Genomic DNA, 461,373 nt, shown 5'->3' on the forward strand with positions numbered 1-461,373 from the left:
TGTAAAATCTGAAATTTGATAAACACCAGCCCATTGATAACCGTATATTTGTCCTAAAGGCTCTCCTACTTTTGCTATATATGCGCTTGTAGTTCTCCAATTCGTATCCCAGTTAACAACACTTTCCATTGTATTTTGGCCTTCACCTAAGGCAATCAATTTACTTTTATTAAAAGCAATATTAGCAGTTGAAGTCCATGTAAAATCTTTTGTAACGATATTTCTGGTTGTCAATGTCAATTCCAAACCTTTATTTTCTACACTACCTATATTTTTGAATGCTGTAGCAAAGCCTGTATTAGGAGGAAGTTGTGTATTCAACAATAAATCTTTGGTTGTTTTTTTATACACATCTGCATTGAAAATGATTCTTTGGTTAAAGAAACCTAAATCAATTCCTGCATCGATTTGTTCTGTAGTTTCCCATTTCAAATCAGAGTTTCCAAGTTTTTGAGGTATAACTCCAGGAACATATTGATTGTTAAAAGTGTACGTATTTACTATTGGATTGAAGTAATAAGTAAGATAATCATATGCCCCTACACGATTGTTTCCAGTTTGTCCATAGCTGGCGCGCAGTTTACCGTCTGATATTGTTTTGTTGTTTTTTAGGAAATTTTCTTCTTTAAATTTCCATGCAACTGCTGCTGACGGAAAGTACCCCCAATGGTTTTCTGTTGGAAATTTTGAAGATCCATCTGCTCTAAACGATGCCGTAATCATATACTTAGAACCATAGTTATAATTTACTCTCGTTAAAAAAGAAGCCATTGTCCATTCTGAATTCGTTGGATCTATTCTTGTAGGAACTCCTTGTCCAAATCCATCAAACATCAAAGCCTCGTTAGGCAATTGCGTTTCTCCATAACCATGAGTCCAATCTTTTCTTTGTTGAAGGGTAAAACCTCCTAGAACAGTAAATTTTGATTGTCCATAAGTTTTATCCCAAGTCAAAGTATTTTCATTCAGCCAGTTGCTATAATTGATATCTGAAATTTTTCCCTGAACTCCACCTACACTTCCTGGACGACCTTTTGATGTTTTAGTATTGTAGAATTCGCTTCTTTCCAATCTGCTTTCATTGATTCCAAAAGTGGATCTTAATTTGAAATTTTTAGCAAACGAATACTCAACATAGCCATTTATTCCAAAATTCTTTGTCTTACTAACATCATAAGTGTTCTGAAGATTAATCACAGGATTGATTCTGTAATCACTTGATGCGTTCATATCCGGGTCTTGAAATGAATCTTCTAAATCAAATACTTCAGAAGGAACAGGTCTCATTCCCCAAATAGAGGTCATAAGATTGGTAGTTGCACCATTTTCCCCTCTGGTTGGATCTTGTCCGGTCTGTTCCAAGAAACTATAATTTGAATTAACACCTACTTTTAAATTATCAGTAATATTATAATCAAGGTTTATACGTCCTTGGTATCTTTTATAATTTGAGTTCAACAAAATACCATCCTGATCCAAAGCTGAAACAGAAGCCGCATATTTCAATTTTTTAGTTCCTCCTCTTACGGCAAAATCATTACTGCTGTACAAAGCTGTGCGGCTGGTCAAATCCTGCCAATCAATCCCCTTCACAGTTTTATAATAATCAAGTGTTCTGCCTGGTTTAGTAAGGTAAATCTCGGTTGGAGTTTGTGGCGAACCAACAGCTGAAGTAGGAAGAGGGTTAAAATCTAATTGGTATTTCACGTATTCATAAGGATCCATTAAATCCATTTTATTCAACATATCCTGAACACCGGTGGTGCTGTTAAAAGTAAATACGGGCTTACCTTCTTTACCTCTTTTGGTTTGAATTACGATAACTCCATTAGCTCCTCTTGCACCATAAATAGCCGTAGCCGAAGCATCTTTTAAAACATCAATAGATTCAATATCAGCCGGATTGATTACGTTATTGTTTGGATCTTCAATCAAAAAACCATCAATAACATATAATGGGCTATTGGCCTGGGTAACCGAGTTGTTTCCTCGAATAACAATATCAACACCAGAACCCGGTCTACCATCTGCCGAAGTTACCTGAACCCCTGCAACACGACCTGCCAATGCATCGTCGAAAGAGCGAACAGGAGCTTTATTGATGTCTGACATAGATACACTCGAAACAGAACCCGTCAAATCTTTTCTTTTTACACTTCCATATCCAATTACTACGATTTCATCAAGATTGCTGGTCGATGATTTTAAGGTAACGTTTATAGTCTTTCTCTCGCCAACAGTAGCAGTTGAAGTATCAAAACCTATATAAGTGAAAACCAATTGATCTTTCGATTCAGCTTTGATGCTATATTGTCCTGTATAATCAGTTAAAACGGCATCTTTAGTTCCTTTTACAGTAACAGTTACTCCGGGAAGCGGATCTTTGGCGTCATCTATAACAGTTCCCGATATTACTTTCTTTTCCTGTGCCTGAGCAAAAACCGAAATAATGATCAAAAAAATACCAACAAATAAATGTCTCAAAACCTTCTGGGAAGGCTGGTATTTTAAATGTAATTTTTTCATAATTCTTAAATTTTGTTTGGTTAAATGTTAGTTTAGTTTCATTTTGATTTTCGCTTAATTTTTGTTGTTTACGAAAACGTTTTCTGTCATGTTTTTTTTTCAAATTTACTCCGGTCTGATCAATTTGAAAGAGGAATATTTTCCTTTTTTGGATTAAAATCCTCCTTTTTATGGGGTTTAGCTAAAAAAGTCCTTTTTTTTTATTTGTAGCGTTTTTTATTGCAGTTAAAATTACATTATTGAAAATTTTTGGCCGAGGTTCCCATAATTTTAGATAATTCAGCCGCTAAAATTTTCGTTTTTTCTGGCATCTCCTGATCCAAATTATGTTTTTCAGCTGGGTCTTTGCTTAAATCATATAGCTGTGGTGTCTCCTGAAGTCCTGTAAGCACATTTTTATCTGCTAACCATGATGGAGATGGTTGTGCTTGTGGTGCAATATACTTCCAGTTTCCATTTCTTATACTCATAGTAAAAGCCTCTTCAATCAAATATTGTCTTCCTTTTTGGGATTTTCCTAGCAATGCATTAAGCATATCAGAACTATCAACTGCTGTCTCTTTATTTTCGATTTTTGCGCCTATCAATTTTGCAAAAGAAGCAAAGAAATCAACCTGGCTGATTAACGCATTACTTTTAACTGGCTTAATTTTATCGGGCCAATACATGATTGTCGGCACGCGGGTGCCGGCCTCATAAGCACTGTACTTTCCGCCTTTGAAATTTCCCGCTGGTTTATGATTCCCATTATTTACCATTGACTGATCAGCATAACCATCGTTCAAAACAGGGCCATTATCGCTGCTGAAAACTATAATCGTATTTTTTTCAATATTCAGCTCTTTCAGTTTATTCATTATCTGGCCAGTAACCCAATCCATCTGAACAATAGCATCACCGCGAGGTCCCATTTTTGTCTTTCCGACAAATTTTTCATTTGGAGCCCTAGGTACATGAATATCAGGTAAAGCAAAGTACAGGAAAAATGGTTTGTCTCTATTGCTTGCAATAAAATTACTCGCCTTTTTAATCAGGATATTTGGAAACTCTTCATCTTTCCAATACGCACTATGTCCGCCGCTCATATAACCAATACGGCTTATACCATTTACAACCGTCCCGCTGTGTTGCTTGTCGGCGATCATTTTTAAGAATACTTCATCCTCCATTCCTGTCGGGTCTGATCCTATTTTTTTATCATAGCTCACCCTTATTGGGTCTTTGGGATCTAAATTGACAACTTTATGGTTTTCAACAAATACGGTAGGAACCCTATCAGCGGTTGCTGGTATAAGGAAACTATAATCAAATCCTATTTCTAACGGCCCTGGTTTAATGACTCCGTTCCAATCTGGACTGCCGTTTCCTAAACCAAGATGCCACTTGCCTACTACTGCTGTGGCATATCCTTGTTTTTTAAACATATCGGCAATCGTTTCCTGTTCTGGATTTATAATTAATGGAGCGTCGCCGGGCAAAATAGTTGCGTTATTTCTAAAAGCATAATTTCCGGTGAGCAAGGAATATCTTGACGGCGTGCAGGTCGAAGCAGTACAATGAGCATCGGTAAACTGGATTCCGCCTTCTGCCAATGCATCAACATTTGGAGTTTGAACCTCCGTTGCGCCGTAACAACTCAGATCGCCATAACCTAAATCGTCTACATAAATAAATATGACATTGGGTTTCTTGACAGTTTCATCTTCTTTTTTGGGCAAACACGAAACAGATAGTAGCATTAAAAAAGAATAATATAAAAAAAATGTTTTTTTCATAAGGCGAGATTTTATGGTATAAAAAAAGGCTAATACTAGCCTTTAAATTAAATTTCAATATTTCTAAAATCGATAGTCAAATTATGATTCAAATGTACTTTTATACAAGTTAACATAAGATGACAATCTTCCTTTTTTAGATTGAAATATTCCTTTTATTTTCTCTTTATAATCTATAAAGTCCTCGCTTAATTGCTTTTATGAATTCTCATTTTTAATTGTGCATCGTATAATGACAAAGGATAAACTTTTCCCTTATTAAAATTTTCGGTATAAATCCATTGGTCTTGGGTATCTGCTTTATTGCCATTTATGGTTACTTCAAACTGGGGCTGGTAAACTCCTGCCAAAATACTTTTTGGATACATTTGATGACTTAAATTATCTTTGACCAAACCCTTTACAGGAGACTGCCAGCTAAAAAACATCTCTGAATCCTTATCATTAAAATCGGCCAATTCAATATTCCACCAAGTGTTGAAATTTGCTGTATGTGGCAGATTGTTTGCCGCGCCGCCTCCGCTGATTTTATTGAGCCCTTTTATATTTTCGAATAAATTTTCCGATGGAGGAGAAAATCTTCTATCACTGAAACCATGAAAATCAAACAAGCCTGGTTTTCTGCTTATAGCCTTATAAGCAACATTTCTGAAAACATTGCCGTAAGCATTTCCTTCACCGCTCAGTACATGTGTAAAACTATTTTTGAAATTCAGGTTCTGGATCAAATTATCGCAGGCATGGCTATAAATCTTCACACCGCTATGGCCATCAAAACCCATAAAATCAATACTGTCGATGGTAATATTTCTGCTGTCCAGCAAATAAAGCGGACTGGTAAAATTTTCCAAAGTCACATTTTTTATCCAGCCATTGGCAACTCTGCAGAAATTTATCGCATTCCAGCCGTAATCCATCTCATGGCTTTGATATTTATCTCCTCCTTCGCAACCGTGATGGCAATAATACCCAGCCCAGCCTGACTTTATATGGATATTTTCTATCCCGATTTCGCTCAGCATTTCTGCCTTTGCCACAACAGGCTTATATTTTAGATCAAAATCTCTTCGCAATGGCTGCTTTAAAGTAATACTGTTTTTATTTATGCTTTCAATTTGGACCAGCCATTGATAAGATGGCGCACCGCTTGGCCCCGCGCTTTTTGCTGATGCTTCAAAATCATAAAATGCTGCAATTGGACTGATGATGCTTTTGATCAATGTACCGTCATCATCGCTGTTGTATAAACCCAACAAAACGTAATCATCAGCGCTCAAATGTTCTGTGCTTTTTAACGATAAAGTTTTATCACCTTTCTTTGCATTTTTAATGATTTGCGTCAAAATTTTTTCTTCCTGAATTTCTTCACTTACAACACCAGCACTGGTAGAAATTACCTCCGATTTTTGGGCTCCATTTTTAGGGAAATCGATTCCCCAAAAACTTTGTGTGGTCTGCAATTTAGTTCCGGTTTGAATCAAAGATGGAGATAACCACGGACTCACATCGTCTTGTGTCAAAGGACAGCCATCGAAAAAAACTGTTTCGCTTTTGCCAGTACCCTCTCCTCTCAAGACGATATTGCTATAGTCTATTTTTAGAAACTGCTTTTCCCTCGGATTCATATTAAAATAATAAATTCCTTTTGGAAAATATAAAACACCACCGCCAGCAGCACCAACTTTATCAATCAGTTGCTGTACTTCTTTGGTTTGGTCCTTCATTGTGTTTGCCTTGATGCCATGTTGTGTTACGTCTATTATATTTTGTGTAATCTCTGGCAATGGTACTTCTCCATAATGATAACCTGCATAGGAGAAATCGGGGAGCTCGCATTTTTGTTTGTTCTTTCTAAACTCTTTAAAAATCGCAGCTTCTTCTTGCGCAAAACATGAAAAACTGACAGTTAGCATAAACATGCAAAACAAAATCTTATTCATATTATTTTTTATTGCAATGATAAGTTATTTTCTAATCTTTTATATCGCAATAAAGCTTCCAAGTAATAATAATCGGCATAATTTAATGGTACGTCAATTTCACTATTGTGCGGCAAACTGCCGACAGAATGCTTGATTAAAAAATTATTATTCGTATTTGGAATCGCTAAATAAGCACTACTGCTCAGCGATTCTATAATTTCGACGGCATCAGCTTTGTATTTTTTTCCTTTTTCTTTAGACAAATAAGTACTTATTTCCAAAAGCGCCGAAGATACAACAGCAGCTGCCGAAGCATCTCGAGGAACTGGATTGCTGTATTTTTCTTTTTGATAATTCCACAACGGAATGTAGCCTTGCTGATTAACGTTGAAATCCCACAACGGAATTTTGTCTTTTGGCAGACTTTTATTATTCAAAAAGAAATCAGCCAATTTAATTGCCGTATCTAAATATTTCTTGTCTTTCGTTTCTCTATACATTATGGTAAATCCGTAAATTGCCCAGGCCTGTCCTCTCGCCCAAGTCGAATTGTTTGAAAATCCCTGACAGGTTTCTCTGTTTAAGACAGCTCCCGTTTTTTCATCATAATTCACAACGTGAAATGTACTGTAATCAGGTCTTATATGATTTTTCATTGTAGCATTGGCATGTGAAACTGCTATGTTATAATAAAGAGGATCACCTGTTTCTTTAGAAGCCCAAAAAAGCAGCTCCAAATTCATCATATTATCAATTATTACAGGATATTTCCAAAGCGTTTTGCCGTCCCAGGACATGCGCTGATCCCAAGATTCAATGCACTTTGTTATAGGGCTGTATCTGCTGGCCAATGATTTTGCAGATTCGAGAAGTATATCGCGATACGTTTTATTTCCTGTTAAGCGGTAACCGTTACCATAACTGCAATACATCATAAATCCCAGATCGTGCGTACCTTTATTAAACTGATTGTCTTTTAAGGTTTCTGTCCATTTAATAGCAGCTTGCTTCCACTTGTCGTCTTTTGTATATTCATAAACATACCATAAATCTCCTGCCCAAAAACCACACGTCCAATCTTTTAGATCTGTACTCTTTAAACTGCCCTCAGCTGTTGCTGTACGTGGATAAAGATTATAGTTTTTTTCAACGTTGATCATATCTGAGTACATAATTTCAGCACGATTAAAGCTTTCATTGATTAATAAATCGGCAGAGTTATCTGCGCTGGAAAAAGCCAAAAGTAAAAAAGCACAAGGCACGACCTTTTTTAAAATACTCATAATTTATTAATTTAGTAAATCTTTTGTGTATTGACTTATTTTATTTTTCCCCTCAAAAAAACTGTAATTCAAAATAGTTCAATCAAAAAAATTATCTCTTATTATTTTCCAAAATTGAGCTTAATTAAAATAAAAGCAGATTAAAATTTTCCTTAATAAGTGTAATAATTTCCTTTTTTTGTCTTTTTAATATCACAGACAATCCACAAAACATTAAATATCAAAAAATTACTTTTTTAAAATTGCTTTTTCAGGTGTCATAGTCTTTTAAATTGCTAATTCTTCAAGGCAATGTTTCTTAAAAAACTTGCCCAAAAAATGCAGATAATCAGCAGATCATTTTCTAAGATAATTTAATATCTAAAATCGGTAAAATAAAATACATTTTTATATAGACGAAAAAACTTATGCTTTAAAAAGTTAAAACATTACACATTTGCAAGTCAATACTCGGAACAATTAATTTTATTTAAGTTTAAAGCATTATTATTTTCAGACTAATAAAATTTCTATTAATTTTGAGAAATATCTGTAAGCATTCTTTCCCCCTCTTTTTACATTTTTCGATTTTAAAATTTAGTTATTTTGACGGCTTTAAAAGTCGCTTAATTTTGTAAACCTTAAACTTTTTTATGATTTTAAAAAATCAAAATTTTAGAATTCTTTTTTGGGGGATTTGCGTCTGGAGCTTGCTTTTTTCATATTCTAAAAGCTTTGCTCAAAACAATTCGATATCATTTAACCATTTAGATGTAACGAATGGCCTTTCAAACAATAGTGTTTTATCAATCAGCCAGGATTCTACTGGTTTCATCTGGTTGGGGACGAAATATGGCTTAAACCGTTTTGACGGTCGTACATTTAAAATTTTTAAAAATGATCCTGAAGACAAAAACACTATCTCCTCAAATGATTTTATAAAGAAACTGGCATTCGCTTCAAATAAAAAAATGTGGGTGGTAACCAGCGGATTGGACTTATACCATTCTAAAGACAATTCTTTTGTAACGGTTCTCCCGCAAACTGAAGGTCTTTTAAAAGTGCTGCAGGATTCGAAAGGCAATTTATGGATAGGCTCATTAACACAGCTTAAATTTAAAGGAGCCAACAGCAACAAAATACTCCCTATTAAAATAGCAAAAGAAAATTTGCAGGTGTCTGAACTTTTTGAAGATAATGCGCATCATATCTGGGTGGGAACATCTGATGGATTGTATGAAATGTTTTTTGCCAATAAAAAACTAGTAGTAAAAAGACATTTCAGTTCCCAATTCAAAAACAGTGAGAATGTAGATTTGATTACAAGTATTGTACAAGACCAAAATTTAAGATATTGGATAGGAACAAGAAAAAGCGGACTTTATCTTTTTGATAAAAAGACAATGAAGCTGAGTCATTTTGTAAAAAACAGTAATGATAAAAATTCATTGGTAAATAATAATGTCCGCAAAATTTTGCTACATAAAAACGGTTCACTTTGGATTGGTACTCAAGACGGATTATCCATTTTAAACCCCTATACACAACAATTTATCAATTACCAGCATGATCCTGCTAAACCAAACAGTTTAAGCCAAAACTCAATTTATGATATTTTTCAGGATAAGAATGGATCTGTCTGGATAGGAACTTATTTTGGAGGTGTCAACGTAGTTTATTCCGTGAATACTCCTTTTGTTGTCTATCAAAATAACAGCAATAAAAATAGTATCAGCAGCAATATAATAAGTTCAATCGTTGAAGACAGCAGGCATAATTTATGGATTGGCACAGAAGCCGGAGGCCTAAATTATTTTAATAGGGAAACTCAACAGTTTAGCAATTATAAAAACAATATTAATGATAAAAACAGCTTAAGTTCTAATTTGGTTAAAGCTATTGCCATAGATAAAAACCAAAACATTTGGATAGGAACCGGTTTAGGCGGTTTAGATCTTTTTAATTCCAAAACTGCTAATTTTACCGTTTTTAAACGAAATGCAACCAACCGCAACAGTATTGCTTCAGACAACATTAACTGCTTGATTGTCAACAGCGAAAACAAATTATTTATTGGCACTGACTCTGGCTTGAATATTTGTGATATTGAAAGCAAAAAATTCAGTTTTTTCCCTACCACTGGAAAAACATTTATAGAAAAATCAATCAGTGCATTATTTGAAGATAAAAAAGGTACAATTTGGATAGGAACTCCACTTGGAATTTATAATTACCAAGGATCAAAATTATTGCGCAGAAATTTTAAAGACAGCTCAAATAAAATATTTAAGTATAATATAAATTGTTTTCTGGAAGACAGCCATGGATTCATGTGGGTAGGAACTTATCATAACGGATTGGCGTTATTAGACTTAAAAAACAACAGTTACAAAATTTTTAATACTGATAACGGTTTGCCTAGTGACAATATATTAGCTATTACTGAAGATAATGATTCCAACCTATGGATTGGTACTGATAATGGTTTGGTGAAATACAATCGCCGATTTAATACTTTTAGAACTTTTAATATTCTGGATGGGCTTCCTGACAATCAATTCAATACAAATTCCGTTTTTCGAGACACTCAGGGACAGCTGTTTTTTGGCACTTACAACGGCTTAGTAAGCTTTATTCCTCACAATATTCAAAAAAATGCAATGCCGCCAGATGTGGCATTGTCAAACCTGAAATTGTTCAATAAAAGTGTACAAGTCAATGATGAAAATAATCTTCTGAAAGAGGACCTTAATTATAGCAATTCCTTGACTTTTGATCACGACCAAAACAATTTTACAATCGAGTTTTCGGCATTAAACTTTATAAAAGCCAATAAAAACAAGTATGCATACAGACTGGAAGGTTTTGAGAAAAACTGGAATTATGTCGACATACCTTCTGCAACCTACACTAATCTGCCGGCTGGAGATTATCAGTTTTTAGTTAAATCAGCTAATAATGATGGTAACTGGAATAAGAATATTAAGAAAATCAATATTGAAGTGCTGCCTCCTCTTTGGAAAACCTGGTGGGCCTATGTTTTTTATTTTATTGTTGCTTTTACCATTGTTTATTATATAATGAAATTCCTGAAGGCAAGATCAGAGCTTAAACAGGAATTGCATTTTGAGAAAATGAAACTTGATTTTTTCACAAATGTATCGCATGAAATCAGGACTCCATTGACTCTTATTTTAGGACCAATCGAAAAATTGGAAAAACTAACTGCTGAGAATACTCCGGCAAAAAAATATGCAATCAGCATTAAAAACAATACGGAAAGATTGTATCGCTTAGTAAATGAATTATTAGATTTCAGGAAAGCAGATTCAGGTAATATGCGTCTTTACTTTTTTGAAGAAGACCTTGTTAAAACCTTAAAGGAGATTTTTGACAGCTTTCAGACACTCGCCGAAGCAAAAAATATTCAGTACACTTTTAAAAGCAGTAATCCTGAAATTTTGGTTTATTTTGATAAAGATCAAATGGAGAAAGTATTTTTTAATTTATTATCAAATGCCTTTAAGTTTACTCCAAACGGTGGTATTATCAACCTAAAAATAACATTAAAAAAACATAATGTAAAAATTACGGTTAGTGATAATGGCAAAGGTATTTCCATCAATAATCTGGACGATATTTTTACTAACTTCTATCAGGCAGATCAAAGTATGGGAACAGGAATTGGCCTTGCGCTCACCAAGAGTCTTATCGAACTTCATAAGGGAAAAATAAGTGTAAAAAGCAAGCCAGCATTAGAAGACAGAGCAGGAAAAACAACTTTTTCAGTACTATTGCAATTGGGCAAAAATCATTTAAGCGAAAATGATATTTCGCCAATGCCTAAAATTGGGAACAACATTGTTCAGGAAATTGAAGATAGTGCATTTGAAAGTTTTATTGAGAATCCGACTGAGGAAAACAAAAACAAAAGTGCGACTATATTGATTGTCGAAGATAACGATGAAGTTCGCGATTTTATCAAACAATCTTTAGAAACGCATTATCATGTTTATGAAAGCGAAAACGGGCTCGAAGGCTGGAAAACTGCAATTCAGATTATTCCGGATTTAATTATCAGCGATGTTATGATGCCAGTTATGGATGGTTTGGAGCTCTGCAGAAAAATTAAAACAGATGTTCGTACATCACATATTCCTGTCATTATGCTTACTGCAAAATCAGCACCAATTCATCAAATCGAAGGCTTGAAACATGGTGCAGATGCTTATGTTACAAAACCTTTCAGCGATCAGATGCTCCAGTTGAATATTCAAAATCTGCTTTCTTTAAAATCTGCTTTGCAAAAAAAATACAGTGAACAAATTTTAAAATTGCCGATTATAACCAATACAGAATCATCACAGGATGAGATTTTCCTTCAAAAGCTGCAGCAAATTATTGAAGACAACATTGGCAATACAAATTTGGATTTAGGATTTATAACCACCGAAATTGGTATCAGCAAGTCTGTATTGTATAAAAAATTTAGTGCGCTTACGAATCTGTCTTTAAACGAATTCATTAAGAATCAGCGTTTAAAACATGCCGTTGAATTATTTCAAAAAGGTGAAACTTCGACATTAACAGTTGCTTTACAGGTTGGTTTTAATGACGCAAAGTATTTTAGCCGTGAATTCAAAAAAGTGTATGGCATTACCCCTAGCGAATACATCAAAAATAAAGGACAGACATTAATATAGGTCGTCAACTCAGGACTTAAAATTGTATCTCAGCTTTTATTAAATGAGATGATGAAGGCGGCTTTAAATAATGAACCGCAATAATTTTAAGTGATAAGATTTTATTTTTGCTTAGTTTTCTTAATTGATTGGCATCAATTTTCCATTCAATCCATCCTGATTTTTGACCTTTAAGAGTTGACAATAAAATACCTGAAGCTGAATTATCTTTATAGTTCATCTTGTTTTTTTTATCATCGGGCAAAAAGTAAATTTTCCATAATATGTCTTTTGGTTTGATAACAGTTTCAGGAACTTCCATTCGTAAAACAATATGATCAAAACTATTTATTTCATTTAAATTAAATTTTAGAAAAATCTCTTTGTAAAAATCGTTAATGCTTTCTTTTTTTTTCACTGTCAAACTTTTTTAATATTTAAGCTGTAAATGCAGAACATTTTATTTGAATTAAAATGATTAAGGCAAATTTATTTTAGTTGCTAAACATCATGGTGGATTATACTACTTATTAAGGTGAAAATCTTCCTTATTTGAATAATGGCATATTTTACTTGATCATATCGATTGTATATTTTAATACTTATTTTATCTCTATACATCAAAATCGACTGACTCAAAATCTAAGGTTTTAAAAAAAGATTTTACTCTGCTTTTGGCAATTATATTATCTCCTGAATAAAATATTTTATCTCCAACATAGTTTTGTTTCTTCTGTAAACAAACACTTGGCTCTATAATATTATACGTTTTTATTATGTTGGCCTCGGGCAACTGTAAAATAAGTATTTCACTTGATGATTTTCCCAATGCAAATTTTGGAAATTCCTTGCCTATTATACCATTATTAGTGTGTATTAAAATTTTTCCTGACATGTCAGGCAAATCAGATATAAAGTTTTTAAGATCATCTAATGGAACAAACAGTATAATAATTCCAGCTTTCAAAACTCGCTCTTTGCTCACTAATTTTACTTTATTTCCCATTCTCATTACAGATTCTTTTATAATATTATTGTTACGTACATGGCTAATCAATACTTCATGTCCTGCTTTAGCTGCTCTATCAGCCAGTTTCATTGTGACGCTGGATACTCCTATAATTCCTATCTTCAAATCTTTTATTTTTTAACATTAATTCTTTTTAAATATTAAAATATTTAAACTGTTAATACATTCAGAATAGAGGTAAGATATGAGGTGGAGGACAAGGCATAATTTCGATACTGACCATTCAAATTCAAAATGTAATTAACGGCAAATTTATCTTGGTCAACAAACATCATGGCAGAGGATAATCCTTATTAAAGTGAAAATCTTCCTTATTTTGAAAAATTATATCTTTTACTAAATCTGGAGGTATTGGTTAATTTACCACAAAAAGTTGGGTGCCAATTATACTTACATAATAAATTGGATACTATTATTTTTATTGCAAATCGGTAAAGTCCTGAAATACTATTAGCCAAATTACAGGCCAGCAGAGTGCATTTACAAATCCCATTAACGATACCAAAACAGTTATGAGTGGTAATTCTGGAATTCCTGGCAATATAATCATTGTTGACGGCGAGATGAATAATATGGTTACAATCAAAAGGATTCCAAGTAAACAAGATAATTTTAAAAAACCGGTAAGAGATGTATATTTCGGAATTAAGGCGATTCCTAAAATACACCCTACAGCCATTGCTGTCATTGTACACAAAATCAGTTCCTGATAAAAATCGATATCATCACCATATGTTCCAATTCTTTTCACAAAGATTTTACTCAGATTTCCAGCCAAAACTTTGAAAACAAAATAAAATATCAAAACAATTAAACTTAAAACAAATTGCGTTTTTTTAAACATTTCTTTAAGTTTTTTAAAAAATCCTGAATGTGTATCTCTTTGCTCTTCTTCAAAATTTATTTCAGGAAGAAGTAAAAACTTCACTACAATTGCTAGAGCAAATAGAATCAGCACAATAGAAATAATTGAAATATAAGTAACTTCGTTTTGTATCAGTAGAAAATCCTTAGATGTTGTTTTGATTGCAGCGTTTTGGAGAGCAATTTTATTACTACGATAATCCGAATTGTTCTGAGCATATATATTATAATAACCAATAAGAAGCAATATGTGGCAGATATTTAGAATAGAAAATTTATTGCATTTACGCAGATTATAATTAAACCAGAAACTTATATTGTAAAATAAAACTGAATACCTCTTTTTCATACAACTTTTTTTGTTAAGAAATCTTGATTGATATATCAAAATTATCCTATAGTATTGAAAGTAAGAGGTGTAATATTCCCTATTTAGATAAAAATCTTCCTAATATTAATAACTGATTAGAGTTGTTAGAATATGAGGAGATTTCTAAAATACCAATACCAAAAAGGCTCTTTATACACTAAATAGATATCTAATCTAAAATTGATTATCAAAGGTCGTTTAACTCCTTAATGCTATAATACACTAATTATTAATCCAATTTTTTATAACTTTGCCGCAACCACGGGATTAATGTGCTCTTTAAAAAATATTTTTACAAATTAACAAAACAATAATCTGTCTGAAATTTTCAAAGGTTTGTTTGTTGTTATTTTGCGTTATTTTGCTCAGATTTTGTACCTCTATTGTACCTCAAGATCTGTTAACCCCAGCAAAGACTGGACTACTAATTTCTGCATCGGGAAATAGGGCGACAAAATAACGCAAAACAAAATGAGAAACGATTTAGAATATTAGGACAATATTTTAAATCGTTTTTTTTCTTTGCCACTTCTATTCTTATCCTATAGAATTTTAAAAATCTTTATTAGTAAAAACAACTTTGAATGACTAAAAATAGCATCAATTATACTATATTACGCTTCAAATTTGATATTCTGATTGTTAGCGAAAAACTACATTTATAAACTTACGTTCTTACTAGGCATTAGTTAATAAATATTAATCGCAATAATCTATAAAATAATGAAAAACAAAACTCTTGTTGTTTTTGTATTACTAACTGTAATGCTTCAAATAAAAATAGAGGCACAAAATTTAAAACTCCACCCTAAAGGTTATTTTTCTACTCGTGGTCTAGACGTCACTGTTTTTGATGATATTTATCCTGATGGCCATCAAACAGGAGTTACAATGATTCAGCATGGTGAACGCGTTATGGCAAATGGAGATTTGCGTTTAGAAATCTCGCCAGGACAATGGTCGCCTGTACCGAAAGAGGTTGAAAAAAAGATAGATTCAGGTTCTAATACCATTTCTCAGACTTTATGTTATCCTGATGAATCTAAAAACCGCATTGGTTTTAACCCAATAGATTACCCGGATTTGAAATTAAAATATAAAGTAAATGTAACGCCAACCGACGGAAATAATTTTCGAATTACGGTCGATTTAGAAAATGACATAGATATAATATGGCTGAAAAAAATTGGTTTTAATATTGAATTATTTCCAGGCGATTTGTTTGGAAAGTCTTATATCTGTGATGGAAATTTCGGCATTTTTACTCCTTCTCCTTACGGACCTCTTCAATCACAAATTGATGGACAAAACCTCGGAACTCCACTTTGTAAAGGAAAAAAAATTACAATTGCTCCCGAAAGCGATTTGTCGAGAGTAACGATTCAGTCAAATTTAGAAGATATTGCTTTATGGGATGGAAGAATCAATCATAATAACGGCTGGTTTATTGTCCGCGCGCCTATTTCTGCAACTTCTGGAAAAAGGATTGTTGATATTGTTGTTTCTCCAAATGTTATTCCGAATTGGACTTACAAACCGGTTGTTCAGGTTTCGCAAATTGGCTATTATCCAAAACAATCTAAAATCGCAATTCTGGAAACGGATCCAAATGATACAGAAACATCAGAAGTAATTTTGATCAAACATGACGAGTTTGGCAAGAAAAACATCAAAACCATAAAACCTAAAAAATGGGGCGACTTTTTAAGATACAATTATTACCAAATAGATTTTTCTGAAGTAAATGAAGAAGGAATGTACACATTGAGCTATAGAGGAAATGAAACTTCGCCTTTTCAAATAAGCAAAAAACTTTATGACCGAGATGTTTGGCAACCTATTTTGGAATATTTTTTACCGGTACAAATGTGCCACATGAGAGTGAATGAAAAATACCGAATTTGGCATAACTTCTGTCATTTAGATGATGCTCAAATGGCACCAACGAATCTGAATCATTTTGACGGATATGTCCAAGGACCTTCGACACTTACAAAATATAAATCGAACGAAGTTGTTCCGAATTTAAATCAAGGCGGATGGCATGATGCTGGAGATGATGACCTGAGAGTCGAATCTCAAATTGGAACAGTTTGGAATCTGGCACTTATGCTAGAAGAATTTAATATCGAATCTTATGATGCAACGAGTATTGATAATGATAAAAAGATAGTTGAAATTCATCAGCCTGACGGCAAATCAGATGCTTTGCAACAAATGGAACATGGACTAGCATCTATTTTAGCAGGATATCGTTCTATGGGGCGTTTGTATCGCGGAATCATTACAAACAATTTAAAACAATACGTACTCCTTGGAGATTTTGGCGGAGTGACTGACAATAAATGGACCGTAAACCCAAGCGCTAAAGATGATGATAGATGGGTTTTCACCGAAGACAATCCTGATCGGGAATTGTATGTTGCTGGCGGACTTGCCGCTTCTTACCGGGTTTTAAAAGCTACAAATCCCAAATTGGCTACTGAATGTTTGGAAACTGCAAAAGCGCTTTATAATACTTCCTTTCAAAAATCAAAAAGAGCAGAAAGCAAAATAACTGCTCTTGTTGAATTAACATTAGCAACCAATGAACCGACTTATGTCAATCAAATTGTTTCTTTAAATGGAGAGGTGTTAAAAAATTTCGAAAATTTAGGATGGAGAGTTGGGCGAATAAAACATCTCATTAAAGACAAATCATTTCTTGAAAAGTTGAATGCTGAAGCCCAGAAATGGAGCGCGAAAACCAAAAACAATTCGCTTACAGATTCTCCTTTTGGAGTTCCTTATAAACCCAATATTTGGGGAGCTGGCTGGACTTTACAGGATTTTGGTGTACAGCAATACTATTTCTCAGAATCATGGCCAGAGTTTGCAAACTATGAAGTGTACAGCAATGCTTTGAATTTTATACTTGGAGTTCATCCCGGCAATAATACAGCCTCTTTTGCATCGGGAATTGGATCTAATTCAGTATTGGTAGCTTATGGGATGAATCGTGCCGATTGGTCCTATATTCCTGGCGGAGTAACTTCGGGCACGGCACTTATTCGACCAAACTTACCTGAACTTAAAAAATGGCCCTACTTTTGGCAGCAAACAGAATATGTTATGGGTGGCGGATCAACCGATTTTATGTTTTTAGTATTGGCTGTCCAAAAACATTTTGGAAAATAAATAATGATTAAATAAAAAAGATAAAGTATAGAAAATGTTTTCTATACTTTATCTTTATAGTTCCGAATGGTCTTTAATCTCGCCTATTCAGAAAGTTTATTTAAACAGCTTAGAAGCGAACTGATATAAACATCTCCTCCATGTAAGCCATTCATGCGCAGTTTCTGGAGATTCGTAGTAATCATATTTAATGCCTTGTTTTTCCAACATCGTTCGAAATGCTCCTATTGATTTAGGAAAAGGAGCTGGTTCTTTTGTACCTAAACCTAACCAAAAGAGTTTGATTTTTTTATTTAATGCACTTCCGTCTTTATATTTTCCATCTAAAAAAGTAGAAGCATCAAGAGGATCTATACTCGGATAATTTGCTGTACCGCTAAAGCCTCCATAATAAGAAAAAGTGTCGAGATGATTCATCATAATTCTCATCGTTTGATTCGCTCCCATCGAAAGACCTGCTATAGCTCTATTTTCACGATTGGCAATCGTTCGAAACTTAGCATCAATCATTGGGATAACTTCGGATATTAATACTTCTTCAAAAATAGATTCCGGACGCTCTTTCTTATCTTTCAGTCCATTACTTTGAGGCTTATAAGCGTAGCCATTATCCATTACTATAATCATTGGCTTTGCCTGTTTTGAAGCAATTAAATTATCTAAAATTAAATTGGCTTTGCCTTGAGAAGACCAGCCCGTTTCATCTTCGAAACTTCCGTGTTGTAAATAAAGTACCGGATAACGTGTTTTGGTATTTTCATTGTAACCTGCCGGCGTGTAGATAAAACAGCGTCTAAAAGAATTTGTCAGTTTTGAAAAATAAATATTTTCGCTGACAAGACCATGAGACACATTTTTCAAGTCGAAAAACTCCTGATCTCTTGATGGAATTTCGATTCCGCTTCCCCATCTTCCTGCACCATAGAAATACAAACTTCCCGGATCTGGTACCGAAGCGCCATCAATATTTAACTGGTAATAATGAAATCCTTCATCCTGCGGATTCGATTCTCCTGTCCAAACTCCATTGGCATCTTTTTGCATATCATATTTTACACCGCCAATGTCGAGTTGTACCTTATTTGCATCAGGCGCAGAAATACTGGCGCGGACACGTCTTTGCGAATTCACCTCTGGAAATTGTTTTCCGGCTTGGTTCATTGATGAAGGCTTAAAATCCTCAATTATTTGTGTTTCCTGACTCCAACCAGATTGAAAACACAAGCTTAAAATTATACTGGCAATATTTAAAAATCGTTTCATATTTATATTTGTTTACGTTGAGGTTAATTTTACCGCAAAGCACGCAAAGTTTTTTTGTCATTGTGTTTACGTTGTCTTTTAAGTTCGCTAAGCTTTGTCAATAGAACTTTGCGCACCTTGCGGTTAAATTTTAAGCCTGTTTACTATTTTTCATTTGCCAACTCATTTACAGCATTTGCAAGAAAAACGTACCAGGCACCGCCATCGATAATACATTCATTTTCACCCCAAAAAAACGGCCAGTCATCTTTATTTTCTAAATAATCAGGTTTAAGAAAAATAAGTCCGGGAACTACTCCGCCGGCAATCGTAGTAAAATCGGCACGGTTGTTTCCGTAAGCTACTTTTTTGGATTTGTTTCCAACAGCGTTTACAAAAGATAAATTAGAATAAGGATGACATCCAAAAATATAGTTCAATCCTTGATAAACAGCTTCTTTATCTATAACATCAGGATAGAATTTATGAATGTAATAGTTTGTGCTTGCCCAATTAATAACCTGAGAAGTGCCACCCCAGCCTCTCTTAACCAGCGGAACTCCATAAGGATTATCAGCATTCTCTTTATTTGTTTTTTCTTTATACTTGATAACATAGCTTCGTAATTTTACCTTGTAGTTATCATCCATAGCAGGCACAGCCAAGAGCGCAGAATTAATATTGAATTCTAAATTTTCATCCAATAATTTCCAAATTCTATCTAGAAACCCTTTTTTATAATTCTGGTCTTTTGTGCTTAAATAAAGCTGTAATATTGCGATCATGTCGCTTCCTTTGCCCCATCTTGCTATTGGACTATTATCTGGTTTTGCCTTTTTTTCTATTTCAGTTGCTTCGTTTGTCAATTTCAGTGCAAGAGATAAACATTTAGCCGAAAGTTCATCATTGTAGCCTTTTAAAGCTCTGCTTGCCGAAGCTAATGCACCCGCTGTTCTGTAATCCAAAAACGAAGAGCGATTGGTAAATGCCCATCTATCATCCATCGTACCACTCGAAACTCCATTAGATTCATACGGTTTAAGAGAAGCATTATAAGGCAAATTATCCGTTTCTGTAGAAGCGTCTCCCAAATGATGATACTGATGCAAATTAGGTACAACAATTCCTCTTACCGGATGGCCAATATTTTCAACCTGTGCTACAAGATTTAAAACACCGTGCTCAATTTGTTGTAATAAATCGGGTTGGCCATCTGGACGGTGAATGTCTACAAACTGCGTTTTTTGGTCAATATAAGTTTCATCTCTTTTTACTTTAAATTCTTCCCAAGATTCTACAAAACTGTTGATTACGCTGACATGAGAAAAAGTTTGTATATCAAAATCCCCAGCGTCAAACCAGCCTCCAACAGACATTCCCGGAATACGTTCTAAAGGTTTATATTTTGTTTCTGTAGTAGGACCTTGTTTATAGCCGTCAAAATGCTCGTGATTTAATGGTGCCTGAAGACAATCATCTAAAAATGGTTTTCCGTGCCAAACTCTGTAAGCCTCATTCACTTCCATATGATCCATTTGCACCGGAAACCAGACATCCATTGTAGGATGCCATACATTTGAATAAACATTGTCCTCTATTTGAAAAGTGTTTGTTTTTTGATTGCCATATTGAATGTAATAAAGTCCTTTTTCCTTAATAGAACTAAAATCAAACTGAGCATAAGTATATCGTAAATAATTTCCCCAAACTTTGACATCGCCTTTCAGTTTTTCTACAAATTTTCCATCATCATTAAGTTTATAGATTGATGCTGTAGCTAATGCTTTATCATTTTGATCAAGTTCAATTACCGCCACTTTATTTTGTCCAGGCATGTATCCAACTTGCGAAAATCCAATTACGGGTTCTCTTGTCCAGTTAGGAATTGCGTTAGGTTCTACATACCATGTCAGCACTTTTCCTGTTTTATTTGAAGGAAGCATGCTTCGCGCAATAAACCAGCCATTTTGGCCAAGATTTCTTCCATCAAAAAGCATTACATCTTGATCTTTCGACTGGATTTTTACGGTGCGCTCTAGATTTTCGGGCGCAAAGATGAAATTCTTCCCTGAATCTAAAGGAAGAGTGGATATAAATTCCTTTTTTCCGCGATCGTCAAATGTAGTATGTCCGGCAAACTGTGGTATTTTTTGAGATAAAGGCTTTATTTCAGTATTTCCAGAAGGATATCGCGGAAACGTTCCTGCCTTTCCATCAACAACATAATTACTTTCGAAATAAGATGTTGGCAAAAATTCCATATTAAATCCTGCTCTTCCTTCCAATTGCTTCGGAACTGGCTTATCTAGAAAAACATTGATCAAGAATCCGTTTCCTTTTGATGTTACTATTATTTTGGAATCAAAATCAAATTCTTCATATCGAAGTGTAACTTCAATGGTATTGTTTACTTTATCTACTTTTCGGCTTGTCATTTTCGGAATTAAATCCCATTGTTCTGGCGTGTTTTGAAGTCTGATAGCTCCACCAGTTACGGTTCTTACACCATGATGAATAAACTCTATACCGGCCGTTTTTTCGTCAAAGAACATTCCGTTATATTCATTACTAAAAACCAAAACATTTAATCCTCTGGTTTCAAAATATTCCTTTTCGTTTATTTTCAATTTTTGGGAAAATGAAATAGTTGACCAACTAAACAAACAAAGAAATAGGAATACTTCTTTCCATTTTTTATTCTGAAAGTTCAAAAGAACTGTTGAAATGCTATTAAGTTTAGACATAATTTAGATTTTATTCTATTAACCCAAACAATTACTTTGTCGTAAAATATTCAGATCAATGGATTGAATTAGTACTGTTGAAAAATCTACTTAAATAAAAGAGGCGCTAGCTCTTTGAAACTGCGACGCCAAGTCAAAAATTCGTGAGCTGTATTTTCAGAGATATAAGAAACCGCATTATATCCGGCATCTTTCATTGCTTTTATTGAAGTTTCTACTGCTTCAGGTCTTTCTTTGCTTCCACAACTTACAAAGACAAGTTTTACTTTAGATTTATCCTTAATTTCTTCAGGTTTATAAATCCCGCCACTAAGAAGAGCATAATGAGAGAAAACTTCTGGTTTATTAAGCGTGATGGTGTGCGTCTCCATCCCTCCCATCGACAAACCAGCCATGGCACGATTGGCTTGATTAGCAAGCGTACGGAAATTTGAGTCGATATACGGAATTAATTCGTCAACAAGAACAGTTTGAAATGGTTCAATCTTGAAACTTGCCAGACCTCCAAATTTGATTTCATTTGTCATTCCGTAAGTCATTACAATAAGAAATGGTTTTATTTTTCCTTCTGCAATCAAGTTATCCATTATTAAATTGACACGTCCCTGATTGCTCCATGCCGTTTCATCTTCTCCCCAACCATGCTGTAAATACAAAACCGGATATTGCTTCGTTTTATCTTTATGATAACCTGGTGGTGTATACACAAATGCTCTGCGTGAAGTGTTGGTACTTTTAGAAGGAAAAAGAATTTGCTGCACATTTCCGTGTGGCACACTTTTCAATGCATAAAAATCCTGATCATGAGCTGGTATTTCAATCCCACTTTCCCATCTGGTAGAACCGTAAAAGTTGAGCGCTCCCGGATCGTTAAAAATTCCGCCATCAATCGTAACATGATAATAATGAAATCCTTCATCCATTGCTCCTGCAGTAGTTCCTCTCCAGTAGCCATCTTCCTCTTTAACGAGTGCAGTTCCTCCTTTTGCTCCGCCTAAACCAAGACTTACCACAACCGACTTAGCTTCGGGAGCTAAAATTTGAAATCGCGCGTAACCCTGAGAATTAACTTTAGGATATTCCTGCCCTGGCTGGTTAACCGTGGAAGGCTTAAAATCTTCGATAATTGAAGTCTGACTTGCTTGTGAAAAACCAGTACTGGCTGACAAAATAAATGCCCATAACATCACAATTGTATACTGTTTCATAGTATTATTTTTTAAGTTTAAAAAATTAATTAACTGATGGAGTTATAATTTTATAATTTCCGCTTAGATGCATTAAACTAAAGAGGTACATCAATCCATCATAATACGGATCAAAATAGCCATCTTCATAAGGTTCGAGTTTGGCATTCCAAAGTGCATGAACAAAATCGATACTTTTTTTATCTTTATTTACTAATGATGCTGTAGCCGAAGTTGCTACCAATCCGATGGAGTGTCTGAGTTTTTTGACCGGTCCAGCTTGCAGAATAAAATCAGGTTTAGAGCCATCCAGATTGAATTGATCTTCAAATGTTTCTAATCCTTTTGATCTAAGGAAATTTTGAAATTTAGAAGCATATTCTTCCTGCCATTTTTTATCTTTTCCGTACCAAGTATAATCCATTGCAATATTCATAGGAACGCGCCAGGAATCATATCTAAATCCGGGTGGCATCCAAGGTGTAGGATGAGGTTCGCCTGTAAATTCGGCATAATCAGAGTTTAATCCTGTTACCGGATGCGTTGCTTTATGCAAAAATTCACGAGAAACAGCAGCGCATTCTTTATAAAACTGCTCGTGACCGTCTTTCGCATACAATGCCCATATTTCGTAAAAAGCCGGAACATGATAAGAAGGGTCTGTCCAATTGTAACCGCCACCTTCGGGCACGAATGAAATTTGTTTATGTTCGGTATTGATAATATTGTGAATGTTGCCAGTGCCATCTTTTTTCCACATATTATCCAATATTTTTCTAGCTTCTTTGTAATAATCTATTCCTGTAGTATTGCCCCATTTGTTAGAAGCAAAAAGCAAACTTGTTACAAAATACAATTCACCATCTGAAGCTGATCCAGCCGAATTTTGTTTTTTGGTTTCAGGATTTACACTCCATGCAAAATAGCCTTCTCTTGCCCCCTCTTGATGTTGCATGTATTTTACAGACCATCTCCAAATTCGGTCAAAAACCTCTTTTTTATTAAGCTGAACCGCAACCATCATTCCGTACGACATTCCCTCGGTACGCGCATCTTTGTTTTTAACATCCGATACATATCCTAAAGAATCACCTTCTTCAAAATAAACTTTGTTTGGTCCTTCAAAAACATCATAATAGGCTTTTGCTAATTTTTTATCAATATCACTTTGACTGTATCCTGCCTCTTTAAAAAGATTGCGGTATTGAGGTGTTTTCAATTCTGATTTTTCTGCTTTCTTTTTATTCTGACTTATAACCAAAACCGGTAAAATCAATCCCAAAACCAACACTAAATAGTGGAGTTTTACGAGGGATTCGCCTGTAAAATTTTTATTTAATATCATTTTTATCTTTATTAATAATTAATTCGAAACCAGTCAAAATCTACATATCCACCGATATTTTTTGTCGCATAATTGAACAGCCCAAAACGATACCCCATAAAGTGAGGAAGTGTATATTTCATTTTTAAAGTTTCACCAATAGGATTCCAAACTTTTCCATCTAAGCTATAGAAGAAGTCTGCTTCATCTTTTTTATTGGTAAAATCGCATTCAATCTTTAAATAAACCTGATTTTGGCTGAGTGGAATTTGCTTTACTTCAACAGCTTTATCTGAAATAGTATTTTTCATTACAATGAATTTTTGTCCGTTTTCAGCTTTTATTCCAACCAATCCGTACTCTTTTTGCAAAGCGCTCAAGCCGGCGAAATCTCCTTCTTTCATTTTAGAAATATCCAATAAAACAGAAGCTTTGCTCGTTGGTCCAATAGTTCGCTGCGTTAAGGTATTTCTTGCGGAAAGAAAATCATAGTCAATTCTTCCTGTTTTAAGGCGTAGAAATCCTTTTCTTTCTTTCAAAGTCCAAAGTGAATTATCCGGATTATGATTCCATTGCCAAACTAAGGGTAATGTTTCTTGTCCTTTTGTTCGATTGAATTCATCAGAAGCGACCAAATTCGGAATTAAGCCTTTACTTGCAGGCAAGTCTAAAGTTTCTGGAACTTTATTGTTTTCTCCCAAAATTGGCCAGTCGTTTTCCCACTTTACGGGAACTAAATATGGAATTCTGCCAACGGCGCCAAAATCGCGAAAAAGATAGGAAAACCAGCGTCCATCGGGAGTATCGATAAGTCCGCCTTGTGCAACACCTAAATCCTGCAGACCAACTTTTCCTTCCCAAGGACCAGTAATATGATCCGCTTTATGAATAACCACTGTTCGCATTCCGTCTTTTGGCCAGCAGATATTAAACAAATAATATTTGCCCTTAATTTTGAATAATTGTGAGCCTTCAGCGCCAAGCATAATGTTATTTCCAGCAGGCAGACTAGCGTTTTCTATAATAATTTTTTCAGGAACGCCTTTTTTGATTCCAGTCAAATCATCATTCAATTCTACTAATTTGATTTGGCTCGAGCCATAAACTAAATAAGCCTTTCCATCATCATCAAAAAACAAGGAATGATCATGATAAGCTGGTTTAAAAGAAACCCTTTGCCAATTTCCTTTTTCGATATCTTTTGTTTTAAAAATATACGTCTCACCAGTTGTTTGCGCAAAAGTTGTAACATAATAATTCCCGTTGTGAAAACGCAAACTACTTGCCCACGAACCTCTGCCGTACGTACTTTTCTCATCGGTTAAATTTAATTCAGGCATATCTGCCAAAGTATCATAGGCATAATTAATTAGTGTCCAATTAACCAAATCAGTAGATTTCATAATGGGCAAACCCGGACTCATGTGCATGGTAGTACTGCTCATGTAATAATTTTTATCCACTCTGATAATAGAAAGATCGGGCACATCAGAAAAAATTATCGGATTTTGAGCTTTTTTTCCTTGTGCTGAAGCAGCCATCTGAACAATCAAAATGAAGAAGGTAAAAATCAAGCTAATTCTCTTTTTCATAACATAAAAAATTAAAATCCTTTTTACTTGATCGTGCTCACACCTTCAGTTGTTTGTATTATTTTCTGAATTGTTCCATCTTTATTATAGTGCATATAATCTACGCAAATTGAACGTCTGTAGCTTCCACCTGTTGGCAGACTTCCGTTATGATAGAAAAAATAAGATTTGCCTTTAAAGTCAATAATACCCGGATGCGTCGTAAAACTATTTTGTACATTTTCCTGAATAATACCTTGATAATTCCATGGTCCTGTAATGCTTTTAGCTGTGCAGTATTCTATCATTTCTGGTTTGGTTCCTGCACTGGCATATACTAAATAGTAAAGTCCTTTTCTTTTATACACCCAAGGTCCTTCGATATAATTTTTAGGTTTGAAAGTAGTGATCTCCCCATCCAATTCTGTCATGTTCTTTTTAAGTTTGACCCATTTACAGCTTCCATTTCCCCAAAACATATAGGCTTGGCCATCATCATCAACAAATACTGTTGGGTCAATATCGTCCCAAGCGTATTTCATGTCTGTTGTCATTTCATTTATAATTAGCGCTTTGCCAATTGCATCTTTAAAAGGGCCAACAGGACTGTCAGAAACCGCTACGCCAATTGCGGCGCCACCGCCACTTCTATCATCTTTTTTATGGAATGTAGAAACAAACCAATAGAATTTTCCATCTCTTTCAATACATTGAGTGGCGTAAGCATCGCCAGTAGCCCACGAAAATGTGCTAGGTGAAAGCAATGCTCCATGATCTTTCCAGTCTTTCATGTTGGTTGTAGAAAACACATGCCAATCTGCCATTTTATAGTTTGTATCCTGCTCCGTTGCTACATCATGGCCTGTATATAAGTACAATGTGCCTTTATGTACAATTGGAGCTGGATCAGCGGTAAAAATATCTTTGATAATAGGGTTTTGAGCTTTCAATTTAATTACTGACAAACAGCACATTAGTATAAATGCTATTTTAATTTGGTTTTTCATTATTGTGGTTTTTGGGTTAATAGTTATTCTTTTGTAATTATTTTACTTTTCAATCGGAATTAATGAAATCACGAAGCCTCCTCTTCGAAGCAATTTCACTTCAATAGTTTTATCTTTATTTACTTCCAGAACTTGAGAAGAAAAGGCTTTATCGTGTTTGCCATCTGCAATAACAACGGCACGATAATTAATTCCATTTTCTAAAAAATCTAATTTGATTTGTTTTGTAAGCTCTTCACGTTCTGAGGCACTAATTCCTCCAATGTACCAAGAGCCTCCTTTTCTGCGCGCTATTATCACATCTTTGCCTGGATAACCATCTATAAGTTTGGTTGTGTCCCACGTTGTTGGAACTTCTTTTAAGAAGTTTTTCGCCTCGTCAGGTAATTGGTTATATCCCTCAGGCCTGTCTGCTACATGTTGGAAAGGAGACTCAAAAAGTACAGAAAGTGCCAATTCATGTCCATAAGAAGTATGATGCGGAAATTGAGAATTGGTAAAAGTCACAGGAGTATAATCCATTGCTCCTACTACATTTCTTGTAAAAGGCAAAATCGTGTTATGTTCTGGAGCTGTGGTCGAAAATTCAGGTCCGTTATTGTACCATTCCGCTCCGCGCACAGCTTCATAAGTCATTAAATTTGGATACGTTCTTGACCAGCCTCGCGGTACAATACAGCCATGAAAATATACCATGATTTCAAATTGAGCGGCATCTTCTAAAATATCCAGATAATAGTTGATCATATCCTGCTTTTCGCTTTCGAAAAAATCAACTTTAACTCCAGCAACGCCCAATTTTTTAAGTTTTGTAAATTCTTCCACTCTATTTTTATGCGTCAGCATTCGATCTTTTGGCGTTGAAGACACCCATGTATGATCTCCTCCTGAATTATACCACATCAAAGGTTTAATACCTTTTGAGTGGATGTATTTTAAAGCATCTTCTAGATTTCCGCCATTTGTCATCGCATCCCATTCCCAATCTAAAAGCGTATAAGGCCAGTTCATTTCTACAGCTAAATCTGCAAAATCACATACAATTTTATAATCTTTAGTTCCGTGATTACTTGACCAATAATTCCATGAAACTTTTCCGGGTTTTATCCAGTTCGTCGTTTTAAAAGTAGTTGGCCTTGAAACATCATCTACTAAAGTACTTTCAACAATATCATCTAAGCTTCCAATACTAATTACTCGCCAAGGTGATTTCCACGGAAGTGAAATTTTTGGTTTTGATTCTCCAGTTCCTCTGGCATCCTGTTGATTAGGAAATGTAAGTTTATAAGTATTGATGTCTTTGGTATTACTTAATTTCGTTCCGCAATAACTACGATCTAAATCAGCTTCATGTAGGAGAAACCAAGACGATTTATCTGAAGAATTAAACAATGCTGGATAACACCATTCTTGTTGAAGTATTTCATCATCACTGGATGAAGCATATAATCCTTCATTTGCCGGATTCCATTTTTCCAGCCATCGTTTATTTTCTTTCGGTATTTGATAAGCTGTAAATTCATCATTTATTATGTAAGAACCTTGTTTTTCAGGAAATTCATATCGAAACGTAATGCCATCATTATATGCTCTAATAATAAGATTTAATTTGGCTTTGCTTGGATTTTCAAAAGAAACTGTTATTTCGTTGGCCAAATTTTCGCGAACTGACTTTTTGCCAAATGGAAGCTCATAATGCTCTTTAATTAGTTTTGGTTTTGTTGCTTTTAAAAAACGAAGTTCTTTTGAAAAATCGTGATCGCTTCTGGAAAGACCTAAATTTATCCTTGGAATTATTTCTGTCATCTGGTCAGCTGTTTTATAAGATACTTTTAAATACCATTCACCTTTTATAGTTGAATCTACAGCATACAAAGCCGTTTTGATTTTTCCATTTGGTGATTGCAGAATGATATTTTGTGACCAGATCTGGGACAGATTAAACAAGGCAAAAAACAGTATGATAATTTTTAATTTCATGATTTTGGATAATTCGATTAGCTCTATTATAAATAGGATAATTAAGAAGCAATGAAAAAGCCGAAAGGATTAAGCTTCCGGCTTTACGATTTAAAAACTAAGGCACTTAGTTATAAACAGATTCTGTAAAATAACACTTATAACCCACCATAAACTTTTAAACCAATTTTTATCTTTCGACATTTAATTATCTCATAATGAAACAATTAATCACATTCTGGACTTTATTTACTTATTCACTAACGGTATCAAAATTTAATCAAATCATGAATAAGTGTATTTATTACAAATATAAAAAAATAAATCAAAACACAACCGGTTGTGTGATAAATTTTATCAATTTTTGACAAAAAAAGCATTAAAATAAAATTATATATGTCTTTTTTTAGCCAATAAATTAAAATTTTCGTAATTCAAATGCGTTCTGAATTAAAATATTTGCAGATTTAGAACTGTTATCCAATATTCTTTATACAAGTCGTAAAAAATAAAAAGTGACAATTTCAGTAATAACCTATTAATCAATAGTCTTCGCGTAATACTGCTTTAGATAATTGTTATTAATTTTGCTTACAGCTACAGTTACATCTACTTCAGGTTTCTTGCACGCTTTGTTTACACATACATATATGTAAGTTTCATTTTCAACAAAGCGATTTTCTAATAAAGGAAGCCTGCTCTCTTTTGTTGATCCAGCAATTAAAATATTAGGCAAATAGTAACTTTGAAGTTGATTTGTTTTGGACATGGCATCTTTGCCTGAAATAGCTATTTCAAAATAATTATCTGTATAATTCAGCATTAAATCCAGCCAATTATAGTGTTCCATAGGAGATTCCAAAGCATTGACTTTTACATTATTCAAGATTCGCTGTGCAGTTTCTGAATACGTATCATCAGAATAATAATGTCCTAATAAAAATAAATTATGCGCCAGAATTGAGTTGGAACTCGGAATAACATTATCTACGACTTCCATTTTTCTTGTAATTAAACCTGTCGAAGCATCAGATGCAAAATAAAAAAGGTTTGATTTTTTATCCTGAAAATGTTTAAGACTGTAATCAGTTAATTGTTTTGATTTGGTTAGCCATTTCTCGTCAAGAGTAATTTGATATAACGCAATAAATGCATCTACAACACTGGCATAATCTTCTGCAAAACCAGAAATACTGCTTTTGCCATCTTTATAACTATGATTCAAACTTCCATCTTTTTGCAATTGGTTATCCCAAATAAAATTGGCATTTTTTAAAGCAACCTCTTTATAATGCGGATTCTTAAATGCTCTATAAGCAGATACATAACCTTTTATCATTAAAGCATTCCATGAAGTCAATGTTTTATTGTCGACATGCGGACGAGGTCTTTTATTTCTTGCTGCTAAAAGTATTTGCTTCCAGTTTTTAATTTTTGAATCCAATTGAGCTGAAGTCAATTTGTTTTGAACAGCAAACTCTTTATCTGACTGATTTTTAAGCAAGACGTATTTCTGGTTTTCCCATAAACCATGTTCATTAATATTGTAATAGTTCTGGAAAAGCTGATAATCTGATTTTAATACTGATTGCAATTCTTTTTTATCCCAAACATAATATGCGCCTTCCTCTAATTTTTTTTCTTTGTTTTTGCTGTCAGCATCTATAGACGAATAAAAAGCTCCGTTCGAGGCCATAAGTTCTTTTTCTACAAAATTCAGAGTCTCAGAGACTGTTTTTTTATAAAGTTCATTTTTCGAAACCAAATAGGCATCGGAATATAAACTTACTAACTGCGCATTATCGTACAGCATTTTTTCAAAATGAGGAATATGCCATTTTACATCTACTGAATACCTAGAAAATCCACCGCCAATAGCATCATAGATTCCGCCATCGGCCATTTTTGTCATGGTATTGAAAACAAAATTTTGAATCGATTTATCATTATTCTGAACACTATAACGAAGCAAAAACTGCAAAGAAGCTGCCATTGGAAATTTGGTTTGACCAACTAAACCTCCATCTTTATAATCAAAATGTTCTTTCCATGATTTTAAAGCAGTCGAAATCTCCGTTTTATTAAAATTAGCATCTTTAGTATTTACAGCAATTAATTGTGATTCTTGAATTCCTTTTACTAATTTGTCTGCATATTCGCTTGCTTTGTTTGGATCTTTCTTATATAAATTAGAAATTTCGGTTAGAGCTTTTGTCCATTGCTCTTTTGTAAAATAAGTACCACCAAAAATAGGTCGGCCATCTGGAAGCGCAATGCAATTTAACGGCCACCCGCCTTCGCCGGTCATCAATTGTACGGCATTCATATAAATCTGGTCGATGTCTGGACGTTCTTCCCGATCTACTTTTATGCTGATGAAATTGTCATTCATTAATTTGGCAACAGAATCGTTTTCAAAACTTTCTTTTTCCATAACGTGACACCAGTGACAGGAAGAATATCCTACCGAAATAATGATAAGTTTATTTTCTGCTTTTGCCTGATCTAAAGTTTCCTTATTCCAGGCTTTCCAATTTACTGGATTATGCGCATGTTGCAAAAGATACGGACTTGTCTCATTGATCAAATCATTCGTATATTTATGATATTCTTTTTGATTCTGTTTTTTATCGCAACTTAAAAAAACGCAGAAAACAAAAAATAAAAGGTATTGAATACGCATATAAATAAAATGTAAAAGTGTGAATAATGACTTGGGTTGCAGAAGTTTTTAGAAACTTATGAAGCTAAAATAGCAATTTATATTTAAAAGATTTATGGAAACGAAAGAATGCTTCAAATGTTCTATTAAAGGCTTCAAAAGTGACAATCTTATTTCAACTTTCAAGCTATTTTTACAAGTAGCATTTTATTCAAATTATTAAAGAAGGAAATTTTTGCAAATGAAAAAACTCAATACTATTTTAACCCTAAACCATTTCACTGATCGAAGCAAAAAACAATACGTATATGTGAGTAAAACATCTGACAAACTTTCTGTGCTAGAAAAAATAGGCTATGGTTTGGGAGATTTTGCAGCGAATTTGATTTTTCAAACTTTGCTTACTTTTTTGGCTTTCTTTTATACCGATGTTTATAAAATTCCTGCCGGAACTGCAAGTATTATTATTTTTATTGGCGGTTTTATTGGTGCTTTTTTTAATATCATTATGGGTATTATTGCTGATCGTACTCAAAGTCATTGGGGAAAATTCAGACCTTGGATTTTATGGACTGCGTTACCTTTTGGAATTGGTTCTGTACTAACTTTTTTAACCCCAAATTTTAACGAAACCGGGAAAATTATCTATACGTTACTGACTTATTTTTTCCTAGTATTAATCTACTCTGCGAATAATTTGCCATATGTTGCTCTGAGTGGTGTTTTAACAGGCGATATGAAAGAAAGAAACAGCCTTTCATCTTATCGTTTTGTTGCTGTAATGATTGCTCAATTTGTAATTCAGTCCCTTTTATTGCCCTTGGTCTTGATTTTTGGGCATGGTGATAAAGCAGTAGGTTTTAAAAATACGATGATATTGTTTGCTATCATAGGCACAATTTGTCTGCTGATCACGTTTTTTACAACCAAAGAAAGAATCATACCATCAAAAAATCAAGAATCCTCAATAAAGCAAGATTTCATGGATTTGTCCAAAAACGGACCTTGGTTGATTATGGTACTGGTTACTATTTTAGTATTTATAACCTTGTCTTTAAAAGGCGGAATGTATGTTTTTTATTTCAAATATTATTTAGATCCAGCCGCACAAACCGTTTTTCTGAATGATATTGGCTTTACTTCGTTTATTGAAAACCTGAATAATTCTTTAATAAACATGGGATTTGTAGATCTTCAATGGCCAAAAGATGTTCCAACCTCTGCTTTTAGTCTTTTTAATGCAGGAGGAATTATTTTTATGATTATTGGTATTATTTTTTCAAAATCACTGGCAGATTTTTTCGGCAAGCGAAACATATATATCGCTTTTATTTTTTTATCAGCCATCAGTCTGCTACTTTTTAATTTTTACAGCAGAACTGCTATTAAAATAGTTTTTATAACGCAATTAGTTCATGGCTTTCTTTATGGCATAACAATTCCTTTACTATGGGCAATGATTGCCGATGTGGCTGATTATAGCGAATGGAAAAACAATCGAAGAGCAACTGCTACTGTTTTTTCGGCGATGCTATTAGGGTTAAAAATAGGAATCAGTATTGGTGGTGCATTAGGAGCCGCTTTTTTGTCTAAATATGGCTATGTAGCCGAAGAAGCAAATCAGGTTCCGGCAGCATTAGAAGGAATTAAACTTTCTATAAGTATTTATCCTGGCTTCATTTTCATTATTAGCGCAGTTTTATTATGCTACTACATCATCGATAAAAAAATGGAAATCCAGATTGAAACCGATCTAAAAGAAAGAAGATAAAAACGACTTAAATAACTTTAATATAAAAATAAAAAACCTGACACATTTTAGCGTCAGGTTTAAATATATAATTAATTATATTTTCTATTATTCAGCTCCATCACTACTTGCTCTTGCAAGTGCAAAAGCAGCTACTTTTTTACCTAATGCCAAACCTTTTTCACAATCACTTCGATAATGTATTGCGCCATACATTCTTGAGTTTGATGCCTCTAAAGCCATTGCTTCATATTCCATTTTTTTAGCCGGAATAAAATGTGATAAAACCGCACAGGCAGAAGCGCTAAAAGTAGAATGCCCCGAAACATAAGCCGGAAAATTAGGTACTCCCGCAGTGGTTTTAATTGAAGGATCCATTTGACAAGGGCGTGGATTGAAATAAGCATATTTTGCATCCCAGCAACTTATCGCTGCATCCATCATGGCAACATTTAATAAAGCCAAATTTCTTGCCCAGCGAACCTCGCTGTAGGATTGTTGTACAAAAGTTTCAGAAGCAATCGCGTTCCAATGCCCTGGAGGCGTGTACGTATCTACTCCATCGGCCCAAAAACTTACAATTTCCAAATGTTCACGAGACTTGTCCTGACTAAACATTTTAATCTCAGCTAATTCTTTAGCAAAAGCTTCAGATTTTGTTGAAGGAGGTGCCGGAGGACGATTTGCAACTACATCAGCTTCAGTCATTAAAAATGATTTTACTTTTCCAAATAAAGGCAACATTGGCGGTCTTGCGGGCACTTCTAATGATTTCCAAGGAGTTTCGCCTTTTGCTGCAGTCTCAGATTCTAATGCTGCCCAAATTGCTGGTGTACCAATAGCAGCTCCTGCTCCATCAGTTGAAGCACGAGTGATGAATTTTGCCGCAACCTTTCTTCCTAAAATTATTCCGGCATCAACATCAGAACGAACATTTGCACCACTGATAATTCGGTATAGTTTTTCTTCTTCTGCCTTTTCGTTTACATAAGCAATTTCAGTAGGGAATAATAATTTTAAAAGCTCTACCGTAACTCCTGTCACAACAGCATCTTCTGAAGGGAAAGACGGCAAAGTACTTTTAGGAATTAAAACTTGCAAACTTGGATCAACAGTATAAGGCGCTGCCCTGTTGTAAATCTTTTTATAATACCATGCCGCAACTAGCGCATCATATTGAGCGGCACTTACATAAGCATAAGCTCTTGCGGCATAAGGCGGATTAGAAAATGGAAATTGAGGATAAGCAAACGGATTTGCCGCTGAAGGTGCCGGATAAGTTCCATCTTCATTTTGATACGGTGGACGATTGTGTCTCGCTACCAATGTTCTCAAAATTTCATTCCATCGCAGCACACTACCTACGCTCCAATACTCGATTATTCTTTTTTGTTCTTTTGTAATATCGACCTGAAAACTCTTTATTTCATTAATCTCTCTGGTATATGCAGGTGAATTTGTCGCAACGGGAACATCTATTGTAAATTCATCTGGTGCGGTCAAAAGATAGGTTTTCCAAGTGCCAGCTTCAGCATCTGTATTTGTCGGGCTTAATTGCGGAAACTGCTCATTGCGTGGTGTAATATCATCATCACACGAATAAATTAATCCGACTGCAAAAAGTAATATCAGACTTTTTAAAACTATATTTTTTATATTATTTTTCATCTTACTTGCCTTTTTTATTAAAATTAATCAGATAGAAAATACCTCCATAAAATGAAGTTGCTTCTCCCACATTTCTACCTTCTGTTACTACATTATATCCGCCTACAATAGATAATTCAGGTTGTTTTATAACCGTATATTTTCCATTCACACCCAATTTAAAAGCATTCATGGTATTGCTAGGAAAAGGCATGTTGTTTTTTGTAATATCAAAACCTCCAGATTGTGTAACCGAATTGTCGATAATAGCTTCTGCAATCAGTCTTGAGGAGCGATATCCGAATCTAAAATTGACATTTATTAAATCTGGCATATCTACTTCATTGGTGTAATGAATTTCATTATCTAAATAGGAATTTCGATCAATTGTGATGTTTCCTCTTTTCAGATAAGCTCCAGAGAAAGTAGCAAAAAAATGGCGATACTGGACATCTCCCATCAATCTAAGTGTTCCTGTATTGCTCCCAAGACCAAGGCTTAATGGCAAATAATCGGCAGCATAATCTGATCCAGGCGTTGAATAACTTCCTAAAACAATTAATGCATACTTGACATTACCAATATTTTTTTTAATTGGCATGTATTTTAAAGTGAAAGTTAAATCCTGTATTCCTTTTTGACCTTTCATAGTTCCTGCTGTTGCTTTAGTTTCAACATAAGGAACAGTTAAAAGAAAATTTAACTTGTCGAATATTCCGTAATTCCCCATAAAAGCAGGACCTTGAGCGGATACCGTTCCGAGATTAAGATTTTCTCTTTTATAAATGCCTTCCCAATATTCGTTCCAACTACTGTATTGATAAACCGCCCCGAAGCAAAAATCATTTTTCTTCATCATAAGCGCATCTATATCAGTTTGTGCATTCATCATAAGGGAAATTATGAAGAGAAAACACAAGTATATTTTTTTCATTTTTAATTTGTTTGTTGGTTAATAGTTTGTTTTCTATTTACTCATTCAGCATTTGTTGATTCTGAATGGCAACGTTCGCAGTAAATTTTTCCTGCTCTTTTTTCAAGCTCATTGCTGCATAATAATCTTCGTTGTATTTGCCTGCAATAACCAGTGCGCCTGCTACCAAAACAATATTTTTAATAACGTATTGACCAGCTAATGTTGGTTCATAAGGAAAGATTTCAAAACAACTGGATTTTAGAATGAAAAAAGTGGATAGCGTTGCCATCATGTGCAATAATAACAGCACAATAGTTACCGGAATTAATTTTCTAAAGAGCAATCCCAATCCGATACATACTTCACAAATTCCAAGAATTGGAATAAAGAATTCTGGCTTTAGCCAAAAAACAGTTTTCGCCACCATGTCGCCTGCAGGACTAAGACCAAAGATTTTTAGAAGTCCGAACCAAATGTAAATGATGACAAGAGCCATGCGCATTATGGAAACACTATGTTTTCCTATTTTTTCACTTAATGAGAAATAGAAAGAATTAAAAGTAGTTTTCATTTGTCTTGAATTTTAGGATTAGTTAATAAAGTGTGTGTAAAAACAAGTCCTTACAATGTCTTAGAGACACTGTAAGTATTGTTTTTAGAAAGTCAAAACTGAACCCAAAATGAGAGTTCAAAAACTTCTCTCGACTTTTTTTTACGTTAATTAATCCTGACGCTTTGCAAAAAGGAATTGTTTTTAGTAACCAGAAGATATGTTTTCCCTTGAACTTTTATTTTTTCCATGTTTTTGACGTCTCCCGGAGTAAAGAATCCGCTTTCAACTGCTGTCACCGATTTGAATTTTCCTTTTCCATTTCCTTTTAAAAATAATCCATGACCGGCATCGTTTCGAGGCGTTTCAACTTCAGAATTGTACATGTTTCCTGTAATTAACGCATCAAGATTTCCATCTTTGTCATAATCATCTACCATTATTTGATTGATACAGCTCAGTTGCGCATCAACAGGTAATTCATGAATTACGAATTTTCCGTTCTTATTTTCCAAATAAATACTGGCAAAAGATTTTACTTTGTAATGCAGGGCTTCTTTAAGTGACTTTTCGGTATAAACATCAACAAGAGTAGCTTCTGAAAAACTTTCGTAGTCTTTGAATTTCTTTTTGATATTCGGAATTTGCTGTGACGAACAACCACGGCCACGCACCGGATATTGTTTTCCATCATTGTAATAACTCAGTACAATATCTTTGTGTTTGTCATTATCAAAATCTTTCACAAAAATATCGAAGGTTTCATCTGGAGTTGCTTTGTATTTGTAGTTCAAGCCGTTATTTCCAACAATATAATCCATGTCGCCATCCTTATCAAAATCGCCTTGTTGAATGCTCCACCACCAACCGGTAGTATCATCGTTAAGTCCCATTTCTTTTGTAACTTCTTTGAAACCTGCTTTTGAATTTTGAAAAATTCGGATAGGCATCCATTCACCTACAACAATAATATCATCTAATTTATCATTGTTGATATCTGTAATTACAGCGCTTGTCGCCATTCCGAGATTAATAAATTCTTTAGGAGCTTTCTTAGAAATTTCAAATTTTGGTTGTGTTGCTGTGCTTATATTGTGCAACAAATAAGTTGTTGTTGGTGAAGGATATTGTCCTGGAACCTGTCTTCCTAAAACCAAAAGATCCTGTTTTCCATCTTTATCATAATCAATCGGGTACACTTTTGAACCGCTTACTAACATTGATGGCAATACTCCTGCCGAAGCTTTAGTAAAATCACCTTTTCCGTTGTTGATATATAATCTGTCTTGCAATTTTGGATCATTAATCAAAAATTCGTAACCACCGCTTACCACATACAAATCGTTATCTCCATCATTATCTGCGTCAAAAATTAATGTTCCTGTATCTTCACTAGCTTTATCTAATTCCAATGCTGGAATGCTTTTTTCGACAAAACCATTTTTAGTCTGAAAAAACATTTTCCCAGAATAAGTTGCAGAACCTCCAATAAAATAATCATCAAGACCATCTTTATTCAAATCACCTACAGCAATCACAGGACCAAAAGTTGACATTTTATGAGGCAATAAAACCTGATCCTTAAAATCATCGTATTTATTTTCTTCGTGTTTGTAAACTGGAAAAATCTTGGTTTCTGTTGCAAATAATTGACTTTTCGGAGCTGTTTTCGCTACAATTTCTTCTTTAGCATCCTGCTCTTTAAAATGAAGTGTTTGATTCGCTTTTACATTGTTTAGTTTTTGCACTTTGCCATTTGTCCAAACCACTTTAACTTCATCAATTGTGTTTTCTTTACCTACACCAAAATGCAATTCAGGAGCAACAGACGACTGAAATCCTCTTGTTAAAGTAAGTTCTTGCATTTGAGTTCCTTTTTTGGTTCTCACATAAACTCGATTTCCAAGACCATAAACATTTTTTGAATTGCCTTTGAAATCTACTTTGAGATAATTGTTGAGTTTTGAACTTGAATTTTCGAAAACTGACGCATAATCGTCGATATTATTTACTACAATATCCAAGTCGCCATCGTTATCTAAATCGACGTAAGCAACGCCATTTGAAAAACCTTTATATTCAATTCCCCATTTTTTATTTGCCTGCTCAAAATTTAAATTTCCATTGTTTTGAAACATGAAATTATCAATTTTCTCAGATGGAATTTCCTGAGATTTTTTTAGCAAATCTTTTGGTTTTAGATTTAAAGTTTCAAGGCTATGAAAGAAATCATTGTTATTAATTTCTCTTCGAGTTCCGTTAGTTACAAACAAATCTTTATTTCCGTCGTTGTCAAAATCGGCGAATAAAGGTCCCCAGCTCCAATCTGTAGATGATGTTCCGGTGATACGTGATACATTGCCAAAATGCGGAATTCCGTTTTCATAAACACCGGTGTTTAACTGCATACAATTGTGCATGTATTGGTAATTAAAACCTGCATCAATGACATCCCAAAAAAGTTTTGGATTCATACTCGACATGTTTGCTTTTTTACGGCGATTGTCCTTCGCATCCATATCAACCTGAAAAAGATCTAAATTTCCGTCGTTGTTAAAATCTGAAATATCAACGCCCATTCCGTAAAATGAATTATGCGCCATTGCCTCTTTTACCACTTCCTTAAAAGTACCATCCTGATTGTTTATGTACAAGAAATCGGGTGAGTTGAAATCATTTGAAACGTAAATATCAGGCCAACTATCATTGTTTAAATCGCCCACGGTAGCGCTTAATGACAAACCATAGTTTTTTACACCTGCTTGTTCGGTAACATTTGTAAAATGATTTCCATCATTTCGATACAAATGCCCCGATTCATTGTCTTTGACATGAAGCATCATTTGTACATAATCGCCCGTGGCCGAATTGAATTTAGTAGGAGGATAATTGGCAACAAACAAATCTAGATCTCCGTCTTTATCATAATCGAAAAAAGTTCCCTGAACGCTGTTTCCAACATCATCAATCCCGTATTCTTTGGCTTTTTCTGTGAAGGTTCCGTTTCCGTTATTGATATACAATTGATTGTTTTTAGGTCCGAATTTCCCTCCAACACTACAATAAATATCCAAAAATCCGTCACCATTAACATCTGCCATAGCTACTCCGGTATACCAACGGCTATCACCTCCTACACCAGCTTTTTCCGTAATATCTTCAAATTTTAGATTCCCTTTGTTCAAGTATAATTTATTTGAAACCTGATTTCCTGTAAAATAAATATCAACTAAACCATCGTTATTGATATCTCCAGTTGCAACTCCTCCACCCAAATAAATATAATTGTAAGTGAAATAATTAAGGGAATCATTTTCTGTCAAGTTATTACTGAAATCAATTCCTGTATCAGAACGGTCTAAAGTCGTAAAGATTTTTTGATCAGAATCTTTAGAACAGCTTGCAAGTAATAGTAAGCTCACAATGCTCAAAAAACCTGCTATCGTATTTATATTTTTCATTTTTATACTTTAAAAATTTATCAATTTGTCTAATGGATTAATCTCTTAACTCCGAGCAATTTATCACATACAAATAGGTGATCTTGCTCCCGCTGTTGGAAAGGAAAGTTTTTTAAGATTGATGTTTGAAAATTCTTTTTCGCCTTCAATAATTTTGATGAATTGATTAGGCTTTACATTTTTAAACACTTGCTTTTTCTGATTTTTTGGCCAGATAATTTCGATTTGGTCGATAATTGATGCTTGTCCAATACCTATTTCCATTCGCAATGCCGATGCTCCAAAACTTCCACCTGAATTTAAAATCCTGTAAACAGATCGTGAAATGCCGTTTTCTTTAAAGCTTACTTTTACCTTCGCACCAATGGCAGAACGATTGCTTTCTGTACCTTCCAGTTTTATCTTAATCCAACGATTGTTGTTTTGGCCGGGATTCAGGTATAAAGAATTATTGAAAGCATCACCAAAATAAGCGCCTCCAACTTCTATAAAAACATCGCTGTCGCCATCATTATCGAAATCGTTAAACGCTACGCCGTGTCCTTTTTGCAAATTCCCCATACGGCTGGAAACAGTTACATCTGCAAATTTTCCGTTTCCGATGTTTCTGAATAATTTATTTGGAGACAAAGATTTATAATCTGGATTTCCGGTTCCGAGATACATGTCCAAAAAGCCATCGTTGTCAAAATCTCCAAAATTGGAGCCCATTGCAAACACTGTTTTGCTTAAACCGGACACCACAGAAACATCAGAGAAGGTACCGTCATGATTATTGTGGTACAAATACATTTTGCTGCTTCCATTCGGAATATTTAATGCTTCCATCGCAGTTTCACCAGCAATCGATCCGTTGAACTGATAACCGCAAACAAAAATATCCTGCCAGCCATCATTGTCGTAATCCCAAAACCAAGTTGGAAAAGTCATTACATTGATTCCAGCTAAACCAGCTTCGTCTGTAACATCTTTAAATTGCGGAATGCCATTTTTAAGTCCGGTATTTTTTAATAATATCTTCTTTTTATTCATTCCAGAAAGAAACAAATCAATATCGCCATCATTATCATAATCTGCCGACGTTGCTCCTTTGATAAAAGCAACAATGTCACATTTTGCTTCTTTTGCAACATTTGTAAATGTCCCATCCTGATTGTTGATGTACAATTCAGAAGGATATGATCCATCATTTGAAGATTCATTGCCAATAAATAAATCTAAATAGCCGTCATTATTAAAATCATTCCAGTTTCCGGCTTGAGTAGGAAATTCAGAATACAAACCACTTTTAATAGTGACATCAGTAAAAGTGCCATCGCCGTTGTTGCGTAATAATGAATTAGGTTGTCTGCCGAATTTATGCATCCAAGCTCCTCTTAAAACAAAAATATCAACATCGCTGTCATTGTCATAATCTGCCTGGATCATATTCAGACCGCCTTTAAATCTGCCTATTTCTGAAATTTTGGATACATCTGAAAATTTTCCTTTTAGATCATTTTGATAGTAATGCATAACGCCATCCAAACTCCAATCTGAAGTAACAATATCCAGATAATCATCATTATTGAAATCATCAACAATTACTCCGCCCGACATATTTCTGCTTTTTATGCCCACGTTTGGCGCAACATCCAAAAACGGTTTTACATGATAGTCCGAATCATCTTTATTCAGATTAGGTATCAGCCATTTTTGAGGAACGTTTGAAGGATAACCGCCTAATGTCATGTAAGCAATATTAAGCAACCATCTTGATTCATAATCATTTGGATCGATGTCTAATAATTTCTTATAAATTTCGATTGCATTTTGAGAACCTTGTCGTATCGTGTGAATGCCATTTTTTTGAATGGGCATTATACACGATTCTGGATTGTGATAATTGACACAATTTTGCTTTTCGCCAAGTCTCATATAAGCAATTGCCAAACATTTTAACGCTTGCGGATCATCTTTGCCATCAATCGCTTTTTTTCTTTTGATGGCATTTTCCATAATTGACACAGATTCAGCTTCTTTCCCGAATTTCAACAAAGCATTTCCTTTATTTAATTCGTTGAATAATTTGAAAAAGCCTTCATCAGAACTGTTAATTATGGAATCGTAATAAGCGACTTCTGCCTGAGCTGCAAAAGGATTATTTTTGACATTATACATCTTCTTTCTTGCTCCCAGAATACTAATCATTTTATCATTAGGATTAGAAAAATAATCGCATGAAACTGCCAAAACAGAAACTATCAATAAAAATACTACTGGCTTAATTTTCATAATTAAAACATTTTCAGAAAAAATCAGTTCCATTTTAAAATTGGAACACTTATTCAATTGAAGTAATTTTATCTATAGTTTTATTTCCGATATGAAAATTGTAGAATTTCCAAACCTCGTGAGCTACGTTTCTTCCAAGTTTAAGTCCTTCAACATTATCTGCCTGAATGTGATAGCCTCCCATAACTCTGGAAATTCCAGCCATATTTGCTGTTTCAGTAAACGTTGGAAATTTTAAGACAACTGCTTTTCCTACATTATTAGGTTCTGTCATTGATCCTGGCGCATCCACTGTTGCAGATTCTCCAAAAGTGTCACTTCCTGTCCATAGTTTTAATGCTTCACCACAACCGCCACTAATTGTACTGTGTCCTGAAACATAACCGGGAAATGCAGGACATAAGAAAATATCTGGCGAATACGGTCTCCAGTCTTGCCCTTTCATGTCAATATTTCCAAAACCAGGTCCGCCCCAAGCGTTTATCGTTTTGTCTTTATAATAATAATGCACTAAAGCATAAGGACGAGCAAAATCGTAAAACATTTTTGTATCCCAACAAGCTATAAAACAATCCATAGCCGTTACTTGGTTGTAAAAAAACATTTTCACATCCTGATCCAGCGTGTGCTTGTCGCGTCTTGAAACATCTTGAGCAAATTTTAGCCAATGCCCAGCTTGTTGCACTGATTTTGGTCCATCACGCATAAACTCTACTAATGCTTTTTGCTCGTTAGTAAGATTATGTTGCAAATCAATTAGTTCTGCAACTTCATTTTTAAGTTGCTCAGAATCTAAAGAAGGAGGAGACATTGCACGAAACTGATCTCCAGTTTTTAACCCAACAGGTTTTACTTTACCCCAAAATGGCGTCATGCAACCTGGTGCGAACTTGCCGCCTTTTCCATCAGAAAAATATTTTGGTTGCCAGTGATTTACATCTACCATTTCATCTGCAGTATTTACTGGCTTGTAATTTACATAGTTAAAATACGGAGTTCCGTTTGATCCGTCTTCTTCTCCATATTGATTTGAACCGTCATGTTTTCTGGCTTCGATTACCGCTTTTGCAGCTAAATTTCCTATTCCTGCTGGAGTTTTCGGATCAAGAGATTTGTCATTAGGATCCAATCCTAATTCTATCATAAAAGCTTTGAATAGTTCTTTGTCTGAAAAATAATATTCGCTTAAGGCATTGTAAGCGGCATAACTAATAGCAATCTCTTTATTTTTTAGTGTTTGCTCTTTTACAGGTCTTCTATCTGCATCTTTTAAATATACCGGAATAGCCTTTTCATCATAACGGCTCCAGGCATCAAAAATGGCTACAAATGTTAATCCTAAAAAACGGGAAGTTACTGTTGGTCTTGGTTTAAATCTATCTGTATCATTTGCCGTTGCAGTAATAGCAATTTCGCTCCATTTATAAGCCATATTGCTTGCTCCTGTTGGCTCAGCTTGTTTTTTATTGTCTTTGTTTTGGGCAAACGCAGATATGCTTAAAGCACTAAACAATAGTACTTTAAACAAAAATTTATATGTTTTCATTTTTGGTTAGGTTTATATGGTTATGTAATAGTTTCTTAATCAATTAGTACTAACTAATTGATTGAAAAATTTAAATAATCACAATTAATCTTATTGATAGTACCAAAGATTGAATTGCAGGACTTGATTAAACAGTCATGATCTTTTAAATTTTTAACGTGAAAGAAATATTACACCATATCAGGAGGAGGACAAATGGTGGTAAAATACCCCGAAAGAAGTTCGCTTTTTGGAGTATAGGGACACAATTTGGCAGGAAAAAACATTCTGGATGTACAAACTGCCATATCAATTGTATCATTATTAGGAATATAATCTGTAATAAAAGACTTTATTACTTTTTTGCTAGGATTTTCTTTGCTGGAAGAAGTATCAAAAATCTGATTATCTACCATTTTTTTTAAATCCTTGCTAAAAACTTTAAAGTGGAAATTTTTTAAACAATATAATTTTAAGACATTGTTTACAATTCTTTTCTTAAAAACGTGATAGGTTTTACTATCTATAGTGAAATCTTCGTTAACCTCTTCAAAACCAGAATCTACAACATAGGCATAAGGATCAATCTGAATTTCGATAACTTCAAAGTCTGAATCTTCGGTTTTTTCCATAGCAGTCACCCATACTTGCTCTCGTTGTTCAGCAAACATCATATAAAATCCTAAAACATTGTAAAATAATGTTACGATTAAAAAAAGTGATGCAATTTTTTTCATTTGGAATAAACCGATATAGTACTTAGATTTATTTTTAAAATAATTCAGTTAGTGTTTGAAATCCTCTCTTCAAATTTTGAAAACAACAACATATTGATAAACAGCACATTTTCATGTGCTGTTTGTCAAACTAACTAACTTAACTAACTAACTTCAATCATTTTTAGTAACCAGGATTATTATCACTTGGTTTAATATTTGGATTCGAAGAAGTTTCTCTGTTTGGAATTGGCCATAATTCGTTTTTACCTGCTTTAAAACCGGTTCCTGCTAATTGAGTACTAGCAATTCCCCATCTAATTATATCATCAAAACGAACTTGCTCACCAGCCAATTCTACTTTACGCTCATGAATAAGCGCAGTAAATACTTGATCTTTTGTAAGTGTTGTTGCCAACAATGGTACACCTGCTCTTGCACGAACTTGATTAATGTAACCAATAGCTGTTGCTTGTACACCACCAGATCTTAAGCTTTCACATTCAGCCATCATAAGCAATACATCAGAATAACGCATTACTTTGAAGTTGATGCTTGAATCAAGATTTTCATCAGTACGTTTATAATAGTTTTGATACTTTTTCCAGCCTGCTCTTCTTAAACCTTCTGATGAAGAAAAATTAGCTGCTGTCATTGTGTTGGCTCCGTTATTATATTTAGATCCTGGCACGTAAAAAGTATCGCCAAAACGTTTGTCACCTGGCTCATATTCATCTAATAAATTATCAGAAGGATATACGTTGTACCAGCCAAGATTACCATATTCTTGACCTCTAAGAGTAGATTCGGCAACACCATCTCCAGCAGTATCACTACCCCATTTATCAGCAACACCTAATTTTTCATCGTATTCAATTTCAAAGATTGATTCAGGACCATGCTCTGTTTCATCCATAAAATTGTTATAGAAATTAGTTTCTAAACTAAATCCAGTCACTTTGCTAAAAGCAGCCAAAGCCTCATCGTATTTCTTTTGATACAATAGTGCTTTTCCTAAATAAGCAAAAGCCGCTTCTTTTGTTGCTCTACCTTTGTCCTCTACATTTTTGCTTAATAAATTTTTAGATGCAAAGTCAAAATCAGCTACAATCAATTTATATACTTCATCTTTTGGACTTCTTGGATTACCTACAATTGTTTGTTTTGTGTAAATTGGAAGATCTCCAAAACGAGGCACTAATAGAAAGTAATAGTAGGCTCTTAAAAAATGAGCTTCTCCTAAAAACTTATTCTTTTTTTCTTGTGTCAAAATAGAATTTGGCAAAGCGTTAATCTTAGCTTCATTGTCCAAAACAAAATTCGCTTTAGAAATTCCTAAGAAACAAGTTTCCCAATAATATTGGATAATATCACTACTTGCATCAAAAGAGAAATCAAGAAAAGGTTTTTTATTTCCTTCCAATTGCGGATTTCCTTTATTTTCTTGAGACATATTATCTAAAGCAAAGAAAATGTGTCTTGCATATAATCCTCTTGTTTGCAAGTTTGCATAAGCAGCATTTACTGAAGCTTGTACTTGAGTTTCACTTTTAAAATATGTTTCCGGCGATAACTCATTTGGATTGCTCAATTCTAAATCATTGTCGTTGCAAGAATTTATTGTAAAAATCCCTAATAATACTGCAACTGTATATTTTATTTTTCTCATCATCTTTATAAATTAAAATGTAACATCAAGTCCAAAAATTACTGATTTAGGCTGTGGGTATCTTCCTATATCAATTCCGGCAGAATTTGCATTAGCATCTACACGAGCAATTTCAGGATCTAAACCAGAGTACTTTGTAATTGTAACAAGATTTTGCGCACTTAAATAGAATCGGATATTTGTAAAATGGTTATCAAAAGCATCTCCCGATAAAGTGTAACCCAAAGTCACATTTTTCAATCTTGTATAAGAGCCGTCCTCAACATAACGCTGGCTTGCAGACGACCAGTTTTGGCTTGCTCCAAGTGCTCTTGGCAATGTAGCCGATGGATTAGTAACTACTCCATTTTGAACAATTGATCTGTCTAAAACATCTGTACTAGCATTAAATAAACGTTGCATAGCTTCTAAATCAAATTTGTTTGAATTAAAAACATCATTTCCGCTTACTCCAGTTATAAAGCAGTTAAAATCGAATTTTTTATATGCTGCAGTAAGATTTAAACCATAAGTAAAATCTGGATATGGATTTCCGATGTTTGTTTTGTCTTGAGAGTTGATTACTTTATCTCCATTTCTATCCACAAATCGAATATCACCCGGTTGAACAGTAGTTTGTCCTGCACCAAGAGCAGCATCTACTTCTGCTTGATTTTTATAAATTCCATTGGTTTGATACCCCCAGAAGTAGAATAATGGCTGTCCTACTTCTAATCTTGAGAAGTTCTCTAAACCTGCTCTTCCTGATGGTCCGCCTAATACACTAGTTACACCAGGCGCCAAACTTGTTACCTCATTTTTACTTGTTCCTAAATTAGCAACTGCTGACCATGTAAAATCTCCTTTTCTGTCATTGTAGCCAAGTGATAGTTCAAATCCGTGTACTTTTGTATTGGCAATATTTTGAGTTTGAGTTCCTCCACCAGCAGATCCTACAGAAGCAGGAAGCGGTACTGCGAAAAGAATATCACTACCTTTATTGTTAAAATATTCAAAGCTTCCAGTGATTGCTTCATCAAGCAAACCAAAATCCAAACCTATATTTCTATCTGTTTTAGATTCCCATTTCAAATCTGGATTAGAAGCTCTACCAGCTGTAACACCTGATGCAGCAGCTCCATTAATTGGATAAATATAATTTGCTGCTAAAGTTCCGCTATACTGATAATTGTCAATAAGGTCATTACCTGTTGTTCCTGTACTTGCTCTAAGCTTTAATGTGCTGAATATTGAATTTGCCATAAAACTTTCTTTCGCAATATTCCAACCTACGGCAACAGAGTAAAAGTTACCATAACGATAGTTAGAACCGAAACGAGAAGAACCATCTCTACGTCCTGAAACAGCTAATAAATATTTATCATCATAATCGTAATTAATACGAGCTACATAACCTAAATTATTTGTTTCACTGCTAGTAGAAGATAAATTTGCATCCTGAAGCCTCAACTGATCAATTTCGTCTGAAATATAGTAACGGCTGCTTGCAACTAGATTTTTAAATTTATTTTCGATTTTAGTAATAACTCCCACTGCTTCTACATGATGTTTTTCAGCAATTGTAGTTTTATAGGTTAAACTATTATCAAAAACAATAGTCTGCCCTTTTGAATTTGTCTCTGCTGTTGATGAATAAGCTTGTTTATGAGCTGAACCATCGCTGTAGCTAGGAATAAAAGTATGATCTTCGTTTGTAAAATAATCCAAAGCAACTTGCGACCTGAATTTAAGTCCCTTAATGATTTCGACTTCAGCGAAAATGTTTCCAATTAAAGATAATCCATTAATATTTTGATATCCTAAGTTGGCCACACGAACTGGGTTTTCAGCATCTTGCCCATCAGCAGTAGAAGGACCTTGGTAACCACCCAAATTATTTGCATTGTAAACCGGCAAATAAGGCGCCATTTTAATAGCATGCTCTAATAATGTTCTACCTCCCGAAGCACGTTCTGGATTTGTTTTATTGAAAGATACGCCTACATTGCTTCCAACTGTCAATCTTCCAATAGTTTGTGTATTATTTGCTCTAAAAGAGTAACGTTCAAAACCGGTATTTATAACAGCTCCTTCTTGCTTTAAATATCCAGCAGAATAACGGCCTGTAGAATTATCTGTTCCGTTTGAGAAACTTAAATTGTAATCCTGCATTACACCATCCTGAAAAATTTCGTCTTGCCAATTTGTATTTATATTTCCAAATTCGGCTGCTCTTGCTGTTAAATCACTTCCTAAATCTTTAGCATATTTAAGATATTGCTGCGTATTTAAAACATCATATCTTTTAGTGATTCTTTGAAAACCTGCGTAAGAACTAAAATTTAATGTTCCTGCGCCTTTTTTTCCTTTTTTTGTCGTTACCATAATTACACCATTATAAGCTTTAGAACCATATAATGCTGTTGTTGAGGCATCTTTTAAAACCGATATACTCTCAATATCGCTAGGATTTAATCCTGATAGGTTACCAGTTAAAACTCCATCAATTACATACAAAGGTGTACTATTTCCCATTGTAGCCAAACCACGAATACTAACCGTAGGGCTAGAACCAGGTGCACCATTTACAACAGTAACCCCCGCAGCTCTTCCTTGTAAAGCAGACTCTGCATTAGTAATAGGCACCGCTGTAATATCTTTTGAGGTAACAGTTGAAATTGCTCCAGTTACTTTTGTTCTTTTTTGTGTACCGTAGGCAACTACAACTTCCTGCAAGTTTTGTGCTGATTCAACTAATGTAACATCAATTGTAGTACGAGTTCCTACTGCAACCGTTTGCGTAACTAAGCCAACATAAGAATATATTATTTTATCTGTTGGATTAACTCCTTTTAAGGAATACTTACCATCAAAATCTGTTGATGCACTATTGTTTGAACCTTGAACTGTAATACTAGCTCCAGGCAATGGAAATCCCGAAGGATCGGTAACAACACCTTGTATGGTCTTGGATTGTGCCATCATATTCTGATAGCTTATCATCAGCAATGCGATTATTGCAAATTTTAATTTTAACTTCATAATTGGTTTTTTGTTTTAGTTAAATAATTGTTGGTTGTAAAGTTTTGTTTGCTATTTATTATTGAGGCCTCTTGTTTATTAATTTTGATTAAAACAAGTGGTTTTACAATACATAAATATGGTTTTAATTCATGATTTAAATGGTTTAAGATTGTTAGTAATTAGTTTCACGTTTATTTTAAATTTGATTATACCAAAAATAGATTGTTAACATAAATTTCACATACTACATTTGATGCATAATCTATCAAATTTGTAGCATCATCGTTAAAAAAATAGCAAATTCGGGGTTTTACAGTGCTTCATTAGTTGAAATGAAAAATATATTATTACTAATTTTAATATCTTTTTTTTTGAGTATAAAAAAATAAAAGGCTCAAAAATTCTTATTCTGCAACTTTGAAAGATGACATTTAAACTCATTTTTCTTGTTCCATACAAAATAAAAAAGCTTTTGATCGCACATTTATCGTTTAAAAAAAAATTGTCAATTTGATACTTCTTATAACAAAAAAAAAGACGAAATAATTCGTCTTTTTTAGAGCAAAAAATTGCTACTAATTAATTATTATTTACTTTTTGAGTCGGCAAGCATCCAAATTTTTCTTTGTAGCATTTTGTAAAATAAGAAGGAGAACTAAAACCAACTTTATAACTAATTTCAGTTATATTGTCATTTCCTAACTCAATTAATTCTTTAGCCTTTTCTAAGCGAACATTACGAATAAATTCATTTACAGATACGCCAGTTAATGTTTTCACTTTTCGATACAACTGGCTTCTGCTCAAAAATACATTTGAGGCCAAAACTTCTACGCTTAATTCGGTCTCTCGAATGTTATCATTAATGTATTTCAGTACATTTTTTATGAATTCATTATCTAAAGAGGTTGTTTTTTCTTTAGCAGTAGAAGTAATTCCGTTATAGAATTTATTAAACATAATTTGTCTGCTATTAATCAATTGCACTAAACTAGACCTTAAAATATCCATATCAAAAGGTTTGCTCAAATACATATCAGCACCAGAATCAATTCCTTCCAATCTATCTTTAACTAAAGCTTTTGCAGACAACATCATTAACGGAATATGGCTAGTTTTTAAATTGGCTTTTATATTTTTACATAATTCCAAACCATTCATAACAGGCATAATTACATCAGTTAAAATCAAATCAGGCAATTTTTGTAATGCTAAGTCTAAACCAACTTGTCCATTTTCTGCAACGATCACTTTGTACTCTTTTTTGAGCTCGCTTTTTAAATAGTTTCGAAGTTCTACATTGTCTTCAACAATTAAAATCGTATACACTCGGTCTTGCTGTTCCTCATCCTCAGTCAATTGGATTTCCTCTTTTTCTACAATTGGCTTGAAGCTAATTTTATTTTCCTTTTTATATCCTTCAAACAATATTTCATTTTCATCAAAAAAATCTTTTCCTAAAGGAAACAGCAATTTAAAAATAGTGCCTACTCCCAATTCGCTTTCAACTTCAATTATTCCTTTATGCAATTCGACAAATCCGCGAACTACTTCCAAGCCAATTCCTGTAGTTCCATAATATGCTTTGTTCAAATTGTTTACTTGATAGAACCTGTCAAAAATTCTTTTAATATCTTTTTTATCTAACCCAGAACCAGTGTCTTCAACAACTATCGTAAAATAAGGTGCAACATCTGATGAATCAATCAAAGGAAAATGAATTTGTTCGTTATTAATTACGATTTTCACTATAATTTTTCCGTTATCCGGAGTAACTTTAAAAGCATTCGAAACGACATTGAAAATAATTTTTTCAAGCATTTTAGGGTCGATCCAATCTTTTAAGGAAGCTTTATTGGATTCAAATTGCAACTCAATTCCACGGCTTAATGCTTCTTCATTAAAATAACTGACCACTTCTTTTGTAAAACCAACTACTTCAATCAATTGCAATTGAAGGTTCATTTTATTGAACTGCAATTTATTAAAATCCATCAACTCATTAATTAGTCGGGAAAGTCTGTCAGAACTTTTTTGAATCGTTTGCAATTTATTCAGTACGCCTTCTGGAAGTTGCTGACTATTATTTTTGATTATATCTCCTAAAGGATTCAAAATCAATGTTAATGGAGTTCTGAATTCATGTGAGATGTTAGTGAAAAACTGCAATTTTTTATTATTTAATTTTTCAATCTGAATCGCTTTCTGTTTTTCAAACTCGATCATTTGTTTTTGTTTGAATCGATTTTGATAGTATTGATTGGCAAAATGAATTGCTGCTCCAAGCAAAAGAGTATAAAATAAATACGCAAAAGATGTTTTCCACCAAGGTGGCAATATCTCGATTTTTAATTCCAATGGCACCTTGCTCCAAGCACCATTCTTTTCTGCCGCTTTCACTTTAAATGTATAATTTCCCGGAGCTAAATTGGTATAAGTTGCCGAGCGTTTGTTGCCGACATAATTCCACGAATCGTCAAAACCTTCTAAATAATACGCATATTCATTTCTGGCTGGAAAAGAATAATTTACTGCAATAAAATCAATTGTAAATACAGACTGATCGTGTTTAAGAATTATTTTTTTTGTTTCGGAAAGTACTTTTATAAGCGGCGAGTTTTTTTCAAGTGGCCCAACCGATTTATTAAAAAGCTTTAAATCAGTAAAATAAATAGGCAATTGCTTTTTACTTTTAACCAAATTAGAAGGATCAAAATAATTCAAGCCTTCATAACTTCCAAAATAAAGCATTCCATCTTCATCTCTTAAAACAGCATTATTGTTGAAATCATTCCCAAGTAAACCATCGTATGTAGAATAGTTGATTGTACTATTGTTTTTTAAGTCCAGTCTCGTGATTCCTTTCTTTCCGCTTAACCAAATATATCCTTCATTAGATTCTGTAATAGCCGAAATTGATTTTTCATGCAGTCCCTTAAAATTTATGTACCATTTTAAAACATCTGTTTTTTTATTGTAACTAAATAATCCTGCACCATCAGTTCCAATCCAAATTTCTTTGTTTTTAGCCTGATATAAAGCATTGATCGTATGTGTGCTTTTATGATTTCTTAATTTCTCCGACATTTTACCTCTAAAAGAAGTTACAGAAAAAGTGATATAATCATTCGTAACCACTTTATAAAGTCCAGTTGTTGAACCAACCCAAACGGCATCATCTGAATCAACCATTACATTTCTGATGTCAATATTGGTTATTGCATTTGTCAAAAATGGTTTAGCATTACAATGGTGAAATTGTCCATCTGACGGTGTATAATAATGTAGTCCTTTAGCGAAAGTCCCAATCCAAATTACACCTCTGGAATCTTCTGTAATGCTCATAATATTATCTGAAGCCAGATTAGGAGTGTTTTTTGTATTATAATTAATAAAACTCCTGCTTCCCTTTTTTAAAAGAAAAATCCCTTCGTTCCAGCTCGATAGCCAGACATTTTGTTTTTTATCAATAAATACTTTTGTAATATTATCATTAGTCAATCCAGAATATAGGCTAGCATCAGTTCTGGTAATATGCTTAAAATCTTTGGTTGTAGGATTATAGACATCTACTCCACCGCCTTCCATAGAAATCCATAATTGTCCCTGATGATCTTTGGCAATTCCAGTCACACAATTGGTTTGTAAAGATTGTGGATTTCCAGGCAAACTTTCTATGATATTGACCTTGCTGTTTATTTTATCAAAAACGCCTAAGCCTTTATTATAATAACCCAGCCAAATTCTGTTCTCTTTGTCTAATAATAAAGACCAAACCGAATTTGAACTTAAACTACGCGTATTGAATTTGCTGTTTACATACTTTTTTTGAACAACTCCCTGATTATCTACAATGATTAAACCATCATTTTCGGTCGCACAAAGAATTGTTTTGGCATCTCTAGCCAATATTGACATGATTCTTTTTTTCGTAATTGGGTAGAAAAAAGCCTGTTTAACTTTAGAATGTAAATCTACTTTTATCAAGCCTTTAAATCCATCGCCAATCCATAAATTTTGATTACTGTCTAAACACATAGACACGATGCTTGCCGCGTGTATGCGACTGTCATTGCCAATGTCAATTTTTTTAGTCACATTCTTTCTAGGGTCGAATACTTTCAATCCTAAATTTGTTCCCAAATAAATTGTTCCTTTTTTGTCTTTTGCAAGACTATTGATAAGATAATTTGAGTTATTTACTACATCAGAAGCAACTTTGGCAATTTCGCGCGTGGTAGTATTTAATTTTAGCAAACCGTTATTAACTGTTCCTAACAATAGATTTCCATTATTATCTTCGATAATACTTTTAATAGAAATTACAGTTTCTTTTTTAATTTTCTTCTGAATATCAATGCTTTCAAAATTATCTAAGTTTCGATTGTACAAACATAATCCTTCGTCAGTCCCTATCCACAACCGGTTGCGACTATCAACATAAGTAGCATAAATCAAATTGCTATTAATAGAATTTTTAAGTCGAGAGTTTTGTTCATAAGCAACATAATTGACTCCATCGTATTTAAATAAGCCAGCACCATTTGTACCCATCCACATAAATCCAGACTGATCTTGTGAAATGGTATAAATGCCACTTTTCGAAGCTTCTTTATCTACTAATCGAAATTGATAGTTTTCAAATTTATTTTGAGAAAACAAATTGTTTACTATAAAAAATAAAATAACTATCGCTCTAAAACAATTTTTTCGAGACATATATTATTTGAGGAAATTTTAATTAAATATATACTTTTTAATTGAAAATGCAATTACTCACATGTTAATTAAAAGTATTGTCAGAATTTAAGCTTGCTTCAAAATATAACTTTTCAAAGCAGGCGTTGAATTCCGGTGGCTTTACTGAACAAACACTTTAAGCATTTTTAAATCATTAGAGGCAGAACTATTGCCATAATAAACTTCATATTCACCCGAAGTTACCTTCATATTTCTAGTATTTTGATCGTAAAATTCAAATGACGACGATCGCAAATCAATTGTTACATTCTGACTTTCTCCAGCTTTTAAATTGATTCGTTTAAAAGCTTTCAACGATTTTAAAGGTCCATCTGTATCATTTAATTTTCGAACATATACTTGAACAATCTCTGTTCCATCACGTTTACTGCTGTTTTTTATTGAAAAGTTCAATTGCGCACTTTCATTTGACTTGATTTTTGTCTTGCTAAGTTTTGCTGTACCTATGTCGAATTTAGAATAACTTAAACCAAAACCAAAAGGAAATAAAACATCAGTTGTATATCTGTACGTGCGTCCTTTCATGGAATAATCTTCAAAATCTCCTAAAATAGCTGAGTTTTTATAAAATGAAACCGGAAGTTTTCCAGCAGGATTATAATCTCCAAAAAGCACATCGGCGACAGCCTGACCGCCAGATTCTCCAGGATACCATGCTTGTAAAATGGCATCACAGCTTGATGTTTCTGGTGTAAATGCTATTGCTGAACCCGAGCAGTTTACGAAAACTACTTTTTTGCCTGCCGCCTTAAGTTCTTGCAGACATTTTCTTTGAACTGCAGGAAGTTCTATATCCGTTCTATCACCGCCTTTAAAACCTGGATAAGAAACTGGCATTTCTTCGCCCTCAAGCAAAGTCGAAAGTCCGCCAACAAAAACGACAGTATCAATGCCTTTTAATTTCTGGATTAATCCTCCAAAATCAATATCGAATTCTTTTCCGAAATCAAATTCAAGATTGGCCTGCCAATTGTTTGACTGAGCGTACAGAATTTCGATTTTATATTTTTTGCCTGCTTCAACGGCAAATGGAATTTTTCCTGGAAGCGTTCTCCAATTTGTATATTTGGCCTTAGAAATTCCGTCAACAATCAGTTCGAAAGCACCAGTCGCACCCGTTTTAAACACCAGCGTATCATTTGCTTTGGCTGAAAATTCAGCTTCATATTTTGCCGAAAACCCTTCTAATTTTACACCCGAAGCAAATTCATGCTGACCCGCAGTCGTCATTTTTATAGGATTTAAAATTTGTTGCGATATAACGCTATTTCCCTCTCGGTTAGGATTATTCCAATAAGTTGCTTTCATTCCCTTTTTCCCTTCAAAGGAAAGTTGGTCAAAATACGTCTGATTTACTTTATCTTCAACTAAATCACAGGCTTTATCATAAAAGATTTTATTTGCTGGAAGCTTTGATTCTATTCCCCTTTTAATGGTGATGGTCTTAACGGGTGTTCCGTTGTAATTTCCCCACAACATTGGCTCATTGTCGGCATTTGGGCCAATAATTGCAACTTTATTTGTTGCTTTATCTAAAGGGAGAATATTGTTCTTGTTTTGCAAAAGCGTCATTGACTTTTGAGCCATTTCAAGTGCTAATTGCTGATGTTCTTTACTATTAAGAACACTAGCCGGAATTTGAGCCCATGGAACAATTGCATCATCGTCCATTTCACCTAAATCAAAACGGCCAATTAAAACGCGAAGCAAACTTTTATTGATATCAGCTTCCTTTATTAGGTTTTTCTCCACCGCTTCCGGCAAATTTTTAAACGGATATTTTTCCCAAACGCATTCGACATCAGTTCCTGCAAGCACGGCCTTAGATGCTGCATGTGTTGCATCCGACGAAACTTTATGGGTTGTATAAAAATCAGTCACGGCACCGCAATCTGATACTACCATATATTTATAGCCCCATTCGTCACGAAGAATACCTTGCAACAATCTCGTATTACTGCAACAAGGCTCATCGTCTAAACGTTGATACGCACACATTACCTGACGAACATCGGCGTCCTGAACCAATGACTTAAATGCCGGCAGATACGTTTCATATAATTCTCTAGGATTTACATTGTTGAGATTCAATTCATGTCTGCTCCATTCAGGTCCTGAATGAACGGCAAAATGTTTCGCGCAAGCCAAAAGTTTTCGGTATTTAGCATCCTGAGGCCCTTGAAGGCCTTTTACAACAGAAATTCCCATTCGTGAAGTAAGATAAGGATCTTCTCCATAAGTTTCCTGACCACGGCCCCAACGCGGATCTCTAAAAATATTTACATTAGGTGTCCAAACTGAAAGGCTTAAAAATCGCTTATTCTCATTACCATTTTGAATCCACTGGTTGTATTTAGCACGTGCTTCATCTGAAACAGCATCAAAAACACGAAAAACGAACTGATCATCAAATGATGCTGCCATACCAATAGGTTCAGGAAAAACAGTTACATTATCATTATTCGCATAACCGTGCAATGCTTCGCTCCACCAATTGAATTTTTTAATTCCTAATCGTGGAATAGCATCACTCTGATCGCACATTAATGCGGCTTTTTCTTCAAGCGTCAATCGTGAAATTAGATCTTTTGCTCTTTCTGCTGAACTTAGAGAAGGATTTTTAAAAGGATATTGCTGTGCATTAGCACAAAAAAACGATACTAAACTTATTATAAATAGAAACTTGTTTTTCATGTTTTCACTGAATTTAATACTAGTATTTTTAAAATTCCTCTCTTAATCTTTGCTGTTTTATGAAATAACTGAAATTGACATTTGAGTTATTCCTTAATTATGAAATGGTATATTTTGCCTTTTTCAGTTTCAATATCATATAAAAATGTTGGCTGAATTTCTAAAGGTTTAATATTCGATTCTTTAGCGATAATAGGCTTTTTGATCTCATCATTTCCGTAAAAAACATTTGAATTAACTCCTGAAGCAATTTTAAAATTCATTTTGTTTTTAGGAATGATTTGATTTGGAGTTCTCAATCTTAGATTTCCTCCAAGATTGGACTGGATACTTACTGCAATTAATTTTCCATTTTTCCATTTCATTTCTTTAATTTCAAACCCGCCTCGCGCTTTTAAACCTGTTATTTCTCCATATTCTTTCAAAGCATCAGGCAGCGCTGGAAGCAAATGAACAGCCTGATCTGAACTTTGCATCAACATTTCTGCAATTCCTGATGTGCATCCAAAATTTCCATCAATTTGAAAAGGTGGATGCGCATCAAAAAGATTATTATAAGTACCTCCGCCACCCGTATTTACACCAAGCGGAGTCAATTGATTTTGAATTAAGCTATATGCATGATTTCCATCTTGCATTTTTGCCCACCAATTTACTTTCCAGCCCATACTCCAGCCTGTAGATATATCGCCTCTTTGTAACAATGTATTCTTTGCCGCTGCAAAAAGCTCTGGAGTTTTGTAAGCAGAAATTTGATTCGAAGGAAATAATCCATACAAATGCGAAATATGGCGATGATTATCTTTAGGATCATCAACATCATCCATCCACTCCTGTAGCTGGTTGTATTTGCCAATTTGCATTGGAGGGAGCCTATTGCGCAACGTTTTTAAACTATCAATGTATTGTTTGTCTTTTCCTAATGTTTCAGACGCTTTTATTGCAGTGCTAAAAACATCAAAAACGATTTGATTGTCCATCCTTGACCCAGCAGTGACGGCAGAACCTTGATGTGCTTTCGGACTATTTTCAGGTGAATTTCCGGGAGCTACCATCAGCCAGCCGCTTTCAGGATCTTTTACCAAGAAATCAGCATAAAAATCGGCTGCTCCTTTAAGCACTTCATATACCGATTGAAGATATTCTTTATCGCCCGTATAGAGATAATGCTCCCAAAGATGTTGACTTAGCCAGCCTCCGCCAGCATTCCAAACTCCCCAAGTGGCGCCATCAACAGCTCCGTTAATTCGCCAAATATCAGTATTATGATGCGCCATCCAGCCACGGGCTCCATACATTACCATTGCAGTTTCTTTTCCGGTTTGTGCTAATTCCTGAATCATTTTAAAAAGAGGATCGTGCATTTCAGATAAATTGGTTTTCTCAGCAGGCCAATAATTCATCTCAGTATTTATATTGATTGTATATTTACTGTCCCATGCAGGCTTCATGCTGTGATTCCAAATACCCTGAAGATTAGCAGGCTGACCTCCAGATTGTGAAGATGAAATCAATAAATATCTTCCGTACTGAAAATAAAGCGCTACAAATGACGGATCTGAAACATTCCTAAAATTTGCTAATCTTTCATCTGTTGGCAAATTAGATGCGTCTGTCTTCCCTAAATCTAGCTTCACTCTCTTAAAATACTTTTGGTAATAGGCAATATGGGCTTTCTTCATTGCATCGTATTTCTTATCAAATGCCTTGTCTAAAAAAGATTTTGCAAGTTTTTTTTCATTACCGCTGATATCATTGTAATTAATAAAATTACTCGCAATAGAAACATAAATCAAAACAGAATTTGCTCCTTCTACTTTTATAGAATTTTCAGAAGCTTTTATCATACCTCCGTTAACTTTAAATCTTGCCAATGCATTAAAATTGACTTTTCCTTCTACACCTTCATGATCACTTGTAGTTCCCGAAAGTGAAATTTCATTGTTACTTTCAACTTTAATTTCCTGTTTTTTATGTTCAGAAGTGAAAGTTGCTCCAAATGACAATTTACCCAGTTTATCAGCAGAAAGTTTTATCACCAAAACCCGGTCAGGAAAAGAGATAAAAGCCTCACGTGTGTAGGTAACGTCCTGTACTTTATAAACTGTTTTTGCAACAGCATTTTCTATATCAAGTTCTCGGTAATAATCGGTAAAGTTTTGATGATTCGAAAAATCCAATTCTAAATTTCCCACAGGCTGAAACATTTGCCCGTGGGATTTTTTAGTGATTATATTTTCATTAATTAGTTTCTCAGCTTTTTTATATTCTTTCTGAAAAATAAGTCTTCTAATTTCGCTTAGTGCATTTTTTGCATCAGGATTATCATTTCTGTTCGGACTTCCGCTCCAGACGGTTGCTTCATTTAGTTGAAAAATTTCTTTCTCAACATTTCCATATACCATAGCGCCCTGAAAACCGTTTCCAATTGGCAGAGCATTTTCCCATACTGTTCCAGAAGGATTTTTATACCAAAGTTTTAAATCCTTTTTCTGCTGCGCAGCTAATGAAATCCCCAGTAAAAGCAATATGGCAATTAGACTTTTTTTCATCATTATTTTGTTTTTGGAAATCCTTGCTCTCTGAAAAATTAATTAAACAATAATGGCGCAAACAGGAACAAATCATGTCTCCAAACCGGCCATGTATGTCCTCCTGAATATTCACTGTATTTGTATTTGATTCCCATTTGGTCAAATTTGCTCATCATTATTTTGCAGTTTTCATAAGCAATGTCTTCCTTTCCTCCCATCGAAATCCAAAAATTCTTGATATTAGAATTAATAATAGCTACATTATTTTTCATAAACTCATATTGAGGCCCTGATAATGTGTCATTATTAGCCCACCAACCAGAGCTGAACACGCCTATACTTGAAAACATATCAGAATTTTTAATGCCCGCATAAAGTGTCTGCAATCCACCCATTGATAATCCCGCTAAAGCTCTATTTTTAGCATCTGTCGCTACTTTAAAATTGCTTTCTACAAAAGGAATTGCGCCCGTTTTTAATTCATTTTCAAAAGCTTTTAATGCATTTTCATTGAAACCCGCATTTCCCATATTGCCGTCTAGCATTGCGATAACCATTGGCTTTGCTTTATTTTCGGCAATTAAGTTGTCTAAAATCAAATTGGCTTTTCCTTGAGTTGCCCATCCGGTTTGGTCTTCACCTCCTCCATGCAAAAGATATAAAACAGGAAATTTTTCGGTTGAATTTTCATAACCTGGTGGGGTGTAAACATACATTTCACGCCAAGAGTTAGTTGCTTTTGAAAAGTATTTTTTGATTCTAATATCACCATGCGCAACCATTTTTAATTCATAGAAATCCCCTTCTTTGTTTGGAATTTCAATACCGCTCGCCATGCGTCCCATACCATAAAATGTTTCGCTTGCGGGATCGGCTACAGCTACGCCGTCAATTAACAAAGAATAATAATTAAAACCTTTGTTTATTACTCCTGTTGTTGTAGTCCATAACCCGTCTGAATCTCTGGACATATCGTATTTTTTGCCTAAATCAATCTGTACTTTCGATGCTTCTGGCGCTTTAATTTTAAAAACGACACGGTTATCTGGCAATAGCTGCGGATACTTGGCATTACGAATATTGGTCTGAGCCTGATCGCCTAAAATCGTATATGCTGCAAAATTGGACTGATCTACAGGCTTAAATAAAAACTGTGAAAACATATACAATCCATTTTTCCAAACTTTAAAATCATGCACGCCAGGTTCTAAATAGTAAATGTGAGGCACATCTTTTTTATACAAGTAATTATGAGTTCTTCTGCTATTTTCAATAAGCCAATCATTGTCGCCACAAGAAATCCATAACAATTTTAATTTCTTTTTAGCCTCTTCAGGATTTGGGAGTAATTCTTCTGGCATTTTAGTATTTGGCGCTGCTGAAAACGCACCAACCCAAGCAAATTTATCCAAGTTCCCTAAACCAAAATTCAAAGATTGTCCTCCGCCCATTGACAAACCGGCAATTGCACGATGCTCTCTGTCTTTATAAACAGGATATTTTTTTTCAATAAATGGAATCAAATCATTGAGTAAATCTTTTTCGAAGGTTGAAAAGGCTTGCACTTTATCTGGAGCCATTATATTTCCTGCAGCACTATCATCTTTCATCGCTCTTCCGTTTGGCATTACGACAATCATCGGTTCTAATTTTCCTTCAGCATAAAGATTATCTAATATAATTTGCGGATTCCCTCCTTTTAGCCATTCATATTCATCACCTCCTATTCCGTGCAGGAGATATAAAACAGGGTATTTTTTCTTTTTATTAAATCCGGGAGGCGTATATACATTGGCTTTTCTTATGGTTCCAACCGTTTTAGATTCATAATTAATGAGTTCTACTTTACCTGTTGCAACATTTGAATTTACCTGATCAAAACCAATTGGTGCACTCACTCTGATAAAATCTTTTCCATTATAGAATTTATAACCCAATAATGATAGCATTTTTTCGCCGTAACGGTTACCTAAATCTCTGTAACCTAATGCATTGAAATGCAAATTATCAGGTTCAGCTTTACATCCACTTGAAGAAATAACATACGAATTAGATATTGTTTTTGGAAGTGTCGCGATGATTTTGTTCATACTGCCGCATTTTCCATTTTGATCTTCATTTACAGTTTCACCAGAAAGCAACGGAACTTTATTAGGATCCAAATTCAAATCTTTCATAAGATTGTCGTAAACAATTTTTAATTTTTTTGGCCAAAGCGTATCACCAGTATTAGATTCTCCTTGATGCAATAGAATACCTTTAATTACCCCTTTTTTCTGGGCAATCTTTGCCATTTCAACCAATCTTTGATACGGATTGTCGTTGTATTGTTTGAGAATGCCTTTCATCCAATCCGGTGCTGTTGCCACATATTCTGATGTTTTATCTTTATCAAAAAGCTCAATTTTACATCCACCAACAGCCACATTTATAACACCAATTTTTATGTTTTTTGGCAGATTGGCAATTAAAGTTCTTCCAAAATAATCTACTGGAGTTAATCCGGTTGTACAGCGACATAATGGAGGAACTGCCGTGTACCAATTTCCCTTAGAACGCCCAATTTCAGGACAATCAACGGTCTCCAAAACTTGAAATCGCTCGTCAACTGCAGCAATATCCTGAGGTTCTATTTTAGCATAACCCTCCATATTTGATTGGCCAAAACTCAAATAAACATGAAAATTTGGATCTTGAGAATATCCTTTTTGTCCTGTTAAAAAAAGAACAGTAAATGCAAAAAATCTAAGTATTGATTTCATTATATAATGCTATTTTAATGTCAAAAATTATTGTTTATATGCTGCATCAGAAAACTCATTTCTTATGTCTTCAATTATTCTACATGAGCATCGTTTGCTGCAGTCGCATATAGACCTATCAACGCTCCAGTAAACCCTCCAGCTACATTTGTTGAAAGAATATCGCCAGAAACGCTTCCTCCTAAATTTTCAAAATCAACACCATTTAAAGCATAGCTAAATTGGTAACTGTCACCTGTCGCCTTAACCTGCAGACGGATATTCTTTTTAATTTCAATTTTAGTACTCGCAACAATCTTTGATTCCCCTTTTTCGGTTCTTTGCAATATAATATAGGTATCCTTTCCTTTTTTGGTTATGCCAAAAACATAATTAAAGCGTTCGCTTTGCAGACAAACAATTCCAGCCAAATCCTTTTCAGATGCTGGTTTATAATCTAATGTCGATGTGAAAGAAAAATTATTGTGTTGCTGTCTATAAAAAAGTGTCGAAGTTGGTTTTACTTCTTTGATATTGACTGCAAAAGGCTTGATCTCTAGTCCGTTTTTTGTTAGCGAAATAAAGTTTTCTCTAGGACCTCTCAGTCCTATCCATCTATAATCTAGTTTTTCGGAAGCAAAGTTTTCAGTAAACGTAAAATTTCCATTTGGGAAAAATCCATCTTTTCCTGTTTTGTTTTCAGTAACGCCGGTAGGCATTTTGATTTTTGGTTTGAGAGGAACTAATCCGTTTTCAAAAACTGGAAAAACTCCCGACCAATCTACAGGCAACATAAAAGTTTCGCGACCCGTATTCACTCTATTTTTATCATTAGGACGAATACCGAGAAATACACCATAATATTTATTATCAGGGCCTAATACTAAATCAGCGTGTCCAGCCCAATCCACTTTTTCAGGTCTGTTTTGTGGAAAATATCTTTGTGTCAAAATCGGGTTGTTTGATGCTGGTTTGAAAGGGCCTTTTGGACTGTCGCTAATAAAAACAACTTCGCTATGATTATCTCCCGTACCGCCTTCGGCACACATTAAATAATAACGACCGTCTTTTTTATATAAATGTGGCGCTTCAATCCATATTGGTTTTTTCGAAAGATCTACACCTCCATCTACAATAATTTTGTCAGAACCTGGAATTACTTTGTCATTTACTAGATCATATTCCCAAACTTTAATTACACGATGACCTTCATACAATGCCTTTCCTTTGTCTGGAGCATCATTGTGTACGATATAACCTTTTCCGTCATCATCAAAGAAAATGCATGGGTCAATTCCATCAAAACCTAATTTCATAGGACTTCCCCAACCTTTCATTGGATCTTTTGTTTTTACTATAATATTACCCATTCCTCCCGTAAAAGCAGTTACAATCATATAAAAAGTATCATTATGAGGATTATAAGTTATACCTGGTGCGTACACTCCTTGGCTAATTCCAGTATCGTGAGGATTAAATTCTGAAACCTTATTTAAAACGCCTCCTAAATCTGTCCAATTCACTAAATCTTTAGAATGAAAAATTGGCACTCCAGGAAACATGGCAAAAGAAGAACAAACCATATAATAGTCATCTCCTTTTTTGGTAATGGCGGGATCAGGATAACATCCTTGTAAAATAGGCGTATAAAATTCGTCTGATTTTAGGGGATTATTTTTATAAATATCATCATTGCCTGTATAAACAACATTAGAAAAAATAGGCATTCCTTTAATTGATCCATTACTGTTTTTATCTGTAATGACATTAAAAGCGAAAAGAAAAAATAATATTCCCGCCAAGTAATAAATTTGTTTTTGGTTCATTTTGTTAAGTCTTAATTATTAAAAAATCAAATAGAGTATTTATCTCAAATTTCCTTCTGATTAATAAGTGTATATTCAACAAATATAAAAAAACATTTTAATACACAACCGGTTGTTTTAGTATTTATTTTTTTCTATCACTAAAAAAATAACAAATAAAAAACACATTATGCAATTCTAGTGCTTAAATATAAGTATAATAGCAAAGAAAGGAAAAACAAAAAAATCTGGAGTTCCTATCTAAAAATGGACACAGAAGCACAAGATCTTTGATTATAAAAAAGAAATCTAAAAAACCAAAGTAAGAATTCAAGCAATATTGGCTAAAAACAAAATTTTAATAATTAATTATGTTAAAAAAAAGTAAAGTCGTTTTTTACATTGTAGTATTTTTACTTAGATTTGAGCCATATTCACATTTAACTATTATACTAACGATTACTAATTAAAATCGTTAAAATTTACACCGCTATCAACCAAAACCTCACAAAAAAATTATGAATTTAGCAAAATCAAGTCACTATACTTCTGTAAACCTGTTTAAAAAAGTGCTATTTCAATTTCTATTATAGGATCTACAATCTATACTTTTTACTCAAAAACAAATCCCATAACAATTGCATTTATTTTCTATTTCTTAAAAAATGGAATGGAACTTTTATGCCTCTTTTTCAAAAAAAAATAACCAATTAATGAGACAAACAATTCTATTATTATTTTGCTTTCTTTTTTTATCGACTACTTTACAAGCACAAAAATTAGGCACAGTTAAAGGATATGTAACAGATACCATAAACCATTCTACTTTAACCAAGGCATCAGTCTCTTTGTTGAGAGCACAAGATTCTATTTTAGTAAAATTTACCAGAGCCAAAGAAAATGGTTATTTTGAGTTGAATAATATTAAAGCTGGTAAATTTATTTTATTGGTTTCTTATCCTAAATATGCTGATTTTGTAGATCAATTTGCTGTTGATTCCACAAAGTTAATCAAGGATTATGGCAAAATTAATTTAGAAGATAGAGGAAAAATACTATCCGAAATAATTATCAAAGGCAATAGAGCCGCCATGAAAATCAAAGGAGACACGTTAGAATTTGATCCAAAAGCATTTAAAATAGAACCTAATGCAAAAGTGGAAGATTTGATAAAACAATTCCCAGGAATACAAATTGATAAGGATGGAAAAATTACTGCTCAAGGCGAAACTGTAACCAAAGTTTTGGTTGATGGTGAAGAATTTTTTGGTGATGATCCCACTTTAGTTACAAAAAATCTACGTGCGGATATGGTTGATAAAGTACAATTGTACGACAAAAAAAGTGATCAAGCCGCTTTTACGGGAATTGATGATGGCCAGAAAACCAAAACGCTGAATGTGAAACTTAAAGAAGACAAAAAAAATGGTCATTTCGGGAAAGTAGAACTCGGAGGAGGAACGGATAAGTTCTACAAAGGTCAAGCCATGTTTAATAAGTTTTGGGATAAGAAAAAATTGGCAGCTTATGGCATTTTTGGTAACACAGGACAAGTAGGATTAGGATGGGGAGATAAAGATAAATATGGACAAAGCAGTTATCAGGTAACTGATGACGGCGGTATTTATTTTACAAACAATGGAAATGATGAATTTGACAGTTGGGACGGACAATTTAATGGTGAAGGAATTCCAGTAACTCAAACTGGCGGAATACATTTTGACAATAAATGGAACAAGGATAAAGAATCTATCAATGTTAATTATAAAATTGGTGATATCAAACTTACAGGAAACCGCAATGATATTAACCAGCAAAATTTAAGCTCTAGCAGTATTTATAATACTTCAGACAAAAATTTTGAGAAAAACATGACTAAAAACAAACTTGATCTCACTTATGAAATTAAAATCGATACTACTTTAACTTTAAAATTAAATGTAGATGGATTATTTAAAAAGAGTAATTCAAGTGAAGCAGAAGCGCGAAAAGGTACCGACGAACAAGGTAATCAACTCAATAATTTGAAACAGACAACTACAAACGATGTTGATGATAAAGCATTTAATTTTAATGCTTTATTAACCAAAAGATTCAAAAAAACAGGGCGAACATTATCTCTTAATTTAAGTCAATCAAATACAGATAGTAAAAGTGATGGTTATTTAAATTCGAGAGCTGAGTTTTTTACACCATCTGTAATTAGTCCAGACAGCACCAAAGTAGTCGATCAAAACAAAGTCAATACTATTAGCAATACAGCTTTTAAATCAAATTTAATCTATACTGAACCGCTATCCAAAAGTCTATCTGTAATTCTTAATTACGGATTCAACATTAGCAACGGGAAATCTGATCGTAAATCTTTTAATCAAGATGCAAATGGGGATTATACTGTTTTAGATTCCATCTTTAGTAATAATTATGAATTGGACCAAACGATAAACCAACTTGGAGCTATTTTTAATTACAAGAAAAACAAAACTGTTTTTAATATTGGTTCAAAATTTAGCGGTGTAAACTTTAGACAATATGATGTTTATAGAGATAATTCTTTTAAGCGAAAATTTATCAACTATATGCCTCAGATAACCTATCAATATAATTTTAAACAAAGAGAATCACTGCGTTTGTCATATAACGGAAACAGCGATCAACCAACATTAGAACAAATACAACCGATACCAAATAATCAAAATCCATTGAATACAATTTTGGGTAATCCAGATTTAGATCCTTCTTTCAAGAATAATCTTAGAGGTAGTTATTATTCATACAAAGTACTCAGCAATCAGTATTTTTCGATTAATGGATCGTATAATTTTACGCTAAATCCAATAATAAGTAATGTAATTACAAATGATAGAGGACAAAGTATTTCTCAATTTGTAAACCTAAAAGACAAAGCTGCAACAAGCTATTATTTGAATGGTAATTTTGGCAAAACAATCAAAGCCATAGACATGTCGGCAGGAATTGGTTTAAGCGCCAATAAAAATGTAAATTATAATTACATCAATACAAAACTGAATCAAACTAAAAATTCAACTTATTCCTTTAATTTTAACTTATCGAAGTATAAAGAAAAAAAATACAACTTAAATGCTAGCTTCGGACCTACTTATAACGTTGCTGATGCAAGCATCAACCAAAATAGTGATAGTAATGGCTGGGGATTTAATGGAAATTTCTGGTCTAGTGTACAATTGCCTTTCAAGCTAGAAATTAGTACCGATGGTAATTATCAATATAATGGAAAAACGCAAGTGATTCAGGAAAGTTTTGAACGTTTTATTTGGAATGCCTCAGTCACCAAAAAATTCTTAAAATCAGATAATTTAAGAGTTTCTATAACAGGAAGAGATCTTTTGAACCAAAATTTAGGATTTAATCGTTCTGCATTCAATGGAAATATCAGCCAAAGTACGTACACGACTATCCAAAGATATTTTATGTTCTCTGTAAGCTGGGATTTCAGCAAAATGGGCGGAGGAGAAATTAAACAAAACTAAAATCATGAAAACAATGATAAATCGCATCTTAATTTTAATAATTGTATTGGCAAGCTGTAATACTTTTGCACAAAATGATCAATTAGTACAAAATGATCACTTTGTACAAAATGGCATAATCGAATTTGAAAAAAAATCAAATATGTACGCTTTGATTACAAAAAAAATAAAAGGAGAAACGGAAAGCTATTATAAATTAGCTTTTGAAAGTTACAAAAAAAACAATCCACAATTTAAAACTACAAAGAGCACACTCACCTTTTCAAAAAACAAAAGTTTATATAAATGGAATGAAACCATTGAATCAGCAAGCAACAACAGTTGGATTGCTGATGACGCAATGGCTAATTTAAAAAATATTATCGCCACAGATCTAGATACCCAAACCAGCATTACCCAAAAAAACGTTTACGATGATTTATATTTAGTTAAAGATAGTTTGCGCAAAATTAACTGGAAAATTACTGATGAAACAAGAGAAATTGCAGGTTATGAATGTCGCAGAGCAAATGCTATAGTTCTGGATTCTGTTTATGTTGTTGCCTATTACACCATTCAAATTCCATTCTCAGGTGGTCCTGAATCTTTTACAGGCTTACCTGGAACAATTTTAGGCTTGGCTTTGCCACATGAAAACATGACCTGGTTTGCCACAAAAGTTACTGAAATTCCAGTTTCTGACAAAGATTTAGCTCCACCAATTAAAGGAAAACCAACTGACAATAAAGAATTAAACAAAATACTTTTGGATGCTTTGAAAAACTGGGGAAAATGGGCACGAAAAACATTACAAGCCTATTCCTTGTAACAAAACATAAAACTTGTTTTTTCTGCAAGTTCACAAAATACACTTCTTGTATTTAGAAGTTTAAAAAAGTTTGTTTCATTTTGTGATATTTTTAAAAAACTTTAATTAAAAACAAAAAGGTGCGTTTCAATATGAAACGCACCTTTTGTTTTAATAATATTATGTTCTTACTTAATTTCCTTTGGTTTTATAAATGAAAAACCTAATTTAATTTGTAACCCTGCAGAAAAATAATTGCTGTTTTGTACTATTGTTTTATTACTCGAAACACCATTTGCTTGTGTATTTTCGATTCCTTTTGGGTCATACAAAACGATATTGCTGTTATCTGTATTTTTTGCTAGATCAGAAAAACCGTAATCAGCAAAAACACCTGTATAAAGCTGTAAATTTTCTTTTAGCTTGAAAGTTAAACCTGTTTCTAAACTTACCAAAAACGAAGTCTTAAGATTTGCTGCTGTTTTATCTTCCCAATTATCGACTTTCCCAAATCCATGCGAAGGCAAATCATCAATAACAAGATCTGAATCTGGATAATAACCGCTTAGCTGTAATTCATCGGCAGAAGCTTTTATATTTTGTTTTCGTGGAAATAAAACCTTTCCGCCAAAGCCCAAATACCATTGTGATTGGCTTGAGATTTCTGTTCTGTATTGCAAAAGAATTGGAATAGCGAAAGAAACAAAATACTGTTTTTCCTGATAATTTTTCGGTGAAACTCTGTATTCGAATGCCGTCATTTGGTCATCTACTTCATAAGAATTGATAGTTGTTACTTCATTCAACTTAAACGTATTTTGATTATACAAAACATCTATTCCTGTATTAATTCCCCAATGATTATTTAAGAAATAAGTATATCCAATTCCAATACCTCCGCCAGCTTTTAGATTCCCATTTCCTTCAGAACTTTCATAAAGAATTCCTGATGAACCCCCACTAAGTTTCATATTAATTTCCTGTGCTTGCATCGAACTACATAATAAAAATATCGCGATTGCTATTTTGATTTTCATTTTGATTTTGATTTTCATTGATCTTAAATTAAAACTCATTTTACTTCACCAAGACATTAATTGTTTTTTTCTCACCATTTGATAAAGTCAGCATTACAACATAAATAGCAGTTTGAGAAGGTGCAATTATCTGATTCTGAGTTTTTACATTAGAAACTGTTTGAATTAATTTTCCGTTGATATCAAAAATATCAATAACGGCACCTTTGAGTTGTGCTTCACTAAAATTACATTCTAAAGTAAATTCACTCGAAGTTCTTACCGGGTTAGGATATATTTTCATCTTATTTGAAAATACTTGATCTTTTATTTCAAACAAACAAGATTTAATTTTATTTCCGTTTTTATCTGTCGCAATAACATAATAAGCCCCATTTAAAGCTTGATTTTCGCTGAAATATTGTCGCGTTGCGCCAGAGATTGCAGTTCCGTTTTTATACCATTGCCAAGAAACAAAATCTTTGTTTTTATTATCAAAGAAAAGAACATCAGACCAATGCTGCGTTATAAGTCCGCCCTGCGTAACTTCTACGGTTTTTATAACTGCCACAGCTGGATTATGATTTTGATCTCCATTCTGAGATGCTGTAATTAATGTGCTTCCCGAATTTTTTATCACCAAATTATTACCTGAAACCTCAGCAATATTACTATTCGCAACCGAATAAGTTATTGGCAAACCACTATTTGAAATTGCATTAAGATTTAAGTTGTTTTCGGTTTCACAGCCAAATTGTAACTCTTGATTCCACGTAATCAGTTGATCAGCTTTAGTGATTTCAAAAACACTGCTTTCAAAAACAATTCTATAATTTTCTCCAGCATCAATTGTTCCAGCATTAATTTTGTACTTTCCAGCATTTTCACCAGATTCTCTTGAAAGAACTCCTCTAATAATTGTATTTGTATCACCATTTACAAGTCCTGAAACAGTATAGCCAAAAACTGGATCATTTGTACCAAAAACTTTCTGATGTCCTGTTGAAGCAGTAATCGTAAGAGTATATTTGTTTGTGGTGAAACTAACTTCATTTCCGTAAGCTACAAATCCATTACTGTTTATCGCATAAGCTTTTACATAATATTTTGTATTTCCTTTTAAATTAGTCAACGTTGAAGTAATTGATCCCAATGAACTGCCTACAATAATTTTGTTATCTGTTATCATCGGATTTGATTTAAGCGAATAAACAAATCCTGTTTCTGCTAAACATTTTCCATCACTTTTTTCCGAAGAAATTGTTCCAGAAACTACTGCTCCAGAAACTGTTATATTTGTTGTAACTAATGTATTTACCACAAAAGGCGCAGGTTCTTCAATTACTATTGTTTTTGAAATAGAACAAGAATTTGCATCGCTAATGGTTACAGAATATGTTCCCGCTGTAAGTCCGCTTGCAGTTGCTTCGTTTCCTCCTTTTGGCGACCATAGATAAGTATAAGCTCCTTTTCCTCCGCTCACATTTACAGATGCAGTTCCATCATTTCCATTATAACAAGTTACATCCGTTTTTGAAGTTATAGCTTCAAGCAATGCTGGCTCAGTAATTGTAAAACTCTGTGTTGCTGTGCAAGAATTTGCATCAGTTACAGTTACAGTATAAGTTCCAGCGCTCAGTCCTGAAGCTGTAGCAGAATTTCCTCCAGATGGCGCCCAAGAATAGCTGTATCCCGGTTTTCCTCCGCTTACGCCAACTGTTGCCGATCCTGTATTTGTGCCATTACAAGCAATATTGGTTTGAGAAACTGCTGTCGCTATAAGAGCATTTGGCTCTACAATTGTAAAACTTTGTGTTGCTGTGCAAGAATTTGCATCAGTTACAGTTACAGTATAAGTTCCAGCGCTCAGTCCTGAAGCTGTAGCAGAATTTCCTCCAGATGGCGCCCAAGAATAGCTGTATCCCGGTTTTCCTCCGCTTACACTAACTGTTGCCGATCCTGTATTTGCGCTATAACATAATAAATTAGTTTGTGACGGCGTAATTTTTAATACAGAAGGCTCAGTAATTGTAAAGTATTTTACAATTGAACAACCATTTGCAGAAGTTATCGTTACCGAATAACTACCAGCCGCAAGATTGCTTGCAGTATTACTTGACCCACCAGTTGGTGCCCAAACATAGGTAAAAGGACCCGGCGCTCCAGAAGGAATTACTGAAGCGGATCCCGTATTAGCACCATTACATAAAATATCGTTTTGCGATGCTACAGCAGTCAAAGTGTTAGTTGTGTTAATTACAAAATGTTTAGTAATGGCACACCCATTACTGTCTGTAATTAAGCAAGAATAACTGCCATTATTTAATCCCGTTGCTATCGCTGTTGTTTGACCAGAAGGAGACCATAAATAAGTATAAGGGGCTACTCCTCCACTCACACTAACAGCCGCTTGTCCAGGCGACATGCAGGTTGCATCTATTTGACTTGTTGTAGCGCTTAATACTGCAGGCTCATCAATTTCGATTGATTTGGTAATAAAACAACCATTAGAATCGGTAATTTTACAGCTGTAGATTCCAACTGCCAAACCAGTTGCAGTCGCTGCCGTACCGCCTGAAGGTGACCATAAATAAGAATATGAGCTACTGCCTCCAGAAGGAACTACCGTTGCCGTTCCAGTTGCTCCACCATTACATAAAACATCAGTATGAGAAATTGATGCTGTCAAAACCGGTGGTTCATCTATAGTAACACCAATGGTGTATGTACAAGTATTTCCATCTTGAATTGTTAACGTATAATTTCCTTTAGAAAGTCCAGACGCAGTAGCGGTATTTCCTCCAGCAGGCGCCCAAGAATAAGAATATGCCCCAACTCCACCAGAAGCTGTTACAGTTGCAGAACCATTTGATCCTCCATTACATGAAACATCTGTTTTTGTTATGGAAGCAGATATTTGAACCGGAGTACCAACAGTAATAGTTTTTGTCAATGTACATCCCTTTGAGTCTGTTATTGTACAAATATAATCTCCGGCACTAAGTCCTGTTGCCGTTGCTGATGTTCCGCCGAAAGGTGCCCAAGAATAAGTATAATTTGGACTCCCTCCTGACACATTTACACTTGCACTACCATTTCCTCCTCCAAAACAACTAACTGCAACTGATGCTGTTGTTGCTGAAAGACTTGATGCAGGTTGAATAATTGTAAAACTCTGCATTGCTGTACAAGAATTTGCATCGGTAACGGTTACTGTATAAGTTCCTGCAGTAAGACCTGTCGCTGTTGCTGAAGTTCCTCCCGATGGAGCCCATGAATATGAATATGAGCCTGTTCCTCCAGTCACACTTACCGTTGCAGATCCAGTTGCCCCCCCATGACATGCAATATTTGTCTGAGAACCTTTTGATGCTACAAGTTTACTTGGTTCTGTAATTGTAAAACTCTGCATTGCTGTACAAGAATTTGCGTCGGTAATGGTTACTGTATAAGTTCCTGCGTCAAGTCCTGTGGCTGTTGCAGAAGTTCCACCAGAAGGCGACCAAGAATATGTATATACTCCTGTTCCTCCGCTTGCGCTTACTGTTGCTGATCCAGTTTTTGCCCCATTACAAGCGATATTTGTCTGAGTCACCGCTGTTGCTGTAAGCTTCGCTGGTTCAATAATCATAAAACTCTGCGTAGCTGTACAATTGTTTGCATCAGTCACCGTTACTGTGTAAGTTCCTGCTTCAAGTCCTGTGGCTGTTGCAGAAGTTCCGCCAGATGGAGCCCATGAATATGAATATGAACCCGTTCCTCCAGTCACACTTACCGTTGCTGATCCAGTTGCCCCTCCATGACATGCAATATTTGTCTGAGAACCTTTTGATGCTACAAGCTCATCTGGTTCTGTAATAGTAAAATTCTGGGTTGCTGTGCATGAATTTGCATCAGTCACGGTTACGGTGTAGATTCCTGCGCTAAGACCTGTTGCTGAGGCATTTCTTCCACCGGAAGGAGACCATTGATAGGTATAATTTCCTGCACCACCTCTTACAAATGCAATAGCTGACCCATTGGCTGTTCCTTTGCAGGATGCATTTGTTTGTGAGGAAGAAATAACTAGAGCATCAGGTTCTGTGATAGTAAAACTCTGCGTTGCTGTACTTGCATTTGCATCGGTCACTGTAACTGTATATGTTCCAGCAGTTAGTCCTGTTGCTGTAGCAGAACTTCCTCCAGAAGGCGACCAAGAATATGAATATGCTCCTGTACCTCCGGTTACGCTAACCGTTGCTGACCCTGTTGCTCCTCCATGACAGGCAATATTTGTCTGAGAAACTTTCGATGCTACAAGTTCATCGGGTTCTGTAATAGTAAAACTCTGCGTTGCAGTACATGTATTATCATCGGTTACTGTGACTGTATAAGTTCCTGCGCTGAGACCTGTCGCTGTTGCTGAAGTTCCGCCAGATGGAGCCCATGAATAATAATATGAGCCTGTTCCTCCGGTCACGTTCACTGTTGCTGATCCTGTCGCTGCTCCACGACTAGTAATATTAGTCTGAGCGCCTTTTAATGCAATCAAAGCATCTGGTTCTGTAATGGTAAAACTCTTTGTTGCTGTACAAGAATTGGCATCGGTCACCGTAACTGTGTATGTACCTGCAGCAAGCCCTGTTGCTGAGGCATTTCTTCCACCATAAGGAGACCATTGATAGGTATAATTTCCTGCACCACCTCTTACAAATGCAATAGCTGACCCATTGGCTGTTCCTTTGCAGGATGCATTTGTTTGTGACGGAGTGATAACGATAGCATCAGGTTCTGTGATAGTAAAACTCTGCGTTGCTGTACAATTGTTATCATCAGTTACGGTTACGGTATAATTCCCTGCCAAAAGTCCTGAAGCTGTTGCTGCACTGCCTCCAGATGGTGCCCATGAATAGGTATATGATCCTGTCCCTCCACTGGCACTAACTGTTGCTGATCCTGTATTTGCTCCATGACAAACGATATTTGTCTGTCCCGCTGCTGTCGCTGTTAAGGCATCAGGCTCTGTAATTGTAAAGCTTTTAGTTACTGAATTATAATATGCATCGTAAACAGTTACCGTATAGGTTCCCGCAACAAGACCAGAAGCTGTTGCACCATTTCCTCCCGAATGATTCCACCAATATGAATATGGCGCAACTCCGCCAGTTGCGCTTATTGTTATTGATCCTGTATTTGCTCCATGACAGTCAATATTATGTTGCGAAACTAGTGTTGCATCAAGTGCATCTGGTTCGGTAATAGTAAAACTTTGTGTTGCCGTACAGTTGTTTGCATCCCTGACAGTTACTGTATAAGTTCCTTTAGTAAGAAAGTAAGCTGTCGAATCAAACACATATAGCCCAGATGGTGTCCATGAATAAGAATACGGTCCCACTCCCCCAGTTACTGCCACAGTAGCAGAACCATCACTTCCACCAATATAAGATACATTCGTTTGTGATGGAGTAATAACGATAGCATCGGGCTGAGAAACTGAATATGTACTTGTTTTTTCGCAGCCAATTGGGTTGGTAACAGTCACCGTATAATTTCCGGGTGCAAGTCCTGATCTATTTTTTGTAGTTATTCCATTACCCCAATTATAAGTATAGTTTCCATTTGTTGGAACTGTTAAAGTGATTGCACCATTGTTTCCTCCATTACACGAAACATTAGTAATAGATGCTGTATGTTCAATCAAATTGAATTTTATATTCCCCCTAGACTGCCCTCGTTCTTCTGCAATTCTAAATTCAACCTTACTGTTACTATCTAAAAAACCCTGCCAAACATTTGTATGTGACTCGCAACAATTATTGTCTCCAAATACTTGTACATCATCAATAAACAATCTCACCCAATCATCGTGCATTGGAATATCAATTTGATAGTATCCGCAAGGAAATCCTTGTCTTTTTGCACTCCAAGAATGATCATCACCATTTACTTTACATCCTTGGTAACCCGCAACTGAAGACGGAACGTCATAATCTTCGAAATAATCCTCCGAATTAAAACTTAAAGTATTAGCCGTAAAATAACCGGAATAGTCTGCTTGCCAAGCGTCACCGCTTACAGCTCCTTTATTCCAAGCATATACATTCCAAGAATTATTGCCATAAACTGTCGGGTCACCTACTGAAGTTGTAGGAGCGAGAATAATATCAACTGTTCCAAGGGTCGAACAATAGGTAACATTGTCCGTTACTCTTACCGTATAACTTCCTGCCGAAAGCCCTGTTACTGATTGTGTAGTTTGTAATGCTGGTGTATTCCAAAGGTAGCTATAACTTCCAGATCCACCTTTTACCGCTACTGTTGCTGAACCATTTACTGCACCAGTACACGAAGCATTTGTTTGGACTGCAATTGCTTTTGCCTTTTGAAAACATTCACCTATCCCTATATTAGCAAAAACCATATTATGATTGGAGTCCATTACTTCTACATAATAAAGCCCTTGACTTAAATTAGATATTGTTTGAGTACTTTGCCCATTTGACCACGAATATGTGTAAGGAGGAAATCCATTCACAATATTGGCCGTAATTGATCCAGTTGGCGAATTAGAATCTATATCCGTCTTAGTCAAGACAACTTTCATTTGCCCAAACATATTGGCTGAGGCAAAAAGAATAAGAATAAATGTAAAAATTAAATGTAGTTTTTTCTTCATATTTTGGGGTTAGCTTGTTAACTTATACGAGTTAAAATCAACAAAATAAGCTATGTATATTTCTTAGTAAAGCTTAAAAAAATATACTTATAGCATTTTATAGTTTGCTCGCAAAATTAGGCAAGCGAACAAGCTTAAAAGCACTCCAAAAAGTTTTGACAAAGAAAATCTATAGCCCAAAAAGTTTTTTTTGAGGAAAGAAAAAAATTAAAAAGAGAAAATTAGATTTTAAATTGCAACATCGAATTCCTGCTTTTGCAGTTCCGAAGGCAGAGTACCGTGACACTTTTTAAATGCTGCAGTAAATTTGCTGGTGTTTTCGTACCCAAACTTATACGAAATCTCTTTTATCAAGAATTTGTTTTCAATAATAAGCTCTTTAGCCAACATCATTTGTTTTTCCTGAAAATATTTGTAGATTGGTTTTCCAAAAAACTGCTTAAATTCAGACTTAAGCTTGCTTTCTGAAATTTTAAATTTTTCAGCCAGGAAATCAATTCCAGGAAATTTATCATAAAGATTGCTCGTCAAATAATTCTCAACTTTGTTGATGCTGAATTTATCTTCGTAATCAATTGCAAAATGTTTTTCAAACACTTGCTGATCTCTACAAGTTCTTAAAAACCCGAAAATAAGATTTAAAGTACAGAGTTTAAACTGAAGAAAATCGATATGACTAGCCTCATTATTCATATTCATAACCTCATCAAAAATACCGAAGTTTTTCACCAACTCATCCTTCTCCTCAACGGGCCAAGCAATATACGGCTGGTCAGAGGCTATAAACTTATCCAGTTCAGCTTCTGAAAACAAACTGTTTTGAAGCAAGTTTTTCTGCAACCATTCTTCATTAAAATACAAAGTGATGTATTTGTTATTGGCACCCTTAAAATTTACATCACAATTGCGTTCTTTTGGCTTAAAGAATGTCCAGCTATAATTTGCAAAACACAATTGCTTTTCACAAATTTTCAGATCAATTATTGGCTGACTTGTAACATTATTAAGGCTAAGCATGTAGTAACCTTTATCCTCAATTTTCATTTCTGCCGGGTCATCATAAACGAGATCAAAAGCTACATTAGTTTTATATCTCATTTTAGAATAAATAACCCAAAGTCCTTCTTCTACTTTCTGATAATTGAAACCTCCCGAACAAAATGGCGTATTAGCGTAAACACTCTGTTTTACTCTATCATGCTTCATAAAGGGATAATTAGCTAAACTCTCCACAAGATCTTCCGGAGTTTTACTGCTGTAAGGAAGATGATAGAAGCCATTGCTGTACGTAAAAAAGTACTGCTTAAATTGGTTTAACCATTTTTTTAGTGTTTGTTGGAGCATTTCAAAGCCAAAGATAAAATTTATTTATTTTTTAGCAAACCATCATAAAATTAAAATCTAAATAAAATGCTACTTCAATAAAAAAGTAAATGAATGGAGTCTGAAGACATTTAATAAACCGGAAAATCTGACAATTACGCAGATTACAAATTTTGACTCGGAGACCTTTTTTGCTACAAAAAGCCAAGATCATTTTTCAAGGTATTTCAGAATTGCAAGTTTTGTCCAAGAATGGTAATTTTAAACTTTTAGCCAACTGCTAAAAATCGCATTCGCATTTTTAAAAAGATTAAAACTATGCCAATAAATCGTTCAGTTTAGTTTTTAAAACGTCCGTGCTCTGATGACCAAAATAATGCCCCAAAATATTGTATTTATCATCAAAAACAATAAAGGATGGAGTTCCTTTTAATTGATTGACTGTAAATGTTTCGGCTATTATAGGTATTTCAGAATAATATGACTTTACTTTCTGAATTATAGTCTTTCTTTCAATTTCAGAGAAACTTTCAAAATTGGGAATGGCATTACAGATTAATTCCACCTTATCTGAATTTATAAATTGTTCAGAAGAAATAACATTGTCAAAGGCAACAGGAAAATTTAAGGTTTCTGAGTAAGTTGAAATTCTATAGTTTGTGCGGTAATATTTTAAAGTTTCTCCAACTAATGTTCCGCTTTCTAAAAGTACTTTCAAACTCGCTTCGTTATTATATTCAAAGTCTTCAAAAGCAGTAGCTACTCCAATAAAACCAATTTTATTATTAAATGAACTATAAAGCTCATTCACAATAGGAATTCCGTATATAAAACAACCCGGACAATTTACTTGAAATACAAAAGCAACATTTACTTTATGCATTTTGAATTCTCCTTGAACTAATTTTTTAGTATTTAAATGAAATTTTGACATGACTATTTTTTTATGATAAACAGATATGCGATTGCTGCATTACACTTCAAAATTAATTATGATTATTAAATTACTGATAGTCCAGTTCTTATAATAATCTATACGTTCTGGTTTTGAATGGATAATAGATGAATATTTTCATTCGTATTATGATTTCAATCATAAACTTGAGCTTTGATGGCAATCTAAATTTGTAAAAACGAAATAGCAAAACAATGCTATTCAATTAAATCAAATATTTAATCCAAATATCACAAAATGAATGCAGATCAAAAAGAGCTTATAAAAGCAACAATTCCAATTTTAAGATCAAGTGGCGAAGACCTGACAAATTACTTTTATGCAAGAATGTTCAAACATCATCCTGAGCTTCGAAATATGTTTAATATGGGAAATCAGGCCAATGGAAGACAAAAATCAGCCTTAGCAAATGCAGTGCTTGCTTATGCTGAAAATATAGATAATCCCGGTGTTCTTTTGGGAGTACTTAGAGGAATCGCGACGAAACACAGAAGTCTTAACATTCAGCCAGACCAATACAAAATTGTTGGTACGCATTTAATTGCTTCAATTGGAGAAGTTGTCGGAGAAGCTGCAACGCCCGAAATTCTACAAGCATGGACTGTTGCATTTTATCAGCTTGCGCAAATTATGATTGACCTTGAAAAAGAATTATATATTGAAAACGCTTCAAAACCGGGAAGCTGGAACGGATGGCGAAAATTTGTAATTAAAAAAATAGTCGAAGAATCAGCTGAAATAAAATCTTTCTATTTATATCCTGAAGATGGCAAAGCAATTGCTGATTTTCATCCGGGCCAATTTATCAGTGTGCAGGTTTTTATAGAAGAATTAAATCTGTTACAACCGAGGCAATACAGTTTGTCAAGTGCATTCAATCCTGAATATTATAGAATTTCTGTAAAAAGAGAAAATGGATTCGCTTCAAATCCGTCTGGAATGGTTTCCAATACGCTACATTCTAAATCAGAAGGAGAAATTATTTCAATTTCATCGCCCGCAGGACTATTTCATTTAGAAAAAGATTCTCAAAATCCATTAGTATTAATAAGCGGTGGAGTTGGTTTTACACCTATGCTCAGCATGCTTGAAACTAATATAAACGAGCTTCAAAATAAAAAAACCGTTTGGGTTCATGGATGCAGAAATGAATCGGTTCATGCGTTTAAAAATCAGATTTCAAGTTTAAAGCAAGAAGTAAAATGGCTTGAAACATTCACATTTTATGATACGGTCGAAAATCTAGAAAATTCATCAGATCAAATTTTACAAGGACGTGTGGATCTTCATAAATGCAAAGAGTCTATTTTATTGGATGAAGCTAAATTTTATATCTGTGGTCCAGAATTATTTATTAAATCCCAATATGAATCTCTTATTAATTTAAATATTAAAACAGAGAATATTTTCTATGAAGAATTTGGCCCTCAGTTAATCAATTTAAATTAAAGTGAAGACTGGAATATTCTCGATTAAAAAATCTTGGAGATTAGCTTTTAGAAATTGTATCACAACTTTATTCATAACCTTGATTCTTGCCTGCTTAAACTGTACAGATCGATCGAATTTTCTCTTTTTTTGGATGCGTTCTTGGGTTGTTGCTGGTTTAATTTCTAATTTCTTTTCCTTTTTTATTTTTTCAAATAGAAAATAGTAAAAATTAAAGGCTGTCTCAAAATTGAGACAGCCTTTTTTCTTCTAAATAATTAGAAACTTACTTATTCAAAATAATCTTCTTAGTTGATGTTTTACCATCGGTTATGACTTGAAGTAGATAAATTCCTTGATCAAAATTATTCAAATCAAGTTCTTTTTCATTCCCTTCAAAAGTAGTATTCAACAATTGCTGACCCAAAATATTATACAGATAAACATCTGATTTAGTGTTGTTTTCGAAACTCAAATTCAAAATTCCGTTTGTCGGATTTGGATACACTACCAAGCCTTCTGTAATTTTTACTTCTTCAACATCGGCAACATCCAGCATTTTTCTAGTTCCAGAACATCCAGAAATATAATTGTGCTGAATATCATCAATCCAAACTGTCATTGTATTAGCAGTATTGTTTTGTTTGATGACAATTGCATCCAAAGTTACAGAAGCACCGCCCACAATTCCGTTTCCTGTCGTAATTGTTGTTCCTACTGCAGTTGGCAAGAACCACTCGTAGTAATTCCACGCTCCGTTGTTGATGATTGCTATTGGAGGCAATTCTTCAAGTCCATCGGCATCATCAATCCAAGCCGTAACAGTCGCTCCAGCATTTGCAGTGCTTGTTTTCAGCCAGAAACCAAAAGAGCCCTGATTGCCAACAAACGCCTGATTGTTTGCTGGAGTTCCTCCGCCAGAAAGCAAACGCACCAGCCAGTTTGTTGTTACCGAAGTATTGTCATACAAAACTGCCTTTAAACTTGCAGTACCATTTTTATAACTATCTGTAGCTCTTGCCAAAGTAGAAGTAGTTGCAATACCAACAGTAGAACCAGATGTCGTTGGTACGCTAGTAAATCTTCCTGCAGAAGCTTCAAAAGTTTCCAGTGTAGTTTTGGTATTTGTTCCAACGCAAATTGTCAATGTATAGGTATTGCTTCCGCAAGCATTTGAAGCAACCAAAGTAATCGTTTTTGTACCTGTTGTCGTAAAACTTACCGATGGATTTGCAGCTGTACTTGTTGCAGGAGATCCGTTAGGGAAAGTCCAAGCGTAAGTCGTTGCTCCTGTTGAAGTATTCGTTAGAGTCATACTTTCTCCTACTGCTAATTCTGCCAAAGGAGCTGTAAAACCAGCCACAACAGTTGCTGCAGGATTTACTGTTACCAATCCTGTTATTGTTTTTGTATCAGAACCTACTGAATTTGTTGCTGTTAAGCTTGCATCATAAGTTCCTGAAGTACTATAAGTAACCACCGGATTAGCGGCCGTACTCGTACTTGGCGTTCCTCCTGGGAATGACCAGCTGTAAGAAGTTGCGTTTGTAGAAGTACTAGTATAAGTCACCGTTTGTCCTTCGCAAACTGTCGCGCTTGCTGGCGTAAAATTAGCTACTGGCGCTACATTCTCTGGCAAACAATCCACAAAAGTAAATTTAAAAGCATCAGCAATAACAACTCCTGTTGTACCCGTTGTACGGATTACAACTTTGCCTCTAGAGCCTGCACTGAAATTGTATCTACCTAATGAAACCCAAGTCGCATTATTAGTTTGTTGGTTTACTGTAACGGTAGTTGTTCCGTTTTCGTCAATAATATCTACTGGAACATTTGTTGGACGATTTGTTCCTGCTGTAAAGTTGATGAATACTTCATATTTTCCTCTTTGTGCAATTAAAGGAGTAAAAGTTGCCGATTTAGTTCCTTTTCCGGTATCGCCATCATGAATATAATTTGTACCGATATATCCTGCAGTTGCAGAAGTAGATGTCCAAGCCCCAACCAAAGCCGCATCCAAATTATCTACTGTAATTGAGGTTGTTCCCGGCAAAGTACAGCCGGCACTTTTTGGCGTAAAACTTACCGGAGCGGAATATTTTGAAGTTCCGGTTGCGGCGCTGTAACTTCTGATTGTGTAGTAATAAACAGTTCCGCCAATTGGAGATTCTGAAACTGCTGCATTTGTTGCATTCCAAGAATACGTTTTTGCAGTATTTACAACATCATTTACGACAACTGTGCTATTTGGTGTAGTTGCCGATGTAAATCCGTCTGTATCATTCCATCCCGAATTTGATTTTGAAACCTGAATACGGTAATCTGCTCCTGAAACCGTAGAATCCCAAGCAAAGTTTACTGGAGTATTCACATAAACCTGGCCTGCTGTAGGTGCTGTAGGTACAGGAATATTGGCACTAAAACAATTATTTGTCGCACAATAACTTAGATATTCTTGCTCTACAACATTATAAACTGCTGTTTTAATATTATCCCATAATGAAGAAGGACTCGCATAAGCATTGGTAGTAATTGCGACAGAAACATTTAGTGATGGAATAAAATACATAAAAGAATTATATCCAAGGATTGTTCCTGTATGGCCGTGATATTTTACATTGTTTGAAGAAGTATAAAGTCGCGTTCCTAAACCATATGCAGAATTAAGCGCAGAAGGCGAAATCATTGCATTTATGGAACTTTGTGTCAAATAATTTCCTCCAAAAACTGCTTTACAGTATTTTGCTAAATCGCCCGGATTTGCTACAATGGCTCCTGCCCCTTTTACCGATGTTGGCGAATAATTGTAAGCTCTTGTTCCTTCGGCTAAATTTGGAATTTTGTTGGTCGTTGTACTTGTAAAATCCATAAAAGTATTAGTTAATTCAAGTGGCGAAGCAACCCATTCCTGAATCGCTACATCTAATGTTTTTCCTAATTTCTTTTCGATTAACATTCCAAGCAAATAAAAACCTCCATTAGAATATTCATAAGAACTTCCGGGAGTAAATGCTGCTCCCATATTATTAATGTAACCCACTATTTCGGCATCTGTAAAGATTTTGTCAGGAACGGCGGCATTTATAAAATCCGAGCTTCCGTTTAAATAGTCACCTACGCCAGCAGTATGTTGTAATAATTGTTTAATCGTAATTGTACTTCCATTTGGTAAACCGGGAATTACTAAGTGTTGCGATAATTTATCATTGATATTAAAATAACCCGCTTCTTGCAATCGCATAATTAATGTTGCCGTAAAGTTTTTGGTTGCACTTGCAATTCTATATTGAGTATTCTGCAAAATTGGCGATTGCGTGTATACATTTCCGATACCTGCTGAGGCATATACCATTCCTAAATTTGGAGTAGATACCGCCACGGAAACTCCCGGAAGTCCGCTTCCTGACCATGAGTTTGTAACAGCAGTTTGCAATTTTTGCTGAAATGTTTGCGCCTTTACAAGCATTATGCTGCATAACAATAATAAAGTGTAGTGTTTTTTCATAGCATAACATTTTCAATGATTTTTTAAAAAACTAAACTATAAGCAAACCGATTGTAATAAAACTACCCAAACATTGTAAGTAACGTCTGGGTAGTTTAAAAAGATTACTTATTCAAAATAATCTTTTTAGTTGATGTTTTGCCATCGGTTATGACTTGAAGCAAATAAATTCCTTGATCAAAATTATTCAGATCAAGTTGTTTTTCATTTCCTTCAAAAGTGGTATTCAACAATTGCTGACCCAAAATATTATACAGATAAACATCCGATTTTGTGTTGTTTTCCAAACTCAAATTCAAAATTCCGTTTGTCGGGTTTGGATATACTACCAAGCCTTCTGTAATTTTTACTTCTTCAACATCGGCAACATCCAGCATTTTTCTAGTTCCAGAACATCCAGAAATATAATTGTGCTGAATATCATCAATCCAAACGGTCATCGTATTGGCCGTATTACTTTGTTTGATCACAATTGCATCCAGAGTTACAGAAGCTCCATTAACGATTCCGTTTCCTGTAGTAATTGTTGTTCCTACTGCAGTTGGCAAAAACCATTCGTAGTAATTCCAAGCTCCATTGTTTATAATGGCTTGCGGAGGCAATTCTTCAAGTCCGTCAGCATCATCAATCCAAGCCGTTACAGTCGCTCCTGCATTTGCAGTGCTTGTTTTCAGCCAAAAACCGAAAGATCCTTGATTGCCAACAAAAGCCTGATTATTTGCAGGAGTTCCTCCGCCAGAAAGCAAACGCACCAACCAATCTGTACTAACTGATGTATTGTCATATAAAACTGCTTTTAAACTTGCTGTTCCATTTTTAAAACCATCTGTCGCTCTTGCCAAAGTGGAAGTCGTTGCAATACCCACCGTCGAACCCGAAGTAGTTGGAACTTGAGTGAATCTTCCAGCAGAAGCTTCAAAAGTTTCTAAAGTTGTCGTAGTATCTGAGCCCACACAAAATGTCATTGTATAGGTATTGCTTCCGCAAGCATTTGAAGCTACTAATGTAACAGTCTTTGAACCCGCAGTTGTAAAACTTACCGATGGATTTGCTGCTGTACTTGTTGCAGGAGATCCATTAGGAAAAGTCCACGCGTAAGTAGTCGCTCCTGTAGAAGTATTTGTCAAGGTTATGCTCTCTCCTACTGCTAATTCTGCCAAAGGAGCTGTAAAACCTGCCACAACAGTTGCTGCAGGATTTACTGTTACCAATCCTGTTACTGTTTTTGTATCAGAACCTACTGAATTTGTTGCTGTTAAGCTTGCATCATAAGTTCCTGAAGTACTATAAGTAACCACCGGATTAGCGGCCGTACTCGTACTTGGCGTTCCTCCTGGGAATGACCAGCTGTAAGAAGTTGCGTTTGTAGAAGTACTAGTATAAGTCACCGTTTGTCCTTCGCAAACTGTCGCGCTTGCTGGCGTAAAATTAGCTACTGGCGCTACATTCTCTGGCAAACAATCAACAAAAGTAAATTTAAAAGCATCTGCAATAACAACTCCTGTTGTGCCTGTTGTACGGATCACCACTTTGCCTGTAGAACCTGCACTGAAATTGTATCTTCCTAATGAAACCCAAGTCGCATTATTGATCTGCTGATTTACGGTAACTGTAGTTGTTCCGTTTTCATCAATAATATCCACAGGAACATTTGTCGGCCGGTTTGTTCCTGCCGTAAAGTTGATGAATACTTCATACTTCCCTCTTTGAGCAATTGATGGAGTAAAAGTCGCCGATTTAGTTCCTTTTCCTGTATCGCCATCATGAATATAATCTGTACCAATGTATCCTGCTGTCGCAGAAGTCGAAGTCCATGCTCCCACCAAAGTTGCCGCTAAATTATCAACCGTAATTGAGGTTGTTCCTGGCACAGTACAGCCAGCGCTTTTTGGCGTAAAACTTACTGGAGTTGAATAATTTGAAGTTCCGGTTGCAGCACTGTAACTTCTGATTGTATAATAATAGACAGTTCCGCCAATTGGAGATTCTGAAACTGCTGCATTTGTTGCATTCCAAGAATATGTTTTTACCGTATTGACAACATCATTAACCACTACAGTACTATTTGGCGTAGTTGCCGATGTAAATCCGTCTGTAGAATTCCATCCCGAATTTGATTTTGAAACCTGAATACGGTAATCTGCTCCTGAAACTGTAGAATCCCAAGCAAAGTTTACCGGAGTACTCACATAAATTTGGCCTGCTGTAGGCGCAGTAGGTACAGGAACATTTGTTGTACTTCCAGCAGCAATTTTAGCTAACAAAACATTCCAACGAGCCGTTGTAAGATTAGGGCAATCTGTACCTGTATTTACGTCATTATGACCGTAAATTCCACGGTTTCCATTTGTTACTCGTCTTGTTTTTGGAACACCAGCTCTATCACAAACATCAATTGCTAAAGCCGCCGCCGCATTCAACATTGGCTGGCTATCCCACATTGATAAATTTGTTGCCAAAACTTCATGCTCTGTACTCACTCCAGCTCCATTCCACTGTGGATATCCTGAAACTCCTTGCGAATAAGCACGATCAGCTTCACGAACAACCTGCGAAATCTGACCATCAGAATTACGAATGCAATAGTGTGCAGAAGTTGGGGTTGTTCTGCTACAATCATTAAAATATGAAATAGCGCCTTCATAAGTACCTGTTGCCATATAGTGTACGAAATAATAATCAATACCATAGCCATTACGCCCTACCCCATAATTACAAGCTGTAATTCTTGATAAAGCTCCTGGATAATCAACCGCCATAACTGCTTCAGCTGCACTTGTTTTAGCAGTTGAACTTTTTGAAGTTTTAGATGAGGGAATTGTTACTGTATTTCCTTTGATGTCAATAATTTCTTTCCAAAGTGTAACGGTTTTTGAACCGTCTTTAATTACTTTAAAAATACGTTCTGCCAATGAAGTTTTCATCGCTTCATCTTTCAAACCAGTTAATTCTCGGGTTGCATCGAACCAATCTTCCAAACTTTTTGGATTTGCATTTTTCTGATAACTTTTAAGCAAAGCCGCCGCCGCTCGAATATTAGTTTTAGCATCAGTCTTAATCGCTTCTGGAGTAGATTTGATTAATTTTGCACCTTCAGCAATCTGGTTGTTGTAATTGCTTTCAATCAATCCCATTACGCCCCAAGATCCGTAGAAAGAGGATGACACTTGTGCCCAGTTACTCTGCACTTGTCCTACTGCCATCAAAATTTCGACAGGAACACCAAATTCTTTGCTTGCTTCAGCAAAATATTTCGTCATTGTCAGTACAGAAGGATGGGGTCTGTTTAGATATTCTTTCAAAAGTTCTCCATTATGTTCGCATTCTAAATCCTCATGTTTTTCAGTTACACCCGGCTTGCTGGTTACGGCATTTTTTTTATTTGTTAATGCCAAATAATCATTCATATCTCTTTGCAGAAATACTTCACCATCAGGTTTAATTTCTTTTTTAATCGAAGATTTCAAATATTTGTCGGCCAAAGAATAGAGTTGCGCATCACTTGGCTTTTTGGAGTCTGGCGTCGTTTGCGCCAAACCGGATACAATACTAAACAAAACCATAATTGTAGCAATTTGGTTTCGTAGGTTAATAGGTTTGTTTTTCTTCATACTTTTTGTTTTTTGTTAATAAATAGCTTACGATAGTGTGGTTAATAGTAAGAAATCACATGAAAAAATATTTATTTAAGCATAAAAGAACCGCCAGTAAATTGGCGGCCCTTTTAACCTAAAAAACCAAAAATTATTTATTTAAAACGATCTTTTTAGTAGTGATTTTTCCATCGGTTGTAACCTGGAGAAGATAAATTCCATTTCCAAAATTGTTCAGATCAAGTTGTTGTTCTGTACCTTCAAAAGTGGTATTTATCAATTGTTGTCCAGTGATATTAAACAATCGAACATCTGATTTTACATTGCTGTCCAGTTTCAAATTCAAAATTCCGTTGGTTGGATTTGGATATACAATCAATTCATCAGAAACTTTAATATTTTCAGACTCTTCAAGCGCTGCAACATCTTCTTCTTTCGACATTTTTCTAGTTCCAGAACAAGCCGAAATATAATTGTGCTGAATATCATCAATCCAAACTGTCATTGTATTTGCAGTATTATTTTGTTTGATTACAATAGCATCTAATGTTACCGAAGCACCGTCAACAATTCCGTTTCCTGTTGTGATAGTTGTTCCTACTGAAGTTGGCAGAAACCATTCGTAGTAATTCCAAGCTCCATTATTGATGATCGTTTGCGGAGGCAATTCTTCTAAACCATCAGTATCATCAATCCAAGCCGTTACTGTTGCTCCCGCATTTGCAGTACTTGTTTTCAACCAAAATCCAAAAGATCCTTGATTCCCTACAAAAGCTTGATTGTTTGCAGGAGTTCCTCCGCCAGAAAGCAAACGTACTAACCAGTTTGTGGTTACAGTAGTATTATCATTTAAAACAGCCTTTAAACTCGCCGTTCCATTTTTGAAACTGTCTGTTGCTCTCGCCAATGTTGATGTGGTTGCTATTCCAACTGTAGAGCCTGATGTTGTAGGACCACTTGTAAATCTTCCTGATGAAGCTTCAAAAGTTTCCAACGTAGTTTTGGTATTTGTTCCAACACAGATTGTCATCGTATAAGTGTTGCTTCCGCAGGCATTTGAAGCCACCAAAGTAATCGTTTTGGTTCCTGTTGTCGTAAAATTCACTGTTGGGTTTGCGGCAGTACTCGTTGCTGGAGAACCATTTGGAAAAGTCCATGCATACGTTGTAGCGCCTGTAGAAGTATTAGTCAATGTCATATTTTCGCCAGTCGCCACTTCTGAATAAGGAGCGGTGAACCCAGCTACGACCGTTCCTGAAGGATTTACAGTAATTACATTAGTCAATGTTTTCGTATTCGAACCTGCCCCATTTGTCGCCGTAAGAGCAACATTATATGTTCCAGCAGTATTATACGTTACAACCGGACTTGCTGCGGTACTTGTACTCGGAGTTCCTCCCGGAAATGACCAACTATAAGAAGTTGCATTGGTAGAAGCATTTGTATATGTAACTGTTTGTCCTGCACAAATTGTAGCCGAAGCTGGCGTAAAATCAGCTACTGGCGGTGTAGCATCTGGCAAACAGTCTATGAAATAAAATCGAACGGCATCGGCAATTACAACTCCTGACGTGCCGGTAGTACGAATTACAACTTTATTACTAGTCCCTGCACTGAAATTGTAAGTTCCCAACGAAACCCAAGTTCCATTATTAATTTGTTGATTTACAGGAACAGTTGTTATTCCACTTTCGTGAATGATATCCACAGGAACATTATTCGCACGATTGGTTCCAGCAGTATGATTGATAAAAACTTCGTACTTGCCTCTTTGGGTAATTGTTGGAGTAAAAGTTGCTGTTTTTGTACCTTTTGCAGTATCTCCATCATGAATATAATTTGACCCAACATAACCTGCTGTTGCCGATGTTGCTGTCCACGATCCTACTAGAGTTGCATCAACATTATCTATAGTAATGACAGTTGTTCCTGGTACAGTACAATTCGCACTTGTTGGAGTAAAACTTACTGGAGCAGAATATCTTGAAGTTCCAGTTGTCGCACTATAACTTCTTATGGTATAATAATATGTCGTTCCTCCTATTGGAGCTTCATAAACAGCAGTATTAGGCTGATCCCAAACATAACTCATTGTTGTATTCACCACGGCATTTACAACAACTGTAGCATTTGGCGTTGTACCACTTGTGAATCCGTTTGTTTCTGTCCACCCAGAATTAGATTTCGAAACCTGAATTCGGTAATCTCCATTAGTAACACTAGAATTCCAAGAAAAATCTACCGGAGAACTCACATATAATTCTCCCTCCGTCGGACTCAAAGCTACTGGAGCGGCTGGTAAACTACTATAGGGAACACCCGTAATGTTAGCACTTTCATTATTGTTTTTATCTAATGCCGTTACTAGGAAATAATTATTTGGAGCTGTTAATTGTGTCGTTGTTAATGTAAGTTGGGTAGCATTTACAATATCCAAAACTTTCGTTCCATCTTGTTTAAAATTTGGAATATCGGCCTGTGTGGCAAATGCATAGACCACATATTTTATCGCCAAATCGCCATCAGTCGCAGCAACTGGAGCATCCCATTTAAGAGTATTTCCTTCAAACCTAATATTTGTCGGCTCCAACGGACACACATTATCTTTCCATGGCATCGATGGCGGAAAGGATTTATACTTGTATTGATTATTCTGCAAAGTTGTTGCGATGCCTTTTTCATTACTCATTATGTACTGAGTAGAGTAAGAAGTTTGCCCGAAAGTATTTGTCATTCCAGGAATTCGGTTTTGATCGATTTGATTCTGAATTTCCGAAGCTGGCCAATTCTGAGAAGAAGTGCTCGGCAAACGATCATAACCCTGGCTAACATATAAATGTCTGCCATAAGTTGCTACTTGGTCATTCCACCATTGCGAAAGTTTGATATAATCTTGAGATCCTCCAATTTTCCAATACAATTGAGGAGAAATGAAATCTACTTTTCCATTTTGCAACCAATTTATTGGGTCACAATATAAAGCACTATAAGAAGGATTTCCAACAATTCCTGTCGGAACTCCGCTTTTCCAAATTCCGAACGGGGCAACGCCAAAAACAATATTCTTATTATTATTGGCATTGATAACCTGCAAAGCATCATAAACGCCCGCAATCATTTTGTTGACATTATCACGACGCCAATCATCAATATTGCTTATTCCTGTGGGATTATTATTGGCGTAAGTCGTGGCATCTTGATTGTTTGCCATTCCTTGATCTGGGTAAAAATAATCGTCAAAAACAATTCCGTCGATGTCATAACGCGAAGCAATATCTTGTACAATGCTGATAATATAATTTCTCACCGCAGGCAAACCCGGATTCAAAATTTTAAGATTTGCATTATTTGAAGCTGTAAAAACCCAAGAAGGATTCAATTTAGAAACGTGATTATTTGCCAAAGTATAACCGCCAACGCTTGCACGATACGGATTTAACCAAGCGTGTAAATCCAATCCTCGTTTTCTACATTCAGTAATCGCAAAACTCAATGGATCCCACATCGGATTTGGCGCCACGCCCTGCGTTCCTGTCAACCAGTAAGACCAAGGTTCAATTGATGAATTATAAAGAGCGTCGCATTCTGGCCGAACCTGAAAATACACCGTATTAATTCCTGTAAGAACCAATTTATCTAAAATGGAAATTAACTCCGCTTGTTGAACTGCAGGAGTTGCAGTTCTATTGCTTGGCCAATCTAAGTTGTAAACAGATGTCAAATAAGTACCTCTCAAATCTGCTTTAGGACTTGAACTAATTTCAGGGCCACTATTCGAACATCCCAATGGGATATTGGTTCCTTGGCCAAACATCAGACCATTGGCAATTATCAAAAAGAATAGATTAAGTAGTTTTTGCTTCATAGATTTGGTTGTTTTTAGTTAAAATAATAGTAAATATATCATAAAAAACATGCAAAAACACTTATTTAATAATGAGGATTCGTTTTAAAACATGCAAAAAACCGCAAATACATTCTTAAATAACGCATAAAACCTTATAAACAAAAGAAACCTTTTAGTAGGAAATAATTAACAATTGTTAATAAAATATTTTAAAAAGTTTGAGATTTTTTTAATTTTAAGGAAAAATACTACGCGTAAATATCTATTTATAAATAAGGTGTAAGAAACTAAAAACCTAATTATCCGATAATTAAAAGTCAAATTTGAATAATTAGTGAATTAGGCGAAATTAAATTGAATTAGAAAAGAATTTCGTCAAAGGATTATTGAAGAATAATAGAGGTATAATAATAGTAGGAATTCAAAACTTACGTCTCATTTTTGAAAAAAAGAAAAAAGACAAAATCTATTTTTGATTGTTTATACTTATTCTAAAATTCTGCATCACATAAAAAAACCGTATTTATACTTATCGATATTATCCAAAATTTAAATAATTTAACTACATCAAAAAGCAAGACATTTATAAGCCATTATTTTTTTTTCTCAAAAATCGCAATACACTCTAGGATAGCTGACGAAATAGTAAATGAAATGCAATATCTGAATTAACACTCCGCTTCTCTTACTTTCATTTTTTATTACTTCACTCTCCTAAAAAAGTATTCTAAAAAGAAGAAAAAAGTGATTAAATTTTATTATTTTTATTTAACAAACGTTCAATTTGTTAAATTTCAACAAAAACATGTCTTTTTTGTTTTTTTTGGTCCCTAAAAAAATGAACAAATAGCCAATATAGTGCTCATTTTAAAGATCTAGATAAAATATTGAGTTTATTTTTTTTTAGAAAACACAAAAAAACAACTAAAAATACAAAGAAATTTAACTAAAAAAGTTAAACAAATTAAAAAATATATATTTAATATTGCGCAAAGAAAGATCAGAAAGTGTTCATGAATATTTCCTTGATTTTTAATTTGCTTTTACAAACTTTAACAAATTAACATGCCTATGATGTAAACTGAACGTACGAAAGTTAGTTAATTGCTCAACCCTTTTCAGATTATGGATAATTCATTTTATAGAAATTTCAAAATTTTCCATATCTGTCGGTCCCATAATCAACCAAACACACAACCAACTTAACACTAACCTATGGCAAAAAGACTACCCAAACTACCTCCTTTGCTGCAAAGCAAAATTTACAAGACCGGACAAACCAGAAGCGCGAATGATGATGTAATTTATCAAAATAGAGCCAATAGAAACGGTACTGTTTTGATCCCTTTTGAATCAATCAATTTATTTGATATTTCAGACTTCACTTCTAACAGATTTGAAAGCGGATTTATCGTTGTACTTAGTCCTGAAGAATATTACTCAAATCCCGACACGCCAGTTTTAATGAAGGCTCGAAAATTAAAACTTGGTGTTAATGCGATCTTGCTTTACGAGACAAGAGCGCAATGGAATGAGTTTAATCCTTACAAAAACAAACTTAGCGTTGCCGAAAAAAGAACATCTCCTATAGATGGCCATTTTGTTGCTCGCATACCCTCCTCCAGTCCGAAAGAAGAAAAGATTATTCTTGGTTTTAATACCAGTAGCTGTAAAGGCGCTGGAATTAGAGTAGCAGAATATGCCCCTTTATCAACAATAAAGTCTTCTCATTTGCAATTAGAATATTTATTCTGGCTTTGCTATAATTCTAAAGAAATTGCACTTGGAGCCGGAATGACAGAGAGCGAAATTGAAAATCGGATAGCCGCTATAAGTACAGCCTGTCACAATCAAAAGTTAGCCAATACTGACCGCCTTTACAAAACTCGGATTATCGATAATTCTAAAAACACGATTTGCCCACTTTGTTTAAAAAAATTAAGTGCCGATGCTTTTCTGCTAAACTTCTTTGAATCGAGCGAGAAATTAGACATAAGTAAAGAAATCAGTCCTATTAACCTTTTTTATATTAATCAGCTGAAAACTGGTGAATTCAATCACGCCCCCTATAATTTAGCTTGGGGACACCAAAATTGCAACATGATTTGTAAAGAAACAGGTGTAATCGAAACTATTAAATGGATGAAAGAGGTTGTGGTAAATACTATTATTTTCAACAAAGACTCATCCTCTTAAAAGTAAAAAGAGTAAATCAAATTATTTTTTAAAATTATTCATAGTAAAAATGATTTTTGCTCATTGGCAGAAATTATTACTATAGTACTACTGTATATTTAAATTAAAACGAGAATAATTTAAATCATTTTTGATTTATTAAAATTGGATCAAAAAGAAAAAATTTCACCCCAAAAAAAAAGAAAATGATAAGCGACTTAAGAAAAAAATACGTAGAAAATTATAGTGGTTTTCCAAAAGAAATTTGGATTTTGACATTAATAACCTTTATAAACAGAACAGGAACAATGGTCATTCCGTTTCTGTCAAAATATATGAAAGAAAACCTGCATTTTGAATATAATCAGATTGGATGGGTTATGGTTTGCTTTGGAGTTGGTTCTTTTATAGGTACCTGGTTAAGCGGTGTTTTATCTGACAGAATTGGATTTTATAAAGTAATGATTGGCAGCCTTTTTGGCAGCGGATTAATCTTCTTTATGCTCCAGTTTATTACGTCATTTGAAGGATTTTGTTTGTCAATTCTGCTCTTAACAACTATTGCAGATATGTTCAGACCTGCCATGTTGGTATCTTTAAATACTTATACTCGCAAAGAAAACAAAACCAGAGCATTGGCTTTGGTACGATCAGCTACAAGTTTGGGATTCCTATTTGGGCCTCCTTTAGGCGGTCTAATAATCATATTAGTTGGCTACAAATACCTTTTTTATGTAGATTCAGCTACGTGTATTCTAGCAGTTTTAGTTTTTGTCTTATTAGTGAAAGAAAGAAAATTACCTTTCAAACTCAAATCACATAATTACGGAGTTGACAAATATGCAATTTTAAAAGATCGAACTTTTTTAACTCATATGTTCATTTCTCTAATTACAGGGATTATGTATTTTCAAGTATTTACGACATTGACACTTTATCACAAAGAACAATTTAATCTATCAGAAGTAAATAGTGGTTTGCTGTTAAGTTTTAGTGGAATATTGACTCTACTCTTTGAATTACCGATTGTTAATTATGTCGAAAAAAACAGAATGAACAAGCTGAATGTCATTATGGTTGGTTTGTCATTTATGGTTCTTAGTTATATTCTTCTGTTATTGAATGACAAATGGTATGGAATATTGTATGTAATGATGTTTTTCATGACACTTGGCGTAATGCTGACTTTTCCTTTTTCAAATTCATTTGCCATGACTAGATCACACAATAATCAAGAAGGAAGGTATATGTCGGTTTTTACAATGAGTTTTAGCCTTGCACATATATTAAGTGCCAAAACGGGAATGGAAATTGTCGCTTATGCTAGCTACAGAGCCGATTTTATATTTATGAGCCTAATTGGAATATTGGCAATTACGCTTTGTTATTTCTTGGTGAAAATGGTTGAAAAAGAAACAATAGAAACCAAAATAAAAATAGTGCAATCCATCTTTGTTGACAAGAAGAAGAGACCTTAGTTTTCTGTGATATGAAAATGAATTATTAATTCTTTTCAATGTTTGAATAAAAAGGGACCTCCTTCTAGTATTAAAAAATACCCATTCAATATGAAAAAATATATTGCACTAAAAGTCATAATTGTTTTTATTTTTTTTATCCCTTCGCGTATAATTTCACAGGAACTTTATGGCGGAATTGAAATAGGAAGCAAGGGAGTAAAAATGTCGGTAATAAATGTTCAAAACATTAAGAAAGGAAAATATGATGTAGTTGATTTTTGGACGGAAAATGTGGGTATTGCGAAAGGAATATCCATAGACGGAAATTTAGCAGAAAATGACATTGAAACTGCTTTTAATGTGGTAGTAAAAAATTACACCAAATTAATTAAGGAATACAAAATTAAAGAGAAAAACATCTTTATAGTGGTGTCCTCGGGAGTTGCAATGGCAAAAAACATTGATGTTTTACGACAAAGACTACATGTGTTTACCAATATTGATGTTGCAATAATTACTTCAGAAACAGAAGCAAAGCTATTGCTTAAAGGATGCATTCCACCAAAAGAGTATTCAGATTCCTTAATTCTTGATATTGGCGGAGGAAATACTAAAGGAGGCTACGTTGAAGAATTCAATGAGGACGATATTTTGATATTTTATCCTGTAACATTAGATTTAGGAACCGTAACTTTTACCGAAAAAATAAACAAAAAAGCAAAAACCAATTCAATTGATGAATTTAATGAGCTATTGTCTGCGTCATTGCCAGAATTAACAGATCAGACCAATACTTTGTATCAGCAAAACTCAAAAATTTTTAAAAAGGACAACATTTACATGTCAGGTGGCGCAGTTTGGGCATTTTATACTTTATATAAAGGAAACAATGCGGAACAAAATTTTAATCCGTTTGACGTTAAAGATGTTGAAGCTTACAATAAAATGATAAAAACAGATTATGCAAAATTTGAAGCTTTGGCCTCGCAAAACAAGGATATTGAAAAAGTATTAAAAACCTATTCTCAAAAATACTTAATTGCAGCAAATTCGTTATTGTTGACGCTTTTAGAAAAGATGCCTGATATCAAGTCAAAAAACATTTATTTTACCAAACAAGGACAAATGGCTTGGCTTCTTTCATATATTGCAGATTCTGCAAAACGAGCAAAAGATATCCGTTAAAATCAGCATTTCCTGAGCAATATCTTAAAAAAACACCTACAAAGGTTTTACTTGTATTTAGCAATTTAGAAAGCAATAACAAGTATCTAAATAGCCTTAAAAGCAAAAATCAATAAAAAACCAGTAACCGAATTGATTACTGGTTTTTTATTGATTTTTTTTAGTTAGGTAGATAAGTTAATAAAAAAACGCTTTATTTTTTAAAATCAAGTATGCTTTCGCAAATCCTATTATTAAGGATAACTTAGTTTTTAATTCTAAAATCAGGTTTTTTCTTCATGGATGCGCTTGCAAACAATTCACTGTTTTTAAGTTTTATAAACTCAATTCCGTATTGTTTGTCCTGATACCAATTACTGATAAGGAAATTGTAGTCTTTGTTTTGAGTTATTCCAAGGGTCTTGGTATCATTTACAAGCAGATATTTTAAGATTATTTTGTCCAAATATTCATTTGTAATTGGAATTGTATCTGCAAATACGATGAGTTGGCTAAATCCAGATATCACCGAATTCGTTAAGGTCAAAAAGGTATTTTCACGAATCAATATTGCTTCATATTTAAGACCTTGGATTTCAGGCCCAATATCTTCCGTATGCATCATTGTAAAATTTGAAGCATTAACTCTTGTCATTTCTTTTCGACTGTCTAAAACTTCACCTTTTCTGGTATCAACCGTTTCCATTTCAAAACAACGAGATCCGTATTTATCAGATAAAAACGGACTTCTAATAGCAATACTATTTGAGATATTACATTGGACACCTTGTGTAAAATCAAAATCATCATCAGCTGATCGCAAAGAAATCAAATGGCTCGTATCTACATATCCTCCGTAAAACTGGAACGAATCGTCATCACAAAAGGTAACCTGTATGTATTCTAATTTTGTCTTTTTGCCCACCCCTGCTAATGATAATCCGTTTAAAGGTTTATTAGCAGTTGTTTTTTTTCCTGAAAATTCAATTCTAACATATTTTAAAATGCCAGAATCACTATCCTTATTATCTCCGCCATACATTGCTTTTTGCGGATCAAGCTCGAATTCTAAAATTCCAATTCCTCCCGTTTTATTAATTGGTGCATCTCCTAAAAGAATAATACCTCCCCAATCACCCGGATTTCTATCTCCTGAGTTCTTGTCGGAAGTAAACACAATTGGATCTGTTTCAGTCCCTTCGGCAATAATTTTGGCGCCTTTTGTGACGACTAATATGCTCATAGCTTTAGTATCGCACCTTATCAACGTGCCGGGTTCAATAGTCAAAGTAACATTTGGGGCAACATAAACCGCCCCTACCAAAACATAAACATTTTCTTTTTTTAATGTCATGTTTGAAGTAATTACACCAGTTATAATTTGAGAAGCCTCATTATAACTGGTGGTCTTGGGGTTGAAGTTTGTCCACATATTTAACCAATTCGTATCGCCACTGATACCTTTGATGTTTTGGGCGTTACCCAATAATGTGAAAGTAAAAAATACAAGTAGGAATATTTTCTTTTTCATAACTTCTTCTTTTTAATTTATTTTAAAAAAAAGGCCAACCATAAAAAGTCAGCCTTCCCACATTCAAAATCCATTATAATTTGGAAGCAATCTCTTTTTTGTATTTGTTAAGAATTGCTTTAGTCATTCCCATATTAGCTTTAGTAGAGTCAACCGCAAGATAAATCATGTACAAATTATTATCAGAAATGTCAATAATATGAATTTGAGATGTTAAGGTAATCATGATATCTGAAACAATTTGATTTTTTAATCCTAACGCGCTGATTGCATTAAGTTTTGCTTTAACAACTTCAAGGTTGAACGCAGAAGCTAATTCAGGATCAAAATCTGGTTTAGCTGAAAGTGAAAAATACGACATCCCACTTTGAATTTCTGCAATTGAAACTGCAATAAAACCTGGGCAATTTTTTTCTAGATCCTCTCCGAATTGATTTAAAAAGTCTGACATAATTTTAGTTTTTAGTTTTTTATATTTTTTCATCTTTTTTGTCTTCAACTGCAGTTTGACATTACAAAGATATTTTTCAAAACGGTTGGCGTCGTTTTCTTTTTAATTTAATTTCTTACTTTTTTTTTATTTTTTTTTATCTGGTGCTTATTTTTGGGGTTGTCAAAATACAAAACACTGTATATCAATTTATTATGATTTATTTTTTTATAACCATAAAGTGGTTATTTTCTTAAAAATTCAAAAAACTGTCTTTAAACGCCTAATTAACTGATAATAAATAAATTACATATTAATATTTTTACCATCTAATGGTGTTATTTTTTATTTTTTAATATCTTTTTCCTACATAAAACACTTGAAAAACAAAGAATTACGATTTAAAAATATTTTTCTTCACCCGTATAATGGTTTAAAAAACAACACCAAAAATCACTTTTAAGAGACATTTATTTCTTTTGCGAACTTTTATGATCAAATATTTAGCTAACATTACTTCCAAATGTTAATAATATGTTTCGTTTCAAAGTGATTTTATTAATGTAAACGTAACCTTTCGCACCTACCCTCATCTTTACTTTTGAAGACATATAACAAAGAACCCAAAACTTTATATATGTTATTTTTAAAAGCGCACGAACATTATTCAAACGAAATCAAAAGAAGTGATTCATCTTGCACGATTCATTTGATCATCCACACCAAAATAATGTATCATGTATAAGAAGTTTACAGACGAAGAACTTGTCGAATTATTAAAATCTGGCAAGGATAAAGCTTTTGATGAACTTTATTTTAGATACCGCGATATCCTTGTCCGATTTGTTTACCTCAGAATGAAATCAATAGCAATCTCTGAAGAAATTGTTCAGGAAGTTTTTACCAGTATTTGGGAGCGCCGAAAGACAATTGTAATCCAAAAAAGTTTTGCTGCATACATCTATACCTCCGTACGTTACATGACTTTAGATTATTTCAAATCACACAGTGTTAGTGATCAGTACATACAGGAAGTTTTAGATAAAAACACAGTTTCATATTCTAGCCATAATGCAACTGAAGATTTCATTTACTACGAAGAATTGCAAAAAGCCGTTGATAAAGCGACCATGCTTCTTCCTAAAAAATCAAAAGAAGTTTTTATTCTAAGCCGCATAAAACATTACTCAAATAAAGAAATAGCAGACGAACTCAATGTTTCAATCGAAACGGTAAAATATCACATCACCTATTCGCTGAAATTCATGCGCACTTATTTAGGTGAGTTCAATTAAAAAGTAAAATTCAGATTAAGAAACCTGTTTTTTCTTAACAGAAGCGTAACCTTCTGCGCCTACCTGAAATTACAATTCCAAAGACATACTATTAAAGACATAAAGAAATTATAATGCCTGATAAATTAAGACAAGAAATAAAACATTTTTTAGACGGAAAATATTCTCCTAAAGGACAAGAAATGTGGAATAAATGGTACGATCGTACCGACGATTTTTTTGAAAACATGGAAATGATTCAATCGAATCGTTCGAAACTTAAAAAAGAACTAAGAGCAATCAAGAAACCAAACGATGTAATTTCTCTTCCATATAAAAACTGGGCAGTTGCTGCATCTTTAACCTTTTTAATTGGTTTATCGGTGTTCTTCTATCAATCATCCACATCGGTTGAGAACAAACAATTTGCCGTAAAACTTGGTGAACATGCCAAAATAAAATTAAGCGACGGAACTCAAATCTGGCTAAATGCCGGAAGTGTTTTAAAATATCCTAAAGAATTTAAAGGAGATACCAGAGAAGTTTACTTGAGCGGTGAAGCATTTTTTGATGTAGCCAAAGATAAAAAGCATCCTTTTATCATACATACTAATAAAATGGATACCAAAGTTCTTGGAACCAGTTTTAATGTTCAGGCTTATCCAGACCAAAGAACTCAGGAAGTTTCAGTTTTGACAGGAAGAGTGAATGTAAAATCTACCGTTACAGAAGAGAATGTATATGTAACTCCAGGCCAAAAAGCAGTCTTTAGATCTCAAAATAATAAACTGCAAGCTTTTAAAGATATTCCTGTAAACACCATTTCGTTATGGCGAAAAAACATCATGGTATTTGAAGAAACGCCTTTAGCAGAAGTTGTTGCCACCATAAACCGCAATTATAATGTGGCAATTGAAATCAAAAATAAAAATTTAAACGAATTAAAGATCAGCGCCTACTTCAAAGAATTATCAGCTGATCAAGTAATTGGATTGGTCTGCAATATCATCAATGCCAATTATAAAATAGATTCAGGAGTCTATAAAATAGAATAAACCCATCAAAAATAAAACTACGTAGAAAACCCACAAACAAAACAATTAAAACTAAAAATTATGAATGAAAAACAAATGCGGTACACCGTAAAATGTCAAAGCATAAGGACACTAGGAATCAAGTTATTTCTGTTTATTGCTTTATTTTTTGAATCATTAACAGTAAGCGCCGGGAATGTTGACATTAACAAAAGAGTGACGTTAAAAGTTGAAAATGAAAGCATAAAAAATATTTTCCATAAAATTGAAAATCAAACTGATGTTCATTTCATGTATGAAAGCAGTCAAGTGAACACCAATCAGAAATTAAGCTTACGATTAAATAATGTAACACTTGAGCAAGCACTAGATAAAATTTGCGGTGTCGCGCTTCGATACGAGATTTTAAGCAACAACATCGTGATCAAGAAAAATCAGAAAGTTGCAAGTTCAGATCAGAATAAAATTACGGTTTCAGGAACTGTCTTTGGAGGAGATGACAATATGCCGTTGCCTGGTGTAGGAATTAAAGATAAAAGTTCTGATGCCGCTGCAACTACAGACTTTGACGGAACATTCAAAATGGAAATCAATGCGTCAGAAGCAACCCTTATTTTTTCATACGTGGGTTATATAACTCAGGAAGTAAAAGTCAACGGCACACAAAACATTAACGTAAAACTAACGGCTGATGTTAAGCAGCTTCAAGAAGTAATTGTAATGGGATATGGAAGTGTGAAAAAAAGTGAAGTTCTTGGAGCCGTTGGTAGCGTTTCTATGAAAGAAAGCTCAAGCAGAACTTATAATAACGCCGCCGAATTATTGCAAGGAACTGTAGCCGGTGTAACTGTAATAAGCGACGGAGGTGACCCAACTGCTTCTCCAACAATTAATATTCGTGGAATTGGTTCTTTGAATGCCGAAACACCATTGATTGTTTTGGACGGAATTATCTACAGCGGCTCTTTAAATACCATAAATCCAAATGATATTGGCTCGATCAGTGTTTTGAAAGATGCGGCTTCTGCAGCAATTTATGGAGCAAGAGCTTCGGGTGGTGTGATTTTAATTACATCCAAAAAAGGAATTTCTGATCGTATTAATGTCAATGTAAATTATCAAGGAGGTTTTCAAAATGTCGCAAAAAAATTAGATGTTTTAAATGCTGCAGAATATGCTGACGCCATGAATACAGCTACAGATAATGCCGGATTACCTAGAATTCCTGCTTTCAATACGGCTTTCGAACCAACAGCAAGAACAACTAAAACCAACTGGATGGATGAAATTTTCCATACCGGAGAAATTCAGGATTTATCTCTTTCTGTAAATGGAAAAACAGAAAAATCAAACTTCTTTCTTTCTGGAAGTTATAGAAAAAATGAAGGGATTTTGCTAAATACATTCTCAGAGCGTTATACTGTTAGAGCAAACTCTTCTTTTAAATTGGCTCCAAATTTTACGCTAGGAGAAAATTTATCGTACTCCTTGACAAATGGCCAGAGTGCTAATACGTCAAGTGCTTATACTGGAGCTATTTTGGGTGCTATTTTTTATCCGCCAAACGCTACTATTTATAAAGAAGATGGTTCAGGGCAATTTGGCGGTGTTCCTACAAAATATATTGGATCTTATGGAGATGTGATCAATCCAGTAGCGTATTTAAAAAGATTGGACAATAGAAATCCCGTTTCTACAATTTTGATCAATCCGTATGCAGAATGGGAAATTATCGAAGGCTTAAAAGTAAAATCAAACTGGGGATATACCAGAATACAAGATAATGCAACAGATTTTACGGTTAAAATCACAGAACCTGGAAAAATATTCGATTTCAATCGTCTGACTAAAAAATCTTTGACAATCAGCGATTTACTGAGCGAACAGACTATTTCTTATGAGAAATCATTCGGAAAACATAATCTGAAGGCTTTAGCTGGATACACGTACCAAGAAACTAAAAAAGACTTTTATACCGTTGAAGGAACCGGATTTGACAATGAAGATCCATCGCAACGTTATTTATTGAATGCAAAATTAATTCAGCAGACTGGTGCAGGAATGTCAGATGAGATTATTTCATCTTATGTTGGAAGAATCAATTACGACTTCAATCAAAAATATTTATTATCAGGAATTGTACGTCGTGACGGAACATCAAAACTTTTATCAGAAAACCGTTGGAAAGTTTATCCTTCTGTTTCTGCAGGTTGGTTGATTTCCGAAGAAAATTTCATGAAAAGCATCAATCCAATAGTAAGCAGTTTAAAACTACGTGCAAGCTGGGGAGAAATAGGAAACTTAGGAAATCTTGGACCATATCAGTTTAGTGTTCCTTTAACTCAAACTACAGCTTTAATTGGAGCTACACCTGTTATCAACTATGGTTATTCTGAGAGAGAACTTTCAAATCCGAATTTAAAATGGGAAAGTTCAGAACAAACAAACATTGGTTTGGATTTCACTATGTTCAACAACACATTTTTAGGTTCTGTTGATGCTTACGTAAAAACAAACAAAGATATGCTTGTCCGCGACCAATTGCCAGGTGTTTCTGGAACACCGCAAGGAAGAATCGTGAACTCTGGAGATGTTGAAAATAAAGGTATCGAGGTAAGTTTGACCTACCAAAAAACGCGTGGCGAATTTAAATTTGATGTAACAGCAAATGCTGGATTCTTAAGCAATAGAATTGTTTCAATTAAAGATGATTTGACTTCACTTGAGCCTTTGAATTTAAGCCGAGTTAGAAGTTTGCCATTGGCGAATATCTATCAGGTGGGAAGCCCGGTTGGTGCTTTCTACGGATATCAAACTGACGGATTGTTTCAAAGTACTGCCGAAGCAAAAGCTTATATAAATGCAAAAGGCGAAGTGTATCAACCAAATGCTGTTGCAGGAGATATCAAATTTAAAGACCTTAATGGTGATGGTGTAATCAATAATAGCGACAGACATGTATTAGGAAGTCCGTTTCCAAAAACGACATTCAGTTTAAATGCCAACTTTAAATACAAAGGATTTGACATGAATATCTTTTTTAGCGGAGCAGCCGGAAACAGTGTTTTCAATGCAATAAAATATACCGGCTTAAATGGTTCGTTCCCTGGATATAATCTATTGGCAGAATCAAAAAATGCATGGTCTCCAACAAATACAAATACTGATATTCCAGTACTTTCAGCAACTGACAATAACAATAACTTCGGAAGAATCTCGAATTTTTATATCGAAGATGCTTCTTTCTTAAGATTAAGAAACGTTTCTATTGGTTATACCATTAAAGATAGCTGGTTAAACGGAAAAGCAAAACTGAGATTTTTCCTTTCAGGACAAAACCTATTTACAATTACAAAATATTCAGGAATGGATCCAGAAGTTGGACTTACCAATTTTGGCCTTGACTTAGGTAAATATCCACTTTCTCGCATTTATATGACGGGTGTAAACGCAACATTTTAAATATATAAAACTAACAAAATGAAAAATTTAAGTCTTTTAGTATTGAGTTTTGTGCTGTTGGTAAGCACTTCAGCTTGCGAAAGCGAACTTGATGTAATTCCGCAAGGAGCTCCTTCAAGCGGGAATTTCTGGAAAACTCCAGCAGATGCAAAAGCAGGAGTAAATGCGATATATGCCTTGTATTCTGATGATAATATGTACGGACGTGGTTTCTTTTGGCTAAACAATGCCAGCGATGACATTGGAACAAAACCAAGACAAAATGCAGAACGTATCAAAAACTTTATTGTTGACGGAGCAGAATCAGATACTAAAGATATTTGGAGACTGCACTACGAAGTCATGAAACGCTGTAATGATGTAATTCGCAATATTCCGAATATTCCATTGGATGAAAAAACAAAAAACGGAATGTTGGGAGAAGCATATTTTAATCATGCTGTAATGCATTTGGAATTAGCCTACCGTTATGGTGATGACCGCGCAGGAATTCCAATTCAGGACCGTGCAAATCCATCAAACGTTTATGTGCCACGTGCAAAAAACGTAGCTGAAAATTACGCTTATATTGCTGCCGATTTGATCAGAGCCGCCGATTTGCTTCCATACTTCAATGAATTATCATCTGACAATTACGGACGTGCTCATAAAACTGCAGCTTGGGGATATTTGGTTCGTACGTATTTGTATGCAAAAGATTGGGATAACGCGATTAAATACGCCAATTTGATTGTAAACAGTGGCAAGCATAAGTTGCTGGATAATTTTGAAGATGTTTTCAAAATCAAAAACAACTGGTCAACAGAATATATCTGGTCTGTAACATCAAGTGCTGATAATACTTCTTTAGGTTCTATTTTCCCAGGAGTATGTCTAGAAGATAAAGGATGGGGAGCTTATAACGGATGGGGAAATTTTTACCCAACAAAAGAATTGTTTGATGCTTATGCTCCAAATGATAAAAGACGTAGCGCTACCATTTTGCAAAAAGGAGACAAATTTGTTTATTTTGGCGAGGAAGTGACTTTTAATGAAGGAAAATATACTGTAAGTTCAAGCAACAGAACAGGATATCAGTTCAAAAAATACATGGAGCCTTTCAGTTATCCAAAAACGGGATCTGGCGCTGTAGATATTCGCTACGTAAATGCAAACGGAGATAAACCTTCAACAACTTTAAATGTACCTCTTTTACGTTATGCTGACGTGATTTTGATGTTGGCTGAAGCCAAATTAATGAAAGGTCAAAATGCCGATACCGAAATCAATATGATTCGTCGTCGTGCGGGACTTAGCGATCTTTCTGGAGCAACAATGACCGATTTGAAAAGAGAAAGAAGATGTGAACTTGCTGGAGAATGGACTGATCGTCATTTCGATTTAGTGCGCTGGGGCGATGCCAAGGAAACTTATGCAAAACCATTACACCATTATAACGGAACCGTAATTTATCCGGCGCGTAATTTCAATCCAGCGATTCACCACGTTTGGCCTATTCCACCAGATGAAATTGCGGTAAGCAAAGGATCATTGACTCAAAACCAAGGTTGGTAAAAAAGTAGTTTCATTTTTGTTGTTAGTTTTTTTTACTGCACAGGCTTGAATAAAGTCTGTTGCGGTAAAAACAAAAAACAATTATCAATATAAATAATAAGCCAGTCTTCAAAAAAAGACTGGTTTCTTCTTAAAATGCCAATTCAAGCTATAATTCAATTTTCTATAAAGTGACCTACCGCTTTATGGAATCAAATCAATTTTCGATGAAAAAAATAATCACCCTTTTTTGCCTTCAGTTTTTCTTTTTTGCGCAAGCGCAGGAATACAGTTCTTCCAATATTCATTCTCATAACGATTATGAAAGCAAATTGCCCTTTTATGGCGCTTATTCAAATGAAACTGGCGTTATCGAAGCGGATGTTTTTTTAGTAAATAATGAACTTTTTGTGGCTCATACTTCAAAAGAAATCAAAACTTACAACACGCTTAAAAGTTTATATCTGGAACCACTTTCGTCCAAATTAAAAACATTAGAAGGAAAAGCCTATCCAAGCAACAAACCTTTAATTTTAATGATCGATATTAAGTCTGATGCTGATGCTACCTTGAAAGCAATTGTGCAGCAGTTAAAAACTTTTCCAGATATTATTTCGAATAAAAACATAAAAGTTGTCATTTCAGGAAATAGACCTCTGCCCTCTCTTTGGAAAGATTTTCCTGATTTTATTTATTTTGATGGAAGGATAAACGAAGAATACACGCCAGATCAATTAGCGCGTGTTGAAATGATCAGTGAAGATTTAAAAGAAATCACCGTTTGGAATGGAAAAGGAGTTTTGACTCAGGCTGATTCTGAAAAAATTCAGACAATTATAAAGAAAGTCCACAGTCAAAATAAAAAAGTGCGATTTTGGGCAACACAAGACAACGTCAACACTTACATGACTTTGATGAATTTAAAAGTCGATTTTATTGGAACTGACAAAGTAGCAGAATTGACTCAATTCATCAACAGCATCAAAACTACATTTTACCAAAATACAGATTTTCACCAAGCTTATATCCCAAAAAATGCATTCAAAAGCAAACGGCCAAAAAATGTTATTTTGCTGATTGGCGACGGAATGGGACTAACTCAAATTTATGCAGGTTATACGGCCAATAAAGGGCAATTAAGCCTTTTTAATATTCCAACTCAAGGACTTTCTATCACAAAATCTTCAGACAGTTACATTACCGATTCTGCTGCGGGCGCAACGGCAATGGCGACAGGACACAAAACCAATAATAGATTTATCAGTGTTGACGAGCTAGGAAAAACACTTGAATTAATCACACAACAATTGGCTAAGAAAAACTATAAAACGGCTATTATTTCTGCAGGAAATATTACAGATGCTACACCTGCGTCATTTTATGCACATCAGCCAGAAAGAAGTTACAGCGAACCTATAGCAAATGATTTTTTAGCAAACCCTTCGGATATTTTAATTGGAGGCGGACAAAATGAATTTAAATCTAGAAAAGACGGCAAAGATTTGTCTAAAATTTTGGTTGAAAAAGGATATACTTTTTCAGATAAATTCGCAAGTTTAGATACAATCAAAAACAGCCGGTTTGTTGTTTTAGAAGATCAGGCAGTAGTTTCAATCAAAAACGGAAGAGGAGATTTTCTAACTAAATCTTTAGCGAAAGCAACTGCTACTTTTTCAAAAACAAAGAATCCGTTTTTCATCATGGCCGAAGGCGCGCAAATTGATTATGGCGGACATCAGAATAATGTAGAATATGTTGTACGAGAAATGTTGGATTTTGATAAATTAGTAGGACAGGCAATGGAATTTGCAGACAAAAATCCTGAAACTTTAGTAATCATAACAGCAGATCATGAAACTGGCGGTTTATCTTTAATCGACGGAAGTATTGAAAAAGGTTATGTTCATGGAAGTTTCAGCACAAATGATCATACAGCAGTTCCGGTTCCAGTTTTTGCTTATGGCCCTGGAGCTGATAATTTTAAAGGCGTTTATCAAAATACGGCTATTTATGATAAAATCATGGAATTGATTTCTGGGAAATAATCTTTAAAACACATTTGAAATTAAAAAGCGGTTGAAAAATTCAATCGCTTTTTTTATGAGTATGTAAAAAACACCATTTATGTATTTTAGAAAGCAGGACGCTATAGGATATTTGTTTCTCAACAAACTACCTCATATCAAAGGGCCTTCAGGAAAAGCTCGTATGGCAAATGTTTGGGATGTGAGCGGTTTATTAAGCCAACCTAGAAAATCATATCAGAATAAAACATTCAAACAAATTAAGACAAAAAAACATTTTGTTCTATACAATCTGATTTTCAATACATTTTTTCGCTAATGATGATTCACGTACAATTAGCTCTGCTTTTAGTACATCTTTTTTAAATGATTTGTTTTCCTCTTTACTGTCTAGTAGCAATATCATCCTTTCGATAAGTTTTGCAGAAATTTCAGTAAGAGGTTGCGATACGCAGGTAATTGAGGTTGGGCATAAACGAAACATATCATGATCATCAAAAGAAATCACTCCAAGTTTTTTTAATAAATTATAATCATTATCCTTAAAAATCTCTAATCCTTGTTGAGCCAAATAATTGGTGGAGAAAAAAACAGAATCTAGATTGGTATTTTTATTAAAAAAATCTTTGATGTATTCTTTCCCTTCTGTCAATTTGTTTTCAGGAATTCGCAGGATTACAGGTTGCAATCCGTGTTTTTCAATTGTTTTTTCATACCCCTGCAAACGATCTCTTAATTGAGATTGATTCGATGTTGTGGTGATAAAACCAATATTCTTAAACTGATTATCAATTAAATGCGTGACAGCTTCATTTGAAGCTCTCTCATTATCAATTCCGACATAGTTGCAATGTAGATCATCAAAAAATCGGTCCATCAAAACAACTGGAATATTACTATTTATCAGACCTTCAATTGTATCTTTTATTCCTGGGGAAGGAACAATTATAAATCCATCTGCTTGGCGGAAATGAAACAATTCTATGAGTTCTTTTGATCTCTCATCATTATTTTCATTACTGCAAAATATAACTTTATAGCCTTTTTCATAAATCATGTCTTCAAAAATTCTTGCCAATTTCGAGAAAAAGCTATTCGAAATATCTTCAACCATAAAAACCAGAATCTTTGATTTTCCTGTTCTCAGACTTTGTGCAATTAAATTTGGTCTATAATTTATTCGTTTTGCATAATCCAGCACTTTCTGCGTCACTTCTTTTGAAATATGCTTTTCGACCGCTTTACCGTTCAATACAAAAGAAACCGTCGTAATTGAAATCTTCAATTCGTCGGCAATATTTTTTATAGAAACGGTTTTACTTTTCATTCAAATCAGTTAAATATTTTAGCGCAAGACATCGTAGAGTTTTGAATCTTTATATGAGAAATTATGATTTATAATATTTTCAAAATTTATTTTTTAGAAACAAATATATAAAATATTTTACCATTAATTAATTTGTTTTTAAAATATTTTAATAATTTAAATATAAGACAATTGCCTCTATTTTTTTGAAATAAAATCAATTACAATCTTAAAAATCTAAAATTTGATTACAACCCATCTTTTTTGCTTTTCTTTAAATTAAAATCATAAAAAGCTCGTCCGAGTTGTGCTAGAAAAGGCAATCCTATTTTCTCGTATTCATAAATCCCATCATTGAAAATTTGGTCTTCGTTGACCAATAAAGTAGCACTGATAATGAATTCAACATTATGAACTTCATCTACAATGTAGGCGCAATCGACTAATGTGCCATAAGCATCTCCAACTTTATTGTATATTTTTATGTTGCTAGGAATTGGTTCTTTTGTATCGCCAAACATAAAAAACTTGCAATATCCGTCGTAATATTCCTTTGGATCATATCCCGCATTTCTAGGCAAATTCTGCATATCAAACAAAAGAAGTTCTCTGTTCTCTTTTGACAAATCAAAACGTTCTTTGCTTGAAAAATTATCGGGGAAAACAATTCTTTTCATAACTCCGTGCAATGTTTCTAACGGAAGGTAATTTTTTTTGCTAAAATCCATTGGAGAATTAACCAGTTTATCGTCTTCTAGATAGCCCTTCCCTTTTAAAATTTTATTTAATTTCAACGGAATAATTTTGCTATCGTTAACACTTGGAATGATTATTTCCTCGCCATCATTTTTGTAAAACGTTATTTTCTTTGTTTCTGATGCTCCTGAATTTGGAGTTGATAAACGATGATTTATCCGAACTTGTTTTAATCCTTTATCTTTTAATGTTTTATTGATATAATCGCGCCCCATAAATTCATAAAAATCATTGTTTGCCTCGTTTGAACTCACTGCAAAAATTTTACGCAAATTGTCTGAAAATGTCGATTTTTCGGCAGCACCGTTTACAACAAAGGTGGTATTTACATCAACATCTTTCATCTTGTTCAATTTTTCCAAAGCCAAGACCGCAATCGGAAGTTTTACAGTGCTTGCGGGATAAAAATAATTTGAAGCATCAACGTTGTATTTGTAATCTTTTAAAATAACTTTTCCATCGTTTTTTCTTTTTACCGAAGTATAAATAATCTGCAATTCGTAATGTTCCGGCTGATCTGCCACTTTTTTAATGGCAACATTATCACTTTTCAGAATTTGAGTGATTGGACTATTTTTTGCTGATTTGCAACCTGAAAAAAAACATAGAAGACCAAATAAAAAAAGGAATTTATTCATAAAATTTATTTTAGCAGTTCGGTTCATATTCAATTGGCTTACTATTTAAAAAGGAAGGCATTTCTACCTTCCTTTTCCATTAAATTATTTACAAAAACAATCTTCATCAATAATCTACAAGTAAAATTAAATTTACTAAAAAATAAACATTTTATTGAATTCAACTGGTGCAATTGATAACCAAACCATTAAGCACTCAACTTAGGTAAATGAAATAATTTAACATTGAATTTTTTATTATGCTTTTTCAGAATAATCTAAATCGACAGAGAAAGTTTCTTTCAATTGTGACAATGCCAACAATGAAATTACAGATAATAAAGATCCCACGACCATTCCTGATTTGATAATATCGCCTTCAAAAATCGAATCTCTGAAATACGAATAAATCAAAATGATCAGCGGAAGCGAACCTCTCACAAAATTTGGTGCCGTTGTGGTAACAGTTGCTCTAATATTGGTTCCAAATTGTTCTGCCGCGATGGTTACAAAAAGTACCCAATACCCAACAGAAACTCCCATTAAAAGACAAAGAAAATAAAACACATTTGTAGAAATTGCCGAAACATTCAAATAAACAAACACCATTAACAGGTTGAAAGCCAAAAACCAGTACATCACTTTTTTTCTGCTTTTCAGCCACTGACTCAAAAGTCCGCTGGCGATATCTCCAAAAACCAATCCTGCGTAACAAAATGCAATAGCTTTCCCGGCTTCAATAGTTTCGGCTTGCTGTATATTTAATGCTTTTGCAAATTCTGGTGAAAAGGTAATCAAGACGCCAACCAAAAACCATAAAGGCATTCCAATCAAAATACAGTTTAGGTACTTAAAAAATCGCTTTCTATTGGTAAACAAGGACAAAAAATCACCAGTCTTTTCATTCTCTTCCTGAACTCTTTTAAAAATTCCTGATTCTGTAATGCTGATCCTCAAAAATAATAATAAGATTCCTAAAACGCCTCCTGCATAATAACACAAACGCCAGTCTTGGAAAACTTCATAAATTATATAAGCCGCAACTGCTCCCGAAACTCCAACCGAAGCTACAATCATAGTTCCGTAACCGCGTTTTTCCTTTGGCAAAGATTCTGCTACAAGCGTAATTCCGGCGCCTAATTCTCCTGCAAGACCAATTCCGGCAATCAGTCTCCAAAAAGCGTATGCATCAATTGTATGAACCATTCCGTTAGCAATATTCGCAACAGAATAAATCAGAATCGAACCAAACAAAACTGAAATTCTTCCTTTTTTATCTCCAAGAATTCCCCACAGAATTCCTCCAAACAACATTCCGAACATCTGCATACTGATGAGATATTCACCTTGATTTCGAATGGCATCGCCGGTAATTCCTAAGTCTTTTAGACTGTCCGTTCGGACAATTCCGAATAATAAAAGATCATATATATCTACAAAATAACCTAAAGCAGCTACAATAACAGCAGCATTTAAAATTGACTTTGGTTCTTTGGCTTGAAGCTTTGAAAAGAATTTCATAATTGGTTTTGGTTTGATAGTGTTTAGTAGTAATAACCGTTGTGTATAATTTATTCAACACATAGAATCATAGTTTAACTTTCTATAGAAAAGGCGTTCCACTTTGCATTAAAAAACATAGTTATCTATGTGTGAAAACTGGCTTTTTCCATTACCTTAAAAATGGAGAAGAAAAAATCTATGTTTCTATGTGTTAGAATATTTCTTTTTTAATTACATCCAACGGAATAGTAAATATAGAAATTAATGCGCAATCCAGATATCTTCAATTTCTTCAAGGGATTTTCCTGTGGTTTCAGGAACATAAAAACGTGTTATCAATAGATATGGAATACACATTACTGCAAAAATCCAAAACGAAATTGCTGGGCTTAATGATTCTAATAATACCGGTGTCAATTGCCCAATAAGATAAGAACCTATCCAAAGAGAAAAACCTGCCATTGACATTGCCAATCCGCGTACTTTTACTGGATACATTTCTGATATTAAAACCCAAATAACCACACAGATAGAAATTGCACAAAAGAAAATATATCCAATAATTAGATACAACAAAATATTTGGATTGTTGAAACCTAAATAGAAATAAGCCCCAATAGCAATAAGCATTACAAACATTCCTGTTACGCCAATATATACTAGTTTTTTTCTTCCAATTTTATCTACTAAGTACATTCCTAAAATGGTCGAAAGCACATTCACCACTCCAATTACGATTTGAAAATCCAATGAGCCTTGAGAAGCCATTCCAGCTTCTTTAAAAATAATTGGTCCGTAATAGAAAATAACATTTACTCCCATGAATTGTCCTAAAATAGCCAAACTCATTCCAATGAATAAAGCCGTTCTGTAGCCAGGCTGAAACAAAATCCTCCAGTCTGTTTTTTCTTTATTTAAAAGTGATTTTTGGTTGTTTTCAATTTGTTCTTTGGCTTCTTCCGCACCAAATAATTGCGTTAATGTTTTTTCGGCTGCGACCAAATTATTCTTAGAAATCTGCCATCTCGGACTTTCTGGAATAAAAAAGATAATCAAAAAAAACAGGAAAGAAGGCACTCCGCATAAACCTAACATTCCTCTCCAATATTCTGTCTGGAAAATAACTGTTGCCAATTGTGCATCAAAATGACCTGAAGTTGCCCATGCCAAAACTTTAGCATTTGCAAAATACGAAGCAACGATACCGACAGTGATTGCTAATTGATAAAGTGTTACCAAAGTTCCTCTAAAACGCGCCGGAGAAACCTCTGAAATATACAATGGAGATACAACAGAAGCTACCCCAATACCCATTCCTCCAAGGATTCTAGCCCAGATAAGAGCTTCAAAACTATTTACAAACATACAGCCCGCTGCAGAAATTGTAAATAGAGTTGCTGCCAAAAGCATCGTCCATTTACGACCTAAAAGATCGGCGATTTTACCCGCAAAAGCGACTCCGATAATAGAACCTATCAAAGCGCAACCCACATACCAGCCAACTGATACATTGTCAAGCGAAAATTGTTTGGTTACTTGCTCTATAGTTCCAGAAATAACAGCTACATCATATCCGAAAAGAAATCCCCCTATAGCGCCAATAACCGACAGGAAAATTATATACTTAATATTCTCTTTTTGATTCATTTTTTATTTGTGATTAAAATTTTAAGACTTTATTATTTGATACCAAAATACTCTTTGTATCTGTCGTACAAATGACCTGCCTGCAAATAAGCTGACTGCGGACTCATAAAGTGCGAAAATTCAAAAGTGATTCCTTTTTGGTATCCTGCTCTTTGTGCAGCTTCTAATTTTAATCTCAATTTTTCAAATTTGATTGGGAAAAATTTGATTGGCATATCTCTGTCAAAAGTCTCAGCATTTGTCCAGCATTCCAATCCATATTTATCTCCAAGTTTTTTATTTACAGAGAAAAAAGCATCCAATTCATCATAATCAATGTGGCCATCTTGAAATGCACAAGCATCAACAGCACCTTTGATTCCGTCGAAGATTTCACCCCACTCCTTTTCGTGTTCTTGTACAGAAATCGCATCTTCTCTAGAAAGTTTTCCTGAAGCCGCCATTACTGCTTTTTTACCATCAATCCAAGGTGACATAAAGGTTGGCAACCCTCCAGAAACATCTTTACATAATTGTCCTAAAGTTCTAAATGATTCGATTGCTCCTTTAGTTTTGCGGCTGATTTCTCCACTTAAATACCAGCCCGCAAAACTTTTGTAGTGTCCGTATTTTTTCCAAACTTCTTCGATCACAAATTTATTTGCTTCTATTTCAGTTGTCATATCTCCAGTATCCCAATAAACACCAGAATCATATAATCCGAAATAAAACTTCATTTTATGTTTGTCGGCCAAACGTAAATACATATCCAAAAGATCAACGCCTGGTTTATAACAGCCTCTTTTATTAATCAAATAATCAGAATTATAAGTAATGAATTTTCTATAACCTGAACGAATCATAATAACAGTATCAATGCCAATTGCCTTCATGTGGGCAAAATCTTGATCCCATTCTTTTTCGCCCCAATTTTGATGCGGAATATCATGTGAAATCTCGTCTAAGAAAGTTCCTGTAATTCGTAATGCATTTCCTTTTGGAACCAATAATTCTGGACGATCTTGTGTAATTAATTCAGGTCTTTCTTCAGTTTTTATAGCTGAAGCACTTTCAAAAGAACTCAATAAAGGAATACTCATTGCAGATGCCGCACCTAATCCTAATTGGTTTAAAAAATCTCTTCTGGTTTTCATTTTTTATGTTTTTATAGCTTAGTAGTTATTTTTTTTTTGAATTTTATCTGGAACCAAAAATATCAATTGATTCGCCACTTTCACCAAATGGAGCTAAATTAAAGTAACTTTTTGCCGGACATTGCATATCTGTAAAGCGTTTCGTATGCATTGGAGCTTTTACGACACTTCCATTTACAGAACGAAACAGGAAAGTTTCAGTCCATTTTGCGCCCGTTACTTTTGCTGTAGTGGGTTGCGCTGGTTTTCCTTCATTTGATACTTGGTCAATGGCGTTTACACGTTTGTACTGCGCCATAAATGTTGGATCGTAGCCATCAACATCAAATATTTGCTCATATTTTTTTCCAGCACCTTCCACAATAAATTTTAGCTTTTTTGATTCTACCAATTGAATACTGATGGTAACCGTTTCTCCTGGATACCAATAATAAGCAGGTTCTGCAGGCGCATTCATGTAAAGTGCTGTTTGTCTTGATTTATAGCCTGTACGTCGCAAAAACGGACGAAATGCTTTATGCTCTTTACTTACTGTGCCATCTGCTTCGCGGATTACTTCCCAAGTCAATCCGATATCAGTTTCCTGCTCATCAGAATTTCCACCTAAATAAATCGAGGCATTGTCCAAATATGCACCAGGTTTATTCGGATTTGTTCTTGAAGGGTCGTACGTTAAAACAGGAAGCGTAACCGTTCCTCCAATTCCTAGCCAATAATCTTTACTGGAATAAGCTTTTCGATAATAAGCTCCTGCAAAACAAGGGCTTGACGGGGCAGGTGAAATTTCTTTTTCAAATTTGGTTTTAATTTGTTCTTCAATGCTTGTTTTTACAGTTGGTTTTGACTGTGAATTGCTTTCAGAACAACCAGCTAAAAAAAATAAGGCTGAAAGTGTGTATAATGGAAATAAAGAACTTTTTTTCATGGTTATTTAAATTGTGTTAGTTAATCGTAATTTCGTCAACAAATAAAAATGTAGGCTGTCCGGCAGAATAATGCCATTCTGGAATTTTTTCAAAAATTGGCGCCTTTATTTTAATAAATCTTGCGTCTTGTTTGGCAAAAACAGCTTTTAAATTTGTAATCTTTGGCCCATCCTCTTTTTGAGCGATTTTTAAATCTTGAGTATGAACTTCTTTAAAATTTATTCCGTCGGTTGAGATTAAAACCTGAAATTGTTTAGGTCCAAAAATCCAATCATTAGGAGAGGTAAAACTATTCATAGTAACTTCTGAAATTTGTTGAACTGATTTTAAATCTATAGTTGCCTCAAAATCATCTTTATAAAGTGCAATCCAATCTCCTGTGCTAAAAGCCGTTGTTCCTGTTCTTCCGTCAACCAGAGTTTTTCCACCATTAAAACGATAACGGTCAACGGGCTCGTTTTTTAAAACAATGGGTTTTGCCGTCGCTTTGTTAAATTCAAACTTTTTGGTGAAAACTTTGCTTTTATAATTTTCTGAAAGAACTGCCGCTTTTACGGTTACAGCGCTATTGACGATTATGTTTTCGCTATATTTTTTGCTTTGCAAAGTTGGTTCTGAACCATCCAAAGTATAATAAATAGGTGATTTGCTTGATGTTTTTAGATTTAAAATTAATTGACCATTTTCTGTATCAACTTTGTATTCTGGTGAAACCTCTAAAATATGTTTTGCATAATTGTAGTTCAGTTTATCATAGATTTTTAAGAAATCAGATAATCGCTTCAAGAAATCTCCATAATTCTTTTTATCGGCATTTGTCCAAATCACTTCGCTTAAAGCGGCAAGTCTTGGCAAAACCATGTATTCTGTCTGCGCATCGCTATCAATATATTCTCTCCAGAGATTTGCTTGCGCACCAATAACAAGTTTTCTTTCGTTCTCAGTCAATCCATCTGGAATTGGTTCGAAGGAATACACGCGCTCTAAATTTGTAAAACCGCCAATTGCCAAAGGTTCAGAGGCGGCGTCTGTACTTTGATAATAATCAAAATAAACATGCGAACTCGGTGTCATAATCGCTTTATGCCCTTGTTTCACTGCTTCTACTCCAGCCTGAGCACTTCTCCAAGACATTATGGTAGCATTTGGAGCAATTCCTCCCTCGAGTATTTCGTCCCAGCCTATAACTTGTTTTCCTTTTGCATTTAAGAATTTTTCGATTCTAGACATGCAATAACTCTGCAATTTTTCTTCAGCCGAATGTTTGCTGTCTTTTTGCAGGCCTAATTCGGCGATTTTTGCTTGACATTTAGGACATTTTTCCCATCTCTTTTTGGGGCATTCGTCACCTCCGATATGGAAATATTTGGAAGGAAAAAGCGGAATCAATTCTGTAAAAACTCCTTCTAAAAAAGTAAAAGTCTTTTCATTTCCAAGACAAAGAACATCGTCCGAAACTCCCCATTTTTTATACACTTCGTAGCCTTTGCCAATACAACCCAATTCTGGATAAGATGCAAGTGCAGCAACCATGTGACCTGGTAAATCAATTTCGGGAATAATTGTAATGAAACGTTTTTGTGCATACGCCACAATTTCTTTTATCTGTTCCTGCGTATAAAATCCTCCGTGTGGTTTTCCGTCATAAACGCCAACTTGTTTTCCTATTTGTGTTTCAGATCTTAAAGAGCCTATTTCAGTTAATTTTGGATACTTTTTAATTTCGACACGCCATCCTTGATCGTCGGTTAGATGCCAGTGAAATGTATTGATATTGTGAAAAGCCAATAAATCGATATACTTTTTCACGAATTCCACAGATGCAAAATGACGCGCAACATCTAAATGCATTCCACGATAAGCAAATCTTGGATAATCTGTAATTTGCACACTTGGAAGTTCAATAACCGATTTCGTTTCGTTTTCCAACAACACTTTTCGTAAAAGTTGTACACCATAAAAAGTTCCGGCACTTGTTGCTCCATTAATCAAAATCTGGTTCTGATTAACTGCGAAATTGTATGCTTCCTTATTATCATTTTTGAAATTATCATGTAAAACAATTCCATTAACCTTCGGATTTTCTGTTGAAATTTCAATTTTTAATCCATTTGCAATCTGAATGTATTCTGATAAAAAAACAGCAATCTGCTTTAAATTGTCATTCTTTTTCGGATAAAATATTTTTGAATCCGAATTAAGAATGAAAGGCTTTCCTTCAACTTCTTTTATAGATTGCGCCAAAGGAATTGTCCTGTAAATCTCATACTGATTTTCCTGCGCTGAAAGCGAGAAAATTCCAAAAAGAAGAATTATACAAATAATATACTTTTTCATGTTTAAATATATTTTTATAAATTAAAACATACTGCTTCCTTTTTTCACTCCCGATAGCTATCGGGATGAAAAGATTGAAAAGGATTTTTTCTCCCGCAGATTTTGCTGATTAAGCAGATTTTTTTCTAATCCTTTTAATCCTGTTAATCTGTGGCAATATTTTATCTGCCAATCTGCCAAGTCTGCGAGAGAAATTTTTAGCCCGCAAATTTGGCTGATTAAATATATTTTTATTTATTTTTTAACAATCTTACTCGTCATTTTAAAAACCAATTCGCCACCCGATGCAATTTGGTCGTGTTTAAAAAATAACGAGTTCAAAATCTTTCCGTTCAAAGTCACAGATTCTACATATTTATTTTCTGGAGCATTATTGATAGTCTTCACAATCAATTTTTTCCCTCTTTCCAAATCGATAGTTACTTTATCAAACAATGGTCTAGAAATCGTGTAAGTAGGATCTCCCGGCGCAACTTGATAAAAGCCAATTGCATTCAAAATATACCATGACGACATTTGTCCGCAATCTTCATTGCCGCTCAAGCCATCTGGAGCATTTCTGTATTGCTCTTTCATGATTTTATCGGCCAATTCTTGAGTTTTGAAAGGCTTGTTGATATAATTATAAAAGTAAATAATGTGATGGCTTGGCTCATTTCCGTGAGCATATTGTCCAATTAATCCCGAAATATCGGCAGATGCATCTGCTCCTTCCAATTTCGCAGTTGTATTAAACAAAGCATCTAGTTTTTCTTCAAAAGAAACTTTTCCTCCCATCAAATCAATTAGTCCGTTTACATCTTGTGGTACAAACCATGTCCACTGCCAAGCATTTCCTTCACAATACGGACTGTTCATATGGTCTGAAAACGAAGGATTAAATGGTCCGATAAATTTTCCGTTGCTGTCTAAAGCGCGCATGAAACCAGTTGCTTTGTCGTAGTATTTTTTGTAACGCATCCCACGTTCGGAAAGCCATTTATAGTCTTCCGTTTTTCCCATATCTTTTGCTACTTGAGCCAATGCCCAGTCATTGTAAGCATATTCTAAACCTCTTGAAGTAGCGAAAATCACATCTTTATCCGCAGGAATAAATCCCATTTCCTCGTTGTATTTTTTCCCTTTTGTCATGAGCCATTCCCAAATAGCAGGATGATTTACTTTTACTCCCGTTGTGTCATAAGGAATCGAACGCATCATGGCTTTATAGGCCAATTCTGTATCGTAACCTCGGATATTTTTGGTGTAAGCATCTGCAATTAAAGATGTTGAATGTGCCCCGATCATTGTTCCAGTATAATTGGCCGCCAAATCCCACATTGGCAACAAACCGCCTTGTTGGTATTTTATCAAAAGTGAATTGATAAACTCATTTGTTTTAGAAGGAGCAATCAAATCAATTAAAGGCATTTGCGCTCTGTAGGTATCCCAAAGCGAAAATACTGTATAATAGGTTCCAGAATCAAGTGTGTGAATTTTTAGATCTTGTCCGCGGTATCTTTTATCAGTGTCTGAATACGTTGACGGATGAATAAAAGCGTGATACAATCCTGTATAGAAAATCGTTTTCTGTTCTTGGGTTCCTCCTTCAATTTTAATTTTTTCAAGCTGGTTTTTCCATAATGCTGTTGCTTGCTTTTGGGTTTTATCAAAATCCCAGTGCGGAATTTCAGCATCTAGATTTTGCAAAGCGCCTCTTTCATCAACTGGAGAAATTCCAACCTTTGCTTTCACTTCTTTCGGATTTTCAAAATATAAAACCGCTTTGATATGAGCTGCTTTTAACTGTTTTCCGGAAACAATTTTATTGTCTTTGTACAATTCAACTTTAAAAGGTTTGTTGAATTTTGCATGAAAATAAACATAATCTCTTTTTGACCAGCCTTCAGTCAATCTCATTCCTCTAATTTCGGTATCGCTGATAATTTCTATCGAAGATTCCAAAACCTTTTGATTGTTCAGATTATGATGCAAATCAATAATAATTCCTGCTTCTTCTGAAGGAAATTTATATTCGTGAAATCCTGCTCTTGTCGATGCTGTCATAGAAGCTTTTATTCCATTATCAAAATTAACGGTATAAAAACCTGCCGAAGCTTTTTCATTTTTATGCGAAAAATTCAACGGATAATATTCTTTCAGATTCCCATTTTCTAATTGCAGTTTACCCGAGAAAGGCGTGAAAAGTACATCGGCAAAATCGGTCATCCCGGTACCGCTTAAATGTCTATGCGAAAAGCCTAAAATACTGGTATCCTCCGTATAATAACCGCTGCAAGCATCCCAGCCTTGCGTTCTTGTATCGGGACTCAATTGTACCATTCCGAAAGGAACTACAGCTCCCGGAAAAGTGTGGCCATGCCCGCCGGTACCAATAAACGGATTTACATATTGGGTAATATCATTTATTTTGTCCGTTTTCCCTGACGAAATAAAAAAACAGGCTAAGATTAAAGCTGGGATTAATTTTTTCATTATAATTTTGTATTTATGCTTTTTTCGAACTTTATCCAATCTGATTCTTGTAGCTCCAAGACATAGGCGTAACCTTTTTCAGTATTGGATTTTTGCCAAATATCAACTAATTTTTGCTGATCGCTTTGGGTTAAATTGCCTTTTTCGTTCCAAATTTCCTTGGTACACAAACATCCCATAGAAGGCGTTTGCCCGTAGAAAATCTGATTTTTGTATAACTCTTGATCTATCGTTGTTCCATGAAAATGAATTTCGCCTCTTCCTGCTTTTCCTGCCCAAAAAGTTTGCTGAATACTTAAATTTGAATACAGTTTCTTTGGGAAAAATTTCAAATAATCTTCCAAAAAAAAATCCTTTTTATCATTATTATAAAAAACAGATGCTTCACATTCAAAAGGCAAAAACGTAACAAAACTCAAAGTCGGTCCGATAAAAACATTTTCAGATTTGGCGAGACTTTCAATTTTAAACAAACCTATCGGCGTATTGCCATTTGTAATATACATTGGCAAATTAGTGGCGCTTCTGGCCAATTGATCCACAAAAACAACTTTTCCGTTTTCTTTTTCTAAGAAACCATTTTCATTCTGAACAAAAGCTTTTCCAGGCAAATCTCTGTTTGCATGCTGAATGGAATATAAAATTTTCTCTTTTTTAGCAGCATTAAATTTTATCAACTCAATCAAATCAGCGATTGAAATTGGTTTGTAATCTGATTTCAATTCGTTTCGTAAAGCCTGCATTACAGCACTACTATCATTAACAAACTTAGTTTGTAAAAGCTTTTTTACCTCTATTTTATTTTGTGCCAAATAATGTAGTGATGTTGCAAAAATTGAAGCATTTTCAGTTTCATTTTCTGCAATATCAGTCATTTCTGAAACAAATTGATTTGGAAAACAAGCAAATACCGATTCAAAAACTTTCTTTAAATCACGTTTTGATAGTTGTTTATAGTCTGACAATGCCTTTTTTAGGACTTTAAAATTCTGTTCTGAATTATCTATCACGAAAGCAGTTGCCCACGCATAGCTGTTCCAGTTTATGCTTTTATTGAAATTCAAATAAGCCGTCGCTTCCTGATTGATTATGGAATCCTTCAGTTTTATAAGCAGCTTTTCTCTAGATTCTTTTTTAGCAAAAGCAAAAGATTGATCTTGGGCAAAACCAGTCAAGCTCATTAAGAAAATGAGTGTAAAAAATAATATGGTATTTTTTTTCTGGCGCATATCGAAATTTTTCTCTGCTTGATTTTTATGTAAATACTACTGCCGAAAATGGATTTTGGCAGTAGCATTTTTTAAATTATTTGGTAGCGTATTTGGTAGTAAAATACTCAGAGTTGTATTTTAATCCTTCAAAAAAGAAGAAAATTTCTCCGTTTACATAATTGTTTCTATTCTCGTTCACCATTTGCTCTACAAACTGATTAGTAGCGTTGTACGTTCCAGATTGAATCAGAACTCCAGCAAACAATTTTGAACGATCCGCACTATTCTTCACATAAGAAACCTGTGATTTTAATGTTTGTGAATAAGCTGCAAAATCATAGCGATAAATCTGCGGAATTACATAATCGCAATATTTTTTATCCAACCAAGTTGGCCAATCCTGCAAATAATTATCCTTTGCCCAAGGATGTACACTTGGTGCCATTGAAACAATTACAGTAGGTTTTGCTGCTTTAACAGCTTTGTATAAATCGCCTAAAAATTCTGTCAATTTACTAGCTCTCCAATCTTGCCATGCAGCATCTTTTTCATTTGTTGGAGGATTAACACCTTTTTCGGTTTTATAAAGCTGTACTGTATAATCGTCATATCCTCCAGCAATTGGCATTGCAGGAAGTCTATCATCACCTTGAATACCGTCAACATCGTATTTTTTAACTACTTCCAAAATCAATGATTTCATAAAATTCTGAACATCCGGATTGATTCCATTCATCCATTCAAAACCATTTGACGAAACCAATAAATTTTTATTTACGTCTTTAGCAGCCCATTGCGGATATTTTTTTAAAATCACGCCACCTTGCTGTCCATTTGAAGCCGCAAAACCATATTCAAACCAAGCATGGACTTTTATTTTTTCTTTATGTGCTTCGGTAATCATTTCCAACAATGGATCTCTTCCTTCATAGCCTTCCATGATTGAAATACCGAATTCTTTATTCATGATTTCACTTGGATAAAGCGTTCTTCCTTTGTTCCAAACCACCACATAAATATCTGTAATGTTTGATTTTTTGCAGGTCTGTACCGTTTCTTTAATGGCATTTAACGAACCTAAAGCCGTTGAAGCTACATTGGTAACCCAAACACCTTTCATGGCTTTTCCTGTTTGAACTGGATTGTTTGGATAAACTCTCGGCGGTTCTTCACTATTGCACGCAAAAAATAATACGGCAAGCGATAAAATTAATAACTTTTTCATTTTTTATGTTTTTAAAGGAGATTTTCTCTTTCAAAGAAAATCTCCTAAAGTTTTTATTGTTCTAATTTGTAAACTGCTAGTTTATCGTTTGTTCCATAATACAATACGTGCAATTTGCCATTTATTACTGCAAAGTCAGCATCTACAGTATTATTAGCATTTGAAACTGCAGCTCCTGTAACTTCTAAAATTGGGCTTTCAAGAGCAGCTGTACTTGCTGTAGTGTAATCTACTAATCTGAAAACGTGCTTACCACCTACAAATGCAACATAAGCAATGTATTTTCTTCCTTTGTAAACAATTGTTTTACAATCTGTTGTTACAGAACCAGAAGTTGTTTTAAAAGTTTCAGAGAAAGAACCACTCATCAAATTGATGCCGCTATATGCTGTTCCTGTTGAAGCTCCAACAAATCCGGTATCATCAGGCTGCACACTGTAATAGAAACCAGTTCCTGAGTAAGGGAATGACTGCTGTGTTGGTGTTGGATTTAAAACTCCATTAACAACTTTCCAGATTAATACATTTGTTTTTTGTGCCAAAGGAACTGTAATTGTAGCATTTCCGTCTAAAGATCCTGATATGCTAATACCCGCAGTACGAGGTGCAAATGTTAGACCTAAACTGTTTTGAGAAAATGTAATATAGTTCGTTGGCGCTGCATCTGAAATAGAATTCCATTTGATGATTGATAAAGTCGTTGCCGCTCCTGCACCTGCTCCAAGCTGTACACCAAGGATTTTTCCGTTGTCATCTGTAGCCAGTTTTCTAATACCTGTAACTGCTCCACCGTCAAAGTTTGTACCTGTTTTAGCAAGTCCGTTTAAGTAGTTTCCTGACAAGTCATAAGCATTAATACCTAATACGGCAGTTTGCCCTGCATTCATTGCATTTGTTGCAATTACGATATTGTTTCCGCTGAATCCTGCAGATGAACCTGCATTTGCTGCAAAACCAAAATCAGCATGAGATTTTTCCAAAATTGGGTTTGATTTAATCAAAGGATTTTTGACTGTGAATTCACGCTCAATTCCGTCAGTTCCCGTTATTTTAACTTTAAATCCTGCTAATGTATTCACATTTGTTCCTTTGAAAGCAGGATCAATTGTATTTCCAAAAGAAGCATTAATTACAACTGTTGCATCTGAGAAATTAGTCAAATAAGGAACAACAGGCTGTACAATATTTTTAGCCGCATCAACGATGATAACTTCAGAAGTTACATCTCCATTGATTACCATGCTATTAATTTTTGCTGGACCTACCTGTTCAGATGTAAATACAACGTCGTATTTGTAAACTGTTACGCCGTCAACTCCTAAAACTTCTAAACTAAAAGGAGCTTTGCTTGGCAGATTAAAACTATAATCTTTCGCAGTTCCGTTTACATAATTTTTCAATGTTCCATTTGAGAAGTCATAAGTAACAGCCAAATTAGTAATATCTGTTCCAACCGGAACTTGAACAATTATAGATGTTTTTCCAAAGAAGATTTTATCTTTTGCAATTGGAAGTCCTACAACGCTTAAATTAGTCAATTTTGGAGGTGATTGTACTATAAGTTTCCAAACACTATTTTCACCGTCTTGACCCGAAATAGAAACATCTATTGGTTTTGTCAAATCACGATTAACATTGTTTTCTGGGCTTACAACAGTACCATTAGCAACTAAAATTTCTGTTTTAACATCCTTAAGATTAGTACCTGCAGGCAAAACAACCTTTGCCTCGTTCGCGTCATTTTCTGCAATGTTGTATAAAACATTATTCAATTTAACCGCTACAATCTTGGCCGATTGATAGCTGCGCTCGTCTTTAAAGCTATCGTCGCACGAGGACAACAGCACAAGACTCATAAGGAAACAAAATATTTTTTTCATTTTCTATCTTTATCTTTTTAATTAACAATTATTGACCGTAGCCATCATTTTGCGTAAGCTGTGGGGCTTTGTTTCTTTCTACTTGAGGAATTGGCCATAAATAGAATTTGTCATTCCAGTTGTTAGGTCTGTCTGCATCTCTTTGACGTAATTTGCTACCATATGCACCGTAAAGAGCCAAATCATTCAAATCTCTATCAGAACCTGCTGCTCCATAAGTTGGAACCATATCTGCGGTAACTTGCGTGTAACCATCAGGATACGTATTTGTAGCCGCATTTACTCCAGTTGCAATTGGGAAACCGTATGTTTTTTCAGCATTTTCTAAAGCTCCAGTTCTCCATCTTCTCATATCGAAGAAATGTAAACCTGCTTCTCTGATAAGTTCTACTTTACGTTCTCTACGAACCAATTGTCTTAATTTTGCTTGATCTGTAAGTGTTGTTGCAGGCATGTTAACTCTCGCTCTTACCTCATTGATAGCACCTGTTACTGTGCCATCAATTTGATTCAATTCGATTTTCGCTTCAGCATACATCAACAAAATCTCAGCGTAACGCATCATCAAAATATTGTATGAAGGCTCAGAAACAATTTCGTCATTAAAATAATTGTATTTTCTCCATAAATATCCAACACCGCTCTGAATGTAACCATATTGCGCCACAGAACCTGTATAATCAAGATTTGAAATTGAAGTCGAGTTGTTTGCGGCATCAAATGACAAAGTTGTCGGTTTGTACAGCTCCATAATAATGTTCAATTTTACACCTCCATTGTTCGCAATGATGTTAGATTTATGTGTATAAATCGACATTTTTAAACGAGGATCTCTATTTGCAAATGGATTTTTAGGATCATAGCCAGAACCTGGTTCGTCAATTCTTTTTCCGTTTGCCATTTCAAAAGTATCCACTAACAATTGAGTAGGGAATCTTCCTGATTGTCCTCCTACTGTTCTTGCCATTTCACCAAATGACTGGTAATGTGTCTTTTTTGATGCTTGATCAGAATAAGCAAGTGCAAAAATATTTTCTCTTTTTGCTGGTCCAGTAAGTTGTCCTGCTCTTGTAAATAAATCATCAAAATTTGGTGCTAAACCTCTTCCAGATTCTTGAATAATTCTTCTTGAAGTTTGGGCTGCAATGTCAAAATAATATGCCGCTTTTGCCGCATTTTTCGTTCCCTTTTGGCCAAAACCTTCTTTGCACCAAGATCCAGCGTACAAAGCAATTCTAGCTTTTAGACCCAAAGCGTACGATTTATCGGCACGCCCTAGTTCTGTAGCTTGCCAAGGCAATTGAGTACTAGCTTCTTCAAGATCGTTTAATAAATAATCAACAATTTCCATCCAAGGTTTTCTTGTTGCGTTTTTTTGCTCTTCTGGTGTAACCGACTTTGTAAAGAAAGGCACATCTCCATATAAAGAAATCAAGTAATGATAGTGAGTCGCTCTGATTACTTTATTTTCTGCTACATATTGTTTTGCTTTATCGCTTAAACCATCAATATATGGTGCAGAACCTTCAATAACCGTATTTGCTCTGGCAACTCCTTTATAAAAGTTAGCCCATTGTGCTTCTACAATAAAGTTGTTTTCCAAGTTTACGTTGTTTACTCCAATCGAGCTGTTATCGGCTCTTTCAATTCCCATTGGAGTGTACATGTCATAAAGCGTGAAAAACGGCAATTGGCTGCTTTCCATGTATAAACCTTGATAAGAACCGTTCGTACCTTGCTTAATTGCTGCTTCGTTGTTGTAAAAGTTTGAGGATAAATAATCACTCAAAGGCTCTTTGTCTATATAGTCATCACAAGATCCTAACCCAACGATAAGGCTTAATCCTATAACTGTTTTCTTAATTAAATTCATCTTGTTAAAATTTTAAATTAGCACCTACTGTTACCGTCTGCATGATTGGATAAAACTCTCCTCCTAAATTTCCTCCATAGCTTACTTCTGGATCATAACCTGGGAAGAAATGACTCAAAGTCCACAAGTTTTGTCCGCTTACATAAAGACGAAGACCATCAATATGAGCTTTTTCTAAAAATGTTTTTGGAAGACTGTATCCTAAAACAATATTTTTCAATCTTAAGTAAGCTCCGTTTTTAACCCATTTGTCTGATGCAACAAAGTTATCAGCAGAGTTCGCTTCAGGAACTAAAATTGGATACTCGGCATCTTGATGATCAGGTGTCCAAGAATCTACTTGATGTGCAAATAAGTTTGATCCGTTGAAGAATGGTCTTACTCCAATACCGCTCATCAATACTTTGCGTTCTCCAACTCCTTGGAAAAAGCAAGTCAAATCAAAGTTTTTATAACTTGCTGTCAAATTCAATCCGTACTCATAATGAGGAAATGGATCTCCTAAATACACTTTGTCATTTTCTGTAATAAGAGTAGGATTTGCTCCAGTTGGATCCATTTTTACATACTTCACATAACCTGGTTTTGTTGCATTAGATAATTTTGGAGAATTTGCTACATCGGCAGCATCTACATAATATCCATCTGTTTTATAACCCCAAATTCCGCCGTTAGGATATCCTACAGTAACAGATCTGTCTGAGTTTGGTCCGTATAATTTTGTAATCTCATTTTCATTATTGCTCAAGTTTCCTGTTACGCTGTAGTTAAAATCTCCAATGTGATTTTTGTACGTAAGACTAACTTCCCAACCTTTATTCTGCATATCTCCAGCATTAGTATAAGTTGCGTTAAGTCCTGTATAATAAGTCACTGGATAAACCAAAAGCATATCGTAAACGTCTTTTATGTAATAATCAAACGTAGCAGAAAGTTTTCTGTTGAAGAAAGTAGCATCAAGCCCAAAATCAGTCTGTTTTGATTTTTCCCATGTAATATTAGGATTCGATAATGTAGTTTGCGCTACACCTTGAGCTAATTGTTTGTCAAGCCAATAGCTATATCCCGGCTGAATTGTTGATGCATAAGGATAGTTTCCGATATCTTGATTTCCTAAAGTTCCTACAGAAGCTCTTAGCTTGAAATCACTTACATAATCCAAGATTGGCTCCATAAATTTCTCTTTGCTCACCATCCATCCAGCAGAGAAAGATGGGAAGAATCCCCAACGTTGTCCTTCACTAAATCTAGAAGAACCATCGTAACGGCCAGTTACTTCAAACAGATATTTTCCACCAAAATCATAATTAAATCTTCCATAAAAAGAAGACATAGCCCATTCTGTTGCTCCACCTGTTGCTGATGCTGTAGCTCCGTCGCCGTTTACTAAATAATATCTTTCTAAGTCAAAACCATTTTTGCTAGCGCTTATATCTTTAAGAATGTTATTCTCGCTTTGCGTTCCTGCCATTATTTTAAAATCATGCTCTCCGAAAGTTTTAGCATATGAAGCTTGTGCTCTAAAATAGTTGCGAACATTGGCACTATAAGCCTCCGTAACACCATCTCTAGCTGGGTAAAAACCTTGTACCACACCTTTTAATGAAGTCATATATGGAGTTGTGATAAACGTACCTCTGTTTTCAGTTTTTCTGTAGCTATACTGTGCTAATAATTCCAACCCGCTTGCTGGAGTAGCAATCAAGGTAGCGTTTAACAAAATCTCTGGTCTTTCAATTGTCTGGCTTCCTGAAGCTTCTGCATTTGCCACAGGATTGTCTCCATTTTTGCCATATCCCCAATTACCATCAATTTCTTTAACTGCAGAAAGCGTTGGCAACATATACAATGCTTTGTTTATGATTCCTTTTGGAGTTGAAATTCCAGGTGTTAACTGAGTAGAAGTTCTATATGAAATTTCATTGTTTAATTTTAACCACTCATTAATTTTTGCATCAGTATTTAATCTGACATTGATTCTTTTGAAATTATTATTTTCAATTAAACCATCTTGCTTAAGAGAAGTTAAAGCTCCAAAATATTTAATGTCTTTTCCTCCTCCAGACAATGAAATGTTGTTATTGGTCATGATTGCGCTCTTTTTGATCGTAGCATCTTTCCAATCTGTATCATATCTGTTCCAGTTGTCTGGTTTGTAATTTCTTTGATCTGCAATCATTTGCTCTCTTGCCGCTCTCTGATCTGCAGGAATCGTAACTCCAGCGTTATCCAAAGAATTCAATTCAGCTTGAAGATAATCAGCTGCTTTTAAAACTACAGGCATGTTTGTAGGCGATTGGATTGAAGTATAAGCATCAAGACTTACTTTCATTTTTCCATCTTTTCCTCTTTTTGTTGTAATCAAGATTACCCCATTTGAAGCTCTTGATCCGTAGATAGAAGCTGAAGCCGCGTCTTTAAGAACTGAAACATTTTCAACCGTATTCATATCTACTTGATTGATATCCATCTCAATACCATCTACCAATACTAATGGAAATGTGCTTGAATTTACAGAACCAATACCTCTAATTCTGATATTAGAACCATCACTTCCCGGCTCTCCAGAAGTTTGTTGTACAGTAACCCCTGCAATAGTTCCTTGCAATCCAGTTGATAATGAAGCAACTGCTCTTTTGTTCAAATCAGCACCTTTTACAATTCCGATAGCTCCTGTCAAAGTTGCTTTCTTTTGCGTTCCATATCCAACAACAACCACCTCTTGCATTTGGTTTGTTACAGACTGCATTTGTATTTTTATAGAAGTTTTTCCCGTAGCATCTACCGTCATGTCTTTAAATCCGATGTAACTTACAAGCAGCGTTGTTTTTTGGTTGGGTACATCTAATTGAAAACTTCCGTTAAAATCTGTCGAAGCTCCTGTTTTTGAACCTTGGATCAAAACATTAGCTCCCACCAGCGGCATGCCGTCAGAATCTGTAATCACCCCTTTTAACTGTCTTGTCTGTGCCTCAGCAAACAGCGAGACCAAACAAAACATCAAGAATAATATTCCTTTTTTCATAGTTAATAATAATTTTGGTTTTTGATTAATTAGTTTATTTTAAAGTCGTCCATAATTCGTACAATCCTCTAGGAACATGAAAACATCCTTTCCATTTTCCTCCTTTTGCTTCCAAAAGCGGTTTTCCTTCTCTGGTCAGATAGCCAAACCATTCTCCTTTGTATTTTTCATCTCTAAAGTGGTTCCAGGTATAATCGTGAAGTTTTACAAACCATTCCTTGCTTTTTTCGTTACCTGTTAGTTTATAAGCTTTCGCAAAAGAAATCATGGTTTCAATGTGAACCCACCATAACTTTTGATTCCATTGCAATTCTTGTGTTGGGTGGCCTTTGATATCTAAGAAATAATAGATTCCTCCAAACTCTTTATCCCAGCCAAATTCTGTTGTTTTGATTAAAATTTCTTCGCATTGCTTAACAAGCTCTGGTTTATTGTATCGAGCCGCGATATCCATCAAGAACCACATTGATTCATTTCCGTGACCCGGATTGATGATTCTTCCTTCAAAACTGTCACTAAAAGCACCATTTGCTCCCACATTTTCCATGATGATGCCATGTTCTTTGTTTAAGAAATTAGTCATGATATCTTCAATAAGAGGCGGAATCATTCGATCTACCACTTCTTTACCAATTGCTTCTTCGAGAAGAAGAGACAGATTGCATAAAATCATCGGAAGAGAAAAGTTTTTCAACTCTCTTGTACCGTTGTAAGCTTTACTCCATTTCCCTTTCGGATTATTTTGTCTTGCGATAATATTATTATAGGTATTTACGGCAACTTCCTTATGCAAAGAGTCGTTTGTGGCTTTGTACAATTCTCCAAAAGCCATTGCAGCAAAACAATCTGAAAAGATATTATACGGAACTACTAAAGGCTCTCCTTTTTGGTTTAAAGAAAAATACCAGTTCCCTTCTGCATCTCTTCCGTTTTCCAATAAAAATTTTGCTCCATGAAGTGCAATATCAAGCCATTCTTGTTTTTTCTCTACTTTATTATAAAGCATCGAAAAAGTCCATACTTGTCTACCTTGCAACCAGATGAATTTATCAGTATCGTAAACGTTACCTTGCCTGTCCAAACAAGTAAAATATCCGCCGTACTGATTATCAATAGAATATTTCTCCCAAAACGGAATCACTTCTTTTAATAACTCATCTTTGTATAAGCCCGCGTATTGACCCAAATCTGTATGCTGAATCTGGTCAAATTTGATATCATTATTAGTCTCTAACATTTACACTATATTTTTAAAAGTTTATTATTTCTACTCAATGTATTTTTTTATAATGGATGCCCATAACAGATAACCAGGACCTAAAAGATGCAGTCCGTCATTTGTATAGGATTTGCTTAGCTTTCCGTTTTGATCCAAGAAATGCGGAAAAAGATTTATAAATTCAGCTTTATTTTCTTTAGCCAATTTTTCTAATTCTATATTCATTTCTTTTATTGTTTCCATTTTTCCTTGATGATTTTTGAATGTATCAAACTCATCATTTGTGGGTAAAATGCTTTGAATATAAATTACCGTTCTAGGACTATCATTTTTTAATTTTGATATTATGTTTTGATAGTTTTTTAAAATTGTTTCGGTACTGATTTTTTGAGCGATATCATTAATCCCGATGAGAATAAAGACCTTTTTAGGTTTACGTTTTACGATTTCATCCATACGGTCCAAAACTCCTAAAGTGATATCACCAGAAATTCCTCTGTTTTTTACTTTCCCTCCCGAAAAAATTTCATCCCAATTAGCACAATTCGTTATACTATCGCCTAGCAAAATAATTTCGTTTTTGCCTGCAGGCATCGCTTCAAAAAACGAACGTCTTTGATCATAGAAATAATTATGAAAAACCTGCTTGTTTTCTTGAGCTAAAAGCCCCATAAAAAGAGTGGAAAAGAAAACACAAATACTTTTGAACATTTTACTATTTTTTGGCTTTAATATTTCCAGAAAAATCAATTTCTTTTTCAAATGCATGCAGGCTTTCTTCAATTAATATTGCCAAGTTTCTTTTGCTTATTGGATTTGCCGAAAGATTTTCTTTTGAGAATTTAGCCCCCGCTTTAGTTAAAAGATTAACTGCTTCCTGCTCTGTTAGAATTGCCGCACTTTTAACAATTTTATTTTTCTTATTAAACTGATTCAAGCCTTCTGTAAATTCCTGAACTGTAATATTTTGTTCTGGATAAAACCAAGTTCTGTTTGCCCATTTGTAGCTTTCGCCTTTTGTTTTTAAAATTCCTGTTGCAGTAATTTTTTGAATAGCTTCAAAAGCAGGATCTGTAGGTTTTACATCATACAAAGGCATGATGTATGCTTTTTGATTTAAAAGTGATTGTTGCACTTCTCTTACTGAAACCTTACGTGGCTCTATATTATTTTTAATTGCAACTCCTGCCAAAGTTCCTGCTGCCTGTCCTGTCAATAAAACTACAGGTTGTAGACGTGTTGCACCATTAATTAAATTTGAAGCTGAAATCGCTTTATCTGAGACTATAAATCCATCAACTTTTTCAGGAATTAGAGATCCTAGCGGCACATTATAAGAAGGTACCGCTGGAAATCCAAGATCAGGGGCATTTGGGTTTTGTTTGTGATGATGATCTACAGGATAATCTCCAACAGAAATTCCTGTTTTATACAAAGCTTCTTTTTGATTGTATGGGTCGGCAACGTGATTGTAAGTCAAAAACGAAACTCCTTTCACGCGTCGTCCTTCACGGTAATATGGCGCGTAAGCCAACAAATCTGAAGTATTAAATTCGTCGTCAGCTAAGCCAAGATTCTTATATCCAAGTTCATTTTGTATATAATAAACAAACTGTAAAGTGTAATTTCTTGCTTTTAATAATTCTTTATTTCGATCTTCTCTTGATAATTCAACCACATCAAGATATACATCGTTGCCTTTTTTAGGCCAGTTGATCATGTACTTATTATTCGGCATTTTACCGTACGATAACATTTTATCGCAATCAATATCTTTGTGGTCAACTGTTTCCATGCAAGAACCAGTAAAATTTGAGGCTGAATAATTGCTTGGTTTTGCGATAGTTTTGTCCGTTCCTTTGCCATAATCTTTTAAGATGGCTACCCAAGTTAAATCCTGAACAATGTTATTGGCTTTTAATGGTGCGTTGGCTTCTTTGGTTTCTTTTTGAGAATCCATTCCTAAGCGATAAGCTGCTCCAGCCATTTTCAGCGTTTCACCGATGTCTGTAGCGTCAATTGTGATTTTTGCATGAACTTCAAGAGTCTCATTTTTATCATTTTTGAAAGTAGCGCCTTTAACTGAATTTCCTACTTTCAAAATACTTGTTACGTAGTAGCCATGAATAATTGCAAGATTTTTCTCTTTTGCAGCAATTTGATTGAAAATCTTATTCCCAACAGAAGGCTCAAAAAGAGTATTGCTAACCCAGCCTGTTTCAAGAGCTGCAGCTCCGCCGTAATAATCTCTAAGCGCACCTCTGAATTCATTCCAGATTCCAGAATCTAAATTATGATTACCATCGCAGGCACCAACTCCTTGCAAAGTAAACATACCTCCTATCCATGGTGATTCTTCAACAATCAATGTATTAGCTCCCAATCTGGAAGATGCAATACCAGCAGATGTTCCACTGGTAGAGCCTCCAATTACTAAAACGTCAACCGTTTTTTTGGTGATATTCTGAGAATATCCATAACAAAATAAAAAAAATGCGATTATTTGAATTTTCATAATATATAATATTTTAATAGCAAGAGTGAATTCTTTAGGTTCTCCAAAATATTTTTTTTCTAGAGAAAAAAGTTGTTATCAAAACAGCTAATACAGTAAGTATAAAACCTCTCAAAAATCCTGTAAAAGCATTTTCATTGAATACGTCAAAATAATTTGTAATGGTTAAAATGGTGAGAATTGGCATCACAACCATAGACGTCGCGACATAGGCGATCATTGGATTTTGTCCTGTCAAAACCAAAAATTTAGTAGCTCTAATGCATTTGAAATAATCGCAAACCACTGAGAAAAAAAGTATCGCAAAAAATGCCAAACCTGAAGTAACGAAATAATAACTGTACGTTGAAGTATCCTTTCTTATTCCGCCTTCATAAGCTTCTAGAAACAATCCTAATACTAAACAGTAAGCTCCTGCCGAAAAAAGTTTTTTCCAAAAAACACCAAACTCTGAAGTATTTGATTTTAGAATAAAATAATTCAAAATCAATAAACCTAAAGCAACTACAAGATTCATTTCCAATTCACGTACAAATAAAAAATAAACGTTGCTTATAATAATTGATAAAGAAACCAGACTGATCACTATTGCCTTGTTATCATTTTCTCGCACTTCATTTTGTGGCGCAACAGTCCATTCTTTTATATATTCTCCGGCAAGAGTTCCTGGAATTACGATAAAGAAATATTTTAAGTAATAAAATTTATAAGCCCATGCAAACGGCGTAAAATCATACAATTGCTTTACCCAGCCATCGTTTGTGCTGGCTAAAAAAACGGCCATAATAAATGGCAAAACCAATAAGCGATAAACTGGCTTTTTAAAGGTAAAAATATAAATCACACTTGCCAAAAAAGCCATATTTGCAAGTACAATCAGAATAATATCGCTGTAATAAAGATCAAAATCATGATTTTCTTTTCCTTGAAAATTTATCGCCAATAGCAAGGCGAATCCAATTGCAAAAGCAGCCAATTTTATAATGGAACTATTTAATTCGGGATTTTTTGAAGCTTTTATAAATGGCAGTGTTTCTGTTGAAAACATAAAAAACATCAGAATAAAACTGCCAAGCGAAATTATGCTTGAAACAATAGTAGCAGGATTACTTATTACAAATGGTCTCATATGCTCAAAAAATATGGCGAAAAAGACCAATTGCAGCCCTCTAAAAAAGGAATCTCGACAGAGCACCCATTTATTAGCGCCACTTTCTAATTTGCTTCCTAATGAAAAAGGAAATGCCGCGCCCATTGAAAATAAAAAGAAAGGAAAAACTAAATCTACCCAGGTAATTCCATAAATATTCGGATTAAATGATGAGTTGGGAGGCACTTGAGCATGCGCCATCCAAGCGGGCAAATACGTAAGGATCATTTGTCCAGAAAGTATCATTGCGATAATCGCAAATCCTCTTAAGGCATCTATAGACAAAGCTCTTGTTTTCATATCCAGATTTTAAAAATCAATTATTTTTGAGACAATATTATGGCTGTCGCTTTACAGCGATTTACTTCTTTGACATCCTTTGTCAATCTACTTTTTAGTATATTCTGTAGAAAAATATTCTGGAAAAGCTTTCAAACCTTCGTAGAAAAAGAAAGATTCTCCTTTTACTCCTAATTTTCTATTGACATCAATCATCTGATTTAAAAAATCAGGTTGCGGATTTACACCATTTACTTGAAGCAAAACTCCAGAGAAGAATTTATCTTTTTGATCTTTTTTAAGAAATTTCACTTGCTCCTCTAATGTTGTAGTGTAACTCTCAATTGTTTTTCTATAAACCTGCGGAATTACATAATCGCAATATCCTTTATCCAGCCAAGTTGGCCAATCTTGCAGATATTCTTCTTTTGCCCACGGATGGATGCTTGGCGCCATACTTACAATCAATTTAGGTTTGATTGCTTTTAATTCTTTATAAAGTTGGCCAAGAAAAACAGTCAGTTTATCTGCGCGCCAAGTTAGCCAGTCTGCATTTTTATAATCATCAGGAGGAAGATTCCCGTTGTGTTCTTTTTTATATAAAGCTACCGTATAAGTGTCGTAACCGCCAAGTGATGGCATTGCCGGCAAACGGTCGTCACCTTGAATTCCGTCAACATTATATTTTTTTACAACTTCTATAATCAATGATTTTACAAAATTCTGAACTTCTGGATCCATAGCGTTCATCCATTCAAAACCATTTTTTGTTACCAAGTTTCCTTTATTATCAATGGCTTTCCAGTTTGGGAATTTTTTCAGGATTGCACCGCCATTTTCACCATAAGAAGAAGCAAATCCAAATTCAAACCACGCATGCACTTTTATATTTGCCTTGTGTCCTGCATCAATCATTTCTTGTAATGGATCACGATCTCCAAAACGTTCCATAATTGGCTTTCCAAACAAATCTTTCATTATCTTACTTGGATACAAAGTAGTTCCTCTATTCCAAACGACCACATAAATATCTGTAATACCCGATTTTTTACAAAGCGCAACAGCCTCAATAATGTTTTCTTTTGAATCTAAAGCTTTTGAAGCAACATTAGTAACCCAAACTCCTTTTACAGGAGCAATTGGAGATTTGCCATTGATTGATGCCACATTGCTCGCACAGCAAAAAAGCGAAAACAATAAAATAGGTAATAAGGTAATTTTTAAGATATTCTGCATTGGTTTTGTTTTTTGGTTTGAGCAAATATATAAAATTTTACTAACCACAACTTAGTTATTAAAAAAATTTATTAATTAACATTTAGCTTATTTTCAGAAAGTTTTAGTAATATTCTACAAATCCTCAGCAAATACAGCCAATAAGACGCGAAAAGCATATTTGAAATATTTTTACTTTTTTATGGATATTTTTTTTTGAAAAGAAAATTATTCGCACAAAAAAACTTTGTTCCCACCCAAGAAGCAGATGGAATATTGAATGTTTAGCAATAAAATAGGCTGTATAATTTATTTCTAATTTGCTCAAAAGCAATGAGAAGCAAATAGATTTTGAAAAAAAATTTAAAAACAAAACCCAAGACTAAAAGAACTTTTACAAAAAGTGAATCGAGAGTTACAAAACAAAAAAAACTCTATAAAACAAATTATAGAGTTTTTAAAATCTTATGAAGAATTACTTATTTAAAAAAGGGAGAAAGCATCTTTTCTTTTACAATACAGCAAGCGCCAATTACGCCTACACGATGCCCGAGTGTTGATTTTTTTAATTTCATATCTCTATTTACCAAGCCCAGCGAATGCTTTTTAAGTGCCGACTGAATTGGCAAAAGCGCAAAATCTCCCAACTGTGAAAAATCTCCACCAATAACAAGAAGATCAGGATTAAAAATATTCAGCAAAATAGACAAATAACGTCCCATTTTTTCGCTTTGTCTTGTAACTAATTCGATACACAAACTGTCTTCCAGGTTAATGGCTCCAGAAATAATATCTAAATGCTGCAGATCTTCATTTTCATTGAGTTCAATTTTTGAATGCTTTCCTTCTTTTAACGCTTCTTTAAATTGTCGCACTAAAGACCAGCCCGAAATTTCAGTTTCAAGACAACCTAATTTACCGCATTGACAAATGATTTCATTTTCAAAAAGAGTACTATGTCCAAACTCGCCAGAATAACCGGATTTTCCATAATAAAGCTTTCCGTCGGTCATAATCCCGATAGCTACTCCCCAACTGTAATTCAAGAAAATTATATTTTGCTCATCGTCAACAACACCTTCGCAATATTCACCAAAAGCCATCGCACGTGTGTCATTTTCAAGATGAACCGGAAGACCCAATTGTTCAGATATAATTTCCGTCAAAGGCCTGTTTTCACTAAAGAAATAATTATAACTGAAACCTTCCATCGAATTGATTCGGCCAGAAAAGTTGATACAAATCCCGACAATTAATTTTTTCTCTACGGAGCTTTCTTCAATATAATTATTGATAAGCGCACAAAACTCCAACAAAGATTCTTGCGAATTTTTTAATGCAAATGGAACGCGCAAATCAAGGCTTATAAACTCATTCTTTATATTCTGCAATCCAATCGACATATGAGTTCGTCCGACCTCAACACCCAAGAAAAAAGCACAAGTTGGGTTGATACTATATAAAGAAGGTCTTCGTCCGCCGCTGTTGGTTATTTTTCCCATATCCACTACGGTGCCTTCCTGCAAGAGCTCATTGACCGCCTTAGTAACTGTAGGAACGCTGGATTGCAATTCAGAACTTATTTCTGCAATTGTTGCATTACCTGCAGAAAGTAATCGTTTTACAATTGACTGCCTGAGCATGTGCCACTTTTGCCCCGAAAGACTATTGTCTTTACTAATATCAAGTAAATCTTTTAAATTCATTTATCGTCGATTTTAACAAATTCTATTACAAACATAATTCATTTTTAACTTAACCGTTGCTTTTTTTATTACAAAAATCAAAAGGCAATCTTACACCTCAAAAGCAACACTTCTGGCGCTGTAGTCCGTAAAAAATATAAACCCAAAAAACATAATAAGAAAAAACATCTTAAAATTACAAGTTTTTTTATTTTACTCAAAGATTTAAAAAAAATATAAATTAAATACGAATTTAATATTAAATATTTTTAATAATTATATTAAAGATATTAATTTTTTGTTATTTTAGCCATCAACTAACTGATTGTCAAATCAATTAAATCTAACCAATTATGAAAACAAAAAAACTATTATGTTTTGTTATTACAGCAATTCTTACGTATGCTTGCTCAAGCGATGATTCTGCTGAAAAAACCGCCATTCAAAGCACAACAAAATCAAGTGCAAAAACAGCATTAGCTGTCAATTCGCTTGTTTCTTCAGACTGGACTTCAGGGACATTGTCAACTTCGATTGTTCCGCCTCAAAATTTGAAATTTTTAAGTGGAAATTTATCTGACAAGCAAATTTGGAAAAGCAACAATCCCGAAATTATAAAAGGAAATGGATGGCTGATGCAAAATGCTAGAGTTGATTCTAGCCGAGGCGGTTCTTCAAATCCGCTTTCTGGCACTTTTGGGGTTTATTTATTCCACATCAACCAATCAGGCGCTACAAAATACCTGCATGTTTTAGTCTCCAATCCACAAACTACCGCCCTAACCATTAGCGGAAAAGGATCAACTTATACCAATGCTGAAAAGCCATTAAACGGGAGCGCGACAGGACAAAGTTATTTTGTTTCGAAAGACTGGCTACAAAATACGCCTCGTACAACTTTCAGCAATGTGACTATTAATCCTTCTAAAGTTTATGAAGTGTACAAAGCAACATTGGCCAATAACAATATGGTTGATGGGTCATATGAAATTACGGCTTCACAAGGTGTTTATGTTTACACCGTCGTAACCTCAACTGGAAATATAAATGATGCTGTAACCGCCACTCAAACTGCTGCAGCAGGCGATATTTATACCGAAAGCACAAACGCTTACGGCAGAGAAGCTGGAATCTACACGCAATCGGGCTGGTCTGGAACTACAGATATCGATTTGCCTTCTGGACCATCATATATGGGATTGTGCTTAAATACGAGTTCGAAATTTGCGGTTGGCGGAGTTTATCTTCAAAATCAAAATGCGCCTTACTCCTATAAATTAAATGGAGCTTCACAAAATACTTACGGAAATTACGGCCATAAATACACCCTGACCTTAAAGCTGAATAACCCAAACAGTACGGCAAAAAATGTGTCGCTTACTTTTGCTTCTAACTTTACATCGGGAACAAATTCGCCTTCATTTACTTTCAACGGACCGCTTTATTTAAACGGAGCTCTGAAAAATATTTATACAACACCAACACAGCCAGCGCAAAATTTGGCCAATTGGAGCATTCCAGCAAATTCATTTTTTAATGCTACAATAACATTTTATGTTCCGGGATTAATTACAACCGGACAACAATTGATTTTAGAACAAACCAATTAAATCTAAATTATTTTGCCAGATACAAAATTCAAAACCATTTCTTGGCAAATGATGAGTTGTATCTGGCAAAAAAAAATAAGGATCTAAAATGATTGTTTTAAGAACGTGGCTTCGACAAGTTTCTGTCGTACATAACAATCGTTCCCGCCACGGCCACATTTAAACTTTTTTCCGATTTAAATTTTACTAAGTGATGGCATTTATCCATTGCTTTTTTGGATAAGCCATGATCTTCCGCTCCTAATAAATAGACACATCTTCTTGGATGTTCGAAAGTTTCTAGGTCAGATGCTCTTTCGGCTAATTCTACACCAACTAATCGTGCTCCTTTAGGCAAATTTTCAAAGAAAGCTTCAAAAGTTTCATAATGAAAATAAGGAATTGATTTTACGGCATCGTGTGTGTCACATGCTTGTTTTGCATATCGATTACCTATGATAAATATAAAAGTAGCGCCCATATTTTGAGCTGATCGCCACAAAACGCCTAAATTTTCGGGTGTTTTACCATTTTGTATTCCTATGCCAAAATATTCATTTACAAAGTTGTCATTCATAAAGGCAAAAGTACAAACTTTCGACATGAATTTATAAAACGCCTCCAAAAAACGCTTTGCATTCTTTTAAGGCCCCGCTTACTTTGGGTATCTACTTTAAATCAAAAATTTTTTTTTCTGTAAAAAAATCTAGTCTATCAATTCACAAAAAAACTCTAGTTCCTTCATCATCAAACATGTTGATGTTAATTATATAAATTTTTAGAAAAATTATATAAAAGAAAGGGAAGTCTTATTTCTTATTTTCATTGTAGCCTTAACACTAATCTTTTGACTTCAATGAAACACCTATACTTTTCGATAGTCTTTGCGCTATTTTTAATTTCAATTTCCAATTATAGTCCTTCTGTGAACTATAACTGCAAAAATTCTGCTCCCAATCACAAAGAAGCATTTATGCAATTTTAGAATTATTTATTCTTAACGGGTTTCTTTAAACAGAAAGACAATGAAATTATCAACTCAAATAATTTTGGCCTTTACGCTCATCATTTTGCTTTCTGCTGCAGATTCGTACAGCAATTACAGATTATCGCTTAAAGTCAATCAAAATTCCGAGTTTCTATCAAAATCTGAAGAAGTGATACGAAATTCAAACAAAACACACCGAGCTATTTTACAAATGCAAAGTGCTGTTAGAGGTTACTTACTCACCAATGATAGTACCTATTTGGCTCCTTATTACAGCGGAATTGAAAAAGTCCCAGGATTTATTGTAGAACAGCATACGCTTATTGACAGCAATACTATTCAGGCTTCTATCTTGGATTCTATAAGCATTCTTCATGCCGAATGGCTTTCCTATACATCTGAATTGATTCGAGCCAGAAAAGAAAATCCTAGCACATACATAAACCTCTTAGACACTAAACTTAAAAAACATATTAGCAAAAACATTAATGATTCAATCACAAAAAAATTTAAAAATTTTGAACGAATAGAATACAAAACCAGAGCACATCACAGTGAAATGTTGCTTCATAGCTTAACAAAAACAAGAACATATTCGTTGGTATTTTTAACCCTCACGGTTTTTGTTGGAATATGCAGTACGGCATACATCGTAATTATGATTACAAAACGAATAAATTCAATGGTTCGTGTAGCCGATACAATCTCAAAAGGACGCTTTACTATTGTTCAAGATTATAAAAATGATGAATTAAGCGCACTTGCTGCATCTTTAAACATCATGTCGCGCCGACTGGAAAAGAATATTCAGGAATTGGAAAACAAAAATGAAGAACTCAACAAATTTGCCTATGTAGTTTCACACGATTTAAAAGCGCCGTTGCGAGGCATTTACAATGTAATCAGCTGGATTGAAGAAGATTTATCTAGCGAACTCTCCCCTGCTTTAAAAAACTATCTGAGCATCATCCCAAAAAGGACACAGCGTATGGAAGCCCTTATTAATGGACTTTTAGAGTATGCACGATTAAATCGAAAGACAACTCCTGAATTTGTTGACACCAATATTCTTGTTCATGAAATCGCACAATCAATTGTTCCGAGGGAATTCACGCTTCAAATTATCAATCTGCCAGAACTTGTTACAGAACGTTTAAAACTGGAACAGGTTTTTTCGAATTTAATAAGTAATGCTGTCAAATACTCAAAACCTGAAAATCCAAGTATTGAAATAAGGTGCCAAAAAGTAGGCACTTTTTATGAATTTTCGGTTGCTGATAACGGTATTGGCATTGATCCGGAATATCATCAAAAAATATTTGAAATCTTCCAGACGCTGAGAGAAAAAAATGAAATGGAAAGTACTGGAGTTGGATTGGCAATTGTCAAAAAAATCATTGATGATCAAGGTGAAGAAATACATGTAGAATCAAAACTAGGCGAAGGAACCAAGTTTACTTTTACCTGGAGAAATAATAAAAAATATGAGAAAGCCTAATATTTTACTGGTAGAAGATGACGAACTTGATACGATTTCAGTAGAACGATCTTTAAAAAAATTGGAAATCCAATATGTTTTACATACTGCATACAATGGTCTTGAAGCGCTTCAAATGTTGAGAAAAGCAGAGGATCCGCTTGTCCCAGATGTTATTCTGCTCGATATCAATATGCCAAAAATGAACGGAATAGAATTTTTAAAAATTCTTAGAAAAGACGAAGATTTGAAAGATTTGAAGGTTTTCATTATGACAACTTCTTCCGAAGGAAGTGATCGTATGACTGCCGAAAAATTAGGAATCTCAGGATACATAATAAAACCGCTCAATTATACCGACAACACAAAACGACCTGATTCAATGGAAGCTTTTGTACAATTTCATCTGCGAAAGATTTTATTGAATGAAAACGCATAATAATTATGAGTTATGAATTATGAGTTAAAAACTAATAAACTCATCCCATAACCCATAACCCATAACCCATAACTCATAACTCATAACTCATAACCCATAACCCAAAATCACCAAAAACACAACCTTCAGCAAAAGAGTCACCAATTATGAAAAAAAATAAACCAACAGATAAGATCCCCAAAAATGAAGTAATGATCGCCTTGCCTGTCATTACAGATGAAAAAATATCCAATCGTAAAACCAAAAAAAGCAAAACAGAAGAATCAATTCTTAGTGACGCTGAATTTCTAAAAATTCTGCTCAAGGTAAAAAACGGTAATTTTTCACAACGTTTTCCAACGGATCAAGATGGCACCAAACGCGCTATTTGCGACACCTTGAATGAAATTATCGACTTGAACCAAAGAATGGTTTTTGAGTTTCAAAAGGTCGGGAAAAGCATTGGAAAACAAGGAAAATTAACCAATCGCGTTGTTCTTGACGGTGCGCGCGGTTCGTGGAGTTCTTGTGTGGATTCGGTAAATACTTTAATTTCAGATTTGGTTCACCCAACAATAGAAATTGCGCACGTAATTACTTCGGTTGCAAAAGGAAACCTTTCTCAAGAAATGCCTTTGTCTATTGAAGGAAATCCGTTGCAAGGGGAATTCCTTCGAATCGCAAAAGAGGTAAATGCCATGGTAAAACAGCTGAACCTTTTCTCGATGGAAGTTACACGTGTGGCGCGTGAGGTTGGTACCGAAGGAAAATTGGGTGGTCAGGCAAAAGTCCGAGGTGTTGGCGGCGTTTGGAAAGATTTGACCGATTCTGTAAACAAAATGGCGTCCAATTTAACTGGACAGGTTCGTAACATTGCCGATGTAACAACAGCAGTAGCAAAAGGCGATTTATCAAAAAAAATTACTGTTGACGTAAAAGGAGAAATTCAGGAATTAAAAAACACCATCAATACCATGGTGGATCAGCTGAATTCGTTTTCTTCTGAGGTAACGCGTGTGGCACGTGAGGTTGGTACTGAAGGAAAACTTGGTGGACAAGCGCAGGTTAAAGGTGTTGGTGGAACATGGAAAGATTTGACCGATTCAGTAAATCAAATGGCTTCTAACCTTACTGGACAAGTTCGAAATATTGCCGATGTAACAACCGCGGTGGCTAAAGGGGATCTTTCGAAAAAAATTACCGTTGACGTAAAAGGAGAAATCCTGGAACTAAAAGACACCATTAATACCATGGTGGATCAGCTGAATTCCTTTTCTTCTGAGGTAACGCGTGTGGCACGTGAGGTTGGTTCTGAAGGAAAATTGGGCGGTCAAGCACGTGTTCGTGGTGTTGGTGGTGTTTGGAAAGATTTAACGGATTCAGTAAACCAAATGGCATCGAATTTAACTGGTCAAGTAAGAAATATCGCCGAAGTAACTACCGCCGTCGCAAAAGGCGATTTATCTAAAAAGATTACTGTAAACGTTGAAGGCGAAATCCTCGAATTAAAAAATACCATCAATACCATGGTGGATCAGCTGAACTCTTTTGGGGCCGAGGTAACTCGTGTGGCGCGTGAAGTGGGTTCTGAAGGAAAACTCGGCGGTCAGGCAAAAGTAAAAGGTGTTGGTGGAACTTGGAAAGATTTAACAGATTCCGTTAACCAGATGGCATCCAACTTAACCGGACAAGTACGTAATATCGCCGAAGTTACCACGGCCGTAGCAAATGGCGATTTATCGAAAAAAATTACAGCCGTCGCCGAGGGAGAAATTTTGGAATTGAAAAAAACCATCAATACCATGGTGGATCAGCTGAACTCCTTCTCTTCTGAAGTAACACGTGTGGCGCTTGAGGTAGGTACCGAAGGGAAATTGGGAGGCCAGGCAAAAGTAAAAGGTGTCGGAGGAACTTGGAAAGATTTAACGGATTCAGTGAATCAAATGGCATCCAACCTAACTGGACAAGTTAGAAATATTGCCGAGGTAACAACTGCCGTAGCAAAAGGCGATTTATCACGCCAAATTACGGTAGATACCAAAGGAGAAATCTTAGAGCTGAAAAACACGATTAACACGATGGTAGGTCAGCTAAACTCTTTTGCATCTGAGGTAACCCGTGTGGCGCGTGAGGTTGGAACAGAGGGAAAACTGGGCGGACAAGCGCAAGTTGAAGGTGTCGGCGGAACGTGGAAAGATTTGACGGATTCGGTGAATCAAATGGCATCCAACTTAACCGGACAAGTTCGTAATATTGCCGAAGTTACGACTGCCGTAGCAAAAGGAGATTTATCACTCCAAATTACGGTTGATGTAAAAGGAGAAATCTTAGAGTTAAAAAACACCATCAACACAATGGTGGATCAGCTTCGAGGTTTTGCTTCGGAAGTTACGAGGGTTTCGCGAGAAGTAGGAACTGAAGGAAAACTCGGTGGTCAAGCCAACGTACCGGGAGTTGCAGGAACTTGGAAAGATTTGACCGATTCAGTGAACCAAATGGCAGGAAACCTTACCGCGCAGGTACGTAATATCGCCGATGTAGCGATTGCCGTTGCCAACGGAGATATGTCTCGAAAAATTACGGTAGACGTTCGCGGAGAGATTCTTCAATTAAAAGAAACCTTAAATACGATGGTGGATCAGCTTCGTGAGTTTGCTTCTGAGGTAACTCGTGTGGCGCGTGAAGTGGGTACCGAAGGAAAGTTGGGCGGACAAGCAAACGTACCCGGTGTTGCCGGAACATGGAAAGATTTGACCGATTCGGTGAATCAAATGGCAGGTAACTTAACCACTCAGGTTCGTAATATTGCCGAAGTTACGATTGCCGTTGCGAATGGAGATATGTCCAAAAAAATCACGGCAGACGTTCGTGGCGAGATTCTGCAATTAAAAGAAACCGTAAATACAATGGTAGATCAGCTTCGTGCTTTTGCTTCTGAGGTAACTCGTGTGGCGCGTGAGGTTGGTACCGATGGAAAACTGGGTGGACAAGCTTTCGTTCCCGGAGTTGCCGGAACATGGAAAGATTTGACCGATTCGGTGAACCAAATGGCATCGAACTTAACAGGACAAGTACGTAATATTGCTGATGTAACAAAAGCCGTGGCAAATGGCGACCTCTCCAAACAAATTACCGTTGACGTAAAAGGAGAAATTCTGGATTTGAAAAACACTTTCAACACGATGGTGGAACAGTTGAATTCCTTTTCTTCGGAAGTTACCCGTGTAGCGCGTGAGGTTGGAACCGAAGGAAAACTCGGAGGGCAATCGGAAGTAAAAGGTGTTGCAGGAACTTGGAAAGATTTGACGGATTCGGTTAACGTTATGGCTTCGAATCTAACAGGTCAAGTTCGTGGAATTGCAAAGGTTGTAACATCGGTAGCGAAAGGAAATCTGAAACAAAAATTATCTATTGATGCAAAAGGTGAAGTAGCACAACTTACCGACACTATTAATGAAATGATTGACACGCTGGCAACTTTCTCCGATCAGGTTACAACCGTTGCCCGTGAAGTTGGTGCCGAAGGAAAACTGGGCGGTCAGGCAAACGTTCCTGGAGCATCAGGAACATGGAAAAACTTGACGGAAAACGTAAATCAATTAGCAGCGAATCTTACCACTCAAGTGCGTGCTATTTCTGAGGTTGCTTCGGCGGTAACACAAGGGGATTTAACACGAACAATTGGTGTTGAAGCAAAAGGTGAAGTTGAAGCACTTAAAGATACTATTAATCAAATGATTTCAAATCTTAAAGCTACTACTTTACGTAATCAGGAACAGGATTGGCTGAAATCGAATTTAGCTAAGTTTACACAAATGCTTCAAGGGCAAAAAGAGCTGAATGCGGTTACCAAAAAAATCCTTTCTGAGCTTGCGGCAGTCGTTACAGCGCAACATGGACTTTTCTATATTTTAGAAGAAGGTGAAGATTTTATGGATTCAAAACTGAATTTAATTGCTTCTTATGCTTACATTAAAAGAAAAGATTCCATCACGCAATACGCAATGGGCGAAGGACTTATTGGTCAAGTTGCCATTGAAAAAGAGCGAATCATTTTGAGCAATGTCCCAAAAGATTATATCCGAATCAATTCCGGACTTGGTGATGCGAAGCCAAAAGACGTCATTATTCTTCCGGTTTTATTCGAAGGCCGACTTAAAGCTGTTATTGAATTGGCTTCCCTTGATACCTTTAGCCAGACGCACTTAGATTTTCTTGAAGGATTGACAGAAAGTATCGGAATTGTATTGAATACGATTGAATCGAATTCAAGAACAGAGGAATTGTTAGTTCAGTCACAATCATTGGCAAACGAGCTGAAAAGTCAACAAGAAGTATTAAAAAATACCAATGAGGAACTAGAAGAAAAAGCCATTTTATTGGCCAATCAAAAAGAAGAAGTGGAGCTCAAAAATCAGGAAGTCGAGGTTGCTAGAAAAGCATTGGAAGAAAAAGCAGATCAGCTTACTTTGACATCCAAATACAAATCGGAATTCTTGGCAAATATGTCTCACGAATTAAGAACGCCGCTAAATAGTTTGCAAATTTTGGCTAACGAATTAATTGCCAATCGCGACGGAAATTTATCTGAAAAACAAATTCAGTTTGCTAAAACTATCAATTCTTGCGGAGACGATTTAATTCAGTTAATTAACGATATTTTGGATCTTTCCAAAATTGAATCCGGTTATATTTCTGTCGATTACAATCCGATTAGTTTTGCCGAAATTAGCCGATTTGTGGAATCTACCTTCAACCCTATTTCGCAAGCAAAACATCTTGATTTTGAAATCTTGATGGATGACAATCTTCCGGAATTAATGGAAACCGATTCACAGCGATTAAATCAAATTTTGAAAAATCTGTTATCCAATTCATTCAAATTCACTGAAAAAGGCCAAGTTCGATTAAATATTTACAAGGCTGATAATAATTGGAAAACAAAAAATATAAATCTGGAAAATGCTGAAGCCGTTGTGGCTTTTGAAATTTCGGATACTGGAATCGGAATTTCGAAAGAAAAACAAAACATCATTTTTGAAGCTTTCCAACAAGCCGAAGGATCAACAAGCCGTAAATATGGAGGAACCGGTTTAGGCTTATCTATCAGCCGTGGGCTTTCTGATTTATTAGGCGGAAGTATTGAATTGGAAAGTGATACCAATATTGGAAGCAAATTCACTTTGTTTTTACCTTTAAAATTTGTTCACGTACCCGAAATTGAAGATATAAATGTAACTGAAGAACCTAATGTCCTTCATGCTGGAAAAAGTCGTTTAAAATCGCTTCCTTCTTCAAGTTTTAATAAATCAGATGTTGATTTGTATTTTGTTGATGAAGTTGGCGACGACCGCGCCAATATTAAGCCAGATGACAAAATCCTATTGATTGCTGAAGACAATATAACTTTTGCCAAAATTTTATTAGAAAGAGCCCATCAGTATGATATTAAAGCTGTTGTCACGACAAAAGGAAATGATGTAGTTGATTATATTAATCAATTTCAACCTCACGCCATAACTATGGACCTAAACATGCCTGATACAAGTGGATGGAAAATTCTGGATCGCCTGAAAACCGATTTTACGCTTCGACACATTCCGGTATATATTATTTCCGGAGAAGATGAAAGAAATAAAGGCTTGAAACGTGGCGCAAGAAACTTTCTAGTAAAACCGGTAAAAAATGATTTGTTGACTGCAATGTTTAATGATATTCACGATTTCAAAAACAAAAAAGAAAAAAATCTTCTTATTGTTGATGATAATCCAATGGATTTAAAACGAATTGTTGAAGCAGTGAAAGGAGATGACATTTCAATTTCGACAGCGCTTACAGCAAAAGATGCCGTCGAATTGATCAAAGAAAAGTCATTTGATTGTATTATTCTCGATTTGGTTCTTCCAGATGCAGATGGATTGGATTTAATCAATGATTTAGAAAACAACATTAATGGACAAGAAACCGCTATCATTATTCATTCTGCCGGCGATGTCAACAAAAAGCAAAAAAGCAAATTAAGCCGATTTGCACACAGCATTATAGCTAAAAGCGCTGTTTCGATCGACGAATTAGTAGATCAGACTGCCCTATTCTTGCATCGTGTGCATAAAGATTTGCCGGAACAAATGAGGGAACAAATTGAAACCTATTATTTAAAAGAAGACGTTTTAATCAACAAAAAAGTACTTCTGGTTGATGACGATGTCCGAAATTTATTTGCTTTGACTACGGCCTTAGAGCGCTTTGGACTTGATGTAATCAGTGCTGAAAGTGGTCATGAAGCCATCGAAATTTTGAACCAGAATACCAAAATGGATATTGTTTTAATGGATATCATGATGCCCGAATTAGATGGATATGAGACGATGAAAATCATTCGAAAAAATGCAAAACACAAAGATTTGACCATTATTGCCGTTACTGCAAAAGCCATGAAAGGAGACCGACAAAGATGTATTGAGTCTGGAGCTTCTGATTATATTACCAAACCGGTTAATGTCGAACAATTGTCTTCATTAATGAGGGTTTGGCTCAAATAATATTTTAAATGAAAAACATCATGGAAAAATCTTCTGTTAAAATATTATTAGTTGATGACAAAAAGGAAAATCTGCTTTCTTTACAAGTCATTCTTGCTGATCGTAGCTATCAATTTGTTGAGGCCACATCAGGAAAAGATGCTCTGCGGATTCTTTTGAAAAGCCAAGATTTTGCGATTATTCTAATGGATGTACAAATGCCTTTGATGGACGGATTTGAAACTGCCGAACTTATCAGGCAAAGCGACAAACTCAAACACGTGCCCATTATTTTCCTGACTGCCAATATGAATACGTCCGATTATATTTTTAAAGGATACCAATCAGGCGCAGTGGATTATATGATAAAACCATTATCTGCCGAAATACTTCAGGCAAAAGTGATGGTTTTTACTGAATTGTATAAAAAAACTCGCGAATTACAGCTTAAAGAAGAAGAAACAAGTGCGCTGAATGCGAAAATTACAAAAGCCAATGACGATTTGGCGGCACAATATCTTGCCATTGAAAAATATGCAAACGAATTAAAAAGAAAAAATAGCGAATTAGATGCTTTTACGCACATTTCAAGTCATGATCTTCAAGAACCATTGCGAAAAATCCAAACTTTTTCAAATATTATTCTAGCAAAAGAGTACGAAAATTTAAGCCCTGACGGACGATTAAAATTTGATCGGATTTTGTATTCAACCAATCGAATGCGTGAATTGATTAATGACCTTTTGGCTTTTTCAAGAACAAATGTCATTGATCGGATTTATGAAAACACTGATCTTGAATCGATTGTCGATAATGTAAAAGAAGCTTTAAAAGAAAACATCAAAGAAAAAAATGCGCAAATCATCACTAATTTGCACGGAAGAATCAATATCATTCCGTTTTTGTTTATTCAGCTTCTTGAGAATTTGATCAACAATTCGCTGAAATTTTCCCAAAAGGAAATTCCGCTGGAAATTGAAATCAAAAGCCGTATTGCAACCGGAAAAGATTTGCATAATGATAAATTGGTTCCGCTTGAAAATTACTGCCACATCAGTTTTCGGGATAATGGAATAGGTTTTGAACCCGAGCACAGCGAAAAGATATTTGGCGTTTTTCAAAGATTGCATAGCCGAGATATTTATGATGGAACCGGAATTGGTCTGGCCATTGTCAAAAAAATAGTTGAAAATCATAACGGGATAATAATTGCAAGTTCACAGCCTATGCAAGGCGCCACTTTCGACATTTATATTCCGCAATCCTAATTTGCATCTTTTCTAATATTCGATTTAAAAGCTAAATTTATCTGATTGCCGACGATATTTCGTCGGCAATCAATTTTGTGATAATTTAAGCGTAGGTACATAATTATCAATACCTTCGTATAGCAAGTTTAATTCTACGAAAGATGTTTTCTAACCAAACAAAAGCTGTTTTGTTTCTCCTTGTTTTAATTACAATTGGAGACTTACATGCATTGACTCTTTTAAAAAATGAAAAACAAATTGAAACAGCAGAAAAAAGCCTTCCAACAAACCAATACCACAAAGAAAAAGAAACTCCATATAACGAACAGCAAGTAAAAAAAGCGGAAAGAGAATTACCACTCTTACCAGAAAACATCGATAAAATCAAAATTCTACTGAAAGTAAGCGACTGGTATGAAGCTTCTTATAACAACCCAAAAACATTAGAAAAAGCATTTGAATATGGAGAACAGGCGCTTAAAATAAGCTTGTCGCTTCATTCCAATATTTATATTGGCAAATGCTATTTGCAACTTTCTATGGTGAGCGAGTTGCGAAACAACAATAAAATGATTGAAGTCTTCGCGAGAAAAGCAATTGAAGCACTAAGCAAAACAAATGACTTAGATGATTTGGCCGAATCATGGGTTAAAGTTTGGTCTTCAAAAATGCGAACTAATGCCCCTATAACGCTAAGACTAGATCCCATTTTCAAAGCTGTCGCTATATTTGAAAAAGCTGGAAATAATAAAAGAACTGGTGACTGCTATAGAGAAATTAGCGAATTGTATTTTTCTTCTTCTGATTTCAACAACTCTCTAAATTATCTCAAAAAAGCAATATTTTATTATAGAGCCGCACATCTTAAAGAAGAAGCTATTTATCCGATTTCAACAAGACTTAATATTATTTATGAAGCCGAAAAAAGAAATAGAGACATTATCAAACTAAGAAACAAAAATCATTTGCAACAAAGCAAACTTAATAATGAGGCGATTTTACGCAACTCAATGATAACTTTTCTGGTGCTCTTGCTCATCATTCTTGGATTGCTTTATAAAAGTTTTATGTTTAAGAAAAAAACCAATAAAGTACTTGAAACGCAACAAAACGAGATCAATAAAAAAAATACTACACTGCAAAATCTGTTAGTTGAAAAAGAATGGCTCTTGCGCGAAATTCATCACCGAGTAAAAAATAATCTGCATATGGTTGTTGGCTTATTAGCAAGCCAAGTTGAATTCTTAAAAACTCCAGAAGCCGTTCAGGCTATTAATGACAGTCAGAACAGAATTCAGACGATGTCCTTAATTCATCAAAAATTATATCAATCGGAGAATTTATCGTTGATAGAAATGTCATCTTATATTTTTGAATTGACAGAATATTTAAAAGATTCTTTTGAAATACAAAACAACATTCGGTTTATATTAGATGTTGACAATTTTAATCTTCCTCTCTCACATTCTATTCCCATCGGACTTATTTTTAATGAAGCCGTGACAAATGCCATAAAATATGCCTTTCCAAATCAAGAAAAAGGCATCATCAACATTTCCCTTAAAAAAAATGACGATCACAATTACATCCTAATTATTCGTGACAATGGTATTGGGCTTCCACCCGATTTTGATCCTTATAACAATCCTTCCTTAGGCATAAAACTGATGCATGGTTTAGCCGCGGATATCGAAGGAAAGTTTTTAATAACAAATGCAGACGGTACCAAAATAACTTTGGAATTTACTGTTAATGAAAATAATCTTAATTAATTTAATTCTATAAAATGGCAAAACCACTAAAAATACTTATTGTTGAAGATCAGTTTGTAGAAGCAAATCATTTGCGTTTGATGCTGAAAAAGGCAGGACATTCGATTACAGGAATGGCGCGATCAGTTTCAGATGCCAAATATTATATTGCTCAGGAAAAACCCGAATTGGTTCTTCTAGACATTTTCCTTTTGGGGAAAGAAACGGGCATTGATCTTGCCGAAATACTCAGGGAAAATAATATTCCTTTTATTTACCTTTCTGCCAATTCTAATGAAGAAGTTCTCAATAAGGCGAAACTGACGCATCCTTATGGATTTTTGGTAAAACCCTTTCGCGAAAAAGATTTGTTGATTACGATTGAAATCGCTGAATATCATCAAGAACACGGAATCGAATCATCGATCAGAAAAGAGCTTTTATTTCAGAAACAATTAAAATCAATAGTCAAAAAAAGTGGCACTTGGGATGATCGTGTTTTGAATATTGTCACTTCTTTACAATCTCTTATATCTTTTGATCTTGTAATGGCTGTTTTTTATATTGATGGCAAATTATCCAATCGCGTTTTAGGATATGCCAGAACCGGTTTGCACGAATATCAAAAAATCGGAATTGAGGAATTGCAAAATATCACAGCTTTAAAAGAATCTGAAATCAATGAATTAAGAAACAAAAGCAAAGTCGAAACTGATGCAACATTCTATAACGATGATGATTTCGTTAAAATATGCGAAAAAACGCCGATCAAAAAAATGATTGCCAATTCAATGAATATGAAGTCCAATTTGATGCTTCCTGTTCCGTTGTCGCTTAATGAAAATGGCGGACTGTATTTGTCTTTTTTTAGCAGGCAATCTACCAATTATAATAAAAATCATTTGAAGTTGTGCGACAGGCTTCAAGAACCTTTAATTTATGCAATTGAAAATTTAATTCATGCTGATAAAAAATTAGATCAAAAAAATACTTCAGCTGTAAATCACAATACTGGAAAAAACACAAAAATATCCGGATTCGAATCCATCGTTGGCAAGAGTCCAATGCTTTTAAAATTATTCGATCATATCATACAAGTTGCGCCAGCAGACACAACTGTTTTGATTACTGGCGAAAGTGGTACAGGAAAAGAAAGTATTGCCAATAGTATTCAGCAATTATCTGGCAAAAAAAATGGTCCATTCATAAAAATCAATTGTTCTGCGTTACCGCCAAGCCTAATTGAATCAGAATTATTTGGCCATGAAAAAGGATCTTTTACAGGCGCAACCGAAAAACGAATTGGCAAATTTGAGCAAGCCAACAATGGCACTTTGTTTTTAGATGAAATTGGTGATATGCCTTTAGAAATGCAAGCAAAATTGCTTCGCGCGATTCAGGAAAAGGAAATTGAACGCGTTGGTGGAAATCTTCCCATAAAAGTAAATGTTCGAATAATTGCAGCAACAAATTGCAATCTTGAAAAAGAAGTGGCAGAAGGGCGTTTCCGACTTGATTTGTACTATCGTTTAAATGTATTTCCAATCCAAATGCCACCATTACGAGAACGAAAAGAAGATATAGGACTTCTTGCCCGCCATTTTATTGCAGTATATAGCGCCAAAACGGGGAAAAATGTACGGGAAATATCAGAAACCGCCTTAAAAAGTCTTTTAGCTTATCACTGGCCGGGAAACATTCGCGAACTTGAAAATCTTATTGAAAGAAGTATTCTTTTGGCCAAAACAGATACAATCGAACATATTCCGCTTCCCGCTTTTGATGAAATCAAAGTAAACAACAAATCAAACGAATGGTACTTCAAAACCATTCAAGAAAATGAAAGAGAACATATTATCAATGTTTTGGAAAAATGCAACGGAAGAATCAGAGGTGCCGGTGGCGCTTCGGAAATATTGGGGCTTCCTCCTACTACATTAGCGTCAAGAATGCAAAAATTAGGAATTAAGAGAAGTCATTTTTAATTGTGAATGGTAAATTATGAATTGTTAATTACCTAGTTTTTATTTCAAATTCAAAAATTCATAATTCATAACACATAATTCATAACTCATAATTAAAAAAGACGATATTAAGTTGCAGTTTTTTCGTTTTTTAACGATATATAGTTTGGCATAATTAGCTCCCGAATATTCAATTATCTAATAATCAAATAGTTACAAATTAGGTTCGGTTTTAGTTTAGAGTTTGGCATAACATTAAAAATGTATATTATGCTAACCGAAAACTCTACTACGATTCTTTTTATTACGGGAGCTTTTGTCAGTAATAAATGTTGGGATGAATGGAAACTATTTTTTGAGAACAAAGGCTTTAAAACCCTTGCTCCCGCGTGGCCGTACAAAGATGCGCCAGCAAATGTTTTGCGCGATCGTCATCCTGATCCGCAGATTGCAAGTTTGCGATTGTCTCAATTAATTGAATATTTTGAGAATATTGCAAAAAATCTTCCTCAGAAACCTATTATCATCGGGCATTCTATCGGCGGACTTATTGCGCAAATACTCTTGCAGCGCAATCTAGCATCGTCTGCAATTGCCATACATTCGGTTCCTCCTCAAGGAATAATGACATTTAAATTTTCTTTCCTAAAAGCAGGCTGGGGACCGTTGGGTTTCTTCACTTCTACCAAGAAAACGTTCTTAATGAGTTTTCCGCAATGGCAATATGCCTTTACAAACGGCATGCCTGAGGAATGGCAAGACAAAGCCTATTGCGAATCGGCAATTCCTGAATCTAAATTAATTGTTCGTGATACGATAACTTCTGTTGCAAAAGTAGATTTTAAGGCACCACATAAGCCACTATTGCTAATTGCAGGATCAATCGATCATACTATTCCCGAATCTTTGAATTTTTCGAATTATAAAAAATACTCAGACAAAAATTCAATCACCGATTTTAAGGTTTTCCCAAATCGAAATCACTTTGTACTAAATCAGCCCGGATGGCAAGAAATAGCGGTTTACATTCAAGAATGGATTGCCAAACTGCCTCCACAAAATTCATAATAATCAATTAATCATTAACCACTTCTAAATATTTTAATCATGAAAACAAATTCATTAAACATTCCATTTTTCAATTTAAAAACAAAAGCAGCACAGTTTCTCGCTTCTGCTATTTTAATATTGACTTTAATTTCTTGTAATAAAAAAACCGAAGAAACATCTACACCAGAAGCAAAACCGGCAGAGACAACCGAAACAGCAGAAGTTGCGCCAGCAAATCCGCCGGCAAATTTTAAACATGCGACAGCAACTGTAAACGGAATCAAAATTCATTACGTTATTGGCGGACATGGTGATCCACTAGTTTTAGTTCACGGTTTTGGGCAAAACTGGTACATGTGGAATCGCTTATTGCCAGAACTATCTAAACATTTCACTGTAATTGCTCCAGATTTAAGAGGCGTTGGCGAATCGGATAAACCAGAAAGCGGTTATGATAAAAAAACGATGGCATCTGACATTCACGAATTGGTAAATCAGCTTGGGTATAAAAAAATCAATTTGGCGGGACATGACATCGGACTTATGGTGGCTTATGCTTATGCCGCACAATATGGCGACAGCGTCAATAAACTAGCCTTGATGGACGCACTTTTGCCTGGAATTGAGCCAGTTTGGTCAAATGTAAAAGGATCTGCATGGTGGTTTGGTTTCTTCGGATGGCCAGCTTCTGGAGAGATTGTAAAAGGAAAAGAAAAAGAATTCTTAACTAATTTCTGGCCAATTGTAGGGCATGTAAAAGATCCATTTACTGCAGAAGAATCAGCTGAATTTATTAGAGCTTATGCTACAGAAGGAGGCACAACTGCCGCATTCAAATGGTTTGGCGCATTTGATCAAGACGGAAAAGACAATGTTATTTTCGCAAAGAAAAAACTGAAAATGCCATTATTAGCAATGGGAGGAGAATATTTTGCGGCAGCTTTCCTTAAAGACCATTCAAAATTAGTTGCTGAAAATGTTAGCGAATCTAAAATTGCTGGTTCTGGGCATTGGTTAGTTCAAGAAAATACGGCTCAAGTTCAAAAAGATTTACTAGCCTTCTTTTTGGCTAAATAATAAATATCATGAAAAAATTATTATTAATTCTATTGCTTTCTGCGGGCTTGTCATCTCAAGCCCAGCAAAAAGCTGATCTGATTATTTACAACGGAAAAATTGCAACAATGCAGAAACAAAACGAATTTGCTCAGGCAATTGCAATGAAAGACGGAATAATTCTGGACGTTGGAACCGAGAAAAACATTCTTTCTTCTTATAAATCATCGGAAACAAAATTGATTGATGCCAAGGGAAAAACCGTAGTTCCGGGATTAAATGACAGCCACATGCACGTTATTCGTGAAGGTTTGAACTATAATTCAGAATTGCGCTGGGATGGTGTTAAAACCTTAAAACGTGCTATGGAAATGCTGAAAGAACAAGCAGCAAGAACTCCCGATGGTGTTTGGATCAAAGTTATAGGAGGCTGGAATGAATTTCAGTTTGAAGAAAAAAGACAACCCACAATTGAGGAAATCAACGCTGCAGTTCCTGATAAACCTGTTTTTATAACCTATTTATATGGAAAAGCTTTTCTAAACAAAAAAGGAATTGAAGTTTTAAAATATACAAAAGACACAAAATACGAAGGAAGTCTTTTAGAACAAGATTCCAACGGAAATTTAACGGGTTTGATGTACGCCAAAGAAACTCCAAAAGCCATTTACATGACAATGGGATTGACAACAAAATTAACTCCCGAAGAAAGAATCAACAGTTCCATTCAATTTAATCATGAATTGAATCGCTTCGGGTTGACCAGTGTTATTGATGCTGCGGGCGGAAGTCAAAATTTTCCTGCGGATTATGTAACTTCTTTGGATTTGGCCAAACAAAACAAGCTGAGCCTCCGAATTTCATACTATTTGTTTGCACAGCAAAAAGGCAAAGAATTACAAGATTATGAAAAATGGGTTGCCGAAACCAAAATCAATAAAAATGACAATCTGATTGTGGCCAATGGTTATGTTGAAGAAGGCGCCGGAGAAAACATTGTAGCTTCGGCAGCTGATTTTGAAAATTTCCTTGAACCAAGAATTGTTTTATCTGATGAAATGGAAACAGATTTGGAGCCCATTATTCGGCTTTTGGTGAAAAACAGATGGCCTTTTAGACTTCACGCGACTTACGGCGAATCGATTGACAGAATGCTGAATGTTTTCGAAAAAGTGAACAAAGAAATTCCGTTTAACGGTTTGCGCTGGTTTTTTGATCATGCCGAAACCATTACGCCATCAGAATTACAACGTGTTAAAAAATTAGGTGGCGGTATCGCAATTCAATTCAGAATGTATTATCAAGGTGAATTGTATAACAAATTATATGGCGCTCCAAAAACACAATTGCCTCCAATCAAGAAAATGCTAGAATTAGGAATTCCGGTGGGAATGGGAACAGATGCGACACGAATTTCAACTTACAATCCTTGGATGTCATTGCATTGGCTTTTAACCGGAAAAACAATTGGCGGCATGCAGTTTTGGCCGAAAGATCAGGTTTTGGACAAATTCACAGCCTTGCAATTATATACTTCTGGAAGTGCTTGGTTTTCTGGCGAAGAAAAAGACAAAGGAAAATTAATCAAGGGGATGTATGCTGATATGGCAATTTTATCAGACGATTATTTTTCGCTTAAACCAGACGACATTCGAAAAATCGAATCGGTTTTGACGATTGTAAATGGCAAAATTGTTTACGCTTCCGCGGAATATAAAGCTTTGAATCCAGAAATTCCTGCGGTAATTCCGGATTGGTCTCCTGTGAAATATTTTGGCGGTTACCAAAAATGAGAATGGCACGCAGATGACACTGATTTAAGCGGATTGACACTGATTTTTTTATACCTCATCTGCGAAAACCCGTTTAAACCCGTATCATCCGTGAGCTAACTTTTATATAAATATAAATATTAAACCATGAAAAATTATAAATCTATTCTAATTGCAATACTTTTTGTCGTCGTTTTTTTATCGGCACAAAAAACGTATGCGCAATTTCCAATGCCTCCCGAAGTTCCAATTTGGGATGCCAATAAAGTGAATTTGCAATTGCATAAAATCTCGGATAATGTGTATGCGGTTTCACCTTCTACGACCGAAACAGAAACTACAAAGGGAATTCCGCAAGCTACTTCTGCCGGATTTATTGTGGGCGAAAAAGGCGTTTTGTTGATCGAAACGATGCTAAACAAACGATTATACGATCAATTGTACAAGCTGATTCGTTCTGTTACTCCAAAACCAATCGTTTACGCAATAAATACAAGCGATCACGGCGATCACTGTTTTGGGAATTATTTGCTTCCAAAAGAAACTATTTTGATACAAAATGAATTCTGCAAAGAAAATCTTTCTAAGAATTACGAAAACATAAAACAATTTATGATCATGCTTTTTGGAAAAGATCGCGGGATAGAACAAAGCGTTTACCGTCCCGCTGATCTTACAATTGCAGTAAATCAAAGTATTAAACTGGATTTGGGAGGCAATAAAATTGTAGAAATTATTAATGTAGGAACAGCGCAATCACCAGCAGATTTGTTTGTATTTTTGAAAGATTCAGACAAAAATGTATTGTGGGCAGGAAATCCGTTTATTGCTGAAAGTCCAACGATTCCTTGGTTGTTTGACGGTTATTTTTTAGAGCCTGTTCGCAATCTTCAAAAAATTTACAATATGATTGGAGATAATGATGTTGTCGTTCCCGGTCACGGCCGAATTACCAACAAAAAAGGAATTAAATACACCATTGATTATGTAAACGCTTTGAAGACAAATGTAGAAGCGGCCGTTAAAAAAGGGGAAACTTTAGAGCAAGTAAAAGCATCTGTCACGATGAAAGAATTTGATAAAGGGTATGTACTTTTTAACTGGTTGCATTACAATTTCAATATTCCAAACGCTTACAACGATATTAAGAAAAACAGTTTAGGCAAATAAAGCCATGAAAAAAATCATTCTATTATTACTTATTTGTATTAATCTTCATGCTCAGTCATATCCAGACTTCAAACCGCTGCGATTTGACGAAAACTATGAGGTTTTACAAAAAGATACCGTCAAAAAAAATTGGTACAAAACCATGAAATATATGCCACTCTCCTCTTCGGGACAAACTTATTTGAGTTTTGGAGGAGAAGTCAGGTACCAATATTTCTATGCAAAAAATGAAAAATGGGGAGATGATCCGCAAGATCCTGATGGATACATTTTAAACCGATTTTTGCTTCACGCCGATTTTCATTCAAGCAAATATTTCCGAGCTTTTATCCAGCTTCAAAGCAGCAATGCGAATGGCAGAATAGATCCGAGTCCGGTTGACAACAATCCGCTTGAAGTGCATCAAGGATTTATCGATATTAATGTGCTTTCGGAACGAAACAAACTATTGATTTTTAGAACCGGAAGACAAGAATTAAGTTATGGATCACAACGTTTGGTGGCCGTTCGAGATGGGCCAAATAATCGTCAGTCATTTGATGCTGCAAAAGCAATTTTGGGAATAAATAATTATCGAGCCGATTTATTTTACAGCCATTATGTAGTAGCTCAAGACGGTATTTTTGATGATTATTCGAATAAAAAAAGACAATTCTGGGGAAGTTATTTTGTCATCAATAAAATTCCGGCCATCAAAAACATTGATCTTTATTATTTAGGTTATGAAAGAGCAAATGCCAATTTTGATGATGCCAGCGGAAAAGAATTACGTCATTCTGTGGGAACACGTATTTGGGGGAAATACAGTGAATGGCGTTATGATGCCGAAGCGGTTTATCAATTTGGAGATGTTGCTTCTAAAGACATTAAAGCATGGACGGTTTCTTTGAATACGGGATATCGACTTCCTACTGTCGTTTTAAAACCTGAATTCGGAATTAAAGTCGAATTGATCAGTGGAGATAAAACAAATGGAGACACTAAATTAAACACCTTTAATCCGTTGTTTCCAAGAGGTGCTTATTTCGGATTAGCATCTGTAATTGGTCCATCGAATCTTGTTGATTTTCATCCATCAATTAGCTTAGAATTGGCAAAAAATATCGATTGGGTTATTGATTATGACATGTTTTGGAGATACAGCAGCGAAGATGGAATTTATGGGCCAAACACCATCATGATTTATCCTGGCGACGCGACAGATGCTAAAGAAATTGGAAAACAATTGGAAAGTGAAATTATCTACACGCCAAACCAATATTTATATTTCCGCGTTGAGGCAACTTGGTTTAAAGCCGGTGATTTCTTAAAAGCCGCTGGAACTGGAAAAAATATGTTTTTTACAGGCGTTACCATGCAACTTAAATTTTAAGTTTTTTTTGGCTGAGAGTTGCTCGCAAAGTCGCAAAGACGCAAAGTCTTTTTTCTAAGCCTTTTAATAAAACTTTGCGTCTTTGCGTCTTTGCGAGATTAAAACATTCAGAATAAAAAGCTTTTATAAATTCAAAAAGTAAAAAAGATGACAACACGAAGAAACTTTATAAAAATGGCAGGTTTGACCGGTGCTGCAGTAATGGCAAATCCTGTGGACACATTTTCAAACCCTACAAAACAAGAAAAAATGGATTCTGAAATACAAAATAAATGGTTAGACGGATCGAGATTAGTCGTTTCAGTTTCGATGCAGTTTGAAGCAGGCGGGCAACCTGAAAACGCTGAAAGCCCGTTTCCTCAAAATATGCAAAAAGGATATCGCGATTTGCCAGCTGAAACTTGGTATCAATATGGCTATAAAGAAGGAATTCCGAGAATGTTAGACAACTGGGACAAACACGGCATAAAAGTTACCTCGCACATGGTAGGCTCTGCAGTCTTAAAAAATCCAGCGCTTGCCAAAGAAATTGTACAACGTGGACATGAAGCGGCTGCACATGGAATGAACTGGAGTTCTGAATATGCAATGTCTTACGAAGAAGAAAAAAAGTTTATCAAAGACGGTGTTGATGCCATAAAAAATGTTACGGGTTTTACTGCTGTTGGCTACAATGCCAATTGGCTTAGACGTGGAGAAAATACAATCAAAATCCTGCAGGAATTAGGTTTTATATATCATATCGACGATTTGAGCCGAGACGAGCCTTTTATCATTCAGGCAAATAAAAAAGATTTTGTTGTGGTTCCTTATACCATTCGCTGTAATGATATTGTTCTAGTTGAAGGCAAAAATTTTTCTACCGATCAATTCTTTAATCAAGTTAAAGCAGAATTTGACCAACTCTATGCAGAAAGTGAATTCAAGCGCAGACAAATGTCTATCAGTTTTCACGACCGAATTGGCGGAACACCACAAATGGTAAAAACAGTTTCGGACTTGCTGGATTATATGAAAAAACACAATGGCGTAACTTTTAAAAGAAAAGACGAAATTGCCAAAATGACGCTTCAGGATAAAACATCAATTAGAGAATAAATTCCTTTTGAACAAAAATGGTGGAAACAAAAAACCTGCAAGGAATTTTTGCAGGTTTTAAAAATCTAGATTATCTAAGCGATTTAGCCACTCGAGTATTTTTCTTTCTTTTCCAATACACTAAATACAGAATCGCCATCACTAACATTAAAATATCAATTTTCAATATCTGTGGTATTCTCATAATCTGATCTTGGTAATAACTTCCTCCCACGAGTGCGCCCAAGCCAATACCCAATTCCATTGAAATGTACATCGTCGCAATCGCTTTCCCCTTCTGTTGTGGCTTGCTCAAATCAATTGTCCATGCATTTATGGCTGGTGATAAAATGCCTGTCCCCATTCCGTAAATTCCGGCGCCTATTAGCAACATTGTTACATCTGTACCTTCGCTGATAGTATAAATTGCCAAAGACGTAATAATTAATCCAACGAGTAAAACATTTGTTCTTCCATATCGGTCTGAAACTTTTCCTGCACCAAAACGCACCAGAACAGATGCAACGGTAAAAGCAGTAAAAAACACGCCTTTATTTTGTGTTCCAAGATGTTCGCTCCAATCGGGAATCAAAGTCAGAATTAATCCGTATGCCGAATAAGAAAAAAATGTAATGATGCCCGCGGGAAGTGCGCCAACATCAATAATATCGGTACGACTGAGAAAAAACATCGATTTATGAAGTTTTTCTTTAGTCTCTAAAGTTTCCTTCATGTTGATCACAATCACAATCGATAAAAAAGCAAGAAATGAAGAACTGTAAAACATCGCATCAATTCCGTAGGCATTGGCCACCATTCCGCCCAACGCAGGACCCAGCGCGCCTCCGATACTAAAGCACAAACCATGCATGCCCAATCCTTCTCCCCAACGTTCTTGTGGAATAATATCCGAAACATAAGCAGATGTCGCCGTTGGCTTAAATCCAGTTGAAAAACCATGAACCAAACGCAAGAAAAGAAAACCAGAGACCGAACTTAATATGGGATACAAAAAACCACAAATCAAACAAACCACAGATCCAACCGCCATAACGGGAACACGCCCCCATTTGTCTGTCAGTTTTCCACTAAAAGGTCGGGATAATCCCGCTGTAAGCGTAAATAGCGAGATAATAAGTCCTTTATATTCAGCTCCTCCCAAACTACTAAGGTAATTCGGAAGTTCTGGTATAATCATATTGAAACTGGAGGAAAATAAAAGCGAGCTCATACAAAGCAGCATAAACTGAAGTGTATAAATGGATTTTTTATTATTTGACATTGATTCTAATTCTTACTCGAACTTTCTAAAGGAAATAAACTTTTTAAATCTTGACATAAGATTTAATGGGACAAAGAAACGAAAAAAACAGAAAAGACCCCCGATAAAAATAACCAAGCTTCAAAAAACGCCATAAAATTATTTCGTTGCATAAATTAACGATATATCGCTACTAAAATAATAGCAGAAAACATAAAAACCCTTGCCAGTAAAGGTTTTAAGAATTAAGGCACACTAATTGGCTATTCTTTGGCATTCTGGCACAAATTATAAAATGACGCAGATGAAGACGGTCAAATATGGTCTTGTAAGCGAAATCTAATACTAAAATGAGCAGTATTTTTTACTTCTTAATCTAGATTAATCGATACAGCTGTAAGACCATAATACATTTGCATCAGAAACATTATTATTCTAATGATTACACAGTATTAATGTTAAAAAACTAAAATAAATAATCTATATAAATAAAATAACAAAAAATTATTAATCTTAAAATCAAAAACCATGAGCACATTTAAAGTAAAAGACGGAGCAGAAATTTATTATAAAGATTGGGGAACGGGACAACCAATTGTTTTTCATCACGGCTGGCCATTATCAAGTGATGATTGGGACGCGCAAATGATGTTTTTCGTAAAAAAAGGCTACAGAGTTATTGCACACGATCGCCGCGGACACGGACGCTCAAGCCAAACTTCTGAAGGAAATAACATGGAAACTTATGCATCTGACATTGCTCAATTAGTTGAAGCTTTAGATTTAAAAGATGCAATTCACGTTGGGCATTCAACTGGAGGCGGTGAAGTAATTCGTTATGCAGCAAAATACGGAAAAGGACGTATTGCAAAAGCAGTAATCATTAGTGCAGTACCACCAATTATGGTTCAAAGCGAATCAAACCCTGAAGGTGTGCCTTTGTCAATTTTTGACGAAATCAGAAACGGAACAGCTTTTACTAGATCACAGTATTTTTATGATTTTCCTATTCCTTTTTACGGATGGAATCGTGAAGGACAAACTGTTCAAGAAGGAATCAAACAAAACTGGTGGCGTCAAGGAATGATGGGATCTGTTTTAGCGCATTATGAAGGAATCAAAGCTTTCTCTGAAACAGATTTTAGAGAAGATCTTAAAAGTTTAGATATACCAGTTCTTGTATTGCACGGAGAAGATGATCAGATCGTTCCTTATCATCAAGCACCAAAATCAGCTGCATTGCTGAAAAACGGAAAATTGATTTCGTATCCAGGGTTTCCTCACGGAATGCCTACAACTGAGGCAGAAACAATCAACAAGGATATTTTGGCTTTCATCAAATAAATCAATCAAAACTGCCTGCAAAAGGTCTGTTTTTACAGGCAGTTTTAATCTTATTACATTATGAGTTTTTTCCAACAACCCTCTTTCGATACAGTCACTGAAGCTTTACAATGGCTGAATTCTGAAGGTTTTACAGCCGATTTCAATATTGATTCAGATTGTCTTCGATGCAATACTACGAAACAAAGCTTGTCACCCGAAGAATTCAAAATTGAATATTTATTTCGTTTTGAAGGCGACAGTAATCCTGCAGATGAAGATATTGTGTACGGCATTACATCTGAAATCCATAATTTGAAAGGTGTGCTAACAAGTGCTTTCGGAACTTATGCCGACAGTGTTTCAACTGAAATGATTAAAAAACTTTCAATACATCAATAAAAAAATGTCTTCTCAAAAGACAAATTCTTTAACAAACAATTAAACGTTTCGCCTTTCATTGGCTTAACTAATTATAAATCTTAAAAAAATAAACCATATGAAACCATCTGTTAACTTATTGACCCCAGACAATCACGCTTTAGTATTAATCGATTTTGAAGGACAAATGGCTTTTGCTACAAGCAATCTTCCTGTACACGAATTACGTACTAATGTTGCAATTGTTGCAGGAGCATCAAAAATTTTTAATGTAAGTACAATTGTAACAACTGTTGCAGAAGAAAGTTTTTCGGGACCTGTATTTCCTGAAGTCGAAGAGTTTTATCCAATTGCAACTTCGGGATATATCGATCGTACAACGATGAATACTTGGGAAGATGAAAATGCTTATAAAGCTATTGTAGCAAAGAAAAAACAAAAATTAGTTCTTGCTGGATTATGGACAAGTGTTTGCATCGTTGGTCCGGTTTTATCAGCAATTGAAGAAGGTTACCAAGTATATATAATTACAGATGCTTGTGGTGATGTAAGCAAAGAAGCTCACGAGCGTGCTGTAGAAAGAATGGTACAAGCTGGCGCAATTCCGATAACCGCTATCCAATATTTATTAGAACTTCAAAGAGATTGGGCTCGTCAAGAAACTTACGGTCCGGTAACTTCTTTAATGAAAAAATATGGTGGCTCGTACGGCATAGGAATTCAATATGCACACACAATGCTGAAACACTAATCTAGTAACGCATTTACAATATTAGAACCTATAAAGCTCAACTATAATCTATTACTTTATGAAAGCAGATTTAATTTTATTCAACGGAAAAATTCATAGTTTCAATCCCGAAACTCCAAATGTGACAGCCGTTGCTATTAAAGACGGAAAATTTATTGCCGTTGGAAATGACAGCGAAATAATGAGTTTTGCTTCTGAAGAAACTAAAATAATCGACCTTCAGAATAAGAGAGCTGTTCCCGGAATCAACGATTCACATATTCACCTTATTCGTGGTGGCTTGAATTATAATTTAGAATTGCGCTGGGATGGTGTTCCTTCTCTAGCCGACGCACTTCGAATGTTGAAAGAACAAGTCGATCGTACTCCGAATCCACAATGGGTTCGTGTGGTTGGCGGTTGGTCTGAATTTCAATTTGCTGAACGCAGAATGCCAACTTTGGAAGAAATTAATGCAATTGCGCCCGATACTCCGGTTTTTATTCTGCATTTATATGATCGAGCCTTTATGAATAGAGCGGCTCTAAGAGCAGTTGGCTACAACAAAAACACGCCAGCTCCGACGGGCGGGCATATAGAACGCGACTCAAACGGCGAACCCACTGGACTTATAATTGCGACGCCAAATGCAATGATTTTGTACTCGACTTTGGCAAAAGGCCCAACGCTTTCTTATGAACACCAAATCAATTCGACTCGTCATTATATGAAAGAATTGAATCGTTTCGGAATCACTAGTGTTATTGATGCCGGTGGCGGATTTCAGAATTTTCCAGACGATTATAAAGTGGTTAATGAGCTGAATGAAAAGAATCAGTTGACGGTAAGAATTGCTTACAATCTTTTTACTCAAAAACCGAAACATGAATTTGAAGATTTCTCAGATTGGATTGATACGGTGAAATTATATCAAGGAAATGATATGTACCGCCACAACGGAGCTGGAGAAATGTTGGTTTTTTCTGCTGCCGATTTTGAGGATTTTCTGCAACCAAGGCCAGATCTTCCTGAAAATATGGAAGCTGAATTAGAAAAGGTCGTTCGTCTTTTAGTAGAAAATCGTTGGCCGTTCAGACTTCATGCTACCTATAACGAAAGCATTACACGATTTTTAAATGTTTTTGAAAAGATCAACAGAGAGATTCCTTTCAACGGACTTCCTTGGATTTTTGATCATGCAGAAACCATTGACGAAAGAAACATCGAACGTGTAAAAGCTTTAGGAGGTGGTATTGCTGTACAAAGCAGAATGGCTTATCAAGGCGAATATTTTACAGATCGTTACGGAGCAAAAGCCGCTGAAAATACGCCTCCAATCAAAAAAATGCTTGAAATGGAAGTTCCTGTAGGCGCGGGTTCAGATGCAACACGTGTGAGCAGTTATAATCCATGGGTTTCAATGTATTGGATGACGGCTGGAAAAACTGTTGGAGGTTTGCAATTATACAACGAAACAAGATTGAATAGGCAAACGGCTTTAGAATTATATACAAGAGGAAGTGCTTGGTTTTCGCAAGAACAAACCAAAAAAGGAGATATCAAAGTGGGAATGTTTGCCGATTTAACCGTTTTAGATCGCGACTATTTTACCATTGAAGATGAAGAAATCAAAAAAATCGAATCTGATTTGACGATTGTAGATGGAAAAATTGTCTATGCCAATGGTGATTTTTCGTCCTTCTCGCCTCCTCATATTCCGATTTTGCCAGATTGGTCGCCAACAAATATTTACAACGGCTATCCTGTGAGAAGCAATTTGCAAAGCGCAATTGAAAAAAATACAAAAGCAGATGCAAAACCAAAACTGACGTCACAAATTCACAGTTGCAGCGGAAGTTGCGGTGTTCACGCACACAATCACGATGCTGCCCGAATGAGCAATGTTCCGGTTAATAATTATCACGCATTTTGGGGTGCATTAGGTTGCTCCTGTTTTGCTTTTTAAATTCTAATAAAATGATTGAAATTATTAAACAAATTCTGTATTCAGATTTAGGATCATCCTTCAACAATGGAGCACTTTTGATTTTTAGAATTTTGCTTGCTGTTGAACTTTTCAGAGTACACGGAATGAAGAAATTTAGAGTCGAAAACGGTCAAAAAGAACATGTTCCAAATCCGTTGCATTTGCCTGAAAATCTAAATGGATTAGTCGCAACATTTTCAGATACCATAATTCCATTTTTCATCATGCTCGGACTCGGAACAAGGTTGGCTGTTTTACCCACAATTGGCGTAACGGCAATTGGCTATTTTGTGGTTCACAAAAATGATTCGCTCGAAGTGCGCGACGTTCCGTATATGTACACTTTATCACTATTATTACTTCTTGCACTTGGTGCAGGAACTTATTCACTTGATTATTATTTATTGACGTTCTTAAACAATTAATTTAAACAAATAAATATTTTTAACACATAGAAACATAGCTTTTTAATGCGTACAGAGGCGTTTTACTTTGCATTAATACACATAGCATATTTTATTCTCTCGCAGATTGAGCAGATTTATATTTTTTTCATCTGCCCTTTTTCAACAAAAAGATCTATATGTGAGAAACTAGTTTCTTTCTTTATTCTTTTCCAAATCAAAGAAAATCTATGTTTCTATGCGTTTATTCATTTAGATTCCTTTTTAACTCAAAACTCATAATTCATAATTCATAACTTAATAAAACCCTATTTAAAAATGAAAGCAAACATCGGAATTAAACAAGAAAGCATCTCAGCAGTTGTTGAGGTATTAATTAAAATTCTTGCAGACGAATTTGTTCTTTATACCAAAACAAAAAGAGCACACTGGAATGTTGAAGGTCCAGATTTTTATAACAAACATCTTTTCTTTGAACAGCAATATGATGCCATTGACGAAATTGTCGATACAGTTGCCGAAAGAATTCGATCTTTAGGACATTATACACCCGCAACGCTAAAGGATTTCTTAGCACTGACACATCTTACAGAAGAATTACAAGAGAAAAATGATGCCAATGGTTTTATTAAAGAATTGCTTCTAGACCATGAAAGCATTATCATTTTCTTGCGTGAAAACATCAACAGTATTGCCAATGAGCTTCAAGATGCTGGAACAAGCGATTTTATAACAGGTCTTGTAGAAAATCACGAAAAAATGGCTTGGATGCTTCGTGCACATTTGAACTAAAAACTATGGAACTACAACAAAAAAACATTTGGTACGTAACCCTGCTTCTCACCATGGTTGCAGGGTATTGCGATACCGTGACTTTTGTCGCCGCAGATTCGATTTTTTCTGCCCACGTTACAGGAAACTTTATTGTTTTTGCTTACCAAATCATCAAAGGATACGACATTCATGCATGGGTAAAGTTATTGACATTTCCTGTGTTCATAATTGCTGTCATTGCGGGTGGGAGAATCGCTTTAAAAGCAACCAATCGTTATACTATTTTGTTTTGGGAAGGCGTAATATTAATTTTAAGTGGCATTACAGCATGTCTTTTTGGCTATTTAAACAATACTTCTGAATGGGCAATTTACGCTGTAGCAATGGCAACTGTATTTGCAATGGGACTTCAGAATGCTTTTGGAAAGCTTTATGCCAAAGAAACTCACGGACCGACAACCATGATGACCGGAAATGTAACGCAGGCTTCGCTAGATTTAGGAAATTTGCTGAAAAATGGACTCAAAGATGTTGAGGTTTTATTAAGTTTCAAAAAGCAATTGGTCACGATAATTGGATTTTTGATTGGATGTTTTATGGGAGCAGTTGCAGGTAAGTTTTTCGGATTGGGGACCTTAATTCTTCCTGGAACTGCAATGGTGATTTGCTACTGGTATCATCGCGAAAGCTAGATAAACACTCCATTTTGAATTGCAGATTTCTGATAATATAGTATCTTTAAAAAATGAATTTTATCCCTCAAATTATTGCCAAAAACCACATAAAACTTTTATGTGCATTTTTTTTATTTTTTTTAGTACAATCAAACGCTCAGACGCAATTAAAAAAGAATCCTAAAGAACTAAAAGTAAGAATTGCCGAAGCAGATAATGATCGCCAAAAAGTTGATTTACTATTGCTTTTAAGTGCTTATTATCTAAACAAAGACCACGAATATAAGGCAGATCTCGATCAAGCCGATAGTGTAAACCTACAGGCCAAACGATTAAGTGCTCAATTAAACTATAAATCTGGAATTGGAAAATCAATTCTCCTTAACGCTCAGATTAATAGAGAAAAAGGAGATTCTGAAAAAGGCTTAAAAAAAGCAAAAGAAGCGCTGCAATATTCCAAACAAAACAATTTAACTGAACTTCAGGCAGATGTTTACTTAGAACTTTCTATGTATGGTGAATCTCTAGATGAGAGAATTAAATACAAAGAAATGGCGATTCCGCTATTGATAAAATTAGGCGCAAAAACTAAGCAGGCGGGCGTTTTAAAAGAAACCGGTGAATTATACCTTATGAATGAAAATGAGGAAAAAGGTTTGGCACTTTTAAAAGAATCGCTTCTTTTGTATCAAACGATAAAATTTCCTCATTTACAAGGTGTCTATAATCTACTTTCTGACGGTTATACCCATACAGGAAATTTTGCCGAGGCTTTGAAGTATTCACTTTTAGCAGAAAAAACAGCCTTAGCGGTACGTGATAGTTCACTACAGCTAAGTGCGATTTACAATCATGTTGGAATGGCTTATCTCAATCTTCAAAAGAAAAATAATGCAGCGGAATATTTTTATAAGGGTCTGGAAATAGCCAAAAAGCATAAAGATACAGATTACGTCAGGACAATTGGCGATAATCTCTGTTCGACATTTATTTTGCAAAAAAAAGGAAATGATGCGCTTAAACTTTTAAAAGAAATGCAGGCAAATTATCCCTCTTATGATGTGGAGAGGCTGATAAAAGAAAATTACCTTTTTCTTGGTATTTACCGAGTGCTAAATAATAATGAAAAAGCCACAGTATACTATAATAAACTGGTAGCTTATTATGGCAAAAATGCCGAAAAAAATGCCGAAAACAGATTGCCGATTCTGAGAAGTTTTGTCCGTTATCATTATCAGTTAAAAAACTATAATGAGTTATACCCACTACTTCATCGCTTAGATTCGCTCGCAACAACAGCAAAAAATACGATAATGCTATCGGATAATTATCTTATCTGGTTTAAAGCAGATTCTTCAAGAGGAAAATACCTGGATGCCATAAAACATTATCAGCTTTATAAAAACATTTTAGATACTATTTATAAAGGTGAGACGAACAGACAGATCAACAATCTTCAAGTACAATATGAAAGCAATAAAAAGGATAAAAATATTAAATTACTAACGCAACAAGCCAAAATACAGCAAATTCAAATTCAGAAAGACAACGTAGTAAAATATGTCTTTATTGGAAGTGTTTTAGTCTTAATTCTCATTCTAGGACTTTTATACAATAGTTTCAGAGTTAAAAAGAAAAAGAACGAAGAACTTGAAATGCAACGTCAGCAAATCAACGAACAGAATGAGCTAAATAAAAAAATGCTGATTGAAAAAGAATGGCTTCTGAAAGAAATTCATCATCGTGTAAAAAATAATCTTCAGATCGTCATTAGCTTATTAAATACACAATCTGCCTATCTGGAAAATGAAGATGCATTAATAGCCATTCAAAACAGCCAGCACAGAATGCATGCAATGTCATTGATTCATCAAAAATTATATCAGTCGGATAATCTTTCAAATATTGATATGTCTTGGTATATTTATGAATTAATCAATTACATGAAAGAATGTTATGATACAGACGGAAAAATCAATTTTGTTTTAGAAATAAAAAATACCTGTCTTGATGTTGCGCAAGCTGTTCCTTTGGGGCTAATTATAAATGAAGCAATCAGTAATGCGATCAAATATGCTTTTCCCTTAGACAGAAAAGGCCGCATTCTTATTTCATTAAAAAACACACAACAAAATGATTATCAGCTAATTATTTCAGATAATGGTGTTGGTCTTCCAGAAAATTTTGACTTTGATGAAACAGATTCTCTTGGTATGAGTTTAATGACTGGTTTGAGCGCACAAATTGACGGGATTTTTGAGATGAAAAATGAAAATGGATTAGAAATCAAAGTCACATTTACAAGAAATAATGAATTTGAAACTATTATTGAAGATTCTGAAATTACCTTAATAACGCAATGAAAGAAAAAATTTTAATTGTTGAAGATGAATTCATTGTTGCAAATGATTTAAAAATCATGTTGCAAAAGGCAGGCTATCAAGTTGTCGGAATTGCTTCTTCTGTTGCTCAGGCCAAAAAGCTTATAGAAGAAAAACAACCAGATTGGGTATTGCTTGACATTATGCTCAAAGGTTCCTTGACAGGAATAGATTTAGCTTGGGAACTTCGCAAAATAAATTTGCCTTTCGTTTACATTTCTGCAAATACCAATCAAACTACGCTAGAAGCTGTAAAAACAACAAATCCCTATGGTTTTCTGGTAAAGCCATTTCGCGAAAAAGATTTAGTTGTAATGCTGGACATTGCAAAATATAAATATAATGAAGAAATTGGAACCTTAGCTCCAATTCACAACGAAAATGAAAACAACGAAATTTCAGAAATTATCGGCAAAAGTCCGCTTTTGCAAGATGTTATCGAAAAAATAAAACTTGTAGCACCAGCCGAGACTTCTGTATTGATTTTGGGCGAAAGCGGCACAGGAAAAGAAAGAGTGGCACATTCGATACACAATCTGTCATCGCACAAATCAAATTCCATTGTAATTGTAAATTGCGCCACTTTAACACCATCATTGATCGAATCTGAGCTTTTTGGGCATGAAAAAGGGGCTTTTACTGGAGCCAATACTTTGCGAATTGGTAAATTTGAACAAGCAGCAAACAGCACCATTTTTCTCGATGAAATAGGAGAATTGCCTTTAGATTCTCAAGTAAAATTATTGCGCGTATTGCAAGAAAAAGAAATTCAACGACTTGGAAGCAATAAAACCATCAAAATCAATGTTCGTGTTGTAGCGGCAACCAATAGAATTTTAGAAAAAGAAGTTGCCGAAGGACGTTTTAGACTTGATTTGTATTATCGTTTGAATGTTTTTCCGATACAATTGCCAACGCTGAAAGATCGAAAGGAAGATATTGAAGCACTTGCATATCATTTTCTAAAAAAATATGCAGGACTAGCAAGAAAGAATGTAAAAAGTATAAGTCCGAATGCTTTAGAAGAATTAAACCATTACGATTGGCCGGGAAATATTCGCGAATTAGAGCATTTAATCGAAAGAAATGTGTTGCTGGCCAAAACAACTGAAATCGAAAAATTTGATCTTCCAATAAAAACTTCAGTTGCTGTCAACCAAGTTGCAGGAACAATAAAATCAATGGAAGAAATGGAAAAAGAACATATTATGAATGCTCTTTTTTTGTGTGAAGGAAAAGTTTCTGGCGCTGGAGGTGCGGCCGAATTGCTAAAAATGCAATCGCAGACTTTATTTTCAAAAATGAAAAAATTAGGTATAAAACAAGGATACAATTAAAAATATGGAAACAATAAAACTAGAATTAGACGAAAAAAAGCACGGTGCTTTTAATCTTTATGTTGACGGAAAAAAATTAGGTGAAATGACGGTTAGCATCAAACCCGATTTATTGACGGTTTATCATACTGGAGTCGAACCCGAAGGTGAAGGAAAAGGATATGCAAAAAAACTTTTAGAAGAAATGGTATCGTATGTTCGTGCCAACAATTTAAAGGTTTTGCCACTTTGTCCTTATGTACACGCGCAATTCAAAAGACATCCAGACGAGTATGAAGATATTTGGAAAAAATAATTTTCCGGATTAAAGAATTTAGCCAAAGTTTGTCATTTCGACGAAGGAGAAATCTTCACGAGAAGCTCGACAAAGATTGGATTTTAGCTACGGAGTTACTTACGAAGATTTCTCCTTCGTCGAAATGACAAGATTGAGTAAAATCTGTGGGAGAAAATAATTTTAGACAACATTCAAAAAAATCCCTTATGAATACAGAAATATTAACAGACGGCGTACCTTTAAACGAAGCTAAAAAAGCTTTGATCATGATTCACGGACGTGGCGCAGGAGCTCATGATATCCTGTCCATTGCAAAACATCTTAAAGTGGATGATTTTGCTTTGGTTGCTCCTCAGGCCGAAAATAGAACTTGGTATCCCTATTCTTTTTTAGCGCCTCTTGATCAAAATGAGCCTTCATTTTCAAAATCATTAGAAGCCATTCATCAAGTTGTTGTAGCCATTCAGCAAAACGGAATTGAAAAGGAAAATATCTACTTTTTAGGTTTTTCGCAAGGAGCTTGTCTTGCTTTAGAATTCACCACTAGAAATGCTGCAAAATATGGAGGCATCGTAGCATTTACTGGCGGACTGATTGGTGATCAAGTTTATGAAAACCATTATGCTGGAAACTTCGAAAACACTCCTGTTTTTATAGGAACAAGTGATCCCGATTTTCATGTTCCTGTAGAAAGAGTAAATGAGACTGAAGCTTTGATGGCAAAAATGGGAGCAGATGTTACAAAAAAAATCTATCCTAATATGGGACATACCATCAGTCAAGACGAAGTCGATTGTGCGAACGCATTAATTTTCAACAAAAAATAATGATTACGATTACTCGCGTTTATAGTGATTCCAACGGTGAAAGTCATTTTGAAGATTTTGAAGTTCCGTTGAAGAACAATGGCGACATTGGCTTTTTATCTGATGATGAACCTGTTAAATCGATCGTTTTTAGAGAAGTGAATCCATCTTATGATTACGATTTTCACAATGCTCCAGACCGTCAATATATAGTTTTATTGGATGGCGGTGTGGAAATTGAAACGTCATTAGGTGAAAAGAGAACATTCCCAACCGGTTCAATATTATTGGTAGAAGACACTACAGGAAAAGGTCACAAAACCAAAAATATTGAACCCAAACTGAGAAAGTCTATTTTTATAAAATTATAATGCTATACTCAGTCTAAAAAGTGTTCTCTTTTAATTCCTATTTTTTGCATTCTGGAAGCAAGAGTTGTTGGCGGAAGTCCTAGCAATTTGGCAGCGCCTTGTGGCCCCGAAATTCTTCCGTTGCATTTTTTAATCACTTTTAAAATATGCTCCTTCTCTACTTCCTGCAATGTTTTAGTATCTAATGTCGTTTCAGAAAAACTTAGATCTGATTTAAAAATTTCAGGAAAAGTCATTTCTTTTATAACCTCTTCTTTGGCAAACAAAATATTTCTTTCGATCATATTTTCCAATTCTCGTACATTTCCTTGCCAAGGATTTGCTTTCATATTTTGGAGCACTTTTTTCGAAAAACCTTTTATTTTTTTACCGATTCTTTCTGAATGTTTTTTTAAGAAAAAATTCGCTAAAACCTCAATATCCTCTTTGCGCTCGCGCAAGGCCGGCAAAAAAATTGGATAAACATTCAAACGATAATACAAATCACTTCTAAACCTTTGCTCGGCAACTTCTTTTTCAAGTGATCTGTTGGTTGCTGCAATCACTCTGGCATTCACTTTTATACTTTTGTTGCCACCAACACGTTCAATCTCCTTTTCTTGCAAAACTCGCAAAAGTTTTCCTTGCAATTCTAAAGGCAACTCTCCTATTTCATCTAAAAAAATTGTACTGTTTTCGGCTTGTTCAAACTTTCCTATTCGTTGTTCCGTAGCTCCGGTAAAAGCGCCTTTTTCATGTCCAAATAATTCACTTTCTATTAAATTTTCTGGAATTGATGCACAATTAACCTTAATCATTTTGTTTTTAGAACTTGGCGACAAATCATGAATTGCCTTTGCAACCAATTCTTTTCCTGTCCCCGTTTCACCAAAAATCAAAACAGTCGAAGAAGAAAATGCCACTTGCGAAATCATGTTGTGAACGTTTTGCATGGCATCGCTATTTCCAATAATTCCATGAAATCCTTCATTTTGTTCCTCAATATTTAATTCCAATTCTTTAGAAGTCTTACTTTTTAATACTGCCAATTCTTGTCGACTTCTTTCGCATTCTTCTGTCAAACTAATATTTCGAATCGTAATAGACAGTTGCATCGCAATTCCTCTTAAAATCCTACCAGATTCTTTGCTGAAAGTTTTGGCTTTTTTGAAGAAAAGAAAAAGCACATTTCGGTTTCCTTTAATATGAGGAAGACAAATTCCGATTCCATCTTTAAAACCTTTTTTACAAACAGTCTGAATATAATCCGGATGATTTTGATTTTCGCTTAAATTGAAAACAACCATTTCGGCAGAATTCAAACAACGATCAAAAAATCCGTCATTCAAAACATATTTTTTTGTTTCGGAAGTTGTATTCGAAGATTGATAAAAGAGTTGATATTCGGTTTCTGCTTCATTTGAAGAAGCCAAAATAAAATCATCAAACTGAAAATTGTCTTTTAAAACATTTTCAACAATAGCATTAAATTCTATTTTATTCGAAACTTGAGAAAGTGATGCGCAGATAGCTAAAATGAGTTTTTGTTCTTTTTCTCTTTCCTGCATTCGGTTTATTAGGATTGCAGTTTGATCTATCGGCTTTTCCATAATGGTATTTCAGTGGTATTTCTTGGCGGTAAAAAAGTAAATTTAAGAAATAGTGTTAATTAAATAACCATCTATTTTCTAAATATACAGTTCACATTCCGTAAAATCACGATATATCGTGTAATCTCAAAACGAACTTTATCTAAAAATCCTTGAATACTAAGACATTAATTCGAGTGGAATGTTATTTGGTTATCGTTTAAAAGTTTCAAAAATGCTTCTATTTCATTTCTTAATCTAGGTTAATCAATGCAGAAGCATAACCAACGTAAATTTGTATAAGAAAATCAAACAACAATTTAATATAAAAATACCATGGAAAATAAAATTTTAGGCTTACACCATATTACTGCAATCGCAGGTGACGCTAAACGCAACTTTAACTTTTATTCAAACATTTTAGGATTAAGATTCATCAAAAAAACAGTGAATTTTGACGATCCAGGAACTTACCATTTTTACTTTGGTGACGAAGTAGGAAGCGCCGGAACAATTTTGACTTTTTTCCCTTGGGGCGAAGGAATTCAGCAAGGAAGAAAAGGTTCTGGAATGGCAACTGAAATTGGTTATTCTGTTCCAAAAGGAAGCTTGGATTTCTGGCAAAAACGTTTTGAAAAATATAACGTAATTTACAATAAACCGGCTGAAAAATTCGGAGAAAAATATTTGACTTTCTTAGATCCAGATGGATTGAAGCTAGAGTTAATCGAATCTAAAACCGAAGACAACAGAAAAGCTTGGGAAACCGACGAAGTAAAAGCAGATGTGGCAACAAAAGGTTTCCACAACATTACGTTGACTTTGAACGATATCAAACCAACTGCAGCAGTTTTAACAGAAATATTTGGTTATAAATTGATTGACCAAGATGTAAACCGTTACCGTTATGCGACTGATGCTGTTGAAAACGCTGCAATTGTAGATCTAGTAGAATTAGCTGATGAAAAACGCGGTTTGAATGCCAACGGAACTGTTCATCACGTAGCTTTCCGCGTTCAGAATGATGAAATTTTGATGAAATTCAGAGAAAAAATCGAAGATTACGGATTACAGATTACACCACAAATCGACAGACAATATTTCCACTCTCTATATTTCAGAGAACCAGGCGGCGTTTTGTTCGAAATCGCTACCGATAATCCTGGATTTACTGTAGATGAAAGCTTAGAAGAATTAGGCAAAAACTTAAAACTTCCAGCACAATACGAGCCTCAAAGAGAAGCGATTGAAGCTCATTTGGTTAAAATAAATTAATTCGCTTACTAAACTGGGTTTAACCCGAATATCACAACTATTTTTTTGAAAAAGCTGTCCTGATTGGGGCGGCTTTTTTTAGTTTTTAGCAAATTTAATCGGATTTTTATTATGTGTTTGTAAATTCTTTTATATTTGGATAATAAAAAAGATACTTATTAGACAAAGCTAACCAAACTAAGTCTGATTAGTCTAGTTTCGTCAGACTTATATATAAGTTATGTGTAATGCTTTAACAAATGTGCAATATAGAACCTACTTTTATCGAAAAATATCTACCAATTATTATAACTATAATTGGAAATATAATCTTTTATCTTTGGACAAGTAAATCTATTGAAAAAAGTAAAATTGCCTATGGAGGTCTTTTTAAAGAAAAAGTTGACATCTATAGAGATTTACTAAAAAAAACTTATACAATAAAAAAAGAGTTGTATAGATTTCAATATTTAGGCAGCGTAGAAGAAGGAAAAGAACTGATGCTGAAAATAAATGAATACATTGAATTCTATACTATAAATCAACCTTTTTTGTCAGATGATATGATATCAGATTTAGATAAAATTCGCGCTGAATTTCAAGAAGTTTTTGAAAAATTTTATAAACATATATCAGTTAAAAATTCTGATAACTTAAATGAATTCTTCGAAGCCTCAAATAAATTAAAAATCAATAAACCTTTTGAAGATATTGAAAAGAAAATAATTGCAGAAATGCGAAAAGATCTAAAAGTAAAAAAGTTTTAAACTCAATAGCACTACATACCCCGATCGCGCAGATCTATCACCGCAACTATAGCGCGGATTTGTAATCCGTGCCCGCAAAGATTGGAGAGTATTATTTGTAATTATAAAAAAGTACATTTATTGTGTAACTTTTGCTTTAGTGATTTGTTTTGTGTCTTACTGTTGCGGGCACAGATTACAAATCTGCGCTAACGAACGGTAAATAAAAAAACGTAAATTTTGTTTTTATAATTTGCTTTGTGTCTTACTGTTGCGGGCACGGATTGCAAATCCGCGCGATCGGATTAAGTGATTAAAAATCCTAAATAAAAAACAATGAAATACCTAGTAATCATTTTAATGCTTGTTACATCTTGTCAATCGCATAAAGAGCAATTGAAAACCAAAAAAAATGATTTACCTGAGTCTGAACCTGTAGAGCTAACAATTGCAGGTGATAATGAAGTGTTTTCACATTCCAACAGCGCTGTAACAATGTCTGTTCCTCCTGAAAATCTTCGAGGACTGAAAGTTTACAAAACCATTTCAGAGGCGATGAAATCTCCAACAGAAGTTCAAATTTTAGATTTGTCTTCTCAATCTTTGACAAAAATACCTGAGGAAGTCAAACTTTTTACTAACCTTAAATCACTAAATCTAGCATTTAATGACATTACCGAGATACCTGAGTGGATTTCAACATTCGATAGTTTAATAGAATTAAACGTGATGTTTAATGAAGTGCCCTCAATTCCTTCGTCCATTGTAAAAATGACAAATCTTACTCATCTGTATTTAGAAATGAACAAACTTACGGAGCTTCCTCAAAATATAGGTAAACTTAATAACCTAATAGTTTTTGAGTGTGCAAATAACAAAATAAAAGAACTTCCGAGTACTATTGGCGACCTAAAAAACTTATATCGTTTGGAAATCTCCAGTAACGAACTTACTTCACTACCCGTTACAATAGGAAATTGTTCTAACTTGGTATATTTACGCTTTTCTTACAATAAAATTTCAGAATTGCCAACGTCAATTGGAAATTTAAAAAAATTGACTTGGCTCTATTTTGATAAAAATTTGATTTCTAAATTACCCGCAAGCATTGTTGATTTAACAAGTTTGGCCTACTTTGGTCTTGATAGCAATAAAATAGAAGAACTGCCCGATAATTTTGGAAAACTACCTAATTTATATGGCTTTGTAATGGACAACAACAATCTTACAACCTTACCCGAATCATTCTTTACTATGAAATCTTTAGGCGATATTCATTTTAAAAACAACAAGCTTAGCAGTCAAATTAAAAATAGATTAAAACGAAAGTTTAAAGGTATACCACTATATCTATAACGCGCTCCAAGAAGTGCTTCTTAAAAAACGCTACGTAAATGTCTATGCCTTTGTGTAATCATTATTAATCAAAAAAACAAAAAATGAAAAAACTCCATACCCTAATTTTCGTGATATGTTTTACAACACTATCATTTGGACAAAACACAACCAAAACCGACAAATCAAAAATTGAACGATTAATCATTGAATCTTTTGATGAAATTTGGTCTAAATTAGATTCTAAAAACATTGATAAATACTACACAAAAGATTTTATTCTTTTAGAAAATGGAGAAATATGGAACAATAATACTATTGCAAATTATTTAGACAAGGCTCTACTTGATAAACCGATTCCGAAACGAGTGAATTCAATTGAAATTATTGAAGTAAAAATTTTAAACGGAATGGCTTGGGTTGCATACAAAAACCACGCAGTATTTTCATTTGAAGATAAAACAAGTAAAAAAGTATATTGGCTGGAAAGTGCAACCGCAATTTTAACTAAAAACGGATGGAAATTGCAAATGCTGCATTCAACCAGAGCGAAAGATGAATAAAAACAACCAGCAATAGCGAGATTCCAAAAAAAATAAGTTACTAAATAACGAACTGATTTATAAACTTTTAAAACAAAGAAGCCATGCAAAAATTACAATTTAAAAAAGAAATAAATGCATCTGCTCAAAAAGTATATGAAACGATGCTCGGCTTAAAAGACAAAGCCACTTATGAATATTGGACAGCAACCTTCAACCCTACTTCTACTTACGAAGGCAGTTGGGACAAAGGAAGCAAAATCCTTTTTGTTGGAACAGATGAAAACGGTAAAAGAGGCGGAATGGTGTCGGAAATTGCAGCACACAAACCTGCCGATTTTGTTTCCATTCGGCATTACGGCTTTATAGATGGAGACACTGAAGTAACCACAGGCGAGCAAGTCGAAAAATGGGCTGGCGGACATGAAAATTATAGTTTTCAGGAAAATAATGGCATTACAACCGTAACCGTAGAAATGGATGTTATTGATGACTATTTGGATTATTTCAATAGCATGTATCCAAAGGCAATGGATAAATTAAAAGAAGTTTCAGAAAAGTAAAAAACTCATTTGATTTTATATCAAACACATAAAATAATTGAAAAAGCTGTCACAAATCTGTGCCGCTTTTTTTATTAAAATCCGCTGGCATATTTCTTGAAAATAAGATTGATTATTAACTAATTAAATCTTTAATTATGAAAATTACCTATTACGGACATTCGTGTTTTTCGGTTTATGCCAATGGAAAACATATTCTTTTTGATCCTTTTATTACACCAAATGAATTAGCAAAAGATGTTGATGTTGACGCCATAAAAGCAGATTATATTTTCATTTCGCATGCGCATTACGATCATATTTTAGATGTTGAACGAATTGCAAAAAATACTGGAGCAAAAGTGCTTGGAAATTTTGAAATCTATAACTGGCTTTTAAAAAACGGAATCGAAAATGCACATCCTATAAATCCAGGCGGAAAATTTGATTTTGATTTCGGAACTGTAAAATGTGTTATTGCGCAACATCCAAGCAGTTTTATGGACGGCTCTTATGGCGGTATCGCATGCGGATTTGTGCTTACAACTTCTGACGGAAACTTCTATTACAGTGGCGATACTGCGCTTACTTTAGACATGCAAATTATTCCAAAATTTACTAAACTTGATTTTGCCGTTTTCCCAATTGGCGACGGGCTTACAATGGGAATTGAAGAAGCTATTGAAGCTTCAAAACTTGTGGGCGTGACTAAAGTTTTGGGGGTTCATTACGACACTTTTGGCTTCATAATTATGGACCATCAAAAAGCGCTGGATGCTTTCAAAAATGCAAATCTTCAGCTTTATTTGCCTAAAATAAATACTTCAATCGATATTTAATTTAGAGCATTTTTCTCTGTTATATTACGCTAAAAAAGGCTTTTTAGCGAAATATCATTTATCCTTTTTGCTGAAAAAATTTGTTCATAAAAAATAATCATAAAAAAAGGAATAGTCGCAGAAACTATTCCTTTTAACACATACTATTTTTTATAGAATTTCAATCCTATGCGTGACTGAAATTCTAAATTTATTATGTGTATTTTACAAAATTAATGATCTGTTTTGAAGTCAGTTCTGGATATTGATGGTGTGGCGCATGCCCCGTTCCAGAATGAACAACCAGCTGAGCATTGGACATTTGATTGAAAAATGAATACCAATTTTCTACTGCAAAACTAATATCGTGATCGCCGCAAATGATCAAAATTGGTGTTTTAGTCTTTTTGATTTGTTCTCTAAAATTCAAAACATCTTCTCTAAAACTGTCGCCTCCGCCAAAATACAATTGAAAAACATCCATGGTCGAAGGAATTTTTTCAACCTCAATTCTTTTATGAATCCTGTCGTGCGACGCTTTTGCTGCCAATCGGCTTGACTCTGATTTTGGTTCAAAAAACAAAACAATTTCGTCGTCAAAATCATTTAAAGGTTTTAGGGCTGCATCATAAAAAGCCTGCTCAATTGGAACCAAATTTGTTCCCGGCGGATTTGTACCAACCAAAACCGCATGCGTCACAAGATTAGGATATAATAAAGTCGCCGCTTGAGCCACCAATCCGCCGTAAGACCATCCTAAAACTGCAATTGTATCCAATTTCAAAAAATCGGCAAGGTCTTTAACATCTTTGGCAACAATCGTCAAATCGGGTGCTAAACTGCCTGTTGAAGAACCAATTCCGGAATAATCAAATACAATAACATTGAACTTTTCTGCCATCAATGCCACAAATAATGGATCCCAAGTATCGAGAGTTCCTCTAAAACGGTTTACAAAAAATATCGCTTTCCCTTTTCCGTACGAACGGTAAGCAATTTTACGATCGCCGGCATCGGCAAAACGTGTTTCTGCATCATAAATTTTTTTCATAATTATAATTTAAAAATTGCTATCATTTTTTTGAACTAAGGCGGGCAAAGATTAAACCAAAATACAAAACACTTTAAAACAAGGCATTAAGAAACCTTTATCTTATTTCAAATTATGATATTTCAATAATTAAAACTTCTTTTTAACGATATATAATAATTTCAAAATGTCCTTTAACAAGAATGCTTTTATAATCAATACTTTGAAAAAAAGGCATTCCTTTTGTTTTTGCAAACCAAATTAATATTGCTTTTTTAAAAACAATCTTAACGAGGTAAGCTTATGTATTTATCTAGCAAAAAAACGATTATGTTTATTACGGGGGCGTTTGTTAGTCATTCTTGTTGGGAAGAATGGATCGTTTTTTTTAAAAGCAAAGGATACAAAACGGTTGCGCCGCCTTGGCCTTATAAAAATGAAACATCAGAAACTTTAAGACAAACAAATTCCAACTCTAAAATTGCCACTCTTCGGCTTGACGATTTGGTAGAGTATTATGCTGAAATTATTGAAAAACTGCCTGAAAAACCTATTTTGATTGGTCATTCCTATGGCGGACTTTTAACACAATTATTGATTCAAAAAGAACTAGTTTCTGTTGGAGTTTGCATGCACACTATTCCTCCAGCCGAAGTTGTTTATTTCAGCTTTTCCTTTTATAAAACAATTTGGAGCACTGTTTCTTTTTTTGATTCGGCAAATAAAGCGTATATGATGCCTTTCAAAAAATGGCAATTTTATTTTACCAATGAAATGTCATTTGAAGCACAAAAAGAAACATACGAAAAATTAGCCATTCCAGAGTCTAAATTAGTTTTAAGAGCTGTTTTATCTTCGGCTTCAAAAATAGATTTCGCAAAAAAACATTGTCCTTTATTATTCGTGTCTGGTTCCAAAGATCATTTTATCAAAGCTTCAATTCAGCATTCAAATTTTAAAAAGTACAACAATATACATTCGATAAGTTGCTACAAAGAATTTCCAGAAAGCAATCATCTGGTTTTGAAACAGGAAAATTGGAAAACTGTTGCGGAATTTATTGCGAACTGGCTCGAGAAAATTGCTTAGCTGATTTCTCTCTTAATTTCCAATTTCTTTATTTTCGAATTCAACGTTGACGGATGAATATCTAAAATCTCTGCTGCGCCACCAGCACCAGAAATTTTTCCGTTGCATTTTTTTAGAATATAAAGAATATAATCGCGCTCATTTTCTAGAATAGTTTTGATAGAAAATGGTTCAGCAGTTTGTTCCGGATGCATTTTTGCAGACATCGAAAGTTCAATTTCTTTGATTGTATTTCCTTCTGTCAGCAAAATGGCACGCTGCATTACGTGTTCTAGTTCTCTAATGTTTCCTGGCCAATTGTAATTCATGATTTGCTGCAACGCAAAATCAGAAATAATTGGAGCTTTGCGGCCCAGTTTTTCACTATAAACTTTTATGAAATAATTGGCCAAATCTGGAATATCTTCTTTTCGTTTTTTTAGAGAAGGAACAAGAATCGGGAAAACGTGCAAGCGATAATACAAATCCATTCTAAATCTTCCCGCCGCAACTTCTTCTTCAAGATTTTTATTTGTTGCGGCAATAATTCGAACATCGATTTTTAAAGATGAAGATCCACCAACACGCTCAATTTCTCTTTCCTGCAAAACACGCAACAATTTTACTTGAAGTTCTAACGACATTTCGCCTATTTCATCCAAAAAAACAGTACCGCCATCAGCAAGTTCAAATTTGCCAATTCTGCGATCAAGCGCACCCGTAAAAGCGCCTTTTTCGTGCCCGAAAAGCAACGATTCGGCAAGATTTTCAGGAATAGCGCCACAATTAATGATAACGAATGGTTTGTCTTTTCTTGGAGATAAAGCGTGAATGCTTTGGGCAATTTTTTCTTTTCCCGTTCCGCTTTCACCTAAAACTAAAACTGAAGTATCAGATGGAGCTACTTTGCGTATGTAATTGAAAACAGAAATCATTTGCGAGCTGTTGCCTATAATTCCTTCAAAACCTTCTGTTGTTTTTATGTTTTTTGTCTGTTTAATTTCAGTTTTTTGAGCAACTGAATTAAAATCTTGTTTCGAATAAATTTTATTGATAAACTGAGAAAAAGTATGCTCAAGAGAACACAAGAGTTTTAAGTTTTCTTGAGAATACACATTTAAATTCCTGCTGTAAAAAGTAAAATGATAACGCTGAATTGATGCAACCATAATAGGAAAAACCAAATACGATTTGATTCTAAAACTGTGAGCAATAAGTGCTTTGATAGGCGCTTCCTGAAGATTATTGATTAACGATTCTTCACTGTAAATAATCGGCTCCGTATCTTTCTTCGATTTGTTGTAGGTTTCGTTTAATTCTTTTTCAGAAACTGCCGCAATTTGCGAAAGCTTTTTTGAGTCAATAATTTGGTACAAATCTATATTTTTCCGAATAATCCCAAGATTGTCATAATTTGTAGCTGTTACAAATCCTGTTTCTAAATAATCAAAAGGAATATAGGTTTGAATTATTTTTCCAAAAGCCAGCAATGCTTCTTCTTTTTTTAAATCCGAATTTATAATTTCTGTAATTTCCTTTTGAAGCTGGAATTGTTGCATCAACTGGGTTTCCAAACTATATTGCTGACGATAAAACGCAATTTCCAGAGTTGTGAGAACATCTTGATCGCGAAAAGGTTTTACAATAAATCCGTAGGGTTGTGTCATTTTAGCCTGATCCAGAATGCTTTTGCTGGAATTGGCCGAAATGAATATAAACCCAATATATTTTTCTTTGAGATAATGCGCCAGTTCAATGCCAGATTTGCTTCCTTTTAACATGATATCTAAAAAAACCAAATCGGGTTTTTCGCTCTCAATTTGCTCCAAGGCCTGATCAACCGAACGCGCAATTCCTGTCACTTCATAGTTTGCCTTTTCGAGAATTAACTGTAAATCATGTGCCTCAATAAATTGATCTTCTACAATTAAAATTTTTTTTTTAAAATTAGATTCGGGCGAATTTTCAGCATAACCAGAAGCCATTTTCATTTTTGTGGTATTTTTAGTGTTATTACAAATCTAAAACATTGAGATAAAATTACTTAATTAATCGAACTAAATTAACTTTTTTACCAAATAAAAATCATAAAAATAACTTTTAATGTGAATTTTCTTGATATTTTTTCAAGCAATCAGTTGCGTTTATTTTTATATTTGTTTCACCAAAAACCTAAAAATAAATCCTTTATGAAACTTCGCTTTACTTTCTATTTGATTTTATTGAATATTTTCCTCTCTTCGGCACAATCTCCATCTGTTTTAGGTTATGATTTGAAGAAAAAAAGACTGTTGATTCAGTTCTGCTCCATGTATTTATATAATGCCAATCAAGGCACAATTGACGCTGATAGTTCTGTTGTATTGGCTTGCAAAGCTTATAAACTTCCACTTTCACTTGCCTATGACGAAGGTTTTAATAATGGCGAAAATGGTATTGGAAGTGATTTAATTAATAAAGGTAATATTGATTCGGCTAAAAGACTTTTGGCGAAAACAAAAAATGAAGATCATATCAAACTCTTATATCAGCTTTCTAATTATTATCTTTTTAAACCCGGTTCAAAACCAGACGACCTTCAAAATGCCAAAAACTTTATAGATCAATCTGTTGTTGCAGCAAATAATCTAAAAATCAAAAAATGGCAACATGAAAGTTTGTTATTGCTTGGAAAATTCTATTATCAGGCAAATAATCAAACCGAAGGAAATAAATGCTTTTTGAAAGTCATTGAGGAATGCAGAAAACAAAATAATCAATTAGGTCTTGCTCGGGCCTTAGATGCGTATGGGACAGTTTTATTCAATTTAGATCCTCAGAAAGAAAAAATATTGCAAGAAGCAATTTCAATTTACGCTTCATTAAAAATGGAGGAAAAAAGAATCGAGAACTACGCAAAAATCACAACCATTTATTTTTGGGGCGGAAAAATAAATGAGGCAAAAAAAAGGCTTTATCAAAATCTCGTAGATCTGCGAAAAATTAATTTTACCCACCAACAATTTACGGAGACCACAATTGCCTTTATTGGCATAAATCAGAGCGATCTTAAAGTTGCCCTTTATTATGCTTTAAAAAGCGTAAAAAGAATGGAAGCAGAAAAAGATTTCACACTTGGTGATGTTTACTACATGCGACTTGGTGATGTTTATAATATACTCGGCCACACTGAAGAAGCATTGGAAATGTACGATAAAAGTATCGAAATTGGTCAAAATACTTTAAACAGTGGATCTTGGTACAAAAGTTTTTTTGGTGCTATCGCGGCATTATCCGAAAAAGGAAAAAATAAGGAAGCCATTGATCATGTCAATACCATGACTGCAAAATATCCTCCTAATAATACCTTTGACAAAATGTGTATTGCCTATATTAAAGCGAATTGTTATGAAAAGTTAAAAGATTATACAAAAGCTGAGAAATATTTCAAGGAAATGGATTTTTATGCTAAACAATTGAAAGGCAGCGAAACCGCAAGAGAAATTATTCATCAGTATATTTTTATGAGTTTATTTTATGCGAACCAAAACAAGTTAAAAGAAGCCCGATTTTATGCTGATAAGGTTATGGAACTTCGCAAGACTTATAGAAAAGATTACAATTCTGAAGGTTTTCAGGTATTATTATTCCGTTTGGATTCTCTTGATGGAAACTATAAAGGAGCCTTGAAACACTTTCAAAACTTTAAAATTGTAAGTGATTCTATGTTTAGAAGCAAGAAAAACAAAGAAATAGAAGAACTTAAAATTGCTTACGAAACTGAAAATAAAGAACAAAAAATCAAACAATTAGATAAAGAAACCGATTTGCAGGAAACGGCCTTAAAGAAATCAAAATTACTGAACATCGTTTCCATATCCAGTTTGGTTTTATTGGTATTATTAATTGCATTATTATACAATAGATACCGTTTGAAGCAAAAAAATAATGCCGAATTGGAATTAAAGGAAAAAGAAATTAATCAGAAAAACATCAATCTTAGACATTTGCTCGACGAGAAAGAATGGCTTTTGAAAGAAATTCATCATCGTGTTAAGAATAATCTTCAAACCGTTATAAGTCTGCTCAATTCACAATCGGCATATTTAGAGAATGATATGGCGCTTTCGGCAATCAAAAACAGCCAGCATCGTATTCATTCGATGTCGTTGATTCATCAGAAATTGTATAATTCAGAGAATATTTCGACCATCAATATGCCTAATTACATCAAAGAATTGGTCGAATATTTACGTGAATCTTTTTCACTTGGACAACGAATTCGCTTTGATTTGAAAATCGATCCATTGGAATTAGATGTCGCGCAGGCAGTTCCTCTTGGATTAATTTTAAATGAGTCGATTACAAATTCAATTAAATATGCTTTTCCAGATGATAAAAGCGGTATGATTTACGTGACTTTGGTGCCCACTTCTGAAAACAAATACCTGCTGACAATTGCCGACAACGGAATTGGTTTTGACGCAAATATCAGCGCCAAAAAAATTAATTCATTCGGATTGAGTTTGATAAAAGGCTTAAGCGACGATTTAGATGCTGATTTCTCAATGGAAAACAAAAACGGAACCATACTTAAAATTGAGTTTTCAAAAGAATTTCCAATTAATCATAAAAGAAGATAATTTGATAGCGAAATCTCACTAATCTAAATTTGTTTAGCGAAATATAGCGCTTTTAAATGATAACAAAATCGTACAAAACCACTGTTTGCTACTACTTAAGCCGTGGCATATAAATTGGTTTCTTTCTTTAGAATAGCAGAAATTCTAACATTAATCAAATAAAAATAATCATGTCAAAATCAAAAACGATTGTACTTATTCACGGAAATTTTGTCAATGATAAAACTTGGACCGATTGGAAAAAGTATTATGAACAAAAAGGATATACGGTTTATACACCAGCAAATCCTGGACACGACGGTGATCCTGCAGAATTGAGAGCAAAAGTTCATCCAAATCTAATTCAAACTGGATTTATAGATATAGTTAACAATATCAGCAAATTAATCGATTCTCTACACGAAAAACCTTTAGTAATAGGTCACTCAATGGCGGGAATGGCTACTTTGAAATTAGTAGAATTAGGAAAAGCTGCTGCAGGGGTAAGCATTAATGGCGCGCCACCAAAAAATGTTTTTCCTCCATTTCAAACTTTAAAAACAGTAATACCTGCATTTGGTTTCTTTTCATCAAACAAATATTTTATGGGAAGCAAAAAATGGTATGATTATGCTTTTTTCAATACGATTCCGGAAGCAGAGAAAAGAAAAGCGTTTGAGAAATTTGCCGTTCCAGAAAGCTATAAAGTGAGTCGAGAATTGGTTTTAAATTCTTTTTCGAATATCAATTTCAAAAAATCGCATGAGCCTATCTTATTTGTTGGAGGTGGCAGTGATCATATCTTCCCTCCTAATCTTACAGAAACTATTGCCAATAAATATAATGAACAAGCTGGTCGCGTTGATATTAAAATATTTGATGGCAAAAGTCATTTTATTTGTGGAGAACCCGGATGGGAATCTGTAGCCGATTATATTCTTAATTGGTACGAAGCACTCTAAATATTATATTCAACTAAAAAAAGCAACTAGGCTTTTGTCAAAAATTTTCTTGACAAAAGCCTTTTTTATTTATCGGCTTAGCCAAAAAACAAAAAATAATCCGCTTAAATACACATAAAAGACAGTTTGTTACAAAATAATTACAAACCACTGATTTACAGTTAAAAATTAACATTGACGTAATACATTTACTATAAAATCACGTATTTATACGCATTCATATAACATTGAAAATGAAGTACTTTGCTTAATCAAAAACTTTAAAACAAATTTATTATGGATGAATACATGGGAACCATTAAAGTTTTCGCCTTTCCTTTTGCTCCAAAAGATTGGGCACTCTGCAATGGTCAAATTATGTCAATCGCGCAAAATAGTGCTTTGTTTTCCTTACTAGGAACTACTTTTGGAGGTGATGGTATACAGACTTTTGCACTACCAAATCTGCAAGGAAGATCTATTGTTGGACTTGGCACTGGTCCTGGCTTATCACCAATTGCTTGGGGTCAAGTGGCCGGAACGGAAACCTCAACTATCACTACTGCAAGCATGCCAGGCCACATGCACCCTATCACTGCACCTGCTGCAGTTGTTTCTTGTTCTATTAACGCTTTATCGGGAGGCACCATAACTAACGATTGTGATAGTGGCTCGAACTCTTTTGCAAGCGGAGGTGCAACTGCAAACATTTACTCTGAACCGAATGTAAATTATACCAAAGTTGGTGGAGTAACAAACTCAGTTAGTGGCGCAACTTCCTTTGCTGGAAATAATGTTCCAGTTCAAATCAGAAACCCATATTTAGCGATTAATCATTGCATCTTATTAAGTGGAGTTTACCCATCCAGAGACTAGTGCAATAGCAAATCAACAAATAACTTTTATTCTCAAAAAAAATAATTAACCAATTAAATAAAAATATCATGGACGAATATTTAGGAACCATAAAAGCATTTGCATTCAATTTTCCACCAAGAGGATGGCAATTATGTCAAGGCCAAATTGTATCAATAGCTCAAAATACGGCATTATTTTCCTTAATTGGAACTTATTATGGTGGCAACGGACAAACAACATTTGCATTGCCAGATTTAAGAGGACGTTCTATCGTTCATCCAGGTCAAGGACCAGGATTATCACCAATTTCTTTAGGTGAAGTTGGTGGAGTTGAAAACGTAACTTTAACTATAAATAACTTACCAGCTCATAATCACGCTTTAGTATCTGGCAGTGGCTCAGGGCAAGTTGCAGTTGCAACAACTATTAATGCATTAAACGGAGGTACCATTACTAACGATTGCGACAATGGTTCAAACTCTTTTGCTAGCGGTGGTGCAACGGCAAATATGTACAGTGAACCAGGAGGAACTCCAAGTGCCGTTGGCGGTATAACAACTACTATTAATGGTGCTACTGGTCTTGCCGGAAACAGCAATCCTATTGGCATCAGAAACCCATATTTGGGTGTTAACATGAGTATTTGTGTATCAGGAATTTTTCCACCAAGAGATTAATAATAAATTATAAAAACAGAGGCAAAAACACCTCTGTTTTTTAAATAGTACTTATTATGAATAAAGATATTAAAATTGGTCTTCTTATTCCAAAATCACAACAATACCCAACACTAGATCGAGATTTTATGAGAGGATTAAAACTTAACAATCTCGACGTAAAATTTTATGTGGAAAGTATTGGAATAGGTGCCAATGAAAAAATAATAATAGAGAAAATCCAAAAATTAAATCTTCAGGAAGATATAAATATTATAGTTGGTTTTTTTGGACATTATAATATGACGCAGGTTTTTGAATATACTTCAAACAATGACATTCTTTTAATTGCCGCAGATCTTGGCGCTACAATGCCATATGGAACATCGGCTTATAAAGGCGTTTATTTGAATTCATTAGGCTTGACCGAATCTTGCTACCAGTTAGGCAAGTATCTGACAACAAAAAAATATACAAAAATTGCAAGTGCAACTTCTTATTATGATTCAGGTTATGGCATGTTATCAGCCATAGAACATGCTTTTACTGAAAGTACTAATTTTTCGGGACATTATATAACTCCCTTTATTCCAAGAGAAGACGAAGCGATACATATGAATCAACATATTACAGCTCAGGAACCTGATGCTGTTTTTGCATTTTACAGCGGCTTATACGCTGAAGAAAATGCCGACTTCATTAATCAAAATAAGATTACTCAAAAATATCCTTTTTACGTAACTCCATTTTTTATCAACAACAAAATCTTAGAACAGTACCAAAACAACCCTCATGAACTCTATGTAGTAGGCTCATGGATGCAAAATAGTAGCCAAGATTCAGATTTTGAAACAGAATACGAAAAAACATATGCGGCAATTCCCACTGTTTTTTCGGTTTTAGGTTATGAAAACGGACTAATCTTGAAAAACATTCTTATTGAATCCAATTTCAATACCAATACATCCAACTTAATAAATTATGTCAATAAAGTAAATATTGAAGGCCCTCGAGGAACAATTCAATTCGATCAGGATACCAACAGAACGATATTTAACAACCATATATATAAATTAAATTCAGACCCCTTAAGTAATATAGGCTTTGAGAAGATAGAAACATTAGTAAACGAAGGATCTTTTGTCAAAGCAATTACTTCTTATAAAGAACCTGTCCAAATTACGGGTTGGCAAAACGCTTACTTATGTCATTAACTTAAATCGTATATCATGAAACAAAAATTACTTTTACATTTTATATTCTTATTTACATTATTTGCCCTGCCGAAAGCAAATGCTCAGGCGCTGGGCCCTGGTGATATTGCATTTATAGGATATAATACTGGTGCTCCATCAGATGGCTTTTCGTTTATTACATTAAAAGACATTCCTGCAGCTACTGTAATCTATTTTACAGAACAAGGTTGGGGAGCCGGAACCTGGGTTGCAGGAAGCACAGAATCGCACTTGCAATGGATAGTTCCAGCCTTTACTCCCGCTGGCACAATAGTTTCTGTAACAGAAAATGCTACAGCTGATACCTTTACGGTAACTGGAACTTCGGGTATAGGTTTGGTCGCTGGATATACTGGTTTTAACCTTGCTGCTGGTGATCAGATTTTGGCTTATACATCGGTCTCAGGAGCAAAACCGGTTTCACCAAATCAACCAACTTTTCTTGCTGGTGTGAATGGTGATTATAATTCTGCTGATTTTGACCCTGTAACGCATTGGAACCTTTCCACGACCTCCGGAGGACCTTCAAGTGCTTTGCCACTAGGACTCACAAATGGTGTAAATTGTGTTGCTTTATTCCCCGCAAATCAAGCTGAAATTGCAAACAATAAATATGATGGTACGTTAACAGGTACAGTAGCCGAACTATTAGCTAAAATAAATGATTACACCACTTGGATACATGACGCTTCTACTAATTATACTATTACACCGGCAAGCTATCCAACACCAGCGGTTACCACAACCGTTTTAGCAACAGTAGCCACTTCTGCCGCTACAAATGTCAGATCTGTTTCTGCAACTTTAGGTGGTCAAGTAACAGCAGATGGCGGCGATGCATCAGTAGAAAGAGGAATTGTATGGGCTACAACTGCAAGTCCAACCACCTCAAATACTAAAGTCCAAATAGGAACTGGAACAGGAACTTTCAGCGCCATTATTACAGGACTTCCCGCTGGAACTTTGATTCATTTTAGAGCTTACGCCAAAAATAGCTCAGGAACTAGCTATGGAAACGATTTAACTTTTACAACAGGTACAGCCTTAGGCACTTCCTCTACATCGCAAGTTAATATACTTTGCAATGGTGGAAATAATGGATCTGCAACCGTTGTTGCGTCTGGCGGCTCTGCTCCGTATTCTTATGCATGGGCTCCTACTGGAGGAACTGGTGCAACTGCAAGTAATCTTTTAGCGGGAAACTATACTGTTACCATTACAGATAATGAATCAACATCAATTACAAGAAATTTTACGATAACAGAGCCTTCTTTGTTAACTGCACTGTCATCGCAGACTAATATCACTTGTAATGGCGCTGCAAATGGTAGTGCAACTGTTACTCCTAGCGGAGGGACTGGCCCATACACATACTCATGGGCCCCGTCTGGCGGAACTGCTGCAACTGCTAGCAATCTAGCGGCGGGAACGTATACAGTAACTATAAAAGATAATAATAACTGTCAAATTACAAGAAACTTTACATTTAATGAGCCTGCTGTACTAGATGCTACTGCAGGAGCTGTAACCAATGTTACTTGTAATGGAGGCACAAATGGCACGGCCAAAGTAAACGTATCTGGAGGAACTGCACCATACACTTATTCATGGGCACCTACTGGAGGAACTGCCGCAACTGCAACAGGACTGTCTGCTGGAACATATACCGTAACCGTAACAGATGCTAATGGTTGCCAGGATTCTCAAGCATATATCATAACACAGCCATCAGCACTTGTGGCTTCATTTGGATCTCAAACCGATATTCTTTGTAATGGCGGTAGTACTGGAACAGCTACAGTTAATGTAAGCGGAGGAACTCCTTCGTACACCTACTCATGGGCACCTACTGGAGGAACTGCCGCAACAGCTACAGGACTTGTAGCGGGCATCTACACGGTTACGGTTAAAGATGCCAATAACTGTACCACGACACAAAGCTTCACAATTACACAGCCCCCGATACTAATAGCTACACCTGTAGCCCAGACCAATGTCGCTTGTAATGGTGGCAATACAGGATCAGCAACAATTAGTGCCACAGGAGGAACTGGAACATACACTTATTCATGGGCACCGTCCGGAGGAAACGGGCCAACTGCAAATGGACTGACCGCAGGAACATACACCGTGACCGTAACAGATGCAAATTCGTGTACGGCAACTAAAAACTTCACTATTACTCAACCATCTGCAATGGTTATCTCTCCTTCGCAGAGTAACGTATCTTGTAATGGAGGTGCAAATGGAAGTGCTACAGCAAGCGTAACAGGAGGAGTTCCTTCTTACAGCTATGCATGGGCGCCTTCGGGAGGAACTGGAGCAACAGCTGCAGGACTATCAGCAGGAACATATGCTGTCACAGTAACAGATGCGTACGGATGCACCGCAACACAAAACTACACGATCACCGAACCAACTGCAATCAATATCACTCCTTCTCAAACCAATGTTTCCTGCAATGGAGGTTCTAATGGAAGTGCTACTGTAAACGTAAGTGGAGGAACCGGAGCATATACTTATTCCTGGGCGCCATCCGGAGGAAATACCGCAACAGCTAGCGGTCTATTAGCAGGAACTTATACAGTCACAGTAACTGATGCGAACAATTGCATGAAAACGCAGAGTTTTACCATCACCCAGCCAAGTCCACTGACCGCAACAACATCAAAAACTGATGTATTGTGCAATGGCGGTGCTACAGGAACAGCAACGGTAACTGCCACAGGCGGCACTGGTTCATATACGTATGTATGGTCACCTTCGGGAGGAACTGCTGCAACAGCTACAGGTTTGGTTGTCGGTAATTACAGCTGTACCATAACGGACAGCAATGGATGTTTCATCACTAAAAATTTCACTATCAACCAGCCTTCTGTATTAACCGCTACTACATCCCAAATCAACGCCACCTGTTCTGCAGGTGGGCAAGCTGTCGTAACGCCATCTGGAGGTGCTGGGGGTTATACCTATTTATGGTCACCGGGAGGGGCTACAACCCAGGTTGTCAGTGGTCTGGCAACAGGAAACCATAGCTGTATCATTACCGATGCGAACGGGTGCACTATTACCAAAAATTTTATTATATCCACGACAAATACATTAGTTGCCAGCACATTCCAAACAAATGTACTGTGCAATGGCAACAATACCGGATCGGCAGGTGTGATCCCTTCTGGTGCTCCAGGGCCTTATACATATGTCTGGTCACCATCTGGAGGAAGTGCCGATACAGCAACTAACTTGACCGCAGGAAATTATTCTGTGACTATTACCTCTTCAAACGGATGCTCTATAATTAAAAACTTCACAATTAGCCAGCCAAACGCCATGACAGTTACTCCATCTCAAACTGGTGTGTCTTGCAATGGCGGTTCTAACGGATCTGCAAGCGTTTCTGTAACTGGTGGAACTGGCGGATATACTTATTCATGGGCGCCTTCTGGCGGAAATGGAGCTACGGCACTAGGATTATCTGCCGGAACATACACAGTGACAATAAAAGATGCTAATTTATGTCAGAAGACGCAGAGTTTTACTATTACTGAACCAGCTGCAATTACAGCAACTAAATCACAAACTAATGTTTCGTGCAACGGAGGAGCCAACGGATCAGCAACCGTAAGTCCTACTGGAGGAACAGGAGCTTATTCTTACTTATGGATGCCATCGGGAGGAACTTCAGCCACTGCAAGTGGACTAACTGCAGGAACCTATACCGTGACAATAAAAGATGCCAATTTATGTCAGATAACGGAAACGTTCACTATCAGCGAGCCTGCCGTACTGAGCGCTACATCATCCCAAACCAATATTTCCTGTAATGGAGCCAATAACGGAACGGCTTCTGTAAGTGTAACGGGTGGAACAGGAACCTATACTTATTTATGGTCTTCTGGAGCTTCTGCAGCGACTGCAACTGGATTAAGCCCAGGAAATTATAGCGTAGTGATTACTGATGCCAATGGCTGCACACTGACGCAAAATTTCACTATCAACCAGCCTTCTGCGCTTTCAGCAACAGTTTCACAAAGCAATGCTTCATGCAATGGCGGAACCAATGGAGTTGCCTCAGTAAACGTTACTGGAGGAACCGGAACTTACAGTTATACATGGTCTCCATCGGGAGGAAACTCAAATACTGCAACAGGATTATCTGCAGGAAACTACAGTGTATTGATCACTGATGCCAACGGATGTGCCTTGACACAAAATTTCACCATTTCAGAGCCGGATGCATTAGTATTGGCTCCATCAAAAACAGATGTTTCCTGCAATGGCGCTAACAATGGAACTGCAAGCGTTTCAGTTTCTGGAGGAACTGGTGCCTACACTTATTCATGGGCGCCATCTGGAGGAACTTCGAATACTGCAACAGGATTAAGTCCGAATAACTATACCGTGACTGTAACAGATGCCAATGGTTGCACAGCAACTAAAACAATCACTATTGAGCAACCGGAAGTTCTTGCAGCAACTCCTTCTCAAAGCAATATCACCTGTAATGGAGCGAACAATGGAACTGCAAGCGTTTCAGTTTCTGGAGGAACTGGAGCATACATTTATTCATGGTCTCCTTCCGGCGGAACCTCGAATACTGCAACGGGATTAAGCCCAGGAAACTACAGCGTACTTGTTACAGATGCCAATGGTTGTACTTTGACTCAAAATTTTACAATCTCTCAACCTTCTGCTCTTTTAGCAACAACCGCTCAAACAAATGTTTCCTGCAATGGTTTGAACAACGGTACTGCATCCATAATCGTAACTGGAGGAACGGGTTCTTACACTTACTTGTGGTCACCAGCAGGTGGAATATTGAATACTGCCTCAGGATTGAGCCCCGGAAACTACACCGTTACTGCAACTGATGAAAATTCGTGCTCTATAACCAAAAGCTTCACAATTACAGAACCTACTCTATTGGTGGCAACACCATCACAGACTAATGTGTCCTGCTATAATGGCGCAAACGGCTCTGCTTCAGTAAATGTGGCTGGAGGAACAGGTTCTTATACTTACTTATGGAGCCCATCTGGAGGTACAGCAAATACAGCCAACGGACTTAGTCCTGGAACATATAATGTAACAATTACAGATGCAAACTCTTGCTCTATAACGCAAACTTTTGTCATTACAGCTCCAGCAAACCCCGTAAGTCTCACGACTCTTAATGCTGCAAACGTAACCGTAAGCGATGCTAATCTTTCCGGAACAGTGAATTCTGACGGAATCAATAGAGACAATGGTAGCTGTCTGTCTGAAGTAGGTTTTGTTTATGCAACACACGCCAACCCAACTGTTGCAGATATAAAAATCAATAAAGGAAGTTCTCTTGGAGCAATCACTTCATCTATAACAGGATTGAAAGGCAATACGACATATTATGTTAAAACTTATGCAATCAACAGCAACGGTTATGTGAACTACGGAAATGAAATCAGCTTTACCACAGAAAAATACAAGTTGTTCATAACAGCCACGGCAGGGCTTTCAAAAGTCTATGGTACGACAGACCCTATATTTAGCTTTACTGCAAATGGATTTGCAAATGGAGATACTAATGCAATACTAACCGGAAAGCTTTCAAGAGATACAGGCGAGAATGTAGGAACCTATAGCATCAAAGCTGGAACTATCAATGCAGGAGCAAACTATATCATTGTTTTTGCCGGTGCCACTTTTGAGATCATCAAAGCAAACCAAACGATAACATGGACACAAAGCTTGGATCTGGGATGTGATACAGGAAATACAGCACAGCTTACTGCTACGTCTAGTAGCGGACTTCCGATCTCCTATGTCATAGCAAATACAGCTATCGGCGAAATCGTTGGAACAACCCTAAACATCAAAAATTCAGGAAATACAACGATTACAGCCAGTCAAAATGGCGATCAGAATTACAACCCTGCTACATCGGTTACAAGACCAGTAGTTGTGAGCCAGTCTGGCCTTATCATACAACAATGGGCTGATGTCTTGTTAGCTGACAATAAAAATAAAAACTATGTTGCTTGGCAATGGTATAAAAATGGGGCGTTGGTCTCTGGCGCAACACGTCAATATTATAGTGAAAACCAAGCCTTGAATGGAACTTATTATGTTATTGCAACTGATAAAAACGGAAATTCAATAAAATCTTGTCCTTTGGTACTAACTGGAGCTCCTTTTTCTAAAACTCTGAAAATTTATCCAAACCCAGTAAGAGCCTTGAATGAATTTACAGTCGAATGTAATTTCAGTGAATCTCAGCTTAGTGGTGCAACTCTAGCGATCTTTAACGTGACTGGAACACAAATTCAGACTGTTTCTAATGTGAAAGCTAAGAATCAGGTTACAGCACCTTCACAATCAGGTATCTACATTGTACTTCTGACACTATCCAATGGTGAACAGAAAACAATTAATTTACTGGTAATCTAACAATTGAGATTTAATTTAAAAAAGATGAAAATGAAGATCAAGATAGCAACAGCACTATTTTTATTATACGGCCTCCATGCAAGCGCTCAGGAAATTACAGTCAAACTAAACGGAGGCCCCTCAGGAATTCTTTATGACAGTTCAATTGGCGACGGTCAACTAAAAATCGGAGGAGGATTAGGAATTGGTTACACCTATTTTTTCAGCAACCATTGGGGAATCAATTCCGGTTTAGATTTTATGTACAATCAAAACAGCTTCAAACTTAATGATGGCAATACCATCAGTTCATACAAGATCGATGACCAAGGATCGGCATTCGAATATCAGGTTTCACCAAAGAACTACAAAGAAGACCAACATTTCATGTCATTTGCCGTTCCGGTGCTTTTGCAGTACAGAACATCATTCGCAAGCCAAACGGAATGGTATTTAGGTTTCGGCGGAAAAATATTATTTCCAGGAAAACAGAAGATAAAGGCTTCGGCAGATGAAATACAATTAAGTGGTTATTATCCCGACCTGAATATCCTGATCGACGACCTGCCTTCTCACGGATTCGGGAAAGTCACCAATTGGAAAGACGAGGCTTCTGTAAGCCTTGACCCAACCTTTCTTATAAGCGTAGAAACTGGGTTGACCTTTAAACTTAAGGAAAACATGAAGCTTTACACAGGAGTATACGCAGACTACGGATTAACAAACTTGACCAATGACAATCCTAATGCAAACATTGTAACTTATAGTCCTAGCGGTATCAACAATTTACAGGCTGAGGGCGTTATCGGCAACAACAAAGTTGTACAAGAAACCCGTTACTTTTCTGCGGGAATTCAGCTTAAACTAGGTTTTTCGCTGAATAAGTCAAAATCTCAGCCGGCAGAAATGGCACAACCTCAAAACGTAACTGAGAGTGTCGCACCAAAAGCAGAGCCAGCACCTGCTCCACAAAAAGTTCCCGAACCGGCAACTAAGCCAAAAGAGATTACGGCAGAACAACGCGCCTATATCGAAAAACCTTTGGCTTTCAATGAAATTGGAAATACTTCGGTTACTCCCGAATTAGCCGAAAGACTTGATGGAATCGCCAAAATCCTTAACGAGAATAATGACGTCGAACTGAATGTAACAGGATATACCTGCGACATCGGGACTGAGAAACGCAATTTGGAAATCGGACAACTTCGTGCACAAGCTGTAGCGGACTATCTTAAAAACAAGGGAATCCAAAACAGCAGAATTCACCTGTTCTCAAAAGGAGAAAACGATCCGCTCGTTCCAAATACTCCAGCCGAAAACAAGCCTTTGAATCGTCGAGTTTCCCTTGTCCTAATCGACAAATAATCATTTGACTGTCCACATTTCTTTTTATACAAAAGGAGCTATTTTTAATAAATAGCTCCTTTTTTTTTATGAAATTAAAATCAAAAACTTTCTATTCCATTACAGCAGATGCAGAAGATGAAATCTTAAAATCGGCATATCGCCATGACTCATCAAAAGCAGTTTTGATTTTTAATGCTTCGCTATCTTTTTTCTGTTTTACTAACGAATTATACAATCCGATTAATGCCCAGCCGTTTTTGCGCCAAATCTCTAAATCCTTGCGATAGATTTTTTCTGCTTCGTTGTATTTTTCAGCTTTAAGCAGAACTGCACCTAAATAATGCCGCACCGAGAAAAACCAATCAGGAGGCTCGTTATAATTGAGATTGTCTTCAATTTCTATTGCTTCGTTTAACAACAATATAGATTTATTTAAATCCTTTTTCTTTGAAGCAATTCCTGCTTCAAGAACTTTTGAAGCAATACGAGCAAGATCTGAAGTAGTATTAATATTCCAAATTGTAAGGTCCTTCAGTTTCGTATTTTTTGATAGCTGATCAAGAGCTGAAAATTCTTTTTCGGCATTTATCAAATTATTTTTTCCTAGATAAGCCATTCCTCTTGCATAATGCCAAATAGCTTGCGGATAAACAAGATCCTTATCTGGTTTAGGAAGTGCAATAATGGTATCCCACATGGCAAATTTTACAGCAATATAATATGGAATCGTATAATAATGCTGCAAAGTTCCCCATCCTGGCTGTCGCATAATCTCAACTGAAATATGCTTTTGAAGTTTTTTAGCGTTATTCCAAGCCAATTTAGAATTTCCTTCTAAAGCTGCTGTTGCGGTCAAAAAATGATAATTATGCGGATAATAAGCTAGCGGATATGCTCCTTGCGCGTGACAAACGGTAGTATAAAGGCTGTCAATTTTTATAGCTTGAATATTTGAAAGCGATCCTTGGTGATAATCTCCTGTACGAATGTAAATATGTGACGGCATATGAACCAAATGGCCAGATTCTGGAACCAAAGTTTCTAATAACTTAGCACTTTTTAAAGCCTTTTCAGGTGTGGAAGAAGCTTCTAAAGCATGTATATAAAAATGATGTGCGCCAGGATGTTTTGGATTTCTTACCATCAATTCCTGCAGAATTTCTACTATTTCGGGAGTCCATTTTTTTATTGCTCCGGTATTTTTATCATACAAATCCCAAGGATGCAAATTCATTAACGATTCAGCGTAAAGTGCTCCAATATCAGGATCTGTTGAAAATTTAGTATATACTTTTTTCATGGCTTCGGCATAGGCAATATCCAATGGTTTTCTGTCAGCGGGTGGATTTTTGACATATCTTACAGCCATTGCGTCTATTAGCGCGATTTCTTTTGGCGAACATTTTTCCGAAAACTTTTTGGCTTTTTGAATGGCATCATAAGCCCGCTGAAAATTATCTTCTTCCATTCCAGCATTATAATTTGGACCTAAAACATACGCAAAACCCCAATATGCCATCGCACAATTAGGATCTAAACGCGAAGCTTCATAAAATGATCTTGCGGCTTCGGCATGATTAAAACCATATGCCAGCATCATTCCTTGATTGAAATACTGCTGTACTTCTTGATTTTTAGTAGAAATTTTAAAATCTATTCCTTTCAGGCCTTTAAATTTTGGTGCTTTTTTATTTAACAAATACCAATCTTTATCTGTAGTCTTTGGCGAAAAACATCCTTGGGTAGCAGTAATTTTTGTTGGTTTTGATTCCGTATTTTTGTTTTTATTACAAGCAAAAAGAAATAAAACAGCAAATAGCAAATAATAATGTTTCATCATAAAAACTATTTAATTTATTACATCAGTGAAACAATTCCTAAACAAAGAAAGTTGCTAACAAAGTTATAAAAAATCAAAACTAAACACTTGTTTTTCAATAAAATACACCTAAATCAAAAACATTAAACACAAAATGAGTAATCAAATAATTGACAAACAAACCACCGAACATTATGTGTGGGGCGAAAATTGCGATAGCTGGGTCTTAGCGGATACTGCTGGACTTTCAATAAAACAGGAAAGCATGCCACCTTCAACTAGAGAAAAATTGCATTTTCATACTGAAGCGCAACAATTTTTCTTCATTTTGAAAGGCACAGCAACTTTTTATTTGGCAAAAAATAAAACAATTGTTACCGAGCAAAAAGGAATATTGGTTCAGCCAAAAACCAAACATTATATTGCAAATGAAACTTCAGAACAGCTTGAATTTCTCGTGATTTCACAACCAACAACAAATAACGACAGAACTACAATTGAAGAGTAATATTTTACTCTTCTTCTTTCATTTTAAAGCTTCCGTCGTCTGGGTATTTGATGCTGTCTTTTAATTCTTCAATGCGTTTTGGGTCAAAATATGGCAATTGCAGTTCGTTGTTTTCTTTCCATTTTTTAACGATTTTAGAAACTGCATCAGATTTTTCGTTAGAAGAAACAGTATCACGAGCCATATAAATAGTTTGAGATGGATAAGCCAGCGAAGTACCGCTTTTTTCAATGATATCCATCATTCGCAATAAAACATCTTCCTGCACTTCTTGTGATTTCTCTAAACTAATGGCTTCGATATACGCTGTAACTTCTACTTTCAAGGCATCTGCCGTAATTCCTGTAAAACGAACAATTGGTGGAGAATCTAAAATTGCAGGATGCGCATAAAGCAAAGACCTAATTTCTACCAATAAATAACGCATTTGATCGGGAGTGGTTTCCATTCTAAAACCTAATATCGGATTAAATATAAAACGATCACGATGCGCAAAATTTTCTATTTTGCTTGCCGATAATTGTCCGTTAGGAATAGTCACAATCGTTCGCGCTTGCGTTCGCAAGGTTGTTGAGCGCATTCCTATTGATTCTACCGTTCCTTTGATATCATCGACTCTGCAATAGTCACCTACTCGAATTGGCTGATCAGCAATAAGACTAACACTTCCAACAAAATTTTCTATCGTTTTTTGTGCTCCAAGCGCCAAAGCAATCCCCCCAATTCCCAATGCCGCAAGTCCAGCTGTAACATCTACACCAATAATACCAAGTATAGCAATAACTCCAATGACAATAATGGCCGCTTTAGTTGTACGATTTAAGAATAAAATAGTAGAAACTGCTGAGACCCGGCCGCTTAAACTCATTCTCTTACGAGTGAACGTACTTACAAAATCGGTTATTCTCCAAAGCAATATTAAAAAAGCAATTATTCCAATAGTGATGATGATGATACTATAACGCTGACGAACTACAATAGAAATCCCCATTCGTTGCGTAAATACAACAAATAAAATTACAGCAAGAAACATTTGAATAGGCAATTCAAAAGCTTCAATTATAGCCCTGCCTTTATCGCTTTCGGCTCTTTTCCAGATTTTTTGAATCATAAAGACCAAAGCAAAAAGCAACATTTTAGAAAGCAAGTATGACACTACCATCATAATTACGACAACTGCCCAATGCCCCAAAGGAACATTTCCTAATTTCTTTTCTAATAAAAAATCAGGCAATATCCGGTCTAAAAAAGTCTTTTCATTTGCAACATCAGCTGAAACAATCGATTCTATAGTTTCTGCCGAAAAAAGCCATAAAGCAGGCTGACTGTCATCTGACTGGTTTTCTACATACAACTGAATTACTGTTTTATTGGTAGATATGTTTCCAACTAGATCTACACCAATTGCTTGATCATCATCTGTACGTCCAGTTTCTTTATTGCTGATAATTGATGAAGGAGATAAGTTGCCACCTTGATCCAATAGCAATTGGAAAGTCTTTGCTATTTTTATTCTTTCTGCAGTTTTGCGATACGAGCGTTTGCTCAACACAAAATACTGGCTGGCACGCAAATAATTTTGCTCGCCAATTGCCTTTATGAATCCGTTTACTGTTCCCTGAGGTGTACGCCTTCCGAGCGAATCTTCTGGTGTTTTTTCAGGCTCTTCTGTAACTGTTTTGGCAGTACCCAATAATTGAGAAGACACCGAATTTGGCATAACTAACAATAGCAATAATAGCGATAAATTACACAGGAAGCGTTTTGTATCTAAAATCATGTAAATCTATTTTAGCTGTTTAATCTTCTAAAAATAAGAAATATAGAAGAAAAAAGAAATCTTTCAGCAAGAAAAAAACAAAGTCATAAAATCAAAAGAAATTATTTTTTTATTTTTATTAAAAATAAAAAAGACAGTGATAATAATTACCACTGCCTCTTTCTTTGAACTAAATTGTTCTTTTTAATTTCAACAATTTTGGAATTTGAAATTTTATTTTTTGGATTTTATACCTATTGCGCACTTTCATTCATAGCTTTCATCAAAAGTGTATAAGCATTTTCTACCACCAATTTTGATGAAGAAGTAATAACTTCTGAAGAAAATTGCTTAAAACCATTTTGAGCAATTCCTGCTTTTACAGCTACGATTTTATAACTGTTGTTTCCGTTGTCTTCAAAAACATAACTTTTACCTTTCCAATCCACAATGGCATTTTCAGGCAATGTCAACTGTTTTATATTCATGATATGAATATCTGCATTTACAAAAAGTCCCGGTAAAAAAAGTGAATCGTAACGATCTAATCGTGCGATAACCTCAGTGGCACGATCCTGATTCAGACTATGGTTGATATATTGAATTTTTGCACTGAATTTCTTTTCAGGATTAGAATTACTATAAACTTCTAATTTTTGTCCTTCCTTAAGCGATTGAACATCTTTTTCAAAAACAGTAAAAGTCAGCATTACATCTTGGATATTCGTTAATTCAAAAAGCATTTCAGTTGGCGAAACATATTTACCGTTATTGATGTTTACCTTTGAAACCAACCCATTTACAGGAGAAACTACATTGATTGCTTTTGTAATGTTTGAAGCATTCAATCGGTTTACATTAAGTCCTAACAATTCTAGTTTTTGTGCCAATGATGCCATTGCAATTCGCTGTGTTTCGCGTTCAGCTGTAACTTGTTCAAAAACCTTGTCGCTGCTTGCTTTTTTTGCATTCAATTCTTTCTGACGGCTAAATTCTAAATTCGCTGCTTTGAACTGTTCTTTTGCAGTCAAATAATCCTGTTGCAGTTGAATGTATTGCATATCTTCAATTACGGCCAAAACTTGTCCTTTTCGCACATGCATTCCCACAACAATATTTGTCCTTTTAATATAACCGCCTAACGGAAAAGTTACATTTACCAAACTGTTTGGCGGTACTGTAACTTCTCCCTGAAGTTGCACAATAGCGCTGAGTTCTTTTTCTACAGGATTTCCTATTACGATTCCGGCATTTTTAGCCTGTTCTGCTGATAAGGTTATTAAATTAGAATCTGTTTTTCCTGCTTCAACCTGTTTATTTTCTTCCTTTTTACCGCATGATATCAGCATCAGTAAGGCAATTGTAAACGCAAAAATGATTTTCTTTTTCATTGCATTATAAATTTGTTATTGTTTGCAAGGTTATCAAAGCCTTATTATAATTATTTACCGTATCCAGATATTCATTTTTGATCGTAATCGCTTGATTCACGACTAAAACCCACTGTAAGTAATCAATATCTCCATTTTGTAATTGACTATTGGCCGCATCAATAATAGTTTGTGCATTAGTCAAACCGTCGTTTTCGTAATATTGAAGACTTTCTTTGTATTTCTGAACTTCTTTAGAAGCATTTTGTATTTGTGCGGAAACTTCAATTTTTACAGCTTCTGATTGTGCTTCCAAATTTTGAAATTCAGCTTTTGCTGCTTTGCTTTTCGCAGATTGACTCCCAAAAAACAGCGGAACACTTAGTCCTGCAGTGACATAACTGAATCGATCTGACGAATCATAATATACTTCCTGTCCTGTAGCATTAGTTTGAAAACCCGTAATACTCAAATTATTATATCCAAAATTTAAATCTGGCATCAAACGAGCTTTCTCGGTTTTCCAACGCCATTTTGCAGCTTCTGCTTCTTGTTTCCAAACTTTTGTCATAGGCAATTCATCTGTATTTACAACTTCCAAAAGTTGGTTTGAATCCATTTTCAAGTTTGATTTATCTGGCGAATATTGTTTGTCATCTTGCAACAAAGCGTTAAATGAACGAAGCGCGATATCAACATCAAGTTCCAACATATTTAGCTGATTCGTATAAAACTGCCTTGCCGATTGCGAAGCGCTTTTTTCTAAAACATTCGTTTCTCCAGCTTTAAATCGCAGTTGTGACTTTTCTTCCATCAATCGGTAAATGCTATCTGCATAATGCAAAAGGCCGCGTTTATTATTCAGCCAAACCAATTCGTAATATAATTTGCGAACAGATGATTTTACCTCCTGCTGTGTCAACTGATTTTGCGCTTTTGCAACTTCAGCTCCCGCCGTTAACGCTTTTTTTTGTCTAGAATACACTGTTGGGAAATTAATAGTCTGACTGATTCCAAAACGTGTATCATTTAATCGACTGTTAAATTGCCCATAATCGGCATCGATTTGTGTTTTTGGAAGATCATAAGCCGATTTATTCAAAAATGCTTTAGAGGCTTCATTGAATTTTGCGGCTTTGATTCTGCTGTTATTTTTAAGAGCAATTTCAATCGACCTTTGCAACGAAATTTTTTCTGTCTGTTGTGCATAAAGTCCATTAAAACCATTTAATAGAAATAGCACAACAATAATTGTTGTGATGTTTTTCATTTTCTTTTTCTTTCTAAAAGATTTCATATTATAGGTCATCAAATAAATGGCTGGAAGCACAAAAAGAGTCAACAATGTAGCTGTCACTAGCCCGCCAATTACAACAGTTGCAAGCGGGCGCTGTACTTCTGCTCCTGCTCCATTACTGAGCGCCATTGGCAAAAAACCTAGAGATGCCACGGCTGCAGTCATCAATACAGGACGAAGTCGGTTTTTGGTTCCTGTTATAATAATATCTAAAGGATCTGTGATTTCGCCGTGTTTTTGGATTCGGTTAAACTCTGATATCAATACAATTCCGTTTAATACTGCTACTCCAAAAAGAGCAATAAATCCAACTCCTGCCGAAATACTAAACGGCATATCGCGCATCCATAAAGCAAAAACGCCTCCGATGGCAGATAATGGAATAGCAGTAAAAATGATAATTCCTTCTTTAAATGATTTAAAAGCAAAATACAACAGTGCAAAAATCATTAAAAGTGCTGCTGGAACGGCAACTCCTAGTCGGCTTTTGGCTTGCTGTAAATTTTCAAAAGAACCTCCGTAAGTAATATAATATCCCGGATCCATTTTGATCTGCGCATTGACTTTTTGCTGTAATTCGTTTACGATGCTTTGTACGTCACGCCCGCGAACGTTGAATCCAACAATAATCCGGCGTCTGGCATCTTCACGCTGAATCTGGTTTGGCCCTTCTATTTCCTGAATAGAAGCCACTTGATACAATGGAATCTGTGTTCCGGAAGGTGTCGCGACTAAAAGATTTCTAACATTTTCAATGCCTTGTCGTCCGCTGTTTTCAACGCGCACCACTAAATCAAAACGCTTTTCACCTTCGTATATATTTCCAGCTACAGCTCCGGCAAAAGCAGCATTTACTGTTCGGTTAATGTCTTGAACATACAGCCCATATTTTGCCATTTCCGCCCAATTGTAATCAATTACGATTTGGGGCATACCGGTAACTTTTTCAACATAGAGATCGGCTGTCCCTTTTACGGTTTTGCTAATTGCACCTAGTTTTTCTGAATATTCATCAAGTTTATCGAGATCTTCTCCAAATATTTTACAAACAACATCTTGCTTTGCTCCTGTCATTAATTCATTAAAACGCATCTGAACTGGAAACTGAAAACCTGTTGTTACACCTGGTGCAACTTCTTGAACTGTTTTTGCCATTTTTTCGGCTAATTCAGAGAAAGAGGAAGCACTTGTCCATTCTGATTTATCTTTTAGAACAATAATCATGTCGCCACCTTCAATTGGCATCGGATCGGTCGGAATTTCGGCGCTTCCAATTCGAGAAACTATTTTTTTGACCTCAGGATATTGTTTTTTCAATTCGGCCGAAATTTTTACAATCGTTTCCGTTGTAGTCGAAAGATTTGTTCCCAAAAGCATGCGGGTTTCTACTGCAAAATCTCCTTCTTCTAATTGCGGAATAAATTCGCCTCCCATCAATCCGAATACGAATACGGCGAAACCAAATAGTACAACTGCTGTCACGACAATACTCTTTTTAATAGCTAATGCTTTTGTAAGCGCTTTTTCATACCAACTTTCTAATCTTAACATTACACGATCGGAGAAGTTAAGTTTATGACTTATTTTTTTGCTGATAAAAAGCGAACTCACCATTGGCACATATGTCAACGATAATATAAAAGCACCTAAAATGGCAAACGCAACAGTCTGAGCCATTGGTTTGAACATTTTTCCTTCAATTCCTTGGAGTGATAAAATTGGCAGATATACAATCAGAATTATGATCTGTCCAAAAACCGCAGCGTTCATCATTCGCGAAGCTGAACCAGAAACTTCCTTGTCCATTTCTTCCTGAGAAATGTTATCTATCGATTGGTATTTTTTTGATGTATGAATATGATGCAAAATCGCTTCGACGATAATAACGGCGCCATCTACAATAAGTCCGAAGTCGAGCGCTCCTAAACTCATTAAATTGCCACTTACGCCAAAAGTATTCATCATAATAATAGCAAAAAGCATCGCTAACGGAATAACTGAAGCAACAATAAGTCCAGCACGTAAATTTCCGAGAAACAATACCAAAACCAGAACCACGATCAATGCTCCTTCCATTAAGTTGTGCTCAACGGTTCCTATGGCGTTGTCGACCATTTTGGTACGATCTAAAAAAGGCTCTATTTTAAGTCCCTCAGGAAGAATTTTTTCGATTTCGGCTACTTTGCTTTTTACATTTTCAATGACATTGCTAGCGTTCTCGCCTTTAAGCATCATCACAATTCCCCCAACCGATTCGCCGATATCATCTGTGGTTAAAGCACCGTAACGTATTGCCGAAGATAATTTTACTTCTGCTACATTTTTAACCAATAGCGGAGTTCCCGCTTGGGTCGTTTTAATAACAATATTTTCAATGTCTTCAATCTTTTTGGCAAGACCAACACTTCGGATATAAGATACTGTCGGACCTTTTTCAATATAAGCCCCGCCAGTATTTTGATTGCTTCGGCTTAAAGCATTAAAAACATCGCTGATTGTTAAATTCTGTGCTTTTAATCGGGCTGGATTTACAGCAACTTCATATTGTTTGAGCTTTCCTCCAAAGGTAGAAACATCAGCAATTCCGGGAGTTCCTAGCAATTGTCTTCGTACTGTCCAATCTTGAATAGTTCGTAAATCGGCTAGTGAATATTTGCTTTCGTAACCGGGTTGTGGTTTTAAAACATATTGATAAATTTCACCAAGTCCTGTCGTGACGGGCGCCATTTCAGGCATATTGGCATTTTCATCAATTTCGACTTTCTGTAATCGTTCCGTTACCTGCTGACGCGCCCAATACACATCGGTATCGTCTTCAAAAACAATTGAAACAACAGACAAACCGAATCTCGAAATACTTCGGCTTTCTTTTAATTGCGGAATATTGCTTACTGCTTGTTCAATAGGGAATGTAATCAAACGTTCCACATCTTCAGCTCCCAATGATGGAGCCGTAGTTATAATTTGTACCTGATTATTAGTGATGTCAGGTACGGCATCAATTGGCAAACGGGTTACTTCGAACACGCCGTAGATAATCCACAGCAATGTAAAAATACCAATCGCCAGTTTATTATGAACTGAAAACTGAATGATTTTATTAAGCATAATTTCTTTTTTAGGAATACTAAAATGCAATGCATATACTGTTTAAACTGTATAGCATTGGTTAACTTCCGATAAAAAGAATTAGGCAATTGGAGGTCTGAACAGACTTCCCAAATAAGGATTTGTGTGAAAATTTGCTTTGTAATTATTTACAAAATGAGAATCAAGAGGAATTATGTGTAAAGTAGAAGTATAAACTCTGCTTGGAATAAATAAAATATGTTGCGAATGCGGATCAACCTTCTTAAAAGGAAGTTGCATATCACGCTCATCATCATTATCGTTTATATCTTGACCTAAGTAATGCATCGCGAGAAAATGAGTGAAGGAAAGTCCTTGTCCGTTTGGTCTTTCCTGATGCTCCATATAGTGCTGTATCAGCACAGGAACTTTGGATAATTGCCCCAAAAAGCAATTATTAAAGTTGATTAGAAGAATCAGTATGTAAAGTATGATTTTTCGCATACTACAAAAATATTAAGATTAAGACTTTATCACAAAACTTATCTGTTAAATATTTTTGATTCAAAATATTCTAGCTCTTTATTGAGCGCAATAAGCAAGCCTCCATGCAAAAAGCATGGAGGCAAGGAGTAAATTTTTCATCTTATGTTTTTTAGAAAATTCTTTTCAGTTCAATTCCGTTTAGGATCGTTTTACCGGCTTTTTGTTTGAAATCAACCTGAATTCCTTTGCCGTTTTTAACGTAAATCGTCGTTTTCATATCAACGGTTTTTTCAGGTTCCAAGTAATTATTATTTCCGAAGTTTTCCAGAAATAATTGTCCGTTTATAAAAACATCAAAAACTCTAAAGGCTTTTTCTTCCTTCTGACTTTTCTCTGCTAAATTATATGCCAGTGCCTCTCTTGTATTTCCCGAGAGAAACTCAGCAAAATATAGTGTCAACTCATATTTTCCGTCAGGAACATCAAAATTGAAAGCGTCAATTCCTTCTCTTTGTGTTTGATAAATCGGATCATTTTCAGTTCCTTTTATCAATTTATTTGTTCCATACGGAATTTGAGGATTTCCTGGCATTTTATAGGCTTGTCCACCAACATAACCCCAGTTTCCTTTTGTATAAGCCTGTTCCGGAAGCCAATTCTGTTGTGTCAATTCTTCAGTAAATTGCCTTTGATCACCTAAACTGATTCTGATATTATCAAAAGGATATTTTTCACTGTTTAAATTCGGAGCATAAAGTGTAAAATGAATTGAAGCAAAATCTTTTACGCTTTCATTTGAAGTCGAAAAAGCTTCTACGATATTATTGCCATTTTTGAACGGAATTTTAAAAATAGTCGATCCTTCTCTTGTTTTCTGGCTTCCTAAACTTTGTCCGTTTACTTTTAAAGTGATTTCATTTTCATTTGAAAAAACTTCCAAATCCTGATAAAAAACCGATTCGTTTTCTGAACTCAAAACTCCAGAACGATTATTCCAACTTTTCGATCCAATACTCACAACTGGCTTTTTAAGCAATCTTGCTTGATAGAAATAATAAGCATCTTTCGGAATTCTGTCCCAAGACATAATTCCTTTATTGTTCATGTGTGGCCAGCTTTCTGCTCTTCCTTCTGAATTGAATTCAACTAAATTCCAAATCGTTCCTCCGGCTACATAATCTAGATTTTCAATGGCATTCAAATAATGTTTGTGATACAACATGGCATATTCCATGGTTTTATCAAACTTTTTCGGATTATCTGATCGCATTCTTCTGTCGGCATCGGCACCAAATTCTGTGATTACCATTGGTTTGTCTGGTAATACTTTATGATGATTTTCAAGAAACTTTTCTAAACCGCTAAATTCACCACTGTACCAGCCGTGGTATAAATTCCATCCCACAATCATCGGAATTTTTGTCAATCCAACCGAATTGTACAAATCAAAAGCACCGTGATTTGGCAACATCGTGTAACGTGTTGGATCTTCTTCACGTGTTGCATTTTCAAGTTTTTGTGCCAATGAAGCAACACTTTTATAATAGTTTTGTCTTTCTGCCGATTTATCCTCATATCTTGGACGAAGCAAAATTTCATTCATATAAGCCCAAACAATGACACTTGGGTGATTGAAATTCTGACGAATCATTTCGCGTTGCATTTCGATGCTGTTTTCTTCAAAAGCTTTCGTTTCTGTAATTCGATTTACTTCCGGAGTTTCAACCATTGCTAAAAGCCCTATTCTATCACAAGCTTCTAAAACTGAAGGATCTTGGGGATAATGTGCAACGCGAACAAAATTTCCCCCCATATCTTTTATCAACTGCATGTCTTTATCAGCCAAAGCATCTGGCAAAGCATTCGCCAAATCTTTAAAATCTTGATGACGATTTGCACCTATTAATTTGGTTGATTTTCCGTTTAAGTAAAAACCTTTGTCAGCGGTAAATGAAAACCATCTAAAACCAATTGGAGCTGAAAATAAATCCAATTGCTCTTTTGTTTTTTTATCTAAAATAACCGAAACCGCTTTATACAAGTAAGGTTCATCTGGCGACCATAATTTCGGATTTTGAATTACTTTTGAAAGCTGCAAAAATTCGGTTTTTGAGTTTGGTTTCAATTTTACTACAGAACTGAAAACAGCAATTTCAGTATTATTTTTATCCAATAATTTAGTTGTGACAATTACATCTTTTAAAAGTTTCGAATTGTTCTCGATATTTCCTTTAATTTGGATTTTTGCTGCTGAAGCCGAAACCTCCGGAGTTGTCACAAAAACACCGTCAGATGCGCGGTTTGTCATATCAAAATGTACTTCATTTGAAGCAATCAAATAAACGTCACGATAAATTCCTCCGTAAAAAGTAAAATCAGCATCAAGTGGCGGAATATCATCATTATAACTATTATCTACTTTTATCTCAATTTGGTTTCCTTTTTCAGGATTTTCAAATTGAAGAAATTCGTTAATCGGAAAACTAAAAGCGGAATAACCGCCAATATGCGAACCTACTTTTTTTCCGTTAATAAAAATTTCTGTAGTTTGATTTGCACCTTCAAAATAAAGATAAACGGATTTGTTTTTCCAATCCGGATTTACAAAAAGCGTTTTTTTGTACCAGCCTTCACCTCTGTAATATCCCCATTGATCGTCCATAACGTCAAATTTGTTCCAGCTGTGAGGCAAGTTGACATCTTCCCAAACATTATTTCTTACATTTTCTAAATCTCCTTGATTTAATTTTCCTTTGTAAAACTGCCAGTTAGAATTGATAGATTGTTTCATTTTTTCCTGACTGAAACTAGTCGCGAAGCAAAATGCAGTTACAAGCAGTAAAATCTTTTTTTTAATCATGGTTTTAATTTTGTGGTTTTGCCAATCTGCAGTCAAAAATCCTTCGGTTGTATTCCCAGAATCTGCTACAAGTTGAATTGTAATTTGGTTTTCGTTTTTTTAATAAAGCCTTCCGATCCGTAATATATTTTATAATAAAACGAATTTGGTTCTTAGCATATAAAATTTCTTTCGCAATTTCGACATTATTTACTAAAATCCGAAAGAATCTTTTTCCTCCATCACCACCCAAAACACAGACAAATTAAATTCGTTTCTGCGCTGTTTTTTATCTATGTATTTTAGATTCAAAGTAATCATCATCGCGTTCATGTGTACAATGCATAGTTTTAAATTTTCTTATAAAAGCATTCTTCACTTAAAACTGTTGATTTCCTTTTATATGTATTCTTCTAATTCTAAAATAATCCAAAACCCCAACATCAAAACACTCTTATTCAACACAGTATCTCTTAAAATTTCTTCTTACAACTTTTCAATTGTATGCTTAAAATTTTCTCAATACACTCTATAAAAATTGTAAATTATGCGGTATAAAAGAAATTAAAGTAATTTTCATTCATTTTATCTTAATAAATTTCAGCTGTTTTGTCCGTTTAAATACTTTCAATAGTTATATATCTAATCGCTGTTGCAACTAAAACCACAATTTCTCTATTATTTATTACATTTTTAGTTAATTTTTATGCCAAAACCATTGATTCCTAAAGCATTGCATCTTTGTTTTTTTTTCTTCTCATATACTTATGCATCAGCTTATAGAAATCACAAAATAACTCCCAGCAGTTAAATTTCCTGTAGCTTTTTTACCATGGTTTTTACAAACATTTGGAGTAGAAATTGGAACATTTAAAAGATTCTATTTTAAAAATCTTCCAATGCGCTCACAGTCAAATTAACGAAAAATTCATGCAAAAAAGAGTCAGAAATATAGAATGGAATTTGTCCATACCGAATTAAGCAGTAAAATTCTTATTTTAAAAAAAGATAATGAACAAAATCTTTTTTTATAGAAAATAAAAGAAGTCATAAGCCTAATCGCCAAATAAATTAAAATTATAGCTCACCTAAAAAGAACTCCTAATTATTAAGTCTAGGCCATCATAAATATATGAAATCACAAAAATTATGGGGTAAAATTTTTAGACAACATTCGGTTTCAATTTCGAGAAATAATCAAAACCACGTCAACTGAGTATCTTTTGCGGGAGAAACTTCAGGATAAAAGAGCCGTGCATGTTCCCGAAAAAAGATGCTGCTCCCATCCCTGGCGTACTCCAGGGCGCATAGCTGTCTTTACCTTTAAAAGAGACAAAAAAAGTCCATAAAACAGAAAACCCCGTCCGTTTCGGACAGGGTTTTCAAAAGAAAGGCGACGACATACTCTCCCACAATGATGCAGTACCATCTGCGCAGGCGGGCTTAACTTCTCTGTTCGGGATGGGAAGAGGTGAGCCCCGCCGCAATAACCACCTTAAGGTTTTTAGTGACTAGTCCTTAGCGATTAGTAATTAGTTTTTAAGCTAATCACTACTTGCTCTTTACTATTCACTGCCCGCGACGGGCAAATATTTTAACATACTGAGATAAAGAAACAGACAAGCTCTGTTATAGAAAGTTTCCTCCCGATCCGCCTGGGCGGATCGGGAAAAGTGTGTACATAAGCTTACGGATTATTAGTACTACTCGACTGTGACATTGCTGCCTTTACATCTGTAGCCTATCAACGTGGTCATCTTCCACGATCCTTAAAAGAAATCTCATCTTGTGGTGGGTTTCGCGCTTATATGCTTTCAGCGCTTATCCCTTCCCAACGTAGCTACTCTGCGGTGCCCCTGGCGGGACAACAGATACACTAGAGGTTGGTCCAATTCGGTCCTCTCGTACTAGAATCAGATCCACTCAAATTTCTAACGCCCGCAGTAGATAGAGACCGAACTGTCTCACGACGTTCTGAACCCAGCTCGCGTGCCACTTTAATGGGCGAACAGCCCAACCCTTGGGACCTTCTCCAGCCCCAGGATGTGACGAGCCGACATCGAGGTGCCAAACCCCCCCGTCGATATGAGCTCTTGGGGGAGATCAGCCTGTTATCCCCGGCGTACCTTTTATCCTTTGAGCGATGGCCCTTCCATGCGGAACCACCGGATCACTATGCTCTACTTTCGTACCTGATCGACCTGTATGTCTCTCAGTCAAGCTCCCTTATGCCATTGCACTCTGCGCACGGTTACCAAGCGTGCTGAGGGAACCTTTAGAAGCCTCCGTTACTCTTTTGGAGGCGACCACCCCAGTCAAACTACCCACCAAGCAATGTCCCCCGCAACGCGGGGTTAGGCCTCAGATAAACAAAGGGTTGTATTTCAACAATGACTCCACAACGCCTGGCGACGCCGCTTCATAGTCTCCAACCTATCCTACACATCATTTATCCAAGGTCAATACTAAGCTATAGTAAAGGTGCACAGGGTCTTTTCGTCCCACTGCGGGTAAACGGCATCTTCACCGTTACTACAATTTCACCGAGCTCATGGCTGAGACAGTGTCCAGATCGTTACACCATTCGTGCAGGTCGGAACTTACCCGACAAGGAATTTCGCTACCTTAGGACCGTTATAGTTACGGCCGCCGTTTACTGGGGCTTCAATTCAATGCTTCTCCGAAGATAACATCTCCTCTTAACCTTCCAGCACCGGGCAGGTGTCAGGCCCTATACGTCATCTTGCGATTTTGCAGAGCCCTGTGTTTTTGATAAACAGTCGCCTGGACCTCTTCACTGCGGCCCCGATTGCTCGGGGCGACCTTTCTCCCGAAGTTACAGGTCTATTTTGCCTAATTCCTTAGCCATGAATCTCTCGAGCACCTTAGGATTCTCTCCTCAACTACCTGTGTCGGTTTGCGGTACTGGTACTTATTGCCTGAAGTTTAGAGGTTTTTCTTGGAAGCCCTTAGGCGCGCTATCTCTTTGTCCGAAGACTCCGAGTACTATCGTATTTCACCAAGCTCTCCGGATTTGCCTAGAGAGCCTATAGCTAGGTACTTCAACGAACTATTCCGTCAGTCCGCGGCGCTTTCATCACTCCGTCACCCCATCACAGCAATAAGTAGTACGGGAATATTAACCCGTCGGCCATCGACTGTCCCTTTCGGGTTCGCCTTAGGACCAGACTAACCCACAGCTGATTAGCATAGCTGTGGAAACCTTAGTTTTTCGGTGTGCGGGTTTCTCGCCCGCATTATCGTTACTTATGCCTACATTTTCTTTTCTGACCGGTCCAGCATGCCTTACGGCACACCTTCAGCCCTGTCAGAATGCTCCCCTACCACTTGCACATACATGCAAATCCATAGCTTCGGTAATATGCTTATGCCCGATTATTATCCATGCTCGTCCGCTCGACTAGTGAGCTGTTACGCACTCTTTAAATGAATGGCTGCTTCCAAGCCAACATCCTAGCTGTCTGGGCAGACAAACCTCGTTCTTTCAACTTAGCATATATTTGGGGACCTTAGCTGATGGTCTGGGTTCTTTCCCTCTCGGACTTGGACCTTAGCACCCAAGCCCTCACTGCTGGGAAACATTATATAGCATTCGGAGTTTGTCAGGAATTGGTAGGCGGTGAAGCCCCCGCATCCAATCAGTAGCTCTACCTCTATATAACTATCCTCAGCGCTGCACCTAAATGCATTTCGGGGAGTACGAGCTATTTCCGAGTTTGATTGGCCTTTCACCCCTACCCACAGGTCATCCGAAGACTTTTCAACGTCAACCGGTTCGGTCCTCCACTGTGTGTTACCACAGCTTCAACCTGCCCATGGGTAGATCACACGGTTTCGCGTCTAACACTGCCGACTAAAGCGCCCTATTCAGACTCGCTTTCGCTGCGGATCCATGGCTTAACCACTTATCCTTGCCGGCAACGTTAACTCGTAGGCTCATTATGCAAAAGGCACGCCGTCACCCCACTAAAGGGCTCCGACCGCTTGTAGGCGCATGGTTTCAGGATCTATTTCACTCCGTTATTCACGGTTCTTTTCACCTTTCCCTCACGGTACTGGTTCACTATCGGTCTCTCAGGAGTATTTAGCCTTAGCGGATGGTCCCGCCGAATTCAGACAGGGTTTCACGTGCCCCGCCCTACTCAGGATACCGCTATCCATTACACTCGTTGCCCATACGGGGCTGTCACCCTCTGTGGCGCTCCTTTCCAGAAGCTTCCGGTTCCTTGTGCATGAAATATCGCGGTCCTACAACCCCAGCTATGCCGCAACATAACTGGTTTGGGCTAATCCGCGTTCGCTCGCCACTACTTACGGAATCACTTTTGTTTTCTTCTCCTCCGCCTACTTAGATGTTTCAGTTCAGCGGGTTTGCCCACCTATCGGTGTGCTATATCTTCAATATAGCGGGTTGCCCCATTCGGATACCTGCGGATCGATCGGTGTGTGCCCGTCCCCGCAGCTTTTCGCAGCTTATCACGTCCTTCATCGCCTCTGAGAGCCTAGGCATTCCCCATGCGCCCTTGTTTTGCTTATTGTACCAATCATAATATCTATTATGACCGTTTTTTTTGTCTCCTGCAGCAAAACTGCAGAAAACGCTTTCTACTTTCTTGTATTTTCTTATCTCAATATGTCAATGAACTTTAATAAGTATCAAGATTTTTGCATGAAGCATCAAGACTACCGTCTTGATACCCTGTACTATCACCTTTGTACTTTTTTGTGGAGAATAACGGAGTCGAACCGTTGACCTCCTGCGTGCAAGGCAGGCGCTCTAGCCAGCTGAGCTAATCCCCCAATCTAATTATGAATTGTGAATTATGAATTATGAATAATCATTCATAAGAACTCAACCCTAGAATTTCCTTTTTCTCAAGTCAAAATAGTAGTCCCGGGCAGACTCGAACTGCCGACCCCTACATTATCAGTGTAGTACTCTAACCAGCTGAGCTACGAGACTCTGTTTTTTCTTAATTGTTTATCATTTTTTAAATCGACAGCAAGAGTAATCGAATTCCGAGGCCCAAGACCTTCAGGATATCCATCTTGTTTCCTCGCCGTGCCTTGCGGCAAACAATCGAGGCTCTAGAAAGGAGGTGTTCCAGCCGCACCTTCCGGTACGGCTACCTTGTTACGACTTAGCCCTAGTTACCAGTTTTACCCTAGGCAGCTCCTTGCGGTCACCGACTTCAGGCACCCCCAGCTTCCATGGCTTGACGGGCGGTGTGTACAAGGCCCGGGAACGTATTCACCGGATCATGGCTGATATCCGATTACTAGCGATTCCAGCTTCACGGAGTCGAGTTGCAGACTCCGATCCGAACTGTGACCGGCTTTGTAGATTCGCTCCTGGTCGCCCAGTGGCTGCTCTCTGTACCGGCCATTGTAGCACGTGTGTAGCCCAAGGCGTAAGGGCCGTGATGATTTGACGTCATCCCCACCTTCCTCACAGTTTGCACTGGCAGTCTTGCTAGAGTTCCCGACATGACTCGCTGGCAACTAACAACAGGGGTTGCGCTCGTTATAGGACTTAACCTGACACCTCACGGCACGAGCTGACGACAACCATGCAGCACCTTGTAGACTGTCTTGCGAAAGTTCTGTTTCCAAAACGGTCAGTCTGCATTTAAGCCTTGGTAAGGTTCCTCGCGTATCATCGAATTAAACCACATGCTCCACCGCTTGTGCGGGCCCCCGTCAATTCCTTTGAGTTTCAAACTTGCGTTCGTACTCCCCAGGTGGGATACTTATCACTTTCGCTTAGCCACTGAGGTCGCCCCCAACAGCTAGTATCCATCGTTTACGGCGTGGACTACCAGGGTATCTAATCCTGTTCGCTACCCACGCTTTCGTCCATCAGCGTCAATCCACCAGTAGTAACCTGCCTTCGCAATTGGTATTCCATGTAATCTCTAAGCATTTCACCGCTACACTACATATTCTAGTTACTTCCTGGTAATTCAAGTCCTGCAGTATCAATGGCCGTTCCATCGTTGAGCGATGGGCTTTCACCACTGACTTACAGGACCGCCTACGGACCCTTTAAACCCAATGATTCCGGATAACGCTTGGATCCTCCGTATTACCGCGGCTGCTGGCACGGAGTTAGCCGATCCTTATTCTTACGGTACCGTCAAGCTCCTACACGTAGGAGTGTTTCTTCCCGTACAAAAGCAGTTTACAATCCATAGGACCGTCATCCTGCACGCGGCATGGCTGGTTCAGGCTTGCGCCCATTGACCAATATTCCTCACTGCTGCCTCCCGTAGGAGTCTGGTCCGTGTCTCAGTACCAGTGTGGGGGATCTCCCTCTCAGGACCCCTACCCATCGTAGCCTTGGTAAGCCGTTACCTTGCCAACTAGCTAATGGGACGCATGCTCATCTTCCACCGTTGTGACTTTAATTGCAAAGGGATGCCCCCTTGCAATGCTATGAGGTATTAATCCAAATTTCTCTGGGCTATCCCTCTGTGGAAGGCAGATTGCATACGCGTTACGCACCCGTGCGCCGGTCTCTAAATCCGAAGACTTATACCCCTCGACTTGCATGTGTTAAGCCTGCCGCTAGCGTTCATCCTGAGCCAGGATCAAACTCTTCATCGTATATTTTAATATTATCATTCGATGAATTCCAGTCGGTTCTTTTCGAATCTCTCGATTCCATTACTCTTATTCTTTTTTTTGTTCCGATTTGCATCGGAACGGCTGTCAATTCAATATGTCTACGAACGTGTCTTTTTTTGTCTTTGCGCTTGTTTCTCAAAGCGGGTGCAAAACTAAAACTTCTTTTTGTTTCTCGCAAGAAAAACTTGAAAAATCTTTGAAGCTTTTTTTTCGCCTCATCCCTTCTCGTTTTCCTTCCAATACCTCAATGAACTTTCCGTGTTTTGCGGGGTGCAAATGTAGAACGCTTTTTCAAAACCTGCAAGCTTTTTTTGAACTTTTTTTTCGAGAATATCTTCCCGCTTGATCCGTATTGCCTGCCAGTATTTCCGTGAACGTTTTCGCTGTTGCGGGTGCAAAAGTAGCACCTTTTTCCAGTTATGCAAGGCTTTTTCAAATCTTTTTTAATTCTTTTTTTCATTTATTTCATAACTCGCTGATAACGGATTCTTTACATTCCGAAGTTTTTTCAGCAATTGTGGGGTTTTTCCTCGTTTGGCTGTTCTTTGCGCTGTTCTGCCGCGAAGGCGCCAAGCCGCAAAGCCTTGTTTTCTGCCTTTTTTAATCTCGCAAAGGCGCAAAGGCGCTGAGTTTTTTCTTTTTTTCTTCTGAAAATGTCTTCTGCTTCGGAAATCTTCTCCTGAAAACCGAGGCCATAGCCCCGATAGGAGCGGAAATCCTTTTGCTTTTTTCTTTAAAAAGCAAAAGATTGCAGCGGATAGCGGGATTAAGCTCCTGAAAATCCCAATAAAAAAAATCCAAATCCCAATTCTGATGGCTTGGATCGATTTTTGATTTTACCCATCTTGCGCATAAGGCGCACTGCAGTGCGCCTCTGCGGTGAATTGGGGCTCTTTTGGTTTTGTACATACTATATATATGTAGGCTAAAAAAAAAAAAAAAAACCGACAGCTTTTGGGAAACTGGCGGGTTGCGTGTGTGAGATCTACTATTATATAGCAATCCTTTTACACATATATAATAGAGTAAACCTCTACATATATATAGTGTAAAATTTATATTACCTAGATATCCTTTATATTTGCCTCAAGCGAAAACACATCCTAAATATTATTCGCTTTTACTTATAAAGATGATTATACAAGATTTAATTGGCAAATATTCAATTTCAGGGAGCAATCAAGATGAAAGCAATCAAATCACTTATAAAGGTGTTTTGACTTTGTCTTTGGATGAAAATAACCGAATCATTGCGCATTGGCTAATCAACAATTCACAAGAACAAAAAGGAAAAGGCTTTTTTAAAGACAATATACTTGTCCTTAACTTTAATTATAAAGGTGACGACTTAAAGACTTATAAAGGAGTTGCAGTTTACAGATGCATCACAAAAGATGTTCTTGACGGATTCTGGTCTGAAAAACATGGCGACCCACTTTATCTTGGAACAGAATATTGCTTAAGAATGGAAAGCACTGAAGCGCTCAACTAATACACTTATTGCTTTTTTTTCCATTCAAAATTACCATTTTGACTTACATTGAATTTTGTAACCTTTCCATTTTCCTTTATAAACTCGCATTCTGCGTCCAAAATATTCTTAAACTGGAATTTTGTATTCGATTGAAAAATTAAAGGAACTGTTCCTTGTCCTGAAATCTTAGCAAGCAAATGTCCATTTTCCTTTATAATTACTATCGTTCTTTTAGTGTCTTTTGACAATGTATAAGTACCTAAATATTCATTTAGCAAAGCATCATCTATTTTTACTTCATTTTGGAATGTTTTTCCTAATGCGATACTGGCAATATCCACAGACAATTCATCCTTCGGCGCACATTCGCAATTAAACAATGTGGCAACAAACACATCTTCTTCGGGGAAATAAATTTCATTACTTAGAAATCCTGTTATTGCTCCGCCATGTTCTATTGATTTGATACCATTTATATTTTTTAATATCCAACCATAACCATACTCAGTCATGCTTCCATCTTTCAATTTAAAAGGTACAAATGCTTTATCTAATGTTTCTTTTTTAAGGATTTTGCATGAATACAATCCTATGTTCCACTTTAACAAATCATCAGCATTTGAAATCAGTTCACCTGCGGCATAAGCAATCGTCATACTCCAATAGTCAGCATTTTTAAATTCTGAACCCTCTTTACGATAACCGCTGACTCTGTTGGGAATAATAGCATTTGAAGTATCAAAATAGATCTGATTTAAATTCAATGGTTTTAAGATATTTTCCTGCAGATAGGTTTTATAACTTTTTCCCGATACTTTTTCAATAATATAGCCCAACAAAAAATAGCCCGAATTACTGTATTTATATTTTGTACCTGGCTCAAATTCTAATGGAAAGTTTTTAAAATGATCTATAAGTTCCTTTGGATCAAAATCTCTTCTCTCCAAATTAGGCTCTTGGTAGTCGATCTGCATATAATCTCTTATTCCAGATGTATGCGTTAACAGGTTTTCAACAGTTATCTTTTTAGACTTTGACGGAAAATCAGGGACGAATTTCTGCAAGCTATCTTGTAACGAAATTTTACCTTGTTCTACCAATTGTAAAATCGCTACAGCTGTAAATTGTTTTGTTATTGACCCAAGTTTAAAAACCATCTCAGGCTTCATTGGCACATTTAATTCAAGATTTGCACTTCCAAATGCTTTTCTATAAACAACCTCTCCTTTTTTTGCCACCAAAACAACACAGCCTGGCGATGCAGTAATGAATTTTTCAGAAAGAAGCTCATCAAGATTTTTAATTAATTGCTTGTCATCTTTGGATTGTCCTTTAGCAATTGCTATTATTAAAAAAGAAATGTTAATAATTAGAATTATTTTCTTCATAGCTAATTCATTAGTTATTTATACCCTCTTTTTATTCACTCTTATTCTTCGCTAATATATCTTCAATTATAATATTCTGATATTTTTCAGGTTCTGTTTCCTGAATTTCATGCTTTGAAAATTCAAATAAATACAACTCTTTTTCAGGGGCTTTAATTTCATTAAAATAAGTAGTCGTTATTTGTGTAGAAGTTTGAATATCATCTTTTCCAACAAAAAAACAGACCGGACATTTGACTACTGTTAAAGTCTTAGTCAAATCAATGTCCATCAATTCTTGCCATGCTGGAAACCAGATTTTCGCCCAGTCAAGAAAAAAATATCTGAATTTATTTTTAGTTGCATACTCTTTTCCATTCAGCACAAAAAGCCATTTTCGGATAAAAAATAAATCGTCAGGACGCTCAAATGGTATTCTTACCGAAGCAAGTTCTTTTGTTGCCACTTCATTAAATTGTGTATCAAATTGAATAGTCTGTATTCTTAAAAAATTTTAGTTTGTACTGAATTCAACTATTTTCTTTGTACCGTTTTTAAATTGAATTATAACTGTACCATTATCCTGTTTAAGGCTTTTTATAGGAATCAAATCATTTTTCTGCCACTTTTGACCAGATTTTTTCCAAAGCATCAAAGTTACATAAACAACTGATTTATTGGACTCTGAATTGGCTATTAAGTTAATTACTGAGCTTTCGTTACTCTCTGGATGCAATCCTTTTGCACTTATAATTTCAGTTTTATCCCAACCTAAAAGCGGAATCATAGCCAATTGGTATTTTCCATTATCGATAATTGTTACTTCATGTCCTTCAACTTTCTTTTTGGTTGTAATAATTTCTTTTTCCAATTTTGGAAGTGCGTAATGCCCCAATCGCATTGAAATTGGTTTGTCACTATTATTTTTATCCACTCTCAAAATTCCGTTAGGCAGCGGAATGTCGGCTAGATTAAATTTAATGTTTTCATCAGTTTCCAAAACAACATTTCTGTAATAAATATCATTTTCAAATTTTTTGAAAGTATATAATCTAAAAGCTTCCCACAGATTGTTTTTATTTTTAATCACATAATTCATTGCTACTTCCCCGTTTTCGCCATCTGCTTGCCAAGGAAAAGCACTATTATATGACAATCTGTTGTAATTTTCTGTTGATCTAAACTTTTGCCAGTCACTGCTCACTTTTTCATGACACCAAGCCCTCACTTCCGAAGCACCAATGTTTGGATAATCTGTTATCAAAATTTGAGATTCTCCTTGATATTTATTGTAAACTTCGTCTTTTTTAAACTTAGCTTCCCAATCTCCATTATTTTCCTTGTTTGTCCAAAACGGATTATTATCAGGAACCAATAAACCTAAAAAGATTTTCCCCATCCAAAATACACTTCCGCGACAACTGTAATTTTGAACAGCAGGCTCAAAAGCTCCATAAAAACCTAGTGTAGGCACATTGTCTTTCATGAAATCAGGATGCGTCAAAAATTGCTTTATGACTCCCGAAGAAATTCTGCGCATCCATCCATAATTTGTATTTGGATCATTATAGAATCCCATTAAAGGAAACGGAACAACAGCTCCAGTTCTGTAACTTATACTTCTTCCCCACATAATCATTTCACCATCTTTGCTGAATAAATAAGGGTAATTGTCTTTTAAATCTTTAAAGTTGGATGCAAACTTTGCAGCGTAATCAGGATAATGTTTTTTTCCGAAGAACTCTGACCAAATTGTTCCATACATTTGAAATGCCCACATGCTGTAATAGTCAAAAGCCGGTGCATCATTATACCAGCCATTTCCTCTATAATGTTTTAAAGATTTTTCTAAATATTCAACCAGGAGTTTTTCATTTACGCTGTAACCTTGTTCTTTAAAGAAACTCAAAACAAAAATGTTGAAAAATTTCCAATTTGAATCGACAGTTGGACCGTCGCCGTAACTCAGCATTATTTTAGCCAAATCATCTTTTTGTGTTTGAGGAAGCGGTTTCCATAAAATATCTGGATTTGTCATCATCGAAAGCGCCAAAGCTCCAAATTCTACTAATTTTTGGCTTGGTCCACCATTTTTAGCACGAGGTTCAATATAAGACGGACTTTTTGGGTCGATTAATTTTGCGATTTGATAGCGATAATAATTTACAACTTTAATATTGTTAATTACTAAATTTGGATTTTCTTTTAGTAAAGGAGAAGCAATAAATAAGGTTCTACAAAGTCCTTCTAATTTTTCTGTTGGAACTTGACTTTCGTTTACCGGATAACTTTTGCCTTCCTGTTTGGGAAATTTCATCGGATCATCTATAGAATGAACATAACTAAAAGCTCCTTCTAACAAATACATTGCGGCATCGCGCCAATGCTGTTTCGTTATTCCTGTATATGGACTTGTATTAAAATCAGGATTTTTTATTTGAAATACAGCATCTTTAGCTGCTTTTTGTTGCGAAAACAAATTCGAGCAGCAAATAATGCTTAAAAACAAGAACGCATTAAATTTATTCATTTTAAAAATTGCTATTTTTTAATTGACAGAAACGTGGTTTGTCGCCTATTGAAAATACTTCGGATTGCATTTATGGCAAATAAGGTTTAAGCAACACTAGTTTGTCTCCAGACAAATCAACCTCAAAGAGTTTCGGAATTCTGACAGTTTTGCCATCTACTTTTTTATGGCTGTGAACCGACATCAACCATTTGCCATCAAATGTTTTAAACAACATGCCATGACCAAAATTTGGAGGCGTAATAGGCTCTTTTTCCTGAATCCACGGACCGTCTAAAGTTCCACTTTTAGAATAAGCAACTCCTTGTGTATAAACATCATAAATCCAGCTTGTCCAAATCATTCCTAAACGCCCCGAGCCTGTTTTAAATAAGTAAGGTCCATCAGTAACTTTATTGGGTTTGTCATTTCCTTTATTATCTTTTTCTCTGCTCCAAGGCGAATCACTTGCTTTAAAAAGCAATTTTCCTTCACCAATTGAACCGCTTAAATCTGGTTTAAGTTCTATTTTCTCAATAGTTCCGTTACCATTTTGAAGCCATTCATAACAATAAATCATGTAAGGCTTTCCATCTTTGTCAATCCAAAATGTGCCATCTAATGTTGGTTTATTAGCTGGCAAATAAATAGCATCTTTCATTGGAGTATAAGGTCCTTCTGCTTTATCGCTAACCAAAATATGACTTGCACGGCGTTCAATAACATTTTCTCCAACGGTATCTATTTTTATATCTCTATTCGTAAAAGTAGCAAAATCGTAATATTTATTTTTATACAAATGCAATTCTGCGGCCCAAATCATCGGGTTTGGCCCCATCCAAGAATTCGAATCTGTTTTAGCAATATCGTAGGGACCACTCCACAATTTTAAATCTTTGCTTTTCCAAAGCAAACCACCTGTACCGGTCATGTAATACATATTCGTTTTTTTATCGGCCAAAATAGCTGGATCACTGAGTCTGATTGAATCTAAAGGAACAGCCTCTTTTATTGACCTTTTTTTCTGCGCATTTGCTGTTGAGAAACATAAAAGAAATAGGAACACAGAAAAAATAAGGTGTGATTTCTGTTTAATAGAGTTTTGCTGTGTTTTCATTTTCGTGATTTAAAAAAGGATTAGTTAGTAAGTTGTAATTTATTAATTTACCAACAATTGCAACTGTTTTATTTTTAATTATTTTTTGCCAAAGCGCTTAAATTCCATTTATCAAACCACTTTAAAATTGGTTTTCCGTTGTCAAATTTTATTGGAAGCCAAATATAAGTACCATCAATTGGATTTTTAGGATTCCAACGATCAGCCATAAAAATGAATTGATTTTTTTTTCCTTCAACAGGAAGAATATAAGTGCTTTGCGAATGAAAAGTAAGTTCTGCATCATTACCAATACACGGATTTCCTAAAATTTCCCAAGGACCAAAAATTGATTTCGACTTAAAAGATCGCGCTGCATTTGGATCCCAGCCCGTACAACCTGACGTTATCATATAATACATTCCATCTTTCTTAAAAACAGCTGGAGCTTCATTATGGCCAGCAGGCGCCATTCGGGCCCATTTTTCAGTAAAATCTAAATAATCCTCGGTCAATTCTGAAATATGAAGCGTCAAATTTTCTTCCGAAGAATGAATTAAATACGCCTTGTCATTATCATCAACAAAAACAGTCATATCTCTGGACATTTGTCCTTTATTAAAATCTCTTCGAACAAGCATTCCATTGTTGATTGCTGTAAACCACTCCGAACTCCACGATTTCAATTGGCTTTCATTTGCAGAAGCAATTTTGTTTTCATCTTTATAATCTATTGGCCAAACTCCTTTATTTGGATTATAGGATTTAAGATATTTAAAAGGCCCTCTGGGACTATCACTTATCGCAATCGCTGCTCTTGCTGCATTATATCCCTGCCCTTTCAATTCTAAATGAAACCACATTACATACTTGCCTGTTTTTTTATTGAAAATCACTTTCGGGCGTTCCATTATGCAACCTTTGGTAATTTCTGAATTCGGATTTTCTTCAGCTTTTAGAACAATTCCCTCATTTTTCCAATTGTACAAATCTTTTGAAGAATAACAGCTGAAACCTATCAAAGAAGTATTTCCTGATTTTCCTTCTGTTTTAAATTCTCCGTACCAGTAATATGTTCCTTTATCAAACAGAATGCCACCACCATGAGCATTTATATGAATTCCGTTTGTGTCTTTCCATTGTTTTCCCGGGGCGAATTCAGTGTTTTGGCCTAGCATTATGGCGTATATAAAACTTATAATTATCGAATATTTAAATCTCATTTTAATTTCTTTTGATAAACTCTGATATAATCTATGATGTATTTTGACGGGAAACTGTTTTCAGTTAGTTCCCCGCCATTTATGCCGCCAACAGCCAAATTGACCAATAAATAATGTGGCTGTTGAAACGGAAGTGTTTTTTGATCTATATATTTAGCCTCTTTCACATTAATTTCATTCAGTAGCTGATTGTCAACATACAATCTAATCCAATTTGCATCCCAATCCATTCTCCAAATGTGAAATTTATCTTCCCATGAAGCATCTGTAAAATCACTTAGCTTAAAAGTTTTGCTATTCCAAGTGACATTTGATTTGTCTGATTTCCAAGCCGCATTAGCCAATATTTTTCCTGTGTAATATTCCATTATATCAATCTCTCCGTTTGCAGGCCAATTTCCATCTATGCCCAAAGTCCAAAAGGCCGGCCACATTCCGTTTCCAACCGGAATTTTAGCCCGCATTTCGAATCGGCCATATTGCCAGGAATGTTTTCCCTGCGTGATTAAGCATGAAGAAGTGACTTTTATAGAATCTCTTTGTTTTTTCCAATCGTGGTGATTTTTAGAAATAAAATTCGGATTTGATTTATTTTCATTTTTGGCTTCAATAATCAAAAAACCGTCTTTACAGTATGCATTTTCTTTTTGATACCATTGATTTTCTTCATTTCGTACAAAACCAATTTCGTAGTTCCAATTATTTTCATTCGGAATTCCGTTTTTTGTAAACTCATCACTCCAAACTAATTTGTATTCTTTATCCTTAAACGCTTTTTGAGCATTTGAGACAAATCCATAAATCACTGTCAGTACAGTAATTACAAGTAAAAACCTTATTCGGTAAAATTTCATTTCTTATTTTTTAAAATTGAAAATCGTAATTCAATTTCGATTAATTTTTTTCAATAAAAACCTAGTACATTATCTCAACAAATGAAATAATGTGTTGTAAATCAATATTATTTTTGTTTGTGAATATCAGCAATGATAAAATGACTTAAAAAAGCAAAATGCTGATTATTAAAATATGTTTTGGAAATCATTATAAATAATACCTCTACTGCATTTACAGCAGAGATATTATTTAAGTCCAAAACATGAAAACCTAATGTAACTAGGTAAAAGGTATTTTATTACAACTGACTTTCATCTGCGACAGCATCTTGCCATTTGTCCCAGACCTTGATATTAGGATCATAACCGTCATAACCGTAATTCTGACTTAATTTTCCTTTAATATTTGCAGTTATAGCACTACTAGGAATTGGCCAATAGTTATTACGTTTGTCCATGGTATAAAATTTAGTTCCATTTGGAACAACAATTCCGCTCGGATATTTGTTGTACAATGTATAATGTACAATTCGTTGATACCAATAACTTCCTCCGGCATTATCAGTTCCTGATTGTTTGTCCCAATTGGTTTTATTGTAGGTTTGTCCCCATTCATCTGGTTTTCCGCTGAGCGCGAGACAATGTGAAATACGTTTTAATTCGACATTTCTCCATTCTTCTAAATAAAGTTCTCTACCTCTTTCTGCACAAATATCACCAATAGTAACGGTGTTATACAATTGTGAAGCGCCTGCTCTAGTTCTAACTGCGTTTACGTCCTGAGTAGCTCCACCAATATTTCCTTGATAAAAACGTGCTTCGGCTCTTAATAAATACGTTTCGGCTAAACGATATAAGTACCAATGTGCTTTACTTCCAGTACTTGCTCCTTGGAAATCAGTAGCATTTGGATTTGTTTCATTTACAACATCATGCAAATAGATTTTGTACAACGGAAAATCAAACCACTCACGCAGCGTATCTTTTGATAATAAAGTTGTACCATTTTTTAATCTGAAATTTTGTCCGTAATAAGCAGAAGTTCTATCGCTATATTTAAGATCTTCCATATTTACCCAGTTTCCAACAGTGCTATTATGTCTAAGATCTTTTTTATCTTCAATACCATTTACAACCCACATTGGGTGTTGTGAATAATAAGAAGCACTTATTGTAGCTATACCACGCCCTAGCGCTCTTGCATAATCATAATTAGCTTGGTAGTTAGCAGTGTTGTTTGAGGCAAAACGATTTGCTGCTTGTTTACCGTCTGGAGTTGTGACAGTTGCAGAATTCCAGTTAGGTCCAAAAATTCGCATTGAGGCAAATGGCAAAAATGACTGAACTCCACCGTTTGGCAATACCATTATGGCTTCTCTGTTTCCTGCAATAATCTTATTTTCAGGTCTGTGAAGATCCCAGATTACATTTCTGTTGATAGTCCATGTTGTTGGATTTCCTCCTGGATCAAAAGTCCCAAAGGAACCCTGCATCAAAGAATAACCTGATGAATTAATTAGCAAATCTGCTTGATTTTCAGCATCCTTAAATCTTCCAGAAGCCAAGTAACATTTAATCAATAACTGACGACATGCACCTTTATTTACTACTCCTAAATAAGGTAACTTTGCTTGGTCTGGCACCCATTCTACTGCCTTTTCCATATCGGCTGTAATCATTTCGATGATGGCTTCTTTTTTAGTAGAATAATAACTTTGCTTTGGAACTTCCAAAATCTTTGTGATCAACGGAATATCTCCAAATTGATATACTAAATTAAGATAACGATATGCTCTATGAAAATAAGCCTGACCAATGTATTTGCGTTTTACATCTTCTGTTAAACTTGTTACCTTATCAATATATGTCAACACTGTATTTGCGTGCTTAATTCCGGTATAAGCTTCTGTCCAGTAAAATCCGAAATAAAAATCATCATTTGTTGCCGTTTTGTAGCTCATAGTAGGTACCATAGTATTGGCAAAATCAGCGATAGTACTGCTGTTGTCTGTTTTTCCATATTTTGCCATATCAGAGAAAACATATTCTGTACCAATAGGCACGCTATTGCTAGCGCTATTGTAATGAATATAGTTGTTACGCAATTGTTTGTCAGCACTTGCCAAAACTGCCTGCAGTCCAGATTCTGTACTAAATGTAGTTTCTGGCTCATAAAACGAAAGCGGATCTGGTTCCAGAAAATCCTCTGAACAAGAAACCATAAGAGCAGAAGCTACTGCCAAAGGCGCAAGCATTAAAATTTTATTTTTTATATATTTTTTCATTATTGAATAAATTTTAAAGTGAAACGTTGAATCCTAAATTAAACATTCGCGTAGCAAGCCCTCCTGTTTCTGGATCACCATAATATTTCCATTCTTTTGAAGCTGACCATGTTGCCGCATTTTGAACCGAAGCATAAATCTTGAAGTTTCGCACATGCAAGCGGTCAATAAGGTCTTTAGGAAGTGAATAGGCCAACGAAATATTGTCTAAACGAATAAAACTACGATCATACAATCTTGCAACTCCAGCTCCTGCTGGTCCTCTAGCATCGAGACGAGCCCAGTCATTTGTTGGATTATCAATTGTCCAATACGGATTTACAAATGGATTGTAATTGTTTGTATACAAACTTCCATCATTATAATTATTCATATAACGGCTATCCATTGACTTATGTCCCATGTATGAATACATATTGATTGCCAAATTCCAATTTTTGTAGAATTTAAATTCATTGCGAAGCGACCAGTTGATTGGCGGTGCAGTTTGTCCTAAAAACTGTTTGTCTTTTTCATTATAAGTTGGTTTTCCGTTAACGTCGTCTGCGGTATAACTGTTTTCAACTTTTGGATCACCAGGGCGTTGTCCATATTTTGCGGCTTCTACAACTTCGTCCTTTTGCCAAATTCCGATTATTTTATAATCCCAAATTTGAGAAATAGGTTTGCCAATAAACCATCCATTTGTTTTATCATCAGCTTCTTTAGTTCCAATAACATTTCCATTTGCATCTTTAACGTCTTCCATGTTGCCATATAATGCCTTAATGGTGTTCTTGTTGTATGAAAAAGCAACCATAGTTGTCCACTCGAAGTTTGGCTTTTTAATATTTAAAGTATTCAAACTTATTTCAATACCTTTATTTTCAACCTCTCCAAGATTGGTTGCAATCGAAGAGAAGCCCGTAAACTCTGGTAAACGCTGACTCATGATCATATCATTTGTTAAAGATCTATATACATCGATTGTACCTGTAATTCTGTCTTTTAAGAATCCAAGATCAAGACCTATATTGGTTGCTGTTGTTTTTTCCCATTGTAAATTAGGATTTGCCATACGATCAATCCCTAGATATTTCATATCAACAATATTTCCTGAAGCATCTAAGTAACCCATTGTTGCACCTGTTCCAGAACTTAAGTTTGCTAAAGCTAAATAAGGATCAGCAAGTGATCTGTTTCCGTTTTTACCCCATGATAAACGTAGTTTACCCGTACTTAAAGGCTCCCAATGAAACCAACTTTCTTTATTAAAACTCCATCCTAATGCTACAGAAGGAAAAGTGGCATAGGGATAAGAAGCTCCAAATGCTGAATATCCATCACGACGTACCGTCCCTGTAATCATATAACGATTGTCAAACGAATAGAAAACTCTTGCCATTAATGCATCTGCTGTTTGATGTGTATCCGTAGATGTAAACGTACTATTAGCAAGTGTCGCATTCGCAATATTGTGATATCCTAAAGCATCTGAAGGTTGGATATTATTTGCATCAATACGATCTGACCATGTTTTTAAGTCTTCGGCTTCCTGAACAAAAGTGGCAATAATATGGTGTTTCTCATTAAATGTATGATCCCATGCAATTGTGTTGTTGATGTTCCAAGTGAATTTCTTACCATTTTCTCTGTCTACTCCTATGTTAGCAGGGCTCCAGTTTTTATTTCCTGCAGATTGGAAATAACGATTATAAAAGAATTCATAACGTGGCGAGGCATTAAATGAATATGTAATATCAAAAGGCAAAATTACTTTGGTATTAAAAATAGTATTCAATACCGTGTATCCTCTGTCAAGGTCCATATATTGGCGATCATAGTAATAATTATATCCACCAATTGTTGGTCCCATTGGTTGTCTTGCATAATCACCATTTGCTTCTTTAAAGTTTGCAAATGGGCTGTTTCTTAACATATTTGCATCCCAATAATTTGTGCCTGTTCCAACAGAAATATCCCCGTCTGAACGATCTTGGAAATTAACGTTTGCTCCAAATTCAAGCCAATCTGTAATTTTAGCATCCACTTTCATATTAGAACGAACTGCTGTATAATCATTCCCTTGAATTGCTCCTTCTGAACTTAAATATCCTAAAGACATATAATAATTTACTTTATCACTAGCTCCAGAAACACTTAAATTATTGTCGCGATTTATTCCAGTTCTAAAAGTGCTATCGTACCAATCGTGTGTTTTTCCATCAGTAAAATTTTTCAAAAGCGTAGCGTCTGTAATACCTAAACGCAATCCCCAAACTTCATTCAAGCTTTTTCCTTGTATTTGTGCCGCTGGCTGATAAGCTAACCATTGTGCTTGAGTTATTCCATACTGACTTAATTGGTTAGGATTTGTATAATAACCCGGTTTTCCTGCCGCAGTTCCCGTCACCCATGCTTCATAATTTCCTGTGGTGGTGTTTGTACCATACGTTTTGGCAGTTTCCCAATCTTCACGATATTTTACATATCCTTCTGGAGTATATACATCACGATAAGCACTTTCATTAACAATCGTCATGTTTGTGGTAAGGTTAATGATAGGTTTGCCTGTTTTTCCTTTTTTTGTTGAAATCACAATAACACCCGCCGCAGCTTTTGAACCGTAAACTGCTGTTGCAGATGCGTCTTTTAAAACATCTATCTGCCCTACATCATCTGGATTAATCTCTGAAAGCTCACCATAAAACTGCATTCCGTCTAAAATAATAAGCGGTGAATTATGACCTGCACCATCCGGATTGTAAACCGAAGTCTGTCCACGAATTTGCAAAGACCCTCCTCCTTTTGCCGCAGGATCATAACCAACTTTTAACCCCGGAACTCCTCTCAATAAATCCTGAACAGTTTGCGGATTTTGATTGGCTAATGATTCTGGCTTCACCTGAACAATTGCTCCAGTCAAATCACTTTTTTTCATTTTCCCGTATCCAACGACTACAACCTCATTTAATGAAGCCGCATTTTCTAAAAGCTTAACGGTAATATTTGTTGTATTTTTTACTTGAATTTCCTGAGTCACATAACCTATATATGACACAACTAATATTGCGTTTTGCTCTCCTTTTAATTCAAATTTCCCATCAAAATCTGTAATAGTACTAATTTTAGTTCCTTTGATCGAAACTGTAGCTCCTGGAAGCGGCACTCCATTTTGGTCTTTAACTTGTCCGCTTATTCCATTTTGCTGTTCTATTTTTTCCAGCGCATTTGTTCCCGAAGGTTCTCCTGCGTATGCCTGTACTTGAGATAATGAAACCAGCACACAAAAAATGGCCAATTTCTTTTTAAAATCAAATCCAGATACATAATCAGGAGTCTTCATCTTCCTAATAAAGTTTTTCATTTTCTTGGTTGTAATTTTGGTTAAATAATTAGTTTGGTTTAAATCACTGCCGAAGCAAAAAAATCATCTATAATTCTTTTGGGGAAGATTCTATAAAATCATTTATTTGCATTTCAACATTCGATTTGAGCTACAAATCTAGCAGAACAGTGCTGTTATGAGGGGGGGATTTCTGATAATAAAGAAGGGGCAAATTAGTACAAGACCGCAAAAACACTAGGATTTTAATAAATTTCTAAAAAAAAGCACATCAGAAATCAAAAATCAATAAATATATATTCTGTTTTTAACAAAGAGAATCTTTGCAGGAATTGCAGTATTTTGCATAAAGAATAAACGATTTCATTTTTTGAAAATCATTTTTTAGTGAAATCAATTTTTCTAGAACAAAAGAAAATCGACTTAATTTCAATTCAGAAATCAAGTCGATCTAATAAAAATTATCTACAAAAAACTACTTCACAAAACGATACATTTCTGACGCCGCCAACAAAAAAGCGCCTACACCAAAATCTGCTGTGGAATTTTTATCAACGACTTGTCCCGGAATCGCTTTTTCACCAATAGGTTGTACATATCCAACAGTTCCGTCTGGCTGAAGCGCAAAAGTGGTCAAGTAATTCCATGATTTTTCAACTACTGGCAAATAGGTCTTTTTATCTAAAATTCCATTATTTATTCCCCATAAAAACCCGTAGGTAAAAAACGCCGTTCCGCTGGTTTCAGGTCCCGGAGCATGTTCTGGATCTAAAATACTTCTTGTCCAATAGCCTTCTTTTTGTTGTGCTGACGCCAATGCTTGAGCCATTTCCTTAAAACGCTGGATATATTCTGCTCTATGTTTAGCCTTTTTTGGCAAATCCTGAATAATTTTGGCATAACCAGCAAAAATCCAGCCGTCGCCTCTCGCCCAAAAATCTTTTTTGCCGTTTGCACTTGTATGCTTTGGATAGACATATTTCGCATCTCGGAAATACAATTTCGCCTCTGAATCATACATAATACTATCCGCATATTGTAGATAGGTATGCAGTTTTTCTAGATACATTTCATTTCCAGTAACGTTGTACAGCTTTGTCATTACGGGCATTACCATATACAAACCGTCAACCCACCACCAATAATCATTTGCAGAAGTACTCATTTCATACTCCATGACTTCCTTTGCACGAGCAATTTTTTTAGGATCTTTTTTTCCTGTAAAATTGTATAAATCAATATAAGTCTGAAAACAAATCTGCCAATCGCCAAATAATACGTGTTTGTCCGTTTCGCCATAATTGTATTTCCATTCCGATTTATCATTTGATTTGGCGCCCATCCATTGATTTTTGTCTGCCCAAGCCATTGAGTAATCCAAATACTTTTTGTTTTTAGTCACTTTATAAGCTTCCATATTTCCTGTATGATAAGCCGAAACATGCCAAAATGAATTTCCAAAATCCGGATGCGTCGTTTGCCAACGATCATTCACTTGATCAATAATCGCGACAACCTCTTTTTTAGATTGTTTTATTGCAGTTGCTTTGCTTGTAGAAGTACTTTTACAGCCTACTGCCAGTACTGAAATCGCAATAAAAATTGATTTTTTAAAATACATAATTATAATAATATTAAGCGTTTAATTATTTTGAAGCATGATCAATTGGAATTTCCTGACCCGACCAAATTTTCTTTTGTGTCCAAGGTTGATAAGGATCACTCCAAAAAGAATCAGTTGCTGGAAGACCCAAAACCAAAAAAGCTTCCGAACACAAATACAAACTTCCCGTTGAGATATATCCTTCGCCAATATTAGGCTGACGCCCATACAGCCCAATTTGAAGCCAGCCGTTTTTATCAAAAGTTTCCTTGGCATTTATTTGATTATTGATCATAAAATATAATGCTGAACGAACTTGTGCTGGATCAATTTCTTTTGGCAATTCTTTCCAAAGTGCAATTTGTGACAGCAATTGAAATGCTCCAAAACGATACGCCAATGATCGTCCAATTGGCGGATAAGTTCCATCAGGCGAAATCAATCTTTCCTGAATTGTCGCATAACGTCTCGCTCTATTTAATTCGGTTTCAAAGTCTTTTTTATAATCGTCATTTTTATCTTTCAATACATTTAAAATATCCAACTGCATCGGGTGAATTACAAAACTGTTGTAATAATCCCAATGAAAATCGGGTCCGTCACCATAAATTCCATCGCCTAAATACCATTCTTTATGCTTAAGCAAAGCAAAATTCAACCGATTTGGATCTTCTTCTTTATCAAATTTAATAATCGCTGCTTCGACCATTCCGGCAAAAAGAAGCCAATTGCTTTGATACGGTTCAATTACCCGAGTTGATTTTAGTGCCGTAATAACATTTGCTTTTGTAACTTCATCAAGCGGTTCCCAAAGCTGATTTGGTGCACGAAGCAAAGCCTGCGCAAAAAAAGCAGCATCAACCAAGGGCTGTTTGTCTTTTACAAAATTCATGAAATCTGTGGCATTTGGATCAGTCGCATTGTGAATTGATTTTTGTGCCAAAGCGATATACTTTGCTCTTAATTTTCCTTCCGAAGTATCATCCGCGCCTAATTCCAGCCAAGGCGCCATTCCTGAAAGCGTTCTTCCAAAAGCTTCCAAATAGGTCACATGTTTTCGGTCGTCCCAAGCTCCAGGCGATTTTTCAACAGGCATTAATGCTTTCAGCTGATTATTACTTAAAGCCGTCAAAACCGGATCTCCAATTTTAATCAAAGAATTTACAAAAAAGGCACGCACTTTTTCTGGAGAATCTTTTTCAGGTTTCTTAGATTGTCCGTGAACATTCAGAACTAGAAGACAAATAAATACTGCTAAAACAGCATTTTTAAAACGATGACTCATATATTTTTTTTTATCTTTTTATATTTTCTTTCATAGTACTTAATTCTAAATACTTAATACTACGTAGATTTCCAAAAGCTTTCGTTCAGAATGTATTTGTTGTCCTTTACATTCTGATATTTCTTTTTAAACTCTGAAGGATTTAAATTATAAAACAGCTGAAAATGTTTTCTGAAATATTTAATATCTCCAAATCCAGCAATTGAAGCGGCTTGACTTATTTGCAAATCGGTTGTAATTAGTAATGTAGCCACTTTTCGAAGACGAACGTTTCGAGTAAATTCCAAAACCGATTTTCCTGTAATTTTTTTGATTTTTTTATAAACCAAAGAATGGCTCATTCCCAATTCACTTGCTAAATCTTTAATATTAAAATCGTCAACATCTAAATTTGAATCAATGATTTCAATGATTTTATCTAGCAGTTTTTTATCCTCGTCAGACAATTTTGGACCTGCAACATTTTTTGTAACCGAATTAAGCAAATAGTTTTGTTCACTATCACGACGCGTTAAGATTCCGTTAATTCGCGCTAACAAATATTCATTATCAAATGGTTTTGTGATATAGTCATCGGCACCCACTTCGGCGCCTTTTAATTTTACTTCTTCAGAAGTTCCGCCGGTAAGCAGAATTACAGGAATATGTTTCAAATCAGGATCTGATTTTATGTGTTTGCAAAAAGCCACACCATTCATTTCTCCCATTACAACATCCGAAATGATCAAATCTGGTTGTACATTTTTGACAATTTGCAATGCATTTTCAGCATTTTCAGCTGTTGCGATATGATATTTTGAGGCTAAAATTCGTTTTAAGTAATTCCGAATCTGAACATTGTCATCAACAACTAAGATACTTTTGGCATCCTTAATTACATCTTTTACATTTTCAGGCTCTTCTTCTATTGTCTGTAAAACATTCTCACGAATTACTGTATCTTCTAAAGCTTCATCTAAAAACAAAGTTCTGTCGCTGAGATCTTCACGAATTTCAATATCTCCAAAATGCTCTTTGCCTAAAAGCAGTCTTATTTCAAAAATAGATCCGCCGTTTTCATTATCACGACAACTCACTTTTCCGTGATGTTGCGTTATAAATTGCTTTACCAAATACAATCCGATACCAAATCCTTTGCGATTGTTTTTGACATTTTTCCCCGATTGATAAAACAAATTGAAAATTTTGTCTTTGTCAGCATCCTCAACTCCTTCGCCATTATCGGTGACATTTATGATAACTTCTGTTTCAGTACATCTCAAATTCACTGCAACTTTTCCATTTTCTTTTTCGGTAAACTTTAAAGCATTGGAAATCAAATTAAACAAAGCCATTTCTATTTTTTCCCGATCAACATAAACCAACAGTTTTTCTTCAGAAATACTAAAACTGTAGTCAATTTTTTTTGATTTTGCATGTTGCACAAAACAGCTAAAAACCTCTTTGCATAACTCTACAATGTCAATTTGACCAATTTTAAGTTTTCCGGTTTCGGTTTCAGTTTTTCTAAAAAGAAGCAATTGATCAACCAAACTCAACAATCTTCGGGAATTACTATAAACCATTTCAATTGCCGCAGGATCAATTTGCTGTTCAGTGCCATAAATAATATCTTTCAACGGATTGATAATCATTGTTAAAGGCGACCTGAATTCATGCGAAATATTCGTGAAAAAAGTTAATTTTTTCTCATTCAACTCTTTTTCCTGTTTCGCTAAATCCTGCGAAAGTCTTACTTCATACTTCAATTGTGCTTGCTCTCGTTGGTATTTGTCAACCACATAAATAATGAATCCCAAAACAATAAAATAAAACCCGTAAGCCCACCAGCTTCTGTACCAAGGTGGCAAAATAGTAATGGGCAAAGAAATAGATTTAGAATTCCAAATTCCTTCAGCATTCGTCGATTTGATTTTCAAAACATAATCACCTTCTGTAATTCTGGAATAATTGGCACTTCTGATATTATCCACATAATGCCATTGCGAATCCCATCCTTCTAGAAAATAAGCGTATGAAATTTTTTCCGGCAAACTATATTCTAAAGCGGCAAAATCAATGTTCAGCATCGATTCATCATACGGAAGTTTTAACTTTTCGACTCCAAACGCACCTAAACCATCTTGATCAAAAACTTTATTGTTTACTTTAATCGAAGTGATAATCAGTTTTGGGAAAGCATGAACTTGACTATTAATTCGGGTATCAATGATATTAAACCCCTTAATCCCACCAAATACAATTTCGCCTGTAGAAAGTCTTAACGCTGCATTGTAATTAAATTGATTGCTCTGAAGTCCGTCTGCATCATGATAGCTTGTAATTTTTCCTGAGTCAACATTATAAACAAATATTCCGTTATAGGTACTGCACCAATAAGCACCTTGTTTGTCTCGAACGATATTTAAAATCGAATTATTTGGAAGTCCGTTTCGTTGCGTCAAAAATTTCTTTTCAAAAGTTTTCGGATTAAAAATCATCAAACCGCCACCCTCAGTACCAACAAGCATTTTGGTATCCGAATGTGAAATTATGGATCGAACGGGATATTTGACATCAATTTCTCTTCGTTGCATCGTTTTTGGGTCGAAACGAAATAACTTTGAAAAATTTCCAATCCAAAGATGATTCTGATCCTGAGTCATCGAAATAATACCTCGAATTTTGGCATCGACAAAATCAAACTGATCTGTTTTTTCATTATATCTGTACAAACCTTCTTCATCTGGCGAAGCCGTCCATAATATATTTTTGTTGCATTTGAATAGTACCCAAATGTTCTTTTGAATTGTATTAAGTTTTGGATTAAATAGATTGTACTTTTTAAAATTGCGCGATTGAGAATTAAACAAACACACGCCTCCGCCATACGTTCCAAACCAAGTTCCTTTACTATCTTTTAGAATTACAGAAACAAAATTGTTGCTCAGTGAATTTGGATTACTTGCATTGTAAGCATAATTGGTAAACGTATTTGTTTTTCTGTTCCAAAGACTTGCGCCTGCTCCATCTGTTCCAATCCAAAGATTTTCTGAATCTTGTTCGCATAATGAAAGAATAAAATCACTTGGCAAAGTATTTTTTGTCAGCTCGTTTTTAGAAATGGTCACAAAAGGGCTTTTCGTTTCTTCAATCGTATTGACACCGCCTCTCAAAGTCCCAATCCAAACGCGGCTTTCATTATCTAAATAAAGCGATGATATAGCATTGCTATTGAGTTTTTCTTCATCAAGACAAGCATTCAAAAGAAAAAAAGAATCTTTGTTGTAATTGTATTTTACGACTCCATTTCCGTTTGTAGCGATCCAAAGTTCATTGGTGGAAGCCTTAAACATTAAATCTGAAATCGGATATTGAATTTCCTGATTGACATAAAGATGATTCGTTTTATTTTTTGTGTTGTATTTCAAAAGTCCTTCCTCAGCTGCCATCCAAATATTTGAATATTTGTCGAATAAAATACAGCCACTTCCGACAGAACTCTCAAAAACAACAGAAAGTCTTTTGGCTCCAGATTCCATCGCTACTAAACCCACACCCGCAACTGAGCACCACAATTTGCCCGAAGCATCAAAATCCATTTCTTGTACGTGAAAATCCCATTTTAGTTTTCCTTTTACCAAAAGCGGAATCTGAATAATATCTTCATTTTCTCCTGCAGCATACAACAAGCCTTTTCCTGCAGTTGCGATATACATTTTTGCCTTAAAATCACGAATTTGATTGACTACAAAATCAATCTTTTCACTTTTCGAAGTTTTGGCATTTATGTAGTTCTTCGAAATAAATTTATTTCCAAGATAATCGTAAACGCTGATGCCGCCTTTTGTTCCAATCCAAATTTCATTTTGGGTTCCGCAAATACTCACTACTCTGTTGTTTACTAATGAATTAGAATCGTTTGGTTCGTTTCTAAAACTCAGAAAATTATAACCATCATAGCGACTGATTCCATCGTAGGTTCCAAACCACATTAAACCTCTTTTGTCTTTGTAAACTGATGTTACAGCATTGTTTGCAAGACCATTTTTAATTCCGAGATAACCAATATCATATTTTTTTTGTCCAAATTTTGGAATAGAACTCCCTGAAGTCTGCGGTTGAGCTGACAAATGAACTAAAAGTGCTAAAAAGAATAGAATTTTGGTTTTCAAAATTTCGATTTTGAGATTAAGTTTATTTTTTTTCTAATCTGATTTCCTTCAAAAAATCAGAATTAAAAATTATTCGTGTGAAAAATACAATTATAAAATCAATCTTAAAAAAAACCTATGAAAATAAATCATAGGTTTTTCATATAAAAAACACATACAATTCTTATCAATTAACCAATGAAATTATATAAGAGTAAGTATATTTTTTATCTGTTAAACGGTATTGATCATGTGGCAAACGCCCCCAGCTGTCATCTCCTCCCACTCCTCTTTGTCTATAATCCAAATGAAGATAAACGGCTTCTTTAGAATCTAAATCCAAATCACAAGGATGGCGCTGTGCTTTTGTTTTTCCGGGATCCAACATTTCTGTTGAGATATTTAAAGCGCTAAAACCTAATGTCTGTAAACCTTCAAATCTTACGCCTTGGCCCTTATCATTTTTTAAAGACAACCAACGAACATCGGTTTTGTAACCGCCTTCTTGCGGGCGAATGTAACTTTTAGTGTACTGATTTATAACCTTATCTGAGTATTCGCCAACAAATGCCGCCGAATTTCTATCTGAATAATTCTCCCACGGACCTCTTCCGTAATACGTCAAATTATCAAATGCTCCATTTAGTTTGGCACGCATTCCAAAACGAGGCATTTCTGGCAATTCTTTTCCAGCTAAATCAATAGAAGCTGTAACTTTTATTGCTCCATTATTCTGAATCAAATAATCAACTGTGTACGGAACATCAACTGTCGCTAATTTGTAAACTGCTTTTATCAATAATCCATCAGTTGCTTTTTTGTCTAAAACGACACTTACAACTGTAGCATTTTTTGAAGCTTCTTTCCAAATCACTAATTTATTTTCCATATTGCTTCCAAAATCATTATCGGTTGGAGCACGCCAGAAATATGGAGTTGGGAAATTGCTGAAAATTGCATTTGATTCATTTTTTAAGTTGTATTTTAAAATCTCTCCTTTTTTAAGATCAAATTCTCCAGCAACATTTTCAGTTTCAAAAGAAACTAGATCATTTTTAACTGTGTACCTTAGTTTTGAAGCAGTTTTTGCGCTTTCATTATTTTTGAAATAAGAGCCTTTTCCTATTGCAAATTGCTCTCTAGCAAATTCATGCCCTTTTGCAACCAAAGGCGCATTAGCTTTTGAATAAGCAAAAACATTTACATAATATTCTGAAGTTGCATCGATTGTACCTGTATTTAAAGTGATTTTTTTACTTTCTGCTGGTGCGGCTTCCATGCTAAATTCTCCAGATTTTGTAACAACACCGTTTTTAACCAATTCCCATTTGAAATTAAAATCAGAAAGATTGGTAAAATTATGAAGGTTTGTCACCGTTAAATCAGATTCATTATCAAGCTGAAAATGAATATTTTGATATACTTTTTTGATTTCACTTAAAGCTGGTTTTGGCGTTCTGTTAGAAAATATCACACCATCGGCACAACCATTTTCATCATTCTGCAATTTTGAAGCGCCCAAATCACCACCGTAAGCCCAAAATGTTTTTCCTTTTGCATCTTTCGTTTTTATTCCTTGGTCAACCCAATCCCAAATAAATCCGCCTTGCATGTGTTTGCAGCTGTTGATGATATCCCAATATTCCTGAAAATTTCCACCGCTATTTCCCATTGCATGTGCGTATTCACACATAATATACGGACGATTTTTATCAGCAGATGCATACGCTTTCATGCTTTTGATTCCAGGGTACATCGGGCAGACAATATCTGTATTTCTGTTTTCTCCAGCTTGTTCAAACTGGACCGGACGAGTAGAATCCATTTTTTTCAACCAATCGTAAGCATCGTAAAAAACGGGGCCATTTCCGCACTCATTTCCTAGAGACCAAATAATAATGGAAGGATGATTTTTATCAAAAGCAAACATTCTTTTGATACGGTCTAAATGCGCCGGCGCCCATTCTGGCAAATACGCCGGATGTTTTTTCTGATCAAACCAATTTTGCCACTCTGCACCCATTGCATGTGATTCGATATTTGCTTCATCTACAACATAAAATCCATATTCATCACATAAATCATAAAATTTTGTGTCATGAGGATAATGGCTCATTCTGATGGCATTAATGTTAAATTCCTTCATTAACTGAAGATCTTTCAGCATTAATTCTTCATTTGGAACGTGTCCGTTTACGTCATCATGTTCGTGGATATTCACCCCTTTTACCATCACCGCTTTTCCGTTAACCAAAAGCTGTGCGTTTTTGATTTCCACTTTTCTGAAACCTGTTTTTTTAGAAACGGCTTCCAAAATATTTCCTTTACTTTCTAATAATGTAATGGTATATTTATACAAGTTTGGCGTTTCGGCATTCCATTGTTTTACATTTTCAACAGTTGCCGAAAAGCTTACATTTGAATCTTTTGCATTTACTTTTTTGCTTTCAGAATAAACCGTTTTTCCTTCTTTGTCAAACAATTCTACTTTTATAGAAGGATTTTTGATCTTATTATTTTCGAAATATTTTAAAGCAACATCAATAGTAAAAAGTCCGTTTTTGTATTGATTGTCTAAATCGCTTTTTACAAAATAATCCCAAACCGTAGTTTTTGGCATTGCCTGCAAATAAACATCACGCTCAATCCCACTTAATCTCCAGAAATCTTGATCTTCTAGATAACTTCCGTCGTGCCAACGAAAAACCTGAACCGCAATTAAATTTTCTCCTTTCTTCAAAAAAGAAGTGATATTGAATTCGGCCGGAGTTTTAGAAGCTTTGGTCATACCAACTTCTTTTCCGTTTAAAAATACCCGTGCATAACCCGAAATTGAACCAAAATGAAGTATAATTTCTTTATCATTCCAAGAATCTGAAACCGTAAAATTGCGTCTATAACTTGCAACTGGATTATAATCTCCTGCTATAAATGGAGGATTTTTAGGAAACGGATACGTAATATTAGTATAAATTGGAATGTCATATCCTTGCAATTCCCAGTTTGAAGGCACTTGAATTTCTGACCATTTGCTCACATCAAGATTTGGTTCGAAAAAATTCGTTGATCTTTGTGCTGGAGTTTTAACAATATCGAATTTCCAAAGTCCATTCAAACTTTGATACAATGCCGATTTTTTAGGATTGTTTTCCTTTAATTCCTCTGCATTGCTGTACAAAAGAAACGAACTTCTTCCTGATTCTTTTCCTCGATCTAATACTTGCGGATTTTCCCATTCATTAGTTTGTGCAAAATTAATCTGTGCACTTAAAAACAGCGACGCTGCTAAAAAAATTTTCTTCATCTAACTATTTTTGATTGTCTAAGGTTTTGTTTTTCAAAACAGAAAAAATGTCATTCCAAATTGATTTAAAGCATTTCTTTATAAAAAACTTATAAAAAAGCAACGGCCCTAACACTAACCAAATCTTAAAAACGTACGCCTTAAATCAATTTGGAATGACAAATTCACGAATCACAAATTTAGATATTCACTTAAAAGACATGAGGGGCAATCCAATATAGTAAAAGGGGTATTTTGGTATTTATACACATTCTGTACAATTTTACCCCCTCTTTTAATGCGTTTCTAGCATCACATGATAAAAAAATAGCATTTTATATCATTACTCAGGATTTTATCTTTGACAAAAAATAAAGCGGTATTTAATGAATTACACTTATACTATTAAATCATTTGGAGAATTCACCAATTTGGAACTTTATCAAATGCTCCGTTTAAGAAGTGAAGTTTTTGTGGTTGAGCAAAATTGCGTCTATCTTGATTTAGATAATAAGGACCAAAAAAGTTTTCATCTTTTATATTATGTAAATGATGAATTGGTTGGTTGCACGCGATTACTTCCAACAGGTTTGTCTTATGATGAAGTTTCTATTGGAAGAGTTGTAATTACTCCCGCTTATCGCGGATTAGGTTTAGGAAAAAAAATTATGGAAGCTTCGATTACGGGTTGTGAGGAAAAATTTGGCGAAGGCCCAATTCGGATTAGTGCGCAATATCATTTATCCAACTTTTATCAGTCTCGTGGATTTGTGGAACAAGGCGAACCGTATGACGAAGACGGAATTCCGCATATCGAAATGTTGCGAATTTAAAAATTACGGAATAATTAGTTTTAAGACATTGGACAACACAGGATTATGATCTTCAGTTCGCCAATTCAGATACAAATCGGTTTCAAGTGGCATTTTTATAAATCGGATGCCAGGAATTTCATGAAAAAGATAAGAATCAGGCAAAATTGCAATTCCGAGTCCTTTTCGCACCAAAGCAATAATCGCTGATCCGAATTCAGAATGAAGATAGACTTCTGGCGCATTTTCCAAAGAATTGAATAATCGCTGAATCAAATCGCTGTAACTGCTGCCTTCATCATTTGTTGGAAGAATAAATTTTTGAAAAGCGAGTGTTTCTTTTGTCAAATCTTCGGGCGTTTTGTATGGATGATTTTCGGGAACAACGATGGCTAAATTATCGGTATAGAATTTTTCTGAAGCAATATCTTTGGCATTATTTATATCTCTGGTAATCGCCAAATCGATTTTATAGTTTCGAAGAAAATCCTGCTGATCTTCATAAAGAACTTGAACCAATTTGATTTTGAGTTTTGGAAAAGTACCTGAAATTCGGGATAAAATATCGGGCATGATTGAAGCCGAAATAGAATCTGGATGTGCAATAGTGATGGTACCGCTTTCGCCCAACTGAATCTGGCGCGCCGACTGATGAATGAATTCAAGTTTGCTGAGCTCGACTTCCCATTTTTCTTTTAGAAATTGACCCGCTGCAGTAAGTTTGACATTACGTTTGTTTCGCTCAAAAAGTTGAACTCCCAATTGGTTTTCCAAAGACTGAATTTGTCTGCTGAGTGCCGATTGTGTAATATTCATCTTTCCGGCAGTGTTCCAGAAATGAAGCTCTTTGGCAAGAGCCAAAAAATATTTGATTTGCTGTAAGTCCATTGATGCAAATTACGCATTTATTAAAGACAAAAACAGCTTTTAATGCATTAAAAATAAAATAAAATGAGTACGCTAAAAATTACAAAAGCAACGCTAAATGATATTGCAAAACTTCAAGATATTGGCAGAATAACTTTTTCTGAAACTTTTGCAACAGTAAATTCAGAAGAAAATATGGCAAAATATCTGGAAGAAAGTTTTGCTACGGAAAAATTGACTTCGGAACTTCAAAATGAATCTTCTTATTTTTATTTGGCAGCAATCGATGAAAAAATAATCGGTTATTTAAAATTAAACACAGGAGAAGCGCAAACCGAAAAACAAGATAAAAACGCTCTTGAAATTGAACGCATTTATGTTGCAAAAGATTTTCATGGCAAAAATATTGGGCAAGAATTGTATGCTCAAGCTTTAAAAACTGCAACAGCACTAAATGCTTCCTATATGTGGCTTGGCGTATGGGAAAAGAATTTTAGAGCTGTTAGTTTTTATACTAAAAATGGTTTTGAGCAATTTGACACTCATATTTTTAGATTGGGCGACGATGAACAAACCGATTTGATGATGAAAAAAATCTTAGCCTAAAACCTAAATTTCAAAATGAAAAAACAAAAACTTTTATTGATTTTGCTGATTATTGGCACTGCTTTTTGGGGAATTTCATATTCAATTACCAAAATGGCGATTGGCGATTATTCTCCGGCGACCTTTTTGTTTTACCGATTTTTATTGGCTGTCCTTGTTTTGACCCTTATTTTTTGGAAATACGTCCGAGCAATCAATCTTGAAGCCATTAAAACCGGAGCCATCCTAGCAATTCCGATGTTTTTAGGCATTCATTTGCAGACCATTGGACTTAAACATACGAATGCTTCACAATGTTCTTTCATTGCCGGATTAACCGTTATCATTATTCCGTTATTAAAATTAGCGATTTACAAAACCAATACTTCATTAAAAATTTGGATCGCGGCTTTGACCGCTTTAATGGGTTTGTTTATTATTGCCATCAAAGATAAATTCGAAATAAACATTGGCGATTTATACACCATTGCGGGAGCTTTTGCCTTTGCTGTTTACTTGATTACGGTTGAAAAGCATTCGGCTTTAAAAAATCTTTTGTATTCGATTGTTCCAATGTTTGCGTTTTGTGCGCTTTTCACCTTTTGTATTGCGCTTACAGATCACAATGCCGATTGGTTACCAAAAAATAATACTTTTTGGCTTGGCGTAGTGTACTGTGCCTTGTTTTCAACCGCTTATATGTACACGGTTTCTAATATTTCGCAACGTTATTTATCTGCCGAAAGAGTCGCTGTCATTTATTTGTTTGAACCTGTTTTTGGCGCTATTGGAGCATTTTTTATTTTGGGTGAAAATCTTGGTTGGAGACTTCTTTTGGGCGGCACTCTTATTTTTTCTGCAACTATTATTTCTGAAGTTAATTTTAAAACGGATAAACTTAAGTTTTTGGCGAAAAAGAATTAATTTAACTCGTCTTCCTGTAATTGTAAATTGCCAGTGCATTTAAAACAACAGCAAAAACGCCCAAATACAAAAGTTCTCGTCCAACTTCTTTTAAGCCACTTCCTTTTAAAACAATCAAACGGACCACTTTAATAAAATGTGTTACCGGAGTAAACTCTGACATTGTCCTAGCCCAATTTGGCATACTATCGGTACTCGTGAAAAAACCGCTCATAAGCATGAAAATCATCATGAAGAAAAAGGCAATAAACATGGCTTGCAGTTGCGTATCTGCAAATGTAGAAATCAAAAGCCCGAGACCTAATAAAGCTATTAAATATACGGCTGCAAAAAGATAAAGCACTGCGAGACTTCCCTTTGGAAATATGCCATAAATCAAATACATTACCGTGAGTCCAACCGTAAATACGATCATTCCGACGATCCAAAAAGGGATTAATTTTCCTAAAATGAATTGCCATTTCTGAATAGGCGTTACATTGATTTGCTCGATCGTTCCTATCTCTTTTTCTTTTACAATATTGAGTGCAGTGATAAATCCACCAATTAATGTGAGCAGCAAAACCAAAATTCCGGGAACCATATAATATTTATATTCGGCTCTTGGATTGTACCAATTGGTGCTTGTCAAAGTAATTAACGACGGAGCCATTGAAGCCGATTGTTTTGGCAGTTTAAACCGGATATCAAGATCTTGGCTAAAATCGGCTAAAACTACATTTAGATATGCAGATCCAATATTTGATTTTGTTCCGTTAATGGCGTCTGCAGCAATATTTACTTTCTGGCTTCCCTCTCTGACCAAATTTCGTTCAAATCCGGATGGAATTTCTAAAATCAAATCGGCTTCTCCTGTTTCAATCAATTCTAATCCTTCTAAATAGGAAGCTGGAGCGCCCGCAATATGAAAATATCCAGACGAGCCAATTTTATTTGCCAATTTTTGTGAATACGAGCTATGATCGTGATCGACATAAGCGATGTTTACATTTTTTACTTCGAAGTTTGCTGCCAAAGGCAAAATAATAAGTTGTATTGTAGGCACGATAAACATCATCGCCAAGATTGTTTTGTCTCTGAATATCTGACGAAATTCTTTCTGCAATATAAAACGAAGCACTTTCATGATAACCGAATCTTAAATTTTTTCAATGCAATAGTCAATAAAAATGCCGCCATTCCTGCCAATATCAAAGTTTCTTTCCAAACAAACTCAAATCCCAAACCTTTGAGCATTACAGCTTTTACAATAGTATAATAATATCGAGAAGGCACAATATGCGAAACAACCTGAAAAATCCAAGGCATATTTTCCAGCGGAAACATAAAACCTGTAAGTATCAATGTGGGCAACATCATTCCCATCATCGAAATCAACATTGCCGTTTGTTGCGAATCTGTCACATTTGAAATCAGTAAACCCAAAGAAAGGCAAGTAATGATGAACAAAATACTTTCGGCAAAAAGCAATAAAAAACTACCTTTTATTTCAACATGCAGAAGATATACCGATAAAAACAAGATCAGCATAAAATTAATCAGTGAAAGCGCCAAATACGGAATTGCTTTTGCAATCAAAACCATTATGGGTTTGAAAGGAGATACAAGCAGAATTTCCATAGTACCAAGCTCTTTCTCGCGAACCACGGAAACCGATGTCAGCGCCGTGCTTACAATCATAAAAATCAAGGCAATAACACCCGGAATAAAATTCAGCGAGCCATTTTGTTGTTCGTTGTAAAGATGCCTTAATTCGGGAACAATTTGATAATTTAATTGAGCTGTTGGGTTTAATTCTCGTTGGTAATCTCCAACAATTGCGGCCAAATAATTCGTTACTATAGTTGCCGTATTTGGATCTGAAGCATCGGCAATTACTTGAATTTTTGCGCCACCAAGACGCTGTATTTCAGAACCAAAATTTGACGGAAAAATGATAGCACATTTTATACTTCCGTCTTTAAATCTATTTTCAACGTCTTTATAATCCAAAATTGGATTTTCGACATGAAAGTAATCGCTTGATTGTATTTTTCTAATAATTTTTTCAGAATGAATATCATGCGCATTATCCTGAATCGCAATTCCGATATTTTTGACTTCACTGCTCAACGCAAATCCAAAGAGAATAATCTGTGCAACAGGAAGCCCAAAAAGAATCAACAAAGTTCTTTTGTCCCTGAATACATGATAAAATTCTTTCCGAATAAAAGCTAATAATCTTTTCATATTAATCTGCTGCTCTTTTAGCGTTTCGTGCCAATTCATAAAAAACTTCATCCATAGAAGTCGTATTGAAACGATTTTTTAATCCCGCTGGCGAATCTATTGCCTCCACTCTGCCGTCAACCATAATGCTTATTCTGTTGCAATATTCGGCTTCGTCCATATAATGCGTCGTAACGAAAACCGTAATTCCATTAGCGGAAGCTTCATAAATCATATCCCAAAACTGTCTTCTTGTAATTGGATCGACACCGCCAGTTGGTTCATCCAAAAAAACAATCTTTGGCCGATGAAAAACGGCTACAGAAAAAGCCAGTTTTTGTTTCCAGCCCAAAGGCAATCCGCCAACCAATTTTTTAGCTTCTTTTTCCAAGCCTAAAGTTTTGACCAAATCTTGGCTTCTTTCCTTTATTTCTGGCCGAGAAACCCCGTAAACGCCACCATAAAACTCAATATTTTCCAGAATGGTTAAATTGTCATATAAAGAAAACTTTTGGCTCATATAACCAATATTCTTTTTGATTTTTTCCTGTTGTTTGTAAACATCAAATCCTGCAACACTGGCTTCTCCAGAAGTAGGAAACGAAAGTCCGCAGAGAATTCGCATTGCTGTTGTTTTTCCCGCGCCGTTGGCACCGAGAAAACCAAATATTTCACCTTCACTGACTTCAAAGCTGATTTTATCTACCGCTTTGAAATCACCAAACTGTTTCGTTAAATCCTTACAAACAATTGCTTTATTTTCCATTTAAGACTTCTTTAGATTCTTCTGAATTGTTTTGTTCTCTCATAAAACGAATAAAACTGTCTTCAATCGTTGGTTCTATCTTTTTGACTTCAAAATTCTCCGGATTGTACTTTTCTGCAATTGTTTTTATAGTTTCCTCGTTCGCAGTTTCCGATGTCAAAGTAAGATGAACAAATTCTCCAAAGGCGTCGCAACTTTCGATTTCTTTATCGGTTCGAAAATCCTTCAAAAGTTTGTAGATGTTTTTCGCTTTAGCAGCAAAAAGCGGTTTTGGAAAATCATTTATAATTTGCTGCGGCGCATCAACTTTCATTATTTTTCCATTCTGGATCAAAGCGATGCGATCACATAATTTTGCTTCATCCATATAAGGAGTCGAAACGACTATTGTGATTTGCTGTTTTTTCAGTTTGTCGAGCATTTCCCAAAATTCACTTCTGGAAACGACGTCCACGCCCGTTGTTGGTTCATCTAAAAACAAAACTTCAGGCTTATGAATCAATGCGCAACATAAAGCCAGTTTTTGTTTCATTCCACCAGAAAGTTTTCCTGCGCGCCGATTATTAAACGGCTTTATTTGGTCGTAAATGTCTTTTATCAATTCGTAGTTTTCCTCAATCGTAGTTCCGAAAATAGTAGCAAAAAAGTTCAGATTTTCCTTCACGGTCAAATCTTGATACAGCGAAAATTTCCCCGGCATGTAGCCCACTTTATTTCTGATTTCCTGAAAATCTTTTACAACATCATGGTCTTCAACAGTTGCTGTTCCATTTTCTGCCAATAATAATGTGGTCAAAATTCTAAAAATTGACGTTTTTCCAGCTCCATCTGGACCTATCAATCCAAAAAGCTCGCCTTTCTGAACCTCAAAAGACACATTATCTACGGCAACAAAATCGCCGTATTTTTTAGTAATATTATTTAGAACAACTGCAGGCATAAAACTGTTTTATTTTGACCAAAGGACTTCGCCGTACATACCAATTTTCAAAAACCCATCATTTTTGACACGCACTTTTATGGCATAAACCAAATTTGCCCTTTCATCTTTCGTCGGAATTGTTTTGGGCGAAAACTCTGATTTATCTGAAATCCAATTTATTGTGCCTTGATATTCCTTACATTTTTTCTCGCCTTCATCAATTCTGACTTTAACTTGCTGTCCAATTTTAATTTGTGGCAACTGTGTTCCAGTAATATACGCTCGAAGATCAAGCGTTTCAAGATTGGCAATTTTATAAAGCGGTTTGCCTACAACTGCCATTTCATATTGTTCCGCATATTTTGCCAAAACGGTTCCTTTAATCGGATTTACAATGATACTTTTATTCAATTGATCGTCAATTCCTTTTAACTGAACGCCAACTGTATTTCCTTGTTCCGTCAGATTTTCGTTCGTAATTTCCAAAGAATTTTTCTGCGCCGCAATTTGAGATTGCAAAGTCGCCACTTTTGCATTAGCATCATCCAATTGTTTCTGTGAAGCCACGCCACCTTTTACCAACTTTTCAGTTCTGTTGCGATCTAAAAGAGCATTTGCAAGTTGTTTTTTTAAACTTTCAGTCTGAATTTGTTCTTGAGGTCTTCCGCTTAAAATTGCTTTTTTATTTTGTCGCAACTGCATTTTGCTGATCGATAATTGAGTGCTATCAATAAAACCTACTTTTTGTCCAACTTCTAATTGCTGTCCTTCTTCCACATTGAATTTTAATATTTGTCCATTCGCTTCCGCGGATAAAATCGTTTCTACAGCTTCAAAAGATCCCGATGCATCAAATTCATTTTCATTTTTAGCGCAGGAAAACAAGCAAAATGTTGCTACTAAAAAACATAAGAGCTTTATCTTTTTCATAATATATTGGTATTAATTTCCTTTGATTGTTTGGTATTCGTAGGCGCTCATCAAAAGCTGAATTTCATGCAAAGCTTTCTCTGCTCGTGCATTTCCTTCTTTTTCTGTTGCATTCAACAAATCGATTAACGGACCGGCGCCAGTGTCATATTTTAATTGATATCCTTCGCGAATGGTTTGTCGAAGCTTAACAATGGCATCGTCATCTTTCAAAATTGAAGTTTGCCTTTCAATATCAGCCGTTTTTTGATTCATTTGAAATCTGGTATTGAACAAAAAAGTTTCTTCCTGAAGATCGATTTGCTTTAATTGCTGTTTTGTCAATTCCTTTTCGTTAGAATTTTTATACAAACCTTTTATATCCCAGTTGACGCTTAATCCTGCAACACCAACGGTTGAAATTTTACTTGTTCCGAAATTAATTCCAGGCGCAAATACAACTCCAGCACCAATCAAGCCCACTTTTGGCATTAAACTTACCTTTTGCATATCCGATTGTGCACTTATTAAGTTTCGTTGATTCGAAAAACGCAATTGTTCTGGACGTTTAATCAACGTATCTAAACCGACAGCATTTATAGGTTTTTCAAATTTTGTCTGATTTATGTTTTTCCCAATCAAATACGAAAACATGGTTTGATAGCCATTTTTGGTATATTCAAAATCTTTTTTTTGTCTGCTGAGAATTAATTGCTCGGCTTTCATTTCGTCAACATCCGTTTTGTAAGCGAGGCCATTTTCATGAAGTTTTTTGACTTTGTCAATATTGTTGGCCAAAATGGTATTTTGTATTTCTAATTGTTTCAGCTGTTCCTCAATTAGCAATACACCAAAATAAAGCTGATTCACTCGCGAGCGCAAATCATAAAGCGATACTTCGACTGAAGCTTTATCAACATTTGAAGAAGCTTCTACAATCTTTTTTTGGGTTTTAGTTGCACCGCCATCCCAAATTACCTGATTTACTTGACCAAGTCCGATAAATTTAAATTTACTGTCATTTCCAGAATTTCCCATACTTGGAAAATCGCCAAAAACATATCCTTCAATTGCGGTCACACTTATTTGAGGCAGATACGCTTTATTGGCATTGCTCAACGTATATTCTTTGCTTTTTTCAATCAATTCGTATTGCTTGATTAAAGGATAATTTTCAACTGCAAGCTTGTAGCTTTGATCAATTGTCAAGGTCTGTGCTGAAACAATATTCATAAAGGACAGCAATCCTATATATTTAAGTACGTCTAATTTCCTCATATTACATAAATAAACTAGCTTTAATAAATCAATTAAACAGCTGAAAACATAGCTTTTATCCAAATCGGGATTTTTTTTTTGCGCTCTTGCATCAAGTTACTGAAATCGGCTGTTTCCAAATTTCGGCTTCCCATAATAATAGGTTTGGCGATAAATGGAAAAACGACCAATCCCAAAATATTCATCAAAAAATGAAGCGGATTTGGTTCCGAAATTTCTTTATTCTTCAGCGCTTCCTGAAACTGCTTTATAAAAACCGATTCGTTTACAATTTCTCTGATTGGCATTTTTTTTAAAAGCCCTTCAGGATTATTTCGAATTTCAGTAAGAATGAATGTTGGTATTTCTGGTTCAGCGCTGATAAAATCAATGTATCGTTCAACAATTATGACTACTTTTTGCTCCAAAGAAGTTTTTTCATCATTCAAAATCACTTTCATACTGCCAACAAAACCAGCAAAAGTTTCAGCCATTATGATTTCAAAAAGTTTTGCTTTGCTTCTAAAATAATAATTGAGCAGCGCAAGATTCAAACCTGCTTCTTCTGCAATATCTCTTGTTCTAGTTGCTGTAAAACCTTTTTTATAAAAAACAGTTTTAGCTGCTGTTTTTATCTTTTCTTCTGTAGTGGTATCTTTTTTATCAGATGCTGAAACTTTCATTTTAAATCATTTAGGTGCAAATATAAAACATTTTGAAATGTGTTAATCATTTTTTCTAATCAAATGATTAAATATTTTGATTAACCCATCTTACAAACAAATTTTTTTAGCTTAAAAAAACTCATAACCACTATTAAGAAATCAATTAGAAATCGAATTTCGCACTACAAATTCTCACTAAAAAAGAATATCTTTACGCTAATATTGTTTCATAATTCCCTTTTTTACCGATTCAAAAGAAATTTATTGCTTTAACTAATTTCGATCGTCATTGATATGAAAAACAATTTTACTTGGATTTTTCTTCTTTTGTTTTCCATTGCAGCTTTTGGACAATCGGCTCAAAAGAAAGAAATCAACCAACAGCTTCAAACTTGGGTTTCTATTAACAGCGTTACTAAATTTGCCGATCATTGGGGCATTGTTGGCGATTTTCACATCAGACGAAACGACTTTGTTTCCGATCCGAGTTTTTATTTCATTAGAGGCGGTTTAAGCTACATTCCAAATTCAAATGTTTCAGTAAATGTAGGGTATGCACATATGTGGCTCGCGCCTTCAAATCCGGATTGGAGTACATTTGCAGATGAAAACAGGATTTATCAACAGGCACAATTGAATACAAAAATGGGAAATGTGAGTATTTTGCAACGCGTGCGAAATGAGCAACGATGGCAGGAAAAAATAGTTGATGACAAACCTAGCGGAGACTGGCGTTTTACAAATAGAATACGCTATTTGGCAAGTTTCACTTTTAGAATTTCTGATAATAAATCTTGGCCCTCAATGGTGCTTTCTGATGAAATTTTGCTTCATTTTGGGGAAGAAGTCGTTTATAATACTTTTGACCAAAACCGTTTTTTCATCGGAATCAAAAAAAACATCAATCCAAAATGGAGTTATGATTTTGGATATATGAATGTTTATCAGCAAAAATATTCGGGTTATCAATATGATATGAATCACACCATCAGATTATTTTTTTATCTGAATACCAGCATTCGAAAAAAAGCGCCTTCAACGACTGAAAATTCGGGTGACGAATAACTTTTTTTGAGAAACAATTCTAAACAAAAAACGCTACTGAATTACTTTTTCAATAGCGTTTAGAAGATTTTATTTTTTGTCGATTTTATAAAGTCGGCCTTGATCTGTAATAGCGTAAAGAGCGCCATCACTGCCCTGTGTAATATCTCTGAATCGCTGATTTTCGGAAGCCAAAAGTCTTTCCTCTCCTACTACTTTATTATTTTCAATAGCAAGCCTCACAATATGCATGCCGCTCAAAGCGCCAATAAAAAGATTGTTTTCCCATTCTGGCACGCGATTTCCTGTGTAGAACGTCATACCGCTTGGAGAAACCACCGGATCCCAATAATAAACAGGCTGTTCCATACCGCTTTGTTGCTGAATTCCCGCTCCCACCTTCTCGCCACTGTATTCAATTCCGTAAGTAATTGTTGGCCAACCAAAATTAGCTCCAGCTTTTAATCGATTTATTTCGTCACCGCCACGTGGACCATGTTCACTTTCCCAAATTTCACTCGTAACAGGATGAAGCGCCAAACCTTGCGGATTTCTATGTCCTATACTATATAACTCTGGCAATACTCCAGTTCCCGTAAAAACAGGATTTCCTGATGCTGGCTGTCCCTCTTTTGTCAATCGGATTACTTTTCCTAGACCAGACGCTACAGATTGTGCTAAAGGTCTGGTTTCTATAACGGAACGTTCTCCTGTACTAATCACAAGATTTCCAGTTTTATCAAAAAGAATTCGTCCTCCATAATGAAGATTACTAGGATTTGCAGGTTTTGCACGATAAATTACGGTTGCTCCTTCGATTGTTTTTTCATCGGCCGAAAGTTTCCCTTTGGCCACAGCCGTATTATTGCCGCCAGTTGTTGCTTCTGAAAACACCCAATAAATCATTTTGTTTGATGCAAAATCAGGATCTAGGCACAAACCTAATAATCCGCCCTGACCAGAAGGATTAACTGCTGGAAGTCCAGTAATTGGACTACTGACTACGCCGGCTGTAGTTACAATTCGCATTTGCCCCGCTTTTTCAGTAATTAAAAGTCGGCCGTCTGGAAGCATTTTTACGCCCCACGGGTTTGCTAAAGTACTTGTGATAACTTTACCTTCAAAACTGGTATTTGTTTTAATTCCGTTAATTCGGGTTTGTCCTTCAAATGCCGGTTTATAGGCACTGTTTGGTGCATTTGTTTCTACTGGATCAGTCACCGTGCCGGGATCTGATGGAGTATCTTTATCATTGGAACAACTGTTACAGCTTAAAGAAATAGAAAATATTGTGAAGAGCGCTAATAAGCAGGTTATCTTTTTCATCTTATTTGATTATTTAAAATTAAAAATAGTTTTGGGTAGAATTATCCTAATTTCTTAAATAAAATCAGATTTAGTTTACATAATTTTATTCAAAAATTATAGAATTACACCTTATAACGTTGAAAATCTGCTTTCTATTTCATGAATTCAAGATCTATTTTAAAAGTAATCAATTAATTTTCTAAATTAGTTTTAAAATTAAAAGCTATGACCAAACTAACCAAAGAAGATATAAGTCAAGAAGTATTTGACTTATACGATGATTATGCTCACAATAAAATCGATCGCCGAATATTTATTGAGAAATTATCCATTTTTGCGGTTGGGACATTGACACTTCCTTCGCTTTTAAGTTTTATGACACCCAATTATGTCGATAGCATTTTGGTTCAGCCAACAGACCCAAGATTAAAAACTGGCTATATCAATTATGATTCTCCAAAAGGTGGCGGAAGCATTAAAGGGCTTTTATCGCAGCCAGCAGAAACCAAAAAGAAACTGCCCGGAATTATCGTAGTTCATGAAAATCGCGGACTTAATCCTTATATTGAAGATGTTGCACGAAGAGCCGCTCTCGAAGGTTTCATCACACTTGCGCCTGATGCATTATCACCTTTGGGCGGTTATCCCGGCAATGATGATGCAGGAAGAGAATTGCAAAAGAAACGTACGCGTGAAGAAATGTTGGAAGATTTCATCGCCGCTTTTGAATATTTAAAATCACATAAAGATTGCAACGGCCATATTGGTGTAGTTGGATTTTGCTTTGGCGGGTGGATTGCCAATATGATGGCGGTAAAACTGCCAGATTTGAAAGCTGCAGTTCCTTATTATGGCGGACAGCCCACTGCCGAAGAAGCCGAAAAAATAAAAACGCCATTACTATTGCATTACGCTGGTCTTGATACACGAGTAAATGAAGGTTGGCCCGCATTTGAACAAATTCTCAACAAAAATAAAGTCGAACATACGGCTTATTTTTATAACGGAGTCAATCATGGTTTTCATAACAATACAACACCTAGATATGATGAAGCTGCAGCAACTTTATCATGGACAAGAACTATTGATTTTTTTAAATTGAAACTTAAAGCGAAATAAAAAACGACATCCTATTAAATTTATTTCATCTCTAAAAAATAATGTAAATTTGGACTATGTTTTTTAATTCATTTTAATCTAACAGCTAGTCCAGATGTTACGACCGTGGCAATTCGAAATTCACTTAGATAAAAAATCAGACAAAGCGCTTTATCTGCAAATCGCCGATGCGATTATCAATGCCATAAAATCTGGAAATTTAGCCGTAGGGAATGCTTTGCCGGGAAGCAGAAAACTTGCCGAATTGCTTCATGTAAACCGAAATACTGTCGTTGAGGCTTTGGATGTTTTAATTGCTGAAGGCTGGGTGATTTCTATTGATCGAAAAGGAACTTTTATTGCTGAATTGTCAACTGCCTCCATTTCTTCTTCAAAAATACAAAAACATTTTCCATACAATGAAGATGAAATAAAACCCAGTCTTATTTTTGATGACGGACTTCCCGACAGCCGACTAGCGCCCATGAACGATTTGGCGCGTTCCTACCGAGAAATATTCAGCAGAAAATCCCGCTGGCAAATTATGGGCTACAGCAATGAATTAGGAAATATTGAATTCAGAAAAGCCATTGCCCAAATGCTTAATTTTAAGCGTGGAATGAACATTGCACCAAATCAAATTTGTATTACAAGAGGCAGTCAAATGGCAATGTACCTCGCCTCACATTGTCTTTTATCGAAAGGCGATTTTGTGATGATCGAAAATCCGGGTTATAAACCGGCGTGGGAAGCTTTTGAAAATGCCGGTGCAGCCCTCCTTCCTGTAACTATTGAAAATGATGGAATTGCAATAGATGAAGTCGAAAATTACCTCAAAAAATACAATTCCATAAAAGCGATTTACGTAACGCCTCATCATCAATTTCCAACAACCGTAACAATGAGTTTGAAAAAAAGATTACGATTGATCGAATTATCAAATCAATATGGTTTTTCTATTATTGAAGATGATTATGACAATGAATTTCATTTTGGTCTGCGCCCAATCTTGCCAATTTCAAGCTATAGCAATGCTCAAAACTCTGTTTACATTGGCACCTTGAGTAAAATTGTTGCTCCTGCGCTTCGCATTGGCTTCATCGCTAGTTCTGTCGAAAATATAGAGAAAATAGGAAAACATCGCAAAATAATTGATGTTCAAGGCGATAATATCATGGAAGAGGCTGTTTTAAATCTTATTAACGAAGGGCAAATAAAACGTCATCTAAAAAAAGCAAATCTTATTTATAAATCAAAAAGAGATTATTTTGACAGGCTTTGCCAAGAGCATCTAAAAGACAAAATCATATACACAAAACCTGAAGGCGGTCTTGCTTTTTGGATTGTTCCTAAATCAAATATTGACCTTCAGCCAATTTGTGAAAAATTACTTCAAAAAGGAATTCAGATAATGAGTCCAGAAAAATTTAGTTTTAAAACTCCAATTTCTGGATTGCGATTAGGTTATGCTTCCTTAACCGAAAAACAAATGGAAGAAGGCATTATTGCTCTTTCAAAGTTATTGTAAATAAGCAAGTTTAGAGCATAAAGACTGAAATCCCCACATTTACAGCCTTTATACTTTAAAAAAATCAATTAATTGCAGTTTTCCATTTCGATTATAGAAAAACCATTTTCACTAATTTGATTTTCAATTTCAATAGGTGCTTTGTCAATATGGCAAAAATTGCATTCTTTTGACGTTAAAGGCTGTCCTTCCTGCGCTACTGATTTTAGATAAATTCGTCCAAATTCAAAAACTTGATTTGCATCATCAGTATTTTCATCTACTAAAATATCAAAATGCATAATTTTACCGTCTTTTCGGGTTACGTAGGTATCCCACACTGCTACTTTCATAAGTTTATGTTTTTAAAATACAATTCAATTTTGTTTTTTTTTACATTACAAATTTATTCCAGATTCCAATTTTGGAGCTCATCCAGTTTTTTGAATTTTTACTTGTTACTGGTCCAGTGGGTCTTGTATCAAAATCTGGACTATTCATAATAACAAAAACTGGCTCTTTCTAATTTTTCATTCAAACGTAATTTTGTGTTATGAAAAATGCTATTCTATATAATTTAAGCCAAGTCCATGATCGCATTGAAAAAGCGTGCTTGCTTTCGGGCAGAAACGCATCAGATGTTCAACTTTTATTAGCCACCAAAACCGTTTCTGCCGAGAAAATTCGTATCGCTATTGAAGGAGGAGAAAAGCTGATTGGAGAAAACAAAATGCAGGAGCTTCGCGACAAAGATTCCGATTTAAGAAATCTGAATGTCCAACGCCATTTTATTGGTCATTTACAAACCAACAAAATAAAAGATGTACTGAAATATGTCACTTGCATTCAATCATTGGACCGGCTTAGTCTTGCGCATGAATTACATCGTCAATTACAAAAAGAAGATCGAAATATTGATGTTTATATCCAAGTAAACACCTCTTTTGAAGAAAGCAAATTTGGAGTTGCACCAGCTGAAGTGATTCATTTTATTAAAGAAACAAAACGATTTGATACCTTAAAAATCAAAGGTTTAATGACAATTGGCTTGCTTGATGTTGAAAAGGAAAAAATGAGACCATCACTTCGATTGTTAAGAGAAATTCGGGATCAAATTTATGCCGAAAAAATTGAAGGCCTGGACAGTTTAAAACTTTCAATGGGAATGTCACAAGATTTAGAATTGGCAATAGCCGAAGGTTCAAACTTAGTAAGAATTGGGACTTCCATTTTTGGGAACCGATTTTTAGGCAAGGAAATTTGGAACGAAAATATTGCAGAATAAAATCTAATTTTGCACCAAATAAAAATTCAAAATGAATCTATACGAACTTACGGTCAACGATACCGAAAAAATTACCATTCAAGACTTATTTTTCAGTGACGAAAACAAGGCAATTTTAGAGCAAACCATTAAAGAACATTTGTATATAGAGGAATTAAAAAAATACAATTTAAAAGTTGATAATAAAATTTTACTTCACGGTCATACTGGATGCGGCAAAACAACAACTGCAAAAGCAATTGCAACCGCATTAAATAAAGAAATCATTATAATCAATCTGAGCACAATTATTAATGCTAAGATTGGCGAAACTTCTAAAAACGTTAAAGCATTATTTGACAAAGCAACTCGCGAAAATGCGGTCTTGTTTTTGGACGAATTTGACCAAATTGCCAAAAGTCGTGAAAACGATGATAAAGATGTTGCTGAAATGAAACGTCTAGTGAATACAATCATTCAACTAATTGATTATTTTCCAACGAATTGCTTATTAATTTGTGCAACTAATTTTTACAATAGTATTGACACTGCTTTGTTGCGAAGATTTCAAATAAAATTAAAATTCGAGATGCCGAGCGACACGCAATTGGATTTATATTATGACAAAATATTAAACATCTTCCCTATTCATTTTCAAGATATTCCAAGAAAATATGGCGTTTCTTATGCCGAAGCGAAAGATTACGTTAACACCACAATGAAAGGATTAATCATCTCCGAATTGGAACTTTTGAAAAAACAACAAGTTTAGAAATTCTCAATAGCAGAGCCATTTTAATTCTTTTGAAGTGCTAATTAGATTTTTAAATTTCTTACAAATACCAAATTTATAAGACTTTATAGTTTTTTTTGAGTTCAAATTAAAATTATGGGAGTTTCGTTTAAAAAGATAAAACTAGGAAAATTAGCTTTCGATTTCCTTTAAAATCAATTCAGAAACTGCGTCAATGGCTTGATCAATGATTTCTTCTGCATCTCCCTCAAAATGAAATTGTGCTGCAATTTCTTTACTTGGAAAAACAATATGCAAAAATATGGTTCCAACAGGCTTTTCTTCACTTTCGCTTCCTCCCGGGGTTGTAAGTCCGGTTAGAGCTACACAGATATCTGAATTGATATAGCGAGAAAAACGTTGCGCCATCATTTTGGTAACCTCAGCCGATTCTGCACTATATTTCTCTATGGTTCCCCACGGAATTTGCAACAAATCTTCTTTCATTGAACTATGGTAGCAAACCATACCGCCTATTAAAATTCGGCCTGAATTAAAAACAGTCGAAAATTCATAACACATTTTTCCAGCAGAAGCACTTTCAACAAATGTAATAGTTAGATTTTTTTCGATTAAAGCTTCGCAGCAATTGATCACTTTAGAAGAAGTCATGGAAATTGTTTTTTTCAGATTATTAAATTCAAAATTATAATCTTTCATTGTCTCAAAAATTACACTATTTATTGTATTTTTTACATTCTAAACAACTGTTAATTATGCAGCTATAATTTAGATTCGTATAAAGCATTCCCTTAATTGCTTGGTAAATTTGTAAAATGCAAACTTTAAAAAGCAACAAACATGAAACCTACAACTGAACATAAGGAAAATGCAAAAGCCAAAAAAGGAATCGCAAGCTCAAAAAATGAGGCCACTTTAAAATCTGAAAAAAAACAGACGATCAAAATGAAGCAAAACCTTCTGCAAAAGATATGAAGGATTCGTTTCCGACAAAAAAATAATAGTAATCTAAAAAACTACGTTATGGAAAAGTATCGCAACTCCGATTACAATCAGCATGATCCTGATTTTATCGAACAAAATATTATCGTAAATGGTTCTTTTAATGAAGATGAATTTAAACAAGATCTAAAAGAACATAATAATCGTGAATTTGGCGAAAGTGATCCTGATTATATCGATCAAAACACTTTAGTTGACAATGATAATTACGCACGTGATGAAGATCCGTATCAATATCAAGAAGAATTTATTGGCGATCCTCAACATCCAGCAACTGATTTTGAAAGCAACACCAATATTCGATCTGAAAATATTCCGAATCAAGAACGAATTGTAAATGAAGATGATGCCATTACAAATGATGATCGAAAAAATGATTTTGATGAAGATTATGATCCCGATTTAGATTTGGAAAAAGATGACGATTTAGATGACGACAATACAAAAGACATAGATGATTTTGAGGCCGAACATTTTCCTGAAAATCATCCGAGAGAATAACTGAATTGATCATGGAGCTAACCACCCAAATTATCTGGCTTTTTGTTTTAGCTGTTCCAATTGCTTGCATCAGTTGGACGGTGACGCATGAAGAAATCTTTAAAGAGCCACGAGAATGGTGTGTCAGACATTCAAAAAATGACAAGACAATTTGGTCACGAAAAGCATTCTACCTTTTCACTTGTGAATATTGCTTCAGCCACTATGTCACAATTGCATTTTTAGTGCTTTGTGATTATAAACTTTTGTTAAATGACTGGCGGGGCTACATTTTGGCAGGGTTCTCGCTGGTTTTTATGGCAAATATCTATATGAGCCTTTTTGCTTTATTAAGACAAGCTATAAAAAAAGAAAAAGTAGAAATTGAAAAAATTGAGAACGAGACAGAAAATGAAAAGCTGTCAAATTAAATAGAAATAAAGTTTAACTAAATATAATTATACTCATGGAAAATTTGAATTTTATAGATCCTTTATTGCACGGAATAACGCCTGCTCCAGCTTCAAAATTATCAACAAAAAACTTAGTTTGCGCTGGACTTGGAGCACTTTTAGTGGGTGCCGTACTGAAAAAAACAGGGCATAACAAAACCGCTGCAGTGGTAGGAAGTTTAGCATTGCCACTTTTGACAACCGCATGCTACAAACAAATTTCAAAATCATACAAAGCAAAAAAAGAACTTACAGATAGCAGTGGAATTGAATATAATCACTAAGATTTTAGATTTTAGATTTTAGATTTTAGATTTTAGATTTTAGATTTTAGATTTTAGATTTTAGATTTTAGATTTTAGATTTTAGATTTTAGATTTTGTCATAAAAAAACAGCTTAAATTTTAATAAAATTTAAGCTGTTTTTTTTATTCAATCTTTGCCGAATAATTTATAACTCATAACTCATAATTAAGAAAGATTAATATTTCCTTCAACCCAATTTAAAGCTTTGTTGAAATTCTCCTTTTTGAATCCGTGGAATTCCCCTGGAACAACAAAACTGAATCCGTTTGTAAATGAAATAATATCCTCTGAGTCAGAAATAATTGCAGCTCTATTCCATTTCCCTAAATGCTTTAATCCCAGCAACGCATCTTGAAGCCAAGCTCCTGCGGTGAAATTTTCGATATCAGTATCTAGAACGAGTAAAAAATTAATTTCATTAGTTTGTTTTACCAAATGTTCGACCGCTGGCACAACCACGCTTAAAAAATCATCTTTTGTTACTTCGGCTAATGCTCTGAAGGCAACAATATTATCTGTAGTATCAATTTGATGTATCATGATGGTATTAAATTTTAATGTTATTTAATGTTGAGATTATACCAATAAAATGCATGCATAAAACTCCAATCAAAAATACTTCTTGAACCACTTTTAAGTATTATAACATCTCTTTGGAATTTTATAAAATAACGATGTTATACTGCTTTGAATCTGCATTTTACAAATAAGCTCTTCCTAAAAGCAAAAAGCGATAATAAGAATTATTATCGCTTTCTAATTTATGCTTTACTGATTTTTGTTTTATCAATTTCGTCAATAAAAGGAATCTGATCTTGGATTGCAGCTCTTATTGTTACTTGAAGATATTGCTCAATTTGAACAAATTTTGCAGCGTTAAGTCCGCCAACTGCTTTTTTAAGCTTTCCATAAGTTTTAGATAGCAATTTGTCATAATCGCCAACGTTTTTCAAACTTGCCTCTGTAAGTTGTGCGGCTTTTGCGTCATCAAGTGTCGTATAATTATTTCCGTAATCATTAATGATTTGAACTTTTTGCTGTCCTAAAGCTTTTCGGGAAACTTCATATTCATCATAGATTTTTTGGAATGCCGAAGCTTGCGGTTCAGACAAATTCATATATTGTCTCACCAAATCAGCTTTAGACTTTCCATAAATAGATTGTATCACTTCAACATCTTCTTTTAAAGTTGATTGAGCAAATGAATTTGCAGAGAAAACAAGAAGCGCTAATAAAAGTACTTTTTTCATGATTAAAATTTTAAGATTAAAGATGTTTTAGCGCGATTTATTTTTTAAAATCATAACTTAAAACAGCTCCTAAACCAAACTGAAATGTTGAAGCATAATCAGTAACTGCCACTGGTCCCCAGTAGTAATCCCAATAGTAATCATATCCAACAGCAGCCGACATGGATTGCAAATATGCATTGAAATTAACTGAAAATGCTGAATCTGTTTTGACTTTTACACCAGCTTTAATTTCCCATGCAAAATAAGTTCCACTGCCACTTTTTGGTGATTCAAGAATTGCAACACCCGCACCTGCTCCAAGATATGGAAGCGCCTTTTGAGAACTTGAACCAAAGTAATAGGTATAATCTGCCAATATGTAATTCATAGCTCCTTTATCATCTCCGGCATTAACTTGACCTCCAGCAGGAATACCATAACCAGGTATTGGAACTTTTGTGTATAAAGGCATGTGTGTGTCAAGTCTGTTATATTTTAATTCGATAGAAGCGTTATCCATTATAAAATATTCAAAACCTGCACCATACTCAAATCCATCTTCCACACGAGCGTATGAAGAATCAAATTCAACTTTGTCTGAAAAGGTATAACCTCCGTACAAATTAAGCAAAAATGATCCTTGACCTTGCGCCGACATCGTCAGCGTAAATAAAAAAACAACCAATAATAAATGATACTTTTTCATGACTTTGATTTTTTAAATTAGTTTGTTAATTCGGTTTCTTTCTAATTTCTTACAATAAATACAAAAATTGAATTGCTTTTTTCTTCAGCCATTCACTTTTCTAAATTTACCATAAGCATAGAATTATTATTTTTTTGATTGATATCAAAATTATCCAAATTGATGACTGGTTCCTGTTAATTAAGAGCTCATATTGGTTTCAAATTATAATTTGAAACCAATAAAATAGCCAAAACCCCAAAAAAGCCAACAGTTTTTTCTTAACAAAAAATATTTACTTTATTGATTTTCATATATTTACAATATTTTTTATTTAAAAAATTAGTAAGCTATTATTTAATAAAGTAAAATGAGTAAAATTTAATTTGAATTTATTATGGCAGACATTTACAAAGTAGTTATCAGCCTTTATGCTGATGTTTACAAAAATATTGGGGCTGATGGAAAGCCAAAAGGAAAGAATAATACCATTCTTATGGGATCGTTTGTCAAGCTTTTGCCAGAAGAAAATAATAACTGGCAAAAAATTCTGGCTTTTGGAAAAGAAGGCTGGATCGATAAAACCTGCCTCGGGCTTTCGGCTGCATTAAAATGTTTTTATGTCGATGTTGGTCAAGGCGACGGCGCACTTCTTGAAGTGGGAAATGATGAAAACGGACTCAAAATAATTATTGACGGAGGGCCAAATGACAACTTAAGCCATTATTTGAGCAAATGGCAGTACAAATATTATTTTGACAAAAACAAAAAAGTGCATCTTGATTATATTTTCATCAGCCATTTTGATAAAGATCATTATCAAGGTTTGATTGATATTATTAACGACGATCATTATACCATTGGAGCAATTTATCATAACGGAATTGCCAAATTCAATAACTCAAAAACGAATTTCCCTAAACAAGAATACAATACCGAATTAGGGAAAAAATCGAAACATGGAACTGAATTCTATCTTGAAACTTCATTTAGTACTCTAGCTGAATTTAATGCTTTAAAAGCCAAAGGTGGCATGCTTGATTTACAAGAAAAATTTCTGAATGCTATCAATACGGCTACCAGCCAAGGTCGTCTTGGTGATTTTGTCCGTTTGGATCATACGAGTACAATTCCCTCCAAAACGATTAATAATAAAATTTTCTCTATAGAAGTTTTAGGTCCTGTAACTTCAAAAATTGACAACAAACTAGTTTACAAATATTTTGATGACGAAGCACATACTATAAACGGTCACAGCATTGTTTTGAAAATAACCTACGGAAACCGTTCCTTTTTATACGGAGGCGATTTGAATATTCCTGCTGAAGATCATTTATTGGAGCATTATGGCGCTTCGAATCCGTTTGAGGTTGATGTGGCAAAATCGTGTCATCATGGAGCATCTGAATTTACAACTGATTTTATGGCAAAAGTGAATCCGTATGCTACCGTAATTTCTTCGGGAGATAATGAAACCTATTCACACCCGCGCGCAGATGCGATTGGCTGTGCCGGAAAATATACAAAATCAAAAAGACCTTTAGTTTTTTCAACAGAATTAGCGCGTTCTACTGCTGAAGGAAGCACCAGAATAAAATATGGAATGATCAACATGCGTTGCGATGGCGATAATATCATCATGGCACAAATGAAAGAAGCCGTAAGTGGCGGAAGTGTATGGGATTTATACGAACAGAGTTTTTTTAATGTTTAAAATTTTGTTTCAGGTTTCAGGTTTCAAGTTGAAATGAGACTCGTTTTGGGTTGATTTTTTTAACGCAAAGTTCGCAAGGTTTTTTTTTCTCAGTTTACTGCTATAACCGCAAAGTTCGCAAAGCTTTATTGATAAAGCTTTGCGAACTTTTTCATTCTATGAAACTTACTAAAAGCTTTACACTCTTTACGTAAATCTTAGCGAACTTTGCGTTAAAAAAACACTAAAAGCGGAATAAACCCGACAGGTTTTAAAAACCTGTCGGGTTTGAAACCTGAAACCTGAAACTTGAAACTTAAAAAAATAGAAGCCTGTCTTTCTCAAGACAGGCTTTTCTAAAAACTAAACCACTCTGCACTGAAAGTGCAGAGGTTTGTTTGACGAGGGACTGAAAGTCCCTTTTTCTATTTCATTCAAGAATGAAATTTGAATCATCATCATTATCTTTCCTTCTATGATGCTCCAGATATTCATTTACCATTTCATCAGTTATATTTCCTGTACTCCAAACTCCATAACCACTTGCCCAAAAATGTTGTCCCCAGTAACGTGCGTGAAGTTCTGGAAACTCCATTTGCAATTTCCTTGAAGTACGACCTTTGAAACTTTTTAAAATTGAACTTACATTTTGCTTTGGCGCATACTCAATATGCATGTGAACGTGATCTGCGCTCACAACTCCTTTCAAAATTTCTATCCCTTCCGCTTCGCATATTTGTATCAAAAGTTCACGACAGCGCTTTTGGATATCACCTTTCAAAACCTTAAACCTATATTTCGTAACCCAAACAACATGACATGTTAATCTGCTTACTGTGTGCGAACCTTTTCTTAATTCTGTAGCCATAAATTAAAGATAAAGATTTTTTCGCATTACTAAAGTACTGCAATAAATTGCAGGGTTTTTAACCCAAATCTGAGACCAATAAATAAAAAATAAACTAACTAACACAACTTAGTTATAACCTTGATTCTGTGTAAATTGTTTCGTTACATCAATAGTTGACTGCGGAATTGGAAACACTCTTCTAAACGGTTGTGAAGCCGCTTTAGCCGTTCCAGGTAAATCAAATTTCCCGAAACGAATCATTTGTGGTCTTCTGTATAATTCCCAATACAATTCGAAACCAATTTCATTATATAATTGCGTCGCATCAAGCGATGTAAGCGCTTTTCCTGGAACACTTCCAAACAAAGCTTCTCTTTTTCTGCTTGTACGCAATTTGTTTAAATCATCCATTGCTAATCCTGTATTTCCTTTTCTGAAATAAGCTTCGGCTCTCATCGTATAAATTCCACCCAAACGGAATAACGGAATGTCAACATTACTGTTTCCGTTTCCTCCTTCAGGATCAAATTCGTATTTAAATACACGCGCTCCCTGATTAATTTCATTTTGAGCAAAAACAGCTTGAGCAGGATTTTTGAAAGTCAATGATGGCGTAAAATCCATTCTTGTCGTAGTACTTTTTTCCATATATAATGGAGAAACTTTAATACGTCCGTTGATCATTTCTAAAGAACCAGATGATAATAATATTGGTCCGTATTGTGGTCCATATTCAATTCCTCTGTTAAAGTGGAACCAAGGCAAATTAGCGCTTTTTGGAACAATATCTGTTGCAGGAACACTTACATCTGTTCCGTCATTTTTGAACCAAGTTCCATCTGAATATTGGTATTTTTGCTGAAATCTTGGATCATCGTGATTTCCATCCCATGTTGCGAAGAATTCAGGCGTTGTACAAGCCGCATTTGTTCCTCTGTTTGCTGCAGAAGTTCTTTGGTTACGCTCCATACACACATAAGCAAAACTGTTTGAACCATTTCTGATGTAGTCAATCTTTTGAGAAATTGCAAAAATCAATTCTTTTCCTTTATCATTGTCTCTTGCGAAGTTTTTGAAATAATCACTTTCTAAAGAATATTTTCCAGAATTGATCAATAATGATGTATAATAAATTACGCGATCCATATCGGTTCCCCCACCTGAAACTGATGCCTCGCTGAAATTAAAGCTTGAAGTCGCATTGAAACGATCTTTAAAAACGGCACGATTCAAATACATTGTTGCCAAAAATCCGTAAGCAGCTTCTTTTGTAAAACGTCCGTGGTGTGTTTGTTGTTCGCCCATGCTAGCCAAATCTGGAATCAAAGCTTCAACATCAGTAATCAATTTATCGATTTGAGTATCTGCTTTTAAAATTTGTAAAGGTGCATTTGGGTTCATTGGATCTCTATAAGGCGCTTGTCCGTACAAATCCAAAGTAGTGTATAAATAATACGCTAAAAGTCCTTTGGCTTCTGCCAAAAACAATTTCTTTTCTGGAATTGAGCTTTCTTCAACCGATTGAATTGCAGTCAACGAACGTGTAATTCCGTTAGTCAATTTATTCCAGTTGTCCCCTACAATCGCGTTGTCTGATTTCCATGTAAACTCGTGCATGTCTCTCCATTTTCCGCCGTCTCCCCAGTCGCTTCCGCGTGTTGGCAAAATCGCTTCGTCAGTCGTATATTCTTGCAAAGAGAAAACACCACCGTGATCTACAAAAGTTCCATCTCCCAATCGGTCATAAGCAGCCGCAAGTGCTCCGGCAGGATTTGAAGCATTATCGCCTAAAACCTCGTCCAAAACCACTTCGTCAAGATTTGTACAGCTGGCAAACAGCCATATAAATGAGAACAAGGCAATTGATTTGATGTTAAAAAATGTATTTGTCTTCATAATAAATTATAGTTTTAAAGTTGCTCCAAAACTGAACGTTCTAGAAGTTGGGTAAGCCGCATAATCAATACCAATTGACTGATTTCCTCCATTTGATTTTGGACTGTTGATTAATGGGTCAAAACCTGTATAATTTGTAATTGTAACTAAGTTTTGTCCTGTAACATAAAGTGTTAAGCCATTGATCCAGTTGATTCCTTTCAAATCAAAATTGTAACCAATGCGAGCTGTGTTTAATCTGATAAAATCAGATTTTTCTAAGAAAAGCGTCGATAAAATTGGTGAGTTTGTTGGATTCGCACCTGATTCATAATAACCTGTTGCCACATTTCTGTCAGAAGCTAAGTTGTTAATATTTAAAGCATTTAAACCTGTATTATTCAACAAATAACCTCCTGTTTGACCAATGATTGAGAAAGAAAACGTAAAGTTTTTGTATCTCATATCACTATTGAAACCGTAGTAAAATGTTGGCAAAGCACCTTCAATAATAATTCTGTCGCTGTTGTCGATTTTTCCGTCTCCGTTCTGATCTTTAAAAATATTTGCTCCGTTGGCATCAAAACCAATGTGTTGCAATAAATAGAAAGATCCAGCCGCATAACCACTTTTGTAAATATTAGCATTTACTCCAGATTGTCCTGGTCCTGAAATAGTTCCTGTCAAAATTTCTGAAACTGGCAAATCTTGAATTTTATTATTCAAAGTCGCACCGTTCATGTCGATGTTCCAAGAAAAATCTTTTTTGTCAATCAATTTTGAACCTAACATAAATTCAAAACCTTTGTTGATAATTTTTCCGTCGATATTTGTCCAGATTGTCGTTGTTGGACTTAAAGCTTGCGACGGGACATTCAAAATTGCATCTGTAGTAGTTTTATTGAAGTAATCAAAAGTTCCGTACAATTTGTCGTTCCAAAAACTGAAATCCAAACCTAAATTGTATTGTGTAACAACCTCCCATTTCAAATCAGGATTTGGTGTTCTGTTTACCGAAACTCCGTTTACTAAATTCAAATCGCTGTATAAATAATATCCGTCAGCACCTGAAAGTGAATAACTTGCTTGCGTAATTTTGTTTTCAACTTCTTGATTTCCTGTTTCTCCCCAGCTTGCTCTTAATTTCAAGTTGCTTACTGCTGTTACATCTTCTAAGAATTTTTCTTTAGAAATATTCCATCCTAAAGCTGCTGATGGAAAATAACCGTATTTGTTGTTTTTTCCAAAACGAGTCGAACCGTCCGCTCTCATCGAAGCTGTCAAAAGATATTTATTGTTGAACGTATAGTTTACTCTTCCAAAATAAGACTGAAGCTCATTTTCCTGCGCATATCCTGAAACTCCTGATTGTGTTCCTGCAAAACCAGGATTAATTGCCGGCGGCACACCAACTCCTTGATTTGAAATTCCGTCAACACTGAAACTTGTTCCTGATCTTTCGAATTTTTGGTATGAAAATCCGCCTAAAGCTTCGATTTTATGTTTATCTAAATTCAGATTGTAAGTCAAATAATGCTCAATCAAAGAGTTTCTAGAATCTAAATTATTCTGAACATATTTCCCTTTCGGATTCAAATCGGTCAAGTTTGGAAAAATCGTAGTATTTCTTTCTGAAGCCGAACGGTCAAAACCAATGTTTAATTTGTACTCTAATCCATCAACAATTCGTAACGACGCTTCTAAATTTCCTAAAACTCTCAATGTGCGCGTTACGTCATCATAAATGCTTAACAAATAAGCTGGGTTATAATGCGCGTTCATGTTGAAGTTGGTGTAATTTCCTTTTGAATCAAAAACCGATCTTGTAGGGTTTGCCATTAAAGTATGAACGATCAACTGTCCGTTTGAACCTCCGTCGTCACTTGTAGGAACTCCGTTATCTTTCGTTTCACTCGCTGTAAGATTCATTTTCACTTTCAAGCGTTTGTTATCCAAAAACGATTCTGCCGCATTAATTCTTCCCGACATACGTTTGAAATTACTCTTATTGATAATTCCTTCCTGATTCATTTGCGCAATCGAAGCATAGTAATTTCCAGTTTCCGTTTGTTTTGAAAATGCCAATGAATTATTTGTTGTAATAGCAGTTCTAAAAATTACATCTTGCCAATCTGTATTTCCTCCGTGATCAAAAGCTGGATCTTTAATCGCTTTTCTATATTGGTCAGCGCTTAAAACATCAAGTTTATGAGCCACATTCGAAATTCCTGTATAAGAATCAAAAGTCAACGTTCCTTCACCTTTCGAACCTTTTTTAGTCGTAACCAAAACTACTCCGTTAGATCCTCTCGCACCATAAATCGCCGCCGCCGAAGCATCTTTCAAAACTGTAATCGATTCGATATCACTTGTATTCAAAAAGTTCAATGGATTTTTAGCCGATGAATTTCCGAAACCAACATTGCTTCCTGACGGACTCACATCATCATTTGACAAGGGCACTCCATCAACAACGAACAAAGGTGTACTTCCGCTTCTGATAGATCCAACACCTCTAATTGTTACGTTTACTCCCGCTCCCGGCTCTCCGCTGGTATTCACTACACGAACTCCCGCAACTTTTCCCTGCATCAAATTGTCTACAGAAATATTTACACCTTGCTTGAAATTTGCCGCTTCAAGCTGTGTAACTGCACCTGTCACATCTTTTTTAGATTGTTTTCCGTAACCTACAACTAAAACTTCGCTCAATTCAGAAGTATTTGGTTCTAACTGAATGGTCATGAAAGTTTTTTGTACAGTAACAACTTTAGTTTTATACCCTAAATACGAAACTTCGATAGTTTTTCCGTCTCCAACCGTGATTTCAAATTCACCATCAAAATTAGAAACGGCACTGTTTGAAGAACTTGTTTCCATAATCGTCGCACCTGGAATTGGTACATTGTTTTCATCAACTACTTTTCCTTTTACTTTAACTCTGTCTGCGGTTTTTGCAGTTGTAGTTTTTGGTGCAGCAGTTTTCTGAATCAAAACTAATTTTCCGTTGATATTATAATTGAAATTTGCCTTTTTTGAAAGATCATTCAAAATAGTTGAGATTGTTTCCCCAGCAAAATTTACTGTATAAGTTGTGTTGTCAGCAATTACAGCTTGTCCGTAGCTGAATTTATAATCTGTTTGTTGGCTTAATTTTGAAAATATAGAAACAAGAGTTGCTTTTTCTATTTTATTTTCTATTTTTGATTTTTTTACTAAAACTGTTTTACTAAAACCTGTCTGCAAGGTCAGTAAAGCCAGAACTAAAAAGAAAAAACTCTTTAGATTTAAATAAGAAGTTTTAAAATACATGATTTAAGTTATTGGTTTTTTACGATACTTAATTTATTCAAAGGCAGTTGTTCTCAGCAACTGCTTTTTTTTTAATCCACTTTTACTATTTCGCCATAAACTCTGAATTTTAGGTTTGTGATATAATTTATTTGCTCTAAAACATTCTCCAATGTTGCGTCTTTCTTTATGAATACCGTTAACGGCGTTGCTAATACGCGTTCATTATCATACTGAAATGAAACGCCATATTTATATTGTAAAATGGTAATGACTTGTTTAAGTGTGGTTTCATTCAATGTGACATCAGTAGAGTACCAATTCACTAAAAATGATTTATCTGCCAATTGTTTGCTCAGTTTGTTCGATTCGAATAAAGCTTCTTCATTTGGGACCAAATCAACGCTTTGCCCTTTTGAACTCACGTTTACTTTTCCAGTTACCACAATCACTTCGCATTTAGATTTTGAAAGCTGAATATGAAATGATGTTCCAACCACTCTAGTTTTAATTTCGCGGGAAGTAATGATAAAAGGATGTTTTTTGTCTTTGGCGATTTCAAAAAATGCATTTCCTTTTAAAAGGGTTACTTTTCTTTCTTCTCCTTCAAATTTTTCAGGATATTGGAATAATGAGTTTGCTGCCAGATAAATTTTCGAGCCGTCACTTAATTGGATAGATTTGGGAAACGATGACGTTTTAAACGATAATTGCTTTTCGACAGCAATTTTTGGTTTAAGCCAAAAGCCTAAACCGGCAAGAAAAAGAATACTGGCAGCGGCCATATATTTTAAATACGGATAAAAGGTTTTCTTTTTTCCTATTCGAAGTTGAATATTGTCATATATATTTTGAGAAACTTCATCAGAATTTCCCATCGAAAGCTCATCCCATTTCGATTTTTGATATTGATTGAAAGCAAAATCGTTCAACAGATTTTCTTCTGCAATTGAAGTTTTATTTCTTGAACTTTTATCGATAAGATGTTCTAAACTATGTTTGATTCTTTTTATCATACTACTTTGTGTAATTTTTTCAACAAATAGAAACATAGTTTTACTTACTTATTAAAGGCGTTTCACTTTGCATTAATAATCATAGCATTTTGCGTTTCGCTATGTGTAAAAACTAGTTTTTCTCAATCTCCTTTCTCAAAAAGAAATACTATGTTTCTATGTGTTTAAAAAAACCAATTCAATTAAAAAGGTTTGTTATTACAAGTAAGTACCAGAATCTTTAAATCGTACTATCCGGAAATATTATGAAAACATCAACAGAAAGTTATCTTAAAAGTTTTTATGAAAAATAAACAAAGGAGCAAGCCAAGCCAAGTCTTTCAAGCCTTCGCGCAATTGTTTTAATGCCGATGAAATTTGGTTTTTCACGGTTTGTTTCGAAATTCCGAGTTCGTCTGCAATCTGGTCGATTGACATATCTTGAAACTTGTACATCAATAAAACTTCTTTTCTTTTCTCTGGAAGTTTATCTAATGCTGCATAAAGCAGATCCATCAATTCAGGATCAATCGACGCAAAATTGTCTATGATGTAATCCTCAAACTGATCTTCTAAAATTGTCTTGTCAAAACGATTATTTTGATAATGTTTGAAAACCTGATTTTTTACGGCACGAAATAAATAAGGTTCGATCGCATTAATATTAAGGTCGTCTTTTCTTTCCCATAAATCAATAAAAACATCCTGTACAATATTCTGTGCCAAATCTTTGTCCTGAGTCATCGTATAAGAGAAAGCATTAAGCTTTTTCCAGTATTGCGTATACGTTTTTTCAAAAATTTCAGGATTCTTCATGGCGCCTTTTGGTAGTATTTGGAGATGTAAAATAAGGAAATACGGCACCAATATTTTTTTCCTCAAAGTTATCTTTAAATTAAATTACGAATGCATTTGCTTTATTAATACTACTATTTTCGGGCAAAAATGATATTTGGTTTGAAATTTCTTTTCGTTTAGCTAACACAAAAAATAAATTGCAATCCTATTTTAGTAATCTCTAAAAAAAGCAATTCTCTGTTGCTGCGTCCTCTTAATTCCAAATCTTAATTTCATCAAAATCATGAAACAAATTCTGTTTGCAATACTATTTGCAGGAACTTTTCAATTTAGTCAGGCGCAAAATGACAATTTAAAAATCAACCAAATTCAAGTTATTGGCTCGCACAACAGTTATCGCCACACCATCGAAACTGATTTATACAATACCATTCAGGCAAAGGACACTTCGCGTTCTTTAAAAGGCTTACAATACACGCACATCAGTATCACAGAACAATTAAATAGAGGTTTGCGTAACTTAGAAATTGATATTCAAGCTGATCCGAAAGGTGGAAAATTTGCACATCCAAAAGGTCTTGATATTGCAAAATCACAAGAGGCTTACGATCCGAATGGAGAAATGAAAAAACCGGGTTTTAAAATTTTTCATATGATCGATATCGATTTTAGAACTTCTTGCTACACGCTTCAAAGTTGTCTTGCAGAACTAAAAAAATGGTCGAATGCAAATCCTGATCATGTTCCGGTTTTTATCACTTTAGAACCAAAAGACGACGATAGTTACTTGGGCACAAAAGCAGAAAAATTTACAGCTGAACTTTTTGATGCTTTAGACAAAGAACTTCGCAAAGGTTTAGGAAATAAAATTATCACACCAGACATGGTTCGTGGCAAATACAAAACTCTTGAAGAAGCCGTTTTGAACAACAATTGGCCAACATTGAAAAAAGCAAAAGGAAAATTTATACTCTTATTAGATAATAACGGCGCAAAAAGAGATTTGTACGCATTGAATCATCCGTCCCTTAAGGGACGCGCCGTTTTTATTAATGCTGAACCAGGAAAACCAGAAGCAGCTTGGATGTTTAGAAATAATTCTGAAGATCCTTCAATTACTGATTTGGTAAAAAAAGGCTACTTAATAAGAACCCGCGCAGATTCTGACACTAAAGAAGCACGAAAAAATGATTATTCACATTTTGAAGCCGCAAAAAAATCAGGAGCACAAATCATTTCAACCGATTATTATTTGCCAAGTACTTTCTTCGATTCCCCTTACCAAATTAAATATGATGATGGAACTTATGTGAGAACGAATCCTGTAAATGTGCCTTAATTTTTTTAACCGCAAAGCACGCAAGGTTTTTTACCAAATATTGCTTACATAAACGCAAAGTTCGCAAAGCTAAATGTAAAAGCTTTGCGAACTTTGTTGCTTAAATTTGCTCGCAAAGACGCAGAGTCACAAAGTTTTTATAATCTTTGTGACTCTGCGTCTTTGCGAGATTAAAAAAAACTTTTGCGTGCTTTGCGTAAACCTTAGCGTTCTTTGCGGTTAATTTCACCACTTTTCAAATCAACCGTAAAATGATCTGCGGGAACTTCATGCATGAATTTATTGAAGATAATCAGGAACAATTTCATTTGTTTTTGAAGAGGCGTATCATTTGAATTAGCTGCATTTTCTAGAAACAATTTCGACAACACTTTGTATTGTTTTGCTCTTTCCAAACCAACATCGGCTAGAGCCAATTCATCGGCACTTCTAAAACGATAAAAGTCAATTAAAAGATCATTTCCCGTCCAATTGAAATCTGCTGTTTTAAGATTATTTTCTTTTAAAATTTGTTCCGATTTCAATTCGGCTTCGTTCCATTCTTTTTGAAATTGTGCTTTGTTTTTCAGAATAAAATCAAAATCTTTCTCAGATTGAATATTCGCTAAAACCAATAAATCCTGAGCCGAAACATTCAGAATAAAAGATGCAAAATCTGCAGGCCAATCGTCTTTCAGAAAACGAAGGCGAACCAATTCTTTCAAATGAAAATCAGTGAATTCGTGGTACGTTTTGGTTTCTAAAATAGCTTTATTCCAAATATCCTTCGCATTTTGGCTTTGCAAAAACTGATATTCCATTTTGTACAAATCAAAAAGTTCATCAAACCTCGGAACATTATCAATTGTGATCGTCTGAATATCAACAAGATTATCTTTCTGAATTGTCAATAATTTATAAGCTGGAATATAAGCCGCAAGCGACGGCGTTTGAATATTTACTAAAGTATTGCCATTTTGCGTTGTTCGAGTTCCGGTATCGTTAATGTGCATGTGTCCGCCAAAATGAATTTTCAATCCGGCATCAGCAAAAACTTGCGCTACTTCTTCAATAGGAACTCGGTTCAACTGCCATTTATTCGGACCTAATAATTCTTTAATTTCCGCGGAAGCGTCATCATTAAAATCAATCATCGGAAAATGACTGAAAGCAATTAAAGTTTTCCCTCGAAGTTTGGCTTCCGCCGAAATATCCTGAACCCACTTTATAAGATGTTTTTTATTGGAAAGCACATTATTATAACCTGTGCTAGCCTCAGAATAACTTTTGGAATCTTTCGGATCTTCTCCGTTTTTCTTTGGGATATAAACATTTCCGTCAATCGCCATCAACCAAAGGCCGTCGATTGGTTCAACGACATAACTTACATCTGGAACTTCATAGCCAGAAGCAACTTCATAAACTCTATTTTTTAAAGCCGAAGATTCAAGCGCTTTTGTATAATTATAGTTTTGGCTATTGTAAGACGAAAAAGGAGTTGCCCAAAATTTGTATTTTTTATTCGGATAAAAACCGAAATTCTTTAGATCATTTGTTATGCCTAAATAACCCATTTTAGCAATATCGGCTGTTATGACAACTGGCTGTTCGATATTCATGTTTGGCTTATACATGCCGTCTTTGCTAAAAATGGGTTGGCTTTTTCCTTCTTCTCCTAAAAAATCTTCTTTACCCGATTCCTGAGCAAATGGTCCAACCGGATCATGATTTCCAGTAGTTATAAAAAACTCAATACCATATTTTTTTTGATATTGGTCTAAAATCTTTTGTAATCCTCGCACGTGTATTGGCTGTCCGTCATCGGTGTAATCGCCTGGAAGTGCAACGTATTTTATTTTTCGTTTTGCAATATCTTCAAGAGCGGCGATGAAGGCAAAATAATTTTCATTGAAAATTCTCGTCGAATGCAATTGCGAGGCCATCGTTCTTATTAACGCGTATTTTTTGGTTTTGGTATTCAAAACACCTTTAAAATCGTTATCTGAGAATGTTCCAAATAAATCCTGCAGATGAACATCGGACAAAAAAGCAACCTGAACACCTTGTAAATTCTTTGTTTTTTGGGCTGAAATGGTATAATTAAAGAAAATAAAAAACAGAACTGCGAGCCAGCTTTTATAGTGGGGAAAAGTTTTAAAATTCATAATGAAATTCAGATTTTGGAGCATTTAAAATAACTCCGCAATTTTAGGTATTAAAACCTAAAGTTTCTTTACCGTAGTGTTACGGAATAATAATTTTTATTGCCTGTTTGCTGATTTAACCGCTAAGTTCGCAAAGGTTTACGCAAGGTTCGCAAAGGTTTACGCAAGGTTCGCAAGTTTTTTTGCCACAGATTGAAAGGATTAAAAATGATTTTTAAAATCTGTGTAAATCTTTTTAATCTGTGGCATTATTTTTTAATCTTTGCATGCTTTGCGTAAACCTTTGAGAACTTTGAGGTTAAGGAAAATCTAAATCTGAAGCAAAGAACACAGCTCTTCATAATCATTAAAAAGCACTGCGCCTTCTTCTTCTAAATCAGAATTATTATAACCATTTGCAAAACCATAGACTTTAAATCCGCCCTGAATTCCAGCTTTTACTCCTGCTTTGCTGTCTTCCAGAACAATGCAGTGTTTTACGTCAAACCCCATTTCCTTGGCAGCATGCAAAAATATTCCTGGTTCTGGTTTCCAACTGTTGATTTGGTATGAACTGAATATTTTGTTTTCGAATTTATCCAATAACCCCACAACTTCTAAATTCAAACGGATTTTCTCTACAGGCCCGCTCGATGCGACACAATACGGAATTTGTAGTTTTTCAATATTTCTGATAAATTCAATAACGCCTTTCATTGGTTTTACCTGTGTTTTAAACGCTTCAAAGCTTTTTTGGCGATATTCCGTTTCAAAAGAATCAGGGAGTTTTTGATCGATCGCTTCTTCAATATGGCGGAAACAATCTTTTAAATTTCGGCCGTTGAAATTTCGATACGCATCTTCGATATGCATTTCAAAACCATGTTCAGCCGCCATTTCAAGCAAGATTCCGTTCCCAATTTTTTCCGTATCGACTAAAACTCCATCGCAATCGAAAATAACACATTTAACCATTTTATTGATTTTCATTTAATTAGAATTCATAATTGCACAAAACACAAGTATTGAAATTTACGGAAAATATTTTATATCAAATTCATTGCAAAATAAACCCTACCAGATATTCAATGCTTCTGTACAAAATTACTCCACTTCTGTATTTATATGTGGCATTTGATTTGTAATTTTATAATCCTATCGAACCTATTAAAAATAAAAACTACAAATTGTGAAAAAACAACTTTTTCTGATCACTCTTTTGACTGGCACATTTGCCATACATTCTCAAAATAAAACAATCACAGTAAGCAATTCCCTAAAAATTGACCGCGAATTTGAAACAATCGAATTGACTAAAAAATCACTTGGATTGTCTGCAGATGCCAAACTTGAAAATTATGCCATAAAGGATAAAAGCACCAATTCATTTCTAGAAACCCAAACAGTTGACAATGACGACGACGGAACTATGGACGTTCTTTTATTTCAGCCAAAAATCAAAGCTTCTTCAAAACAAGATTTTGAAGTTTTTGTTGGAACAAATCCTTCTGCATCAAAAGTAATTAGTTGTTATTCTCGTTTTGTTCCAGAGCGTACAGACGATTATGCTTGGGAAAACAACAAAGTAGCTTTTAGAACTTATGGTCCTGTGGCACAAAAAATGGTTGAAGACAAAGTTCCCGGCGGCACTTTGACCAGCGGAATGGATGCTTGGCTAAAAAGAGTCGATTACCCGATTATCAACAAATGGTACGAAAAAATGACTTCAGGAAAAGGAACTTATCATAAGGATACTGGTGAAGGTTTGGATAATTTTCATGTTGGCGACAGCCGTGGAATTGGCGGAATTGCCGTAAATGTGGATGGAAAATATTATTTTTCGAAGAATTTCATTAGCTGGAAAACCATTACGACCGGACCAATTAGAACCAGTTTTATTTTGACTTACGCCGATTGGGATGCTAAAGGAAATAAAATAACCGAATCAAAATTAATCAGTCTGGATTATGGAAGTTATCTTTCTCGTTTTGAAACTACTATTACGGGAGCAAAAAGCATTTCTGTTGGATTGACGCTTCATGAGAAAAAAGGTACTATTGGCACAAATTTAAAAAATGGCTGGTTGAGCTATTGGGAACCAATCGATGATTCTGAAATTGGTTTAGGTTTAGTGGCTCCAAAAAACACTTTGGCAAGCTTTGATAATCACGTTACCAACGAAACTGATTTAAGCAATTTGTACGGAAATATTCCGCTTAAAAACAACAAAGCCATTTATTATACTGGCTTTGGATGGAAAAAAGGAAGTCCGTTTCAAAACAAACAAGAATGGGAAATGTATTTGACTTCATTTGCTGAGAAAATAAATAATCCGCTTGTTTTTAAGGTGAAGAAATGATTTTGCCACGAAAACACAAAGTCACAAAATTTTTTGTTTTTTAATTTCAAACATAGCCCCCGGTTTCAACCGCGGGAAACGAGTTGATATTATGCATTAGCTCTCCCACGGTTGAAACCGTGGGCTATGTTGAAATACATTTATTTAGTTAAAATCTTATTTCTTCACAGGAAAATAATTTTCTTTTAAAATAATTTCCAACGGAATGTATTGGATTTGTTCGACTTCTTCCTGAAGTACTAATTTTTTGTACAAATAATTAATTCCCATATATCCTTGCTCTTCTGGGCGTTGATTGATCAGGAAATCAATCACACCTTTATTCAAATATTCGATATTTTCATTTAACAAATCGAAGCCAATTATTCGGACACCTTTTATATTATTCTTTTCTAAAAATCGTGCTACAATATAAGCTCTTGAATTGGGTACAAAAACACTGTGAATGTCTTTAAACATTTCCATACACAATTGATCAGTTCCTGAATCTTTAATCGTAATTTCAGAAAAACTGAAATTGGTCAGTTCATCATGATCTTTAAAATAAGAATAAAATCCATCAATTCGCTGCAGATAAACCGATGTACTTTCAATTTCTCTTGCAATTTTGAAAACCAAAACCTTTCTTTCATTTTTTACAGCAAAACTAATCAGTCTTCCGGCTAGATATCCGCTCTGAAAAGCATTCTGACCAACATAAGCATATTCATTTTCTTCAGAAATATTGGAATCGATCATCACAATCGGAATCTGTTTTTTTTGATATTCATTCAAAAACCGAACAGAATCCTCATAAAAAATTGGTGCAAAAAGCAATCCGTCACATTCAAAATCAATTACTTTCTGAATTTGCTTTTGAAAAGATTCCTTATTAAAATCATAGAAAAAATAATCCAGTACCACGCCAAATTTCCCAAACTCTTCTGCCGCTTTTTCCACACCTAAAATCTGACTTTTCCAATATTCTAGATCTTCATATTTGGGCAAAAAAACAGCAAAATGAAACTTCTTATTCAAAGCAAGATTACTCGCCAGAATATTGCGCTTATATCCGTATTCTTCAATTATGGCATTGACTTTATCTACATTTTCCTGTGCAACCTGCCCTCGATTATGAATAATCCTGTCAACTGTTCCTGGTGACACATTTGCAAGTTCTGCAATTTTTTTAATTGTTATGATATTTCTGATATTTAGGTTAAAAAAATAGAATACCCACGTAAAATTATTATTTTTTTTATCAAATATAAGTTGTTTTACATGTCTTTTTATATACATTTGCAAAATACCGTGTGCGTACACGCAAAAATACACAAACCATAAAAACAACAATGCAATTTGTTTATTTTTTTTCTAGGTAATTGTTTAAATAAATCATAATTTATTTTATGACAAAAAAAAATCAAAAATATTGATAATCAATTATTTTACAAATATTACTTAAAGTAAAATTACAACTAAAATAAAAATATAAACTGGCGATTTCCGTCATAAAACATGACAAAAGACAAAACCTGACATAAAACAAACAAGAATAACAAATAAAACATTAATAACCAGTTCTTTAACAACAAAAATCTAAACTAAAAATTAAAATATTTTTAGCACCATCAAATTCATCACAATAAGACTGTGTTGATGTTTTTCAAAAAGAAAAAATTATTCAGATCAGAACAAAATATAAAACCAAATACGAATGATAATAGATTCATTAAACAACGCGACAAAATATTACGGTTTGCATCCAAATTTTAAAAAAGCTTTTGATTTTGTAAATCAAACCGACATCAACAATTTGGAAGAAGGCGTTATTGAAATTGTAGAAGGATTAAAAGTAATCGTAATTGCTGGTCAAGGAACAACCAAAGAAGAAAGCATAAAAGGTTTTGAATGTCATGACAAAAACATTGATATACAAATTGTAGTAAAAGGCCCTGAAACTTACGCATGGAAACCAAGAGAAAAATGTATAAATCCAAATGGAAATTATAGCGACGAAAAAGACGTTCGCTTTTTTCATGACCAACCAGACATGTTTTTTCAGTTGCAAGAAAAACAGTTTACGATTTTATTCCCAGAAGATGTTCACGCCGCTATGATTGGCGACGGTCAATTGAAGAAACTTGTTTTTAAAGTAAAAATTTAATTATGAAATCTGTTCAAAATACAATAGAAATTATTGCAAACCAGGGCATCCTTCCTCTGTATTTTAATGCCGATGAAATGGTCAGCATCGAAGTGCTTCGTGCGTTATACAATGCAGGAATCAGAGCGGTAGAATATACAAACCGTGGTTCAGAAGCTTTAGCTAATTTCAAAAAAATGGTTGAAGCAAGAAATGCTGAAATGCCCGAAATGCTTTTAGGAATTGGAACCATTAAAAATGAATCACAAGCCAAAGATTTTCACGATGCTGGTGCAGATTTTTTTATAAGTCCGGGTTTTGTTCCTGAAGTTGCCACTTTTTTAAAAAGCAACAAAACGTTATACTCGCCAGGATGCATGACTCCAACAGAAATTATTGCTGCAGAAAATGCTGGCGTTTCATTCATAAAGCTTTTTCCCGGAAATATCCTTGGCCCAGACTTTATGAGCAGCATCAAAGATGTTTTTCCTAATTTGACTTTTATGGTGACTGGAGGTGTTGACACTACTTATTCTAGCATTCAAAGCTGGTTTTCTTCTGGTGTTACCGCAGTTGGATTAGGAAGCAAACTGATTACAAAAAAGCGCATGAACGAAGCCGATTATGCAACAATCGAAAAAGAAACCAAAAATGTCTTAGATACTATTCAGACAATCAGAAAACAATCATAACTACATGGATTCAATATTTAACTTAAAAGGAAAAATTGCACTTATAACAGGTGGTGCCGGCGTATTAGGAAGCAACTTTGCAAACGTTTTGGCAAAACAAGGCGTAATTGTAGGGATCGTTTCTCAATCGCTTCAAAAAGCAGAAAATACAGTAAAAACAATCGAAGAAAACGGTGGTCAAGCTTTTGCTGTTCAAGCCAATGTTTTGATTAAAGAAGAAATTGAAAAAATAAAAGATTTTATTGTTGAAAAATACGGCCGTCTCGATATTTTAATCAACGCTGCCGGCGGAAATATGCCGGGTGCAACAATTCAGCCAGATCAGTCGGTTTATGACATGAAAACTGAAGATTTACAACAGGTAATCGATTTGAATATCATTGGAACAATCTTGCCTTCACAGGTTTTTTCAGAGCTTTTTGCTAAACAGAAATCAGGAAACATTATCAACATTTCATCGGCATCGGCTCAAAGACCTTTGACCAGAGTAGTTGGATATTCGGCTTCAAAAGCGGCTATTGATAATTTCACGCAATGGATGGCGGTTGAATTGGCTACAAAATATGGCGAAGGCATTCGTGTAAATGCTATTTCGCCAGGTTTCTTCATTGGCGAACAAAATCGTGCTTTATTGTTGACTCCAGAAGGAAATTTAACGCCTAGAGGTGAAAAAATCATTGGCCAAACTCCAATGGGACGATTTGGAACTCCCGAAGATATTGATGGCGCGCTTTTATACTTATGCAGCGATATGTCAAAATTCGTTACCGGAACAGTATTAAAAGTTGATGGCGGTTTTGCTGCAACGAGTATTTAATTTTTTAAAAACAAAAAAATGGAACAAACATTAAGATGGTTCGGACCAAATGATCCTGTTTCTTTACAAGATATTAAACAAACCGGAGCAACGGGAATTGTAACTGCATTGCACCATATTCCAAACGGGCAAGTTTGGAGCATTGAAGAAATCATTAAACGAAAAGTTGAAATTGAACACGAAGATGGAGATCCTAAAAAAGGTGCTTCTGGTTTGATTTGGTCGGTTGTTGAAAGTATTCCAGTTCACGAAGACATTAAAAAACAAACTGGAAAATATCTGGAATATATTGAAAATTATAAAGAAAGTATTCGCAATTTGGCTTTATGCGGCATCAAATGCGTGTGTTACAACTTTATGCCTGTTTTAGACTGGTCAAGAACCGATTTGTCATACACAGTTCAAGATGGTTCAAAAGCGTTACGTTTTGACATTAATGCTTTTGCTGCTTTTGAATTATTCATTTTGAAAAGACCGGGCGCAGAAAACGAATATGATGCAAAACAAATTCAGAAAGCTAAAAGCTATTTTGAAGCCATGACTGCAGAAGACAAAATCAAATTACAGCAAAATATTCTGGCTGGACTTCCGGGCGCTGAAGAAGCTTATTCGGTCGAAGATTTCTTGGTCACATTAAGCGCTTACAATCATATTGACAGACAAGCTTTAAAGAATAATCTTTTTCATTTTCTAAAAGAAATTATTCCGGTTGCCGAAAGCAAAGGCGTTTTAATGGCGATTCATCCAGATGATCCTCCCTACCCGATTTTAGGTTTGCCAAGAGTAGTTAGCACCGAAGAAGATTTAATAGAATTGATGAATGCTGCGCCATCAAAATCAAACGGATTTACAATGTGCACTGGTTCATATGGTGTTCGTGCTGATAATGATTTGCCGGGGATCGTAAGACGTCATGGCGACAAAATGAACTTTATTCACCTGAGGAGCACACAACGCGACGAAGAAGGAAGTTTTTACGAAGCGAATCATCTTGAAGGCGATGTTGATATGTACGAAGTCGTAAAAGCAATTCTTGAAGTGGAAAAAAGAAACAACAGCAAATTGCCAATGCGACCAGATCATGGACATCAAATGCTGGACGATTTGAAGAAAAAAACAAATCCGGGTTATTCTGCAATTGGCCGTTTGAGAGGTCTTGCAGAGTTGCGCGGACTTGAATTGGGGATCAAACGATCTTTATAATTGGTTTTGCCACGAAGGCGCTAAGACTCGAAGTTTTTTAATCAAAAAAGCTTAAAAATTTCACGCAGATTCGGCAGATTTTAGCTGATACTAGCAGATATATTTTAAAAAAAATCTGCCGAATCTGCATGAAACAAAAAACAAATAATCTTTGTGTCTTAGCGCCTTAGCGGCAAAATCACAAAAAAAACTAACTAACCAAAACCACAAAAAACCATGATTCGCCAAGCCATTATTATATCCTGTGGGCTCTTTATGAACACGATATTGGCGCAGGAATTACCGAACATTATTACTTCTCCAAAAACAAATTATCTTCCCGATTTTAGTTACGCTGGGTATCATTTCGGCGAAAATCAAATTCCTGAAGTCAACGGAAAAGTAATCAATGCAGTTGATTTTGGCGTAAAAGCAAATGACAATTTAGATGATTCGAAAGCACTTTTAAAAGCTTTTAAAGCCGCTAATGCTGTTGAAGGAAATGTAATTTTGCAATTGTCAGCTGGACGAATTATTCTTAGCGAAATTCTTTATATCGAAAGAAGCAATTTTGTGCTTCGCGGTGCTGGTTCTGCTGAAAACGGAACTGAAATCTATTGTCCGAGACCGATGATGTATCTTAAAGATTCTGAAGCTTTGGCAGAACTTCGTGAATATCTTACGACTTTAGATAAAAGACAGCGCGAGCCAGAAAACAATATTGATTTGCCTTTTTCACAATATGCATGGTCTGGAGGATTTATCTGGACACAAATACCGGGCGAGCGTGTGAAATCGTATTTGGATAAATATGAACCTGAATCTAATCCGTTGGCGAAAGTCAGTTCGGGAAAAATGGGTGAACATACGATTATTGTATCCGATTTAAAAGGATTAAAAGTTGGCGATGTTGTTGAATTGCAATTGTTTAATAAAGATGGCGAAAACGGCGAAATCATTAAAGATTTGTATCAAGGAGCTAACGTAAAACCGGGTTCACACCATTGGAAATACCCAAAACTCCCAATTGTGAGGCAACAAGTTGAAATCACTAAAATTTCTGGTTCAAAAATTACTTTAAAAACGCCTTTGACTATTTCAATCAAACCAAGTTATCAAGCGCAATTGGTGGAATGGAAACATTTAAATGAAGTTGGAATTGAGCATCTTCGCTTTACTTTTCCAGATATTCCACGAGTTGCACATCATGTTGAAACAGGAAATAACGGTATTTTTTTGACGCGTCTTTTCAATAGTTGGGTTAAAGATGTCAAAATAACCAACGCCGATAGTGGCATTTTGGCTGAAGAAGTCGCAAATACTACAATTCAGGATATCACGACAGATGGAACACATTTAGCACATTACACCGTGACTTTGGGCGGTGTTCATAATATCATGGTGAAGAATCTGAAAATTTATAATTCGGCTGTTCATCCCTTAAGTTTCAACACTTTTGCTACTAAAAACGTTTATCAAAACTGTGAAATTTTTACAGATCCGGTTTTAGATCAGCATTCTGGAGCGAATCATCAAAATTTATTTGACAACATTACAGTTCATTTAAAGGCTGATAAAAACAATAGTTACGCGCTATTCGGGGGTGGCGGCGCCGATTATTGGAAGCCATCGCATGCGCCTTTCAGTACATTTTGGAATCTAAATGTTGTCGTTGAAAATCCGGATCCAGCAAAACCTGTTTTATTGTACGGAATGAAAGATGGCGCTTTAGCCAGAATTATTGGCGTTCACGGAAACACAAAATTTGAAATCAAATACGATGTCGATCCTTATATAGAATTTTTGAACACGCCAATTGAAAAAACACCTTCGTTGTATGATTACCAATTAAAAAAACGCCTAAAATAGGTACAAAAGCACAGAGTTACAAAGTGACAAAGGTTTCTTTGCTTGAACTTTGAACCTCTCAGCCTTTGTCATTTTGTCACTTTGAACCTTTCTAACTCTAACCAAAAAAATAAATGCTATGAAATACACGAGCGTCTTTCTAGTTTTACTTTTTATTTCAGGAAATCTTTTTTCCCAAAATAAATTTCGCCTTAAAAATTTCTCTACTACTGATGGGCTTTCGCAAAGCTCTGTCATTGCAATTCATCAAGATAAATTTGGGCAAATGTGGTTTGGAACCCGCGATGGTCTGAATAAATATGATGGAAGCCGGTTTACGGTTTTCAGGAATGATCCAAATGATAAATTTTCGATCAGCAATAATGATATTTTAGCCATTGAGGAAGACAATACAGGAAAAATCTGGGTAGGAACTTATAATGGTCTAAACTGTTATGATCCTGTTTCAAACCGTTTTACAAGATATCTTCACACCGAAACCAACCATATTGCAAGCAACAATGCTGTTTGGACTATTAAGGAAATTGGTGGCGAAATATGGTTTGGAACTTCAAAAGGATTAACGATTTACAGTAAAAAATCCCGATTATTTTCTTCTATTGTTCATTCAGATAATGATCTTTCTACGCTTCCGGCCAATAATATCTTGAGTATTTTGGAAACCAAAAAAGGAGAAATCTGGATTGGAACTACAAAAGGTTTATGCCAATTGATTAGTAGAAAAAATGGCAAATTCGCATTCAAAAATTATCCTTTAAATTCAATCGATTTATTGACAGTTCAGTCAGTAATTGAAGCTAAAGATGGTAATTTATGGGTTGGAACAAAAAACAAAGGGCTTTTAAAATTTGACCTAAAACAAAAAGCTTACGTTTCCTTTTTAGCCGAAGACAAATTTCGTACAATCAATACTGATATTCGATCTTTGACTTATGACAATGACGGCTCTTTGTGGATTGGCGCGTATGACGGAATTTACATTTTAGGAAAAAATAAAAGTTTACAAGAAATCAATAACAGCAATAATAGCAGTGGAATCGACAAAGTAAAATCGGTTTTTAAGGACAATAAAGGTTCGATTTGGATTGGTTGTTATTATAAAGGCGTAAATCTTTGGGACATTTCAAATGTCAATTTTTCGAATTACAATCAGAATTCGAAAAAAATCCCAATGAGTTTTGATGTGGTGAGTTCAATTATTGCAGATAAAAACCAGAATATTTATTTTGGAACTGAAGGTGGCGGTATTACAATCTTCAATAAAAATACCGAAGCCGTAAGCTACATCAACAGCAAAACCGGGCAAACCAACAAAAATGACATTAAAGCAATGTGTCTCGCCGACGATCATATTTTATGGATTGGAACTTTTTCTAAAGGATTATCGGCTTACAATACCGTTACAAAAAGAATTGAAGACAACAGAATTGCTCCAGACTTAGCCCTTTCATTAAAAGAAAATGGCGTTTATTCACTCAAAACCGAAGGTTCAATTTTATGGATTGGAACTTTCGGAAAAGGATTGATTCGTTACGACACCACAAACAAAACTTTCCAAACAATAGGAAATGACAATACAAAACCTGTTTTTTTGACCAATAATATTGTTCGTTCTATTTTGGTGGATAAACAAAATTCGCTTTGGGTCGGAACTCAAAATGGTTTAAATCGCATTCCGCTTCGAAACTTTGATTCGGAGAAATACAAAATACAGCATTTTTTCTATGATAACTCTACTTTGTCGGGCGATGATATTTTAACTTTGTTTCAAGACAGCGAAAAGAAAATCTGGGTTGGTACAAAAGCAAAAGGACTTCATTATTTTGATGGAAAAAAATTCAACAGAATTAATTTAAGAATTGGAAATACAATAGTTACTTCAATTCATTCAATTTTAGAAGATGACGATAAAAACCTTTGGATCAGCACCAATCAAGGAATAATAAAATACAATCAAACTAAAAAAACAATTGCAATTTACGATCAAAAAGATGGTTTGGCAAGTAATGAATTCAATGATAATTCGGCGTTGAAATTGGGTTCGCATCAATTTTATTTTGGAAGCCCATCTGGAGCAACATTTTTTGATGCTACAAAAATCTCCCTAAATCAACATGCTCCCCAGGTTTTAATTACCGATCTGAAAATTAAAAATGAAACCATCCATGCGCATGATAAAGATGGAATTTTAGAGCAAAGCATTGGCTATACCAAAACAATTACTTTAGATTACGACAAGGCGAATTTCACAATTAATTTTGCGATTCCAAATTACATTCGATCAAAAAACAATCTATACAGCTACCGTTTGAATGGTTTGGAAAACAACTGGACAACAACCAAAAACAGCGAAGCAAATTTTGCCATTCAAAATCCTGGAACCTATACTTTTGAAGTTCGAGGCGCCAATAATGATGGTGTTTGGAACAAAACCCCAACAACTTTGACTGTCGTTGTAAATCCTGCACCGTGGCGCAGTATTTGGGCATTTTTGCTCTATGGAATCGTAATTGGCTTAGGTTTATACGGTCTGATCTGGATTATGAAATCGAAAGCCAGATTGAAACAAAAATTAGAACTAGAATATCTGGAAACGCAACGAATTGAAGAAAATAATAAATTAAAACTGGATTTCTTTACCAATATTTCGCATGAATTCAGAACGCCTTTAACTTTGATTTTAGGACCATTACAACAAATCCTAGCCGATTATAATGGTACAAACGAAATGTATAAAAAGCTTTTAGTAATTGAAGGAAGCGCCAATCACTTATTGAGTTTGATTAATCGTTTAATGGATTTCAGAAAATTGGAAAATCATCAAGTGGCATTGGAATCGGCAAATGGGAATATTGTCAAATTCACCAAAGAAATCTTTTTATCCTTTATTGAATATGCCAAAGATGGAGGTTACCATTACACTTTTGAAACTGAAAACGAAGAAATTCTCATTTATTTTGATCGATACAAATTAGAACGTGTTTTCTACAATTTGATTTCGAATGCCTTCAGATACACACCAAAAGGCGGTTCTATCAATGTTAAAATCAATCAAGACCAGCAAAATCTTTTTATTGCTGTTGAAGATTCTGGTGTTGGAATTTCTGAAGAACATATTGACAAAATTTTTGATTTGTTTTTTGAAGTCCCAACACATAATCAAGTTCAAAAAAATTACAATAAAGGAACAGGAATTGGACTTTCGATTGTAAAAAACATTGTTGAACTTCACAAAGGGAAAATCGACGTTACGAACAAACCCTCTGGTGGTGTTATTTTTAAAGTGACTTTGCCTCTTGGTCGCGAACATCTTTCAGACAACGAAATTATTTCTGATTTTAGAATCAGTGACGATATTGAACAATACAATGCTCAACTTATATCTTCGGAAGTTACCGAAAATGAAGATCTTGAGGATTTAATCGTAAATGAAGAAAAACAAACCATTTTGCTTGTTGAAGATCACAAGGTCTTGAGAAAATTTATGAAAAATCTTCTCAAAAAGGATTACAACATTATTGAGGCAGAAAATGGAAAAATCGCTCTAGAAAAAGCGTTAAAATTTGTTCCGAATTTGATTATCAGCGATGTTATTATGCCTGAAATGGTAGGAACTGAATTGTGTGCTAAGATTAAAGAAAATATTAAAACCAGCCATATTCCAGTCATTTTGCTGACTTCAAGATCTTCGTTGGTTTATAAATTTGAAGGATTGGAAAGCGGTGCAGATGATTACATCAGCAAGCCTTTCAATTTAATGGAGTTCAAATTGCGCGTAAAAAACCTTCTGAATACGACTGAACGTTTAAAAATCAAGTTCTCAAGTGAAGACAGTTTTATTCCATCAGAAATCACAGTTTCTTCATTGGACGAAGAACTTTTGAAAAAAGCGTTCAAAATCGTAGAAGAAAACATTTCGAACGAACAATTTGATATTCCGTTCTTCTGTTCTGAATTGGGTGTCAGCAGAACCATGTTGTTTTTAAAAATAAAAGCCTGGACAAATTGTACACCTAATGAATTTATTCATGAAATACGCTTAAAACGTGCCGCACAATTATTGGAACAAGATAAGTTAACGATCTCTGAAATTAGTTATAAAGTGGGCTTCAACAACCCAAAATATTTCAGCAAATGCTTCCAGAAAAAGTATGGCGAAACGCCGTCACAATATGCCGATAAATTTTATAAATCTTCGGTCGTAATTTAACAACCCTAGTGTTTTAAGGGTTTAAAAAAGGGTATCTGTATTTTTAGATACCCTTTTTTGTATTTCTATATCGTTTTCGGCTTCTACATTTGCGATATGAAAATCAAGAAAACAAATTATTTATTGCTACAACTTGTATTTGCCGCAATTATAATCGCAATGAGTTTATTGCTTTTCTATTTTATCTTACACTAACCTTAAAACCAAAAAGCAAATGTTCATCAACCAAAACAATAAAATCCTTTAAATGATGTGTTTTTGATATGTGTATTTTTGACACATAGACAAGCAAGAACTTAGATAGTTTAATTACATTTAATAAAAAAATAGAAATGATTCCAAACCCCAATTTAAAACCAAGCAATTTTGGTATTTTAAAAAATTAGATTAATTAGTATGAATAAAGTTAGTTTCATTTCTTTAATTCTAGGGTTTGCATCGCTGGCAACAGCATGCAAATCCGGAATTAACTCTCAAAAAATTACGGTCTCGCCAGCAACCGAAAAATTACTGGAAACCCGTTACAAAATGTTGCTCGAATATCCAGTCGATTCGATGTCGATGCCACGAAGCATGACAATCAAAACCAATGAAGTGCGAAAAGTGCCTTCGAGAGATTGGACAAGCGGTTTTTTTGCAGGAAACCTTTGGCAATTGTACCGACTTACAAACGATTCAAAATTCAAAGAACAAGCTGGAAAATGGACGCCTTTCAGCAAAAAAGAAAGTCTCAACCGCAACTCGCATGATGTAGGATTCAAAGTTTATTGCAGTATTGGAGAAGCATTAAAAGTCGAACACAATAAAGAGTATGAAGCCGCAATTGTTAAAGGTGCTGAGACCTTATGCACGAGATTTGATCCAAAAGTGGGCGCGATTCGTTCTTGGGATTTCAACAAGGAAATATGGGATTATCCCGTTATCATTGATAATATGATGAATCTGGAATTGCTTTTTGAAGCTTCAAAAATATCAGGAAATTCAAAATATAGTGAAGTCGCAATACAACATGCAAATACGACTTTGAAAAATCAATTCAGAGAAAATAATTCCTGCTATCATGTTATCGATTATGATCCAAAAACTGGTGCTGTCAGAAAGAAAACCACACTTCAAGGTTATAGTGACGATTCAGTTTGGGCGCGCGGTCAAGGTTGGGCAGTTTACGGATTTACAATGTCGTACCGCTATACAAAAGATCCTGCTTATTTAAAACAAGCTGAAGCTACAGCCAATTTTTTTATGACCAATAAAAACCTGCCAGAAGACGGAATTCCGTATTGGGATTTCAATGATCCAAGTATTCCAAATGTGGCCCGAGATGTTTCAGCTGCAATGGTGATGGCATCTGGACTATATGAATTGTACAGTTATACAAAAAATGAAAAATATTTGGCTTTCGCCGATAAGATAATGACGTCGGTACAAACTGAAAAATATATTCTGAATGCCAATATCAAAGCGCCTTTTATTCTTGATCACAGCACAGGAAATTGGCCAAAACACGATGAAATTGACGAACCAATAATTTATGCCGATTATTATTTTCTGGAAGCATTATTAAGAAGAAAGTAACAAAGTAACAAAGTAGCAAATTGACATAGAAACAAAGGCTAAAAACCTTTGCCGCTTTGTAACTCTGTCACTTTGAACCTAAAAAAAGCTTTACAATCTATGAACTATCAACCAAAACACCACAATACACTTTTACTTTTTACGCTTTTTGTTTTTTTTCAGATTTGTCTGAGCAGCAGTTTTGCTCAGACGAAGCTGAATATTAATGACAATTGGCTTTATTTAGAGAATCATACTTCGAACCTCAGCGAAGCTCAAAAAAATCAAAATTGGGTTGCTTTGAACTTGCCCCACACTTGGAATGCTGAAGATGCAACCGACTTATATCCTGGCTACAGACGCGACGCCAGCTGGTATCAAAAGAAACTCACTATTTCTCAAATCGATAAAAATAAAATCTATTCTTTATATTTTGAAGGCTCAAACATCACAACAAAAGTATATGTAAACGGTAAAGAAGCTGGATCGCATATTGGTGGTTATATTGGTTTTACAATTGACATTACAAACCTTATTAAAGAGGGAAATAATGATATTTTTGTTCGCGTTGACAACAGTTATGATATCGAAATTATTCCGTCTCAAAAAAGTGATTTCTTTATTTATGGCGGAATTACTCGCGATGTTTGGTTCGTTTCGAAATACAAAAGCCACATCGAAAATTTAAAAATTACGACTCCAGAAGTTTCGGCTAAAAAAGCTTCAGTACAAATTGTTTCATCAATTGCAAACCCTGAGAATTCAAAAGAGTTGTCATTAACTGTAACTTTAAAAACTCCGAAAGGAAAAAAAGTCGCAAGCAAAACAATTCCTGTTTCAGACAAAACTGCTACAATTGCTTTTGAAAACATAAAAAATCCTGAACTTTGGGATACCGATAATCCAAACCTATATAAGCTTACAGTTTCTTTATTTGAAAAAAATCAAATAAAAGATAGCATTGCTGAAAAAGTAGGCTTCAGATGGTTTGAATTTAAAGATCACGGACCTTTTTATTTGAATGGAAAACGACTGCTTATTCGTGGCACGCATCGTCACGAAGAACAAGCTGGTGTTGGCGCTGCAATGACAAATGCGCAACATTGGACCGATATGAAATCGATCAAAGAAATGGGTGCAAATTTTGTTCGTTTGGCACATTATCCGCAAGACCCAGAAATTTATAAAGCTTGCGACGAATTAGGATTATTGGTTTGGGATGAATTGCCTTGGTGTCGTGGCGGTATTGGAAACGAGGTTTGGAAAACCAACGCCAAAAATATGCTCACAGAAATCATCAATCAAAATTACAACCATCCGAGTATTATAATTTGGTCTTTAGGAAATGAAATAAACTGGCTCCCAGATTTTCCTGACGGAGATAATGCAGAAAAAACAAATGCATTTTTAACCGAATTAAATGACATTGCACACAAGCTTGACCCTACCAGAAAAACCGCAATCAGAAAATATTATGAAGGTTCACATATTGTTGATGTCTTCTCGCCTTCTATCTGGTCGGGCTGGTATTCTGGAAGCTACAAAAGTTATCAGAAAGCAATTGATGTTTATAAAAAAGAATACAGCCATTTTATTCACGCCGAATACGGTGGAGACAGCCACGTAGGCCGTCATAGCGAAAATCCAATTACAGGCGAAAATGTAATAAAAGCCGAAGGTTGGGAAGAAGCAATAGTACAAACTAAAGTAGCCAATATTGCACAAATTGGCGACTGGAGCGAAAATTACATCGTTGATTTGTTTGACTGGCATTTGCATATATCCGAGAATGACCCAACTTTTGTGGGTAACATTCAATGGGCATTTAAGGATTTTGCAACGCCTTTGCGCCCGGAAGATGATATTCCGTATATGAATCAAAAAGGATTGACAGACCGAAAAGGAATTCCGAAAGATGCCTATTATGTTTTCAAAAGTTATTGGGCAAAAGAACCTTTTGCATACATCGAATCGCATACTTGGACAGAACGCCAAGGTCCCGAAAACACGCCAAGAACAATCAGCGTTTTCAGTAATTGCGAAAAAGTGACATTTTTCCATAACGGAAAATCATTAGGCGAAAAACAACGTAATCTCGCGCTTTATCCTGCAAATGGCTTGACTTGGGATGTTAATTTTGCAAAAGGAGAAAATACTTTGGTTGCTGTTGGAAAAACAAAAGAAGGAAAAACAGTTTCTGATACGCTAAAAGTAAATTATCGTTTTAAGAAAAATGAAGCTGCAACATCGCTTCAACTGTCTTCGGAGAAATTAAAAAATGGTAATTATTTGGTAACTGCAATAGCGATAGACAACAATAATTTACGTTGTTTGGATTATGAAGAAAGTGTTTATTTCCAATGCATCAAAGGCGGAAAAACTTTAAGAAATCAAGGAACTCCAACAGGTAGTGAATCTATTAAAATGGCCAATGGAAAAGCTTCAATCGAAGTAATTCCAGACGGTTCAAATACCCCAATTGAAATGACGGCACTTAACCAAAGTTTTAAAGGAGAATATTTAAAGATTCCAGTGAATTAAGGTTTTATTTATTTTTATGTAGCGTGTCACCCTGAGCGAAGTCGAAGGGGAGCAAGAGACTCTACAAAGATTGGCGATTTTGATTGTGGAGCTTTATGCCACCCTCCGACTTCACTCAGGGTGACAAATTGTATTCAAAATTAATTTGTTCAATCTGTGTAAAACTAAAAACCGTTATCAATTCATTAACAAAAAACAAATCGTAATTTCATGATTTTTCTTAATTATTAACTTACTTTGTAGTTATTCTAAAAATTGTAACCTTATGAAAAAAATTTATTTATTAGCAGTTACATTGTTTGCTGCTTTTACAGTTCAGGCGCAAGATGTGGTGAAATTTGCTCCGCTTGATGCTAGTCCGGTTGATATTTCTTATTTCCCAAACAAGTCTGTTAAATTCAAAAAAACAGATACTCCAAATCCAGTTGTCAAAGTTCTTTATTCAAGACCTTCTGTAAAAGGAAGAACTATTTTTGGTGATGTTGTAAAATTTGGTGAAGTATGGAGAGTTGGTGCTAACGAAAATACAGAGGTTAAATTCTACAAAGATGTAACAATCGGCGGTAAAAAAATCCCTGCTGGATATTACAGTTTATTTGCTATTCCTGAAAAAGACAAATGGACTATTATCATCAATAAAGAATTGGATTTATGGGGAGGTTATGCTTACGACGAAAGCAAAGATGTTGTTAGAGTTTCAGTTCCTGTTAAACCAGTTTCTGATGTGATCGAAGCTTTATCTATTGCTTTTACAACGCAAGGAAATGTAGCTAATTTAGTTATTGGCTGGGATAAAACTACTGTTGAATTGCCTATTACGATTAAATAATTTAAATCGTTTTACAGATAAAAAAAGAGACATTTTACAATGTCTCTTTTTTTTTGTTTTTAATTCAAAGCTCCAGCGGAGCGAAATATTTATAGAACCAAAATAAGATTTGAAGGAAAGCTCCAGCGGAGCGAAATATGTCACCCTGCTGGACTTTTTTTACATACACGAATATCTTTCTATGAATATTGTGTCTCTCTAAGACTTATGGAATTTTATAAGGCATAGCCCGTGGTTTCAACCACGGGGATATGGATTGTTTTTCGATTGCGTCCCCGCGGTTGAAACCGCGGGCTATATTTGAACATAGAAGTCAAAAAAAGAGACATTTTTAAATATCTCTTTTTTAAATATCTCTTTTTGTTCTTAAACTTTCACAGTTTCTATAATTTTATCCAATGTAATTGGCAAATCTCGAACGCGTTTTCCTGTTGCATTAAAAACAGCATTTGCGATTGCAGGTGCCATTCCAACCAAAGCTGTTTCTCCCAAACCTTTTGTTCCCATTGGGTTACTGACTGGGTCCTTTTTATTAACGAAAAATACTTCTTGTTTTTCAATATCAGCATTTACTGGAACATGATAATCCGCAAAATTATTGTTAATTGGGCGTCCAAAACGATGATCGATTTCTAAAGCTTCCATCAGCCCCATTCCGATTCCGCCAACTGCTCCACCAAACATTTGTCCAGCTGAAGTTTTTTGGCTGATTACAGTTCCAATATCTGCACAAGAAACCACATGCGCCAATCTTATTTTTCCAATATTCGGATTCACCAAAACTTTCACAAAATGAACAGAAAACGAATAAATCGAATATTTTCTTGCTTCTTCTGTTCCTTTTGACATATTTTCAACCGCAAAATCTTCCAATTTATTTGATGCCAATAAAGAAGCTAAAGAAACTGTTTTCGAATTCGTTTTTGAAGAAATTACCCCATTTGCAAATGTTAGATCAGTAATTGCAGTTCCTTTAAAAGTAGGTGTTTCGCTTGCCAAACCAAGAATTTTGCTCACCAATAAATTACAAGAATCATGCACCGCTGAACCTACAGATGAAGTCGTTGCCGAGCCACCTTGTGTCGGTCCTTTTGGCAAACCGCTTTTTCCCATTTCAACAATCACATTTTCAGACGGCATTCCCATTATTTCTGCACCAATAGCTGTCATCATAGTTGCAGTCCCTGGTCCCATGTCGTTCACACTACATTGCAATACCAAATTCCCATCGGTCAAGAACTTTGCTTTTACGGTAGTAGGACTTCTGTAGCAACCAAAAGTTCCTGTTCCCATTCCGTATCCTACTAGCCACTCACCTTCACGAACTGATCCCGGTTTGTTTTTACGGTTTTTCCAACCAATACGTTCCATTCCGCCTTCGTAGCATTCTAAAAGATATTTGCTGCTCCATGGTTTATTTTGTTCCAAATCTTTCTCCGCATAATTGCGTTTGCGAAACTCAATTGGATCTAAATCTAATTTATAAGCCATTTCATCCATTGCACATTCAAGTGCAAAAGAACCTGTCGCCTCACCCGGACCGCGCATCCAGATTGGCGTACACGTATCCAAAGGCACAATGCGATAACGCGTTGAAACATTGGCACAATCATAAATAAAACGGGACATGTTTACCGTTCCTTCCATAAAATCTTCATAACTTGAAGTCATTGCAACGGCCTCATGTGTCAATCCTGTCAATTTACCATCTTTGGTCGCACCTAAACCCATTTTTTGGATAGTGTAAGGTCTGAAACCAACATTTGTAAACATTTGTTCGCGATGCAAAACCAATTTAACGGGACGATTCAATTTTTTTGCCCCAATCAAAGCCGCAATTTCATAAGGCCAAGTATGCAATCCCATTCCGAATGCACCTCCAATGTATTCTGAATGCACCGAAACATCTTCTGCAGGAATTCCGAAAACCTCTCCAATACTTCTTCTTGTTCCTTCGACACCTTGACTTTTCGTATAAACAGTCGGTTTATTTCCCTCCCATTTTGCAATTATATTCGCCAATTCCATCGGATTATGAACTTCAGTTGGAATCGTATATTCAGTTTCTAAAACAACCTCAGCATTTTTATAGCCGTCATGTTCCCCACGATGATAATCATTTCCTTTATCCGTTTCTACTTTCTTTTCTTGATCAGCAGCTTTTTTTAATTCAGTCGAATGCTCTTCTTTCAAATAATCCGCTTTGATCAAACTTGCCGCATATTGCATACGCTCAAAAGAATCCGCAATCACAAGTGCAATCGGCTGATCGTAATACAATATTGAATCATCTTTGAAAATCTGCAATGGCTGACCAAAATTATGCTTATCCTTTGCTTTTTGATATCCAGAAGGTTTATCAACATTTAAATGTGTAATTACCGCCAAAACGCCCGGAGCCCATTCTGCTTTTTTAGTATCAATGGTTTTAATTTTTCCTTTTGCAATTGTACTTCCAACCAAGCAGCCATAAACAACACCATCTGTTTTATATTCTGCCGAATACGTCGCTGCTCCTGTTACTTTAGCAAATCCATCTACTCTATTTATATTACTTGTCTTGCTCATAATTTAATTTATTTAGATGATGCTATAGTTAATGCTTCTACAATGGCATTTGGTCCAAGAGTCAATTTAAAATCGTTGTCTCCGTAACTTTTCGCGCCTTTCATTGCCAAATTTGCCGCTTGTCTAAAAGTATCTTCCGAAACGGCTTTTCCTTTCAAAAATTCCTCTGCTTCGGTTAATCTCCAAGGTTTGTGTGCGACACCGCCCATTGCTAAACGTGCGCTGTTAATTTTATTGTTTTGAATGTCCAAAGCCGCTGCAACAGAAACTAATGCAAAAGCATAGCTCGATCTGTCTCGAACTTTTAAATAATGGACATTTTTATTGAAATTATGATCCGGAATTTCAACCGAAGTGATCAATTCTTTGTCTAAAAGCGTATTGTCTTTTTCTGGTGTATTTCCCGGCAAACGATGAAAATCACTGAATTTAATTTGTCTTTTACCTTTTGGTCCTTCTACTAAAACTATGGCATCAAGCGCTGCCAAAGCCACGCACATATCACTTGGATGAACAGCAATACAGCTTTCCGAAGCACCAAAAATTGCGGCCATTCTATTTGAACCGCCAATGGCACCACAACCGCTTTTTGGGTCTCTTTTATTGCAAGGCATATCCGGATTATAAAAGTAGGAACAACGGGTGCGTTGCAACATATTTCCGCCTACCGTCGCCATGTTTCTAATTTGCTGCGATGCACCGGCCGCTAAAGCTAAAGCTAATAACGGATGTTTTTCTTTTATTTCTTTATCCTCGGCAACCTGACTATTTTTTGCCAATGCGCCTATCGATACTTTTCCACTTAAAAATTCTATCATTTTTAAGTCCAAACCTGTAATATCAATTAGCTTGTCAGGAGCTGTGATATTTTTTTTCATCAAATCAACAAGATTTGTTCCTCCAGCAATAAATTTAGCAGAAGCCTCTTTGTTAATACTTGAAACCGCTGAACCTGAAGATAATGCTCTGATTACTTGAAAATTTTTCATGACAACATCCCTCCTTCCTTAACTTCTGTAATTGCATCAACTATATTATGATAAGCACCACATCTGCAGATATTACCACTCATATATTCTCTAATTTCTTCTCTGCTATTGGCGTGACCTTCTTTAATACAAGCAATTCCCGACATGATTTGTCCAGGCGTGCAATAGCCACACTGAAAACCATCATGTTTGATGAAAGCTTCCTGCATTGGGTGCAATTTCTTTCCTTTAGAAAGCCCTTCTATTGTGGTTACTTGGGCATTTTGCTGCATTGTTGCCAATGTCAAGCAAGACAAAACTCTAGTTCCGTTTACGTGAACTGTACATGCGCCACATTGCCCGTGATCGCAACCTTTTTTGGTTCCTGTAAGCTGTAATTGCTCTCTTAACAAGTCAAGCAAAGTAGTTCTCGGTTCGATATTCAGATTGTGTTTTTTGCCATTTATTTCAATAGAAAGTGGCACTGTTTCTAAATATTCGGCTATTTTTTCATCCCATTTATTCTCAGACGCCATCACTAAAGACGGCGGTGTCAAAGCGAGGGCCGTAAGCAGTCCCGATTTTTTTATAAAGTCACGACGAGAACTTGCATTTTCCTCTGTTGCTTTATCCTGATTTGTTTTTTTAGAAGCCATTCAGTCTATTTTTAAATTAGCAAAAACACCTTGGTTATTCTAACAAATTTAACAATCTTAAAGCATAAAAAATTATAAAATTCAAACATTAGCTTTATTTAGAATAATTACAACTTCTTTTTTTTATAACGCAAAGTGCGCAAAGATTTTTTTTAAAGTTAGTTATCTACATAACCGCAAAGTTCGCAAAGCTTTACCAATTCCAACTTTGCGAACTTTGTGTTTGTTGTTGCGCAAGATGAGGAAAAAATCTTAGCGCACTTTGCGTTACAAAAAAAAAGCAGATTTATATTTTCACTTTGAAAATTGTATTTTTACTTCATTAAATCAAAATTATGCCTCAGCAACAAAACATCTATCTCGACAATAACGCAACAACTCGTGTTGATAAACGCGTTTTAGATGCAATGCTTCCCTATTTTTCTGATTTATATGCCAATGCTTCAAGCAGTCATATTGCGGGATTAACGGTAAATGAAGCTGTTGAAAATGCAACATGGCAAACTGCAAACTTAATTGGTGCAAACGAAGACGAAATCATATTTACTTCCGGAGCAACAGAATCAATAAATTTAGCGATAAAAGGTTTGATCAATCAAGATCGAAAACATATCGTCACAGTTTCAACAGAACATAAAGTCATTTTAAAAACTTGTGAGTTTATGGAATCCATCGGTTTTGAAGTCACTTATTTATCTGTTGCTTCCAATGGTATTTTAGATCTTGAAATTTTAAATCAAAATATTACAGATAAAACATTGTTAGTCTGTGTTATGATGGTTAATAATGAAACTGGCGTTTTTCAAAATAGTAGAGAAATTGCCAAACTTGTACACTCAAAAAATGCTCTTTTTATGTGTGATGCAACGCAGGCAGTTGGAAAAATCCAGATTGATGTTCAAACTCTTGGAATTGATCTTTTGCCTTTTTCAGCACATAAATTTTATGGACCAAAAGGCATTGGCGCGCTTTATATTTCGGCGAAAGCCAAAATTAAACTGACTCCACAATTACATGGAGGTGATCACCAACGAAGATTAAGAAGCGGAACTCTAAATGTTCCCGGAATTATAGGTTTAGGCAAAGCTGCTGAAATTGCTTTGAACGAAATGAAAAGCGATCAGGAACGTGTTGAAAAACTGAGAGACAAACTAGAAAAAGGTTTATTGCAATTTGAAGGTTCTTTTGTAAATGGTACTATTACTGAAAGAATTTACAACACTACAAACATCTGTTTTCCGGGCGTAAATTCAGAACAGCTGATTTTGGCTTTGGGAAATATTTCGGTTTCAAATGGTTCTTCTTGTTCGGCAGTAACCTCAGAACCTTCTCATGTTTTGAAAGCTTTGAGATTATCGGATGAAAATGCTTTGAGCTCGATTCGTTTCAGTTTGGGAAGATTCACAACTTCTGAAGAAATTGATGAAACTATTGAACGAGTAAATGCTTTGGCGCTTCACTTAAGACAATAATTTATTTTATTTTTTTGTCTCCCGCAGATTCTGCAGATTTAGGAGATTTTCTTTGTTATTTATTATAAATAATCTGCTAATCTGCGAGAAAAAAATCAAAACTCAGACATCAATTTATTGTAATCGTCTTCTGTATCGATATCAATATTTCCTTTTTCAAATGACACTGAAACCACATCATCTGAAAATTTACTGATTATTTTTTTTGCGCCTTCTTGTCCTTTTAATTCCAATAATTCATTGAAATACTTTTTCTTGAAAAGAACTGGAGTTCCCAATGTTTCTGAATAGGCTGAAGCTACTATTCCTTTTCCGGTTTTATGATGTTCTTCAATTAAATGTTCAAAAATCAAACTCGAAACATAAGGCTGATCGCACACTGCAAAAATGCAATTTTCATAATCAGGATATAAAGTCAATAATTTCTTAAGTCCGTTTATAATCGATGATGACATTCCGGACTCCCAATCTGGATTAAAACTTATTTTTATTCTTGACGGATCGAGTTCTTCTTCAATCAATTGATTGTTAGCGCCTGTAACAACAATAATTTTTACGTCTGAAACTAAAGAAGCCTCTGCAATCGTATTTTTTAAAAGCGTTGAATCTTTATAGCCTAAAAGCTGTTTTGGCTGGCCCAATCTTGAAGAATTTCCAGCAGCCAAAATTATAATGCCAGTTTTATATTGCGCTTTATGCTCCATAATGAATTTCGTCGTGAATTTTTCCCAACTTATATTTTAAAGAAGTTCCTGTTTTTCCTGATGCAAAAGCCTTGATTTCGGCAACAATCGACAATGCAATTTCTTCTGAAGTTTCGGCTCCAATATCGAGTCCAACCGGACTATGAATTCTCTGCAACTGTTCTTCAGTAACTGAAATTCCTTCCATTTGAAGATCATCGAGCATTCGATTCAGTTTTGATTTTGGCCCGAGGATTCCAATATAACGACAGTCTGTATTTAATAGTAATCTTAAAACTGCTAAATCGTATTTATAATTGTGCGTCATCAAAACAAAATAAGTCTGATCGTCTATGTTTATATTTTCTAAAAAATCTTCCGATTTTACAACCGAAACCTTATTTGCTGATGGAAAACGTTTTTTTGAAGCATGGGCATTTCGTCCATCGCCAATGGTAACTTCCCAACCTAACAAAGTCGTCATTTTTACCAATGGCTGTACATCATTTCCTGCTCCCGCAATTACTAACGAAACTGGTGGTTTTATGTATTCAATCAAAGCTTCGTCCTCACTATTTTCTTGTATTTTTTTTACCGAAGTCATTTTGGTCAAAAGCACTTCTTTTGCTTCTGAAATTAAATTTAATGCATTATTATGGTGATGCAAAACGGGACTGTCTTTTCTAAAAAACAAACTCGTTCCTATTTGGTTTGCTCTTTTGTTTAACGAAAAAATCGTAATAATTACCGCTTCTTTTCTTTCTGCCTTTAATTGGCTCAAAAGCTGAATTGGGTTATTTTCCAATTCATAATCAATATACTCAAACAAAATATGCACGATTCCATTGCATCCCAATTGAAGTCCAATCTCGGCATCGTCTTCATTGCTGGTATTATAAGTAACTAATTTGTTTTGCTTTTGATTGATGGAAAGAAGTGCTTTTCGGAGTGCATCACCTTCCAGACAACCTCCGCTGATAGCTCCGGTCAATATGCCGTCTTCGGTAACAAGCATACGCGCACCCGGTTGACGGTATGATGAACCTTCTACTTTGACAACCGTTGCCAAAGCTGTTTTTTTCTCTCCTGATTTTGCTTCTGAATACGCTTTTAAAATTTCGCTGATTTCCTTCATAAAATATTTTTCAACAGCAAAACAAACCACTGATGATTTTTTTAAAGTCTAAAATTAAAAAATAATATAAACTTACGAGCAGTAAAATTGCTTAAGTTTAAAATATTCGGTATTTGCTTAACAATCTGGAAACAATTATTTTTTCTTACAACATCATTTGTTTAAGTAAGTTTTGTATTTTTATAATTAGCAAAAAAATATTACCTAACCTTAATAAAAAGCTACATGGGAAAATTTGTAATTATTAAAAGAACCAACGGAGAGTTTCAATTTAATTTAAAAGCTGGAAATGGCCAGACTATTTTAGCGAGTGAAGGGTATACAACTAAAGCGGCCTGCACAAACGGAATTGAGTCTGTAAAAACAAACTCGCAAGACGATGGTCGTTTTGACAGAAAAGAATCAAGCAACGGAAAACCGTATTTCAACCTAAAAGCAAGCAACGGGCAAATCATTGGAACAAGCGAAATGTATGAAAGCGTTGCTTCGAGAGAAAACGGAATCGAATCTGTAAAGAAAAATGCTCCAGACGCTGAGACTGATGATCAGACGGCGTAAGGCTAATTTTATATTATGAAAAAAGCTGTTTCTATAAAATTTAGAAACAGCTTTTTTATTTAAAATACACTAATAAAATATTATTTTTTCAAAGCATTTACTCCACTATGCGTTGGAACAACTTGTTTGATGCTTCCATCTGCATTAAATTCTAATTTATCCATGCAAACTTCGCGGTGAAAACCTCCAGCGTCGCCCATTTTAATTCCGGTTGGATAAGAGAATCTATGATACGTAATATACCATTCATCTTTATTTGGAATTTGCAAAACCGAATTATGTCCTGTTGCATAAATTCCCTGATCTGGAATTCCTTGAATTACAATATTGTTTTGCGGAATCTCAATTGGTCCAAGTGGCGATTTTGAAGTTCCGTATCTTACTTTATAATTTGGACTTCTGGTATCATCTTCACTCCATAAAAAGTAATAAGTTCCTTTTCTGTAAAATATATACGTTCCTTCACGGAAAGTTTTATCTACTTTAATCACTTTTGTACTTCCTTCTTTAAGCGAAATCATATCATCATTCAATTCGGCTACAGCCATATAACCGTTGCCCCAGTACAAATAACTTTTTCCTGATTTTGGATCGGTGAAAACATCTGGATCAATTTCTTGACCTCCCTTTATACCTTCAGGTTTTGAACTCACTAGTGCTTTTCCACTGTCTGTAAATGGACCAGTTGGATTATCTGATGAAGCAACTCCAATTTTCTGAGCCGCCGTGAAATAATAGAAATACTTGTATTTTCCTTTTATTTTTTTCTCTACAATACAAGGCGCCCAAGCATTTCTGTTAGCCCAAGTCACATCTTTTTTAAGATCGATGATAACTCCTTCATCTTTCCAATCCGTCAAATTATCAGATGAAAAAGTTTTGAAATAATATCCTGACCAACCGTCAAATCCATCACTTGTTGGGTAGATGTAATACTTTTTGGTTTTGTTTGAATACAGTATTTCTGGATCGGCATAATAACCTTCTAAAACTGGATTATTATTTACTTTTGGAAATTTTTCTGGCGTTCCCCATTTTGCATTCAAACGTTTCAATTCAGAATGCGTAATTGGCAAAATGGTTCCGTGGCGCGGATTAAAATCCATTGAAATGTCATTATCAATAACCGTGAAGTTTTCTAAATCTTTGCTTTTTGTAAACTGATATCTTCCTTTTGTATAAACATCATACATCAAAATATAATCATCCGAATTATTTAGTTTGAAAACACTTGAGCCTTCAACTCCGTCGTTTGTTTGTTGCAGATAATTATCATTTTCTATCCATTTTCCAGAAGTTAAATCGATAGTTGTAGCAACCTTTATTCCTGCTTTTCCGCCTTCGGTTTTATAAAAAAGATGGTAAACGCCATCTTTTTCAATAATATCACCATCGATGCAAGCTCTTTCTGATTTTGGAACAAACAATAATTTTGGTTCGCTTTCTAAGGCTGTAAAATCCTTATTCGCATAAGCGTAATAAATTTTATCCGGGCCTCCTGCATATTGAAGACTGAAATAAATTAGATATTTTCCAGCTTTTGCATCAAAAATTGTTTGAGGCGCCCAAACGCGTTTTAGATTCTCATTTCCAGGGAAAGTTGTCTGAATATTGACAACACTGCTTTTCCAGTTTACCAAATCGGTGCTTTTTAATAAAATCATGGCACGGTTGCTATCCCAGCCTTTTGAGGAAGTCATATCCGTCAAAACCATATAAAAAGTCTTTCCGTCGTCACCACGCAAGATATGCGGATCACGGACTCCTCCGGTTGAACTGATTATTTTACTGTCTAAAACAGGTTTGTTGTCGTTTAAATGATAATAATGATAACCGTCAGCACTTACGGCGTAACGAACTGCTTCTTCTTCGACTTTATTTCCTGTGAAATAAACGAATAAATAAGCTGTTAAATCCTTTTCAGCAATAACTGGCGGTGTTCCTTTTTGATTATTCTGAGCTTGTAAAACACTAAAAAATAAGGTTAGTGCAACAAGGCTAAATTTTAATTTTTTCATTTTTTTTTTCGGTTTATTTTGTTTTGGCGCGTATAACTACAAATGAATAGGGAGGCAATTCTTTTGAAAAAGCTTCTTTAATCGTGATTTTCTGTGAAACCGGTCTTGCCGAAGTATTTTCTGGAGCGCCAGATAATAAAGCATAATCAGCATTTTCTAGCAGAGAAAAATTTGAGACTTCAATTGATGGCGTTACCGCAACTGGAAGCACATTGACTAATTTGATAATCAAATCTCCAGAGGCATTGTCTTTTACAACAGAAACGCCAATACGTTTGTTTACTTCAGGATTTGCATCTGACAATTTCGTAGTACTTTCAATATATTGGTTTCCTGGATTTTGTCCGTAAAGCTTTTGTACAAAATAGTTTACTGTTGGTTTTACTTCATCATTGTTGAAATAAATCAAATCTGGATTCCATTGTGTATGCTTTTCTTTTGCCAATAAGGGAGCATAAGAAGCCATTGAAACGACATCTCCATTTCTTTCAACGCCTGTAAGATACAATGCCTCGGCTAGAGCATTATAAAACTTATTTCCCCATGATGCATATTCGCCAAGATATACTTTAGATTTTGAACGATCGTAACTATCATAAAAATTTTGATTGTTAATAAACCAGCCTGGAGATTGATAATAATGTTCGTCTACAAGAGGCAATTTCAAATCATCAGCAATTTTCCAACCTTCCCTGTAATCTGTTCCTTCAAAAAATGGTCCAACTGTACCTATAATCATAATCTCAGGATATTTTTGCTGAACCGCTTTAACAATCATTCGATAACGTTCTTCAAAAACATCGCTTATCAAATCTTCATTTCCAATACCGATATATTTTAAGTTGAAAGGTTTTGAATGACCTGCTTCAGCACGTTTTTTACCCCAAACGGTATTCACACTTCCATTGGCATATTCGATTAAATCTAAAACATCCTGAACGTATTCATCCATATCTTCCATCGGAATTCCGAATTGCTGTCCTGAACCACCGTCAGATGAATTTTGACACGGAACGCCAGCCGCCAAAACCGGAACAGCCTCTGCTCCTAAATCTTCGCAAAACTGAAAATATTCAAAATAACCCAATCCCATCGATTGATGATAGCCCCAAATGTTTCGCATCGGAATTCGACTTTCAAGTGGACCGATTGTATTTTTCCATTTGTAAATATTGTGTAGCCCGTCTCCGTGTGCTACGCACCCACCTGGAAATCTCATGAATTTTGGATGCATATCTGCAATCGCTTCGGCAAGATCCAAACGAAGTCCGTTTTTGCGGTTTTTGAATGTTTTTTGTGGAAAAAGAGAAACCATATCAATGGCAGTTTCTCCATTTGTACTGATTTCTAAATGCGCATCTTTAACCGTTTTAGATGATTTTAAAACTGCATTTAATTTCTTCCAAGAATTTGATGGAGCAAATGCAGCTTCCGCCAAAGTTTCTCCACTTGCCGATTTCAAACGAACAATCGCTTTTGAGCCTTTTGCAAAAACACTGAAATCATATTTTTCATTCGCTTTCAAAGCGATCCCGTCAAAACCAGAATTACTGATAATTCCTTTTGAAATCACAGCATAATTTGGATTGTTTGGATGAATTGGATTTTCTTTAGCAATTTTAAAATCGCCACTCCAAGCCATTGTTGCATTCCATTTTTCGTCTCTTTCTTTTTTGTCGTGAAGTGCATATTCAAAATCGCGATTCTGGATCAGTTCGCCGTACAAACCTCCATCAGCAGCATAATTAATATCTTCAAAGAAAACACCCGTCAGCATATTGCTGATTTTTTTTGATTGCTGACCATTTATTGAAATCTGAGCTTTTACAGACTTTAAACCCGTAAAAAGCAAACTGTCGCTCTTTGGAGTAGAACTATCTTGTTTGTCTCTGAATTTAGCCGATTCCATATTTCGAATCATATTGTCAACCAAACTCCAATCGACATAAAATAAGCTTCCTTGAATGGCTTCGCCTTGAATTGTAATTTCATTTCTTAATTTTAAAGAAGAATTCGCGTCAATTACTGATGGACTGTAATTTTTAAAATCTTTTGTGGCACTGACATAATTTTTTCCGCTTTCGCTAAAGTGAACCAAATATTGACCGTCTTTTTGTTCAACTTGAACATTCAGAATAACCGATTTATCTTCGCCTTTTCCGACAAAATTCTTCATTCCCTGAATGTAATTTTGTCTTCTCCAATTCACTAAATCTTTGCTCTCTGAATGTGCAAAAACATTGTCTTTCACACTCCAAAAACAGTGAAAAATCCCTGCATTGTCTCGAACTAGAAAAGGCTCTGACATGCTTTTTCCAGTTGGTCCCCAGCTTCCAAAATCTGATTTTAGAAAACTATATTCTGGACCAATTGAAAACCAGTTTTTCTGATCAGTGCTCCAAGCAAAATGAAGTCCGTTTTTGCCGTTGTTTTTTAAAGTTGAATAGGCAAATAAATAGACTTTATCTGGCTTTTCGTCCATTGGTTTTACACCAAATCCCGACAATATAAAAAGGATTGAAAAAAGCAGTGCAAGTGCTAAAAGACTATTTTTTAAAAATCGCATCATTATTTTTTACCTTTTAATTGATACAAAACAGAAGCGTGCGCTTTTAAAACGGCACTGATTTCTTTCGAAGATAATTTAGATTTTTCACCTGTCCACATATTTATAACTTCAACTGAACCAGAAAGCCCAAGATCAGCAAGATTTACTGAAATTTTCTCTGAATTTTTATCTGAAACATTAAACAAAGCCAAATAAACACTACCATCTTTTGCATTTTTTGAAGTTACAGCAATTTTTCCGTCTTTTTGGAAAAGCTGTTTTACTGCCGTGCTTTCGTTATGCATTTTCACTACATCTTTATTGGTTAATAATGATAATGTGAAAGCGTCATTGCTTGGCAAATCTCCTCCAAAAAATAATGGCGATTTAAAAATATTGAAAAACGTAATTAAAGTATATTGTTCGTCTTTTGTCAAACGCGTCATACGATCTTCGCCACGTTCACCACGCACTGAAATACGTCCTAGCGGAATCATATCGCAATCTGGCCAAGTTCCCGGCGCAATGTACGGATACCATTTTTGAGCCACATCCATCAAATGTGTAATGTGTGGCCAAGTATCCCAAACGTCGTCCACCATCCTCCACATATTTGCATGTGAGCTTACGTGCGGCGCTGCAGCAATTGGTGTTTCTCCCGGAGAAGTACTTAAGACAATTTTACGTCCGCATTTATCGATGGCATTTCTGATCAAGTTGATTTCGCCTTCGTGATAAGGTCTTGACAAATCGTCAATTTTGATAAAATCAACGCCCCATTGAGCATACAATTCGAAAATAGAATTGTAATATTCTTGCGCTCCCGGTTTATCGGCCACGACAGTATAATTGTCTCTCAACCATTCGCATTGCAAAGCTGTTGAATAGATTTGATCAGCTGTAATTCCATTTGTCCCTCTAATTGGCATTTTTTCTTCAACCGCTTTTTTAGGAACACCACGCATAATATGAATTCCGAATTTCAATCCTTTTTTGTGAATATAATCGGCCAAAGGCTTAAAACCTTGACCATCTTTTGCAGAAGGAAATCTGTTGACTGCTGGCAAATATCTTCCAAATTTATCCATCACATAACGTGGATCTGTCTGGTTGTAGCCTCCTGCTTTGTCATTTTCAACAAACCATCTGATATCAACCACTACATATTCCCATCCATATTTTTTAAGTTCTTTTGCCATATAATCGGCATTTGCTTTTACTTCGTGTTCTTCAACAGTTGGTCCGTAACAATCCCAGCTGTTCCAGCCCATTGGCGGAGTTTGCGCCCATTGCTTGAACTCTTCTTTAGTAAATGTTTTATTTTGAGCATTGGCACAAATTGATACAAAAACAACTCCTAAAACCAGAGCAATTTTATTCTTAATTTTCATTATAATATGGTTAGATGTTAATAAATGTAAAATTTACACTTCAAATATAATAAACTTTATTCGCAAAAAGCAATTAACCTGCCTGTAAACCAAAAATACAGACAGGTTAATTGAAAATTTAAAATAACTAATTAATATTTTCTAACTTAGAAAATGCTTTATTTCACGTTAATTGTCACTTCAACAGGCTTTAACCATTGACTTGTAAAAGTAACTTTGATTGGCTGTGCTTCTCCAGTTGCCTGAACATAAGCCGCAATGTGACCGTGAAAAACTCTTTGAACATTGTCTGTATAATCTGTCATGTCGCTGTTGTTTCCAGCTTCAAGTCCTAATAAAGTTCCCGGTCCGCTGATTTTGCACGTCACTTCATTATCTGAAAGCATCACCGGAAGTCCGTTTTGATCTTTAACCTGAACCATTATTTTAGCGACACCTTTATCCTTGCTGATTGTAATATCTTTTTCAGCAATTGTCAATTCTACTGGCTGTTGTGTTGAATTGATTGCATAACGGCTCACTTCTTTATCATTTGCATCTAAACCAATTGCTTCTAACTTTCCTGAAGCAAATGGAATATCCCAATAAATAATTCCTGTTTTTTCGTCGTATGCTTTAGTTTCACCAACGACTTTTCCGTTTAATTCTAAACGTGCTTTTGCAGCATTTGTATAGCAAACTACACGGATTTTTTGTCCAGCTTCATAATTCCAAATTGCCCAAGCATCTTTAGAAACGTCTTTATCATTTACTAACGGATAAGTTCCTAAATAAGCCATCGGTTTATCTGACCATAATGACTGACGGAAATAACCTCTTGGTTTGATAACTCCAGCAAAATCAACTAAACCAGAATAAAATCCTCTTGAAGGCCATCTTCCAGATTCTCCTAGATAATCAATTCCTGTCCACAAGAACTGTCCGAAAATATGTTTGTTGTTTTTAACCGCCAACCAAGGATCCATGTCGTGAACATTTTCACTTCCGTAGATTACTCGGTTTGGGTATTTTTTATGATCGGTTAAATATTTGCTTTCTGTATAATTGTAACCTGTAATATCCAAAGCTCCCGGATATTCTGTTTCATTCGACATTGCAACTCCTGCTAAACCAGCTGTTGTAGGACGCGATTTGTCATATTTTTTCACTGCTGCAACCAAACGTTTTGCAATCACTCCAAGACGCATTGCATCTGGTGCATCTGGCTTATAACCTCCATAAGCCGCTTGTCCAAAACCGTCTTTTCCTTTATCTAAAACTGGGTGTGAATAGGGATCATTCGGGTAATCAACCTCATTTCCTATACTCCATGCGAAAACGGAAAGATGATTTCTATCTCGACGCACAAAATCTTCAAGGTCTTTTTCTGCATAATCAGCAAAAATGTCAAATGAACCTTCAAAACCTGGAGTTCCGTAATTCCATCCTTCTAACCATTTACGTTTTGGGAATTCCCATTCGTCATAAGCTTCGTTTAAAACCAATAAACCTAACTCATCGCATAGTTCATAGAAATCTGGTGCTTGCGGATTATGACTTGTACGGATAGCATTTACGCCAATTTCTTTCAAGGTTTTCAATCTCGTTTTCCAAACTTCTCTAGGAACTGCTGATCCTAAAACTCCTGCGTCATGGTGCAAACAAACACCTTTCATTTTCATCCATTTTCCGTTAAGCGCAAAACCATTATTTGGATCGAATGTGAAGTTTCTAAAACCAGTTTTCGTTACTGTTTTGTCAATTTCTTTTCCGTCTTTTAAAACTGTGGTTTTAAGCTCATATAAATTCGGATTTTCTAAATCCCATAATTGCGGATTTTTGACATTTATTTTTGCCGAAATCTTTCCGCTTTGCTTTGCCGCAACATCAATTTTTGAAGAAGCTTTTGCAACTGATTTTCCGTCTTTTGAAAACAATTCGTTTACAACTGTCAAAGATGATTTTGTAGCAGAGCCATTCTCTACATCAACCTCAACATTCAAAGTTCCAGCTCCTTTTTTTACTTCTGGATACGCATAAACGCCCCATTGCGCAATATGAACCGGATTTGCATACACTACCCAAACATTTCTGTAAATCCCTGAACCGGTGTACCATCTTGAATCGGCACTTTGACTGTGGTCAACACGAACCGAAATAGTATTTTCTCCGCCGAATTTTACAAATTCTGTTGCATCATAAGCAAACGAAATATAACCGTTTGGACGTTTTCCTAACGAATGTCCGTTGATGAAAACCTCGCTTCTGTTGTAAACTCCTTCAAAATACAAATACACTTTCTCACCCGATTTGCTTTGCGGAATATTAATCGATTTTCTGTACCAAGCAATCCCGCCCGGCAAATAACCTTGACAACTTGCCAAAGTTGGACTCAATTGTCCTTTTACGCTCCAATCGTGAGGCACATTTACGGTTTGCCACTTGCTGTCGTCAAAAGTGGTATTTTTTGCATCTGGAGTTTCCTGAAGATTGAACTTCCAGCTGTCATTGATTTTTTTTGAATCTCCAAACGATACTTGACTGCTCGCAGACAAACACGAAAAGAGTAATACGGGGAGTAAGGTCTTTTTAGATAACACTATGATTTTATTTTTAGTTAATTTTTTTTTGTTTCATTTTTCTTAGTTCTCAGTCGCAGTCGCAGTTTTCAGTCTAATAAACTGTTCACTGAGACTGTGACTGAACACTAAAGCAATTCCCCCACAAACGTCACTACTGATTTTGCTGGGATTTCTAGATTGTCAATTTTCTGAATTTCTGCTCTTTTTAAATTTGAAGTTTCAGAAGTGATGTATGGTGTAAACTCATTGTTTTTTAAAGTTCCTTTTGATAAATCGAACTTGTATTTTTGAGCTGATTTTCCGCAATTTACCGCAACTACAATCAATTTTTTGTTTTGAACATCTTTGTATGCTGTCAGCATAACATCATTTGCTGCATCCAATTCATTTTGATTTGGAACATCAACTCTTTGCATTCCGGGACGTACAAAAAGCGAATAATTTCCTAAAGCCCAAAGCAATTTTGAATCGTGAAATTCTCCGTCGTTTCTCACATAATTTGGCTCTGTTCCGCCATTACTTTTTCCGTCATCCAAATAAATCAGGCCATCTTTGTAATCAACACGAGTTATAGATGTCCACCATTGCCAAGAAGCAGCATTTGCAACAGCAATGTCATTATGAATCAAACGTGCCACAAATAAAGCCGTTTGCATTCCTAAATCTCTTCCGCCACCTGAACCGCCCGGAATTTCATTTTCTCCTGGATTTTCTAAAATGCAATATTCCGATTGCCAATATTTCAAACCCGGATTTCTTTTTATTTCTGCTGCAATTAATTTTCTGCTTAAAACCTGTCTTTCAACCGGCCAAGTTGTAAAATAACTGTGACCTAAAATAACATTTTTTACGTTAGAGAGTTTTGAAACATTAGTGTTTGTTTTTCCAAAGAAATACTCAATCTGATTATCGCGGTTTTCCTTGTTTACATTTTCATATAAATAATCGATTTGAGCGGCCTCGGCTATAACAATTTCAGTGTTCATTTTATTAGCTTTCAGTTTTTCTGAAAGTGATTTGGTCAAATCATAAATTTCCTGATTCGTTGCCGGAGTTCCTTCCTGACTGTTTGTGTCGCCATGTTTTGGCATCCATTCCCATTGTGGTTCGTTTATTGGGCTGACGTAATCGAATTTGATTCCTTCTTTTTTCTCCAATCCTTGAATACTTTGAACTAAGAAATCGGCAAATTTTGGAATTGCACCATCTTTTAGATTCAGTTTATTCTTTTGAGAAGCGAACGAAAGTCCGTTATTAGTCATAAAAACCGGCGGACTATTTGTAAAAATCAAAAATTTCTCAACACTGCGTTTTTTAGCGGCTTGTAAAAACCATCTTTGACCTTCTTGTTTTGAAAAATCATAAGTTCCGTCAGCGTTCAAGAAACATTCGCTTCTTCTCCACTCGTCTGAAACTTTGCTGTTTTCACCTTGTTCAGCACTTCCAGCTCCCAAATTGAATCTCCAAATTGAAAGCCCAATTCCTTTTGGATTTCCTTGCGCATCAAACTCTTTGCTGAAAAGCAAATCGGCAATCGCATTCTTTTTTTGTTCTGGCCAATTTTTTCCCACAAACTGGGTTCTCCATGCATCAGAACCTCCAAAACCGTCCATTGTTTGAACGACTTTGTCCGTACTGATAAGGGCAGTTCGTTGTGCAAATGACAGCGAACTCATTACCAGAAAAAGTGAGATGTATACTTTTTTCATTTAATTCTTTTATTTTCAATTATGCACAACCTAAAACATTTAGTTTGTCATTTCGACGGAGGAGAAATCTTCGTAAGAAGCTCGACAAAGATTGATGAATTACTTTGTAGAGCTACTCGCGGAGATCCCTCGTTCCTCGGGATGACAAGATTGTGGTAAAACCTATTTCCCTTTGTAACTTTGTCCCTTTGAACCTTTACTTATAAGTTCCAACAAAAGTCACAATCGACCTAGCCGGAATTTCTAAACTCCCCGCATCAACAGCAGTTCCTTTCTTCAAGCTTAAAGTTTCAGAAGTCGTATATGGAGTTAATTTATTATCTGTCAAAGCTCCACCTGCAAGATTCAATTTATAGGCTTTCGCCGATTTGCTGATGTTTACGGCAACGATTACCAGTTTTTTAGTAGCTGCATCTTTATAAGCAGTTACCATTACATCGTTCAAAGCAGTTGCATTGTCAACACTTGGAATTTGAACTCTTACCATTCCCGGTTTTACGAAAAATGAAAAGTTTCCTAAAGCCCATAATGTTTTTGAATCTCTGATGTAACCGTCATTTTTGCAGTAATCAGCATTTCCAGCACCGTTGCTTGCACCATCGTCAACATGAACCAAACCATCTTTGTAATCGCCACGGCTGATTGCTGTCCACCATTGCCAAGAAGTTACGCCTCCAAGAGCAATATCGGTACTGATAATTCGAGCTGTCCAAAGTGCAAGAGGCATTCCTAAATCTCTTCCTGGTCCTGCTCCGCCTGGCAATTCAGATGTTCCCGGACTTTCTAAAACACTATATTCTGATGACCAAAGACTAACACCGCCAACCGACTGAATTCTTGAAGCTGCTTGCTGTCTTGATGAAACCATTTCGCTCAATGGCCAAGCTTGCCAGTAACTGTGTCCAGAGATGGTTTTCTTAACATTGCTTAATCCTGTAATTTTCTTAGACGAATTAGCTGCGAAGAAATAATCAATCTGATTTGATCTGCTTTCTTTTCCAGAAACTGTTTTATATAATGGTTCGTAAGCTCCAGCTTCACCAACTACGATTTGAGCGGCAAGTCCTTTTGATTGTAATTTTGGCGATAAAACATTTACAAAACTGTAAATATTTGCATTTGTAGCTGGCGAACCTTCTTGACCAGAACCGTCCCACTCGTATTGTGGTTCGTTAAACGGACTCACATAATCGATTGTCAAGCCGTGCTCTGTTTTTAATTTATCTAAAGAATTTACCCAGAAATCAGCCAAATCTGGCATTTTCCCATCTTTCAAATTATAAAATTCTTTGATGCTTGCGTGCGCTTTTCCGTTTTGCGTCAAATAAACCGGTGCACTATTGGCGAAAGCCAACAATTTTTCAACACCACGCTGTCTTGCCGCTTTCATAAACCAAACTTGACCAGCTTGTTTATTCATGTTATAGCTTACACCATCCGTCGTAAAACATTCTGTACGTCTCCATTCATCGGTAATATCACTTGCGTCGCCTTGCTCTGTACTTCCAGCGCCAAGGTTAAAACGCCACAATGAAAGTCCAATTCCTTTTGGATTTCCATCAGCATCAAGTTCTTTACTGAACAATAAATCGGCTATTTTGTTTCTTTTATCAGAAGGCCAATTTTTTCCAATAAAATTAGCTTGCCAAGCATCTGAAGCTCCAAAGCTTTCCATTGTCTGAAGATTCATATCTAAATTCACATTCAATTCGGCAACCGAATTTTCTGAACCTGAATTCTCCGATTTTTCAGAATCGCATGCCACAAAAAGCGAACTAGCGAAAAGCAAGCCTGCACATAGCAGGCCTACTTTGTTTTGATTAACAAATTTCATATTAATAACCAGGATTTTGAGTGATTAAACCGCCACTTAAGTCAATTTCCAATTGAGGAATTGGCCATAATAAGTTTTTCGCAGGATTAAAATTGATTCCTTTATCCTGAGGTTCTCTCAAGTTTGTCGTTTCATAAGGATCTGTTGAACTCAAATTATATTTTACAAAAGTTCCGTTTGGTCCCATTAAAGATTCGATAACTGGTCTTCCCGTTGTTGGATCTTTTTCACGACGGATATCGTACAAACGCATTCCTTCAAAAGCCAATTCTAAACGACGCTCTTTGTAGATTTGTCTCAATAAAGTTGGTCCAGAAAGTCCTGTTTTAGGATCTAGTTTTACACGCGCTCTGATGATATTGATATCTGCCAAAGCATCTCCGCCAGTGTGATAACTGGCTTCTGCTCTTGTCAAATACATTTCAGCTAAACGAATCAACGGAATGTTTAATGGCAAGTGTCCATCTTTTTTATCTAATGCACGACGCGTTGCAATTGGAATATAATATTTACGGCAAATACGTCCAGATTTATTATCATTTAAGCTGAATTTATGTGTTGGATTCAAAACCTCATCTCCGTAAGCCGCTTCACCCCACTTTGTGATTGTGCTTCTGCGACGGATAACATCGTTTTCAGATAAATAAGCATTTTCTAAATCACTTGTTGGCATGCACCATCCCCAACCGTCAAGAACGTCAGCGGCGTCGTTGCTTGGGAAATTCTTTTTGTCTTCGCCTCTTGCTCCAGATAAAGTTGGCAAAGCTGAACCTAAGCTTTTATCCTGAACAGATGAAGATTGTGCTTCAAGAATTGACTCTACACCGTTGTGGTTGTTTACATTCCAAATATTCAAGAAATCAGCTTCAAGTGTATAAGGACCTTCTGTAATAACTTTGTTTGAATATGTTTTAGCATCTGCCCATTTTTCTTGGAACAATGTTACACGCGCCAATAATGCATAAGCAGCCCATTTGTTGATTCTTCCTTCTCTGTTTACTGGAATCGTTTCTAGTTTTGCTGCTGAATCTTTCAAATCTTTTTCAATTTGAGCATAAACATCTGCTTTTGGGCTACGCTTCAATTTCAAATCGCCAGTTCCTAAAGAAGTGGTGTACAAAGGAACATCTCCAAAAAGGTTCACCAATTCATAATAGCAATACGCTCTCACAAAAAGAGATTCCCCCATATATTGATTTTTCTGTGACTCCGTAAGTGGAGATAAAGCCATTTTTTCCAAACCAATATTTGCCGACTGAATTGTATAATAATGTGCTGTATAAATACTGTTCATATCACCCATATTATCTGGTGTGATGATGTATTGCGAACAAGGTCTGTGCGCGCCGCTGTCCTGTCCTGTGTTACCCATCCAAGCATCATCTGTAGACATTTCGTTGGTAACTCTTGGCGCAACTAAAGTCCACCAATCATTCGGAATCAACAATCTGCGTGTTAATTCATTGGTATAATTTTCGCACTCTTGTGCTGTTTGAAAATAATTTTCTAAGGTTTGTGTTCCTCTTTCTTCTTTTTCAATAAAATCGCTGCAAGAAACTGCTAATAGAGAAAAAGTGATTATTGATACTATTATTTTTTTCATGATCGTTTTTATTAAAATGCTACATTAAGACCCATCAAGATTGTTGGTTGAACTGGATAATTCCATCCACCAAAACCTGAACCTAAAACTCCTCCTCCTACTTCAGGATCAACTCCTGTATAGTTTGTCCAAGTCCAAATATTTTGACCTGATAAAGAGATTCTTAGTTTATCTAATCCGAATTTATTGTAGAATGAGTAACCTACTTGAAGGTTTTTCAAACGTACATAAGATCCATCCTCAACATATAAAGAAGAGAATTTTGTGAAATTTTCGTTGTTATCATCTTTAGACAAACGAGGAATAGAGTTTGAAGTTCCTTCTCCATGCCAAGCCATTTCTGATAAGTTGCTTACTTTGTTTGTCAAACTTGCACCGTTGTATAAATCTGAAATATTTTGGTTCACCAAATCATTTCCAATGCTTGAGTAGAAATTCGCAATCAAATCAAAATTTTTGTAAGCAAAATTCAAATTCAATCCGACATTGTAATCAGCCCAAGGAGAACCAATTTTAGTTCTGTCTTTATCATCTATTTTTCCATCGCCATTGATATCTTTAAAACGAACATCTCCAACTTGTGCGTAAGGCTGTAATTTTGTTCCGTGCTCATCAGTATGAGAATTCAATTCTGTTTGGTTTTGGAACAAACCATCAGCAACATATCCATAGAAATATCCAGGCTCATTTCCTTCAACCGTCAAAGTTCTGTTGCTTGCGCCGTATAATTTTTCACCATCAGCAGATAAATTCAGCATTTTAACATTTACAGTTGTAAAAGTCACATCTGCACCCCAAGAGAAATCTCCCTTTTTGTCTTTATACGAAACCAATAAATCGATACCGCTTGACTGCATTGATCCAACATTGGTCCACATTGTTGAATACCCAGGGAAACCGCTGTATGTTGGGAATTGTTTTAAGAAAAGCATATCATGCGTTTTCTTTTGATAATATTCCAAAGATCCAGAAAGCTTATTTTTCCATAATCCAAAATCAAGTCCAAAAGAAATATCTTCAACAGTTTCCCATTTAATGTCCTTATTAGCCATTGTAGAAGGATAAGAAGTATCAGCAATATTATCTCCAATAGGATAAAATCCTGTTCCGATATTAGATTGATAAACCGCGCTTGGCAAGTTTTGGTTTCCTACTTTACCCCAACCCGCTCTAAATCTTAAATCGCTCAACACATCTTTTGTTGATTCCATAAAATCTTCGTTCAAAATTCTCCATGAAACCGATGCAGAAGGGAAATTTGCCCATTTGTTGTTTTCCATGAATTTTGAAGAACCATCACGTCTGAAAGTACCTGTAAAATAATACTTTCCATCATAGTTGTAAGAAAAACGAGAAATATAAGACATCAAAGAACTTGACCAGCTGTTTCCTCCACTGTTACGGTTTTTAGTTGCTGCATTTAATTCTCTCATAGAATCAGAGTTGTTAGGAACTCCTTCGCCATAACCCCAAAGATCATTTCCGTTATATTCCTCCATAGTGTTACCCACCATTAAAGAAGCGTTGTGTTTTTCGGCAAATGTTTTGGTATATGTAATTGTGTTTTGCCAAGTCCAATCAACATTTGTTGTATTCCATTTTTCAACACTATTGATTTCTGCTTTTTCATGCGCCGCATCGATTACAAAATCAGGGCTGAATTTATTTCTAACTTTATCTCCAACTTCAATAGAAGCTTGTGAACGAATCATCAATCCTTTGATTGGCGTATACTGCAAATAACCATTTGTGTTTAAGTTGTATTGATCTGTAAAATCATCATAACGTTTTACAGCAGCAACAGGATTCCAGATATACGAAGGAGAACGTGCGTAAATGCTGTATTCGTTTTCTGTTCCGTTTAATTGATCTGCTGGTTTGTAGATTGGCGTAATTGGATCAATTTTGTCAAAATCGGCCCAGTTTCCTGGCGAACCGTACGCTTCATAACGAGGATTTAAAGTAATTCCTGCGGAGAATTTATCAGAGAATTTAAAATCATTTGCAATTCTCATTGTGATACGTTCCCATCCACCTACATCATAAATAGATTCTGAATTGTAATAATTTAAACTTACAGCAAAAGTGTGTTTATCTGAACCTCCAGTAACCCCAAGAGAAGCATTCACAACAGGAGTTCCTTTTTTAATTCCTGCATTCCACCAATCTGTAGTTTTACCTCTGTATTGAGAAGGGTTTGGCAAATAATCTGAATAGCCAGAGTTATTATAAGCCGTGTTCATGATCGTTGCATAACCTTCTGCATCTGCCATATGATACGGATTATTCATAATCTGCATACCTGAACTTGTATCAAAGTTGAATCTTGTTTTTCCTGCTTTTCCTTTTTTAGTAGTAATCAAGATAACTCCATTTGAAGCACGAGAACCATAAATAGCACTCGCAGAAGCATCTTTCAAAACCTCCATCGACTCAATTTCGTTGTTGCTTAAAAAGTTTATGCTTGTTCCCATCGGGATTCCGTCAACAACATAAAGAGGATCTGTACTTAAGTTTACTGTAGAAATACCACGAATCAATACTCTTGGTTGTGCACCAGGACCACCTTGTCCCGTTACTTGTACCCCTGAAACTTTTCCTTGAAGTGATTCTGCAACGTTACCAACTGTCATTGTTTGCAATTCTTTTCCTTTTACAGAAGAAATCGAACTCGTAACATCGCTCTTTTTTACTGCAGCATAACCCACAACCACAATTTCATCTAATGCTTGGCTGGCTTCTTCCAAAACAATATCAAAATTAGTTTTATCGCCAACTGGAACCGTTTTATTGGTAAAACCAACAAAAGAGAATTCAATTTGCGCATTTTTATTTGGAACACTGATTGTAAACTTTCCGTCAAAATCTGTTGACGTGTTAGTTGAAGCTCCTTTTACAACTACATTAACTCCTGGAATTGGCACAGCAGCTTTATCCTTAACTGTACCTGTAATTTTTATTTGTCCAAATGATACCGCAGTACACATCAGGGCAATAAAAAATCCTATATATTTTAATTTCATATTAAGCTGTTTTATAATTAAATGTTACAACAAGGTCATAACAACTTATTTTTTAGTGATGAAAACTCTTTCTAACTCAGTGTCAAGAACTACTTTATAAACTCCCGCCGCAGCTGGATATTTAGCATTTCCGTTCTCTCCTGGCGACATGGTACAGATTCCGTTTTTGATTAATCTCCAAGAAGGATCCCACCATTGGCCTGTAAAAGTTGCTTCCATCGTTCCTGTTAAAGTGTATTCTCCAACTAATTGATAAGGATTTGTCGAATTATTGCTCAAGTGAAGTCCTGTCATTACCCATGCATTCCAAGTATCCCAGTTTGCATCCTTAATTCCGCCACCACAAACACTTACGAAAGGTCTTCTTTGCGCAGCATCATCATGCCATAATCCGTTTGCAATATCAGCCCATACTTTGCTTGTTGGCGTGTATTTTTCAACTGTATATTTTAAAGTATTTGGATTCACTTTGATTTTGTAATATCCTTTTGTTGGCAAAATAATTGGCGTTGAAGCAACATCATCAACTAATTCTCCTGCAGTATTCAAACCAAAACAATGTGGGGCAAAATCTGATTCCTGACCTAAGAAATAAACTTCCTTATTGTCTTTATCTGCATAATATTTGAATTCGAAATCCTGTCCGTTTTTCGCGTGGAAATACATTGGAACTCCAACTGCATCAGTTGTTAAGTTTGTCCCTTTCGGCTGATCACATAAAAAGATTGCCGGATATTCGTTTGTAGCCACAATATTTACATTCAATGATCCTGTATTTGGAATTGCGAATTTATCTTTAGCTGTAATTGTCAAAACATAATCGGCTGCAGTTACTGGCAATGTATACGTTTTATTGAAAGTATAAGATTGAGGCGATCCTGTTAATTGAATCATTTCGTTGATTCCTAAAGCAGCACATTGAACTTGGACGTAATCAATACCTGAATCGTCATTTACTACAAAATTTACTGGCATTTGGTTGCTTGTTGACAATAAAATTACCGCTCCTTCTTTTGGAGTAACCATAGTTATTGACGGCGCAGCAAATTCTCCATCTAAACGAAGATTGATTTCTTCATTAACTGCATTTCCAGAAACGTCTGTAATTGTCAATTTGATTTTAAACGCTTCCGAAGTTCCTCTGTTTGCAGGAACTTCAAAAAAATAACTTAGATCATACTTTTTAAGTAAAGGGTCTGTTGCAAACGAAATTACTTTATCAAGTGATAATTCTGGAATTTGGATTTCGACACTTTTTAATCCCAAATCGTCAGCAAGAGCCGCTTTGATTTCGAATTTTCGGTTTGGCGCACCATAAATTTCCTTTGTAGCAACAACTACTGTAGGATCATCAGATGGAGCGAAATCTGAATCGTTGCTTTGACATCCTGCAAACAAGATGGCAAAAACGGCAAGAAAAAATAAAAATTTATTCTTTTTCATTTCTTAAATTTTAAGGTTAGGTTAGTTTGTTTTGTTTTATGCGTAAAGTGATTGTTGAAATAAATGAGTCAGACTCATTTTTGAAGATCTAGATTGTCTTTTCCTTTTTGGAGAAAGAAAATGACAATAAAAAATCGGTGGTTGGGTTTTTGTCATGTTAGTAAAGTTTGATTAATATTTCCTTTTTTTTGTTTTTCTAAACAGTTAAGCTTTTATTTTTTGGCCCGCGATTTTTGCCACGGGCCAGATAAGTAATACGTAAAACCAACTCTTACAATCTTATTTTAAAGAAGGCTCAATTCTTTAAACTGATTAAAAACTTATCAAAAAAATAACACTTATAATTTTACACAGTAATACAACTTAATCTATTACTATCGATGCAAAGAAATGTCTAAATCACACTTCTAAGGAGGGGTAAAATGGAAAAAAAAGGAGGTCAAAATTGCAATTAATTATTATTTTGGATTAAAATTTACAGAGTATTAAAAAATAACCGAATATTTTTACATAATCTGCAATATTTAAAATATTCTTTGTTTTCAGACTAAAACGTTTGAAATTTTTCAAAAAAAATCACTCTCATTTACAAAATGCAATTGAGTCGTTAAGAAAACATAAAGTCTGAAAATGGATTTTAACTGATAATATTCAAATCAGAGTTGAAAGAGCTCTTATATTTTTTAATATACTCCGAAGGCGTCATTCCAAAAAGTTTCACAAACTGTTGTCTAAAATATTTCGGATCTTCAAAACCAACTTCGGCACTTGCCTGTGCAATATTCATGTCTTCTGTAAGCATCAACATCGCCGCTCTGCGAATACGGAGTGATCGAATAAAAGCATTTAAAGTCTGTCCCGAAATAATCTTGATTTTGGTATAAAGCGTTCTGTGGCTCATTCCCATTTCTTGAGCAAAGGTTTTTATCGTAAAATCTTTTTTATGAATATTAGCCTCAACAATATCAATACATTTTTTCAAGATGAACTGATATTCTGCCGGAACTTTCTGGGTGTTTTCTTTTAAAGTAATACTATCCAAGAAATAAGTTCTAAGATTGCTTCTGTTTCGCAATAACGATTCCACTCGCGCAACAAGAATATCGTCATCAAAAGGTTTCATGATATAATCATCGGCACCATCGTTGATTCCTTGCAAATGCGTTTCTGGATTTTTGGAAGCCGTCAATAAAATAACCGGAATATGCGACAAATCATTGCTTTCTTTTATTTTTCGGCACAATTCCAAGCCGTCCATTTGTTCCATAGTAATATCGCTGATTACTAAATCTGGCATGTGTTTTTTCGTCAGTTTTAAGCCTTCTTCTCCATTTTCAGCGCTGTAAACCATATAATTTTCCGAAAACATTTTAATTAGATAATTTCTGATATCATCATTATCGTCAATAATTAAAATGGTTCGTTTTTCGGTAAGCATTACAGTCTGGAAATCACTTTCAGAAACTTGAGTATTTACCGCATTATTCTCCTCAGTATCGTCAATATTCAATTCATCAAAAAGCTGGCTTCTTACTTGAACATCATTTGTGATCACAGCATTTTCAAAATGACTGCTTCCTTTCAGAAATGTTAGTTTAAATATACTTCCTTTTCCAATTTCACTACTACAGCTCACTTTTCCTTTGTGTTTATCGACAAAATATTTCACGATAAAAAGCCCGATTCCAAAACCGGTTCCAATGGAAACTTTAGAATTGATTTGTTTGAATTTTTCGAATATTACTTCGATATCTCCTTTGTCGATTCCTTCTCCGCTGTCTGAAATTTCCATTTCAACATCAGAATTCGTTTCTGTCAATTTCAAATTAATTTCACCTCCAATTGGCGTGTATTTAAAAGCATTGGACATTAAATTGAACAGTGAAATTTCGATTTTTTCATAATCCCCAATTATCTCAATTTCGTTTTCAGGAATCTCAAAACCATAATTGATGTTTTTATCTTTCGCCTGATTCACAAAACATTGATACACTTCATTGCAAAGCTTATTGACATTTATAGGCGATAATCGAAGCGAATCGGCATCATTTTCGGCTTTTCTGAAAAGCAAAAGTTGATCGACCAAACTCAAAAGACGTCTGGCATTTCGGTGCGCAATGGCCAAATCACTTCCTGAAGATCCGTTTTCAACACGTTCCTTCTGAACGGCTTTTTTCAGCGGATTGATAATCAGCGAAAGCGGCGTTCTAAATTCATGCGAAATATAAGTGAACATCGACGATTGTTTCTCAGCAATTTCTTTTTCTTTCTTGCTTTCTAATTCGGCAATTTTGACTTTATATTTAAGTTTTTCTTTGTTTTTTTGGTAATCTAAATACAGAAAAAGTGCGCCTGCAATTGCAAGTAAATATAAAGTGTAGGCCCACCAGGTTCTGTACCAAGGCGGTAAAACTTGAATAGAAACCAAACTGACTTCTTTATTCCAACCGCCTTTAAAATTGGTTGTTTTAACCTTGAAAGTATATTTTCCTTCTGGCAATCTCGAGTAATTTGCTTTTCGGGCTTGACCCACATAATTCCACTGTTCATCCCAGCCTTCCAAAAAATACGCATAATTTATTTTGTCGGCATTATTATAATCTATTGCCACAAATTCTAATGACAAAGCCGTTTGATCATAATCCAAACGTACTTCTTTCATTTTGCCTGAATCAGCATCTGAAACTTCTACCTTGCTTTCTTCAATTGACTGATTGTTTACTGAGAAATCGCTCAGCAATAAATTATTCTTCTGATTGAAACCTTTAATCTTTTCTGGAAAAAAAATGTTGAAACCGTTAATTCCGCCAAAAAGAAATTCTCCAGTCGATAATTCGAGTCCGGCATTAAAACTAAACTGATTGCTTTGTAAACCGTCATTCACAGAGAAATTGCGGAAAGTTTGTCGCTTTTTATCAAATCTGCACACGCCGTTGTACGTACTCATCCACAAATTGCCTTCTTTGTCTTCCAGAAGTCTCAAAATCGTATTTGACGGCAAGCCATTGTCTGAGGTAAATCGTTTAAAAGTGCTTGCTTTTCGGTCAAATAACAAAAGTCCACCTTCCTGAGTCCCGAGCCAAAGATTTTTGTCTTTATCCTCATGAATACAACGGACTGCATTTCCTATAGAAACTTTGGTTATTTTTCGTGTATTCTTCTCGATAGAAAACAAATTGGTATAATTTCCGCCCCAAAGTTTTCCATCGCTCGTTTCCGTCAAACATTGCAAATTTGTAACCGATTTGTCAAAAAGCACAAAACTGTTTTTTGTTCGGTCAAATAAATATAACGAACCTTCATTTGTCGCACTTACCCAAATATTTGCTTTTGAATCTTTGTAAACAAACCAAATATTTTTTTCAACTTGTTTCGTAAAAGGATTAAAACACGAATATTGCGTAACCGAATTATTCTTCGGATTGATTTTATTGACGCCGCCAGCCCAAGTCGAAAGCCAGATTTCGTTGTTATTATCCCTAATAATTCCGGTAATAAACGGACTCGAAAGTTTGTTTCCGTAATTTATATAAGTATTGTTTTTCCGGTTCCAATATTTTAAACCTGCGCCATCTGTTCCTACCCAAAGATTCTTTTTTTCATCTTCACAAAAAGACAAAATGAAGTTTTCGGCGGGATCTTTGGCATTATAGCGAATGTTTTTAAAATATTTTGGCGTATTGCTCAACATACTGATGCCACCACGCAATGAGCCAAACCATTTGTTGCCATCTTTATCTTCGTACAAGCTCCAAACTGAGTTGCTTTTCGCCAACTGATTTTCGTTGACAGTATTAAACGAAATGGCTTTTTTATTTGTTCCGATTACTTTGTAAATGCCACAGCCATCAGTCGTGATCCAGAGTTCTTTTTTCTTGTCAACCAAAAGATCGGTGACACTGCATTTATTCGAAAAATAATTAGCTGAAATAATGCCTGTTTTGGTATTGAAAAGAAAAAGTCCTTCATCTGTTCCAAGCCAAAGATTTCCGTCAGAAGCTAATTTCATTGCTTTTACTTCTTTCGAAAGCGAAAAAATAGCTTTTAAAGTTTTAGCCGAATAACTGTAACTGCAAATTCCGACATTACGAACATACACCCAGGAATGATTGTTTTTTTTATCTTCTTGAATGGCAATCGCATCATAATTATTGATGCTGATTTTATTGCCCAAAACGGTAAGCGGAATTTGTTTTCCAACGAATGCCCCATTCTCAAAACTAACTAAACCTAAACTCTGCGAAGCAATCAAAAACAGGTTCTCGGAAACAGAACGCATTTGATGAATAATGCCATTTAGGATTTTCTTTTTATCCGATAAAAGATATTCTGCCGGCTGAAATGTGGCCGTTGCTTTATTGTAAATGCTGATTCCGTTTGCGCCTCCAACCCAAATATTTTTTCCGGAATCGCCTTCGATATTATAAACAGCATTAAATGAAAGTGATTTTTTGTCGTTGATTCGGTTTCTAAAAACTTTAAAATTGTAACCGTCATAACGGTTGAGTCCGTCATAAGTCCCGAACCAGATATAACCGTCGCTATCCTGAAAAATCGTCGTCACCGAATTGTTTGACAAACCATCAGAAATATCAAGAAATTTCACGGGATTATCCTGCGCAAAACTCAGCGAAGTGAAACCAAATAACAGTATAAAATGCAGAACAAAATGCTTCAAAATAGTATGCTTTTTTTGGAATTTGTGTAGAAACCACAATTATAAGCCTATTTATGGCAATTTTGCAAAAATCAATTCATAAAATTTTGATTTTCGGGCTGCTGTGTAAGGCTAAATCTTACGTTTTTGTTTTTAGTAAAGGTTTGCTTATATTTTTTTTTAAGTAGTGAAACATTCTTTTTGACACAATATTGTCATTCCGATCGCGCATATCTTCTCTCCACAATCGTTAGCGGGGAGCGAGATTACCATCAGCACCTCTGATAAATTATCCTCATTTTTCCTTTTTAAATTTTAAAATCTGTTTTTTTTCAAGTACAACTAATGAATCACTTGTTAACTTTAAAATTTTCCACTGAAAATTAGACACATCATCATCATTAAAAAAATCTATTACATGATCTTTTATTTCATACTCAAAAACCAATTGCTTATTATTAGGATAAAAATTCATTTTCATTATGTTACCACTAATATCCAGTTTAAGTATTAAATCATTTTCCTTTGTAACCCAGTTACCACAAACAGAATTTATATTTGTTTTACCAACAGGACTATCCGTAATTAAATTATTTTTTTTTGAATAGGCAAAAACCGCAATAAAAGCAACATAAATCAGGAGAACAATTCCCTTTTGAAAGAGGTTTTTATTTTTTAAGAACCATGTAAGAGCAAAACTTAAAAGTACAGCTATAATACTAGAAAAAAGACTTCCTAAAATTGAAGAAGACTGGAGAGCATATTCTTTAAAAAAGAAAAATGTCAATACAAATATAGACACTGCAAATCCAATCGTTGTATAAAATTCTTTATTAAACTTTTGTTTCATTATTCTTTTATTTTGTGTTTATCCGATCGCGCAGATCTATTCTCAAACCTTAGCGCAGATTTGAAGCTAAGATAAAATTTATTTTAATTCTTCAACATTAATCGAATTTTTCCAAAAAACCACACAAACAACACATTATTAAACACTTACAAACAAAAACTCTTTTTTGAATCAATATTTTTTTTACCTTTAATACATTCCAACAACTTAAAAATAATATTATGAAAAGAAGAGTATTACTTGTAATGGTTTTGCTAGGAACCATTACGCTTGCAAATGCCCAAAGTGTAGGAGATCTTACGAAAGCGGCAAGCAAAGCATCTCAGACAGCAGTTCCTTCGTTTGATGTTGCCAGTATTTCTAATCAGGTTATGGGATTACTGAATCCGAAGTTGAAATTAACCGATGCACAAAAACCTATTGTAAATTCATTGGTAAATGAAACTCTCAATAAAAAGAAAAATATTTTGCCAACAATGGCGACTGACAAAGCAGGTTACACCTCAAAAATGACAGCCAACAGAGAGTCTTTTTTAGCTAAAATGAAAAAAAACATCACTCCCACACAATTTTCAGCATTAACTTCTTTATTGCCAAAATCAGCTTCTTCGGCATCAGCATTGGCACAAATGCTTTATTAAAATACTGAAATAAAAAAGCAAAATGGAATGCCTATTTTGCTTTTTTTTATTCACCTATCGTAACGATTCTTAACTGATTTATTTCAAGATTCTCAAACCGTAACTCATTGAAATATACGATAGAAAAAACAATATTGTAAATGTCAATAGAAACGTTAAAAAGTTATTTTTTGGTCGCAGATTTATTTTGGCTAAAAAATAAAATAATATTGCAGCAATATATGGCAAAACAAATGTTGTAAATATATTAAGATAAAGATTTTCAACTGTTTTTTGCTGATAGGTATCAATGTCAATTAGATTTTTATGAAAGTTACTTTGGGTAATTTCCATCCTCTCCCATAAAATATAGATCGAAATACATCTTACTACAACAGCTAATAATATTGAAAAAAGTAATGTTTTTAAAAACTCTTTATTTTTCATTCTTCTATATTTTTCATGTTTCTTTAAAATGATTTCAGATTTCCTTTTAATTCCACAGATCACAATCTTCACTAACGTCTTTTCTAATAATCAACCTCTTTATTTCAACTCAAAAGCATCATCTGGAATACCGTGCTCAAACTTTTTTTTATACATATTTAAATCATTAAGATTATTGATTGGATAATTAATTAAAATAAAACTATTTTTAGGATTATTCCTTTCATATAGAACCAGATATGAAATATTTAGGTTCGGTTTTTCATTTGGAATTTTTATAAAATAGTTCTCATCATAAGAATTTGTTTCGACTATATTATTTACAACATAGCTATATTCAATATAATTATGGTCAGCACTTTTACCTATTGAGGGAATTGATCCTTTTATATTAGGTATAAAGTATTTATCAATTTTACCCGTCGTTAATGCAAAATCTTTACTCAATAATTGAACGTCAAAATCTCTTTTTATCTCATAATAAATTAACCAAATCGGGCCTGTTATTCCAATTATCAGCAAAATTTTTGCTTGCCAATCGGGACTTTTATATTTTTTTAAAAAATAAAATGAGCAAAAAAATAATACAAAGACAAGTATAATTAATTTTATTTTAGTTCCATCATGTATATGTAAAATGTCAATCATTTTTAATTTAATTTATAAATCTAATGCGCGAGCTTTGTAAGGACTCACAGGCAACATTCCAGACAAATATATAGTAAAACTCTATAAAGTATTTAAAAAAACATCAAATGAATTCAACAAAAAACTGCATAAAAATCAATTAAGACCTTTACACAGTTTAGTATATTTTGAAACTAAAATTCTACCCTAAAATAAAGACAACCAATCCCCTCGCGCCATGCGCACCTAAAACCAAAGACTGTTCAATATCAGCGGTTTTTGAAGGTCCGGCGATGAAAGTTCCGAAACCATATTCTTGATTTCCTATTTTTTCATATGCCTGATGCATTGTTGGATATATCTTTTCTTTGTTTACTATAATAGCCAAATATTGCGCGATAAATGGAGAAACACGCTGTCCTAAAATATCATCTGTTACCCAAAGCGCGCTGTTTTCGGCAACACCAAAATGCGCTTTTACAACTGTTAATTCCACGTTTTTAAGCGAATGCGGATCGTCATTTGTCCAATCTAAACTTGCAATTTCAGAAAGTCCAGAAAGTGTTGTAACAATGCGTTTTTCAATGTTATAATGCTCTTTGATATACGAAATCACTTCCGCATAATTTGAAACTTCTACAGTGTTTCCTCCAATGTTTTTCAGTACGGTTTTATAAGTTTCTAAAACATCGAATTGTTCAGATCCTAAAACTTTTAAGTCTGGCAAAGCAGTTACAGAATCAGGTTGATTCTGTTTTATTTTACGTAATATATCGGCTTTACTACTCATTGTTTTTATCTTTTGCTTCTCTTGAATTCTTCTTGTACCACTCTCTAAATGATTCTTCTGGAACGGCAGGCATTTCGCGTTGATCGTACCATTTGTTCATTTTATTGTTGACCAAACCTGGAGCATTTTTCATTACAAATCGGCCTGATTTTCCTGCGATATTAAAAACCGTCGGATTTGCCAAAACTGTTGCCATCGTTTTCATTGCTATAGTTTTAGAAGTTGGCGTATGCCCTTCTTTAACCAAAACCTGACGCCATTTATACAACTGATCGTGAATATCGATTTTTACCGGACAAACATTGGTACACGAACCACAAAGTGTACTTGCAAATGGCAAATCGGCATTTTTGCTCATGTCTAAGTTTGGTGCCAAAATAGAGCCAATTGGTCCTGCAACTGCATTATGATAACTGTGTCCACCGCTTCTTCTGTAAACTGGACAAGTGTTCATGCAGGCTCCACAACGAATACATTTCAGTGAATTTCTAAAATCTTCTCTTCCTAATTGAGTGCTTCGGCCGTTATCGACAATTACAATATGAATTTCTTTTCCGTCCCTTGGCTTTTTAAAATGACTTGAAAAAGTCGTGATTGGTTGTCCGGTTGCACTTCTAGCCAACAATCTCAAGAAAACACCTAAATGTTCTCTTTTCGGAATCAGCTTTTCAAACCCCATACAGGCAATATGCACATCGGCTAAATGCGCGCCCATATCAGCATTTCCTTCATTGGTACAAACCACAAATTCGCCGGTTTCTGCTATGGCAAAATTAACTCCGGTTAGAGCAGCTTTTCGGGTTAAAAACGTATCGCGAAGCTGTTGTCGCGCCGATTCGGTTAAATATTGCGGATCAAAATTTCCTTTTTCTGTACCTAAATGTTCGTGAAAAGTTTCGCTTACATCTTCTTTTTTAAGATGAATTGCGGGCAAAACAATATGGCTCGGTGGTTCTTTGCGAAGCTGTACAATGTATTCTCCTAAATCCGAGTCAATAACTTCTACACCATTTTCAGCTAAATATTCATTCAAATGGCATTCTTCTGTAAGCATCGATTTTGATTTCACCATTTGCTTAACATCGTGTTTTACTAAGATAGAATGCACGATTTCATTATGTTCTTTCGCATCCGCTGCCCAGTGTACTTTTATGCCGTTTTTCTGAGCGTTTGCTTCAAATTCAACTAAATAATCGTGAATATTTGAAAGTACATTATTCTTGATTTTAGAAGCTGTTTCACGCAGTAATTCCCAATCCGGAATCTCATGTGCTGATTTATCACGCTTTTCCCTAACAAACCAAAGCGTCTCGTCATGCCAGTTTACGCGGGCAACATCTTTATTAAAACGTGCCGCCGCTTCGCTATGTTCTATTGTTTTTTTTGAAGACATTTTTTAGAGTTTAAAACGCTTAATTAATTTTTACTGACAAAATTCACTACATTTTCATGAATCGATTTCTCACCCTGAACATTTTCAGCAGTTACATTTGTCAAGAAAATATTCTCTACCGGAAGTTCTTTCTGAGCTTGAATTCTCGAAATAAACTTCACATTGGTTGCTTTTATATTTTCAAAATGCACATTTTTTATTGGTGTCAAACGTCGTTCAATTGTTGGAACCAAATCACGCCATTGATACAAAACATCGGTTTCTATTCCGAGAATTCCTGCGTCAATTTTTCCTGATTTAATATTTGTCATGTGAATATTATTTACAAAACCGCCTCTTCTTTCATTGGTTTTAATGTATAAAAGATGATTTAGTTTTGCGCCATCCACGACAGTGCAATTATCAATAAAAACATTTTCGATGCCACCTGAAAGTTCACTTCCAATCGCTACTAATTGATGTCCGTTTTTTACAGTACAATTTCGCATTACAATATTTTTAGAAGGCGTACTTAGGGTCCAGGCATCTATTCCACAACCCGATTTAATTGCGATTGCATCGTCTCCCTGGTCAAAAACACAATTTTCGATCAATACATTTTGAGACATTTCCGGATCAACACCGTCATTATTATGTCCGTGTGCATAAACCTGAAGATTTCTTATCACGACATCTTTTGACAAAAACGGATGAATCGTCCAAAACGGACTGTTGGTAATCTTAACGCCATCCATTAAAATATTCTGGCAACGATTGAACTGAATAAAATGCGGACGCAAATTTGCTGTATCATTAACCATTTGTCTTTCTTCGACAGGTTTTTGGTAAGAAGCCAAATAATACAATCTCTTCAGACTTTCCATATGCGCTTTTGGGCGTGCGAACCATTTGGTCCAAACATCCATTTTTGCCTTCAATTCGCCTTCGCCTGTAATGGCAATATTTTTACACTGATAGGCATAAACCAGCGGCGAATAATTGTAGCATTCATAACCTTCCCAAGTGGAACGAACAGCAGGCAGATAATCTTTTGGATCTTCAGAAAAAAGCAAAACCGCACCTTTTTCTAAATGCAGATTTACATTACTTTTAAAATGAATTTTCTTAGTCAGCCATTCGCCTTCCGGAATTATTACAATTCCTCCACCCGATTTATTGGCTTTTGAAATGGCTTTAGAAATTGCTTCAGAAGTTTTTTCTTTATCTCCTTTTACTGCTCCAAAATCAACAATCGAAAATTTCTTGCACTTGCTGAAATCAGGAATTTTGATTGCAGGCATTTCAAAAGGCGCTTTTACTACCACTTCTTTTTGCGTTACAAAAGTTGGATCTATCTGAAACGACAAAAACAGCAATGAAAGTAAAAGGGCAAAACAAATTGATATTTTTTTCATGATTATATTTTTGAAAAATGGCTCACGGATTTTACGGATTAAACAGATTGGCGCAGATTTTTTAAATTTAAACCAGCGAAAACCAGTTCAATCAATAAGATCTGTGTCCCAATTTTTTACGTCATTGTATTCAATATTTCGGCAATATGAATGGTTTTTACTCGACTGTTTTGTCTTCTTAAAATACCTTCCAAATGCATCAAACACGACATGTCTCCACCTGTTATATAATCTACATTTTGATTTTCATGATCTTTGATTCGGTCTTGTCCCATTTTTACTGAAACAGCTTCTTCTGTAACGCAGAATGTTCCTCCAAAACCGCAACATTCGTCTTTTCTGGATAATGAAACCAAATCCAAACCTTTGATTTTATAAAGCAATTGCTGTGGTTTTGAAAAAAATGGTGCGTTCAATTCGGTCATCTGCGAAAGCTTTAAACCACGCTGACCGTGGCAACTTTGGTGCATTCCGACTCTATATGGAAAATTACCGTTTATTTGATGAATATCCAGAATATCAATAATAAACTCGGTTAACTCGAATACTTTTTTACGCATTTCTGACGCGACAACTTCGAGTTTGTCATCATGCAAATGCTCTTTTACGTGCAAAACGCAGCTTCCTGACGGACAAACGATATAATCAAATCCTGCAAAATTAGAAATAAAATTTGCGTTGCAGCCTTTCGTTAAATGCTCGTAACCGCTGTTTGCCATTGGCTGTCCGCAACAGGTTTGACCCATAGGAAAATGAACATCACAGCCTAATTTTTGTAAAAGCTCATAAGTTGCGATTCCTACTTTTGGGTAAAACTGATCGACATAACACGGTATAAAAAGTCCGATTTTCATTCTTTATTCTTTTATTTTTTGCCCGCAGATTTAGCAGATCAAGCGGATTTATTCTCATTTTTTTGTCATTTCGACCGAAGGGGGACTCGAACTGAAAAACTTGCATTGCAAAATACAGTTTATTAATTTTTAATTAATAATTATCAATTGTAAATTATTAATTGTAAATTATCAATTACTTAATGCTTATAAAATTTCAAATCGATTAAATCATTTTGAATTGGCTTTGGATTCCAGTTGTCGTGAATCGCCAACGCTGCTCCCAATGCACTTGCTTGCGCCATCGATGCTGCATAAACTTCAATATCAGGATAAGCTTCTGCCAGCAAATTCATAAAAATCGAATTTTTACTAAACCCTCCATCAACAAAAATTTTCTTAACAGGGCTATTGTGTATCACTAAATTAGTCGAAAAAACTTGTTGTTCGACTAAATCCAACATCAATTGATGATAAGCGGTTTCGTAACTTTTAAAAGTCGAAAGATCTCTTTTTTGAAATGGGCATTCTTTCAAAATATCAAAATCATATTTTTTAGGATAGATGATCTGAAAATGAAGCGCTCTTAAATTTGCTACAATATTTTTATCAAAATAAACATCTTTGAAAGTATCAAACGGAACATCAAAATGAGCCGCTAATCTTTTGGCTTGTACTTCATGTTCGTTGCCCGAAAACAATCTTGCTGCTTTTACCGGTTTTTCAGTATACTGCATATAACACAAACAATCTTTTTGAAGTTCATCAAAAGTCAGAGGCTTATTATTGAACGGATTCAGTGAAATGCTCCAAGTTCCTGTTGATAATAAAACAAAAGGCTCCGTGAAATTAATTGTATATGGAATAATTGCCGATGAACTGTCATGAAGTCCAACACCAATGGCCAAATCACCTTCTTTTTTCAAAACATCTTTTCCGTAATGCAAAGGCGGAATTTTCTCTGAAATGCCTTCATTTTCTAGCCATTTGTGATATTTCATTTTTTTGAAATTCCACAAATTAGTATGACAGCCAATGCTTGTAATATCGGCGAAAGCCTCATTTGTCAGCAGAAAACTCAAATATTGTGGCAAATGAAGACAATATTGCACTTTTTCAAAAAGCTCTGGTTTTTCTTCTTTAAGCCTATAAATCTGCATTCCAGAATTCAGGCTTCCTAAAACTGGAGAAGCCGTTTTGACTGCAAATTTCTCCTCGCCTTTATATTTGTTGTAAAACGCTGTTTTTAATTCCTCTGGATAATCTTTTAAGTAATTATACAGAGGAGTCAAAACTTTTCCGTTTTCATCAATGTACACAAAACTAGCGCCGTATGTACTAAAATTGATTGCTTTTAAAACATAGTTAGACAGTTCTTTTATTTCGGATAATCGATCTAATATCCAGTTTTTCAGGACATCGATATCTTCACAAGGAAAACCATCTTCATCTGTGGTTTCATCAAGATTTACTGATTTTTCCCAAACAATCTTATAATTTTCGTCAAATAAAAAAACCTTTTTGTTTGTTTTACCAATATCAAAAATTGCAACTACATTCATTTTTTTAGTTATGAGTTTTGAGTTATGAATTATGAATTATTAGACTAAGTCTTTTTGTTTTTTAAACTCATAATTCATAACTCATAATTATTACAATCCTGTTGCCATTGTTTTTAACCCTCTTTCTCCAATTAAATTGCTTCTAACAGCGAGAGAACGATACAATTCAACTGGATTCAAAGCAGCTCCAGAGCGCAAACGAGCTTCAGCAACTAATGCGCGAACATCTGTGCGGAAAGCATTTTGAAGAATTTCCTGCGCTTTTACCACGTCATTTTCTTCTTGAGCTTGCTCTAAAGCTTTTCTGTCCACAGAAAGTGCCTGTGCATAAGCAATCATAATCGCTTCAACAGATTGCAATAAATCTTCTAAAGGATCTTTGATATTGTGAGAAGCATCAATCATCCAGCCTAAATCTTTGGCGTGATTCATTCCTCTTGCGTCCATTCCTTCAACTAATTCATTGAAAATCAAGAATAATTGGTAAGGTTTTAATGCTCCGGCAGTTAAATCATCATCTCCGTATTTTGAATCGTTAAAATGGAAACCTCCTAATTTATTGTCCATCAACAAAATAGAAACAATTTGCTCAATGTTTGCATTTGGTAAATGGTGTCCTAAATCAACAAGCGTTTTTGCTTTGTCTCCTAACTTTTGAACATATGAATACGATTGTCCCCAATCTGCAACAGTTGTTGAGTAAAAGTTTGGTTCAGCACATTTGTATTCTAAGAATAATTTCCAGTTTGAAGGTAATGCATCGTAGATTTCTTCTAAACTTTCTAATGTATTTTGATAAGCTTTTCTGAAGTTTAATTGCCCCGGAAAGTTAGATCCATCCGCTAACCAAACGGTTAATGAATTAGAACCTAATTCGATTCCGTGTTTGATCACTTCAATATTATGAGCAATTGCTTGTTTACGAACTGCTTTATTTACGTTTTGCAACGAACCATATCTATACGTATGTTCTGCATTTGCCTGATCCTGAAACGTATTCGAGTTCATGGCATCAAACTTTAATCCGTGCTGTGCTGCTAACGTTTTGATTGCTTTATAATCAGTCGGGATATCCCACGGAATATGAAGCGAAATCGCTCCAGAAGCATTGTTTAATTTATGAAGCAAACCTACATCTTCAATTTTTTCTTCTAATGAACGAGGCTCTCCTCCACCTGCAAAACGTCCAAATCTAGTTCCTCCAGTTCCTAAAGCCCAAGATGGAATCGCGATTTGAAAATCAATTAATTTTTGAATAATCGATTCTGCATTTTCTATTTCTGATGCTGTAAAAGCAAATTTATTTTGATGTTTTTTCAGCAATCCCTCATTATGAGATGCAATATTGTTTGATTCAATTAACATAGCATTTTATTTTAATAGCGCACAATGTACCACATTATATCGATTGCGCTCTCGGTTAATCTTAAATATTTTTTTGCATTTTTTTAGTTCTTTAATTTTAAAAAATCTAACGTCCGAAAACTTCCGAACGTTAGATTACAAAAAACCACCTTTGTTTTAAACTTAAAAAAAACTAACAATTTATCTGTAAAAGCCCATTCCGACACCGCCATCAACGTTTAGAGCGTTTCCTGTAGATTTATCTAATAAACCACCAACGAAAGCAAAACACGCATTTGCGATATCATCTGGCAATATAATTTCATTTAATAAGGTACGTTTTGCGTAGTAAGCCGGCAATTCTTCAACTGTGATTCCGTATGCTTTTGCACGTCCTTCTGCCCATCCGCCCGACCAGATATTTGAATCTGAAATTACAGCGTCTGGATTTACTGTATTTACGCGAATTTTATCAGCTCCTAATTCAGCAGCCATTAAACGTGTCAAGTGTGCTTGAGCCGCTTTTGCAGAACCGTATCCAGGATTATTTGGACCTGCAACTACTGCATTTTTAGAAACAATATTTACGATGTCTCCGCCAAAACCTTGTTTGCGCATTACTTCAATTCCAGCTTTAGAAACAATAAATTGTCCTTTTACCAAAATATCATACAATCTGTCCCACTCTTCTAAAGTGTGTTCAGCAATTGATTTAGAAATACTGATTCCGGCATTGTTTACAATAATATCGGCACCACCAAAAGCTAGAGAAGCCTGGTCAAATGCTTTTTCGGTACTGTCAGAATCAGTAACATTCAATAAAGTGCTTGAAACTGCATCTTTACCAAACAATTTCACAAACTCAGCTGTAGCCGATTCTAAACGCTCTTCATTAATATCATTGATTACTACACAAGCACCTTCTTGAGCAAATTTCTTAGCGATAGCTTTACCAATTCCGCCGGCAGAACCTGTAATTACAGCGATTCTTCCTGACAATGCTTTTGGTTTTGGCATACGCTGTAATTTAGCTTCTTCCAACAACCAATATTCGATATCAAATGCTTCTTGGTGAGGCAATGAAGTATATTCTGAAACTGCTTCAGCACCTTTCATTACGTTTACCGCATTGATATAATATTCTGACGCCAAACGCGCCATTGTTTTATCTTTTGCAAAAGTGAACATTCCCACTCCAGGATATAAAATCACAACCGGGTTTGGGTCACGCATTGCTGGTGAATTTGATTTTTTGCATGCATTGTAGTAGTCTTTATACATTGCACGATACGCTTCAAATGCGGGCGTTAATTTTGCTTTAATTGCTGCAACATCAGACAAATCTTCGTTTGGATCTAATTCCAAAACTAACGGACTGATTTTAGTTCTTAAAAAGTGATCCGGACAAGAAGTTCCAAGCGGTGCTAATTTTGCCAAATCATTAGAATTAATGAATTCCAAAACTCTTGCATCATCTGTATAATGTCCAATCATGTGACGCTCAGACGAACAGAATCCTCTTAAAATTGGAGCTATTTTTGCCGCTTTCAATTTACGATCTGCTTCAGGAAGACTGTCGATTTTTTTGCCTCCAAAAACTGGACGTTTTTTTCCGTAGTTGCTTTCTAAATATTCAGCGCATTTCTCGATTACTTCCAGTGTATTAATATAACTTTCGTATGCAGTGTCACCCCAAGTGAATAAACCATGAGAACCTAACATAATACCGCGAAGTTTTTTTCCTTTTTTCTCAGCTTCTTCCAAACAGCTTCTTAATTGAAGTCCAAGGTCAAAACCAGGACGTTGCCAGCCAACCCAGCCAATTTCGCCATCAAATAATTCTTCGGTAATTTGCTTTCCATCTTTTGCAGCCGCAATTGCAATTGCCGCATCTGGATGCAGGTGATCGATATGTTTGAAAGGCAAGAAACCGTGCAAAGGCGTATCGATAGAAGGTGCTTTTGAAGCCAAATCAAAAATACAGTGATTGAACAATTCTACCATTTCATCTTCAAACTCAATTCCTCTGTACACATTTTCAAGATTGCGCAATCTGTCTAAATAAAGTGCCGCACAGCCTGATTTTGTCAAAGTTCCGATATCTCCTCCAGAACCTTTAATCCACATAACCTCAGAGCTTGCTCCCGTTAATGGATCTTTATCTGTAATTTTTACAGAAGTGTTTCCACCTCCGTAGTTTGTCAATCTTAAATCGGCTCCTAAAAGATTAGAGCGATAAATAAAAAGCGCTACTTCATCACCAGCTAATTCTTTTGCTTTAGCGTCATCCCAAAGATAGCTTACGTGCTTAAAATTCATATTATTTGTATTTATATTCGACATTTGGTTGTTTTGATTTTAGTTGATTTTTATAATGAATTACCAATTCCGACTACGACAATCGAAAGCATGATTAATCCAATTCCCCACACAAAAGTTTGCATTGTTTTTTTAGAAACTCCTGTCCATTCTTTCAGATAGAATCCCCAGAAATTAGCCGTCAAAATAATGGTTGACATATGCAGAATCCATGAACTTGCACCATTGCCTAATTTGCTCTCTCCCATGCCATAAAAGAAGAACTGCAAAAACCACATTGTTCCTGCAATTGCAGAAAACAGTACGTTTTTAGCAATTGGAGTATTTATATTGGTATAATCTGAAAAAGTTTTGTTTTTGAAATTCAGATAAATACACCATATAAAGTTAGTTGTTAGTCCGCCCCAAAGTATCACGATATAACTCACATTGTTTTGGAACAAAAATTCACCTTGATTCGGATTTGCTAATTTCCAAGCTTCATTTGCCACTTCCGCCATTGGCTTTGCCGCTTCAATTCCGAAATTGAAAAATGAGCTCAAAATACCTGAAACTATAGCAATGATCAATCCTTTTACCAAATTGAAATCTTTGTCTTTATCTTCATGACCTGTTGCAAAATCCTTTTCTTTCAGCATTCCTGCTTTTCCTAAAATAGCAATACCAAGAATACATATTAAAACTCCGGCCAAAACCATTTGTCCACCTGAATTCGCAAACATATCACTAATCGACTCTTTTCCTTCTACTGCATTAAAATGATAGTAAATTGGTGGAATCAAAGCTCCAAAAGCAGAACAGAATCCTAGCGTAATTGAGTTTCCTAACGACATTCCTAAATAACGAACACCAAGACCATAAGTAAGTCCGCCTACACCCCAAATCAATCCCATTATAAATGCTAATGCCTTAACTTGTGGTGCAGCTGTTGCGATGATTTCAGTAAAATTTGGAATCGTTAAATAAGCGGCAATTGGCGGCACAATAAGCCAAGAGAAAAAACCTCCTATAAGCCAGTAGCTTTCCCAAGCCCAATTTTTTACTTTCTTGAATGGCATATAAAAACTGCCCGAAGAAAAACCTCCAATGGAGTGAAAAATAATACCGAGTAATGATTCCATTTAATAATTTTAGTTTGTGGTTATTGATAGTTAATCTGGTTTTGTAAAATAAGAGAATGTAAAAAAGAAAACTGTCCTGTACTATCCTTTATGATTTTACTAATTATGTTAAAACCCGTGAATATTGTAAATAAGAAGGGTTTTTAAGTAGAAAAATAAATTTAAAATTTCTATTTTAGCAATCGATTTCGTAATTATTATATCCTCAAACATTGATAAATAATGAAATCTCGAAAAATATAAAATAAGCCTTATTTAATTTTGAGTCTTTGTGAGAAAAGTAACAATTAAGCCAATTTGTAAGCTTTAAACCCAAAATATTCTACACAATTTATAATTCAAAATTAATCCTATTAAGTAATCGCCATAATCAACAAAACCACAAAATGATTAAACTTATCAAAATAGACGAAGATTCAAGGGTTCCAAAATACAAGCAAATTGTAGATTCAATTTTACAGAATATTGCGAACGGAAACCTAAAAATAAATCAAAAAATTCCTTCGATAAACAGCTTCAGCGAGGAGTTTTATATGTCTCGTGATACAGTTGAAAAGGCATATAACATCTTAAAAGAGCGAAAAATCATTTCTTCTATTCGAGGAAAAGGCTATTATATTACCCGAACTAAACTCGAGTCGAAGGTAAATGTGCTCTTTTTATTCAATAAATTGAGCGCATATAAAATGAAAACTTATAGCTCGTTTATCAATACTGTTGGTGCAAATGCACATACGGATCTTCATATTTATCATTGTGACGAAACTTTATTTTTGAATTTACTAGACAAATTCGAAGGCGCTTACGATTATTATGTCATCACAACGCATTTTAAAACAGATGAATTAAAGCATTTGAGTTTTACTGATGATGTTGTTAAAGCTATCGAACGCATTCCAAAAGAGAAATTAGTCATTATGGACAATATCAAACTCGGACTAGAAGGCGAAATCATCAAAATTTATCAGGATTTTGAAAATGATATTTATAATGCTTTAAAAGAAGGTCTTTCGAAAATTACCAAATACAAAAGACTTATTTTGGTTTATCCTGAAAAGGCGGTTTATCCTTATCCGAGAAGAATCTTGCACGGATTTAGAAAGTTTTGTGTCGAACACGAAATCAATTTTGAGATTCTAAGCGAAGTTTACGATGATATGATTCTGAAAAAAGGCGATTTGTTTATCACTATCGAAGAATCAGACTTGGTGAATTTAATGAAACAGATTCGCGATGAGGAATTTATTTTAGGAAAAGAAATCGGCGTAATCTCTTATAATGACACACCTCTAAAAGAATTATTAGGAATCACCGTAATGTCAACCGACTTCAATGTAATGGGGGAAACCGCTGCTCGAATGATTTTGAATAAGGAAAAAGGAGAATTTAAAGTGCCTTTTAATTTTATTGATCGGAATTCGATTTAAAAAAAGGTTCAAAGTGGCAGAGTGACAAAGGTTCAAAGGTTTTTAAATTTTGTAATCTCGCAAAGACGCCAAGTCGCCAAGTTTTTTAATGAATTGCGTCCAGCTTTAGCTGGATGAATTTATCAGAATGTAAAAAGGCTTTAGCCAAAAAACGCATTTTTGGCTAAAGCCATTCAAAATTGACTTTTACGAAACCTCCAGCTAAAGCTAGAGGCAATTTATATTTTAAACTAAAACTTTACGACTTGGCGTCTTTGCGAGATTAAAAGATATAATCTAAAAAACTTTGAACCTTTGTCACTTTGTTACTTTGAAACTTTAACCAAAATTATATTCGATTTTGGTGCCGGTTTCATATCTTTTCCCATATAAAAACTCGTATGCGGAGGCTGATTATAACCAACATTCTGCCAAGCAATGCTCAATCTATATTGCGGATCGTGCATTAAAGTATATTGTCTTACATTGGTCGAAATTATTGTTGAATAAATACGAAGTTCTTTATTATCTTCTGATCTTAAAATTAGTTCTTCACGCCAGTCGCCCAAAATATCAGCAGAAAGTGCCGGAGTCGATTTTGTACCGTTATTCGAAACTGCGCCTGTTGCGGTAAACAATCTTCCTTTGTTGTATTTATCAATATGATTAGAATCTAGCAATTCTCGTGAAGTATCATCATCCCAATAAATTAAAAAATTAATGGAGTTTGGTGCTTTTCCAACAACCTTTCCTTTCATATCATACAAATCGGGCGAACCAGAATACCAAAACTGCGCTCCTCTTAATTCAGGATCAATGTTATCTGCAACGCCTCTGCCCACATCTTCATTTATAGAACCAGTAAACAACACTTTTCCATCTTTTGCAGCAAAAATAGTTGCACCCGGACCCGTCGTACCATTCTCAATTTCGTGAATCCCAAAAACTTCAAGACCTGGAAGATCCGGATCTAAATCAGAAACATGAATCGCATCACCATGTCTGAAACCTGTTGTATATAAGCCTTGCCCGTTGTCATCAACGCACATCGATCCGTAAATGATTTCGTCTTTGCCGTCATTATCCACATCAGTAACGGTTAGATTATGATTTCCCATTCCCGAATACGGATTTTCAGAATCTTTGCTATCAAAAACCCATCTCGAAGTCAGTTTGCCATTTTTAAAATCCCATGCTGCTAAAACCGTTCTTCCGTAATAACCGCGACACATTACAACACTCGGATGAACTCCGTCCAGATAAGCAACACAAGCCAAGAAACGATCCATACGATTTCCTTTTGTGTCATTTCCGCCACTTCCACCATGTCCACCCCAGCCAGCAAGATCGCCCCTTTCGGCAATATAATCAACAGTTGTAATGAGTTTTCCCGTTTTTCCGTCAAAAACAGAAAGATACTCTTGACCTTTTAAAATTTTTCCATAAGTTCCCGAATTTGGATCACGGTCAACCCAATCTTTTGAAGCATCTCCAACAACATTATTTTGGCTATCTGTTGTTCCGTCGGCCGTTTTGCAAACCAATTCTGCAATTCCGTCGCCATCCAAATCATAAACCATGAATTGTGTATAATGTGCGCCTTCACGAATGTTTTTGCCTAAATTAATTTGCCACAAAAATTTTCCTTCCAAAGTATAAGCCTGAAAAATAGGCGGATCTGTAATTCCGGTATGCGAATTGTCATGTCCTTTTCCAGTCATGTGAACAATCAAATCGTATCTGCCATCTCCATCCAAATCTCCAACCGAAATATCATTTGCTGTATAACCTTCAATTTGTTTTAATTGAATCGACAAATAATCTTTATCAGCACTTGAAGCCGGAATGGTAAAACTTCCTTTTGCATCACTTTCTTTTCCTTTTAAAACTGTTTTTACAAACCAAGTATTATCTTCCTGAACATCTGCTTTTGCATCCACAAAATTTGTCGCTCCGGAAATGGGTTTGTCATTTAATTTAATTGCTTTTTTAGTACCGCTTTTTCGATACAAATTAAAAGCAAGATTATCAGGATCGGTTCCTAGGACACGCCATCCAATAAAAAACTGATTGTTGCTTTTTACAGCAATAACGCCTCGATCGAGATTTTCCATTTGCCTTTGACTGAATATATTTAGGCTTAAGAAAAGCAGTATTACTACAAAGTTTTTATTATTTTTCATATTGTATTTTAAAATGTGAATATGTTCTTTTTTAATCTCGCAAAGACGCATGGAAAATTAAAAGCTAAACTTTGCGTCTTTGCGACTTTGCGAGATTATCTACTTTTTTCAACTAAAAAAAACTTAGAGTCTAAGAATCTCAATAACTTAGAATCTTTAAAAAAACTTCTTAAATCCTTCACTTTTTACTTTCCAAGTTCCGTCTTTTGGGAAACCTGGGTTTTGTTCTGTGGTTCCGTCCCAGCCAGCGCACATCATGGCAACGGCAGTTAATAATCCTCCATTTCCTGGAAGGTAAAGTGTCAGTCTTTCTGCCTGATAATTATGTCCGTTTTTTAAATACGTATTTGTCGTCACATTCATAAACAAGGCATCAATTGCTTTTTCTGGCATATTTAATCTTGTGGCAGACATTGCCGTCATCGGGAAATCCCAACCCCAAGTTTTGTCCCAAGACCAAGTTTTCCAAACCAAATCAAAAGTATTTTTCATGATTTTTTTATCCAAAAGAGAAGTTTCAGGAAGCATTCCGAAAGTTCCCAAAACAGATGGATGATCGGTTTTGAATTCTGGATTAGTATAAGAATCTGTTGCACTTTCTGTCGCCAAATAAACATCACCCGAAACAGGAAGTTTTGATAATTTTGCCAAAACAGTTTCCCATTTTTCAGGTACTTTTTGGTTTAATTTTTTCTTCCATTCAATAGCTGTTTTCAAAGCCCAATTCCAATATGCTAATTCATAAGTTGGATTAAAAGTTTCCATAGCCTTAAAGCGTTCTTGCGCTGGAATAACACCCGGACCTAAAACATAACGATCTGTTTTAGCATCATAATTCGCAAACGAAGCCATGAAATTTGCTGTTTCAAAAACGCGTTCACTATACAGCTTTAACGTTTCTGCTGTTGGTTTTGCACGATACATCAAATCAGCATAAGTAATGAAATGCGGCTGTTGCCAAATCAAAAATGAACCTACTGATGACGGACTTTCATTCCCTTCAGGATCTGTCATTTTTTGCCATCTTGCACCTTCAAAACCTTGTCTTTTGGCAATATTTTTTGCTTTATCAAAAACTTTTTGATACCACGGAAGGCTTTTTTCTAATAATTCTGGCCTATTCCAAAGTACAAAATGGACACCATGCCACCAATGCATTTCTAAATGCGGTTTTCCGTACCAACTGTTATAAGTCAAACCTGTTTCCTGAGGCGGTACTTTTCCAGTACATTGCAGTTTTGTCAAATATTGCGAAAGAATTACTCTTCGTTCTAACTCTTTGGCTCGCGGATCTGTACTTCCTGAAAAATCAACTGCAGCGCCACTTTTCCAGAAATTTTCCCAGCCTTTTATACTGCTATTTTGAATAGTTTCAAAAGAAGAATTTTGAGTTTTATTAGCTACCAAAGCAAAAAGACAGCTCAATTCTAATGTATTGGTATTTGAAGCTTCAATTACAAAATAATGATCTGATGCTTTTTTAATTTGCGCATTTCCTTTCCACATTAAATCAACGTTGTATGAAATGCTGTCCATTACATGTGTTACAACTGCTTCTGTTTTTGATTTTTGTTTTAGTGTGCTTGTATAATTTTGCGTTCCTTCATATTTGGTTCCAAAATCGGCCCAATCACCAGTTGGAAAAGGGATTTTTAAACTAATTTTTAAGCGTTTCTGTTGCAATAAATCTGATTTTACTTTTACGCCAATTGCGTCTTTTTCTTGATGTGAAGCGGTCAAAACTGTAACCGGAGTTCCTTCAACTTCAAAATAACTTTCGATTTCGCCTGTCCATAAATTCAGTTTTTGAGAAATCGATTTAATGTCCGTTGACTTAGCCAAACTTCCATCTTTCTTCAAAATTTCAAAGCCTAAATTCCCCAATTGCACTAAATGCGGATTTTGTCTGAACCAATTTATGGCGTCAACTTTTCTTTTTGGTTCTTTTATCTGAACCGTATACGAAACATTTCTGCCATACTGCTGATAGTCTTTTAAGGTTTCAGAAAACTTAAAATTCTCTGTGTTTTTATAACTGTCCCAACCCCACTCCGACTCCGTTCCTAACGGAATTCCGTTTTGATAAGTTTTTGGAAAAGTTTGCAATCCCGTTGCATCGACAGTAAAGGCAAAAGCACCGTTTCCAACAGTCAAAGAAGCCAAAGTGTCAATAGCCGTAATTTGAACGTTATGGCGATTCACAAGAGCTTTTCGATCGATTTTCTGTTGCGCTGACAACGAAATCGCAAACAGAAATAAAGTAATTAATTGATATTTTTTCATTTGGTTGTTTTTTGGTTTCAGGTTTCAGGTTCAAAAGGCTTCGACTTCGCTCAGCCTGACATAAAAATTGTTTATTATGAAAACGATTGTCACCCTGAGCGTCCCGAAGCTTCGGGAGAAGGCTCGTTTTCCATTTAACATCTCACATTTTACAATTATCAAATTATCAAATTGACACATTCTCTAATTATCTCATTCTCTAATTAAAGTAACACTCATCAAACCAATCACCACATCATTCGCAATAGTTCTCAAAGTCATACTTTTTAATGTTTTATTTTTATCCAAAAGCAAATCCAAAATCGTTCCTGCACCGCCATCAACGCCATAATTTGTGAATCCTTTTACAACTGTAAAATCTTTAAAATCTCTTGAAATTTCTCCGGTTTTCAGATAAACTCTTGGCGGTTTTGGTGCATCGGTTGTAAAAGCTAATCCGTCAATAAAATAGTCTTGTTCGATTGGCCACCAATTTTCTGGATTTTTCAAAGGCAAAATTTCAGAAGTTCCATCTGTATAATTCATAGTTATTTCTCCATTTGTGATTCGACTTTGCATTGGGTTGGTTGATCCGGCAAGCATGAAATAAACATGTGAAGCTTTTCCGTTTAACGGAATATCAACGCTTTTTGGATAATTATCCCACATCGAAGTAAAGATGATATTCTTCTGATTTTCCTCCGAAGGCGTTTTGAACGGAATCCCATTTGGTGTTTTAATTTCTCCAGTTTGTTTTGCTTTTTCGCGCAAACCTTTATCATCAATTTTCACTGAAATATTAGGATAACACCAATTTCCAATTCCTTGTTTTGGAAGCTGTAACGTTACTGTTTGTGGTCTTGGTGATAAATATTCGTTTGTGAAAATATCTGTAACTTTTGCATTGAAATAATTAGAAAGCGAAATGGTTTCAGCTCGTTGCGATTTATCCAAGGGAAGATCCCAATTAGTAACTTTTTCAGGTTCTTTTTTACTTTTTAAATTCAATTCAAATGGTTTCCACCAAGAAAAATCGCCTTGTTTTAATTGGATAAAGACTATTTTATTTCCTTCGCCATTTAGGGTTGAATTGAAAGTTTTTTCCGTTTTTTCGATTTTATCCAAAACTGTTTGCGGATCATAAACCGAAACAATTTCTCCCTTATCAATCTTAACATTTATAGCTTCTCCTGAATTGTACGAAGGCTTAATAGCCATTGTTTCCAAAGTTCCCCCTTTCCAATTCACAACAACATCATAAACTGCGCTATACGGCAATTCAATGCTAATCTTTGGATTTCCAATGCTTTCCGGAATTGCTTTCCACGACACATTTTTTCCGTTTATTTTAATACTTTCTATAGCGTCAAAATAGGCATTCAGAATCAATTTTAAATTCATTTTTGATGTAAAATGATTTTCTATATGATAAGTGTCGTGCTTATTTTTTCTATTGAAAGCAATCGAAACATCTGGAATTTCTAAAGACGCTTCTTCCCATTCTTTAGGAAAACCCGGCTGAATCGTCAAAACTTCCGCAATGGCGTCTGGTTGAATTCCGAAAAGCCCTTCCACTAAAGTTCTTGATGCCATTCCGATTGGATCCGCAAAATCGCGGTACAATTCACCACGCATTTTATCTTGATATAAAAGTTGTTCAAAACCACCCGGAGAAGCGCTCAAATAAAGACTTTCGATCAAAACACTTTCCCACATTTTGAACGCTTTTTCTGATTGTCCGCCTTGCCAAAAAGCCAACGAAGTATGTAATTGCTCAGCCAAAGCCACATTATTAATCGACCAAGTATAAGGTTGCCAATTTGTGGTACTGATTACATAAAGATCTTTTTTATCCAAACCTTCTGCCGAAATTGGAATATGAGGAATCTGTTTATCAACATAATTCAGCATTTGATAACTCTCAAACGGATTTGACAATTCAGAATCTATTGTATGATATATGCTCCAAACTCCGGGAGAATCGTGCAATAATCGGTTTCCTAAAGCGTCTTTGTATTCGGCAAAAATTCCTTTTTTAGAAAGCCAAAGTTGTTCGTTTGAAGCTTTTAAAATTTTCTCCGCTTCTTTTTCATAAGGTGTTGCATCTTTTCCAATTTTCTTAGCTAATTCAGCAACCGTTTTATTCGCATAAAGATTATACGCTGAAGAATGAATTACAGCTCCACCGCTATATTGCAAAGCATCACTCGCCCAAATTGTCGCGTAAGCATCGTAAAGTCCGTCATTATCAGGATCGAAATTTCGTTTTTCCCAGTTTAAATGTCGTTCAATTGTAGGCCACATTTCTTTCAAAAAAGCGAGATCACCCGTCCATTTAAAATGACGTAACATCTGGTCGAAAAAAACCAAATTCATATCGTAATGATGTGCAACGGTATTTTTATTTGGATTTCGGGAAATGTAACCACTGCTGAACATGGATGTTCCCATTTCTTCTTTTTGACGCGCCAAGTTTCGTTCTTCATCCAGGACAATCGGACCACTTTCAGGCGAAGTTACTTGCGAATTGCTGTAACTTGTAAAATGTGTTTTTGCTCTGTCGTGCCAACCTAACGGATCTGCCGTATAAGCGCCACGCCACGCATTCAAATACATTCTCCAAGCAATTGCACCGTGTAAATACGCTGGATTTTCCCAAATTCCGTCAGAAGCAATTGAAAGCGCGAAACCTAAATTATTGATATAAGGATCTGGCGTTTTTACTTTTACACGATTCGCTAAAACTTGCGTTTCCTGAACTGATTTTTCATAAAGCTGTGCGATTTCTTTTTGCGAAATAGCTGTTTTCAAATCTTCTGGAGAAAATAACCAATAAATAGCTTTTTCTGAAATGCTTTTTATTTTTCCTGAAATAATGGGCAATTCCTCTGCTTTCGAATTATACAATTCCAAAGGCGAATTTTGATTTTTTGCATTAGCCAAAAGCACTTTCGATTCAGGAAAAAATCCATTTAAACTTTTATTATTTCCTGTTTTTTGCTTGTTACTTTCAGAACCATATTCCAATAAAAAAGACTGCTTTTGTAAAGTGTATTTATTACCAAGACAATATTCTGGCTGTAAATAAAATACCGATTCCGGATCAGCACCAATATCGCCGTCACGACTGAATTTCTTTCCGGTTGCACCACCAAAAACCCAAATCACATTGACATTTTTAGAAATGTCCTTTCCATATATTTTTACGATAAAACCTTCTTTTTCTTTTAAAGCGACAACATCGACAAACAATTTTCCTTTTCCTAAAATCGCATCTTCAATTGTGTAATGCATTGTGCCCAAAACATATCTGGTATCAATTTTAGAAGCTTCGGTAATCCATTTACTTTCTTTTCCGTTTAAGATTCCGAGTTTAAAATTCCCTCCCATTCCCGGCATATACATGGCAAATTCAGGCAAATCGCCCGTTTCAACTCTAAATCCTGTATTCGAGCCATAGAGCGCGCGATTGAATTTTCGGATTCCATTTTTTAAGACAAAAGCATTTTCCTCTGGCGCATAATGCAGTTTGCGCACTTCTTTATTTTGTCCAAAACTTAAAATTGGAAATAAAAAAAGCAAACTGAAAAGCGTTGTAAAAGAATATTTTTTTGTTTTCATAAAGCAGTAAAATGGCAAAATCTAAATAAGAATTAAATAAAATTAAAATCGCTTTTTTTTATCAATTCAATAATTCTGATGCAATTTCTTTGTTTTTTTGTGGTATACTATCCTGTACCTTCCTGATTTACGAAATATATAAAGCATATTAATTTTCAGCATTTTGAATTAAACAATAATCGCTTGATATAACATCATAGTACAGGATACTATATCAAAAATGAACCGTTAAGTTTGAAAATAAAAAAAAAATAAAATCTCAAAAAATTGGTAAAAATCAGTACTCTCTTATCGATGGTTATTTGTTTGGCAATGCCGAGTCAATTCTTTGCTATGCCTCAAAATACCGCTTTAAATAATATAGTTTGTTCATCTTCCGACAATAAAAATGAATCACAACTTTTTGTTTTTGGAAATTCGGCAAAAGACAAAAAAAATGCTCAAATAAATAGCGCAATAGTTTATTCAGAAGCAAAAGGTTATGGATTTGATTTTAATTCGGCTTCGAATGTAAAAATCAACTCCAATTCTTTTTCGGTTACAAAACCAGCATACTTTTCAGTTGCAGTTCCGGAAGGAAATTATCAAGTGGAAGTAGTTATGGGAAGTGCTGAAAAAGATTCAAAAGTGACCATAAAAGCCGAATCAAGACGATTAATGCTGAATGAATTTGTTGTGCCAAAAGGACAAAAAATAACGCAGACTTTTAATGTAAATGTTCGAAATATTAAAATTGACGATCAAACGAATATCAGTTTAAAAGACCGCGAAAAAGATATTTTGAATTGGGACAATAAATTAACTCTCGAATTTTTAGGCGAAGTTTCGATTCAAAGCATAAAAATAACTAAAAAAGACAATTTAACTGTTGTTTATCTCGCTGGAGATTCGACCGTTACGGATCAGGATGTTGAACCTTGGGCTTCTTGGGGACAATTTATTACCAATTATTTTGATTCAAATATTGTAGTTGCAAATTATGCTTATTCAGGTTCTTCTTTAAGTTCATTCAAAGGTGCAAATCGTCTGAAAAAAATACTTTCAGAAATCAAAAAAGGAGATTATTTATTCGTTGAATTTGGGCATAACGACGAAAAAATAAAAGGCGAAGGCAATGGAGCTTTTGGATCTTATTCGACATTATTAACTGAGTTTGTAAATTCGGCTAAAGAAAAAGGTGCAATTCCGGTTTTGGTTACGCCAACACAACGCCGTTTTTTCAATGAAAATGGCACTTTAAAAGAAACACATGGCGATTTTCCTGCCGCGATGCGTGCCGTTGCCCAAAAGAATAATATCGCTTTAATCGATGTTACCAAAATGACAACCGAATTGTATGAAACTTGGGGCGATGAACCTTCTAGAAAAGCGTTTGTGCAATATCCTGCCAATACTTTTCCGGGACAAGAAAAAGCGCTGGACGACAATACGCATTTTAATAGTTTTGGAGCCAATGAAATTGCCCTATGTGTCTTAAAGGGAATTCGTGAACTAGATATTCCATTAAAAAAACACATAAAAAAAGAAACACCAGATTATAATCCAAAGAAACCAAATTTCATTTCAAGCTGGACGCTTCCAATGAGCGCTAGATTTGAAATTGTTAAACCAGATGGCAATTAATACCAATTGGACAAAACAACATTTACAATTGGTATAACCATCAAAGAATCACTTTACTATGCTACTAAAAAACACTATCCAAAATCTCTCACTTGCAGCGTTTGCACTTTTTCTGACCCAAAATAGTCACGCTCAACAAACTGATAAAGTCTATCTTTCGGGAGAAGATTTTGAACATCCTGTGCAATGGGATTTTTATTGTACCGATGGAAACAACAGCAAAACTTGGTCAAAAATAAACGTTCCATCGCAATGGGAATTAGAAGGTTTTGGCGAATATACCTATGGACGTTGGTACAAAGAATTGAACCAAAAAGAACCAAGTAAAGAAGAAGGTTTATACAAATACGAATTTGAAGTTCCTGCTGATTATAAAGGCAAAGATGTTTTAATTGCTTTTGGAGGCGCCATGACGGATACTGAAGTTAAAGTAAACGGAAAACTGGCCGGAGCAATTCACCAAGGTGGTTTTTATGAGTTCAAATATGATATTTCATCTCTTTTAAAATATGGAGCAAAAAATATTTTAGAAGTACATGTTTGGAAACATTCGGCAAACAAATCGGTTAATGCGGCAGAAAGAAGAGCGGATTGGTGGCTTTTTGGAGGAATTTATCGTCCGGTTTGGCTGGAAGTTTCTCCTAAAACGCATATTGAGAATATTGCCGTAAATCCAAAAATGGATGGTTCAATTACAATAGATCTAAATTTGAAAAATGTTCCAAAAAATGCCACTTTAGAAGCCACTTTAAAAGGTTTGAATGGAGAAAATTTCCAAACTTTTACTTTTCCTGTAAAAGCAAAAAGTACCAAAGAAAGTATTGCGGCACAATGGAAAAACATAAAACCTTGGAATCCTGAAAATCCAAATTTATACAACTTACAATTAGTTTTAAAACAAAACGGAACTATACTTCATCAATACGATAAACGAATTGGTTTCAGAACTTTAGAGTTTAAAAAACAAGATGGAATTTACATGAACGGAACAAAAATCGTCATGAAAGGAATTAACCGTCACTCGTTCTGGCCAGAAGGAGGAAGAAGTACTAGCAAACGCATTAGTTTGCTAGACGCCAAATTGATTAAAGACATGAATATGAATGCCGTTCGCGGGCATTATCCGCCAGACACACACTTTTTAGAAGTTTGTGATTCGCTTGGCCTTTTTGTTCTAAATGAATTGGCTGGCTGGCAAAACTCTTATGATACGGAAACCGGAAAGAAATTAGCAACCGAAATGATTACGCGAGATGTGAACCATCCGTCAGTAATTATTTGGGATAACGGAAATGAAGGCGGATGGAATTATGATACTGATAAAGTCTTTGCAGATCTTGATCCGCAAAAAAGAATTGTAATTCACCCTTGGGCCGATTTTAACGGCTGGGACACGCACCATTACCCAACTTACTTGACAGGAATGCATCGTTTTAACGCTGGAGAAAATGTATTTTTCCCAACCGAATTCATGCACGGAACCTATGATAATGGACACGGCGCGGCGCTGGAAGATTTCTGGAACCGTTACAAGGAAAGTCCGCTTTTTGCAGGAGGATTTATGTGGGCGATGCTAGACGAAGCTGTTTTTCGCTCTGATTGGAAAGGAGGTGCCAAATTTGATTCAAAAGGTTCATTGGCTGCAGACGGAATTTTAGGGCCGCATCGTGAAAGAGAAGGCAGTTATTACACAGTGAAAGAAGTTTGGGCGCCAATTCAGTTTCAGCCAAAACAAGTTACGCCAGATTTTGACGGATCTTTCCTGATTACAAACGATTATCTTTTCAGCAATTTGAATACTTGCAAAATAGAATTCAAAGTATTGCAATTGGATAAAAATGTACTTTATACGAATGGAACTGCTAAAGAAATAGCATCTGGGAAAATCGAAATTCCGAGCATTGATCCTGGTGAAACGCATAAAATTAAATTTCCTGTTCCGAGCAATTTTGCAGAAGGTGATGTTTTATCGATTTCGGCTTTTGATCAGTTTGCAAAAGAAATTTACACTTGGACTTGGCCTATTCACAAAGCTTTATTTTATGCTAATAAATTTTTAGCAGTTCAAAATACAAAAGCGAAAGCTTCGGCTGTAAAAACTGGAACTGAAGTAACTTTAAAAGGTGGCGATGTTACGGTAATTTTAAATTCGGCAAACGGAGAAATTACATCGGTTAAAAATGCAACTTCAACTATTCCGTTGACAAACGGCCCGCGTCCTATCGGGATGAAAGCCAAATTAAAAGATATTCAGGTTTCTCAAGAAGGCGACAAAGCGGTTTGTTTGGTTTCATACATTGGTGGAATTTATTCGATCAAATGGACTATGGAACCTGATGGAAGATTTAAAATGGAAATGATAGTTTTAAAAAATGAAAGAGCAAACGGTGCAGACGGATTCGACGGTGCTTTTTTTGAGGATAAAATCAATTCATTCGGAATCACTTTTAGTTTCCCTGAAAAAGAAGTTACTGGAATCAAATGGTTTGGAAGAGGTCCATATCATGTTTGGAAAAACAGAATTAAAGGAACTACTTACGGCATTTGGGAGAAAGACTATAATAATACCATTACTGGAGAAAGCTTTGAAAATTTGATTTATCCAGAATTCAAAGGTTATCATGCGAATTTATTGGGAGCAAATTTAAAAGCGGGCGTTTCTTCGTTTAAAGTTTTTAGTGAATCTGATAATTTGTTCTTGAGATTATTTACACCAGATTTGCCTAAAAATGGTTTCCCAGGAAGTAATCCACAACCGGCATTTCCAGAAGGAGATATTTCGTTTATGTATGAAATTCCGGCGATGAGAGATTTCAAACCATTAGAACAACAAGGACCACAAAGTCAGCCAACAAACATCAGAATCAAAAGCGGTGACGACGGAATTAAGATGAATTTGTGGTTTGATTTTAGAGATTAAATTTTTGTTTTTTTTGTTTTAAGTTTCAGGTTTGCCCACAATCTTGTCATTTCGACGGAGGAGAAATCTTCGCAAGAAGCTCTACAAAGATTGGATTCTCTTTGCGGAGTTACTCGTGGAGATTTCTCCTCCGTCGAAATGACAAACTAGACGAAAAAAAAGCTTTAGGAAAAGCCTCGCTTTACATTTCACATTTTACATTTCACAAATTATGAAATCATTCAAAATACTTTCTGCCTTATTTTTAGCAGTATTATTTTTCAATTTTACATCCACCAAAAACAATAAACCCACCGTTTATATGGTTGGCGATTCAACCGTAAAAAATGGCAAAGGCGACGGCGCCGGCGGACTTTGGGGTTGGGGAGATTATATCGGGCAATTTTTAGATACTACAAAAGTCAATATCGAAAATCATGCTTTGGGTGGCACCAGCAGTAGAACTTTTCAGGACAAAGGTTTATGGATTGAAGTTTTGAATAAATTGAAAAAAGGCGATTATGTCTTGATTCAGTTTGGACATAATGACGACGGACCAATTAACGATACTATTCGAGCGAGAGGAACTTTTAAAGGAATTGGAAACGAAAGTCAGGAAATCGATAATTTGATTACTAAAAAACACGAAACCGTTCACAGTTACGGCTGGTACATTCAGAAAGTAGTTCGCGAAGCCAAATCAAAAGGTGCAATCCCGATTATTTGTTCGCCAATTCCGAGAAACGATTGGAAGGAAGGAAAAGTTCCGAGAAACGATAAATCATACGGTTTATGGGCAAAACAAATTGCTGAAAAGGAAAAAGTTACTTTCATTAATCTGAATGAAAAAATGTCCGTAGAAATGGAGAAACTCGGCGAAGCAAATGTAACCGGAACTTATTTCTACAAAAAAGATCATACACATACATCTGCAAAAGGTGCTGTGCTTTCGGCTTCTGTCATTATTAATGAATTGAAGGCGAGCAAAAATTCTTTAAAAAACTACATTTTGCCAAACCCAAAAATTGTGCTTCCTCCAAAGAAAAAATTGTTTTTAATAGGCGATTCTACGATGGCGAATAACAACAATAATCCAGATGCAGTTGGCTGGGGCGTTCCTTTTCCGCAATATTGCGATACAACCAGAATTGAAGTTATCAATAAAGCGCGTGGTGGCCGAAGCACAAGAACTTTTGTTTATGAAGGTCTTTGGGATGAAGTAAAAAATCAATTGCAACCTGGAAATTTTGTGATTATCCAGTTTGGGCATAATGATGCGGGTGATATCGACAAAGAGAAATTCAGAGGCTCATTAAAAGGAAATGGCGATGAAACACAAGAAGTAACGCGTCCAGACAGCTCAAAAGAAATCGTACATACTTTTGGGTGGTATATGGTGAAATTCATCAGAGAAGCCAAAGAAAAAGGTGCCATTCCGATTGTGATAAGCTTGACGCCAAGAAACGAATGGCCAAATGACAAAGCGGAACGTAGAACTGACACTTATGTAAATTGGTCTAAAATTGCTGCAGAAAAAGAAAATGTTCCTTTTATTGACCTAAATGATATTGTTGCTACAAAATATGAGGCTTTAGGAAAAGAAAAAGTAAAACCATTTTTCCCAAAAGATCATACGCATACAGGAGCTGAAGGTGCAACATTTAATGCGCTGTCAGTTGCCGAAAGTCTTAAAAAATTGAAAGATTGCAATTTGAAAGATTATATTGAAAACGTGAAATAAATTATGAGTTTTGAGTTATGAATTATGAGTTAAACAAGCAACTCATAATTCATAATTCATAACTCAAAACTCATAAATAAAAAAACCTCGTCAATTAACGAGGTTTTTGTTTTTGAATACCTAAGTATTATTTTTTTGATTCTTCGATAGAAACTTTTCTGAATTCTTTCAAAAGTTTTTCAATTTCCAAAGTAGCTTTTCTAGCTCTTGGTCCTGCAGCTTTGATACCTTTTTCAGTTAAAGATTCTGCTTCAGCTTTAAATGTGTCAATTTCGGCGTTGATTTTTACTAATAGATCTTTCATGCTTATACTTGTTAAATTAAGGCGCAAAAATAAAAGTTTGCTCGAACTATAACGCACGTTTAGTGTTAAAATTATAACTGTTTTTGACGTTTGAGTTAATATTAATTTAACTCGAGTTGTTTAAATCTCTAAATCAATGGATTACAAAAATTAAAAATTTATCTTTTTTGAATATTTTTTTCCTTTTTGCTATTCTTACTCCTTCATAATCATGATTTAAAAGCTATTTTAAAGGTATTTCGTAAGAACTTCCTTCGCTTGATGGATATACTGCCAACTGATCCAGCACAATGCCTGTCTGGTTTACCTCAACTTTGATTGTGTGTTTTCCTTTCTCTAAATTCGATGCCGGAAGTTTTACAATGGCGCTGTTTCTTAAAACATTTTCTTTCCAAGTTTTATCTCTGTCTCTCGTATTTGTTTTAAAATTTTGTAAGACATTTTTATCCAATTGAACACTAATTTCATGATCAAAATTATTCGCGTGCGTTGGAAGCAAACGGACCTCGATTTCATATTCGCCCGAAGTCTTAATTTCAAATTCATAAGCCACAAAAGGCTTTTCTGTTTTGAAATATTGCTGTTTCAACGGAAACAAAGTTATCCCATTGTTACTGTACCCTAAACCATTGATCGCTTTCCATTGGTAATTTTTAAACCCTTTTTGAGAAACAAATTCTTTGGCTTGAATTGCGATTCTGTTCTCAGTTGATTTTTGTTCCTTTTTAACGAATTCAGACCTTTTAACCGAATCAAAAACAGGAAGATTCCTTGGATGCATCGACATCATTTTATTCCATTTTCCGTCGCTTAATTTGGTATTGTAAAAAGCTGTAAGTTCTTCAATCTTTTTATACGATTCAGAAGCCCTAGCTTCATATTTTTCCTTTTCTTTTTCATCCGAAGTAATCGCCGCCAAATTCCAATATAAAAACTTATGATTCATATAAGCTGCTCCTTTTACAGGATAAACTACTAATTGAAACCAAGCATCTTTGCGCTCCTGCGGAATAAAAGCAGAAAGACTATCCACTTTTTCTATTAAAATATTATATGCTTTTATTCTGCTCCAAATTTCCTTTTCTGAAAAATCAGAAATCTTTACTTGCGTTGTTGGTTCTGTTTGGCTCCAGCCCATATATTCTGGTTTTCTTAGAAAAGCCAAACGATAATATTCCTCAAAAACCGCACTTACTTCAGCACTTATTTTCGGAGAAAATTCTCTCGCCGACCAATCTTTCAAATATTGATTAAGCCCGTCAGATTTGATGCTGTTGATATTCCAAGCTATGTCCAAAAACAATTCTGTGTCATATTCCGCAGGTTTTATGTCGCCTACATTTACAATCCACATTTTTTTTGCTCCGTTTTCATAAGCTTTGTTCATTTCATACCAAATCAACCCCGGTTGCATTGTGCTCAGCCAAAGATAATCGTGCGGTCTTCCCCAATAACTAATATGATAATAAACACCGCTCCCTCCTGCTCTTTTTTGCTCATCTTCATTGCTCAAACGTCGAATGTAGCCGTAATTATCATCTGGCCAAACTAACGTAATATCACTCGGAACTTTAAGTCCGTTATCGTATAATTCCAAAACTTCTTTGTACGGAACAAAAGCTTGAGGAATTTCTGCTAAAGGCTTTTTAAACGTATTTGAAAGCATTTCTCGTTGATTTTGAATGATTTTCTCCACCATAGAAATTGATTCGTTCAAATCCTTTGCTCCTTCCATTTTGCTGTCGTGAACGCCACGCATCCCCAAAGTCATAATCGTTTCATTTTGCGCCGATTTTAGTTCGTCCAAACGCTCTTGCCAATATTTATCAACCTGAGTTTTATTCGTAAAATAATTGTAATCACCGTAAATTTTTGGTTTCCATTCGTCAACATTATTTCGCAGCATGGGCTCTGCATGCGAAGAACCAATTACGATATGATATTTCTGAGCCATTTCTTTATTTCCAGCAATCGTAAAAAATCCTTTTGTTGATGGATGCATGGCTGGCCAAATGGTATTGGCTTTTAACCTTAATAATAATTGGAAAATTTTTTCATAGGTTTTCGGGCCGATATCTCCTGTTTCTGGCTCAAATGTTTTGGCAGCCCAAGGTTGTAGTGCCCAATCTTCATCATTCAAAAAAATGCCTCGATATTGTACCGAAGGCGAAGAAATTATTTTTTGTTGCGGAAGTTTTAAAGAAAGCTTTTCTTGTTTGATTGGATGAACATCTGCCCACCATTTCCAAGGCGAAATTCCGAGACGTTCTGATATTTCGAAAATTGCATAAACGGTCCCGCGTACATCTGAGCCAACAATTACAAGATTATTGTTTTCTTTTTTGATCGAAAATTTTTCCCATTGATTCGAAAGTTCTTTTTGATCTTTTCTACTTTTAAACAAATCATCTGAAGTTTCTCCAATGTAAATTCCGTTTTTAGAAAATGAATTTGCTTGAAGTATTTCTGGTCGTTTTCCGGTTAATTCTTTGATATCATCAGCTAATTCATTTACTGCCCAGATAATTAATGGATCTGTGTTTTTATCAATGAAAATGTTTACTGCATTGTTTGAATCTGCAATTAAGAATTCGGTTGTGTTTTTCTTTTGGCAGAAAACATTTATGGATAAAATCGAGAAAATTAATAGCAGTATTTTTTTCATTTTTTTTTGTTTTGCCGCGAAGTCGCTAAGGCATAAAGTTTTATTCTCATTTTTGTCATTTCGACGAAGGAGAAATCTCCACGAGTAGTTCTACACAGATTGGCGCTTTAGATTGTGGAGTTTCTTGCGGAGATTCCTCGTTCCTCGGAATGACAAGATTCTGTTCTGATTGCGTATGATGGATTAAAATCCATCTCTACAATATGCCCCGAGCCTCCGGCTCTCAAAAAACTTAGAATCTTAGAACCTTTTTTACTCAACCACCTTCTTATTCACAATAACATTTTTAAAAGTCACATTCTTAATCAAACTTTTATCAATATCAGCCTTAACAGATTCAACATTTAAGTTTTCGAAAGTGAAATTTGACAAGCGTACATTTGGGTCGTTTTCTACTTTATAAAACATTTCGCATTTAAGATCAATATTTTTTAAAGTAACGTTATCTCCGTACGATAATGGAACATCTGGACGACCTTTCAAATCAAAAAACTGTTTCCAAGCTAAAATCGCCAGACCATTTTTAGTTTGTCCCTTAATATCTTCCAATCTGATGTATTCGTAAAGTTGTGGTGTATCAGGTCTCATTTTAAGATGCAGCAATATTGATGGACCATCCACTTCGCAATTGCGCATGATGATGTTTCGGTTATGAATCGCCTCACTTCCGTTGGTCAATGCAGAATGACAATATCCGAATTTACAGTCTTCAATAATTATATTGGTGTTTGGCCCATTGTTTTTATCTTGATCTGCGTAAGGTCCTTTTCCTCCTTTTAGTGCAATGGCATCATCATTTACAGACATAGTAGATCCTTTTATGAGTACATTGTTGCAAATATCAAGATCAATTGCATCTGTGCTTGGAGCATCGCCTTTTTGATGCGGAGAATAGATATAGGCATCCAGTATTTTTATGTTATTGCATTTGTAAAAATGATTCGTCCAGAAACCTGAATTAATGAATTTTATATCTTGAAGTTGTACGTTGTTCGAATTCCATACAAAAACTAATCTTGGTCTCGAAACTTCAAGATTGGTACATTTCGGATTTTCTTTTCGGCGCGCCCAGAAAGCATCCCAATATTTTCTTCCGTTTCCGTTGATGGTTCCTTTTCCTGAAATCGAAAAATTATCAACGCCATAAGCATTTACCAAAGCTGGGAAATAATCTAGATTTTGACCTTCCATTCTTGATGGCAAAATTGGATAATTGGCAATATCATCAGAACCTTTTAAAACGCCACCTTCGCTGATATACAAAGCTGTTTTTGGTTTAAAAAACAAAGCTCCACTCAAGTAAACTCCTTTCGGAATTACAATTACTCCACCTCCATTTGCAGCCGCTTTATCAATCACTTTTTGAATCGCAACTGTCTGCAGTTTTGTACTGTCTTTGCTTACGCCAAAATCAGTGATTGTGTATTTTTTTCCTAAATCTTTTAATTCAAGTTTCGTGTAAGTCTTAAACCAAACTGGAATTTCGGTTCCGTCAGGAAATTTGTCATTGCTGTATTTTTGTGAAAATGTGCTTTGCGATATTCCCAAAACACATAAAACTAAGAGTAATTTTTTCATTATGACTTATTTTTTCTTTTTTGATTCTACTATTTACGTTTCAGCCATTCCTCAGGAACATTCACAATACAAATATTCAGCGTTCTATTATCCTCAGAAAGCATAGCCGACTGAATTTCAATCTTTGTTCCGTCTCTGTTGAAAGTTGGATGAACGTGATCTGCTGCCGTTTCTTTATGTCCGGTTGTCAGCATCATCATTTCATTGGTCTTTCTGTCTATTAAATATAAACTTCTTGAAAAGTCATCACCAACAGCCCATCTTCCGTCAGAAGAACCGTGAACATGCCACAAACCGCTTCCGCTTTTGGTTTGTCCGGCAATAATCATTTCCCGTGTTCTTAAATTTACAATTGCCAAACCAGTAGGTTTTTCTCTTGTTCCAGAATTTCCCCAATTGCTTTCCTGACCCGGATTTTGTGGATTTCGAACTTCTGTACTAGAAGTCACTTCAACTGGAGCATCTTTTTGAATATCAATTTTTCGATGTCCCATGATCGCCATCGCTACTTCATCTTTTGAAATTACAACTTCGTGCGTAACCCATTCATAATCCGATTCTGGATACAAAGGTCTCAAACCAGATCCGTCTGACATTACAGTCCAAGTACGTTGTGGTGATTTTCCACCCGTTTCCCAGCAAAAAACCAGCTCACCCGGATTCCAGATATTCGATTGGATATGTCCCACTTGAAATGGCACGGAAACAACATGCTTAATTTCGCCTGTTTTGATATTCATACTGCTTATTCCGCCAGGACCCGCTCCCATATTTCTCGGGCCGAAACTTTTTTCAATTTTAATATTCGGATCTAAATGTCTTGCCGCTTCTTCTTTTCCAATTCTGAAATAAACTTTGTCTTCATCAGCATCTAAAGCCATATCTCCTGAAGCACCCATTTCTGGGTTTGTTGTGCCGCAAACACGTTCGTAAGCCGAGACAGGTTTCATTTTTCCTTTTTCGCTATCTGCAAAAACCGCTTCAAGATTGACTTCCATGATTTGCATTTTATCAGCTTCGCCTTTTCGCATAAAATACAATTTCATTGATTTTTGCGCCATGCATAAAGTCCCGGTATAACCGCCTTCAGTAACTTGAACCATTATTCCTGACTTTTCGTTTACTGCCATTGCTTCTCCGTTGGCTCTTTTGGTTCTAAAAATGAGCCATTCGCCATCTGCAGTCCATTGTGGATGCGTTGGATATGTTTTTGAATCTCCAGCTGATTTGGTTGTTAAAAAGATTAAATCAATTCCAGTTACAGGATCCTTGATAATCTTTTTTTCTGATGGAAAACGTTTTCCTATTTGGGCAAAAGCGATTGTGCCGAGTAATAAAAAAAGTATGTTGATTGTTGATTTCATATGCTGTTGGGTGTTTTGCCACGAAGGCACTAAGACACAAGGTTTTTTTGAATTGCTTTGTGGATGAATCTCGCAAAGGCGCTACGTCGCAGCGTTTTTTTTTGTTTTTAACATAGAATTTGGCTAAAGCCGATAGTTATAACTTATATTTTACCTCCAGTTAAAACTGGAGGCAATTAAAATTAAACTTTAAAACTTTGCGCCTCCGCGACTTTGCGAGAATTGACTTTGCTTAATTTATTTTACAAACAAATTAGGAAACTCATAACTCATAATTCATAACTTATTTATGCAGATTATCTTTTCCTTCGATTTTCAATTGAATAGAACTATCGTTTATTTGAAATTGACTGTCTTTCAAAAGTAAAATCACCTCAGCTCCGGCCAATAAAACTGGTCCATAACCGTGAGCTGCAAAAACATTTACAGGACGATAATAATAAAATGCAGGATCAAATCCCATTCCGGTTCCAACGCAGGTTCCTTCGACTTGTCCTTTATCATTTACTTTTGTCGCTACGGCATTCCATGCCAATAAAACTGCTGGTGCGTAGGTCATTTTATCAACGTAACCTCGATTGATTGCTCTTGCGATCGAATACGCATAAATTGCTGTCGCAGAAGTTTCTAAATATGAATCATTTCGATCTAATAATTGGTGCCAAAAACCAGTTCCGTCTTGATATTGAACCAATCCTGCAATGTGTTTTTGCAACTGAGTTAAAACTTGATTATATCCTGGATGATTTTTTGGTAAAACTTCTAATAATTCAACCATTGTCATAACAGCCCAACCATTTGCTCTCGCCCAATGAAACTGCGGATGAACTTGCATTGACTCCACCCACCCATGCATGTAAATTCCTTTTTGGCTGTTAAACATTCTTTCAGAAAACTGATTTACCTGTTTTACTGCATCATCGTAATATTTTGCATTTCCGGTATAACTTCCCATTTGTGCCAAAGCAGGAACACTCATAAACATATCATCCAGCCAAAGCGTGTTATCCTGCGGTCTGTTTCTTGCCAGAGTTCCATCCTTTAATCGGAATTGTTTGTTGCTTATAAAGTCGATGTAATTATTTACCAACGGATCAATATTAGCTTTCAATCCATCTTTTTTAGCTTTGATAAATGCCGCACAAAGAGCTCCAGCAAAATCTAGCGCTTCAGGATGAAGCGTTTTGAGCATATCTTTATCTTTGATGTTTTTTTCGTTATAATTCTCGGCGATATCAGCAATTAACTGAATTCTTTTGTTCGAGTAATCTGCAAAATATTTTTCGCCTGTTGCTTTTGAAGCCAAAAGCATTCCGGCATAAGTCACTCCCCACTCATAACTTGTCAATCTAAAAGCGCCGGGTTCAAAAATAATATCCTGATTTCCTTTTTTGTAATTCGTTATTTCAGCTTTTGTATTTGCATCAACAATTTTTGAAGCCGAATTTTTATCTAAAAAATTATATACTCTGTCCAATACCTCTTTTATGTTTTCTTTTTGTGGAATAACATAAGGCGTTGGATAGTCTGGTTGCATTAAATGTAATGGAGCTGTTGCATCTGTTTTTTGAGCGTTTGCAGTACCAAATACTCCAAAAGCGAATAACGTTATTGTGGTTAATTTGTAGTTCATGGTTAGTATTTTTAGTTAGTAGAAAATTAAATTATTTGCTCACTTCAACCGTTATTTTGGCTGAAAGTTGTTTTGCTAAAGTGGTAACATAATTGCTAAAATAAGTGGCATCTTTAAAGTTTTTATCGGCGCTTAGCTCCCAGCCTGCAATGGCATAATAAGTGATTTTTTTATTGTTTTCGATTGTCAGCTTTGCCAAATACGAATCGGTTAACTGACCTGTTTTTGGTGCTTCGATATAACCTTTGTATATTTTTTTCGGAACTAAAATTGCAGTTCCCAAAATCCATTCGCGGTTGTAGGTTAAATTATCATGCTGAATAAAACAAACCCAATCACCAGCTTCAACAACTTGAAGTGGATTTTTACTATTGATATTTGAAATTGCTGCCAAAAATGTTTCACCACCTTTTAATCCGGTCATTGAAACTGTGTTTTCGTAGCCATACATTCCAGGCCATATTGAAGTCGTTTCCTGAACTTGATAATTATTTCCAGATGCTTTCCAATTTTGGTATTTATAACTCAAAACCGAATTTACTGGACCTTCGCTTACAATTTTGAAAGTTGTTTTTTCCACATTATTTAATGTATCATTTGTTAAAATTCCAAGTCGGTTGATTTTGTCATTAATCAATAAAGCGTAACCACCCAAACCAGCAGAATTTCCAACCGGAAAAATATCTCTTCCCCAATCGTACATCACATGATAATTGTCTTCAACAGCTCCTTTGTCATTAATTCCGACATTTTCAGGCGTAATGGCAGGGATTTTTTTCCCGAAAACGTCTTTAGAATTTCTTCCATCCAAATAATGTCTGAAGCCTACTTTGTCATTTTCCCAAGTTGGACCATCAGTTTGATATTTTTGAAAACCTAATTTTTTATGCACTTGATTCGCCATTAAAATTTCTTCACTTGCAGGCTGAACTGGCAAATCTTTGGCTTCTCTTTTTCCAAATCTAACACTGGTTTTTATTGGAAATTTTGGATCTTTCAATGACCAGCTTAATGTTGCTGTTTTCTTTTCGTTTGGTGTAAAATCAGTTACCAAGAAAAGTTCGTCCCATTTTCCATCGCCGTTCAAATCGTTCAACTGTGCTGGAATTGTATCGTTTTTGCTGATCAAAATTGGAAAACTGTTTGCCACATATTTTGCTCCAATTTGACTTCTTTTGATGCTGATTGCTTTTTGCGGAACAGCAATATCAGCAGTATTTGTTAGTGTAATTTTTGTTCCTGATGACTTTTGCTGTGCGGCGCAATTCGCTAGAATTACGGTTACAAAAGCAATTGACAAATAATATTTTGTTTTCATTTTGTTTTGTTTCAGGTTTCAAGTTTCAGGTTTCAGGTTTCAGGTTAAAAATTAATGCTTAATCCAAGTGAAAAACTTCTTTTAATGAAATCGCAACCGGCGAATTATCAGGATTTGTTTCCATGATATCTCCCATGTACGCCCACCATTTTTTTACAATTGGATGATTTGGCAAATAATCAAAATCAAAATCGGGACTAATTTTCTGCACGGCAAAAAGCGTCAAAGTTTCTTCATCTAAAAAAATACTATAATCCTGTATTCCAGTTTCTGAAAGCAAAGCCGCTAATTCTGGCCAGATTTCGTCGTGTCTTTTTTTGTATTCAACTTCAAAACCATGTTTTAACTGCATTTTGAAAGCGTTTCGAATTGTGTTTTTATTTGCCATTTTTTTTAGTGTTTTAAATTTATTTGAACTTGCTTGTCTCTATTGCAAACAATTTCACCATTTATGTATTCAAGTTCTGCAACTTGTATCGAACTTCTTTTTGTTTCGTAACTATCTACTCCTTTATTTTCGGGAGTTCTTCCCGGATGTGTAAAATAAAAAATATAGGCTTTATCTCCTTCAACTATTACATCTGGATGGCCTCCAATCACTTTATCATCTTCACCAGTTCCGGGAGTTTGAAGAATATTTTTTTCTTGACGTTTCCAATTTAAAAAATCTTCAGAAGAATAAATGTTCAAACCTCGCCAAGAATCTGTTACCATCCAGTTTTTTCCTTTCCAAGTAAAAACTTTTGGTCCTTCGCCTCTGTCTTTTATGATTTTCGTTCCGCTGTCCGTCCAATTGTACAAATCTTTACTATCAGCATAATAAATTGATTTTCCATCATTTTCATTATTATAAAACATTCTCCAAGTACCGTTTGGCAACTGAAAAACCGAAGCGTCAATACATCTTTCTGAGGCCAATTTCAATTCAGATTCAAAATTCCAATCCATTAAATTTGTGCTCGTCAAATGAATAATCGAACGCGGATGATACCAATCCTTGAAAATTCCGGGAACGATGGTCAAATACATATGATATTTGTTTTTGTATTTTATGACATCTGGTGCCCAATAGGTCACATCTTTTAATTTGTAATTGATATTGCAAGTATCTTTATAGGTCCATTTTGTACCATCTTCAGAAGTTGCAACACCAATTTTTGTTCCATGAACCCAAGTAATTCCTTTTGCTGTCGAATCTTTTGCTCTTCGATTGGTGTAAAACATGAACCATTTTTTCTCCTTTTGGTTCCAAATAATGGTTGGGTCAGCGGCTCCATCATAAATTGGGTCGCGGAATAATGGTTTTGAAGCAATATGTTTTTTATCTTTTCGAATGTCTTTTTGTGCCGTCATTGTTAAGCTGAACAATGAAGTTATTAGGATTGGAAAAAGATATTTTGGTTTAATGTTCATTTTGATTTTATTGTTGTTTTGTTCTAATATGCTGAAAGTATTACTCTCGCAGATTCTGCAGATTTTGCAGATTCTTTATTTTTTATTTCTCTCTTTCGTCGAAATGACAAACTATGCGTGTAAAACTATTTCTCAATTATTTTTCTTCTCATTATCATTTACCCAATCATCTGTTCTAAAAGGTGATGCGGGCAAATTCTCAGCGTTGAAAAAATTCGGTTCTGGAACTGCTTTCCATGCAAAACGAACTGCAATTGGCTCTTTTACTTTTTCAGAAGAAACTACAATTGTTTTGCCTTCAATTTTTGCTATTGCCGGATAAAACACTTTGTCGTTTCCCGCAATTTCAAATTCTTTCAACTCTTCATTACTCTTTTTGAATCCGTTTTGGACATCATCAAAAAACAATTTGATTCGCTGTTTTTTGATTTCCATGTGATTGTAAGTTGGCCCAGAAAATACTAATTTACTTTCTCCATACGTTTTTGCTTTTGCAATTAATGCCAAACGATAACCCACAGTTTGCTTGTCAATTGGATGAATATTTTCAGCATTTCCAACATCGGTTGTAACGACCATTCCACTGTTTGGGATTACTTTTGAAGACAACAATTGCGCTTCTCGAATATCTGGATTTTGTCCTTTATGTGGGGCGATCTGAACAAAATAAAACGGAAAATCGCCTTGATTCCATTCGCTTCTCCAACTTTTTACCATTGCTGGAAAAAGGCTTCTGTATAAAAAGGCTTTCTCAGCATTGCTTTCGCCTTGGTACCAAATAACGCCTTTCATTGTATAATTTGTTACAGGATGCAACATCGCATTATACAGTACATAGGAAGTTTTATTTTCTTCTTTTTTAGGCTTTTTTGGCTGACTTTTAGAAACATCTCCATTATTTGCAAAACGTTCTTTTGCTAAATCTGCGTAATAATTTTCTAATTTTTCTTGGAACAATTTCTCATTTTTTGCATCTTGTTCTAAAATTGGAAGGAAATCTGTGTTTTGTTCTAAAACAGATTGCGCAGTCCAAGATTCGGCTTTTGTTCCGCCCCAAGAAGTCGAAATCAATCCAATTGGAACTTTTAAATTTTGGTACAAATCTCTTCCAAAGAAATAAGCAACTGCCGAAAAAGTCTTAATAGTCGATGGCGAACATTCAGCCCAATTTCCTGTAACATCTTCTAATGGTTTTTGCGAAGCTTTTGTTTGAACCGTAAACAATCTGATTGATGGAAAATTTGCATTTTGGATTTCTTCTTCATAATTTTTTACTCCCGTTTTCCAAGTTCCTTCTTCTTTTCCAACAGGAAAATACATATTCGATTGTCCAGAGCAAATCCAAACTTCGCCAATTAAAATATTTTTAAGAACAATTTTATTTGATGCTTCAATTGAAATATCATATTGTTTCTCGCTTCCTGCTGGTGTGTTTACAGCTGTTTTCCAAGTTCCATCAGTATTTGCTGTAATTTCTACAGGAATATTTTGCCAACCCAATTGCAGTTTTATTTTCTCATTTGGAGAAGCCCATCCCCACAAATTCACTTTTGAATTTTGCTGCAAAACCATATTATTTCCAACCAAAGCAGGAAGTTTTACTTGGGCATAGACTGCTAGTTTTAATCCTAAAACAATGAATAATAACAACAGTTTCTTTAAATAAATCATTCGAAATCCAATTTTAATACTAAAACTTTAAAGATAAAGTACTAAAACGATATCGGTATCCTGTGCTTCCCTGTTTTACAACAGAAATATCAAAAAACAAAAAAGGCAGCAACGAGTGTTACTGCCTTCGTAAAATCAAAACCACTTAATTTTACCTTTACCATATTAACGAAAACCAATATCCTTAAAATGATTAGTCAAATATATTTATTAAATAACTGAAAACTATCCTGTTGTAACCTGCTCGATTATAAAAAAACCGTCTCAAAAAATGAGACGGTTTCTAACGTGAAAAAACCAAAAAATAAGTTGTTTATTAATACCCTGGATTCTGCATTGCCGCTTTTTGTTCTGCAGTCAAAGGTTTTCCGCTTGCGTAAACTCCATCAAGGAATGTCTGCGGAATTGGGCGCAGATTATGATACTCTTGAATATTTGGAGCAGCTTCGATATTATAAGCTTTTGCTCTAGCAACTAATGTTTTAGTTCTGCTTAAATCTTCCCAACGATGGAATTCCCCACACAATTCTCTTGTGCGTTCATTAAGTACTAAACACAACATTCTGTCATAATCTGTTCCGTAACCAAGTTTCGAAATAACAGCCATGTCTTCTGCAGGTAATGCAGTAATGTTGCTTATTGTCAAATTCGTTGCAGTCGTTGCAACCGCAATATTATTTGACTCATAATAAGAGTTTTCAGGAATGTAAGAAATTGGAATTCCTGCTTGACCTGTTGTTGTATAAGCTGCTGAACCATCGGCGTAAGCGGCACGATTTTCACCAGCCTTGTAAGCCGCACGAGCACGAACTGCATTAATATACGGCAATGCATCTGCATAGGTAGCGCCTCCGGCTTTTGCCAAGCGAATTTTTGCTTCAGCAGCCATTAAATACGTTTCTGCAGAACGCGCCAATGTAACGTCACGCGAACCTTTTATGTTACTCAAATCGATTCTGTTTCCATCCATATATTTGCTTAAAGACGGGAATCTTACATCAGCCATTAATCCAACTTTATCAGCTGCGTACGCTACATAAACACTCGGAATTGTTTTTCCTGTTTTTGGATAAATGATGACATCAGTATTTTTAGTTTTTGCAAAACGTGTGTCTGAAGCTGTATTCACAACATACATAATTCCTAAATCGCCATTTTTGTAAACAGCACCTGATGCATTATTGACAATACTTTTTGTTTGAAAACTTTTCCAGAAACGAGAATCATTTACATGATCAAAAGCATCATACACAAAATAAGTTGGGGCCAAACGGCTAAAAGGTCTTCCGCCGGCAAGGTTACGCTTCATTTGGGGCAATTGGTCGTAAGTTGAAAGGAAATACAAATGCTGCTGATTTCCTCCAGTTGTCAATGTGCTAGCATTAAACTGAGCAGACAAAATTAATTCTGGAAGTTTTTCATTTGCACCATCAGCAGTTGTGTATGACCATAAATTATCATAATTCGCCGCTAATGGGTGGTGTGAAATTACCTCGTCTGACAAAGTAACAACCTGCTGCAAATCGGCAGTTTTTGTTGTTCCGTTCCAGCTGTCGTTGATTTCACTGGCACGTGTCAAATAAGCTTTCGCCAAATAATGAGCTGCAGCATCTTTCGTAATTTTTGCAGGAGCACCAGCATTTCCTAATAAATTATAAGCCTGAGTAAAATCAGCAATTACTTGATTTAAAACTTCTTGCGGGGAAGCTCTTGTGAATTCTAACTCAACGGTAGAACTTGTTTTCAATTTTAAAGGAACAGCGCCATATTGACTTACCAATTGCAGATAACTGAAAGCTCTTAAAAAGTACCCTTCACCTAAAGCCGTTTTTTTGATGGCATCATTTGATGAAACAATATTTGTTGCCGATTCAATTAATGTATTTGCATTACCAATTCCAATATATAAATTATCCCAATGTGTATTTGCTGCAACAGTATTCGCATTCGAAACCGTTACGAAAGCTTTAAAACCAGAAGAATAAGAATTCCAAATCCAGTTTGAAGGGTCGCCTCCAGCATGAAACTCATCAGTTCCAGATTCTGTTGCACAAAGTGGCACTTCTCCTTGGAATTCTGCTGCAAATACTTGATAATATGTTCCGACAGCCAATGCCTGAATTCCTGCCTCAGTTTTATAATAGTCTTGGCTATAGGCAGTTGTCAACTCTTCGTCAAGAAAATCTTTGTTGCATGAGCTGCCTACAGTAAGCGCCGCAACAAGCATTAAATTGATATATAGTTTTTTATAATTTTTCATAATGATGTTTTTTAATTAATTTAGAATCCTACATTTAACCCTAAAGTTATACCTCTGTTTGACGCTGTTGTTTGCGTATCCAAATCAGTCCATTTTACTTTTGTGAAAACCATACCTGGATTATTCACTTGGCAATATATTCTCAATTTTGAAAGTCCAAGATTCTGTACTAAATCTTTATCAAAATGATATCCAAGAGAAATATTTCTCATTTTCAGGAACGAACCATTACGGTATCCTAAAATTGGATAATAAGGATCTCCTGTACCGGCAGAATAAATTGGTTTTTGATATTCTGAATTAATGTTGTTATCATTATAATAATTTATAGATCGCTGGCTTCCTTTTGCCCCTTCATTCTCACCACCTGTATCATATAAATAGCCCATTTTTCCGTAAACAAAGAATGTTAATTCAAAATTTTTGTAATTGAAATTATTGGTCATACCAAAAATATATTTTGGATCTTTTGAACCAATGATCACACGGTCATTATTTGCATCGATTTTATAATCTCCATTTTGATCTACCGGTCTTGCATTACCAAAAGAAAAAATATTTGAACCTGCAGCGGCATTGAATTTCGCCATTTCTGCAGCATCTTCAGGTTTCCAAATTCCATTAGATTCAAAACCATAAATTACGTTTTGAGAATTTCCAATGAACAAGTTGTTATTAATGTCGTCAAATTTTCCATTTTGAAGCGAAACAATTTTGCTTTGCTGATAAGAAGCACTGATATTAGTTGTCCATTCAAAATCTTTAGAAGTAACGTTTACTGTATTCAATGTAAGCTCAACTCCATGTCCTTCTGTTTCTCCAACGTTTTGGTAAGTATCTTTTACTCCAATAACTGTTGGTACGCTACTTTTCAACAATAAATCTGTTGTTTTACTAGTGAAATAATCCAAAGCACCAGATACTCGATTAGTGAACAATGCGAAGTCAATACCATAGTTAAATTGAGCGGTTCTTTCCCAACCTAAATCAACATTTCCCAAAGAAGTATTGTTTACAACTCCAGATCCATTTGGATATACAATACCTACCAATGGCGGTTGTGTCGCGTATGCTGGAACTGCAGCATTTCCAGTTTCACCATAACCAATTCTCATTTTTAATTGGTTGATCCAAGTTACATTTTCCAAGAATTTCTCTCTATTGATAACCCAGGCTGCAGAAGCACTTGGGAAAAATGCCCATCTGTTTTCTGACGCTAATTGCGAAGCTCCATCATAACGTCCAGAAGCAGTAAACAAATATTTGTCAGCATATGAATAATTTACGCGTCCCATATAAGAAAGCAAACCTGTATCAGTCAAACCAGAAGAATAGCCAGCTAGTGTAACATTTGCAGGAGTTAGCGCATTCCATTTGTTTTCAGGATTTTTAATATCATTAGCAGACATTGAACTATTCTCATTGTGATATTCTGTCTGGCTCATTAACAATGTTCCTCCAAAAGTATGATTTCCAAATGTTTTATTATATAAAAGCAAGTTATCCAATGTATATGAAATTGTTTGCTCTTTAGCTAGAGAGGCAAAACTAGTTCCAGAACGAATAGCCGATTTTCCATCTAAATATACACCATCACGATATGAAGTAAGATCTGGACCAAAATTGATACGGTATTTTAATCCGTCTAATTTGGAAGAAATTCCACCCAAATCAAACTGTGCATATAAACTACCAAAAGCACGCAAAGTTATACGCTGATCTTGAGACAATTTATATTCATCAACAGGAGTTCTGATTGTTGAATCTCCACCTGGGCTATCAATTCTGTTTCCGTTGCTGTCATAAGGAACAGCATAAGGAAGGTTGGTGCGGGCAGTTGCATAAATTCCTGTTGAACTTGTAACCGCAGTTCTACCTACGTTTGACTGTCCGTATTCATTAATACCATAACTCGTATTAAGGCTAACACCCATAGAAAACCATTTTGTTGGCGTAATATCAACGTTTGCTGTACCGCTATAACGTACATAACTTTGTCCGAATAAAGTTCCTGTGTTATCTAAATAACCGAATGAACCGTAACCTTTCATTTTTTCAGTTCCACCGCTTACACCAATTGTATGCTGTTGCGTGATTCCTGTACGTGATACAAATTTTGTCCAATCTGTCGTTGCTACTTTTGAGCCATCCCAAGTTGTAGTAAGATTTCCGTTAGCATCTCTCCAACCTTTTTCAATATTTGCCCACGCAGAAGGATCTGCAGAAGCCAAGAAAATCAATTTGTCATTTTCAATGGTAGGCGCATCTCCTTTTGGAAAAGCAGATGGATTAGAGTAATATCTCCCCCAACGACGAAATTCGATATATTCTCCTGCCGTCATCATTGGCGCATTTTCATGAATAGTTTCTGTCATCAATGACGTATCATAATTCAAAGTGAATTTTCCGTTTTTACCTTTTTTCGTCGTTACGATAACAACTCCATTTGCACCACGTGAACCATAAATCGCAGTAGCCGAAGCATCTTTTAAAACGTCGATTGTTTCAATATCTGTCGGATTCAAGAAATCGATTCCACCAGAATTGGCATCAACACTGATTTTTCCTGTTGATGGGTCGGTCACCAATCTTGTATTTAAAGGAATACCATCAACTACATAAAGAGGTGCATTTGACGCAGAAATAGAACGAGCACCACGAATAGTAATAGCTCCTACAGTTCCAGGTCGCTCACTTGAAGCAACATCCACACCGGCAGCTTTTCCTTGCATGGCTTGTACTGCATTGACAACAGGTCTTGATGCAATTTCATCAGCATTTACACTTACGATTGATCCGGTAAGATCCTTTTTCTTTTTTGTACCGTAACCTACTACGACTACCTCCTCAAGAGAATTGTCTTCTTCTTTGAGCACTACATTGTAAACAGTAGCAGCTCCAACGGTAACTTCTTGTTTTTTAAAGCCGATAAAACTGTAAACAAGAACATTTCCAGTAGCGACATTAATAGAGTAACTTCCATCCAGATCTGTACTTACACCATTCTGGCTTCCTTTGACAAGTACGTTGACACCTGGAATTGGCAATCCTGTAGCGTCTTTAATGGTACCTTTGACTACTTTGTTCTGCGCGTAGCCAGATGCATGCAATAATGCAAAAATGGCTATGAGCAGCAGCACATTCAATTTGTTTTTCATAAAAGTTAAATTTGGTTAATTAATTAGTTACTCAAATTTATTTAGAAGTTAATTCGGCACTATCCTGTAGTGTCCTGCAAAGCAATTTAGTAGCATTCTAATTTACAGAGTTTTACAAATTACTTTTAAGTTTTTTTTAACCATAAAATCCTTCAAAGCCTTGATTTTCAAAGGCAATTGAAGAAAAAAACTCCTAAATGCGAATATCCGAATCAAACAATATTTTTTTTTCAGATACCATATTTTTATTCAAAATTTTTATCGAATATAATATTAATATCTGAAAATTATGACAATTCGAACAAAAAAATGTAATCGATTGCATTTTTATTTTGAGAAAATTGTTTTACACCTCAATTTTAGCATCATTTATTGAACTTATTTATGCACTTAAAACAAAAAAAAACCGCCTCACGAATGAGACGGCTTTCAAAAACAAAAATAAAAAAGTTTAGTAACCTGGATTCTGCCAAGCTGCTTTTTGCGCTGGAGATAAATTAGAACCATCATCATTCAACAATCCATCAATGAATGTTTGAGGAATTGGACGAAGTTCGTGTTTATTCGCTGTGATATTAGTTGCTGCTTCAGCATTAAATGCTTTAGCACGCTTGATAAGCATTCCTGTACGAGAAAGTGTTTCCCAACGTTGCCATTCTCCTAAAAGCTCACGAGTTGACTCGTTAAGAATAAAGTTGATAGCACGTTCTTTATCAGATGAAGCTCCAATTTTAGACATAATTGCTTCGTCTTCCGCAGGTAAATTGTTAGGGAAAGAAGTCAATCTTAAATCTGAAGCTGCTGTTGTAACCGCAACTGTAGGGTTAGATAAGTAATATGTATTCATATCTAAGTTAGAAGCTGTAAAGTTTGTAGCAGAACTTCCTGTATTTAAAGGATTCACTTTAAACGCTTGAGAACCGTCATTATAGTAAGATCTGTTTTCTCCAGCTTTCCATTGCGCTCTTGCTCTTACCACGTTAATGTCCTGCATTGCATTTCCATATTGGCTAAGACGAACATAACATTCTGCACGAATTAAATAAGTTTCAGCAAGACGAGCCATAATTACATCACGGTGTGCATCACCTCTTTCAGCAGTACGAGAACCGTCATCTGTTTTATTGATACCAGCAAAGAAGTTACAAATTGGTTGATTTTTGAATGTTGGCGCAACATAATTCCCATTTTGATACAATACTAAAGAGTTAGGAACAAATTGTCCTTTTTTAGCAGTCAAAGTTCCGCTTGTTGCCGTTTGTCTCTTTCCAGTAGCCCATTCTGGCAAACGCCCTGCAGCATCTGTCCAAGTTGGAGCCTGAACACTTGCACCAAATTTAGCACCATTGTATGTATTGTCATTTTTAGTATTCAAAATCATAACAATCGCAGGATCACCAATAGCTACTCCAGCATTTGCAGTTACTACAGTATTAGTTCCATAAACTGTTCTAAAAGTTTTCCACATACGAGCATCGTTTACGTGATCAAACACAGCATATGTATATTCTGTTGGACGACAACGTTGGAAATCCATACTACCGATCCAAACTCCACGCTTTACCCATCCTCCTGAGAAGCTTGAAAACTGAGGAGCAAAATAATTGTATGTACGGTTTCCAAAACGACCTACAGTAGATGCATCACCATTGTGACCTGCAGCCATCAAAATTTCACTCAACTGCTCATTTGGACAATCAATTCCTGTCCAGTTTGCATATAAATCACTGTAATTAGCAGTCAAAGGACCACGAGCTGTAATTGCATAAGAACAAGCATCGATTGCTTCCTTAAGATCTGCATCTTTATAAGAAGCATTCCAAGAATCATTACGCTCAGATGAACGGAACAATAAAGCTTTTGCTAAAAAGTGAGCAGCAGTTGCTTTTGTCCAAGTAACTCCTTTTCCATAAGTAAAAACTTCACCTTCAAAAAGCTTGTAAGCCTCACGGAAATCAGCTATTACTTGTTCCCAACATTTTTCTTCTGTAGCACGCTCATAGTTACGAACAACTCCTTCAATAGGTTTAGTTTGAAGAACAACACCTCCGTATTGCGCAACAAGTTTATAATAATTAAATCCTCTTAAAAAGTAAGCATGAGCCAAAATACGATTTCTAGTTTTTAGATCTGGAATTACTTTTTCAGCTTTAGCAATTATCGTATTAGCAGATGCAATTCCATAGTACATTTCATCCCAAACCGCATTCGGGTTAGTTGCATTTCCATTTGCTGCTCCTGTTGCAGTTGAGGCACCTACTGGACCAAAACGATTATCATAGGTATTCCACATTTCATTTGTAAGGTCATTTGCATTGGTAAACTCATCTGTACCATACAAAGTAGTTCCATAAGACCATTCAAAACCAAAATGCCAACGAATATTACCATAAAGCGATACTGTTAATGCCTCAAGACCTTCAGGAGTATCAAAATATGCTGTCGAATATGCATTTGTTTGTTCTTCGTCCAAGAAATCTTTTGAACATGATGAGAAGGTTACCCCTGCCATTATCAAAAGACCGATTCCGATATTTTTTATATTATTCATTTTGTTACTTTTAAATGTTATAATTCAATTCGCCAATAATTTATTAGAAACCAACTTCAATGCCCATTACATAGCTGCGATTGAAATATGTTCTTTCAGTATCAAAATCATACCATTTTAAAGATTGGTAGATACTTCCTGGATTTACAGCTTGAACATAAAATTTCATGTTTGCCAATCCAATTTTATTTGCAACATCTTTAGATAAATTATAACCCAAAGAAATATTACGAATTTTCACGAATGATGCTTTTTGGAAACCAAGTAGTCCAGAAAAAGGATCTGCTGAACCTGAAGTTGCCTGACCTAAAATTGGTTTTTGGAATTCAGCATCTGGATTATCTGGAGTCCAGTAATCCGTTTCACGTTGGTTAGCATGTGCTGTCAAAGCTTCTCCTCCTAAAGACGCCGTGTAACCTGTACGTCCGATGATATTGATTCCTAAATCAAAACCTTTATAAGTGAAACTGTTATTCCATCCTCCTGTCCAACGAGGATTGCTGTTACCAACAACTACACGATCAGTAGCATCCATTTTGTAATCGCCATTTTGATCTTTAGGTCTTACGTTACCTGGTGTAAATTTGTAACCATTAGCATTCCATTTAGCCATCTCAGCAAGATCTTCTGGTGTGTTTTGCCAAAGACCATCATTATCGTAACCGTAACGAACAGCGATCGATTGTCCAATAAACCAAGAGTTGCTTACCATGTCTTGTGCACCATTTGCCAACGAAACGATTTCATCTTTTTGGAATGCAGCATTCAAATTAGTCTCCCAAGTAAATCCTGTACCAGTTTGAATTGGAATAAGATTAAGCGTTACTTCAACCCCATGATTTTTTGTTTCACCAATGTTCGAAACAATGTATGGATATCCAGATACTGGTGGTATATCTACTCTTAATAATAAATCTTTAGTATCAGATTTATATGCATCAATTACACCGCTAATTCTGTTATTCAAGAAACTAAAATCAAGACCAAGATTGTATTGAGTAGTTTTTTCCCAACCTAAGTTTTTATTTGGCATTCCAGTTTGATTAGCTGTATAATAAGGTTCATTAGTAGTAAAACCTATAGCATTGCTTTGACCATTAAAAGGAAGGAAAATTTGGCTAATATTCCCTAAAGTTCCATAAGGATCAACAGAAGAGTTACCAGAAGTACCAAAACCTAAACGAAGTTTTAAGTTTTTAATCCAATCAACATTTTTCAAGAATTCCTCGTTGTTGATACGCCAAGCTAAGGCCGCAGAAGGGAAAAAGTCCCATTTGTGTCCCTCAGATAATTGCGTAACTCCATCCCAACGTCCTGATACTGTCAATAAATAACGATTGTCATAACCATAATTTGCACGAGCCATATAAGAACTAATAGCACGTTCTGTAAGACCTGAACTCATACGTGCATTATTAGCCGCATTTGTAGCATCTACTGAACCCATTGCATTCCATAAGAATGAAGGCTTAGGAATATTATTAGCACTCATTTGAGAGTTTTCTATATTCCAAGATGATGCTGTCTGTAATAAAGTCATACCAACTTTATGCTTAGCGGCAAATGTGCGATCGTAGTTAATGATGTTATCTACAGTCCATGAAAAATCACGACGGTTTGAAAGGCGGGCAAAATTTGTACCAGCACTACCATTTGAATTCACTTTCAAAGATGATGTTCCATCTATGTAAACACCTTCTCTCCAGCTACGGAAATCTGGTCCAAAGTTTAATTTATAAGTAAGTCCTTCTAATGATTTTGTCATTTTACCAAAATCTAAATTAGCAGAAAAATTACCTAAGACACGCATTGTTTGAGATTGTTGTGTACTTTTATTCCATTCATCCATGATCGTGTAAACACCTGATTCACCACCTGGATTAATAATCAAATTGCCATTTGCATCATAAGGAACAGCAATGTTGTAAATTTGTTTAGCAGCCCCATAAATTGCATCTGGTGCTGTACCACTTCTTGCACTTAAAGTCGACATTCCATAATCTTGCTCACTCCACGAAACATTAAAAGAAGCAGTCATTTTAAACCAATCAACTGGAGTAATATTTGAAGTCAATTTTGCAGTATATCGCTTATACCATTGTCCTTTTTGAGTACCTTGATTATCTAAATATCCAACAGAACCATATGTATTCACTTTTTCAGAACCTCCACTTGCACTAATAACATGTTCTGTACTAACTCCACCTTGAGTTACATATTTAGTCCAATCTGTGTTCGTTACTTTAGAAGCATCCCATGTACCGCTTGCCCATCCTTTCAATACATTATCTCTTGATGTTTGGCCGTCTAATGCACTGTCAAAAATTAATTTATCATTTGCAAGCGTAGGTGTTGCTGGATTAGCATATTTAGTTGGATCAAGATTGTATGCAGCCCAACGTCTGTAAGTAATAAAATCTTCAGCACTCATTGATGGTGATCTATCAACAATTTCAGAAGTAGTTACTGTACCAGTATAATTCAAAGTAAATCTACCAGATTTTCCTTGTTTAGTTGTTACGATAATAACCCCATTTGCACCACGAGATCCATAAATAGCTGTTGCTGAAGCATCTTTAAGAATATCCATAGATTCAATATCTCTTGGATTTAAAGTTTCAATTGCAGATGCAGACATTAATGGCACTCCATCAACAACATACAAAGGATCATTACTTGCAGTCAAAGATCGATTACCACGAATACGTACGGTACCAACACTTCCCGGACGCTCGTTTGTTGTTACATCAACTCCGGCAATTTTACCTTGTAAAGCTTCAGTCGCACTTGCAACAGGTCTATTCATTAATTTCTCAGCAGATATAGTAGAAACTGATCCCGTTACATCAGATTTTTTTGCAGTTCCATAACCAACAACTACAATCTCATTAAGCTGAGACACTTCTTCAACAAGTTTTACATTAATTTCTGAAGAAGTACTTACAGTTCTTTCAACAGTTTTAGAACCAGTTGACGAGAAAACCAATACTTGCCCAGTATTAGCGCTAATAGAATATTTTCCGTCAAAATCAGTGCTAGTTCCCTGCTTTGTTCCTTTAATAAGTACATTTGCTCCTGGAATAGGCAGTCCGGCCGCATCAGTGATTGTACCTTTAACCACTTTGTTTTGCGCATAACCTGTTGTCTGCAGTAATGCAAGCAAGGCCAAAATAAGCAAAAGACTAAGTCTATTTTTCATAAAAGTTAAATTTGGTTAATTAATTAGTTTATCCAAATTTATCCAGAACGGTATGGCACAGCATCCTGTAGTATCCTGTTAACTTTCAGGTTTTTATAACATTTTTTAAAATTTATTTAACTTTAAAAAGTTTCAACTCCTTGATTTACAAGGGCGAATAAGTGTGGAATCCACAAATATTATATCAAAAATTTTATTGAAATATTTTTTTGTAATTCATAGTAATTCGAATACAAAAATGCGAATTGAGAAAAAAATACCACAAATTATTACTCATTTGATTTTTAATAAAAAGACATAAAACAGGACGCTACAGGATAGCAAATTGAGTTTCTAAATATACTTTTACCTTATTGCAACTATTAAAAAAATTACTATTGCATGATTCTATACTTATATGAAGTAAGTAAATTAGTAACCGCTACATAAAACTATTGAACCTTAATCAATGAAAATAACCAAATCAAATTTCCTTATTATATTATCCGTTTGTTGGATTATTACTACTACAGCTCAGGAAAAAAATTCACCTTGGCCAAAATCAACTAATACAAATCAGCCTTGGGCACGCTGGTGGTGGATGGGAAGCGCGGTTGACAAACCCAACTTAAAGAGAAGCCTAATCGATTTTCATAATGTGGGAATTGGTGGTGTAGAAATTACTCCTATATATGGTGTAAAAGGTGAAGAAGCTAATTTAATCGATTATCTTTCTCCAAAATGGATGCAAATGTTGGATTATACCATTCATGTAGCAGACAGTCTTCACATGCAGGTCGATATGGTTTTAGGGACAGGTTGGCCTTACGGCGGATCACATGTTACAGTGGCTAATGCGGCAACAAAACTAATTATTGAAAAATATCCACTGAAAAAAGACGAAACATTTGACCGAAATATTTCGCTTGAAAACAAAAAAGAAAAAAATCCAGCCGAACTATTATATGTAGTCGCTTATGGAAAAGACGGCTCATACATCAATTTGACAGATCAGCTTCAAAAGAATCAGACTAAAGCAAACGATAAAGGCATCGATGGAACTTCTGTCGCAATTCCGAATCAAACCGAGCCAAACAAATTAAAATGGAAAGCAAAAAAAACAGATTATATGCTATATGCTGTATTTAGTGGAAAAACTGGACAACAAGTAAAACGAGCTGCGCCGGGCGGAAGCGGTTTTACCTTAGATCACTATTCCCAAGATGCTTTTAATGCTTATGTTGTTCCATTTAACAATGCATTTAAAGGCCGTGAAGGAAAAATTAGAGCCATTTTTAATGATAGTTACGAAGTTTACGGAACTGATTTTACGCCTAAATTTTTCGAAGAATTCCAGAAATTAAGAGGTTACGACTTAAAAAAACAATTGCCAATACTATTAAATGAAACTGATGGTGAAATTGGAAACCGCATCAGAAGTGATTATCGCCAGACAATTGGTGATTTATTATTGAATAAATTCGACAAACCTTGGACCGAATGGGCACATTCAAAAAGTTTTAAAACAAAACTTCAAGCGCATGGATCACCAGGAAATTTAATTGATTTATATGCTGCTGCAGATATTCCTGAATGCGAAACTTTTGGTTCTATGCCATTTGATATTCCAGGATTCAGAAGAGAAAAAGAAGATATTCGCGAAGGCGATGCCGATCCGGTAATGTTAAAATTTTCATCATCAGCGGCACATATTTCTGGGAAAAATCTGGTTTCGTCTGAAACTTTTACTTGGCTTAGAGAACATTTCAAAGCAGCTTTATCACAATGCAAACCAGAAGCTGAAGATTTGATGCTGAGCGGTATCAATCATATTTTTCTTCATGGTTCTACTTATTCGCCAGACAGAGCGTCTTGGCCGGGTTGGCAATTTTATGCTTCAGTAAATTTTAACGCCAATAATAGTATTTGGGAAGATGCTCCTTCTCTATTCTCTTATATTTCAAACTGTCAGTCACTATTGCAACAGGGAAAACCTGACAATGAACTTTTGCTTTATTGGCCAATTTTTGATACTTGGGATAAATACCAAAAAGGAACTTTGTTTTTTGAATTCAAAATACACTCGCTTCAAGAATGGCTTCATCCAACAACTTTTTACAGCTCAACTAAAAACTTAATGAATAAAGGTTATGGTGTGGATTTCATTTCAGACAATTTTATTGCTGAAGCCAAAGTTGTAGATGGAAAAATCAATCTTAACGGAACAACTTTCAAAGCATTAGTAATTCCACCAGTGAAAAAAATGCCACTTGCGACTTTACAAAAGCTGATTGAGTTGAAAAAAGCAGGTGCAAATATAATTTTCGAAAGTCTTCCAGAATCTATTCCTGGCTTTAACGATTACGAAAAGCAAGAGCGAGAACTGCAAAATATTTTAACTGCCAATGCTGATTTGGTTAAACCGACTTCGGATATTTTCAAAACTTTAGAAAATACTCAAATTTATCCTGAAACACTGGTAAATTCAGGTTTAAAATTCATCCGAAGAAATATTGATGGAGAAAAAATATATTATCTCGTAAATCATACTCCTAAAACAATTGATGAATTTATTCCGATAGAAATTGGAAATAAAGAAGTTGTGATTTTAAATCCATTGACTAAAGAATTTGGAAATGCAATTGTAAAAAAAGAAGCCAATAGAACATTGGTCAAAATTAAAATTGCTCCGGGAGAATCTTATTTTCTAAAAACAGAAAATACAGCTTCACAAAAAAAATGGAATTATTACGAGCCAACTGCTGAAGTAATTCCGCTAAAAGGAAACTGGAAAATTAATTTTGACAAAGGGGGACCGCAATTGCCTCCGAGTGCAATAATTTCAACGTTAGAGTCTTGGACAAAATTAAGTCCAGAAGCCGAAGCATTTTCGGGATCAGCAACTTATACTTTGCAATTTGACAATCCGAATGCTAAAATTGAAAATTGGAGTTTAGACTTGGGAGATGTCCGCGAAAGCGCAAAAGTTTGGCTAAATGATAAATTTATCGGTACAGTATGGTCTGTCCCCTATCAATTAAATATCGGAAAATTAAAATCCGGAAAAAATATCTTAAAAATTCAGGTTACTAATCTTTCAGCAAACCGAATCCGAAACAAAGAATTAAAAGGCGAAGAATGGAAGATTTTTTATGAAATCAACATGGTTGATAAAGATTATAAAAAATTTGACGCTACAAAATGGGCTCCAATGCCGTCAGGACTTTTAGGGCCAATTACTATTACACCATTAAAACAGCAAAACTAACTATTAACTAAGAATACAAAAAATGAAAAAATTATCTCTATTCTTCTCAATATGCTTTTTGTACACCTGTACAATAAGCGCGCAACAGCCATTTGATAAAAAATTAGTCTTGAAACAAATGATTTTGGCCAATGATTATTTCATGCAAAAATGGCCAGAAACAGGAAAAACAATTATCACAAATAAAGAACGTCCGAGCAACATTTGGACAAGAGGTGTTTATTATGAAGGATTAATGGCATTACACGAAATTTTTCCAAAAGAGGCTTATTATGATTATGCCTATTCATGGTCGGAATTTCACAAATGGGGATTCAACGGAGGCAATACCACGCGCAATGCCGATAATTACTGCGCTGCTCAAACTTATATTGATTTATACAATTTAGAGCCCGATGCAAAAAAACTAAAAAACACAAAAGCAAATATCAATATGCTTTTGAATACGCCTCAATTAGACGATTGGTCTTGGATTGATGCTATTCAAATGGGAATGCCTGTTTTTGCAAAAATGGGAGTTTTGGAAAAAGACAATCGCTATTTCGAAAAAATGTATGAAATGTACATGTACTCAAGAAATAAACACGGCGATAACGGACTTTTCAACGCAAAAGAAGGTTTGTGGTGGCGTGATGCTGATTTCGATCCGCCTTACAAAGAACCAAATGGAAAAAATTGCTACTGGAGCCGTGGAAATGGTTGGGTTATTGGAGCTTTAGCAAAAGTACTTACGATTATTCCGGAAAACGCACCACACAGAGAGCAATACGTAAAAGATTTAAAAGCTATGGCTGCAGCTTTAGTTCCAATACAGAGAGCTGACGGATTCTGGAATGTGAGTTTGCATGATCCAACGAATTTTGGTGAAAAAGAAACTTCTGGAACAGCTTTATTTATTTATGGAATAGCATACGGAATCAACAGCGGTATTTTGAAAAAAGAAACCTATTTGCCAGTTGTTCAAAAAGCTTGGGATGCAATCATCAAAGAAAGTTTGCATACTAATGGTGCATTAGGCTTTTTACAATCAACAGGAAAAGAACCAAAAGATGGCCAACCACTTTCATACGATAAATTTCCTGATTTTGAAGATTATGGTTTAGGTTGCTTTTTATTAGCAGGTTCAGAAATCTATAAAATGAAATAATGAAAAAAACGCTCTTATTTCTTGTTTTAATTCTATTTAAAACCACGATATTTTCTCAGGAATTTAAGAGAGAAAAATACAACTTCAATTCAGACTGGAAACTAAAAACAGGAGACTCTAAAAATGCAGAGTCTCTTGGTTTTAATGATAATTCGTGGAAAAAAGTCACACTTCCGCACGCTTACAATCAAGAAGAAGCATTTGAAAAAGATATTGAACACCTTACAACCGGAATTGTCTGGTATCGAAAAAAGTTTAAACTTCCGAAAGGAATTAAAGACCAAAAAATCTTCCTAGAATTTGAAGGAATCCGACAAGCTGGAATAATTTATGTCAACGGTCAAAAAGTTGGAATACATGAAAACGGCGTAATGGCTTTTGGTTTTGATATTTCAAATTTAATTAAACCTTTTCCACAGGAAAATATTATCGCACTACGAATTGACAACGACTGGAAATACAAAGAACAGTTAACTGGCGCTCCGTATCAATGGAATAACATTAATTTTAATGCAAATTATGGAGGTATCCCAAAAAATGTTTTTCTTCATATAACCAGCAAATTATATCAGACACTTCCACTCTATTCCAATCTAAAAACAACAGGAGTTTACATTTATCCTTCTAAAATTAATATTCAAGAAGAAAGCGCTGTAATTAATGCTGAAACCGAAATTCGAAATGAATTTGATTCTACAAAAACAGTTGAATATGATGTAATTGTAGAAGATTTGGATGGCAAAAAAATTGCTTCTTTTTCTGGCGAGAAAACAACAATTGCTCCGAATGAAACTAAAAACTTAAAAGCAAATTCTCTACTAAAAAATCTTCATTTTTGGAGTTGGGGATACGGTTACTTATATACTGTAAAAACCATTCTAAAAGTTGATGGAAAAATTATTGACGACGTTTCAACCAAAACTGGTTTTAGAAAAACAGCTTTCGCCGAAGGGCAATTTTGGCTGAATGACAGAGTTTTGCAAGTAAAAGGTTATGCACAAAGAACCAGCAATGAATGGCCAGCGATCGGAATGTCAGTTCCAGCCTGGCTTAGTGATTTCAGCAATAGATTAATTGTTGAAGGCAATGGAAATTTGGTTCGTTGGATGCATGTCACGCCTTGGAAACAAGATATTGAATCTTGCGATCGAGTTGGTTTATTACAAGCCATGCCAGCCGGTGACGCCGAAAAAGATGCGCAAGGCGATACTTGGAAACAACGTGTAAACCTGATGCGTGATGCTATTATTTACAACAGAAACAATCCGAGTATTATTTTTTATGAAAGCGGCAACGAATCAATCAGCGAAGCGCACATGCACGAAATGAAAAGCCTGAGAGATACTTACGATCCTTTTGGCGGACGCGCAATTGGTTCCCGTGAAATGCTGGAAAGTCAAGAAGCCGAATATGGTGGCGAAATGCTCTACATAAACAAAAGTGCCCGAAAACCATTATGGGCAACCGAATATTCAAGAGATGAAGGAATGCGAAAATATTGGGATGAGTTTTCACCTCCATTTCATAAAGAAGGCGACGGTCCTTTGTATCGCGGAAATCCAGCTTCAGATTATAATCATAACCAAGATCGACATGCAATTGAAAATGTAGTCCGTTGGTACGATTATTACAGGGAAAGACCCGGAACAGGAAAACGAGTAAATTCTGGTGGTGTAAATATTATTTTTTCCGATTCGAATACACATCATCGAGGTGAATCAAATTATAGAACAAGTGGCGAAGTCGATGCAATGCGAATTCCGAAAGACGGTTATTGGGCACATCAAGTAATGTGGGACGGCTGGGTTGATGTTGAAAAACACCGCACACATATTATGGGACATTGGAATTATGCCAATAATGTTGTCAAGAATATTTATGTCGTTTCTACAACTTCAAAAGTCGAACTTTTTGTCAACGGAATTTCGCAAGGTTTTGGAAAACGAAGTAGTGAATTTTTATTCACTTTTGAGAATATTACATGGAAATCTGGTACAATAAAAGCAATTGGTTACAATGAAAACGGAACTGTTTTAAGTCAAGACGAAAAAACAACTGCGGGAGAACCATCTCAAATCAAGTTAAAATTAATCACACAGCCAAAAGGACTACATGCTGATGGTGCTGATACAGCTTTAATTGAAGTTGAAGTAATCGATAAAGATGGAAATCGTTGCCCAGTGAGCAATAATATTATTTCGTTTGCTTTAAATGGTCCTGCAACTTGGTTGGGTGGAATTGCTCAAGGTCCTAAGAATTATATTCTTTCAAAAGAGATTCCGGTTGAAAATGGTGTTAATAGAGTTATGATTCAATCTTTGGCGAAAGTCGGAAAAATAACAATTTCAGCTCAATCTAAAGGATTAAAACCTGCCGAATTATCTTTTGAAACTACAGCTGTAACTACTGAAAATGGTCTTTCAAAAGAATTGCCTGGAAAAAATCTGCCTTCCAATTTAGAACGCGGATCAACTCCAAAATCGCCTTCATATACACAGAAACGAATTCCAGTAAATATCTTAAATGCTGTTTCGCCTTCAAACAATAATGAAACTTACAAAAGTTACGACGACAACGAATTAACCGAATGGAGAAATGATGGAAACATTGCTACAGGATCGATAGCTTACACACTTTCAAAACCATCAATTGTTAATGAAGCTGTTATAAAATTTACTGGCTGGCGAACTAAAATTTATCCAATCAGAATTTTAGCTGACGGAAAAGAAGTTTTTAAAGGAAATACAACACAAAGTTTAGGTTATATCACTATTCCGCTTGAGCCTATTTTGGCAGAAAAAATTACAATTGAATTGATTAGTGCCAATACAGAAAAAGATGGATTTTCAAAAATTATTGAAGTAGATCCAACAAAAGAATTAGATTTATATAAAGATAAAACATCGGTCGATGCAACCGGTCAATTACGTATTGTTGAAATAGAATTTTATGAAAAAATCAAATAATTTAAATCGTCTCAAAGCGACATTACTTTTTGTTTCTTTATCGCTAACAATTCCGGCGCTTTCGCAGAAAAAAGAAATTCCGTTGTGGGATAAAGTTCCAGACGAAATAGTATCTAAAGAATATTTTGAAGAAGTAGATCACAAAAATGAACTTTCTGAAGGAGTTCGAAAAGTAACTTTTCCAACATTAACTGTTTATTTAGCAGATCCAGAAAAATCAAACGGAACATCAGTTATCATTTGTCCCGGAGGCGGTTATGGAATGCTGGCAATTAATAAAGAAGGCTACAAAGTTGCTGAATGGTTGAATAGTTTAGGAATAAATGCTTTTGTCTTGAAATACAGATTACCGAGTGATCTAATCATGAAAAATAAAACCGTTGCACCTCTTCAAGATGCGCAGGAAGCTGTTAGACTTGTTAGAAGAAACGCTGTAAAATGGAAATTGAATTCCAATAAAATTGGGATAATGGGTTTTTCGGCTGGAGGACATTTGGCATCAACGCTATCGACGCATTACAATGACAAAGTTTACACCCCTTCTGACACAACAAGCGCTAAGCCAAATTTTTCAATTTTGATTTATCCTGTAATCTCGATGCAGGAAGGAATTACGCATCAAGGTTCAAAAGATAATTTATTGGGAAAAAATACAACAGCTGAATTAGTTGACAAATATTCAAATGAAAAACAAATAACTGCGGAAACTCCAAAAACATTCTTAATTCATGCCACAGATGACAAAGCCGTTCCTGTGGAAAATAGCATCAATTATTATTTAGCTTTGAAAAAAGAAAAAGTTTTAGCAGAAATGCATTTATACGAAAACGGCGGCCACGGTTTTGGATTAGGTGTAAAAGGAACAAATGCAAACTGGCCAAAAGATTGCGAAAAATGGCTTATAGCAAATAATTATACTTTAAAACCAGATGGATATGTGTTCACTTATTTCAAAGGAAATGGCGAAGACGGGCTTCATTTAGCTTACAGCGAAGATGGTTATAAATGGATCGCTTTAAAAAAAGACACATCATTTTTAACTCCCGAAGTTGGAAAAGACAAATTAATGCGTGATCCTTGTGTTATCAAAGGTGGAGATGGATTATATCATATGGTTTGGACAGTGAGCTGGACAGATAAGGGAATTGGATATGCCTCTTCAAAAGATTTGATTCATTGGTCAAAACAAGAATTTATTCCAGTAATGGCACACGAAGAAAAGGCCAGAAATACTTGGGCACCTGAAATTACCTATGACGAAAAATCAAAAACCTATATGATTTATTGGGCTTCTACAATTGAAGACAAGTTTCTGGAAACAAAATCAGATGAAGAAAAAGGATATAATCATCGTATTTATTACACTACAACAAAAGATTTTAAAAAGTTTGCCATAACAAAATTATTATATGAACCTGGATTCAATGTGATAGACGCTTCGATTGTAAAAGAAGAACAGCAATATGTGATGTATTTAAAAGATGAAACTCGTAATCCCGTTCAAAAAAACATTAAAATTGCATGGAGCAAAAATCTTATAGGTCCTTACAGCAAAGCAAGCGATGCCATAACCGGAAATTATTGGGCAGAAGGTCCTACAGCGACAAAAATAAACGGCAATTGGGTGGTTTATTTTGACAAATACACTCAAAAAAAATATGGTGCTGTAAAACAAACTTCTAAAGGTTGGGAAGATATTTCTGAGCAAGTTAGTTTCCCAACAGGAACTCGTCATGGTACAGTAATAAAAGTCACTGCTGATGTAATTAATACTTTAAAAAAAGAATAAATATTAAGCAGTAAGGAAATAAAAAAGCAGGATATTGAGCAACCTATATCCTGCTTTCCACAAATGAATTAATACAATTTTTATTTTAACCTAAATATTTATTGCCTTTTTTATTACATTAAAAAAAACAATGCTTTGTAATAATCTTGAAATTGGGTTTGAAAAATAGAAGTATTTGAAAATAATTCTTGTTTATTGCGACTGCTAAATTTTAAATTATTTTCAAAATACAATTTTAGCTCTTTTATTATTTCTGGCCTTGTTTTGGTATCATCCAATACAATCAGATTTTTAATTTCCTCTAGAAAAGATAAACTACTTAAAAGCTGTTTGTTGAATAAACAAACCAAAACGTTGGCTCCTTCTTTGTCGAATTTAAAATAATCCAGCAATTCTGTTTTATCATATACGACAAATATTGAACGATCGAATTTTTTAGATTCATTTTTATTTTCAATCAAAAATAATTCTTCCGAAAAATCAAATTCATCTTTAAATCTCCTTTTAAACATTTTTAAAAAAATGCCCTTATTATCACGTACTAACACTTTTTCCTTTTCCATAATCCTACTGATATTATTTTTCGACAATTCTTATATATCTTTATTTTTCAACCACTTAACAATACAAAAGTAATTAGAGAAAATGAACTGAATTTGCACAATAAGACATAAAATAGACATTATAAGACTTTTATATCGTACTTATCTCTTACTACAATGTATTAATTTGCATTGCGTGAATTGCCATAGCACTAGACACAATCACCATTTTATTATGAATATTGGTGCAGATTTCATCCATAATTATATTGTAATCATGGTGTGATCTAAACAAAACTTTTCTTTTCTTTCTACCTTTTTTATTGATTATCCCAATTTTATTTTCCATCGTATCATTAATAACAAAATGCCAATCTTTTTTATAACCTCGTATTTCGGCAATTACTTCATTTGAAGTATTCATGATTTTAAGATTTTGATCAAAAAAAGTAAACTTCTGTTTTATAAATCCGATTTTTTCCCCTTTCGAGTTTTTTATAATGATTAGCGGATTAAAAAAAAGGCAACCACGGCATAAAGATGCTTCTAAAACACCATTGGCATTTCTAATTTCAAATAAAAACGGAAAAATATTAAGACCAGTAATTCTAAGAAATATTGAGTTTTTGCAAATCGTAAAACCAATACATTCATGTTTATCATTATATATTCGAAATTGTTTAAAAATGCAGGAGCTTCTATTTTTCTTATAAATATGATAACTTTTTGTACTGAAAAAATTGTCGCTCATTTTTATTATAAAACTTGTATGATTAGAGGTAAGGTATTGTTTAATGTTGTTTGACATTAAAAGCACTTAGTCGTCAAAAAAAAAAGTATAATTTATTGAAGAGTATCAATTTGAAACAAATAACAAAATGATTTTGAACAACTTGAAAGGTTTTAAAAAACAACTAGAGAAATAATTTTCCTATTTAAACCTGAAAATATATTTCAATATACTTTTGTAATGTGGGTTACTTTTCTTTCTACAAAAGCTATTAATTCCTCTATATTTCTATTTTCATTGCACTTATTAGAAATTGAAATTATATATCCGTTTTTTTCTTTTATATATAAAAGAAAAAAATCTTTAGTTAGAATTACTTTATCAATTTGGCTCCATTTATGGGTAATCTCCCCGAGTGGCGAATGAACATATATTAATGAATTTGTAAAATTGAGTTTGTATTGCGCTATAAAATTTTCAAACTTTAAAAGCCTTTTGATTAATTGAAAAATTAAATTGCTTGCAGTTTTTACTAATAAGTATTGAAACAATAAAAAAATGATTATCAAAGCTAGATTTCTAATGATCCAAACTATGTAATCAGAACTTTTATTCAAATTAAAAAAACTAAAAAAAACAGCTACAATTAAAAGCATACTTAAAAAGAAGCGAACCCTTGTTTCCCATAAATTTTTAAAATACATTTTATTGAGTTTGTGTATTTCTCCAATATTTAATGCAAATTCAAAAGACAATTTAGAATCATTCATAGTACTAGAAATTTAACATCAAGGAATGTGGTTAATTTTTGTTTTCAAAGGAGACAAAATTACTTTGATGATTAAAAATGCATATCCATTTTAAGCCATGAAAATATCACTATAAGACTTTTTAAAAAGACTAAAAATTATGGCTAATTAATAATCCTATTTTTAATTAAAAACCAAGAAATTTTATATCAATTAAAAAACAAAAAAAAGCCTCAATAAGTCAAAAAAACAACATAATAAGACAACAAATTTCAAACACAATTATTTAATAATCAAATACTTAACTATAACAAAATTTTAAATATTATTCATCTATTTTTAATTACTTTTGGCGACCATAAAAATAATTTTGCAGATAATTTCCTATAAAATGAAATCCCAAACGGTCGAAAAAAAACTTAAAGAAAGAATCAAAGAACTGACATGTTTATATGAAATTTCGAAAACAATTTCTAAGTCACATTTCTTTGAAGAAAAAGTTCTAAAAAAGATAATCCAATACACAAAAAAAGCTTGGCAGTTTAATAATGATGCCATCGTTGAATTGCGTGCAGGAAATTATTATTTTACGACTGCTCCGCTACCAAGCCAGAGTCTTTTCCAAAATTCCGTCATTAATCTACCTTATACAGAACCTGGTTATATCAGAGTACATTATCCATCTGAAAATTTTAATCCAAGTGATTTTCTATTAGATGAACAAAAGCTGCTTGATATGGTAGCGCTTGAAATTAGTCATTATATAGAAAAATTTCAGATTCTGGAACGAAAAGCTTCTTTAAGAAGAACACTCGAGCATATGGACCGATTGGCAATTCTAAGCGAAACGATTGCCGGAATTGCTCATGAGCTTAATAATCCTTTAGCCAATATTTTGGGTTATGCTGAATTGATCAAAATTACAAACACTAATTCTGAAATTGATTCAGATATAACAACAATTATAGATACAGTAATCTATACCCGTGAAATTGTAAAAAAGCTGATGTTCTTTTCATGTGAAATGCCTTATCAACCAAAATTACAAGACATTAATCCCATTATCACTTTTGCCCTCTCCATTTTAAAACAAAATTTTCACAAAAAAGAAATAAAAAGCGAAGTGCATTTTAACAACAAAATTTCAACTGCGATAATTGATTCTGTACAATTAACACAGTTGGTTTTCAATATATTAAAAAATGCTATTCAGGCATCTCCCCAAAAAAGCACCATAAAAACAATCATCGAAAATGATGAGAAAAATATTATTATAAAAATTGAAGATCAAGGTCACGGAATACCTGAAGAAATAAAGCAACAAATATTTGAGCCTTTTTTCACAACAAAAAAAATAAAAAACGGTGCTGGTCTTGGATTAAGTGTTGTACATGGAATTATAAAAAATCATAACGGAGAAATAACTGTTATAAATAATTATCCAAGTGGTTCAATTTTTATAATCAGTTTACCTATTAATCAATAACAAAATGAGCTTAAAGAAAGAAAACATACTTATTGTAGATGATAATTATGAGATGCTAAATCTCACGCAACGCACTATAAAAACGTTGCATTATCATACATATAAAGCTTCATCTGTTAATGAAGCAATCGATGTGTTAAAAAACCATAGCATCGATCTCTTAATTACCGATTTAAATATGCCAGAGGTAAATGGTATCGAATTATTAAAATATAGTGAAGAGCATTTTCCTGATGTCTCTAAATTAGTAATAACCGGAATGCCATCTATTGATAATGCTGTTAATTCGCTAAAATCTGGTGCACTAGATTATCTTATAAAACCTTTTACAGCTGAAGAACTTTCTAATGTTATTCAAAATTCTTTAAAAAAAAGCGCCACAAAAGCTAATAAATCTGTGCCGACAGAACAAAAAAACTATGCAGGAATAATTGGCCAATCGGCACAATTTAAAAATCTAATAGATATTATAACGCGTGTTCAAAATAATAATGTAAATGTTTTGATAGAAGGTGAAAGCGGTACAGGAAAAGAACTTGTAGCAAAAGCAATTCACTATGAAGGAGCAATGGCTAAAATGCCATTTATTGCGATAAACTGTGGCGGGCTTCCAGAAAATCTATTAGAATCGGAATTATTTGGATATATTAAAGGTTCATTTACCGGTGCCACTGAATCAAAAATCGGTTTATTTCAAGCGGCTTCTGGAGGAACTATTTTTCTGGACGAAATTGGAAATGCATCAATGACTTTTCAAACTAGACTATTAAGAGTCATACAAGAAAAAGAAATTATGCGTATAGGCGCTACCAGTAGTGAAAAAATAAATGTTAGAATTATTTGCGCTACTAATAATAACCTACAAGATGCAATCTTAAAAGGTACGTTTCGAGAAGATTTATATTATCGTATCAATGTTGTAAATATTAAAACAACGCCTCTACGCGAAAAACCCGAAGACATAATATTGCTTGCCAAAAGTTTTATAAATAAATATAGCATCGAATTCAATAAACCAGATATCATGGTAGATGATAAAGTTTATAGTTTGTTATTGCGTTACCATTGGCCTGGCAATATTAGAGAGCTTGAAAACGTAATACAACGAATGATTATTATGTGCGACGGAATAATTACACTTCAACACGTTCCAGATCATCTTAAATATCACATTCCATTACAAACCGATTTATTAAAACCACTAAAAGAGTTTGAGAAAGAACATATTTTAAAAGTATTAAATTCTGTTGAAAATAATAAATCAAAAGCCGCTAAAATTTTAAAAATTGATAGAAAAACACTCAATCAAAAAATTAGTGAATAGTTATTAAAATCCGTATTTAAAAAAGATTTTCAAGCTCACTTTTTATTCTCTAGAAAACAACAAAAGAATCACTCGTAAAAAATGAGGAATTTATTCCTCATTAGGGATAAATTCCTACCTAACAAAAAGAATTTGATCGCATTAAAAAAATACAACCAATTGACAATCAAATATTAATACAAATATATATACATTTAGGTATATTCTTTGCCTACCAAAAGTCAAATAAATGATAAAATAAGTTTTAAAAGCTTAAAAAAGAAGGATATATAAACACAAAAAACACTGGTAATTCACCATTAAATTAAGCTAATAAGTAGCGTAAAAAGCAACAAATAAATCTAATTATCAATGTTTTAACAAAAAAATACATTAACTTTAGAATGAAAAAAAATCTACTTTTGAAAACAATTGAACATTTTTACGGTGCAGATTTAAGCTGGGTAGAAAACTTAGCCAAGCAATTTGGAGGAAAAGTCGATGGAAATTTTATCAAAGTTCCTGAAGACATACAAACTGGCACTCGTTATTTTCTTAAATGCCAAGAGGGCATTGTTGCTTATTATATAGATGTAGAGTATAAACGTAACCTACGTTTAATTCAAAAAAACTTAAACCAAAACTTTGTGGGTTTTTACTACAACCTCACAGATGGAGAAGCTTTAGTCTCTACTCATAATTTCATGTATAATGTAGGCAAATGGCAATATAATTTATCAGTAATTGATTCTAGCTTAAACTCAGATTATAATGTAAAAAAAGGAAGCAAGACTTTTGCATTGGTGATTTTTATTAAAAGAGATCTTTTAAAATCTTATATTTTAGAGCACGGCATCACAATTCCAAATATTAATCAATTAGTTGATTCTTCAAAAAATACTTTTATACGCTTTGATCGAATGAGCAATGAAAGTTTTCATTTGTTAGACGATTTACGAAAATTAAAGGTTGGCGGACCAATATTTGATTTATACCTTATTGGAACTGTGCATTTGCTTATTTCAAATTATCTAAAAAAAATTGTTCAAAAACGTATCATTATGCAAACCGTAAATCAGCAAGATTTAGCGTCAATAATTGCCTCACAAATGTTTTTGATTGAAAATATTGAAAATCCCTTTCCACACATTAAAACACTAGCTGAAAAAGCAAATATGTCTGAATCTAAATTCAAAAACCTATTTCATAAAATCACTGGAGAAACGCCAAATACATTTTTTCTGGAAAATAAATTACTATTAGCTAAAGATCTTATTGAAACAAAACAATTGTCAATTTCGCAGGTTTCAGATCAACTGCATTTTACCAATAACTCTTATTTTGCGTCAAAATTTAAAGACCATTTTGGTATGTCGCCAAAAATTTATTTGAAAGAATTATAAACTGTTTTTGCTAAATAATCTAAAAGTATTTGTGATATGAAAAAAATATATCATTACTATAGTTTAACCCCAGAGTGGCAACAACAGTTTGCCATACAAACGGGATCAAATATATTAAACGATAATATAATACTCTTCCCAAAAAATATTGGCACAGGTCATTCTTATTTCACTCAAATTACTCCAGCCATTTCTGTCTGTTTTATTGATCTATTACTTGAAAATCCTATAAAATTATGCAGAGTAAGTTCTGATAATGAAATATTTATTTTTCATTATGATCTAAGTGAACATGTAAATTTTATCAAAATTAATAATGTAGATTATGAAATAGGCTCTTATCACAAATTAGACCTTGGTATTATTGACAACCAAATTGAGAGTTCCTTTAAACCTGCTCTCAAAGAGAGAACATTTGCCTTACGTATCTTGGTCCACAAAAAGCTCTTACATGATTTTATATCTATGTATCCTCATATAAAATACAAAGGGGAAGCCAATACAAAAACAGATGAATCTTTTTACCACTACGGCCATATCGACAGCAATAGTACGTTATTGCTTAAATCGTTAAAAACAAAGAGTATATATGACTTATCTTTTGATTCCTATTTAAAAGGCATTTCTTTGAAGCTACTAGGCAACTTCTTCGGTAAGCTATATGAACTTGGAGACGATAAATATGCCTTGACTAATTCTGAAAATGAAGCAATCCTTAAAACTCGTGCTTATCTACTTTCTAACTTATACGGACCATTTCCTTCATTAATTTTCTTAGCTGCAATGGCAGGAATGTCAGAATCAAAATATAAAACAGCTTTTAAAAAAAGTCTCTCCACAACACCAAATGCTTTCTTTATTCAAGAAAAAATGAATCTTGCCAGAAAACTTCTCAGAAGTGGAGAATATAATAATATGACTGAGGTCATGTACGAACTCAATTACAGCAAATTAAGCTATTTTTCAACCAAATATTTTGAATTGTTCAAATGTAAACCTATAAAAGACTTTGTCAAAAAAAAGCGTTGAAAAATGTTTTTTTATTCATTTAAAATCTCTTTTACTTCCTTAATTAATTTCTCTCTTGTAATAATATCTGCAATTACTTAGACTTTTTTTTATTATCGATATAAATTACGCCGATAACCATTTTTAAATAAATAAAAATCCCAATTGTAAACAAGTCACAATTGGGATTTAACTTAACAATTCATTTTAAAATCAGGTTCGAAAGCATTACTAAATAATTTAGTCACTATTAAGATCAATGCTTCCTATTTTTAAGCCAGCATCTTATTTGATATCATCTTTCCATGAAACCATAAACTCCGAACGTCTGTTTAACTCATGCTCTTGTTCTGAACATTTAACTCCGTTTGAACATCTATTAATCAACATTGTTTCACCAAAACCTTCACCAGTCAACCTGTCAGCAGGAATTCCAGCATTTACAATATAATCAACAGTTGCTTTAGCTCTATTTTTAGACAAAGTCATATTGTAATCGTCTTTTCCACGACTATCAGTATGTGAATTCACTTTTATTAGCAGATTTGGACGAGCTCTCATCACTTCCACAACTTTATTCAATTCTGCTTTTGATGATTCTCTAATTTTATACCCATTATAATCAAAATAGATCGGTTTTAAATCTAATAAATCTGTAAGGTTGCCTTCAACATCTTTAGTTACACCATCTATTACAATTTGTCTTTCGTTGATTAACTCCACATTTAGCTCACGCTTTTCTAATGGTTTCATAGGAGTAATTTCCTCTGTCTTTTCAATTAAACCAGGTTTTTTATACATTAACTTATATTCTTGAAAAGAATCAATAGACGCATTGTATTTTCCATCTGCATCACTTAAAAAAGTTCCCGTTTTTTCACCTGTTGCATTGTATACCTCTACAGATACTCCTTCAACTGGTTTTCCTTCAGAGTCTTTTATAACTCCATATACGATTGGTCTGATATCTAAATCAAAAGCTACAGGTCGAGTTTCTGTAAAACCATAGATATCATCGTTACCGCTTCTGTTTGAAGAAAAATATCCTTTTTTACTGTCGTTCTGAATTCCATACGCAAAATCATCAGCATTCGTATTAACACCATCACCTGCATTTACTACATGATACACTCCATTTTCATCTTTAACAGCTGCAAAAACATCTAATCCACCAAGTCCTGGATGCCCATCTGATGAAAAATACAAAATTCCACCACCATCGACAAAAGGATAAGTTTCTCTTCCCAATGTATTAATCTCGTCACCAAGTTTTTTAACATCATTGCCAACAAAACCTCCCTTATTAAGGCTAACTACATATATATCAGAATCTCCAAATCTATTACCTCTATCGGAAACAAAATAAAGTTCAGTTTCATCTGCATTCAATGCTGGATGGGCCGATGAAAATCCATCACCATTTACAGGAAATCCAAGCTCTTTGATATTTTTCCATTCCCCTTTGACATTCTCTGCAACATAAATTTTTAGAAAAGTGGTTCCAGCTTTATCAGTTCCTAGTTTACCATTTATAAAATTAGTTCTAGTAAAATACATAAACTTTCCATTTTTCGTAATTGCCGGAGAACTTTGATGGTATTTTGTATTAATATCACCTTTTATAAGGACTGGATTCTGTAATCCGCCATCAACCGTAATATCAGCTACGTACATTTTCAAAAATGACTTCTCATTCCAACTATGTTTGCGCTTAATTACAATTCCAGTATCTTTAGCAGAAGCATAAACAACTTTATCTTTTCCAAGAAATGAACTACCAAAATCTGAAGAAGGTGAATTTATATCAACAGGTTTAAATTCATAACGTCCTGACTGTTTTTTAATATCTGCTAACAATTTAGATTCTTTCCAATTCTCGCTTAAATCTTTTTTACCTGTTATTGCATAGTATTTTTTTATTACAGCATACGCTTCGTCATACCTATTACTGTTATTCAAAGCCTGAGCATATCTAAAATAAAACTCAGGTTCTATCTGTTGCCCAGAATTAAAAACTTTAGCATATGCCTCAGAAGCTTCTGAATACAAACCATTAAAATAGTAACAATTTCCTAATTTATATGCCACTTCCAATGAAGAGTTACCTTTATCTACAAGATTTTGGTAAAGTTTAGCAGCTTCCACAAAAGCATACTTTTTGTAGACTTCATCAGCTTTTGCAACTTTTCTATCTTGCGCGTTAATACCTCCTATCTGCACCAAGCAAATACAAAGCACAACTATTGCTTTTCTTATCGTTTTAGATATCATTTTTCATCCTAGTTTATGGTTATTAAAAGAATCTTGGGGTAACCAGTCTGTATTTGCTTGAAGAAAACAAGTCAAAACGAAGGAAAATTTCATGAGAACCTGAATTATAATTTCCAATTTTCTGCGTGTCATAATCATAAGCATACCCAATATTTAAGCCTGGTGATACCTGAAAACCTGCCATTGCACTTACGGCTGCATCCCATCTGTAAGCAGCACCTAAAGTAAATTTTTCATTAAACAAAAAGTTTGCAGACAAATCAACTGCCAAAGGAGCTCCCTCAATCATTTTTGCCATAACAGCCGGCTTAAACTTTAAATTATCATTAAGATCAAACACATAGCCCGCCATTGCATAGAAATGCATTTTTTGAGATGCAACAGAAACTTTTACGTCATCATAGAATTTTGTTTCCAAAATCATTGGTACAGATACACCAGCGTACCATTTTTGAGAGTGGAAATAAATTCCAGCTCCTACATTTGGGGAATTCTTAGTCAGAATACCAGTAAGATACTGATCATTCTCGTCTTTTCTAGTAACCTTATTATAGTCCACCTGCATAAAATTTCCAGACGCGCTAACTCCCAAAGACAAGAATACGTCAGCTGAAAGTTGAATAGGGTAAGAATAATTTACAGACAAAGTTGTTTCTGAAGAAGGTCCAATCTGATCATTTATTACAGATAGTCCCAACCCTTGTCCATTTCGTGCAATAGGAGATTCTATAGAAAAATTTGCAGTTCTAGGAGCACCATCAAGTCCTATCCATTGCGTTCTGTATAATCCAAAAACACTTGGTACGCCTCGTGTACCTGTATATCCCGGATTTATTGTCATCGTATTATACATATACTGTGTATACTGTGACTGTTGCTGTGCCGACGCTTCTAAAATTCCGATAAACAGCAATATTAGTAAATATGAAATCTTTTTCATTTGTTCTAGTACCTTTTAATTATTGGTTATTGATATACAAATAACCTTTTCTCTCTATTGTTCGTTTTCCGGTATTATATTTTAGTATATAAAAGTAAGTTCCTGTTGGAAGTTTATCTCCTCTTTTAACCGTAGAGCGTCCATCTGAATATCCTCTAAACATTTTGTCGCTTTCATTATAAGAGTCTGCATCATACACTCTAACACCCCATCTATTATAGATTTCAATATGGTTATCTGGAAAATTACTAATACCTTCGATCAAGAAACTATCATTTAAACCATCATCATTTGGAGAGATTGCATTATATACCACAACTTCTTCCGGTATAGGTGGTGCTTTTTTGACCAAGGCTGCGGTAAAAATTCCATAACCACTTACTACTGAAGTCAATAATTTTTCATAAGGTTTACCCGCCAAAGGATCACTTACTTCCCCTCCTTCATTCACCCACTTGTCTGCGGTTGGATCCCAACGAGCTATAACTACCTCATACTCTTCTTGTGAATTAAAAAATTCTGCGGGTGTTGTTCGATTATCCAGTGTTAAACTCAACACAATTTTATCAGCGCCTTTATCCTGTTTCACTTCCCAATATTCACTCTGATCCATAATTTCAAGCTTTTCATCTCTTTTTTCATGAGAATAAATAGCATTTGAATTTTTATTAAAATATTGAGTCGTATAAATATCACCAGCATTGTTACCTGCATCTTGGTAAGCAGGTCTAAAGTACTTCCCTGCTCCAATTGGAAATTCGAATGAACCACCACCTATTTTTTGAACCTGACCATCTACAAAACTTAAATCACTTGTAAGTGTATGAGTCCCCTTATCTTTGAAAATTACCAAACCACCATAATCACCAGCTTGGATTACTCCTTTATCAAATGCAGAATTACCTCCAATAGCAATTTTTCCTCCTAAATGAAAAGGAACTAAAGAAGAAACATTCTTAAAAATGATGTTTTTAAAATTAGAAAGCTGGTTTGCTTCTATAAACTGATCTTCTGAGCCAATAAAAAAAGTGGTTCCATTTTTACTATCTGAGTAAGTAACAATACCATCATTTTTCCAATTTTGAAAGATATACAACTGCCCATCATTTATAAAATTCCCTAATGGAGCATTTTCGTAATCCATATGAACGGCCATGACTGCATCATTATTCAACTTGACATCAGTCTCATTAACAAGCTGTGCCTGCACGTTATGACAAGTAAAAAGGCCTAACATTAGACCAATCATGCCACTTTGATGCTTACTATTTAACAAAATAGAAAATGGTTGTTTTTCTATTTTATGTAAGTAATTATTTTTCATAAATAACTATTTTAATTTTATACAAATTGCACGTTAATTGAGAGACAAAACTAAAGCAGTAATAAAAGTCTGATATCCCTTAAAAGTTATTGATATATCAGAATAAGATAAATTATGAAGTGTTTTTTGTTGGAACTCTTTATTTTGAAAACAACAGTTTAATTTGTAAGAAAAAATCAATATAACTAAATCAATTTTAGTAACCTTGTAATTAATTTAATACAAAAAAACCGTACTTTTCTATAAGTACAGTTTTTCGTTATCATAAATAAGAATGATTTTTAGTGATAGCAGAATAACACTTTTCAGCATTTTATTGCCCTAAATTTAATGTTTTAAAAAAGTGTTTTGATATTTATTTTAGAATTAATTGGTTTAGAAATAATCAATTAATTGTTTGTAATTAACATCCTTTAAAATCACTTTTTTACTTTCATCTAGAAGATAGATTGAAGGAATATTATCTATCCAATATTCTGTACGAATTTGTACGAATTCCTTATTGCCCCATACATTGAGCCAATTATTCTGAAATGTATTTTTGCTTACGAATTCGTGCCATACTTTTTCATCGTTCTCAATGTAAATTGCAAATAATTGCAATTCTTTTGGTGCTTTCTTTTCCAGCCACTCTTTTAAAATTGGAGTAACTTCCATACAATGGGAACATTCAGGATTAAAAAAATACAATATTGTATATTTAGCTTTACTTTTAAGAATTGATTTTTTAATTCCTTTAGGATCTTGTAAAGGAAGCTCTGCTGCAATACTGCCTTGTTTATTCTTTTCTATAAATGAAATTTTTGCATTTATCAGCTCTTTTCGCCAATCGGGTGTAAAAGATGTCTTTTGTTCATTTTTAAGAATATAAACACCAATCTCTTCATTAAAAAAAGGGCTACTTTTAATTAAATATAAGTTCAGGAGAGCTTCTTCTATTACTCTATACATATCTGGATTGACTGATGCCTTCTGCAATAGGTCCTCAATAGCTAAAAGGATATTTTTTTTATCTTTTAAATTGAAAGAACTGATATAATTGGTCGTCTTGCCTCCTAAATAAGGAGTATTTGTTAATACATTACTTTTAAAATCAACTCCTTCCCAATAGTGCAACTTAATGAAATCAACTGATTTCTGATATTTTACATCATCAATATCATATAAAAGATGTTCGCCACTCCAGGCCATATCTGGAATTGGCAATGTATTCGTACAGTCAATTAATTTTTCTACAATTGTTCCTTCAAAAGCACTGGCAATACGTTTTCCATAATCGTATAAAAGTTGTTGTTCCGAAATTGCTTTGTTTCTTATTTTTTTTCGTTCAATACTGTCATTTTCATTCAAAAAATCTTCTTCTAATTGATGCTGATTACTATAAAATTTTTCTGCTTGCTTTATATATGCTGCGTATGCATTATTTTGTTCGCTATCTTTAAAAATAACATTTTCATTATTTTCAAAATACTGTACATCAATATTCTTTTTTTCTTTTTTTGAATATAAAACTGAAATAGGATTTGGTGAAATTACCTTAGGCAACATAACCATATATAGCCCTTCGACAACGTTCATGGTGTCTTTGAGAATAATAATTTCAGGTTTATCAACAATGGCTTTATCTAAAAGTACAGGCATACCATTTTTATAGAAATATAACAAACAGGTATCTCCTACATTAAGCCCTGCAGTTTGAAATGTTATACTACGTTGCGCTACTATATTTTGTACCAACAAACAAGATAAAATTAGTAAAACACTTTTGTAAAGTTTTTTCATATTTAGATAGCTTAAAAAAAAACTGTCCTCAAGAAAACTCAAGGACAGTAAATTTAATTAATTATAATTTATTTTTCACATTTATCACAATATAAAACACTAAAATACAAATACTTGTATCACTTTATTTGCAGAACTTGGCACTAAGTTTGCACCACTGCATGTTACTTGACCATTGTTGCAATCCATAAAGTGACCGCTAACTTCGGCGTTAGTATTAAAACCACCAAAATAGTTTGCTGAGTTAACATTTACAGGCATTATTGAACCCCAAAGCATTTGGCGTTGAGGAGTTCCAACAAATCCACTATTATTACCCGTATTAACTCCATTATATTTAGTAACACCTGATGTACTACTAATCGACACTCCTTTTAATTTTCCTGTAAAATTATGCCATCCGTTTGTAGTAGTAGCGGTAAACCCATAACCACTATTTGGATTAAATTCAATATAGTTATTCTGGGCATTTGCATCATCAATTTTTGAAGCATTTGCTAAAGTGGAAACAACTCTAAATCTCCATTTATTATTAGCCGTTGTGCTAGCACTAGTTAAACTAGAGATTGAACCATTAGCAACAAGAATAGATCGCATTGCCAATAAAGACATTCTAAAGTTATCGTATTTGATTCCATTATCAAAATTAGTATTATTAACTGGCATATCACTAGCTAAGCTATAAGTATTAGAATTAGTTGATGCTGTTGTCATATTATAAACATTTTTAGCAGTTTGTTCAGAATAAGACCACACTAATGTCTGACCGTTGCTCATATCACACAGTGTTTTCATGACTGGCTCTGTTGCAACAGGTTTAATCCAATATTCTCCATTTGGAGCTACACCTGCTCCTCCATTATCCGCCATTGCATCTTTACAGCTATTGGCTGGATATGTTTTAGTACTTCCTTTAGTAGCCACAATTGTAATGTATCTAACACAAGTCTCTCCTGAAGCATCAGTTAAAGTAAAAGCAATACCTTCATCATTGTTTGCTTGAGTTGGCTTTCCAAATGCTGTAAATGTAATAGTAGTTGGCGTTGCTATTTGTGTTACAGTTCCCTGAGCTTTAATTGTAACACCTGCTGAAGTTGCACTAATATTATATGGTCCTGTTGAAGAAAAATCTACTGGCATAGAGATTGTTGCAGCACCTCCAGAAATCGTAGTATTGACCTTCATTGTACTAATAACTATAGGATATGGAGAATTACAAACCATAGTCGCTTGATTTGGCTGAATATCAATTTTTGATGCAGGAGTACATAATTCTGCATTTTTATTTGCTGCATCTAATATTTTAAAATTATACAACCCTGCACTTCCAGCTTCAGCTTGACCGTTGCCATACAAATTAACAGTAGTTGACCCAGTTGTGTCAAAAGATCCAACTCCACTAAAATATACGCCTTTTACTACATCTGTAGTCATTTTCCATGGTCCTGTTTTTGTAACATTAAGTGTAAGCGCCAAATAATTAGCAGATGATGCACCTTTTGTCTCAACAAAAACACCATTTACAACTGCACCTGAAGAAGAACAATCTAAAGTATAACCTGCTTTTGTACTTTGCAACGTGATTGTAAAATTACATCCCACTGCTACATTATTTTTATCGTATAGGGTAAAGGTAAGTTTTCCATCTGTTCCCCATTGTGGAGTTCCTTTAGCTGATAAAATGATACGTGCTGCTGATGCCGTAGATACGTAACCAGTTCCTTCAAACCACATTCCTGTATCAGCACCATTAGCTCCTACAACATTAGTATGCAACGAATAATAACCCGAGTCAGCTACATCTAATTGTAAACTCACGCCGTTAGTAACAGGATTAACTGGCTGCCCCTCTGTAAATGTTCCAACTGGCTGTGTTTCATCACAAGAAATTGTAAAATCTGCGTTATTCTCGGTTACTGGTATTGTGAAATTTGAAACATTACAAATCTCTTTACCAGACTGATCATAAACTCTGTACCCAACTGCAGCATTTACACTTGTAGGTGTACCAATTGCTGGAATTTGAATTTTTATAGGTCCTGTAGGAACTGTTGCTACGATACCAGTATATGAAAATCGTACTCCATTTACAGTTTCTGTATAAAACGTATAAGTTCCAGCTTTAACCACTGTTGCAGTAATTTCAATATAATTATTAATACCTACCGGCACACCTTCATAATAGCTTCCTTTTACACCGCTAGCAGAGCAATCATAAGTAAATTTTGCTAAAGAAATCGCATCACATTCTGACCATTCTGTTCCCTTCCAAGTCTGTAAACAGCTTTCATCAGTATTAAAAACTGTTAATCCTTTATTTGCAGCACCCAAAGTTGGTTGTAAGGTTTTCATTTGATTTTCTGTAAATCTAGGTGGCATAAAACCTTTGGTGCCATTTTGTGAAAATATTTCAAAAGTGGCATTACTATCTCCTGTTTGATTACCTCCTACTACTACTGTTTTACCTCCTTGCGCAAAAGACTGCATTAAGGTAAAAACAGTTATTAAAGTAAATATTATTTTCTTCATTTTTATGTTTTTTATTGTTATTTTATCATATAATGCTATTACTTGCCGGCCATAAAATGACCGGCTCATAATTTAGAATATTACATCGTGTAGGTTATTACATACCAGTTTGCGCCATCAGACTGTAAAGTAATTTTGATGCTTCCTTTGCTTACCCCACCAAAAACACTTGCTGTTATGTAAGGATATTCTGCAGAATCGGAATAAATTACATTTGTATTGAAATTTACAACTATAGGAGTTGCTGCAGTTGTTGGTGTACCATCAGCTTTAGCAACAACCATTTGATTAATTACTAGCATTCTTCCTTTATTTACTGTGGCATCAGGAAGATTAATCGTTATATTACCTTTCAGTTTTGCAGCAATAATAGTGTAATCATCATCAGTTACTGTATAATCATCACCAATAACTTTAATTCCTAAGAAATTGGCTTTTGCAGGCGCTTTCCATGCTACTTTTCCATCCTCTGCTGTTGTCAGAACATCTCCTTTTACTTCAGAAGGAACTATATCTACCGTAGTTGCTGCAAATGTTGCCGCTGTACCACCTGTCACTTTTAGAACAGTATCAGGGGTTTCTGTAGAAATATCTTTTAAAGGAATTATTTCTGTTTCTTTCTCACCTGTATAAGTTAAAACCGCACTTGTCTGATTATATTTTAATGTTGTTGGCGTTTCCTTATTAGCTGCTACCCATTTAGTTGGATCGTTTGGATCTCTTACATATACAGTTCCAGTAGTGTAATCAATATACATTTGAACTGTATCGTCGATGCCTGGAGAGCCTGCAGCTCCTGGAGCACCATTGCCTCCAGCGATACCGTTTTTGCCGTCAAGTCCGTTTTTGCCGTTCAATGGAACCCATTTGGTATTATCTTCAGGGTCTCTTACATAAACAATTCCTGTATTGTAGTCAACATACATCTGGATTGTGCCGTCAATTCCCGGCGTGCCAGCAGCTCCCGGAACTCCGTTGCCTCCAGCAATTCCGTTTTTACCGTCAAGTCCGTTTTTGCCGTTCAATGGAACCCATTTGGTATTATCTTCAGGATCCCTTACATAGACAATTCCTGTATTGTAGTCAACATACATCTGGATTGTGCCGTCAATTCCCGGCGTGCCAGCAGCTCCTGGAACTCCGTTTCCTCCCATTATACCATTTTTGCCGTCAAGTCCGTTTTTGCCGTTCAATGGAACCCATTTGGTATTATCTTCAGGATCCCTTACATAGACAATTCCTGTATTGTAGTCAACATACATCTGGATTGTGCCGTCAATTCCCGGCGTGCCAGCAGCTCCTGGAACTCCGTTTCCTCCCATTATACCATTTTTGCCGTCAAGTCCGTTTTTGCCGTTCAATGGAACCCATTTGGTATTATCTTCAGGATCCCTTACATAAACAATTCCTGTATTGTAGTCAACATACATCTGGATTGTGCCGTCAATTCCCGGCGTGCCAGCAGCTCCCGGAACTCCGTTGCCTCCAGCAATTCCGTTTTTGCCGTCAAGTCCGTTTTTGCCGTTCAATGGAACCCATTTGGTATTATCTTCAGGATCCCTTACATAAACAATTCCTGTATTGTAGTCAACGTACATCTGGATTGTGCCATCAATTCCCGGCGTGCCAGCAGCTCCCGGAACTCCGTTGCCTCCAGCAATTCCGTTTTTACCGTCAAGTCCGTTTTTGCCGTTCAATGGAACCCATTTGGTATTATCTTCAGGATCTCTTACATATACTATTCCTGTATTGTAGTCAACGTACATCTGGATTGTGCCGTCAATTCCCGGCGTGCCAGCAGCTCCCGGAACTCCGTTTCCTCCAGCAATTCCGTTTTTGCCGTCAAGTCCATTTTTGCCATTGATTGATACCCATTTAGTATTATCTTCAGGATCTCTTACATAAATGATTCCGGTATTGTAGTCAACATACATCTGGATTGTGCCGTCAATTCCCGGCGTGCCAGCAGCTCCCGGAACTCCGTTGCCTCCTGCAATTCCGTTTTTGCCGTCAAGTCCGTTTTTGCCGTTCAATGGAACCCATTTGGTATTATCTTCAGGATCTCTTACATAAACAATTCCGGTATTGTAGTCAACATACATCTGGATTGTGCCGTCAATTCCTGGCGTGCCAGCAGCTCCCGGAACTCCGTTTCCTCCTGCAATTCCGTTTTTGCCGTCAAGTCCGTTTTTGCCGTTCAATGGAACCCATTTGGTATTATCTTCAGGATCTCTTACATAAACAATTCCGGTATTGTAGTCAACATACATCTGGATTGTGCCGTCAATTCCTGGCGTGCCAGCAGCTCCCGGAACTCCGTTTCCTCCAGCAATTCCATTTTTGCCGTCAAGTCCGTTTTTGCCGTTCAATGGAACCCATTTGGTATTATCTTCAGGATCTCTTACATATACTATTCCGGTATTGTAATCAACGTACATCTGGATTGTGCCGTCAATTCCCGGCGTGCCAGCAGCTCCCGGAACTCCGTTTCCTCCAGCAATTCCGTTTTTGCCGTCAAGTCCATTTTTGCCGTTCAATGGAACCCATTTCGAATTGTCTTGAGGATCTCGCACATAAACAATTCCGGTATTGTAATCAACGTACATTTGGATTGTGCCGTCAATTCCCGGCGTACCAGCAGCTCCCGGAACTCCGTTTCCTCCTGCAATTCCGTTTTTGCCGTCAAGTCCGTTTTTGCCGTTCAATGGAACCCATTTCGAATTGTCTTGAGGATCTCGCACATAAACAATTCCGGTATTGTAATCAACATACATTTGGATTGTGCCGTCAATTCCCGGCGTGCCAGCAGCTCCCGGAACTCCGTTGCCTCCAGCAATTCCATTTTTACCATCTAATCCATTTTTACCGTTTATAGAAACCCATTTAGTTTTATCAGCAGGATCTCTTACATAAATGATTCCAGTATTATAATCAACATACATCTGTATTGTGCCGTCTATACCTGGCGTGCCAGCAGCTCCCGGAACTCCGTTTCCTCCTGCAATTCCGTTTTTGCCGTCAAGTCCGTTTTTACCGTTTATTGATGCCCAAGTTCCATCTTCATTTTGAACATATACTGTCCCTGTTGATTTATCTGTATAAAGGGTAACATTTTCACCAGGATATCCAGGCTCGCCCTTCTTCCCTGGTATACCATTTCCAGAAATAATTCCTGCGGCTTCTCCAGAAATAGCAAATCTATTCCATCTGCCTGCATACCAATAGTAGTAACCTGGAACAACATCAGAAACAGTTTCTGTATTAAATACTAACAAACTAGACACATTACCACTTTTCATGGTACTAGTATCTGTAGTACTTTTTAATTTTACATTGGGAATTAAAAGTCCTTGATTACCGTCTTTTGAGAAGACTTCTAATTGTGCGGAAGGACTTGTAATATCCTGTTTACCTATTACAACCTGTGAATAGGCTGAATAACCACCCAAAACAAAAAGTAAAGGAAGTAATTTATTCTTCATGTGATTTAATCATTAATGGTTATTAAATTATTTAATTGCTCACAAAAGCGGTAAAACAAAAATCATTTCATTTTATCACTTTAGTTAAAGAAAACTGACAATAATTTGCACAGTTTCAAGGAACAAAGTTCTAGGTAAATAGCTTTTAACTTTACCACCAAAAGTTTTTAAACTTATACTTTAAGACATTTCTTAAAAAAATTAGAAACGAAACATACGAAGTGAATTAAGAGATTGTAAAATCCAATATTTTTTTCATAAAAAAAAGGGAGACTTAAAATAAGCTCCCCTTTTTAAAAGTAAATTTAGTTTGTTTCAAAAAATCAGAATTTTAACGATTCTTTGAAATTATAAAAAATGAAGAACAATCTATACATTACATTGTGTAAGTTATAACATACCATTTTCCTTCTACTGCCTGCAGTGTAACCTTTAAACTTCCTGAGGTCACCCCTGCAAACATACTTGCTGTCAAGTATGGAAGATCTATTGCTGTTGCATAATGAAGATTATAATTAAAATTCACCTTTTTGGTTACATCAAACTGATTTATCACCAACATTCTACCTGTGTTAGCAGAAGGATCTGGAAGATTAATAGTAATATCGCCTGTCGCACCTTCTGCTATAATAGTGTAATCATCATCGGTTAAAGTATAATCTTCTTTGATCACTTTTATAGCCATTACATTGGATTTAGCTGGCGCTTTCCATGCTACTTTTCCATCCTCTGCTGTTGTCAGAACATCTCCTTTTACTTCAGAAGGAACTATATCTACCGTAGTTGCTGCAAATGTTGCCGCTGTACCACCTGTCACTTTTAGAACAGTATCAGGGGTTTCTGTAGAAATATCTTTTAAAGGAATTATTTCTGTTTCTTTCTCGCCTGTATAAGTTAAAACCGCACTTGTCTGATTATATTTTAATGTTGTTGGCGTTTCCTTATTAGCTGCTACCCATTTAGTTGGATCGTTTGGATCTCTTACATATACAGTTCCAGTAGTGTAATCAATATACATTTGAACTGTATCGTCGATGCCTGGAGAGCCTGCAGCTCCTGGAGCACCATTGCCTCCAGCGATACCGTTTTTGCCGTCAAGTCCGTTTTTGCCGTTCAATGGAACCCATTTGGTATTATCTTCAGGATCCCTTACATAAACAATTCCTGTATTGTAGTCAACGTACATTTGGATTGTGCCGTCAATTCCTGGCGTGCCAGCAGCTCCTGGAACTCCGTTTCCTCCCATTATACCATTTTTACCGTCAAGTCCGTTTTTGCCGTTCAATGGAACCCATTTGGTATTATCTTCAGGATCCCTTACATAGACAATTCCTGTATTGTAGTCAACATACATCTGGATTGTGCCGTCAATTCCCGGCGTGCCAGCAGCTCCTGGAACTCCGTTTCCTCCCATTATACCATTTTTGCCGTCAAGTCCGTTTTTGCCGTTCAATGGAACCCATTTGGTATTATCTTCAGGATCCCTTACATAAACAATTCCTGTATTGTAGTCAACATACATTTGGATTGTGCCGTCAATTCCCGGCGTGCCAGCAGCTCCCGGAACTCCGTTTCCTCCCATTATACCATTTTTGCCGTCAAGTCCGTTTTTGCCGTTCAATGGAACCCATTTGGTATTATCTTCAGGATCCCTTACATAAACAATTCCTGTATTGTAGTCAACATACATCTGGATTGTGCCGTCAATTCCCGGCGTGCCAGCAGCTCCTGGAACTCCGTTTCCTCCCATTATACCATTTTTGCCGTCAAGTCCGTTTTTGCCGTTCAATGGAACCCATTTGGTATTATCTTCAGGATCTCTTACATAAACAATTCCTGTATTGTAGTCGACATACATCTGGATTGTGCCGTCAATTCCCGGCGTGCCAGCAGCTCCCGGAACTCCGTTGCCTCCCATTATACCATTTTTACCGTCCAGACCGTTTTTACCATTAATGGCAGTCCAAGTGCCATCTTCATTCTGAACATAAACAGTTCCAGTCGTTTTATCAGTATAAAGCGTAACATTTTCACCAGGATATCCTGCCTCCCCTCTATTTCCAGGTGCTCCATCTCCACCAACAATACCATTAGACTCACCAGAAATAATAAATTTATTCCATTTACCATTAAACCAATAGTAGTAACCCGGAATAACATCAGAAATAGTTTCTGTATTGAAAACCAATAAGCTTTCTACATTACCTTTTGTTATGGTAGTAGCATCTGTAGTTCCAGTAAGTTTTACTCTTGGAATTAACATCCCTTTATCACTGGCAAAAACTTCTAATTGAGCAGAAGGACTTGGATCAATTTTACCAATACCTACCTGCGAGTAGGCAGAATAGCAACCTAAAACAAAAATTAAAGGAAGTAATTTATTTTTCATTTTATTAATTTATTTAATATGTTAATAATTATTCACTATTTTTACTTAAACCGCTAAAAAATCAGCATTTTAAACCTTAACAAACATTCCTGTATTTAACGACTGTACATCTAATTTTTCTTATTTAGATATGATAGTCCATAATTACTGCATTTTTAATGTTTAAAATTTATCTTTAAAAAACATCGATTTTGAAAGTGCAAAGTTGCTTCTAAGTGTCAGGGAAAAATGCTAGTAAAAGTTTTTAAAATTATAGATTAAGACATATTTGGTGTTTTTTAAGATTACTATTATTAAATAATATATGGTTAGTAGAGAAAAATAGAAATGAATAAATCAAGCATAATTAATAGCCAGAAATGCAAAAAGGGAAGCAAATGCTTCCCTCTTTATACTTATACTTTTTTTTACTAGTTTTTAATAGCCTTTTTCAATTTATCAAGAGATGGTTCTTGAAATTGTTTAAGTTGTGAAACTACTATTTGTGCTACTTCTGTAGCTCCTTTTAATGATAAATGCGTATCATCTTTCTTTTCATCCTTATAATAAGGTATTTCTCCTGCCTTAAAATGTAGATGAAGCAATTTTGATTTCTCTGGTCCGTAAGACTGTTCCAACAATTCTGTATAATATTCCAAATCGATAAAAGGAACTTTATATTCTTGCGCAACTAAACGTGTTTCTAGGGGATAATCACCGTGAGTTGGCACTAAAACACCTTTTTCATTAAAGTTGCGTCTCGCGATAGAAGTCAACAAAACAGGAATGGCACCTTTTGCTCTGGTTTCTTTTACGAACTTGATTAAATTGTATCTGTACGCAGTATGCGGATTTGTAAAACGTGTTGAATCTTCGATTTTTTCGTCATTATGTCCAAATTCTATAAAAACATAATCACCTTTTTTTAGTTTTTTATAAATTGAATCCCAGCGGTTTTCATTAATAAAACTTTTTGTGCTTCGGCCATTAACAGCTTTATTTGCTACAACTAAATCCTCTTTAAAAAAAGATTGCAAAACCTGAGCCCAGCCATGTTCTGGATTACGATCAGGATCTTTTTTATTTGCCATAGTCGAATCGCCAATACAATACAATGTAGTTTTTTGTGCGAAAGATATTGATGTAATTAAGAATGCTATAAGAAGATATTTTTTCATTTTATTAGTTTTAGTTGTTGTCCATAACAAATGACAAGACTTTTGTTTTAAATGCATTGCAGTGTATCTCTACACAAAAATTTGAATATTAGTCCTTTATTCCTCAGAAAAAAAATTATTTTGCAGCTGTAGGCACTGTTGCTTTCTTGCCTATAAAAACATCGGTCATTAAAACATTTTCAGCATTCTCGTTTGAGAGTGCATTTTTTGCTTCTCTTATCTCAATGTTCTTCAATGAAATATTTTTGATTTTTTTATCTGGAAATCCTTGAATTACTATTCCAGATTCGGTCGCTTTATTGCAAGTAATATTTTCAAAAAAAACATTAGAAATTTCAGATTGATATCCTTTTCCTTCCCCATGATAATTTGCCGTGATGTATAAGCAATCTTCGACTTCATCTAAATTGATATTTTTAACAAAAATATTTTTTATATAACCGCCGCGATCAGCATTCGTTTTTAAATAAATTCCTCTTTTTAGATACCCCGTTGTTTTACAATACTCAACAAAAACATTCTGAACTCCAGCAGACATTTCACTTCCGATTACGACACCGTGAAGCCCTTTAAAATTGCAATTTCGAATTACAATATTTTCACTCGGAGTTTCTCTATTTGCCCTGCCTTCATGATCTCTTCCGGCTTTTATAGCAACATTATCATCACCATTATTAAAGGTTACATTTTCAATTAAAACATCTTTGGAATATTCTGGATCGATCCCGTCGTTATTGTAATTTAAAGATTTATAAGTGATTCCGCGCACTGTAATATTTTGGGATTTTAATAAATGAAGACACCAAAAAGGTGAATTCTCAATTCTGACATTTTCAACCAAAATATTTTTGCAATTAAAAAATTGAATCATTTGCGGACGAAGAAAATAGCCTTCGCCAAATTTTCTGTCTTTTAAAGGAACACTATTATGATTCATTTCCCGACTTAACATTTTACCTTTCTCTTCTTGCTTTTTAAAGCCTTTCCATATATTTCCTCCTTCTCCATCAATTGTTCCTTCACCGGTTATTGCAATATTAGTACAATTATAAGCATAAACAAGGGGACTGTAGTTGTAAAGCATTGTGCCCTCCCAACTTGTCAAAACCAATGGATAATCCTTCGGATTATCTCCAAATTTTATTTTTGCACCTTTTTCTATTTTAAGATTGACATTGCTCACAAAATGAATTGGGCCATTTACTTTATAAATCCCTTTTGGCACAACAATAGTTCCGCCATTATTTTTTTTGCATAAAGCCATTGCCTTATCAAAAACTACTTTATTGTTGCTGAGAGAATCTCCTTTGGCACCTAATTTTAAGATATTTACTTGATATAAAGGAAAAACAGGAAGCTGGATTTTCTTTACAATTGAATCAACTTTAGAAGTTGGGAATTCACCCTTTTGGGCAAAAGAAATAGTCGAAATCAATAAAAATAATGCATGCTTGAAATTCATAATAATATCTTTAAAATGTAAATCATTTTGAATACCAGTTTGGCATATTATCTTTCAAAATATTCTCTATCTTGTATTTTTCAGCCTCTGATTTTTTGAGCTGATAAGACCATGAAACTCTCTTTGTTGGCTGAAATCCTTCACCTGTACAGTTATATTCTGCATAAAAAGCTTTTTTTTCAGCTTCAGGTTTCGACCAGTTTTCCCAACCTTCTGGTTTAATGTGTTGCCCCATTTCACAATTTAAAAAAACTGTTTTAGCGTAAATACGCCAAGGCCTTCCTAAATAAACATCATTCGCAGAAGGTTCGGCCGTTAATTTGCAATTCTTAAAAACAAATCCGAAAGGAGTGCCTTCTGGTGTTGAAGCAGCGGTTATATAGGAATTTTTAATACTGTGAATTTCGCAGTTTTCAAATAAAGTGGTAGCACTTCCAAAAATAAAATCAGTTGTGCCTTCAATGTAGCAGTTTATAAAATACTGTTTTACTTCTTTACCCGACAAATACAAAGTATCTTGATTTCCAAGAATATTGCAGTTTGAAATTTTTGCACGATTTGCAACTATAGACAGTGCAATTCCTTGTCCATTATCTCCAGAAGCATTTTTGATTGTCAAGTTAGATGCTGAAAAATCATCGCCTTCAACCAAAATTGTATACGTATAAAAAGTACTGTTTCGGCCTAAATTAATTTTCGAAAAATTATCGTCAAATGTAATTATGGTTTTTTCTTTACTTTCGCCTTGTAAAACTACATTTGTATTCCATTCCGGAATTCTGACTTTTTCATTATAAATTCCGTTTTTTATGACCACAGTGACTTTTTCGTATGGAAATGCTGGACATGCATAAATAGCATCCTGAATTTTTGTAAAATCACCCGAACCATCTTGAGCGACAGTCAGTAATGTTACATTTTTTTTATCTGAAATTGAAACTTTTGTTCCGTTTTTGACTGCCCATTCTGGGAATTTTTTCAAGACTTCTTTTGGTGCATCAGAGTACCAAGAATAACCATTTCTTCGTTCAGCACCTATTTGGTCCAATGATTTTTTCTTGATTCCATCACGGTCACAAAAGAAAGGTTCATTGGTTTCCAAATCCATAAATCTTGCCCAAATTGGACCTGCATTTGTTGCCGGAATCATTTTTTTATCAATGATTTTGCCTTCATCATTCAAAACCCTTTTTTCTTCTAAATTGGTAATTTTTGTTTTGTCAAACCAAGCTACAGCACTTTTTACTGCATTAACAATTTCTCGAGAAGGTTTATCAATCGACATTAAAAGCAATACAATTTTTGTTGATTCATAACCGCTTAATGATGCCAATTCAAAAGCTCGTGCATTTGCGGGAGCAAGCGTAAATTCATCATGTTGCGCGCACCACGCAGTCAAAACACCATTTTGTTTGTATTGCGTTTTTAAAATACAGTCGATTCCTTTATCAAAAGCTTTTTTACACTTTTCAACAACTTCTTTTGACGGCTTAATGCTATAAAAATCAGTTTCTTCTGAAATCTGTTTCATAACATTCATAATATTCACCATCGAATCATCATTGTAGGTAATATGCGTATAATATCCTTTTTTAAGTGGATAAAACTGTGGCCATCCTCCGTTTGCATACTGTGCTTCTAGCAAATAATTTAATCCTTTCAAAAATGATTCTTTGTATCTTTCATCTTTTACTTGCGCATACATTTTGGACATAAAAAGCATTTCCTGACAAGTTGCACCGTTATCAGTTGTTGTTTCGACAGCTGTTCTTTTGAGCGCAATTAAATCTTTTTTTTGCTGCGAAGTTAACTCGTCCTGCATAGCAATGTTTTTTGGCCATCCACCAATATCTCTTTGATAAAGTAGAACATTTTCTGCTACTTTTTTAGCTTCTTCTGTTCCAAACCAAGAAGCATCATGCTTGCGAATCACATCTGGCCAGCTTTTGTAATTACTTTGTGCATTCAACCCAATGCTGAAAGCCACAGTAAAATACAAAACTATTTTTTTTAAGTAAATCATTGTCATCTGTTTTAACTCCTAATTATTTATTTCGAAACAGCAAAATCTTGATTTTTGAAAATAAAAAAATCTGAAAAATCATTTTAAACCCATTAAAAAGAAACTTTTTCTTACAAAATGTATTCGAGTATTGTTTTTTCAAATTTCTTTCTTAAAACTAATTTATGTGAGTCGTTATTTTTGAAAATGTGAAAAAATACATTTTTTGGTATTTTTTACTTCGTTATTCTAAACCAATCGACTGCAACATTTCCAGAATCATTTGTTTTTTTTTCGCTTAAGGCAAAAAGACCAACTTTGGCACCGATCCATTTTCCTTCTTTCGAAACAAATTCATTTCCTATTTCTTGATATTTTTTATCATCTAAACTATAATAGAAACTGCATATTCCGCCTTTTTTAATTTTCACACGCAAATAAATTGTATTGTATGGAATCAAAACTGGATTGGTTTCAGTTTCTTCAATCTTTTTATCAAAAGTTCCAGTTTTCTGATTTAGATATAATTTTCCGTTATCATTTTTAAGACTCAAATAACTGTAATTTAATCCCATGATGATTAATCCTGTACTTTCTCCATTCAATCTAGCATTAAAAGTCAATTTAGTTGTTGCAGTGAATTCTTCTGCTGGAAATTTTTGAAGAAGCAAGTTTGGTGCCTCAAAGATTTTTTTACTGTCTTGAATTGTTGGTAAACAATACAAATTCAAATAACCCATACTTGTTGGAAAACCCCAATTGTTTTGAGCATTTGCCTGCCATTGCCACTGCAATCCTAATTTCGGCAAATTAAACTCATCTGATTCTGCTGGTGTTTCAATTGGATATTTCTTGCCTACGTTTGGCTTTTTGAAAGTGGTTACTGGCTCACCTATTCCGTTTTTATCAAAATCCTGGCCCATTACTGGCCAATCATTTTCCCATTTCATTGGTTGTAAATGAACAATTCTTCCGTAAGCGCCTTTATCCTGAAAATGGATAAACCAGTCTTCACCCGTTTGTGTTTGCACCCATGCACCTTGGTGTGGACCATTGATTGTCGTTTTTCCTTGTTCTAAAACTTTTTTCTTCTCATAAGGACCAAAAACATTTTTTGATCTCAAAACAGTTTGCCAACCTGTCGAAACTCCACCCGCAGGGGCAAAAATGTAATAATAACCATTTCTTTTATAGAACTTTGGCCCTTCAATAGTTCCTTCTCCGTCATGACCGTCAATTACCATAACTTCATCATTGTTTGTAGCGGTTCCTTCTGGATTCATACTGCAAACGACTAGCAAACTTTTGATCTTTGCACGACTTCCTGCAAAAGCATGAACCAAATATACTTTTCCATCATCATCCCATAACAGACTTGGATCTATAAGTCCGGATCCAGCTTTTACCAAAACAGGCTCTGACCAAGGCCCTTCTGCTTTTTGGGCTTTTATCATATAAATTCCGAAATCTGGATCTGGGTAATAAATATAAAATTCATTGTTATGAAAATTGATGCTAGGCGCCCAAACTCCGTTTCCATGCTGTACTTTATCGAAAGTTTCAGTTGGCTTCTGTTTTATAAGTGCATGCCCAATAATTTTCCAATTCACCAAATCTTTAGAATGCAAAATCGGAAGTCCAGGAATACAATTAAAAGACGATGCTGTCATATAAAAATCATCGCCTACGCGAACAACATCTGGATCTGAATAATCGGCATGGATGATTGGGTTTGTATAAGTTCCGTCTCCATTGTCAGGCACCCAAACTTGTGAAAAATTTTTCTGTGCAAACAGTACCGACAAAACAAGAAAAAGGAATTTTATATTTTTCATTTTAAAAAATTAACTTTTCAAATTAAACCCGACAGGTTTTAAAAACCTGTCGGGTTTGTTTATGAATTAACTTATCTATTTAACTCCAAAGCAGCTAAAATAAAAGGTCCCGTTGCCTTAGGATCGTTGTCTTTCTTTTTCTCTTTTACGTAATATTCGTAAGAACCATCTCTGTATGGAGTGCCACCCAGACCTGCAACTTGACATGCTTGAGTCAATGTTATAGTACCATCAGCATCTACTTTCATTAATTTTGTAGTCAAACCATCAAATGCTTTGTTCGCTAATTTTTTATATTTCGCAGGCAAATATCCTTTATTTGCTCCTTTTGCAAAAGCATAAGCAAACATTGAAGATCCTGAAGCTTCTAAATAATTTCCTTCTTTACCTCCTTTGTCCGTTACTTGGTACCACAATCCAGATTTATCTTGATATTTAGCCAAAGCCTCACATGCATTGTTTAAATATTTTACTAATTCTTTTTGTTTTGGATGTTCTTTTGGCATGTAATCCAAAACATCAACAAGCGCCATAACATACCATCCTAAAGCTCTTGACCAAAAGTTTGGCGAATTTCCTGTCTCTTTATTTGCCCACGGCATTTGCTTGCTGGAATCCCAACCATGATACAACAAACCCGTTTTTGGATCTGTAGCATGTAGCTGAATTTCTTCGAATTGTTTTGCTACATCATCTAAAAATTTCCCATTTTCAAAAGTAACGGTATATTGCGCATAAAATGGCTCACCCATATACAAACCATCTAGCCACATTTGATTTGGATAAATGTTTTTATGCCAAAATCCGCCTTCTGGTGTTCTTGGTTGTTCTGATAATTGTTTGCGCAACAATTGCATTGCTTTTAAGTATTTTTCTTCTTTTGTTTTTGCATAAATATCAAAAAGCAAACGACCAGAAACAATCATATCAATATTGTATTTCTCCAATTCATAAGACTTAATTGTTCCGTCATTCTGAACCAAAGCATCAACATAACCTTTTACATAAACCGGATATCTTGGATCTGGATTTTTTTTGTATAATTCTTCAAAACCATGCAAAACCAATCCATGAACATAATCCCATTTTGGCGCTTTTGAATCATCAATCATATAAGCTTCTGGATGGCGTTTCATTAAAGTCAAAGCCATTTTATCTGACCATTTTGAGTTCTTTGAGATAACAATATCTTTTTCTTGAGCAATTGCTTTAGAGCTCATAAAAGCAATTAAACAAGTTATTGCAGCCGATGCGAAATATCCAAGTTTTCTTTTATTTTTCATTTTAAAATATATTTTAAGTTTTGCTTTTCGTTTCGTAATTATTTAAAAATTTTATCTAAAAATTGTGTGATATAACCTTCCATTTCAGTAAACCAAGGTTCAAAAAACCAAAATGAATGCGGAGAATCCTTGATTGTTTTTACTTCATTATAAATTTTATGCTGATTCAAAATCGCAATCATATCATCTCTTCCGGCATGAAATCGGTCAAAACTGCTGTTTATAAAAAGAATTGGAGGCGTATTTTTATCTGTATGGCTTAAAGCTGAGGCATTTTTCCAGTTTTGAGGATTCTCTTCATAAGAACCTTTTAGCCAAAACGATGCCATTTCTGCTTCTTGGGATTCTGGATGCTTGAATGCCAAAATTCCATCTACATCAATAATTGCATGCACTTTTGAGGAAGAATTGCTTTTAAAACTTGAATCTTCAAAAGCCGAATTTCCATTAGTTGTACCAATAAGCGCCGCCATTTGACCTCCCGAAGAACATCCTAAAACTGCAATTTTATTTGGATCTACATTGAATTTTTTAGCGTTATCTTTTATGAATTTGATTGCATTTTTAACATCATAAACTGCATTTGGATATTTTGCTTCTAATGACAATCTATATTCTACAGGAAAACAAGAATACCCTTTTGAAGCTATTTCTTTTGCCAGAATCTGCATCTGGCTTTTGTTTCCGGATCTCCAGCCACCGCCATGAATCATAATTACCGCCGGATTTGCTTTTTTCTTATTATGAAAATAAGCATCGAGATACAACTTTCTATTTCCTATACTATTATAAACCAAATCATTACTTTTATTTACATCCAAACTCTTTTTTTCTTTTACGATCGTTATAAAAGGATATTTTTTGATGAGTTTATTGTAAGTACTCTTAACCGTGTATGAAGTATCAACACTGTATTGGCTTTGTGCCTTTACAGCAGTTAAAAGCAACAATAAAAACAGAACATTTCTTTTCATTTCAGCGCTTCTAATTTTTAGTTAAGAAAGGAGTTCGATTCTCGATCAAACTCCTTTTTTAACAACTTCAAAAAACAACTTTCTTAAAAAATCATCAAATTATTACTAACCAAGATTTTTGAAAAATAAAAACACAAAATCGATTTTTATTTCTTTTTGATAATTAGTTGAAAGTTCACAATTGGTTTGGTTATAAAGTAAATTAAGTGGTTTAATTTTTAATGGATTCCATTTTCTTTCCGTTGATGTATGTGTTTATGAAATTTACACCTTTCACATTTTTCAATGAATAAACAGAATCAACTTTTGCTATTGTAACATTTTTAAATGTAATGTTTTCAATTGGGGATTCTTTGTAGCCATCTGCCAAAATCCCGAATTTCCCTCCATTTTTCACCTTAACATTTTCAAGGCTTATATTTCTGATTGCCGGAATAAAATTTCCAACTTGGCTTCCATAAATATCATAAAACATCGTCACTCTCAAAACGCATTCTTTAACTGTTCCAACTTCAATATTTCGTACATAAATATCTTCAGTAGTCCCTCCACGCTTTGAATTTGTTTTAATTCTGATGGCACGATCCAATTCTGGACTGTCCATCACGCAATTTTCAACATACACATTATTAACACCAGCTGTAATTTCACTTCCCATTACAACACCGCCATGGCCATCAATCATCTTGCAGTTTTGAACGATAATATTTTTGCTCGGAATCCCAACTCTTCTTCCATCAGCATCTCTTCCCGATTTAATTGCAATACAATCGTCACCTGTATTGAAAGTGCAATTTCTAATGACCACATTTTGTGAATATTCTGGGTCACAACCATCATTATTTGGTCCGTGACTATTTACCGTTACACCATCAACAATGACATTGTTAGATTTTAGAGGATGTAAAATCCAAAATGGCGCATTCACAACTGTAATATCTTTTACCAAAACCGTATTGCATTCAAAAAATTCAATAAAATTAGGGCGCAAATAATGGCCTTCGCCAAAAACACGTTCGGCAACTGGAACACCTTTTTCTGCCATTTCTACTAAATTATCACGATTAAGTGGATCATGTTGCGATGGCTGTCCTTTGTCCCAACCATATCTTTTGCTGCCACACCAAGGCCACCAATTTGTATTATTAGCCTGCCCGTTCAAAGTTCCTTTTCCAGTTATCGCAACATTTGTTTTTCCTTTTGCAGAAATCAACGGCGAATGATTCATCAATTCCGTTCCTTCCCAAGAAGTGTGAACCAATGGATAATCTTTTGAATTTGTACTGAAAAGAATTTCAGCCTGATCCTCTAAATGCAGATTGACATTGCTTTCTAAATGAATTGGACCTGTCAAATATTTTCCATTTGGCACCAAAACTTTTCCTCCACCATTTGCCGCACATTCCTTAATTGCTTTTTCAAAAGCAAGCGTATTCATTGTCTTGCCGTCAGCAACAGCACCAAAATCATTAATATTATAAGTCTTATTTGTAAAATGTGTTTCAGGAATACTTTTTACAATTAGCTCCATCTTTTTCCAAGGATCTGCTTCAGAAACGCTAGAAACTTGTTTTCCGCAAGACAAAACCATCACAGAAAGAATACTTGAAAAAAGGATTGATTTTAATGCTAAAGACTTATTTGTAATCATTTAGACCGTTTTATATGGTTCAAGCCAATAATTTGACTGTAATTATGTAATCGATTACACGAAAGTATGAAATTTGTTTGTACAGAACAAATTTATTTAGAAATAATTTATATATTTAATTTTTATTTGCAATTATATTTACAGTTAACATAAAAAAACACATAATTTTTTATCATTGTAGAGTTGAAAACGTTTGAGTTATTAATTATGTAATCGATAACAAAAAATATTGTCATATGTAAAAAAAATGTATTTTTGTTTCAAATTAAATCTGAAAACCTTTTTTAATGAGCGAAAAAATAACCATTTATGATATTGCCAAGAAATTGAATATCACTGCTGCCACTGTTTCCAGAGCTTTAAACAACAACCCGAAAATAAAAGAAAGCACTAGAGAACTGGTCATCAAAACCGCTGCATCAATGAACTATAAGCAAAACAAACTTGCTTTAGCATTAAAAAGCGGACGAAGCAATAATATTGGTGTTATTGTTCCTCGTATTGACAGCAACTTTTTTGCGTCGGTCATTAGAGGTATAGAAGAAGAACTTCATCCTCATGGTTATCAGGTAATTATTTGCCAAACACACGAAAGCGCAAAAAGAGAGAATGAAAATCTATATACATTAATAGATGCTCAGGTTGACGGAATTATGATGTCGGTTACCGACGTCGCTGATGAAAATATTGGCGCTTTCAATTATGTTCTAGAAAAAAACGTTCCATTAATCTTTTTTGACCGAAGCAAGCATATTGACGGAGTAAGTTCTGTAACTATCAATGATTTTAAAGGTGGCTATGTAGCAACAAAGCATCTTATAAATGAAGGTTGCCGTGCAATCGCACATTTTTCAGGAGATCAATCTCTAGAAATTTTCAAAAACAGGTTTTTAGGCTATAAACAAGCTCTACTAGACAACGGACTGACTTTTAACGAAGATTATGTAATTCGCACCAAAAGTAGTGTTGAAGCCGGAAAAGAGGCAATTAATGTTCTTTTAGCTTTAGAAACGCCGCCTGACGCCCTATTTTCGGCCAGTGATTTTGCCGCTTTAGGAGCTATTCAAGAGTTAAAAGAAAAAAACATCCGTATTCCAGAAGAATTTTGCGTTGCAGGTTTCAGTAATGAGCCTTTTACAAAATTTATGGAATTATCAATTACCTCAGTAGATCAATCTCCACTTGAAATGGGAAAAATGTCTGCTCGAGTTTTCTTAGAACAAGTCGACAAAACAGATACAATCAAAATTGAGAAAAAAGTGGTTCTTGCACCAGAATTGCATATCCGTAAATCATCTTCAAGAACTAATTTTTAATTTTTTTTTTACCTTATAAATTATATAACAGGCTATTTCAAACGGATAGCCTTTTTTATAAGCTTCAACGAAGCGAAATATTTATAGCAAAAGATAAGTTGTTACCACATAAAGCTCCGCAGGAGCGATATATTTTTCTGCAAACTAAATATATGTCGCTCCTCCAGAGCTTTTTTTTGTTTATCTTATTGTAATTCTATAAATATTTTGCTCCTCTGGAGCTTTCACAAAAAAAGACGCACTGTTGTGCGTCTCTACATATAAAACTTTGTCACTTTGTATATTTGTAACTTTGAGCCTAAAAAACTATAAAGAAACTCCTCTTTTCCAAGGAATAAATACATCTTGCTTCAACTGGTCTGCTTTTGTTTCCACGTTTCCGCTCGCCAATTCTATAATGTAATCTACTATTTCTGCTCCAACCTCGGTAATGGTTTTTTCACCAGTAATTACCGTTCCGGCATTTACATCGATAATATCAGACATTCTATTAATTAATGCCGTGTTCGAAGAAATTTTTACAACTGGTGCAATCGGATTTCCCATCGGATTTCCTAAACCTGTGGTAAATAAAACAACTGTTGCGCCCGATCCAACCAATCCTGTGGTACATTCTGCGTCATTTCCTGGCGTATTTAAAAGACTTAATCCTGGTTTTGAAATATATTCTCCGTAATCTAAAACATCTACAACAGGTGAAGTTCCACCTTTTTTAGCTGCGCCAGCAGATTTCATTGCATCTGTAATTAATCCGTCTTTGATATTTCCCGGAGATGGATTCATATCAAACCCTGAACCTGCATCTACAACTGATTTTTCAAAAGCTTTCATTAAAGCTAAAAACTTATCTGCTTTTTCTTCGTCCACACATCTATTCATCAATTCTTGCTCTACGCCACATAATTCTGGAAACTCTGCCAAAATTGTTTTCCCTCCCAAAGCTGCAAAAATATCTGAAACAACTCCTAATGCTGGATTTGCAGAAATTCCTGAGAATCCGTCAGACCCTCCACATTCTAAACCAATACTTAACTTTGAAAGAGGAGCAGGTTTGCGTTCAATTTTGTTGGCTCTTTTAATGGCTTCATAAGAATCTTTAATCACCATTTGAAACATTTGATCAGTAGTTCCAATTTGTTGTTGCTCATAGATCAAAATTTCTTTATCACTATTCGGACTCATTTCTTTCAATGCCTTTTTAAAAATATCAACTTGCAAATTTTGGCAACCTAAACTTAAAACAGTTGCACCTGCAACATTTGGGTTGTTCACATATCCTGCAAGCAGTTTTGCCAACAATTCTGAATCTTGTCGAATCCCTCCACAACCACCTTGATGATTGATAAATTTTACTTCGACATTATCTAAAAGATTTTCATTTAAATTTTTAGCAGAAACTTCTTCGACGCTTTTTTCTTCAATTAAAGAACGCAATAAATTTTTATAAGAAACTTCTTTTTTGGGCATTAATTCGTTTTCAAAAATATCTTTCAGTTTTTCGATATTTTTGTTTTCGCAAAAAACCAATGGAAAAAACAACCAAACGTTTTTGGTTCCAACTTGTCCATCAGTACGGTGGTATCCGTTGAAAGTTTTGTCTTTCCAACGATCTACATTTGGTGGAGTCCAACCTAAATTTCCGTTTTTACCAAAAACTTTTTCACTTTGATGTTTTACATTTTCGGTGGTAATAACTTCTCCTTTTTTTATAGGTTTAGCAGCTTTTCCAACCAAAACACCATACATTATAATATCATCACCAATTGAAAAATCTTTCTCTGTGATTTTATGTTTTGCTTTAACATCAGTTGTTGGTGAGACAGTGGTTCCTTCAAACATAATTTGTTCGTTTTGTACCAAATCGGTCAAAGCGACAATGACGTTATCTACTGGGTTGACTTTTATTAATTTTTTTTGAGTTGCCATAACTATTGTATGTAATTCTTAATTTAAGTGTTTTTGAAAATTGATGAAGCCTTGCTCTACACCGTTTGCATCAATTTCTTCTAAAGCTTTTGCAATTGAATCTGTTAATGAAGGAATTTCAGTTAAATCCTCATCCCAGAAATTTTTATTTTGCAAAGTCAATCTCGCTATTTTATGATAATCATCTGACGTCCAAAGTCCGTTAAAAAACGTAACAATATCTTCACTATCTTGAACTGGAAGATTTTCACCTTTCCAAGTTCCTTTGTAAAAACGAATCAAACACGCAAATGCAAAAGTCAAATGCACTGGAAGTTTTTTATGAACATCAACATAACCTGTCAAACTCGGCAATACACGAACTTTGAATTTAGAAATCGAATTCAAAGCAATAGAAGACAATAAATGTTTGATAAACGGGTTTCTGAATCGGTCTAGAATTTCTTCTGCAAAACTTGTCAGTTCTGCTCTATCCATATTTAAAGTTTCATTAATCTCGTCAAAAACCGCTTTATTTACAAATTCTCCTGTGAATGTATTATCAACAGTTTCTTTTACAGTTTCATTTCCGTAAAGCAATGAAAAAGGCACCATTGCAGTGTGTGCTCCGTTTAGGATTCTCACTTTACGCGTACGATATGGTTGCATATCAGCAACGATTTTTACATCTAAATCAGTTTTTTCAAAAGGAAGTTTTGCTTTTAACTTGTCATCACCTTCAATCACCCATAAAAAGAAACTTTCAGCACTTACAATCAAGTCATCTTTGTAAAGAAGCTGGCTGTTGTATTCTTCGATTTGATCTTTCGGATATCCGGGAACAATACGGTCCACCAAAGTATTATGGAAAGAACAATCGTTTGTTAACCATGATTTGAAATCTTCTCCAAGACTCCAATCATTGCAATATTTCAACACAATTTCCTTTAAAGTATCTGAATTATAATTAATTAATTCACAAGGAATAATTGTCAAAGCCTTTGATTTATCGCCATTAAAATGCTTAAATCTTTCATGCAAAAGTACAGTTAATTTTGCAGGAAAAGAAACTGGAGGCATCATTGAAGGACTATCAGAAGCGATATATTCAATTCCGGCTTCTGTTGTATTTGAAATGATGAATTCTAATTCTTCTTCTTTAGCCAAAGCCAAAAATTCTTGAAAAGAAGCATAAGGATCTACCGCTTTTACGATATTCGTAATCAATTCTTTTTCCTGAATTTCCTCACCTTTTTTAACACCTTTCATGAATAAAGTATACAGACCATCCTGATCATTAATCATATTCACCAATCCTCTGTCAATAGGCTGTACAACTGCAATACCGGCATTGAAATCTGCTTTTTTATTCAATTCCTGAATCGCATATTCTACAAAGGCTCTTAAAAAGTTACCTTCTCCAAATTGTACAATTTTTATAGGAAGCCTATGTGAAAACTCCGTATTTGATCTGTTTATTTTTTCCATTATTCTAAATTTCCATTAACTGTTACAACTAACAACCATATTCATTACCTTATTTTTTTGTGGGGATTTATATTGTAAAAGAAACATTACACCTGAAAGAGTAAAACAAATCCTGCTGTGAGGAGTGACAAGATTTATTTTGCAAGCGTAATGTTCAATTACAACATCTAAAACTCTAAAAAAAACCGCATGCCAAATAAGGAACTGGTATGATTGTTCCCTATTTATTTTTAATATTTTTGATGATATCCAAAACCTGACTTACTTTAGCCTGCAAACCGTCATAGTCTTTTTTATCCAATATATCTTTTGAAATTAATTGCGAGCCTAAACCAACGCAAGTTGCTCCAGCATTCAGCCAAGAACTCAAACTTTCAACTGTTGGGTAAACACCGCCTGTAGGCATAATATTCGTCCACGGACACGGCCCTTTTATGGCTTTAATGAATTCCGGTCCGTAAATATCAGCTGGAAATAATTTTACGATTTCGCATCCTAATTCTTCTGCTCTTGCGATTTCAGAAAGTGTACCACAGCCTGGCGACCATAAAACTTTTCTGCGGTTACAAGCAATTGCAATATCTTCCCTGAAAACAGGAGTTACAATGAAATTTGCACCCAAACTCATATAAAGCGAAGCTGAAGCTGCATCTGTAACTGAACCGACTCCAAGCATCATTCCCGGCAATTCTGCCAAAGCATATTTGTTTAATGCACCAAAAACCTCATGAGCAAAATCACCTCTGCTTGTAAATTCCATCAAACGCGAACCACCATCATAACATGCTTTAAGCACTTTTTTACTTAATTCTATATCAGAATGAAAAAACAACGGAACCATTCCGTCCTCCTTCATTTGCTGTGCCACTTCAATTCTTGAATACTTTGCCATTTTTATTTTTTATCTTGATACTAATGCCGAACCGTCGCCATCAATCATATTTTCTACTTCTTTCAAAGTCACCAAATTATAGTCACCCGCAATCGTATGCTTTAAACAACAAGCTGCAACTGCAAAGTCTAAGGCTCTTTGATTATTATTTTTATACTGAAGCAAACCATAAATCAAACCGCCCATAAAAGCGTCTCCACTTCCTACTCGGTCAACTACTGGTGTAACTTCTTTAACCGCTGCCTGATAAATTGCTTTTCCATCAAATAAAATTCCTCCAATTCTTTGATGTGAAGCACTTACAGAATAACGTAATGTTGTCGCAACCGTTTTTAAATTCGGAATCAATTCAAACAGTTTTGTATATAAAACTGGTAATGATTTTTCATCTTGATAATTCGGATTCACTTTTGGAATTCCCAGCATAAAATAGGCTGTATCAATATCGCCTAAAATCACATTGCTGTATTTCAACATTTCAGGCATAACTTCGCTTGGCGTCTTTCCGTATTGCCATAATTTCGAACGATAATTCAAATCGCAAGAAATTGTGATTCCTTTTTTGTAAGCGACCTTGATTGCTTCCAGACAAGCCTCGGCCGCACTTTCAGAAATCGCAGGAGTTATACCGCTCCAATGAAACCACTCTACACCTTCCAAAACTTTATCCCAATCAATGCTTCCTTTTTGAATCGTTGCCATCGAACTGTGTGCACGATCGTAAACTACATTGCTTCCGCGAGTTCCTGCCCCTGTTTCCAGAAAATAGATTCCTAAACGCTCACCGCCAAAAACAATACTTTTAGTTTCTACGTTCATTTTTCGCATTTCTTTCAATGCAGATCCACCAATTTCATTTTCAGGCAATCTTGTTACAAACTCAGCGTTTACGCCATAATTTGCTAAAGAAACACAAACATTAAATTCACCGCCACCATAAGTAGCGCCAAATGCTGTAGATTGCGAAAAACGCAAATGTCTCTCCGTCGAAAGACGCAACATAATTTCTCCAAATGCAACTACTTTACTCATACTATCTTTTTTATATTTTACCATTAAGCCATTAAGAAAAATAAGCTTTGCTTTATGTTCTCTTTGCTATTAAAGGTTAAGTTTATTAAGCCTACTTAATTATCTTTAATTATTTAAGCAACTATTTATTAAACCGGAAACTTAATTTTCTTAATGCCTTAATGGTTAAAAAAATTAAAATTTGAAATACTCTTTTGCGTTGTTGTATGAAATATCAGAAACTAATTTCCCAATCCATTCCATATCATTTGGAAGCTCACCACGTTTGATTTCATCTCCAAGAAGATTACACAAAATACGTCTGAAATATTCATGTCTAGGGAAAGACAAGAAACTTCTTGAATCTGTCAACATTCCAACAAAACAGCTAATTAAGCCCATGTTTGAAAGTGCATTTAATTGTTTTGTCATTCCGTCTTTCTGATCTAAAAACCACCATCCTGAACCAAATTGAACTTTTCCTCGAACGCTTCCGTCGTTGAAATTTCCAATCATTGTCGCCATAACTTCGTTATCAGCTGGATTCAAATTATAAATAATAGTTTTCGACAATTTATCTTTACTGTCTAAAGCATTTAAAAAGTTTGATAATTTTTGCGCCTGCGGATAATCTCCAATAGAATCCCAACCTGTATCTGGTCCTAAAATTCTGTGCATACGCGCATTGTTGTTTCTTAAAGCGCCTAAGTGAAATTGCTGTACCCAACCAAATTCATGATAGGTTTCAGACAAGAACAATAAAATAGCACTTTGGAATTTTAATGCTTCTTCTGGAGACAATACTCCATTTTCTCTTTTCTTTTTGAAAATAGCACTTACTTCATTTTCAGTGAAATTTTCAAAATAAATTTGATCAAGTCCGTGATCACTTAATTTACAGCCGTTTGCATTAAAGAATTCGATTCTTTTTCTTAATGCCGATTGTAAATCTGCATAAGTATTAATTGCAACACCCGATACTTCTCCCAAAGTGTCAACATATGCATTATATCCATCATTAGAAATCAAAATCGCTTTATCAGGTCTGAAAGCCGTACTCATTTTAGTTCCAATTGGATTTTGAGCCAGTTTTTGATGAAACTCTAAACTGTCAATCGGATCTTCAGTAGTACAAACCAATTCAGCGTTTACTTTTTTAAGAAGATTTTGCGTGCTATACGCTTGAGAATTTATTTTTTCCGAAGTTTCGATGTAAATTTTCTCAGCCGATTTTTCATTCAAAAGATCATAAATATCAAAATAACGAGCCAATTCTAGATGCGTCCAGTGATACAAAGGATTACGCATTGTGTACGGAACTGTTTTTGCCCAGTTTAAGAATTTATCTTTATCTGAACCATTTCCTGTTACAAATTGCTCGTTGATTCCTAATGTACGCATTGCACGCCATTTGTAATGGTCACCATTGATCCAAACTTGAGTAATATTTTCAAAGATTTTATCTTCTGCAATAAACTGCGGATTTAAGTGATTGTGGTAATCAATAATTGGCTGGTTTTTAGAATAATTATGGTATAATTCTTCAGCAAATTTATTTTCTAATAAAAAATTATCGTTTATGAATGTATTCGCGCTCATGTATTTTTAAATAAATTGAGAATTATTCTTCGTTTGATGGTTTTCCAATTGTCGCCAAAATACCGCCATCAACATATAAAATGTGACCGTTTACAAAATCACTTGCTTTTGAAGACAAAAATATTGCCGCTCCAGCCAAGTCACTTGGATCACCCCATTTTGCTGCCGGAGTTCTGCTGATGATAAAATCATTAAACGGATGTCCATCAACTCTGATCGGTTTGGTTTGTTCAGTTGCAAAATATCCGGGTCCAATTCCGTTGATTTGAACATTGTATTTTGCCCATTCTGTCGCCATATTTTTAGTCAGCATTTTCAAGCCTCCTTTTGCAGCAGCGTAGGCAGAAACTGTATTTCTTCCTAATTCACTCATCATTGAGCAAATGTTGATTATTTTTCCTTGTCTTCTTTCAATCATGCCTTTTGCAACATGTTTGGAAACGATAAACGGACTTACTAAATCAATATCAATCACTTCTCTAAAATCAGCAACTTCCATTTCTAGAAGCGGAATTCTTTTAATAATTCCGGCATTGTTAATTAAAATAGCAATTGGACCAACTTCCTTTTCAATTTTTTGAACTGCTTCTGCAACTTCTTTTTCTTCGGTTACATTAAATTTATATCCGACAGCATTTATTCCCTCACTTTTTAATTCATTAACGGCGTTGTCAATTTTTTCTTGAGAAGAATTTCCGTTCACAACAATTGTCGCTCCCGCTTGTCCTAATCCTTTTGCCATTGCCATTCCCAGTCCGTGTGTACTTCCTGTGATAAGGGCAATTTTTCCTTTTATATCAAATAAGTTTGTCATAATTCTTATCTTAAATCTGTGATTTTGCAAACATCCATATCTCCGTAATCTAAATTTTCACCAGCCATTCCCCAGATAAAAGTATAATTACTAGTTCCAGAACCAGAGTGAATTGACCAAGGCGGTGAAATTACCGCTTGATGATTGTTCATCCAGATATGTCTTGTTTCTTGTGGCTGTCCCATAAAGTGACAAACAGCCTGATTTTCTGGAATATCTAGATAAAAGTAAACCTCCATTCTGCGATCGTGAACGTGCGCTGGCATGGTGTTCCACACACTTCCTGGATTTAATTCCGTCATTCCCATTTGTAATTGGCACGTTGTTACGACACTTCCAATAATCATTTGGTTTACGGTACGGTGATTTGCTGTTTCCATTGCACCTAAATTCAATTTATTTGCTTCCGCCAAACTAACTTTTACCGTTGGATAAGAAGTATGAGCCGGAGCAGAATTGATGTAGAATTTAGCTGGATTATTAGCATCATTACTTTTAAAAATTACTTCTTTATTACCACTTCCGATATACAAAGCATCTTTAAAACCTAACTCATAAGTAGTTCCTTCAACAACAACAGAACCGCTTCCTCCAACATTGATAATCCCTAATTCTCTTCTTTCTAAAAAATAAGGCGCTTTCAACGGATCAATTGTTTCTAAAGCCAAATCACCTTTTACCGGCACTGCCGATCCAGCAATATACCTGTCGTAATGAGAGTAAACCAAAACGATTTCATCTTCCTGCATTAAGTCATCAATCAAGAATTCTTCTCTTAATTGTTGTGTGTCATATTTTTTTACAGCTTCCGGGCTTGATGCGTATCTTGAACTATATTTTGTCATAATTTCTAAATTAATGTAATCGATTGCACAAATTTAATTTTTTATATTGAAATACCATAATTGAAAGCAAAAAAATATTTCATCAAAACCATTTTTTCTTTTACAATTCTACTTTTTTCATTTTCGGAACCAGAATATGCATAATTAGCCAAGCCAATAAATATGATGCTCCGCAAATGCAAAACATGATGAAATAACCTGTTTCAATTTTGCCCAATTTCGTATAATAGACAAACATGTTTTTCTGAACGACCAAAGTCAACAGAATTCCTCCAAGCGCTCCAAACATTCCGCCTAATCCTGTAACAGAAGCTGTCGCTTTTTTAGGAAACATATCTGAAACAGTAGTGAAAATATTAGCACTCCAAGCTTGATGTGCTGAAACTGCCAGACCAATCACTAATATTGCCCACCACATATTAATCGTTCCTAAATATTGAGAGAACAAAACCGGCAAAACTGCAAACGCATAGAGCAACATACTTCTTTTACGAGCTTTATAAGCCGGCCAATTGTTATTGATTAATTTCAACGGAAGCCAGCCTCCACCAATACTTCCAACACTTCCAATCATATAAACCAATGCACAAGGCCAAATAATCTCAGTTGCAGTCAATTTATATTGCTTCATCAAGAAGTCCGGAAGCCAGAACAAATAAAACCACCACACCGGATCTGTAAGCAATTTTCCAATTGCAAAAGCCCATGTTTGGCGAAATGATAATAGCTTTATCCAAGAAACTTTTTCTTTTGAATCTTCCTCGACAACTTCAACTTGATCTGAAGTAATATATTCCAATTCAGCTTGAGACAAACGTTTTTGCTTTTGTGGCACTTCATACAACAAAAACCACAACAAAAGCCATATAAACCCAACAATACCAGTCAAAATAAAAGCCCATTGCCAACCATAATTTTCAGCAATATGAGGAACGGTCAACGGCACTATAATCGCCCCAATGTTACTCCCGGAATTAAATATTCCAGTTGCTAAAGCCCTTTCCTTTTGCGGAAACCATTCAGCTGTTGCTTTTATTGCGGCTGGAAAGTTTCCTGCTTCAGTTACTCCTAAAAATATGCGGGCAATTATAAATCCTCCCGTACCTGTTGCAAGCGCATGGCCAATTGCTGCCAAACTCCATAACCCTGTAGAAATAGCGTAACCTAATTTAGTTCCAAGCTTATCTATAATTCCGCCCGCCACTAGCATTCCTAACGCATATGCAATTTTAAATGCAATTTCAATATTCGAATAGTCAATAACTTCTTGTTCAGGAGTCCAATGAAAAGCTTCTGCTAAAAAAGGACGAAGGTAACTTATTACATTTCTGTCTAAATAATTTACAGTTGTTGCAAAAAAAACTAAACTGCAAATTGTCCAGCGGTATTTCCCAATTGCTGCGTTGGTTTGGTTCATAATTTAGTTGGTTGGTTTAAGTTGGTTAGTTAGTTTCAAATCTTGGTTAGAGATCTGTAATTGGGCGATATTTCGGGACCAAAGTTTTCATTACAATCCAGCCTACCAAATAAGAAACAGCACAGATTGAAAAAATAATCATATATCCAGTATTTATTCCGTTTACAACATTTTCACCAGCAGTTGTAAGCGACTTTAAGAACTCCTCCAAATTCCCTACTCCTCTTTCAGCCAAAAAAGCCTTTTCTGTTACTGCATTTTTAAATTGTGGGTATTTTTCCAATAATGGCTGGCCATTTATAGTACTCCAATTTCTTTGCGTAAAATCAAATAATACGCCTGAACCTTTGTTTATAATTGTAGAACCAATTCCTCCAGCTAATCCTCCAATACCTGTAATCGTTGCGATTGCTTTTTTTGGAAACATATCCCCAACAGTAGTAAAAATATTTGCTGACCAAGACTGGTGCGCTGCGCCTGCGATTCCGATAATGATAACGGGTACCCAATAACTAATATAACCCAAAGGCTGAGCAGCTAAAGCTAACAAAGGGAAAAAAGCAAAAATAAGCATCGATTTCATTCTCCCTTCATACGGATTCATCCCTTTTTTCTCTACAAAGTAAGTCGGTAGCCATCCTCCAATAATTGACAATAACGTAATCATATAAAGAACAAACAATGGCAAAGCTGCTTGCGTAGAATCCATTCCATAAACCGAACTCAAATAAGCCGGCGTCCAAAATAAAAAGAACCACCACACGCCATCAGTCATGAATTTTCCAAAAGCGAAAGCCCATGTTTGTTTGTATTTAAAACAATCTTTCAAGGATACTTTTGAACCAGCCTCTGAAACATAACCTAATTTACTATCTGCAATATCATCTTGCTGAATATAAGCCAATTCTTCAGGAGTTACTTTTGCATGTCTTTCTGGTTTGTCATACATAAACATCCAGAATCCCATCCAAATAAATCCTAATGCTCCAATGATAATAAAAGACATTTCCCAACCAAAAGATTTAGCAATAAACGGAATTGAAACCGGTGCAGCTAAAGCCCCAACAGTCGCTCCCGCATTGAAAATACTAGTTGCAAATGCTCTGTCTTTTTTAGGGAAGTACTCGGCGGTAGTTTTAATAGCGGCAGGAAAGTTTCCTGCTTCACCCACAGCTAGGACAAAACGAGCAAAAATGAACAACGCTACACTTACATTAATCACTAAAGCAGTATCTTGAACCGTGCTGATTATTGCTTTTGAGCCATGAAAACCCACCAACCAATCTCCGGTAATTATTCCAGAAGTTGCAATACCACAAAAAGCATGAAGACAAGCACCTATAGACCAAATTCCGATTGCCCAAAGAAATCCTTTTTTGGTGTCCAACCAATCAACAAATCGACCAGCAAAAAGCAATGAAACGGCATAAAATATCGAAAACAATGCTGTAATATCTCCATAATCACTATTTGTCCAATGAAATTCTGGCGCAATAAAATCTTTCCATGTTAAGGAAAGAACTTGACGATCTAAATAATTGATAGTAGTTGCAAAAAAAAGCAAAGCACAAATGCTCCAACGATATTTTCCTGCTGATTTGATGCTTTGGTCGCTAGTAGCTGAATCTTCTTGGGTCATGATTGTTTTATTGTAAAATTGATGTTTTTTGGTTCTTTTATTTTATTACGAAATCCGAATTAAAAAGCACTAAAAAACAATGATTTAATACAAATAAAACGAAATAATGTAATCGATTGCACAAATATAGTTTTTAATCTTCATATTCCAAATAAATTATATAAAAAATTATTTTATTAAAGAAAATAAACATATCGCATAAAAAAAATAATACAATATTACATATTAAACAATATATTTGTTAAATAGCGACGGAGCAAATTTATCCGTTACTAGGGCTAAAATTGTACAAAATCCCTACGCAAAATGTTTTGCAAGCTTTGCTTTTTCTAGCCTATTTTACTCCTATTAAATTCATCACAAAACAATTTTATAAAAAATGAAACTCATCCTTTCTCCAAAATTATTTATTTACTCAGTACTACACCTATTAATTATCAATAACTTGCAATCACAAAATCAAATAATTCCGTTATGGAACAAAATCCCAGATGAAATTGTTTCAGCCGATTATAAGGAAAAAGAAATCATAAAAGACGGCGTAATTCAGAGCACTAGTTTTGTTTCTGTTCCCACTTTAAGCATTTTCATTCCCAAAAATGTAAAACCAAATCAAACTGCAATCATAATTTTTCCAGGCGGAGGTTATTCGCATTTAGCAATTGACAAGGAAGGAACCAAAGTTGCAAATTGGCTCAATAGTTTAGGCATAACTGCTTTTGTCCTTAAATACCGATTACCCAGCGATTTGATTATGAAAAATAAAACAGTCGGCCCATTGCAGGATGCACAAGAAGCCGTGCGCTATGTGCGCGAAAATGCCACAAAATGGAATATTGACAACACTAAAATTGGCACACTAGGATTTTCTGCTGGTGGTCATTTAGCTTCAACACTAGCAACGCATTTTGACGAAAAAACATATGAAACCATATCTAAAATAAGTCCTCGTCCAGATTTTTCGATCTTGATTTATCCTGTTGTTTCAATGGAAAACAATATTACACATAAGGGTTCTCAAACCAGCTTACTAGGAAATAATCCATCACAGGAATTAATTGATTCTTTTTCAAATGAAAAAAAGGTAACAACGCAAACACCACCAACATTTATAGTCCATGCCACAGATGACACCGCTGTTATTCCAGAAAACAGCATTAATTACTATTTGGCACTCAAAAAAGCTGGCGTTACATCAGAGTTACATTTGTATGAAAATGGCGGACATGGTTTTGGTTTAGGAGTGAAAGATACCAGCAAAAACTGGACAAAAGATTGCGAAGAATGGCTAAAAAATCATGGATATTATTAAAAAAAAAAAGGGTTTTTAGATTGGTTAACGTGTAACCAAATCTAAAAACCCGATAAAAATTTTGACTTCTTGTATTTATCTTGCAAATTTATACAAGTACCCACGATCAAATGAATATGTCAAATTTCAACTTACTGTGTTTCTCCAAAAACTAGTAACAATCAATAGAAATCTTTAAAGATGATTAAAAAAGGCAAAAACATCTTAAATCTCTATTTCTATGGGACAAATGTATCGCGCTCATTAAAGATTACATTACGGTTTTCCACATTCTGAAAAAAAAATTTCTTCTTTTTTTAATCACAAAACACAAAAGCAAAATAAACAACTGTATATCAAAACAATACAAACTTTAAATTTCAGCTGTAAAAATTCAAAAAAATAAAAATTAACTTTTTCTTTACATTATTTCTTGTCCTAGATTAAGTTCTAAACAAGTATTTACTTCTAATTTTGTTTTGAAAACTGACATATTATGAAAACTCTCGAATTCTTATTACTCGGAAAAAATGAAGCCATTTTGGCAATCTTGCTTCGCTTGGTAAATGCAGATGAAAATTGGAATGCTGTTGCTTTTAATAACGAAAAAGAAGCGCAAGAATATTTTCAAAAAAGCAAAATCGATATTGTGCTTTTGAGTTCTGGAATTGAAGATCATGTCGAAAAAGAATTCACCTCTTTTTGCCTGAAACAACAACCTGGCGTTGAAGTAATTGAGCATTTTGGAGGTGGAAGCGGTTTATTGAAATCAGAAATTATGCATCGATTATATTTAAAAGGAAAACTTTAGTTTAGTCGAAAGTCAAAAGTCGAAAGTTAAAAGTGATATTATTTACTATTAATCAGCTTTTAAGTTATCACCCGGTAAATACATTTCAAATTTTACTTAACACTAGAATAGCCTTTATTCTTAAATTTGTATAATTCAATTTTTTATAATGCAAAAAACCTATTCAGTTGTATTTCATCCTTCGGCAGAAGTTATTGCTGCTATAAAAGCAATGAAGGATTTTTTAAGAAGTAAAATCAAATGGTACAACAGTTGCAATTCTGTGGCACATATTACCATTTGTGAATTTACGATTGATGAATCACAACTTGAAATTTTCAAACAAAAACTTGCTAAGATCTGTGATGTTTTTTCTTCAAGTACCGTTTTTCTAGATGATTTTGGAGCTTATGAAAATAGCGGTGCGTTTTTTATAAGTCCAAATGATGTTTCCAAAAACAATTTAAAACCCATCATGAAAAAAATTCATGAAACCTTAAAACCTTTAAAACTAAAAAAAAGCGACGACCCTCACATTTCTATAGGTCGAAGATTGACTCCAGAAAATCTCAAAATCGCCTCACAACTTTTCACTACAATTGACATGCAATTTTTATGTAATTCCATTGTTTTGAGAGAATTTGATCCAAAAGTAAAGCAGTTTTTTGTAATCGATACAATTCCATTTGGCAATAATCCAGAACCAGAATTTGTTCAAGGAAGTCTTTTTTAATCGCAACACAAAACAACCTGAAACTCTAAACCTGAAACAAACAAAACAAACTTTTTAATTTTTTCGTATATTTGAATTTTACAATTCAGACATGAAATCTCTAGATTCATTTTACAAAGAAATTACAGAAGGCTCAACTATTGAACCAACCTCATTATTACCCAATGACATTCAAAAAGAAATTGGCCATTTTAATGTTTTTGACATCAAAGAGCTTTTGGAACGCATGAAAGGAAAACCCGGAATGCCTTATGACAGAAGGGCTTATTACAAAATAAGCTTGATAAAAGGCCACAACAAAGCCGAATATGCCGATAAAGTAATTGAAATCAAAAAACAAGGATTATTGTTTGCCACTCCAAAAATTCCGTACAATTATTTACCGCAAGACACCAATCAAGGTGGCCAATTTTGCGTTTTTACGAGCGAATTTTTATCAAAAAACAAAAGTGGAATTGATTTGGATGATCTTCCCATTTTCGCTTCAGACGGCTATCCAATTTTTCAGTTATCAAATGAAGAAGTTTCAGAAGTTGAATTGATTTTCAATAAAATACAAAAAGAAATCAATTCTGATTATATTTACAAATATGATTTAATTCGAAATTATGTTGCTGAATTAATTCATTTTGGACAAAAATTACAACCTATTACGGCACTATACTCCAAACATAATTCGGCAGCTCGAGTTTCCTCTTTATTTGCCGAATTATTAGAAAGACAATTCCCAATAGAATCTCCAAATCAAAAATTACAATTAAGAACAGCAAAGGATTTTGCTGAACGATTATCGGTTCACGTCAATCATTTAAATAAGGTTTTAAAAGAAAGCACGGGAAAAACAACAACAGAATTGATTAGCACAAGACTAACAAACGAAGCTAAAATCCTTTTAAAACAAACCGACTGGAACATTTCTGAAATCGCCTATTCATTAGGTTTTGAAGAGTTGGCGCATTTTTCAAACTTCTTCAAAAAACAAACCTCATTTACGCCGATTGCTTTTAGGAGCTAGTTTTTTGTTTCAGTTAAAAAAAAGTTACCTAAAGTTTGTCATCCTGAGCGAAGTCGAAGGACCGCATGCAAAATCAATACAGTATGTGTCTTTACGACGCGTGTCCTTCGACTTCGCTCAGGATGACATAAAATGAGAATAAAGTTTTGGAATTTATTTTTCGCCTGATTTGAATTTCGCAAACATCGGTTTGATATTTACAATACCCAAAAACTACCTTGCTCCTACCTTTGTCTTATCAATTTAAAAGATCGAAAAGATGAATTTATCAAACAACAAAATTTTAATAACAGGCGGTGCAAGTGGCATTGGGCTTGGACTTACTGAAAGATTTATTCAAGAAAACAATACCGTTATTATTTGCGGACGAAGAGAATCTGTTTTAAATGAAGTAAAAGCAAAATTTCCTTCTGTAATCACAAAAGTGTGTGACTTGTCTATCGAAAAAGAACGAATCGCACTTTATGAATGGATTACTGAAAATCATCCAGATTTAAACGTTTTGATCAACAACGCAGGAATCCAAAAATGGATTTCAGTTACGGATGCTGATTTCTACGAAAGCATGAAAGCCGAAATCAATACAAATATTGAAGCTCCTTTGCATTTGACATCACTTTTTATTCAGTTAAAATCTTTGACCACCATAATGAATGTAACTTCTGGATTGGCATTTTCACCTTTTGCAAAAGTTCCGGTTTATTCGGCCACAAAAGCATTTTTCCGTTCGTTTACGCTTTCGCTTCGTCATTTGCTAAAAGCAAAAAATATCGAAGTAATCGAAATTATTCCACCCGCATTAAACACCGATTTAGGCGGAATTGGCCTTCATGACGCACATCCAAGCGTAAGCAGTTTTATCGAGTCTATTTTTGAGCAAATAAAAGAAGGCAAACAAGAACTCACTTTCGGAACCAGCGAAACACGGCTAAACGCAAGCGCAGAAGAATTAAGAAATCATTTTAATGCAATGCATTCTAACCTATAATCTTAACTTAAACACATATTAATTTGTCTTCCTGAGCGTAGTCGAAGGACATTCGTACTATAAAGGTCTTCGACTACGCTCAGACTGACAACAAACAACAAACAACAAAACACTACATAAAATGGCTGTAAATACAAAAATAGCTCTCGTTACAGGCGGAAGCAGAGGTTTAGGGAAAAATATGGCAATTGCAATTGCAAAAAAAGGAATCGACGTAATTATAACTTACAACAGCAAAAAAGAAGAAGCAGATGCAGTTGTAAAAGAAATTGAAAATTTAGGACAAAAAGCAGCAACACTTCAATTAAATGTAGCCGATTCAGCAACATTTGATAGTTTCTTTGAAAATATCTCAGAAGTTCTAAAAAACACTTTCAAGACAGATAGATTCGATTTCATAGTAAACAATGCAGGAATTGGAATTCACAATTCATTTGAAGGAACTACCGAAGAAGAATTCGATTTACTGACTAATATTCAGTTCAAAGGACCTTTTTTCTTGACTCAAAAAGCATTGAATGTCATGAATGACGGCGGCGGAATCGTAAACATTTCGACTGGTTTGGCACGGTTTTCTTTCCCTGGTTATGCTGCTTATGCTTCAATGAAAGGCGCTATAGAAACTTTGACAAAATATCAAGCAAAAGAATTAGGAGCACGAAAAATTAGAGCAAATGTTGTCGCTCCAGGCGCCATTGAAACCGATTTTGGCGGAGGAGTTGTTCGCGATAATGAACAAATGAATCAGCAAATTGCATCTGCGACTGCGCTAGGAAGGGTTGGTTTGCCAGACGATATTGGTGGCGTTGTTGCTTTTTTATGTACCGAAGATGCACGCTGGGTAAACGCACAAAGAATTGAAGCTTCTGGTGGAATGATGTTGTAATGGAGTTTCAGGTTTCAGGTTTAACCGCAAAGAACGCTAAGGTTTACGCAATCCCGATAGCTATCGGGAGCAAAGTTTTTTACATAAAGCTTTGCGAACTTTGCATATATAGCTTTAAAAAACTTGCGCACTTTGCGGTTAAAAACACAAGGAATATTACCCTGAAACTTGAAACCTGAAACTAAAAAAACATAAAAACAAAACCCGATAATCCTAAAATTATCGGGTTTGCCTTTTTAAATATATTGAATTAGTAAGCAAGTATATTTCAATTTTTCTCGATAGAGACATCAAAGTCGCCATCTTTATCAAAAACAACATCATAAAATTTGGAGTCTTTTTTAACGCCAACTTCATATGTCGTTTTCTTTTTATCATCCACCACAACTGCAATTTCTTTAATCTCTTTTGGTGAATAATTCTTTTTCAAATAAGCTTGTGCATTTATTGGCAACTTGCTTAGCGGAATTTGCAATTCAAATGCTTTCAAAACTCCTGAATTGTTATAAATCGCTACCGCTTTAGTATTTTTATCTTTATCGAATTTCGCTTCATAACGAACTTCGTCATCATCGTCTCCCACATATTCTTCAGACCAAACTGCAGTTTTTCCTGGATATTCCTTCTCAAAAGTAATTTTCACTTTTTCTGGAGGCGTTATTACTTTTTTCATATTTGTACCTTCTTGAGCAATCAAAAAACCATTGCATGAAAACAAAATAATAAGTAAAAGCTTTTTCATAACTACTCATTTACGAATTAATTATCGTATTAAAATTACTACTTTTAAATGAAGTACAGATGAAGACGCGTTAAAATATTATCAACAATTTCTTATTTTTTTAATCGGTCTGATAATTCTCTTTTGTATGTGATTCCTATTGGCAATTTTTCATTTTTAATAATTACAAAATCTTTTTCTGTATCTTCAATTTTGTCTAAAGCGACGATGTACGATTTATGAATTCGCATAAAATTCTTCTCCGGAAGACATTTTTCCAATTCTGTTGTCGTTATTGATGCTAAATACGTTCGTTTTGTGGTATGAAGTTTCACATAATTTCCAAAACTCTGCGCATACAAAAGTTGATCTAATTCAATATCAATAAAATAACCGTCAATCTTAACGCTTATTGAATTTATGACCGTTTCCTCTTCTTCTTTGATTTTTACAGATTCTGTAGAGAAAAAACGATCAACCGCTTTTAAAAATCTTGGAAAATAAATCGGTTTCAGTAAATAATCAATTACGCCATAATCGTAACTTTCTAATGCAAATTCAGAATATGCTGTCGTCAAAATTGTTTTGGGATGATTCGGAATAATTTTTAATAATTCCATTCCAGAAATTTCGGGCATATTGATATCTAAAAACATCAAATCAACATGATTTTCACGCAAATAATCCATTGCTTCAATACCGTTATACCCTTGAAAAACAAGTTCTAATTGCGGATTTTGTTTGATATAATTCGCCAAAACATAATGTGCCGCCGGCTCATCATCAACAATTATACATTTTTTTGGCTCTTTCATTATACAAACTTTTTCAATTGCAATTTTAAATCAATTATATAAGTATTTTTTTCATCCTGAATATCCAACTTATAATCTTTTCCATAAATCAAATTCAGACGCTCAATTGTGTTTTTCAAACCAATTTTAGTTGAAACTACATCTGTTTTTTTCGTCGGAATTGAATTGACAACATGCAAATGAAGATTTCCTTTTTCTACTGTAATAAAAATTCGGACAAAACATTTTTCAATCGCACAAGTTCCATGCTTAAAAGCATTTTCGATAAATGCAATCAAAAGCATTGGCGAAATTTTATAGGCATTTTCGTTGTCAATTTTAGAATCAAAAGTAATATCGCAACGGTATCCTACTCTTTCTTTTTCAAGCTGTACGTAACTGTTTATAAACTCCAATTCATCTTCTAAAGATACGCACTGTTTGTTATTGCTTTCGAGCTGATAACGCATTAATTGTGAAACTTTCATAATCAGGTCTGGAGTTCGTTCTGGAAATTCCAAACTAATTCCGTAAAGCGTATTAAAGGTATTAAATAAAAAATGCGGATTCAATTGTCCTTTCAAAGAATTCAATTGCATTTGATTAAACAAAAGCGCTTCATCGGTCTGTTTTCTGTGAATTCTATAAAATTTAAAAACAATGATCGGACTTAAAATACAAACCAAAGTGCCCAAAACACTGGCCAATTGGTACACATAACTTCGCTGATGCGAATTTTGATACAAACGGCAATTGCTGAACATATCCAGCATTGTGATTTCATATAAAATAATAGAGAACACAAAAACTCCGAAAAGAGTCAGAAAAATATAAGTTAGCGGACGCTGTGTTTTGAATAATATAGGAAGAAGGAAAAAGCGATTAAACTGGGCGTGCATGTACAAAATGCAATAGAAAAAAATCCCCATCAAAATGGAAGTGACCGAACTGAAAAGCATCCAGTCATTTTTCAACGTATAAATTGTAAATGAAAAAAGGACAACAGCAATTTCCTGCCACCACTTGTTATCCAATATATTATCAAACTTTTTATTCATTCTTTAAACTTAAATAGTCCACAAAGTTCGCACAAATATTTAATTCTTTTTTCCAAAAAATGACAAATTCAATTGGTCATTTATCAGTGCAGTACATCACTTAACCTGACTTTTATCAGCATAAGAGAAATAAATTTGTGCCATAATTTCACATTTTGAGTTTTATGTATTTCAAAAAAATTACCTTATTATTTTTCTTGATTATTACCTCAATTGGTTATTCACAAACCTTGTCTTTAAAAGAAGCGATAAAAACAGGTCTTGAAAACTATGGTTCTATCAAAGCAAAAAACAATTACGCCAGCGCCTCAAAAGAGACATTAAAACAATCTCGTCGTGATTATCTTCCGAACTTAAATTTATCTGCACAGCAGGATTACGGAACGATCAACGGGCAAAACGGTGCACTTTACGGATTTAATGGTTTAGGAACTGCTTCTTCCGGGCCAGTATTACCAGAACAAAACTGGAACTCTGCTTTTGGAGCTTTGTATTTGGTAAACATGAACTGGGATTTTTTCACTTTTGGAAAAACACAGGAAAAAATCAATTTGGCAAAAGTTGATGTTCAGGCAAAAGAAAAAGATTTACAACAAGAAGAATTCCAACAGAAAATTAAAATTTCGGCTGCTTATTTGAATTTATTGGCAAGCCAAAGGTTACTGATTTCACAGCAAAAGAATTTAAGCCGTGCAGAAGTTTTCAAAAAGACAGCTGTTGCCCGAGTTAAAAACGGATTATTGGCTGGAGTAGATTCAACCTTGGCGACCGCTGAAGTTTCAAAAGCGAAAATCGCATTGAATCTAGCTCGAAATTTTGTCAAAGAACAAAACAACAAATTAGTCGATTTAATGGGCGTTGCGCCTCAGGATTTCATTGCTGATACTTTGTTTGTCAACCAAATTCCGAAAGAGGTATTAAAATCAACGGTTTCAACAGACAGTCTGCATCCTTTATTGCAGTATTACAAAACAAAGATTGATTACAGCAATCAACAGGTTAAATTATACAAACGTTTTTATTACCCAACAATGAGTGCTTTTGGCGTTTTGCAAACGAGGGCCTCGGGTTTTGAAACGGGTTATGCAGTAGATCAATCCAATTTCAGCAGAAATTATTGGGATGGCGTAAATCCGGATCGTTCTAATTATTTAGTTGGAGTTGGAATCACTTGGAATTTGACAACGCCTTTTAGAGCAAACAAACAGGTTACTTCTCAAAAATTTGTTTCTCAGGCTTTACAAGAAGAATACAATCAGGCGAGCAGAGAATTGCAATCGCAGTTGACTTTTGCTGAAGATAAAATCAAAATCACTTTAGAAAATTATGCCGAAGCGCCAATTCAAGTCAATGCTGCACAACGCGCTTATATTCAAAAATCGACCTTATATAAAAACGGTTTAACCGATTTGACCGATTTGACTCAAACGATGTTTACACTAAATCGCGCCGAAATTGATCGCGATATTGTTAACAACAATGTATGGCAGTCGTTTTTGCTAAAAGTGGCAGCAACAGGAGATTTTGACCTATTTATGAATGAATTTTAATTATAAAGCCAAATGAATTTAATACGCTTTGCACTCCGCAAACCCATTTCCATATTAGTATTGGTTGCGGGTCTATTCTTCTTCGGAATTGGTGCCATCAAAGACATTAAGGTAGATATTTTGCCAAAAATGAACTTGCCGGTAATTTATATTGCGCATCCCTTTGGAGGTTATACGCCAGACCAAATGGAAGCTTATTTTGCCAAAAACTACGTAAACGTTTTGCCTTTTTCGAATGGTATCAAATCGGTAGAAACTAAAAATATTCAAGGGTTAATGATCATGAAATTAACCTATTATGAAGGAACCAACATGGCTCAGGCTGCAGCCGAGTTGAGTGCTCTTTCAAACAGAATCCAAGCGGTTTTCCCTCCGGGAACTCAGCCACCGTTTATCATTCGTTTTGATGCTTCTTCTCTTCCAATCGGACAATTGGTTTTGAGCAGTAAAATACGTTCAAACAATGAATTGCAGGATTTGGCCAACGTTTATGTTCGTGCTTCGTTTACTTCGATTCCTGGTTTATTATCTCCAGCTCCATTTGGCGGAAGCCCAAGAACAATTGAGGTAAACGTTGATCCAGATTTGTTGCGTTCTCACAATATGACGCCAGACCAAATTGTAGAAGCGATTCGTTTGAACAACCAAACGGCTCCATCTGGAAATGTTCGTATGGGCGACAAAAACTATATTACGCCAACGAACAATACTATTAAAGAAGTTAAAGATTTTGAGCAGATTCCGTTATTCAAAGGCGGTGTTCAAAACTTAAAATTAGGCGATGTTGCATCTGTAAAAGACGGTGCCGATATCACAGCAGGTTATGCTTTGGTAAACGGAAAACGTTCGGTTTATATCAGTATTGCAAAAGCGGGAGATGCTTCAACTTGGGATGTGGTTCAGAAATTAAAAGCCGAATTGCCTAAAATTCAAAGCACACTTCCTGAAGACGTAAAATTATCGTATGAATTTGACCAATCAGTTTATGTAATCAACTCGGTTAAAAGTTTGATTACTGAGGGAATCATTGGTGCGGTTTTGACGGGATTAATGGTTTTATTATTCTTAGGCGACCGTCGTGCGGCTTTGATCGTAATTATGACGATTCCGATTTCGATTATTTCTGGAGTTTTATTCCTGAAATTATTCGGACAAACGATCAACTTAATGTCATTGTCAGGATTGGCTTTAGCAATTGGTATTTTGGTGGACGAAAGTACCGTGACCATCGAAAATATTCACCAGCATCTCGACATGGGAAAACCAAAAGCACTCGCCATTTGGGATGCCTGTCAGGAAATTGCTTTGCCTAAATTATTAATCTTATTGTGCATTCTTGCCGTATTTGCACCAGCGTTTACCATGGTTGGTATTCCGGGAGCTTTGTTCTTGCCTTTGGCTTTAGCAATTGGTTTCTCGATGGTAATTTCGTTCCTATTATCTCAAACTTTTGTGCCTGTAATGGCAAACTGGATGATGAAAGGACATGACAAACATGAACATGCACCTGAAATTACAGATGACGAAGCAGAATTTAACGCCTGCGGACTAACGCCTGAATCTGAGCAAAATTTAATTGGTCAGAAGAAAGATATGGTTGAAAGAGAAGATTTCAACAATGATGGAAAAGTGAGTGGTTTCGAAAAATTCAGAAATCGTTTCATGCGAACTTTAGATCGTTTGTTTGTTCATAAAAAAGCGACAAGTATTGTGTATCTGGTTTCTGCAACCGTTCTAGCAATTGTTTTTATTAGTTTTATTGGAAAAGATGTTTTCCCAAGAACCAATTCAAGTCAGTTTCAATTGAGAATGCGTGCTGTTGATGGAACGCGTTTAGAAAGAACTGAAGAACAAGCTCGAATTGTTTTAAAAGAATTGGAAAAAATGGTTGGAAAAGATCATATCGGAATTTCATCTGTATATGTCGGGCAGCACCCTTCTCTATTCTCGATCAACCCGATTTATTTGTTCATGGCAGGTTCTCACGAAGCGGTTTTCCAAGTGAGTTTGAAAGATTATGAAGCAGATATGGACGACTTTAAAGATGAGTTTAGAGCAAGACTTAAAAAAGTTTTGCCAAATACAAAGCTTTCTTTTGAGCCAATCGAATTGACCGACAAAGTTTTAAGCCAAGGTTCTCCTACTCCAATTGAAATTCGAGTTGCCGGAAAAGACAAAAAGAAAAATGAATTGTACGCTACACAGATTGTAGATAAACTAAAAGCAATTTCATATTTCAGAGACGTACAAATTGGACAGCCGATTCATTATCCAGCAATGAATATTAATATTGACAGAACACGTGCAGCCGAATTAGGAGTTGATATGAATGATATTTCGCGTTCACTTGTCGCTTCGACTTCATCTTCACGTTATACCGAAAAGAACAACTGGGTTGACGAAAAAGCAGGATTATCCTATTCTGTTCAGGTTCAAGTGCCTTTGAATAAAATGAAAAGCAAAACCGATATTGGAGAAATTCCAGTATTGAAAAACTCGCTTCGTCCTGTTTTAAGTGACGTTGCTAAAATTACACCAGGCTATGTGAGTGGTGAAAATGATAATTTAGGGGCCATGCCATACATTACCGTTACAGCAAACATCTATAAAACCGATTTGGGGACGGCTTCTAAAGATGTGAGCAAAACAATTAGTTCTCTTGGCGAATTGCCACGTGGTTTGTTTATCACGCCAATTGGACTAAGTACTGTATTGACCGAAACATTAAGCAGTTTACAAACAGGATTATTGGTTGCCGTTTTCGTAATCTTCTTAATGTTGGCCGCTAATTTCCAATCGTTCAAAGTTTCGCTGGTAATCTTGACAACAGTTCCTGCGGTAGTTTTAGGATCATTGCTAATGCTGACGCTTACTGGTTCAACGCTAAACTTGCAATCCTACATGGGAATCATCATGTCGGTTGGGGTTTCTATTGCCAACGCCGTACTTTTAGTCACCAATGCCGAGCAATTGCGAAAAATAAATGGCAATGCCTTAGAATCTGCTCGTGAAGCTGCTGCGTTGCGTCTTCGCCCAATTATCATGACTTCTGTTGCGATGATTATGGGTATGTTGCCAATGGCAATCGGACACGGCGAAGGAGGCGATCAAGTTTCTCCGTTAGGAAGAGCGGTTATCGGTGGATTATTATTTTCTACTTTTGCTGTGTTATTGATCCTTCCGCAGATATTTGCTTGGACACAAGAAAAAACATCAACACAATCTGTTTCTTTAGATCCAGAAGACGAAGAAAGCATCCATTATATCTCATCAATAACTAAGTCGAAATTTGGAAAGTCATAAAGTCGAAAGTCATAAAGTCGAAAGTCATAAAGTCGAAAGTCATAAAGTCTAAAGTCATAAAGTCTAAAGTTACAATCGTCGCGAAAACACGTCAATAAACCTTTATACTTTCCTTATACTTAATAAAATATATTTATATAAAACCAAAAAATGAAATCGCCAAGAAAAATTAATTTGTTCAAAACAAATACCGATAAATTAAAAGGTGATAACATAAATGACCAATGCAAAATAAATTCAACATTTATGAAAAGTAACATTATAAAATCTACAGCGATACTATTTACAGCTTTAGTAGCACTAAGCAGCTGTGAAAAGAAAAAAGAAGAAACTGCGACGCCAGAAATTGAGCCTAAAGTTGAAACTTTCCTTTTATCGAAAGAAAAATTGACTACAGAATTGCGTTTGCCTGCCGAATTAACAGGTTTCCAACAAGTTGATTTGTATGCAAAAGTGAGCAGTTTCGTAAAAACATTAAAAGTCGATATTGGTTCCAAAGTAAAAAAAGGACAGCTTTTGATTGTTTTAGAAGCGCCTGAAATCAGCTCACAAGTTGCCGCAGCCGAATCAAGACTAAAATCGATGGAAGCCATTTACGCAACAAGCAAAAGCACCTACAACCGTTTGTACGAAACAAGCAAAGTGGAAGGAACGATTTCTAAAAATGATTTAGAAATGGCGAACGGAAAGAAAAACTCTGATTACGCACAATACCAAGCCGCCGTTGCTGCACACAAAGAAATCTCGATTATGAGAGGCTATCTTGAAATTCGTGCTCCATTTGACGGCGTTGTCGCGGCAAGAAATGTGAATTTAGGAACATTCGTCGGCCCGCAAGGAAAAGGTTCAGATTTGCCTTTATTGACCATTCAAGAGCAATCAAAATTGCGTTTGGCAGTTTCTGTACCAGAATTGTACACCGGCTATTTGCACCAAGGCGATAATATGAGTTTTAATGTAAAATCATTGCCAGATACTTTTACAGCAAAAATCACCAGAATGTCTGGAGCATTAGATTTAAAATTACGTTCTGAAAGAGTTGAAATGGATGTGCAAAACACCAAAGGAGATTTATTACCTGGAATGGTGGCCGAAGTTTTATTGCCGCTTAACGCGAAAGACAGCACATTTGTAGTTCCGAAATCAGCGGTAGTAAGTTCAGCAGAAGGAATATATGTGGTAAAAGTGGTAAACCACAAAGCCACAAGAGTTGACATCAAAAAAGGAAGAGAAATCGACGATAAAATTGAAATTTTCGGCGATTTGGCTCCAAACGATATACTGGTAAAAATTGCCAGCGAAGAAACTAAGGAAGGCGATATCATAAACGAATGATACCGATTATGTATTCAATACAGTCTAATAAAAATTAGACTGTTTTCATACTATATCGGCATTGATAACCTGCGTTTAGTCTTCTTTTTAGTAGATTACCCAAAAACTGTACGCATTCTTAGGAATGCAAATTTAAAAATTTGCCTAAAAGGGCGGTTCTCTTGATTTGTGAGAACTGTCCTTTTTTTGTTTAATAAAATAGGTAAAAGTACGTGGTTAGCTAATCGCATAAATTAATATTTTTGATAATAATTGAAATGCTTTTTTAACTAATTTAGCACAAAACGTATAAAATGAAAATTATTATCCATTCGATCGAAGATGACTTAGTTATTGATAGCAAATTTATAACTGGCAAAACTAATTATGATTTTGCCCTAAAAGAACTTTATCCACTTGTTGATCGTTTAGAAATCCAAAGAAATCTACAAAATCCATCTTTTTACAGTCGATTACGTTTAGACTTAATCAAAGGATGCGTAATGCCTCCTATAACTCTTGCCATAATTTCCGACAAAGGAAATCTTCCCGCAAAGATTCAAGATGCTGAAAAATATATAAATGAAAACATAAAAAATGCTTTTATTTTAGATGGTATACAAAGATTAAGTGCCCTTCATAGAACTTACACCAATCCTGAACTTGATCAACAAATTGATGTTGAAAGACCGCTTTTTCTAAATATCCTTATTTGTAAAAAAATGGACAATTTACTGTACCGGATGATTACATTGAATAATGGGCAAAAAGCAATGTCTGCAAATCATCAGATAGAAATATTATTAGGCAACATGTACAAATTCAAAGATTTAGACATTGTTATCCAAACTGAAAAGGAAAAAGGAAAAAAAGGTAAATATCAACATTCATTTGAAAAATCAAATATAATAAAAGGTTATTTAGCATTCTTATCGAAAAGTACTGCAATAGATAACAAAAAAATTATTGAAAGTAAAATGGATGAGTTGGTTGCTAAGAAAATTATAGATTCAAAAATAACTGAGGATACAGTTGAGTTTAGTTCCGTTATAGCATTAATAAATCGTTTTGCAGAATCTGATTATTTAAAAAAATGGTTCGATAATACTAATAATATGATTGGTTTTTGTGTGGGAATTAGAAAATCATTTGAAAAATTAAATAATATTGAAATAAAAAAAATAGAAGAAAATTTAAAAGAGTTTGAAAAAGCTTTTAAAGCTTTAAATCTTTCTACAATTAAACTTAGTAAAGAGAGAAGAAATCTTTCACAATATTTCATTGAAAATTACGCTGAAATTGGAGAGTTGAATGAGATGGATTTATTAGACAAATTAAATGAAGAAGTTCTGTAATGGCTACTTTTACTTATAGTGAACGTATTGAACCGCAATATGTCAGACATTTAAAAGCACAATTTTCATTTACAAATTCACTAACAAATGAAGCTCTGCTAATAAGACTTTTAGTTGGAACGCTAAGAATTACAAACGTTTATAGTACTGATTCTTTTGATCAACTAAATAACTATTCAATTTTAGGTAAACCTCAAAATTCACCAGTTTCATCAAAAGCTATTACAACTTGCTTAACGAATCATAAAATTCAAGAAATTTGCGATTATTTAGATAAAACAAAATATTTAAACAAAGACTTCTTTTTGCATTTGTTAGAAGAAATATCTTCTTATTTTTATAAAAAGACGAAAACATCTCATACTATTTGCTTTCTGCATTTATATAGATCACTTGAATATATTTCATACAGTTTCCCGTTAATCTACGCGTCAATTTCTAGAGAATATCATGGTTCTTTTATGAAAATGAAGAATTTTTTTGATAGCTCGAAAAATGAGCTTTTATTTTTTGATGAGTTTACGAAAAAGCTTTTAGACAGCAGTTTATTAGAAACTCCTCTAATTTTTAATTTTAATACATTGTCACAAGAAGTCAATCGCAATCATTTTAAAATCATTAAAGCTATTCTAACATCTGAAAATATTGATTCTGAAGTTGCAAATGTATCTATAACTACAACATATCAACATCTTTTAAAACTTTCCATAGATTTGAGAAATAGATACTTTCATTTTGCAATGGGAGGACAAAGAAATATAAGATCTACCGAAATCATTGAAAGTGATATTTTCTTTCAATTAATTAATGAAGAACTTTTAAATTGGATAAGTATAATTTATTTTGAAATTCTCTCAGCGTCAATTGATAAATAAATCTAACTAAGTCTCTATTAAAATAAAGACTTAGTTATAAAACCCTTACCCCGACTTTGCGCATTTTTTTATCAGTTCTTAGAAATTCTAAACAAACTCAAAGTCTCCTGACTTTTCCCCCCCGCTAGCGCGAGCGTCTCGCTCGTGAACGCAAAGAGTAGCTACAACTAACTTGAAAATTAAAATTTGTAAAAATAAAAATTCACTAAAAAGTATTTTATTTACCAATATACACGAGCGAGACGCTCGCGCCAGCAAGTGAATCTTCGCAAATAGCTCTTCAAAGATTTTAAATAAGACGAAATATAAAAAGCCTGTAAAAATTAATATTTTCTACAGGCTTTCATTTTAAAATAAAATTCGATTAAATTCAGAAACAATCTGATTCGTAGCTTTTTACCAATTCAATTACTCCTTCTTCGCCATTAATTTTTAAAGTTTTATTATCAACCTTTTCTAATATTACCGGGCAGTCCGTAATTTCACGCTTAATGACTTTCTGGGAAATAAGTCTGCTTAATCCCATTGCTTCCATAAACGATACTTTTCCGTTATTTGGTCTTTCCACCACATAAAAATTTACTTTAGTATATCCTGGTTTTATTACTTTCAGTAATCTAAGTTTGTTTGTGTATAATAATAATCCGAAAACTTTATCTTCAATATTAAAAAATTCAACAAGTTTTTCATTATTCATAAAACTAAACGATTTAAGTTCAGTAGGAAAAAATTTCTTTTTTTTACCTGCTCCATCATAAACTGTTAATTCATTCTCCAAGTCAAGAATCATATTATTCTCGAATGAATAATTGCCTTTTATCTTATAATCTTTTATAGTGTCATTATTCTTTGTAACAAGTTTAATTTCTACAGTTTGACAGATTGCTTTTAATGAAAAAGAAAGACAAATAGAAAATAACAAAAATTTCTCATATAGTAATTATAGTTTAAGTTTTACGTACAAAAAACAAATGTAGTTTTTTTTTATAATCTGCAATAAAAACTATAAAATCAAAATTGTCAGACTGATTTTATAAAGAATTAGAAAATGTTCCCACGCGCTAAAACCTGAAACTTGAAACAAAAATTACCGTGCCCGATAGCGCGGATTTGCAATCCGTGCCCGCAAAGATTATCTGGCACGTTATTTTAATGACTTACATTGCCTTAAACTGTTACGGGCACGGATTGCAAATCCGCGCTATCGATCTTTTAGATAAATGCGTCCCACTCGGATAATCTTTGTCGAGTCACTTGCGAAGATTTCTCGTTCCGGGATGACAAACTAAACGCAAAAATCCGAAAACAAAAATCACCCACTCTACAAAGTCTCCTGACTTTGCCTTTTTTCATGTTCTTAAAACCTCAAAGACAACCTTTGTCCCTTTGCAACTTTGTGTCTTTTCAATTTCCTAAATTTAAGCTTATTATACCATTTTTATAACTTTTAATAGCCAATATATCAGTATTTTAAAATATAAATTTACAATACTTGTAAATGATATAGTATTTAAAATAATTATTATGGAAACTGCACAAAAAGTTATTGACCTACTATCAAAGAAATACAAATTTCGTATTTCTGTTCTCTCTAATACTTTAGAAAACAAATTCTGTTCGATACTGGATACCAACAACGGCACTATGTTTTCTGTTTCGTGCGAATCGCTCTTTGTCTTCAAAGATTCCAAAAACAATTTCTGGTCGACTACACCAAAGTCATTTATCTACAACAACCAGAAGCATTATCCAACGGAAGGCCAGGAATACACCAGTAAAAACGGCGCAAAATATACTTTCACCAACAAAGAAGCTGTTTTGAAAAGAGCTGTTGCTTATTTCGAAAAATTTATTGATCCGTGTTATGGAATCAAAATCGCAAATGAAAAATTCATTATTTATGAAAGTCTTGATAAAACAAAATTCCTTGCTTTAAACCTTCAAAAGTTTAAAGCACGAATGTTTAGCAAAGTCGACACTTACCTTTCTTTCAATTAAAAATAAACTGGCAAGTTTTGCCCGCAACGAAACTAAAAAAAGCAGTTGAAACGAAATAACCTGCGTTTGCTTTTTTAGTAATTACTAATCTGTACGTTTTTTTTTAATGCCGCATTTTGAAATTTTGATTGGGTTTTTAAAATGCAAAAATTACAATTTGTTTAAAAAGGACAGCTTTTAGTCAGTCGCTGTCCTTTTTTATGTTTTATTCTTAAAACCTTAATAACACAATTTTACAGCTTCAAACCCATTTATTTTCACCCAACAAAAAACCTTATTTTAATACAAATAAAACTTTTAGTGGTAACACAATAAAAAACCGTAATTTTAACTTTACTATACCAAGACAAAAAATCCACTATTATGCCACTAACAAAAAAATCACAGAATTGCTGTCTAAAAAATACAATTCAAATATTACTATTTTAGGCACTTATGCAAATACCAGCTACACACTTCTATTCTGGACAATGAAAATGGAACCATTTTCCTTATATCAGACGCTGATCTCTACTCTTTTATAGATCAAAATCGCAATTATTGGATAACTCCTGTAGATTCTTTTCATGCAAATGAAAAAGACCATAATCCTAAACTTGGCGAATCATATAGAGCTGACAGTGAAACATTATACAGTTTTACCTCTAGAGAAGCAATTGTGGAAATGGCTATAGAATATTTCGAAAAAGCATAAGCATGATACCGCTTAGCCTTTTAATCACTTAATTCAAACCTTCAATCCTTACAGAGCATAAAATCTGTTTCAAATCCTAAACAAAAAAAATATACTTACTTTTGATCAAAACAAAAGCAAATGATTGAGATTAAAACATTTGATCAAGCAGCAGAATTACAAGATCCGAGACGTATATTAAAATATGTACTTCTGTTTTGTACATCGGGTGAAATGACGCTATCTGTAGATGAAAATGAATATACACTTACCAAAAATTCAGTCATTACTATAACTTCTGGTCAAATTCATTTTATTAAAAACAGCAACAAAGCAACCGGATTTGTTCTCGAATTTACTTATGATTTTTTCTGCAAAAATGATAATGATATCGAACTCATTTTTCACAATAGCTTGTTCTGTCATTTTGCAATGAATGAAATTATCAAAGTTGATGATGACAAACTAGTTGTTGATTCACTACAACTTATTCAGCAGGAAATTATCGAAAAACCGTATCAATACCTCATCTCTATTCATTCCAGAATCCAATTGATTTTAATCGAAATCAATCGCTCTAAAATAAAACTCGGAGAAGAAATCTACAAACCTGATGCTTTGTTTCTGCATTTTCTAGAAGCGATTCGAGGCAATTTTGACAAAAATCTCTCTGTTGCTGAAATCGCCAATTTAATTGGAACTACCGAAGCCAAACTCAACGAACTCTCAAAACTGCATTGCAATAAAACCGCTCAAAACATCATCTTCGGATTAATTATTTCTGAGGCAAAACGTTTGTTTACTTATGAGAAATTATCGGTTAAAGAAACTGCTTATGCTCTCGGTTTTAATGATCCTTTTTACTTTTCGAACTTCTTTAAAAAGCATACTAACATTTCTCCTAAATCTTATAAGGAGAAAGTTTTTCCATTATAAGTACTTTTTCTTTCGTTGCGAAAATTGCTCGCAAAGTCGCAGAGTCGCAAAGTTTTAATAATAAAGTTTAAAAAATACTTTGCGACTCTGCGACTTTGCGAGATTAAAAAATAAAGTAAATCAAAAAAAAACTTTGTTTTTTATTCCAACCAAATAATACAAAAAAGCATAATTACATGCTTTTTCCAAGATTCTCTATTCTTTAAAGAGAACCACCGCCCGATCTTTGTATCAGATTAATTACTAACAAATTAGTACATGAAAAGATATCAAGATTATGCGGTTTTTCTTTTGCGAATTGCCTTAGCCACTGGATTTGCATCGACCGTTTTTAGCCGGTTGGGATTTTGGGGAAGTCGATCTTCAGGTTGGGAGAATTTTCTGGCTTACGCCGAAAAAGTAAATTCTTTTGCTCCAAAAAGCTGTATTCCCGCAATCACAGTTGCAGCTACAATTGCAGAATCACTTTTAGCTCTGCTCCTTTTCTTTGGCTACAAAACCAAATTTGCATCTATCGGCGCATCCATTTTAACCTTTTTGTTTGCGCTGGCCATGACGTATTCTTTTGGTGTAAAAGAACCGCTGGATTATTCTGTATTTGTGTTTTCGATGAGCGCTTTTCTTTTAGCGACATTCGAAAAATACAACTGGAGTTTAGATGAATTTCTTTCAAAAAAATAAACAATTTAAAATCAGTTAAAATGGAAAAACAAATTGCAAAAACAAGCGAATTAAACTGGAAACCTCTTATTGAAGAAGGCGTAAATACAGACGGCATTTTTTATAAAGTGCTACATTTTGACGAAACCGCCAACAGACCCAAAACTTTTTTATTAAAATTTGAAGCTGGAGCTTCGTACCCAAATCACCTTCACCCAGGCGGAGAAGAAATCTTTGTTCTCGAAGGCGAAGTGCGCTCCTCAAAAGACGAACTAAAAGCGGGCGATTATTTGTATATGCCTCCTGAAAGTACACATTCTGTTTTTTCTAAAAATGGTTGCACACTTTTGTTTATAGTGCCGGAGGAAGTAGTGATTTTGAAGTAATTTTAAGTTAGATTCTATTTCAAGATTAGCCTTTAATTCAAGGACAGCAAGTAATATGCTGTCTTTTTTTGTTTAGAAAAACTAAAAATTTGTCTTTTAATGTTGTTTTTCTGACTTATAAGGACAGTTCTCCAAAAGTTTAAAATTTATTTTTACAAGACCCAATTGTATTAGTATTTAAAACAGTCATTATGAACACCATAAGAAAAGTTATTGAACTACTATCAAAAAAATACAGTCGCAATATTGCAGTCAATCAGGATGGGGCAAAATACACGTATCTTTTAGATACAAATAATGGCACTTTGTTTTCTGCGTCCTATAATTCATTGTTCCTTTTTAAAGATGCGAACAATAATTTCTGGTCAACAGTTCCACGATCTTTTTCCCATAATAAAAAAAAATACCATCCAAAACTTGGTGAAGAATACGTTCAAAAAGATGGAGTCAGATACTCGTTCACCTCTAAGGAGGCAATTTTAGCAATGGCAAACTCTTATTTTGGGCGATTTACAAACCCTTATAATGGAATTAAAGTCGCAGATAAAGGTCGTTTTTTTAGCAATAATGCAAATCAAAAAAGCACGAAATACGATTTGATTTTAGAAAAATTTAAAGGACAAAATAAAATTTATCCCCAATTCTCAGTTAACTAACCAAAACCATTATAATTTCAGATTTAAAAAAACTAAAGAAAAAAGCTTGACAACGATTAACCAACGTTTCACTTTTAATTTAGTGATTATCTAACCAGTTCATTTTAATACGGCATTTTAAAATTTATCCTGATTCTAAAATGCAAATCAAAATTTGCTTAAAAGCACAGTAGCGGTAAGCTGTACTTTTTTGTTTTTTTAAAGCTCTTAAATTATTTTAAGAGCTTTTTTTTGAACATTAATGAAGTGCATGCTTTTGGTCCAGATTAGATTGACCAACGTATTAGCGTTATTAAAAATCTAAAATAAACCACTATTCAAGAAATGAAAGGTAATGCAGTAAAGGGATTAATAAATACAAAAAATAAATTATCTCAAATCCTTTTTTATTACCAGATATTTCAAATCTGTAGTTCCAGCATTGCTTATTCCGTGTTCGGCATTTGGCGGGCAATACAAACTTGTATTTGGGCCTACTACAACTGTTTTTCCATCCAAGAAAAAAGAAGCCGAACCTTCGAGAATATAAAAGAATTCTTCTTCGGGATGATGATGTGGCGCGTGCGTAGATTTTCCGGGCTCAACAATACTCATTTTGAGTGTGTTTTCCTGAGTGAAATTTTTATCGGCAAACCAATATTGATACCCAACTTTGGTTTTCGTGGCTTTGTTTAGATCGAAATGATTGATACAGTTTTCGATTGTGTATTGAGGTTCTGATGGCGTTTTTTCTTTTTTTACCTCCTGCGCTTGTATAGATTCTTGCGAGAACATTGCAAGAAGTATAATAATGAGGGTTGATGCTAGTTTCATTTTCTTTTTTTGTAATAATACGAAAAATTGCTTTTTGATAAATTGAAATTAAAATAAAATTCTAAATCTTGTCTATATACTATTATTAGCTTTATTTTGTCTTTAAAAATCATATTCTACAAAAGAAATTCTTCAACTACAAGCAAATTTTAAGTCGACTTTGTAGAATATCAGAAATAAAAACTACTTTTTAAAATGCTTCAAAAGCAACTTTTTTTTATTATGAATCAACGCCAACTCAAAATAAAATCACTCTTTTTATTTTTTATTACTTTAAATTTTATATCCGCTCAAACGTCAAAAGAAAAAAGCCTTGCATTAATAGCAAAAGGCGCAATTCTCACAAAACTATCCGATCAATTCAGTTTTACAGAAGGGCCAGCTTCGGATAAAAAAGGAAATATTTATTTTACGGATCAGCCTAATAATAGAATCATGAAATGGTCGGTTAATGGCAAACTTTCTGTTTTTATGGAAAATGCAGGAAGAGCTAATGGTTTGTATTTTGATCGCGCAGGCAACCTTTTGGCTTGCGCCGATGAAAAAAATGAGCTTTGGAAAATAGACCAGAACAAAAATTATACTGTAATACTAAACAACTTCGAAGGAAAAAGATTGAATGGCCCCAATGATCTTTGGGTTGATCCAAAAGGCGGTATCTATTTTACAGATCCTTTTTACAAAAGGGATTACTGGACACATACCTCCAAAGAAATTGAGAAAGAATCTGTTTACTATTTATCTCCGGATAAAACCAAAATTATCAATGTTGCGAATGACCTTATAAAACCTAACGGCATTATTGGAACTTCGGATGGAAAAACCTTATACGTAGCAGATATAGGAGCAAATAAAACGTACTCCTATACCATTGAAAGCAACGGTTCTTTGGGCAAAAAAATGCTGTTTACGGAATCAGGTTCAGACGGAATGACAATAGATGAATTCGGGAACATTTACTTGACCGGAAATGGAGTTACCGTCTTCAATCCGCAAGGCGAAAAAATTGCCCATATTGATGTTTCTGAACCATGGACAGCGAATGTTTGTTTTGGAGGAAAAAAATTTAAGACATTATTTATTACTGCCAGTAAAAGTGTTTATACATTAGAAATGAATGTTCGAGGAATGAAATAATCAAAATAGACTGAACTAAAGTCCAGCCCTACAATATGGGACATTCCTTCGGAATTTTTCTTGCTATTAGCAAAAAAAAGAGGCTGTGGCTCTACCAATATTATAAAGCTGGACTTCAGTCCAGCCTTATAATATGAAATATTCATTCAGAATTTTTCTTGTCATCGACAAAAAAAGAGACAGCGGCTCTACCCATATTGTAGAGCTGGACTTCAGTCCAGTTTAGAATGGGATTTTTATTTTCGTTTTCATAGAAAATTATGAAAACAATAATTTCTCTTCTAGCCCCGATCGCAATGATATCCTTTTATGGCGGTGTTCGACATAAAAGATATAATGTAGAGCGGGACAAAAGGTCTTAAAAACGAAAAAATTCTGCTTCTAAAAAAGATTTTAAAATCTAAAACCCTAATAAAATCAATATCTCACAACCATTTTAAAAATCACTTATCGCACGATAAGAAAATATTATGATAAAAATATTTTGTAATTCGAAAAACCGCCATACATTTGCCTAACAGTGTTAAACAATTTAATACTTAATCAAAATGGCTAGTAAAGATCGAATTTTAAGACAAAAAGAAGAAACAAGAAGTAACATTCTTGGAGCTGCTTATGACATCGTAAAGGAAGACGGCTGGAATGGTTTGAGTATGCGCAAAATTGCTGACAGAATTGAATATACTGCCCCAATTATTTATGAATACTTTTCTAATAAAGATGCTATTTTGACCGAATTAACCGGTCAAGGATTTATTAAACTGGCAAAAGAATTAGAAAAAGCGAAAGCAAAATTTGAAAAACCGGAAGAACAATTAGAAGCCATGTGGATGGCCTATTGGGATTTTGCCTTTACAGATACCGAAATGTATCAGGTAATGTTTGGTGTTCAGATGAATTGTTGTTCGCAACAATGTTCCCTTTCAGATTCGCCTTATATGATGTTCACGGCAGTTATTGCTGAAGTCATGAAAAACAGCAATCCGGATCCGGAGATTATTAAACAAAAGTATTTTACTTTCTTTTCTATTATTCATGGTTTGATTGCGATCAACATTATAAACCAAAACGGAGCATTAGAAAGTATCAACAATCAAATTTTGAAAGACGCTATTGGCGGTATTATCAAATCAATACAATAAAAAAATTTTCAATTTCACTTAACAGTGTAAAATAATTTAAGGACAATTTAAAATCCTTTTTTTTAGAAATTTCACTTAACACTGTTAGAAAATTTAATTAAAGTAATTTTGAGTTTTTTTACTCTTTTACTTAACAGTGATAAATGATTTAATACCTATTTAAAGCAACATCAAAAAACAGATTAAAACAGAAAATTTGCGCATTTAAACTTAACAACGTTAGAAAATTTAATATTATTAAATATGAATCCCGAAAATGTTAGAATACCACAATTTTTAAAAAGAAATGTCCAACAAATTAAAACCAATATGAAAATGAAAAATGTAATTATAACCAGCTTTATTCTGGCATTAGTACTAAGCAGCTGTGCTGATAAAAATCAGACGCCTGCTGCTCCGCCTCCACCGGTTTTACCTGTGGCAGCAATTACAAGCGCTAACACAACTACGGACGCTGAATATCCTGCTTCTATACAAGGTACTGTTGACGTTGAAATTCGTCCGCAAGTAAGCGGGAATCTTGAAAGAGTTTATGTTGACGAAGGTGCTTATGTAACAAAAGGTCAAACTTTATTCAAAATAAACGAACGTCCTTTCCGCGAACAATTGAACAACGCTTTAGCGAATTTACATGCGGCTGAAGCAGCTTTAATCAACGCGAATTTAGAAGTTGATAAATTGACCCCATTAGTTCAAAATAAAGTAGTTTCAGATTATCAATTAAAAACAGCTAAAGCTTCACAAAAAATTGCTGCTGCAAATATCGAACAAGCAAAAGCAATGGTTGGCTCGGCTAAAATCAATTTAGGATATACTACTGTAACAGCTCCAGTTAGCGGTTATATTGGAAGATTACCAAAAAAACAAGGAAGTTTAGTTTCGGCTACAGATGTTGAGCCTTTGACAAATCTTTCAGATGTTCACGAAGTTTTTGCTTATTTCTCTCTTGGCGAAACTGATTTTATCAATTTCAAAGCACAATATGCTGGAAGCACAATTGGCGATAAAATCAGAAAATTGCCTCCTGTAACTTTAGTGTTGGCAGATAACAATGCATATCCTCAAACCGGAAAAATTGACATGGTCGATGGTCAATTCGACAAAACTACTGGAGCGATTACGGTAAGAGCAACTTTTCCAAATGCAAACGGAATTTTACGTTCTGGAAATACAGGAAGAATCCGTTTAGGTGTTCAGCACGACGATGCGATTTTAGTGCCGCAATCAGCTACGGTTGAAATGCAGGATAAAGTATTTGTCTTCACTGTAGGCAAAGACAACAAAGTAAGCAAAATGCCAATCACGATTGCTGGTAAAAGCGGTGTTAACTATCTAATTAAAGATGGCGTAAAATCGGGTGACCAAATCGTATTAAGCGGTATTGACAAACTTCAAGAAGGACAGGTTATTCAACCTGAAAAATCAACAAAAGTTGCCCAAGTAATTAATCAAAAATAATAAAAACGACAATGTTCAAAATATTTATACAAAGGCCTGTACTGGCGACCGTTATTTCCATTTTATTGGTGATTCTGGGAGTACTTGGCTTGACTAAATTGCCTTTACAGCAATTTCCTGATATTGCGCCACCATCGGTTTTGGTAACGGCGGTATATCCGGGAGCAAACGCAGAAACGGTTTTGCGTTCGGTTGCTCCTTCTTTAGAAGAATCTATAAATGGTGTAGAAAACATGACTTACATGAGTTCTACAGCGAGTAATGACGGTAGTTTGGCTATCACGGTGTTCTTTAAATTAGGAACAGATGCCGACCAAGCTGCGGTTAACGTTCAAAACAGAGTTGCACAAGCAACGAGCCAGCTTCCTGCAGAGGTTGTACAACAAGGTGTAATCACGGCGAAACAGCAAAACAGTTTCATCATGGCTATTGGTATGTACACCGAAGATGAATCAAAATACGATCAGACTTTTGTTGCCAACTACGCACAAATCAATATCATTCCGGAATTAAAACGTATTCCCGGTGTCGGTTCTGCTAGTATCTTTGGTGGTGTAAAAGACTATTCTATGCGTGTTTGGTTGAATCCAACGCAGATGTCAACTTACAAAATCACGCCAAACGAAATCATGAGCGCTATTCAAGACAAAAGTTTAGAAGCCGCTCCAGGTAAATTTGGTGAACGAAGCAAAGAAGTTTTTGAATATGTAATCAAATACAAAGGAAAGCTAACCAAACCTGAAGATTATGAAAATATCGCAATTCGCTCTAATCCTGACGGTTCTGTTCTTCACTTAAAAGATGTTGCAAGAGTTGAATTAGGTGCATATTCTTATAACAGTTTAACGCGTTTAAATGGTAAAAAAGGAGTTGTAATTGGGGTTATTCAGTTAGCGGGTTCCAACTCAAATGATATTCAGATTGCCATCAATAAAATGATGGAAAAAGCCTCTAAAGATTTCCCAAAAGGAATAAAACATAATATTTTCTATAGTACAAAAGTATCGCTGGATCAATCCATTGAACAGGTTGAACACACTTTATTAGAAGCTTTTATACTGGTATTTATTGTAGTATTTATTTTCCTTCAGGATTTTAGATCAACATTAATCCCGGCTATTGCTGTACCTGTAGCAATTTTAGGAACGTTCTTCTTCATGCAGTTATTCGGATTCTCGATCAACCTGCTAACGCTTTTCGCATTAATTCTGGCGATTGGTATTGTGGTGGATGACGCGATTGTGGTCGTAGAAGCCGTGCATGCGAAAATGGAGCATAAACATTTGTCTCCAAAAGTAGCCACACATGAAGCAATGCACGAAATAACGGGTGCTATTATCTCGATTACGCTGGTAATGGCTGCTGTATTCCTGCCGGTTGGTTTTATGGAAGGCTCTACAGGAGTTTTCTATCGTCAGTTTGCTTTTACTATGGCAATTGCAATTGTAATTTCGGCTGTTAATGCCTTAACATTGTCTCCTGCACTTGCTGCATTATTTTTGAAAGATAATCACGGTGCTCACGATGCAAATGCGCCTTATGCGAAAAAAGGATTTAAAGAAAAATTCTTTACCGCTTTCAACAGCAGTTTTGAATCGCTTACGAATCGTTACGTTGGTGGAATTAAATTCTTAATCAGAAAAAAATGGTTGAGTTTAGGCGGATTAGCGGCAATTACTATCGCAACTGTTTTATTAGTAAAAACAACTCCTGCAGGATTTATTCCAACAGAAGATCAAGGATTTATTGCTATTGCAGTAAACACGCCATCTGGAACATCTCTTGACGGAACTCAAAAAGTAATGACAGAAGCTGAAAATACTTTAAGAGGATTAGATGCATCTCGATTTGTGACTGCAATTTCAGGTTTCAACTTATTGACCAATTCTACGAGTCCTTCTTCAGCAGTAGTTTTCGTATTGCTTAAACCAAATGAAGATCGTGGCGAAGTGAAAAATATCGAAGATATCATGAACCAAGTTCGTGGCAAATTGGGCAGTATTTCTGGCGGAAGTTTCTTCGTTTTCAGTTTCCCAACTGTTCCTGGATTTAGCAATGTTGAAGCTTTAGATTTGGTACTTCAGGATAAAACCGGAGGAAAACTGGATAAATTCAGTGGCATTTCTCAGAATTTCATTGGAGAATTGATGAAACGCCCAGAAATTGCTGTAGCATTTACGAGTTTCAAAGCCGATTATCCGCAATTGCAATTGGATATTAATGATGAAAAAGCAAATCAATTGGGCGTGAATGTAAAAGACATTTTACAGACCATGCAGACTTATTTTGGTAGTGCTCAGGCTTCTGATTTCAACCGCTTCGGGAAATATTACCGAGTTGTAGTTCAGGCTGATATTGCTGACAGAGCTGATCCATCATCAATTGACCGAGTTTTTGTAAAAAATAAAACAGGCGAAATGGTTCCGATAAACACTTTAGTAAAACTGACTCGTGTTTATGGTTCTGAAACTGCTTCACGTTACAACTTGTTCAACTCAATTTCGATTAATGCAATTCCAAAACCTGGATTTAGTTCTGGAGACGCCATTAAAGCAATTGAAGAAGTAGCAGCACAACAGCTTCCTGCAGGTTATGGTTATGAATTTTCAGGACAAACTCGCGAAGAGATTTCTTCTGGAGGACAGTCGGCGACAATTTTCTTACTGTGTTTGATATTCGTCTATTTCTTACTTGCCGCACAGTATGAAAGTTACATTCTGCCATTGGCTGTAATCTTATCAATCCCTGCAGGTATTTTTGGAGTATTTGTGGCAATCGGCTTGACCGGAATCGAAAACAACATTTACGTTCAAGTTGCACTTGTAATGCTTATCGGACTTCTCGCGAAAAATGCCATTTTGATTGTGGAATTTGCGGTACAGAAACGAAAATCAGGACAAGCTTTAGTACGAGCTTCAATCGACGCAGCAAAATTACGTTTGCGACCAATTATCATGACTTCCCTAGCCTTTGTGGTTGGTTTAGTACCAATGATGAGTGCCAAAGGACCATCGGCTCAAGGAAATCATTCGATTAGTATTGGAGCAGCGGGCGGAATGCTTTCTGGAGTAATTCTCGGATTATTTATTATTCCGGTTTTATTCATCGTATTCCAACATTTACAAGAAAAAGTTACTGGAAAACCAGTAGCTGTAATTCATAACGAAGAAAAACAATAAATGGAAAACTATATAACGACAATCTTGGTGACCATAATAATTGGCATCGCATATATATCGTACAGAATCTCAAAAGATCTTGAAACGAAAAAAGATATTTGTACAGAAATTTAATCTGTTAATGAGGTTAAAAAAAATATTTTAACACATAGAGACATCGAATAATATGTCTAAAAAGAGATTAGAAGAAACTTGTTTCAACACATAGAAAACTATCTGAATTTAAAATAAGTGAAACGCCTTTTTCAAATCCCAAAAAACTATGTCTCTATGTGTTTAAAAAAATTACACCCAAACGGGTTAAAGGAATTTTAATAAAAAGAAAATGAAAAATCATATAACCAAAATCGTGGTCTTCGCCATTCTGATCACGACCTTAATATCCTGTAAGGTATCAAAGGATATTGAAACACCAAAAGATGCATTTCCTGAGAATTTCAGGAATGCAGCTGTTTTAAAAGATACGGCTAGCATCGGTGATTTGGAATGGAAAAATTTCTATACCGAAAAAGATATTGTACAGCTAATTGACAGCGCAATTGCCCGAAACAACGATTTGCAGATTGCTGCTAAAAATATTGAAATTGCACAATACCGATTCACACAGTCAAAATGGGGAAATGTGCCTCAAGTTAACTTGGGTATAAATGCAAGTTCAAGCAATCCTTCAGACAATAGTTTTACTGGAATGAATTTGAATCAAGCTTTAGGTGCAAAACATATTGACGATTTCTCTGCAGGAGCAACACTTTCTTGGGAAGCTG

At 35.0% G+C, this 461,373-nt stretch carries 292 protein-coding genes, 2 tRNA genes and 3 rRNA genes (2 of these 297 only partly in view); 117 read left to right on the plus strand and 180 right to left on the minus strand.

Features of this window, described 5'->3' with window-relative positions; translation table 11 throughout:
• From SCB73_RS18390 to SCB73_RS18405, 4 genes are all read right to left on the minus strand, one after another.
• Positions 1-2,526, minus strand: the 5' portion of a protein-coding gene (locus SCB73_RS18390; RefSeq protein WP_320567640.1) for a SusC/RagA family TonB-linked outer membrane protein. It extends 657 nt beyond the left edge of the window; the window shows 2,526 of its 3,183 coding nt (coding positions 1-2,526); the start codon lies at positions 2,524-2,526; the stop codon falls past the left edge of the window.
• A gap of 236 nt (positions 2,527-2,762) precedes the next feature.
• Positions 2,763-4,301: a sulfatase family protein gene (locus tag SCB73_RS18395; protein WP_320567641.1), complete on the minus strand. Its 1,539-nt coding sequence runs from the start codon at positions 4,299-4,301 to the stop codon at positions 2,763-2,765.
• A 188-nt stretch (positions 4,302-4,489) separates the two neighbouring features.
• Positions 4,490-6,241 carry a DUF4955 domain-containing protein gene (locus SCB73_RS18400; RefSeq protein WP_320567642.1) on the minus strand — a complete coding sequence of 584 codons (1,752 nt, stop codon included), beginning with the start codon at positions 6,239-6,241 and terminating at the stop codon, positions 4,490-4,492.
• A gap of 8 nt (positions 6,242-6,249) precedes the next feature.
• A complete protein-coding gene (locus SCB73_RS18405) occupies positions 6,250-7,506 on the minus strand; it encodes a glycoside hydrolase family 88 protein (protein WP_320567643.1) in 1,257 nt (418 codons plus the stop codon).
• A gap of 632 nt (positions 7,507-8,138) precedes the next feature.
• Here SCB73_RS18405 and SCB73_RS18410 point away from each other — a divergent pair.
• Positions 8,139-12,188 (plus strand): hybrid sensor histidine kinase/response regulator transcription factor, encoded by a 4,050-nt coding sequence (locus SCB73_RS18410; protein WP_320567644.1) that lies wholly within the window; start codon positions 8,139-8,141, stop codon positions 12,186-12,188.
• A 16-nt stretch (positions 12,189-12,204) separates the two neighbouring features.
• On the opposite strand, the gene SCB73_RS18415 is transcribed toward SCB73_RS18410, so the two are convergent.
• The 3 genes from SCB73_RS18415 to SCB73_RS18425 form a co-directional block, all read right to left on the minus strand.
• On the minus strand, positions 12,205-12,585 hold the full coding sequence (locus tag SCB73_RS18415; protein WP_320567645.1) for a hypothetical protein: 381 nt from the start codon (positions 12,583-12,585) through the stop codon (positions 12,205-12,207).
• Positions 12,586-12,780: 195 nt separating this feature from the next.
• Positions 12,781-13,302 (minus strand): NAD(P)-binding domain-containing protein, encoded by a 522-nt coding sequence (locus SCB73_RS18420; protein WP_320567646.1) that lies wholly within the window; start codon positions 13,300-13,302, stop codon positions 12,781-12,783.
• Positions 13,303-13,615: 313 nt separating this feature from the next.
• On the minus strand, positions 13,616-14,410 hold the full coding sequence (locus SCB73_RS18425) for a hypothetical protein (RefSeq protein WP_320567647.1): 795 nt from the start codon (positions 14,408-14,410) through the stop codon (positions 13,616-13,618).
• Between the two features lie 744 nt (positions 14,411-15,154).
• Here SCB73_RS18425 and SCB73_RS18430 point away from each other — a divergent pair.
• Positions 15,155-17,608, plus strand: coding sequence for a glycoside hydrolase family 9 protein (locus SCB73_RS18430; RefSeq protein ID WP_320567648.1), 2,454 nt, complete (start codon positions 15,155-15,157; stop codon positions 17,606-17,608).
• A 96-nt stretch (positions 17,609-17,704) separates the two neighbouring features.
• On the opposite strand, the gene SCB73_RS18435 is transcribed toward SCB73_RS18430, so the two are convergent.
• The 8 genes from SCB73_RS18435 to SCB73_RS18470 all read right to left on the minus strand — a co-directional run bounded on the left by SCB73_RS18435 (position 17,705) and on the right by SCB73_RS18470 (position 31,325).
• Positions 17,705-18,871: an alpha/beta hydrolase-fold protein gene (locus SCB73_RS18435; RefSeq protein ID WP_320567649.1), complete on the minus strand. Its 1,167-nt coding sequence runs from the start codon at positions 18,869-18,871 to the stop codon at positions 17,705-17,707.
• Between the two features lie 143 nt (positions 18,872-19,014).
• Positions 19,015-21,594, minus strand: coding sequence for a glycoside hydrolase family 9 protein (locus SCB73_RS18440; RefSeq protein WP_320567650.1), 2,580 nt, complete (start codon positions 21,592-21,594; stop codon positions 19,015-19,017).
• Between the two features lie 86 nt (positions 21,595-21,680).
• Complete coding sequence (locus SCB73_RS18445) at positions 21,681-22,802, minus strand: alpha/beta hydrolase-fold protein (protein ID WP_320567651.1); 1,122 nt, start codon at positions 22,800-22,802, stop codon at positions 21,681-21,683.
• Between the two features lie 25 nt (positions 22,803-22,827).
• A complete protein-coding gene (locus tag SCB73_RS18450) occupies positions 22,828-24,126 on the minus strand; it encodes a glycosyl hydrolase family 8 (RefSeq protein ID WP_320567652.1) in 1,299 nt (432 codons plus the stop codon).
• An 11-nt stretch (positions 24,127-24,137) separates the two neighbouring features.
• Positions 24,138-25,697 carry a glycoside hydrolase family 43 protein gene (locus tag SCB73_RS18455; RefSeq protein WP_320567653.1) on the minus strand — a complete coding sequence of 520 codons (1,560 nt, stop codon included), beginning with the start codon at positions 25,695-25,697 and terminating at the stop codon, positions 24,138-24,140.
• Between the two features lie 23 nt (positions 25,698-25,720).
• Complete coding sequence (locus tag SCB73_RS18460) at positions 25,721-26,683, minus strand: glycoside hydrolase family 43 protein (protein ID WP_320567654.1); 963 nt, start codon at positions 26,681-26,683, stop codon at positions 25,721-25,723.
• A gap of 42 nt (positions 26,684-26,725) precedes the next feature.
• Entirely contained in the window at positions 26,726-28,663 is a 1,938-nt protein-coding gene (locus tag SCB73_RS18465) for a glycoside hydrolase family 97 protein (protein ID WP_320567655.1), read from the minus strand.
• 517 nt (positions 28,664-29,180) lie between these two features.
• Entirely contained in the window at positions 29,181-31,325 is a 2,145-nt protein-coding gene (locus SCB73_RS18470; RefSeq protein ID WP_320567656.1) for a thioredoxin domain-containing protein, read from the minus strand.
• A gap of 220 nt (positions 31,326-31,545) precedes the next feature.
• On the opposite strand from SCB73_RS18470, the gene SCB73_RS18475 reads away from it, so the two are divergent.
• Complete coding sequence (locus SCB73_RS18475) at positions 31,546-33,075, plus strand: MFS transporter (RefSeq protein WP_413927820.1); 1,530 nt, start codon at positions 31,546-31,548, stop codon at positions 33,073-33,075.
• Between the two features lie 87 nt (positions 33,076-33,162).
• Here SCB73_RS18475 and SCB73_RS18480 read toward each other — a convergent pair whose 3' ends face one another.
• From SCB73_RS18480 to SCB73_RS18545, 14 genes are all read right to left on the minus strand, one after another.
• Entirely contained in the window at positions 33,163-34,722 is a 1,560-nt protein-coding gene (locus SCB73_RS18480; RefSeq protein ID WP_320567657.1) for a vanadium-dependent haloperoxidase, read from the minus strand.
• Between the two features lies 1 nt (position 34,723).
• Positions 34,724-35,635 carry a hypothetical protein gene (locus tag SCB73_RS18485; RefSeq protein ID WP_320567658.1) on the minus strand — a complete coding sequence of 304 codons (912 nt, stop codon included), beginning with the start codon at positions 35,633-35,635 and terminating at the stop codon, positions 34,724-34,726.
• Between the two features lie 37 nt (positions 35,636-35,672).
• Entirely contained in the window at positions 35,673-36,188 is a 516-nt protein-coding gene (locus tag SCB73_RS18490; RefSeq protein ID WP_320567659.1) for a hypothetical protein, read from the minus strand.
• Between the two features lie 146 nt (positions 36,189-36,334).
• Positions 36,335-39,628 carry a VCBS repeat-containing protein gene (locus SCB73_RS18495; protein WP_320567660.1) on the minus strand — a complete coding sequence of 1,098 codons (3,294 nt, stop codon included), beginning with the start codon at positions 39,626-39,628 and terminating at the stop codon, positions 36,335-36,337.
• 63 nt (positions 39,629-39,691) lie between these two features.
• Complete coding sequence (locus tag SCB73_RS18500) at positions 39,692-41,902, minus strand: CRTAC1 family protein (RefSeq protein WP_320567661.1); 2,211 nt, start codon at positions 41,900-41,902, stop codon at positions 39,692-39,694.
• A gap of 49 nt (positions 41,903-41,951) precedes the next feature.
• The gene (locus tag SCB73_RS18505; RefSeq protein ID WP_320567662.1) at positions 41,952-43,448 is read right to left on the minus strand and encodes a vanadium-dependent haloperoxidase; all 1,497 of its coding nucleotides are present in this window, start codon (positions 43,446-43,448) and stop codon (positions 41,952-41,954) included.
• A gap of 170 nt (positions 43,449-43,618) precedes the next feature.
• The gene (locus tag SCB73_RS18510) at positions 43,619-44,164 is read right to left on the minus strand and encodes a hypothetical protein (protein WP_320567663.1); all 546 of its coding nucleotides are present in this window, start codon (positions 44,162-44,164) and stop codon (positions 43,619-43,621) included.
• Positions 44,165-44,327: 163 nt separating this feature from the next.
• Positions 44,328-45,815 carry a RagB/SusD family nutrient uptake outer membrane protein gene (locus SCB73_RS18515; RefSeq protein ID WP_320567664.1) on the minus strand — a complete coding sequence of 496 codons (1,488 nt, stop codon included), beginning with the start codon at positions 45,813-45,815 and terminating at the stop codon, positions 44,328-44,330.
• Between the two features lie 9 nt (positions 45,816-45,824).
• Complete coding sequence (locus tag SCB73_RS18520) at positions 45,825-48,833, minus strand: SusC/RagA family TonB-linked outer membrane protein (protein WP_320567665.1); 3,009 nt, start codon at positions 48,831-48,833, stop codon at positions 45,825-45,827.
• A gap of 561 nt (positions 48,834-49,394) precedes the next feature.
• Positions 49,395-53,534, minus strand: a complete 4,140-nt coding sequence (locus SCB73_RS18525; protein WP_320567666.1) for a hybrid sensor histidine kinase/response regulator transcription factor — start codon at positions 53,532-53,534, stop codon at positions 49,395-49,397.
• Between the two features lie 141 nt (positions 53,535-53,675).
• Positions 53,676-56,270, minus strand: a complete 2,595-nt coding sequence (gene xyl3A / locus SCB73_RS18530) for a xylan 1,4-beta-xylosidase (RefSeq protein ID WP_320567667.1) — start codon at positions 56,268-56,270, stop codon at positions 53,676-53,678.
• A gap of 86 nt (positions 56,271-56,356) precedes the next feature.
• Positions 56,357-58,822 (minus strand): glycoside hydrolase family 95 protein, encoded by a 2,466-nt coding sequence (locus tag SCB73_RS18535; RefSeq protein WP_320567668.1) that lies wholly within the window; start codon positions 58,820-58,822, stop codon positions 56,357-56,359.
• 38 nt (positions 58,823-58,860) lie between these two features.
• Positions 58,861-61,566, minus strand: coding sequence for an alpha/beta hydrolase-fold protein (locus tag SCB73_RS18540; protein ID WP_320567669.1), 2,706 nt, complete (start codon positions 61,564-61,566; stop codon positions 58,861-58,863).
• Positions 61,567-61,640: 74 nt separating this feature from the next.
• Positions 61,641-63,371: a glycoside hydrolase family 43 protein gene (locus SCB73_RS18545; protein ID WP_320567670.1), complete on the minus strand. Its 1,731-nt coding sequence runs from the start codon at positions 63,369-63,371 to the stop codon at positions 61,641-61,643.
• A 692-nt stretch (positions 63,372-64,063) separates the two neighbouring features.
• Between SCB73_RS18545 and SCB73_RS18550 the strand changes: the two genes are divergently transcribed.
• Positions 64,064-66,862, plus strand: coding sequence for an outer membrane beta-barrel family protein (locus SCB73_RS18550; protein ID WP_320567671.1), 2,799 nt, complete (start codon positions 64,064-64,066; stop codon positions 66,860-66,862).
• A gap of 4 nt (positions 66,863-66,866) precedes the next feature.
• A complete protein-coding gene (locus SCB73_RS18555; protein WP_320567672.1) occupies positions 66,867-67,670 on the plus strand; it encodes a GLPGLI family protein in 804 nt (267 codons plus the stop codon).
• A 167-nt stretch (positions 67,671-67,837) separates the two neighbouring features.
• On the opposite strand, the gene SCB73_RS18560 is transcribed toward SCB73_RS18555, so the two are convergent.
• The 4 genes from SCB73_RS18560 to SCB73_RS18575 form a co-directional block, all read right to left on the minus strand.
• Positions 67,838-68,686 carry an outer membrane beta-barrel protein gene (locus SCB73_RS18560; protein WP_320567673.1) on the minus strand — a complete coding sequence of 283 codons (849 nt, stop codon included), beginning with the start codon at positions 68,684-68,686 and terminating at the stop codon, positions 67,838-67,840.
• Positions 68,687-68,726: 40 nt separating this feature from the next.
• Positions 68,727-75,320, minus strand: a complete 6,594-nt coding sequence (locus SCB73_RS18565; RefSeq protein ID WP_320567674.1) for an MBG domain-containing protein — start codon at positions 75,318-75,320, stop codon at positions 68,727-68,729.
• A 228-nt stretch (positions 75,321-75,548) separates the two neighbouring features.
• A complete protein-coding gene (locus SCB73_RS18570) occupies positions 75,549-76,664 on the minus strand; it encodes a helix-turn-helix domain-containing protein (RefSeq protein WP_320567675.1) in 1,116 nt (371 codons plus the stop codon).
• Positions 76,665-76,959: 295 nt separating this feature from the next.
• A complete protein-coding gene (locus tag SCB73_RS18575) occupies positions 76,960-77,577 on the minus strand; it encodes a hypothetical protein (RefSeq protein WP_320567676.1) in 618 nt (205 codons plus the stop codon).
• Between the two features lie 258 nt (positions 77,578-77,835).
• Here SCB73_RS18575 and hmpA point away from each other — a divergent pair, with 258 nt between their 5' ends.
• A complete protein-coding gene (hmpA, locus tag SCB73_RS18580; protein ID WP_320567677.1) occupies positions 77,836-79,047 on the plus strand; it encodes an NO-inducible flavohemoprotein in 1,212 nt (403 codons plus the stop codon).
• Positions 79,048-79,312: 265 nt separating this feature from the next.
• On the opposite strand, the gene SCB73_RS18585 is transcribed toward hmpA, so the two are convergent.
• The 3 genes from SCB73_RS18585 to SCB73_RS18595 form a co-directional block, all read right to left on the minus strand.
• Positions 79,313-82,531, minus strand: a complete 3,219-nt coding sequence (locus SCB73_RS18585; RefSeq protein WP_320567678.1) for a serine hydrolase — start codon at positions 82,529-82,531, stop codon at positions 79,313-79,315.
• A gap of 104 nt (positions 82,532-82,635) precedes the next feature.
• Positions 82,636-86,142, minus strand: coding sequence for a golvesin C-terminal-like domain-containing protein (locus SCB73_RS18590; protein ID WP_320567679.1), 3,507 nt, complete (start codon positions 86,140-86,142; stop codon positions 82,636-82,638).
• A gap of 133 nt (positions 86,143-86,275) precedes the next feature.
• Positions 86,276-89,989 carry a family 10 glycosylhydrolase gene (locus SCB73_RS18595; RefSeq protein WP_320567680.1) on the minus strand — a complete coding sequence of 1,238 codons (3,714 nt, stop codon included), beginning with the start codon at positions 89,987-89,989 and terminating at the stop codon, positions 86,276-86,278.
• Positions 89,990-91,186: 1,197 nt separating this feature from the next.
• Between SCB73_RS18595 and SCB73_RS18600 the strand changes: the two genes are divergently transcribed.
• From SCB73_RS18600 to SCB73_RS18610, 3 genes are all read left to right on the plus strand, one after another.
• Positions 91,187-92,167 carry a BstXI family restriction endonuclease gene (locus SCB73_RS18600; RefSeq protein ID WP_320567681.1) on the plus strand — a complete coding sequence of 327 codons (981 nt, stop codon included), beginning with the start codon at positions 91,187-91,189 and terminating at the stop codon, positions 92,165-92,167.
• A 185-nt stretch (positions 92,168-92,352) separates the two neighbouring features.
• Positions 92,353-93,624 carry an MFS transporter gene (locus tag SCB73_RS18605; protein ID WP_320567682.1) on the plus strand — a complete coding sequence of 424 codons (1,272 nt, stop codon included), beginning with the start codon at positions 92,353-92,355 and terminating at the stop codon, positions 93,622-93,624.
• A 90-nt stretch (positions 93,625-93,714) separates the two neighbouring features.
• Positions 93,715-94,791: a Ppx/GppA phosphatase family protein gene (locus tag SCB73_RS18610; RefSeq protein ID WP_320567683.1), complete on the plus strand. Its 1,077-nt coding sequence runs from the start codon at positions 93,715-93,717 to the stop codon at positions 94,789-94,791.
• Positions 94,792-95,035: 244 nt separating this feature from the next.
• Here SCB73_RS18610 and SCB73_RS18615 read toward each other — a convergent pair whose 3' ends face one another.
• Together SCB73_RS18615 and SCB73_RS18620 are read right to left on the minus strand one after the other, a co-directional pair.
• Complete coding sequence (locus SCB73_RS18615) at positions 95,036-96,301, minus strand: hypothetical protein (RefSeq protein ID WP_320567684.1); 1,266 nt, start codon at positions 96,299-96,301, stop codon at positions 95,036-95,038.
• Positions 96,302-96,374: 73 nt separating this feature from the next.
• Positions 96,375-96,752 (minus strand): hypothetical protein, encoded by a 378-nt coding sequence (locus SCB73_RS18620; protein WP_320570104.1) that lies wholly within the window; start codon positions 96,750-96,752, stop codon positions 96,375-96,377.
• Between the two features lie 716 nt (positions 96,753-97,468).
• Between SCB73_RS18620 and SCB73_RS18625 the strand changes: the two genes are divergently transcribed.
• The 6 genes from SCB73_RS18625 (at position 97,469) to SCB73_RS18650 (ending at position 106,377) form a co-directional block, all read left to right on the plus strand.
• Positions 97,469-98,026, plus strand: coding sequence for an RNA polymerase sigma-70 factor (locus SCB73_RS18625; protein WP_320567685.1), 558 nt, complete (start codon positions 97,469-97,471; stop codon positions 98,024-98,026).
• 113 nt (positions 98,027-98,139) lie between these two features.
• On the plus strand, positions 98,140-99,060 hold the full coding sequence (locus SCB73_RS18630; protein ID WP_320567686.1) for a FecR family protein: 921 nt from the start codon (positions 98,140-98,142) through the stop codon (positions 99,058-99,060).
• Between the two features lie 60 nt (positions 99,061-99,120).
• On the plus strand, positions 99,121-102,501 hold the full coding sequence (locus tag SCB73_RS18635) for a TonB-dependent receptor (RefSeq protein ID WP_320567687.1): 3,381 nt from the start codon (positions 99,121-99,123) through the stop codon (positions 102,499-102,501).
• 18 nt (positions 102,502-102,519) lie between these two features.
• Complete coding sequence (locus tag SCB73_RS18640) at positions 102,520-104,055, plus strand: RagB/SusD family nutrient uptake outer membrane protein (protein ID WP_320567688.1); 1,536 nt, start codon at positions 102,520-102,522, stop codon at positions 104,053-104,055.
• 206 nt (positions 104,056-104,261) lie between these two features.
• Positions 104,262-106,079, plus strand: a complete 1,818-nt coding sequence (locus SCB73_RS18645; RefSeq protein ID WP_320567689.1) for an alkaline phosphatase — start codon at positions 104,262-104,264, stop codon at positions 106,077-106,079.
• Between the two features lie 79 nt (positions 106,080-106,158).
• Positions 106,159-106,377, plus strand: a complete 219-nt coding sequence (locus SCB73_RS18650) for a hypothetical protein (RefSeq protein ID WP_320567690.1) — start codon at positions 106,159-106,161, stop codon at positions 106,375-106,377.
• Here the strand turns inward: SCB73_RS18650 and SCB73_RS18655 are convergent.
• From SCB73_RS18655 to SCB73_RS18745, 19 genes are all read right to left on the minus strand, one after another.
• Positions 106,342-107,385: a LacI family DNA-binding transcriptional regulator gene (locus tag SCB73_RS18655; RefSeq protein WP_320567691.1), complete on the minus strand. Its 1,044-nt coding sequence runs from the start codon at positions 107,383-107,385 to the stop codon at positions 106,342-106,344. The two genes, SCB73_RS18650 and SCB73_RS18655, sit on opposite strands and share 36 nt — an antisense overlap.
• A 227-nt stretch (positions 107,386-107,612) precedes the next feature.
• Positions 107,613-108,758 (minus strand): serine hydrolase, encoded by a 1,146-nt coding sequence (locus tag SCB73_RS18660; RefSeq protein ID WP_320567692.1) that lies wholly within the window; start codon positions 108,756-108,758, stop codon positions 107,613-107,615.
• 237 nt (positions 108,759-108,995) lie between these two features.
• Positions 108,996-110,258, minus strand: coding sequence for an MFS transporter (locus tag SCB73_RS18665; RefSeq protein ID WP_320567693.1), 1,263 nt, complete (start codon positions 110,256-110,258; stop codon positions 108,996-108,998).
• Positions 110,259-110,501: 243 nt separating this feature from the next.
• Complete coding sequence (locus SCB73_RS18670) at positions 110,502-111,887, minus strand: sugar porter family MFS transporter (RefSeq protein ID WP_320567694.1); 1,386 nt, start codon at positions 111,885-111,887, stop codon at positions 110,502-110,504.
• A gap of 32 nt (positions 111,888-111,919) precedes the next feature.
• A complete protein-coding gene (locus SCB73_RS18675; RefSeq protein WP_320567695.1) occupies positions 111,920-113,020 on the minus strand; it encodes a DUF4434 domain-containing protein in 1,101 nt (366 codons plus the stop codon).
• Positions 113,021-113,063: 43 nt separating this feature from the next.
• Positions 113,064-113,945: a hypothetical protein gene (locus tag SCB73_RS18680; RefSeq protein WP_320567696.1), complete on the minus strand. Its 882-nt coding sequence runs from the start codon at positions 113,943-113,945 to the stop codon at positions 113,064-113,066.
• 16 nt (positions 113,946-113,961) lie between these two features.
• Positions 113,962-116,283 carry a glycoside hydrolase family 20 protein gene (locus tag SCB73_RS18685; protein ID WP_320567697.1) on the minus strand — a complete coding sequence of 774 codons (2,322 nt, stop codon included), beginning with the start codon at positions 116,281-116,283 and terminating at the stop codon, positions 113,962-113,964.
• 234 nt (positions 116,284-116,517) lie between these two features.
• Positions 116,518-118,758, minus strand: a complete 2,241-nt coding sequence (locus SCB73_RS18690) for a GH92 family glycosyl hydrolase (RefSeq protein ID WP_320567698.1) — start codon at positions 118,756-118,758, stop codon at positions 116,518-116,520.
• Positions 118,758-119,987: a hypothetical protein gene (locus SCB73_RS18695; protein ID WP_320567699.1), complete on the minus strand. Its 1,230-nt coding sequence runs from the start codon at positions 119,985-119,987 to the stop codon at positions 118,758-118,760. Before SCB73_RS18695 ends, SCB73_RS18690 begins: the two co-directional genes overlap by 1 nt.
• A 76-nt stretch (positions 119,988-120,063) precedes the next feature.
• Positions 120,064-121,194, minus strand: a complete 1,131-nt coding sequence (locus SCB73_RS18700) for a glycoside hydrolase family 10-like protein (protein WP_320567700.1) — start codon at positions 121,192-121,194, stop codon at positions 120,064-120,066.
• A gap of 53 nt (positions 121,195-121,247) precedes the next feature.
• Positions 121,248-123,074: a hypothetical protein gene (locus tag SCB73_RS18705; RefSeq protein WP_320567701.1), complete on the minus strand. Its 1,827-nt coding sequence runs from the start codon at positions 123,072-123,074 to the stop codon at positions 121,248-121,250.
• Positions 123,075-123,102: 28 nt separating this feature from the next.
• Positions 123,103-124,947, minus strand: coding sequence for a RagB/SusD family nutrient uptake outer membrane protein (locus SCB73_RS18710; protein ID WP_320567702.1), 1,845 nt, complete (start codon positions 124,945-124,947; stop codon positions 123,103-123,105).
• A gap of 4 nt (positions 124,948-124,951) precedes the next feature.
• Positions 124,952-127,972, minus strand: coding sequence for a SusC/RagA family TonB-linked outer membrane protein (locus tag SCB73_RS18715; RefSeq protein ID WP_320567703.1), 3,021 nt, complete (start codon positions 127,970-127,972; stop codon positions 124,952-124,954).
• 34 nt (positions 127,973-128,006) lie between these two features.
• On the minus strand, positions 128,007-129,209 hold the full coding sequence (locus SCB73_RS18720; RefSeq protein ID WP_320567704.1) for a n-acyl-d-glucosamine 2-epimerase: 1,203 nt from the start codon (positions 129,207-129,209) through the stop codon (positions 128,007-128,009).
• Between the two features lie 30 nt (positions 129,210-129,239).
• Positions 129,240-129,902 carry a GDSL-type esterase/lipase family protein gene (locus SCB73_RS18725; protein ID WP_320567705.1) on the minus strand — a complete coding sequence of 221 codons (663 nt, stop codon included), beginning with the start codon at positions 129,900-129,902 and terminating at the stop codon, positions 129,240-129,242.
• A 4-nt stretch (positions 129,903-129,906) separates the two neighbouring features.
• Positions 129,907-131,706 (minus strand): FAD-dependent oxidoreductase, encoded by a 1,800-nt coding sequence (locus SCB73_RS18730; RefSeq protein ID WP_320567706.1) that lies wholly within the window; start codon positions 131,704-131,706, stop codon positions 129,907-129,909.
• A gap of 34 nt (positions 131,707-131,740) precedes the next feature.
• Entirely contained in the window at positions 131,741-133,156 is a 1,416-nt protein-coding gene (locus SCB73_RS18735; protein ID WP_320567707.1) for a DUF5009 domain-containing protein, read from the minus strand.
• An 87-nt stretch (positions 133,157-133,243) separates the two neighbouring features.
• Complete coding sequence (locus SCB73_RS18740; protein WP_320567708.1) at positions 133,244-134,371, minus strand: glycoside hydrolase family 10-like protein; 1,128 nt, start codon at positions 134,369-134,371, stop codon at positions 133,244-133,246.
• Between the two features lie 458 nt (positions 134,372-134,829).
• Positions 134,830-136,056, minus strand: a complete 1,227-nt coding sequence (locus tag SCB73_RS18745) for an ROK family protein (RefSeq protein ID WP_132987988.1) — start codon at positions 136,054-136,056, stop codon at positions 134,830-134,832.
• Between the two features lie 332 nt (positions 136,057-136,388).
• Here SCB73_RS18745 and SCB73_RS18750 point away from each other — a divergent pair, with 332 nt between their 5' ends.
• The gene (locus SCB73_RS18750) at positions 136,389-137,645 is read left to right on the plus strand and encodes a DUF3370 family protein (RefSeq protein ID WP_320567709.1); all 1,257 of its coding nucleotides are present in this window, start codon (positions 136,389-136,391) and stop codon (positions 137,643-137,645) included.
• Positions 137,646-137,742: 97 nt separating this feature from the next.
• Here the strand turns inward: SCB73_RS18750 and SCB73_RS18755 are convergent, their stop codons facing one another.
• The gene (locus SCB73_RS18755; protein WP_320570105.1) at positions 137,743-138,201 is read right to left on the minus strand and encodes an RNA methyltransferase; all 459 of its coding nucleotides are present in this window, start codon (positions 138,199-138,201) and stop codon (positions 137,743-137,745) included.
• 448 nt (positions 138,202-138,649) lie between these two features.
• Here SCB73_RS18755 and SCB73_RS18760 point away from each other — a divergent pair, with 448 nt between their 5' ends.
• The 12 genes from SCB73_RS18760 (at position 138,650) to SCB73_RS18815 (ending at position 159,511) form a co-directional block, all read left to right on the plus strand.
• Complete coding sequence (locus SCB73_RS18760) at positions 138,650-140,110, plus strand: sensor histidine kinase (RefSeq protein ID WP_320567710.1); 1,461 nt, start codon at positions 138,650-138,652, stop codon at positions 140,108-140,110.
• Positions 140,097-140,528 (plus strand): response regulator, encoded by a 432-nt coding sequence (locus SCB73_RS18765; RefSeq protein WP_320567711.1) that lies wholly within the window; start codon positions 140,097-140,099, stop codon positions 140,526-140,528. The genes SCB73_RS18760 and SCB73_RS18765 overlap by 14 nt, the downstream gene beginning before the upstream one ends.
• A 146-nt stretch (positions 140,529-140,674) precedes the next feature.
• Positions 140,675-147,049, plus strand: coding sequence for a HAMP domain-containing protein (locus SCB73_RS18770; protein WP_320567712.1), 6,375 nt, complete (start codon positions 140,675-140,677; stop codon positions 147,047-147,049).
• Between the two features lie 8 nt (positions 147,050-147,057).
• The gene (locus SCB73_RS18775) at positions 147,058-148,296 is read left to right on the plus strand and encodes a sensor histidine kinase (protein WP_320567713.1); all 1,239 of its coding nucleotides are present in this window, start codon (positions 147,058-147,060) and stop codon (positions 148,294-148,296) included.
• Between the two features lie 143 nt (positions 148,297-148,439).
• Positions 148,440-150,050 (plus strand): sensor histidine kinase, encoded by a 1,611-nt coding sequence (locus SCB73_RS18780; RefSeq protein ID WP_320567714.1) that lies wholly within the window; start codon positions 148,440-148,442, stop codon positions 150,048-150,050.
• A gap of 14 nt (positions 150,051-150,064) precedes the next feature.
• Positions 150,065-152,014 (plus strand): sigma 54-interacting response regulator, encoded by a 1,950-nt coding sequence (locus SCB73_RS18785; protein ID WP_320567715.1) that lies wholly within the window; start codon positions 150,065-150,067, stop codon positions 152,012-152,014.
• Between the two features lie 249 nt (positions 152,015-152,263).
• Complete coding sequence (locus SCB73_RS18790) at positions 152,264-153,061, plus strand: alpha/beta hydrolase (protein WP_320567716.1); 798 nt, start codon at positions 152,264-152,266, stop codon at positions 153,059-153,061.
• 39 nt (positions 153,062-153,100) lie between these two features.
• Positions 153,101-154,120 carry an alpha/beta fold hydrolase gene (locus SCB73_RS18795; protein WP_320567717.1) on the plus strand — a complete coding sequence of 340 codons (1,020 nt, stop codon included), beginning with the start codon at positions 153,101-153,103 and terminating at the stop codon, positions 154,118-154,120.
• 8 nt (positions 154,121-154,128) lie between these two features.
• Positions 154,129-155,892 carry an amidohydrolase gene (locus tag SCB73_RS18800; protein WP_320567718.1) on the plus strand — a complete coding sequence of 588 codons (1,764 nt, stop codon included), beginning with the start codon at positions 154,129-154,131 and terminating at the stop codon, positions 155,890-155,892.
• A 126-nt stretch (positions 155,893-156,018) separates the two neighbouring features.
• Positions 156,019-157,041 (plus strand): MBL fold metallo-hydrolase, encoded by a 1,023-nt coding sequence (locus SCB73_RS18805; protein ID WP_320567719.1) that lies wholly within the window; start codon positions 156,019-156,021, stop codon positions 157,039-157,041.
• Between the two features lie 4 nt (positions 157,042-157,045).
• Positions 157,046-158,413 carry an alginate export family protein gene (locus tag SCB73_RS18810; protein WP_320567720.1) on the plus strand — a complete coding sequence of 456 codons (1,368 nt, stop codon included), beginning with the start codon at positions 157,046-157,048 and terminating at the stop codon, positions 158,411-158,413.
• Between the two features lie 147 nt (positions 158,414-158,560).
• Positions 158,561-159,511, plus strand: coding sequence for a polysaccharide deacetylase family protein (locus SCB73_RS18815; protein ID WP_320567721.1), 951 nt, complete (start codon positions 158,561-158,563; stop codon positions 159,509-159,511).
• 70 nt (positions 159,512-159,581) lie between these two features.
• Here SCB73_RS18815 and SCB73_RS18820 read toward each other — a convergent pair whose 3' ends face one another.
• Positions 159,582-160,772 (minus strand): MFS transporter, encoded by a 1,191-nt coding sequence (locus SCB73_RS18820; RefSeq protein ID WP_320567722.1) that lies wholly within the window; start codon positions 160,770-160,772, stop codon positions 159,582-159,584.
• Positions 160,773-161,279: 507 nt separating this feature from the next.
• Between SCB73_RS18820 and SCB73_RS18825 the strand changes: the two genes are divergently transcribed.
• The 12 genes from SCB73_RS18825 (at position 161,280) to SCB73_RS18880 (ending at position 172,196) form a co-directional block, all read left to right on the plus strand.
• Positions 161,280-162,095 carry an alpha/beta fold hydrolase gene (locus tag SCB73_RS18825; protein WP_320567723.1) on the plus strand — a complete coding sequence of 272 codons (816 nt, stop codon included), beginning with the start codon at positions 161,280-161,282 and terminating at the stop codon, positions 162,093-162,095.
• Positions 162,096-162,155: 60 nt separating this feature from the next.
• A complete protein-coding gene (locus tag SCB73_RS18830; RefSeq protein WP_320567724.1) occupies positions 162,156-162,476 on the plus strand; it encodes a phosphoribosylpyrophosphate synthetase in 321 nt (106 codons plus the stop codon).
• 97 nt (positions 162,477-162,573) lie between these two features.
• Positions 162,574-163,206, plus strand: coding sequence for a hydrolase (locus tag SCB73_RS18835; RefSeq protein WP_320567725.1), 633 nt, complete (start codon positions 162,574-162,576; stop codon positions 163,204-163,206).
• Positions 163,207-163,264: 58 nt separating this feature from the next.
• Complete coding sequence (locus tag SCB73_RS18840) at positions 163,265-165,151, plus strand: amidohydrolase (protein WP_320567726.1); 1,887 nt, start codon at positions 163,265-163,267, stop codon at positions 165,149-165,151.
• Positions 165,152-165,162: 11 nt separating this feature from the next.
• On the plus strand, positions 165,163-165,597 hold the full coding sequence (locus tag SCB73_RS18845; protein WP_320567727.1) for a DoxX family protein: 435 nt from the start codon (positions 165,163-165,165) through the stop codon (positions 165,595-165,597).
• A 297-nt stretch (positions 165,598-165,894) separates the two neighbouring features.
• Complete coding sequence (locus SCB73_RS18850) at positions 165,895-166,368, plus strand: Dps family protein (RefSeq protein ID WP_320567728.1); 474 nt, start codon at positions 165,895-165,897, stop codon at positions 166,366-166,368.
• 5 nt (positions 166,369-166,373) lie between these two features.
• Positions 166,374-167,042, plus strand: a complete 669-nt coding sequence (locus SCB73_RS18855; RefSeq protein ID WP_320567729.1) for a YoaK family protein — start codon at positions 166,374-166,376, stop codon at positions 167,040-167,042.
• 53 nt (positions 167,043-167,095) lie between these two features.
• Positions 167,096-169,387, plus strand: coding sequence for a histidine kinase dimerization/phosphoacceptor domain -containing protein (locus SCB73_RS18860; RefSeq protein ID WP_320567730.1), 2,292 nt, complete (start codon positions 167,096-167,098; stop codon positions 169,385-169,387).
• Positions 169,384-170,742: a sigma-54-dependent transcriptional regulator gene (locus SCB73_RS18865; RefSeq protein WP_320567731.1), complete on the plus strand. Its 1,359-nt coding sequence runs from the start codon at positions 169,384-169,386 to the stop codon at positions 170,740-170,742. The genes SCB73_RS18860 and SCB73_RS18865 overlap by 4 nt, the downstream gene beginning before the upstream one ends.
• A gap of 4 nt (positions 170,743-170,746) precedes the next feature.
• On the plus strand, positions 170,747-171,037 hold the full coding sequence (locus tag SCB73_RS18870) for a GNAT family N-acetyltransferase (protein WP_111375989.1): 291 nt from the start codon (positions 170,747-170,749) through the stop codon (positions 171,035-171,037).
• Positions 171,038-171,225: 188 nt separating this feature from the next.
• Complete coding sequence (locus SCB73_RS18875) at positions 171,226-171,846, plus strand: alpha/beta hydrolase (protein WP_320567732.1); 621 nt, start codon at positions 171,226-171,228, stop codon at positions 171,844-171,846.
• Positions 171,846-172,196 (plus strand): cupin domain-containing protein, encoded by a 351-nt coding sequence (locus SCB73_RS18880; RefSeq protein ID WP_320567733.1) that lies wholly within the window; start codon positions 171,846-171,848, stop codon positions 172,194-172,196. The genes SCB73_RS18875 and SCB73_RS18880 overlap by 1 nt, the downstream gene beginning before the upstream one ends.
• A gap of 8 nt (positions 172,197-172,204) precedes the next feature.
• On the opposite strand, the gene SCB73_RS18885 is transcribed toward SCB73_RS18880, so the two are convergent.
• Entirely contained in the window at positions 172,205-173,785 is a 1,581-nt protein-coding gene (locus SCB73_RS18885) for a sigma-54-dependent Fis family transcriptional regulator (RefSeq protein WP_320567734.1), read from the minus strand.
• A 315-nt stretch (positions 173,786-174,100) separates the two neighbouring features.
• Between SCB73_RS18885 and SCB73_RS18890 the strand changes: the two genes are divergently transcribed.
• From SCB73_RS18890 to SCB73_RS18915, 6 genes are all read left to right on the plus strand, one after another.
• On the plus strand, positions 174,101-175,039 hold the full coding sequence (locus SCB73_RS18890; RefSeq protein ID WP_320567735.1) for a ring-cleaving dioxygenase: 939 nt from the start codon (positions 174,101-174,103) through the stop codon (positions 175,037-175,039).
• Between the two features lie 239 nt (positions 175,040-175,278).
• Positions 175,279-175,785: a hypothetical protein gene (locus SCB73_RS18895; RefSeq protein ID WP_320567736.1), complete on the plus strand. Its 507-nt coding sequence runs from the start codon at positions 175,279-175,281 to the stop codon at positions 175,783-175,785.
• A 315-nt stretch (positions 175,786-176,100) separates the two neighbouring features.
• The gene (locus tag SCB73_RS18900) at positions 176,101-177,120 is read left to right on the plus strand and encodes a leucine-rich repeat domain-containing protein (RefSeq protein WP_320567737.1); all 1,020 of its coding nucleotides are present in this window, start codon (positions 176,101-176,103) and stop codon (positions 177,118-177,120) included.
• An 83-nt stretch (positions 177,121-177,203) separates the two neighbouring features.
• Entirely contained in the window at positions 177,204-177,662 is a 459-nt protein-coding gene (locus SCB73_RS18905) for a DUF4440 domain-containing protein (RefSeq protein ID WP_320567738.1), read from the plus strand.
• Positions 177,663-177,745: 83 nt separating this feature from the next.
• The gene (locus tag SCB73_RS18910; RefSeq protein WP_320567739.1) at positions 177,746-178,204 is read left to right on the plus strand and encodes an SRPBCC domain-containing protein; all 459 of its coding nucleotides are present in this window, start codon (positions 177,746-177,748) and stop codon (positions 178,202-178,204) included.
• Between the two features lie 137 nt (positions 178,205-178,341).
• On the plus strand, positions 178,342-179,022 hold the full coding sequence (locus SCB73_RS18915) for a metal-dependent hydrolase (protein WP_320567740.1): 681 nt from the start codon (positions 178,342-178,344) through the stop codon (positions 179,020-179,022).
• 193 nt (positions 179,023-179,215) lie between these two features.
• Here SCB73_RS18915 and SCB73_RS18920 read toward each other — a convergent pair whose 3' ends face one another.
• Positions 179,216-180,052: an alpha/beta fold hydrolase gene (locus tag SCB73_RS18920; protein ID WP_320567741.1), complete on the minus strand. Its 837-nt coding sequence runs from the start codon at positions 180,050-180,052 to the stop codon at positions 179,216-179,218.
• A gap of 282 nt (positions 180,053-180,334) precedes the next feature.
• On the opposite strand from SCB73_RS18920, the gene SCB73_RS18925 reads away from it, so the two are divergent.
• Positions 180,335-181,120, plus strand: a complete 786-nt coding sequence (locus tag SCB73_RS18925) for an alpha/beta hydrolase (protein WP_320567742.1) — start codon at positions 180,335-180,337, stop codon at positions 181,118-181,120.
• On the opposite strand, the gene SCB73_RS18930 is transcribed toward SCB73_RS18925, so the two are convergent.
• Positions 181,117-183,090 carry a sigma 54-interacting response regulator gene (locus tag SCB73_RS18930; protein ID WP_320567743.1) on the minus strand — a complete coding sequence of 658 codons (1,974 nt, stop codon included), beginning with the start codon at positions 183,088-183,090 and terminating at the stop codon, positions 181,117-181,119. The genes SCB73_RS18925 and SCB73_RS18930 overlap by 4 nt on opposite strands.
• Before the next feature lie 198 nt (positions 183,091-183,288).
• Between SCB73_RS18930 and SCB73_RS18935 the strand changes: the two genes are divergently transcribed.
• From SCB73_RS18935 to SCB73_RS18965, 7 genes are all read left to right on the plus strand, one after another.
• Positions 183,289-185,721, plus strand: coding sequence for a sensor histidine kinase (locus SCB73_RS18935; protein ID WP_320567744.1), 2,433 nt, complete (start codon positions 183,289-183,291; stop codon positions 185,719-185,721).
• A 170-nt stretch (positions 185,722-185,891) separates the two neighbouring features.
• A complete protein-coding gene (locus SCB73_RS18940) occupies positions 185,892-186,662 on the plus strand; it encodes an alpha/beta hydrolase (RefSeq protein ID WP_320567745.1) in 771 nt (256 codons plus the stop codon).
• A 276-nt stretch (positions 186,663-186,938) separates the two neighbouring features.
• Positions 186,939-187,517: a phage tail protein gene (locus SCB73_RS18945; protein WP_320567746.1), complete on the plus strand. Its 579-nt coding sequence runs from the start codon at positions 186,939-186,941 to the stop codon at positions 187,515-187,517.
• 68 nt (positions 187,518-187,585) lie between these two features.
• The gene (locus tag SCB73_RS18950; protein WP_320567747.1) at positions 187,586-188,176 is read left to right on the plus strand and encodes a phage tail protein; all 591 of its coding nucleotides are present in this window, start codon (positions 187,586-187,588) and stop codon (positions 188,174-188,176) included.
• A 56-nt stretch (positions 188,177-188,232) separates the two neighbouring features.
• A complete protein-coding gene (locus tag SCB73_RS18955) occupies positions 188,233-189,369 on the plus strand; it encodes an ABC transporter substrate-binding protein (RefSeq protein WP_320567748.1) in 1,137 nt (378 codons plus the stop codon).
• A gap of 15 nt (positions 189,370-189,384) precedes the next feature.
• Positions 189,385-195,816: an MBG domain-containing protein gene (locus tag SCB73_RS18960; protein WP_320567749.1), complete on the plus strand. Its 6,432-nt coding sequence runs from the start codon at positions 189,385-189,387 to the stop codon at positions 195,814-195,816.
• 30 nt (positions 195,817-195,846) lie between these two features.
• A complete protein-coding gene (locus tag SCB73_RS18965) occupies positions 195,847-197,160 on the plus strand; it encodes an OmpA family protein (protein ID WP_320567750.1) in 1,314 nt (437 codons plus the stop codon).
• 91 nt (positions 197,161-197,251) lie between these two features.
• Here SCB73_RS18965 and SCB73_RS18970 read toward each other — a convergent pair whose 3' ends face one another.
• Positions 197,252-198,982, minus strand: coding sequence for a tetratricopeptide repeat protein (locus SCB73_RS18970; protein ID WP_320567751.1), 1,731 nt, complete (start codon positions 198,980-198,982; stop codon positions 197,252-197,254).
• 133 nt (positions 198,983-199,115) lie between these two features.
• Between SCB73_RS18970 and SCB73_RS18975 the strand changes: the two genes are divergently transcribed.
• The gene (locus SCB73_RS18975) at positions 199,116-199,469 is read left to right on the plus strand and encodes a cupin domain-containing protein (protein WP_320567752.1); all 354 of its coding nucleotides are present in this window, start codon (positions 199,116-199,118) and stop codon (positions 199,467-199,469) included.
• Between the two features lie 4 nt (positions 199,470-199,473).
• Here SCB73_RS18975 and SCB73_RS18980 read toward each other — a convergent pair whose 3' ends face one another.
• The 11 genes from SCB73_RS18980 to SCB73_RS19030 form a co-directional block, all read right to left on the minus strand.
• On the minus strand, positions 199,474-201,249 hold the full coding sequence (locus tag SCB73_RS18980) for a mechanosensitive ion channel family protein (RefSeq protein WP_320567753.1): 1,776 nt from the start codon (positions 201,247-201,249) through the stop codon (positions 199,474-199,476).
• 233 nt (positions 201,250-201,482) lie between these two features.
• On the minus strand, positions 201,483-202,619 hold the full coding sequence (locus tag SCB73_RS18985; protein WP_320567754.1) for an efflux RND transporter periplasmic adaptor subunit: 1,137 nt from the start codon (positions 202,617-202,619) through the stop codon (positions 201,483-201,485).
• Between the two features lie 4 nt (positions 202,620-202,623).
• Positions 202,624-207,003: a CusA/CzcA family heavy metal efflux RND transporter gene (locus SCB73_RS18990; RefSeq protein WP_320567755.1), complete on the minus strand. Its 4,380-nt coding sequence runs from the start codon at positions 207,001-207,003 to the stop codon at positions 202,624-202,626.
• A gap of 81 nt (positions 207,004-207,084) precedes the next feature.
• On the minus strand, positions 207,085-207,468 hold the full coding sequence (locus SCB73_RS18995) for a hypothetical protein (protein ID WP_320567756.1): 384 nt from the start codon (positions 207,466-207,468) through the stop codon (positions 207,085-207,087).
• Positions 207,469-207,619: 151 nt separating this feature from the next.
• On the minus strand, positions 207,620-210,310 hold the full coding sequence (locus SCB73_RS19000; protein WP_320567757.1) for a glycoside hydrolase family 2 TIM barrel-domain containing protein: 2,691 nt from the start codon (positions 210,308-210,310) through the stop codon (positions 207,620-207,622).
• 1,367 nt (positions 210,311-211,677) lie between these two features.
• A 5S ribosomal RNA gene (rrf, locus tag SCB73_RS19005) occupies positions 211,678-211,787 on the minus strand.
• 179 nt (positions 211,788-211,966) lie between these two features.
• Positions 211,967-214,848: ribosomal RNA gene (locus SCB73_RS19010) — 23S ribosomal RNA — on the minus strand.
• Positions 214,849-215,036: 188 nt separating this feature from the next.
• Positions 215,037-215,110 (minus strand) — tRNA-Ala (locus SCB73_RS19015).
• Between the two features lie 89 nt (positions 215,111-215,199).
• A tRNA-Ile gene (locus tag SCB73_RS19020) sits at positions 215,200-215,273 on the minus strand.
• Between the two features lie 129 nt (positions 215,274-215,402).
• Positions 215,403-216,916: ribosomal RNA gene (locus tag SCB73_RS19025) — 16S ribosomal RNA — on the minus strand.
• Together the 16S, 23S and 5S rRNA genes with 2 tRNA genes alongside form the textbook arrangement of a ribosomal RNA operon.
• A 621-nt stretch (positions 216,917-217,537) precedes the next feature.
• Complete coding sequence (locus SCB73_RS19030; RefSeq protein WP_320567758.1) at positions 217,538-217,846, minus strand: hypothetical protein; 309 nt, start codon at positions 217,844-217,846, stop codon at positions 217,538-217,540.
• 223 nt (positions 217,847-218,069) lie between these two features.
• On the opposite strand from SCB73_RS19030, the gene SCB73_RS19035 reads away from it, so the two are divergent.
• Positions 218,070-218,429 (plus strand): hypothetical protein, encoded by a 360-nt coding sequence (locus SCB73_RS19035; RefSeq protein WP_320567759.1) that lies wholly within the window; start codon positions 218,070-218,072, stop codon positions 218,427-218,429.
• A 5-nt stretch (positions 218,430-218,434) separates the two neighbouring features.
• Here SCB73_RS19035 and SCB73_RS19040 read toward each other — a convergent pair whose 3' ends face one another.
• The 12 genes from SCB73_RS19040 to lacZ form a co-directional block, all read right to left on the minus strand.
• A complete protein-coding gene (locus tag SCB73_RS19040; protein ID WP_320567760.1) occupies positions 218,435-219,799 on the minus strand; it encodes a serine hydrolase domain-containing protein in 1,365 nt (454 codons plus the stop codon).
• Between the two features lie 31 nt (positions 219,800-219,830).
• Positions 219,831-220,244 carry a hypothetical protein gene (locus SCB73_RS19045; protein WP_320567761.1) on the minus strand — a complete coding sequence of 138 codons (414 nt, stop codon included), beginning with the start codon at positions 220,242-220,244 and terminating at the stop codon, positions 219,831-219,833.
• Between the two features lie 48 nt (positions 220,245-220,292).
• The gene (locus SCB73_RS19050; protein WP_320567762.1) at positions 220,293-222,308 is read right to left on the minus strand and encodes a DUF2264 domain-containing protein; all 2,016 of its coding nucleotides are present in this window, start codon (positions 222,306-222,308) and stop codon (positions 220,293-220,295) included.
• A gap of 70 nt (positions 222,309-222,378) precedes the next feature.
• Complete coding sequence (locus SCB73_RS19055) at positions 222,379-223,404, minus strand: glycoside hydrolase family 43 protein (RefSeq protein WP_320567763.1); 1,026 nt, start codon at positions 223,402-223,404, stop codon at positions 222,379-222,381.
• 74 nt (positions 223,405-223,478) lie between these two features.
• Entirely contained in the window at positions 223,479-224,606 is a 1,128-nt protein-coding gene (locus SCB73_RS19060; protein ID WP_320567764.1) for a glycoside hydrolase family 43 protein, read from the minus strand.
• A complete protein-coding gene (locus SCB73_RS19065; RefSeq protein WP_320567765.1) occupies positions 224,603-225,460 on the minus strand; it encodes a glycoside hydrolase family 16 protein in 858 nt (285 codons plus the stop codon). Before SCB73_RS19065 ends, SCB73_RS19060 begins: the two co-directional genes overlap by 4 nt.
• A gap of 281 nt (positions 225,461-225,741) precedes the next feature.
• Positions 225,742-227,727: a RagB/SusD family nutrient uptake outer membrane protein gene (locus SCB73_RS19070; protein WP_320567766.1), complete on the minus strand. Its 1,986-nt coding sequence runs from the start codon at positions 227,725-227,727 to the stop codon at positions 225,742-225,744.
• Positions 227,728-227,740: 13 nt separating this feature from the next.
• Complete coding sequence (locus SCB73_RS19075; RefSeq protein ID WP_320567767.1) at positions 227,741-231,073, minus strand: SusC/RagA family TonB-linked outer membrane protein; 3,333 nt, start codon at positions 231,071-231,073, stop codon at positions 227,741-227,743.
• Between the two features lie 454 nt (positions 231,074-231,527).
• Positions 231,528-232,673 carry a glycoside hydrolase family 88/105 protein gene (locus SCB73_RS19080; RefSeq protein WP_320567768.1) on the minus strand — a complete coding sequence of 382 codons (1,146 nt, stop codon included), beginning with the start codon at positions 232,671-232,673 and terminating at the stop codon, positions 231,528-231,530.
• Between the two features lie 25 nt (positions 232,674-232,698).
• A complete protein-coding gene (locus tag SCB73_RS19085; RefSeq protein ID WP_320567769.1) occupies positions 232,699-233,940 on the minus strand; it encodes a DUF2264 domain-containing protein in 1,242 nt (413 codons plus the stop codon).
• A 59-nt stretch (positions 233,941-233,999) separates the two neighbouring features.
• Entirely contained in the window at positions 234,000-238,094 is a 4,095-nt protein-coding gene (locus SCB73_RS19090) for a hybrid sensor histidine kinase/response regulator transcription factor (protein ID WP_320567770.1), read from the minus strand.
• A 166-nt stretch (positions 238,095-238,260) separates the two neighbouring features.
• On the minus strand, positions 238,261-241,377 hold the full coding sequence (gene lacZ / locus SCB73_RS19095; protein WP_320567771.1) for a beta-galactosidase, LacZ type: 3,117 nt from the start codon (positions 241,375-241,377) through the stop codon (positions 238,261-238,263).
• A gap of 365 nt (positions 241,378-241,742) precedes the next feature.
• On the opposite strand from lacZ, the gene SCB73_RS19100 reads away from it, so the two are divergent.
• Positions 241,743-242,189, plus strand: coding sequence for a GNAT family N-acetyltransferase (locus tag SCB73_RS19100; RefSeq protein ID WP_320567772.1), 447 nt, complete (start codon positions 241,743-241,745; stop codon positions 242,187-242,189).
• A 3-nt stretch (positions 242,190-242,192) separates the two neighbouring features.
• Here the strand turns inward: SCB73_RS19100 and SCB73_RS19105 are convergent, their stop codons facing one another.
• Positions 242,193-243,056 (minus strand): LysR family transcriptional regulator, encoded by an 864-nt coding sequence (locus tag SCB73_RS19105; RefSeq protein ID WP_320567773.1) that lies wholly within the window; start codon positions 243,054-243,056, stop codon positions 242,193-242,195.
• Positions 243,057-243,119: 63 nt separating this feature from the next.
• Here SCB73_RS19105 and SCB73_RS19110 point away from each other — a divergent pair, with 63 nt between their 5' ends.
• Complete coding sequence (locus SCB73_RS19110; protein ID WP_320567774.1) at positions 243,120-243,641, plus strand: GNAT family N-acetyltransferase; 522 nt, start codon at positions 243,120-243,122, stop codon at positions 243,639-243,641.
• Positions 243,642-243,656: 15 nt separating this feature from the next.
• Positions 243,657-244,544, plus strand: a complete 888-nt coding sequence (locus SCB73_RS19115; RefSeq protein WP_320567775.1) for a DMT family transporter — start codon at positions 243,657-243,659, stop codon at positions 244,542-244,544.
• 1 nt (position 244,545) lies between these two features.
• Here the strand turns inward: SCB73_RS19115 and SCB73_RS19120 are convergent, their stop codons facing one another.
• The 7 genes from SCB73_RS19120 to SCB73_RS19150 are packed head-to-tail and all read right to left on the minus strand — an operon-like array spanning position 244,546 to position 251,289.
• Entirely contained in the window at positions 244,546-245,670 is a 1,125-nt protein-coding gene (locus SCB73_RS19120; RefSeq protein ID WP_320567776.1) for an ABC transporter permease, read from the minus strand.
• Positions 245,667-246,773 carry an ABC transporter permease gene (locus tag SCB73_RS19125; RefSeq protein WP_320567777.1) on the minus strand — a complete coding sequence of 369 codons (1,107 nt, stop codon included), beginning with the start codon at positions 246,771-246,773 and terminating at the stop codon, positions 245,667-245,669. The genes SCB73_RS19120 and SCB73_RS19125 overlap by 4 nt, the downstream gene beginning before the upstream one ends.
• A 1-nt stretch (position 246,774) precedes the next feature.
• Positions 246,775-247,518: an ABC transporter ATP-binding protein gene (locus tag SCB73_RS19130; RefSeq protein WP_320567778.1), complete on the minus strand. Its 744-nt coding sequence runs from the start codon at positions 247,516-247,518 to the stop codon at positions 246,775-246,777.
• Positions 247,508-248,458, minus strand: a complete 951-nt coding sequence (locus tag SCB73_RS19135) for an ABC transporter ATP-binding protein (RefSeq protein ID WP_320567779.1) — start codon at positions 248,456-248,458, stop codon at positions 247,508-247,510. Before SCB73_RS19135 ends, SCB73_RS19130 begins: the two co-directional genes overlap by 11 nt.
• A 9-nt stretch (positions 248,459-248,467) precedes the next feature.
• Positions 248,468-249,370, minus strand: a complete 903-nt coding sequence (locus SCB73_RS19140) for an HlyD family secretion protein (RefSeq protein ID WP_320567780.1) — start codon at positions 249,368-249,370, stop codon at positions 248,468-248,470.
• Positions 249,371-249,382: 12 nt separating this feature from the next.
• Positions 249,383-250,627, minus strand: coding sequence for a TolC family protein (locus SCB73_RS19145; protein WP_320567781.1), 1,245 nt, complete (start codon positions 250,625-250,627; stop codon positions 249,383-249,385).
• Positions 250,628-250,659: 32 nt separating this feature from the next.
• Positions 250,660-251,289, minus strand: coding sequence for a TetR/AcrR family transcriptional regulator (locus tag SCB73_RS19150; protein WP_320567782.1), 630 nt, complete (start codon positions 251,287-251,289; stop codon positions 250,660-250,662).
• Between the two features lie 276 nt (positions 251,290-251,565).
• Between SCB73_RS19150 and SCB73_RS19155 the strand changes: the two genes are divergently transcribed.
• Positions 251,566-252,336, plus strand: a complete 771-nt coding sequence (locus tag SCB73_RS19155; RefSeq protein ID WP_320567783.1) for a DUF2490 domain-containing protein — start codon at positions 251,566-251,568, stop codon at positions 252,334-252,336.
• A 69-nt stretch (positions 252,337-252,405) separates the two neighbouring features.
• Here the strand turns inward: SCB73_RS19155 and SCB73_RS19160 are convergent, their stop codons facing one another.
• On the minus strand, positions 252,406-253,641 hold the full coding sequence (locus SCB73_RS19160) for a PQQ-dependent sugar dehydrogenase (protein ID WP_320567784.1): 1,236 nt from the start codon (positions 253,639-253,641) through the stop codon (positions 252,406-252,408).
• Between the two features lie 207 nt (positions 253,642-253,848).
• On the opposite strand from SCB73_RS19160, the gene SCB73_RS19165 reads away from it, so the two are divergent.
• Together SCB73_RS19165 and pdxR are read left to right on the plus strand one after the other, a co-directional pair.
• Positions 253,849-254,742, plus strand: a complete 894-nt coding sequence (locus tag SCB73_RS19165; RefSeq protein WP_320567785.1) for a dienelactone hydrolase family protein — start codon at positions 253,849-253,851, stop codon at positions 254,740-254,742.
• Between the two features lie 94 nt (positions 254,743-254,836).
• Positions 254,837-256,249 carry a MocR-like pyridoxine biosynthesis transcription factor PdxR gene (gene pdxR, locus SCB73_RS19170; protein ID WP_320567786.1) on the plus strand — a complete coding sequence of 471 codons (1,413 nt, stop codon included), beginning with the start codon at positions 254,837-254,839 and terminating at the stop codon, positions 256,247-256,249.
• A 68-nt stretch (positions 256,250-256,317) separates the two neighbouring features.
• Here pdxR and SCB73_RS19175 read toward each other — a convergent pair whose 3' ends face one another.
• Positions 256,318-256,581: a DUF2024 family protein gene (locus SCB73_RS19175; RefSeq protein WP_320567787.1), complete on the minus strand. Its 264-nt coding sequence runs from the start codon at positions 256,579-256,581 to the stop codon at positions 256,318-256,320.
• A 200-nt stretch (positions 256,582-256,781) separates the two neighbouring features.
• Here SCB73_RS19175 and SCB73_RS19180 point away from each other — a divergent pair, with 200 nt between their 5' ends.
• Positions 256,782-257,513 (plus strand): YggS family pyridoxal phosphate-dependent enzyme, encoded by a 732-nt coding sequence (locus SCB73_RS19180; RefSeq protein ID WP_320567788.1) that lies wholly within the window; start codon positions 256,782-256,784, stop codon positions 257,511-257,513.
• Positions 257,514-257,544: 31 nt separating this feature from the next.
• Positions 257,545-258,264, plus strand: coding sequence for an AAA family ATPase (locus tag SCB73_RS19185; protein ID WP_320567789.1), 720 nt, complete (start codon positions 257,545-257,547; stop codon positions 258,262-258,264).
• A gap of 153 nt (positions 258,265-258,417) precedes the next feature.
• On the opposite strand, the gene SCB73_RS19190 is transcribed toward SCB73_RS19185, so the two are convergent.
• The gene (locus SCB73_RS19190) at positions 258,418-258,945 is read right to left on the minus strand and encodes a CinA family protein (protein WP_320567790.1); all 528 of its coding nucleotides are present in this window, start codon (positions 258,943-258,945) and stop codon (positions 258,418-258,420) included.
• A gap of 141 nt (positions 258,946-259,086) precedes the next feature.
• Here SCB73_RS19190 and SCB73_RS19195 point away from each other — a divergent pair, with 141 nt between their 5' ends.
• The 4 genes from SCB73_RS19195 to SCB73_RS19210 are packed head-to-tail and all read left to right on the plus strand — an operon-like array spanning position 259,087 to position 260,464.
• Positions 259,087-259,221 carry a hypothetical protein gene (locus SCB73_RS19195; protein WP_320567791.1) on the plus strand — a complete coding sequence of 45 codons (135 nt, stop codon included), beginning with the start codon at positions 259,087-259,089 and terminating at the stop codon, positions 259,219-259,221.
• A gap of 48 nt (positions 259,222-259,269) precedes the next feature.
• A complete protein-coding gene (locus SCB73_RS19200; RefSeq protein WP_320567792.1) occupies positions 259,270-259,749 on the plus strand; it encodes a hypothetical protein in 480 nt (159 codons plus the stop codon).
• An 11-nt stretch (positions 259,750-259,760) separates the two neighbouring features.
• Positions 259,761-260,159: a hypothetical protein gene (locus SCB73_RS19205; RefSeq protein WP_320567793.1), complete on the plus strand. Its 399-nt coding sequence runs from the start codon at positions 259,761-259,763 to the stop codon at positions 260,157-260,159.
• 35 nt (positions 260,160-260,194) lie between these two features.
• Complete coding sequence (locus SCB73_RS19210; protein ID WP_320567794.1) at positions 260,195-260,464, plus strand: PrgI family protein; 270 nt, start codon at positions 260,195-260,197, stop codon at positions 260,462-260,464.
• A gap of 187 nt (positions 260,465-260,651) precedes the next feature.
• Here SCB73_RS19210 and SCB73_RS19215 read toward each other — a convergent pair whose 3' ends face one another.
• From SCB73_RS19215 to SCB73_RS19225, 3 genes are all read right to left on the minus strand, one after another.
• Positions 260,652-261,026, minus strand: coding sequence for a SpoIIAA family protein (locus SCB73_RS19215; protein ID WP_320567795.1), 375 nt, complete (start codon positions 261,024-261,026; stop codon positions 260,652-260,654).
• 221 nt (positions 261,027-261,247) lie between these two features.
• Entirely contained in the window at positions 261,248-261,736 is a 489-nt protein-coding gene (locus SCB73_RS19220) for a hypothetical protein (RefSeq protein WP_320567796.1), read from the minus strand.
• 37 nt (positions 261,737-261,773) lie between these two features.
• Positions 261,774-262,424: a porin family protein gene (locus SCB73_RS19225; protein WP_132987615.1), complete on the minus strand. Its 651-nt coding sequence runs from the start codon at positions 262,422-262,424 to the stop codon at positions 261,774-261,776.
• A 376-nt stretch (positions 262,425-262,800) separates the two neighbouring features.
• Here SCB73_RS19225 and SCB73_RS19230 point away from each other — a divergent pair, with 376 nt between their 5' ends.
• A complete protein-coding gene (locus SCB73_RS19230) occupies positions 262,801-264,117 on the plus strand; it encodes a ComEC/Rec2 family competence protein (RefSeq protein WP_320567797.1) in 1,317 nt (438 codons plus the stop codon).
• A 409-nt stretch (positions 264,118-264,526) separates the two neighbouring features.
• On the opposite strand, the gene tnpA is transcribed toward SCB73_RS19230, so the two are convergent.
• The 5 genes from tnpA to SCB73_RS19255 form a co-directional block, all read right to left on the minus strand.
• Positions 264,527-264,964 carry an IS200/IS605 family transposase gene (gene tnpA / locus SCB73_RS19235; protein WP_320566631.1) on the minus strand — a complete coding sequence of 146 codons (438 nt, stop codon included), beginning with the start codon at positions 264,962-264,964 and terminating at the stop codon, positions 264,527-264,529.
• 108 nt (positions 264,965-265,072) lie between these two features.
• On the minus strand, positions 265,073-266,842 hold the full coding sequence (locus SCB73_RS19240; RefSeq protein ID WP_320567798.1) for a RagB/SusD family nutrient uptake outer membrane protein: 1,770 nt from the start codon (positions 266,840-266,842) through the stop codon (positions 265,073-265,075).
• 6 nt (positions 266,843-266,848) lie between these two features.
• Positions 266,849-270,133, minus strand: coding sequence for a SusC/RagA family TonB-linked outer membrane protein (locus SCB73_RS19245; RefSeq protein ID WP_320567799.1), 3,285 nt, complete (start codon positions 270,131-270,133; stop codon positions 266,849-266,851).
• Between the two features lie 71 nt (positions 270,134-270,204).
• The gene (locus SCB73_RS19250; protein WP_320567800.1) at positions 270,205-271,128 is read right to left on the minus strand and encodes a FecR family protein; all 924 of its coding nucleotides are present in this window, start codon (positions 271,126-271,128) and stop codon (positions 270,205-270,207) included.
• A 270-nt stretch (positions 271,129-271,398) separates the two neighbouring features.
• Positions 271,399-271,923 carry an RNA polymerase sigma-70 factor gene (locus SCB73_RS19255; protein ID WP_320567801.1) on the minus strand — a complete coding sequence of 175 codons (525 nt, stop codon included), beginning with the start codon at positions 271,921-271,923 and terminating at the stop codon, positions 271,399-271,401.
• A gap of 265 nt (positions 271,924-272,188) precedes the next feature.
• Between SCB73_RS19255 and SCB73_RS19260 the strand changes: the two genes are divergently transcribed.
• The gene (locus SCB73_RS19260) at positions 272,189-273,244 is read left to right on the plus strand and encodes a phosphatidylinositol-specific phospholipase C1-like protein (RefSeq protein WP_320567802.1); all 1,056 of its coding nucleotides are present in this window, start codon (positions 272,189-272,191) and stop codon (positions 273,242-273,244) included.
• A 203-nt stretch (positions 273,245-273,447) separates the two neighbouring features.
• Here the strand turns inward: SCB73_RS19260 and SCB73_RS19265 are convergent, their stop codons facing one another.
• On the minus strand, positions 273,448-275,388 hold the full coding sequence (locus SCB73_RS19265; protein ID WP_320567803.1) for a metallophosphoesterase: 1,941 nt from the start codon (positions 275,386-275,388) through the stop codon (positions 273,448-273,450).
• A gap of 309 nt (positions 275,389-275,697) precedes the next feature.
• Complete coding sequence (locus SCB73_RS19270) at positions 275,698-276,357, minus strand: HAD family hydrolase (protein ID WP_320567804.1); 660 nt, start codon at positions 276,355-276,357, stop codon at positions 275,698-275,700.
• Between the two features lie 199 nt (positions 276,358-276,556).
• Here SCB73_RS19270 and SCB73_RS19275 point away from each other — a divergent pair, with 199 nt between their 5' ends.
• The gene (locus SCB73_RS19275; protein ID WP_320567805.1) at positions 276,557-277,726 is read left to right on the plus strand and encodes a DUF4861 family protein; all 1,170 of its coding nucleotides are present in this window, start codon (positions 276,557-276,559) and stop codon (positions 277,724-277,726) included.
• Between the two features lie 156 nt (positions 277,727-277,882).
• Here SCB73_RS19275 and SCB73_RS19280 read toward each other — a convergent pair whose 3' ends face one another.
• Complete coding sequence (locus SCB73_RS19280) at positions 277,883-279,004, minus strand: LacI family DNA-binding transcriptional regulator (RefSeq protein ID WP_320567806.1); 1,122 nt, start codon at positions 279,002-279,004, stop codon at positions 277,883-277,885.
• A 418-nt stretch (positions 279,005-279,422) separates the two neighbouring features.
• On the opposite strand from SCB73_RS19280, the gene SCB73_RS19285 reads away from it, so the two are divergent.
• From SCB73_RS19285 to SCB73_RS19325, 9 genes are all read left to right on the plus strand, one after another.
• Positions 279,423-279,872 (plus strand): NanQ anomerase/TabA/YiaL family protein, encoded by a 450-nt coding sequence (locus tag SCB73_RS19285; protein ID WP_320567807.1) that lies wholly within the window; start codon positions 279,423-279,425, stop codon positions 279,870-279,872.
• A 2-nt stretch (positions 279,873-279,874) separates the two neighbouring features.
• Entirely contained in the window at positions 279,875-280,543 is a 669-nt protein-coding gene (locus SCB73_RS19290; RefSeq protein ID WP_320567808.1) for a bifunctional 4-hydroxy-2-oxoglutarate aldolase/2-dehydro-3-deoxy-phosphogluconate aldolase, read from the plus strand.
• Positions 280,544-280,547: 4 nt separating this feature from the next.
• Positions 280,548-281,360 carry an SDR family oxidoreductase gene (locus SCB73_RS19295; protein WP_320567809.1) on the plus strand — a complete coding sequence of 271 codons (813 nt, stop codon included), beginning with the start codon at positions 280,548-280,550 and terminating at the stop codon, positions 281,358-281,360.
• A gap of 18 nt (positions 281,361-281,378) precedes the next feature.
• Positions 281,379-282,563, plus strand: coding sequence for a mannonate dehydratase (uxuA, locus tag SCB73_RS19300; RefSeq protein WP_320567810.1), 1,185 nt, complete (start codon positions 281,379-281,381; stop codon positions 282,561-282,563).
• 255 nt (positions 282,564-282,818) lie between these two features.
• The gene (locus SCB73_RS19305) at positions 282,819-284,411 is read left to right on the plus strand and encodes a hypothetical protein (RefSeq protein ID WP_320567811.1); all 1,593 of its coding nucleotides are present in this window, start codon (positions 282,819-282,821) and stop codon (positions 284,409-284,411) included.
• A 118-nt stretch (positions 284,412-284,529) separates the two neighbouring features.
• A complete protein-coding gene (locus SCB73_RS19310; protein ID WP_320567812.1) occupies positions 284,530-288,621 on the plus strand; it encodes a two-component regulator propeller domain-containing protein in 4,092 nt (1,363 codons plus the stop codon).
• Between the two features lie 396 nt (positions 288,622-289,017).
• A complete protein-coding gene (locus SCB73_RS19315) occupies positions 289,018-290,196 on the plus strand; it encodes a glycoside hydrolase family 88 protein (RefSeq protein ID WP_320567813.1) in 1,179 nt (392 codons plus the stop codon).
• A gap of 99 nt (positions 290,197-290,295) precedes the next feature.
• Entirely contained in the window at positions 290,296-292,716 is a 2,421-nt protein-coding gene (locus SCB73_RS19320) for a glycoside hydrolase family 2 protein (protein ID WP_320567814.1), read from the plus strand.
• A 265-nt stretch (positions 292,717-292,981) separates the two neighbouring features.
• Positions 292,982-293,545, plus strand: coding sequence for a DUF2911 domain-containing protein (locus tag SCB73_RS19325; RefSeq protein ID WP_320567815.1), 564 nt, complete (start codon positions 292,982-292,984; stop codon positions 293,543-293,545).
• Between the two features lie 366 nt (positions 293,546-293,911).
• Here SCB73_RS19325 and SCB73_RS19330 read toward each other — a convergent pair whose 3' ends face one another.
• Genes SCB73_RS19330 through SCB73_RS19340 form a run of 3 tightly spaced genes read right to left on the minus strand, consistent with a single transcriptional unit; the run spans position 293,912 to position 297,737 of the window.
• The gene (locus SCB73_RS19330) at positions 293,912-296,113 is read right to left on the minus strand and encodes a xanthine dehydrogenase family protein molybdopterin-binding subunit (protein WP_320567816.1); all 2,202 of its coding nucleotides are present in this window, start codon (positions 296,111-296,113) and stop codon (positions 293,912-293,914) included.
• A gap of 8 nt (positions 296,114-296,121) precedes the next feature.
• On the minus strand, positions 296,122-297,102 hold the full coding sequence (locus tag SCB73_RS19335) for an FAD binding domain-containing protein (RefSeq protein ID WP_320567817.1): 981 nt from the start codon (positions 297,100-297,102) through the stop codon (positions 296,122-296,124).
• Positions 297,099-297,737 carry a (2Fe-2S)-binding protein gene (locus SCB73_RS19340; RefSeq protein WP_320567818.1) on the minus strand — a complete coding sequence of 213 codons (639 nt, stop codon included), beginning with the start codon at positions 297,735-297,737 and terminating at the stop codon, positions 297,099-297,101. Before SCB73_RS19340 ends, SCB73_RS19335 begins: the two co-directional genes overlap by 4 nt.
• Before the next feature lie 335 nt (positions 297,738-298,072).
• Between SCB73_RS19340 and SCB73_RS19345 the strand changes: the two genes are divergently transcribed.
• Positions 298,073-299,209, plus strand: a complete 1,137-nt coding sequence (locus SCB73_RS19345; protein ID WP_320567819.1) for a cysteine desulfurase family protein — start codon at positions 298,073-298,075, stop codon at positions 299,207-299,209.
• Between the two features lie 95 nt (positions 299,210-299,304).
• On the opposite strand, the gene SCB73_RS19350 is transcribed toward SCB73_RS19345, so the two are convergent.
• Positions 299,305-299,913, minus strand: coding sequence for a nucleotidyltransferase family protein (locus SCB73_RS19350; protein WP_320567820.1), 609 nt, complete (start codon positions 299,911-299,913; stop codon positions 299,305-299,307).
• Positions 299,903-301,027, minus strand: coding sequence for an XdhC family protein (locus SCB73_RS19355; protein WP_320567821.1), 1,125 nt, complete (start codon positions 301,025-301,027; stop codon positions 299,903-299,905). The genes SCB73_RS19350 and SCB73_RS19355 overlap by 11 nt, the downstream gene beginning before the upstream one ends.
• Before the next feature lie 225 nt (positions 301,028-301,252).
• On the opposite strand from SCB73_RS19355, the gene SCB73_RS19360 reads away from it, so the two are divergent.
• Positions 301,253-301,585, plus strand: a complete 333-nt coding sequence (locus tag SCB73_RS19360) for a YegP family protein (protein WP_320567822.1) — start codon at positions 301,253-301,255, stop codon at positions 301,583-301,585.
• A gap of 80 nt (positions 301,586-301,665) precedes the next feature.
• Here SCB73_RS19360 and SCB73_RS19365 read toward each other — a convergent pair whose 3' ends face one another.
• From SCB73_RS19365 to SCB73_RS19415, 11 genes are all read right to left on the minus strand, one after another.
• Complete coding sequence (locus SCB73_RS19365) at positions 301,666-303,603, minus strand: glycoside hydrolase family 43 protein (protein ID WP_320567823.1); 1,938 nt, start codon at positions 303,601-303,603, stop codon at positions 301,666-301,668.
• A gap of 13 nt (positions 303,604-303,616) precedes the next feature.
• Complete coding sequence (locus SCB73_RS19370) at positions 303,617-306,085, minus strand: alpha-L-arabinofuranosidase C-terminal domain-containing protein (protein ID WP_320567824.1); 2,469 nt, start codon at positions 306,083-306,085, stop codon at positions 303,617-303,619.
• An 86-nt stretch (positions 306,086-306,171) separates the two neighbouring features.
• Positions 306,172-307,542: a glycoside hydrolase family 27 protein gene (locus tag SCB73_RS19375; protein WP_320567825.1), complete on the minus strand. Its 1,371-nt coding sequence runs from the start codon at positions 307,540-307,542 to the stop codon at positions 306,172-306,174.
• A gap of 158 nt (positions 307,543-307,700) precedes the next feature.
• Entirely contained in the window at positions 307,701-310,076 is a 2,376-nt protein-coding gene (locus SCB73_RS19380) for a glycoside hydrolase family 2 TIM barrel-domain containing protein (RefSeq protein WP_320567826.1), read from the minus strand.
• Between the two features lie 152 nt (positions 310,077-310,228).
• A complete protein-coding gene (locus SCB73_RS19385) occupies positions 310,229-311,812 on the minus strand; it encodes a glycoside hydrolase (protein ID WP_320567827.1) in 1,584 nt (527 codons plus the stop codon).
• Between the two features lie 196 nt (positions 311,813-312,008).
• On the minus strand, positions 312,009-313,646 hold the full coding sequence (locus tag SCB73_RS19390) for a glycoside hydrolase (RefSeq protein ID WP_320567828.1): 1,638 nt from the start codon (positions 313,644-313,646) through the stop codon (positions 312,009-312,011).
• A gap of 1 nt (position 313,647) precedes the next feature.
• Complete coding sequence (locus SCB73_RS19395; protein WP_320567829.1) at positions 313,648-315,249, minus strand: RagB/SusD family nutrient uptake outer membrane protein; 1,602 nt, start codon at positions 315,247-315,249, stop codon at positions 313,648-313,650.
• A gap of 11 nt (positions 315,250-315,260) precedes the next feature.
• Positions 315,261-318,272 (minus strand): SusC/RagA family TonB-linked outer membrane protein, encoded by a 3,012-nt coding sequence (locus SCB73_RS19400; RefSeq protein ID WP_320567830.1) that lies wholly within the window; start codon positions 318,270-318,272, stop codon positions 315,261-315,263.
• Between the two features lie 45 nt (positions 318,273-318,317).
• On the minus strand, positions 318,318-319,715 hold the full coding sequence (locus tag SCB73_RS19405; RefSeq protein ID WP_320567831.1) for a hypothetical protein: 1,398 nt from the start codon (positions 319,713-319,715) through the stop codon (positions 318,318-318,320).
• 637 nt (positions 319,716-320,352) lie between these two features.
• Entirely contained in the window at positions 320,353-324,393 is a 4,041-nt protein-coding gene (locus SCB73_RS19410; RefSeq protein WP_320567832.1) for a hybrid sensor histidine kinase/response regulator transcription factor, read from the minus strand.
• Between the two features lie 274 nt (positions 324,394-324,667).
• The gene (locus SCB73_RS19415) at positions 324,668-325,222 is read right to left on the minus strand and encodes a hypothetical protein (RefSeq protein ID WP_320567833.1); all 555 of its coding nucleotides are present in this window, start codon (positions 325,220-325,222) and stop codon (positions 324,668-324,670) included.
• A 221-nt stretch (positions 325,223-325,443) separates the two neighbouring features.
• Between SCB73_RS19415 and SCB73_RS19420 the strand changes: the two genes are divergently transcribed.
• On the plus strand, positions 325,444-325,863 hold the full coding sequence (locus SCB73_RS19420) for a hypothetical protein (protein WP_320567834.1): 420 nt from the start codon (positions 325,444-325,446) through the stop codon (positions 325,861-325,863).
• Between the two features lie 525 nt (positions 325,864-326,388).
• Here SCB73_RS19420 and SCB73_RS19425 read toward each other — a convergent pair.
• The 9 genes from SCB73_RS19425 to rhaT form a co-directional block, all read right to left on the minus strand.
• Complete coding sequence (locus tag SCB73_RS19425) at positions 326,389-326,937, minus strand: hypothetical protein (RefSeq protein ID WP_320567835.1); 549 nt, start codon at positions 326,935-326,937, stop codon at positions 326,389-326,391.
• Between the two features lie 181 nt (positions 326,938-327,118).
• A complete protein-coding gene (locus SCB73_RS19430; RefSeq protein WP_320567836.1) occupies positions 327,119-327,706 on the minus strand; it encodes a LutC/YkgG family protein in 588 nt (195 codons plus the stop codon).
• A complete protein-coding gene (locus tag SCB73_RS19435; RefSeq protein WP_320567837.1) occupies positions 327,699-329,099 on the minus strand; it encodes a lactate utilization protein B in 1,401 nt (466 codons plus the stop codon). Before SCB73_RS19435 ends, SCB73_RS19430 begins: the two co-directional genes overlap by 8 nt.
• A 23-nt stretch (positions 329,100-329,122) precedes the next feature.
• Entirely contained in the window at positions 329,123-330,493 is a 1,371-nt protein-coding gene (locus SCB73_RS19440; RefSeq protein ID WP_320567838.1) for a glycoside hydrolase family 28 protein, read from the minus strand.
• 116 nt (positions 330,494-330,609) lie between these two features.
• Positions 330,610-331,347, minus strand: a complete 738-nt coding sequence (locus tag SCB73_RS19445) for a (Fe-S)-binding protein (RefSeq protein WP_320567839.1) — start codon at positions 331,345-331,347, stop codon at positions 330,610-330,612.
• Positions 331,348-331,526: 179 nt separating this feature from the next.
• A complete protein-coding gene (locus SCB73_RS19450; protein WP_320567840.1) occupies positions 331,527-332,888 on the minus strand; it encodes an FGGY-family carbohydrate kinase in 1,362 nt (453 codons plus the stop codon).
• A gap of 90 nt (positions 332,889-332,978) precedes the next feature.
• The gene (locus tag SCB73_RS19455; protein ID WP_320567841.1) at positions 332,979-334,253 is read right to left on the minus strand and encodes a sugar isomerase; all 1,275 of its coding nucleotides are present in this window, start codon (positions 334,251-334,253) and stop codon (positions 332,979-332,981) included.
• A 180-nt stretch (positions 334,254-334,433) separates the two neighbouring features.
• Positions 334,434-336,575, minus strand: a complete 2,142-nt coding sequence (locus tag SCB73_RS19460) for a bifunctional aldolase/short-chain dehydrogenase (protein ID WP_320567842.1) — start codon at positions 336,573-336,575, stop codon at positions 334,434-334,436.
• 26 nt (positions 336,576-336,601) lie between these two features.
• Entirely contained in the window at positions 336,602-337,672 is a 1,071-nt protein-coding gene (gene rhaT / locus SCB73_RS19465) for an L-rhamnose/proton symporter RhaT (RefSeq protein ID WP_320567843.1), read from the minus strand.
• A gap of 386 nt (positions 337,673-338,058) precedes the next feature.
• Between rhaT and SCB73_RS19470 the strand changes: the two genes are divergently transcribed.
• Positions 338,059-339,099: a GntR family transcriptional regulator gene (locus tag SCB73_RS19470; RefSeq protein WP_320567844.1), complete on the plus strand. Its 1,041-nt coding sequence runs from the start codon at positions 338,059-338,061 to the stop codon at positions 339,097-339,099.
• 305 nt (positions 339,100-339,404) lie between these two features.
• Here SCB73_RS19470 and SCB73_RS19475 read toward each other — a convergent pair whose 3' ends face one another.
• From SCB73_RS19475 to SCB73_RS19485, 3 genes are all read right to left on the minus strand, one after another.
• The gene (locus tag SCB73_RS19475; protein ID WP_320567845.1) at positions 339,405-341,192 is read right to left on the minus strand and encodes a rhamnogalacturonan lyase; all 1,788 of its coding nucleotides are present in this window, start codon (positions 341,190-341,192) and stop codon (positions 339,405-339,407) included.
• 225 nt (positions 341,193-341,417) lie between these two features.
• Positions 341,418-343,544 (minus strand): hypothetical protein, encoded by a 2,127-nt coding sequence (locus tag SCB73_RS19480; protein ID WP_320567846.1) that lies wholly within the window; start codon positions 343,542-343,544, stop codon positions 341,418-341,420.
• Between the two features lie 192 nt (positions 343,545-343,736).
• Positions 343,737-347,144 carry a DUF4450 domain-containing protein gene (locus tag SCB73_RS19485; RefSeq protein WP_320567847.1) on the minus strand — a complete coding sequence of 1,136 codons (3,408 nt, stop codon included), beginning with the start codon at positions 347,142-347,144 and terminating at the stop codon, positions 343,737-343,739.
• A 333-nt stretch (positions 347,145-347,477) separates the two neighbouring features.
• Between SCB73_RS19485 and SCB73_RS19490 the strand changes: the two genes are divergently transcribed.
• From SCB73_RS19490 to SCB73_RS19500, 3 genes are all read left to right on the plus strand, one after another.
• Entirely contained in the window at positions 347,478-348,767 is a 1,290-nt protein-coding gene (locus tag SCB73_RS19490) for a rhamnogalacturonan acetylesterase (RefSeq protein ID WP_320567848.1), read from the plus strand.
• A 58-nt stretch (positions 348,768-348,825) separates the two neighbouring features.
• Entirely contained in the window at positions 348,826-351,687 is a 2,862-nt protein-coding gene (locus tag SCB73_RS19495) for a glycoside hydrolase family 2 protein (RefSeq protein WP_320567849.1), read from the plus strand.
• Between the two features lie 211 nt (positions 351,688-351,898).
• Positions 351,899-353,407: a rhamnogalacturonan acetylesterase gene (locus tag SCB73_RS19500; RefSeq protein ID WP_320567850.1), complete on the plus strand. Its 1,509-nt coding sequence runs from the start codon at positions 351,899-351,901 to the stop codon at positions 353,405-353,407.
• A 127-nt stretch (positions 353,408-353,534) separates the two neighbouring features.
• Here SCB73_RS19500 and SCB73_RS19505 read toward each other — a convergent pair whose 3' ends face one another.
• From SCB73_RS19505 to SCB73_RS19565, 13 genes are all read right to left on the minus strand, one after another.
• The gene (locus SCB73_RS19505; RefSeq protein WP_026729959.1) at positions 353,535-353,711 is read right to left on the minus strand and encodes a histone H1; all 177 of its coding nucleotides are present in this window, start codon (positions 353,709-353,711) and stop codon (positions 353,535-353,537) included.
• 223 nt (positions 353,712-353,934) lie between these two features.
• Entirely contained in the window at positions 353,935-356,376 is a 2,442-nt protein-coding gene (locus tag SCB73_RS19510; protein WP_320567851.1) for a glycosyl hydrolase 115 family protein, read from the minus strand.
• Between the two features lie 252 nt (positions 356,377-356,628).
• Positions 356,629-357,954, minus strand: a complete 1,326-nt coding sequence (locus SCB73_RS19515) for a rhamnogalacturonidase (protein ID WP_320567852.1) — start codon at positions 357,952-357,954, stop codon at positions 356,629-356,631.
• A 29-nt stretch (positions 357,955-357,983) separates the two neighbouring features.
• The gene (locus tag SCB73_RS19520) at positions 357,984-359,318 is read right to left on the minus strand and encodes a hypothetical protein (protein WP_320567853.1); all 1,335 of its coding nucleotides are present in this window, start codon (positions 359,316-359,318) and stop codon (positions 357,984-357,986) included.
• Positions 359,319-359,601: 283 nt separating this feature from the next.
• Entirely contained in the window at positions 359,602-360,951 is a 1,350-nt protein-coding gene (locus tag SCB73_RS19525) for a glycoside hydrolase family 88/105 protein (protein WP_320567854.1), read from the minus strand.
• Between the two features lie 31 nt (positions 360,952-360,982).
• Positions 360,983-362,269, minus strand: coding sequence for a DUF4861 domain-containing protein (locus tag SCB73_RS19530; protein WP_320567855.1), 1,287 nt, complete (start codon positions 362,267-362,269; stop codon positions 360,983-360,985).
• Between the two features lie 58 nt (positions 362,270-362,327).
• Positions 362,328-362,657: an L-rhamnose mutarotase gene (rhaM, locus tag SCB73_RS19535; protein ID WP_320567856.1), complete on the minus strand. Its 330-nt coding sequence runs from the start codon at positions 362,655-362,657 to the stop codon at positions 362,328-362,330.
• Between the two features lie 5 nt (positions 362,658-362,662).
• Entirely contained in the window at positions 362,663-363,682 is a 1,020-nt protein-coding gene (locus tag SCB73_RS19540) for a family 43 glycosylhydrolase (RefSeq protein ID WP_320567857.1), read from the minus strand.
• Between the two features lie 132 nt (positions 363,683-363,814).
• The gene (locus SCB73_RS19545; RefSeq protein ID WP_320567858.1) at positions 363,815-365,353 is read right to left on the minus strand and encodes a sialate O-acetylesterase; all 1,539 of its coding nucleotides are present in this window, start codon (positions 365,351-365,353) and stop codon (positions 363,815-363,817) included.
• Between the two features lie 316 nt (positions 365,354-365,669).
• A complete protein-coding gene (locus SCB73_RS19550) occupies positions 365,670-367,613 on the minus strand; it encodes a RagB/SusD family nutrient uptake outer membrane protein (protein WP_320567859.1) in 1,944 nt (647 codons plus the stop codon).
• Positions 367,614-367,633: 20 nt separating this feature from the next.
• Entirely contained in the window at positions 367,634-370,771 is a 3,138-nt protein-coding gene (locus SCB73_RS19555; protein WP_320567860.1) for a SusC/RagA family TonB-linked outer membrane protein, read from the minus strand.
• Positions 370,772-371,222: 451 nt separating this feature from the next.
• Positions 371,223-373,322 (minus strand): RagB/SusD family nutrient uptake outer membrane protein, encoded by a 2,100-nt coding sequence (locus SCB73_RS19560; RefSeq protein WP_320567861.1) that lies wholly within the window; start codon positions 373,320-373,322, stop codon positions 371,223-371,225.
• Between the two features lie 43 nt (positions 373,323-373,365).
• The gene (locus tag SCB73_RS19565; protein ID WP_320567862.1) at positions 373,366-376,521 is read right to left on the minus strand and encodes a SusC/RagA family TonB-linked outer membrane protein; all 3,156 of its coding nucleotides are present in this window, start codon (positions 376,519-376,521) and stop codon (positions 373,366-373,368) included.
• A gap of 448 nt (positions 376,522-376,969) precedes the next feature.
• Between SCB73_RS19565 and SCB73_RS19570 the strand changes: the two genes are divergently transcribed.
• Genes SCB73_RS19570 through SCB73_RS19585 form a run of 4 tightly spaced genes read left to right on the plus strand, consistent with a single transcriptional unit; the run spans position 376,970 to position 385,670 of the window.
• Positions 376,970-379,768 carry a glycosyl hydrolase gene (locus tag SCB73_RS19570; RefSeq protein ID WP_320567863.1) on the plus strand — a complete coding sequence of 933 codons (2,799 nt, stop codon included), beginning with the start codon at positions 376,970-376,972 and terminating at the stop codon, positions 379,766-379,768.
• A gap of 22 nt (positions 379,769-379,790) precedes the next feature.
• Entirely contained in the window at positions 379,791-380,915 is a 1,125-nt protein-coding gene (locus tag SCB73_RS19575) for a glycoside hydrolase family 88/105 protein (protein WP_320567864.1), read from the plus strand.
• Entirely contained in the window at positions 380,915-383,881 is a 2,967-nt protein-coding gene (locus tag SCB73_RS19580) for a glycoside hydrolase family 2 protein (RefSeq protein ID WP_320567865.1), read from the plus strand. The genes SCB73_RS19575 and SCB73_RS19580 overlap by 1 nt, the downstream gene beginning before the upstream one ends.
• Complete coding sequence (locus SCB73_RS19585; protein ID WP_320567866.1) at positions 383,865-385,670, plus strand: prolyl oligopeptidase family serine peptidase; 1,806 nt, start codon at positions 383,865-383,867, stop codon at positions 385,668-385,670. The genes SCB73_RS19580 and SCB73_RS19585 overlap by 17 nt, the downstream gene beginning before the upstream one ends.
• Before the next feature lie 113 nt (positions 385,671-385,783).
• Here SCB73_RS19585 and SCB73_RS19590 read toward each other — a convergent pair whose 3' ends face one another.
• The 3 genes from SCB73_RS19590 to SCB73_RS19600 form a co-directional block, all read right to left on the minus strand.
• On the minus strand, positions 385,784-386,233 hold the full coding sequence (locus SCB73_RS19590; RefSeq protein ID WP_320567867.1) for a hypothetical protein: 450 nt from the start codon (positions 386,231-386,233) through the stop codon (positions 385,784-385,786).
• A gap of 151 nt (positions 386,234-386,384) precedes the next feature.
• Complete coding sequence (locus SCB73_RS19595) at positions 386,385-386,636, minus strand: hypothetical protein (RefSeq protein ID WP_320567868.1); 252 nt, start codon at positions 386,634-386,636, stop codon at positions 386,385-386,387.
• A 530-nt stretch (positions 386,637-387,166) separates the two neighbouring features.
• Complete coding sequence (locus SCB73_RS19600; RefSeq protein WP_320567869.1) at positions 387,167-387,712, minus strand: YcxB family protein; 546 nt, start codon at positions 387,710-387,712, stop codon at positions 387,167-387,169.
• Positions 387,713-388,256: 544 nt separating this feature from the next.
• Between SCB73_RS19600 and SCB73_RS19605 the strand changes: the two genes are divergently transcribed.
• The 4 genes from SCB73_RS19605 to SCB73_RS19620 all read left to right on the plus strand — a co-directional run bounded on the left by SCB73_RS19605 (position 388,257) and on the right by SCB73_RS19620 (position 392,912).
• Positions 388,257-389,177 (plus strand): sensor histidine kinase, encoded by a 921-nt coding sequence (locus tag SCB73_RS19605; RefSeq protein ID WP_320567870.1) that lies wholly within the window; start codon positions 388,257-388,259, stop codon positions 389,175-389,177.
• Positions 389,178-389,181: 4 nt separating this feature from the next.
• Positions 389,182-390,501 carry a sigma-54-dependent transcriptional regulator gene (locus SCB73_RS19610; RefSeq protein ID WP_320567871.1) on the plus strand — a complete coding sequence of 440 codons (1,320 nt, stop codon included), beginning with the start codon at positions 389,182-389,184 and terminating at the stop codon, positions 390,499-390,501.
• Positions 390,502-390,884: 383 nt separating this feature from the next.
• Complete coding sequence (locus SCB73_RS19615; RefSeq protein ID WP_320567872.1) at positions 390,885-391,883, plus strand: helix-turn-helix domain-containing protein; 999 nt, start codon at positions 390,885-390,887, stop codon at positions 391,881-391,883.
• A 36-nt stretch (positions 391,884-391,919) separates the two neighbouring features.
• Complete coding sequence (locus tag SCB73_RS19620; RefSeq protein WP_320567873.1) at positions 391,920-392,912, plus strand: AraC family transcriptional regulator; 993 nt, start codon at positions 391,920-391,922, stop codon at positions 392,910-392,912.
• A 264-nt stretch (positions 392,913-393,176) separates the two neighbouring features.
• On the opposite strand, the gene SCB73_RS19625 is transcribed toward SCB73_RS19620, so the two are convergent.
• The 14 genes from SCB73_RS19625 to SCB73_RS19690 all read right to left on the minus strand — a co-directional run bounded on the left by SCB73_RS19625 (position 393,177) and on the right by SCB73_RS19690 (position 417,972).
• Complete coding sequence (locus SCB73_RS19625; RefSeq protein ID WP_320567874.1) at positions 393,177-395,129, minus strand: OmpA family protein; 1,953 nt, start codon at positions 395,127-395,129, stop codon at positions 393,177-393,179.
• Positions 395,130-395,184: 55 nt separating this feature from the next.
• A complete protein-coding gene (locus SCB73_RS19630) occupies positions 395,185-396,102 on the minus strand; it encodes a PorP/SprF family type IX secretion system membrane protein (protein WP_320567875.1) in 918 nt (305 codons plus the stop codon).
• Positions 396,103-396,121: 19 nt separating this feature from the next.
• Positions 396,122-397,426, minus strand: a complete 1,305-nt coding sequence (locus SCB73_RS19635) for a gliding motility-associated C-terminal domain-containing protein (RefSeq protein ID WP_320567876.1) — start codon at positions 397,424-397,426, stop codon at positions 396,122-396,124.
• 375 nt (positions 397,427-397,801) lie between these two features.
• Entirely contained in the window at positions 397,802-399,208 is a 1,407-nt protein-coding gene (locus tag SCB73_RS19640) for a thioredoxin-like domain-containing protein (protein ID WP_320567877.1), read from the minus strand.
• Between the two features lie 99 nt (positions 399,209-399,307).
• Entirely contained in the window at positions 399,308-401,737 is a 2,430-nt protein-coding gene (locus SCB73_RS19645; RefSeq protein WP_320567878.1) for a hypothetical protein, read from the minus strand.
• A gap of 80 nt (positions 401,738-401,817) precedes the next feature.
• Entirely contained in the window at positions 401,818-405,219 is a 3,402-nt protein-coding gene (locus tag SCB73_RS19650; RefSeq protein WP_320567879.1) for a hypothetical protein, read from the minus strand.
• A gap of 376 nt (positions 405,220-405,595) precedes the next feature.
• Entirely contained in the window at positions 405,596-407,608 is a 2,013-nt protein-coding gene (locus tag SCB73_RS19655; protein ID WP_320567880.1) for a collagen-like domain-containing protein, read from the minus strand.
• A 410-nt stretch (positions 407,609-408,018) separates the two neighbouring features.
• Positions 408,019-408,765, minus strand: a complete 747-nt coding sequence (locus tag SCB73_RS19660; protein ID WP_320567881.1) for a rhamnogalacturonan acetylesterase — start codon at positions 408,763-408,765, stop codon at positions 408,019-408,021.
• Between the two features lie 115 nt (positions 408,766-408,880).
• A complete protein-coding gene (locus SCB73_RS19665) occupies positions 408,881-410,227 on the minus strand; it encodes a glycoside hydrolase family 28 protein (protein WP_320567882.1) in 1,347 nt (448 codons plus the stop codon).
• Between the two features lie 22 nt (positions 410,228-410,249).
• Complete coding sequence (gene pelA / locus SCB73_RS19670; protein WP_320567883.1) at positions 410,250-412,250, minus strand: pectate lyase; 2,001 nt, start codon at positions 412,248-412,250, stop codon at positions 410,250-410,252.
• Positions 412,251-412,465: 215 nt separating this feature from the next.
• A complete protein-coding gene (locus tag SCB73_RS19675; RefSeq protein ID WP_320567884.1) occupies positions 412,466-414,064 on the minus strand; it encodes a glycoside hydrolase family 43 protein in 1,599 nt (532 codons plus the stop codon).
• A gap of 71 nt (positions 414,065-414,135) precedes the next feature.
• Positions 414,136-415,347: a glycoside hydrolase family 88/105 protein gene (locus SCB73_RS19680; RefSeq protein WP_320567885.1), complete on the minus strand. Its 1,212-nt coding sequence runs from the start codon at positions 415,345-415,347 to the stop codon at positions 414,136-414,138.
• Between the two features lie 38 nt (positions 415,348-415,385).
• A complete protein-coding gene (locus SCB73_RS19685; protein ID WP_320567886.1) occupies positions 415,386-416,321 on the minus strand; it encodes an alpha/beta hydrolase in 936 nt (311 codons plus the stop codon).
• A gap of 211 nt (positions 416,322-416,532) precedes the next feature.
• Entirely contained in the window at positions 416,533-417,972 is a 1,440-nt protein-coding gene (locus SCB73_RS19690; RefSeq protein WP_320567887.1) for a glycoside hydrolase family 28 protein, read from the minus strand.
• A gap of 287 nt (positions 417,973-418,259) precedes the next feature.
• On the opposite strand from SCB73_RS19690, the gene SCB73_RS19695 reads away from it, so the two are divergent.
• On the plus strand, positions 418,260-419,288 hold the full coding sequence (locus SCB73_RS19695; protein WP_320567888.1) for a LacI family DNA-binding transcriptional regulator: 1,029 nt from the start codon (positions 418,260-418,262) through the stop codon (positions 419,286-419,288).
• Positions 419,289-419,594: 306 nt separating this feature from the next.
• Here the strand turns inward: SCB73_RS19695 and SCB73_RS19700 are convergent, their stop codons facing one another.
• The 9 genes from SCB73_RS19700 to SCB73_RS19740 form a co-directional block, all read right to left on the minus strand.
• Positions 419,595-421,214, minus strand: a complete 1,620-nt coding sequence (locus tag SCB73_RS19700) for a UxaA family hydrolase (protein WP_320567889.1) — start codon at positions 421,212-421,214, stop codon at positions 419,595-419,597.
• A gap of 18 nt (positions 421,215-421,232) precedes the next feature.
• Positions 421,233-422,681, minus strand: coding sequence for a tagaturonate reductase (locus SCB73_RS19705; RefSeq protein ID WP_320567890.1), 1,449 nt, complete (start codon positions 422,679-422,681; stop codon positions 421,233-421,235).
• 220 nt (positions 422,682-422,901) lie between these two features.
• Positions 422,902-423,573 carry a bifunctional 4-hydroxy-2-oxoglutarate aldolase/2-dehydro-3-deoxy-phosphogluconate aldolase gene (locus SCB73_RS19710; RefSeq protein WP_320567891.1) on the minus strand — a complete coding sequence of 224 codons (672 nt, stop codon included), beginning with the start codon at positions 423,571-423,573 and terminating at the stop codon, positions 422,902-422,904.
• Positions 423,574-423,582: 9 nt separating this feature from the next.
• Entirely contained in the window at positions 423,583-424,605 is a 1,023-nt protein-coding gene (locus SCB73_RS19715) for a sugar kinase (RefSeq protein WP_320567892.1), read from the minus strand.
• A 174-nt stretch (positions 424,606-424,779) separates the two neighbouring features.
• Complete coding sequence (gene uxaC, locus SCB73_RS19720; protein WP_320567893.1) at positions 424,780-426,183, minus strand: glucuronate isomerase; 1,404 nt, start codon at positions 426,181-426,183, stop codon at positions 424,780-424,782.
• Between the two features lie 22 nt (positions 426,184-426,205).
• Positions 426,206-426,997, minus strand: a complete 792-nt coding sequence (locus SCB73_RS19725; protein WP_320567894.1) for a gluconate 5-dehydrogenase — start codon at positions 426,995-426,997, stop codon at positions 426,206-426,208.
• 5 nt (positions 426,998-427,002) lie between these two features.
• Positions 427,003-427,842 carry a 5-dehydro-4-deoxy-D-glucuronate isomerase gene (gene kduI / locus SCB73_RS19730; protein ID WP_320567895.1) on the minus strand — a complete coding sequence of 280 codons (840 nt, stop codon included), beginning with the start codon at positions 427,840-427,842 and terminating at the stop codon, positions 427,003-427,005.
• 100 nt (positions 427,843-427,942) lie between these two features.
• Positions 427,943-429,259, minus strand: coding sequence for an MFS transporter (locus SCB73_RS19735; RefSeq protein WP_320567896.1), 1,317 nt, complete (start codon positions 429,257-429,259; stop codon positions 427,943-427,945).
• Positions 429,260-429,305: 46 nt separating this feature from the next.
• A complete protein-coding gene (locus tag SCB73_RS19740; protein WP_320567897.1) occupies positions 429,306-430,898 on the minus strand; it encodes an MFS transporter in 1,593 nt (530 codons plus the stop codon).
• Positions 430,899-431,277: 379 nt separating this feature from the next.
• Between SCB73_RS19740 and SCB73_RS19745 the strand changes: the two genes are divergently transcribed.
• The 6 genes from SCB73_RS19745 (at position 431,278) to SCB73_RS19770 (ending at position 436,601) form a co-directional block, all read left to right on the plus strand.
• Positions 431,278-432,210 carry an alpha/beta hydrolase gene (locus SCB73_RS19745; protein WP_320567898.1) on the plus strand — a complete coding sequence of 311 codons (933 nt, stop codon included), beginning with the start codon at positions 431,278-431,280 and terminating at the stop codon, positions 432,208-432,210.
• A 475-nt stretch (positions 432,211-432,685) separates the two neighbouring features.
• On the plus strand, positions 432,686-433,000 hold the full coding sequence (locus SCB73_RS19750; protein ID WP_320567899.1) for a hypothetical protein: 315 nt from the start codon (positions 432,686-432,688) through the stop codon (positions 432,998-433,000).
• A gap of 148 nt (positions 433,001-433,148) precedes the next feature.
• Positions 433,149-433,712: a 2'-5' RNA ligase family protein gene (locus SCB73_RS19755; protein WP_320567900.1), complete on the plus strand. Its 564-nt coding sequence runs from the start codon at positions 433,149-433,151 to the stop codon at positions 433,710-433,712.
• Between the two features lie 91 nt (positions 433,713-433,803).
• The gene (locus tag SCB73_RS19760) at positions 433,804-434,727 is read left to right on the plus strand and encodes a helix-turn-helix domain-containing protein (RefSeq protein WP_320567901.1); all 924 of its coding nucleotides are present in this window, start codon (positions 433,804-433,806) and stop codon (positions 434,725-434,727) included.
• Between the two features lie 259 nt (positions 434,728-434,986).
• The gene (locus SCB73_RS19765) at positions 434,987-435,715 is read left to right on the plus strand and encodes an SDR family oxidoreductase (RefSeq protein WP_320567902.1); all 729 of its coding nucleotides are present in this window, start codon (positions 434,987-434,989) and stop codon (positions 435,713-435,715) included.
• Between the two features lie 121 nt (positions 435,716-435,836).
• Complete coding sequence (locus tag SCB73_RS19770) at positions 435,837-436,601, plus strand: SDR family NAD(P)-dependent oxidoreductase (RefSeq protein ID WP_320567903.1); 765 nt, start codon at positions 435,837-435,839, stop codon at positions 436,599-436,601.
• A gap of 268 nt (positions 436,602-436,869) precedes the next feature.
• On the opposite strand, the gene SCB73_RS19775 is transcribed toward SCB73_RS19770, so the two are convergent.
• The 3 genes from SCB73_RS19775 to SCB73_RS19785 form a co-directional block, all read right to left on the minus strand.
• Positions 436,870-437,343, minus strand: a complete 474-nt coding sequence (locus tag SCB73_RS19775; protein WP_320567904.1) for a hypothetical protein — start codon at positions 437,341-437,343, stop codon at positions 436,870-436,872.
• A gap of 92 nt (positions 437,344-437,435) precedes the next feature.
• Positions 437,436-438,137, minus strand: a complete 702-nt coding sequence (locus SCB73_RS19780; protein WP_320567905.1) for a LytR/AlgR family response regulator transcription factor — start codon at positions 438,135-438,137, stop codon at positions 437,436-437,438.
• Positions 438,137-439,174, minus strand: coding sequence for a sensor histidine kinase (locus SCB73_RS19785; RefSeq protein WP_132988905.1), 1,038 nt, complete (start codon positions 439,172-439,174; stop codon positions 438,137-438,139). The genes SCB73_RS19780 and SCB73_RS19785 overlap by 1 nt, the downstream gene beginning before the upstream one ends.
• A gap of 164 nt (positions 439,175-439,338) precedes the next feature.
• Between SCB73_RS19785 and SCB73_RS19790 the strand changes: the two genes are divergently transcribed.
• The 5 genes from SCB73_RS19790 to SCB73_RS19810 all read left to right on the plus strand — a co-directional run bounded on the left by SCB73_RS19790 (position 439,339) and on the right by SCB73_RS19810 (position 447,571).
• Positions 439,339-440,724 carry a TolC family protein gene (locus tag SCB73_RS19790; RefSeq protein WP_320567906.1) on the plus strand — a complete coding sequence of 462 codons (1,386 nt, stop codon included), beginning with the start codon at positions 439,339-439,341 and terminating at the stop codon, positions 440,722-440,724.
• Between the two features lie 12 nt (positions 440,725-440,736).
• Positions 440,737-444,027: an efflux RND transporter permease subunit gene (locus SCB73_RS19795; protein ID WP_320567907.1), complete on the plus strand. Its 3,291-nt coding sequence runs from the start codon at positions 440,737-440,739 to the stop codon at positions 444,025-444,027.
• A 246-nt stretch (positions 444,028-444,273) separates the two neighbouring features.
• Positions 444,274-445,362: an efflux RND transporter periplasmic adaptor subunit gene (locus SCB73_RS19800; RefSeq protein WP_320567908.1), complete on the plus strand. Its 1,089-nt coding sequence runs from the start codon at positions 444,274-444,276 to the stop codon at positions 445,360-445,362.
• Positions 445,363-445,655: 293 nt separating this feature from the next.
• Entirely contained in the window at positions 445,656-446,696 is a 1,041-nt protein-coding gene (locus SCB73_RS19805; protein ID WP_320567909.1) for a hypothetical protein, read from the plus strand.
• Positions 446,696-447,571, plus strand: coding sequence for a hypothetical protein (locus SCB73_RS19810; protein WP_320567910.1), 876 nt, complete (start codon positions 446,696-446,698; stop codon positions 447,569-447,571). The genes SCB73_RS19805 and SCB73_RS19810 overlap by 1 nt, the downstream gene beginning before the upstream one ends.
• Positions 447,572-447,941: 370 nt before the next feature.
• Here the strand turns inward: SCB73_RS19810 and SCB73_RS19815 are convergent, their stop codons facing one another.
• Positions 447,942-448,493: a hypothetical protein gene (locus SCB73_RS19815; protein WP_320567911.1), complete on the minus strand. Its 552-nt coding sequence runs from the start codon at positions 448,491-448,493 to the stop codon at positions 447,942-447,944.
• Between the two features lie 602 nt (positions 448,494-449,095).
• On the opposite strand from SCB73_RS19815, the gene SCB73_RS19820 reads away from it, so the two are divergent.
• The 5 genes from SCB73_RS19820 to SCB73_RS19840 all read left to right on the plus strand — a co-directional run bounded on the left by SCB73_RS19820 (position 449,096) and on the right by SCB73_RS19840 (position 452,880).
• Complete coding sequence (locus tag SCB73_RS19820; protein WP_320567912.1) at positions 449,096-449,569, plus strand: hypothetical protein; 474 nt, start codon at positions 449,096-449,098, stop codon at positions 449,567-449,569.
• A gap of 814 nt (positions 449,570-450,383) precedes the next feature.
• Positions 450,384-451,178 carry a helix-turn-helix domain-containing protein gene (locus SCB73_RS19825; protein ID WP_320567913.1) on the plus strand — a complete coding sequence of 265 codons (795 nt, stop codon included), beginning with the start codon at positions 450,384-450,386 and terminating at the stop codon, positions 451,176-451,178.
• Positions 451,179-451,436: 258 nt separating this feature from the next.
• The gene (locus tag SCB73_RS19830; RefSeq protein WP_320567914.1) at positions 451,437-451,859 is read left to right on the plus strand and encodes a DoxX protein; all 423 of its coding nucleotides are present in this window, start codon (positions 451,437-451,439) and stop codon (positions 451,857-451,859) included.
• A 20-nt stretch (positions 451,860-451,879) separates the two neighbouring features.
• Complete coding sequence (locus SCB73_RS19835; RefSeq protein ID WP_320567915.1) at positions 451,880-452,224, plus strand: cupin domain-containing protein; 345 nt, start codon at positions 451,880-451,882, stop codon at positions 452,222-452,224.
• 191 nt (positions 452,225-452,415) lie between these two features.
• Positions 452,416-452,880, plus strand: coding sequence for a hypothetical protein (locus tag SCB73_RS19840; protein WP_320567916.1), 465 nt, complete (start codon positions 452,416-452,418; stop codon positions 452,878-452,880).
• A 369-nt stretch (positions 452,881-453,249) separates the two neighbouring features.
• On the opposite strand, the gene SCB73_RS19845 is transcribed toward SCB73_RS19840, so the two are convergent.
• The gene (locus SCB73_RS19845; RefSeq protein WP_320567917.1) at positions 453,250-453,693 is read right to left on the minus strand and encodes a cupin domain-containing protein; all 444 of its coding nucleotides are present in this window, start codon (positions 453,691-453,693) and stop codon (positions 453,250-453,252) included.
• A gap of 195 nt (positions 453,694-453,888) precedes the next feature.
• Here SCB73_RS19845 and SCB73_RS19850 point away from each other — a divergent pair, with 195 nt between their 5' ends.
• The 5 genes from SCB73_RS19850 to SCB73_RS19870 form a co-directional block, all read left to right on the plus strand.
• Positions 453,889-454,830 carry an SMP-30/gluconolactonase/LRE family protein gene (locus SCB73_RS19850; RefSeq protein WP_320567918.1) on the plus strand — a complete coding sequence of 314 codons (942 nt, stop codon included), beginning with the start codon at positions 453,889-453,891 and terminating at the stop codon, positions 454,828-454,830.
• 548 nt (positions 454,831-455,378) lie between these two features.
• A complete protein-coding gene (locus tag SCB73_RS19855) occupies positions 455,379-455,972 on the plus strand; it encodes a TetR/AcrR family transcriptional regulator (protein WP_320567919.1) in 594 nt (197 codons plus the stop codon).
• Positions 455,973-456,215: 243 nt separating this feature from the next.
• Positions 456,216-457,430 carry an efflux RND transporter periplasmic adaptor subunit gene (locus SCB73_RS19860; RefSeq protein WP_320567920.1) on the plus strand — a complete coding sequence of 405 codons (1,215 nt, stop codon included), beginning with the start codon at positions 456,216-456,218 and terminating at the stop codon, positions 457,428-457,430.
• A gap of 11 nt (positions 457,431-457,441) precedes the next feature.
• Complete coding sequence (locus SCB73_RS19865) at positions 457,442-460,609, plus strand: efflux RND transporter permease subunit (protein WP_320567921.1); 3,168 nt, start codon at positions 457,442-457,444, stop codon at positions 460,607-460,609.
• Positions 460,610-460,934: 325 nt separating this feature from the next.
• Positions 460,935-461,373, plus strand: partial view of a TolC family protein gene (locus tag SCB73_RS19870; protein ID WP_320567922.1) — the 5' end (the start) only. It continues 980 nt past the right edge of the window; the window shows 439 of its 1,419 coding nt (coding positions 1-439); the start codon lies at positions 460,935-460,937; its stop codon lies off the right edge, out of view.

The sequence above is a fragment of the Flavobacterium sp. KACC 22761 genome (assembly GCF_034058155.1).
Lineage (GTDB): Bacteria > Bacteroidota > Bacteroidia > Flavobacteriales > Flavobacteriaceae > Flavobacterium.

What these genes read in the sequence shown, in the direction of transcription:
- SCB73_RS18395 (WP_320567641.1), bottom strand. Translation starts at nt 4,301, where the DNA reads ATGAAAAAAACATTTTTTTTATATTATTCTTTTTTAATGCTACTATCT.
- SCB73_RS18400 (WP_320567642.1), bottom strand. Translation starts at nt 6,241, where the DNA reads ATGAATAAGATTTTGTTTTGCATGTTTATGCTAACTGTCAGTTTTTCA.
- SCB73_RS18405 (WP_320567643.1), bottom strand. Translation starts at nt 7,506, where the DNA reads ATGAGTATTTTAAAAAAGGTCGTGCCTTGTGCTTTTTTACTTTTGGCT.
- SCB73_RS18410 (WP_320567644.1), top strand. Translation starts at nt 8,139, where the DNA reads ATGATTTTAAAAAATCAAAATTTTAGAATTCTTTTTTGGGGGATTTGC.
- SCB73_RS18425 (WP_320567647.1), bottom strand. Translation starts at nt 14,410, where the DNA reads ATGAAAAAGAGGTATTCAGTTTTATTTTACAATATAAGTTTCTGGTTT.
- SCB73_RS18430 (WP_320567648.1), top strand. Translation starts at nt 15,155, where the DNA reads ATGAAAAACAAAACTCTTGTTGTTTTTGTATTACTAACTGTAATGCTT.
- SCB73_RS18435 (WP_320567649.1), bottom strand. Translation starts at nt 18,871, where the DNA reads ATGAAACGATTTTTAAATATTGCCAGTATAATTTTAAGCTTGTGTTTT.
- SCB73_RS18440 (WP_320567650.1), bottom strand. Translation starts at nt 21,594, where the DNA reads ATGTCTAAACTTAATAGCATTTCAACAGTTCTTTTGAACTTTCAGAAT.
- SCB73_RS18445 (WP_320567651.1), bottom strand. Translation starts at nt 22,802, where the DNA reads ATGAAACAGTATACAATTGTGATGTTATGGGCATTTATTTTGTCAGCC.
- SCB73_RS18450 (WP_320567652.1), bottom strand. Translation starts at nt 24,126, where the DNA reads ATGATATTAAATAAAAATTTTACAGGCGAATCCCTCGTAAAACTCCAC.
- SCB73_RS18455 (WP_320567653.1), bottom strand. Translation starts at nt 25,697, where the DNA reads ATGAAAAAGAGAATTAGCTTGATTTTTACCTTCTTCATTTTGATTGTT.
- SCB73_RS18460 (WP_320567654.1), bottom strand. Translation starts at nt 26,683, where the DNA reads ATGAAAAACCAAATTAAAATAGCATTTATACTAATGTGCTGTTTGTCA.
- SCB73_RS18465 (WP_320567655.1), bottom strand. Translation starts at nt 28,663, where the DNA reads ATGAAATTAAAAATTATCATACTGTTTTTTGCCTTGTTTAATCTGTCC.
- SCB73_RS18470 (WP_320567656.1), bottom strand. Translation starts at nt 31,325, where the DNA reads ATGCGTATTCAATACCTTTTATTTTTTGTTTTCTGCGTTTTTTTAAGT.
- SCB73_RS18475 (WP_413927820.1), top strand. Translation starts at nt 31,546, where the DNA reads ATGAAAAAACTCAATACTATTTTAACCCTAAACCATTTCACTGATCGA.
- SCB73_RS18480 (WP_320567657.1), bottom strand. Translation starts at nt 34,722, where the DNA reads ATGAAAAATAATATAAAAAATATAGTTTTAAAAAGTCTGATATTACTT.
- SCB73_RS18485 (WP_320567658.1), bottom strand. Translation starts at nt 35,635, where the DNA reads ATGAAAAAAATATACTTGTGTTTTCTCTTCATAATTTCCCTTATGATG.
- SCB73_RS18490 (WP_320567659.1), bottom strand. Translation starts at nt 36,188, where the DNA reads ATGAAAACTACTTTTAATTCTTTCTATTTCTCATTAAGTGAAAAAATA.
- SCB73_RS18495 (WP_320567660.1), bottom strand. Translation starts at nt 39,628, where the DNA reads ATGAAAAATATAAATACGATAGCAGGTTTTTTGAGCATTGTGAGCTTA.
- SCB73_RS18500 (WP_320567661.1), bottom strand. Translation starts at nt 41,902, where the DNA reads ATGAAAATTAAGCCAGTAGTATTTTTATTGATAGTTTCTGTTTTGGCA.
- SCB73_RS18505 (WP_320567662.1), bottom strand. Translation starts at nt 43,448, where the DNA reads ATGAAAACATATAAATTTTTGTTTAAAGTACTATTGTTTAGTGCTTTA.
- SCB73_RS18510 (WP_320567663.1), bottom strand. Translation starts at nt 44,164, where the DNA reads ATGAAAAAAATTGCATCACTTTTTTTAATCGTAACATTATTTTACAAT.
- SCB73_RS18515 (WP_320567664.1), bottom strand. Translation starts at nt 45,815, where the DNA reads ATGATGAGAAAAATAAAATATACAGTTGCAGTATTATTAGGGATTTTT.
- SCB73_RS18520 (WP_320567665.1), bottom strand. Translation starts at nt 48,833, where the DNA reads ATGAAGTTAAAATTAAAATTTGCAATAATCGCATTGCTGATGATAAGC.
- SCB73_RS18525 (WP_320567666.1), bottom strand. Translation starts at nt 53,534, where the DNA reads ATGTCTCGAAAAAATTGTTTTAGAGCGATAGTTATTTTATTTTTTATA.
- xyl3A (WP_320567667.1), bottom strand. Translation starts at nt 56,270, where the DNA reads ATGAAAAACAAGTTTCTATTTATAATAAGTTTAGTATCGTTTTTTTGT.
- SCB73_RS18535 (WP_320567668.1), bottom strand. Translation starts at nt 58,822, where the DNA reads ATGAAAAAAAGTCTAATTGCCATATTGCTTTTACTGGGGATTTCATTA.
- SCB73_RS18540 (WP_320567669.1), bottom strand. Translation starts at nt 61,566, where the DNA reads ATGAAATCAATACTTAGATTTTTTGCATTTACTGTTCTTTTTTTAACA.
- SCB73_RS18545 (WP_320567670.1), bottom strand. Translation starts at nt 63,371, where the DNA reads ATGAACCAAAAACAAATTTATTACTTGGCGGGAATATTATTTTTTCTT.
- SCB73_RS18550 (WP_320567671.1), top strand. Translation starts at nt 64,064, where the DNA reads ATGAGACAAACAATTCTATTATTATTTTGCTTTCTTTTTTTATCGACT.
- SCB73_RS18555 (WP_320567672.1), top strand. Translation starts at nt 66,867, where the DNA reads ATGAAAACAATGATAAATCGCATCTTAATTTTAATAATTGTATTGGCA.
- SCB73_RS18560 (WP_320567673.1), bottom strand. Translation starts at nt 68,686, where the DNA reads ATGAAAATCAAAATAGCAATCGCGATATTTTTATTATGTAGTTCGATG.
- SCB73_RS18565 (WP_320567674.1), bottom strand. Translation starts at nt 75,320, where the DNA reads ATGAAGAAAAAACTACATTTAATTTTTACATTTATTCTTATTCTTTTT.
- SCB73_RS18570 (WP_320567675.1), bottom strand. Translation starts at nt 76,664, where the DNA reads ATGCTCCAACAAACACTAAAAAAATGGTTAAACCAATTTAAGCAGTAC.
- SCB73_RS18575 (WP_320567676.1), bottom strand. Translation starts at nt 77,577, where the DNA reads ATGTCAAAATTTCATTTAAATACTAAAAAATTAGTTCAAGGAGAATTC.
- hmpA (WP_320567677.1), top strand. Translation starts at nt 77,836, where the DNA reads ATGAATGCAGATCAAAAAGAGCTTATAAAAGCAACAATTCCAATTTTA.
- SCB73_RS18585 (WP_320567678.1), bottom strand. Translation starts at nt 82,531, where the DNA reads ATGAAAAAACACTACACTTTATTATTGTTATGCAGCATAATGCTTGTA.
- SCB73_RS18590 (WP_320567679.1), bottom strand. Translation starts at nt 86,142, where the DNA reads ATGAAGAAAAACAAACCTATTAACCTACGAAACCAAATTGCTACAATT.
- SCB73_RS18595 (WP_320567680.1), bottom strand. Translation starts at nt 89,989, where the DNA reads ATGAAGCAAAAACTACTTAATCTATTCTTTTTGATAATTGCCAATGGT.
- SCB73_RS18600 (WP_320567681.1), top strand. Translation starts at nt 91,187, where the DNA reads ATGGCAAAAAGACTACCCAAACTACCTCCTTTGCTGCAAAGCAAAATT.
- SCB73_RS18605 (WP_320567682.1), top strand. Translation starts at nt 92,353, where the DNA reads ATGATAAGCGACTTAAGAAAAAAATACGTAGAAAATTATAGTGGTTTT.
- SCB73_RS18610 (WP_320567683.1), top strand. Translation starts at nt 93,715, where the DNA reads ATGAAAAAATATATTGCACTAAAAGTCATAATTGTTTTTATTTTTTTT.
- SCB73_RS18615 (WP_320567684.1), bottom strand. Translation starts at nt 96,301, where the DNA reads ATGAAAAAGAAAATATTCCTACTTGTATTTTTTACTTTCACATTATTG.
- SCB73_RS18620 (WP_320570104.1), bottom strand. Translation starts at nt 96,752, where the DNA reads ATGTCAGACTTTTTAAATCAATTCGGAGAGGATCTAGAAAAAAATTGC.
- SCB73_RS18625 (WP_320567685.1), top strand. Translation starts at nt 97,469, where the DNA reads ATGTATAAGAAGTTTACAGACGAAGAACTTGTCGAATTATTAAAATCT.
- SCB73_RS18630 (WP_320567686.1), top strand. Translation starts at nt 98,140, where the DNA reads ATGCCTGATAAATTAAGACAAGAAATAAAACATTTTTTAGACGGAAAA.
- SCB73_RS18635 (WP_320567687.1), top strand. Translation starts at nt 99,121, where the DNA reads ATGAATGAAAAACAAATGCGGTACACCGTAAAATGTCAAAGCATAAGG.
- SCB73_RS18640 (WP_320567688.1), top strand. Translation starts at nt 102,520, where the DNA reads ATGAAAAATTTAAGTCTTTTAGTATTGAGTTTTGTGCTGTTGGTAAGC.
- SCB73_RS18645 (WP_320567689.1), top strand. Translation starts at nt 104,262, where the DNA reads ATGAAAAAAATAATCACCCTTTTTTGCCTTCAGTTTTTCTTTTTTGCG.
- SCB73_RS18650 (WP_320567690.1), top strand. Translation starts at nt 106,159, where the DNA reads ATGTATTTTAGAAAGCAGGACGCTATAGGATATTTGTTTCTCAACAAA.
- SCB73_RS18655 (WP_320567691.1), bottom strand. Translation starts at nt 107,385, where the DNA reads ATGAAAAGTAAAACCGTTTCTATAAAAAATATTGCCGACGAATTGAAG.
- SCB73_RS18660 (WP_320567692.1), bottom strand. Translation starts at nt 108,758, where the DNA reads ATGAATAAATTCCTTTTTTTATTTGGTCTTCTATGTTTTTTTTCAGGT.
- SCB73_RS18665 (WP_320567693.1), bottom strand. Translation starts at nt 110,258, where the DNA reads ATGAAATTCTTTTCAAAGCTTCAAGCCAAAGAACCAAAGTCAATTTTA.
- SCB73_RS18670 (WP_320567694.1), bottom strand. Translation starts at nt 111,887, where the DNA reads ATGAATCAAAAAGAGAATATTAAGTATATAATTTTCCTGTCGGTTATT.
- SCB73_RS18675 (WP_320567695.1), bottom strand. Translation starts at nt 113,020, where the DNA reads ATGAAAACCAGAAGAGATTTTTTAAACCAATTAGGATTAGGTGCGGCA.
- SCB73_RS18680 (WP_320567696.1), bottom strand. Translation starts at nt 113,945, where the DNA reads ATGAAAAAAAGTTCTTTATTTCCATTATACACACTTTCAGCCTTATTT.
- SCB73_RS18685 (WP_320567697.1), bottom strand. Translation starts at nt 116,283, where the DNA reads ATGAAAAAGTATATTATTTGTATAATTCTTCTTTTTGGAATTTTCTCG.
- SCB73_RS18690 (WP_320567698.1), bottom strand. Translation starts at nt 118,758, where the DNA reads ATGAAAAAATTAATCCCAGCTTTAATCTTAGCCTGTTTTTTTATTTCG.
- SCB73_RS18695 (WP_320567699.1), bottom strand. Translation starts at nt 119,987, where the DNA reads ATGCGCCAGAAAAAAAATACCATATTATTTTTTACACTCATTTTCTTA.
- SCB73_RS18700 (WP_320567700.1), bottom strand. Translation starts at nt 121,194, where the DNA reads ATGAAAAAGTTATTAATTTTATCGCTTGCCGTATTATTTTTTGCGTGC.
- SCB73_RS18705 (WP_320567701.1), bottom strand. Translation starts at nt 123,074, where the DNA reads ATGAAAAAAATATTTTGTTTCCTTATGAGTCTTGTGCTGTTGTCCTCG.
- SCB73_RS18710 (WP_320567702.1), bottom strand. Translation starts at nt 124,947, where the DNA reads ATGAATTTAATTAAGAAAACAGTTATAGGATTAAGCCTTATCGTTGGG.
- SCB73_RS18715 (WP_320567703.1), bottom strand. Translation starts at nt 127,972, where the DNA reads ATGAAAAAAGGAATATTATTCTTGATGTTTTGTTTGGTCTCGCTGTTT.
- SCB73_RS18720 (WP_320567704.1), bottom strand. Translation starts at nt 129,209, where the DNA reads ATGTTAGAGACTAATAATGATATCAAATTTGACCAGATTCAGCATACA.
- SCB73_RS18725 (WP_320567705.1), bottom strand. Translation starts at nt 129,902, where the DNA reads ATGTTCAAAAGTATTTGTGTTTTCTTTTCCACTCTTTTTATGGGGCTT.
- SCB73_RS18730 (WP_320567706.1), bottom strand. Translation starts at nt 131,706, where the DNA reads ATGAAAATTCAAATAATCGCATTTTTTTTATTTTGTTATGGATATTCT.
- SCB73_RS18735 (WP_320567707.1), bottom strand. Translation starts at nt 133,156, where the DNA reads ATGAAAACAAGAGCTTTGTCTATAGATGCCTTAAGAGGATTTGCGATT.
- SCB73_RS18740 (WP_320567708.1), bottom strand. Translation starts at nt 134,371, where the DNA reads ATGCAGAATATCTTAAAAATTACCTTATTACCTATTTTATTGTTTTCG.
- SCB73_RS18745 (WP_132987988.1), bottom strand. Translation starts at nt 136,056, where the DNA reads ATGAATTTAAAAGATTTACTTGATATTAGTAAAGACAATAGTCTTTCG.
- SCB73_RS18750 (WP_320567709.1), top strand. Translation starts at nt 136,389, where the DNA reads ATGAAAACAAAAAAACTATTATGTTTTGTTATTACAGCAATTCTTACG.
- SCB73_RS18755 (WP_320570105.1), bottom strand. Translation starts at nt 138,201, where the DNA reads ATGAATGACAACTTTGTAAATGAATATTTTGGCATAGGAATACAAAAT.
- SCB73_RS18760 (WP_320567710.1), top strand. Translation starts at nt 138,650, where the DNA reads ATGAAATTATCAACTCAAATAATTTTGGCCTTTACGCTCATCATTTTG.
- SCB73_RS18765 (WP_320567711.1), top strand. Translation starts at nt 140,097, where the DNA reads ATGAGAAAGCCTAATATTTTACTGGTAGAAGATGACGAACTTGATACG.
- SCB73_RS18770 (WP_320567712.1), top strand. Translation starts at nt 140,675, where the DNA reads ATGAAAAAAAATAAACCAACAGATAAGATCCCCAAAAATGAAGTAATG.
- SCB73_RS18775 (WP_320567713.1), top strand. Translation starts at nt 147,058, where the DNA reads ATGAAAAACATCATGGAAAAATCTTCTGTTAAAATATTATTAGTTGAT.
- SCB73_RS18780 (WP_320567714.1), top strand. Translation starts at nt 148,440, where the DNA reads ATGTTTTCTAACCAAACAAAAGCTGTTTTGTTTCTCCTTGTTTTAATT.
- SCB73_RS18785 (WP_320567715.1), top strand. Translation starts at nt 150,065, where the DNA reads ATGGCAAAACCACTAAAAATACTTATTGTTGAAGATCAGTTTGTAGAA.
- SCB73_RS18790 (WP_320567716.1), top strand. Translation starts at nt 152,264, where the DNA reads ATGCTAACCGAAAACTCTACTACGATTCTTTTTATTACGGGAGCTTTT.
- SCB73_RS18795 (WP_320567717.1), top strand. Translation starts at nt 153,101, where the DNA reads ATGAAAACAAATTCATTAAACATTCCATTTTTCAATTTAAAAACAAAA.
- SCB73_RS18800 (WP_320567718.1), top strand. Translation starts at nt 154,129, where the DNA reads ATGAAAAAATTATTATTAATTCTATTGCTTTCTGCGGGCTTGTCATCT.
- SCB73_RS18805 (WP_320567719.1), top strand. Translation starts at nt 156,019, where the DNA reads ATGAAAAATTATAAATCTATTCTAATTGCAATACTTTTTGTCGTCGTT.
- SCB73_RS18810 (WP_320567720.1), top strand. Translation starts at nt 157,046, where the DNA reads ATGAAAAAAATCATTCTATTATTACTTATTTGTATTAATCTTCATGCT.
- SCB73_RS18815 (WP_320567721.1), top strand. Translation starts at nt 158,561, where the DNA reads ATGACAACACGAAGAAACTTTATAAAAATGGCAGGTTTGACCGGTGCT.
- SCB73_RS18820 (WP_320567722.1), bottom strand. Translation starts at nt 160,772, where the DNA reads ATGTCAAATAATAAAAAATCCATTTATACACTTCAGTTTATGCTGCTT.
- SCB73_RS18825 (WP_320567723.1), top strand. Translation starts at nt 161,280, where the DNA reads ATGAGCACATTTAAAGTAAAAGACGGAGCAGAAATTTATTATAAAGAT.
- SCB73_RS18830 (WP_320567724.1), top strand. Translation starts at nt 162,156, where the DNA reads ATGAGTTTTTTCCAACAACCCTCTTTCGATACAGTCACTGAAGCTTTA.
- SCB73_RS18835 (WP_320567725.1), top strand. Translation starts at nt 162,574, where the DNA reads ATGAAACCATCTGTTAACTTATTGACCCCAGACAATCACGCTTTAGTA.
- SCB73_RS18840 (WP_320567726.1), top strand. Translation starts at nt 163,265, where the DNA reads ATGAAAGCAGATTTAATTTTATTCAACGGAAAAATTCATAGTTTCAAT.
- SCB73_RS18845 (WP_320567727.1), top strand. Translation starts at nt 165,163, where the DNA reads ATGATTGAAATTATTAAACAAATTCTGTATTCAGATTTAGGATCATCC.
- SCB73_RS18850 (WP_320567728.1), top strand. Translation starts at nt 165,895, where the DNA reads ATGAAAGCAAACATCGGAATTAAACAAGAAAGCATCTCAGCAGTTGTT.
- SCB73_RS18855 (WP_320567729.1), top strand. Translation starts at nt 166,374, where the DNA reads ATGGAACTACAACAAAAAAACATTTGGTACGTAACCCTGCTTCTCACC.
- SCB73_RS18860 (WP_320567730.1), top strand. Translation starts at nt 167,096, where the DNA reads ATGAATTTTATCCCTCAAATTATTGCCAAAAACCACATAAAACTTTTA.
- SCB73_RS18865 (WP_320567731.1), top strand. Translation starts at nt 169,384, where the DNA reads ATGAAAGAAAAAATTTTAATTGTTGAAGATGAATTCATTGTTGCAAAT.
- SCB73_RS18870 (WP_111375989.1), top strand. Translation starts at nt 170,747, where the DNA reads ATGGAAACAATAAAACTAGAATTAGACGAAAAAAAGCACGGTGCTTTT.
- SCB73_RS18875 (WP_320567732.1), top strand. Translation starts at nt 171,226, where the DNA reads ATGAATACAGAAATATTAACAGACGGCGTACCTTTAAACGAAGCTAAA.
- SCB73_RS18880 (WP_320567733.1), top strand. Translation starts at nt 171,846, where the DNA reads ATGATTACGATTACTCGCGTTTATAGTGATTCCAACGGTGAAAGTCAT.
- SCB73_RS18885 (WP_320567734.1), bottom strand. Translation starts at nt 173,785, where the DNA reads ATGGAAAAGCCGATAGATCAAACTGCAATCCTAATAAACCGAATGCAG.
- SCB73_RS18890 (WP_320567735.1), top strand. Translation starts at nt 174,101, where the DNA reads ATGGAAAATAAAATTTTAGGCTTACACCATATTACTGCAATCGCAGGT.
- SCB73_RS18895 (WP_320567736.1), top strand. Translation starts at nt 175,279, where the DNA reads ATGTGCAATATAGAACCTACTTTTATCGAAAAATATCTACCAATTATT.
- SCB73_RS18900 (WP_320567737.1), top strand. Translation starts at nt 176,101, where the DNA reads ATGAAATACCTAGTAATCATTTTAATGCTTGTTACATCTTGTCAATCG.
- SCB73_RS18905 (WP_320567738.1), top strand. Translation starts at nt 177,204, where the DNA reads ATGAAAAAACTCCATACCCTAATTTTCGTGATATGTTTTACAACACTA.
- SCB73_RS18910 (WP_320567739.1), top strand. Translation starts at nt 177,746, where the DNA reads ATGCAAAAATTACAATTTAAAAAAGAAATAAATGCATCTGCTCAAAAA.
- SCB73_RS18915 (WP_320567740.1), top strand. Translation starts at nt 178,342, where the DNA reads ATGAAAATTACCTATTACGGACATTCGTGTTTTTCGGTTTATGCCAAT.
- SCB73_RS18920 (WP_320567741.1), bottom strand. Translation starts at nt 180,052, where the DNA reads ATGAAAAAAATTTATGATGCAGAAACACGTTTTGCCGATGCCGGCGAT.
- SCB73_RS18925 (WP_320567742.1), top strand. Translation starts at nt 180,335, where the DNA reads ATGTATTTATCTAGCAAAAAAACGATTATGTTTATTACGGGGGCGTTT.
- SCB73_RS18930 (WP_320567743.1), bottom strand. Translation starts at nt 183,090, where the DNA reads ATGAAAATGGCTTCTGGTTATGCTGAAAATTCGCCCGAATCTAATTTT.
- SCB73_RS18935 (WP_320567744.1), top strand. Translation starts at nt 183,289, where the DNA reads ATGAAACTTCGCTTTACTTTCTATTTGATTTTATTGAATATTTTCCTC.
- SCB73_RS18940 (WP_320567745.1), top strand. Translation starts at nt 185,892, where the DNA reads ATGTCAAAATCAAAAACGATTGTACTTATTCACGGAAATTTTGTCAAT.
- SCB73_RS18945 (WP_320567746.1), top strand. Translation starts at nt 186,939, where the DNA reads ATGGATGAATACATGGGAACCATTAAAGTTTTCGCCTTTCCTTTTGCT.
- SCB73_RS18950 (WP_320567747.1), top strand. Translation starts at nt 187,586, where the DNA reads ATGGACGAATATTTAGGAACCATAAAAGCATTTGCATTCAATTTTCCA.
- SCB73_RS18955 (WP_320567748.1), top strand. Translation starts at nt 188,233, where the DNA reads ATGAATAAAGATATTAAAATTGGTCTTCTTATTCCAAAATCACAACAA.
- SCB73_RS18960 (WP_320567749.1), top strand. Translation starts at nt 189,385, where the DNA reads ATGAAACAAAAATTACTTTTACATTTTATATTCTTATTTACATTATTT.
- SCB73_RS18965 (WP_320567750.1), top strand. Translation starts at nt 195,847, where the DNA reads ATGAAGATCAAGATAGCAACAGCACTATTTTTATTATACGGCCTCCAT.
- SCB73_RS18970 (WP_320567751.1), bottom strand. Translation starts at nt 198,982, where the DNA reads ATGATGAAACATTATTATTTGCTATTTGCTGTTTTATTTCTTTTTGCT.
- SCB73_RS18975 (WP_320567752.1), top strand. Translation starts at nt 199,116, where the DNA reads ATGAGTAATCAAATAATTGACAAACAAACCACCGAACATTATGTGTGG.
- SCB73_RS18980 (WP_320567753.1), bottom strand. Translation starts at nt 201,249, where the DNA reads ATGATTTTAGATACAAAACGCTTCCTGTGTAATTTATCGCTATTATTG.
- SCB73_RS18985 (WP_320567754.1), bottom strand. Translation starts at nt 202,619, where the DNA reads ATGAAAAAGAAAATCATTTTTGCGTTTACAATTGCCTTACTGATGCTG.
- SCB73_RS18990 (WP_320567755.1), bottom strand. Translation starts at nt 207,003, where the DNA reads ATGCTTAATAAAATCATTCAGTTTTCAGTTCATAATAAACTGGCGATT.
- SCB73_RS18995 (WP_320567756.1), bottom strand. Translation starts at nt 207,468, where the DNA reads ATGCGAAAAATCATACTTTACATACTGATTCTTCTAATCAACTTTAAT.
- SCB73_RS19000 (WP_320567757.1), bottom strand. Translation starts at nt 210,310, where the DNA reads ATGATTAAAAAAAAGATTTTACTGCTTGTAACTGCATTTTGCTTCGCG.
- SCB73_RS19030 (WP_320567758.1), bottom strand. Translation starts at nt 217,846, where the DNA reads ATGTACAAAACCAAAAGAGCCCCAATTCACCGCAGAGGCGCACTGCAG.
- SCB73_RS19035 (WP_320567759.1), top strand. Translation starts at nt 218,070, where the DNA reads ATGATTATACAAGATTTAATTGGCAAATATTCAATTTCAGGGAGCAAT.
- SCB73_RS19040 (WP_320567760.1), bottom strand. Translation starts at nt 219,799, where the DNA reads ATGAAGAAAATAATTCTAATTATTAACATTTCTTTTTTAATAATAGCA.
- SCB73_RS19050 (WP_320567762.1), bottom strand. Translation starts at nt 222,308, where the DNA reads ATGAATAAATTTAATGCGTTCTTGTTTTTAAGCATTATTTGCTGCTCG.
- SCB73_RS19055 (WP_320567763.1), bottom strand. Translation starts at nt 223,404, where the DNA reads ATGAAAACACAGCAAAACTCTATTAAACAGAAATCACACCTTATTTTT.
- SCB73_RS19060 (WP_320567764.1), bottom strand. Translation starts at nt 224,606, where the DNA reads ATGAGATTTAAATATTCGATAATTATAAGTTTTATATACGCCATAATG.
- SCB73_RS19065 (WP_320567765.1), bottom strand. Translation starts at nt 225,460, where the DNA reads ATGAAATTTTACCGAATAAGGTTTTTACTTGTAATTACTGTACTGACA.
- SCB73_RS19070 (WP_320567766.1), bottom strand. Translation starts at nt 227,727, where the DNA reads ATGAAAAAATATATAAAAAATAAAATTTTAATGCTTGCGCCTTTGGCA.
- SCB73_RS19075 (WP_320567767.1), bottom strand. Translation starts at nt 231,073, where the DNA reads ATGAAAAACTTTATTAGGAAGATGAAGACTCCTGATTATGTATCTGGA.
- SCB73_RS19080 (WP_320567768.1), bottom strand. Translation starts at nt 232,673, where the DNA reads ATGTATTTTAAAAAATCAATTTTTATTGCGATTTCAGTACTGGCAGTA.
- SCB73_RS19085 (WP_320567769.1), bottom strand. Translation starts at nt 233,940, where the DNA reads ATGAGTCATCGTTTTAAAAATGCTGTTTTAGCAGTATTTATTTGTCTT.
- lacZ (WP_320567771.1), bottom strand. Translation starts at nt 241,377, where the DNA reads ATGAAGAAAATTTTTTTAGCAGCGTCGCTGTTTTTAAGTGCACAGATT.
- SCB73_RS19100 (WP_320567772.1), top strand. Translation starts at nt 241,743, where the DNA reads ATGAATTACACTTATACTATTAAATCATTTGGAGAATTCACCAATTTG.
- SCB73_RS19105 (WP_320567773.1), bottom strand. Translation starts at nt 243,056, where the DNA reads ATGGACTTACAGCAAATCAAATATTTTTTGGCTCTTGCCAAAGAGCTT.
- SCB73_RS19110 (WP_320567774.1), top strand. Translation starts at nt 243,120, where the DNA reads ATGAGTACGCTAAAAATTACAAAAGCAACGCTAAATGATATTGCAAAA.
- SCB73_RS19115 (WP_320567775.1), top strand. Translation starts at nt 243,657, where the DNA reads ATGAAAAAACAAAAACTTTTATTGATTTTGCTGATTATTGGCACTGCT.
- SCB73_RS19120 (WP_320567776.1), bottom strand. Translation starts at nt 245,670, where the DNA reads ATGAAAGTGCTTCGTTTTATATTGCAGAAAGAATTTCGTCAGATATTC.
- SCB73_RS19125 (WP_320567777.1), bottom strand. Translation starts at nt 246,773, where the DNA reads ATGAAAAGATTATTAGCTTTTATTCGGAAAGAATTTTATCATGTATTC.
- SCB73_RS19130 (WP_320567778.1), bottom strand. Translation starts at nt 247,518, where the DNA reads ATGGAAAATAAAGCAATTGTTTGTAAGGATTTAACGAAACAGTTTGGT.
- SCB73_RS19135 (WP_320567779.1), bottom strand. Translation starts at nt 248,458, where the DNA reads ATGCCTGCAGTTGTTCTAAATAATATTACTAAAAAATACGGCGATTTT.
- SCB73_RS19140 (WP_320567780.1), bottom strand. Translation starts at nt 249,370, where the DNA reads ATGAAAAAGATAAAGCTCTTATGTTTTTTAGTAGCAACATTTTGCTTG.
- SCB73_RS19145 (WP_320567781.1), bottom strand. Translation starts at nt 250,627, where the DNA reads ATGAGGAAATTAGACGTACTTAAATATATAGGATTGCTGTCCTTTATG.
- SCB73_RS19150 (WP_320567782.1), bottom strand. Translation starts at nt 251,289, where the DNA reads ATGAAAGTTTCAGCATCTGATAAAAAAGATACCACTACAGAAGAAAAG.
- SCB73_RS19155 (WP_320567783.1), top strand. Translation starts at nt 251,566, where the DNA reads ATGAAAAACAATTTTACTTGGATTTTTCTTCTTTTGTTTTCCATTGCA.
- SCB73_RS19160 (WP_320567784.1), bottom strand. Translation starts at nt 253,641, where the DNA reads ATGAAAAAGATAACCTGCTTATTAGCGCTCTTCACAATATTTTCTATT.
- SCB73_RS19165 (WP_320567785.1), top strand. Translation starts at nt 253,849, where the DNA reads ATGACCAAACTAACCAAAGAAGATATAAGTCAAGAAGTATTTGACTTA.
- pdxR (WP_320567786.1), top strand. Translation starts at nt 254,837, where the DNA reads ATGTTACGACCGTGGCAATTCGAAATTCACTTAGATAAAAAATCAGAC.
- SCB73_RS19175 (WP_320567787.1), bottom strand. Translation starts at nt 256,581, where the DNA reads ATGAAAGTAGCAGTGTGGGATACCTACGTAACCCGAAAAGACGGTAAA.
- SCB73_RS19180 (WP_320567788.1), top strand. Translation starts at nt 256,782, where the DNA reads ATGAAAAATGCTATTCTATATAATTTAAGCCAAGTCCATGATCGCATT.
- SCB73_RS19185 (WP_320567789.1), top strand. Translation starts at nt 257,545, where the DNA reads ATGAATCTATACGAACTTACGGTCAACGATACCGAAAAAATTACCATT.
- SCB73_RS19190 (WP_320567790.1), bottom strand. Translation starts at nt 258,945, where the DNA reads ATGAAAGATTATAATTTTGAATTTAATAATCTGAAAAAAACAATTTCC.
- SCB73_RS19195 (WP_320567791.1), top strand. Translation starts at nt 259,087, where the DNA reads ATGAAACCTACAACTGAACATAAGGAAAATGCAAAAGCCAAAAAAGGA.
- SCB73_RS19200 (WP_320567792.1), top strand. Translation starts at nt 259,270, where the DNA reads ATGGAAAAGTATCGCAACTCCGATTACAATCAGCATGATCCTGATTTT.
- SCB73_RS19205 (WP_320567793.1), top strand. Translation starts at nt 259,761, where the DNA reads ATGGAGCTAACCACCCAAATTATCTGGCTTTTTGTTTTAGCTGTTCCA.
- SCB73_RS19210 (WP_320567794.1), top strand. Translation starts at nt 260,195, where the DNA reads ATGGAAAATTTGAATTTTATAGATCCTTTATTGCACGGAATAACGCCT.
- SCB73_RS19215 (WP_320567795.1), bottom strand. Translation starts at nt 261,026, where the DNA reads ATGATACATCAAATTGATACTACAGATAATATTGTTGCCTTCAGAGCA.
- SCB73_RS19220 (WP_320567796.1), bottom strand. Translation starts at nt 261,736, where the DNA reads ATGAAAAAAGTACTTTTATTAGCGCTTCTTGTTTTCTCTGCAAATTCA.
- SCB73_RS19225 (WP_132987615.1), bottom strand. Translation starts at nt 262,424, where the DNA reads ATGAAAAAGTATCATTTATTATTGGTTGTTTTTTTATTTACGCTGACG.
- SCB73_RS19230 (WP_320567797.1), top strand. Translation starts at nt 262,801, where the DNA reads ATGGCAGACATTTACAAAGTAGTTATCAGCCTTTATGCTGATGTTTAC.
- tnpA (WP_320566631.1), bottom strand. Translation starts at nt 264,964, where the DNA reads ATGGCTACAGAATTAAGAAAAGGTTCGCACACAGTAAGCAGATTAACA.
- SCB73_RS19240 (WP_320567798.1), bottom strand. Translation starts at nt 266,842, where the DNA reads ATGAAGACAAATACATTTTTTAACATCAAATCAATTGCCTTGTTCTCA.
- SCB73_RS19245 (WP_320567799.1), bottom strand. Translation starts at nt 270,133, where the DNA reads ATGTATTTTAAAACTTCTTATTTAAATCTAAAGAGTTTTTTCTTTTTA.
- SCB73_RS19250 (WP_320567800.1), bottom strand. Translation starts at nt 271,128, where the DNA reads ATGATAAAAAGAATCAAACATAGTTTAGAACATCTTATCGATAAAAGT.
- SCB73_RS19255 (WP_320567801.1), bottom strand. Translation starts at nt 271,923, where the DNA reads ATGAAGAATCCTGAAATTTTTGAAAAAACGTATACGCAATACTGGAAA.
- SCB73_RS19260 (WP_320567802.1), top strand. Translation starts at nt 272,189, where the DNA reads ATGAAACAAATTCTGTTTGCAATACTATTTGCAGGAACTTTTCAATTT.
- SCB73_RS19265 (WP_320567803.1), bottom strand. Translation starts at nt 275,388, where the DNA reads ATGAATTTTAAAACTTTTCCCCACTATAAAAGCTGGCTCGCAGTTCTG.
- SCB73_RS19270 (WP_320567804.1), bottom strand. Translation starts at nt 276,357, where the DNA reads ATGAAAATCAATAAAATGGTTAAATGTGTTATTTTCGATTGCGATGGA.
- SCB73_RS19280 (WP_320567806.1), bottom strand. Translation starts at nt 279,004, where the DNA reads ATGTATATAAAAAGACATGTAAAACAACTTATATTTGATAAAAAAAAT.
- SCB73_RS19285 (WP_320567807.1), top strand. Translation starts at nt 279,423, where the DNA reads ATGATAATAGATTCATTAAACAACGCGACAAAATATTACGGTTTGCAT.
- SCB73_RS19290 (WP_320567808.1), top strand. Translation starts at nt 279,875, where the DNA reads ATGAAATCTGTTCAAAATACAATAGAAATTATTGCAAACCAGGGCATC.
- SCB73_RS19295 (WP_320567809.1), top strand. Translation starts at nt 280,548, where the DNA reads ATGGATTCAATATTTAACTTAAAAGGAAAAATTGCACTTATAACAGGT.
- uxuA (WP_320567810.1), top strand. Translation starts at nt 281,379, where the DNA reads ATGGAACAAACATTAAGATGGTTCGGACCAAATGATCCTGTTTCTTTA.
- SCB73_RS19305 (WP_320567811.1), top strand. Translation starts at nt 282,819, where the DNA reads ATGAACACGATATTGGCGCAGGAATTACCGAACATTATTACTTCTCCA.
- SCB73_RS19310 (WP_320567812.1), top strand. Translation starts at nt 284,530, where the DNA reads ATGAAATACACGAGCGTCTTTCTAGTTTTACTTTTTATTTCAGGAAAT.
- SCB73_RS19315 (WP_320567813.1), top strand. Translation starts at nt 289,018, where the DNA reads ATGAATAAAGTTAGTTTCATTTCTTTAATTCTAGGGTTTGCATCGCTG.
- SCB73_RS19320 (WP_320567814.1), top strand. Translation starts at nt 290,296, where the DNA reads ATGAACTATCAACCAAAACACCACAATACACTTTTACTTTTTACGCTT.
- SCB73_RS19325 (WP_320567815.1), top strand. Translation starts at nt 292,982, where the DNA reads ATGAAAAAAATTTATTTATTAGCAGTTACATTGTTTGCTGCTTTTACA.
- SCB73_RS19330 (WP_320567816.1), bottom strand. Translation starts at nt 296,113, where the DNA reads ATGAGCAAGACAAGTAATATAAATAGAGTAGATGGATTTGCTAAAGTA.
- SCB73_RS19335 (WP_320567817.1), bottom strand. Translation starts at nt 297,102, where the DNA reads ATGAAAAATTTTCAAGTAATCAGAGCATTATCTTCAGGTTCAGCGGTT.
- SCB73_RS19340 (WP_320567818.1), bottom strand. Translation starts at nt 297,737, where the DNA reads ATGGCTTCTAAAAAAACAAATCAGGATAAAGCAACAGAGGAAAATGCA.
- SCB73_RS19345 (WP_320567819.1), top strand. Translation starts at nt 298,073, where the DNA reads ATGCCTCAGCAACAAAACATCTATCTCGACAATAACGCAACAACTCGT.
- SCB73_RS19350 (WP_320567820.1), bottom strand. Translation starts at nt 299,913, where the DNA reads ATGGAGCATAAAGCGCAATATAAAACTGGCATTATAATTTTGGCTGCT.
- SCB73_RS19355 (WP_320567821.1), bottom strand. Translation starts at nt 301,027, where the DNA reads ATGAAGGAAATCAGCGAAATTTTAAAAGCGTATTCAGAAGCAAAATCA.
- SCB73_RS19360 (WP_320567822.1), top strand. Translation starts at nt 301,253, where the DNA reads ATGGGAAAATTTGTAATTATTAAAAGAACCAACGGAGAGTTTCAATTT.
- SCB73_RS19365 (WP_320567823.1), bottom strand. Translation starts at nt 303,603, where the DNA reads ATGAAAAAATTAAAATTTAGCCTTGTTGCACTAACCTTATTTTTTAGT.
- SCB73_RS19370 (WP_320567824.1), bottom strand. Translation starts at nt 306,085, where the DNA reads ATGGACGAAAAGCCAGATAAAGTCTATTTATTTGCCTATTCAACTTTA.
- SCB73_RS19375 (WP_320567825.1), bottom strand. Translation starts at nt 307,542, where the DNA reads ATGAAAATTAAGAATAAAATTGCTCTGGTTTTAGGAGTTGTTTTTGTA.
- SCB73_RS19385 (WP_320567827.1), bottom strand. Translation starts at nt 311,812, where the DNA reads ATGAAAAAAGTATACATCTCACTTTTTCTGGTAATGAGTTCGCTGTCA.
- SCB73_RS19390 (WP_320567828.1), bottom strand. Translation starts at nt 313,646, where the DNA reads ATGAAATTTGTTAATCAAAACAAAGTAGGCCTGCTATGTGCAGGCTTG.
- SCB73_RS19395 (WP_320567829.1), bottom strand. Translation starts at nt 315,249, where the DNA reads ATGAAAAAAATAATAGTATCAATAATCACTTTTTCTCTATTAGCAGTT.
- SCB73_RS19400 (WP_320567830.1), bottom strand. Translation starts at nt 318,272, where the DNA reads ATGAAATTAAAATATATAGGATTTTTTATTGCCCTGATGTGTACTGCG.
- SCB73_RS19405 (WP_320567831.1), bottom strand. Translation starts at nt 319,715, where the DNA reads ATGAAAAAGAATAAATTTTTATTTTTTCTTGCCGTTTTTGCCATCTTG.
- SCB73_RS19415 (WP_320567833.1), bottom strand. Translation starts at nt 325,222, where the DNA reads ATGAAACAAAAGTTTAATAAAGAATTTTATACAACGATTGGATTTGCA.
- SCB73_RS19420 (WP_320567834.1), top strand. Translation starts at nt 325,444, where the DNA reads ATGAAAAGAAGAGTATTACTTGTAATGGTTTTGCTAGGAACCATTACG.
- SCB73_RS19425 (WP_320567835.1), bottom strand. Translation starts at nt 326,937, where the DNA reads ATGATTGACATTTTACATATACATGATGGAACTAAAATAAAATTAATT.
- SCB73_RS19430 (WP_320567836.1), bottom strand. Translation starts at nt 327,706, where the DNA reads ATGAGTAGTAAAGCCGATATATTACGTAAAATAAAACAGAATCAACCT.
- SCB73_RS19435 (WP_320567837.1), bottom strand. Translation starts at nt 329,099, where the DNA reads ATGTCTTCAAAAAAAACAATAGAACATAGCGAAGCGGCGGCACGTTTT.
- SCB73_RS19440 (WP_320567838.1), bottom strand. Translation starts at nt 330,493, where the DNA reads ATGAAAAAAATATCAATTTGTTTTGCCCTTTTACTTTCATTGCTGTTT.
- SCB73_RS19445 (WP_320567839.1), bottom strand. Translation starts at nt 331,347, where the DNA reads ATGAAAATCGGACTTTTTATACCGTGTTATGTCGATCAGTTTTACCCA.
- SCB73_RS19450 (WP_320567840.1), bottom strand. Translation starts at nt 332,888, where the DNA reads ATGAATGTAGTTGCAATTTTTGATATTGGTAAAACAAACAAAAAGGTT.
- SCB73_RS19455 (WP_320567841.1), bottom strand. Translation starts at nt 334,253, where the DNA reads ATGTTAATTGAATCAAACAATATTGCATCTCATAATGAGGGATTGCTG.
- SCB73_RS19460 (WP_320567842.1), bottom strand. Translation starts at nt 336,575, where the DNA reads ATGTCGAATATAAATACAAATAATATGAATTTTAAGCACGTAAGCTAT.
- rhaT (WP_320567843.1), bottom strand. Translation starts at nt 337,672, where the DNA reads ATGGAATCATTACTCGGTATTATTTTTCACTCCATTGGAGGTTTTTCT.
- SCB73_RS19470 (WP_320567844.1), top strand. Translation starts at nt 338,059, where the DNA reads ATGATTAAACTTATCAAAATAGACGAAGATTCAAGGGTTCCAAAATAC.
- SCB73_RS19475 (WP_320567845.1), bottom strand. Translation starts at nt 341,192, where the DNA reads ATGGAAAATCTCGATCGAGGCGTTATTGCTGTAAAAAGCAACAATCAG.
- SCB73_RS19480 (WP_320567846.1), bottom strand. Translation starts at nt 343,544, where the DNA reads ATGAAAAAATATCAATTAATTACTTTATTTCTGTTTGCGATTTCGTTG.
- SCB73_RS19485 (WP_320567847.1), bottom strand. Translation starts at nt 347,144, where the DNA reads ATGAAAACAAAAAAATATTCTTTTACAACGCTTTTCAGTTTGCTTTTT.
- SCB73_RS19490 (WP_320567848.1), top strand. Translation starts at nt 347,478, where the DNA reads ATGCCTCAAAATACCGCTTTAAATAATATAGTTTGTTCATCTTCCGAC.
- SCB73_RS19495 (WP_320567849.1), top strand. Translation starts at nt 348,826, where the DNA reads ATGCTACTAAAAAACACTATCCAAAATCTCTCACTTGCAGCGTTTGCA.
- SCB73_RS19500 (WP_320567850.1), top strand. Translation starts at nt 351,899, where the DNA reads ATGAAATCATTCAAAATACTTTCTGCCTTATTTTTAGCAGTATTATTT.
- SCB73_RS19505 (WP_026729959.1), bottom strand. Translation starts at nt 353,711, where the DNA reads ATGAAAGATCTATTAGTAAAAATCAACGCCGAAATTGACACATTTAAA.
- SCB73_RS19510 (WP_320567851.1), bottom strand. Translation starts at nt 356,376, where the DNA reads ATGAAAAAAATACTGCTATTAATTTTCTCGATTTTATCCATAAATGTT.
- SCB73_RS19515 (WP_320567852.1), bottom strand. Translation starts at nt 357,954, where the DNA reads ATGAAAAAATTACTCTTAGTTTTATGTGTTTTGGGAATATCGCAAAGC.
- SCB73_RS19520 (WP_320567853.1), bottom strand. Translation starts at nt 359,318, where the DNA reads ATGAAATCAACAATCAACATACTTTTTTTATTACTCGGCACAATCGCT.
- SCB73_RS19525 (WP_320567854.1), bottom strand. Translation starts at nt 360,951, where the DNA reads ATGAACTACAAATTAACCACAATAACGTTATTCGCTTTTGGAGTATTT.
- SCB73_RS19530 (WP_320567855.1), bottom strand. Translation starts at nt 362,269, where the DNA reads ATGAAAACAAAATATTATTTGTCAATTGCTTTTGTAACCGTAATTCTA.
- rhaM (WP_320567856.1), bottom strand. Translation starts at nt 362,657, where the DNA reads ATGGCAAATAAAAACACAATTCGAAACGCTTTCAAAATGCAGTTAAAA.
- SCB73_RS19540 (WP_320567857.1), bottom strand. Translation starts at nt 363,682, where the DNA reads ATGAACATTAAACCAAAATATCTTTTTCCAATCCTAATAACTTCATTG.
- SCB73_RS19545 (WP_320567858.1), bottom strand. Translation starts at nt 365,353, where the DNA reads ATGATTTATTTAAAGAAACTGTTGTTATTATTCATTGTTTTAGGATTA.
- SCB73_RS19550 (WP_320567859.1), bottom strand. Translation starts at nt 367,613, where the DNA reads ATGAAAAATTATAAAAAACTATATATCAATTTAATGCTTGTTGCGGCG.
- SCB73_RS19555 (WP_320567860.1), bottom strand. Translation starts at nt 370,771, where the DNA reads ATGAAAAACAAATTGAATGTGCTGCTGCTCATAGCCATTTTTGCATTA.
- SCB73_RS19560 (WP_320567861.1), bottom strand. Translation starts at nt 373,322, where the DNA reads ATGAATAATATAAAAAATATCGGAATCGGTCTTTTGATAATGGCAGGG.
- SCB73_RS19565 (WP_320567862.1), bottom strand. Translation starts at nt 376,521, where the DNA reads ATGAAAAATAGACTTAGTCTTTTGCTTATTTTGGCCTTGCTTGCATTA.
- SCB73_RS19570 (WP_320567863.1), top strand. Translation starts at nt 376,970, where the DNA reads ATGAAAATAACCAAATCAAATTTCCTTATTATATTATCCGTTTGTTGG.
- SCB73_RS19575 (WP_320567864.1), top strand. Translation starts at nt 379,791, where the DNA reads ATGAAAAAATTATCTCTATTCTTCTCAATATGCTTTTTGTACACCTGT.
- SCB73_RS19580 (WP_320567865.1), top strand. Translation starts at nt 380,915, where the DNA reads ATGAAAAAAACGCTCTTATTTCTTGTTTTAATTCTATTTAAAACCACG.
- SCB73_RS19585 (WP_320567866.1), top strand. Translation starts at nt 383,865, where the DNA reads ATGAAAAAATCAAATAATTTAAATCGTCTCAAAGCGACATTACTTTTT.
- SCB73_RS19590 (WP_320567867.1), bottom strand. Translation starts at nt 386,233, where the DNA reads ATGGAAAAGGAAAAAGTGTTAGTACGTGATAATAAGGGCATTTTTTTA.
- SCB73_RS19595 (WP_320567868.1), bottom strand. Translation starts at nt 386,636, where the DNA reads ATGAATACTTCAAATGAAGTAATTGCCGAAATACGAGGTTATAAAAAA.
- SCB73_RS19600 (WP_320567869.1), bottom strand. Translation starts at nt 387,712, where the DNA reads ATGAATGATTCTAAATTGTCTTTTGAATTTGCATTAAATATTGGAGAA.
- SCB73_RS19610 (WP_320567871.1), top strand. Translation starts at nt 389,182, where the DNA reads ATGAGCTTAAAGAAAGAAAACATACTTATTGTAGATGATAATTATGAG.
- SCB73_RS19615 (WP_320567872.1), top strand. Translation starts at nt 390,885, where the DNA reads ATGAAAAAAAATCTACTTTTGAAAACAATTGAACATTTTTACGGTGCA.
- SCB73_RS19620 (WP_320567873.1), top strand. Translation starts at nt 391,920, where the DNA reads ATGAAAAAAATATATCATTACTATAGTTTAACCCCAGAGTGGCAACAA.
- SCB73_RS19630 (WP_320567875.1), bottom strand. Translation starts at nt 396,102, where the DNA reads ATGAAAAAGATTTCATATTTACTAATATTGCTGTTTATCGGAATTTTA.
- SCB73_RS19635 (WP_320567876.1), bottom strand. Translation starts at nt 397,426, where the DNA reads ATGAAAAATAATTACTTACATAAAATAGAAAAACAACCATTTTCTATT.
- SCB73_RS19640 (WP_320567877.1), bottom strand. Translation starts at nt 399,208, where the DNA reads ATGAAAAAACTTTACAAAAGTGTTTTACTAATTTTATCTTGTTTGTTG.
- SCB73_RS19645 (WP_320567878.1), bottom strand. Translation starts at nt 401,737, where the DNA reads ATGAAGAAAATAATATTTACTTTAATAACTGTTTTTACCTTAATGCAG.
- SCB73_RS19650 (WP_320567879.1), bottom strand. Translation starts at nt 405,219, where the DNA reads ATGAAGAATAAATTACTTCCTTTACTTTTTGTTTTGGGTGGTTATTCA.
- SCB73_RS19655 (WP_320567880.1), bottom strand. Translation starts at nt 407,608, where the DNA reads ATGAAAAATAAATTACTTCCTTTAATTTTTGTTTTAGGTTGCTATTCT.
- SCB73_RS19660 (WP_320567881.1), bottom strand. Translation starts at nt 408,765, where the DNA reads ATGAAAAAATATCTTCTTATAGCATTCTTAATTACATCAATATCTTTC.
- SCB73_RS19665 (WP_320567882.1), bottom strand. Translation starts at nt 410,227, where the DNA reads ATGAATTTCAAGCATGCATTATTTTTATTGATTTCGACTATTTCTTTT.
- pelA (WP_320567883.1), bottom strand. Translation starts at nt 412,250, where the DNA reads ATGATTTACTTAAAAAAAATAGTTTTGTATTTTACTGTGGCTTTCAGC.
- SCB73_RS19675 (WP_320567884.1), bottom strand. Translation starts at nt 414,064, where the DNA reads ATGAAAAATATAAAATTCCTTTTTCTTGTTTTGTCGGTACTGTTTGCA.
- SCB73_RS19680 (WP_320567885.1), bottom strand. Translation starts at nt 415,347, where the DNA reads ATGAAAAATAAAAGAAAACTTGGATATTTCGCATCGGCTGCAATAACT.
- SCB73_RS19685 (WP_320567886.1), bottom strand. Translation starts at nt 416,321, where the DNA reads ATGAAAAGAAATGTTCTGTTTTTATTGTTGCTTTTAACTGCTGTAAAG.
- SCB73_RS19690 (WP_320567887.1), bottom strand. Translation starts at nt 417,972, where the DNA reads ATGATTACAAATAAGTCTTTAGCATTAAAATCAATCCTTTTTTCAAGT.
- SCB73_RS19695 (WP_320567888.1), top strand. Translation starts at nt 418,260, where the DNA reads ATGAGCGAAAAAATAACCATTTATGATATTGCCAAGAAATTGAATATC.
- SCB73_RS19700 (WP_320567889.1), bottom strand. Translation starts at nt 421,214, where the DNA reads ATGGCAACTCAAAAAAAATTAATAAAAGTCAACCCAGTAGATAACGTC.
- SCB73_RS19705 (WP_320567890.1), bottom strand. Translation starts at nt 422,681, where the DNA reads ATGGAAAAAATAAACAGATCAAATACGGAGTTTTCACATAGGCTTCCT.
- SCB73_RS19710 (WP_320567891.1), bottom strand. Translation starts at nt 423,573, where the DNA reads ATGGCAAAGTATTCAAGAATTGAAGTGGCACAGCAAATGAAGGAGGAC.
- SCB73_RS19715 (WP_320567892.1), bottom strand. Translation starts at nt 424,605, where the DNA reads ATGAGTAAAGTAGTTGCATTTGGAGAAATTATGTTGCGTCTTTCGACG.
- uxaC (WP_320567893.1), bottom strand. Translation starts at nt 426,183, where the DNA reads ATGAGCGCGAATACATTCATAAACGATAATTTTTTATTAGAAAATAAA.
- SCB73_RS19725 (WP_320567894.1), bottom strand. Translation starts at nt 426,997, where the DNA reads ATGACAAACTTATTTGATATAAAAGGAAAAATTGCCCTTATCACAGGA.
- kduI (WP_320567895.1), bottom strand. Translation starts at nt 427,842, where the DNA reads ATGACAAAATATAGTTCAAGATACGCATCAAGCCCGGAAGCTGTAAAA.
- SCB73_RS19735 (WP_320567896.1), bottom strand. Translation starts at nt 429,259, where the DNA reads ATGAACCAAACCAACGCAGCAATTGGGAAATACCGCTGGACAATTTGC.
- SCB73_RS19740 (WP_320567897.1), bottom strand. Translation starts at nt 430,898, where the DNA reads ATGACCCAAGAAGATTCAGCTACTAGCGACCAAAGCATCAAATCAGCA.
- SCB73_RS19745 (WP_320567898.1), top strand. Translation starts at nt 431,278, where the DNA reads ATGAAACTCATCCTTTCTCCAAAATTATTTATTTACTCAGTACTACAC.
- SCB73_RS19750 (WP_320567899.1), top strand. Translation starts at nt 432,686, where the DNA reads ATGAAAACTCTCGAATTCTTATTACTCGGAAAAAATGAAGCCATTTTG.
- SCB73_RS19755 (WP_320567900.1), top strand. Translation starts at nt 433,149, where the DNA reads ATGCAAAAAACCTATTCAGTTGTATTTCATCCTTCGGCAGAAGTTATT.
- SCB73_RS19760 (WP_320567901.1), top strand. Translation starts at nt 433,804, where the DNA reads ATGAAATCTCTAGATTCATTTTACAAAGAAATTACAGAAGGCTCAACT.
- SCB73_RS19765 (WP_320567902.1), top strand. Translation starts at nt 434,987, where the DNA reads ATGAATTTATCAAACAACAAAATTTTAATAACAGGCGGTGCAAGTGGC.
- SCB73_RS19770 (WP_320567903.1), top strand. Translation starts at nt 435,837, where the DNA reads ATGGCTGTAAATACAAAAATAGCTCTCGTTACAGGCGGAAGCAGAGGT.
- SCB73_RS19775 (WP_320567904.1), bottom strand. Translation starts at nt 437,343, where the DNA reads ATGAAAAAGCTTTTACTTATTATTTTGTTTTCATGCAATGGTTTTTTG.
- SCB73_RS19780 (WP_320567905.1), bottom strand. Translation starts at nt 438,137, where the DNA reads ATGAAAGAGCCAAAAAAATGTATAATTGTTGATGATGAGCCGGCGGCA.
- SCB73_RS19785 (WP_132988905.1), bottom strand. Translation starts at nt 439,174, where the DNA reads ATGAATAAAAAGTTTGATAATATATTGGATAACAAGTGGTGGCAGGAA.
- SCB73_RS19790 (WP_320567906.1), top strand. Translation starts at nt 439,339, where the DNA reads ATGTATTTCAAAAAAATTACCTTATTATTTTTCTTGATTATTACCTCA.
- SCB73_RS19795 (WP_320567907.1), top strand. Translation starts at nt 440,737, where the DNA reads ATGAATTTAATACGCTTTGCACTCCGCAAACCCATTTCCATATTAGTA.
- SCB73_RS19800 (WP_320567908.1), top strand. Translation starts at nt 444,274, where the DNA reads ATGAAAAGTAACATTATAAAATCTACAGCGATACTATTTACAGCTTTA.
- SCB73_RS19805 (WP_320567909.1), top strand. Translation starts at nt 445,656, where the DNA reads ATGAAAATTATTATCCATTCGATCGAAGATGACTTAGTTATTGATAGC.
- SCB73_RS19810 (WP_320567910.1), top strand. Translation starts at nt 446,696, where the DNA reads ATGGCTACTTTTACTTATAGTGAACGTATTGAACCGCAATATGTCAGA.
- SCB73_RS19820 (WP_320567912.1), top strand. Translation starts at nt 449,096, where the DNA reads ATGGAAACTGCACAAAAAGTTATTGACCTACTATCAAAGAAATACAAA.
- SCB73_RS19825 (WP_320567913.1), top strand. Translation starts at nt 450,384, where the DNA reads ATGATTGAGATTAAAACATTTGATCAAGCAGCAGAATTACAAGATCCG.
- SCB73_RS19830 (WP_320567914.1), top strand. Translation starts at nt 451,437, where the DNA reads ATGAAAAGATATCAAGATTATGCGGTTTTTCTTTTGCGAATTGCCTTA.
- SCB73_RS19835 (WP_320567915.1), top strand. Translation starts at nt 451,880, where the DNA reads ATGGAAAAACAAATTGCAAAAACAAGCGAATTAAACTGGAAACCTCTT.
- SCB73_RS19840 (WP_320567916.1), top strand. Translation starts at nt 452,416, where the DNA reads ATGAACACCATAAGAAAAGTTATTGAACTACTATCAAAAAAATACAGT.
- SCB73_RS19845 (WP_320567917.1), bottom strand. Translation starts at nt 453,693, where the DNA reads ATGAAACTAGCATCAACCCTCATTATTATACTTCTTGCAATGTTCTCG.
- SCB73_RS19850 (WP_320567918.1), top strand. Translation starts at nt 453,889, where the DNA reads ATGCTTCAAAAGCAACTTTTTTTTATTATGAATCAACGCCAACTCAAA.
- SCB73_RS19855 (WP_320567919.1), top strand. Translation starts at nt 455,379, where the DNA reads ATGGCTAGTAAAGATCGAATTTTAAGACAAAAAGAAGAAACAAGAAGT.
- SCB73_RS19860 (WP_320567920.1), top strand. Translation starts at nt 456,216, where the DNA reads ATGAATCCCGAAAATGTTAGAATACCACAATTTTTAAAAAGAAATGTC.
- SCB73_RS19865 (WP_320567921.1), top strand. Translation starts at nt 457,442, where the DNA reads ATGTTCAAAATATTTATACAAAGGCCTGTACTGGCGACCGTTATTTCC.